Raw genomic sequence first — 451,162 nt, 5'->3', positions numbered from 1 at the left:
TCATCGTGCTGCCGATCGTGTTCGAGGACGAGGTGCTCGGCGCGATCGAGCTGGCGTCGTTCGGCCGGTTCAGCGACGTCCACCTGGCGTTCTTCAGCCAGCTGATCGAGACCATCGGCGTCACGCTCAACGCGATCCGCGCCAACACGCGGACCGAGGCGCTGCTCGGCGAGTCGCAGCGGCTCGCCCAGGAGCTGCAGGAACGGTCGGACGAGCTGCAGCGCCAGCAGGGCGAGCTGCGGCACTCCAACACCGAACTGGAGGAGAAGGCGGCGCTGCTGGCCCAGCAGAACCGCGCGATCGAGATCCAGAACTTCCAGATCGAGCAGGCCCGGCGGACGCTGGAGGAGCGCGCGGAGCAGCTGGCGATCTCCTCGCGGTACAAGTCGGAGTTCCTGGCGAACATGTCGCACGAGCTGCGTACGCCGCTGAACAGCCTGCTGGTGCTGGCCAAGCTGCTGTCGGAGAACCAGGACGGCAACCTCACCGGCAAGCAGGTGGAGTTCGCGCGGACGATCCACGAGTCCGGCACCGACCTGCTGGAGCTGATCAACGACATCCTGGATCTGGCGAAGGTCGAGGCCGGGAAGATGGAGGCGCACCCGCAGCGGCTGTCGGTGTCGGCGCTGGTCGACTACGTGGAGGCGACGTTCCGGCCGCTGTCGGTCGACAAGGGCCTGCACTTCGGCGTGGAGGTCGCGCCGGACGTCCCGGCCTCCATGAACACCGACGAGCAGCGGCTGCAGCAGGTGCTGCGGAACCTGCTGTCGAACGCGGTGAAGTTCACCGCCGAGGGCGAGGTGCGGCTGCTGATCGAGCGGGCCGGCGATATCGACTTCACGCTGCCGGCGCTGTGGAACACCCCCGACGTGATCGCGTTCCGGGTGATCGACACCGGGATCGGGGTGAGCGCCGACAAGCTGCAGGAGATCTTCGAGCCGTTCCAGCAGGCCGACGGGACCACGAGCCGCCGCTACGGCGGCACCGGCCTCGGCCTGTCGATCAGCCGGAACATCGCGCGGCTGCTGGGCGGGGAGATCCACGCCGAGAGCCAGCCCGGCCGCGGCAGCGTGTTCACCCTTTATCTGCCCGCACAGTACAGCGACCGTGACGGCAGGCGCCGCGCGGCGCTGCCGGACGAGCCGGCCGCGGCGGTGGAGGCGATGCCCGGCATCGTCCCCGGCCGCCGGCCCCGCAACGGCGGCGCGCCGGGTCGGGCCGCACGGGCCTCGGCCGGTGAGACCGGGCTGCCGGTCGAGCAGCGGCCGCCCGGCGGGGAGCGCCCCGACGAGCCGGAGCCCTCGCTGAACGGGCTGCTGGAGGAGCCGCCCGCGGACTTCCTCGACACGGTCCTGTCGGGCCGCAAGGTCCTGATCGTCGACGACGACGTGCGGAACGTGTTCGCGCTCACCAGCGTCCTGGAGGGCTACGGCATGGAGGTCCTTTACGCCGAGGACGGCCAGGCCGGAATCGACGTCCTGCACCGCAACCCGGACGTCGCGGTCGTCCTGATGGACATCATGATGCCGGGCCTCGACGGCTACGCCACCACGGCCGCGATCAGGGAGATGCCGCAGTTCGCCGAGTTGCCGATCATCGTCATCACGGCCAAGGTGATGAAGGAGGACCGGGAGAAGAGTCTCTCCTCGGGCGCGTCGGACTATGTCCCGAAGCCCGTGGACGTGGACCATCTTCTTGACGTCATGAGGAACTGGCTGCAACCCTCCATCGTCCGCTGAGGAGAGGAAACGCCTGGGCAGTAGGGTCGCCGCGAGGGTCGTGCGGCGGTGGCGGGGACCGGAATCGGAGAGGCGCGCGTGGACGACAAGGCGAAGATCCTGCTCGTGGACGACCGCGAGGAGAACCTGATCGCGCTGGAGGCCATCCTCAGCTCGCTCGATCAGGATCTGGTCCGGGCGCGGTCCGGCGAGGACGCGCTGAAGGCGCTGCTCACCGAGGAGTACGCGGTCATCCTGCTGGACGTCGTGATGCCGGGAATGGACGGGTTCGAGACGGCCCGAGACATCAAGCGCCGCAAGAAGACCCGCGACCTGCCGATCATCTTCCTCACGGCGGTGAACAGCGACCCCGACTACGCCTTCCGCGGCTACGCGGCGGGCGCGGTCGACTTCATCTCCAAGCCGTTCGACCCGTGGGTGCTGCGCGCGAAGGTCTCGGTGTTCGTGGAGCTGCACAACAAGAACAAGCAGCTGCGCGACCAGACCGCGCTGCTGCGCGAGCAGGCCGCCCTCCTCCGCGAGCAGAAGACCCTGCTGAACGAGCGTCCCGACGAGGAGGCGGCGCTGGTGCACGCCAGGGACCGCCTGGCCCTGGTGGAGGAGCAGGCCGAGGCGGTGGGCAAGCACTTTCCCCCCGCCCGCCGGGATGATTTCGACGAGCTCACTCGCCGCCTGACCGGCCTGCGCCAGGCCCTGGACGGCGAGTCGTCCGCCGCGCCCTGACCCGGATCAGCCCCCGTTCAACGCGGCGCGCGCCGCGGCGATGCGGGCGAGGGTGCGGTCGCGGCCGAGGATCTCCAGGGACTCGAACAGCGGCAGGCCCACGGTGCGGCCGGTGACGGCGACGCGGACGGGCGCCTGCGTCTTGCCGAGTTTGAGCCCGTGCTCGGCGCCGATCCGCTCCAGCCGGTCCTTCAGCTCGGCGGCGTTCCACGGCGCGTCCAGGTAGGCGGCCTCGGCGGCGGCGAGGATCGCGGCGGCGGGCTCCTTCATGGCCTTGTTCCACGACTGCTCGTCGGCCGGGGGCTCGTCCAGGAACGCGAAGTCGATCATCTGGACGATCTCCGACAGCAGCGCGACGCGGGTCTGCGCCAGCGGCGCCAGTTCGGCGAACACGGCGACGTCGACGTCGAAGGGGGCCTGCTGCAGGAACGGCAGGCACTCGGCGATGAACTTCTCCACCGGCAGCGCCCGGATGTACTCGCCGTTGATCGCGCGAAGCTTCTTCACGTCGAAGAACGCGGGCGAGGTGTTGACGTCCTCGATGCGGAACTCGTCGACGATCACGTCCCACGGGACGATCTCGCGGTCGTCGGACGGCGCCCAGCCGAGCAGCATCAGGTAGTTGCGCATGGCCTCGGCGAGGTAGCCCTCGGCGCGGTAGTCCTCCAGCGCGACCTTGTCGCGGCGCTTGGACAGCTTCTGCCGCTTCTCGTTCACGATGACCGGGACGTGCGCCCACACGGGCGGCTCCGCGCCGAGCGCCTCCCACAGCAGCTGCTGCTTGGGCGCGTTCGACAGGTGCTCCTCGCCGCGCACCACGTGGGTGATGCCCTGGCTCATGTCGTCGACCGCGTTGGCCAGCAGGAACGTGACGGACCCGTCGGCGCGGGCGATGACGAAGTCCTCCAGGACGGCGTTCTCGAAGACGGGCTTGCCGCGCAGCAGGTCGATGACGGTGGTCTGGCCGTCGTCGGGCGTGCGGAAGCGAAGGGCGCGTCCGGGGCCCGCCTCAAGCCCGCGGTCCCGGCAGAAGCCGTCATAGCCCTTGTGCTGGTCGCCGGTGCGGGCGACCACGGCATCGCGGGTGCAGTCGCAGAAGTACGCGCGGCCGTCGCCCCTGAGCGTCTGGACGGCCTCCGCGTGCTTGTCCGCGTTGGCGGACTGGAAGTAGGGGCCCTCGTACTGTTCGCCGTCCATCCCGAGCCAGGCGAGGGCGCGGATGATGCCCTCGGTCCATTCGGGACTGTTGCGGGAGGCGTCGGTGTCCTCGATCCGCAGCACGAGCGTCCCGCCGGACTGCGCGGCCATCACCCAGTTGAACAGCGCCGAGCGGGCGCCGCCGACATGGAACATACCGGTCGGTGAGGGTGCGAAACGTACGCGGATCGAAGAGGTCGAAGACATGCCTTCCAGGGTAGAGCGCGCGGGGTCCCGCTCGCGCCGGGACCCGCGCGCCGGGCGGGTCTTTCAGGGCTTCCAGTGCGGGTCGCGGCCCGCCATCCCGAGGACGCGGTCGAGCAGCGGGGCGTCCTCGGGGACGGGGATCTCGGCGCCGAGGGCCCCGTACCGGCGGCTCATCTCGGCCGTGGGGACGATCTGCTCCCACGCCGCCTGGACGACCGGCGGCGGGAAGGCAGGCTCGCTGCCTGTGGCGACGGCGAGGTCCCATCCGTGCGCGACGCATTCGCCGAAGACGATCCCGGCGATGAACTCGGCCGGCATTCCCTCCTTGTTGCCGGTGAGGCTGGTGTTGCCCTCCCAGGCGGCAGGGTCCTGCCACGCCTCGGCGGTCTTGCGGGCCTGCTCCGCGAACCGTTCGGCCCAGTGCGGCTCGTCGGTGAAGTCGTGGTCCTCACCGGGGCCGGCGACCGGCGACCTGCGCGCGGCGGCCTCGCCTCGCCCGTTCCAAAGGATCAGGTGGTTGACGAGGGCGCGCACGTCCCAGTCGGGGCACGGGGTGGGCGCGTCCATCTTCGTCTCGGGTATCTCCAGAACGATCCGCGCCGCGGCCTCCGCGGCGGGAAGCATCTGGCTCCGGATGTCCATGATCTGCCCTTCGCTCATCCGTTCGAACACGGGTCCACGCTAGGACGGGCGTGCGGCGCCGGTCTTGAAGAAACGCGACAGCGTTAGCCTGGGCTGGTGGAACGATCCCTACCCGGTGGGACGCGGGGCATCCTGCGCGCGCGGACCGGGCTGGAGCGCTTCCAGGTGGAGCGGATCGCGCCGGAACCCGCGCTCACCCCGTTCGTCGCGAACTTCTGGGTGCTGCGCTGGGACCTGCGGGGACGTCCGCCGCACCGCCAGCAGGTGCTCACCCGGCCGTCCGTCCACCTCTCCTTCACGAACTTCCTGACCGAGAGGACCGGGCGGGCCCGGATCGTCGGCGTGGTGCGGGACGACTTCACCGAGGAGATCCGCGACGAGGGACGCGTGGTCGGGGCGGCCTTCCGGCCGGGCGGGTTCCGGCCGTTCATGGACGCGCCGGTCTCCACGCTGACCGGCCGGTTCGCCGGAGTGGACGAGGTGTTCGGTCCGGCGGGCACGGCGCTCGCCGCCGAGATCTTCGCCTGTTCCGGTGCCGAGGAGGCGGTCGGGCGGGTGGAGGCGTTCCTCATCGGGCGCGGGCCCGAGCCCGACCCGTCCGCCGAGCGGGCCGCGGCCGTCGTCGAGCGGATCGCGGCGCGGCCCGGCCTGGTCCGGGTGGACGACCTGGCCGCGGACGTCGGGCTCGGCGCGCGGAGCCTGCAACGCCTGTTCCACGAGTACGTCGGCATGGGCCCGAAGTGGGTGATCCGGCGGTTCCGGATGCAGGAGGCCGCGGAGCGCGCCGCATCCGGGACGCACGTGGACTGGGCCGCGCTGGCGGCCGACCTCGGCTACGCCGACCAGGCGCACTTCACCCGCGACTTCACCGCCGCCGTGGGCACCTCGCCCGCGCGATACGCGCGCGAGGCAGGGCCTGGCAGTATCGAGGGATGACCCCCGACCCCCGCGATCCACTCGATGACCTCGACGCGTTCCGCACGCTCGCCGCCGACCGGCTCGGCCCCTTCGAGCGCACGACGGTCCCGGACACGCCGGGCCTCCGCCGCGCGGGGGTCGTCCTGTGCGCGGTGGAGCACGACGACGTCCCGTCGGTGATCCTCATCAGGCGTGCCTACCAGGGCCGGAACGCCGGTCAGTGGGGGCTGCCGGGCGGCCGGCTGGAGGACGGCGAGACGCCGGAGCAGGCGGCGCTGCGGGAACTGCGCGAGGAGATCGGCCTGACCGCCGGCCCCGCCGACGTGCTCGGCGGGCTCGACGACTTCCCCGCCGCCTCCGGCTTCGCGATCACGCCGGTCGTGGTGGTGCTAAAAGACCCGGGTCCGCTGACGCCGAGCCCGGACGAGGTCCACTCCGTCCACCACACGAGCCTGCGGAGGCTCGCCGCCGACGACACCCCGAAGTGGGTCCCGCAGCCGGACGGCGGGCACCTGCTCCAGATGTGGCTCGGCCCGGACTGGCGGGTCCACGCCCCGACCGGCGCGATGCTGTGGCAGTTCCGCGAGGTGGTGCTGCTGGGGCGCCCGGCCAGGGTCGCCGACTTCGTCCAGCCCGACTGGACGCGCCACTGACCGTCAGAACGTCCCGCCGTCCACGACGATGCGCTGCCCGGTGACATAGGACGCGGCGTCCGAGACGAGGAACCGCACCACGTCCGCGACCTCTTCGGGCGTGCACACATGCCCGTACGGGGACAGTGCGTCCCGCTGCCGGATGTCCTCGACGCCGGTCGTGGCGCGCACCAGCCTGCGTCCCATATCGGTGTCCACGAGGCCCGGGGCGACGACGTTGACGTGCATGCCGTTGCCGCGCTCCTCCTTGGCGATGACCTGCGCGAGCGCCTCCATCGCGGCCTTGCCCATCGCGTAGGGGCCGCCGAACGCGGGCATGTGGTCGGTGACGACGCTGGACACGAACACCATGTCGCTGCGCTCGGCCCGCCGCATCAGCGGCAGCAGTGCCTGGCTGAGGTGGTGCGGGCCGAGGGCGTGCACGCGCACGACCCGTTCCAGTTCGGTGGGGTCGGTGTCGGCCACGCTGTTACCGCGGCTGGCCACGCCGGCGCAGTGAACGAGGATGTCCAGGGCGCCCAGTCCGGACTCGACCTGGGCGGCCAGAGCACGGCACTGGTCGAGGACGTCGACGGAGGCGCGGAACGCGTGGCCGTGCGCCCCGGCGGCCTCGATGTCGGCGACGGTCTTGCGCGCGGCCTCCTCGTCGCGGCGGTAGGCGACGGCGACCCGGGCGCCGTCCGTGGCCAGGGCCAGGGCGATGGCCCGGCCGATGCCCCGGCTTCCACCGGTGACCAGGGCCGTACGGCCGGCGAGAGAACTCACGGGACACTCCTTCGTCAGGGCTGCTCACGGCGCCTCCTATCCTGCACGCCCCCGCCGCCGCGCCGTAAGCGGCCTCTGACAAAGGTCATCCGGCCGGCTTCGCCTCGACGACGTGGTACGCGGACGGGGGCAGCGGGCCGGTCAGCGAGACGACCGAGAACCCGGCGCCGTCCAGCAGTTCCCGGAACTCGGCCTCGGTGCGCTCACGCCCGCCGGTCGACACGAGCATGTTGAGATCGTTGCGGACGATGCCCGCCGACTCCGGCCGGAGCGTCTCCGGCATCACCTGCTCCAGGATGAGCAGCCGGGCGTCCGGACGCATCGCCGCGCGGCAGGTGCGCAGGATCGCGGCGGCCTTCTCGTCGTGCCAGTCGTGGATGACGCTCTTGAGGACATAGGCGTCCGCGCCCTCGGGAACGGACTCGAAGAAGTCGCCCGGGACGATCTCGGCCCGGTCCGCGACGTTCTCCAGGGTGCCCGGTGCCGCGGTGAGCCCGGCGGGCAGGTCGAACAGCACGCCTCGCAGTCCCGGCTTGGCGCGCAGTATCGCGGCGAGCAGCGTGCCGTCACCGCCGCCCAGGTCGGCGACCGTTGCGTACCTGCCGAAGTCGTGGCCCGCGATGATGCCCGGCACGACGTCGCGGGTGTGCTCGGCCATCGCCCGGTTGAACGTCGCCGACAGTTCCGCGTCCGACTCGAAGAACTCGAACGGCGTCCTGCCGGTGGCGCGTTTCCACGCGTACTCCCCCGTGCGCAGCGTCTCGGCCATGTCGCCCCACGTGCGCCACACCTCCGGGCCGCAGAAGAGCATGATCAGCGACCGGATCGAGTCGGGGGCGCCGGCGCGCAACCGCCGTCCCTCGGCGGTCAGCGCGAACAGGTCCGGCCCGTGCTGCTCCACGACGCCCAGCCCGGTGAGGCCGCGCAGCAGCCGGTGGAGGGACGGCGCATGGGTGCCGGTCTCCTTCGCCAGATCCGCGCTCGACCGGGGCTCGTCACCGGTGAAGGCGTCGGCCAGCCCCATTTCGGCGGCCACGTAGATGATCTGCGCCGGCATGAATCCGAAGGCCAGGTCCATGAGCGGTGATCTCGGCATCGTCGGCTCCCTTCCTTGTCCGCTCCCGACGCTACGAGCCGCTCCGGCGGGCGTCTTGGACGAATGCAACCTCCCGCCCGGATCACCGTTACATGATCGTGATCTCTCCTAACAGGATGGACATTTCGGGTTTATCTAACTATTTGAGACTGGCGGCTCGTGCTCCCGAGCGAAAAGGAGTTTCCCGTGAGACGCACGGGGATCACCGCCAGCGCACTCACCGCCGTCCTCACCGGGACGGCACTGCTCGCCCCCGCCGCCGACGCCGCCCCGCCGCCCCCGCCCGGCGCGAGCACCGCGTCGCAGCACCTCGCCGCCCTCACGGTCGCCGCCGAAGGCTCCGGCGACGGCTACTCGCGGGACAAGTTCCCGCACTGGATCGACCAGGGCGACGGCTGCAACACCCGCGAAGTCGTCCTCAAACGGGACGGCGACAACGTCACGACCGGCTCGGACTGCTACCCGACCGGCGGCTCGTGGACCAGCCCCTACGACGGGGCCGCCTGGACCCAGCCATCGGACCTCGACATCGACCACATGGTCCCGCTCGCCGAGGCGTGGCGGTCGGGCGCCTCGTCCTGGACGACCTCACGCCGCCAGTCGTTCGCCAACGACCTGTCCAGCTCGCAACTGTGGGCGGTCACCGACAACGTCAACCAGGCCAAGGGCGACAAGGACCCGGCCAAGTGGACGCCGCCCCTCACGTCGTTCCACTGCATGTACGCCAGGTCGTGGATCGACGTGAAGTACCGCTACGGCCTCACGGTCGACTCGGCGGAGAAGTCGGCGCTCACCCGCCTGCTCGGCACCTGCTGACGACATCCCGGCTCCCGGCGGGCTCCGCGGTATCCGCGGACCCGCCGGGTCCCGTCACCGGGAGAGGGCCCGCAGCCAGGTCGCGGCGGTCTCGATGTGATCAGCGGTCAGTCCGGTCACCGGGTCGATCTCCACGAGCAGATGCTCGGCGACGTCCGGCTCGGCGGCGATGCAATCGGTGGCGTCCGGCTCGTCCTCGAACCAGACGAACGGCCGGCCCTCCGTCCACGCGGCCACGTGCCGGGCCTTCCACGCACCGAGCGTGCGGCCCTCCGTGATGCCGGGGAACCGCGGGATCGGGACGAACGGCAGCTCCGGCAGCCCGATCCGCGGCGAGATCCACACGTTGGCGTTGTCGCACCAGTAGCTCGCCCAGGCGAGCTCCGCGCCCGTCGACTCCACGAGGTCGAGCAGCCACGGGCCGTGCACGGGATTGAGCCACAGCTTGAACGTCACCCCGTTGGGCGAGCAGCGATGCCGCTGAAACCCCCGATCGGGCCGTTCGAATGGATTGAGAACCCCGTCGACGTCGAGCAGAACCACCGGCGACCCCATACACCGGACCGTACGGCATCGAGGCCCGCCCGTCGAAGGTCATTTCCGCCCGGGAGTCATAGGTCGCGGCTGCGCGGGCATCGTCCCGCCATGTGCCGGCTCTTCGGGATGACCACGGGCGGACCCCGCGTCCACGCCACGTTCTGGCTGCTCGACGCCCCGGACAGCCTGCGGTTCCAGAGCCGCCGCATGCCCGACGGGACGGGCCTCGGCTGGTTCTCACTGGGTGAGGAGCCCGTCCGCGACCGCGCGCCCGTCGCGGCGTTCCAGGACTGCGACTTCAACGCCGAGGCGCGGCACGTCGTGTCGCACACGTTCATCTCCCATGTCCGGTACGCGTCGACGGGAGCGCCCGACGTCCACAACTCCCACCCCTTCGTCATGAACGACCGGCTGTTCGCCCACAACGGGGTGGTGCGGGGTCTCGACGTCCTCGGCTCGTGGCTGAACGACGTGGACCGGGCGCTGATGCAGGGCGAGACCGACTCGGAGATGGTGTTCGCCTACATCACCGCGGAGATCCGGCGGCGCGGCGACACCGCGTCCGGGCTGATCGCGGCCGTCCGGCGCATCGCCGCCGAGCTTCCCCTCTTCGCGCTGAACGTCCTGCTGGCCGAGTCGAAGCGGCTGTGGGCCCTGCGCTACCCCGGCACCCACGAGCTGTGGGTGCTGACCCCCGACCTGACCGAGCCCGGCGACTCGCGGCGGCTGGACTCGGGCCGCGAGCCCGGCGGGCTGGAGGTGGCCGCCCACCGGGAGCCGACGCCCGCCTGCGTCCTCGCCAGCGAGCGGCTCGACGACGACCCCGGCTGGCGGCTCCTCGATCCCGGCGAGCTGCTCATGGTGGACGGCCTGGAGGCGTCCTCGGTGTTCCCGTTCGGCCTTCCCGCGCACCCGCTGACGCTCGCCGACCTGTCGGCGGCCGAGTCCACGTCCCAGACATGATCGACTCCGGCGGGCGGGACGTAGAGTGGACGGCCGAGTCCCGAGGAGTCCCGATGACGCATGAACTCACGCTGATGGCCGTGCACGCCCACCCCGACGACGAGGTGCTGGGCACCGGCGGCCTGCTCGCCCGCTGCGCCGCCGAGGGCGTTCGCACCGTCCTGGTCACCTGTACCAACGGCGAGCAGGGCGACGACTCCGGCGGCGTGAAGCCGGGCGAGCCCGGGCACGACGCCGAGGAGGTCGCGCAGCGCCGTCTCGCCGAACTGCGCGAGTCGGCCGATCTCCTCGACATCGCCCATCTTGAGCTGCTCGGTTACCGCGACTCCGGCATGGACGGGTGGTCGACCAACGACGATCCGGCGGCGTTCGCGAACATCCCGCTGGAGACGTCGGCCGGGCGGCTCGCCGGGCTGATGGAGCACTACCGTCCGCAGGTCGTCGTCACCTACGACGAGAAGGGCGGCTACGGGCACCCCGACCACATCCAGGCCCATCGCATCGCGCTCACCGCGGCCGAAAAGACCGGAATTCCCGACAAGTTTTATTACACGGCCATTCCGCGCTCGGGGATCAAGCAGATGTTCGAGGCCGTCCGGGAGGCGGGCGTGGAGATCGACTTCGATCCGCCCGAGGACTTCGGCACCCCCGACGAGCTGATCACCACCACCCTGGACGTCGCCGCGCACTTCGAGGCCAAGCGCAAGGCGCTTCAGGCGCACGCGAGCCAGGGCGAGAACATCTTCCTGCTGCGGCTGCCGGAGGAGATGCAGCGGGCGGCGTTCTCGGCCGAGGCGTTCGTCCGCCACTACTCCCGGATCGACACGCCCGACACCGAGGACGACCTGTTCGCCGGTCTCAGGTGACGCGCTGCGCGCGGTAGTGGTCGAGGACGTCCTGGCGCAGCAGATACCCGAACCCGGCCCGTTCGAGTCGCAGCGCCAGGGCGGCCTTGTCGGTGCCGAGAGCGGCCGCCGCGGCCCCCAGCCGCCAGTCGTGCTCGGCCAGCCGCCTGAGCAGGTAGCCGCGCTTGACCTGCGCGTCCGAGAGCCGGAACGACTTGAGGTAGGCGACGCGGCCGTCCGCGTCGGTGATCGTCTCGCCGATGTGGTTCTCCCCGCGCAGCGCGAAGGACGGCAGGAACCGCGACAGCTCGAACCCGTGCAGGTGCTGCACCACCTTGCGGGAGCCGTCCTCGTCGAAGAGCCGGCCGGCCATGACCTCGTCGTGGAAGGCGGCCCATTCCTCCTGGCGCAGTTCCGCGGCCGTCCGCAGGTCGTCGAGCGAGCGGATCCCCGTGTCGTCGATCGGCGCGGCCAGGTCGCCGGCCGGTGCGCCCAGCAGCCCGTAGATGTAGATCAGCTCGCCGAAGAGGTCCTCGACCAGCGTCGGATGCAGTGCCCGGTAGTCCTCGGGGTGCGGGACGACGAACGCGCTCGCCAGCGCGTCGGCGACGTACACCAGCACTCCGCACTGGCCTGGATGGATCTCGAAGATCCTGAGCGCGTCCTCCAGGTCCCGCACCTGCCGCCCGAGATAGGTCTCCTCGCATCGCGGTGACAGGCCATGCGCGACCGCCCTGCGCGACCACTCCTCCCAGGCGATCTCCGGCCCGCCGAAGTGCAGTGCCAGGTAGCCCTCGACGGCCAGGTGCAGCGGCAGGAAGCGAAGCCGGTCCTTGCCCGCCTTCCTGGCCATCCGCCGGGTGAATCGCACGGGCATGCGGGGCGGGGCGGCCCTGGTGTCGCGCTCCAGCAGGCGCGCCCCGTACGAGGCGGCCTGGGTCTGGTCGCCGTCGCTCCACGTCGCGACGAACGCGTGCGGGACGAACGAGACGTAGACGGCATCGCCCACGTCCACCACCGACACCGGCTCCTCGTAGACCTTCCGGTGCAGGCGCAGGTAGGGGACGGGCTCGGCGCGGACGAGCGGGACGAGCCGCACCGAACCCCACACCTGCGCGGGCCTGGTCTCCAGGCCGTCCAGCGTGACCGTCATGCCTCCTCCCCGAGGAAGCGGACGGTCCGGTCGTCCAGGTGCGCCCGCAGCTTGGCCAGGCCGACCCGCCCCTCGGCGAACCGCGCCAGCTCGACCAGCGTCGGCAGGTCCTCGGCGTCGCGGATGCCCGCGGTCGGCACGGTCGGCGCCAGCCGCCGCACGTCGAAGTCGTCCGCGTCGTAGACGGGGTTGAGATGGACGATCATGACGCGCTGGCCGGGGGCGAGCCGGTGCCCGGGGTCGAGGCGCGTCCGCCAGACCCGCAGGACGTCCGCGGCGAGGCCGGGCGGCGCGTTGTCCCAGCCGTCCGACACGATCAGGAGCCGTTCGGGGCCGGTCTCCAGCGCGTCGATGACGCGCTGCCCCAGCGGCGTCGGCCCCGACGGGTGGACGAGAAGCTCATCGGTGCGTCCGGACGTCCACAGCGGCCGGTACTCCTTGGCGAGCGCCTCCAGCAGGTAGTGCGCCGCGAGCGCGACCGCGAGCGGACGGCGCCGCTTCTGCCCCGAGCCCAGCGCGGAGTAGCTGTCGTCGAGGACGGCGGTGACCTTCCCCCACGAGCCGCGGGCCGCGCCGGCGACGCGCCGTGCGGCGGTCCGCAGGGCCTCCGACAGTTCGGCCCGCCGCCCCGCCCGCTCGTCCAGCGGCAGCGCGAGCACGTACGACGCGAGCCGGGTGAGGGGCATCTCCCGCAGATCCGCGCGGACGGCCTCGACCTTCGCCTCCCGCGCGTTCTCCTGGAGCCGCAGCCGCTCCAGCCTCGTCATCCGGGGCTGGATGCGCTCCAGGAATACCTCGCGCGGAATACCGTGCTTCGCCGCGAAACCCTCCGCGACCGTGTACGGAAGCTCGTAGATCGCGGACTTGTCATAGTGCGCCCGCCGCCACTGCTCGAAGATCGGCGTCTGGAACGCCTTGACGCTGGAAGGCGCGAACAGGAACGCCTGCTGCTCCCCGTGAAGCCGGAGATGCGCGTGCCGCGCGGCGTCCTTCACGGCCGCCCGGTACTTGACGGAGTCGAACGCCGGGTCGCGACGTCCGGCCATCCAGTCGCGGATGATGGCGCGTGTCCGCCGGTTGTTCACCCCGCGCCGCCGCAGATCCCTGAACACCCGGTACACCCGCTGCTGCGGCATCGTCTCCAGCCGCCGCGCGATCAGCCGTCCCTCCCTGCGGCGCTGCTCGACCCCGGCGTCGCCCGTCCGCACGAGCAGGTTCCGGACGATGATGGCCGCGTTGTGGTCGTTGATGTCCACGGCGAGGACGGCCGCGTACATGTCGCGGTAGTTCTCCAGCATGTATTCGTGCAGGAATTCGAGGCTGAGCCGCTGCTCGCCGGAGTGGTGATGGAACTCCCGCTGCCCGGTCGACGTGATCGCCGCGTTGACGAACATCAGCACGTCCTCGCACGCGACGAGGTCCGCGAACGTCTCGCTCATCACTCCCCCGGGGTAGAAAGGCGCCGGCCGGGGAATGAGGGCGCGAACAGCGAATCATCGCTTCACAGGGCGGGTTCCGGAAGTCACACCGAAGTCCCGCGGCCGGCCCCCGCACGCTAACACCGGAGCCGCCGCCGCGGCCTTCGAATATCGATCACCCTGGAGGCGAGGTCAGGGGCGGTAGGTGCCGAAGTACCATTCGTTGCCGTCCAGGTCGCGGGCGGCGTAGTCGCGGGAGCCGTAGTCCTGGTCGGTGAGTTCGCGGAAGATCTCGGCGCCGGCGGCCTTGGCGCGGTCGTGGTGGGCGTCGGGATCGTCGATCGCGACGTAGACGGCCGCTTTCGCGGTGTCGGACTTGCCGAACATGAACAGGCCGGTGTCGTACCGCATCTCCGCGTGGACGATGTCGCCGGCGTCGTCCTTGTAGACGCCTATGGGTTCGAAGCCGAACGCCTTCTCCAGCCACTCCATCGACTTGGCGGGGTCGGTGGACCGGATCAGCGGATAGAAGGTCCGGCGGATTTCGCTCGTCATGTCGTCCTCCCTGCGTCTGGCATGCCCAGTCTGCGCGGAGCACGACCATTGGTCTTGGACGAATGTGACCTCAGCCGCGGGCGGCGTCGCGTTCGGCCGCGAGGCGGCTGGTCTCGGGTGAGACGGGCGCGCCGAGGATCGCGGCGACGACGTCGATCAGGTAGCTGGTGAAAAGGCGGTCGTCGGAATGAGGGCCGGAACGGGCGCGGCGGGCCAGTTCGATCGCGGCGTACAGGACGGCGGTGAAGCGGCGGTGCAGGCGGGCCGCGTCCTCTTCCAGGAGCGGCTCGACCAGCATGCGCCAGCGGCAGAGACTGTCGCGCGGATCGTCCAGGACCGCTACCGGGACCAACGGATCCGGGCGGTTCAGGACATCGGCCCAGATCTGCAGATAGGCGCGGCCCGAGTCGTCGGCGAGGCTGGCCGTCATGGGACGGACGAGGGCGCCGGCCAGGGGGCGGACGCCCTGCTCGCCGTCCTCGTAGGCGTCGAGCAGGGCGTGCCGGCGCGCCTCGACCTCCGGGGCGTGCCGGGCGAAGATCGCGCGGAGGATCCCGGCGCGGTCCCCGAAGTGGTACTGGACGGCCGTGGCGTTGCGCGCGCCGGCCTCCTGGAGGATCTCGCGGAGGCTGACGGCGTCCACACCGCGCGCGGCGTAGAGGGTCTCGGCGGCGTCCAGCAGCCGTTCGCGGGTGTCACTCATCGCCGATCGCATGCTCCAGGGCCTCGGCGAAGCGCTCGCGAGCGGCCTGCCGGCGGGTGGGCAGGTGACCGGACGGCCACAGTCCCTCGACGGGCTCGACGTCGCGCAGCAACTGCCGGGCCACGGTGATCTTGTGGGCCTCGGTGGGGCCGTCGGCGATGCCCATCGCCTCGGCCCCCATCATCATGGCGGCGAACGGCATCTCGTTCGACACGCCGAGGGCGCCGTGCAGGTGCATCGCGCGCTGCACGACGTCGTGGTACACCTTCGGCATCGCGGCCTTGACGGCCGCGATGTCCTTGCGGACCTTCTTGTAGTCCCCGTGCTTGTCGATCAGCCAGGCGGTGCGCAGGACGAGCAGCCGGAACTGCTCGATCTCGATCCAGCTGTCGGCGATCTTCTCCTGGGTCATCTGCATCTTGGCGAGCGGCCCGAAACAGGTCTGCCGCGAGACCGCCCGCTCGCACATCATGTCGAACGCCTTGCGGACCTGCGCGATCGTCCGCATGGCGTGGTGGATGCGGCCGCCGCCGAGCCGGGTCTGCGCGATGACGAACGCTCCGCCCTCGTCGCCGAGGAGGTTCTCGGCCGGGACGCGGACGTTCTCGTACCTCAGGTATCCGTGGGAGCCTTCGCGTTCGCCGCCGACTCCCACGTTGCGCACCGTGACCAGCCCCGGCGCGTCGGCCGGCACGATGAACATCGACATGCCCTCGTAGGCGGAGACGTCCGGGTTGGTCACCGCCATCACGATCAGGAACGTGGCGTGGCGGGCGTTCGAGGAGAACCATTTCTCGCCGTTGATGACCCAGCCGTCCCCGTCCCGGGTGGCCCGCGTGGTGAACAGGGTCGGGTCGGCTCCCCCGTGCGGTTCGGTCATCGAGTAGGACGAGGAGATCTCCCCGTCCAGCAGGGGGCGCAGGTAGCGCTCCTTCTGCTCGGGCGTGCCGAAATGGGCGATGATCTCGGCGTTGCCGGAGTCGGGCGCCTGGCAGCCGAACACGGACGGCGCCCAGCGGGAGCGGCCCAGGATCTCGTTCAGCAGCGCCAGCTTCACCTGGCCGTATCCCTGACCGCCGAGGTCCGGGCCGAGGTGGCAGGCCCACAGCCCCTTCTCGCGCACCTGGTCCTGCAGAGGACGGACGAGCCGCTTGTAGCGGGGGTCGGTCTTGTCGTACGGGTCGCCCAGCACCAGGTCGAGCGGCTCGACCTCGTCCCGGACGAAGTCGTCCGCCCAGTCGAGAAGTTCCTGGTAGGCGGAATCCGTCTCGAAGTCCCAAGCCATGGCGAACCTCCTGAGGTCGTCTCCCCCCGATAATCGACGTACCTGAGCAAGTAATGCAAGTGCATGACTGTTACTCTCCGCTAGATCCACTGTCGGAAAGGGACCCGCCGTGCAGCCTGAGCAGATCGACCGCGCCCTCGTGGACTTCGGCGTCCTGGCCGGGTGGATGGACGGCCGCGGTCTTCCGGGCGGCCCCTTCGAGGACGTGGCGCCGCTGACCGGCGGCACGCAGAACACGCTGATCCGTTTCCGCCGCGGCGGCCGCGACTACGTGCTGAGGCGCGGCCCGAGCCATCTGCGTGCGAGGACGAACGACGTCCTGCGCCGTGAGGCGCGGGTGCTGGCGGCGCTCGACGGCACCGACGTGCCCGCGCCGCGCCTCGTCGCCGCCTGCACGGACGAGTCGGTCATGGGCGGCGCGGTCTTCTACCTGATGACCCCGGTCGACGGCTTCAACGCGACGGTGGCGCTGCCCGGCCTGCACGGCGGCGACGCGTCCGTCCGGCGCGAGATGGGCCTGAACGCCGCCCGTGCGCTGGCCGCGCTCGGCGCGGTCGACCACGAGGCGGCCGGCCTGGGCGACTTCGGCAGACCCGACGGCTTCCTCGAACGCCAGGTGGGCCGCTGGATGTCCGAGCTCGACTCCTACAGCGCGCTGGACGGCTACCCGGGACCCGACATCCCCGGCCTGGACGGCGTCGCCCGGTGGCTCGACGACAACCGCCCCAAGACGTGGCGGCCGGGGATCCTGCACGGCGACTACCACCTGGCCAACCTGATGTACTCGTTCGACGGCCCCGAGGTCGCCGCGGTCGTCGACTGGGAGATGTGCACGATCGGCGACCCGCTCCTGGACCTCGGCTGGCTCCTGGCCACCTGGCCCGACCGAGCCGACCAGAGCGCCGCGCTCGCCGGTCCGCTCGGCGCGGCCGGCGGGCTGCCGACCGCCGACGAACTGGTGGCCGCCTACGCCGAGCGCGCGGACGCCGTCGCCGGACGCGACCTGTCGTCCATCACCTGGTACGCGGTCCTCGCCTGCTTCAAGCTGGGCATCGTCCTGGAGGGAACGCACGCTCGCGCGTTCGCCGGGAAGGCCCCCAAGGAGACCGGCGACCTCCTGCACTCGATCACCCTCGGCCTCTTCCAGCGCGCCCACGGCTTCATCGGCTCCTGACAACACCTCACCGCACGCCGGACACATGCCCGGATTGTCCCGCGATCAGGCGCCCTGCCAGGATCAGAGGGACAAGGAGGAGCGATGCAGATCCGCAAGGGCGGGCCCGATGACGCGCCCGCGATGCTGGCGATGCTGGACGGGGCCGTGGCGTGGCTCGCCGCGAACGGCCGCGCCGGCCAGTGGGGCAGCGAACCGTGGTCGGGTGACCCGCGGCGCGTGGAACGGATCGCCGGCATGGCCCGCGACGACGAGATCTGGGTGGCGGAGGTGAACGGCCGGGCGGCCGGCGTCATGGCCGTCGCATCCGGGCCGCCGCACTACGTCGACCCGATCGACGAACCGGAGCTTTACATCACCCTGCTGGTGACCGACCGCGCGTTCGCCGGGCACGGCGTGGGCGGCTCGCTCATAGCCAAAGCCAAGGACGAGGCCCGCGCGAAGGGCGCCGGCCTCCTCCGCGTCGACTGCTACGGCGGCGCCGACGGCCGGCTCGTGGAGTACTACCGGCGCAACGGGTTCGAGCCGGTCGCGGCCTTCAAGGTCGGCACCTGGCCGGGGCGGCTGCTGTCCCAGCGCGTCGGCGGCTGACGCGTACGCGCCTTGCAAATCCGGGCGGCGCAACGCAGCCTGGAGGTGACCGGTGAGAACGGGGCAGTCGGTGACGCCCTTACGCCGCACGGACGGCGATCGAGCCGCTCGCCCCGTTCCGCCGGTCGGAACCCTCATGTCGGATTCCTGCCAGCACGGCCGGCCGGCCACCGGGCACGCTCAAGGCATGCACAGGAACTTCCGCTTCGGCGTGGTGGGCGAGTCGATCCGCTCGGGCGCCGAACTGGCCGAGACCGCCCGCCGCGCCGAAGAACTCGGCTACGACGTCCTGACACTGCGGGACCACTTCGTCGCGGAGCCGTTCGGGGACCAGCTCGCGCCCATGGTCGCGCTGGCGTCCGCCGCGGCCGTCACGAGCACGCTGCGGCTCGGCACCATGGTCCTCTCCAACGACTTCCGGCATCCGGTGATGCTCGCCAAGGAGGCCGCCACCCTCGACCACTTGTCGGGCGGGAGATTCGAGCTGGGCGTCGGCGCGGGCTGGCTGCGCGACGAGTACGAGGCCGCCGGGATGCCCTTCGACCGGGCCGGAACGCGGGTCGGCCGGCTGGAGGAGGCGTTGCAGATCCTGCGGGGCCTGCTCGGCGGCGGCAAGACCACGTTCGCCGGCGAGCACTACCGGATCGACGGCCTGACGGTCTTCCCGCCCCCCGGACGGCGTCCGCCGCTCCTCGTCGGCGCCGGAAGCCGGCGCATGCTCGGCATCGCCGGACGGCACGCCGACACCGTCGGCATCCTGCCCCGTGCTCTGCCGGAGGGGACGATCTCCGACGACATCTCCGAGCGGCTGCCCGACACCATCGCCCGCAAGGTGGACTGGGTCAGCGAAGCCGCCGAGGGACGGGACGTCGAGCTGAGCATGATGGTGACGCCCACGTTCGGCCCCGATCCCGCCCGCGCCGCCGCCAGGATCGCGGTCACCCGCGGCTGGGGGACGTCGTCGGCCGGCCTCGTCCTCGGCATGCCGTCCCAGTTCGTCGGCCCGCCCGAGCACATCGCCGAGCAGATGCTGGCCCGCCGCGACCGGTTCGGCTTCAGCTACTACCAGATCCCTGACACGGCCATGGAGGAGTTCGCCCCCGTCATCCCCCTGCTGGCCGCCTAGACGGAGTCGGCGAAGCCGGCGTTCATGGCCAGGCTCAGCTCCGGCTCGGTGAGCCGGTCGCCCTCCAGGGTCCCGACGATCCGGCCGCGCTGGAGGACGACGACGCGGTGGCACAGCTCGACCAGCTCGGCGAGGTCGCTGGAGGCGATGAGGACCACCTTCCCTTCGGCGGCCAGGCCTCGGACGATGTCATGGAGCTCGGTGCGGGCCCCGACGTCCACACCGCGCGTCGGGTCGTCCAGGGCGAGAACGTCCGGCGCGGCGTCCAGCCACTTGGCGAGGACCGCCTTCTGCTGGTTGCCGCCGCTGAGATCGCCCGCGCGGTCGTGGACGTCGCCGCGCACCCGCAGTCGTTCCAGGCGCCCGCGGGAACGTTCGACCAGGCGGGAACGGCGCGGCATGAACCCGCCGCGCCCCTGCCCGAGCCAGCTCACGGACGTGGTGTTCTCCCAGAGCGTCTTGTCGAGCATCAGGCCGCGCCCCTTGCGGTCGCCGGAGATGTAGGCGACGCCCGAGGTGACGCCGTCAGCCGGTAGTAGCGGCGTCCCGGGCCGCGTTCCGCGGCCCGGAACTCCGCCTCCACCAGGCCCGCGTGCCGGGCGGAGCGGGGCGACCGCCCGTCCGGAAGCCGGACGGAACCGGACGCCGGGCGGACCCGGCCGCACACGGCGTCGAGCACGGCGAGGTGGCCCGAGCCCTGGAGGCCCGCCAGCCCGACGATCTCCCCGCCCTCCACCGTCAGCGACACGTCGCGGAGCCGTCCGGGCACGGTGACGCCGGTGAGCGCGACCGCCGCCCCGCCGGTGCGGCGCGGGGCGGCGGCCCCGGGAGCCGCGTGCCGGGCGGGCTGCCCGAGCATCGCTGTGACCAGGGAGTCAAGGGCGACCTCGGCGACCGGCGCGCCCGGCAGCACGACCCGTCCGTCCCGCAGGACGGTGACCCGGGTCGCGACGCGCATGACCTCCTCCAGGAAGTGCGAGATGTAGAGGACCGCGAGGCCCCGCTCGGCCAGCCGCCGGGTGACGGCGGCGAGCCGGGCGGCGGCGTCGCGGGGCAGCGCCGATGTGGGCTCGTCCAGGATCAGGACCCGGGGATCCTGCAGCAGGGCCCGGCAGATCTCCAGCAGCTGCCGGTCCGCGAGCGGCAGCTCACCGACCTTGGCGTGCGGCGGCGGATCCAGGCCCAGCTCGGCCAGGACCGGCTCCGCCAGCCGCCGCATCTCCCGCGTGCTGACGAGGCCGCCGCGGCGCGGCGCCCCGTACGGGAAGAGGTTCTCCAGCACGGTCAGGTCGTCGTAGGTCATCAGCTCCTGCGACACGATCGCGACGCCCTGCCCCGCGGCCTGCCGCGCGTCGGCGAACCGGACGGGCAGCCCGTCCAGTTCGACGGTCCCGCCCTCGGGCCGCACCACCCCTGAGATGATCTTCACGAGGGTGGACTTGCCGGCGCCGTTCTCGCCGACGAGAGCGTGCACCTCCCCCGCGTCCAGCGTGATGCCGACCCCGTCGAGGGCGGTGACCCCGCCGTAGTGCTTGACCAGGCCGGAGGCGACGAGCATGGTCAGTACCTCCCGGCGCGCATCAGCGGGCCCTACCTTTCTGGGGGCGGCCCCCAGACCCCCGGGCCCGGAAGCCCGACGATCCTCGCTTCGCTGCGGTCATCGGGCCTCCGTCAGTGGCCGCATGTTCGCGTCCGGGTTCGCCAGCAGCTTGTCCAGCTGCGGCTTGTACCACTGGTAGGCGTTCTGCACGGTCTGCTGGCGCTTGATGATGTCGTCGATGTTGGACGCGTCCATCACCAGCCCGGGCGTCTTGAACCAGCCGTCTGGCAGCTTGCCGTCCTTCTCCCGCACCGACTTGATCAGGATCGCGGTCGCGACGTAGCCCTTCAGGTAGTGCTCGGGGTCGACGCCGGCGAAGTTGGTGCCCTTCTTGATGTATTCGAGGGTCTTGGGGTCGACGTCGAAGCCGGCCGTGAGGTACGTGCCCTTCTTCTGCTCCTTGAGGCGGCCGAGGTTGTAGCTGTCGGCGTCCCCGACGCCGAGGAACGCCAGCGCGTTCGGGTTCGCGTTCACCTGCGACTGCCAGGCGCCGTAGTTCTGCGCCGGGTCGCTGTAGGTCTGGAACGGGCCGAGGACGCGGACGCCGGGCGCCAGCTTCGCGAACGCGTCCTTGATGCCCTTGGCCCGGCTGTCGAGGACGGGCGTCCCGGGGTTCGGCACCTCGACGACCACCGTGCCCTTGGCGTCCTTGCCGAGCTTCCTCACCGTCGCCTCGGCGAGCAGCCCGCCGAGCTCGTAGTTGTCGTTGCCGACGTAGAAGTTCACCTTGCTGCCATCGGTCGGCGCGGTGTCGAGCGCGACGATCGGGATGCCCTTGTCGACGGCCTGGGCGGCGGGCCGCGTGAAGATCGGCGGGTCGAGGTTCTCCAGCACGATCCCGTCCGGATGCGTGACGGTGAGGTTCTGGAACAGCTGCTGCTCGGCGGGCCCGTCGGTGTTGGGCGGGCCGACGACCTTGAAGTCGACGTTCCCGGCCTGCTTGGACGCCTCCGTCGCGCCCTCGTACATCTCGCGGGCGAAGTTGAGGCTGTAGTTGGCGACGGCGATGCCCATCTTGAGCCGCCCGCTCCTGCCGGAGCCGCCGCCGTCTCCGCAGGACGCGGTGGTGAGCGCGGCGCCGAGCACGAGGGCGACGGCCGCCGCGACGGGTCCGCGTGGACGCGGGATCATGGGTTCCTCCCAGAGGAGCGCAGGTCACGGACGCGGCGCAGCAGCGGCGCGGCGCCGACGGCGACGAGGATGACGCCACCGGTCGCGAAGGTCGTCCAGTTGATGGGGACCTCGAAGAACACCAGCGCCGCGGTGACGACGCCGAGGATGAGGGTGCCCGCCGCGGCGCCGAGGACGGAGCCGGTTCCGCCCTTCAGCGGGGTGCCGCCGATGATCGCCGCGGCGATGGCCGTGAGCTCGTAGCCCTGGCCGATGGTGGGGTCCCCGGCGATGAAGAACGCCAGGGCGAGGACGGCCGCGATGCCCGCCATGAGGCCCGACAGCGCCAGCGCGGCGATCCGGGTCCGGGTGACGGGCAGCCCGCCGAACTCGGCGGCCTCGGGGTTGGAGCCGATGGCCCGCACCCGCGCGCCGAACCTCGTCCGGGTGAACGCGACCGTCAGGACCACGACGGCGAGCGCGAACACCCACACCGCGTTCGGCACGCCGAGCGACTCTCCGCCGCCGAGCACGGTGAACAACGCGTGGTCCTGCGGCAGGTCCGTGATCTGCCTGCCCTCGGCGAGCGCCAGACCGACGCCGCGGAGCAGCATCGACGTGGCGAGCGTGACGATGAACGAAGGCAGCCGCAGATACGTCGTGACCGCCCCGTTGAGCGCGCCCACCAGCGCGGAGAGGGCCAGCACCGCGAGGGCCGCGAGCCACGGGTTCCAGCCGTCCCGGATCAGCAGCGCGCCCACGACGACGCCCATCGCGTACATCCCGCCGACCGACAGGTCGACCTCCCGCATCGCGAGCGCGAACACCATCCCGCACGCCATCAGCCCGACGTAGACGGAGTTGTGCGCGGTCGTCAGCAGGTTGCCGGTGCGCAGGAAGTCCGGCTCGAAGAGGCCGACGCCCAGCACGAGCAGGACGAGCACGCCGACGACGCCGGCCTCGTCGGGGACCGGGCGGCGGCCCCGCGGCCGCACCGGCGCCTTCGCCTCGTCGTTCTCCGAGGCCTGCGGGGCCGCGGGCTTTCGTACGGACATGCGGCGAGCATGTGACCCGCGACACGCCATCACAAGGAAGCCGTTTCAATGAGTGAAAACGCGGTCTTGCCGGGGTGGCGGGGGTGTCGCACGCTGCCGTCCATGACCGAGACGCCGTCGATGAACGGAACGCGGCGGGTCGCGCTCGTGACCGGTGCGGCGGGCGGACTGGGGCGCGAGTTCGCGATCGCCCTGGCCGCCCGCGGGCACCGGGTCGCGGGCCTCGACCTCGCCGACCAGTCGGGCACCGCTGAGGCGGCCGGCGACCGATTCCACCCCCTCCGGGCGGACGTGACGGATCCGGAGGAGGTCGAGGCCGCCGTGGATGAGGCCGCCACCCGGTTCGGCGGCCTGCACATCGTGGTGAACAACGCCGGGATCTATCCGCCGCTGGACTTCGAGAAGACGACGCTGGAGGACTGGCGGCGGATCATGCGGGTCAACCTGGACGGCCCGTTCCTGGTGTCGCGCGCCGCGCTCCCCCATCTGAAGGCCGCCGGCTGGGGGCGGATCGTCAACATCGCCTCCGCCGTGGTGTTCCTCGGGCCGCCCGACCTGGTCGCCTACACGACGTCCAAGGCCGGTCTCGTCGGCTTCACGCGGGCTCTGGCGAGCGCGGTCGGCCCGCACGGGATCACCGTGAACGCGATCGCGCCCGGACTCACCCGGACCGAGACGGCGGCGCGGACGACGGGCGCGGACGGCGGGTTCGAGCGGGTGCGCGACGCCCAGATCGTGCGGGCCGTCGAGGAGCCCGGCGACCTGGTGTCGACGCTGCTGTACGTGTGCGACGAGGGCAGCGGCTTCCTCACCGGCCAGACGATCAACATCGACGGCGGCTCGGCCAAGCACTGAGCCGCCCGCACCGGACCACCGGAAGGCGGGACATGAGGCCGATCGAGGCACTGCTGGAGATCGCCCGGGACGAGGGCATGACGCGGATCTTCGGCAATCCCGGAACGACCGAGCTCCCCCTCATGGACGCGCTGGTGGAGGCTCCCGACCTGCCCTACGTGCTCGGGTTGCAGGAGGCGTCCGTGGTGGCGATGGCCGACGGGTACGCGCGGGCGTCGCACCGGACGTCGATGGTCAGCCTGCACGTAGCGGCGGGCGTCGCCAACGGGCTGATCGGGATGCTGAACGCGCTGCGGTCCCGGACGCCGATGGTCATCGTCGCGGGGCAGCAGGACAGGCGGCATCTCCTCCAGGACCCGATGCTGTCCGGCGACCTGGTCGGCCTCGCGTCGGCCGCGACGAAGCAGGCCGTGGAGGTGCGGCACGCCTACGACCTGCCGATCGCGCTCCGGCGCGCGTTCGCGCTCGCGGCGCGGCCCCCGGCGGGGCCGGTCCTGGTGTCGGTCCCCATGGACCTGCTGGAGGAGGACACCGATGTCGAGGTACCGGCTCGCTCCCCGGTGACCGGTCCGGGCGCGGCCGAGGCCGGCGACGCCGCGGCGCTGCTCGCCCGGGCGGAACGTCCGGTGGTCATCGCGGGCGACGGGGTGGGACGGGCCGGCGCGGTGGCCGATCTGGTGGCGGTCGCCGAGCGGCTCGGCGCGGCCGTCCACCACCAGCCGATGAACGACGGCATCGACTTCCCCACCGGCCATCCGCTGTACGCGGGGATGCTCGTGCCCCGCAACGCGGTCATCCGGGAGACGCTGGCCGGATACGACGCGGCGCTCATCGTGGGATGTCACGCGTTCATGCCGCACCACTACACGCCCGGACCGGCCGTCCCGGACGGGCTCGCGATCGTGCAGGTGGACGAGGACCCGGCGGAGATCGGCCGGAACTTCGCCGTCCGGCACGGCCTGACGGGCGATCTGGCGGGGACGCTGCGGGCGCTCGCCGGTCACCTGGACGGGCGGGTCCCGTCCGCACGGGGACGCGCCGAGCGTCTCGGCGCCGGGCACGCCCGGGCGAGGCACGACGTGGACGCGGCCGCGCGGGCGGCGTACGGGCCGTCCCCGATGGATCCGCGCGCCGCCGCCCACGCCGTCGCGGCCGGCCTGCCCGAGGGGACGATCGTGGTCGAGGAGGCGATCACCGTCGGGCTGAGGCTGCGCGCGGTGCTGCGCCAGGACCGGCCCGGCTCCTACGTCCACACGGTCGGCGGCGGCCTCGGCTGGGGCATCGGCGCGGCGGTCGGCACCCGGATGGCGGCCCGGGAGCGTCCGGTGGTCGCGGTGCTCGGCGACGGATGCGCGATGTTCGGCGTCCAGGGCCTGTGGAGCGCGGCCCGGTACCAGGTTCCCGTGGCGTTCGTCGTGATGAACAACGGCGAGTACCGCACCCTGAAGGACACCCTCGACGAAGGAGGCGGCGCCTCGGCGAAGCACGGGCGCTACATCGGCATGGACCTCGCTCCCCCGGCGCTCGACTGGCCGAGCGCCGCACGGCTGTTCGGCGTCGACGCGGTGCGGGCGGGGTCGGCGGACGAGCTGCGGGACGCGGTCGCCGGCGTCAAGGACCTGTCCGCGCCGCTGCTCATCGAGGCGCCGGTCACCGGGCACGGGGAGGGTTCGTGACGAGGGCCGCCGCCGGCTCCCGGGCCCTTGCCGACCGGACCGATCGCGGACACCATCCTGGTATGGACGAGCCGGGTGGAGAGCCACCGCGATCGGTGCTGGCGCGCGGGCTCAGCCTGCTGGACGCCTTCGGCTCCGCCGACACCGAACTGAACCTGACCGAACTCGCCGCCCGCACCGGGCTGCCGAAACCGACCGCGCACCGGCTGCTCGGCGAGCTGGTGCGGTGGGGCGGGGTCGAGCGCACCGAGTCCGGCTACCGGCTCAGCATGCGGCTGTTCGTGCTCGGGCAGCGCGCGCCCCGCCCGCGGGGCCTGCGCGAGGCCGCGCTCCCTTACCTGGAGGACCTTTACGAGGCGACGCACGAGAACATTCATCTGGCCGTACTCGACGGGACGGACACTCTGTTCCTGGAGAAGGTCACCGGGCGCCGGTCGATGCCGATCGTGTCCCGGGTGGGGGGGCGGCTCCCCGCGTACTGCACCGCGACCGGGAAGCTGTTCCTCGCCCTGGGGCCCCCTGAGCGGCTGGAGAGAGTGCTCGCGGCCGGGCTCGTCCGTTACACACCGCACACGATCATCATGCCGGGACTGCTTCGGCGGGAGCTGGCCCGCACCTCCGCCCGCGGCTACGCCGTCAACCGGGAGGAGTCGGAGGCCGGGGTCTCCGCCGTGGCGGCACCGATCCTCGACCACCGGCGCCGGGTGATCGCCGCGATCTCCATCACGGGGAACGTGTGCCGGCTGGACCTCGACCGGCTCGCCCCGGCCGTGCGGACGGCGGCGCGGGCGCTGTCGAGGGAGCTGGCGCGGGAGAGCGCGGACGGACTGAAAATGGGGATTCCCCGGTGATCTTTCGATACCGGGGAATCCCCATTCTCCATGCACCGGCAGCCCTGTGCCGGGTCTGTGAGCGGCCTCACGAATCGTTCGTGCGCGGGCTCACATCGCTATGGTGAGCCATTTCACGAAACGGTTCGCGGAACCTCGGGTCAGGACCCGAAAGGCTGCGGCTTGCCCTTCTTCCCGGCGCCGTGGCCCCAGGAGAGGACCTCCCACTTGACGCCCTTCAGGTGACCCTCGCCGCTGCCGGCGTTGTACTTGCTGGCGGGCTTCTTGCCGTCCAGCAGGTACCGGAAGGTGTAGGTGTCGAGGTCGAGCATGACGCCGCGGTGCGACGGCTCGCCGGGCCCGCGGTCACCGATGAAGCCGGTGACGCTGCGACCGTTGTAGGTGACCTTGACCTTGGTGTGCATGGGCCAGCTCGGGCTGGAGAAGAGGCCCTTCTGCATCGGCTTGCCACCGGCGGGGGCGCCGGTGTCGCCGTTCACGCCGGACCCGTCGTCCCAGAAGTAGGACGCGATGGTCTTGCCGCTGAGCAGGGCCTTCGGGCCCTTCTTGGCGGCGGTCTTGCCGTCCTTGGAGCTGCTCTTGGCGTCCTTGGCCGCGGGCTTGGCCTGGCGCTTCTCGGTGCTCTTGGGGGCGTGCTGCTGCGGGGCCTCGTGCTTCTGCGCGGCCACGGCCTGCTGCGAGAGGAACTGCTTCGGGGGAGCGGAGTCGTCACTGGCGGCGGCTACGCCGGCCACCAGCATGCCCGCGAGGGCGGTGCCGGTGACGCCGGTCAGGACGACATTGATCGCTCGCTGCTGCATGAAATTCCTTCGGTCGGGGTACAGGGCTGCCGTTCAGCACCGGACCGCGCGCAGGTCACGCGCCTGTCGTCCGGGCAGGAGAGAACGGCTCCGAGACTCGGGACTCGGAAGACGCCGCCGCGAGGAAGACCCGCTTGGAACGCTCCACAGGCATGGTGGAGCGCGCCCGTGCTCGGCAGCGCGCGTCCGTCCTTGGACGTGCGTGCAACACGGACTTCGGTGAAGCGGGAAGAGTGCCGACCGGGGGCTCATGGGCCCAGCACGGTGCGCGGCCGCTGCATGGGACGGCCGCGTTCGGCGAAGAGGATCCCGCCTGGCGGGCGGGAGGCGACGGCTATGCGATTGGCCAGGTCAACGGTTCTTTGACCCTGACCTGGGGTTGACTATATACGGCATTACCGTACTTTCGCCAAACGGGGGATTTCTTTACCTTTGGATAGGTAGATCTTTTTACCGGGCGCCACCCCGGAACGCCTTTCCCGTAGGGGCTCCGGGCCGGTCGGCCGTCCACCGCCCCACAGAAAAAGGATCTTGGATTCCTTGGGACTTTGCCGGGCCGATGGCGGCATGCCGCAGACGGGCAACAGCGGGCAAAGCATGAGCGCCGCGGAGTGGGCACACGTGAAGGCCCGTCATCACGGGCCGGAGGACCGCACGAAGAAGGGGCCGCTCACAGGGGCGGGCCATCGATCCGGTATGTGGCGCCCCCGGCGGCGGGCAAAAGCCTTACGGTCGGGCAGCGGTCGCGCCGCCGGGACGCCCGTACGACAAGGGCTCGAACGTCAGCGGGGCGTCGCCTCAGTGCGTCGGATAGGCCGACGGCACGAGCGGCGTGGGGCCGGTCCCGCCGGTGAACACCTGTTGGGGTGCGATGAACGGTGACTCCGCGTAAGCGGGCTCCCCGTAGGGAGCGGCCGACGCGACGATGGGTCCCTGCGCGGCGGGGACGGCCTGGGCCGCGGGCGGCGGGACGTGCGGCGGCACGTGGGAGCCGTCGGCCCGGCGCGGCTCCGCGGAGGGCACGCCGCCGGACGCCGCGCGGCGCTCGGCCAGCGCGGCCATGAGCGCGCGGGCGGTCTCGGCGTCCATCCTCAGCAGGACGCTCGGCATGCCGGCCTGGTCGACGAACGGGGATACCGAGGGCGGGGAGGGCAACTGCGGGAGAGCCGCCCGCATCTCCTCGCGGAGATCCTGGGCCAGCCGCAGCGCCTGTCGGTCACTGTCGCTCAAGTGTGCGGTCATCGCGATCTCCGGGGAGTTCACGTGCGGGGGTCCGGGGCAATCCTGCTAGGGATGGCGTGCAGGTGCAAGGGCTGATGCACGTGCATTTCAAGAAATATCGCCCCGTAACCCCCGCGCCGGTCGATCGTTCCCGATCACTCCATCCCCCGTTTGCGGGGCGTCCAGAACGGCTTGACCAGCACTGATCGCCGATCCCAGCCCCGTTCCCGGACGAGGTGCGCCCGCACGGCCTGCACGGTGCGTGCCTCCCCGGCCACGTAGGCGAATCCCGGTTCCGGAGGCAGATCCAGACCGCGGACGGCGTCCACGAGAGTCGCGGAGTTCGCGGCCGGCGCGTCGCCGCGGTACCGCCACATCAGTTCCTCTCCCCTCGGCAGCGGCAGCCGGTCCTCGGACCGGGAGACCTCGATCACACCGTGCACCGGCTCGCCCGGCGGTGTGACCCGCAGCATGGCGCCGAACGGGACCGACGCCGTCTCCTCGCCGGCGAACAGGTGGTACGAGGCGGGGCGCAGCCCGAACGTTCCCTCCGGCCGGCCGAAGACGATCTCCTGCCCGGGCCGCAGATCACCCGCCCAGCGCGCGCCGGGGCCGCCGGCCTCGTGATCCATGACGCAGAGTTCCATGACCCCGGCGGACGCGTCGTACTCCCACACCGAGTAGGTCCGCAGCGCGTTGCGGACGGCCCCGCTGACCCACGTCCCAGCGGACGTGATGTCCGCCACGTGCACCCGGACCTGCTGCCCGGGCGTCCAGGCCAGACCCTGCACGCCGCCGACGCGGATCCACCGCATGCGACCCGGTGCGGGCCGAACGTCCTCGACGCGGCCGCGGACGAACATGAGGTCGAGCAGGCGCCCGCGCACGCCGCGCGCCGGCGCACTCTCCTCCGTTGACACCATCACCCCTCCAGGCTGTCGCGATATATCTCGATAGTCACGATATATCTTCATTCGTGCTCGTTCCAGGGAACCGGCGATCCCGGCGAGGAAGGCCTGGCACGACGAGGAGGGCCCCCAGCGCGACGGCCACCGCCACGACGCGGAAACCCGCTGCCATCGCGCCCGTGAACGCCTCGATCACCTGCGCGTGCATCCGGGGGCCGGCGTCCGCCGCGTCCGCGGCGGCGAGAGCCTCACCCGCCGAATGGGCGTGCCCGGCGAGTTCGGGCGGCAGGCCACCGGCGAACCGGCCGGCGAGCACCGTCCCGAGGACGGCGACGCCGAGGGCGCTGCCGATCTCGCGGGCCGCGCTGTTCAGCCCGGACCCCAGACCCGCGCGTTCGGGCAGTAGGGCGGACATCACGCCGACCGACAAGGGTGGGACGCACAGGCCCATGCCGGCGGACAGGATGACCATGTCCGCCGCGTAGAGCGGGTACGGCGTCGACGCGTCCGCCAGGGAAAGCAGGCCGAGACCGGCGGCCAGCGTCAGCATCCCCACCGCGAACACCGGCCGGTCCCCGAACCGCTGCGCCAGGCCGACGCTCCGCCTGGAGATCACGATCATCCCGGCCACGAGCGGCGCGATCGCGACGCCGGTGAGCATCGGCGAGTACCCCTTGACGAACTGCAGGTACTGGGCGTTGACGAAGAAGAGCGCGAACAGCCCGAAGAACGCCAGCCCGATCCCGAGCACGCCGCTGCGCAGCGGGGCGATGACGAAGACTCGCGGGTCCAGCAGCGGATGGCGGGCGCGCAGCGCGTACAGGGCGAAGACCGTCATGAGCAGGGCCGCGCCGGCGAAGCCGCCGAGCACCGGGAGCGAGGACCAGCCGCGCTCGGGTCCCTCGATGATGCCGAAGAGCAGGGTGAACAGGGCGGTGGTGAGGATCGCCGCGCCCACGAGATCAAGGTCGGCCGCGTGGCGCTCGCCGCGCGGTGCCAGCCACGCGACGAGGAGGGCGAGGCCGGCGGCCAGAGGCGCGCCCGCCAGGAAGAGCCCCTGCCACGGCAGCCACTGCAGGACCGCTCCCCCGCCGAGGTTCCCGACGGCTCCGGCGACGCCGGTGGCGGCCGTCCAGGTCGCGATGGCGTGGGGACGCCGTCGCGGCGGGGTGACCTGCAGCAGCAGGGAGAGGCTCGCGGGCATGATCAGGGCGGCGCCCACGCCGGTCACGAACCGTCCGCCCAGCAGGACGGCGACCCCCGGCGCGGCGGCCGACAGCAGGCAGCCGGCCGCGAAGACGGCGAGACCGAACAGCAGGACCCCCTTGCGCCCGCAGCGGTCGCCGAGCGCGCCGGCGGGGATCAGTAGGCAGCCGAACACCAGGACGTAGGAGTCGACGATCCACAGCAGCCCGGTGGAGGACGGGCTCAGCGAACTCGCCGACAGCTTGGGGATCGACAGGTTGACGGCGGCGACCATGGCCACGACCAGCACCACGCACGCCGACATCAGCGGCGTCATGGCGCGCCCCCTGTACGGGGCGGTTCCGGGCGGCGCGGCGCCGCGGACGGCATCGAGCGTCATCAGTGAGTCCTCGGAGTCGTTCGGGGGACGCGCGTCATCGCGTCCTGCTGGAGAGGCGGAGGGGGATATCCGGGCCGCGCGCGCCGCCTCCGCGATCTCCAACGTAGGCTGGCGGTGACTTGCTTTCAAATGCATCTTTTGCACGTGAGGAATGCGTCTGGTGCAATCCAGAATGGACCTGAACCTGCTCATCGCGCTCGACGCGCTGCTAGAGGAAGGGAGCGTGACCGGTGCCGCGGAACGCCTGCATCTGTCGGGCCCCGCGATGAGCCGGACGCTGGGACGGATCCGGAAGGCGCTCGGTGACCCGGTTCTCGTCCGGTCTGGTCGTGCCATGGCGCCGACCCCGCGCGCGCTCGCGATCCGTGCTGAAGTACACGAACTCGTGCAGCGCGCGCAGACGCTCTTCTCTGCTGACGACGACCTCGATGTCGCGACGCTGTCGGGCAGTTTCACCCTCCAGGCCGATGAGGGCACCGTCGCCGTCCTTGCCGGGCCCCTCTTGGAACATGTGGCACGTGAGGCCCCGGGCGTGACCCTGAGGTTCCTCGGCGAGGGGCCGCGGGACGACCATCTGCTCCGTCGGGACACGGTCGACCTGGAGATCGGCGTCATCGGGCCAGGGCAGCCACCCGAGACCCGGGTCGAACTGCTCCTGGAAGACCGGTTCGTGTCTGTCGTGCGCCCAGAGCATCCGCTGGCGGGCCGGGACGTGACACTGGACGAGTGGGCAGAGGCCGTGCAGATCACGTCCACCCGGCGCGGGCGCGTGTCCGGCCCGATCGACGAGCTGCTCGCCGAGACGGGCCGCGCACGGCGCCTTGCGGGAACGGTGCCGACGGTGACAGCGGCGTTGATGATCGTCCAGGAGGCCGACCTGCTGGGATTCGCCGCCGAGCGGCTGCATCGACGGCTGATGGACCGCCTTGGGCTCGTCCGTGTCCCCGTTCCCTTCGAACTGCCGCCCCTGGTGCTCTCGCTGGGATGGCACGCGCGATACGACGCCGACCCTGCTCACGCGTGGTTGCGGCGCTCCGTCCGGGACGTCATTACAGGCATCCTGGAGGAATGACGGAGACCCTGAGCGTCCAGGCACTGAACCGGGCGACGCTGGCACGGCAGTTGCTGCTCGCGCGGGAGCCTCTCCCAGTGGCCGAGGCGGTGGGACGGCTGTGCGGGATGCAGGCTCAAGAGCCGAAGCCGCCGTTTCTGGGGCTGTGGACGCGGCTTCACGGATTCCAGGCGTCCGATCTGCACGCCGCGTTGCAGGATCGGTCGCTGGTGCGCGCCACCATGATGCGCGCCACGTTGCACCTGATGACGGCCTCGGACTACACGGCGTTCCGAACGACCATGCAGCCGATGTTGGACGGCGCCCTGCGCGTACTGGGCGATCGGGGCAAGGGACTGGATCTGCAGAAGGTCGTCCCTGCGGCACGGTCGCTTCTGGAGGAGGAGCCCCGGACGTTCAACGAGGTACGCGCGCTGCTGCAGGAACGGTTCCCGGACGTCAACGACCGTGCCCTCGGGTATGCCGTCCGGCTGTGCGTACCGCTGGTCATGGTTCCGACGCAGGACAGGTGGGGCTTTCCCCGTACGTCGCGCTTCACGTTGGCCGACACGTGGCTGGAGACCGGGCCGGTGGCCGAGAACGCGATCGATGAACTGATGCTCCGCTACCTCGCGGCCTACGGGCCGGCGTCCGCCGCCGACGCGCAGACGTGGTGCGGACTGGCCTCCTCTGGTGAGGCCCTGGAACGCCTGCGTCCCGGCCTTCGCGTCTTCTCCGACGACAAGGGCCGGGAGCTGTTCGATCTACCGGACGCACCGCGCCCCGATGAGGACGTCCCCGCACCCGCACGCTTCCTGCCCGAGTTCGACAGCCTCGTCCTCGCGCACGCCGACCGCAGGCGCATCATCGCCGACGCCCACCGGCCCATGCTCACCACCAAGAACCTGCGCGTCCGCGCCGTGTTCCTCTGGGACGGCTTCGCCCGCGGGATCTGGGAAACGGAGTACAAGCGGAAGGTCGCCACACTGCGGATGCGTCCGTTCGAAGCGCTCCCTGCAGCGGCGGTCGACGAGCTGACGGTCGAAGGTGAAGCGCTGCTGCGCTTCCTGGAGCCGGAGGCCAAGGAGACCGTCGTCGCCGTTGAACCCTAAGGCGTTTGGAGCCCGGCGAGGCGTTCGAAGCGCGGCCACGCATTCAGGCGAACACCTCGGTCGGCTCGGCCTCATAGGCGACACCATTCCGAATTGTGTTCGGTTCTGTGCGGCCGACCCTGTCGATCCAGACGAGATCGGCGGAAGCGGCCGACCCGCGCCACATGCGGACATGACGCTGCGAGCGTGGACAACTTCGAATAGTGATCAATCCGATACCTGCTCTGATTGAAAGATCCATCAAATGAGCGCAAGCTGTGTCCGACGTCTGGAATGCCCCGCCCGTTCCTTCCGACCGACCGCCGACAGGACACGACTCATGTTCGAGATCTGGGAGACGAGTGAGCCGGCGCGGCTCATCACTGATGCGGGGAGCCTGAAGGTCGCACTGGAGAAGGTCGACACCATGTGCAGGCTGCGGCACGACCAGGCCGTGGCCCACGTCGGCGAGGCCGGCGAGGGCTACCACTTCGAAATCAGGGACCACGACGGGAAGGCCCTCGCCAGGCTGAGTTACGTCCCGGACACGTCCCGCGCGTACCAGAGCGTCGTGGTGGAGGAGATGCGCGGCGAGGAGCACAGAGCCGGGTAGACGCCCCACCCAGCAGCCCCTGGCCGTCTGGCGGCCAGGGGCTTCTTCTTGCCGCTCTCTGGCCCGCCGGCGGTTTCCGGCCGGGAACGGCGAGTCTTGTCGCCGCCGGATGGCAGGATGCGTCCTGGGCAGGTGACCTCGGAAGGCGGGAGTGGCGGGTGCGTGACGCGTGGCGGCGCGGCCGGTCTCCGTCCCTGGCCGCGGCCGAGCTGGCGTCCGGCGCGATGCGATCGCTGGCGAACGGCGACGGACCCGCGTTCGGGCGGTTCGTGGAGCAGCTGACGGAACGTCCCGGCATGCCCGGCTGGACGACGATGGTCGACCGGTGCCTCGCGGAGCGGCTGCGGCAGGGGGTCACCACCGCATGGCAGCGCGGCTGGCTGCCGGCCGACGTGGTCAGGTTCGTGTCCCGCCGCCGCACGGCCAGGCACGCGCGGCTGGTCAAGGACGCGATCGCGGGCGAGATGCGCGTCTACTCCCCCGCCACCGTGGACGACCGCTGGCGTGACCAGCTCACCGCTCTCAAGGCCGAAGTGTGGTGGACGGACGATGACGCCCACCCCGCCCGCTGGTGCGACCGCGAAACCGCCGAACGCCCGGTCTACATCACCTGCGCGCTCGAACTGATCCACCTTCTGGAGGCCCTCCCGAAACTCCCGGCGATCACCCCACCTCCCGGCACGGCGTCCAGCACGGCCGGTCCTCGCGGCGCCGCACCTGCCGCGGGTTGGGCGGGGGTCGACCAGCGGACGCTGGGGAGGGTGCGGGCACTGCTCGCGAAGGCCGAGTCGACCGAGTTCCCCGAGGAGGCGGAGGCGCTCAGCACACGCGCTCAGCAGCTGATGGCGCGGCACAGCATCGACCATGCGCTGCTCGCCGCCGAGGCGGGTGACACAGGCGGGCCGGACGGGCGTCGCATCGCGGTGGACAGCCCCTACGACGCGCCGAAGGCGGTGCTGCTGACGGTGGTGGCCGACGCCAACCGCTGCCGTGCGGTCTGGCACAGGGAGCTGGGGTTCTCCACCGTTCTCGGTTTCCCGGCCGACCTGGCCGCGGTGGAGATGCTGTTCACGTCGCTGCTCGTGCAGGCGACGTCCGCCATGGTGCACGCGGGCCCCAAGCGGGACACGCGCGGGCGGTCACGGACGCGGTCGTTCCGGCACGCGTTCCTCAACGCCTACGCCGCCCGCATCGGGGAGCGGCTGCGGGAGGCCGCGGGCGAGGCGGCGGACAGTGCGGCCGCGAGCGCCGGCGGGAAGGATCTGCTCCCCGTGCTGGCGGCGCGCGACCGGGCCGTCGATCAGGCCGTCGACACGATGTTCCCGAACCTCGCCAAGGGGCGGGCGGGCTCCGTCTCCAACCATGAGGGCTGGGTGGCCGGGCGGGCGGCCGCCGATCTCGCCAGCCTGAACGGACGCTCCGAGGTCACCGGGGCGTTCCGCGGTTCCTAGCGCACGGGGTCCCCCCGGGGGGCGAGGGGGACGTCCGGTCATGTGCTCAGTTCTTCCTTTTCTCGCTTGGACCAGGGAGCGGGTCAGTCCTTCTTGCGCCGGGTGTTGCCGCCCCGGCCGCGCAGCGGCACCCCCGCCTCCTTCAGGACGTTGTAGATGAATCCGTACGACCGGCCGGTCTCGGCCGCGAGGTCGCGGATGCTTTCGCCGGCCGCGTATCGCGGAGCGAGCTCGGCGGCGAGACGGGTGCGTTCGGCACCGGTGACACGGGTGCCCCTCGACAGTGTTCGAGCCACGGGGACCTCCTGATTCCAAGGCTGGGCGGCGGGGCCCGTCCCCGCAGCTCACAGCAGTGTTGATCTCCCCAACGTACACATTCCCCCCGATTGCGCCCTCGATGCCGCGCGAATCACCGCGAATTCGGCCGAAGCTGGTCTTTTCCGTGGTGAACGGCGTGTCGGAGCTAGACAGACGGGTCTCGCACCGCCGCCGGTCGGCCGTTCCGCAGGATCACCGGCGAAAGGGGCACCCGGACCGGAACCGGTTCTCCATCCGGGCCGCCCAGTTCCATCACCGTCACACCGCCGAAGCGGCCGGGGTCCGCGTCTCCCGCGGCGGCCGCCTGGGAGGCGGCCTCACGGACGGACAGATCCGAACGGCGCAGCGGGTGGCGCAGCGGACCGAAGGGGAACAGCGAGGTGTCGTCGAGCCCGTCCACGACCAGCAGCTCGCCGGGTTCGAGCAGTCGCCAGCCGGGCTGGTCGTCCATCGGCTCGCTGGCGATGACCACCGCCGGAACCTCGCTGCCGGGGGCGCTCACGCCGCCTTCCCGGTGCGACAGGACCCACAGCTCGTTGCTCTCCGGATAGCGCAGGGCCCACAGCCGTCCAGCCTCCGCCACGAGCAGGTTGAGCGCGAAAACGGGTAGTTCCGCCCCGATGCGCCGCACCGCCTCGACGATCCCCGCCGTCGTGTCGCCGCGGCGCCGGATCTCAGCGGTCACGTAGGCGAACACCAACTCGGAATCGGTCTCGCCCGAGACATGGGCGCGCTCCACCTCCGTCAGCCACGTCCGGAGCGTGTCGAGCCCCTTCACCACGCCGTTGTGCGCGAACAGCCGGTCGTTCATCACGAAGGGGTGGCAGTTGTGCACCGTCAGCCCGCCCACCGAGGCGTCACGAACGTGCGACACGAACGTGTGGGACGGGACGTTGCGGGCGTGCAGGTCGAAGTCGGCGTTCTCGAATGCGGCCAGCGGCGCCCGGTCGCGGACGGGCTCGCCACCGAGCGAGAACCAGCCGAGCCCTGCACCGTGCTGCATCCGGTGACTCTGCGCGCGCAGGCTCCGGGGCGCGTCCAGCAGCCAGTGGGCCGCCCTGACCCGCGGGCCGCCGGTACTCATCCCGAAAAGTCGGCACATATCGTCGCCTCTCACGTGATCTTAACTGCGGGTGACGGGAATTTTACCGAACGTCGTCGCGGGCGTCTGGCGAATCTCACCACGCCTAGGGGTCCCGGCGCAGCTCCGCGCCACTGGGAGGCGGGGTTATCCACAGAATCGAGTTCTGCTGCTTCTCCCCTGGCCGGCCGCGCATGCTGGGGCTCGTCCGCCGATGGAAGGAGCCGCCTCATGGCCGCGATCACGTTCCCCGTCCCGTCCACCACGACCTCGCGGTTCGCCGTGGCCGCCGAAAGCATCCCGGACGATCCCGCCGCTCTTCTCCGCAGAGCAGCGGACTGCCCCTATCACGCCCACATCGCCGGGCGGCTCGGCTCACCCCAGCTGCAGGTGACCCGCGAGGACCTCGGCAGCCTGCGCTGGGACCCCGGGCACATCAAGGCGGCCCAGCCCGAGGACCGTCCGGCCGCACGGGCCTTCAACGACGCCGGGCGGTTCGCCGTCGTCACCGCCTACTCGCCGATCACCGACCAGCCGCGCGGCGTCCAGGTCGCCCGCGCCGCCGCGTACGCCATCGCCAGGGCCACCGGAGGGGTCACCGCCGACCTCGTCACGGGTCACGTCCTGACGCCGTCCCCCGGCGAGCGGACACGTTTCGTGCTGGCCGACCAATGGCTGGGCGACGTCCTGCCGCCGTTCCGCGCCAACGGGCGCTGCACGGCCGCCGAACCCGCGTTCGACCCCGAGGGCGTCAACGGCTGTGCCTGCGTCCGTCTGCGGACCCGCGGCCTGCGCCGCTTCGGCCTCCCCGAACTCCAGATCACCGACGTGGCCTGCCCGCACGACGTCGCCGCACTCAACGTCCTGCGGACCACCGCCCGCCGACTGCTGACCGACCACTGGTCGTGGCTGGCAACGGGCCCGGCCACCCGCACCCGCACGATCCCGGACACCCTCGACCTGACCCAGGGCGACTTCAACGACTTCTGGGGCTCCACCCGCCGCGTCCACCTGACGCAGCCGCGCCCCTTCCAGGTGCACCTGTCCCCACTGACCTCCCGCCTCATCACCGCCGGCCCACCCGCCGACTTCGACGGCACGGTCAACGACTGGCTCTGGGGCGACACGCTCCCCCTAGGCATGTACGACCTCCTAAAGGCCCCGGCCGACCCCCACCTCCCAACCGCCGCCTAAAACCAGACCCCCAGCCCACACCACCCACCGATCCGCCACCCCACCAGCCACCCCCTGCCGCTTACCGTCCCTGCCTCTGCCGCTTCCTGGCCCCTATCTAGCCCCGGACCTTCGCCCCACACTCCGCCGCCTACCGCCCCTGGCCCTGCCGCCCCACACCTGCCGCCCCCACCTGCCGCCCCCACCAACCCAGCCCCTGCCGCCCTACACCCCGCCGCCTACGCCCTGCCGTTTGCTGGCCTGCCGTTTGCTGGCCTGCCGCCAGCTAAGCCTCTCGGACGCCTCGGGCTCACCCCGAGGCCTTCCGGGCTCGCCTGGGGCGCCTTCCGGGGTACGCTCTGAGGCCCTCGGGTTTGCCCTGAAGCCCCTCGGTTTGCCCTGAAGCCGCCAGGATCGTCAGCCGGACTGTTTGGTGTAGTCGCGGGTGTACCAGCGCTCCGGACGCACCCGCGTCAGGACCATCTTCCCGGCGACGTCCTTCGTCGCCTCCAGATACTCGGCGCCGCCCTCAACGCCGAGGTAGCGCTCGGCCAGCGCGCGGCGGTCCTCCGGACGGGCCGGATCCTCGAACCCGACGACCGGCCCCTCCACCGAGGCGTACCGGTAGGGCAGTGCGGCCTCCTGCACCACCAGGCTCACCCGTCCCGCCGCCCGGATCAGGGCCATCTTGCGGCTGTCCCGGCCGGTGATGAAGGTGATCTCACCGCCCGGCTCGTAGGCGTACCACACGGGCAGCGCCAGCGGCGCCCGGCCCGCCTCGTCCGCGACGCTCAATATGCCCACGTACGTGCCGGCGAGAAACGCCTCCCGCTCGGCCACGCTCATCGCCAGGGTCATCACGGCTCCTCTCCGCCGATCTCCCAGCATGCCCGAGACCTTGCGATCCCGGCGCTGCGGCGGGACCGGACGCTAGGGGCCGGTCCGAGGGATAGCGTCGCCCTCCACGTCCGTCACATGACGAGCAAAGCGAACCAGGGCCTGCGTGTCATGCGCTGGACGCAACGAGGTCTCCGGGAGAGGGTTCATCGACCAAGAAGGCCCCGAACACCGGAGACCTCGTGGCCATCCTGGCGGTGACCAGGCGGTTCGACCTGACCGACGCTCAATGGGCGGTCCTGCAGCCGCTGCTGCCCGCCCCAGGCGTCCGGGTCGGCCCTCGAAATGGAGTCGGCGGCAGCTGATCGTTGGGATCCGATGGCGCGTGCGGGTCGGTGCCCCTTGGAGGGACGTGCACGAATGCCACGGTTCCTGGCAGGCGGTTTACGGATTGTTCCGCCGTTGGCAGCGCCACGGCGCCTGGGCCCGCATTTGGCGGGGCTCCAGGCCAGGCCCAACGCGTTCGGGCTGATCACCTGGCAGGTCGGCGTCGACTCCACCATCATGCGAGCCCATCAGCAGGCCGCCGGGGCCCGGCGGCAGGGCGGGCTGCAAGTCGAGCCTGCTGGCGGGACGAGCGTTGAGCCACCGATCACGCGCTGGAATGTTCCCGAGCGGACTGTCGACCAAGCTGCATCTGGCCTGCGAACAGGGGCACAAACCACTGTCACTGGTGCTCACCGCGGGACAGTGGGGCGACACGCCGCAGTTCACGGCGGTGACGGCCGGGATCCGAGTCGCGCACATCGGCGGCGGGCGTCCACGCACAAGGCCAGAACGGGTACGTGCCGAAGGACTTCCTTCAGCGGAAGCCCATATCGGCCGAGCCACTCCGGAAGCTCGATAACGTCGCTCATGTCGTGGACGAGTTGCTGAGTTCCCTGGGCGGGGCGCCGTTGTCCGGCGAGGTCGTAGGCACGGGGTCGAACAAGCACGCTCGTGGCAGCCCCCCTCGCCCGGCACAGGACGGTCCGCTCCTCGTCCGGACGTCAGCGACGGCGTTGGAGGCGTGTATGAACGCGCCTCTTAACCCGAGCCAACCACACCGCGACGGCCAGGCTCAGCGCCACAATCACACCCGCGCCGCCGCCTGCCTCAAGCTGCCCGATCGAGCTGATCAGCAGGTAGTGAACCGCGCCAGTGCCTCTTCCTGATCACGGCGGACACTCGCTACACCGCGGACACATCACCCGCCCACAAGCACGTCGACCTCGAAACAGCCAAAGGATCCGGCCAACCTGGGCCTGGAGAAGGGCCAGTACCATGTCCTCGCGCCGGAGCCGTCAAGGCCGCCGCCGTCGCAGGCATCGGCGTCACCGTCCTCCCCCGCTGCCTATGCGGCCCCGAACTCGCCAGCGGTTTACTCAGGCTGCCTACAACGGGGCGAGCTGGCGCAGCCGCTCGTCCACGGGGGGCCGCGTCCCCGCGCGACCTCGACGAACAGCGCATAGGCCGACCGCGCCGCCTCGTGCAGCCGGACGACCTGGGGGAAGTCGCCCGCGATCCGGTCGGCCTCCGCCCAGTCCGCGATCGTGTACTGGACCAGATACCGCAGGGTCCTCATGGCGATGTCGCCTCGCGCGCTGCTCGGCAGGACCAAGCAGCCTCGGGTCGATTCCGGATTGCTGTCGCCTGGTGACACGGAGTGAGAGTTTTGAAACCGGGCCGCAACCCGAACATGCCGCTGCCGGGGCTCCCGAAGCCGGCGGGACTTGTGCGGATCATGCATGGCCCCTCACATAAGGCGTCCCGCTCACGCCGTGCCCTCAAGCCGCATCACCAGGGAATCTCGCAGGATCTGCGGATGTCCGGCCACGCGCCCGCCGACGGGGCGACTGCACACCGAGATACCAAAACAATTCGGGATTTACCCCGTATCTGAGGCATGACAGGAACGGCGGCGGCCCTCGACGAATGCCGAGCCGACTGTGAGCAATGTTCAACGCTCCGTAGCCAAAGTGGCTACGATCGGCATTCTCACGGTGACCGACGCGATCCCCCGGGGCGAAGATGAACCGTTTCCTGGCACACCCCAGACTTGCCGTCGTGATCGGCGACTGGCTCCGCTGCACCTGCGGGCTGCTGGGGTGTACCGCGATGGCCGGCGCCATCACCATCGGCGCGGCCGCCTCCGACGCGGCTGCCCGGGCCGAGCCGCAGCCGCGAGGATCCCTGCCGCCCATCTGCCGCCACGCCGTGAGCATCGGCGACTGGTACACCGCGCACAAATGCAAGGAGGCTTGGCTGGCGATGTACGAGAGGTCTCGCAGACGATCAGGACGCGGCCGGGAGCTCCCCCGCTGGCCGGACCGCTACGACTCGAAGCACAAGACAGAGCGCAGATCACCCTCACCGAGGCCGATCGTCGAACCCGCCCCGCGGCCCGCCGCACCGCATCCGCCGAGCAGCGCGCCCCCGTCTCCCACCCGTTCCAAGAGCACACCGCCACCGCCACCCACGTCCACCGCTCCCGTTCCGGACCGTCCGCGCGAACAGGCGGAAGATCTCGATTCACGTCCCGCCTCCTTGCAGCCCGTACTCCTGCTCGGTCTGCTGCTCCCCGCCGCCGCCGCGATCTGCTACCCGTTCCGGCACCGCATCTACGCCGCCGCCACCGCGGGCCTGCCCGCGTTTCCTGCGGCGGAGATCCCGGAAATGCAGCCGGCGACCTTCAGCTACCGCTCCACGCTGGATCCATTCGCCATTCCGGCAACGGGCCTGTCGGGTCCGGGCGCCGCATCCACCGCCCGCGTACTCGCACTGACGGCACTCGACGAACACGGCGACGACTCCCTCGTCGTGATCCCGCGCCCCGACGCCGGCGCCCTCTTCGGCCTGGCCGAGGACGAACTCCTCGACGACAACACGGCAGGCCTCTTCATCCCAGGCAACCTCGATGCGGCACTGGCCTACCTGGAGACCGAACTCGCCATCCGCCAGAACACCGGGGTCACGCAGGGACGGCGCCTCCTCCTGGTGGCCGACTGCGCCGAAGAAGCCGACCGGATCAAAGCGATCCTCACCCGTCACCCAGGCGACATATCCGCGGTCTTGATGGGTGCCTGGACGGGCGATCGAGCCACTGTCGACGACAACGGCCTGGTCGACGCCCCACCGGAGCTGGCGTCAACCCTCCCCGAACGTCTCCCGGCGATGTCCCGCACCGAGGCCCGCGACCGGCTCTTGACCGCCCTGGCGCGCCACAGAGAACCAGCCAAACCACCGACAAGGCGCCGCTCGACCCCCCGCCGCACCAACCACCGATCACCATGAACAGCGCAACCACCCGCGCAGATGCACCAGACGCCGCCCGCCACCGCCGCCGACCCCCTGCTGAACGGGCAGGCACCACGCGCTCCATCGGAGTCAGCCGCACCGTCTTGAGGCCACGCCATCCACTCGCTCGTGCCGACTTGACGGCTGACGCATTGGCTCGGGCAGGTCGCACGTCAACTCTGGGTGGTCGGGGCGGGCTGCGCCGTCCGCGGGGCCGGGGGGTATCTCTTCTCGCGTGGAAATGATCTTGGTGGGTAGATGATCGAGCAGGAAGATCATCCATCGAATTCGGGGGGATTCGAAGCCATGACCGTGGTCGAGGGAAATGGGAGTGTCGCCCAGTCTGGGGCCGGTGCCGGTGGGATGGTGCCGATGTCGGCCGAGAGCCTGGATGTGCCGATCCGGGAACTGCTGAGCGATGAGGTGCTGGATCTGCTGGCCGAGCGGTCCCGCGACGAGGCGGGGCAGTTGCGGCTGACCGGTGAGGGGTCGATGCTCGGCGAGCTGGTCAAGGCCGTCCTGGAGCGGGCGTTGGAGGGCGAGCTGACCGCGCACCTGGGCTATGACAAGCATGATGCGGCGGGGAACAATTCGGGCAATTCCCGTAACGGGCGGGGCAAGGGCAAGACGGTGCAGACCGGGGTGGGCCCCGTCCGGTTGTCGGTGCCGCGGGATCGGGCCGGGACGTTCGAGCCGGTGCTGGTGCCCAAGCGGGCCGGGCGCATCGCCGGCGGCCTGGACGACATGATCATCAGCCTGTATGCGCACGGCATGAGCGTGCGCGACATCCTGCACCACCTCAAGCAGGTGTATGGCACCGAGCTGTCGCACGAGCAGGTCTCCCGGATCACCGATCAGGTGATGGACGAGGTCAAGGCGTGGCAGACGCGTCCGCTGGACCCGACCTGGGCGGTGGTGTTCCTGGACGCGATCGTGGTGAAGGTGCGCGACAACCATGTGGTGCAGAACAAGCCCGCCTACATCGCGGTCGGGATCGACACCGACGGGCACAAGCATGTGCTGGGCATCTGGCTCGCGCGCACCCCGGCCGACACCGCCACCGCCGGGGAGAGCTCGCGGTTCTGGACCTCGGTGACCACCGACCTGCGCAACCGCGGGGTCCGTGACATCCTCATCGCCTGCTGCGATGGCCTGAAGGGGTTCGAGGACGCCATCAACGCCGCGTTCCCGGCCACGGTGGTCCAGACCTGCGTCGTCCACTTGATCAGGAACGCGCTTCGGCCGGTCGCACGCAAGGATGCCGGGGCGGTGGCCAAGGAGCTGAAGAAGGTCTACACCGCCGTGGACGCCGACGCGGCGCTGGAGGCCCTGGCCGAGTTCGCCGACACCGACCTCGGCAAGAGGTATCCCCAGAGCGTGCGGGTGTTCGAGGACGCCTGGGACCGGTTCACGCCCTTCTTCGCCTTCACCCGCCCGGTCCGCAAACTGCTCTACACCACCAACGGGATCGAGTCGCTGAACTACCAGCTGCGCAAGGTCACCAAAGCGCGCGGGCACTTCCCGACCGACGACGCCGTGGTCAAGCTGCTGTGGCTGGCCATCATCAACATCGAGGACAAACGCGCCCGGGAACGCGCCGCCAAGCGCCACAACGGCGACAAGCACGCCTTCTCACCCGCACGCCTGGTCGAAGGACAACGCGCCGCCGGATGGCGCGAAGCACTCAACGAACTCGCCGAGGCCTATCCAGGACGCATCAGGTAAAGCCGACTTCACCTTCTACCCGCAAGGTCTTTCCACACCTGAAGTTACAAGCTCAGGCCCAGCGGGCCGCGCTGGGTGCTTGCTCGGTCGGCTTGGAGGTAGGCGCGTCAGCTTGCGAGGGGGCGGGTGGCTGGGCTGGCCTCGGGTCGTGTTGGGCACGCGCGGAGGTGTGCGCTTTGGTGATGGAGAGTGCAGGGTGCTTGTCGAGGGGTGGACGCGGGTGACGTGCTAGGGCGAGATGGGTTCCTGGCTTGCGATTTCGGCTCTGACCGTCCGGAGGGCGCGGATCGCTCGGCCGAGCGGGGCGATGTCCGGTGGCTGGTCGGTGTCTCGGTCCACGTAGGCGGAGCAGCGAAGGACCCAGGCGCGGACGACGTCCTCGATGTGGATCTCGGACCGGCGCGTTCTGGCCCGGGCCAGGCGGCGCTTCTCCTCGGCGACCTGGTGCGCCAGGTCCTCGTCCGCCTGGAGGGCCTGGACGTCGGAGAGCGCGTAGCGGCCGAGCCTGTCCGCCGCCAGGTCGCGCTCGGCGGCGATCCGGTCGAACGTCTTGCGGGGCCACCCGAGGATCGTCACCGCTCCAGCGGTGTCGACCGTGTCGGTCAGCGGGCCCTTTCTGGCGGTGACCACCTGCCGCACGACGTCCGGGTCGAGAAGGTCCAGGTCGCGCAGGAGGTAGACGGGGTGCCCACGGAAGCTGCTGATGACGCCGAGGTCTCCCTGGGCGACCAGGACCTCGATGTCGGGGCGCTCGACGTCGAGGCCCACCCGGGCGGCGAGCCGGGCGGCCGCCCGTGCCGAGCCGACCGGCGGCTCGGCGCCGAATCTTGCGATGATCTCCTCGCCGCGCCCGCGGGCGCCCTCGGCGAGGCCGGCGGACCACCGGTCCGCGTCGAGGTCGGGCCCCGGAAGCAGCCCGTGCTCCAGGCCGACGCGCAATTGCCATCGAGCGAGGCCGAGAAGTTCGGCGAACTGGTTGGCGCCGTAGTAAGACCGGGCGGTCTGTGCAGGCATTTCCGTGCCTCTCTGTCGCGGGAACATTGACACGGATCAGCATCGCGGGCGGACGCCATCGGGATCACCAGAATGTAATTCTGTGGATATCCCGCCGCGCACCTCAGAGCATTTCCGACTATTCGGGCAATCGACTCGGCTGTGAGCGTCGGGCGAGCGTGCGAGGCTGGGGGGCATGAACGCGATACACCGGCTCGGGATCGGTCTTGCGGCGCTGGGGCGTCCCGCCTACATCAACGTGGGCAGGGTGGCGGAGCTGCCGCCCGGGCGAAGCGTGGAGATGATGCGTGAGGCGACCTGGAACGTCCTCGACGCGGCCTACGCCGCAGGCATCCGCTGGGTGGACGCGGCACGCTCCTACGGCAGGGCGGAGGAGTTCCTGGGAGGCTGGCTTACGGCCCGCGCGCCTGAAGGAGTGCAGGTATCGAGCAAATGGGGATACGCCTACGTCGGCGATTGGAAGACCGATGCGCCGGTGCATGAGGTCAAAGAGCACAGTCTCAGCCGCTACCGAACCCAGTATGAGGAGTCGCGCGAGCGGTTGAACGGGCATCTGTCCGTCTATCAGGTGCATTCGCTGACCGAAAAGAGCTCCCTGTTTCAGGACGTCCCCCTACAGGAAGCCTTGGCGGAGCTCGCCGCCGAGGGCGTCCGCGTTGGTTTCTCGACGTCCGGACCAGGACAGGCCGACACGATCCGGCGAGCGATGACCCTTGAGGTCTCCGGGCAGAGGCTCTTCAGCACCGTCCAATCGACGTGGAACATCCTTGAGACGTCTGCCGAGGATGCACTCGATGAGGCCCATCGCGCCGGTCTGCATGTGCTGCTCAAGGAGGTACTGGCCAACGGGAGGCTTGCCGTGCGGCCTCCCGCGGAGGTGCAGGACCTCTCTTCCAAGAAGGATGTGCGCCCGGATGCGCTGGCCCTGGCGGCGGCGCTCGGCCGACCTTGGGCTGACACCGTCCTCATCGGTGCGGTCAGCCCGGCCCAACTGGAGGCGAACCTGGCGGCCACGAGCGTGACCCTCGAACCACCAGAGCTGGAGGCGATGGCGAGGCTGAGCATCCCGCCGGGGCGTTACTGGGCGGAACGGAGTTCGCTCCCCTGGACGTGAAGGGCCGCACGGTCCGGCGAACGCCCGCGCCATGGCACGATTGAGCGCGCCCCACCATGATCGGATAGCCGTGTCCATGCAGTCAGAACCGCCCCAGATGATCGGCCCGTACCGCGTGGTCACCCGGCTCGGTTCCGGTGGGATGGGCGAGGTGTTCCTCGGAGCCTCGCCCAGCAGGCGGCTGGTCGCCGTGAAGGTCATCCGACCCGAACTCCTCGACGATCCCAGGTGGAGGGAACGGTTCCGCCGCGAGGTGACCTCAGCGCGGTCGGTCAGCGGCTTCTACACCGCGCCCGTCGTGGACGCCGACCCGGACGCCGACCAGCCGTGGCTGGCGACCCAGTACATCCGCGGCGTGAGCCTGTCCGCGGTCGTCCGGGAGAAGGGGCCGCTGCCGGAGCAGGCCGCCTGCCGGCTGGGGGCCGGGCTGGCGGAGGCGCTCATCGCGATCCATCGGGCGGCCATCGTCCATCGGGATCTGAAGCCCTCGAACGTCCTGCTCGCCTCGGACGGGCCGAGGGTCATCGACTTCGGCATCGCACGGCCCTTGGACGCGCTGCCATTGTCGCGCACGGAGATCCTGGGGACGCCCGCGTACATGTCACCGGAGCAGGCCCTGGGCGACCCCGTCCATCCGGAGAGCGACGTGTTCTCGCTCGGAGCGACCCTCGTGTTCGCGGCGACGGGTGCGGCGCCATTCGGCACCGGCCACAAGGTCCGCGGACGGATCGTGCACGGCGAACCGGACCTCACCCTCCTGCCCGCACCCATGCGTGGGCTCGTCACACGCTGTCTGGTCAAGGAGCCTGGGGAACGCCCCACTCCCGAGCAGGTTCTGATCGCCCTGTCCACGCTGCTGGACGCGCATTACGGTGAGGAGTGGCCGCCGGAAGACGTCGAGCAGCTCATCGACGTCCAGGAACGGACGCTGGTCGAGATCACGGCAGAGCTTCCGACCCTGCGTGAGCCGCGCCCGTAGGACGCGAGATCACGGCAAACCCTCCGCGAGCGCGTCCCAGAAGGCGGTCTCGTAGGCGTGCAGAAGGCGAGCCGCCCGGGCGGCCTCCACAGGGTCGTCGCCAGACGCGAGACCGGCCGCTATGACCGCGAGGGCGTGCTCCTCGAAGCCGGGCGGGGATTCTGCGAAGAAGTCGAAGAACCCGACGTCCGTGCCGGCGAAGCCGTAGCGGGCTCTTAGCGCCTGCGCTATGCGGGCGCAGTACGCGCCCCACTCCTCAAGATTGGCCAGCATGGCCAGAGCCACCTCACTGGCCGTCCCGAAGGCCGCCCTCTGCGCGAGATAGGCCGGATACGCCTGCGCGAAAGGTTTCGGTTCGTACGCGCTGAGATTCTTCTCACTCTCACCAAGCGCCGCCACGAAATCACCCAGGAGGGTCAGAGCCTGCCCCTCCCCCTGTGCGAGCCCCAGAAACAGCTCACCGGCGGGCGATTCGGGATAGCGAGCGGCCAGCAGGGCGAAACTCCGCCGATCACTGCTGACGATCCGAAACTCCTCGCCCGCGAGCCAGACCAGGCGATCTCGGGGCAACTCACCCTTTTCGATCAGGTCGACGAAGCGGTTCGGGGTCGTCGCCTCGGCGATCTCCCGTCGGGTGCGCGCGAGGAGTTCGGCTGCGCTCTGAGCGGTCATGCCTCCACCGGAACACCCGCGCCCGCCCGCCGTCAACGGGACGGGCCCGGATCGGCGCCCGTGATCACGTGGATACGATGAAGAGCGGAACGTCTACGCAGGTGTGGACGCAGTTGGGAGTGAGCGAGTATGTCGGATTTCGAGCTCGACCACGCGGGCGGCCGGATGCCTCTAGAGGTCACCGAGGCGACGGAAGGTCCGTCTGGGCTGGTCGTGGGCAGCCTCCTCAAGGAGACGGGGCATGTCACGCTCGATCCGGGTTTCACCAACACGGCGTCCACCACGTCGGCCATCACCTATATCGACGGTGAGGCGGGCATCCTCCGCTACCGGGGCTACCCCATCGAGGAACTGGCGGAGAAATCCTCCTTCCTCGAGGTGGCCTATCTGCTCATCTACGGCGAACTTCCGACGCCCGACCAGCTGAGCAGGTTCACCGACAGCGTCCGCAACCACACCCTGCTGGACGAGAAGTTCCGCGCGTTCTTCTCGGCCTTCCCCCGCCGCGCCCACCCGATGGCCGTCCTGTCGTCCGCGGTCAGCGCCCTGTCGACGTTCTACCAGGACAGCCTTGACCCGTTCGACCCGGAGCAGGTCGACCAGTCGAGCATCCGGCTCATCGCGAAACTGCCCACCCTCGCGGCGTACGCGTACAAGACGTCCAACGGACAGCCGCTGCTCTACCCGGACAACTCCCTCGGGTACGTGGAGAACTTCCTGCGCATGATGTTCGGTCTGCCCACGCAGCCGTACGAGATCGACCCGGAGATCGCGCGCGTCCTGGACATGCTGTTCATCCTGCACGCCGACCACGAGCAGAACTGTTCCACCTCGACAGTGCGTCTGGTGGGGTCCAGCCAGGCGAATCTGTTCTCCTCGGTGTCCGCAGGCGTCGACGCGCTGTTCGGCCCCCTGCACGGCGGCGCCAACCAGGCGGTCCTGGAGATGCTGGAACGCATCCACGAGAGCGGCGACAACATCGACTCGTTCGTCGACCGCGTCAAGAAGAAGGAGCCCGGCGTCAGGCTGATGGGCTTCGGGCACCGCGTCTACCGCAACTACGACCCGCGCGCCGCCGTCGTGAAGAAGGCGACGGGCAAGGTCCTGGACGCGCTCGGCAAGTCCGACCCGCTGCTGGACCTGGCCATGCGCCTCGAAGAGGTCGCCCTGAGCGACGACTACTTCATCGAGCGGAAGCTCTACCCGAACGTGGACTTCTACACCGGGGTCATCTACAAGGCGATGGGTTTCCCGACCAACGCCTTCACGGTCCTGTTCGCGCTCGGCCGGCTGCCCGGCTGGATCGCCCAGTGGCGCGAGATGATGAACGACCCGGCCACCAAGATCGGCCGCCCGCGCCAGGTGTACGTGGGCCCGGGTGAGCGCCACTACGTGGAGCCCACCGCCCGCTGACGCGGCGGTCCACGTGCAACATCTCCCTGGGACCGCACCGTCCCGCGGACGCTCGTGCGCAGCGGGCGGGTCGAACGACCCGCCCGCGCATGACCGCTCTCTGTGGAGGTGCGAGAGTTAGCCTGTGGGGGACGACTCCCCAGCGGAAGGCGCTCCAACCCATGCCCTCCACCGTCGAGAGCAGCCTCGTCAGCCTGGACTTCTGGGCGAAACCGCAGGTCGAACGAGACGAACTGTTCGCCTCCCTCAGGGCCGTGCAAGGCCCGGTCTTCTGCCCCGTGCCGGACGAACCCGGGTTCTACGCACTGACCCGCTACGAAGAAGTGGCCGAAGCGAGCCGGAACCCTGAGGTGTTCAGTTCGCAGCCCACCGCCGTCAGCCTGGTCGACCCGCCCCCGCAGGTCGCCGACTACACCGGATCAATGATCAGCATCGACGATCCGCGGCACGCACGGCTTCGCCGGATCGTCTCCCGCTCCTTCACGCCACGCCTGATCCAGCGGGTGACCGGGGACGTGACGGTGCTGGCCCGCCGCATCGTGGACGAGCTGGCCGAGTGCGGCCCGTGCGACTTCGTCCAGCACGTCGCCATGCCGATGCCCCTGCAGATCATCTGTTCCATGATGGGCATCCCCGAATCGGCCTACGCCGGTGTCATCGACGCCACGAACGTCATCCTCGCCATCGGCGACCCCGACTACGTCAGCCCCGATGGCCGGGACCGTCCGGCGGTCCTCGTCGAGAAATTCTCCTACCTGCACGCGCTCATGGCCGACCTCGGCCGGCTGCGCCGCGAGAAGCCCGCCGATGACCTGGTGACCGCACTGACCCACGCGAACGTGGACGGCGAAGCCCTCGACGACCTCGACCTCGGCCGCTTCTTCGCCCTCCTCGTGGTGGCCGGCAACGAGACCACGCGCAACGCGCTGGCGCACGCCCTGACATTGCTCACCGACAACCCCGCGCAGAGGGACACCCTCCTGGCGGACATGGACGCACGGCTTCCGGCCGCGGTCGAGGAGATCGTCCGCTACGCGTCCCCGGTGACGTGGATGCGCCGCACCCTGACCCGCGATCACGAACTGAGCGGGCACGTCTACCGTTCCGGCGACCGTGTGATCCTCTACTACAACTCGGCCAACAGGGACGGGGCCGTCTTCAAGGATCCGCACGCCTTCGACATCACACGCTCCCCCAACCCGCACGTCGGTTTCGGGGCACCCGGACCGCACTTCTGCCTCGGCGCCCACCTGGCCCGCCGCGAGATCACGGTGCTGCTGCGGGAGCTCTACACGCGTCTCCCGGCGCTTCACGCGACAGCGCCCCCCGTACGTCAGCGGACAAGCTTCATCAACGGGATCACGTCCTTGACCTGTGCCTTCTGACCCGGTTATCCACAGAACCTCGTTCTAGTCCGGCCGCGCCGCCGCCTCCTCGAAGCTGGACCCCACACGCCGGTCCACGGCCCCGAGGAGGCTGCCATGCGCGTCACCATCACGGTCCCCGAAGAGACGACCGCCGTTTTCGTCGTCGCGACCGACAAGGATCCCGGCGACCTTCCGGCGGCGATCCGCCGGCGGCTCCCCGGCCCGTTCGCCGCGGCGGTGTCGGAACGGCTGGGCACTCCCCGCCTGGTCCTGACCTGCCACCCGGCCGCTGGTTCGCCGTGGGATCTCAGCCACGTGACGGGCGTTGACGAGGACGACGCCGAGAGGATCCGGCAAGCAACAAGGCACATCGGCGTCACGTCCGTCATGCCGGCGGGCGATCTGCCGTCAGGGCCTCATCTCGCCCGCGCCGCGGCCAAGGCGATCGCCGAATCGCTCTGCGGTGTGCCGGTGGACCTCGACACGGGCCGGGTCCTGCCCGTCGTCCCCTTCGGACGCTTCGACGAGTTCACCCTCGCCGATGACTGGCTCGGCAGCACGCTCCCGCCCTACCGGAACTCCGGCCGCTGCACCGCCGACGAGGACGACATCGACGGCTGCGCCTGCGTCCACCGCGCGACCCGCGGGCTGGGCAGGTTCGGGCTGCCCGAGTTGGAGATCAGCGGCGTCGCCTGCCCGCACGACCTGGCCGCGCTCAACGTCCTCCGCACCACCGCGCAACGGCTGCTCCCCTTGGGCAGGCACCCGGGTGACCACTCCCTGCCCACGGAGGTGATGCTGACCAGCGCCGACTTCTCCGCCTTCTGGGGCACTAGCGACTCCATGTGGGACGACGGGCCCATTGCCGTACGACTGACCGAAGCCGGACCCGGCCGCCTGGGCATACACCCGCCCGCGATCTTCCCGGGCACCTTGAACGAATGGCTCTGGGACGAGCTCCCGCCCGTCCTCCATGAACTCCTCGGCTGCGAAGCCGACCACGCCGCCTCAATCCGCTCGGGTGGCTAACGTCGTCCGGCATGGAGAACGAGCAAACGCCGGGAGCCCTGGCGACAGTGCTGACGGATGTCGCCGCCGAACGTGACGCCCAGGATCGGATGTGGGGCGTGCAGGAGTTCCCCGACGGGAGCGGGCCCGAGTTCACCCGGCACGCGGAAGAGGCGAAACGCGAATGCGCCGCTGCCTGGTCACAAGGTGAGCTGACATGGCGCCACATACTCGCCGAGGAGTTCTTCGAGGCGCTGGCCGAGTCCGATCCCGTCCGCCTCCGCAACGAACTGGTACAGACGGCGGCGGTGGCGGTCAAGTGGGTCCAGTCCCTGGACCGGCGCCACGGCGGGACGGTGCACCGCACCAAGGACGGTGGTGGACGCACCGAGAAGCTCGTCCGCGACCGCATTCCCGCGATCATCCGAGAGGAGGGCGACGTCCCGGAAACCCGCGTCGCCGACCGTGCAGAACTGGCGGCCCTGCTACGCGCCAAGCTCTACGAGGAGGCCGGCGAGTACGTCGCCACCAGCGACCCGGCCGAACTAGCGGACCTCCTCGAAGTGATCCACGCCCTTTCTGCCCTGCACGGCATGACCCCCGCCGAACTGGAAGAGCAGCGCTCGGCAAAGGCCACCAGGCGAGGGACGTTCTCCAACCGCCTGGTCCTACGCCTCCGCGACCGGACCTGACCCGTCCGTAACACCACCCACAGCGCTGGCACGCCCACACGCCCACACCGATCTCACCTGCACGCCCCGCACCCCCGCCAGCACACCCGCACACCCGCACACCCGCACACCCGCACGCCCGCACGCCCGCACGCCGATGCTCACTTGCACGCCCCGCACCCGCACGCCCGGACACCCGCACGCCCGGACACCCGCACGCCCGGACACCCGCACGCCCATGCACACCTGCACGCCCCCGCACCCGCGCCCGCCCGCTCGCCCGTACGCCCACACGCCCACACGCCCGCACGCCCGCACGCCCGCACGCCGATGCTCACTTGCACGCCCCGCACCCGCGCACGCTCGCCCGCCTGCACGGCCGGACGCCCACACCTCACCCGCCGGCTCCCGCACCACCACCGACCGCACCGGGTCGGCGCGGCCGCGGGTGGTGACGGCCAGTCCATGTGCCGGATGGCGTCCTCGCCGGGCTGGTTGAGGCGGGCTCGTCAATCCGCCGCCGGGTGAGCCTTTGGGGTGCGGGCTTCGTGATCCCTGTTGTGCTGCTGGGACGGGCTGGGTGGGGTCAGCTCCAAACGCGGCGCAGGGTCCAGGTGCCCGGGCCTTGCGCGCCGGGGGCGATCACCTCGGCGATCGCGGCGCCATCCGGGGTCGTCACCTGGAGTCGGTAGTACCTCGCCTGGCCAGGGGCCTGCCATTCCTCCAGCACGTGGCGGACCCGGTAGCAGCCGCGCAGGCCGCTGATCTGGGAGGGGCGGCCCGTCGGCGTCGTCTCCGCGGAGACCGGTTCGTTTATCAGCACAGGAGCGTAATGTAGTGCGAACAAATGTTCGAAGCCAGTGGAACACGCCGACCAGGATGGCCACGGGCGCGTCCAGAGACGGCGAGGGAGGAACCGTTACCCGAGCGTCCGCGGGGCCGAGCGGTTTCCTAGTCGAGGAGCGGGAGCGCTGCGTCTCGGCTCCTCGTCGAGACCTTAGGCATGGCGGCAACCGGCCTCATCGTCCTCGTCTTCTTCGCTGCGCGCAGGCGTTCACATCGCGCAGGCGTTCACATCGCGCAGGCGTTCACGGCGGGCAGGCGTTCACGGCGGGCAGGCGTTCACGGCGGGCAGGCGTTCACGGCGTGCGGGCGTTCACGGCGTGCGGGCGTTCACGGCGTGCGGGCGTTCGCGGGGTGCAGGGGTTTGCCGGGGTGCAGGGGTTTGGGACGATCTTCTTATCGCCCTCTCCCTGCAGCAGGTGCATGGCATGAGCCCGGTGGACTCCGGCGTCTGGGGAGGGCAGTAGCGTGTCGGCTGTCGGATTCGGCCAGGGGGCGGCGATCATGGCTACGTATGTGCTCATTCCCGGAGCCGGTGGGCAGAGCTGGTACTGGCATCGGCTCGGGCCGGAGCTGCGGGCGCGAGGGCACGATGTCGTGGCCGTCGACCTTCCGGCCGGCGACGACTCCGCAGGCCTGGCGGAGTATGCGGACACGGTGGTGCAGGCGATCGGCGACCGGACCGATCTCGTCCTCGTAGCGCAGTCGATGGGCGGCTTCACGGCACCGTTGGTCTGCGAGCGAGTGCACGTCGACCTACTCGTCTTGCTTAACGCCATGGTTCCGTTGCCAGGTGAGACGGGCGGCGCCTGGTGGGAGAACACCGGCCAGGCGAAGGCGATGGCCGACCAGGCGGCCCGTGAGGGACGGAATCCCCCTAGGGAGTTCGATGCCGAGGAATTCTTCTTCCATGATGTCCCAGAGGACGTGAAGGCCGAGGCACTCTCACAGGACGAGCCTCCCCAGTCGTCCAGGCCATTCGCGGAACCATGGCCGCTGAGCCGGTGGCCCGAGACTCCGACAGTCTTCCTACAGGGACGTGACGACCGTTTCTTCCCGCTGGAATTCCAACGCAGGGTCGTGCGAGAACGGCTGGGAATCGCGGTGGACGACATGCCAGGCGGACATTTGGTCGCGCTGAGCAGGCCGGAGGAACTGGCCGAACGTCTGGAGACCTGCCGCATTCGATCTCGATGATCAGCGAGCCCGGCAAGGCCCGTGCGGGTTCCAGTCAGTCCGCTCCTATACGGTCGGCCAGAGCGGGAGGGAGCGGGTAGAGGCGCTCCTTGGGGAGCAGGGCTCGCGCCTGTGGTGTTCGGCCGGCTTTGAGAAGTCCGTGGATCTTTCGTGCGAGCGCGGTACGGCCCTCTATTCCGAGGATCCAGTCGTCGACATAGCGGTCGACGATGTGGCGGCTGAGGCCGATCTGAATGCTCCGGGCTTCGAGTTTCCGGCCGTGCAGGGAGCGTTCGGGGTCCCATTGGACGTGGACGACCGCGTCCGCGAATCGGCGGCGCCACTCGTCGGAAGCGCGGAAGACACGGCGGTCCGGATCCGTCGGGACGGCCAGGCTCAGCGCCTCCTCCCAGCCCGTCCGGCTGATCCGGACCGCGAGGATCGTCTCCTGCCCCGGTCTGCGGGCCCAGTCGCTCCGGGCCATCAGCCACAGGAACGACGGCTTGATCCAGGTCATGCGGTGTCGGGAGAACGGCGGAACGAACGTGCCGTGCTCCGCCGCCGGGCCGCCGATCTCGGGGGCGTACGCCTGGTAGACGGTGATCGAGTCGCGGTCGTGACAGGCGCGGATCTCACGTGTACGCATGATCCGGCCAGCCTGGCGCAGCGCGAGGTGCGGCTCAACCGGGTTTCGGAGCCGCAGTCCTGCGGCGGTGCGCCTTCTGGCGGCAGGATGCGCTGCAGAAACGGGCCGGGCGGCCGGTCGGCGCCGCGGTGAGTGGTGTCGCGCAGACCTCGCAACGCCTTTCGTTACGCAATCCGTCCACAGTTTCGTCTTGTTTCGTTACGACACGCAGGGCGTCGCACGCCAGCGCCGTCATGCGCCCCGGACGGCCGTCCGGGCGACTCTGGCGTTCCATCAGCATCGCGCCGACCATGAGGGCCCGCACATCCTGGACGGTCACGTCGGGCCGGACGGAGCCTGCGGCCTGCGCTCGCCGCAGCAGCGCGTCGAGGGCGGCGGTGAACTGCTCGTCCATGCCGCAGGCGTCGAAGGTGCGCAGGTCGGCCGCCAGGGCGTCACAAAGCGCGTGATTGAACATCGCGCGCTCCACGACCCAGTTGAGGAAGCCGTAGAAGGCGTCAGCGGGGTCGTCCGCGCCGACGAGGGCCTGCGCCTCGTTCACGATCCGTTCGATGCGGTCCACGACGACCGCCTGGAAGAGCGCTTCCTTCGTGGCGAAGTTGCGGTAGACGGTCCCGGCTCCGACACCGGCGCGGCGGGCGATGTCGTCGAGCGGGACGAGGCGGCCGTCCGCGGCGAACGCCTCGAACGCCGCCTGCAGGATGCGCTCACGGTTCCTGCGCGCGTCCGCGCGGCGCGGCCGGTCGCTCAATCTGGCCTCCTTCGTCGGGTCGCACGGCCCGTGCCCGCGGGCCCGTAACTCATCCGGTGCCTGCCCGTTCCGGCCGCCGGGTGCCTCACAGCAGGCCCTCGGTCGGTTGACAAGCGGGGCGGACGTTCCGGTACCGTCCTAAGCGGGCTATCCGTTCCGATTATAGGAGGACCGATGACGGCGGTGGACGCGATGCGGGAACGACTGGGCAGGGTCGGTGTCGGGCTCATGACGCCGATCGCGACCGCCGATGAATGGCGGAACGCGGCGCGGCGCGTCGAGGAAGCGGGCTACGGGTCGATCTGGGTGAACGAGGCCATCGGAGGCCGAGAGGTGTTCACGCAGCTGAGCGTGATGCTGTCGGCGACGGAACGGATCGTCCTCGGGTCGGCCATCGCGAACCTGTGGGCGCGGCACCCCGCCGCCATGCAGGGGGCCGCCTCGGTGCTGGCCGACGCCTACCCGGGGCGGCTGGCGCTCGGCGTGGGCGTCAGCATGGGGACGTTCGTCGAGCAGAGCGGGCAGAAGTGGACGAGCCCCCTGGGCCGGATGCGTGAGTACCTCGACGGCATGGACGCGGCCGTCGAGGCCGCGCCGGTGCCCGACGTGCCGTTCCCCCGGCTGCTGGCCGCGCTCGGCCCGAAGATGCAGGAACTGGCCCGGGAGCGGGCGGACGGCGCGCTGCCCGCGGCGATGCCCGTCGAGCACACCAGGAAGGCCAGAGAGCGGCTCGGCGAGGACAAGCTGCTCATCGTCCTGCAGACCGCCATCCTCGAGACCGACCCGGCGAAGGCACGCGGCATCGCGAGGGGCACCCAGATGTTCGAACTTCCGGGTTCCCCCTACATCCGCTCGCTCAAGAGCCTCGGATACGAGGACGCCGCGATCGCCGACGGCGGATCCGACGAGGTCATCGACGCCTGCTTCAACTGGGGCGACGAGGCCGCCATCGCCAAGCGCATCCAGGACCATCTGAACGCCGGCGCCGACCACGTCTGCGTCACCGTGTTCACCCCCGACCTCGCATTGGCCGCCGACCAGTTCGAACGCCTCGCCCCATCCCTGCTCTAGCGCCCCCGACCGTCGCCACCGCAGGCCGGGAGCGTCACCAGACAGATCGGAATGCAGCGGTCGCCCGGATCGCCCACGGCAAAGGACGATCGCAAAGCGAAATCGAGATCGTCTGGACGCCGGGCCACGACGTCCGCGCCGGCGACCCCGGTGACGACGGCGGAGGCTGCGACGGAGAAGGCCTCGGCTTCGGCGTCCCGCGTTGACCGCGACCTGGCGTCGAACGCAAGCCGGCTCAAACCCGACCACCTAGGCGGCGACACGAAGGCACGGTGCGGCCCTGGCGAACGCAGCACGCCCAGCCTGTTCCGTCCCGGATCGAAGGCCGACTCAGACCACGCACCGGGTTCGGGCTGCCGGTATCAAGGGCGTGGCGGTCCGAGCATCCGGTTCGTCAGGCTGTCGACCCCTCTGGGAGGGCCGGAGGTCACTGGGGCCGCACCAGGCCGGACTCGTAGGCGGCTATGACCAGTTGGGCGCGGTCCCGGGCGTGGAGTTTGGCCAGAAGGTGGCCGATGTGGGTCTTGACCGTGGCGGGGCTGAGGTGGAGGTGCTCGGCGAGTTCCGCGTTCGACAGGCCGCGGGCGATGAGAGTGAGGACTTCGCGTTCGCGTTCCGTGAGGCCGGTCAGCCGGGCGGGAGGCGGCTGGACGGGGCCGGGCCGGCGGACGAACTCGGCGATCAGCCGGCGGGTCACCGAGGGGGCCAGCAGCGACTCACCGGACGCGACGACCCGGATCGCGGACAGCAGGTCGGCGGGCGGGGTGTCCTTCAGCAGGAAACCGCTCGCCCCGGCCCGCAGGGCCGAGTAGACGTAGGTGTCCAGGTCGAAGGTCGTGAGAATGAGGACCCGGACGTCCGGGAGGTCCGCGCAGATGCGCTGGGTGGCCTCCAGGCCGTCCATCTCCGGCATGCGGACGTCCATGAGGACGACGTCCGGGCGCTCGCGCGCGGCCAGCGACACGGCCTCGGCACCGGTGCCGGCCTCGCCCACGGTGCGGAGGCCGGGCGCGGTGTCGATCAGGACCCGGAAGCTGCCGCGCAGCAGAGCCTGGTCGTCGGCGACGAGAACGGTCAGATCCAACGGGGGTTTCCTAGGTCTCGTACGGGAACGCGGCGGCCACGGCGAAGCCGCCTTCTGGACGCGGGCCGGCGGTGAAGTCGCCGCCGTACATCATGACGCGTTCCCGCATGCCTATGAGCCCGTGCCCGTCGCCGCCCGGCAGCACGCGGACGCCGGGGCCGTCGTCGGTGACGTCGATGCGCATCCGGAGCCCGTCGGCGTTGACCCGGACGCGGCAGCGGGCGGGGGCGGCGTGCTTGACGACGTTGGTCACCGCCTCCTGGACGATCCGGTAGGCGGAGAGCGCGACGCCTTCGGGCAGTTCCCCCGTCTGGACGTCCAGGTCGACGTGGACGCCGGCCATCGCCGCCCGTTCGGCGAGGCCGGTCAGCTCACCGAGGCCCGGGGACGGGGTGAGCTCGGCGTCCGCGGCGCCGGTCCGCAGCACGCCGAGGAGGTGGCGCATCTCGGCGAGCGAGCCGCGGCTGGTGGTCTCGATGACGCGGAGGGCGTCCAGGGCCTCCTCGGGGCGAGCCTCCGCGACGTGGACGGCGACACCGGCCTTGACGGCGATGAGGCTCATGCTGTGCGCGACGACGTCGTGCAGTTCGCGCGCGATGCGCAACCGTTCGTCCGAGACGGCCTGGTCGGCGAGCCGGCGGGCGGCGTGCGCGGCCTCCGCGCGGCGTTCGCGGACGACCCGCCCGAGCGTCCAGGACGCCCCGAGGACGGCGAACCCGAGCAGCAGGCGGCCGACGGCCTCCGCCTGCCAGTTCGCGGGGCCGACCATGGCGCCGCCGAGGATGAAGACGGCGCTGACGACGCCGATCAGCGGGGTGGGCAGCCAGCGGCGGCGGCGCCGGGCGAGCGCGACCGGATAGAGCGCGAACGCGGCGGCGGCGTAGGAGTCCCAGGGCAGGTCGAGTAGCAGCGTGGCGGTCGAGGCGGACAGGGTGACGGCGAAGACCGGGAGGGGCCACAGCCGCCGCACCACGAGCGGCAGGCCGGCCGCGGCGGTGAGCGGGATCGCCGCGAGCCCCGGAGCGCCGGAGTCCGCCGGGATCGTCATCAGCACGAGCGTGTAGAGGATCGCCGCACCGGCGTCCAGGCCGATGAGGCCGCGCCGGCTGAGCCGCTTGAAGAACGGGGAGCGCAGCTCGGATTCGTCCACGTCACGAAGGTAGCGGCACGGTGCCGGGCGGCGCCTCGTACCGGCGGGCGTCATACCGGGGGCGGAGGCGGGCCGGCGAACTCGGAGCACGGTCGCACCTTCGGTTCCCACCCGCGTTCCGATGTGCGCGGGCGGCGCGCCCGCGACCGTTGGGCACATGATCGAAGTACGTGAACTGACCAAGCGCTACGGCGGGACCACCGCGGTGGACGGGTTGTCCTTCACCGTGAGACCGGGGACGGTGACGGGGTTCCTCGGCCCGAACGGCGCCGGCAAGTCGACGACGATGCGCGTCCTGCTGGGGCTCGACCGGGCGACGTCCGGTGCGGCGCTGGTGAACGGGGGCCGGTACACCGCGCTGCGGCGGCCGATGCGGGAGGTGGGTGCGCTGCTGGACGCGGGCGCCGTGCACGGCGGGCGCCGGGCGTTCGACCATCTCGGCTGGCTGGCGCGCAGCAACGGGATCGGGACACGGCGGGTGACGCAGGTCCTGGAGCAGGTGGGCCTCGCCGGGGTCGCGCGCAAGCGGGTCGCCGGGTTCTCGCTCGGGATGCGACAGCGGCTCGGGATCGCGGCGGCGCTGCTGGGGGACCCGGGCGTGCTGATGTTCGACGAGCCGGTGAACGGCCTCGACCCGGACGGCGTCCGCTGGATCCGCGAGCTGATGCGGGCGCTGGCCGCCGAGGGCCGCACCGTGCTCATCTCCAGCCATCTGATGAGCGAGATGGAGCTGACCGCCGACCGGCTGGTCATCATCGGGCGGGGGCGGCTGATCGCGGACACGTCCGTGCGGGAACTGGCGGATCGCTTCCGCCGCGGGGTCCTGGTCCGCACCCCGCGCCCGGCCGAACTGACGGGTGTGCTCAGCACCGCGGGCGGCACCGTCGAGCCCGCCGGGGGCGGTGCCGCCGAGCCCGCGCACGGCGGCACCCTCACGGTGACCGGGCTGGACGTCGCCGTCATCGGCGACATGGCCGCCGCGAACGGAATCCCGCTCTACGAGGTGACGCCCCACAGCGCCTCGCTTGAGGAGGCGTACATGGAGCTGACCGCGGACAGCGCCGAGTTCGGGGCGGTCGCATCGTGATCGACGTGTTCGCCTCGGAGTGGTACAAGCTCCGCACCGTCCGCTCGACCATGACCATCATCGGGACGGTCGCGGTGTTCATGCTGCTGTGCGTCCTGTGGTCCTGGTATGTGGCCGAATACTGGGACGGCCTGTCGGCCGCGCGCAGGGCGACGGCGAAGGCGGCCCCGGCGGAGCAGCCTCTCGCCGTGTCGCTGCCGGTGTGCGCGGTGGTGCTGGGGGCGTTGACGCTGACGTCCGAGTACTCGTGCGGGATGAACCGGACGAGCCTCGCGGCGATGCCGCGCCGGCTCACGCTGTTCTCCGCCAAGGCGAGCGTGACGGCGGCCACGATGCTCGCCGCGGCCCTGGTGTCCCTGGCCGTCGGCTCCGCGGCGGGCAAGGCGATCGTGGGCGAGCGTCCCGTGCCCGCGTTCCAGGGGGCCGTGGCCGACGTCGCCGCCCACCTCCTGTGGCTGGGCGTGACGACGGCGGCGATCACGCTCGTCACGTTCGGGCTGGGCGCCGCGCTGCGGTCCACGGCCGGGACTATCACGATCGGCATGGCGGTGCTGATCGTGCTGCCCGGCCTCGCGCAGTTGCTGCCGTCCCCCTGGGACGACCGGATCTGGTCGGCGATGCCCGGCAACCTGTCCAACCAGATCGCGGGGGCGCCGGGATCGTCCACCGACCACGGCGTCCTGTCGCCGGCTCTCGCGGTCGCGCTCCTGGTGGCCTACGTGGCGGTCGCGCTCGCGGCCGGCGCGGTCTCGTTCGCGCGGCGGGACGCGTGATGGCCGACGCGGTCGCCGCCGAGTGGCGCAAGCTCCGATCGGTCCGCTCGACCTACGTGGTGCTGTCGGTGACGGCGGCGTTCACCGGGATCGTGCTGCTGCTGGCCGTCCAGATGGCACATGTCTGGGACGGTCTGTCCGCCGAACGCCGCGCCGACCTCCTGCTGCGCCCGCTGCAGGAGCTCGGCGGGTGGGTGGCGTCGCTGTGCATGGCCGTCCTCGGCGTGCTGTTCATCACGTCCGAGTACCGGACGGGCATGATCCGCACCACCTTCGCCGCGCTCCCGAGGCGGGGGCGGCTGCTCGCGGCCAAGGCGGCGGTGGTCGGGACGGTCGCGCTGGTCGCCGGCCAGGCGGTGACGGTCGGCTCGTTCCTCGGAACCCGCCTGGTCATCGGGGACCGGCCGTTCCCGGACCAGCAGGGGTCCATCGCGCACGATCTGCCGAGCTTCGTCATGGCGGGCGCGACCGTGCCGGTGTTCGCCCTGCTGGGCCTGTCCTTCGGCGTGCTGCTGCGTTCCGCCGCCGGATCCATCGTTTCGGTGGTCTTCCTGTGGCATGTGCTGCCGCTGCTCGTCTACCACCTGCCGCACCCGTGGGACGAGCGCATCGGGTCGGTCCTGCCCGGCGGCCTGGCCACCCAGATGGCGGGGCTCGGCGCGAACAACTCCATCTACGGGGATCTGCTGTCCCCCGGTGCGGCGGCGGCCGTCATGCTGGCCTACGTGATCGTCCCGCTCGGTTTCGCCGCATCCGTCCTCGTCCGGCGCGACGCGTGAGGCTCCCGGGAATACGGGCGGCGGCGACCCGCGCGGGGCGCCGCCGTTCGTTCCGGCCTGACTCAGCGCGCCTGCAGGGAGGTCGCCCGGATCGCCAGGCGCTCGCGGAGCATGTCGACGGCCTGGTCGATGTGCGGGGCGGCGGCCTGGGCGCGCACGCGCCGGCCGTCCAGCTCGACGACGGCCTGGGCCAGGGCCGGACGCGGCAGCGACCGGTCGGCGACGACGCTCAGCGTGACCTGGACGGACGTGACGCCGCCGGCGCCCGCCAGCGCGTCGCGGACGGCGCGCTCGGCCGCCGCGCGCTCGTGTGCCGAGACATCGCCCGAGGTCAGGAACCGGATCTCCGGCCGCTCACGGGTCGCGTTCATGTATGTCCCCTAGATGCGAGGTTGTGATCATCTGAATGCCTGCGAGGCGGCTGTCGCCGCCTCTGGTGGGTCAACGCCGCAGACGGCCGAAACCACGCCCGTACCGGACGAGAGCTTCATCACTCGGCGGCCGGCCGCCCGGCCCCACGCCCCGCAATGTTCATCAGAATGCAGCACTGACGACATTCACGCGTCATACGACGACCTGCGGAATGGCTTGTCAGGATTGGCCGTCGCAATACCGGAGAACGGACGACAATTCGTGCACCAACCATGACCTGAACGCCAGAAAAATGACCGGCCGGCCAACTCCGTTGTGACGGCGGGGCCACTGTCCGCAGCCGGACCGCCACCGACCGCACTGGTCACGGGGGACGCGTCCGCCATCCGCCCCATGTCAGGCGCCCATTGGGTCGCTGCGATGCGAAGCACCATTCGTGCTCCCCAAAAACACACTCGTATCCTCTAACATAGTGCGGTGCCGTCCCGCCCCCGAGCAGACCCGTCGACTGGCTGGTGACCCCTTGGCCCAGGATTCAGCTGCCCCAACACCTCCGTCCGAAGGTGATCCGGCCGGACGGCTGATCGATTATCCGCGCCGCGGCGGCCCGACCGTCCTGCGCATTCTCCTCGGAGCGCAACTGCGGCGGCTGCGCGAGGCCCGCGGCATCTCCACCGAGCAGGCGGGATACGAGATCCGCGGCTCCCACTCCAAGATCAGCCGGATGGAGCTGGGCAGGGTCGGCTTCAAGGAACGCGACGTCTCGGACCTCCTCACCCTCTACGGCGTGGCCGACCCTGCGGAGCGCGCACCGCTGCTGGAGCTGGCCAAGGAGGCCAACACCCCCGGCTGGTGGCACCGCTACGGCGACATCCTGCCGAGCTGGTTCGAGGTCTATCTCGGCCTGGAAGAGGCTGCCTCCCTCCTGCGCACCTACGAACTGCAGTTCGTCCCCGGGCTGCTGCAGACGGAGGACTATGCGCGCGCCGTCGTCCGGCTCGGTTACTCCGACGCCTCCGACGAGGAGGTCGAGCGCCGCGTCCAGATCCGCACCACCCGGCAGGAGCGCTTCACCTCCCCGGAGGCGCCGACGCTGTGGGCCGTCCTGGACGAGGCCGTCGTGCGCCGCCCGCTCGGCGGCCGCGGAGTGATGCGGCAGCAGATCGAGCACCTGATCGAGGTGTCGGAGCTGCCCAACGTGACGCTGCAGATCGTGCCGTTCGGGGCGGGCGGGCATGCCGCCGCCGGCGGGCCGTTCACCATCCTGCGCTTCGCCGAGCCCGGCCTGTCCGACGTCGTCTACTTGGAGCAGCTCACCAGCGCGCTCTACCTCGACAAGCCGACCGACGTCGACACCTACATGCGCGCCATGAACAACCTGTGCATCACGGCCGAGCGCCCCGATGACACCGCGCACTACCTCACGAGCGTCCTGAACGACCTCTGATCCGCGTGCTCAGGCCCCGCCGCCGAGGACACGCTCGTCCCGGCTGCGGCTACCACCGCGGAACTCCGCGATGACCTCACCCTCCGGAACGCGGCGCACCGTCACGTCGTAGATCCCGCTCCGGCCGTAACGGACGCGTTCGACCGCGGTCGCTTCCAGGACGTCCCCTCCGCGCGCGCTCGCCACGAACACCACCTCGGCGGACGCCGCGACCGTCACGGCGTCGTAGCTGTTGCACGCGTAGGCGAACGCGGAGTCGGCGAGCAGGAACAGGTAGCCGCCGTGGGCGATCCCATGGCCGTTCACCATGGTGTCGGTGACCGTCATCCGCAGCCGCGCCCGCCCCGGCGCGATCTCGGTGATCTGCATCGCGAGGTCCTGCGCCACCTTGTCCTGCGCGTACATCGTCTCGGCGCACCGCCGCGCCACCTCTGCCGAATCGTCCACCAGCCCAGGGTAATGATCGCGGAATCGGGAAGCGCATCGCCGGGAAGGTCGACTCGGGTCGCGGGGTTACAAGAGCGAGCCCCAGGGCCGCACGCAGACGAAGGAGTATCGATGCTGTACGGGAAGAAGCACGTCGAGCGCTACCAGGCGACGGACGGCGCGGAGGGACACGTCTGGCAGGGCACCGTCACCCTCTTGCTCACCACGACCGGCCGGCGTAGCGGCAAGGAGCACACGACACCGCTCATCTACCAGCCGGAGGGCGACTCCTACCTTGTGGTGGCGTCCAAGGGCGGTGCGGACGATCCCCCGCTCTGGTACCTGAACCTCCAGGCGAACCCCGAGGTGAAGGTGCAGGTGATGGGCGACAAGTTCACCGCGCGGGCCCGTACCGCGACGCCCGACGAGAAGCCCCCGCTCTGGCGGAAGATGGCCGCCACATGGCCCGACTACGACGAGTACCAGAAGAAGACGAGCCGCGACATCCCCGTCGTCGTCCTCGAACGCGCCTGAGGCGCGGGACCGCGCGGTTCGCTTTCGCCGTGCGGCGGGGACGTGTAGCGTCGGCGTAGAACATCCATTCGACCGCCGTCCGTCCGACGCAGCCGAGGTGCCGAGGTGCCGACGTCACGCAGTGCCGACATCGAACACAGGGCTGACGCCGCGCTCGAGGCCGATGCCGAGCCGCTGCCGCCGCGGCTGCTGCGGCGCTGGGAGATCGGTGCTCCGGATGCGGCCGCCCCGCTGGACGCCGCGCCGGGGCGCCGGTGCTGGCGCGTCGACGCCGGCGGCGGAGCGTTCTTCCTCAGGGAGTACGCCAGCCCCGACCGGCGGCAGGTGCTGTTCCGGCACGGCGTCACGGCGGCGCTCGACGCGGCCGGCCTGCCGGTGCTCGCACCGGTCCCGGCGCGCGGTGGCCGGACGCTGGTCACCGCCGCCGGTCGCGGATACGTCCTGTACCCGTGGGTCGGCGGGCGGGGGCGCGGCGGGCTGGAGCTGACGTTCGTCCAGTGCGAGGCCCTCGGCGAGCTGCTCGGCCGGCTGCACGCCGCGCTCGACGAGCTGACGCCGCCCGTCCAGCAGAGCATGCTCGTGCCGACGCCGCGCGCGGCCGACGCGGCCGCCGCCGTCGAGGAGATGCTGACGGACGTTCCCGGCGACGAGGTCGGCACCGACTTCGACGCGCTGACGGGGCGCCGCCTGCGTGAACGCCGCGACCTGCTCACCGAGTTCGCCGGGCACCAGCCGCCCGACATCGAGGTGAGCACGGTCGGGCACCTGCACGGCTCGTTCCACGCCGGGCATCTGCGCTACGGCGGATCGGGCAACGTCACCGCCGTCCTCGGCTGGGACGGCCTGACGACCGGCCCGGTCGCCGGCGAGGTCGTGCGCGCGGCGGCGCGGCTGTTCGCCTGCGAGGACGAGCGCGGCCTGGACCTCGACCGGGTGCAGGCGTTCGTGCGCGGGCACCGTTCGGCCTTCCCCCTGGACGCCGGGCAGATCCAGTCCGCGGTGCACCGCGAATGGTGGGAACGGCTCTGCGACGTCGCGCCGCTGCGCCACCGGTACCTCGGCGAGGACGGCACCGGCCGGCGCGGCCCGGCATCGCTCGTGAACTGGTGGTCGGCGCAACTCGAACGCACCCTCGACGCCTTCCCGACGCCGTACACCGCCGTGTACGCGGACGCGCCGGGCGACAGCCCCGCCTACGGCTGACCGCCGATCGGCCGCCGCCGCAGCGCGATCCGCGCTCCGCGACGGGTAGGGACACCCCGGGATGCGCGAGTGCGCGCGCTGTGCCACGCTTGTCCCGCACGATTCTGTATCGAACAGTCCAAAAGGAGCGGAAGATGACTCAGGTCGCAGTGCTCGGCACCGGGATCATGGGCGCCGCGATGGCCCGGAACCTGCTCAAGAACGGTCATCGGGTCGCGGTCTGGAACCGCACGCGGTCCCGTGCGGAGCCGCTCGCCGCGGACGGCGCCGCCGTCGCGGACTCCCCCGCCGGCGCCGTCCGGGACGCCGAGGTCGTCATCACGATGATGAACGACGCTGAGACGGCCCTGTCGGTGATGGCCGACGCCTCGTCCGCGGCGCGCGCCGGGCAGGTGTGGGCGCAGATGGGCACGGTCGGCGTCGTGGACGTCCCGGCGCTGGCCGGGTTCGCCGCCGAGCACGGCCTCACGTTCGTGGACTCCCCTGTCCAGGGCACGAAGCAACCCGCCGAGCAGGGCAAACTGATGGTCCTCGCCGCCGGCCCGCAGGACGCGCGGAAGGTTCTGGAGCCGGTCTTCGGCGCGGTCGGGAGTCGGACGGTCTGGCTGGACGAGAACGGCGCCAGCGGCGCGGGCACCCGGCTCAAGCTCGCCGCGGTGAGCTACGCCATCTCGCTGACCTCGGTCGTCGCCGAGTCGGTCGCGCTGGCGGAGGGGCTCGGGCTCGACGCGTCCACGCTCGGCGAGGTCCTCACCGGCGGCCCGCTCGACAGCCCGTACCTGCAGATCAAGATGAAGGCGATGCTCGCCGGGGACTTCGAGCCGAGCTTCGCCGTCCGCAACGCCGAGAAGAACACCCGGCTGATCCACGAGTCCGCCGCGGCGGCGGGCATCCGGGTCGACGTGAACGACGCGGCGGGCGAGCGGTTCCGGCGCGTGATGGAACAGGGGCACGGCGACGAGGACATGGCCGCCACCTACCGCGCGAGCTTCGGCGGCTGACGCCCGCGTGCCGGGCGCGCACCGGGCCGCGCCCGGGCGAGGATGGTGACCATGGACGTGCTCAGCAGCCGCATCATTCTCCGCCCGGGCGACCCGGCGGGCACCCAGCGCTTCTACCGTGACGTGCTGGGCCTCGCGGTGTACCGGGAGTTCGGCCCGGCCGACTCCCCGGGCGTGGTGTTCTTCCTCGGCCCCGGCTTCCTGGAGGTATCGGGTCACGGTGCGGGAGAGACGGGTTCGTCCCCGATGATCTGGCTGCAGGTGCGGGACGTCCGGGCGGAGCACGATCGGCTCTCGACGGCCGGGGCGCGCGTCACCCGGGAGCCGCGCGAAGAACCGTGGGGCCTGGTCGAGATGTGGATCGAGGATCCCGACGGCGTCAAGATCGTTATCGTGGAGGTCCCGGAGCGGCATCCGCTGCGCCGCGACCCGCGCTCCTGACCCGGCGGTGACGATGACCGACGACTACTGGAACCACAACACGCACTACCACGACGTGGTGCTGCGCAACGTGCCGCGCGGGTGCGGCGAGGCGCTGGACGTCGGCAGCGGGGACGGCCTGCTCGCCCGCCGTCTCGCCCCGCGCGCCGCGCACGTCACCGGGCTCGACCGGTCGCCGGAGATGGTCGCGAAGGCGACGAGCCTGAGCGAAGGCATTGACAACGTCGACTTCGTCGAGGCCGGGCTGCTGGAGTACGACCTGCCGGACGACCACTACGACTTCGTCTGCAGCGTCGCCGCCATCCACCACATGGACTTCACCAAGGGCATGGCGGCGATGCGCGACGCCGTCCGCCCGGGCGGGAACCTGGTGGTGATCAGCCTGGCGAACAACCGGGGGCCGCGGGACTGGACGTTCTCGGCGCTCGGTCTCCCGATGCACCACGTTCACCGGCTCAGGAACCGGCGGCGCGCGGGCCACCCCGGCGCCCCGATCGTCGATCCCGACATGACCTGGAGCGAGGTGCGGGACGAGGCGCTGCGGCTGCTGCCCGGCGCGGTGTTCCGGCGGCATCTGCTGTGGCGCTATTCGGTCGTGTGGCGGAAGCCGCGCTGATCCCGTCCAGGTGCCGCAAAACTGGAAAACACTGGAACTGTCCGGAAGTACCTGTACTGTCTGCGCCATGTCCCGGTCCCCCGGCATGCCGTCCCCCGACGAGCTGGAGACGCGCATCAGCGAGCTGCGCGCCGCCGTCCGGCGGGCCATGTCGACCGGCGACCGGCGGGAGGCCCGCCACCTGCGCGCCGAGCTGCGCGAGGCCGAGAAGGCATGGGACGACGCCGTCCTCGGCGAGCCCGCGCCCGTGCCCCGCGAGGACGGCGAGCGCGGCCTGCTGCCCGTGCGCGAGCAGGTCCACCAGGCCCTCACCCTGCTCGGCGCACCGGCCGCGCCCAAGTTGATCGGGTCGGTGTACGCGGCGTTCTTCCCCGGCGAGATCCCGGGAAGCCGGCTGACGAGCCTGCGGCGCGACGAGGAGCGCTCCTTCCGCACCGCCCCCTACGCGCGCCCGTACTACCTGTGCGCCGCACTGACCGCCGACCTGCTCGCGCCCGCGCGCGGGCTGCTCACGGTGAGCACCTGGCCGCTGGAGCAGCGGATCGTCGGGCCGCTGAGCCCGCGCACCGACTTCCTCACGTCAGCGGCGCGCCTCGCAGAGCACGCCGGGCGCGGGAGGCCGTCGCCCGACGTGCAGCGGCTCCTGTGGCGTTTCGCGTCCAACATTCCCGGTGCGGTCAACGGTACGGTCGGTACAGTCGATCCAGCCGTGCTCGCCGAGGCCGCACGGGCCGAGCTGGACGTGCACCGGGATCCGGACCGGCGGCGGCGCGAGTCCGCCGCGACACGCGCCCGGGACCGGCTCGACGACGCGGAACGGCTGTTCGGCAGCCGGCTGCGGGCCCTGCGGGATACCGGCCGACGCCCCGCCAGCAACGGAGAGATGGACCGATGACCGAGACCGCGCCGGACCTGGACCGGCTGCGCGGCGGAACGCCCCCGCGCAACCACGACGCCCGCACGATCGCCGCGCTGACCTCCAACCCGGGGTGCGCGCGCCGCGGGGTGATGGACGCGGCGGGCGTCGACAAGGACGCGGTGGCGCGGCAGCTGGGCTTCCCCGCGCCGTTCGGCCAGTCGCAGTTCGCGATCACGCGCGGGAACGCGTTCGAGGCGCAGGTGAAGGCGGACGGGTGCGCGGAGCTGCTGACGCTGCTGCGCGAAGGGCTCGGCCTCGCCGTCCCCGAGGTCGCCTACGACGACCTTGAGGTGGTCGCGGGCAACGAGGGTCGCGAGCTGCGGCATTCGCGCACCCGGCGGCTGGTCGCGCGGGCGCTGGAGACCGGTGACGGCACCCTGTTCGACCACCCGCTGCTGCGGCTGGAGATCGCCGGGCATCCCGCCTACCTGGAGCCGGACGTGATCGCGTTCCAGCTCGCGGGCCGGCTGCACGTCATCGAGATCAAGTCGTTCGCCGTCGTGGACGGGCAGGCCGAGCCCGAGCAGGTCGCCGCGGCGGCCCGCCAGTCGGCTGTGTACGTGCTGGCCTTGCGGCGGCTCGTGGCCGAGCTCGGGCACGACCCGGCGCGCGTGTCGCACGACGTCTTCCTCGTTTGCCCGGAGAACTTCTCCAACCGTCCGACGGCGACGCCACTGGACGTCCGGCCGCAGCTCGCCGTCCTCGAACGGCAGCTCGCGCGCCTCACCCGCATCGACGACATCCTGGTGGAGCTGCCCGGCGACCTGACGTTCGAGGCCGGGGAGGAGCTGGCCGCGTCCGTCCGGGCGGTCGAGGCCCGGTACGCGCCCGAGTGCATGTCGGGCTGCGAGATGGCGCTGTTCTGCCGGGACGAGGCGCGCGCGTGCGGCGCGACGGGCGCGCTGGGCCGGTCCGTCCGCGACGACCTCGGCGGGGTCGACACGATCGGCACGGCGCTCGCGCTGGCGGACGGGTCACTGCACCCGTCCGACGACCTGGCCGAGACGGCCGAGCAGCTGCGCGCCGCGGCCCGGCTGCGCGACGAGGCACTGCACGGGGTCGCGTGATCCGTCCATGAGCGCGCTGTCCTCGCTCGCGCGGTTGCAGGCGGTGGCCGCCGGGATCGCGCAGCCCCTCGCGACCGTGCGGCACTGCCACGTCTCCGACGCGCCGCTGGTGCTCGTCCCGCTGAAGCTCTCCGGGGAGGCCGCGGCGCCGCTGGCCGTGATGGTCGGCAGCGCGCCGGACGACCCGGCGCTGCTGGTCGTACCGCAGCCGCGCAACCGCGACCTGCGGTTCGCGTTCGCGGCGACCCTGGCCAAGCTCGTCCTGAACCACATCGAGACGAGCCGGGGCGCGGTCGAGGAGCTGCCGCCCGGCAAGGAGGGCGAGGAGCGGATCCGGTACGGCGACGCGCCGCAGCTGCTCGTGCCGAACCGGGGCGGTGTCGCGTTCCTGCGCCTGATGGGCCGGTCGACGCGGTTCCGCAGCACCGAGGGCCCGTACGCGGTGGATCCGGCGGTGCCGGTGCTCGGCCGCTGGCTGACGTGGTTCGCCGACCGGCACGACCATCCCGGATCGTCGCTGCTGGGCGCGACGACCGAGCTGCTGCGGCTGCACTGGGCGACGGGGCAGAGTTCGCTGGAGGACGGCAACCTCGCGGCGCTGATGGGCTGGATCGACCCGCCGGACGGCCTGGACGGCCCGGCCGCCGCGGCACGCGCCGAGGACCCCGTGGTCTGCCCGCCCGCCGGCCCGACGACCGATCCCACCTTCGACAACGAGGTCCTCGCGCCGGCGATCGCCGCCTACGACCGGTCGGGCGGCGGATCCCGCGCGGAGGAACGGCTGCACGCCGCGCTCGCCGGCCAGCTCACTCCCACGTGGGACCTCATGTGGCGGGCCGTCGAGCTGCTCCGCGCGCTGCCGGAGGGGGCGAGCGTCCCGCGCCGCTGGGAACGCGACCGGGACGCCTTCACCTACTACCACCAGACGTTCGGCGAGGCGTACCCGCAGGCGCGCCGCGACCCGCCCGTCCGCGCCGCGCGGCGCCTGCACGATCTCGAACGCGCCCAGGACGCCTACGACGCGCAGCGGGCGTTCGACGACCCGCTGGTGATGGCCGAGCACCGGCTCGCGGGCCAGGCGTTCGGAGGGACGGTCACCGAGTGCGACCCGGACCGGCTGGACGAGACCGGCAAGCGGCCGAAGCTCCGTCCCCTGCTGTGGGTCGGCACGCGGGACCCGGTGCGGCTCGACGTCGGCACGACCGTGTGCAGCGCGGCCAGGCCCGCGCTGAAGGGGAGGATCGTGGAGATCGCCGACGGCGCCGTGCTGCTGGAACTGACCGGCGGGATGGGCCGCAGGCTCACCCCGGAGCCGGGCGTCCTCCCGGAGGCCGGCGACCGGGTGACGTTCACCTCGCTGGCGGAGGGCTCCTTCGGCGCGGCGAAGTTCCCCGACCGGGAGGACACGCCGTGGACGCACGGCGGTCCGCCCGGCGAGTACCTGCCGACCGACGAGGACGCCGAAGAGGAATGGTCGTGACCGAGAACGCGGGCCGCCGCCTGGTGCCGGTGGCTTCGGACGATCTCGACCCCGCCGCAGCGGCGGCGCGGGTCGTGGAGGGCGTTCTGGCCGGACTCGCCGGCGACCACCGCGGTGTGGTGGTCGACTCCCCGCCCGGGGCCGGGAAGTCCACGCTCGTGGTGCGGGCGGCCGCGCACCTGGCCGAGGCCGGCGAGCGGCTGATGATCGTCGCGCAGACGAACGAGCAGGTCGACGACCTCGTCGAGCGGATCGCCGGGAAGCATCCCGGGATCTCGCTGGGCCGGTTGTCGGCGTCGGGGTACGTCCCGTCCGAGCGGGTCCTGGCGCATCCGTCGGTGCGGGTGGCGCAGAAGGCCGACGACCTCGCCGAGCACACCGTGGTCATCGCGACCGCCGCCAAATGGGCGACGCTCCAGGACGGGTCGTGGCCCTGGGCGATCGTGGACGAGGCGTACCAGATGCGCTCCGACATGCTGCTGCGCCTCGCCGGGCGGTTCGAGCGGGCGCTGTTCGTCGGCGACCCCGGCCAGCTCGACCCGTTCTCCACCGTGGAGGTGGAGCGCTGGGCCGGCCTGACGTGGGACCCGATGCGCAGCGCCGTGTCCGTCCTGCTCGCGCACAACCCGGACCTGCCCGTCCACCGGCTGCCGGTGTCGTGGCGGCTGCCCGCGTCGGCCGCCCCCGTCGTGTCGCAGGCGTTCTACCCGTTCACCGGGTTCCGCGCCGGTACGGGCCCCGGTGACCGGAGGCTGGAGTTCGGGGCGCGCGGCATGGGCACCATCTACGACCACGCGCTCGAAGAGGCGGCGGCCACCGGTTGGGCCCTCTACGAGCTGCCCGCCCGGCACACGATGCGCACCGACGCCGAGGCCGTCCGCGCGACGGCGGCGCTCGCCGTACGGCTGCTGCAGCGCAGCCCCGTCGCGCACTCCGAACTCGGGTCGAACCCCGTGGACGCGGGCCGCGTCGCGATCGGCGCCGCCCACCGCGACCAGGTGACCGCGATCCGCGCCGCGCTCGGCCCGCACGGGGAGGGCATCACCGTCGACACCGCGAACCGGCTCCAGGGCCGCGAGTACGACGTGACGGTCGTCCTGCATCCGCTGTCGGGACGCCGCGACGCGACCGCGTTCCACCTGGAGTCGGGGCGGCTGTGCGTCCTCACGTCACGGCATCGGCACTCCTGCGTCGTCGTCGCGCGGGCGGGCATCCCCGAACTGCTGGACGCCCACCCGTCCGCCGAGCCGGTGCACCTCGGCGTGCCGGTGAAGTTCCCCGACGGGTGGGAGGCGAACCAGTCGGTCCTCGGCCACCTGGCCGCGCACCGCGTCGCGGCCGGCTAGCGCCGGTCAGCCACGCCCGGCGGTCGCCGCCCAGCGGCCGTTGTGCCGGTTGATCGTGATCGGATGGTCGAAGCACGCGCTGACCAACTCGGTCGTCAGGACGTCGTCCGCCGGTCCGGAGGCGAGCACCTGGCCTTCGCGCAGCAGCAGCGCGTGACTTGTGCTGACGGGCAGCTCCTCCAGATGGTGCGTGACGAGCACCGTCGTCAGGTCGGGACGGCCGGCGCGCAGCTGGTCGATGCTCGCCAGCAGCCGCTCGCGGGCCGCGACGTCCAGGCCGGTGGCGGGCTCGTCGAGCAGCAGCAGCGGCGGATCCGGCATCAGCGCCCGCGCGATCAGCGTCCGTCCCCGCTCCCCCTGCGACAGGTTCGGCCAGCGGGCGTCCGTCCGGGGCGTCAGCCCCAGCAGCTCGATCAGCTCGTCCGCGCGGCGCAGATCGTCGCCCGACGGCGTCCAGCGCGGGACGAGCTCGATCGTGCCCGTCACACCCGTCAGGACGATCTCCCGGACGGTACGCGCCGACTCCAGCGGATGCCGCGGGTTCACCTGGCCGATCAGCCTGCGCAGCTCCTGGACGTCGACGCGGCCGAGCCGGCGCCCGAGGATCTCCGCCGTGCCGCGCGTCGGATGCGTGTAGGCGCCGAGAATGCCGAGCAGCGTGCTCTTGCCCGCGCCGTTCGGCCCGATCAGCGCCCAGTGCTCACCGCGCAGCACCGTCATCGTGACGCGGTCGAGCAGCGGCCGCCGCTCCCGGACCAGATCTATCTTGTCGGCGTTCAGGACGACCTCGGACACGGAACCTCCCGTTCATCGGAATGGGGACGCGCGGGGGTTGGCGGCGCGCGGAAACGCCGAGGACCGGGATCGCCGGAACGGACACGGCAGTAACGATCTTCAACGTACCCGAGTGCCCCGCCTGGTACGAGCGAGGCGTCCGGACGGATACTGTGAGAGCCGGTGCCTCAGCGATCAGGGGAGGGACATGGAGGACATCGGCTTCATGTGCGCCCGCTGCGGCGGCGAGGTGCACGACGTGACGCACAACCGCGAAGGCTCGCTCGACGGCGTCGGCTACCGCCACAACCGGCGGGTGGAGCCCTGGGACCACCAGCTGGAACTCGCGGTCGGCGAGCCCGCCCCGCAGGACCAGTCCTGCGACTTCTGCGGCGCGCCCGCGCCGAGCTGGCTCTACTACCCCACGCTCGACCCCGACGACACCGACATGTTCGAAGTCGAACTCGACACCACCCACCTTTCCGACGACGACACCGCCGTGGCCGTCCTCAACATGCTCTATCCGTGGTACGGATGCGACACGTGCTCCGTCCTCGTCGCCGACCGCAACATCGACCTCCTCATCGACCGCGCCCTGGACACCACCCCCGTCCCCGAGGACGGCCACGTCGACGAGGACACCGTCCGCGCCCGCCTCCGCGGCTCCTTCTCCGTCTTCTTCACCACCCGGCCCGGCCGTCCCCAGCCATCCCGGGCTGTGTAGTTTTGCTTTTTTCTCCTCCTTCGGGCCTGGCGGCCCTCCATCGTCGATAAAAGCGGGCGATCGCTGGCATCGCTCCGACTCGCCTAGCGGCTCGCTGCGCGATCAGGTTCTCGCGAGCTCGAACCTGCCTTCGGACGCGATCGCGACGATTCAGGTTGTCGCGTGGTTGCGGCGGTGGTCGCGGTCAGTGCGCCCGTGCAGCACCTCCGGCTGAGGCGGTCGCGCAGGGGCAGCGGCCACAGGCTCTGCGCCCGTGCGGTACCTCCGGCTGAGGCGGCGCGCAACGGCAACGGGCGCTTCGCCTGTGCGGCACTGGTGACGTGTGTTGTGGAACGGGTGGCTGGGGCTCTGCGTCTGTGTGACATCGACCGATGCCGGTGGGGGTGGGGATACCCCCGGGGGTGGTTTGTCGGTGCGGGTCATTAGGATCGGTCCCGTTTTGGTGTGGTGCTCTTGGGCACGGGGGGAAGTGTCGTGATCATTGAAAGACGGTTCCATGGGCCGGACGCGTCGGGGAACGGCGGTTATGTGGCGGGGCGCCTCGCGGGGCGGGTGCCGATCGACACGGTGACGGTGACGCTGCGGAAGCCGCCGCCGCTGGACACCGAGCTGACCGTCACGGTCGAGGACGAGTGGGGGCACAGCGCGCGGCTCTGGCACGGTGAGCGGCTCGTCGCCGAGGCGCTCGCCGGGGCGATCGTGGTGCCGCCCATCCCGCCGGTCCCGTTCGAGCGGGCGCTGGAGGCGGCGGAGAAGTTCCGGGCCGTGGAGAACCATCCGTTCCCCGGCTGCTTCGTGTGCGGGCCCGAGCGGGAGCCCGGCGACGGGCTGCGGCTCGAACCCGGCTCGGTCGGCGAGGCCACCGTCGCCACGCCGTGGGTGCCCGATCGGGTGCCCGAGCGGGAACTGGTCTGGGCCGCGCTGGACTGCCCGGGCGGCTGGTCCTTCGACGTCGCGAGCCGCCCCGCCGTGCTCGGTACCATGACCGCCCAGGTCATGGACGTTCCGGAAGCCGGTGAGGAGTGCGTCGTGATGGGGCTCGCGCGCAGCCGCGAGGACCGCAAGATGCACGCGGCGACCGCGCTGTACGGGGCCGATGGGCGGCTGTTGGGCCGCGCCGAGCAGATCTGGATCGAGATCGACCCCGAGACGTTCGGGCACTGATCACGGCCAGGGGCGGCCCCGTTCGTGGAAATGTGTCGTCCGACACTGTCGCCCGCGCCGGATCCGCTGTTCAATCTGAGCTTCCGCGGAAAAACGGAGGCGGACTGATGCGCGGAGACGGATTACTCATCCTGGGACTGGCCGCCCTGGCGGTCTACATGGGCATTCACTGGGAGCGTGCCCGCCGCGCCGCGTTGGACATGCGGCAGAGCCGCCGGAGGGCCGTCACCCTGCGGCAGACCGTGGTGAAAGAACGCGGCCAGGTCATGGCGATCACCGCGGTGGCGGCACTGGCGCTGTTCCTGGTGGTCAGGTACGGCTGAGCCCGGGCGGCGGGACCACCCGGGCGGGCCGGGGCTCAGTGGCCGGAGAAGAGGGGGTCGTCCCGGTCCACGGCGTTGAAGGGACGGCCGTTGTTCGGAGGGTTGCCGCCCTGCACCGGGGGGTGGCCGCCGGTGGTCGAGCCCGGTGCCCCGTTCGGGATGGGCGCCCCGTTCGGGACGGGTGCTCCGTTCGGGATCGGCGCTCCCAGCGGGACCGGGGCCCCGTTCTGAGCGGACCGGTTCTGGGCGGACCCGTTCTGGGCGGGGGCGCCGTTCGGCACGGGACCGCCGATCGGGGGCGGGCCGGGCGGCATGCCGGCCGGCTGCGGCTGCGGCCCCGTCGCGGGGGACGGCATTCCTTGCCCGGGCTGCGGGGGGCCACCGCCCGGCATCCGCCCGCCGGGCGGGAAGTTGGACGACAGCGTGTGGTGGGTGAACTGGTCGATCTGGCGGCGGGCGCGGTCGGCCTCGGCGCGGGCGGCGTCCCGCTCCTCGGCGAGGGCGGTGAGCGCGGCCTGCTGCTCGGCGACCGACTGGGACAGCTGGCGCAGCTGGACGGCCTGATCATTGACCTTGCCGGTCAGCTCGTCCCGCTCGGCCGTCGCGGCCTCGGCCTGCGCCCGTGCGGCGTCGCGCTCCTTGGCGGCCTCGTCGGCGCGCGCGTTGGCGCGGACGACCTCCGCCTCGGCCTCGGACTGGGCGCGCAGCGCCGTGGTGCGCTCGGCCTCGGCCTTGCTCGCCGCCTGCATGGCGCGCTGGCGCTGCGCCTCGGTGTCCCGCATGCCGTTGCGCAGATCCTCGGCGCCCTGCTTGGCGACCGCGGCCTCCACGCGCAGCGACTCGGCGGCGCCCTCGGCCTCCGCGAACCTGGAGTGCAGGCCGACGAGCTCGGCCCGCGCCGCCTCCAGCGCGGCGAGCAGCTCGGTCTCGCGCGCCGCGACCCGGTCGCGTTCGCTCTCGGCGGCGAGCTTCGCCGTCGTCGACTGCTGCGCGATCTGGTGGGCCTCCTCCCACGCCTGCTGCGCGGCGTCGCGCTTGGCGGTGGCGAGCTCGGCCTCCTCGCGGGCGCGACCGGCGTCCTCCTCGGCCGTCGCGGCGCGCTTGCGCGCGGACGACGCCTCCTGCCACGCCTCCTCGGCCTTGCGCTGGGACGCGTCGCGCTCGCTCTGGGCGATGGCGAGCTCGCGGGCGGCCTCGGCGCGCACCTCGGCCACGCGACGCTCGACGCCGGCGACGCTCAGCTCGGCGGTCAGCGAACCGGCGAGCAGATCGGCGGCCTTCTCCAGCCGCTCGACCATCTCCCAGGCCGAGGCGACCTGCCCGGTGAGGCCCGGCGCGTCCCGGCCGCGGTCGCGGCGGTCCCGTGCCTCGCGGGCGCAGGCGCCTTCGTTGTCCTGGCAATAGCGGATGGCGCGGGAGGCCCCGACCGGCTGCGGGACGGGACGCCCGCAGTTGGCGCACGGCCACACCGTGACCGGGTCGCCCATCCGGGCGACGGCCATCTCGGTGGATTCTCCGGAACCCGTGCCCCCGCCCCCCGCGCCTTCGGCGACCGCGCCCTGGGGAGCCGCGGCCGTCTCCTCGGGGCCGCTAATGTCGCGCTCTTCGCTGTTAGGCATGGAATGAACCATACGCACTACTTCGCGTTGCTGCAGTGACTTGCGAGGTAGATGTGGGGGCGACCACGTCGCAGCGAAGTGAGTGTTCCGGCCCGGATCAGCGTCCGGCGAAGCGGTCCGTGGCCTCGATGAGCCGGTCCCTGGTACCGGGCTCGGAGCCGCCATGACCGGCGTCCTCGACGATGTGGAACTCCGCTTCGGGCCAGGCGCGATGCAGATCCCACGCCTGATCCGGCGGCGTCTTCATGTCGTAGCGGCCGTTGACGATGACGGCGGGGATGCGCCGGATCCGGTCCACCCCCGCGAGGAGGCCCCCTTCCGGTAGGAAGCCGCCGGCGGCGATGTAGTGGTGCAGGATGCGGGCGAACGCCACGATGAGCGCATCGTCCACGTCCGGGGGCGGGAGCGGCAGCAGGGTGTTCGCCGTGTCCTCCCATCTCATCCAGGCACGGGCGGCCGGGACGTGGACCGCCGGATCCGGGTCGCCGATGCGCCGGCCGTAGGCGCCGACGAGGTCGTCCTGCTCGGCGGCCGGGATGGCGTCCCGGAAGGCCGCCCATTCGGCAGGGAAGAGGTGCGCCGCGCCAGTGGGGGTGAACGCCCATGCCTCGTCCTCCGGGCGGACGAGGTAGATCCCCCGCAACACCAGTTCGGTGACCTGGGCCGGGTGGGTCTGCGCGTAGGAGAGGGCGAGGGTGCTGCCCCAGCTTCCGCCGAACACGAGCCAGCGGTCGATGGACAGGTGCTCGCGCAGCCGCTCCATGTCGGCGACCAGGTGCGGCGTTGTGTTGTGCTTCAGCGACACCGCAGGGTCACCGGCGAACGGGAGGCTCCGGCCGCAGTTCCGCTGGTCGAACAGGACGATCCGGTACGCCGACGGATCGAAAAAACGCCGGTTGGCGGGGAGCAGCCCGCCGCCCGGCCCGCCGTGCACGAACACCGCCGGTTTGCCCTCCGGGTTCCCGCAGGTCTCCCAGTAGATCCGGTTCCCGTCGCCGACGTCGAGCAGTCCGGTCTCGTACGGCTCGATCTCCGGATAGAACTCCCTCAAGGTCATGTCCCAGTCATACCCGATAAACGATCATGCGCCGGATCGCACTAGCCTCACGGTATGAAACAGCCGAGATGCTCGCAGTGCGGGGGCGAGGACGCGGAACCGGGCTTCGTCGAGGACGCGGGGGAGCACTCCCGCGGTTACGCCCGCTGGATCGCCGGACCGCTGGAGCGCGGCATCTTCGGCGGCGCCAAGCGCATGGGACGGCAGCGCTGGCAGATCGACGCGTGGCGGTGCCGCCAATGCGGGCACCTCGAACTGTTCGCGAGCGAACCCGCCTGAGCTAGAGCTGGGCCATCGCCTTGCGTATGCGCTTGTCGGAGACGGGGAAGCGCGTCCCGATCTGCTGGGCGAACAGGCTGACCCGGAACTCCTCCAGCATCCAGCGGATCTGCCGGGCCGGCTCGTCCTCGCGGCGCGACGGGTGCAGGCGGTGCAGCGTCTGGTCGTACTCCTGCTGCAGGACGTCGGCCTGGTGCGCGAGCATCCGGTCGCGTCCCGGGTTCTCGGGGAGCTTGTCGAGCCTGACCTGGAGGGCGCGCAGGTAGCGGGGCAGGTCGGGCAGCCGCGCCCAGCCCGTCGCGGTGACGAATCCCGGGTGGATCAATGATTCCAGCCGCCCGCGGATGTCGGTCAGCGCGGGGACGAGTGTGAGGCTCGTGGTGCCGCGCAGCCGCCGGTCGACCTCGTGGGCCTCGGCGAGGATCCGCTCGACCAGCGCCACGATCTCCGCCGTCGCGTCGTGCAGATCTGCACGGACCCGGTCGTACAGGGCGCGGAAGCCGTCCTCGTCCCACGCGGGCCCGCCCGATTCGGCGATGAGCCGGTCAGCGGCGGCGGTGACGCAGTCGTCGAAGAGCGCCGCCACCGAGCCGTGCGGGTTGTGGCTGAGCGCGAGCTTGCCCTTGTTGGTCAGGCGGCCCTGGATCAGCTTCACCGGGGACGGCGCGTTCAGCAGGATCAGCCGCCGCGTGCCGAGCCACATCGCGCGCCGCTGCTCGGCCTCCGTCTCGTACATGCGGACGGCGACGCTGCCGTCCTCGTCGGTGAGCGCGGGATACGCCTTGACGTCGTATCCGGCCTGATTGCGCTCGTAAGTTCGGGGCAGCTCCCCGATCGTCCATTCGGTGAGCCCGGAGCGTTCGATCGTGGAGGCCGCCTTGGACAGCGTCCCCCGCACCTTGCCGGAAAGGCGGCGCTTCAGCTCGTCCAGGCCGGTGCCCTCGCCGAGGGTGCGGCCACGATCGTCCACGACCCGGAACGTGATGCGCAGATGGGCGGGCAGCCGGGACGGATCCCACGCCTCCCTCGCGACGGGCACGCTCGTCATCGCGGTCAACTCGCGTTCCAGGGCGTCCAGCAGAGGCTCGGTGCGCGGCGCGACACGGTCCAGGACCTTGCGGGCGTAGTCGGGCGCCGGGACGAAGTTGACGCGCAGCTGCTTGGGCAGCGACCGGATCAGCTCGGTGACCAGTTCGGTGCGCAGGCCGGGGACCTGCCATTCGAAACCGTCCGGCCGCACCTGGTTGAGGACCTGGACGGGGATGTGCACGGTGACGCCGTCGGCGTCGGTGCCGGGCTCGAACTGGTAGGTGAGGCGCAGGCGCAGCGGGCCCTGCTTCCACACGTCCGGGTAGTCGGACTCACTGACGCCGTCGGCGGTCTGGTTGATGAGCATCGACTTCTCGAACCCGAGCAGGTCGGGGTCGATGCGCCGGGCCTTCTTCCACCAGGCGTCGAAGTGCCTCCCGGAGACGACGTCCTCGGGGACGCGCTCGTCGTAGAAGTCGAAGAGGGTCTCGTCGTCGACGAGGATGTCGCGGCGCCGGGCGCGGTGCTCCAGCTCCTCCACCTCGTCCAGCAGGGCGCGGTTGTCGTGGAAGAACCGGTGGTGGGTCTCCCAGTCGCCTTCGACGAGGGCGTGCCTGATGAACAGCTCGCGAGACAGCGCGGGGTCGATGCCCCCGTAGTTGACGCGGCGGTCGGCGACGATCGGCACGCCGTAGAGCGTGACCTTCTCGCGCGCCATGACGGCGGCCTGCCTCTTCGACCAGTGCGGCTCGCTGTAGTTGCGCTTCACCAGGTGCTGCGCGAGCGGCTCGATCCAGTCGGGTTCGATCTTCGCGTTGATCCGTCCCCACAGCCGGGACGTCTCGACCAGCTCGGCCGACATCACCCAGCGCGGCGGCTTCTTGAACAGCGACGACCCCGGGAACACGGCGAACTTCGCCCCCCGCGCGCCGAGGTACTCCTGACCGCGCCGCTGCTTCTCCTTCTTCTCGGCGTCCAACAGCCCGATGTGGGAGAGGAGGCCGGCCAGCAGCGAGGTGTGGATGCGGTCGGGGGGCGCGTCGGCGGTGTTGAGCGTGACGCCGAGGGACTTGGCGACCTGTTTGAGCTGACCGTGCAGGTCCTGCCATTCGCGGATGCGCAGGAAGTGCAGGAACTCGTTCTTGCACATGCGGCGGAACGCGCTGCCCGACAGCTCCTTCTGCTGATCGCGCAGGTAGTTCCACAGGTTCAGGTAGGCCAGGAAGTCGGAGGTGGGATCGGCGAACCGGCGGTGCCTGTCGTCGGCGGCCTGCTGGTGCTCGGCGGGACGCTCCCGCGGGTCCTGGATGGACAGCGCCGCCGCGATGATCAGCACCTCGCGGACGCATCCGTTCCCGTCCGCCTCCAGGATCATGCGGCCCAGCCGGGGGTCGACGGGAAGCTGGGCGAGCCGGCGGCCGAGCGGGGTGAGCCGCTTGCGCGGATCCTTCTCGGCCGGGTCGACGGCGCCGAGCTCGTGCAGGAGGTCCACGCCGGCCTTGACGTTGCGGCGGTCCGGCGGCTCCAGGAACGGGAACGCGGCGATGTCGCCGAGCCCGAGCGAGGTCATCTGCAGGATGACCGACGCGAGGTTCGTCCGCAGGATCTCCGGGTCGGTGAACTCGGGGCGGGCCTCGAAGTCCTCCTCGGAGTACAGCCGGATGCACACGCCCTCGGACACGCGGCCGCAGCGGCCCTTGCGCTGGTTCGCCGACGCCTGCGAGACCGGCTCGATCGGGAGCCGCTGCACCTTCAGCCGGTGGCTGTAGCGGGAGATGCGGGCGGTGCCCGGGTCGACGACGTACTTGATGCCCGGGACGGTCAGCGACGTCTCGGCGACGTTCGTCGCGAGCACGACGCGCCGTCCGCGATGCGGCTGGAACACGCGGTGCTGCTCGGCCGACGACAGCCGCGCGTACAGCGGGAGGACCTCGGTCGTCCCTCGCTGCCGGGTGAAGTGCTTGGTGAGCGCGTCGGCGGTGTCGCGGATCTCCCGCTCTCCGCTGAGGAAGACCAGGACGTCCCCGGGGCCCTCGCGTCCCAGTTCGTCCACCGCGTCGACGATCGCCTGGATCTGGTCGCGGTCGGGGTCGGCGGACGGGTCGTCCGGATCGGTGATCGGCCGGTACCGCACCTCCACCGGGTACGTCCGGCCGGACACCTCCACGATCGGGGCGTCGTCGAAATGCTCGGAGAACCGCTCCGGATCGATGGTCGCCGAGGTGATGATCACCTTGAGGTCGGGGCGGCGCGGCAGGATCTCCTTGACGTAGCCGAGCAGGAAGTCGATGTTGAGGCTGCGCTCGTGCGCCTCGTCGATGATGAGCGTGTCGTACTGGCGGAGCAGCCGGTCGGTCTGGATCTCGGCGAGCAGGATGCCGTCCGTCATCAGCTTGACGAGCGTGTCGTCGCTGGAACGGTCGGTGAACCGCACCTTGTAGCCGACGGTGTCGCCGAGCTCGGTGCCGAGCTCTTCGGCGATCCGGTCGGCGACCGTCCGCGCGGCGAGCCGCCGCGGCTGGGTGTGCCCGATCGAGCCGAGCACGCCCCGGCCCAGCTCAAGGCAGATCTTGGGGATCTGGGTGGTCTTTCCGGAGCCCGTCTCGCCCGCGACGATGACGACCTGGTGGTCGCGGATCGCGGCGAGGATGTCGTCCTTCTTCTGCGCGACCGGCAGCTGCGCCGGATAGGTGATCGTGGGCACGGCGAGCCGCCGCCGGTCGACCCGCCGCTCGGCGGCCTCGACGTCGGCGGTGATCTCCTCGGCGACCTTCGCGCGGCGCCCGGCGTCCCGCATCTTCTGGACGCCGTCGATCCGGCGGCGCAGCCGGTGCTGGTCGCGCGGCATCAGCCGCGGCAGGCGCGCGCGCAGGTCCGCGAGCGGCGATCTCACACTCGTCCCCATAACCATCGACAAGGATAGGGTTCCAGGCCCCCGGCCCCGCTCACCCCGCAAACCTTCGCACCGTAGCCGGACCGGCCCGCTCGGGGCGATCCATTTTCCCGAGGGAACAACGTCTCCCCGCGGAACCGCATTCCACGGGGAACGCCACGCACCGCACTGGATCCTTCACTCAAAGACACTGCGCCGGGCGGCGCCGATCGTTCATGATTGGGCAACGTGGAGCACCCGACCGCCGCCGGCCGCTACCGGATCGACCGCCTGCTCGGATCGGGCGGCTTCGCCTCGGTCTGGCTGGGCCACGATCCCGAACTCGACTCCCCCGTCGCGATCAAGATCCTTGGCGAGCACTGGACGCTGCGCACCGATGTGCGGGACCGGTTCGTCCAGGAGGCACGGCTGCTGCGCCGGGCCGACTCGCACCGGCTGGTCCAGGTCTTCGACATCGGTGAGCTGCCAAACGGCCGGCCCTACTTCGTGATGACCTACGCCGACCGCGGCACGCTGGCGGAGCGGCTCGCGGACGGGCCGCTGCCGCCGGACGAGGCCCTGCGCACCGCCCGGGAGATCAGCCGGGGCGTGCAGGAACTGCACGACCTCGGCGTGGTGCACCGCGATCTGAAACCGTCCAACGTGCTGCTGCGGTCCGCGTCCGGCGGCGGCGAGCGGATCATGATCTCCGACCTCGGCATCGCGCGGACCGAGGACCACCTGTCGAGCCTGACGCTGCCGGCCGGTTCGCCCGGGTACATGGCGCCCGAGCAGACGCAGGTGGACGGCGCCCCCGACCGGCGCGCCGACATCTACGGCCTCGGCGCGCTCACCTACCACCTGCTGACCGGAGAGCCGCCCGCGACGCCGGCGCGTTCACCAGGCGAGACCTGGCCGGCGATCCCGCCCGCCGTGAACACGGTCGTGCTCCGCGCGCTGGAGCCCGACAGGGAGCGGCGCTGGGCGTCGGCCGCCGAGTTCGGCGAGGCCCTGGCACGGGCCGCCGCCGACATCGGCACCGATCCGTTGCCGGAGCCGCGTCCGGAGAGGGCCGAGGTCTCCCGTGCGCGCAGGCGACGGAGGATCGTGATCGCGGTGGCCGGTGCGATGGCCGTCACGGTGGCGGCCGCCGTCCTCTGGGGGTTCATCGGCCGGGGCGGCGGCGATTCCGCGGCGGGCGAGCGGGACGCGCGGTGGCTGCGCCCGGGATCCGACATCCCGGCGCGGTACCGGGACCTGATCGTCCAGGCGGGCACGTGGTGCCGGCTGCATGGGCTGAGCCCGGCGCTGATCGCGGCGATGCTGAAGGCCGAGAGCGGGTTCGACCCGCGCCTGTCCGACCCCGCGAAGGACGAGTACGGCATCGCGCGGTGGACACCGCACGTGCTGGTGTTCTGGCAGCCCGGCGGGCTCGACAACCCCGAGCCGAGGCCCGCGCAGATCACGCCGGAGCTGTCGATCCCGGCGATGGGCCGGTTCCTGTGCTTCTGGGGCAAGGACCTGAAGGACGTGCCGGGGGATCCGGCGCTGAACCTCGCCGCCGCCTACCGGAGCTCGGCGAAGACCGTCGTGAAGGCGGGCGGCGTCCCGGCCCGGTTCAAGCCGTACACCGAGAACGTGCGCCGGTACATGGACGACTACCGGCCGCGCTGAGCCCCCTTCTCGTGGCCGGTGCGCGGAACGAGCCGGAGCGCGAGCCCCGGGCACATGGCGACGGCGCGTCTCGCATCCGCCTCCAGCCGCGCCGGGATCGGCTCGGGTGGGATGACCGGATAGTCGTACTCGTCCATCCTGACTGTGCCACGCAGCACGTCGGCGCAAAGGCCGTGACCGTCGCAGCGGCTCCAGTCGACCTCCAGGCTCAGTTCCGCGCCGGTGTCGGCGGGCAGGACCCCCCGGACGGGCCGGCCGCATCCGCCCTCCGCCGCGTGCCGGGCGACGTCGGCCGCGAAGACGTCCAGGGCCGACAGCGCGAACCGGGCCGAGCCGTCGGGATGCGCGCACGCTCCGCGCCCCACGACCATCCGGGCGGCGCGCCGGACGGTGTCGCACGCCGCGGCCGCGTCGCGTCCGGCGGCGAGGTCGGCGAACGCGCCCGCGACGTCCGGCAGGCCGAGCCGGCACGGGCCGCACTGCCCGGCCGACTCGGCCGCCAGGTAGCGGGCGACCCGCGCGCACTCGCCGAGCGGACACGTGTTCCGGCCGACCGGCATGACGATCCCGGCGCCGAGGACGCCGCCGGACGCCGCCAGCCCGGCCCGCGACAACCGGGTGCGGGCCGCGGCCTCCCCGCTCAGCCAGGCGCCGTGGTAGCCGCCGACCAGCACCCCCTCGCCGGCACGGGCGCCGCACAGGTCGAGGATGTGGCCGAGCGGCGCGCCGGCGGAGGTCTCGATGACGGCGGGGAACCGGGCCGAGCCAGTAACGGTCAGCAGCACGGTGCCGGGTTCCTCCGCCGTTCCCGCCTTCGCGTAGGCGCGCGGCCCCAGCCCGGCGAGGACCGCGAGCTGGGCGTAGGTCTCGGCGTTGGACAGCAGGGTGGGCAGCCCGTCCACGCCCCGGGTGGAGGCGCGGCCCTTGCGTCCGGGCGGGACCGGGCGGCCCCCGTTGATGCCGCGGACCAGGGCGCCGCTCTCCCCGGTGACGAAGTGCTCGGGCAGCCGGACGGTGCGGGCACGGGCGCCGAGACCCCGCTCGGCCATCGCCCGCTCCACCGAGCGGGCCGCCTCCTCGTCGGTCACCGCGACGATGATCTCCACCGAGCCGAGGGCGGTCGCCGCGAGCGCCGCGCCGTCCAGGATCAGGTGCGGAGCGCGGCGGAGCAGCACCTTGTCCTTGGCGCTGCCGGGCTCGCCCTCGGTGCCGTTGACGACCACGACGGTCCGCTTGCGGCGGCGGACGGCGCTGCCGGCGGTCGCGCCGACCTTGCGGGCGAAGGGGAACGCGGCTCCGCCCCGCCCGTGCAGCCGTCCGGCCTCGCAGAGCGCGATGAGCTGCTCGGACGTGAGGGGCCGCGGCACGGGGTGCAGGGCGCGGTGCGCGTCCCAGTCGAGCCGTGCCGCGCCCTCCAGGCCCTTGGTGAGGCGCGGCGGGCCGATGTGCCGGACCGCGATCTTCGGACGTGCCGGCGCGTTCACCGCGTCCTCCCGGCCCGCCTCGCCAGGACCGGCCGCGCGGCCAGGGCCACCGCCACGGCGGCGAGGCAGATCAGGTACCCGCCCGTCACCCAGTGCGCGGGCGCGCGGCCGGACGTCAGGCCGTGCAGGACGCCGATCGGCCAGGCCGCGTACGCGGCGAGGTGCAGGACCCGCCACACCCAGGGACGGCGGGCGGCGGCGAACCGGCCCCGGGCGACACCGCCCGCGAACGCCACGATCAGCAGATAGAACGCGAGCGTGCCGAGCCCGTAGTCCCCCAGGTGGTGGAGGGAGAGCGGAAGGAACGCCTGGACGGCCCCGACCCTGTGCCGTGCCAGCTGCGAGGCCAGGTGCAGTATCAGCATCGCCACGGCGAGGAACGCGAGTGCCCGGTGCACCGCCTGCGCGTGCACGCGGTGCGCCGGGGAGAGGATCACGCGATCGGTGGCGACCACCCCGACCATGACCGTCAGCGAGAGCGACACCAGCGCGAAGACACCGCAGTAGAAGTCGAGGAACGACCCGATGGCGCGCAGTTCCGGCAGGAGCACGCCCGATGAGATACCGAGCCCCAGCAGGACTCCGACGGCTCCGGTGGCCGCCGCCGACAGCAGGACGCCCCGCGGCACCCGGCCCCGGCCCGGTGCCCGTGCCGGTGTCCGTACCGGCGGCTCCTTCTCGGCGGGGCCGCCCGGCCCCATGAGGAACGCTCTCGTCCCCTCGTGAGCGATTCCCCGTGGTCCCCCGGTGCCCGGACGCTCCCGGCCGCTTCTCATCGACGCCCCCCGTCCTCGTCAGCGCGTTCGTCCCCATGGATACGATGCGTGATCGAGCGGGTGCGGTTCGCTGATCATGGCCTTCTGACCTGGCCGGATCAGGACGGGGCCGACGGCGGCGCCGCGGTCAGCCCGCGCCGTAGACCGGCTCCGGGGCGGGCGCCTTCGCCAGGAGGTCCTTGACGACGTCGCCGACCTCGGCCGGGTCCCACCGCGCGCCCTTGCCGGCGGCCGGGCCGTGCCGGAAGGCGTCCATGACGCAGATCCTGCCGCCCTCCGCCTCGAAGACCCGGCCGGTGACGTCCCGCGATCCGGCGGAGCCGAGCCAGACGACGAGCGGCGAGACGTTCTCCGGCGCCATCGCGTCGAACTCGCCCTCGGCGGGGGCGGCCATCGTCTGGGCGAACACCTCCTCGGTCATCCGGGTGCGGGCGGCGGGCGCGATGGCGTTGACGGTCACGCCGTACCGGCCGAGTTCCGCGGACGCGACGAGGGTGAGGCCGACGATGCCGGCCTTCGCGGCGGAGTAGTTGCCCTGGCCGACGCTGCCGAGCAGCCCGGCGCCGGACGAGGTGTTGACGACCCGCGCGTCCACGGCGCGGCCCGCCTTGCTCTCGGCCCGCCAGTACCGCCCTGCGTGCTTGAGCGGCAGGAAGTGGCCCTTGAGGTGGACGCGCATGACGGCGTCCCATTCGTCCTCGCCGAGGTTGATCAGCATGCGGTCGCGCAGGAACCCGGCGTTGTTGACCAGCGTGTCGAGCCGCCCGAACGTGTCGATCGCCGTGCCGACCAGGGCGGCGGCGCCGGCGTCGGTCGCGATGTCGTCGGTGTTCGCCACCGCCCTGCCGCCGAGCGCCTCGATCTCCCGGACGACGTCGTGAGCCGGCCCCTCCGAGGCGTCGCCCGTGCCGTCCCTTGCGATGCCGAGGTCGTTCACGACGACGAGGGCGCCCTGCCGGGCGAACTCCAGCGCGTGCGCACGGCCGAGCCCGCGTCCGGCACCGGTGACGGCGACCACGCGGTCCTTGCAGATCATCGTGACTCCTCCTTGTTCACAGTGGCGGCGTCCAGGAAGGCGGGGCGTTCTCCCCCGCCGTGGACCTGCATCGACGAGCCGGTGACGTAGGACGCCAGGTCGGACGCCAGGAACACGCACGCGGCGCCGATGTCGTAGGGATCGGCGAGGCGGCCGAGCGGGACGGTCCGCGCGACCGCCGCCACACCGTCCTCGTCCCCGTAGTGCAGGTGCGCCAGTTCGGTGCGGACCATCCCGAGGACCAGGGTGTTGACCCGGATGTGCGGCGCCCATTCCACGGCCAGGGACTCGGTGAGGCTGTGCAGGCCGGCCTTCGCGGCGGCGTACGCGGCGGTGCCGGGTGACGGCCGCACCCCGCTCACGCTGCCGATGTTGATCACCGAGCCGCCGCCGTGCCGCAGCATCGCCGGCCGCAGCGCCCGGGACATGATCAACGCCGAGGTGAGATTCAGTTCGATGATCTTGACGTGGGTGCGCAGGCTCCCGTCCGCCACCGGCAGGTACGGAGCCCCGCCCGCGTTGTTGACCAGCACGTCGACGCGGTCCAGGCCGTCGGCGAACGCCTGCGCGGCCTCCGGGTCGCGCACGTCCAGCGAGACGAACCGGGCCGTCCGGCCGTCCGCCTCGGGCAGGGTCTCCGGCTCGCGCCTGGCGACCGCGAGGACGTCGGCGCCCGCCTCCAGGAAGGCGCGGCTGATCCCGGCGCCGACCCCGCGCACGCCGCCCGTCACCACGACGGTCCTGCCGTCCAGGTCGAGCGTCAGAGACATCCGGCCTCCCTCTGCTACCTTCTGTTCTAACAAATGTTTGGTGGAAAGGTAGCGCATGGGAGTCTCCACCACGACCCTGGACGGGGTCGCCGAGATCGTCGTGGACGCGCCGCCGGTCAACGCCCTGACCGTCGCGGGCTGGTACGGGCTGGCCGACGCGGTGCTCGCGGCGGGCCGCGATCCCGGGGTCGGCGCCGTCGTGCTCCGCGCCGAGGGCCGGGGCTTCAACGCGGGCGTCGACATCAAGGAGATGCAGAGCACCGACGGCCACACAGCCCTGGTCGGCGCCAACCGCGGCTGCTTCGCGGCGTTCGCCGCCGTCTACGACTGCGAGGTCCCGGTCGTCGCCGCAGTGCACGGCTTCTGCCTCGGCGGCGGTATCGGCCTCGCCGGCAACGCCGACATCGTCGTCGCGTCGCAGGACGCGTACTTCGGCCTCCCCGAGGTGGACAGGGGAGCGCTCGGCGCCGCCACCCATCTGGCCCGGCTCGTCCCGCAGCACCTGATGCGCGCGATGGTCTACACGTGCCGCAATGTCACGGCAGAGGAACTGCACCACCACGGCTCGGTGCTGGAAGTCGTCCCGGCGGGCGAGTTGCGCGCCAAGGCGCTGGAGGTCGCCGCGGACATCGCCGCCAAGGACCGGTACGTGATCCGGCGCGCCAAGGAGTCGCTGAACGGCATCGACCCGGTCGACGTCAAGCGCAGCTACCGCTACGAGCAGGGCTTCACGTTCGAGCTCAACCTCGTCGGCGCGGGCGACGAGCACCGCGACGCCTTCGTCGCCAAGGGGGCGGAATGAGCAAGGTGCTGTCGGTCGAGGACGTCGCCGGGTCGCTGGAGAGCGGCATGACGGTCGGGATCGGCGGCTGGGGCTCGCGCCGCAAGCCGATGGCCCTGGTCCGGGCGATCCTCCGCTCCCCCGTCACCGACCTGACCGTGGTGACCTACGGCGGCCCGGACGTGGGCCTGCTGTGCGCGGCCGGGAAGATCCGGCGGCTGGTCACCGCGTTCGTGACCATGGACTCGATCCCGCTGGAGCCGCATTTCCGGCAGGCGCGGCAGTCCGCGGCGATCGAGCTGACCGAGTACGACGAGGGCATGTTCATGTTCGGGCTGTACGCGGCGGCGCACCGGCTGCCGTTCCTGCCCACCCCGGCCGGGCTCGGCTCGGACGTGATGAAGGTCAACCCGGAGCTGCGGACGATCCGGTCGCCGTACGAGGACGGCCAGGAGCTCGTCGCCGTCCCCGCCCTGAAGATGGACGTGGCGCTGGTGCACATGAACCGCGCCGACGCACGCGGCAACGCCCAGTACCTCGGCCCCGACCCCTACATGGACGACCTGTTCGCGAAGGCCGCGGACCGGACGTACGTGTCGTGCGAGCGCCTCGTCGACACGGCCGACTTCGCCAAGGAGGGGCCGATCCAGTCGCTGCTGATCAACCGGTCGCAGGTGACGGGCGTGGTGGAGACGCCGAACGGCGCGCACTTCACCGACTGCGTGCCCGACTTCGGGCGGGACGAGAGGTTCCAGAAACTGTACGCGCAGTCGGCGGCCGACCCGGAGAAGTGGGCGGCCTTCAGCGACCGTTTCCTCTCCGGCGACGAGGCCGCGTACCAGGACGCCGTCCGGGTCTGGCGGGAGGAGTCCCGATGAGCACTGCGACGAGGGCCGAGATCACGAGGGCCGAGGTGTGCGCCGCGGCGTGCGCGGACCTCTTCCGCGGCGACGGGGAGATCGTCGCGGCGGCGGTGGCCGGATTCGTGCCGATGCTGGGGTCCCGGCTGGCGCGGGCGACGTTCGCGCCCGGGCTGCTGACGACCGACGGCGGGCCGTCGCTGAGCGCCGAGCCCGTCCCGCTCGGCGGGTCGGCCGAGACGGCCGAGGGCTGGCTGCCGTTCCGCGACCACCTGTGGCTCGTCCTGAACGGGCGCCGGCACGTCGTGATGGGCCCGAGCCAGATCGACGCGCACGGCAACACCAACATCTCCTGCATCGGCGACTGGGACCGGCCGACGCGGCAGCTGCTCGGGGTGCGCGGCGGGCCCGGGAACACGCTGCTGAACACGACGAGCTACTGGGTGCCGAAGCACTCGACGCGGGTGTTCACCGAGAAGGTCGACATGGTGAGCGGCGTCGGCTGGAACCGCGGCGCGCACGAGATCCGCGCCGTGGTGACCAACCTGGCCGTCCTCGACTTCGACACTCCGGACAGGCGCATGCGGCTTCGCTCCGTCCACCCCGGAGTGAGCGCCGGCGACGTGGTGGCCGCGACGGGCTTCGAGCTGGCCGTCCCGGACGAGGTCCCCGAGACGAGGACGCCGGACGGCGAGGAGCTGCGGATCATGCGCGAGGTCCTCGACCCGAAGGGGCTGCGCGAGAGGGAGGTCCCCTCCTGATGGAGCAGCTGCTCGATACGCCGCTGACCCGGCTGGCGGGCGTGCGGCACCCGGTCGTCCAGACCGGCATGGGATGGGTGGCCGGGCCACGGCTCGTCACGGCCGTGGCGAACGCGGGCGGTCTCGGGATCCTGGCGTCCGCGACGATGACGCTCGATCAGCTCGCGGACGCGATCCGCGAAGTGAAGGACCGCACGGACGCGCCGTTCGGCGTCAACCTGCGCGCCGACGCCGGCGACGCGGGCGACCGCATCGACCTGCTCATCAAGGAGGGCGTGAAGGTCGCGTCGTTCGCGCTCGCGCCGAAGAAGGAGCTGATCGCCAAGCTCAAGGACGCGGGGCTCGTCGTGATCCCGTCAGTCGGCGCGCGGCGGCACGCGGAGAAGGTCGCGGGCTGGGGCGCGGACGCGGTGCTCGTCCAGGGCGGTGAGGGCGGCGGGCACACCGGCGCCGTCGCCACCACGCTGCTGCTGCCGCAGGTCGTGGACGCCGTCGACATCCCGGTCATCGCGGCCGGCGGCTTCTTCGACGGGCGCGGCCTCGCCGCGGCGCTCGCCTACGGCGCGGCGGGCGTCGCGATGGGCACCCGGTTCCTCCTGACGTCCGACAGCTCGGTGCCGGACGCGGTCAAGCAGGTGTACCTGGAGACCGGCGAGACCGTGGTGACGCGACGGGTGGACGGGATGCCGCACCGGGTGCTGCGCAGCGAGCTGGTCGACGCTTTGGAGGGCTCGGGCCGGGCCGGCGGGCTCGTCCGGGCCGTGCGCAACGGCGCCCGGTTCAAGCGGCTGTCCGGCATGTCGTGGCGCCAGATGATCGCCGACGGGAAGGCGATGAAGCACGGCAAGGACCTGTCGTGGTCGCAGGTCCTGATGGCCGCCAACACCCCGATGCTGCTGAAGGCGGCCATGGTGGACGGCCGCCCGGACCTCGGCGTGATGGCATCCGGTCAGGTCGTCGGCGTCATCGACGACCTGCCGAGCTGCGCCGCGCTGATCGACGGAATCGTGACGCGGGCCGCCGAGACCATCGCCGCGCAGCAGTCGCTCCTGGCGGGCCGGTCCGGTACGCGTTAGGCCAGTACGCGTCAGTCCGGTACCCGCAGGCCGCGCAGCACGGCCGCCAGTCCCCCGCGGAACTCTTCTTCGGGGCCGATGTCACGGGCGTGCCGCGCGGTCCCGGCCATGTGGGGGAATTCACCGGCGGGCAGCTCGGCGATGGCGGCGGTCCCCGCCCCTGAGAGCGCGCCCAGGTGCTCCAGCTGGATCGCGCCGACGATGTAGGCGAGCAGGGCGCGCAGCGCGATGGCGGCACGCGGCCCCGTGATGCCCGCGTCCGCGAGGATGCCGGCGACCGTCTCGCCCCAGCACAGCGACCCCGCCGAGTCGTGCCGGTGGGTGAGCGTCAGCGGCATGATCGACGCGTGGGCGCCGAACGCGTCCCGCAACCGCAGGGCCATGGTCTCGATCCGCGCGTCCCATGGTCCCTCAGGCGGCGGCGCGGGGTCGACCTCGGCGTACACGAGATCGACGACGAGCCCTTCCAGCTCCTCGCGGTCGCGCACGTACCGGTAGAGCGCCATGGTGCTCATCCCCAGTTCCTTGGCGACGGCGCGCATGGACAGCCCGGCGAGCCCGTCCCGGTCGATGACGGCGAGCGCGGCTCCGGCGAGCCGCTCGGGGCTGAGCGAGCGTGGTCGAGGCATGGCACTTGACAGCGTACGGCATACGCTTACGATCGTAGGCGTACGCCATACACCTACAGGGAGCGCCCATGCACCTCGCGCCCGGTTCCGACGTCCCGGCACGGGAGCTGACCCCGGTCGACGGCCCGCCCGTCCCGGTCCCCGACCCCGGCCGGCTCGTCCATCTGCAGTTCCGCCGCTTCGCGGGCTGCCCCATCTGCAACCTGCACCTGCGCTCGATCGTGGTGCGGCACGACGAGATCAAGGCTGCCGGGGTCCGCGAGGTGGTCGTCTTCCACTCGACGGCGGAGGAACTGCGCGAGCACGTGGGCGGCCTGCCGTTCGCGGTGGTCGGCGACCCGCGGAAACGGCTGTACGCGGAGTTCGGCGTCGAGTCCGCGCGCCGCGCCCTTCTCGATCCGCGCGTCTGGTGGACGGTCGTCCGGGCCGTCGCCATCGGCACCTGGAGGATCATCCGGGGCCGGGACCGAGCGCCCAGGCTGTGGCCGGATGGTGGGCGCTTCGGCCTGCCCGCCGACTTCCTCATCGGCGGCGACGGCCGCGTCGTGGCGGCCAAGTACGGCGAGCACGCGTACGACCAGTGGACGGTCGACGAACTGCTCTCCCTCGCCGCGCAGGCCCCGAACCCGTCTGAGAGGCACTGAGATGAGCGCGTTCGACCGCGTCGAGGACGCCGCCCGCTACGAGGTGGTCTGCGGCGGCTTCGATCCCGTCCTGTTCCGGGCCGCTTCGATCCGTCCCGCCGACCGCGCGTTCCGCGACTTCGTCAGCGAGGGCGGGGAAGGCGACGCGCGGGCCGCGCTCACCGACGCGGCCCGCGCGTTCGAGACGCCCGAGGGCGTCCGGCTGCGCAGCACGGCCTGGCTGGTCGTCGCGTCCTGACGGTCAGCTCACCGCGAGGACGAGCTTGCCGGTCGTGGCACCCGACTCGATGCGCTCGTGCGCCTCGGCGGCCTGCTCCAAACGCAGTTCCTCGACCTGGACCCGCAGGTCGCCCGAGGCGGCTGCCGCGACGGCCCGCCGCAACGCTCGTCCCGCCTCGGCCGGTGACACCCCGGCGAACGCCGCCAGGTTGAATCCCGACACGGTCTTGTTGGTGAACCACAGCTCGTTCGCCGAGACGCCGACATCATCGGCACCGGACGCGTTCCCCATCACGACCATCCGCCCCATCGGGGCGAGGGCGTCGAGGCTGGCGCGGCGTGCCGGGCCGCCGACCATGTCGACGACGATGTCGAACCCGCGCCCGCCGGTGAGGGCCGCGACCTCGCCCGGCAGGTCGTCGCGGAGCACGACGTCTTCGTACCCGAACCCGCGCGCGGTCTCGATCTTGGCGGGGCCGCCGACCGTGCCGGCCACCCGGCCCGCACCGAGCAGCCGGGCGGCCTGGCCGAGCTGGCTGCCCACTCCCCCGGCCGCCGCGTGCACCAGTACCGTCTCGCCCGGTTCGATGCGCGCGACGCGGTCGAGGACGAGGAACGCGGTGGTGCCGTTGGACGGGACGGCCGCCGCGACGTCCAGCCCGAGGTCCAGTCCGTCGAGCGGCGCGACGAGGTCGGCGGAGGTGACCGCGACCTGGGCGTAGCCGCCGCTGTCCACGATCGTCAGGGCGGCGACGGGCTGGCCCCTGCGCAGTCCCTCGACGTCCGGGCCCACCGCTCGGACGTGCCCGGACACCTCGATGCCCGGCACGAACGGCAGCGGAACGTCCACCACGCCCTGCCTGTACAGGACCTCGGCGAAGTTCGCCCCCGCGTACGCGACGTCGATCGACACCTGGCCCGGGCCAGGCTCGGGAACCTCCACCTCGGCCCGGCGCAGGACGTCCGCGCCGCCGAACTCGGGAATCGTGACCGCCTTCATCAGTACCGCCCTCCCACGGCCGCGGGGACGTCGTCCAGTTCGGCCAGGTCGGCCTCGGTGAGGTCCAAGCCGGCGGCGCCGGCGTTGTCGTGCAGGTACCGCTGCTTCTTGGTGCCGGGGATCGGGATGACATGCTCGCCCTGCGCGAGCGTCCAGGCGATTGCGACCTGCGCGGGCGTGGCGCCGTGCCGGGCGGCGACCGCCTTCACGACGTCCACGATGCGCAGATTGGCCTTCAGCGCGTCCTCCTGGAAACGGGGGTTGCCGCCGCGGAAGTCGGTGTCCTCGAATTCGGCGCCGGTGACCGTCCCGGTGAGGAAGCCGCGGCCGAGCGGCGAGAACGGCACGAACGCGGCACCGTTGGCGGCGCACCACCCGACCACGTCGCCGGGGCCCTCCCCCGTGCCGGGGGTGTCGCCCGGCAAGACGCCCGCCACCGCGCCGGGCGCGCCCATCGCGTCGCGCGTCCACAGGGACAGCTCGGACTGGACGGCCGCGACCGGGTGGATCGCGTGCGCCTCGGTGGCCTGCGCGACGCCGACCTCCGACAGGCCGAGCCTGCGGACCTTGCCCTCGGCGACCAGCTCCGCCATCGCGCCCCAGCTGTCGGAGAGCGGCACCTCAGGGTCGACCCGGTGCAGGTAGTACAGGTCGATCACGTCGGTGCCGAGACGGCGCAGGCTCTCCTCGGCGGACGCCTTGACGTGCTCCGGCCTGCCATTGCGGACGATCTTCCTCGTGGCCATCGACTCCACGACCAGACCCGTCTTGGTCGCGACGACCGCCTCGTCCCGGCGCCCGGCGAGCGCCCGGCCGACGAGGGTCTCGTTGTGGCCGTCGCCGTAGGGCTGCGCGGTGTCCAGGAACGTCACGCCGAGGTCGAGAGCCTCCCGGATCAGCGCGACGGAGTTCTCGTCATCGCGTTCCGACTCGCTGTAAGCCCAGCTCATTCCCATGCACCCGAGCCCGACCGCACCGACCCGCGTCCCGGCGAATTCACGCGTCCTCATTGAGATTCCCTTCATGGTTCTCGTTCTGAGGACGATCGTGCTGGAGGCGCCGGCGGGGTGACAGACTCCGTTCATCCTGGGTGTGGCACCACCAGCCTGGCGCCGGGAGGATCAGCTGGCGGCGGCCAGGCCGCGGCGGGCCATCAGCTTCTCGAGGCGTTCCTGCGTGCCCGTGCCCGGCCGCGGGTTGTGCAGCACCAGATGGTGGCCCGGACGGTCGGCCAGTGGCAGCAGGGTGCCCTCGAAGATCAGCTCGCCCGCGTCCGGATGCCTGATCCCCTTGACCGCCTGCGCGTTCGCGCTCACCTCGTGGCGGGGCCACAGCTCCGCGAACTCCGGGCTGACCGCGATCATGTCCTCGATGAGCCGGCCGAACTCCGGGTCGTCCGGATAGCGGGCGACGTCGGCGCGGAACCGCGCGACGACGTCGGGCGCGGCTGCGGCCCAGTGCGTGTGCATCGACCGGTACCGGACGTTCGTGAAGTACGTCACCAGGCAGTTGTGGTCGGTGTCGCCGTACCCGAAGACCTCGCGGGCGGCGTCGTTGATCGCGACGAAGTTCCAGTGCCGGTCGCGCACGTACGCGGGCCGCGGCGACCACGCGTCCAGCACCCGCTGCAACTCCGGCGTGATCGGGACGGCGGGGCCCACTTCGGCCTGCGGCGGGTTCAGGCCGGCCAGCAGGTACAGGTGCTCGCGCTCGGCGCCGTCGAGCCGCAGCGCACGGCCGATGGCGTCGAGCACGTCCCCGGACACCTTGATGTCGCGGCCCTGCTCCAGCCACGTGTACCAGGACACCCCGACCCCGGCGAGCACCGCGACCTCCTCGCGGCGCAGGCCCGGTGTCCGCCGCCGTCCCCCGTCGGGCATGCCGACGTCGGCGGGGGTGAGCCGGGCCCGGCGGGTGCGCAGGAAGTCGCGCAACTCGTCGCGGCGGCGGCCGGGGGCTGAGGCGGGAGTCTGGCTGGCCATACGGCCACGATATCCGCCACTCGGGAGGCGGCCCGAGCGAGCGCCGACCATGATCGCGTAGGCGGTGGAGCGGCCCCCGCGGCCGGGGCCTAGGCTGTCGCCATGATCGGCTCGGGGACGTCGCCGGCGCGCTTCGCGCGCGGCGGGTTCCTCGCGGCCGCGTGCACGATGCTCGTGCTCGGCGGGCACGTGCTCGGCGGTGGCGGGAAGTGCTGCCTGCCGCCGCTCCCGGCGGTCCTCGGCGCGGGGGCCGTGGTGGGCACGCTGTGCGTGGGCCTGGCCGGCCGGATGCTGTCGTTCCCCCGGATCCTCGCCGTCGTCGGATGGGCACAGCTCGCCTTCCACCTGGCGTTCGCGCTCGCGGGCTCGTCCCCTGCCCACCACATGGAGCCGGCCGGCGTTCCTGCCGCGCCGCCCGGCCTCGCGATGGGCCCGGCGATGCTGGCCGGGCACGCCGTCGCCGCGGTCGCCGCGGCGATCCTGCTGTCCGGTGCCGAGCACGCCGTCTGGTGGCTGTTCGGCGCCGTCTTCGCGATCGTCCTCGTCCGGGTGGCGATCCGCCCGGCGTCGCCGCACCGCCCGCCGTGGCGGGTGGTCGTCGCCGCCGACCCGGCGCCGCGTCTCGGCGTCCTGCTGGCCCGCGCGGTCTCCCGCCGCGGTCCCCCGGTGGTCCTCCGGCACGCCGCCTGACCCCGCCGCCCGGCGGGCGGTCCGGCGTGCCTTCGGCATGCCATCCGACCACCGGAAGAGGGAAATCCCCCATGTTCGATCGCAAGCCGTCCCGTCTTGCCATGCTGGCCGCCATGGCGGCCGTCGCGCTCGCGGGCTGCTCCACACCGTCCGCGGACGAGGAGCCCGCGGCCGCTCCGGCCGCGCCCGGCCCCACGTCGTATCCGCTGACGATCCGCAACTGCGGCCAGAAGGTGACCTTCACGCGGCCGCCGCAGCGCGTGCTGATCCTCAACGGCACGTCCGTCGCCGAGTCCGAGAGCTTCGTCCTGCTCGGGCTGCAGCGGAACGTCCTCGCCAACGCCCAGTCCTACGGGGTGTCGGACGACCCGTCGATGGTCGCGGCGATCAAGGCGATGCGCACCGGCGGGCTCACCATGAACCGCAACTTCGAGGTGCCCGCCGAGCAGGTCCTCGCGGCCAGGCCCGACCTGGTCGTGTCCACCTGGTCGGGCGGGTTCGACGCCAAGCGGGGGCTCGCCACCCGCGAGCAGCTCGCCGCGGCCGGCATCAACACCCTCGTCAACCCGGTGAACTGCGCCTACGGCAAGCCGGACGCCGGCGAGGCGGAAAAGCGCGCCCATGAACGGATCTCCATCGGCTCGTCCTACGAGTTCCTGACGCTGCTCGGCAGGGTCTTCGACGTCCAGCGGAAGGCGGCGGACGTCTCGGCGGGCCTGCGGCGGCGGATCGACGCCGTGCGCGGCCGGGTCGCCGGGAGGCCACCCAAGCGGGTGCTCATCGTGTATCCGGGGATGTCGATGATGAACGCGAACGGGCTGCCGGCCGTGCTGACCGGGCGGATCACCGACGACGTCATCGGCGCGGCGGGCGGCGTCAACGCCTTCGCCGGACGCTCCAGGGACGTGACCAGCACGCTGACCAAGGAGCAGCTCGCGACCGCGAAGGTGGACGTCCTGGTGGTGGGCGCGTTCACCCCCTCCGAGGACCCGGCCGCCGAGGCGGACAAGCTGTTCCGGGCCTATCCGCAATGGCAGGCGTCCAGGACGCGCACCCACACGGCCGTCGCGGACGGCGCGTTCCTCGGACCGCTCAACGCATGGGCCGTCGAGAAGATCGCGAAAGTGGTGCACCCCGATGCCTGACACCCGGACCGCCGCCGGAACGCCCGCCGCGCGGCAGGCCGGCGGCTCGCGGCGCGGCCCGCACATGGTGTCGGGACGCGCGACCGGCGTCCTGATCGCGGGCCTCACCGCCGCCCTGGTCGCCGTCACCATCGCGGCGATCTCCATCGGATCGGTGAACCTGCCCGCCGGCGCGGTCTGGCGCGTCGTCGGCGCCCACGTCACCGGCGCCTCGTCGCCCGACCCGCTGCGCGACCAGGTGATCTGGGAGATCCGGACCCCCCGCGTGCTGGTCGCGGCGCTGGCCGGGGCCGGACTCAGCGTCGCGGGGGTCGCGCTGCAGGCACTCGTCCGCAACCCGCTCGCCGACCCCTACGTCCTCGGCGTCTCCGCCGGTGCCTCGCTGGGCGCGGTGCTGGTCATCTCGTTCGGCGCGGCGGCCCTCGGCGGCATCGGGGTGACCGGCGCGGCGTTCACGACGGCGGTGCTGAGCGTCCTCGCGGTGTACGCGCTGGCGCAGCGCGGCGGGCGGCTGCTCGACTCCCGGCTCGTCCTGGCCGGGGTCGCGGTGGGGTACCTCTGCTCGGCCGCCACGAGTTACGTCCAGCTGCAGGTGAACCCGGCCGAGCTGCAGGGCCTGATGTTCTGGCTCATGGGCAGCGTCGCGGGCGCGGCCTGGTCCGACCTCGGCCTGCCCGCCGCGGTGATCGCGGCGTGCACGGCGTTCCTGCTCCTTCAGGGGCGGAACATGAACGCGCTGATGGCCGGGGACGACGCGGCCGCCGGGCTCGGCACCTCGGTGCAGGCCCTGCGGATCTCGCTGCTCGTCATCGCCTCGCTGCTCACCGCGACCTGCGTCAGCGTCGTCGGCGGGATCGGTTTCGTCGGGCTGATGGTGCCGCACGCCGCCCGATTCCTGGTCGGCGCCGACCACCGGCGGGTGCTGCCCGTCGCGTCCCTGGCGGGTGCGGTGTTCCTCGTCGCCGTCGACATCGCCGCCCGCACCGCGGACCGGCCGAACGAGCTGCCCATCGGCATCTTCACCACCGGCCTCGGGGTGCCGTTCTTCCTCTGGCTGCTGCGGCGGCGCCCGGGAGGTGCGCACTGATGCGGCTGGTCATCGCGGGTGTCACCGCCGAGATCGACGGCACGCCGATCGTGTCCGGGGTGGACCTGGTCGCCGAGCCGGGCGCGTTCGTCGGGCTCATCGGGCCGAACGGCAGCGGCAAGTCGACGCTGCTGCGCACCGTGTACCGCTCGCTGCGCCCGGCCGCCGGCGCCGTCCTGCTCGGCGAGGACGACCTGTGGCGCATGAAGGCCCGGCGGGCGGCACGGCGCCGGGCCGTCCTCACCCAGCACGGCGACCTCTCCGGAGAGTTCTCCGTCGCCGAGGTCGTCGCGATGGGACGCGCTCCGCACAAGGGCGTCCTCGACCGGGAGAACGCGGCGGACCGCGCCGTGATCGGCGAGTCGCTCGAACGCGTCGGCCTCGGCCACGCGTCCGGGCGGCTGTTCTCGACCCTCTCGGGCGGGGAGCGGCAGCGCGTCCTCGTAGCGCGGGCGCTGGCACAGGAGGCGCCGCTGCTGATCCTGGACGAGCCGACCAACCACCTCGACGTCCGCGCGCAGCTCGACCTGCTCGACCTGGTCAGGTCCCTCGGCCTCACGCTGCTGGCCGCGCTGCACGACCTGGACCACGCCGCCGCCTACTGCGATCACCTTGTGGTGCTCGAACACGGGAAGGTCCGGGCATCGGGTCCGCCGCTGGAGGTGCTGACGCCGGACTTCGTCGCCGAGGTGTTCGGTGTGCGGGCGCACATCGGCGCCCATCCGATCACCGGCCGTCCCCACATCGCGGTCGCGGCCTTGGGCGGCGGAGCATGACGCCCTTACCGGGCTAGGCGACGGTTCCGGCGGAGCGGAGGGCCGCGATGGCGGTGTCATCGCGGCCCAGCTCGCGCAGGACCGCGTCGGTGTGCTCGCCGAGTGCCGGGATCGGGTCCATGCGGGGCTCGGCGTCCGCGAACGTGATCGGCGGCAGGAGCGCCCGGATGTCGCCGACCGGGGAACCCACCTCGCGCCAGCGGTCTCGCTCGGCGAGCTGCGAATGGGCGATCAGGCCGTGGGCGTCGTTCAGGGACGCGTTCGGGACGCCCGCCTCGTCGAGCCGCCGCAGCAGTTCGTCCCGTCCCATGCGGGACGTGACGCCGGCGACGATCGCGTCCACCTTCTCCCGGTTGCGGACCCGCGCCTGGTTCGTCGCGTACTCGGGGTCGGTCACCAGGTCGGGCCGGTCCAGCACGCCCGTGGCCAGGGCCGCCCAGCCGCGGTCGTTCTGGACGCCGATGACCACGTCCACGCCGTCCGAGGTCGGGTAGGCGTCGTAGGGGGTGATCACGGGGTGGCTCAGCCGGGTGCGCGGCGGAGGCGAACCCGTGTAGAGCGTCGTGTACATCGCCTGGCTCATCCACTCGGCGACCGCGTCGAACATGGTGATCTCGATCGAGGCGCCCCGCCCGGTGGTGCCGCGCCGGACGAGCGCGGCGAGCGTCCCCGAGAAGGCGTACATGCCGGCCGCGATGTCGGCCAGCGGCGAGCCCGCCTTCGCCGGCGTCTCCGGGGTGCCGGTGACCGAGATCAGCCCGGCCTCGGCCTGGACGAGCATGTCGTAGGCCCGCTTGTCCCGGTACGGACCGCGCGTCCCGTATCCGGACATGTCGACCACGATCAGACGGGGGTCGCGGGCCCGCAGGACGTCCGCGCCGAACCCGAGCCGCGCCGCCGCACCGGGCGCCAGGTTCTGCAGGAACACGTCGGCGCCGGCGACCAGATCGGTGAGGATCGCGCGCCCCTCGTCCCGCTTGAGGTCGAGCGCCACCGACTCCTTGGACCGGTTGAGCCAGGCGAAGTGGGTGCCAAGCCCGCCGCGCACGCCCGTGTCGTACGCGCGGGCGAAATCGCCGCCGTCCACCCGCTCGATCTTGATGACGCGTGCACCCTGGTCGGCGAACTGCCGCGTGGCGAACGGCGCCGCCACCGCCTGCTCCAGCGCGACAACGGTGATCCCCTCAAGCGGAAGCCCGCCGACGTCCGAGAAACGACCTCCACCCGCGGTCATCGGTCGGCCTCCAGGAGTCTGCGGCCGATGATCATTTTTTGGATGTCGGCGGTGCCCTCGCCGATCAGGAGCATGGGGGCCTCCCGGTAGAGGCGTTCGATCTCGTACTCCGTGGAGTAGGCGTAGCCGCCGTGGATGCGGAAGGCGTCCTCGACGACCTCCTTGCAGTACTCGCTGGCAAGGTACTTGGCCATGCCCGCCTCAAGGTCGTTGCGCTCGCCGGAGTCCTTGCGGCGCGCCGCCATCACCATCATCTGGTGCGCGGCCTCGACCTTGGTCGCCATCTCCGCGAGCCGGAACAGGACGGCCTGGTGCTCGGCGATCGGCCGGCCGAACGTCTCGCGCCGCCGCGCATAGTCGAGGGCCAGCTCGTACGCGCGCCTGGCCACGCCGCACCCGCGCGCCGCCACGTTGACGCGGCCGACCTCGACGCCGTCCATCATCTGGTAGAAGCCGCGGCCGGGCGTCCCGCCGAGGATCTGGGCGGACGGGATGCGGTACCCGTCGAAGATCAGCTCGGTGGTGTCGACGCCCTTGTAGCCCATCTTCTCGATCTTGCCGGGGACGGTGAGGCCGGGCGCGACCTCGCCGAAGCCCGGGGACTTGTCGACGAGGAACGTGGTCATGCCGCGATGCCCGGCCTCGGGGTCGGTCTTGACGAGAGTGGCGACGAGGTTGGCCGAGCCGCCGTTCGTCAGCCACATCTTCTGGCCGTCGATGACGTGGTCGTCCCCGTCCGGGACGGCGCGGGTCCTGATGGCCGAGACGTCCGAGCCGCACCCGGGCTCCGACATCGAGAACGCGCCGCGGATCTCGCCGGTCGCCATCTTCGGCAGGTAGTGCGCCTTCTGCTCGGGCGTGCCGTGATGGGCGATCATCCAGGCGACGATGAAGTGGGTGTTGACGATGCCGGACACGCTCATCCAGCCCCGCGACAGCTCCTCCACGACCAGCGCGTACGTCAGCAGCGACTCACCGAGCCCGCCGTGCTCCTCACCGATCGTCAGGCCGAAGAGCCCGAGGTCCTTCATGCCGTCCACGATCGCCTGCGGGTACTCGTCGGCGTGCTCCAGCCGGGTCGCGACCGGGAGGATCTCCTTGTCGGCGAACGCCCGGACGGTCGCGATGATCTCCCGCTGCTCGTCCGACAGCCCGTGGGTCTGCTGCAACCTGCTCACGATCTGCTCCTCCCCTAGCGGCCCTCGAAGCGCGGCGTGCGGCGCTCGTCGAACGCGGCGCGGCCCTCGGCGAAGTCGGCGGTGCCGAACAGGACGGCCTGCTCCTCCCGCTCCGCCTCCAGCAGCCGCTTGAGGCTGTGGTCGGCGCGGGCCAGGAGGCGTTTGGCCGCGGCGACCGACAGCGGAGCGAGCGCGGCGGCCTCGGCGGCGCGTTCGAGGGCGGCCTCAAGGGCCCTGCCCGGCGGGGCGAGAGAGTCGGCGAGGCCGATCTCGAAGGCGCGGGAGGCGGGCACAGTCCGGCCGAACACGAGCATCTCCTTGGCGCGGCCCAAGCCGACGCGCTGCGGGAGCGTCCAGAGCAGCCCGCCGTCCGCGACGAGGCCGACCTTGCCGAAGGCGGCGACGAACCGGGCGTCCTCGGCGGCGACCACGTGGTCGCACACGGCGGCCAGGGAGACGCCGAGCCCGGCGGCGGCGCCCTCGACGGCCGCGATCACCGGCGTCCCGCAGGTCGCGATGAGCCGGACCGCCTTGTGCACGGGCGCGAGCCTGGCCCGGACGGCGTCGGGACCGGCCCCCTCCATCGACCGGACGTCGCCGCCCGCCGAGAACGTCCCGCCCGCGCCGGTCAGCACGATGGCCCGGACGCCGGGGTCGTCCGCCGCGCGCCGCAACTCGTCCAGGAGGGACTCCCGCATCGCCATGTCGATCGCGTTGCGGGCCTCGGGCCGGTTCAGCGTGACCACCCGTGCCGGACCGTGGTCGGCGGTGGTGACCACGGGCTCGCGTGCCGGTTCAGCGTCCCGGTCGTCCATCAACCCTCCTGGAAATTTTTTATACGATATGAGAGAAGACGCGACGATGGGAAGAGGGCGCCCGCCGTCAGCCCTCCCAGAAGCCCTGCCCCTCCAGATGCACCACCAGCAGAGTGCCCGCGTGCCGGATGTGGGCGCGCATCGCCTGCCGCGCGCCGTCGGCGTCCCCGGCCCGCAGCGCGGCGAGGACGAGGTGGTGGTCGTCGACCGACGCCTGGGTCCAGCCCTCGATGCTGGAGTAGAAGCGGCGCGGCGCGTACCGGACCACGAGCTGCAGCAGCCAGGACGTCTTGGGCGACCCGGCGCACAGGTTGATCACCCGGTGGAACTGGTGGTTGGCGCGCTCGATGGCCGCCGAGTCCCGCGTCTTCGACGCCTCCTCCAGGAGCGCCTGCGTCCGGTCGAGGGACTCCAGCTCCGCCTCGGTGATCTTCCCGGCCGCGCGGGCGGCGAGCTCGCCGGCGAAGTACGCCTGGGCCTCGAACAGGTCCTGGACGTCCTGCCGGGTCAGCGGCGCCGGCATGAACCCGCGCCGCGGCTCCAGCGTGACGAAGCCCTCCCCGCGCAGCGACAGCAGCGCCTCCCGGACGGGGGTCACGCTGATCCCGAGGTCCTCGGCGATCCGCTCCAGGCGCAGGAACTCCCCATGCTTGACCTGGCCCGACATGATGAGCTCGCGGACGTAGGCGGCCACCTCGTCGCTCAGCTGGCGGCGCCTGCCGAGGGCCTGGTCACCGGAAAGGGCCACAGTCATCGTCTCCCGTGCGCCTGGCTGAAGGTGATCACATTATGGACGGCCGCGCCGTTGACAGCCGGTATTTTCAAATCAAATATATGAGATACCGCAGCGACGCGGGAGGAGAACGGCAGCCGTGTTCACGCTCAGCGCCGAGGAGCGCGCCATCGTCGAGGTCGTCGCGGACTTCGTCGACAATGAGGTCCGTCCCGCCGCCCGCGACCTGGAGCACGCGGACGCCTACCCCGAGCACCTCATCGACCGCATGAAGGAACTCGGCGTCTACGGGCTCGCCGTGCCCGAGCCGTACGGCGACGTCAGCGTCTCCAAGGCGTGCTACGCGCTCGTCACCGAGGAGCTGGCACGCGGCTGGATGACCCTCGCGGGCGCGTTCGGCGGCCACACGGTCGTCTCCCACCTGCTCGCGGTCTTCGGCACCGAAGAGCAGAAGTCCCGGTACCTGCCACGGATGGCGACGGGCGAACTGCGCGCCACGATGGCGCTCACCGAGCCGTCCGGCGGCTCCGACCTGCAGGCGATGAACACGACCGCGCGGCGGGACGGCGACCGCTACGTCGTCGACGGCGCCAAGATGTGGATCACCAACGCACGCCGGTCGGGCCTGATCGCGCTGATGTGCAAGACCGACCCCGCCGCGTCCCCCAGGCACAAGGGGATCAGCATCCTGCTCGTCGAGCAGGGGCCAGGCCTGACCGTCTCCCGTGACCTGCCCAAGCTCGGCTACAAGGGTGTGGAGAGCTGCGAGCTGTCGTTCGACGGCTATGAGGCACCGCTGGACGCGGTGCTCGGCGGCGAGGAGGGACGCGGCTTCGCCCAGATGATGCGCGGCCTGGAAGTGGGCCGCATCCAGGTCGCGGCGCGTGCGCTGGGCGTCGGGCGGGCCGCCCTGGAGGACTCCCTGCGCTACGCCCAGGAACGTGAGGCGTTCGGCAAGCCGATCTGGATGCACCAGTCCGTCGGCAACTACCTCGCCGACATGGCCACCCAGCTCCAGGCGGCGCGCCTGCTCACCCTCGATGCCGCCGAACGCCTCGACGCCGGCGAGCGGTGCGACATGGAGGCGGGCATGGCCAAGCTGTACGCGTCCGAAGCGGCGATGCAGATCGCGCTGAACGCGGTCCGCATCCATGGCGCGGCGGGCTACTCCACCGAATTCGACGTCGAGCGCTACTTCCGCGACGCCCCGCTCATGATCGTCGGCGAGGGGACGAACGAGATCCAGCGCAACGTGATCGTCAAGCAGCTCATCGGGCGGCACCGGATCCAGGGGCCGATCTAGGGAGTGGAGGCCGGGTCCTCCCCCGCCCGGATCCAGTCGAACGTGCGCTCCACGGCGCGTTTCCAGTTGTCGTACTCGGCGGCGCGCCGTCCCGGCTCCATGGCCGGAACCCACCGGGCGGCCCGGTGCCAGTTGCGGCGCAGCCCTTCGAGCCCCGCCCAGTAGCCGACGGCGAGCCCGGCGGCGTAGGCGGCGCCGAGCGACACCGTCTCGACCACCATCGGCCGCGCCACCGGCACGTTCAGCACGTCGGCGACCATCTGCATGACCAGGTTGTCGGACGTCATGCCGCCGTCGGCCTTCAGCTCCTTCAGGCTGAGCCCGGAGTCGGCGTTCATGGCGTCCACGACCTCGCGGGTCTGCCAGCCCGTCGCCTCCAGCACCGCCCGCGCCAGGTGGCCTTTCGTGATGTAGGACGTGAGGCCGACGATGATGCCGCGGGCTTCGCTGCGCCAGTGCGGGGCGAAGAGCCCGGAGAAGGCCGGGACGATGTAGCAGCCGCCGTTGTCGTCGACCGTCCGGGCCAGGGTCTCGATCTCCGGCGCGCTGGTGATCAGCCCGAGGCCGTCCCGGAACCACTGGACGAGCGCACCCGTGATCGCGATCGAGCCCTCCAGGGCGTACACGGCGGGCTCGTCGCCGATCTTGTAGCCCACCGTGGTGAGCAGCCCGTTGTCCGACCTGACCGGCGTGGTGCCGGTGTTCATCAGCAGGAACGCGCCGGTCCCGTAGGTGCACTTGGTCTCGCCCGGGGAGAAGCACGTCTGCCCGAACAGGGCGGCCTGCTGGTCACCGAGGGCGGCGCCGACACGCACGCCGGGGAAGACGCGGCGGGCCGTTCCGTACGTCTCCGTGGACGACCTGATCTCCGGCAGCATCGCCTTCGGCACGCCGAAGAAGTCGAGCAGGCCGTCGTCCCAGCTCAGCGTGTGCAGGTCCATGAGGAGGGTGCGGCTGGCGTTGGTCACGTCGGTGACGTGGACGCCGCCGTCGACGCCGCCGCTGAGGTTCCAGATCAGCCAGCTCTCCATCGTCCCGAACAGGACCTCGCCGCGTTCGGCGCGTTCGCGCAGGCCGGGCGTGTGGTCGAGCATCCAGCGGATGCGCGGCGCGGAGAAGTAGGTGGCCAGCGGCAGCCCGCTGCGCTCGGTGACCATCGCGGCGCCCGGGGCGCGGCCGAGCTCGTCCACCAGGGTGCCGGTGCGCATGTCCTGCCAGACGATGGCGCGGCCGATCGGGACGCCGGTCAGCCGGTCCCACAGGACGGTCGTCTCGCGCTGGTTGGCGATGCCGACGGCCGCGACCTGGTTCGTCGTGACTCCCGCCTGGGCCAGGGCCTCGGGAGCGATGCGCTCAAGGTTGCGCCAGATCTCCATCGGGTCGTGCTCGACCCAGCCGGGTTTCGGGAAATGCTGCCGGTGCTCGCGCTGCGCCACCGACACAAGGCGGCCACCGTGGTCGAACAGGATGCACCGCGTCGACGTGGTGCCCTGGTCGATCGACATCACGTAACGTTCGGTCACGATCGGCCCCCTCCCCCTGGGTGCGCCCCCGCCGCCGCGGCGTCACCAGCGCGAGCCGCCGAGGTCGCGGGAGACGGCGCGGGCCGCGTCCCGGACGTAGGCCACCAGTCTCGGCTGGGGGACGCGGCCGGCGTCGCAGATCCGCTCGACCGCCCCGGAGATGCCGATGGCGCCGACGACGAGTCCTCCGTACCCGCGGATCGGGGCGGCGATGCCGGCCTCGCCGATGGACAGTTCCTCGGTCTCGGCGGCCCACCCGTTCTCCCGGACACGGGTGGCGGCGCGTGCGAGTTCGCGGGGGTCGGTGATGGTCCGCCGGCAGTAGGACTCCAGGACGGTGTCGCGGATGGACGCGGCGGCGTTGGCGTCGTGGGCGAGCAGCGTCTTGCCGAGCGCGGTCGCGTGCAGCGGCAGCAGCGAGCCGACGTCCATGGCCTGGAGCGTGTCGTCCGGGCGGAACACGTGGTGGACGACCAGGACCTGGCCGTCCAGCAGCGTCCCGATCCGCACGGCCTCGCCGCTGCGCGACGCGAGCGCGTCGGCCCAGTTGATGGCGCGGGACCGCAGCTCGTTGACGTCCAGGTAGCTGGTGCCGAGATGCAGCAGTGCCGCGCCGAGCTGGTACTTGCCCGTGCCGCCGTCCTGCTCGACGAAGCCGACGCGCTCCAGCGTGCGCAGGATCCCGTGCGCGGTGCCCCGGGCGAGGCCCAGCGAGGTCGCGATCTCGCCCACCCCCAGCCGGCCCGAGCTCGCGGCGAGCAGGCGCAGGATCGCGGCCGCCCGTTCGATCGATTGCACAGGTCCGGGCATGGATTCGATGGTAGTTCGCCCGGCGAGGTGCCGACAATGTCGGCAGTCGTCGCGATCACCGTCCTATGCGCCCCGAACTGCCCGGATTGTGTGATCTGGTGCACAGGGTGGAGGGTAACCGCCGCCGGGCTACGGCGAAAGTGTTCGACATTGTCGGCAGCATCCCGTTGTAAGGCGTTCCATCCCGGCTTAGCGTCCTGCCCAGCCTCACGGGGCTCGCGTCCACCCCACCTGCCGAGGAGTACCCATGGCGGAACGACCCAGAATCCCCGCGCTGGCCGGTGAGCTCGCCGCCGAGTTCGCCGGCACCATGATCCTCATCCTGTTCGGCGTCGGCGTCGTCGCCCAGGTCGCCGGCGCCGACATCGGCGACCACGACAGCATCGCCTGGGCCTGGGGCCTCGGCGTCACGCTCGGCGTCTACGTCGCGGCGCGGATCAGCGGCGCCCACCTCAACCCGGCCGTCACCGTCGCGCTCGCCGCGTTCAAGGAGTTCTCCTGGCGCAAGACGGCGCCCTACATCGCCGCGCAGACCGCGGGGGCGTTCGTCGCGGCGCTGATCGTCCGCTGGAACTACAGCGAGGTGCTGGCCAAGATCGACCCCGGCCACACCATCAAGACCCAGGGCGTCTTCTCGACCCTGCCCGGCAACGGCACGCTCCCGGTCGGCACCTGGGGCGCGTTCCGCGACCAGGTCATCGGCACCGCCATCCTGCTCTTCGTGATCAAGGCGCTCACCGACGTGCGCAACTCCCCGCCGCTGGCCAACCTCGGCCCGCTCCTGATCGGCCTGCTGGTGGTGGGGATCGGGATGGCGTGGGGCACCGACGCCGGCTACGCGATCAACCCGGCCCGCGACTTCGGGCCGCGGCTCGCCTCGTTCCTCACCGGATACGGGACCGCGTGGCGGGATCAGAACGGCGACTTCTACTTCTGGGTGCCGATCATCGCGCCGCTCATCGGCGGTGTGCTCGGCGTCGGCCTCTACAAGGCGCTGATCGGGCGCTTCCTCCCCAGCGAGGACGAGAGCCCGCAGGAGCCCACGAAGCCCGAGCCGCAGTACGAGACGGCGTGAGCCGTCCAGCCCCGTCCGCCACGATCCCAGGAGACCGCACGCATGGCTGACTTCGTCGGAGCCCTCGACCAGGGCACGACCAGCACCCGCTTCATGATCTTCGACCACGGCGGCAACGAGGTCGCCCGCCACCAGCTCGAACACGAGCAGATCCTGCCGCAGGCCGGCTGGGTCGAGCACAACCCCACCGAGATCTGGGAACGCACCCGCGCGGTCATCCAGACCACGCTGAACAACGCGAACCTGAGCCACACCGACCTGGCCGCGTTCGGCATCACCAACCAGCGCGAGACGACCGTGGTGTGGAACCGGCGCACCGGCCGCCCCTACTACAACGCGATCGTCTGGCAGGACACCCGCACCGACCGCATCGCCTCCGCGCTGGAGCGCGAGGGCAAGGGCGACGTCATCCGCCGCAAGGCCGGCCTGCCTCCGGCCACGTACTTCTCCGGCGGCAAGATCCAGTGGATCCTGGAGAACGTCGACGGGGTCCGCGAGGCCGCCGAGAACGGCGACGCGATCTTCGGCACGACCGACTCGTGGGTCCTGTGGAATCTGACCGGTGGTGTGAACGGCGGCGTGCACGTCACCGACCCCACCAACGCCAGCCGCACCATGCTGATGGACCTGGAGACCCTCAGCTGGGACGACGAACTCCTGTCCTTCTTCGGCATCCCGCGATCGATGCTGCCGGAGATCAGGCCGTCGTCCGCGTCCGACGCCTATGGGCTGACGCGCCCGGACGGCCCGCTCGGCGGCGAGGTGCCGCTGACCGCGGCGCTCGGAGACCAACAGGCCGCGACGGTCGGGCAGGTGTGCTTCTCGCCCGGCGAGGCGAAGAACACCTACGGCACCGGCAACTTCCTCCTCCTCAACACCGGCAACGAGCTGGTCCGGTCGAAGAGCGGCCTGCTGACGACCGTCTGCTACCAGTTCGGATCCGAGAAGCCGGTGTACGCGCTGGAGGGGTCGATCGCGGTGACCGGGTCGGCCGTGCAGTGGCTGCGCGACCAGCTCGGCATCATCTCCGGCGCCTCCGAAAGCGAGGCCCTCGCCCGGCAGGTGGACGACAACGGCGGCGTGTACTTCGTCCCGGCGTTCTCCGGCCTGTTCGCGCCGTACTGGCGGAGCGACGCGCGGGGCGCGATCGTGGGGCTGTCGCGGTTCAATACCAACGCGCACCTGGCCCGCGCCACCCTCGAAGCGATCTGCTACCAGTCCCGCGACGTCGTGGAGGCGATGCGGGAGGACTCCGGGGTCGCCCTCGACACGCTGCGGGTGGACGGCGGCATCACGGCCAACGAGCTGTGCATGCAGATGCAGGCCGACATCCTGGGCGTCCCGGTGTCGCGGCCCGTCGTGGCCGAGACCACCGCGCTCGGCGCCGCCTACGCCGCCGGCCTGGCCGTCGGCTTCTGGAACACCACCGACGAACTCCGCCAGAACTGGAACGAGGACAAACGCTGGCAGCCCACCTGGGACGACGACCAGCGCCAGACCGGCTACACCGGCTGGAAGAAGGCCGTCAACCGGACGCTCGACTGGGTCGACGTCGGCTGAGCGTAAGGCGGCGCTCAGCCCGGCACTTGCCGGGGGCATGGGGGGTCGCCCCCCACATGAAACCCGGCGCCGGCTTTGCCGGGGCGCGGCGGGCGGTTGTCCTGGATGTCTTCTGGGCGACGGCTCGCCGCAACCCGGCCGCAGCACACTTGATCTGACTCTTTTCGGGAGCAAGCAGTGACATCCGTAGCCCTCGGCCCTGAGTACCGCGAGGACACCCTGCGCGACCTCGCCGAGACCGAGTTCGACGTGCTCGTCGTCGGCGGCGGGATCGTCGGCGCCGGCGCGGCCCTCGACGCGATCTCGCGGGGCCTGTCCGTCGCCCTCGTGGAAGCGCGGGACTGGGCGGCCGGCACGTCCAGCCGCTCCAGCAAGCTGATCCACGGCGGGCTGCGCTACCTCGAACAGCGCGATTTCGGGCTGGTGCGGGAGGCGTTGCGGGAGCGCGGCCTGCTGCTGCACCGGCTCGCGCCGCACCTGGTGCGTCCCGTCCAGTTCCTCTACCCGCTGCGCGGCCGGGTCTGGGAACGGGCGTACGTCAGCGCGGGGGTCACCCTGTACGACACGATGGGCGGCGCCCGCTCACTCCCCCGGCACCGCCAGCTCACCCGGCGCGGCGCCCTGCGCGAGGCCCCGGCCCTGCGGTCGGACGCGCTGATCGGCGCCGTCCAGTACTACGACGCGCAGGTGGACGACGCCCGCTACACGATGATGGTCGCCCGGACCGCCGCGCAGTACGGCGCCAAGGTGGCGACCCGCACCGAGGTCACCGGTTTCCTGCGCGAGGGTGAGCGGGTCACCGGCGCGAGCGTCCTGGACCTGGAGGGCAACCGGGAGATCGCCGTGCGGGCGCGCAGCGTGGTGTGCGCCACCGGGGTGTGGACGGACGGCGCGCAGGCGATGACGGGGTCCCGGGCCGCGTTCGGCGTGCAGGCGTCCAAGGGCGTGCACCTGGTCGTGCCGCGCGACCGGATCCCGATGGACACCGGGCTGATCACGCGGACGTCCAAGAGCGTCCTGTTCATCATCCCGTGGGGGCGGCACTGGCTCGTCGGCACCACCGACACCCCTCACCAGGACGGCCCTGACGAACCGGTCGCCGACCACACCGACATCGGTTACCTCCTCGAACAGGCGAACGCCGTGCTGCGGACCCCGCTCACGCACGACGACATCGAGGGTGTCTACGCGGGGCTCCGGCCGCTGCTGTCCGGCGAGATGGACGACACCACGCGGCTGTCGCGCGAGCACGCCGTCGCCGAGCCCGTGCCGGGCCTTGTCGTCGTCACCGGCGGGAAGTTCACCACCTACCGGGTGATGGCGCGGGACGCGGTGGACGTCGTCGCCGAAGGCCTGGACGACTCCGTCCCGGCGTCGGTGACCGGCCGGCTGCCGATCCTCGGCGCGACCGGGTTCGAGGTGCTGTGGAACGAGCGGCGCCGGCTCGCCGTCGAGTCCGGCCTCCATGTCGCGCGGGTCGAGCACCTGCTGCACCGGTACGGGTCGTGCGCCCGCGAGGTGCTGGACCTGGTCGCGGACAGCTCGGCGCTCGGCGCACCCATCCCGGGCGCCGAGGACTACCTGTGCGCCGAGGCCGTCTACGCGGTGACCCACGAAGGTGCGCTGCACCTGGAGGACATCCTCGCGCGGCGGCTGCGCATCTCGATCGAGGAGTGGGACGGCGGCGTAGCCGCGGCGTCCCGCGTCGCCGAGCTCGTCGCGCCCGTGCTGGGCTGGGGCGGCGAGGAGATCAACGACGAGATCAAGCGGTACGTGCTGCAGATCGCGGCGGAACGCCAGGGCGGCCCGGCCGTCGAAGAGGAGCCGGTCAACGCCGCCTAGGCGAACGTGGCGGTCATCGCGGTGACGCCTGGAGCCTCGATGGACAAGGTTCCGTCCGGCGACCCGGCCGCCACGAACGGCTGGCGCGCGTAGACGGGCCTGCGGGCGCGGAACGACACCTCGTTCACCTTCAGGCCCGCCCGGCGCGGCGGCTCCAGGCACAGGATCGCGAGCAGCGGCCCGTGGACGACGAGGCCGCCGTGCCCTTCGACCTCGGTCGCGTATGCCTCGTCGTAGTGGATGCGGTGGGCGTTGTAGGTGAGCGCGCTGAACCGGAACAGCATCACCGGATCGGCGGTCACCGGCAGCGTCCACGGCGCTTTCACCTCGGGCGCCTCGAACGACACCTCGGCCGGGCGGGACGCCTCTCCGCCGCTGCGGTAGACGAGGTCCTGCTCCTCGACCGCGACCTCCGTACCGTCCCGCGAGAACGTGTGCCGGACGGTCACGAACAGCATCTCGCCGCTGCGCCCCTGCTTCACCGCGGTTGAGACGAGCTCGGTCCTACGCGTGACGGCATCCGCGACACGCAGCGGCTCGCGCACCCGGAATCGGCCCCCGGCGAACATGCGCCGCCGCTCTGGGATCGGCGGCAGGAACCGCCCCTCCCGCGGATGGCCGTCCGGCCCCAGTTCCCGCTGGGCGGGGCGTTCCAGGAAATGGAGCCACTGCCACAGCGGCGGCAGCTCGTCCCCCGGCGGCGCGGCGTCGAGCAGTCCGGCCAGCGCGACCGACGGCGCCGCGTCGATGACCTCGGTCGTCTCCTGCGGCTCCGGAGCCCACCCCGCGATATCGATCACGACGCCATCGTCGCAGGCGTCACCCGAAGGCGTTGACCCCGGTCGGCCGAGCGGCGGCGTCCACGATCAGAGGCGCTCGATGATGGTGACGTTGGCCTGGCCGCCGCCCTCGCACATGGTCTGGAGGCCGTAGCGGCCGCCGGTACGGTCCAGCTCGTGGAGGAGGGTCGTCATGAGGCGGGCACCGGTCGCGCCGAGGGGGTGGCCGAGGGCGATGGCGCCGCCGTTGGGGTTCGTCGTCGCCGGGTCGGCGCCGGTCTCCTTCAGCCAGGCGAGGACGACGGACGCGAACGCCTCGTTGATCTCGACGGCGTCGATGTCGCCGATCGTCATCCCGGTCTTCTTCAAGGCGTGCGCCGTGGCGGGGATCGGCGCGGACAGCATCCGGATCGGGTCCTCGCCGCGCGCGGAGATGTGGTGGACGCGGGCGCGCGGGGTGAGGCCGTGGTCCCTGACGGCCTGCTCGGAGGCGATGAGAAGCGCGGCGGCCCCGTCGGAGATCTGGGACGAGACCGCCGCGGTGAGGCGCCCACCGTCCACGAGGGTCTTCAGGCCGGCCATCTTCTCCAGGGAGGTGTCGCGGCGCGGGCCCTCGTCGGTGGCGACGCCTTCGTAAGGGGCGATCTCGCGTTCGAAGCGTCCCTCGTCGATGGCGCGGATGGCGCGCTGGTGCGACTCGTACGCGAACGCCTCCATGTCGTCGCGGGACAGGTCCCAGTCGCGCGCGATCATCTCGGCGCCGTGGAACTGCGACACCTCGGCGTCTCCGTAGCGGCGCGTCCAGCCCTTGGAGCCGGCGAAGGGACCCTCGGTGAAGCCGAGCGGCGCGGCGGCGGTCATCGCGGAGCCGATCGGGATCTGCGACATGTTCTGCACGCCGCCCGCCACGACCAGGTCGGACGTCCCGGACAGGACGGCCTGCGCGGCGAAGTGGACGGCCTGCTGCGAGGAGCCGCACTGCCGGTCGACGGTGACTCCCGGAACTTCCTCGGGCAGCCCGGCGGCGAGCCAGCAGGTGCGGGCGATGTCGCCGGCCTGCGGGCCGAGGGTGTCGACGCAGCCGAACACGACGTCCTCGACGGCGGCGGGGTCGATGGCCGTGCGGTCCATGAGGGCGGTCAGCACGTGCGCGCCGAGGTCGGCGGGGTGCGCTCCGGCGAGACCGCCGTTGCGCCGCCCGACGGGGGCGCGGACCGCGTCGACGATGTAAGCCTCGGCCATCGGGATGTCTCCTTCGTACAGGGGGCCTAGCTCGCCTGGATGCCTTCGAGGAACATGGCGAGATACTGCTTGGCGATGTCGTCGGCGGACAGCCGCCCGCCGTGCTGGTACCAGTTGGCCGCGACCCAGACGGTGTCGCGGATGAAGCGGTAGATGAGGGTCCGGTCGAGGTCGGCGCGGAACGCGCCCTCCTTGACGCCCCGGTCCAGCAGGGAGAGCCACATCTCCTCGAACCGGCGCTGCGAGTCGAGCAGGTAGTGGAACCGCTCGCTCGACGCGAGGTGCTTGGACTCGTTCTGGTAGAGGACGACGGCGGGGCGGTGCCTGTCGATCGACCGGAACGACTCGATGACGACGGCCTCCAGGGTCTCGCGCGCGCTGAGCCCGGCGTCCAGGACGCGGTCGTAGGCGGCCCACATGTCGTCCAGGAAGGTCGACAGGATCTCGTCGGCCATCGACTCCTTGGAGTCGAAGTGGTAGTAGAGGCTGCCGCCGAGGATGCCGGCGGCGTCGGCCACCTTCCGGACCGTGGTGGCGGAGTAGCCCTGGGAGGCGAACACCTCGGCGGCCGTGGCGAGCAGCTCGGCCCGCCGTCCCGCGCGGGCGGCGGCGGTGCCCTCGGCGTCGCGCCGTCGTGGACTCATCGTTGTGGTTCCTATGCGTGCTGAGAGGAGACGGAGACGACCTCGCCGGTCATGTACGACGAGTAGTCGCTGGCCAGGAAGACGATAACGTTGGCCACCTCCCACGGCTCGGCGTAGCGGCCGAACGCCTCGCGGCGGGTCAGCTCGTCCAGCAGTTCCTCGGACGTCACCTTGACCAGGTGGGGGTGCATCGCGAGGGACGGCGAGACGGCGTTGATCCGGACGCCGAGGTCCGCGGCCTCCAGCGCGGCGCAGCGGGTGAGCGCCATGACGCCGGCCTTCGCGGCGGCGTAGTGCGACTGGCCCTTCTGCGCCCGCCAGCCGATCACCGACGCGTTGTTGACGATGACGCCGGAGCCCTGGTCCCGCATGACGCGCAGCGCCGCGCGGGTGCAGCGCATGGTGCCGTTGAGCGTGATGTCGAGGACGCGTCCCCACTGCTCGTCGGTCATGTCCACGAGGTCGGCCGTCCCGCCGAGGCCGGCGTTGTTGACGGCGACGTCGATCCGCCCGAAGCGCTCGACGGCCAGGTCGTACAGGCCCTGGACCTGCTCCTCGGACGTGACGTCGCAGGGCAGCGCGGCGACCCGGTCGGCACCGAACTCCTTCTCCAGTTCGCCGGCGGACGCGGTCAGCCGCCGCTCGTGCGTGTCGGAGATCAGGACGCGGGCGCCCTCCTCCAGGCAGCGGCGGGCGGTGGCGCCGCCGATCCCGGCCCCGGCCGCCGCGGTGATCACGACGGCACGGTCCTTGAGGAGGCCGTGCCCGGGGACGTACGGGGGCGGGGTCATGTGCAGGCCTCCCTGCTCGCGGTCCGTTCACGGGGCAGGCCGAGGACGCGCTCGGCGATGATGTTGCGCTGGATCTCGTTCGACCCGGCGTAGATCGTGTCGGAGCGGGAGAACAGGAACAGCCGCTGCCAGTCGTTCAGGTCGTACGGTTCGCCGCCCGCGACGAGGCCGGCGGCGCCGAGGACGTCCATGGCGAGCTCGCCGAGTTCCCGGTGCCAGGTGCCCCAGACGAGCTTGGAGATGGACGACTCAGGCCCGGGGGCGCCGGAGGCGACTCCCGCCATGGTGCGCACCGCGTTCAGCCGCATGATCTCCAGGCCCATGTACGACCTGGTCAGCCGGTCGCGCAGCAGCGGATCACCGATGGCGCCGGTGCGCCGGGCCAGCGCGGCGACGCCCTCGAACTCGCGCCGGAAGCCGACCTGCTGGCCGAGCGTCGCGACGCCGCGCTCGAACCCGAGCGTCGCCATCGCGATCTTCCAGCCCTCGCCCGGCGCCCCGACGATGTTCCCCGCGTCGGTGCGGGCGCCGTCGAAGAAGACCTCGTTGAACTCCGAGGTGCCGGTGAGCTGGACGATCGGCCGGATGTCGACGCCGTCCTGCTTCATGGGGACGAGCAGGTAGGACAGCCCCGCGTGCCGGGACGATCCGGGCTCGGTGCGGCAGACGGCGAAGCACCAGTCCGCTTCGAGGGCGAGGGACGTCCACACCTTCTGGCCGTTGACCAGCCAGTGGCCGCCGTCGAGTTCGGCGCGGGTCTGGACGCCGGCCAGGTCCGAGCCGGCGTCCGGCTCGGAGTACCCCTGGCACCACAGCTCCTCCACCGCCGCGATCGGCGGCAGGAAGCGGGCGCGCTGCTCGTCGGTGCCGAACGCGATGATCGTGGGCCCGAGCAGGTTCTCGCCGATGTGGTTGACCCGGGCGGGCCCGCCCGCGAGCGCGTACTCCTCGTGGAAGATCACCTGCTGTTCGACGGTGGCGCCGCGTCCGCCGTACTCCTCGGGCCAGCCGACGCAGGTCCAGCCGGCGGCGGCCATGTGCCGTTCCCAGGCGAGCCGCTCCTCGAAGGCCTCGTGCTCGCGGCCGGGGCCGCCGAGCCCGCGGGCGTGCGCGAACGTGCCCGACAGGTTGCTCTGGAGCCAGTCGCGGACCTCGGCCCGGAAGGCCCGGTCCGGCGGGGACTCGTTCTGGTTCACGCCGCGAACTCTACCAAACGGTTGTTAGAAAGAATCACCCCCGAGGGCGGGTTCCGCCTCCGGCACCGCCGCCGGCCCCTGCACGCGCGCGGCGGCCCGGACCGGCGCGGGAACCGGACCGGCGGTCGGCAGGTCGCGGTGGAGCAGGTCGAACAGCCGGTCCCAGCGGGCGAGGACGGCGTCCGGACGGAACCGCAGCACCGATGCGCGGGCCTCTTTCCCGAGCGAGCGGCGCAGGTCGGGGTCCGCGATGAGCCGGTCCAGCGCGGCGGCGAACGCGGCGGTGTCCCCGGGCACGGCCAGCAGGCCGTCCCGCCCGTCCTCGATCAGCTCCCGGACGCCCGGCGCGCAGTCGAACGAGACCGTGGGCAGCCCGTACGCCATGGCCTCCAGCACCGACATCGGGAAGCCCTCGGCCCGTGACGGCAGCGCGAAGATCGACGCCTCGACCAGCGCCTCCTCCACATCGGCCACCGTGCCTCGGAACTCGACGGAGCCGGACAGCCCCGCGGCGGACGCCCGGGCTCGCAGGCTCTCCTCGTCCGGGCCGTTGCCGTAGACGTGCAGGCGCCAGCCGGGATGACGCGCGGCGACCCACTCCCATGCCTCCAGCATCAGGTCCACGCCCTTCTCGTACGACAGGCGGCCGACGCAGGCGACGACCGGGAGGGCGAGCGTGGGATGCATCTTGGGTGTGACATGCAGCGCATTCGGGATGTGGTCCACGTTGGTCATGCCGTCCCTGGCCCAGGCGTCGGCGTCCTCGGCGGTGAGCACCAGCATCCGGTCGGCGCCCGCGTAGTGCTCCTTGACCCGCCGGTACCGCGACGACGCCCGGGTGGCCTGGTACGACTCGTGGCTCATGCCCACGACGCGCAGCCCTGACGCGTCGGCGAGCCGCACCCACTCCATCGCCCATACCTGCGCCACGATCACGACCGACCCCGGCCTGGCCGCGGTGAACAGCTGCGACAGCCGCGCCGCGCCGCGCCGCTGGGCGGCCGTCCGCCACAGGTCGCGTCCGCGCGCCGCCACGTTGAGCCGCTCCCGCGGCCTCCGCGGACGCCACGCGAGGACGGGCGGACGCCACTCCCCGTACAGCACCTCGACGGCGTAGGAACCGTCACGGTCATGGTGGTACGGCTCAAGCCCGCGGGTGATGCCGACGAGGGTGACGCGGTCGCCGCGCCCGGCCAGCAGCCGCGCCATGTGGTGCGCCCAGCGCTGCAGGCCGCCCATGTCGTCGACGTTGTTGCACACGATGAACACGTCACGCGGTGCGGCCATGGCGTTTCCCCCTCTTGCTCGGCGGCGTGGCCGGGAAGTAGCGGTCCACCACCGTCCTGGCGGCGGTGCCGCGATCGTGCTCGCCGAAGCGCGCGGTGAACGCGCGGCGCGGCCCGGCGTGCACGGCCTCCGCCGCGTCCAGGCCCGCGAGCGCGGCGACGAGCTCGTCCTCGGTGCGGGTGATCGGCCCGGGCGCGTGCCTTTCCAGATCGAAGTAGCCGGTGGCGAGGTCCCGGCCGTCCGGGAGGTGCAGGACGATCGGCCGGTCGAGCAGGGCGAAGTCGAACATGATCGAGGAGTGGTCGGTGACGAGCGCGTCCGCGAGCAGCAGCAGGAGGGTGACGTCGGGGACCGCTCCGACGTCCCGCATGACCGCGCGTGCGCCGGGCGGGACGTTGGCCCGGCACAGGTAGTGCGGGCGGACGAGCAGCACGTACTCCTCGCCCAGCTCCCGCGTGAAGACCGCCGGGTCGACGGGCGGGTCCAGCAGCCGCACGGGCCGCCCCCTCGGCCCGGTGGCGAACGTCGGCGCGTACAGGACGACGCGGCGCCCGTCGTCCAGGCCCAGCGAGCCGCGGAGGGCGGCGATCTCGGCGGCCAGCTCCGGATCGCCGTCCACGCCGTTGACCAGGGGGTCGTTGCGGGGATAGCCGGCGGGCAGCAGCTCGGAGCGGACGCCGAGCCCCTTGCAGAGCGTCTCGGTGTCGTGCCCGGAGCGCACCAGGAAGCAGTCGTAGCGCTCCACCATCCGCCGCAGCCGCGCCCGGCTGGCGGCGGGGCCGGACTTGAGGCGCGGCTGGTCCAGGCCCATCGGCTTGAACGCCGACCCGTGCCAGGTCTGGATATAGGTGGTCTCGGGGCGCTTGCGCAGTCCGTCAGGGAAGCCCTGGTTGTCGATCCAGAACCGGGCCCGCGCGAGCGCCAGGTAGTACGCCCACGATCCGCGCCTGACGAGCCTGGCGTCGTCCGGGAACCCCTTGGTGGACGACGCGTACGACCACACCGCCGTCACCGGCCGGCCGGATCTGCGCAACTCCCGGTAGATGTACTTCGGGTTGTCGGAGTAATGCCGGCCCAGGTGGCTCTCGAAGACCACCAGCCCGGTCCGGACGGGCAGCCGGCTCAGCACCCGGTTGAACACGGCGATCTTGGTCTTCCGGCCGGTCAGCGTGCGGCGGACGGTCTTGTCCAGCCCCTCGGCCCGGCGCCGGACCGACCGGACCGCCCGGGACCGGGCGGCGCGGCGCGCGACCGCGCCGGTGAGCCGCGCCCAAGGGCTGCTCGTCTCCAGGACGAACGCCAGGTGTCCGCCCCCGGTGACGTACGAGCGGAGCCGGTCGGCGGCGAACCGGGTCAGCCGCGGCCGGACGGGCAGCGCGACCCCGCCGAGCGGGGGCGATCCGCGGCCCTCCCCGAGGCGGGTGACCATCTCCTCGCCGTTCACCCGCAGCCGCAGCCGCACGTCCCAGACCGGGTCGATGAACCCGATCGGCCGGATCCGCCGCCCCGGGTCGAACTCGGCCCGCCACGTGAGCCGGTCCCCCTCGTGCCGGACGGACGCCCGCACCCGCCCCTTGGGGGCGCGCCGGCGCCGGTCGCCGAACTCGAGCGTTCCCGTCAGCTCGGCGTCGAGCGGTATCCGGCCGAGCGGGTTCAGCACGTACCCGGCCATGCGGAGGCGGCCTCCGGTCAGCTCCAGCCGTGTCACCGTGTTCGCCGGTCGCAGTTCCTTGAGGGGCCGCACGTGGAAGCCGAAACCCGTGACGTCCAAAATGCGGCGGCCGAGCGTACCGCGTGGGCGGCCGGCGCCCCAGTAGACCCGTCCGTCCCGCTCCACGAGCCGGGCGCGCAGCTCTGGCCGCTTCCCCGGGCCGTACTCGGCGGCGGCGAGCGCCCCGGCGTGGTCGCCCTCGCGGACCAGGTACGCGGCGATCGCGGGCAGCGGGTTGGCCTGCTCGAACACCCTGGGGTCCAGTTCGGCCAGGTAGGCGGCGGCCAGGTCGAGGAAGCGGGCCCGGTAGCCCGGGTCGCGGTCGCGCATCTCGCGCAGGTAGAGCAGCAGGTCGTGGTTGACGAACTTGACGTCCTTGGCCCGCTGCAGGTCGTAGGCGCCGCGCAGCGCGAACATCATGTCGATGCGCCGGTGGATCTCCAGCCGGTCGGCGAAGTTGGCCAGCTCGGCCCGCCGGTTGGAGATCGACGGCGCGGGCGTCCGCTCCTTGACGAGCCAGTTGTAGACGCGGTGCGGGATCAGCGCGGTCCGGTCCGCCGCCAGGTACGCCTCGGCGGTGAACAGCAGGTCCTCGTAATGGAGCCGCTCGACGAACCGCAGCCCGTGCTCCTCCAGGAAGCCGCGCCGGTACGCCTTGTTGGTCGAAAGGGTGTCGTAGAGCAGATCGGGTTTCTCGCTCAGCGAGTCGTAGACGGCGCTGTGCCGGTAGAGCCACGGATACCAGGGGCGCACCCGCCCCTGGGCGCCCCTGGGCAGGTCGAGGAAGACCCGATCGCAGAGCCCGGAGACGAGATCGGCACCGGTGTCCTCGGCGGCGGCGAACAGGTTGAGGCACGCGTGCCGGTCCAGCAGGTCGTCGCTGTCGAGGAACATCACGTACCGGCCGGCCGAGACCTCGATCCCGGTGTTGCGGGGGCGGCCGCAGCCGCCGGAGTTGACCGGAAGGTGGACGGCCCGGACCCGTCCCGGATGGGCCGCGGCCAGCCGGTCGGCGATCTCGCCCGTGCCGTCGGTGCTGGCGTCGTCCACGACGATCGTCTCGACGCCGCCCAGCGACTGCGCCAGCGTCGAGGCGATCGCCCGGGGGAGCCTCCGCGCGTCGTTGTAGGCGATCACCACCACACTGACATCCGGGCGCACCTGGGCATCCCCTTTCGCAGACCGCCGCGTGCCAGTGATTCCTTTCCAGGAACGCCCCGCTGAGGTCCAAGGGGGATCAAAAGCTGTCAATGCTTGGCATTACCCGCCTTCACGGAGGCACTGGGCACATCCCCCTGGAACGCCTGAAGGCGCCCGGCGGAGGGGCCGGGCGCCTTCGGGGCATGCGGTGGGTCAGCGCGCGTAGTCGGGGTAGCCGTACCCCACGACCTGGGACTTGTCACGCACCTTCTTGTGCACGGCGTTGCCGGTGTTGCCCTCGACGGTGCGGATGGTGCCGTCGCCGTTGTCCTTCACGACGAGGCCGACGTGGTCGATGTCACCGATGCTGCCGTCGGAGCCGTCCTGCCAGTCGAAGAACACGACCGCACCGGGCTTGGCGGTGTGCCCCCAGCGGCCGTGGTCCTTGAACCAGGTGGCGTGCTGGACGGTATAGGCGTCCCAGCCCATGTTCTTGACGCCGGTCTGCGCGCCGAGCCACGACACGAACATGTTGCACCACTGGGCGCCGTTGTAGTCGCGGACGGGGAAGCCGCCGTCGCGCTTCGCGGTGGCCTTGGCGTGCGGGGTCGAGATGTACCACTTGTGGTACTTCGTGTCGCCGCTCTTGTTCTCGTGGACGCCGACCTGCTTCTCCGCCAGCTTGATCACTTCGGCGGGCTTGACCGCGTGCGGGGGCACCTTGAAGCCCTCACGGCGCGCCTCGGCCGTCGCGGAGACGGTCTTGGCGTCCGCGGACTTGTGCGAGACACCGCTCTTCTGGACGACCGCGGCCGCCTGGGCGGGGGTCTCCGCGGCGGCGGAGCCGCCGGCGAGCGGGTTGAACATGGCGAGCCCGACCGCCCCGGCCAGGACCGCGCCGGCGGCGACGCCGACCGCCTTGTCCTCGTGCGAGAAGCGGTTGAGCGAAAGTCGATTGAAACGACCGGTCATGCAGGGAATCTCCTTGTCTTCCATGACGCCTACCGGGTTAGCTGACGGATTCGGGCATGGAAGCAGCCCTACGGCGCGACTCTCGGGCGCGCCGATTCACCCCTGGAACCTGGGTCCCCGGCTCCGTCCGGTCGTGTCGACCGGGACGGACTCGGCCTCGCACCGCGGGGGCGGTGCTCATGTTCGGATGTATCTCAGTGACTGATCTTGATGAGGGGGCGCGCATCATCTGGCGCGCATCGCGTGCGGATTCCGCTCCGCGATCCTCGGCCGCCCTTGGAACGGCCGGCGGCAACGCATGGGACGCGCTGCGCGGCAACGCGTGGAACGCGCTGCGTGATTCGGATAGAAGGTACCAACCTTCTCAAGAAAAGCAAACCAGGCATAAAACAGCGTTGTGCCTGCTCAAAGCCCTTCCAAGGAACCACCAACACCGGACGGACGCCGCATCTTCCCGATCTTTCTCGAAGTGCCCCTCAGCCCTTTGCCGGCGGGCCTTAACGGCCTTCCGGGAAAAGGTAAAGAACGTAAAGTCGGCGCCAGGCGGGCGGGCGCGGGGCGGTGTCCGCCGGGCACCCACGCCCCAGGAGTGAGTTCTAAGTCACACGGTGCGATCTTCGCAGGTCAAGGATGCCCTTCGTCACCGAGGGGGCCCGGCCGTCACTCCACGTAGAGAGCGAAGAGGGTGGTGTCGTCCGCCGCCCGGTCGTGCTCCATCCGCGCCAGCACCTCGTCCAGCACCAGCTCGGGGCGCGGCCCGCAGTCCCGCAGGATCCCGGTCAGGCGGACGATCCGCTCGTCCAGGTCCGCGTCCCTGCGCTCCACCAGGCCGTCGGTGTACAGGAAGAGCATGTCGCCCGGGTGCAGGGTCGTGGTGATCGTCGTGTACTCCCAGCCCGGCATGGCGCCGAGCATGGGGTCGCGCACGACCTCCAGCAGCGTCGCCCACCCGTCCCGGACCAGGATCGGCGGCGGATGACCCGCGCACGTCCACTCCAGGACGTGCCGCGACGGGTCGTAGTGGGCGACCACGGCGGTCCCGGTGGCGGGCGGGTCCATGTTGCCGACCAGCTCGTTCAGCCAGCCCACCAGCCGCCCCGCCGGCTCCCCCGTGCAGGCGAGGCCGAGCAGGCCGTTGCGGGTCCGCGCCATCGCGGCCGCCGCGGGCAGCCCGTGCCCGGCCGCGTCCCCGATGGCGAACATCGCCCGGCCGTCCCGCAGCGTGCGGGTGGCGAACCAGTCGCCGCCGATGCGGGCCGTGCTCTCCGCCGCCAGGCTGCGCAGCGCGGTGACCAGGCCCGGCAGCCGCTCCACCTCGTCCTCGTCCGGCAGGATCGCGCGCCGCAGCGTGACCGCCACGCGCCGCTCCTGCGCCGTCCGCGCCTGCTGCCGCAGCATCTGCCGCCGGGTCTCGGCCAGCGCCCGCTCCACCCCGCGGCGCCGGGTGATGTCCTGCGAGACGATGTTGATCGAGATCGGCAGCCCGGACTCGCCGAGCACCGGCTCGGCGAAGACCCACAGATGCCGCGGCGTCCCGTCCTTGCCGATCACGCGGTGCTCGGCCTCCACCGGTTCGCGGCGCGAGAACATCGTCTGGACGGCCTCCTCGACCAGCGGAAGATCGTCGTCCGCAACCACCTTCGGCAGATCGTGCGGCATCGGCGGCACCTCGTCCGGGGCCAGGCCGTAGTTGGCCAGCATCTGCGGCGTCCAGTCGGCCTCCCCGGTGGCGAGATCCCACTCCCCGAACCCGATCAGGGCGAGCCGCTCGACCCGCTCCAGCCGCCGCGTGACCCGGTCCTCGGCGAAGTGGTACCGCCAGCTCACGCAGACGCCGGTCGGCACCGGGACGCAGCGCACGCTCATCCGGGACGACCGGGACAGGCCGCGCTGGGCGGTCGAGTACAGGAACGAGGAACGTTCCAAATGCGTCCCGGACTCCAGCACCTCGACGTACTCGTCGAACAGGCCGCTGAGCACCGCTCCCGGATCCGTCCGCAGCAGCCGCAGCCCGGTGAGCTCCTCCCGGCCGCGCCCGAACATGTCCTTGGCGACGCCGTTGAGGTCCGCGTAGAGGAAATCCGCCACATTGCCGTCCGGCCCCCGGACCGGCACCAGGTGCGCGGCGGAGTCGAGCGTCCCGTCCAGCACGGCCTTCGCGACCGTATCGGTGGGCAGTCCCTCAAGGATCTCCGCGTCACCAGCGGTGTCCTCGGCCGTCACCCGGCGCAGAACGTCCTCGGCATCGGACAGGACGGCCGCAGGCTCCTCCGCGCCGTCCTCCGCACGCGGCGCCCGGCGGCCCGCCAACACGGCCCCCATCGGTCCGCCGCCCCCGTCCTTGACCAGCAGGGCGGCCGCCTCGGCCAACTCGATGTCCATGTCGCGCGCGAGCCAGATCAGGTGCTGCAGGGCCTCCCCGGGCGGGACGCCGAGCCGCCGGGCCAGCATGACCCGCGCCTCGGCCAGCACCGCGCGGTCGTGCGCGGCGCCCCGCAAATCCTGAAGGTCCGCACCGGGCTGGGCGCCCTCCGCTTCCGACAACCCTGTCCCCCGTTCGGCGTCACTGCCCTGGGAGAAAAAGCTACATACGTCAGCGAAGGACTATTCGCCCACATCCTGGTAAACAGTCCAGAACTTTGCCCGGGTTTTCCCTTCGCGTCCGAACTCGACGGGTTCTAGTGACCGTCCCAGGAGCCAACCCTGGCCCACGCTGTGACGCCCGTCACGATGCCCGGCAGACCTGCCTCGTCAACGTTGTGATCCGCGCCGCCGCCGCCCGGAACGACGTCCCCGCCGGATGCAGGGTCAGCACCACCACGATCTTGTCCCCCACGATGCCCGTCGTGTGCAGCACGGGCCGTCCGATCCCCAGATCAGGCCGCCACGCCACACCCCGCGCCCCGCCACCGCGGCACGGCTCCGCCGGAACCTCCCCGAACCCCGACCACCCCTGCTTGACGGCCCACGGCCGCTTCACCGCCCGCGGTATCCCGAAGCTCTGATCGAACCCGTCCGTCCCGCACGGCGTCGACTTCCGCAACTGCTCCAGCACGAACTCCCGCTGCGCCTTCGGCGCCTCGTCCAGCAGATACCGGTACGTCTTCACGACATCCCGCGCACTGAGCGCCGTATATCCCCAGAACCCCGGCTTCTCCGCAGGCGGCGGCGCCGTCTCCGAAAGCCCCACCTTCCGGACCATCCGCTCGATGATCGCCTTCTGCCCGCCCCGCCGCCAGAACTCCGTGGCCGCCTTGTCATCGCTGGACCTCAGCATCGGCACGAGCAACGCCCGATCCGCCGCCGACGCCGCATGCCGATCCAGATAGTCCAGCGCGATGAGGATCTTCACCACCGACGCCGACCGGAACGTCTGCCGCGGCCGCCGCTCCAAGACGACCCGCCCGGCCTTCCGGTCGAACACCACATACGAGGCCAGCACCCCGGCCGGCACCCGCACGACCGGCCTCTTCGACGGCGTCGCCGACGGCGACCTCGAAACCCCCGGAACCGAGCCCTGCGGCTCGGGACTCCCGCTCACCGACCGAGCCCCTCCGCCATCGCCGCACCCGCACGCCAGCCCCAGGCACACGACACCGGCCAGGACCGCGCGCAAACCCACCATCCGGCCTGCCTATCAGAGATCCCCGGGCCCCGTATCTCAGTACGCACGACCCCACGGACTGCGCTACAGTAATCAAGCCCGCTCCAACGGGCACCGGGACGTAGCGCAGTTTGGCAGCGCACTTGACTGGGGGTCAAGGGGTCGTGGGTTCAAATCCCGCCGTCCCGACAGCAGGTCAAAGGCCGGATCCGATCACACGGACCCGGCCTTGTCCCGTTCGTACAGCTACGAAGTACATCTACGGCGCTTGATCAGTGGTCCCCAGCTGGTCCCCATCGGTACCGGCGAGACGCTCACCAAGCCGCTTGAGCGACCCGGCCCACTCGTCAGTCCGCAGGCACCCCCGAGCAATCAGGCCAAGCACCTGACGAACTCCATCCGGTGACCGCACTGAGCACACGTCCCACCCGCCCGGCTGCGCGTACGTCGTTCAGGGCGACCCGAGAACCGGGCCGCACGCGCCGCCGACTCGGCGCCAGGCCCGACGGCCTCCGCTTGGGGCTACGGCCGGCGGCCCAGGCCGACGGCCGGTCGACTGGCGCGAAGAACAGAAGGGGTGACCCGGGCCGCTCGATGAGCGGCAGCCGGGACGGTCACGGGGCCGAGCTGGTCACGCCCGTGCCGCTGGACGGTTCCCGCCTTGCGTGGGGACCCCGCGCGGGGCCTCACGACGGGCCGATGCGGACAGGCAGGTGCCGCCCGTCCGCCGGGCCAGGCTACGAGGCCCCGCCCCGCGCAAGTCCGGAACCGTCCAGCTCACGTGGAAACGGATGCCCCGTACAGGACAACAGGATGCGGTGTCCGGCCAATCACACCGGGTATCCCCTCCCCTGGAGGGGAACGGAAATGAACATCGTCAAGCAAATCGCGTGGTGGCTTTACGCCGTGCTGGCCTCGGTGCTCACGCTCGGCATCTGGTGCCGGGCCCACCTGGTGACCATGAGAATGCGGACGATGGGCGGGGTGCGGGCCGGAGTGTTCGGCGGTACACACATCTACCGCGAGAGCGGGGGCAGGGGCGACTTTCTGGTAATCAGCCGGTGGCGCGGCAAGTCCCGTTATCCGGTCAGCAGAATCGCGTCCGCCTCGACCGGGGTCTGGACCGTGGGTGTCGAGTCGTCCGGGGGGTACACCAACAAGCTGGCAACCTGGCAGACCAGGACGGTCGCCGCGTTTATCAACTCGCAGGTGAGGCAGGAACCAGTGACATAACTTAAGAGGGTGGGGTACGAGCCCGCCGTCCTGGGAGTATGTCAATCCTCGTACGCGAGATTGGTTGATACCTGCGTAGAGAGCCAATCGGGGAGCCACGCCAGGTGACCGCGCGAGAACGATCCTGGACTCACTGGAGTTCACCTGCTAGCAGGCGAACTCGGCGAACGAGCGTTCGACAGCTCAGCTCACTAGCCGGACCAACTCTTAGAGTCAACTTGAATCCATGCCCTATTGTCGTTTTGTCCTGGCTTGGGGGTTACTTCGGAGCGTGCAAGCCCTCCAACGTACATAGTTCTGTAGCCCTTGTAGGGATGAGTGTCGCCCCGCCTGGCGATGCTTGCTGTCACATTGAATGGCCTACCTTTATTGTCGATTATCTGCCTTATTCGCCTATCGCCACTTAGGGCATCTATTTGAATTCTATATTCGCAATAGAATTTGCTAGTGATCGCGATCGCTTGAAAGACAACTTCCTCCTTATATTTCAGCGAGTAAGTCTTCGATGCAAAATAGCTTTCGCCAAAAGACGCGCTAAGATCGTCAGCGCGTTGCGCTATCGGATGAGATTTGTCGAGATTGAATCCGATGCGAACAGTGTCCTCGCCTCCGCCGCCAGAGGGCTTCAAAAAGTATGTTCCCGCTAGGGGTCTCTGACATCGAGACAGTACCCGCATTCCAGTTATGCGGACTGGTTCGGCGCGATTACCCCTAAGCACTATTTGATGTCGGACGCTATCGACAGGGACAGCGCCATGGGAAGTCATCCATTTCAGGTACATATCAGGATCTTCATCTCGTTCTCGATTGAGCCATTCCGACTGCTTGGTGCTGATATTGAGCGAGTTTGCTGTTGCAAATTCTTCCCAATCAGTGGGAAATTCTGTCGCTATTGAAGCGACCTTGATGGCATCGCCACTCGTTGGTGGCAACGGACTAAGATTTGTGCCGGGAGAAGGGGATGGTGGTTCACTTCCTCCAATGTAATCCAAGACTTGAAACAACACAGACGTGCTTTGGAGCAGCACACTCACGCCAGCCAGCGACGCGAATATAGAAAGTATTCTGAACTTTTTCTTCATCTCCAGACTGTTCCAATATCCTCTAGCCTTTCCCGGTTGTTGAACTGTCCATTTGACGCACTTGGTGAGCGTCCTTCGGATGAACAAGGCTATCGCTCGAATCATTATATCCCCGGGAAGGATCTATTTCGCTCAGATGCTTACTTCGCAGTAGGTTAGCATGTGGCGCTTTGGTGCTGTAGATAGTGTTCTCATAGAGGGCACAAAGATTGGTAATATCTCTTACTTGGCAGCTGGTGTGGCCTGGGCCCTTCTGGGGCAGTTGGCGTCACGAGAAGATCGAAATCACTTCGGGATCGTTGCTGTACGTGATGTATTTGGAGTGCTTCACCTGGCCGGTTCGCAGGGTGAACGCCAGCAACAAGATCCAATCCTTCTTGTGGCCCAGCTTCACCTCCACCTGCACCTCATGGTCTTTGGCCTCAAGCGAGCCGTCCTTGCCGAACTCAACGAACACTTGCTTCGCTGAACGTCCCGACACGGGGAAGGGGGCCGCGAACCTGTGCTCATCCTCTTTCGTCGGCCGAAGCTGGGATCGTGTGGTGATCCAGGTCAGCGGCGGTTCCTCGCCAACACGGAGCCTGATGCTCTGGACCACGATGGGTACCGCTCCTGTGTTGTACAGGACGAGCGGGAGCCGGATCCTCAGCGAGCCAACCAGGCTGGCCGCGAACGAATGCGGTTCGTAGGACTCAAGGTGACCGCGCCGGGCATGAAGCCACCAGAACGAGGCCACGGTGAACGCTAGAGCGCACATGGCCACAATGACAGCCCAAGTCATAAACAGCAGAATCTCACGACCTGTGCCCGTTGGCTGGTCGATTGAAAGAGCGTGCACGGCACTGGACGGGCCAGCGAAGGCCAGCTGGTGCCGTGCACGCTGGAGCTAAGGGTTCTTCAAGTCAGGCTTGAGGCCCGTCAGTGCCAGCCAACCGCTCTCCTAGGCGTCTGAGGGCCTCTCTGGTGATCTCGGTTGGCACCTCCGTGTAGACCTCCATCGTGATGCTGATCTGGCTGTGTCGGAGGATCTGCATCGCGGTCCGGGGGTGGACGTCCAGCGCGGCCAGGAGTCGGCCGCAGGTGTGCCGCGTGTCGTGTACCCGGATGGGACGGACGCCGGCGCGCTGGCACCGGTGGGCAAAGCTGCGGTTGACGTTTCGCGGCTCGATGGGGCGTCCTGGCCGGGTGGTGAAGACGAGTCCCTTGCCGGTCCACTGCTCGTCACGCGCGGCGCTTTCGGCTCTTTGGCGTTCCTGGCGGAGGCGTAGCGCGGTGATGCAGATGGAGGGCAGTGGCATGACGCCGGTTGAATCCTCGGTCTTGGTTCGTTCCTTGTGTACGAGCTGGCCGCGCACGCGCTGAAGCTGCATGCTGACGGTCAACTCCCCCGCCTCCACGTCGTTGTCTTCCCACCGCAGGCCGAGCACTTCGCCCTTGCGAAGCCCCATGACCAGGATCAGCACCCACGCGGCGTAGAGCGGATCATGCTCACTTTGCGCTGATTCGAGGAATGCGCGCGCTTCTTCAACGCTCCAGGACGTCTTGCCGCGTGCCCGCTTGCGCATCGTCGGCAGTTTGACCACGCGAGCGACGTTCCGCGAGAGGATTTCCTCGGTCTGGGCGTGCGTGAGCGCAGCGCGCAGCGTATTCCGCGCGGCCTGAATCGTGCGGCTGCTCGGGTATGCCTTGCAGCACCGTCCGATCGCGCAACACCTCTGCCCCTTGCGCGGGTCCGAGTGCCGTTCCGGCCTGACAGCATCTTTGCCCTGCGCACAGCATTGGCACGTCGTGGGCAGCTTGTTCACCCAGGCTTGGACGTCCCGGACGGTCAGCCGATCGAGGCGCTTGCGTCCCAGTGCAGGGATGACATACAGGCGCGCGAAGGTCTCGTACTGCGCGTACGTCTGTGCTTCGCGGTTCGGTTCGATTACCTCACTGAGCCAGTACGTCAGGTACTTCTCGACGGTCAGCACCGTCGTGGCGATCGGCCGTTGCTTGGCTTCGTTCAGCAGCTTCACGTACTTGTCGTGGACGACGTCGCGCGTCTTTCCGTACACCCACCGCTTCTTGCGGTCCCCCGCTGGCGTGGTCACCCACACGTAGGCGGCATATCCGTTGCGGTAGGGGAAGATCGACCCTTCCCCGTTGGCGCGGGAACGATTCCGCTGTTTGCGCTTCCCAGCGTCGCCCGGCTCTTCCGGCGTGCCGAGTGCGGTCTTTGTCATCTAGCCTCGATCTTTCGTGAGGCTTGTTGGGGTGCTCGGTGTCCCGACCGGCTCCTTGTTTTGAGTGGTGGGTCAGCCGTTGGGCCCGACTGTCGCGTCGGGTGGGCGGGGTTCCACGGGCCCGGCTGGTCTCCTTCCTGGGGTTGACGGGACGGTTCTGGCTGGTCAGGGCGCCGGGAGCATCTGCAGGCGGGTGATCGCGGTGGCGATCAGGTCGGCCCACCGCCAGTGGTGGGCCAGGCGGAGTCGGAGGCGTCTGCCGCCTTTGACCAGGCGTCCGGCCACCGAGAACACGCGCAGGCGTAGCCGTTTGGGTTCCCAGCGGCGGGCCGGGTGATCGGCGAAGGCGAGCATCTGGGTCCAGGCGGTCAGCTCGCATGCCAGGGCGACGAGTTCAAGCCAGATCTGGTTCTGGGCGGCGCCGTGGAGCGGCAGGTTGCGCAGGCCGGTGTCCTTGGCGCACCGGATGCGGTCTTCGCAGCGGGCCCGGCGGCGGTGGCGTAGTTCCAGGTCAGCGAGTTGGCCACGGCCGCCGCCGGGCCGGGTGCCGGTGACGAAACAGGTGAATCGGTGCCCGTCGATATCGGTGAACCGCAGCTGCGCACCGGGGTGCGGGCGTTCACGGCGGACGATGACGCGCATGCCCTTGGGCCAGGGCGACAGGTCGAGCATTGCGGTGAGTTCGGCGACCCACGCACCGTCCCGTGGTTGCCGGTCGGCGTCGTAGGCGACCTCCCAGATGCTCTCGGGCAGCGCGAGGATCGCGGCGCAGATGTCGTCGGTCAGGTTGAACCCGATGGAGTACTTCAGCCGGCGGGCGGCGATCCAGTCCAGGAACCCGTGGGTGCCGCCGCCCGAATCGGTCCGGATCAGCACTTGCTTGTGCAGGTGGGCGGGGATCTGGTTGAGGGCGAGCCGACCCGCGGTGATGTGATCGGCGGCGGTGTTGGACCCGGCGTTGCCCGGCCGCAGCAGCAGCACGGCGGCCTCGCCGCCCGCGCCTTCACCGTGGTCGATGAACGCGGTCATCGGATGGTGCCCGAAGGTGCGTTTCCACGTCGGGGCGGCATGTTCCTTCTCCGAGTGCGCGATCACGACGGTTGCGTCCAGGTCGACCGGGATCAGGCGCCCGCCGGCGCCCGGAGCGTGCTCACCGGCCAGGGCCCACACCCGCTCACGCGCCACCGCGCGTGCTTTGCGGATCGACCGCAACGCCTTGGGGCCCGCCCCGGCCAGCGCGGTGACCAGCCGAGACACGCTCGGATCGGATGCCACCGGCCCGAACAGCTCCGGCGAGTTCCGCAGCACCGCCACGTCGGCCAGGCAGTCCCCGCCCAACGCCAGTGTCACCGCCAGATCCGTCACGATCTTCGCTGGATCGTGAACCGAACGAGGCCGCCGCCATCCCGCCAACGCCCCGGCCAGGCCGCGGCCCAGCCCGCTGACCCGCAGCGTCTCCATCAGCAACAGGCCACCGGCCTGACAGACGATCCCCGCTCCATCAGATGAAACAACGATCTTGGGCTTCCGGCCTGTAGTGTTCACGTGAAAAGTGCCTTCCGGCATGGACTGAATCGTGACTTCGCAATCTCGATCCTTCCAGGCCAGAGGCACTTTTCTCATGTCAACGGTCAGTCCCCGCCCGCCCCAGGCGAAAGCGCGAGGCTAGGCCCTTTCGCAGGGATCGGGGCGAGGATCAGGCAGCCTGTTCGGCGGACAAGGCCTCGTTGCGAGCAAACCACGCGGCTGCCTCCGCTGAGGTGTGATGACCCGGAGCCCACCGCACCGGACTGTGCGGTTCACATGTTCTTGGCGCCCGCCTTGATGGCCTCGCGGATCCGGGAGTACGTGCCGCATCGGCAGATGTTGCGCAGCTCGTCCAGATCGGCCGCGCCGATCTCGTGGCCGGCGGCCCTGGCCTGGCGGACCTTCGCCACGGCGGCCATGATCTGGCCGGGCTGGCAGTAGCCGCACTGAGAGACGTCGTGGGCCAGCCACGCCTCCTGCATAGGGTGCAGGTCCTTGCCGACGGTCGCGGGCAGGCCCTCGATCGTGGTGATCTCATCGGTCGGCTTGATCTTTGACACCGGGACCGAACAAGGGTTGAAGGCCTTGCCGTTGATGTGGCAGGTGCAAGCCTGGCAGACGCCGATGCCGCAGCCGTATTTGGGGCCGGTGACGCCGAGCAGGTCGCGCAGCACCCAGAGCAGCCGCACGTCGTCCTCGGCCTCCACGGTGACCGGCCTGCCGTTGAGCTTGAAGGTGTGCTGGGGCAACGGGGCTCCTCAGTAGGCGCGGTCGAGTCCGCCGGTAGGGGACTGCGGGGTGGACGGCTGAGCCGGAAACGGCTCGAAGGCGAGCTTGCCGTGGTTGATCGGGAACCGGGTCGGCATCGTTCCGGTGGCGCGGGCGTAGGCGCAGGCTACGGCGGCGAATGCGGGGGCGACGCCGAGTTCGCCGGCGCCGCCCGGGGTGCTCCGAGTGTTGGGCATGACGATGACGCGCATGTCGAGCGGGGTGTTCCACTGGCGTGTGTAGAAGTAGTTGTCCCAGCTTGCTTCGAGCGGGAGGCCGTCCTTGATGTGGAGGCTGGAGGTCAATGCCAGCGCGATGGCGTCGTTCATGCAGCCGATCATCTGTGCTTCCAGACCGCGCGGATTGATGGCGAAGCCCACGTCCACCACCATCAGCGCCTTCGTGACGCGCGGGCCGGTCACGGCGTTGCGAATCTTCCGGTTCACCGTCTCAGGACGGCAGTCGATCTCGACCAGCGACGCGACCGCCCCGCGGTACTCGCTGGCCAGCCCGATGCCCTGGGCGACGCCCTTGGGGAGGGACCTGCCCCAGTTTCCTTCTTCGACCGCCTTGTCCAGCACCGCTCGCAGGCTCTCGTCGTCCAGGAACTTGCGGCGGAACTCCACTGGGTCCTTGCCCATCTCGGCGGCGAGCCGGTCAACGATGAGCTCCCGCGCGCACACTACGTTCGGGGAGTAGATGTTGCGCATGCTGCCGGTGTTGAACTTCAGCGGGATCTCGTTGAGCAGCTGGGTGGTGGCGCCGAAGTCGTAGGGCGACGACTGGGACAGCTCAAAGATCGTCTGGGCGACGGTCAGATTGCCGGCCACGGGCAGCTTGGCCGCCGTCGCGGTGAGCACCTCCCCGAAACCGTGCCCGAAGTCGGTCTCTACGCTGGTGTGCCGCTGTTCGTAGCTGAGGACGTTGCCGGACCGGTGTGCCGCGCGGACCCGCGAGATGCACATCGGATGTGTGCGGCCCTGCCGGGAGCTGTCGGCCCTGGACCACACGAGCTTGACCGGCTTGCCCATCTTCTGGGATATCTCCGCCGCCTCGGCGGCCACGTTGTGGAAGAGGTGCCGGCCGAAGGAGCCACCGCCCTGCCGTACGTGCACCTTGACGGCGTGTTGCGGCAGTCCGAGGCGCTTGGCGATGTCCTGCTGGGCGACGATCGGCACCTTGAGGCTCGCCCAGATCTCGGCGCGGTCCTTCCGGACGTCGGCGATGGCGCTGTCGGGTTCCAGCGGGCTGTTGCTGGCGAAGGCGAAGACGAACTCGGCGTCGATCGTCTTGCTCAGCTGGGGCGGTACGGCCATGGGCAGCGCGGCCTTCCTCAGCTTGGCCAGGACGGTGGTGTCGGACTCGCCGTCCACCGTGCCCGGGCCCCACGTCACCTCCAGCGCCCGGAGAGCGTCGATGCACTGACCGAACGTGTCGCCGCGCACCGCCACGCCGTGCTTGATGACCGCCACGTCGGTGATGCCAGGCATCTTCCGGACCGCCGCGGCGTTGCGCACCGCCACCACCGTTCCGTTGATCGTCGGAGGCCTGCGCACCATCGTCGGCTTGGCGTTGGGCACCTGCAGGTCCATGCCGAACGCTTTGCGGCCGGTCACGATGGCGTGCGCGTCGACGCGGTTGCGTGGAGTGCCGAGGACGGTGAACTCAGAGCGCGGCTTCAGGGTGGCCGACAACCTCGTCGTCCGCTTGCCGGCCGCCGCCTTGGCGAGTGACCCGTAGGTGGCCCGCTTTCCGCTGGCGTGCCTGATCACACCGTTCTCGGTGGTCAGCTCGGCGGGGGGCAGCCGCCAGAGCCTGGCTGCGGTGGTGACCAGCCGCTGCCGGGCGATCGCCGCCGCGACGCGAACCGGGACGTACATGCTGCGCATCGAGTTCGACCCGCCGGTGAGCTGGTTCATCATGAGCTCGGGACGGGCATCGGCCAGGGTGACCCGCACCTTGTCCATCGGCAGGTCCATCTCCTCGGCGATCATCATCGTGACCGCCGTGGTGATGCCCTGGCCCACCTCGGCCCGAGGCAGCGCGAACGACGCGGTGCCGTCCGGGTTCACCCGGACGGAGATCAGCCCTGAGGTCGGCGCCGCCGCAAGGTTCTGCGCGTCGCCGAGGTCGAACAGCTCCGCGGGCTGCGGCGCCGACGGCACGGTGGCCTTGGCGTCCCGTCCATCGACCACCTCCCAGGCCGACTGCACGATCACCGCCAGCGTCGGTGCCGCGATCAGATATCCCAGGAAGCGGCGGCGGTCGGGGCCGCCGGGCTCGGTGTCGGAACCGCCGGGTTCATCGTCCGGATCCAGCATGGGACCATTCGGTTCCGTCATCGGCGTCCTCCTCAGGAGTGTTCGTTCGGAGGCCCGGACGCCCGCGCCACGGTGGGCGCAGTCCGTCAGGGAGTCCGCGACCAGCGCCGAGTAGGGGGAACGATGAGGCGCCGGTTGCTGACGCAGAGCGTGGCACACGCTACACAGAGCAGCCATGGCTGCCGTATCCACTCTTGCCCCGGTTTGCTTGTGCACGGCGCACAGCCACACGACCGGGTGGTCACATGAGCGGATCAGGGAGGGGCAGGCGCGACGCGCGCAGCGCGAGCGACACTTCCAGGCGCGCGGCGGAATCAGTGAAGTCGTGCCCGGTGATCGCATGGATGCGGCGCAACCGGTTGAGGACGGTGTTGCGGTGGCAATGCGCCAGCTCGGCGGTGTCCTTGATGGAGCCCCCGGTGGCCACCCAGGTGTCGAGTGTGCTCAGCAACAGGCGCCGTTCGGCCGCCGGCAGCGTGATCAGCGGTCCGAGCCACAGCCGGACCAGTTGCTCGGCAAGCTCCGGGGAGCCGAGCAGGATCGCCTCCGGCAGCCGTTCCTCCAGCGCGGCCACCTCGACCGTCTCCGGGGCGATCGTGCGGCGCGCGACCAGTGCCTGCCGGTACGCCGCCTCGACCCCGGCCAGCCCGGCCACGACCAGGGAAAGCCCAGCGGGCGCCACCAAAGTCTCCCGCAGTCCGCGCAGCGCCACCGCCGGCTCAGCCCTGCCCATGACGAGCAGGCCGATCAGCCCATCGGCGCTGATCTGCCACGCCGAGTGGATCTCGTCGGCGGCCAGCCGCCGTTCGATCCGTCGGCCGATCCGCTCGTTTCCGGGACCGGCGTCGGCCACGACCACGGCGTACCGGCCCTCGACCGGTACGCCGATGATCCGGGCGGCCTCGTGGGCGAACCCCGGCTGCCTGGCCCGGCCGTCCAGGAGTCCGTCCCACAACATGGCCCTATGGCGGTCGTCGGCGCGCAGCAACTCGCCTTCGGCGGCATGGTAGGCCGCCGCCACCTGCGCCGACGTCGCGTCCACGGCCTCCCAGACGCGGGTCGCCGCTTCCAGCAGGCCGTCGGAGTCGACCACACCGTCCTCCCGCGCCTGATCGATCAGCGCTTCCCACAGCAGCCGCCCGCCGAGGCGGAATGACCGCAGCACCGTGTCCAGCGGCATGCGCTGTTCCGCCCGCCGCCTTCCAGTGGCACGCGCCGCGTCGTAGTACCCGGCTTGGCCCGGGCCGCCCGAATCCCGGTCGGGACGGGAGATCAGTTCCAGCATGCGGACGATGTTGTCGTGGCAGGAGCGCCATAGATCGTCCGTTGAAACGACGCCGACCGCTTGGTAGCCGGGGTTCTGCTCCTGGATCGCCCGCACCAACGCGTCGGCCAGCGCCGGAACACGCCGCGACAGATGCCCGGCCAGCGACTCTGCGGTCTGCGTGTGACCTGTGCGGGAACGATCGTTCATAGGCGTCACAGCATCGCACCCCACCCGACTGTTTGATCGCCTGCGTCTCAGAATGAAAGAAGGTCGCTTATTGGGTGCCACCGGCAAGCGACTCCAGACGAGCAGGCGGCTTGATCCACGGCGACCACACCCGCCGAACTCCCGCATCCCTCGGCAGCCCTTCGGCTGTACTCGCTCCTGCTCTCGGCTTCTCGTGGGACTGCCTGACGGTTCAGTCCAGGCCATCCAGTCTGGCAGCCGGTCGCTGGGCCTCCTTCGCCAGGGAGGTCGCGCGATTGCATCGTCAAGCGGTGATGGGCTTCAGTCTGCGCAGAACGCCACCAGTGGCGATCGGATGGTTCGTCGAGGCGGACACCTGGATCGACGCGCCACCGGAGCTGGTCTCGGACGTCGAGTCGATGCCGAGCATGAGCGCCGAGTTGCAGTCCGTGGAGTGGCTGGACGGTGTCCGCGGCCCGGCACAGGGCGCCCGCTTCGTCGGACGGACAAGCACGACGCCCTTGGCGGGTGGGAGACGACCTCGCACATCGTGGAGTACGAGGTCCCCCGGGTCTTCGCCTGGGCGGTGGAGGACCCGGAGCACCCCACGGCGATCTGGCGGTTCACCCTCCATCCACAGGACGGTCGAACGCGGCTGAACCAGTGGACGCAGATCGGTTCCGCCCGCTCCGGCCTGTCCTTGGCGATCGACCATGTGCCGGAGAAGGAGCAAAAGATCGTCTCCGTCCGGATGCGCGAGTTCGAGAACGGCATCATCGCCACTCTGGCGGCGATCAAACAGCGGACTGAATCCGCGGAGCGGGCGCCGGCCTGATGCGCACCGCGACCACCATCGAGCCCTCCAGCGGCACCTGGTCCGAGACGGTCGACTTCGTCGTCGAGGCCGAGAAACTGGGCTGCTCGCTGCCATGTCCCGATGGGGCGACCGATGGCCGGCGGGAGAGGAAGGCGCCCCGGTCACGTTCCACCACGAGGTGTGCAGCCACGACAGCCAGGCACCTCAGAGACCCACAGCGGGCTGCCATCGGGCGCGGACAGGAACTGCACATTCCCGCCGAACTCCTTTTGCTTCTAACTGAACCAAAGGTCGTTACCGTTGTCGCGGACCCCGGCTACGCGGTCGCACTCGATCAAGGTGCCGTCCGGCACCAGGTGAGTCATTCCCGTCTCCTGACACTTCTTCAAGGCCTCATACAGGTCCGGGGCCTGGTCGGCGAGGACGTCGATGCCCTCGTGCAGGTACCGGTACCCGTTCGCCTGGGAGATGCCGGCGTCCCGCGCCAGGCAGTGCACGCAGCCGCGCTCGCGGAACCAGCGCAGCACCAGCACAGCCTGGCGGAACGCGCCCAGCGCCCCGTGACCCGCGCGGGGTGCCGATCCGGCGGCGGTGCGCGGCGAGCAGCCGGGACACAAACTCGACAATGTGGCGCGGGACGTCAAGCGTTGCAGCATAGGTGACCAACATGAAGCCTCTGGTTTTCGCGGACGATCTTGCGGTGAATAACCGTCCTACCAGAGGCTTCACGCCCTTTCGCGGCCGAACTGTCCAGATAGGCTGCTCCGATGAACTCGTCCGCCTGCAACCACGTCCTCTACGCCGACGACCACGGTCCGTATGCGGAGCTGCATCTCACTTTGGAGTGCAGCCGAACCGGCATCGCGATAAGCCACGACATCAACGAGGACCATTGCGCGGCGGCGCTCGACGGCTGGTTACACGCGAACCCCGAGCGAATCCTTCTCAAGCTCCTCGTGACAACAAGACGGGTTCACCATGGTTCGTTTGGCCCGGTCGTCGACGTACTTGCCAGCCATCAGCCGGAGATCCGCCACCTAGGACTCGGCGCCCTCACCTTTCCGGACTTCGGCCGCGGCGACTACATCCCGCAGGATCTGTCGCGCGACGGCTCCTCGTGGAGGCTCTCGGTGCCGCTGGAGCGGGTGCTGGCAGCAGTGCCGACTCTCCATGAGCTGGTCGTTCAGTGCAACGACATCGACATAGTGCACGACATCCTGGGCACGAAGCCACCGCCTCCGTTCCCGGAGATGACGCGTCTGCGCCGGCTGGTGCTGCGTGATGAGGCACTCAACCCCGCCGTGGTATCCGCGCTGGGTACAAGCTCCTTTCCACAGCTTGAGTCGCTCGAACTCTGGCTCGGCCACTTCGAGTACAGCTGGGGCGGCTCGGCGCGGGACCTGGCCCCGCTGCTGAACAACCGCGGGTTCGGGAAACTTCGTGAGCTGGCCCTGGTGAGCGACTTGAAAGACACACTGGTGGACGTGCTCGCCGAGAGTGCGCTAATTGCACGATTGGAATCTCTGAGACTGCCGTTTGGCGTGCTCGACGCATCCGGGGCGTTGCGTCTCCGTGACCGCTGGTCCGCCTTCAGTAACTTGCGCCGACTCGATGTCACGGGGAACGGTATTCCCGCTGCTGCGGCTCGCGCGCTCCGCGAGGCGGCACCCGGCGTCGTCGATTTGGGCGACCAGCGGATCCGGGTCAATGACGAGCCGCGCTTTGCACCACCGCTGGTCGAGCTCTTCCAGCAACACTGACGGACACCTCACCACATTACGATCAGCCCAAGCCGCATAGGATCCATCGCTAAAGCCAACCTTTCCTCAATTAGTCATGGCGATGGCTTTCACTGGGCCTTCTTCAGCGGCGCTGCGGGGACCGCTGATCACATGATGGTCGCCGTCTGTGCGACTGCCCCGGAACGTCAAGGAGCCCAGGTAGGACGGTTGATCTCTCACAATCCCTCGTCCGCGCCAGGCCCTGACCTACACCACCGGCGTCCGCCGGCACCGCAAGAAGATCGGCAGCAAGGGCCGGGCACTGCGCCCGGCCTGCAGTGCGTCAGGTCGATGAGACTGTGCCAACTCTACTGAGACCGGGCAGCGGGGCGGTCCATCACTCGGGAGCGCGCCATTCCTCGGCCAGGAGCGCGTATGAGAGACCGTCGAGCCATCCCTTGGTGCGGTGGAGAGAGTCTCTCACCGTGTGCTGTTCGCGGCGCATCCCAACCCGCTCCATCAGCCGCCACGAAGGTTCGTTGTCATAGAAACAGTCCGCGTGCAGGCGGCGCAGCCCAAGACTCCCGAAGGCGACGTCGATGAGGGCGCGTACCGCTTCGGTGGCGTAGCCCTTGCCGCCGTGGGAGGGATCCAACGTCCACCCGAGCTCTCCTTGGACGTTTTTCGCCTGGTCAGCGACCTCCTCCTGGGCCCAAGCGTCCTGGACCTGCAGCGTCAGATCGCCGATCACCCGGCCGTCCAGTTCGACGATGAGCAGGTCTGCGAGCCGCTCCTCGTGGAGAAAACGCTCACGGTAGTCGTCGTAGGTTGCCGTGGCGGCCGCGACCCATTCGTGAGTCTCCGGTAGTTGCCGGTAGGCCCAGGTCGCGTCCAGGTCGTCGGGGGCAGCCCGGCGCAACAGCAGTCGGTCGGTGGAAATCGGCCAGTTCAGCGTGTCAAGAGGGTGGCGCATGGGCTTCATGCTGACAGAGCCGTGGTTACACACAAAACGGATTACTGCGGGCGACGTCCCGACAACGACGCGGCGATCACCCTACAGGAATTGACAGGACACCGAAGCGACCAGGGCTCCCGGAAACCCGGGTTCTGAAAATCAAGTGGAGTCGCCGTCGCGGAGTGGTGTGCTCTCGTGCCGGAGGGCCCCGGCTGCGCCGCAGAGTTCAGGTGCGTGCTGCCGGGGCCTGGGGGAAGGACCCCCCTCACACAGGGGAAGCCGCAGCGATGCCCGTCGACAGCATACTGATCATTACGGGCTCATTCACCGTTGCGCGCTATCAGTGAGTCTTTTCAGCGGCGGTGCGGAGGGACCGCTGGCGACTCTTTTCGTATATGATCTGGGCGCGCATCTGGCTCAGTTGTCGCCAGGCCAACCATGGACATAAGTGCGCGGCCCCGCACACGATCACCGCACGCGTGATCATCCCAGAATGCGGGCCAGATCGACGATGTCGTCCGCGACGAGGTCGACCATCGGTAGGCGGCTCGACCGGGGTGGTGTCGGGGCCCCACTCCAGCGGGCGCGGGCGCAGGCCGGCCTTGGCCGCCGCTGCGAGATCGTCGAGGTGACGGGCCACCATGAAGCTCCAGGCCGGGTGGAGCGTCGGGCTAAGCGCGCAGACGGTGCCAAGCCCGGACGAGGCCGTCCCGGTCGGTCTCGCCGAGCGCGTCGAGGCCGAACTCCGTGAGGACCTCGTCCAGCATCATCCTGTGCAGTTCGTCCAGCGGCCGGTACGGCGTGTCGCCGGAGAGGACGCTGATGAGCGCGGGCCGGTAGGCGCGACGCCAAGCATCGGCCACGGCGAGCCGGGGCCGGGTCCGACGCCCGGCATTGACCCTAGCCCCCCGCACCAGGGAATCTCCCCGGGCGACCTTCCCACCCGGAGCCGTACGCGCGGACGCGCCGACGCCCATCTGCCCGAGGTGTGTGTGGCGACGCGGGAGCTCTCAGAGGAACTCGAGGGCTTGCTTGACAAAGTCCTCGTGGAACTGGAACACACCGCCGTGCCCGGCGTCTGGATAGATGACGAGCCGACTGTTGGGGAGTCGCCGATCGAGGTCGAAGCTGTTGCTGGTGGGCACCATCCTGTCGCTCTCACCATTCGCGACGAGTATCGGCTGGTGGATGCGTGTCAGGTCGGCAGGCTTCTGCAGCCCCCATCGGTGGATGGCCTTGAGCTGGGCGCGGAATGAGCCGATGGAGATGGCCTTGTCGCGGTCGTTGGTACGTTCCCCCAACCGAGCCAGGAACTCCTTCCCGGCTCGGCGCCCGTTCGCAGTCCTGGTGAAGAACAAGAACTGCTTGGGATCCTGGCGAGTGAGGAGGCCCCGCGCGGTGTCAAGGTAGGAGATGCGGGTCACCTTGTCGATGCCCTCGCCCCCCGCGGGGCCGGTTCCGGCGATGATCATCTTGCGCACGAGCTGCGGCTCCTCCTGCGCGATCACCTGGGCGATCATGCCGCCCATGGAGAACCCGAACAGGTCGACCTGATCCAAGCCGAGGGCACGGATGAAGGTGATGGCATCCCTGGCCATCGCCTCGATGGTCTTCGGCGTGGACCTACTGGAAGCGCCGACGCCTCGGTTGTCGAAGGTGATGACGCGATGCTTGGCGGCGATGCCGTCCACGACGCGGGGGTCCCAGTTGTCCAGGACTGCGGCCAGATGGGTCAGGAAGACCACCGGCACGTCCGCGCCCGGGCCGAGCTCACGGTAGGCGAACTCCACTCCATCCGCCGACAGGGTGCGCGTGGGCACGTCAGCCCATGACCCCACCGAACCGTTGTACGTCTCTGGTGACTTGTTCATGTTCGCGTTCCTTCTCACGTTGGCGTCCCTGGTCAGTGCGGGTGCCTCGCTTTAAATTATGAACGTAATACTATGCGGGTGCTCTGGAGCTGGCAAGTGGGTCCTTGCTGCGAGCAAGAAGCGTGACGGATACCGCCGCCAACAGAGGCCCGTGGCTGGGCGCCGGTATCCGTCAGGTATCGAGGACATCGGCTACGCAAGCCGGATCGCGCGGTTACGCGGCTACCACTTCCCCGACCCGCCCGAACTGGTCAACTATCTGCCCAGCGTCCCGCCAGCGGACCGGGCGCGCCTGCACCCGCAGGGCATTGGGGGTAGGTGCTCGCAACAATCCGAGTCCGCGCCATGTCGTAACGACCGAATCCTCCTCGGCGGAGCCGAGGAGGATTCGGGTTGCTACGGTCTCGGGCTGTGGCCGGCGGCGGCCTCGGGGGACGCGGTGGTCAGGCGGGCTGCTCGACGCCCAGCAGTTCGAGCGCGTTGCTGATGCCCTGTTCGAGAAGTTCGTCGGCGAGTCGCCGATCGGCCAGAGCGCGGGAGAGCTGCAGCGTCCCGGCCAGCAGGGCGAGCAGGCTCAGCGCCTTCACCCGTGCTGAGGACGGGTCGTCGGGCGCAATGCGGGCGGCGATGCCGTCAATGAGGGACAACACGCCGTCGGTGTAGGCCTGCCTCGTCGCGTCCGCGCAGCGCCCGATCTCATCCAGCAACGCAGCGTTGGGGCAACCTTCGCCAGGACTGTCGCGGTGCTGAACCGACAGGTACAACCGCACGATCTGCTCGAGACCGGCGCGACCGGGGGCCGCCTGCGCGGCGACACTCGCGTTCTGCGCACGCAACTGGTCGGCGATGGCTGTGGCGACAAGATCCTCCTTGGAGGCGAAGTGGGCGTAGAAGGCGCCGTTGGTCAGCCCCGCGTCCGCCATGAGCGTCGAGACCCCTGAGCCATCGATACCGTCCTGCTTGAAACGGCGGCCGGCCGTCTCGACGATCCGCCGCCTCGTCTGTTCCTTGTGCTCTTTCCCGTACCGCGCCACATGTCCTCCGCCCGCACGGGAGGGCCTGTCGCCCCCTGCCGACTCTTCAGCTTATAGTATTGCGAACGTAATCCAATGGGCCGGGGCACCCCGGGAGCTGACCGCACCGAGTTGGTCCGGCGCGTGGCCTACCGGGTGCCGTGCGAGGCCTCCTCACTTCCCGATTGCGCCGCGGCGCGCCAGTGGCGCTGGAGAACCTCCACGAGCCGATTACCCTGGCGGACCTCACCGAGCACTGCAGCATGAGCTTGCGCACCTTCGCCCGCCACTTCACCGGACAGGTGGGAATGAGCCCGGGACGCTGGCTGATCCAGCAGCGCGTCGACCGTGCGCGGCACCTCCTCGAAACCACTGATCTGTCTGTGGCCGAGATTGCCTGCCAAGTCGGCTTCGCCAGCGGCACGTCGCTGCGGGAACACCTCTATGCCGCCATCGGCGTCTCCCCACTCGCCTACCGACGCACCTTCCGCGGTGCCCTGTCGTCAAGCCGCTGAGCACCGCCGCACCTGAGGGTGGCGTTCAGGTGGGGGCCGGCTCGGGTTCTCGTGGCCGGGAGGCGGGCGTGCGGGTGATCGACATCGACATCGCCGACGCGACCAGGAAGAGCGCGCCCGCTCCCCACCACGCGAGCGTGTACGAGCCCAGCGAGGTGGCGAGCCTCTTCAGAGCGTCGATCGCACTGCGCGACCCATCGTGACTTAACTGGCGTTGGAAGGGATGAATCCTAGTTGGCGCCATGGGCCTCGGCTGCTGGTACGGGATCGAGTTTCAGGACCTTAAGTATCTCTTGGTGAAAGCGATCGACGGCGGTGTCGATGCTGCGGACGAAGCCGGTTTCTTCTGTGCCGCGTTTGGTTCCCAGCCCGGTCGCGAGGGTCAGGCGGAAGGTATCGATCTGTGGCGCATTCTCGGGGACGAGAAGGCCAGGCTCGGTGATGAGATTTTTCAGCAGATCGCAAGGGCCGGTTTTTTGCTTGGGGGCGAGCGCTTCGATGCGGAGTTCAGGCGGGGCGTTGTTCAGTTGGCGTAGCAGCCACTGGACGCGGGTCAAGGGGCGGGCGCGGGCTGCGGCCGGAACTTCGACAGTGGTTTCGATCTGCCCTGTACGCAGGTCGGCTTCGAGCAGGACCGGGCCGCCGGCGTTAGGGATCCGAATCTCGGCGCTCATGCGACCGGAGTCCACCAGAGAGGTGACGGTCTGCAGGCGGCGCACCGAGGCATCCCCGTCCCGTCGCTTGCGGAGGACAGGGGCGATGGCCAAGCCCGTCTCACCACTGAGGCGCAGGCACAGTTGCCGGATCAGCTTCTCCCAGCTCTCGGCCACCTGCATCGCGCGCCGATCACCAAGACGGAGCGTGCCCGCGGTGACGGCGTTGCGCACCGGGACCCAGGCGGCGCCCATGTCCCGGAAGCCCTGGCAGCCGGCGTTGTCCTGGCGCAGGTAGTGCAGCAGCTCGCTCAGCAGCCACGCGTGAACGGGGTTGGCCACGCCGTCGTGGAGGCAGAGCATCTCGGCCTCGTGAGCGACCTCGGCCCAGGACAGGTGACGCAGGGTGACCTTGCGCAACAGCCGCTTGTCGACCTTCAAGGGATGCTCGTTGTCCAGAGCCAAGTCGTTGGACAAGGTGATCACGGTTTCGTAGCCGTGCCGGGCCGCCACCCCCAGATAGGCCTCGACCTGATCGGCCCTGAGGGGATTGCCGCCGGTCTTGGTCTCGATCAGTGCGGTCCAGATCCGGCCTGCCCTGGCCACGCGCAGCACTCCGTCGGGGCGGACCTTGCCATCGCCATGCTTGAAGGAAGCTTCGGCGAAAGTCTGAATGGTGCCGGCCGGGGCGTTGAAACGGGCCGTCAGGCGACGGCCGAACTCAGGTACCTGCGCCATAACCGCCAGCAGCGTGGCGGTCGCACGCACTTCGCGTTCCTGATCGTTGCGCAGGCCCGTGACCGGGAACAGTCGCGCATGCTGCCAGGACGGGTGCTCGGCCAGATTGACCTTGGCTGCCTTGGGCACGGTCGTTCTCTTCTTGGCCGTCCGGACCCGCTTGGGACGGTCATCGTTCTTGGTAGGTGTTGAATGAATGGGCGGGTTTGCGGCGGCATGGGCTTGAGGTTCCGGCCGGTCAGGCTCGGGTGGAACGGCTGGATGTGAGGGTGCCTGGCTGTGTTCTTCCTCTTCGCTGTCATCGACGTTGATGCCGAAGTCGGCGGCCAGGCCCGCGAGCCCGGACTCGTAGCCTTGTCCGACTGCTCGGAATTTCCAGCCGTCGCCTCTGCGGTACAGCTCCCCGAAGATGAACGCGGTCTCGGTGTCGGCGTCGGTGATGTCGAAGGTCAGCAGTACCTCTCCGGCACTGTCGGAGACGGTCAGCCGCAAATCGTCCAGTGCCCCGAACGTTGCACCCGCGTAACGGCTGGCGGCGATAACGACGCGTTGCACCTCGGGCCGCAACGCGCCCAAGTCGACCAGGATGCGGTCTTCGCTGCCGGTGGCGGTGGGTGTCTTGCCCAGCAGGCGAACCGATTCGTCAGCGGTGGCGAGTTGGTTGTAGAAGATGAAGTCGGCGTCGCTGCCGACCTTGCCATCGGCGTCGACCAAGAGCACCGAGACATCGGCTTCGCCCTCACCAGAGGGATCAATCCAACTCAACGCCACAGTGAATGGCCCCGTTGCCGTGGTCAGGCCAGACAGGTCAATGTTGGCGCCCTTGGTCATCTGATGCACTGCGTCTGCTCCTCTGCTCACGCCTGATCTTGCGCGCACAGCGGGAGCTATGACAGCCGCAGATTCGTGCTACCACGCAGGGCGATCACCTGTATGCGCGGTGACAGCGTACGCGGATCGGTCGCCGTGAAACCCTGACTCGAGGCGAAGGGGCCACACTCGGCCACATGTCAGGGCTCGGCAGACCGAGTTTGATTCAAATGCCAGAAAGAGAACTCACGTGTGAGTACGCGATGGCAATCTTGATGGTCGAAAGAGGCAGCGCGATCACCCGGAATCAGGAAAGACCTTAACGAACTCTCATACCGCACAGACAGCGCCTGCCTGCTCCCCGATCGGACTCGTTGCTAATGAGCGGTCTCTGAGAACAAAGACCGCTATGGGGCGGCTGGCGAGAGGGGTACCGCGATCACCGCACATACTTGGCGGCCATGCCCAGCACATGCATCGTCGCCATGTCCAGCATGATGGCTTCAGCCATCACGACGGTAATCATCCATGGCGAGCCGGCTCGCGAGGCAAGGCCTCTGGAAGGTGGCTCGGCGAACCGCCCTTCCGCCCTTTGGGGCGGGGCAGCGTGCCGACGGAAAGGCCGATTGAGGGTCGCTCCGTGCGCAGTCAGCCAGTGCACAGGAGCATCTTTGCGATGGGCATCGAGGGTTCGACGACGGCGCGAACGAACCCGGTGAGGCATGAGCTGCGCTCGTGCGTATATCGCATGCTCGCCACCGCGATGAACCACACGGGCTTAGACGGCCACCGATGCGATCTGTTCGAGGACGACGGGGGGCGGAGTGCTCGTCCTGATCCATCCGGTGGACGAGCTGCCCAAAACGCTCCCGTTGGCAAGGCTGATCCCGGCGCTCACGCGACAACTCGTCAAGTTCTGCTGGCGTTCTTCGACTTCCCGCCGAGCACGGGATCCATCTGCGGACCACGAACCCGATCGAGTCCACGTTCGCCACTGTCCGGCTGCGGACCAAGGTCACCCGCGGGGTCGGCTCGCGCACCGCCGCCCTCGCGATGGTGTTCAAACTCGTCGAGTCCGCCCAGCAGCGGTGGCGGGCCGTTAACGCACCCCACCTCGTCGAACGGCCCGAGCTCAGCGCCGCCTGAGCAACCTCAACCGCCCACGGCCATTCACAATGAGCTCCGGGCCGATGAGTTTGCCGGTTGCCTGCGGTCTTTCCTTGCGGCACTCCCGCCTCTGCGGGGGACCAGGAACCGATGCATCCCGATGTCATAAAAGGAGATGGAGGCCATGATGCGCAATCCGATTCGGCTGTACATGTCGATGTCGCTCGACGGCTACATCGCGGGTCCGGACGATCGACCGGGCCAGGAGCTAGGACGCGACGGTGGACGTCTCTTCAACTGGCTCGACGATCGAGAATCCGACGGCCCGAACGGACAGGTCTACCGCGAAGCGCTGGCGACCGGCGCGGTGATCTCCGGTCGGCGGACGTTCGAACTCGCCGGGCGCTGGCAAGGCGACCACCACGACGGCGTACCGATCTTCGTCCTCACCCACCACGTGGACGTCGGCGACGTACCACCCGGCCACGCGCAGTTCGTCACCGATGTCGAGGACTGCGCCCGTCAGGCTCGAGCGGCCGCCGGAGACCTCCCGGTCATGGTCCATGGGGCGGGCGCAGCCCAAGCCTTGCTGCGAGCGGGGCAGATCGACGAGATGGAGATCCACCTGGTTCAGGTGCTCCTCGGGGACGGCCGGCGACTGTTCGACCACCTCGGTGGCGATCACATCGAACTCGATCTCGTCCGCCGGCTAGAAGGGCGAGATGTCACCCACCTGCGCTACCGGGTACGCCACTCCAATCAGGAGGCCACATGAAGACGCTCTTCGTCTCCTACCGTGTCACCGACGGATAGGCAGGGTCGAGGGTATCGGCGGCACTCGCCTTGTGATCCTCAAGTTCCCCGGCGAACCGGCGGCCTCGCTCGAACTGGCCCACCGGCCAGGCGACGGACGCGTCGACCGACCTCGACGGGTACCCGGATCGAGTTGGTGCAGTGGCCGCCCGGACAGCCCGACGGCGTCGGTGTGCAGCAGGCCTCCGTCCGACAGATTCAGCCGGATCGACCGTCCCGGCCCTGATTCGACGAAGGAGGTGACCGTTCCGGTCAGTTGAGTGAGGTGCCCTGCAGGCAGACGCGTAGTCGGCACCGGTCACATCCAGACCCAGCGCCCGGACCCACCGCAGCAGATGATCTGGATCGTCCTCCAGCGCACTCATCTTGGTGGCGCAGGCGTTGAGCAGGTGATTCGAATCGGTCGTCGCCCGGGGTCGGGGAGTTGTTCGTCGATGCCACCGAAGACGGTGGTGGCGATGGACATCGAGGCGGACCGTCCGTAGAGGGAGCGTCACGGTCCGTCCGTCTGGGGCTGTCCGGGCAGTGTGATCTACGTAACCCATGAGGTCGATCAACACCGGAGGCCACCTGGGAGATATTCCCAGGTAAATCGGTATGTTTTGTCGGAAAATCGCTCGTCCGCCGACGTCTTCGCAGGTGAAGGCCGCTTTCCTGGGGCTTCACAGGGCACCACCGCCGCGTGCATGCTGTGGGCATGGACGCAGCGGAGGTACTGGTGGCGAGGCGCCACGTCGACCTCCTTCGTGTGTGCAGCGCGTCCTGTTGAACCGTTCTTTCGTGTGCCGGGGTCACTGACCCGCCGCGTCCTCGTCTGCCGGCCGCCCTCCTGCGCCGGAATCCTCTCTTTCCTTCCTTCCCCCTGTCCTGGAGGTACCGCGTGTCCACCGACCTGCTCGATCCACCCCGCTCGGCGATTCCCGAGGCTGCGCGGACCGCGGTCGCCGGCCGTTCCAGTGCCGTGTTGCTGTCTCTGCTGCGCCGGGCGCGCAAGGTCAGCGGGCTCGTCATCGTCCTCGCGCTGTGGGAGGCCGGCGCCCGCGCGGGCTGGCTGGGCAGCACGACTCCGCCGCTCAGCGACGTCGCCGTCCGCGGCTGGGAGATGGTGTCGTCGGGCGCGCTGTTCGAGAACCTCGGAGTCTCGCTGGTGCGGGTGCTGAAGGGCCTGGCGATCGGGCTGCCGGTGGGCCTCGTCCTGGGTCTGCTCGCGGGGCTGTTCAGGGTCAGCGAGGACATCATCGACGCGCCGGTTCAGGCGGTCCGGATGCTTCCCCATCTCGCGCTGGTCCCGCTGTTCATCATCTGGTTCGGGATCGGTGAGATGTCCAAGGTCGGCCTGATCGCGGTCGGCGTCGTGTTCCCGCTCTACATCAACGTGTTCCACGGGATCCGGGGGGTGGACGAGCGGCTGGTGGAGTCGGCCCGTACTTGCGGGCTCGGCCGTCTCGGCCTGATCCGGAAGGTCATCCTGCCCGGCGCGCTCCCGCAGATCCTCGTCGGCCTGCGTCTGTCGCTCGGTGTCGCCTGGCTGACGCTCGTCGTCGTGGAGCAGTCGGCGACGGCCAGCGGCATCGGCTTCGTCATCAACCAGGCCACCCAGTTCCTGCAGATGGACACCGTCTTCCTGGTGCTCGTGGTGTACGCGCTGCTCGGAGTGTCGACTGACCTGCTGGTGCGGCTCATCGAGGGGCGAGCCCTGGCGTGGCGGAGAGGGCTGGTCGCGCGATGACGACGACGGTGGAGAGAGGAGTGCGCGTACGCGGTCTCAGACGGGTGTTCGGCGATCGCGCCGTCCTGGACCGCGTGGACCTCGACATCGCGCCCGGCGAGTTCGTCGCGCTGCTCGGCGCGAGCGGCTCCGGGAAGAGCACGCTGCTGCGCGCGCTGGCCGGGCTGGACGGCGAGGGGAGCGGCGAGATCGCCGTCCCCGAGAGGCGTGCCTTCGTCTACCAGGAGCACCGCCTGCTCCCCTGGAGCCGGGTGTGGGGCAACGTCGTCCTCGGCTTGCGAGGACGCGACCTGCGTAAGCGGGCCGAAGCGGCGCTGGCCGAGGTCGGGCTGACGGCTCGTGCCGACGCGTGGCCGCTCACTCTGTCCGGTGGCGAGTCACAGCGCGTCGCGCTGGCCCGGGCGCTGGTGCGGACGCCCGATCTGCTGCTGCTCGACGAGCCGTTCGGGGCGTTGGACGCGCTCACCAGGCTCAACGCACAGGCTCTCGTCGCCGACCTGTGGGCCGAGCACCGGCCGGCGGTGCTGCTGGTCACCCACGATGTCGAGGAGGCGCTCCTACTGGCCGACCGTGCGCTGCTGCTGGCAGACGGCCGGATCGAACGGGAGTACGCCGTCGACCTTCCCAGGCCGCGGTCGCTGGACGACCCGCGGTTCATCGCGCTGCGGCGCGACCTGCTCGACGGGCTCGGAGTGCGAACCGTCCATCAGCCCCCACCCACCGCCAATCAACCGACGAGCTCCGCTCGACAGACCGTCCTCCAGCCCCCACCCACCACCAATCAACCGACGAGCTCCGCTCGACAGACCGTCCTCCAGCCCCCACCCACCACCAATCAACCGACGAGCTCCGCTCGACAGACCGTCCCTACCGCCAAGGAGGCGTCATGACCGATCTGACCGCCGATGTGCTCGTCGCGGGCGGCGGCCCCGCCGGCGCGTGGGCCGCGATCAAGGCCGCGGAGGCCGGCGCCGACGTCATCCTCGCCGACAAGGGATACCTCGGGACGAGCGGCGCGACGGCGTCGGCGGGGACCGGCGTCTGGTACGTCGAGCCGAAGCCGGAGGCCCGGGAGGCGGCCATGGCCAGCCGCGAAGGACTCGGCGGCTACCTCGCCGACCGTGAATGGATGGCCCGCGTCCTCGACCAGACGTACGCGAACATGAACGAGCTGGCCGAGATCTCCAGGTATCCGTTCCCGGTGGACGAGAACGGCCGGCAGATCCGGCGGGGGCTGCAGGGGCCGGAGTACATGCGGCGAATGCGGGTGCGGGTCCGCCGGGCGGGCGTGCGGGTCCTCGATCACAGCCCGGTCACCGAACTGCTCGCGGACGGCGCCGGCGCCGTCGCCGGTGCCGCCGGGTACCACCTGCGCGACGACCGGCCGTTCCGGGTCCGGGCCGGCGCCGTCGTGCTCGCGACCGGCGGGTGCGCCTTCCTCAGCAGGGCGCTGGGCTGCGACGTCAACACCGGGGACGGTGCGCTGTTCGCGGCGGAGGCCGGCGCGGAACTGTCCGGAATGGAGTTCTCCAACGCGTATGCGATCGCCCCCGCCTTCACGTCCGTGACCAAGACGGCCTTCTATTCGTTCGCCACCTTCTACCACGCGGACGGGACCGTTCTGGAAGGCGCGGGCAGCCAGCGGGGGCGTTCGGTGATCGCCCGGACCCTGCTCAGCGAGCCCGTCCTGTGCCGCATCGACCGGGCCACGCCCGAGGACCAGCGCGCGATGCGGCTCGCGCAGGCGAACTTCTTCCTCCCCTTCGACCGGCAGGGCATCGACCCGTTCAAGGACCTGTTCCCCGTCACGCTGCTCGCCGAGGGCACTGTCCGCGGCACCGGCGGCATCCGGATCACCGGCCGCGACTGCTCCACCTCGGTGCCCGGCCTGCACGCGGCGGGGGACGCCGCCACCCGCGAGCTGATCTGCGGTGGCTTCACCGGCGGCGGCAGCCACAACGCCGCGTGGGCGATGTCGTCGGGCACCTGGGCCGGTCAGGGTGCCGCGCGGCACGCCGCCGAACTGGGCGGACGAGCCGGAGCGCGGGCCCTGCACGCACTCGGCGAGGCGGGGCTCCGGCCCGCCGGTCCGGCGACCGGCGGGCACTCCGGCTACGTCGCCGCCGTCCAGGCCGAGGTGCTGCCCTACGACAAGAACCTGCTGCGGCACGGCGATCGCCTCGCCCCGGCACTGGACGTCCTGGACCGGACGTGGCGCGAACTGCGCGGCACACTGCGCGAGGACGGCGCCGGAGTCGTCCGGGCGCGATCGGCCGCCGCGATGACCGCACACGCCCGCTGGATGTACAGCGCCGCACTCACCCGCACCGAGACGCGCGGCATGCACAAGCGCCAGGACCTGCCCGACCAGGACCCGGCCCAGCACCACCGGCTCGTCACCGGCGGCCTCGACGAGATCTGGACGCGCCCGGAGACAGGGGCACTGGCGGTGGCGTCATGATCGAGATCGTCTCGCGGGAGCGCTGCATCGCCTGCGACAAGTGCGTCGACGTCTGCCCGACGAACGTCTTCGACCGCGGCGCTGACGGCATTCCGCTCATCGCCCGGCAGAGCGACTGCCAGACCTGCTTCATGTGCGAGGCGTACTGCCCGGTCGACGCCCTGTTCGTCGACCCGCGCTCGCACCCGCTGCCCGAGCCTCCGGACGAGGCGGCGCTCGCCGCGGACGGGACACTCGGCGCCTACCGCGCGCAGATCGGCTGGGGCCGGGGACGCACCCCCGGCGCCAAGCTCGCGATCGGCCCGTCGCTGAACCGGACCGGCGCGCCCCTCACCTCCTGAAAACCGTGAAATCCCTGACAGGACCCCCGTGAAAGGCAACAAAGTGAGACTTCCCCGAGTTCTGGCCGCCGGTCTGATCGTCCTCGCCGCGACGGCGTGCGGCTCCTCCGAGGCCGACAGCGGTTCCGGGACGCTCCGCGTCGGAGTGATCGGCTCGGGGGTCGGCAACAAGCTGACCCGCGCGGTCGGGTTCCTCGACCAGCGCGGCGAACTGCTCCCGGAGTTGAAGGCCGCCGGAATCACCAAGATCAAGGTCGCGACGTTCCCCAACGGCCCCGACCTGAACCAGGCCCTCGCCGGCGGCTCCCTCGACATCGGCATGTACGGGGACACGCCGGCGCTCATCGGCCGGGGACAGGGGCTGCCGACCCGGCTGCTGTCGCTCAACTCGGTCCGCCTGGACGCCGCGATCGTCGCCAAGAAGGACGGCGGGCCGGCGTCCCTCAAGGACCTGGAGGGCAAGCGGATCGGCGTCCAGACCGGCTCCTACATCCACCGCTACCTGCTCGGCGCGCTGAAGCAGGCCGGGGTGAAGCCGAAGGAGATCATCCACATGTACACGCCGGCGATCATCGCGGCGCTGGAGAAGGGCTCGATCGACGCGGGCGGCCTGGTCTCCGCCGACCAGGTCGCGGAGGAGCAGAAGGGCTACAAGTCGATCGACATCGCGTCCCGGGACCACCCGGACCTTCTCGGCACCTCCGTCACGGTCGTGACGGAGAAGTACCTGGCCGGGCACAAGGACATCGTCCAGGTGTGGCGGAAGGCCGAGACCAAGGCCGTGCAGGCCGCCAAGGCCGACTGGCCCGGCTACACCGCGTACGTGGCCAAGACCGGCGGATACGCCGCCGATATCTCGATCAAGACGACACTGAAGGGGCAGCTGCCCGACGAGCCGTTCCCGGCGGAGGGGCTGAAGCTTCTCGAGGGGACCAAGACGTTCCTCGTCCAGCAGGCACTCATCAAGAAGGACTACACGCTCAACTCGTGGCTGGCGCCCGGGGCCAGGCCGTGACCGGGCTCGACACCGACGTCCTCGTCCTCGGCGGCGGTCCCGCCGGGGCGTGGGCGGCGCTCGCCGCGGCCGGCACCGGTACCCGGGTCGTCCTCGCGGACAAGGGCTACTGCGGTACCAGCGGCCCGACCGCGTCGGGCGGCAACAACCTCTGGTACATCCCGCCGGACGCGGCGGCCCGGGCCCGGGCGGTCGGCGAGCGCTTCGAACAGAGCGGCCGGCTCGCCGACCGCCGCTGGATGGCGCGGGTGGTCGACGAGACGTACCGGCGCGTCGACGACCTCGCCCGCTTCGGGTACCCGTTCCCCGTCTACGAGGACGGGGTCGAGCGGCGCGGCAGCCTGCAGGGACCCGAATACATGAAGCGGATGCGGCGCCGTGTGCACAGGTCGGGAGTGACGATCCTCGACCACCATCCGGCGCTGCGGCTGCTCGTGGACGACTGGGGCGTGGCCGCCGGCGCGTCCGGCATCGCCCGCCAGAAGGGCGGGGAGACCTGGACCGTCCGCGCCGGGGCGGTCGTCCTCGCCACCGGCGGCTGCGCGTTCCTGTCCGGCGCGTTCGGCACCAACGTCGACACCGGTGACGGACACCTGATGGCCGCCGAACTGGGCGCCGAGCTGTCGGGCATGGAGTTCTCCAGCGCCTACGCGTTCTCCCCGGCGTACGGCTCGCACACCAAGGGCCCGATGATGCAGTTCGCGACGTACTACACCGAGGACGGCGCCCCGATCGACGTGCCGGATCCGCTGGCCGCCAGAATCCCAGTCGCGGAGCGGCTCGCGGCGGGCGAGAAGGTGTACGCGCGGCTGGACAAGGCGCCCCCGCAACTGCACGAGGCCATGCGGCACGCCCAACCGAACTACTTCCTGCCGCTGGACAAGGCCGGCCGGGGTCGATCCCTTCCGCGACCGGTACGAGCTGCGAATGGTGCTGGAGGGCACGGTCCGCGGCACAGGTGGCCTGCGGATCACCGGCGACGACTGCGCGACGATCGTCCCCGGCCTGTACGCAGCCGGGGACGTCGCGACGCGGGAACTTGTGTCCGGGGCCGTCAGCGGAGGCGGTGCCTACAACGGGGCATGGGCGATCTCATCGGGCACCTGGGCCGGCCGCGGCGCCCCCGTGTTCGCGGCGGGCCGGGCGCGTCCACACGCCGTCCCGGCCGGACGCGCGGGTCTCGACCCCGGGCGGCTCGATGCGGCGACCGTCATCCGTGCGGTGCAGGACGAGATGCTGCCGCTCGACCGCAACCTCTTCCGGACACGCGACAAGCTTCGCGACTCCCTGGCCTCGCTGGACGCGCTGTGGGAACGGATCACCTCCCAAGGCATCGCCGGAACAGGCCGCGAACGTCTCCGCGCAAGGTCGGCCACGGCGATGACGGCGCACGCCCGGTGGTGCTACATCGCCGCCCTGGCCCGTCCTGAGTCACAGGGAATGCACCGGCTGGAGAACCTTCCCCCACTGCGGCAGTACGAGCATCGGCGGCTCGTCGGCGGCCTTGACGAACCATGGACGGCCGCCGAGCCCGCCGCCGAGCCTCAGGAGACGCCGGCATGATCGAGGTCGTGAGCGCGGGCCGCTGCGTGCGGTGCGACGTGTGCATCAAGGTCTGCCCGACGGACGTGTTCGACCGAGGGCCCGACGGCCTTCCGGTCATCGCCAGGCAGAGCGACTGCCAGACGTGCTTCATGTGCGAGGCCCACTGCCCGACGGACGCCCTCTACGTCGCGCCGTTCACCGATCCCGCTCCGGCAGGCTCCCTCCACACCGACGAGGACGCACTGGCCGACGCCTTCGGCGCCTACCGCCGCATCGTCGGCTGGGGCAACGGCCGCACCACCGGCAGCCGCGCGGACCGCAACCACATCTTCACCGAGCGATTGCGGTCATCCCCATGACCGCTCGCTCCAGCTCGCCCTCATCCACGACCACAGCGCGCTCGTAGAAGTTGGCTAGTTGATCGTGGGCGCCAGAAGCCCGTTCATCGTGAGGTTCACAAGTCGGTCGGCCTGTTCCTTTGACATGTGCTCGGAGATCCAGGCGGCGGCGTTCATCAACGCGAAGATGTCGGCGCCCGCGGCGTCCTGGCGCAGGGCGCCGGCCTCGCGCGCCCTGGCGACGAGCCGGTCGCCGAGATCGGCCATCCGCAGGCACGCCTCGCGGAGCTCGGGTTTACCTGCTTTTAGAGTAGGAAAAGTAGGTTTCTTCGTCAACAGGAAGGCCATAGGCGATCAACAGTGATCCATGTCACCTTCGCGCTTGAAGAACGGTTTCAGGGAGCGGAGATCACGCGGGAACCGCCGTCGACGGGGATGCGGATGCCGGTCGTTGCCCGAAAGTCCCCTCCCACGACTGCGGCGATCACCTTCGCCACGTCCTCGGGCTCGAGCATCCGGTGCAGCACCGAACGTTCGGCGCGCGCCTTCTCCACCTCTGGCGTCATCATGTGGGCCGTGGCGTCGGTACGCACCGCGCCGGGCGCGACGACGTTCACCCCGATCCCGTACGGCCCGGCCTCCGCGGCGACGTGCCGCGCGAAGGTGTCGAGGGCCGCCTTGGCGGTGGCGTGCGCGATCGCGCCGGGGCGGACGAGTTCAGCGCTGAGGCTTGAGACGTAGACGATCCGCCCGCCGCCCTGGCCGCGCATCACCTCCAGGACCCGCTTGGTCAGGTGGAAGACGGCGGCCATCTCGCCGTCCACCTTGCCGATGAAGTCCTCCCAGGTCATGGCGTCCAGTGGAGCGAACGGCGGGGTGACGTTGGCGTTGCAGACGAGCGCGTCGACGGTGTGGCGGCCTCGGATGAGGGCGGCGACGTGCTCCGGGTCTCGGACGTCGGCCTGGGCGAGTTCCGCCGTTCCGCCTTCTCGCCTTATCTCCTCCGCGACCTTCTCCGCGCTCACCGTGTCAGCGCGGTAGTTGACGACGCTGTGGAAGCCGCGTCGTCCCAGCTCCTTGGCCGTCGCGGCGCCGATCCCGCGGCCGGCGCCTGTGATGAGGGCGACTTTTGGCACTTCTCCTCCTGGAGTCTCTTGCCGGGGCCACGGCGACGGTAGGGGACGTCGCTAACTGTCGGTAAGTACCTACTCCGAGGTAAGCTCCCTACGTCAGAGACGGTTCGCAGGATGGGGCGGTGACGAGACGGCGTGAGTGACACGTTTCACAGGGAATGCCCGGCACGCATGGTGCTCGACCACGTCACCGGCCGGTGGGGCGTACTGATCCTCACCGCCATGCGCGAACGGGACCTGCGCTTCTCCGAGCTGCGCGAGAAGATCGAGGGGATCAGCGAGAAAATGTTGTCCCAGACGCTGCGCATGCTGCTGAGGGACGGCCTGGTGTCCCGCACGGTAGAACCGTCCACACCGCCCAAGGTGACCTACGGCCTGACGACGCTGGGCAAGGGAATCACCGAGCCCCTGGAAGGCCTGTCCGGCTGGATCCGCGACCACGCCGAAGACATCCTCGCCGCCCAGGCCTCCTTCGACGCCACCGGCCCGCGATAGGGAGTTACCGGACCTGCCAGAGCCGGTACAGCGGCAGGCCGGCCACCAACGCACCCCCGCGCCGGTGCCACGCAGCCGCCGCAGTCGACGCGGACGTACGGCGCCGTCCGCGCCCGCGGTCACGTGCGACCAGCGAACCGGCGGGTTAGCGCATCCGGCGGTAGCGGCCGGGAGCGACCGCGAACGCGCGCTTGAAGGCGTTGGCGAAGGCGTACTCCGAGCCGTATCCGACCCGCTCGGCCACCGCGCCGAGCGGCGCGTCGGACTCGCGCAGCAGCCGCGCCGCCGTGGTCAGCCGCCACCAGGTCAGATAGGCCAGCGGCGGCCGTCCGACGAGCGCGTTGAACCGGCGGGCGAACGCGGCCCTCGACAGCCCCGCCCGGTCCGCCAGCTCTGCGACCGTCCAGGGCCGTGCTGGATCGCCGTGGACGGCGTCGAGCGCGCCGCTCACCGCAGGGTCGGCCAGCGCCGCGGCCCACCCGCCGGTCCCGCCGCAGGCCGGCTGCTCCTCCAGCCAGGTGCGCAGGATGTAGACCAGCAGCGTGTCCAGCAGTGACGGGACGACCGCGTCGGCGCCCGGGCCGGGGTCCTGCAGTTCCGCGCCAAGCAGGTCGACTGCGGCGCGCAGGCAGGATTGACGGCCGACCCGGGCTGGGAGGTGCACGATGCCGGGCAGGCCGTCCAGCAGCGGATGCCCGCGGTCGGCGTCGAGCTGGTAGGCGCCGCACAGCACCACGGCGCTCGGCGGCCCGGTCACGGCCACGCGGTTCGGGCCGTCCGCATCCACCCCCGGGAACGGAAGCTCGGCGAACGGCGTGGTGGGGGCGTCCGCCAGGCCGTACTCGCCTCCATGCGGGAAGAACAGGACGTCGCCGGCGGCCAGCGCGATCGGGGCGCCCTCCCGGGGGAGCAGCCAGTACGACCCGGCCAGCACGACCTCGAACCCGGCCGTGCCGGGCGCGTGGCGGAACCGCCGGCCCCACGGCGCGTGCCTTTCCACTCGCGCCGACTGGGGCGCGCCGGTGCGCATCACGGCGATCACGTCGCTCAGCACGTCCATGCGGCAAGGCTAGCCGGAAGACGATTACGTATGAAATCAAGATTCTGTGGCATTGGTTGTCTTACTGACGCGCTCTACGGTCAAAAGCACATCTTGTGAAGGGAACAGAATGATTGTGATCACGCAGCGTTTCAGCTTCAAGGCGGACACCACACCGGCGCGGAAGGAGGCCGTTCTCACCGCGATGCGGCGGACCTCGGCCGTGGAGTCGACGTCCTTCTCGTTCGTCGGGCCCGAGCTGGGCGACGCCGACGACGGCCTCACCCACGGATACTGCGTGGCGATCCCGGATCTCGCCGCGCTGGAACGCTACGTCCACGACCCGATCCACCTGGCGGGCGACCCCGAGATCCTGCCGTACCTGGCCCGCCTCACCCACGTCCGGTTCTCGGACGACTCCGATCCGGATCTGAACGAGAAGATCATCGTCCTGCACCAGAAGAAGCTCGCGATGTACCCGGAGTGGGAGCGCCTCCTCAACGCGATCCCGAGCGGTGCCCCTGAGCCGCACCGGGCCTGAACGCGCGCCGCGCCCGCTCCCTCTCGTCGTGCCGCCGGAGTTCGACGACGTACGTCCGGGCCGTCCGCGCTCGCTCGGCGATGACTTCGGCGCGCTGGTCCCCCTATGACGGGCGGGACCAGCGCGCCGAGGCCGCGCTCAAGGAGCTCGGAAGCTCAAGGCGGCTCCACAGGCCGGGGGGCTGCCTGGCCAGAAGCGGCCGGTAGATCAGCTGTCTGCGCCGCTATACCCGGTCATGGGCCGCCGGCGGCTGACCGGCGCTCCTGGGGAGGCGATACACGTAGCCGACCTGCCGCACGGTCACCAGGCGCTTTTGGTGACGCCCGAGCTTGCGGCGCAGCCGATGAATATGGACGTCGACCGTTCTGACTCCTGCCTCCTCGGCCGGATGCCCCCACACGGCGTTCATGAGATGCCCTCTGGAGAACACCTTCCCGGGACGCGCCGTCAGGTAGTCGAGCAACTCGAACTCCCGGAACGTCAGCGTCACCTCCCCCCCCCGTCCGACCAGACACGCCTGGCATCTCGATGGACGACAAGGCCGTCGGGGTCCACGGTCGGGCGGCTCCACCCCGGTTCCCGCCGGTCGAGCGGCGCGGCCGCCGTTTCCGGCGCCCCGGCCGGCGTTTCCGGAAGGAGATGTGCGGTGATCACCATGATCTGGCCGGTCTCGGGGACCGGGACGACCTCGACCAGGCCGTCCGGGGGCACATTGGCCACGCTCACCGCCGGTCCGCCGCCGGCCTTCGCATCCTGAAGTCGTGACATGACAGAATCCCTTCGTTCCCATGCATGATCAGGCCCTTGGAGGGCGGTCGGCACCGATCGTCATGAGCACGAGGCGATCATGGCCGGCTCGGGACCTCGGGTCTTCAGAAGCAGGGCTTGGAAGGCGCACAGAGGGCGCTGGCCTGCCAGCACAGGTCCACGGGCAGGCGCGCCGTCAGGGGTATGTCACGGCTCACGGTCCCAGATTGCAGAATATTTCCTATTTTGTCAATAGGAAAAGTCTCTTTCTATGCACAACACGACACCCTCGCCAGGGCAGGCGGGCGCTCGTCGTCACCAAACTGGACCAGCCGGCGTCGCCATGGAGGAACCGGATCGCCCGGGAGGTCAGGCTCGGGCACATCCCGTACCCTCCGGTGCATTACCTACTATTCCGGTTGGTATAGTTCCTTCATGGCCGCCTACCTCGTGACACGCAGACACATCGATCTGCTGCGTGTCACGGCGACGAGCTGTCATCGGTGTCACCCGACGGTCTGACCTCCCTGCCCGCTGTTCGTTGACGCAGGCGGCGCCTCAGGAACAGCCGGAGACCAGCCCGCCGCCGTCCGCTCGGCCGCACTGATCTCTGATCCCATGCCCGCGACCCGGGCCGCCCGGACGCGGTCCGTCATGCGCACGTCCATTCGAGGAGACTTCATGCGCCCCATGCGCCCCATTGCCGGTATCGCCCTCCTCTCCGCCGCCGCGATCTTGACGGCGTGCGGAGACGGATCGTCGGGCGGCACGTCTGGCGGCAACGCCTACAAGTTGCTCCAGGCCGGAACCCTGAGAGCCGGCACCCTGACCGACGCCCCGCCCAACGTGTACCTGAAGGACGGCAAGTTCACCGGGTTCGACAACGACCTCCTGACCGCGGTAGCCGCCAAGATCGGCCTCAAGGTGGAGTTCGCCGGCACCGACTTCTCGGCCCTGCTCTCCCAGGTGGCCACGCACAAGTTCGACGTGGGCAGCTCCTCGATCACGATCACCGAGGCGCGCAGGAAGACCGTCGGCTTCACCAACGGATACGACTTCGGCTACTTCGGGCTTGATGTGCCGGCCGGTTCACCGATCAAGAGCTTCCAGGAACTCAAGGGGAAGCGAATCGTGGTCGTCCAGGGAACGGTCCAGGACGACTACGCCAGCAAGCAGGGGCTGAACCCGGTGCGCGTGCCCGACTACAACGGCGCCCTCAACAAGCTGAAGACCCGGACCGCGGACGCGTGGATCTCGCCCGCGGAGATCGGCGAGAAGACCGCCAAGGACAGCCGCGGCAAGGTCGTCCTGGCGGCGAAGGAACTCAGCCCCGCTCCGACCGCGTTCGCCGTCGCCCACGACCATCCGGAGCTGCTGGCGGCGCTGAACAAGGGACTGGACGAGGTCATCAAGGACGGCGAGTGGACGAAGCTGCAGGAACAGTACTACCCGGGGCGCCCGGTGCCGACCGCGTTCAAGCCCGGCAGCGGGAAGGTCGTCTACCCCCCGGTCAGCGCCTCGGCGTCGCCGACCGGATCCGCGTCCCCCGCCAAGTGACCGGGTCCGTTCGGGCACCGGCGACGTGCGCCTACGCGGGGCGTTGACATGGATGAGCTGACGACGCTGTGGGACACCTTTCTCAATTGGGAGTCCATGCGGCGGGCCCTGCCGGACATGCTCACCACGGGCCTGCCCAACACGCTGATTCTCTCGATCATCTCGGCCTTCATCGGGACCCTCCTCGGGATGTTCCTGGCCGTGGCGGGCATCGCGCGGACCCGATGGCTGCGATGGCCCGCGCGCGTCTACACCGATGTCTTCCGCGGTCTGCCGGCCGTGGTGACCATCCTGCTGATCGGGGTCGGCCTGGCCCAGCCGGCGATGCAGATCTGGGGGCCCAACCCGTACCCGCTCGGTATTCTCGCGCTGTCGCTCATCGCGACCGCCTACATCGGCGAGATCTTCCGGTCGGGCATCCAGAGCGTCGAAGCCGGGCAGTCGGAGACCGCCCGGGCGCTGGGGTTCTCCCACGTCTCGGCGATGCTGCTGGTGATCATCCCGCAGGGGGTGCGGCGGGTGCTCCCGGCCTGGGTCAACCAGCTCATCGCACTCATCAAGGAATCCAGCCTGGTCTACTTCCTCGGCCTGGCCGCCGACCAGCGTGAACTGTTCAGGATCGGGCAGGACGCCGCGGCCAACACCGGCAACCAGTCCGCGTTGCTGCTGGCCGGATTGTTCTACCTGGTGCTCACGGTGCCCTTGACCCATCTGGTGAACTTCGTCGACAGGCGGCTACGGCAAGGGCGCCGGAACAACCGTGGCCCCGCGGATGACGGCGACGGCCTCCTGCTCGCCGGTGCGACACCGGCGCCGGTGCCGGGTGAAGGGGCTACACGATGAGCGACGACGAACTCACCGGATCGGCCGCCACAGACCGTGCGGCCTTCTCTCCGGCCGGTCTCGTGGCACGCGACATCCATCTCGCCTTCGGCGCCACCAAGGTGCTCCGCGGCGTGAATCTCGACGTCCCGGCGGGCCGGACCGCATGCCTGATCGGCCCTTCCGGATCCGGCAAGTCGACATTCCTGCGGACGGTCAACCGACTGCTCGAACCCGACCGCGGCGACGTGCTGCTCGACGGGGCGAGCGTGCTGGAGGGCGACCCCGATCTGCTCCGGCGGCAGATCGGCATGGTGTTCCAGCACTTCAACCTGTTCCCGCATATGAGCGTCCTGCGCAACCTCACATTGCCGTTGCGGAGGATCAGGAAGCTGTCCGCCGAGGGGGCCGAGGAGGCGGCCCGCCGCCAACTCGATCTCGTCGGGCTCGGTGACAAGGCCGGCTCACGGCCGGGAAACCTGTCGGGCGGACAGCAGCAGCGCGTCGCTATCGCCCGTGCACTGGCGATGGAGCCACGGGTCATGCTCTTCGACGAGGCGACCTCCGCGCTCGACCCCGAGCTGGTCAAGGGCGTTCTCGGCCTGATGTCCGACCTGTCCCGGCAGGGGATGACCATGGTGGTCGTCACGCACGAGATGGGCTTCGCCCGGGAGGTGGCCGACACGGTGACCTTCCTGGACCGCGGTGTCGCCGTCGAGTCGGGTCCACCCGAAGAGATCTTCGGTTCGCCGAGCAGCGTCCGGCTGCGGCAGTTCCTCTCCGACATGCCCTGACCGAAGAGGACACCCAGGAAGGAAACCGCCGCCCTCACGACCGCAAGACCGCCACGGATCGTGTGTCGGGCTCAGCATCCGGGCCGCCGGGAGACGGCGCGGCGAGCACGACGAGCCTCTCGGCCGTGGCGGTCTCGGGTTACGGGTGACCTCGATCGATCGAACCGCGTATCCGCGGTTCGCGCGGGTGGTGGCGCGGGAGCCGGCGGAAGCGTTCACGCCGATCGATGCCGAGATCGAGTGGACGAGCTACCCGGCTACACCAGGTTGGACGCAATGGCCTCGGCGATCCGCACGGAGGGTGGCACCGGGTGCTTTCAGGTAGTGGCCGAGCGCCTTGATGCGGCCGCGCACGGTGCGGCTGCTGTCAGCCGCTTGCGGACGACCGCGCGATGCCGACTGGTCGACATCGGCGCCGCCCGCCGCGACCCCGACCCCGTCGGTCCACCCCGGCGCGCCGCGAACGCGCCCGCTCATGACCACGGCACACCATCGACCTTCCGCCCGCCGACCACCCTGACGGGGAAGAGCGGCAGCGTTTCGTCGGCTCGTTGGGAATGCTGTTCGCGACCCTGGGGCCCGAAAATGTTGGTGAGAAGTGAGAGCGCCGAGGGTGGTCTCGCCGCGATCGTTTAGAAGATCGTTTGGAGGAGGTAGAGAGCTGCCAGGGCGGTGGCGAGGGCGCCGAGGGTGAGCCGGAGGGCGGTTTCCGGGAGGCGGGGTTGGAGCCGTGCGCCGAGGTATCCGCCGACGAGTCCGCCCAGGCCGCAGGTGAGCCCGAGTGTCCAGTCGGGGGCGATGGCGCCCTGTGAGGTGAACGAGAGCGCGGCGTAGATGGCAGCGCCGGTCAGCGAGGTGAGGAAGGTCGAGGCGAGGGCGGCAGGGGCGACCTGGGCGACGGGCATGCCGCGACCGACGAGGATGGGGCCGATGATGGAGCCGCCGCCGATGCCATAGATGCCACCGACAATGCCGACGGCGAGCGAGAGCGTGGCGATGAAGCGACTGGACAGGCCGGCGGACATGGCGGCCGAGCCCTCAACCGGGTCCCGGTGCCGTGGCGGACGCAGGGAGCGGGCGCAGAGCCAGAGGCCCAGTGGCAGCAACAGCAGGCCGACCAGGACACGGAAGGCCGTGGCGCCGGGGACGGCGAAGACCCGGATGACCGCTCCGGCGATAACGCCGGGCAGGGTCCCGGCGATCAGCAGCCGGGTCAGCGGGCCGCCCAGGTGCCCGTGGCGGTGATAGCGGGCCAGCGCGCCGGGACCGGCGACGACATTGAACAGTAGGTTCGTCGGGGTGACCGCGGGGCTGGGGACGTTCAGCAGGCTGAGCTGAACCGGCAGCAGGAACACCGCTCCCGACACCCCGACCGGCGCGGTCACCACAGCGATCAGCGCGCCGGCGGCGAACCCGAACAACTCCGGTTGCCCTGTCACGTCCCCGACTCCGCCGCCATCCGGCACAGCCTGCCGTATCGGGTGTCCGGGAGCGGAAGCGGGTCCCGCGGAACTCCGGCCCGTTCAGGGGGCTGAGGTGATCAGGTGTCGGGTGTTGTTCGGCGCGGGCCGGGCTTTGTGCGAGATGGTGGAAATCCGATCCCGCAATTGGAGGCGGTGGCCGAGCCCGTCCGAGCCCGTGACGTGATCCACTGGTTCAACGAGATCGGCCTGACCTGCCCGGGCCTAAACGGCGGGGGCCGTCCCCGCCGACTCGGCCTTGACCCCGCGCTGCCTGCTGGCCCAGTGCGGAGTCATCTTCCAGCGCGCCAAGACCTGGAAGAGATCCACCGACCCCGAGTACGACGCCAAGTTCGACCGGATCGAGCCGTCCTGGGGCTTCTCCCGACCGGGTATTACCCAACGACGATTTCGGCCCGCTGACTCGGCGGGGACAGACCTCGTGTGACACGCCCCGTTGGCAAGCCACCTCCTGCCAGTCACACCGCCGTGATGTCGGACGTAATGGGCCGCAGCGGCCGCCATCCAGCTTGGGGTGCCGTCAACCAAAGTGGCACCAGCCGCCAGTGCGCCGCGAAGCGCTGATCTGTCCGTACGGAGGTGAAGACCACCGTTGCTCTGTCGTCGTGGTGGCGAGGCAAGGCTGGAGGCAGCCCGATCCTGGAATCGAAGGGAGGCTGGGAACGGGCGAGCTCGGCGAAGCTCACTTTGGCGTCGACCTGCAGCTCGGCGAGAATACGAAGGTCGAGGGCGTCGATTCCCTTTGGTTCGTATGTCCGCTCGGGTCTGATCCTTCGATTCGCCATACTCCTAAATTACGGGTTGGCCGACGATGGCGTCATGCCGCTCACGGGCCCTCGCATCGTCTTGTCCGCAGCGCCTCCATGGACCTACTTCGCCGGAGCGCCGTCTTCCACTACCTCGGCTCGGCCTTTGCCGTGCTCTTGTTCAACGGGCTCGCTCCGCTCGGGGTCACGGCACCGAGGAGCTGGAGCACCGCACTTGTTTTCGCGCTCTGGCGTCGCCTCTGGCGGACCCTCACCCGACTCGACGCCGAGGGGCATCGTACGATCACCGCCTGGGGCGCGATGCTCGCGGCCATGAACGTCTGTTTGTACCTGGCGATCACCCGCGTGCCCCCGGGGACCGTGGCCGCGATCGAGTTTCTGTCGGTCATCGTGCTGGCCGCGCTCGGTGCCCGTACGGCACGTAACCTCATGGCACTCGTGGCAGCCGCACGCATGGCTCGGTCTACCTACGCGTTGCTGGCGCTGCTTCCGGTCGCGGCAACGGTGATCGGCATCGTGGTGTGTCGGCGACTCCCCTCACTCCCGTTACTCGCCGAACTCGCGCTCGTGGTGCTCTCAGTCGCGCTCCATCGGGAACTCCGGCCTCCTATAGCCGCGGCGAAGACCACGCCCTCACAGGGAGGTAAGACGAAATGCGATACATGAAGCTGGGCTCGTCGGGACTGCAGGTCTCCCGGATCTGCCTGGGCATGATGACGTACGGCGATCCAGGTTCCTGGGAGTGGCTGCTGCGCGAGGACGCGGCCGAGCCGATCGTAAGGCGCGCGGTCGAGGCCGGTGTGACGTTCTTCGACACCGCCGACATGTACTCCGACGGCGCGAGCGAGGAGATCACCGGTCGGCTGCTCGGCAAGCTCTTCGCGCGCCGCGACGACTACGTTCTCGCCACGAAGGTCTACTTTCCGACGGGGCCGGGCCCGAACGACCGAGGGCTGTCCCGCAAACATGTGCTGGCCGCCATCGATGCCTCGCTGACGAGGCTCGGAACCGACTATGTCGATCTGTACCAGATTCACCGCTGGGACTACGAGACGCCGATCGAGGAGACCATGGAAGCCCTGCACGACGTAGTGCGGGCCGGCAAGGCACGCTACATCGGAGCCTCCAGCATGTTCGCTTGGCAGTTCGCCAAAGCGCAGCACACTGCTCAGATTGCCGGCTGGACCAGATTCGTGTCGATGCAGAGCCACTACAACCTCATCTATAGAGAAGAGGAGCGGGAGATGATCCCGCTGTGCGCCGATCAGGGGGTGGGCCTCATCCCGTGGAGCCCACTGGCACGCGGACTGCTCACGGGGAGCCGCCACCGCGACAACCAGCCGCGCACGGTCCGAGCCGGCAGCGACGAACTGGCCGACCGCATGTACGAGGACGCAGACTTCGACGTCGTTGACGCGGTACGTGCGGTCGCCGGCGAACGAGGCCTGCCACCAGCGCAGCTCTCGCTCGCGTGGCTACTCGGAAGGTCTGGGGTGAACGCACCGATCGTCGGAGCGAGCAAGGTGGGTCATGTGAACGACGCGATCGCGGCGGTGGATGTGTCCCTGAGCGAAGAGGAGACGGCCCGGCTGGAGGCCCCCTACCAGCCACACCGGATCATCGGGCACTCTTGAAGGGGTGTCCGGCGCAACCACGGCGAGACGTCGACCGCCAGCACGATCCCCCCGTCGGCCGCCCTCGGCAGCGGCGACGCCGCCAACGCCCAGCGCAGCCGGGCAACATCGAGCCGGGCACAGTTGCAGAAGCATCGCGGTGTCGGACAGCAGCCATCGAGCCGGGTGGCGAACTGATCGCGTAGCGGGAGTTGTCACTCGGCGGCGTTCCCACCGTGCTTGTCACTGGGCCGGAATGCTCCGACCCAGGCCGATGTGACTGAGCGCTTGGGGCTGGTGGTGCGGTTTGTCTTGGTGCGGGTCGGTTGCGGCTAGTGCCCGTCGGGCTGGTCTGGGGTGAATGGCCACTCCTCGAACCCGACGCAGCGGCCGTCGGTGTCGAAACGCAGGATCCATAGGTCGCGCCAGCGCGCAGGGTCGTCGCCCAGGTAGTCGACCTCGATCCGCACCACCGCCGTGTCGCCGTCGACGGCCACGACCTCGCTCATGATCGTGAACGGCTCGTCGGGGCCGTCGCGCTCAGCGTCCCACCACGGGCCGAGCCGGGACAGGCCCACGATCGGGTGTGCCCACGGCGACGGCAGGTACGACACGTCCTGCGAGAACAGCTCGGCTAGCGGCTCGGTGCCGGGCGTGCGCCACGCCCGCTCGTACCCCGCGACCCACCTTTCGACGGTATTTGTGTCCATGCCCACCATGCTGCCAGTGAGCCGATGCGCGATAGGCGTCACCAACGCCACGATCCGACCTGCGGCCTCGTCTCCGCCGGTCACGACAGTTGTCACCACATCGGCGCGCTAGGGTCGACCGTCTACGCCTACTATGCGGCCTGGCGGGACGAGGGAATCGTCGCCCAACCCGGATATGAGCTGACCGGCGTGGCCCGCGCCAAAGAAGGCCGCAAGCCAGAACCGACCGCCGCCATGGTCGAGACCCAGAGCGCCGACTGGAGAAGGCCAGAACCGTCAGCCGCTTGGGCGGCTCTGAGGAACTCCCAGACGCCTCGCTCGACGAGGCCGCACGACCCCGCCCTCGAGATCCGAGAGAGCCCAGAAGCGGCGCTCTGGGCCATGCTGGTCGCCGCCCCAGACGAGGGTGTCCTGTACCTCTCCTCTCCAGGCCAGTGACAAGAGCCGCCGATGGGTCTGCCACCAGCTCGACAGCCTTTCGAGCACCGGACGTGCCGTACAGGTCAGCCGAGGACGGTGGCGCGCCACCTCCCATGCCGACGACGCTTCGTGAGCGCACACGGATTCGTGCAATGCACAACCCTCACGCGCGTCTGCACGTAAGGAGAACGTTGTGCGTTGAACGTGCACAACAGATGCACGACGTCCAAACACGCAGCGTAGCCATAAGAGGAGGTGATGTCTGAACGCCCGATCTCGAAGCCAAAGACGAACGATGGGTTCGTGAGCAATTCGCACGCGCCCCGAGGTGGTCAGACGATCGATGGCAACGGATCAACGCGATACGCCACACCGGACCGCGTCAGCGCCAGGGGAACGAAGAGTAAGCCCGGGAGTCCTCGCCTGAGGACTCCCGGACTCCGTCGATCGTGGCGCCGCGGGCACCAGGGCAGGGCGGCCGGAACGGGTGGGCGCCGCGATCCGTGTTGCCTGGACGCCGCATCACGGAACTGTCCACGGTGAACACTGCCAACAGGCGCCGTTACAAAGAAAAGAGAACGGAGACCGACCATGAACGAAAGGCGTTCAAGGTTTCTCGTGGCGGCTTGCGCCGTCCTGATCGCGGCCATGCTGGCCCAGCCCTACGTTTCCGACCACATCGGGCAGTTCATCCTGCTGGCCGTGTGGGGCCTGCTCTCGATGGGCGGGATGGTCGCGTGGGTGGCCGCCTGGGCGCGCGCCAACCGCCGTAACCCCGAGATCCTGTCGGGGTGGTGGGCCAAGACGAAGCTCGTGGTCTGGACAGGTGTTCTGCTTGTCATCTGCTTCGCCGTGGCCTTTGCCATCGGCCATTTCGGCTGATGGCACGAACAAGTGAGCGGCTCCGGGTGACACCGGAGCCGTTCCGTGTCGCCCGGCATGCCGGGCGCACGATGCCCCATCCCGGACTCCCAGCGCCTCAAGTCCCTACAGCCGAGAGGCAACGGCTTTGCAGAGAGACCACGCTGGCACAGGAGCGGCAGCGCTGGCCTGCAGCTATGGCGCCTGTCAACGCTAAAATCAGCTGATAGGAGAGAACAGGTTCGTTAGTCTGGCCAGCGTGGACGATGAGACAGCGAAACATTTGAATTTACAACCTCGAGCTTAATCGCTGTCGATACAAATGCCCTGTTTGACGTTTATCGCTTCAACAAAGAGGCGTGCGAAGAATACCTCGCCACACTGCGACTACTGGGTAACCGTCTGTGGATACCGAATCGAGTCGGCCCGCGCCAGCCATAGAGAAGGAGACCAGGTCAGCGACCGTGAGCCCTCCGGCACCGCCAAGGAGTGATGGCGCGTTTGCTCCACCGGTCGCGAGTTGGACGTCTGCGGTGGGTTGGCGACGTGATTCGAGAGCTGGAACGCCTGGCCAGACAGCGTGGACGCGCGGACGGCGTGGTCCACAAACCCCCAACTCGCCACAAGAAGGGAACCAAGCCCCACCGAAAGCCCGAACCCGCTATGCGGTGAAGGGCGCCGTCACTACCGAAACAACAGCAAACGTGAAGATCAAACCACCTTGGCCGACAAGCTGAAACGGTGTGCTTCACACCAGTCCCACCTGGTATTCCTTCGAGTCATGAACGACCTTGTGACCGACCGACTCGTGCTCCCCCCTCACCGCCGCCGAGGCCGTGCGACTGGTGGAGCACGGTCCTGGTTGGCGGCCGAATACCCCACCGCAATGGACGTGACCGGGGCCCAGCGCTATCTGGAAGTCTGCGCCACCACCGGCGACCCGCAACCATTCGGCGCCTATGGGATCCGCCTCCGCGTGGACGGCCGCGCATTCGGCGGCCTGGGCTTCCACATGGCTCCCGACGAACACGACACCGTCACGATCGGCTACGGCCTGATCCCGTCGACACGGGGCAACGGCTACGCCACCGAGGCCCTTCGCGGTCTCCGCCACTTCGCCCGTGAACGCGGCATCGCCTCCGTGAAAGGCGACACCGACCGCGAAAACCTCGCGTCCCAGCACGTCATGACCGCCGCCGGAATACGCGATCACCTGGCCCAGGTGAGGGCCGCTTTGAGACAGGAGGCATAGGTTGACAACAAGCTTAGGAACACCCCGCGTCAACGGGCATGGTCGTAGCCGAACAGCGCACCCGTTGGATATCGACGCTCTACGAGTAGCACCGCTGCGAGACACTGGCCACCGCCGGCGGCTACACCGGCCCTGTCGCTGCCAGGCCATGCTCATCACATTGCCCTCCCGGCCAAGTGGGCGGCCGGGCAGCCCTGACCGAAGGATCATCCGGCGACGACGCCGCCCTGCCCAACTCGTCGGCATTCTGCCTGGCTGCTTCAAACCGGCACGCCGAACGGCTAAGCGACCGCCCGGTCGCATCATCAAGAGCTGCTACCTGACAAGGCCTCATCCCGAGATGTCTTCGGTGACGCCATGTAAGGAGGGCCGCCCAGTGGCGGGCCCGGCGCTGCTCACGTCTTGCGGGCGATGCCCCCGTACATCAGGCGCTGGCCGACGGTCAGCTCGTCCGGGACGTCCCCGTCCGGCCGCCACAGCGGCAGCGGCACGACGCCCGGGTCGAGGAGCTCCAAGCCGTCGAAGTAGCGCGTGATCTCCTCGGGCGTGCGGAAGCGCCCGGTGCCGAGCAGGCCCTGGTACTGCACTTCGGCATCGATCGCCTCCTGGCTGGACGCGCAGAACGCCGTGACGAACAGGTGGCTGCCGGCCGGGACCGCATCCATGAGCGTCTCGACGATCCGTTGCGGCCCCTCGTCGTCGTGCAGATGGTGCAAGATGCCGACGAGCATCACACCAACGGGCTCGGTCAAGTCGATCAGGTGGCGCACGTCCTCGTGCGCAAGGATCTTCTCCGGCTCACGGATGTCGGCGGTGACGACCGTGGTGGTCGCGTTCTCGGCGAGCAGCGCCCGCCCGTGTGCGAGGACGATCGGGTCGTTGTCGACGTACACCACCCGCGTGCCCGGTGCGGTGGCCTGAGCGACCTGATGGGTGTTCTGCACGGTCGGCAACCCGGAGCCGAGGTCGAGGAACTGGCGCAGCCCGGCCTCGCCCGCCAGGTACCGCACGCCGCGGCCGAGGATTTCCCGGTTGTAGGTCGCGACGTCGTAGATCTCGGGGATGATCCTGACGATCTCGGCCACAAAAGCCCGGTCGACCTCGAAGTTGTCCTTGCCCCTCAACACCACGTCGTAGGTCCGAGCGATGCTCGGCTTGGTGACGTCGATACCGAGGGACGCCCAATCGTACTGATCTTCGGCCATGCCGTGCCCGCCTAGCGCCGCTGTTGAGTTCTGGAAGATCCGCTGCACCCGGCATCGTAAACGGCTAACCGCTCGGTCGCCATATAAGCAACGGATGTTCGTTGCGTTCTCCGGTCCGGGGCTGAGCGGCTGCCGACGTCTGCATCGCCAGTACGAACGCAAGGCCGAGCACTTCCTGGCCTTCGTTGGCATCGCCGCTCGGCGTGGCCCGCGCCGGCGTCGTCCGGCCAACTGCACGGCGCCAAGGGTTACGACTTCGCCGACCTGCGGCAATGGCTGCGCGAACGTGGCCTCACGCCGCGCATCGCCCGCTGCGGCGTACCCGTTCGATCCGGAGCAGCCGCTCCCCGACCGCCGACCGCGGAGGCGGTGGTTCCGGGCCGCAAACCTCCCCCGCCCGGGCCCACCCTCTCCACTCGACGCAATGAGCCGCAGCTCAACGATCACAGTTCCGATGCTGATCGTCTCCGAGCACGCCGGAGAGCGACGGGCAGGTCATCGGCTACGACGTGGCCGGCGACGGTCCCGACGACGATGCTGTCTGAAATCCCAGCGCAGCCCGATCAGACGGTCGTGGCGCGGAGGGCCCGGGGCCGCGTCCGCACCACGTGGGATGTCCGTCAGGCCGGTGGCCTCATCTCCAGGCCGTAGCGCGCCCCTGTCGTGATGACCCTCTCCAGGTCCGGCGGTTCGTCGGAGGGCGGCGGGATCTCGCGTGCCGGCGCGGGCTCACCGATCTCCGCGAAGAACTTGTCGATCTCGCCGCCCGGCGTGTACGTGAACAGCATCTGCACAGTGCCGGAGGGCTCGAACGTCTCCCAGACACCGGCGGGAATTCGGAACACCGAGCCCGGCTCGCCCTCCACCGTCTCGTCTCCGATGCGACACCGGCACGTACCGTCCAGGACGTAGATGGTCTCGGCTCCCCGGTGGGTGTGGAGCGGAGGGCCCATGCCCTCCGGGACGGTCATCTGCACGACGACCATCGCACCGCCCGACTCCTCGCTCGACACCTTGACCTCGTAGAGGCCGCCCAGCACCCAGAACGCATCCCCCTCGGCCGGTTTCCGCGCGACGACTGTCTCTGCCATGTGATCCCCCTTTCACACGCTCTTCTTCACCGTGACCAGGCAAGATTCACAGCGTCAAGGCAAGGTCCGGCCGTTCTCGGAAGATATTCAGGCCGGTTCGTCAGTGGAAACCCCAAATCGGGAAACGGGGGCGGGCCGTCGAGCAGGTGGTCGTCGCGATGCCGGGCCTTTGCTGGCCCGCGCCGGTGCAGGCGCGTTCACCAGCCGCGATGCCTCCAACGCCCGGACCCTCCTCACCCGCACTCTGGGCAGAATGGCCGCCGCTGTTGCGACGTTGTCGGGGTCAGCCCGACAAACCCCGGCGTCCCCAACGACAACGGCCAGAGCGGAAGCCCGCAGGGACCCCGGCTCGAGCCGCCAGGACCAGCCGCAGGCGCCGTCGCCGATCGCGATTAACGACAGCGTCCGCAAGGTGGAGCGGGCCGAGTGGCGCGCGCGAGCACGCCGCCCGCCCACAAGGCCGCCGACGACATCGCGGCAGCCGAGCAGGCCCGCAAGGACGCCGCGAAGGTGTTCACCCCGGCGGCGTCGCCCCGGCGACCACACCGCGATCACCGGGCACCGCAAGCCCACCGCCGTCGAGCAGGGCAGGGAACGCTCTGCGCGAGCGGTACCTCAGTCCTGATCGAGGCTGACCGGCGGCGGCCCGAGATAGCTTGCGGATGGCTCTGCGCGACACCTACGGGCAGACCGGCAGCACGATCGGCGTGGGCAATGACCCAACGGGAGCGTGGCAGCTCAGTTGGGCGAAAGCAGGGACCACCTGGCCAACCTTGGCTCGTTCCTTACCCGGCAGGCGTTTCGCGTGAACGCAGGCTACGTATCGTGACATTATGGGAGATGTCATCACTCACCGGCAGATCACGGACGTCGCGGCCAGACTATTCGGCGAACTCGGCTATGACGGCACATCGCTGCACATGATCGCTGAGGCGGCCGGGACCGATGCGTCGACCCTCAGTGAGGTCGCGGGCGACAAGCGCAGGCTGTACCTGGATGTCATGCGCCAGGCGTACGCGGTGGAGCAGGCCATGCTGGAATCGTTGGCCGAACGCGGGTTTCGGGGGCGGACGGCAGTCCACCAGATGGTCGACGGCTACCTCGACTTCTATCTGGCGCATCGGGAGAACCGCACGTTGTGGCTGCAGCGCTGGCTGTCGGACGCCGCGGACATCACCGAGTTGGAAGACCTCTACCTGTGTCCCATGTTGCGTGTCGCCGTCGACATGATCACCGACTCGGTCCGACCGGGGGTCGACCCCTACTACGTCATCGGGAGCCTGATCTGGAGCATTCTTGGCTACCTGGGCTCGGGAACGGCCAAGTGCCGCCCCGATGCGACGGACAGGCTCGAAGACCCGAAGGCTGTTGAGAGCTTCCGCGCGCACCTGCACACGACGATGGACGGACTGCTCGTGCAGTGAGGGTCCCCCGGGGCCTCTTCTTGGCGGAGGTGCCGTAGCGGTCCGAGAGCCGGTCGAGCTAGCTGCGAAGCCCTTGGCGCCAGGAGTAGCCGGCGGGCCATGCCCGACCCTGTGTGGTGAGCGTGGGCAGGGCGGCGGAGGCCGAGCGAGAGCTACCGAGTCCGCGGTCAGCCCTGACGGTCGACTGCGCCGTGGCCGACGGCGAGCTGGAGCTGAACATGATGGAGCCCGTCGCCCTCGACCGTTGGGGGTGCCACCGGTTGCTAGCATGATTACTGCCCGTGGTTTGGAGGCCAGGCGCCGTATCGCTCGGTGGTGGTCAGTGAGCGCAGTGCTTCGGGTACGGCAGCTGCCACGGCGATGAGCACTGGTCTGATCTGACCGGTGACCCGGGTGAGAGTCCGAGCGCGCGCGGTCCCGGCTCCGGGGCGGACCGGATCGCTGGGCTGTGCGCGCCGCCCCGGGGCTGAAGGCGGTGTCAAAAAATTGGCCATAAAGAGGGTTTTGGGCCGATTCCTGCCGCACCGGCCGCTCGTCGGCCCGCTGCACGACCGGCACGGCTTCGCGGACTCAGGCCCCGGATCGGGTGGATTCAGACCCTCGCCGGGGACGGGCCCAAGCGCCGGTTCGGGTTCGGTGCTGCGCTCCCTGCTGAACGTGCGCAGCGCCGCCTGGCAGGTGTTCGTTCTGCAGGTCGTGATCGTTCTGGTGTTGGTCGCGGCCGCGGTGACGGCCCTGGTGCTCCAAGCGGAGCGTGACAGTACGCGGGAGGCCGAGCAGCGGTCGGTGACTGCTGCCGAGACGTTTGCGAACGCCCCGGGCACGGTCCAGGCACTGAAGAGCCGGGACCCGACGGCTGTGCTGCAGCCTCGTGCCGAAGCAAGCCGGAGGCGGGCGGATGTCGACTTCATCGTCGTCACGGACACGAAGGGGATCCGCTACACCCAACCCGATCCGAACTACATCGGGAAGGAGGTCATCGCCACCATCGGGCCGGCGCTGAAAGGCCACACTGTCATCGAGAGGTCCGAGGGGCCCGTCCGCCCCGGGGTGCGGCAAGTGGTCGTCCAGGCAGTGGTGCCGGTGTTCGGTGCCGACGGCGCTGTCGTCGGCCTCGTGGTAGCCGGGCTCACCGCCCGGAACGCGTCCGACCTGGTCGAACAACAGCTGCCGATCATCTTCGGTGCCGGCGCCGCCGCGCTCGTCGTAGCCACCGCCGGAACGGGGCTGGTGACACGGCGACTGCAGCGGCAGACCCATGGTCTGGGCCCGTTGGAGATGACGCGTATGTACGAGCACCACGATGCGGTGTTGCACTCCGTACGGGAAGGCGTGCTGATCATCGACACCGACGGACGGCTTCTGCTGGCCAACGACGAGGCACGGCGGCTTCTGGCCCTTCCGGCGGATGCCGAGAAGCGTCATCTGGAGGACCTGGGTCTGGCCGACGAGATGGCGAGGCTGCTGGCGTCGGGCGAAGCGATCACGGATGAGGTGCACCTCGCCGGAGACCGGTTGCTCGCGGTGAACGTCAGGTCCACGGCCCCGTACAGCGGCGGGCAGGCGGGCAGCGTGGTGACGCTGAGAGACACCACGGAGTTGGCGGCGGTGACTGGGCGGGCGGACGTGGCACGGGAGCGGCTGAAACTGTTGTACGACGCAGGGGTGAAGGTCGGGACGACGCTGGATGTGGTGCGTACGGCGGAGGAGCTGGCAGAGGTGGCGGTACCGCGGTTCGCCGACGTCGCGGTCGTGGATCTGCTGGACTCGGTGGTGCGGGGTCAGGAGCCGAGACGGGAGACGTGGCGGCAGATGCGGCGCACGGCGATCAGTGGCATGCAGGAGACGTCGCCGTTGTACCGCCTGGGCGAGGTGATCAGATTCCTGCCGGCATCGACGCCCATGCGTGCCCTGGAGCAGGGACGGGCCGTGCTGGAGCGGGATCTGCGCCAGTCGACAGGGTGGCGGGAACAGGATCCCGATCGGGCGCGGCGGGTGCTGGAGTACGGGTTGCATTCGCTGGTCACGGTGCCGTTGCAGGCACGCGGTGTGGTGCTCGGCATGGCGAACTTCTGGCGGTTCCGGGATTCACCGGCATTCGAGGAAGAGGACCTCTCGTTCGCGGAGGAGATCGCGGCGCGTGCAGCGGTGGCCCTCGACAACGCGCGGCGGTTCACGCGGGAGCGCTCGATGGCGGTGACCCTGCAGCGCAGTCTGCTGCCCCGGGGGGTGCCGGAGCAGGGCGCTCTGGAGGTGGCCCACCGCTACCTCCCGGCGGAGGCCGGAGTGGGCGGGGACTGGTTCGACGTCATCCAGCTGCCCGGGGCCCGGGTGGCTCTTGTGGTCGGTGACGTGGTGGGTCACGGTCTGCACGCAGCCGCGACGATGGGGCGGCTACGCACCGCGGTGCACAACTTTTCGGCCCTGGACATGGCGCCGGATGAGGTGCTGACCCACCTGGATGACCTGGTCGCCCGGATCGACAATGAGGAAAGCGCCGACGGGGCAGCTCCTGAGCACCGGGAAAGCGAAAGTGTGACGGGTGCGACATGTCTGTACGCGATCTACGACCCGGTGACGGGACTGTGCACGGTCGCCCGCGCCGGACACCCGAACCCTGCGGTCGTACTTCCCGACGGAACTGTCACGTACCCACATGTCCCAGCCTCTCCGCCGCTCGGCCTGGGCGGACACCCCTTCGAAACCACCGAAGTGCGTTTGCCCGAAGGCTCACAACTGGTGCTGTACACCGACGGGTTGGTAGAGCGCCGCGACCGGGACCTCGACACCGGGCTGGAGTTGCTGCACGAGGCGCTGGAGGGCCAGGCGGGACGCACTCCAGAGGAGACATGTCGAGCGGTGATCGACGCGATGCTGCCGGAGCACCCAGCCGACGACATCGCCCTGTTGGTGGCGCGCACCCTGGTGCTCCCACCGTCGAAGGTAGCGCACTGGAACGTGCCACCGGACCCCGCGGCCGTGGCGCCAGTGCGCGCGGAGTGCAGCGCGCAGCTGCGAACCTGGGGGTTGGAGGACATCGGCTTCGCCACCGAGCTGATTCTCAGCGAGCTGATCACGAACGCAATCCGGTACGGAGTGCCGCCGATCAAGGTTCGGCTGCTGCACGACCACAGCCTCATCTGCGAGGTCTCCGACGGGAGCAGCACCTCCCCGCACCTGCGACGGGCCAAGACCACCGACGAAGGCGGACGCGGTCTGTTCCTGGTCGCACAGTTCGCCCAGCGGTGGGGTACCCGGTACACCCCGAGCGGCAAAGTCATCTGGACCGAACAGCCCCTCCACGACGACGGCGCAGCAGCCACCACGGACGACACACTGGTCGACGACCTCCTCGATCAGTTCAACGACCCCACCATCTGAACCACTTGGCCGCACCACCCAGGACAAGGATCGTCTTGATCGAGTTCCTTCCCGCGTTGTGGGGTACTGGCGAAACTCGCTGACCAGCGAAGCTGGTCCACGAGCGAGGGTACGGGTGGGTCGATCACGGCGCGGGATGGCGCCCGCCTTGTTGCCTTTGACCTCGGCCCGCAGTCCGTCTTAGGTCAGCTCGCGCTGGGGTCCGGTGAGGTGCTCGCCGGGCCGGTTGGCGTGTTGCTCGATGTTTGCTCGGCTGTCGCGACCCTGTTGCTGAGGCCCGTTCCCAACTGCTTGATCGCCGGTCGGCGATCAACTGAGTGAGGCGGCGGCCTGGCCTTCCGTTCGGGCGGGCTCAGGGGGTTACGGGGCCAGTTCGCGCAGGACGGCCGAGGCGAGTGCCGCGTCGAGTGCGCCGACGCCGGTCAGGTCGGCGACCGTGATCGCACCATCCGGCCGCTCGACGGGCCTTTCGAGCAGGAGGCCGACCGGCGTGTCGCTGGTGTCGGTCGTGGACCCGGCGCGCACGGCATGGCCGAAGTCGCCGTGGTCCAGGCACTGCTGGTGGTCGTCGGTTGCGATCAGTGCCGCGCGGGCGAAGAGTGCCGCCGGCAGTTCGTTCTTGTGTGGCATGTCGGTGCCGATGCCGGTGACGTGCGCACCCGCGCGGACGTGACCGGCCTGCAGGACCGGGGTCGTGGCCGGTGTGGTGGTGATGACCATGTCGGCCGCGGCCGCCTCGTCGGCGGAAGCGGGCCGGGCCGGATACCCGAGAGCGTTGAACTGCTCGCACAGCGACCTGGTCTTGTCCTGGCTGCGGCCATGGACGAGCACCGTGTCCATCGGGCGGAGCCTGGCCAGCCATTCGACCTGAAGGCGGGCCTGTTCTCCGGTGCCGACCACGGCCAGGGCGGCGGCGTCGGACCGGGCCATGGCGTGGGTCACCAGCGCACCCGCGGCGGCGGTGCGCCAGGCGGTGAGCAGGCCCCGGTCGTCGAGGATCGCGCGGATCTGGCCGGTGCGGGCGCTGACGACGCAGACCAGGCCGTGGCTGGTGGGCAGGCCGGCGGTGGGGTTGCGATAGAAGCCGGTGGCGATCTTGACGGTGAAGTCGGGCGTGTCGGTGACCCAGCCGGCCTTGACGTGGCAGTCGCCGTCGGCGTCGGGGAACTGCAGGTGCAGCGGTGGCGGCACGGTGGTGCGGCCGCGGGCGTGGGCGATCAGCGCGTCGCGGACCGCGGTGAGGACCAGCTCCGGAGTGGTGACGCGCTCGATCGCGGCGGCGTCGAGGACGAGTGGGGTCATCGGCCTGCTCGCAGCCACTGGGCGAAGGCGGCCAGGCCCTCTTCTGGGTTGGCGCGGCCGACGCCGATGCGGAAGCGGTCGGTGGGGGTGGGGGTGAGCTCGGAGCGGTAGATGCCGGCGGGCAGCAGCAGGACGCCGGCCTCCTCGACCAGCCGGGTGCAGGCCTCCTCCACTCCGTCCGGGCCGAGGTAGCGGGGGTAGGCGACGCAGCCGCCGTCCGGGGCCTGCCACTCGAAGAGGTCGGCGAACTCGGCGAAGAACGCGTCGAAGAGGGGCAGGTTGCGGGCGATGAGTGCCCGGTTGCGGTCCAGGATCGTTGTGCGGGCCTTGAGCGCGATGCGGGCCAGGACCTCGCTGGGGGCGGAGTTGCAGATGGTGGTGTAGTGCTTGGCCCGCTCCAGGCGGGACAGCAGCTTGCGGTCGCGGCAGGTGATCCAGCCGATCCGCAGGCCCGGCAGGCCGAGCGACTTGGAGGTGACGTTCAGCGACAGGGCGAGCTCGGACAGGTCGGCGGCCTGCGGCAGGGTGCGGGCCGGGTCGCGCTCCAGGCCGCGGTAGACCTCGTCGCTGAACAGGTGGATGCCGCGCTCGTCGCACAGCCGCACCAGCTTGGTGAAGTCGGCGGCGCTGATGACCTTGCCGGTGGGGTTGTTCGGGAAGTTCACCGAGACGACCCGGGTGTTCGGGCGGATCGCCATCATCACCTGGTCGAGGTCCAGGGCCCAGTCGCGGTCGGGGTCGAGGGGGACGCCGGTGACCTCGCACAGGGCCAGCGGCACGGTCTCGGCCGCCTGGTAGTTGGGGGTCACCACGACCGCGTGGTCGCCCGTGTCCAGCAGCACGTTCATCGCCAGGTAGAGGGCCTCCTCGGCGCCGGTGAAGCAGATCACGTCGGCCGCGTCCGCCTGCTCGTACATTCCGGAGATCGCCTCGCGGAGGGCCGGGTCGCCGTAGGTCTCGGTGTAACCCAGGGACAGGTTCTCGAACGCGGCGCGGTCCTGGTCATCGGCCAGGGCGAGCAGATCGCCGAGCGTCATGGTCTGCGCGTCGGAGGCGGTCAGGTGGTGGCGCGCGGTGAACTCCCACCGGGAGAAGTAGGTCTCCAGGCGGAAGTCGGGTAGCCGGGTCATGGCGTGTTGTCCTTTGTGCCGGGTGCTCGGAGTTCGGCCAGCAGGCCGTAGAGGGTGGATCGGGAGACCCGCAGGGCGGCGGCGATGACGGGGGTGGCGCGGCGCACGGCGAAGACCTTGGCCTCGTCCAGCCGGGCAAGGACGGCTAGACGGTCGGCGCGGGTCAGCCGCTCGATGGGGCGCCCGCACTCGCGCACGTACGCGCCGACGATGTGCTGGACGCGCTCGTTCCAGTCCTGCTCGAACAGTGGCTCCGGCCGTGGCGTCGTCGGGGCACCGAACGCGGACAGCACGGCTGCGGCCTGTTCAAGCGGCGTGCGGTCGAGGTTGACGCACAGCACCGCGGCAGCCTTCCCGTCCGGCTCACGCAGGACGGCACTGACCGAGGACAGTCGCCGGCCGTCGGCGAGCAGCTTCTCGTACGGTCCGAACACGTCTCGCGCCGACGGCTCCAGCGCGTCCAGCTCGCCCAGCAGCGAGGGATCCCCTGGACCGCGGGAGCCCATCGGATTCCAGATCGCCAGGATTCGGTCGGTGTCCGGGTCATGCAGCACCACCTCGGCATACGGGCCGAGCAGCAGCGCGACGGCCTGCCCCACGGGCGCCCACATCCGGACCCGATGATCTGTGCTTTCATCGACGGTCTCCACAGACTGGACTATATGTCCAGATTGGATGAAGCGTCCATCGCCGCGAAGCCGCCCGCTCGCTCAAAATTCTCAGACGCAGCCGCTGAGAGGAAGAACAAACGACTATTGCGGTCTCTCAGGAGAACTTTCCGAACCTCAGGGGGCGGAAGCCTTCGGGCAGGCATCGGGCATTGGCTCGCCGGGCACGAATCTCTTCCACAGCGCGACGGGAAGCGGGCCGAATCTCGAGCAGATGCTGCCTACCGGGTCGACGTGCAGAGCAGGGTCCCAGAAACGCACCGTGTGGTCGTCGCTGGAACTGGCGAGCGTCCTTGCGTCCGGGCTGAACGTCAGCGCATTGATCCGGCCGGTGTGGCCGGTCAGCGGCGCACCGAGCTGGTGGACGGTCCGCGGATCCCAGAGCCGGATCGCGTTGTCGGGGTCGGCCCCGGCGCTGGCCAGGAGTCGGCCGTTCGGACTGAAGGCCAGCGCTCGCACGCTCCCGCTGGAGGCGTGGACCGGGGCGGCGACCGGGCGGCGGGTCCGCAAGTCCCAGAACTGAAGGGTGCCGTCGACCGCACCGATGACGAGTAACCGGCCGTCCGGGCTGAACACGGCCGTGAGCGCGCCGCTGCGCCTTCCAGCCGTCAGTGTGTCCACGGGGCGGCCGGTGCGCGGATCCCAGAGACGTACGGTGCCGGTCCCCTCAGTGGTGACGAGGAGACGCCCGTCCGGGCTGAGGCCGCCCCATGTTGGTATGTGCTTGGGGTCGCGTGGTGGCACCGAGAACAAGTACTTCGGCGGGTTCACGCTCCACACGTGCGTGTCCCAACTGTTGATGTTGATGCCCAGGAATTGGCTGTCGGGGCTGAAGGTCAACTGGGTGACCCAGCCCTGCAAGCCACCCCATGCACGGATCTGGCGGCCGGTCTTGCGGTCCCACAGGACCACCCTGCCGTCGAAGTCGCCGCTGGCGATCCTGCTGCCGTCCGGGCTGATCGCCAGCGCGGTGACCTGGACTCGGTGGGCGGTGAGGGGTTTGCCGGAAAGGGAGCCGGTTCGGCTGTCCCACAGGCTCACGGAACCGTTGACGTCCCCAGTGGCGAGTGTCTTGCCGTCCGCGGCGAAGGCCAGGCTGCGGACGTCGGTGCGATAGCTGGTGAGCATCGTGTCGGACGAGCGCCGGGGCACGGCGTCCAGGAACCGGATCGTCGTGTCGACGCCGCCGGTCGCCAGCCGCCGGCCGTCCGGGCTGAACGCCACCGCCTGGACGAGCCCCGGGTAGTAGGCCTCCGTGTACCGGTCACCGGTGTGACCCGACTGCGAAATTCCGGTCATGCGGCCGGTATCCGGGTCCCAGAGCCGTACCGTGCCGTTGCCGTCCACGGTGGCGAGGCGGCGGCCGTCCGGACTGAACGCGACGCCCGTGACCTCGTCGATATGTCCTGTCAGCGGGGTTCCGGTCACGCGGCCGGTTTCCGGGTCCCAGAGCCGGACCGCGCCGTCAAGCCCGGCGGTGGCGAGGCGGCGGCCGTCCGGGCTGAACACGACCGCGCGGACGGCGGAACCATGCTTGAGCCTTCGGAGGACGCGACCCGTGCCGAGGTCCCACAGCCGTGTCGCGCCGCTGTTCCCGCCGGCCGCGACCAGTCGGCCGTCCGGGCTGAACGCCACCGAGCTCAACCCCTCCGGGAAGCTGTAGGAGAGGAAGGGCGTGGGACGGCTGGCGGGATCCCGCAACGGTGCGCCGATCTGGCGGCCGGTCTTCGGATCCCAGAGTTCGACCATGCCGTCTTGACTTGCGCTGGCCACGCGCCGTCCGTCGGGACTGAAGGCCACTCCGGTGACCCATGCGCCGGCCTTGGCCGCCGGCCGCCCGATCGAGCGGCCGGTTTTCGGGTCCCAGAACCGAACCTCGTTTCCTGCGCCTCCTGTGGCGACGACCCGGCCGTCCGGGCTGAACGCCACCCCGTACATCTGGACGCCACCGCTCATCGGCGGGCCGACGGGGTCGCCTGTTACGGGATCCCACAGCCTCAGTGTCGTGTCGATGCCGGCGCTGGCGAGCAGCCGGCCGTCCGGGCTGAACGCCAGCGAATGTACCGGTCCGGTGTGGCCGACCAGGGTCGTGCGCTGCTGGGCGAGGAGCGACGTGATGGCATTGCCGGCCTCGGGCGTGGGGGCCACGCGCCAGGCGGCGGCCGCCAGCTGCCTCGCCGCGACGGGCTCGGCGGCAAGGCTCTGGGCCGCGAGCTGACGGGACAGGGCGATGGAGTGCTGGTGTTCGGCGTCGCGGGCGTTGCGGCCGGCCGCGCCGGCCGCGGTGATGGCCGCGACGGTGAGGAGTACGAGGCCGACCGCCGTGCCGCGGCGGAGCCAGGCGGCCGATCGAGCCGCCCGGCTGCTTCTCGCGAGGAAGTCCGCGGCGACGGCGGGGAGCGGCGGGTGGCGATCCTGGTCCTCGGTCCAGCGGGACGCCGCCTGCCGGGCCGTGGCCAGCTGGAGTCCCCGGTACAGGTACGACCCGTTGTCCTCATGGTCGCGCCAGATCCTGGCGTCATCGAGAAGCTGGCTGCGCAGGGCGTGATCGGCGATGTCCGCGTCCAGCCAATGGCGCAGCCGCGGCCATGCGCGGAGCAGAGCGTCATGGGAGATCTGGACGTTCTCGGTGTCGACGACGATGAGTCGCCGACGGGCGAAGACTTCCAGAATCCGGTCGATGTCGGCGCTCACCGATGCGCCGTGTGCGGTCCTGAGGGCGGTATGCGCCATGGTGCGGCGGCTCAGCAGGCCGTCGGAGGAGACGGCGGTCAGGTTCTGGAACACCTGCCGGGCGAGAGTCCGCTGTTCGCCGGTGAGCTCGGCGAAGGCGGCTTCGGCGCTGGTCGCCACGGCCCGGGTCACACCGCTCGTGCGGGCATGGCCGCGGCTGGTGAGCCGGTCACCGTCGCGGTTCTCCCAGATCGTGAGCATGGTCTGCGAAAGCAACGGCAGGACGCCCGGGCCAAGGCTCCCCGTGTGCGTGCTCAGTTCGCTGAGGATGGTGTCGGCCAGTCCGGGCTCGATGCTCAGACCGGCGGCGTCGGCGGGTCCGTTGATCGCGTGCCGCAGTTCGGTGGCCGACATCGGGCCGACGACGAAAGGGCCGGCCTGGATCGCGGCCGCCAGCCGGGGGTGTTCGGAGCATCGGTCGATGAAGTCGCCCCGTACCGCGATCACGACGAGTGCGGCGGGGACGTTGCGGGGGCCGGCCGGTTCGGTCGCGGCCGTGTGCAGGGCCGTGACGAATGCCGCTTGTTCCGCCGCGGTCTGCTCGCGTCCGCCGTCCCCGGAGTCGATGCGGAAGAGTTCTTCGAACTGGTCGATGATCAGAATGAGCTTGTGATCGGCCGCCGAGGGGTCCGGCAGGTGGCGGCGAGCAGCGTCGGCCTCGACGGCCTGCCTGATCAGCAGGTGGGCCTGGTCGGGATGATCGGTGAGGCTCTGCAGCACCGTGGGAGCGCTGAGACCGACCAGTCCGGCCAGGCTCGTGGCGAGTCTGGCCAGTGGGGAGCCGGTGAGTCCGTCGACGACGCGCTGGGGCCAGTCACGGGCCGCATCCGACAGCTCGCCTTCGCTGATCGCGGGGAGCAGTCCCGCGCGCAGCAAGGACGACTTGCCCGCGCCGGACGCGCCGGTCACCACCAGCGGACCGGCGGTGACCGGTCGCCGCGCCAGAGCGCTGACGAGCCGGGTGGTGAGCATCTCCCGCCCGTAGAAGATCGGGGCGTCGCTCTTGTGAAAAGGCAGCAGACCTCGGTACGGGGCATCGCCGCTCCATCTGGGCCGTGCGGGAGCTGTTTCGTCTCCTGTGCCGGTGCGCCGCTCGATCACCTCGACCAGCCCCATCAGCCGGCGGGTGTCGACCGCCTGCTGGTATCCGAGGTCCACGGCGACCTGCAAGTCGACGCTCTGCTGGTCGAGGCCCTCGCGGATCATCCCCAGCTGGACGCGCAGATCGCCCAGCATGAAGGCGAACTCGGCGAACTCCTGTCCCACCGTGGCCAGCCCGGCTGCCAACTCCGCCTGCAGATCGCGGTCACCGGTGTGGATCGCGGCCTCGATCGCGGCACCGACCACGCCGACCTCGCGCAGCACTCGGGCGAGGTCGCCCCGAAGTGACTCCGCCCTCTCCCCGCCCTCTTCCAGAACCTGCTGGATCCGGCGTTCCAGTTCCGTTTCCAGATCCTCGCGCGACGGCTCCTCCCCGGCTTCCCCGAGCCGCGCGATCCCGTCCTTCACCACATCGGTCAGCACGTTCCCGCCGACCGCCGTGACCGCGCCGACCCCCGCGGCCGTCACCGCCGCCGCACCCAGCCCCGAGGTCAGCAGTGGCCCGAACGCTCCTGCCGACAACACCGCCAGCAGCACCGGAGAAGACCAGCGGCGTCCCGTGGCGCCGGTCGTCCGCGCCAGCTGGACGACCCGCGCCCGTACCCCCTCGCGCATCAGGTGCTGCTGGCCGTCCCCCGCCCCGGTCGTCCCCACGTCGTGAGTATCGTCCACTGCACATGGCAGGGGACGCCCGCATCAGCGAACGGCTCGATTCGGCCACGCCCGGCCCGCCGGGGCCGGGCGGCCACCGGTTCGTGCCCGCGTCGGTCAGGCGTTGGTGGTGATTTGCGGGTCGCCGAACGGGGGCACCGAAGCCGCGTCCCATACGGAGCCGGTGCCGGGGACGGCGACCAGTTGGTAGATCCCGTTGATGGCTGGTCCGTACCGCTTGGTCCAGGTCGCATGGGCGGTTCCCGGCGCTAACAGGCAGACCCCGAGGGCGGCGACGCCACGTCTACGTGCGGTGGAGCGGCCGTGAGCGGGTGCGCCGGTGTTTCGACCGGTGGCTACCACGTTGGCCGAGTCGGCCTGGTGCGTAGGCACCAGGAGACGTGAGTGGCTGGTCCGGGTGCACCAGAGAAAGACGGCGGCGGGAGACGATGCCCCGGCCGGGCGCCGGAGGGAAGTGTTGGAGGCGCGTGAATCTCGCGCATTCCCTTTCCCCAGCGGTGTCAGGAGTGATCAACAGGTGGCGACATTTCTTTACCGGATCGGACGGTGGGCCTTCCGGCGCCGCCGGCTCGTGACCGGTCTGTGGCTGGGTGTCCTGGTGCTGGCCGGGGTCGCCGCCGCCATGGCGCCGGCCGGGCAGGACGAGGACCTCTCCATGCCCGGCACCGAGTCGCAGAAGGCGTTCAACCTGCTGGACGAGCGCTTCCCCCAGAGCAACTCCCAGGGTGCCGAGGCCCGCTTGGTGTTCCAGGCCCCGGACGGGCAGCGGGTGACGGCCAGGGAGAACAAGGCGGCCGTCGAGAACACGCTCGGCTCGCTTGACGAGGGCGACCAGGTCGCGTCGATCACCGACCCCTATGAGACCGGCGCTGTCAGCGAGGACGGCGCCATCGCCTACTCCACGATCACCTACACCGCGGACGCCGTCGACCTGACCGGGTCGACGAAGAGCGCCCTCGAGGACGCCGCGAGCCGGGCCCGGGACGCCGGGCTGACCGTGGAGATCGGCGGCTCGGCCCTGGATTCGGAAGAGGCGCCGGGCGGTACGACGGAGATCATCGGCGTGGGGGTGGCGGCGGTGGTGCTGGTCCTCGCCCTCGGGTCGCTGGTCGCGGCCGGATTGTCGCTGCTGACCGCCTTCTGGGGCGTGGCCATCGGCTTCGGCCTGGTCTCCGCGCTGGCCGTTCCGCTGGGCCTGACGTCCACCGTCGCCATCCTGGCGCTGATGCTGGGGCTGGCGGTCGGCATCGACTACGCACTGTTCATCACCTCCCGCTTCCGCGACGAGCGCGCTCAGGGCGGCGAGCCGGAGGAGGCCGCCGGCCGGGCGGTGGGCACGGCCGGATCCGCCGTCGTCTTCGCCGGCGCGACGGTGTTCATCGCCCTGGTCGGGCTGGGGGTCGTCGGAATCCCCGAACTCACCAAGATGGGCATGGCCGGCGCGGGCGCCGTGGCCCTTGCCGTGCTCGTCGCGCTGACCCTGGTCCCCGCGCTGTTCGGCTTCTTCGGCCGGCGGATACTTTCCCGCGCCGTCCGCAAGGCCGCCCGGCCGGGAGGCGAGCGCCCGCACCCGGTGCCCACCGCGGCCGGCCGGCCCGGGCTCGGCACCCGCTGGGCGCGGTTCGTGCTGCACCGGCCGGTGACCGTGCTGCTGGTCGCCGGACTCGGTCTCGGCGCCGTCGCCATACCGGCGCTGAGCCTCGAACTCGGGCTGCCCGGTGACGAGTCCAAGTCGGTGGAGACCACCCAGCGCCGTGCCTACGACCTGCTGTCAGAAGGCTTCGGTCCCGGCTTCAACGGCCCGTTGACCGTGGTCGTGGACATGTCGGACTCCGCGGACACCCGAGCCACCACGGACCTGGTCGCCAGGACCCTACGGGGAGTGGACGGGGTCGCGTCGGTCGGTGATCCGGTTCTCAACCGGACCGAGGACACTGCCGTCCTCACCGCCGTCCCGCGGACCGCACCGAACAGCGGCGAGACCAAGGACCTGGTGTACGCGATCCGGGGCGCGGTCTCCGGCGTCGAGGCCGACACGGGCGCCGTCATCCTGGTGACCGGCACCACCGCGCTGAACATCGACATCTCCGAAGCGATGTCCGACGCCCTCATCCCCTATCTGACCGTGGTCATCGGCCTGGCGGTGCTCCTGCTGATGGTGGTCTTCCGCTCGGTCCTGGTCCCGGTCAAGGCCGCGCTCGGCTTCCTCCTGTCGGTGGGTGCCGCCTTCGGCGTCGTCGTCGCCGTCTTCCAGTGGGGCTGGGCGGCGGACCTGATCGGCATCGAGCAGACCGGACCGGTCATGTCGCTGATGCCGATCCTCATCATCGGAATCGTGTTCGGCCTCGCCATGGACTACGAGGTCTTCCTCATCAGCCGGATGCGGGAGGCGTACGTCCACGGCGCGTCCCCCGGCGAGGCGATCGTCAGCGGTTTCCGGCACAGCGGACGTGTGGTGGCCGCGGCGGCGATCATCATGATCAGCGTGTTCACCGGATTCATCGGGATGAACAACCCGACCATCCAGACGATGGGCGTCGGGCTGGCCTCCGCCGTCGCCTTCGACGCCTTCGTGGTCCGGATGGCGATCGCACCCGCGGTCCTGGCACTGCTCGGCCGGAGGGCCTGGTGGCTGCCCCGTATCCTGAACCGTGTGCTGCCGAATGTGGATATCGAGGGTGAGGCACTGAGCAGACGCGTCCCGGCCTCGGCGGCCCGGCCGGACGCAGCGGTGCCGCGGCTTCCCGTCCGGCGGCACTGAGCCGGCCATGACGGACACGGGTGGCGGTGGCCCGCGACCACGCGGCACGTGGTGGCGCGAGGCAGCGATCACGGCGACGGCGTTCGCGCTCTGCCTGCTCGGGGGTGTGATGCGGATCGACGACACGCTCTCACCGCCGCCGCCCGCCGCCTACTTCATCGCCGTGGTGTCCTGTGCCGTGCTGCCGCTGCGGCACAGGGCGCCCCTGGCCGCCATGGCGGCCACGACCGCGGGCGGCGTGCTGGTGGCGCCCTTGGGCCTCCTGATGACCCCGCTCATCGTGGCCCCCGCCGTGATCACCGCCTACTCGCTCGCCGTCCGCACCGAACGGCGCACCGTGAGTGCGGTGACGCTCATCTCCGCGGCGCTGCTGGTCGCCGCCACCCCCTTGTTCGGGGACTTCTCGTGGAAGGACGCGAGCAGGATGGGAGCGGTGGCGGCGTTCCCGCTGATCGCCGGGGTACTCGGTCACTCGACGCAGAACCGGCGGGCCTACCTGGCGGCCGTGGAGGAGCGGGCCTTCCGGGCCGAGCAGAGCAGGGACAGCGAGGCACGCCGGAGAGTGGCCGACGAACGGGTGCGCATCGCCCGGGAACTGCACGACCTCGTGGCCCACCAGATCACCCTGGCCAACGCGCAGGCCACGGTCGCCGCCCACCTGTTCGACGTCCGCCCGGAGCAGACCCGCAAGAGCCTGAAGGAACTCGTCGAGACCACCGGCGACGCGCTCGACGAACTGCGGGCCACGGTCGGTCTGCTGCGTCAGTCCGGGGACGCGGCCGCGCCCGCCGAACCGGCGCCCGGGCTGTCCCGCCTTCCCACGCTCCTCGAGTCCTTCCGCCGCGCGGGTCTGGAGGTGTCGGTGCACCAGGAGGGCACGGCCAGGCCGCTGCCGCCGGGACTGGACCTCACCGCCTACCGCATCGTCCAGGAGGCCCTGACCAACGTGACCAAGCACGCCGGCACCGGTAGCGCCCGGGTGCGCTTCGCCTGGAACCGCGATCGCGTGACCATCACCGTCGCCGACGACGGAGGGGGCGCCCGTACGGCGCCGACCGCGTCCACGGGAGCGAGTGCGTCCACGGCGACGGATCGTCCACCCGGTTACGGTCTGATCGGGATGCGTGAACGTGCCACCGCGGTCGGGGGACATCTCTCCGCGGGCAGGCGCCCGGAGGGCGGCTTCCTCGTCTCCACCGAGTTGCCCCTCCCGCCTGCCAGGGGCACGACACGGAGGACTGACGGAGGAACGACGATCGAAGGGCGAACGGGCGACGGAGAGGCCGGGGATGCACCGTGACGGTCCGGGTGCTGCTCGCCGACGATCAGGCCCTGCTGCGCGGTGCCTTCCGGATGCTTCTCGACACCGCTGACGACATCACCGTGGTCGGCGAGGCCGCCGACGGCAGGGAGGCGGTGAGGCTCACCCGGGAGCTGCGCCCGGACGTGGTGATCATGGACATCCGCATGCCCGAGGTGGACGGTCTCACCGCCACGTCGGAGATCTGCGCGGACCCGGAGCTGCGTACCAGCCGCATCCTGATCCTCACCACGTACGAGACCGACGAGTACGTCGCTCAGGCGCTGCGCGCCGGGGCCGGCGGCTTCATCGGCAAGGGCATCGGGGCCGAGGACCTGGCGGACGCCGTGCGTACGATCGCGGGCGGCGACACTCTCCTGTCCCCCGCGGCGACCCGCTCCTTGGTCGCCCGTTTCCTGGCCACACCGGACGGCGCCCCGCCGCACGACCCGGAGCGGCTCGCCGTGCTCACCCCGCGCGAACGCGAGATGGTGGCGCTGGTCGCGACCGGCCTGTCCAACCAGGAGATCGCCGAGCGGATGTTCCTCAGCCCCTTCACCGTCCGCGCCCACGTGCAGCGCGCCATGACGAAGCTGGAAGCCCGCGACCGGGCGCAACTCGTCGTCATCGCCTACCGGACGGGCCTGGCCCACGCCGCCCCCGACGACGGCACCGACCGCCTGTCGTAGGCCGCTACCGGGTGCCTCGCCTGTCGGTTCACGAGTGCCCTTCAGGTCGGTAGGGCTCGGCGGCTGGATTGAGCGCGCCGATCGCCGTGCCGGTGTCGACGCGGCGGGTCACGAGCGCCGCGAGCAGACGGCCGATGATCGGGAGTTCGAGGGGCAGCAGCGATGTCGGGGGATGGACGCGGCGTCGCCGGCGGCGTTCGATCGCCTTGGTGATCGCCCGGGCGGCGGACTCGGCTGAGACCGGCGGCGGGGTGCGCATCGGGCCGTTCCGCCACGGCAACCGGTCGATGTCGCGGGTGTCGGTGTCGGTGGCACCCGGGACGACCTCCAGGACGGACACGCCGGTGCCCCTCAGTTCGTACCGGAGCGTCCGGGTGAGATGGGCGAGCGCGAGCTTTGAAGCGCCGTAGTAGCCGAGCATCGGGACCGGGACCGCCTGGAGGCTGGAGGTGACGTTCACGACCAGGCCGCGCTCGGCTTGCAGCACCGGCAGGAGCCGCTGCGTCAGCGCGATCGGCGTCCACAGATTGAGCTCGAACAGGGTGCGCGCCTCGTCCCGGTCGCCGAGCCGACCGACCGGCCCCACCAGCCCGGCGCCGGCGTTGTTGACCAGGACACCGAGGGTTCCGAGCGTGTCGAGCGCGCTGCGGGCAACGTCGGCGGCGGCTCCCGGACGGGCGAGGTCCGCCTCGACGACGTGCGGCCGGGTGCCCCCGGACGCGGCGATCTCGTCGGCGAGCTCCTCCAGCCTCGCCCGGCGTCGTGCGGCGATCGCCAGCCGCGCGCCGCGCTCGGCCAGCGCCACCGCCAGGGCCCGGCCGATGCCGCTGGACGCCCCGGTCACAAGGACCGGCACGCCGTTCAGCGACCCGCGCCCGCCGCTCACCCTGCTGTTCCTGGCCGGTCGCAAGGAGTGGGGGCGATGGTCAGGCTCATCCGTCCTCCCGAGGTTCCTTGGTGGTAGTTGACTGATTATCAGTCAACTAGAACGATAAGAGTGGCCCGCACCATCCGTCAACCAACGTCACAGGATGCGACTCGCCACTTTCCAATCACCTGAACGCCTCACGGTGATCGCCGAGGCCCATGCCACCTCCACCGCGTCCACGTCTTAGGGTCGACGCCATGGCCAGGCTGCATCCCGACGACACCAAGGCCCCGTCCGACCGGCGGACACTGCTCGTCCAAGCGGCCGGCGAACTGTTCGCCGAGCACGCCTACGACGAGGTCACCACCACCCAGATCGCCAAACGGGCGGGGGTCGCGTACGGGCTGATCGCACATCACTTCACCAACAAGCGGGGCCTCTACATCGCCACCATCAAGGCCGCCGCCGACGATCTTCAGGCGGTGCTGGCCACCCCGCCCGAAGGAAGCACGCCCGCCGAGCAACTCCGCAACGGCATCGCGCGGCACATCGCCTACATGGATCGGCACGCCACAGGCTTCCTGGCGCTTATGCGCGGCGGCAACGGCTCCGACTCCGAGGTCCGCGCGATCATCGAGGACATGCGCTGGCGGGGCGCGATACGCGTCCTCGGCTTCTTTGGCGTCCGCGAGCCCGTCCACCCCACTCTGCGGGCCACCATGCGCGGCTGGGTCGGCTACCTCGACGAACTGATCATCGACCACATCGTGCACCACGACACCCACCAGGACGACCTCGTCGAACTCTCCACCTCCGCCCTGGTCGCCTCGCTGCGGACGGCCCGCACCCGCACCCCCGGAATCGGCATCGACCCTGGCCTCATCGATCTGCTCGCCGGCCGATAGCGCGGCCAACGGCGACGTCGTCATCGCTTGCCACGCCACTCCAGCGCCAATCCCCCACCGGCCGTGCCCGCCGCGATGCGTTCCGACCTTGCCGGACAGCCGCTCAGCTGAGGTCCCGCAGGCGCACCTCCATGTCAGCCTCGGTGAAGTCTCCCCCGCACAGGACGACCCGCCACGCATGCCGACGAGCCATCTCCGCCGCTCGGACGGACGGCTCCGGCGCGCCGGAGCCGCGTCAGATGTCGTAGTTCAATATGCGAGCGACGCACCATAGCGGGACTGTCAGTCCGGGAGCCCCCGAAAGACTTTCATGGCCGGGACAGGCCATGTTGTGAAGACGGATTCCAGCGAAAGATCATTTACGCTTCCTTCGCGGGCCACTCCCCCGAGCCGCCGTATCACCCGGTGCCGCAGTCTCTCCCCTATCCGCCGCCCGCACGTAACGGCATGGCCACCGCGGCTCTCGTACTGGGCATCCTCGGGTTCTTCACCTGTGGACTCACGTCGTTGTTCGCCATGGTCATTGGGCATATCGCCGGCCGGCAGATCCGCAGAACCGGCCAGTTCGGACGTGGGTCGGCGCTCGCCGGGGCTCTGCTGGGCTGGCTCGTGCTCCTTGCCGGTCCGGCCGTCTTCGTCGGTGCCTTTCTCGCCAACCCGGATAGCGCCGCACAGCTGGTCAATGACGTGGCCGATCTCTTCGCCGGCTAGCCGCACGGTCAAGAACCACTGCGGCCCCAATTTTGCGCGCGTAACGGTTGAGTTAGCCTTCGGAAGGCGCCACGCAGGAGGTCTGGTGCGACCTACACAGCAGCTAGTGCGCTGGCACGAGCGTTCACGGGGTCGGATGACGCATCGAGCGAATACGCGACCCTCGCCTTCACCGACACCGCCCGGCGCCACTTCGCTTTGAGCGGCGTCAATGTCTCGCTGCTGACTCTGGGCGGAATCGACCGAACGCGGTGCCGAGCTAAGGGATGCCTCCGTTACGGGGCGTTATCCCAGTTGGTCGCGGCGGCGTGTCAGGTAGGCGGTTTCGGCGGTGTTGCCCGCCAGTTCGATGGCTTTGTCGTAGGCCGCGCGCGATTTCTGGCTCTGCCCCAGCCGACGCAGGAGGTCGGCGCGAGTCGCGTGGTAGGCGTGATAGCCGGCCAATTTGTCCTCAAGACGGTCGACGGCCGCCAGCGCGATCTCCGGGCCGTCGAGCTCGGCGACCGCGATGGTTCGATTGAGGACGATGATCGGCGAGGGGTCGAGACGCACGAGCTGGTCGTAGAGGGCGACGACCTGCGACCAGTCGGTGTCGCGTATGTCGCGGGCAGAGGTGTGCACGGCGTTGATCGCGGCGAGAATCTGGTAGCGCCCTGGAGCCATCCGGGAGGCCAGGCGCTCGCGCACCAGCCGGTGGCCCTCGGCGATCAGGGCCGCGTCCCAGGCTCCACGGTCCTGCTCGGCGAGGGGGACCAGGTCGCCGCTCGCCGAAACGCGCGCGGTGCGGCGCGCCTCGGTGAGGAGCATCAGTGCCAGCAGCCCGGCCACCTCGCCGTCGTCGGGCATGAGGGCTCGGATCAGGCGGGTGAGCCGGATCGCCTCGGCGGTCAGGCCGGGGCGTAGGGGGTCGGTGTCGGGGCCGGTGGCCAGGTAGCCCTCGTTGAACACCAGGTACAGGACGGCGAGCACGCCGGAGACGCGCACCGGGAGATCCTCGGCGGACGGCACGCGGTAGGGGATGCGGGCCGCCTTGATCTTGGCCTTCGCGCGGGTGATCCGCTGCCCCATGGCGCTCTCCTGCACCAGGAAGGCGCGGGCGATCTCGGGCACGGTCAGACCGCCGACCATGCGCAGGGTCAGCGCCACGCGGGTCTCCATCGCGAGCGCCGGGTGGCAGCAGGTGAAGATCAGGCGGAGCCGGTCGTCGTCGATGGCGCCGGCAGGTTCGGGCGGGTCGTCGTCGTACACCATCTGAGCCTCCTTGTGCTTGTCGTCGCGTTTGTTCTCGCGCCGGATGCGGTCGATGGCCTTGCGGTTGGCGGTGGTGGTGAGCCAGGCGCCGGGGTTGGGCGGTACGCCGTCCGCTGGCCACCGTTCGACGGCGGTCGCGAACGCCTCGGCGGCCGCCTCCTCGGCGATGTCGAGGTCACCGAAACGCCGGCTCAGGGAGGCGACCACCCGAGCCCACTCCTCGTGATGGGTCCGGGTGATCGCCTCCCGGACGTCGACTCTGTTCACAGGAACGGCCGCACCTCGACCTTCCGGTTGCAGGCCTTCGACCCGTCGGCGGCGAGCTTGAGGGCCACGTCGAGATCCGGCGCCTCGATGATCCAGAAGCCGACGAGGAACTCCTTGGACTCCAAGAAGGGGCCGTCGGTGAACATCGCCTCCGCACCCCGGTTGTCGATGACGGTGGCCGTGCCGGGCGCCCCGAGACCGCCGGCGAAGACCCAGTGCCCCTCGGCCTGGAGCCGATCGTTGAACACGTCGATCGCGGCCTGCTCGTCCGAAGTGGCGAGGTCGCTCTTGTCATGGATCACGGAAAGCAGGTACTTCATTTTCCGATCATCTCGCATACTGCGGACGCCCGGCCGGGCGATAGACCTGGAGCATTATGCCCTTCGGGAAGGCTCGCGATTCGACCAGTTCGAGCGCCATGTCCGGGCCGCTGTCGGGGAACAGCCGCGTGCCTTCTCCGACGACCACCGGGCAGACGAGCAGGGTGAGCTCGTCGACCAGCTGGTTGGCGAGGAGCCAGCGGACCAGCTTGCCGCTTCCATGCACCTGCAACTCGCCTCCCGGCCTGGCTTTCAGCTCGCCGATGGCCGCCGCGACGTCACCGGAGAGGACGGTCGTGTCCGCCCAGCGCGTGTCGGTGAGCGTGTTCGATGCGACGTACTTGGGCCGCGTGTTCAAGGCGTCTGCGACGGGGCTGCTGCCCGAATCCATCACTCCCCAGTAGCCGGCGAAAAGATCGTAGGTCCGCCGGCCGAACAGGAAGGCGTCGGCACGCTGGTAGTACTCGTCGACGAACCTCATGGCCTCGTTGTCGAACAGCGGCCGGGCCCATCCGCCGCGCTCGAATCCGGGGTCGAGGTCCGGGTGCCGCCCGCCGTTTCCCTGCACCACTCCATCGATGGAGACCTGCGTATTGGTCGTCAGCTTCATGATTGCTTCCCTTCTCCTCGGGGCGCCCTCGTGGGCGCCCTCACCCCTGCTACGAACGCCACCGCCGCGATCCGACACCGCCTCCCGGATTTCTTTCGAGAACTTTCCGGTGGGCCGGTTGCGAAGCGCACGCCGGGATTGCCCCGGCGCTTCTCGGGGTTGCACCGGTGAGCTCGGAGTCCGTGGAGGTCATCGATGTCGTTCGTCAAGCTGCCCTCGGTCGCCTCCTGGCGGCACGAGGGGGCGCGCGCAGGATTCGAGGTCGCGTTCTTCTCCGTCGACGATCGGGGTCCGCGGGTACAGGGCACCACGACGGCCACGGAGGACGGTGGGTCCTGGGTCGTGGACTACGTGATTCAGTTGGACGAATCATGGCGGACCAGGTCCGCGCGGATCGTCGGGCGCAGCGCCGCCTCAACCGTCGTCACGGTGATCGAGGCGGACGGCATGGGTCACTGGCAGGTCGACGGTGTTGCCGCGCCCCATCTGCAGGGATGCCTGGATCTGGACCTCGAGGCATCGGCCATGACCAACACCTTCCCGGTGCACCGGTTGCACCTGCCCGTCGAGCGTCCGGTCGACGCGCCCGCCGCCTACGTCCGCGCGGTCGGGCTGGCGGTGGACCGCTTGGACCAGACCTATTCGCGCTCCGGCGAAGGGCACTACGACTACACCGCACCCGTATTCGGCTTCTCCTGCCGCTTGGTCTATGACCAGCACGGCCTCATCCTTGACTACCCCGGCATCGCCACCCGCGTCCAATGACCACGCGCCGACCCCGCCGCCTCCATGGTCACCGCCGATGACTCGCGTCCAAGAACTGTCCGGGCCGTCCGGTACGGCCCGAATGTGGCCTGACAGCAGGCCATCCAGCGCAGGCTCGGCGAGGTTCCGCTCCGGCACGACGCGATGATGGTGGTCGCCAACGTCCACCGCGCCGCCTTGGCCGCGGGGCCGGGTCGCCGGGCGGAGCGTTCAACGTCGTCAACCGCCTGGGCGAGAACACCGGCCGCTCTCTCGGCGAGCACCTCGGCGTGGACGTCCTGGCGTTCACGGGATCCTGCGAGGTCGGACGGCACGTCCTCCGGTACACGGCCGGCTCCAACCTCAAACTGAAGCTGGGCGGCAGTCGCCCAACATCATCCTGCCCTACGGCCCCAACCTGGGCGGGGCGACAGTGACTTTATGCAAGTGGCTTCTTGCACTCTGTAGTTGATTCCTGGTTGTGGCGACGCATGCGGACGTCCGGAAACAGAAAGTGACCTCTTGACGCACGGCGGCGGCGTGTTCTAGCGTCATATTAAATTCAGTCGTGAATAGATATTCAACCTAAGGGTGGGGGACATGCTGACGGCGGATGCGGGCGAAGCCGCACTCTACCGGGGACGGCGGGGACGGACCCCCGCGCTCCCGGTGGGGCAGCAGGCCGAGGTTCTGCGGGAGCTGGCGAGGGAGGTGCGGCGGAGCGTCGTACGCATGATCGATCAGGCCCAGATGGGGCACATCGGCGGGGACTTCTCGGTCGCCGACATCCTCGCGACGCTGTTCGGAGGCGTCCTCAACGTTGACCCCGGAGATCCCCGGAACGCGACCAGGGATCGGTTCGTGCTCAGCAAAGGCCACTGCGCGGCATCGCTGTACGCGACGCTCGCGCACTGCGGGTTCTTCCCCAAGAGCGAACTCGACACCTTCATGGCGCCGTTGTCGGCGCTCAACGGCCATCCGAACCGGACCAAGGTGCCGGGGGTCGAGACCAACACGGGACCGCTGGGGCACGGATTTCCGGTCGCGGTCGGGTGCGCGCTCGCCGGGAGGCTGTCCGGTCAGGACTGGCGGACCTTCGTGGTGCTCGGGGACGGGGAACTGCAGGAGGGCAGCAACTGGGAGGCCGCGATGACGGCCGCCCATCACGACCTCGGCAATCTGACCGCGATCGTGGACCGGAACCGGTTCCAGCAGGGAGCCGGGACCGAGGAGACCAAGAACCTGGAGCCGCTCGCCGGCAAGTGGGCCAGCTTCGGCTGGGAGGTCCGAGAGGCCGACGGGCACGACCACGCGCAGCTTCTCCAGGCGTTCCGCCCCTCGGACACCGGCCGGCCCGTCGCCGTCATCGCGCACACGATCAAGGGGAAGGGCGTGTCGTTCATGGAGGACCGCGTGGAGTGGCACCACAAGGTCCCGAGCCCCGACCAGGTGAAAGCCGCGCTGGAGGAGCTGAGCCGATGATCACCGCACGGGAGACCTTCGACTGCCGGCAGGCGTTCGCGGAGGAGCTCATCGCCCTGGCGAAGGAGGACGAACGGGTCGTCGCCGTCTGCAACGACTCGGTCGGGTCGAGCAACCTGGTGAAGTTCAAGGAGCTCTTCCCGGAGCGGCTCGTGAACGTGGGGATCGCCGAGCAGGACCTGGTGGGCGTCGGTGCGGGGCTCGCCAATGGCGGGTTCATCCCGTTCGTCAGCGCCGCAGGCCCGTTCCTGACCGGGCGGGCCACGGAACAGATCAAGGCCGACGCCGCCTACAGCGGGGTGCCTATCGTGCTCTGCGGCCAGAGCCCGGGCATGGCGTACGGGGAGCTCGGCCCCACCCACCATTCCATCGAGGACCTTTCATGGATGCGGGCCATCGCCGATCTGGCGGTGGCGGTTCCCGCGGATCCGGTGCAGACACGCCAGGCCGTACGGTGGGCGGCGAGTTACCGCAAGCCCGTTTACATGCGGATTCCCCGGTTCAAGGTGCCCGAGGTCACGCCGGATAACGCGGTGTTCGAGCCCGGAAGGGCCGTCCAGCTCACTGAAGGCGACGACATCACGGTGGTGGCGGTCGGGACGCTCGTCTCGCGCGCGGTCGAGGCGGCGGAAACGCTGCGCGGCGAGGGCATTGGCGTACGGGTGCTCAACATGACGTTCGTCGAGCCGATGGATGTCGAGTCCGTCCTCAGGGCGGCCCGCGAGACCAAGGGCATCGTCACCGCGGAGGAAGCGACGACCACCGGGGGGCTCGGCGCGGCGGTCGCGAACGTGGTCGTGCAGAACGAGCCTGTTCCGATGCGGATCCTCGGAGTCAACCGGGAGTTCGCGCCCACGGGGAGCGCCTCGTTCCTGCTGGAGCATTTCGGGCTGACCACGGACGGAATCGGTCACGCGGTACGTGAGCTGCTCCAGCCATGAAGCCCTACGTTCTGGCCATCGACCAGGGGACGAGTGCCACCAAGGCGATCCTCGTCGATCGCGGGTGGAACATCGTCTCCCACGGTTCCGTCCCGGTCGCCCTCTCCGCGCCCAGACCGGGATGGGTCGAGCAATCGGCCGAGGAGATCTGGGAGAGCTGCGGGAAGGCGGTCGCGAGCTGCCTCCAAGGACATGACCCCGCTGACGTCGCGGCCGTCGGCCTCAGCACGCAGCGGGAATCCCTGCTGCTCTGGGACCGCGCCACCGGGCGGCCGATGGGCCCGATGCTGAGCTGGCTGGACCGCCGCACGGCAGGCGACCTGGACATGAACGCCGCCGGCATGGTCAAGGAGATCAGCGGCCTGCCCCTGGACCCGATGTTCTCGGCGCCCAAGGCCCGCTGGCTGCTGGACGAGCACGACCCCGACCGCAGCCGCAGCAGGGCCGGGGAGCTCTGTCTCGGAACGGTCGACTCCTGGCTGCTCTACAAGCTCGGCGGCGACCATCTCATCGAGGTGGGCAACGCGGCCCGAACGCAGCTCATCGACGTCAGGGAGAGGGCCTGGGACAAGCGGCTCACTCGGCTCTTCGACATCCCGCATGAGGTTCTGCCGACCATCGTCTCGTCGCAGGGCCCCTTCCCCGGAGCCGGAAACCTCGGGCCGCTGCCGGGCGGCATCCCCGTGACGGCGGTGCTCGGTGACTCGCACGCGGCGCTCTTCGCCCACCGCGGCTGGACGGAAGGCACGGTCAAGGCGACGTACGGCACGGGTTCCTCCGTCATGGCCGTGGCGTCCCCGTCGGCCCGCATCCCCCAAGGCATGTGCCTGACAGTCGCCTGGGACGTGGGCGAGCCGACCTGGGCCATCGAAGGCAACATCAGGTCCACCGGGGCGACGCTCACCTGGCTGGCCGGCGTCCTGGGACTCGAACCGGACGACCTCGCCGGCCGGGCCGCCGAGACCAGCGAGGGCGTCGTCATCGTCCCGGCGTTCAGCGGCCTGGGCGCCCCTTGGTGGGACGACGCGGCGGTGGGCCTGATCAGCGGCGTCACGTTCGGTACCAAGGCGGAACACCTCGCCCGGGCCGCGCTCGAATCGATCGCCTTCCAGATCGAGGACGTCCTCGGTGCGATCGAACGGGACTCGGCGCCCATCACCACGCTCCTGGCGGATGGCGGCCCGACGGCCAACGAAACCCTGATGCAGCTCCAAGCCGACACCGGCGGCAGAACAGTCGAACGATCTCTGGACCGCGACCTGTCCGCGCTGGGCGCAGCCCACCTGGCAGGCCTGACACACGGCCTGTGGAGCCGCGAAGACCTGGAAGCCCTGCAGCGAACACGCGAGACGTACGTGCCGGAAACCAGCGAGACCGAGCGTCAAGGCCGCCTCAGGCACTGGCACGACGCCGTCCGCCGTGCACGTCACCACGGAGGAGCACCGGCATGAGGTTCGAAGGCAAGACCGTGGCCGTCACCGGAGCGGGCCGGGGCATCGGCCTGGGCATAGCGCAACGCTTCGCCGAGGAAGGAGCCGACGTCCTGATGCTCGATCTGGACGACGGCATCGAAGAGACGGCCGAAAGCCACGACGCGCGAGGCGTCAAGGCCGACGTCACCGACCCCGATGACGTCGCCGCGGCCTTCGGCGCGCTCGACAGCCTGGACGTTCTCGTCAACAACGCGGGCGTCATCACCATCAGCCGCCTGGAGGACCTCACCCTTGGCGACTGGGAGAGGGTCCTGAACGTCAACACCACAGGCACGTTCCTCTGCTCCCAGGCGGCCGCCGCCATCATGCGGCGGAACGGGCGAGGCGGACGCATCCTCAACGCCGCCTCGGGCCAGGCGAGGCAGGGCTTCATCTACACCCCGCACTACGCGGCCAGCAAGTTCGGCGTGGTCGGCCTCACGCAGAGCCTGGCCAAGGAACTCGCCAAAGATCAGATCACTGTCAACGCCTACTGCCCCGGCATCGTCGGCAGCGACATGTGGGACTACAACGACCGCGAGTGGGGCCGCCTGCTCGGCGGATACAAGCCGGGCGAGCTCATGGCCGAATGGGTCGGGGACATCCCGCTCGGGCGCGCCGGAACCAACGACGACATAGCCAACCTGCTGCTTTTCCTCGCCTCGGACGACGCCGCCTACATCACGGGTCAGGCGATCAACGTCGACGGCGGCATGTTCATGAGCTAGTACGAGGAGATCCTGATGAGCACGACGCACGACACGGTGTCGGCCGTCGACACACAGCCGGGCAGGGGGCGCCGGAGAACACCCGCCTGGGCGGATCAGCTGCTGACGGGCTCACGCGGGCCCGCGCTCGGACTCGTGGCCCTGTGCGTCGCCCTCTTCATCGCGACGCCGCACTTCCTGACCGGGCCGAACCTGCTCAACATCGTCGACCAGATCACCATTCTGGGAATCCTGGCGCTCGGCATGACCGCCGTGATCATCATGGGCGGCATCGACCTTTCGGTCGGCGCGGTGCTCGCGCTGGCGACGATGGTCGTCGGCTGGCTGTCGCACGAGGCGGGCTGGCCGCTGTGGCTCGGCGCGGTCACGGCCATCGCGGTCGGCGGCCTGTGCGGGCTGCTGTCGGGCCTCGGGATCACCTTGGCCAAGCTGCCCCCGTTCATCGCGACGCTGGCGATGCTGTCGATCGCCCGCGGCGTCGCGAACGTGATCACCGACGGTCAGCAGATCGTCGGGTACCCCGACTGGTTCGACAACCTGTCCACCGCACGCTACCTGGGCATCTTCACGGTCACCTCGATCGTGCTCGTGCTCCTGTACGTGGCGGGCTGGGCCTACATGCGGTACCGCTCCGGCGGCCGGGCGATCTACGCGATCGGCGGCAGCCCCGAGGTCGCGCGGCTGGCGGGCATCAACGTCAAGAAGACCACCACGCTCGTCTACGTCGTGGCCGGGCTGCTGGCGGGGCTGGCGGGCGTCTTCATGACCATGCGGCTCGACTCCTCCCAGCCCAGCGCGGGCCTGAGCTACGAGCTCGACACCATCGCCGCCGTGGTGATCGGCGGCGCCAGCCTGTCCGGCGGCGTCGGCCGCGTCACCGGGACCGTGATCGGCGTCCTGATCATCGGCGTGCTGCGCAACGGCCTCAACCTCCTCAGCGTCTCGCCGTTCGTCCAGCAGATCGTCATCGGCGCGGTGATCGCGCTCGCGGTCATGCTCGACGTGCTCCGGCGCCGCGAGGCGCACTGACCGAACTCGCCAGCCTCACCAGCAGAGGTCGCAAGCATTACCAGCAGAAGGAGTACCCACCCCCATGAAAACCACAATGGCCATCGGAATGGCGGCCGTGCTCGCCCTGGGCGTCGCCGGCTGCGGGCGCGGCGGCTCGTCCGGCGAGGGCAAGGTCGTCATCGGACTCGCCGTCGCCAACCTCCAGGCCGACTTCTTCAACCAGATCAAGCAGGCGGTCGAGGAGCAGGCCAAGACCAAGAACGTCGAGGTCGTCGTCGCGGACGCGCGGGGCGACTCGGCCACCCAGGTCAACCAGATCCAGGACTTCATCAGCCGCCAGGTCAAGGCGATCATCTACATTCCGGCGGGCGCCACGGCCGCGGGCGTGCCGGTCAAGGCGGCCGAACGCGCCAAGATCCCCGTCATCACCGTGGACCGCAACCCGCCGGACCAGCCGGGCAAGTCGTTCATCGCCACCGACAGCGTCGCCGCCGCGAAGACCCTCGGCGACTGGACGGTCAAGAACGTGGGCGGCAAGGGCGAGCTGGCGATCCTCCAAGGCCAGATCGGCACAACGCCTCAGGTCGACCGGCAGAAGGGCTTCGGCCAGGCGCTCACCGCCGCGCCCGGGGTCAAGGTCGTCGCCCAGCAGTCCGCCGACTGGGCGCAGGACAAGGCGTTCGCCGTCGCCCAGGACATGCTCCAGGCCAAGCCCGGCATCAACATCTTCTGGGGCCAGGCCGACGCGATGGCGCTCGGCGCCGCCCAGGCGGTCAAGTCCGCGGGGACGGGCAAGAAGTACACGATCGTCGGGTTCGACGGCGACGTGGCCGGGATCAAGGCGGTCCGCGCAGGGACGATCGACGCCACCATGGTCCAGCAGACCCGCAAGATGGGCCGGATGGCCGTGGACACCGCGATCAACGTCATCGACGGCAAGGCGGTGCCCGCGCAGCAGCTTCAGCCCGCGTTCCTGCTGACCAAGAAGGACACGGCCAAGGCCGACGAGTACATCGCCACCCACCCGTAGGAACCTGCCACGACTCCCCTAGGAACATGCCATGACTGACGACGCAGGCCTGGTTGTGCGCGGTGTGTCCAAGCGCTTCGGCGCCACCCAGGCGCTCGACCACATCGACATCGACGTGCACCCAGGGGAGGTCGTGGCGCTGCTGGGCGAGAACGGCGCGGGCAAGTCGACGCTCTCCAACGTCATCGCCGGAACGTTCCCGTCCGACACCGGCAGCATGACGTGGAACGGCGAGCCCTACGCGCCGGGCTCGCCCGGCGAGGCGATCGACCGGGGCATCGGGCTCATCCACCAGGAGATGCGGCTTCTGCCGGATCTGTCGGTGGCCGAGAACGTCTTCGTCGGGCGCCTCCTCCAGCGCGGCGGCAGGATCGACCGCGCGGAGATGAACCGGAGGGCCAGCCAGCAGCTCACAAGGCTCGGGCTGGACATCTCACCGACCCGGCTCGTGCGCACCCTGCGCGTCGCCGAACAACAACAGGTCGAGATCGCCAAGGCGCTCACGCTGAACGCCCGGCTGCTCATCCTGGACGAGCCCACCGCGGCGCTCGGCTCCGACGAGACCGACCATCTCTTCGAACGGATCGCGGCGCTCAAGAGCGAGGGCATGGCCTTCGTCTACATCAGCCACCGGCTGGAGGAGGTCACACGCATCTGCGACCGCGTGGTGGTGATGCGCGACGGGCAGCGGGTCGCCTCGCACGACACCGCCGACGTACCGGTGGCCCGGCTCGTGGAGGAGATGGTCGGCCGCAGCATCGAGCGGATCTTCCCCGACACGGGGGTGCCGCGCGAACGCGCCGTGCTGCGGGTGAACGAACTCACCGCGGCGGACGGGACGTTCCAGGACGTCTCGTTCGACGTCCACGAAGGCGAGATCCTCGGGATCGCCGGCATCGTGGGGGCGGGCCGCACCGAACTCGTCCGGGCGGTCGCCGGAGTCGACCCCGTCAAGGCGGGCACGGTCTCGGTGGAGGGCGACGTGCTGAGGCTGCGCGGGCCGCACGACGCCATCGCGGCCGGGGTCGTGCTCGTTCCCGAGGACCGCAAGAACCAGGGCGTCGTCCTCGACCTGTCCATCGGCGACAACGTCGCGCTGCCCAATCTGGACCGCGTCGCCAAGCACGGCTGGCTCACCCCGCAGCGCGTGGCCTCCGCCGCCGGCGCGGCGATCAAGGAGATGGGCATCAAGGGACGGCCGTCCCAGCCGGTGAGCACCCTGTCGGGCGGCAACCAGCAGAAGGTCGTCATCGCCAAGTGGCTGGCGCGCCGCCCCAAGGTCGTGATCCTCGACGAGCCCACCCGCGGCATCGACGTCGGCGCCCGGGCCGCCATCTACGAGGTGATCGCCGAACTCGCGCGCTCGGGGATGGCGGTGATCGTCGTCAGCTCCGACCTCGACGAGGTGCTCGGCCTGTCGCACCGCGTCCTCGTACTCAGCCGGGGACGGCTGCGGGGCGTCCTGGCCGGGGCGGACGCCACCGACACCGCCGTCATGCGGCTGGCCACGGCATGATGCTCAGTGCCGGAAAGTCCGCGCCGGCCCGTCCTCCGAAAGGCCACGATGACCAGCATCCGCCGCGCCACCCGCATGGCGACCACCGACGAGCAGCTGCGCCTGATGACCAGGGTCGCCCGCCTGTACCACGAGCAGGGGATGCGCCAGCCGCAGATCGCGGAAGAGCTGCGCATCTCCCAGTCGCGGGTGTCCCGGCTACTCAAACAGGCCGCCGAGCTGGGCATCGTCCGGACCATCGTCGTGCCGCCCGCCGGGGTCTTCACCGACCTGGAGGAGACGCTGCAGGCCCGGTACGGGCTCCGTGACATCGCCATCGTCGACGTGGAGGGCGAGGGCGAGGAGGTCCTGCCCGCCCTCGGCGCCGCCACCGCCGTCTACCTGGAGACCACTCTCATGGAGAGTGACAGGGTCGGCATCTCCTCCTGGAGTGCGACGCTGCTCGCCACCGTGGAGGCGATGCGGTCCAGACCCGGTGGACGATTCTCGGAGCAGGTCGTGCAACTCGTCGGCGGCGTCGGAGACCCGAAGGTTCAGGTGCAGGCCACCCGCCTGATGGGCCGCCTCGCCGACATCACCGGCGCCGAGCCCGTCTTCATCTCCGCGCCCGGCGTCGTCGGCAACCGCGCCGCCCGGGACGCGATCGTCGCCGACCCCAAGGTCGCCGACGTCATCGCGACCTGGGACCGGCTGACCGTCGCGCTCGTCGGCATCGGCAGCCTGGAACCCTCCCCGCTGCTGCGCGAGAGCGGCAACATCTTCTCGGCCGAGGAGCAGGAGGAGTTGCGGCGCCTCGGCGGAGTGGGCGACATCAGCCTCCACTTCTTCGACGAGGACGGCACCCTGCTCAACACCAACCTGGACGAACGCGTCATCGGCATCGCGCCCGGAGCGTTCCGCGGCATCCCCCGTCGCATCGCCGCCGCCGGCGGCCACCGCAAGTACGCCGCGATCCGCGCCGCCCTGCGCGGCGGCTGGATCGACGTCCTCATCACCGACCTGGGCGTTGCCCGGCGCCTCGCCGACGAACCCGACAGGAGCACCCCGTGACCGCACCCTCGTTCCGCCTCGACGGCCGCACCGCCCTCGTGACCGGCGCCGGATCGGGCATCGGGCGGCGCCTGGCGATCGCCCTCGCCGAGATGGGCGCCGACGTCGCCCTGCTGGACCTGCCCGGCGCGGACCTCGACGTTGCCGCCGAGGCCATCGAGAAGGCGGGCCGGCGCGCCGCCGCCTTCCACGGCGACGTCACTCAGGCCGCCGACCTGGAGGAGGCCGTAGAGCTGGCCGAAGGCTCCCTCGGCCCCTTGCGCCTGGCAGTCAACGCCGCCGGGATCGCCAACGCGGCCCCCGCCGAGGACATGTCCCTTGCCCAGTGGCAGAAGGTCATCGACGTCAACCTCACCGGCGTCTTCCTCTCCTGCCAGGCCGAGGGCCGCGCCCTGCTGCGCAACGGCGGCGGCTCCATCGTCAACATCGCCTCGATGTCCGGAACGATCGCCAACCGCGGCCTCACCCAGGCGCACTACAACGCCTCCAAGGCCGCCGTCATGCACCTGTCGAAGAGCCTCGCCACCGAATGGGCCGGCCGCGGCGTCCGCGTCAACAGCATCAGCCCCGGCTACACCGCCACGCCCATGAACCTCCGCCCCGAGGTCGCCGACCGCGTCGGACGCTTCGAGTCCGAAACCCCCATGGCGCGCATGGCCACCGTCGACGAGATCGCCGGGCCCACCGTCTTCCTGCTGAGCGACGCCGCCTCGTTCGTCACCGGTACGGACCTCCTCGTGGACGGCGGCTTCGTCGCCTGGTGACCCGTCAGGTCCGCCTTTGAACCACCAGAAGGGCCGGCCCGCGGTTCGGAGCCGTCTACGAGTGGGACGAGGGGCCGAGCAGAGCCTTGATGTCGCCGTAGAAGGCCGGGCCGGGAGTCACCCGGAAGGGGCGCAGGTCGAACAGAACGCTTTTGGGCCCGTGCCGCTGCAGCAGCAAGTGCACGGGCGTCCGCCCGGGATGGGTGGTGAGGATCTGTTTGAGTTCTTGCACGAGCCGGAGGTTCAGCCGGTCTTCGTGAACGTGGACGACCACAGGTGGCTCGGTGGCCGCATGGGCGAGATCGAGGGTGGTGATGTCTTCGCCGTAGACGCTGAGTGTCTCGTCGCGGATGTTGGTCCGCCCTTGCACGGAGATCACGCGGTCTTCCGCCAGTGCCTGGCCGTACAGCGTGTAGGTCTTGGGAAAGATGAGGCATTCCACAGAGGCATCGTGGTCTTCGAGAGTGACGATCGCCCACGGGTTGCCCTGCTTGGTGACCTTGCGCTGCAGGCCGGAGATGATCCCGGCCACCGCACAGGTGCGTCGGCCCGGGCGGAGCCCAGCAGGTCGGCGATCGTGGTGTCGCGGTTGGCCTCAAGGACCGGTTCGGCGCCGTCCAGGGGATGGGACGAGACGTACAGGCCGAGCATCTCCCGTTCGAAGGCCAGCAGGGTGCCGGTGTCCCATTCCTGCTCGGGGACCTCGACCGAAAGGGTCTCGGCGGACTCGGCGCACGCCCCGAAGAGGGAGTCCTGACCACGGGCGGCGTTGCGTTTGAGGTCGATGACCGCGTCGACGGCCTGCTCGTGGGCCATGACCAGGCCCTTGCGGCGGTGGCCGAGGCCGTCGAAGGCCCCGGCCTTGGCCAGCGACTCGATGACGCGCTTGTTGCAGACGCTCTGCGGAATCTTGGAGAGGAAGTCGTTGAAGCCGGTGTAGTCGCCCTCTTCCCGCCGTGCGCGGACGATGGCGTCGACGACGCCTGCGCCGACGTTGCGGATGGCGCCGAGGCCGAAGCGGATGTCGTGCCCGACGGCGGCGAAGTTCAGTTCGCTCTGGTTGACGTCGGGCGGAAGCACTTTGATGCCCAAGCGGCGGCAGTCGGCCAGATACAGCGCCATCTTGTCCTTGTCATCGCCGACCGAGGTGAGCAGCGCGGCGAGGTATTCGGCGGGGTGGTTGGCCTTGAGGTAGGCCGTCCAGTACGAGACGACGCCGTACCCGGCGGTGTGGGACTTGTTGAAGCCGTATCCGGAGAAGGGGACCAGCACGTCCCAGACGGCTTTGATCGCATCGTCGGAGAAGCCGCGGTCCCGCATTCCGGTGGAGAACCTGCCCCACTCGGCGTCGAGGACGTCCTTCTTCTTCTTGCCCATGGCGCGGCGCAGCATGTCGGCTCCGCCGAGGGAGTAGCCGGCGAGCTGCTGGGCGATCGCCATGACCTGTTCCTGGAAGACCACCAGGTGGTAGGTGTCGCCCAGGATGGGTTCCAGCGCGTCCTTGAGCTCGGGGTGGATCGGTTCGACCTTCTGCCTGCCGGTCTTGCGCAGCGCGTAGTTGGTGTGGGCGTTCATCTCCATCGGTCCCGGCCGATAGAGGGCGGAGACCGCCGCGATGTCGGTGAACGCGGTGGGCTGCATCAGCCGTAGCAGGGTCCGCATCCCGCCGCCGTCGAGCTGGAAGACCCCGAGGGTGTCGCCGCGTGCGAGCAGCTGGTAGGTCCTGGCGTCGTCGAGCGGTACATCGAGGATGTCGATGTCGATGCCCTTGTTCGCCTTGACGCCTGCGATCGCGTCGTTGATGACGGTGAGATTGCGCAGCCCGAGAAAGTCCATCTTCAGCAGGCCCATCTCTTCGGCCTGGGTGAACGGGAACCCGGTGATGACCGGGCCGTCCTGCTTGGGCTTGACCAGGGGCAGCACGTCGATCAGCGGCTCGGACGACAGGATCACACCGGCCGCGTGTACGCCGGTGCCGCGGGTCAGGCCCTCCACTCCCCCGGCGGTGTCGATGACCCGTTTGACGTCGGGTTCCTCGGCGTACATCTTCCGCAGTTCGGTGGCCTCACCGTGCCGGGGATGGCCGGGGTCGTGGATGGCCGCCAGCGGGATCTCCTTGCCGCCGGCGGCGGCCGGGAACGCCTTGGTGATCCGGTCGCCGAGCGCGTAGGGGTAGCCCAGCACCCGGCAGGCGTCCTTCACCGCCGCCTTGGCCTTGATCGTGCCGAAGGTGACGATCTGGCACACGCGGTCGCCGCCGTACTGCGCGGTGACGTAGTCGATCATCTCGTCGCGACGGCGGTCGTCGAGGTCCAGATCGACGTCGGGCATGGTGATCCGCTCCGGGTTGAGGAACCGCTCGAAGATCAGCCCGTGCTCGATCGGGTCCAGTTCGGTGATCCCCGTGCAGTACGCCACCATCGACCCGGTCGCCGACCCGCGGCCCGGGCCGAGGCCGATCCCGCCGGCGCGGGCGTGCCGGCAGATGTCGGCGACCACCAGGAAGTACCCCGGGAAACCCATTCCGTCGATCACCGACAGCTCGTAGTCAATGCGGTCCAGCACATCCTGCGGCGGGTCGCCGCCGAAGCGACGCCGGGCCCCGGCCAGGGTCTCCTTGCGCAGCCACGACGACTCGCCGTGCCCATCGGGGACGGGGAACTTGGGCATGAGGTCACGTTGGGCGAAGACCTCGCCGTAGTCGCCGACGCGTTCGGCGATCAGCAGCGTGTTGTCGCACGCCCCGGGGACCTCGGGGTCCCACAAGGCCCGCATCTCCGCGGCGCTCTTGATGAAGTAGCCCGACCCGGAGAACCGGAACCGTTTCTGGTCGGCGAGTTGCTTGCCGGTCCCGATGCACAGCAGCGCGTCATGCGCCTGCGCCTGGTCCTCGGTCACGTAGTGCGAGTCGTTGGTGGCAAGCGGCGGCAGACCCAGGTGCCTGCCGAGCCTCAGCAGGTCATCGCGGACGCGGCGCTCGATGGCAAGACCGTGGTCCATCAATTCCAGAAAGTAGTTGTCCTGGCCGAAAATGTCCCGGTACCGCGCAGCGGCCTCGACGGCCTGGTCGTACTGGCCCAGACGAAGCCGGGTCTGCACCGCGCCGGACGGGCAGCCGGTCGTGGCGATGATGCCCGCACCGTGCTCGGCGAGCAGTTCATCGTCCATCCGCGGGTACTTCTGGACGTGGCCTTCCAGCCACGCCCGCGACTGGAGCCGGAACAGGTTCCGCAACCCGCCTGCGTCGGCGGCCCACATCGTCATGTGCGTGTACAGGCCGCGGCCGGAGATGTCGCCGCCCTCACCGGTCTCATCGTCGGACCGGCGGAGCGCGAGATCCTCGCTCCAGAACACCGCCTCCTTGTGGAACCGCGACGCGGGCGCAACGTAGGCCTCGGCGCCGATGACCGGCTTGACGCCGGCCTTGTTCGCCGCGTGGAAGAACTCGTACGCGCCGTGCACGTTGCCGTGGTCGCTCATCGCCACCGCGGGCATCCGCTGCCGCGCCACCTCGTCGGTCAACGGGCCGATCTTGGCGGCGCCGTCCAGCATGCTGTACTCCGTGTGCACATGGAGATGCACGAACGACTTCACGGCGTCCACGCCTTCCGGTTGTATGTCCCTTCGCGAACTCAGGCATTCGACCCGAAGGCAAGCGGCAGTGTCCAACAATCAACACGCCACAAGGTCACAATCATCGGTTGTGCACGCAGGTGCGCGGACCATCCCGCCGAGACGAAGGCGGGGGGCTAGGAAGATCGTTACTGTCCGTGGTGTAATGATCACGTGATTGGCTGATTTCGCTGGGCGCGCGTCCCGGTGAAGGGTGGGGAGGGCGGGAGCGAGGGTGCGCACCTCGAACGATCCGGACGGTCCGCACGTCGTTACGAGGCAGGGCCGGCGAAGCGCCCCTCTCTCGTGGCCGGCCGTGATCCTCTGGCTCGTCGGGATCACGGCCGCCCTCGCGGTGACCGGTGTCGTCCTCAGCAGGGAGACGAGGCTGGCCCCGTTCCTCGTCTTCCTGCCCACCCTGATCGCCGGACGGGGGACGGTCCGGCAGACCGCGGTCGCGGCCGCGTGGACGACCCTTGTCATCATCGCCGCCCTGCTCCGCAGCCCCGTGGAAACGGTCGCGGCGTACACGAGCGTGATCGCCTTCGCCGTCATTCTGAGCGGGCTGAGCCTGGCCCAGACGGTGCAGCGTGTCCGCAGGGAAGGGGAGATCGTCCGGCTGCGTTCCGCGGCGGCCGCCCTGCAGCGCCAGATCCTCCATCCGTTCCCCCTCGTCACCGACGAGCTCGTCGTCCATGGCCTGTACGAGCCCGTCGAGGAGGACAACCAGGTCGGGGGCGACGTGTACGAGGTCGTGGCGACGCCGTTCGGCAGCCGCGTGTTCATCGCCGACGTCCAGGGCAAGGGCCTGCCCGCCATCAGCGCCGCCTTCGCCGTGCTCAACTCCTTCCGCGAAGCGGCCCTCACGGAGCCCACGCTCACCGCCGTCGTGAACGCTCTCGAGAATTCGGTCCTGCGGCACAACTCGTTCGCCGTACATGCGGGAGAGCATGAACGTTTCGTCACCGCGCTCGTCCTGAACGTCGGCTCCGGGACGAAGGTTCAGGCGATCGACTGCGGGCATGTCCCTCCCTTTCTGCTGGACGGAGAGCGGCCCGCCCGGGTCTCCCTCGGTGAGGCGTCCGTTCCGCTCGGGCTGGCCTCCCTCGATCCCGAACCGCGCACGGTCAGATGGTTCGACCTGCCTCAGGGCGCCACGCTCCTGCTGTGCACCGACGGCGTCACCGAGGCCCGGAACCCGTCCGGCGACTTCTTCCCGTTGGAAGAGCGTCTGGTCTCGTTGGGCGATGTCCCGCCCGACGACGTGGCGCGGACCCTCCGCTACGAACTGCAGCAGCACACGCGAGGCAGGCTGACGGACGACACGGCCCTCCTGGTCCTCCGCAGGAAACCCGTCCTGCCCACGCAGAGCGCATCTGGAGACTGACCCGCGACCCCGCAGCGCGATGCGCTGGTGGACATGTGAACCCTTCGTGGGCGGGGGCGCGTACTCCTGAGAGTTTTCCGACCTAAGGGGGCAGTGGAGTGGGCGCTCGTGTACCGGCCGCCGCGACCGTGCTCGGGATCCTGTTCGGGATGGCCCTTCCGGCCGCACCGGCCAGGGCGCACGGGGCGCTCGAGAACCCGGGGAGCCGCGCGACCGGCTGCGAACCCGGTCGTGGCGCCGGCCGGGCGAGCGCCGCCTGCCGGGCGGCGGCGAGGTTGAGCGGCGCGGCGCTCGCCGAGTGGGACGAACTGCGAGTACCGAACGTGCGCGGCCGCGACCGCGAGATGATCCCGGACGGCGAGCTGTGCAGTGCGGGCATCGAGCGGTTCCGCGGGCTGGACCTGGCGCGTGCGGACTGGCCCGCGACCCGGCTGACGGCCGGCGCCCGCCACACCTTCCGCTACCGGGTGTCGATCCCGCACCGGGGCGGCCTCCGGCTCTACGTCACCCGCGACGGCTACCAGCCCACCCGACCGCTGACCTGGGCGTCGCTGGAATCCAAGCCGTTCCTTGAGGTGACGGACCCGCCGCGGCGGAACGGGGCGTACGCCTTCGCCGGCCGCCTTCCCCGCGGCAAGACGGGACGGCACGTGATCTACACCGTCTGGCAGACCTCGGACACGCCCGACACCTACTACTCCTGCTCCGACATCACGTTCAGCGCCGCCCGCACGCGACCGGCGGATCGCGGCGCGACGCCCGCGCGCACCGGGGGCGCCACCGCTCCAGGCGGGCGCACACCGGGCGGGCAGGTACCGGGCACCTCGGCCAGACCCGTGGCCGCCACGTCCGAGGAGAAGCCTCCGCAGAACACGGAGTTGCTCGTCGTGGCGGGAGGAATCGCCGGGCTGGTGTTGATCCTCTCGATCGGCGGTGCGGTCGCGGCTGTCCGCCGGATGGGCATTCACCGGGAACTCTGACCCGGTCGGCCTTCCGGCGCGTCGAAGATTGAGGCGAATCCGTCGTGAAGCCTGTTCAGGCCGAAGTCGAAGAGCTGTTCGTAAGAGAAGTCGAAGGTGTTCACGGCGAGGTCGGCCATGGTCGGGAAGTCGCCGCTGCCGAGGGCGTTCTCTAGTGTCGGTGCCTGGGCGGCCCAGAACTCCTCGTTGCTGACGCCGGTCCGGTGCTCGGCGCGCCGCTCGTTGACGTAGCGGCGGGCGACGCCCTCCACATAGTCGTTCTGGACGCTGATCAACATGAGGAGCGTCCGGTCGTCCACGCCGGTCGGGCGCAGCCGGCCGAGGAACCGGTCCAGCCCGCGCATGGCGTTGGGGCCGAGGAGCGGACGGCTCTGGTCGACGAACGGGTACCAGGGGTGGTCCATGCACAGCCGCCACAGGTGGTGGGCGTCGGCCGTGAGGATCTCGCGCCAGCCGAGGCGCTCGTCCTGCTCCGGCTCGGGGACGTCGATGACGTGGTCGAGCATGAGGTCCAGCAGTTCGCTCTTGCCGGGGACGTAGCGGTAGAGCGTCATCGTCCCGACGCCCAGGCGGGTCGCGATGTGGCGCATGGACAGCGCTTCGAGTCCCTCCGTCTCGGCGAGTTCGTCGGCGACCTCGACGGCCGCGGCGACGATCCGGCCGAGGCTGAGCGTGGGCGGCCGTCCGCGGGGCGGCCGGATCCGGTCTCCCCACAGCAACTTCAGGCTCCGCCCGAGGTCGCGGCCGTCGCCGTGCTCCGTCGTCATCGTTCGTCCTGCTCCTTCGGATGCGGCACCTGCTGCGCGCACGCTCAGACGCTATCGCCCTGGAGTGCTGTGCCGGGCACACACTTAGGGCATGGTGTACGCAAATTCGCGTATGCTGTACGCGAAGTAGGGTCAGGGGACAGGAGGCCACATGCCCGACAACGCGATCCTCGCCGAGGGGATCCGCAAGGACTATGGGGAGAAACGCGCGCTCGACGGCTTCGATCTGGCGGTGCCGAAGGGCATGGTCTACGGTCTGCTCGGCCCGAACGGAGCGGGGAAGACCACGGCCGTGCGCATCCTGACCACGCTCGTCCGGCTGGACGGCGGGCGCGCGGAGGTCACCGGGCTCGACGTCGCCGCGCAGGCCCGGCAGGTGCGCCGGCGGATCGGGCTGGCCGGGCAGCATGCCGCACTGGACGAGGTCCTCACCGGACGGCAGAACCTGCGCATGTTCGGGCGCCTGTTCCATCTGGGCAAGAAGCGCGCGGCGCAGCGGGCCGAAGAGCTGCTGGAGCGGTTCGACCTGGTGGAGGCGGCCGACAAGGGGCTCAAGGAGTACAGCGGCGGGATGCGCCGCCGTCTCGACCTCGCGGCCAGCATGATCCTGGCACCGGACGTGCTGTTCCTGGACGAGCCGACCACCGGGCTCGATCCGCGCGGCCGGAACGAGGTGTGGCGGTCCGTCCGGTCGCTGGTCGCGCGGGGCACGACCGTCCTGCTGACGACGCAGTACCTGGACGAGGCCGACCAGCTGGCCGGGCGCATCGCCGTCCTCGACCGCGGCCGGGTCATCGCGGACGGCCCCCCTGAGTCGCTGAAGCGACTGATCGGCGGGGACCGGATCGAGGTGGTGGTGCGCGACCCCGCGACCCTGTCCGCGGCGGCCGCCGTGGTCGCCCGCGTCGCGTCCGCCGAGCCGCAGACCGACGTGGCGGCGGCGCGGGTGCACGCGCCGGTCGCCGAACGGGTGGCCGCGCTCACCGAGGTCGCCCGCACGCTGCAGGACGACGGCATCGCCGTGGAGGACATCGGGCTGCGGCGGCCGACGCTGGACGAGGTGTTCCTGCGCCTCACCGGACACCACACCGAGGACGAGGCACCGAGGAAGAAGGCGGGGGTCGAAGCGTGACCGTCCAAGGCAAGACGGCCGACGACGGACTCGGTGGGCGGCTCTACTGGGCCGTCGCGGACTGCTGGACGATCGTCCTGCGAGGCCTGACGCACTACGTCCGGCAGCCGAGCAACATCGCCTGGCAACTCGGGTTCCCCATCGTCTCGGTGCTGTTGTTCGGCTATGTCTTCGGGAGCGCGATGTCGGTGCCCGGCGGTGGCGACTACCGCACGTTCCTGATGCCGGGCATGTTCGGCATGACAATGGCGATGGGCTTCATGAACACCGCCTATGTCGTCGTGTACGACAGCGCACGCGGGGTCACCGACAGGTTCCGGTCCATGCCGATGTCGCCGTCCGCCGTCGTCACGGGGCGCGGCGTCGGCGACCTGATCGGCGCGACCCTCGACCTCGTCGTCCTGGCCTTGACGGCGCTGGCGGTCGGCTGGCGCTCCGACGGCGGCCTGCCGGGGACCCTCGGGGCCTTCGGCCTGCTCCTGCTGCTGCGTTTCGCGCTGATCTGGATCGGCGTCCTGCTCGGGCTCCTGGTGCCGAACGAGGAGGCGGCCGGCAGCCTGTTCGCGGTGGCGTTCCCCTTCGCGATGATCTCCAGCGCGTTCGTCGCTCCGTCCCTGATGCCGCACTGGCTGGGGACGATCGCGATGTGGAACCCGGTGTCCGCCACGGTGACGGCCTCCCGCGAGCTGTTCGGCAATCCTGTGGCGGCCGGCGACACGTGGATCGAACAGCACGCCATGCTGATGGCGATCGTCTGGCCGGTCGCCATCACGGCGGTCTTCCTACCCTTGGCGGTCCGTCGTTACCAGGGGCTGAGCCGCTGACCACAGCAGGGAGCGAGCATGACCGACGTCACCCATCGACTGAACGTGCAGGCGATCCTCGCCGAGCTCACCCTCGCGGAGAAGGCCGAACTGCTGGACGGCTCGGACTTCTGGCACACGCAGCCCGTGGAGCGCCTCGGCGTGCCGGCGATCATGGTGACGGACGGCCCGCACGGGCTGCGCAAACAGGCGGCGAGCGCCGACCACCTGGGCCTGAACGCGTCGGTGCCGGCCACGTGCTTCCCGCCTGCGGCCGGCATCGCCTCCAGCTGGGACCCGGCGCTCATGCGGCGGGTGGGCGCGGCGCTCGGCGACGAGTGCCGCGCCGCCGAGGTGGCCGTGCTGCTCGGCCCGGGTGTGAACATGAAGCGCTCCCCGCTGTGCGGCCGCAACTTCGAGTACCTCTCCGAAGACCCCGCGCTCGCGGGCGAACTCGCCGCCGCCATGGTGGAGGGCGTGCAGAGCAGGGGCGTCGGCACGTCGGTCAAGCACTTCGCGGCGAACAACCAGGAGACCGACCGCATGACGGTCTCGGCCGAGATCGACGAGCGCACCCTGCGCGAGATCTACCTGCCCGCGTTCGAGAGGGTCGTCACCGGCGCCCGGCCGTGGACGGTGATGTGCTCGTACAACAAGATCAACGGCGTCTACGCCTCGGAGAACCGCTGGCTGCTGAACGACGTGCTGCGCCGAGACTGGGGGTACGAGGGCCTCGTGGTCTCCGACTGGGGCGCCGTCAACGAGCGCGACAAGGCGGTCGCCGCGGGCCTGGACCTCGAGATGCCCGCCTCGGGCGGCGTCGGCGGCCGCACCGTTCTCGATGCGGTGCGCGCCGGCACGCTGAGCGAGGCCGACGTCGACCACGCCGTGGCGAACATGCTGGGCCTGGTCGCCAAGGCGCAGGCCCGCGAGCCGCTCGACGGTTTCGACGCCGACGCGCACCATGCCCTCGCCCACGAGGCTGCGCTCGCCAGCGCGGTGCTGCTGAAGAACGAGGGCGGCGTCCTGCCGCTCGATCCGGGCGCGAGGGGCCCGGTCGCGGTCATCGGCGAGTTCGCCCGTTCCCCGCGCTTCCAGGGTGCCGGCTCGTCGCAGGTCGACCCCACCCGTGTCGACTCGGCCCTCGACAGCCTGCACGCCGCGCTGGACGGCACGCGCGAGGTGGTGTTCGCCCCCGGTTTCGCGATCGAGACGCTGGCGACGGACCCGGCGCTGGTCGACGAGGCCGTGCGCGCGGCCGCGGCCGCCGACGTCGCCGTTGTGTTCCTGGGCCTGCCGCCCTCCTATGAGTCTGAGGGCTACGACCGCGAGCACATGGATCTGCCCGCCAACCAGGTCGCGCTGCTCCGGGCCGTCGCCGCGGCCAATCCACGCGTCGTCGTGGTGCTCTCGAACGGCTCGGCGGTCACGGTCTCGGACTGGGAGGACGAGGCACAGGCCGTGCTGGAGGGCTGGCTGCTCGGCCAGGCGGGCGGCGCCGCCATCGCCGATCTGCTGCTGGGCGTCGCCTCGCCTTCCGGCAAGCTGGCCGAGACGATCCCGATGCGCTTCCAAGACAACCCCACCGTCGGCAACTTCCCCGGTGAGAACCGCGTCGTGCGATATGGCGAGGGCCTGCTCATCGGGTACCGCTGGTACGACGCGCATGGGCTTCAGGTGTCCTACCCCTTCGGCCATGGGCTGTCGTACACGAGCTTCGCCTATTCGGGGCTCGAGACCGAGGTGCTCGAAGACGGCGCGAGGCCGCGTGTCCTGGTGCGCCTGACCGTCGAGAACACCGGTGAGGTCGCCGGGGCCGAGATCGTGCAGTTGTACGTGACCGACCCCCAGGCATCCGCCTACCGCCCCGAGCAGGAACTGCGCGCCTTCGCCCGCGTCGCCCTCGAACCCGGCCAGGCGAAGACCGTGACCCTCGAACTCGGCTCCCGCGCCTTCGCGTACTGGGATACCGGCAGCGGCCATACCCGCCGCGGCGCCTGGGTCGTGGAGGGCGGCGAGTTCGGCCTGCGCGTCGGCGCGTCCAGCCGCGACATCCGTCTGTCGGGGACCGTCGTGCTCTCCGGTGACGAGACGCCGGCCCCGCTCGGCGTCGACTCGACCGCGGAGGACTTCCTGGCGCATCCCGCGGCCGGGCGGTGGCTCAGGCAGCGCCTCGAAGGCACGCGGATGGGCGCCAGACTCTTGGACGGGCCGCATGGCCGCATGATGCGGGCGATCCCCCTGGTGCGCCTGTCCCGGTTCCCTGGTGCGCCGTTCACCGAGGCCGACCTGGCCGAAGCGGCCCGGGCGTTCTCACCACCGGCCTGACGGCCGCGGTCAGTTCCTTGGAGATCCGTTCCAGCATGAAGGTTGCGGACTCGCGGGCGCGTTCCTCCCAGGCGAACACACAGACCGTGGCGACGCCGTCGAAGCTCACGTCGCGGAGCGTGCCGAAGAGGGCGTCCCAGTCCACTTCGCCCTGGCCGATGTCGAGGTGCTGGTGGATGCGGGCCGGGGTGCCCGGCGGGTTGAGGATGTAGCGCAGACCGGAGGAGCCCTTGTGGTTGAACGAGTCGGCGAAGTGCACATGGGCGAGCTTGTCGCCGGCGTAGAGCAGCATCGAGGCGATGTCGGCACCCGGATCGTCGCCAGACAGATGGAAGGTGTGCGGGGCGCAGTACAGGTAGTTCACCCAGGGCTTGTTGATGGCCCTGACCAAGTCCACGGCGGGCTCGTTGACCTCGCAGAAGTCGTCGGGATGCGCCTCGAGGTTGAGCGCGATGCCCTCCCGTTCGAGGATCGGCAGGAGTTCCTCCATCGACCGCCAGAACGCGGCCTCGCTCTCGGCCGCGCGCTCCGGGCGGCCGTTGAACTCGGAGTTCATCAGCGTGCAGTCCAGCTCGACAGCGACCTGGATCATGCGTTTCCAGTAGCGGACGGCCGCCTGCCGCTCGGCCTCGTCAGGGCTGGACCACCTGTAGAGCGGAAGGATGGACGACAGTTCCACGCCGGTCTCGCGCAGGGCCGTCTTGAGTTCGGCGACTTTGTCGTCATCGGCCCTGGGATGCAGGAAGAACGGCATGAAGTCGCCGCGGGGCGACAGTTCGATGTAGGAGTAGCCGATGTCGGCCGCGGTGCGGACCGTCTCGGCGATCGGCAGTGCGCGGAACATGTACGGGTCCAGGGCGATCTTCAATTCTGCGCTCCCGTGTAGAAGGACGGACGCGGTTCCATGTCGACGGGGACGATCTCCCCCGTCTTCAGCGCCTCCACGGTCGCGTCGCCGACCGCGGTGGCCGCGTAGCCGTCCCAGGCGGAGGGGCCGGTGGCCGTGCCCGCCGAGGCGGCGTCCACCCATGCCTGGATCTCGGCGTCGAACGCGTCGCCGAACCGCTCCCGCCAGTCGGTCACGACGGCGACGCCTTCCCGCCCGTCCAGGCGCACCGCGGGCCGGGCCGGGTCGGGCAGCCGGGCGGCGCCGGTCTCGCCGACGACCTCGCAGCGGATGTCGTAGCCGTACTGGCAGTTGACGAAGACCTCCACGTCGACGCGGACGCCGCCGGAGGTCTCGAACAGCATGATCTGAGGGTCCTGGAGATGGTCGAACCGCCGCCGGGTCGGACGCGGGGTGAGCACCTGCGCCGAGACGATCTCCTCGTCCAGGAGCCAGCGCAGCGCGTCGACCTCGTGGATGGCGGTGTCCAGCATCGCCATCTCGGAGGTGTAGGACACCGGGACCGTGGGGTTGCGGTGGGCGCAGTGCACGATCAGCGGGGCGCCGATGTCGCCGGCGTCCACGAGCCGCTTCAGCCGCCGGTAGGCGTCGTCGTAGCGGCGCATGAACCCGACCTGGACCAGGCGGCGGCCGTGCGCGGTCTCGGCCCGCAGGATGCGCAGGCAGTCGGCCGCGTCGGTGGCGAGCGGCTTCTCGCAGAACACCGGTTTGCCGGCCGCGACGGCGGCCAGCACGTACTCGGCGTGGGTCGGTCCCCATGAGGTCACCAGCACGGCGTCCACATCGGGACGGGCGACCACCTCGGCACCCGACGTGTGCGGCCGGGCACCGGCCTCGGCGGCGAGCAGTCCGGCGCGGTCGGCCGCCAGGTCGGTGACGGCGACCACCTCGGCGCCGGTGACGACGGTCGTCAGCCGGCGGGTGTGTTCCTGGCCGATCATTCCGGCCCCGATCACTCCGACGCGCAAGGGCATCGCGTTCTCCTGTCCGATCAGTGGTGTGGGTGCGTCCGGGGACGGCCGCCGCCGGAGAGTCCCTGGCCGGCCAGGTAGTCGCGGGTGCGCCTGGCGATGGGGAGCGGGACGTCCGGCTCGCACGGATAGAGGTCCTGCTCGACGATCACGAACAGTTCGGCGTCGAGCGTGGACAACTCGGCGATGACGTCGGCCGGGTTCGGCACGCCCGCCGGAGGCTCGACGCACACGCCCCGCCGGACCGCCTCGCCGAAGCCGAGGTCCTCGGTCGCGACCTGGACGAGAACGTCCGGGTCCATCTGCTTGATGTGCACGTAGCCCATGCGCTCGCCGTACCGGCGGATCAGGTCGACGGCGTCGCCGCCCCCGTAGGCGACGTGGCCGGTGTCCAGGCACAGGTTGACGTAGCGGGAGTCGGTGCCGTCGAGGAGTCGCTCGATCTCGGGCTGGGTCTGGATGTGGCTGTCGGCGTGCGGATGGACGACGAGCCGGACGTCGTGCTCCTCCAGGAGGATCTTGCCCAGCTCGTCCGCCGCGGCCGTGAGCCCCCGCCACTGGCCGGGAGTGAGCGTGGGCTCCTCCGTGAACGCACCGGTCTTCTCGTCACGGAACATCGGCGGGATGAACACCAGGTGGTGGGCGCCCGAGGCGGCGGCCAGCCCGGTGACCCGGCGCACTTCGGCGAGCATCGCGGGCCACTCGTCCGGGCGGTGCAGGGCCCCGAAGGTGGTGCCGCCGGAAACGCTCAGCCCGCGCGAGCCGACCTCCTCGGCAAGGCGTTCCGGGTCGGTGGGCAGGTAGCCGTAGGGCCCGAGCTCCAGCCACCGGTATCCGGCCTGTGCGAGCTCGTCGAGGAAGCGGGTGAAGTGGACCTGGCGTTCGTCCTCGGGGAACCAGACGCCCCACGAGTCGGGCGCCGAGCCGAGACAGAGGTTGCCCGCCACGGTGCGGGCGGCGTCCGGGCCGGAGATCGTCGTCATCGTGCTGCTCCTTCTCGGGAGGGCAGGCTCAGCCTGCGGTCGGGAAGCTGAAGGCGGCGGGGGACGCGGAGCCGTGGGCGTGCGGCCAGCGCGTGGTGACGACCTTGGGGCGGGTGTAGAACCGCACGCCCTCAGGACCGTGAATCGGGCTGTCGCCGATCAGCGAGTCCTTCCAGCCGCCGAAGGAGTAGTAGGACATCGGCACCGGGACCGGGACGTTGACGCCGATCATGCCGACCCTCACCTCGCGCTGGAACCGGTGCGCCGCGCCGCCGTCCGCGGTGAAGATCGCGGTGCCGTTCCCGTAGGGGTTGGCGTTGACCAGCGCGATCGCCTCGTCCAGCGAGGCGGCGCGGACGATCGCCAGCACCGGGCCGAACAGTTCCTCCCGGTAGGCGTCCATCTCCGGGGTGACGTGGTCCAGCACCGAGGGCCCGGTGAAGAAGCCCTCCTCGTGGCCGTCCACCTTCAGTCCGCGCCCGTCGACGACCACGGTGGCGCCCTGTGCGGCGGCCGCCCCGACCGCCGCTTCTATCCGGTCCAGGGCCGCCCGTGTGACCAGCGGTCCCATGTCGCTGGCTGGAACGTTCCCAGGGCCGACGCGGATGTCCCGTGCCTTCCGTTCGAGGACGGTCGCCAGCGCATCGGCGGCGTCCCCGACGGCGACGGCGACCGAGACCGCCATGCAGCGCTCACCGGTCGACCCGAAGGCGGCGGCGGTGAGGTGGGCGGCGGCGAACTCGGGGTCGGCGTCCGGCAGCACGACGGCGTGGTTCTTGGCGCCCCCCAGCGCCTGTACGCGCTTGCCCGCCGCGGTGGCGCGCTCATGCACGTACCGGGCGATGGGGGTGGAGCCGACGAACGAGACCGCGGCGATCCCGGGGTGGTCGAGGACGGCGTCCACGGCCTCCTTGTCACCGTGCACGACGTTGAAGACCCCGTCGGGCAGTCCGGCCTCGGCGTACAGCCGGGCGATCAGCGCGGACGCCGAGGGATCCCGCTCGCTCGGCTTGAGCACGAAGGTGTTGCCGACGGCGATGGCGATCGGGTGCATCCACAGCGGCACCATGACCGGGAAGTTGAAGGGGGTGATGCCGGCGCACACGCCCAGCGGCTGCCGGAGGGTGTGCACGTCGACCCCGCGCGACACCTGGTCGGAGTGGCCCCCCTTGAGCGCCTCGGCGATGCCGCAGGCGTACTCGACCACCTCCCGGCCTCGGACGATCTCGCCCCGGGCGTCGTCGACCACCTTGCCGTGCTCGGCGGAGACGATCTCGGCGAGCTCGTCCTCGTGCCGGACCAGCAGCTCCCGGAAGGCGAACATGATCCGCGTCCGCTGGGACAGCGACGTCTCCTGCCAGGACGCGAACGCGGCGCTCGCGGCGGACACGGCGGCGTCCACATCGGATGCCCCCGCCAGCCACACCCGCGCCCGCTTCTGCCCGGTGGCCGGATTCCACACTGGGGCGTACCGCCCGGACGTCCCCGGCGCCGGGGAGCCGTTGATCCAGTGCTCGATGGTCGTCACGTCGTCTCCTTCGTGGGCGGGGTCAGGTAGTGCCGCTGGGCCTTCTTGGCGGCGGCGTAGGTCTCGTAGGCCCGGCGGGTGCTCTCCAGCTCCGACACCTGGCCGACCGGCACGTCCCACCAGCCGGACCCGGGCGGGTTGGGGCCGAGGAGGTCGGTCTCCACGTGCACGACGGTGGTGCGGCCGGCCGCCTTGGCCTTCGCGATCGCGGCGCGGAACTCCTCCACGCCGTTGGCCCGGATGACGTCGGCGCCAAGGCTCGCGGCGTTGGCCGCCAGGTCGACGGGCAGCACATCGCCGTCGAGCAGGCCGCTGCCGGGATCGCGGTAGCGGTACCGGGTGCCGAAGCGCTGGGAGCCGAGGGACTCCGAGAGCGAGCCGATCGAGGCGAACCCGTGGTTCTGCACCACGATGACGACCACCTTGATCTCCTCGGAGACCATGGTGACGATCTCCTGCGCCATCATCAGGTACGACCCGTCGCCGACCAGCACGAACACCTCGCGGTCGGGATCGGCCATCTTGACGCCGAGGCCCGCGGCCACCTCGTAGCCCATGCAGGAGTAGGCGTACTCGACGTGGTAGGCCTTCGGGTCGGACGCGCGCCAGAGCATCTGCAGGTCGCCGGGCATGCTCCCGGCCGCGTTGATCACCACGTCACGGGGCCCGGCCAGTTCGTTGAGCGCGCCGAGGATCTCGGTCTGCGCCGGGAGCGGGCCGTGGCCGAGGCGGTGGCACTCCTCGGTCGCGCGCCGCCACTCCCCCGCCAGCCGCCGGGTGCGCTCCCGATGGGCGGGGTCGACCTCCCAGCCTGTCAGTTCGGCGGCCAGGGCGTCGATGCCGCGGCGGGCGTCAGCGACGAGCGGGAGCGCCGAGTTCTTCACCGCGTCCAGCCGCGTCACGTTGAGGTTGACGAACGTGACGCCGGGGTCGCCGAACACGGTGCGGCTCGCGGTGGTGAAGTCGCTGTAGCGGGTGCCGATGCCGAGCACCACGTCCGCCTCGGCCGCCAGCGCATTGGCGGCGGCGGTGCCGGTGGCGCCGATGCCGCCGACGGCGCACGGATGGTCCCACGGCACCGCGCCCTTGCCGGCGTGCGTGTCGGCGACCGGGATCCCGGTCGCCGCGGCGAAGCGCCGCAGCTCTTCGGTGGCCTCGGAGTACACCACGCCGCCGCCCGCGACGATCAGCGGCCGCCGCGCCGAGCGGAGGAGCGCCGCCGCCGACCTGATCTCCTCGGGTTCCGGCGCCGGGCGGGCCACCCCCCACACCCGGCGCCGGAAGAAGTCGACCGGCCAGTCGAACGCCTCGGCCTGGACGTCCTGCGGCAGGCAGAGGGTGACCGCACCCGTCTCCGCCGGGTCGGTCAGCACGCGCATCGCGGCGAGCGCGGCCGGGATGAGCTGCTCGGGGCGGCTGATCCGGTCGAAGTACTTGGACACCGGACGGAAGGCGTCGTTCACCGACACGTCCCCGGCCCGGCCGTCCTCCAATTGCTGCAAGACCGGATCCGGGACGCGGGTCGCGAACATGTCGCTCGGCAGCAGCAGCACCGGCAGCCGGTTGGTGGTCGCCAGCGCCGCGCCGGTGATCATGTTCGTCGAGCCGGGGCCGGTCGACGCGGTGCAGGCGAAGGCGGCCATGCGGTTCCGCATCTTGGCGAACGCGCTCGCCGCGTGCACCATGCCCTGTTCGTTGCGCGCCAGATAGTACGGAAGGTCGACGTCCTCGGTGTGCGCGGACTGCAGCAGCGCCTGGCCGATGCCGGCGACGTTGCCGTGCCCGAAGATGCCCCAGACGCCGGGGATGAGCCGCTGTTCGACGCCGTCGCGCGCGCTCCACTGCCGGGCCAGGAAGCGGACGAGTGCCTGCGCCGTCGTGAGCCTGATCGAGTCCATCGGGCTCAGGCCTCCTTCCGGACGGGACCGCCCGCGGAGGTCAGCGGCACGCGCGGGTCGAGCGTCGCGGTGTCCCAGGTGCCGCGCACCCAGGCGTGGGCCGGGTCGTCGCAGATCAGCCACGCCCGTTCGGGGGCCGGCCCGGCCATCACGTTGAGGTAGTAGAGGTCGTAGCCGGAAGCGGCCATGGACGGGCCGTGCCAGCCGTGCGGAATCAGCACCGCGTCCCTGTCCCGCACCTCGGCGAGCACGTCCAGGGGACGGCCGGGCGTCCCGTAGACCCGCTGGTATGCCACCCCGGGCCCGGCGGGACCAGCGGCGATCTCGAAGTAGTAGATCTCCTCAAGGCGGCTCTCCCCCTCGCGCGTCTCGTCGTGCTTGTGCGGCGGATAGGACGACCAGTTGCCGCCGGGCGTCAGCACCTCGCACACCAGCAGCCGGTCGGCGGGGAAGCCGTCCGGCATGCAGTAGCCGTTCACCTGCCGGCTGCAGTTCCCGGCGCCGCGCGGCTCGACGGGCACCTGCTCCGCCGGGCCGTAGCGCACCGGCAGCCTGTGCTCGCAGCGGGCCGACGGCAGGGCGAACCGGCCGCCGTCCCGGCTGCTGATCACCGCCTCGGCGGCGCGCGGCAGGTAGACGAAGTCGGTGACGCGGTCGAAGACGTGCTCGCGGCCGGCCACGTCCACGGTCCGGCCCTCGCACTCCACCCGGCAGCCGCCGGACAGCGGAAGCACCAGGTGCTCGGCGTCCCCCGTGTCGATCGTGTGCGATCCGCCCGGGGGCAGGTCCAGCACGCGCAGCCCGGAGTAGCCCCAGCCCGCCGACTCGGGCGTGATCACCGCCGCGAAGGGACCGTCGGCGGTCTGCCCCGCCCGCACGTGCAGTTCGGCGTCTGCGCTCATGACCGGGCTCGCGCCCCGCTCGATCGCGCCGGGGTCGTGCGCCCGGGTGTCGATGATGTCCCGCAGCCGGTCACGCATGGTCCACCCGCCTCGTCGTCTCGCCGTGCGCCGCACGGAGCCGGGCGAGGACCTGCTCCTCGGTCGGCATGGCGTCGGAGCAGGCCAGTTCGCCGGCGACGTGCGCCCCGGCGGCGTTGGCGAACGAGATCGTGCGGCCCAGGTCCCAGCCGGCCAGCAGCCCGTGGCACAGTGCGCCGCCGAAGGCGTCGCCCGCCCCCAGTCCGTTGACGACCTCGACCGGCACGGGCGGGACCTCCACCGGCCCGGCGTCGCCGACCGCCAGCACCCCGTCCGGGCCGCGCTTCACCACGGCCAGCGAGACGCCGCACTCGCGGAGCGCCCGCGCGGCCTCGTACGGGTCGCGCACGCCCACGGCCGTCGCGCACTCGTCGAGGTTGCCGGCCGCCACCGTGACGTGTTCCAGCGCCTTGCGCACCCAGGCGCCCGCCTGCTCCCGCGAGTCCCAGAACATCGGCCGGTAGTCCAGGTCGAGCACGGTGATCCCGCGCCCTTCCCGTGCCTCCAGCGCGGCCAGGGTCGCCGAACGGCTCGGCTCGGTGCACAGGCCGGTGACCGTCACCCAGAAGATCCGGGCTTCCGCGATCGCCTCGAAGTCCAGCTCCCCGGGTGCGATGTCGAGGTCGGGGACCTTGGGAGCCCGGTAGAAGTACAGCGGGAAGTCGTCCGGCGGGAAGATCTCGCAGAACGTCAGCGGCGTATGCAGACCGTCCGACTCGCCGACGAACCGGGCGTCCACGCCGTAGCCCGTCAGCGCCTGGCGCACGAAGGTCCCGAACGGGTCCGCGCCGGTCTTCGTGATCACGGCCGAACGGCGGCCGTACCTCGCCGCGGCCACGGCCACGTTCGTGGGGCTGCCGCCGAGGAACCTGCCGAACCTGTCGACGTCCTGGAGCGGCACCCCGGTCCGCAGGGGGTACAGGTCGACGCCGACGCGCCCCATCGTCAGGACGTCGAACGGCTCGACGTCCCCGGGCGGCGGCGGTCCGCCTTCCCCGCGCCCCGCACTGTTCACGTGGTGACCTCCCATGGCCCCGGCCCGCTGTGATCCATCACGCTTCTAGAGCGCTCTAGTTTCCCGACTATGAGCCCGCTCACCGAGGGTTGTCAAGACCGCCGGCGCTAGGTCCGGCAGGACGCGGTGGTGCCGCGGACGACCAGGTGGGGGCTGATGACGAAGTCCCGGTCGGTCCTGCCGTCGCCGGACAGCCGCGCGACGGCCCTCTCCACGGCCAGGCTCGCCATACGGCCGGCGTCCTGGCCGATGGTCGTGAGGTTGACGTGGGACAGGCGCGACAGCCGGCTGTCGTCGAAGCCGATGACGGAGACGTCCCCGGGAACCGAGACCCCGGCCCGCAGGAGCGAGTCGAGCACCCCGGCGGCGCAGTCGTCGTCGTAGGCGATCACCGCGGTGGGCGGTTCCCCCCCGTCCAGGAGCAGCCGCGCGGCGGTCGCGCCGGACTCGGCCGTCTGACCTCCGGGGACGATCCGGGCGCTGCCGCCGAGGCCGTGCCGCCGCATGGCGGCCCGGTAGGCCCGCCGCCGGTCGGTCGCCTTCGGGCTGCGGCCGCCGTCGATGTGGGCGATGTCCCGGTGCCCGAGCTTCACCAGGTGGTCGACCGCCTGGCGCATCCCCGCCTCCTCGTCGGTGTGCACCAGGTCGATCGACGGCTCCCGCAGCCGGCGGCCGACGGCGATCAGCGGCACCCGCCGCGCGAGCTCGTCCAGCCTCGTCGCGGGAGATTCGGGGCCGAGCATGATGAGCGCGTCGCAACGGTAGCCCAGCAGGGTCTCCACGGCGCGGCGCTCGTCGCGGCGTGGGGTCAGGGCGCTGAGGACCACCTCGTAGTCGGAATCGTCCGCCGCGGCGTAGATCCCCTCGATGAGGTCGGTGTGGAAGGCGTGCTGCACGTTGAACGTCACGCCGAGCAGCCGCGGGCTGTTGCGGGCGAGCAGCCGGGCGCGCGTGTCCGGCCGGTAGCCGAGTTCGTCGGCCGCCTTGAGCACCCTTTCCCGGGTCTCCTCGCTGGCGCCGGCGACCCCCCGGATGACGATCGACACCAGCGCACGGGACACCCCGGCCCGCGCCGCTACATCCTCCAGCGTGGGCCGTTTCGCGCCGCCGCCTCTCGCGGATCGCCCGGTCAAGGCCGCCCCCTTCGCATCGAACATTGCGACCAACTTGCCGCATATGTATTGACATGCTCTTGTGACCCTCATCATAGTGATGGCACTAGAGCGCTCTATGACCCTCAGCTCGAACAACTCACCAGGTATAGCACCCCGATCCGGCGGACCTCGGAACTAGAGCGCTCTAACCGGGAACGCTCCGTGACCCGTGAGCGCCCGCGACACACCACACCCTGCGGTCGGACCCGGTACACGCAGCCCGAGTCGAACTCCAGATCACCTTCGCCCGCGGGCACGGCCGGCGGGCCCACATCCAACAGCAGCGAACGCGATAGATGGAGACGCCCATGCTGAGAACCAAGCGAGCGGTGGGGACCGCCCTTCTGGCGGTGTCCGTCCTGACCGCCGCGGCCGCGTGCAGTAGCACCGGCGGCAAGAAGGCCCAGGACGAGGGGCAGGCGGTGGGGGCGGGCAAGGCCGACACACCGCGCATGAAGGTCGCGATGATCACGCATGAGGCTCCCGGCGACACGTTCTGGGACATCGTCCGCAAGGGTGCCCAGGCCGCGGCCGCCAAGGACAACGTCCAGCTCGTCTACTCCGCCGACCCGGACGCCGGCAAGCAGGCCACCCTGGTGCAGAACGCCATCGACAGCAAGGTCGACGGCATCGCCGTGACCCTCGCCAAGCCCTCCGCGCTGTCCGGCGCGGTGCAGAAGGCCAAGGCCGCGGGCATTCCGGTCGTCGCCTTCAACTCCGGGCTGGACGACTGGCAGAAGGCCGGCGCGCTGGAGTACTTCGGCTCCGACGAGCATCTTGCGGGAGAGAGCGCCGGCAAACGGCTCTCCGCCGAAGGTGCCAAGCACGTCCTGTGCGTGCCGCAGGAGCAGGGACAGGTCGCCCTTGAGGCGCGCTGCGAGGGTGTGGCCAAGGGCTTCACCGGCACGACGACCAAGCTCTACGTGACCGGCACCAACATGCCGTCGGTGCGGTCCACCGTCGCCGCCAAGCTCAAGGAGGACAAGAGCATCGACCGCGTGATCATGCTGGGTGCGCCGTTCGCCCTCACCGCGGTCCAGTCGGTCAAGGACGCCGGAAGCGACGCCAAGGTCGCCACCTTCGACATGAACACCGAGCTGGTGAAGGCCGTGCAGAACGGCGACGTCGAGTGGTCGGTCGACCAGCAGCCGTACCTGCAGGGCTACCTCGCCGTCGACTCCCTGTGGCTCTACAAGACCAACGGCAACGTCATCGGCGGTGGCAAGACCACCGCCACCGGGCCCTACTTCGTCGACAAGAGCAACGTCTCCACCGTCCTGCAGTTCGCGAACCGGGGGACGCGATAACGACCCCGACCAGGGCGTCTCCCGAGGCGACCCGGCCTCTCCCCCGGACCCATGGAGGTTCTGATGAGTCAAACACTGGACATCGGCGTCCGCCCGCCGATTCCCGACGAACGGCTCACCCGCAGATCGCCGCTGGCCCGGCTGCTCGGGCGCCCGGAGATCGGATCGCTGGGCGGCGCGATCGTCATCTACGCGTTCTTCTTCGCGGTCGCAGAGCCGTTCCGCGGGCTGGACGCCCTGGCGACCATCCTCTACGCCGCCTCCACGCTCGGCATCCCCGCGGTCGGCGTCGCGCTGCTCATGATCGGCGGCGAGTTCGACCTGTCGGCCGGGGTGGCGGTCACCAGTTCCGCGCTGGTCGCCTCGATGCTCGCCTTCCAGCTCACCGCGAACCTGTGGGCCGGCATCGGCGTCTCGCTGCTGGTGGCGCTGGGGGTCGGCGCGCTGAACGGCTATCTGGTCGTCAGAACGGGGATCCACAGCTTCCTGGTGACCCTGTCGACCTTCCTGATGCTGCAGGGTCTGAACCTGGCGGTCACCAAGATCGTCACGGGCAATGTCGCCAGCCCCAACATCTCGGACATGGCGGGCTTCGAGTCGGCCCGCGCGTTCTTCGCCTCCGAGTGGGACGTCGGCGGTGTGTCGCTGCGCATCAGCGTCCTGTGGTGGCTGCTGTTCGTCGCCATCGCCACCTGGACGCTGCTGCGGACCCGCGTCGGCAACTGGATCTTCTCGGTCGGCGGCGCCGCCCCGAGCGCCCGGGCCGTGGGCGTGCCGGTGCGCGGCGTGAAGATCGGCCTGTTCATGACGGTGGGTTTCACATGCTGGTTCACCGGCATGAACCTGCTGTTCTCGTTCAACACCGTCCAGTCCGGCGAGGGCGTCGGCAACGAGTTCCGGTACATCATCGCGGCCGTCATCGGCGGCTGCCTGCTCACCGGCGGCTACGGCTCGGCGATGGGCGCGGCGATCGGCGCGTTCATCTTCGGCATGGCCACCCAGGGCATCGTCTACGCCGGATGGAACCCGGACTGGTTCTTCTTCTTCCTCGGCGCGATGCTCCTGTTCGCCACCCTGTTCAACCTCTGGGTCCGCCGCCGGACGGAGGCGAGCCGATGACCGTCACCGGGACGCCGCTCGTCCGGCTGGTCAAGGCGGGCAAGCGCTACGGCAACATCATCGCCCTCACCGGCGTCGACCTGGAAGTGGGCGCGGGCGAGGTCACCTGCGTGCTGGGCGACAACGGCGCGGGCAAGTCCACCCTCATCAAGATCATCGCCGGTCTGCACCAGCACGACGAGGGAGCCTACGAGGTCGAGGGCGAGCCGGTGCGCTTCGGTTCCCCTCGCGACGCGCTGGCCCGCGGCATCGCGACCGTGTACCAGGACCTGGCGGTCGTCCCGCTCATGCCGGTGTGGCGCAATTTCTTCCTAGGCTCCGAGGCGCGCAAGGGGTGGGGCCCCGCCGGCCGGCTCGACATCGGCTTCATGCGGCACACGACCAAGACCGAACTGGCCAACATGGGCATCGACCTGCGCGACGTCGACCAGCCCATCGGCACCCTGTCCGGCGGTGAACGCCAGTGCGTGGCCATCGCCCGCGCCGTCTACTTCGGGGCCAAGGTCCTCATCCTGGACGAGCCCACCGCCGCGCTCGGCGTCAAGCAGGCCGGGGTCGTGCTGCGCTACATCGTCCAGGCCCGCGAGCGCGGGCTCGGCGTCATATTCATCAGCCACAACCCGCACCACGCCTTCCCGGTCGGCGACCGGTTCCTGCTGCTCAACCGCGGCCGCAGCGCCGGCTACCACGCCAGGGGCGAGATCACCCGCGAGGAGCTCACCGGGCTCATGGCCGGCGGCGCCGAACTGGAGGCGCTCAGCCACGAACTGGAAGGCACCGGCGCGAACCCGGAGATCCAGCAGATCGCCGCCGAACTCGAACACGAGGTCACCGAGCTGACCGGACGGCCCCCGAAGGAGAGGGCGTGAATCGCTCCGTCGCCCCGCTCGAACTCACCGGTCCGCGAGGACGGCCGGCCTGACCCGCGGGCGGCCCGGGCGGGACGGTGGAGCCCGACCACCGTCCCGCCCGGCAGGGTACGTCAACGTCTTCGCGCCCGCCGGGCGGTATTCCGGCATGAGCAGCAGGGACCCGGTGAGGTGCCAAACGCCGGACTCCCAGCTTGATCACTTTTCACCTGTTCTCCCGGCGGTCCTTCGGTTAGGGATGATCAACAGGTCGATGTTCGATGGCAAGGAGCCCCCCGCCATGTCCGACTCACCATCGCTGGCCCGCCGCGCCTTCCTTGCGCGCGCGGGCGCCGTCGCAGGCGGCGCCGTCCTGCTCGGAACGGCCGATCTCGCCCGCCCAGGACCCGCCGACGCCTACACCAAGCCGCGCGTCTACACCCGGGCCGAGTGGAACGCCCGTCCGCCGGTCTCCCCGGCGCAGATCATCGCCGCGCCCGACCATCTCGTCGTCCACCACATGGCCTTCCCCAACTCCACCGACTACTCACTCACCCACGCGCTTCAGTTGTCCCGCGACTGCCAGGACCTCCACATGGACGACAACGGGTGGGACGACACCGGCCAGCAGCTCACCATCAGCCGCGGCGGCCACGTCATGGAAGGACGTAACCGCTCGCTCGAAGCCATAGGCCAAGGCGCCAACGTGCTGGGCGCACAGACCGCCAACAACAACGGCCACACCCTCGGCATCGAGAACGAGGGCACCTACATCACCGAACTCCCCACGGTGGCCCTGTGGAGCGCCCTCGTCCAGACGCTGGCCTGGCTGAGCGACGTCTACGACCTCGATCCCCACGCCGCGATCGTGGGGCACCGCGACTATGTCGCCACCCAATGCCCTGGCGACGCCTTCTACGCCGAGCTGCCTCGGCTGCGCAACGAGGTCGCCGATGCGCTCGGCGCCTCCCTCGCCGCCGAGCGCACAGTCCCGTTCGCCCGCACCGACCTGCCCGGCCCCCGCCGCCGCGGGGACCATGGCCCGGCCGTCGGCCCGAACGAACACTCGCGCTGACCGCACCGCCCTGACGAAAGGGCGCCCGCCGTTGGCCGGGCGTCCTTTCGGTGGTCGGTAGGCGGGGCGCTCGGGGGTCAGCCGAAGCCGTGCGCGAGGGCGGCCATGGACGTGTCGAGCAGGTCGCCGAGGTCGCTGCCGGGGTGCCGGAGCCACCGCTCGTAGGCGGCGACGGAGACGCCCAGGCACGCGTGCGCGACCGCCTGCGGCATCAGGTCGTCCACGGGGCGTCCGAGCCGGGACGCGGCGAACCCGGCGACGACGGCGCGCCAGTCCGCGTAACGGAGGGTCGAGTGCGCCTGCAGCGCCGGGACCTCCAGGATCAGCGTCATCCGCAGCCGGTGCCAGGGAACCTGGCCGGGGTCGAGCCGGTTGAACTCCACGATCGCCTCGCGCAGCGCGTCCATCATCGGGGCCTGCGGCGGGCACTCGGCGAACCAGGCGCGCATGCGTTCCAGCTCGCCTTCGAAGTCGCCCCAGACGACGTCGTTCTTCGAGCCGTAGTACCGGAAGAAGGTGCGGCGGCCGATCCCGGCGGCGGCCGCGATGTCGTCGACGGTGGTCTCCTCGAAGCCGCGCTCGGCGAAGAGCCGCAGCGCGACCCGCTCCAGCTCGGCGCGGGAGGTGCGCGGCCGGCGCCCGACGCGCGGGGCGGACGGTCCGGTGGTCCGGGGCACGCCTCTTCCTTTCGGCACTCAGTGCCATTATTGTGACGCACACGGCACACGATCGTGTGCGAACGATCCAGGGAGTCTCCCATGAGCGACGCTTCCCAGACCGCCTCCGTCTCCACCGCCCCCGCCGAGGACGAGGACACCGCCGCGCCGGAACTCGTCGAAGAAGACCTGCTCGTGGAAGAGGTCTCGATCGACGGCATGTGCGGCGTCTACTGAGCCCGCCGATGTCCGACACGTCCGTCCCCGGCGCCCCGGCCGCACCGGGCTTCGACCTGGAGGCCGCGTGGGAGCTGCACCCCCAGGTGGCGGTGCGGCCGGAGCCGTTCGGGGCGCTGCTCTACCACTACGGCACGCGGCGGCTGTCGTTCCTGAAGGACCGCCGGCTGCTCGACGGGGTGCGTGCCCTGGCCGATCGGCCGAGCGCCCGGGACGCGCTGCTCAGCGCGGGCGTCGGGGAGCACGATCTCGACCGGTACCGCGCCGCGCTGTCCACGCTGGCGTCCTCTCACATGCTCGTCAAGCGGCCATAGGCCGAGGGATTCCGAGGAGCACCGCAATGACGACCATGACCGCGGCGGCACACCGCTCCCCCGGCCGGCTGGTTGACCATTTCCAGCACGGGCTCCAGGCCCCCATCTGCCTCACATGGGAGCTGACCTACGCGTGCAACCTCGCGTGCGTGCACTGCCTCTCCAGCTCGGGGCGCCGTGATCCGCGGGAACTCACGACGGCCGAGGCCAAGGCCGTCATCGACGAGCTCCAGCGGATGCAGGTGTTCTACGTCAACATCGGCGGCGGGGAACCCACCGTGCGGCCGGACTTCTGGGAGCTGGTCGACTACGCCACCGAGCGTGGCGTCGGGGTGAAGTTCTCCACCAACGGCGTGAAGATCACGCCGGAGGTGGCGGCCAGGCTGGCCCGCAGCGACTACGTGGACGTGCAGATCTCTCTGGACGGTGCGACGGCCGACGTCAACGACGCCGTCCGGGGCGCAGGTTCGTACGACACCGCGATCCGGGCGATGGAGAACCTGCAGAAGGCCGGGTTTCGCGAATTCAAGGTGTCGGTGGTGGTGACCCGCCACAACGCCGGGCAACTGGACGCGTTCAAGGCGATCGCCGACCGGTACGGCGCCCAGTTGCGGCTGACCCGGCTCCGTCCGTCCGGGCGTGGCGCCGACGTCTGGGACGAGCTTCACCCGACGAGCCGGCAGCAGAAGGACCTGTACCACTGGCTGGTCGAGCACGGCGAGCGCGTCCTGACCGGGGACTCCTTCTTCCACCTGTCCGCTTACGGGTCGGCGTTGCCCGGCCTGAACCTGTGCGGCGCCGGACGGGTGGTGTGCCTGATCGACCCGGTCGGCGACGTCTACGCCTGCCCCTTCGCCATCCATGCGGAGTTCCTGGCCGGCAACATCCGCGACGAAGGCGGCTTCGCCAAGGTGTGGCGCGAGTCGGACCTGTTCACCGAGCTGCGCCGCCCCCAGACCGGCGGCGCCTGCACGCAGTGCTCGGCCTACGACGCCTGCCGGGGCGGCTGCATGGCGGCCAAGTTCTTCACCGGCCTCCCGCTGGACGGCCCGGACCCCGAATGCGTCAAGGGCCACGGCGAGACGGCCTTGCGGACGGCCGACCGTGCGAGCGCTCCGCGCCCCAGCGGAGACCACTCCCACACCGGACCGATGCGGGCCCGGCCCGTCGCGCTCGGCATGCCGGCCGTGCCCGCCGGACGCCCGGACCGTTTCTGCGACGAGAGCCCGCTGGCCGGTCACGAGACAAGAGGACGATCATGAGCGGTGGATGGTTCGAGACGGTCGCCGAGGCGCAGCGCCGGGCCAAGCGGCGCCTCCCCAGGTCGGTCTACAGCGCGCTGCTCGCAGGCTCCGAGCGCGGGGTCTCCTACGACGACAACACCAAGGCGTTCGCCGAGCTGGGGTTCGCCCCGCATGTCGCCGGGCTGTCGGCCAAGCGCGACATGGAGACCACGGTCCTCGGCCAGCAGATCTCGCTGCCGGTGATCATCTCACCGACCGGGGTGCAGGCAGTCCACCCCGAGGGCGAGGTCGCGGTGGCGAGGGCGGCCGCCGCGCGAGGGACGGCGATGGGGCTCAGCTCGTTCGCGAGCAAGCCGCTGGCCGACGTCGTCGCGGCCAACCCCCAGATGTTCTTCCAGATGTACTGGATGGGCTCCAAGGAGGAGATGGCGCGGCGCATGGAGCAGGCGCGCGCCGCCGGGGCCAAGGGCATCATCGTCACCCTCGACTGGTCGTTCTCCTACGGCCGCGACTGGGGCAGTCCCTGGATCCCCGAACGTCTCGACGTCAAGGCGATGGCCAAGCTCGCCCCGCAGGCGCTGGCCCGGCCGCGCTGGCTCCTCGACTACGCCAGATCCAAGCAGCTGCCCGACCTCACCACGCCGAACCTGGCCGAACCCGGCGGGCAGGCGCCGACGTTCTTCGGCGCCTACGGCCAGTGGATTCAGACCCCTCCACCATCGTGGGAGGACGTGCGCTGGCTCCGCGAGCAGTGGGACGGGCCGTTCATGCTCAAGGGCGTGTGCCGCGTGGACGACGCCCTGCGCGCCGTCGACGCCGGGGTCAGCGCGATCTCGGTTTCCAACCATGGCGGCAACAACCTCGACGGCACGCCGGCGCCGATCCGCGCCCTGCCCGCGGTCGCCGACGCGGTGGGCGACCAGATCGAAGTCCTGCTGGACGGCGGCATCCGGCGCGGCGGCGACGTGGTCAAGGCGCTGGCCCTCGGCGCGAAGGCCGTGATGATCGGACGCGCTTACCTCTGGGGCCTGGCCGCCAACGGGCAGGCCGGTGTGGAGAACGTGCTCGACGTCCTGCGCGGCGGCATCGACTCGGCCCTGCTGGGGCTGGGCCGCTCGTCGATTCATGAGCTGACGCCCGACGACGTGCTCGTCCCGCCGGGGTTCACCCGGACGCTGGGAGCCGTGGCGGATCCGCGGCCGTGAGCACGGCGGAGCGCCCGGTCGCGGTGGTCACCGGCGCCGCCCGGGGCATCGGCGCGGCGGTCGCCGCCGCGCTCGCCCGGGCGGGGTACGACCTGGTGCTCGGCGACGTCCCGTCGTCCGGCGCCGTCGAGGGGCTCGGCTACCCGCTGGCCACCGCGCACGACCTCGCCTCGGTGGAGAAGACGTGCGGCGGCCTGGGCGCCCGGACGACCGCGCTGCCGTGCGACGTCCGGTCGCCGTCCGACGTGACACGGCTCGTGGACGCCGCCGACAGCGGGCGCCTGGTCGCCGCGGTGGCGGTCGCCGGGATCATCGGCGCCGAAGGGCCCGCCTGGGAGCAGACCCCGGCCGACCTGGATCGCGACCTGTCCGTCAACCTGCACGGGGTCGCCAACCTCGCCCGCGCCGCCGTCCCGCGCCTGCTGCGCGCGCCGCACGGCCGGGGCCGGTTCGTCGCCGTCGTCTCCTCCGCGGGCGAGCGCGGGCTGCCGCGGCTGGCGTCCTATGTCGCCGCGAAGCACGCCACGCTCGGCTACGTCCGCGCGCTCGCCGCCGATCTCGGGCCGAGCGGCGTCACCGCCAACGCCGTCCTGCCCGGCAGCACCGCCACCGCGCTGCTGGACCGCACCGCCGACGTCTACCGGCTCTCCGGGGCCGGCGAACTGGCCCGGCATCAGAGGCTCAACCGGCTGCTCGACCCCGCCGAGATCGCCTCGGCGGTGGTGTGGCTGTGTTCGGACGGCGCGTCCGGCATCACCGGCGCCTCCGTGAACGTCGACGGCGGATTCACGGGATGAGCCGTCCGCTGGCGGACATGACCTGGCCCGAGGTGGAGGGGCCGAGGAGGATCCTGCTCGTCCCCGTCGGATCGTTCGAGCAGCACGGCCCCCATCTGCCGCTCGACACCGACACGCGCATCGCCGCCGCGGTCGCGGCGCACGCCCACCGTGCCTTCCCGCAGGCGGACCTCGGCCCCGCCGTTCCGTACGGGGCCAGCGGTGAGCACGCCGGATTTCCCGGCACCCTCAGCATCGGCACCGAGGCCCTAGCCCGGCTCGTCACCGAACTGGCGCGGGACGCCTCCCCCCGCTGGCCCACTCTGGTGATCGTCAACGGGCATGGCGGCAACACCGACGCCCTCCGGCTCGCCGCCGGCGTTTGCGCCCAAGAGGGGCGGCGTCTGCTCGTCCACCATCTGGACGTCCCCGGCGGCGACGCCCACGCGGGACGCACCGAGACCTCCCTCCTCCTGCATCTGGCCCCGGCCGCCGTCCTCCTGGACCTGGCCGAGAAAGGCGCCACCGAGCCGTTGCCCGCCCTCATGCCCCGCCTCCGCGCCGAAGGGGTGCGCACGGTCAGCCCCAACGGGGTCCTCGGCGACCCGGCAGGGGCCACCGCCGCCGAAGGCGCCCGCCTCTTCCAGTCCTTGACCCGGTCGCTGCTCGACAGGCTGAACGATGAACTCCGCTAGGACTCCGCTGCCCGCCGGCTTCCGGCTCCGCCCCGACGCCGGACTGGCGCCCCTTGAGGACGGCCGGGTCCTGCTCGGCGGAGCACCGGCCCGCATCATGCGGCTGACCCCGGACGGCGCCGACCTGGTGGAGCGGTGGCGCGGCGGTGCCCCGGTCGGTCCGGGCCGCGCCGCCGGGCTCCTCGCGCGGCGCCTGCTGGAAGCGGGCATGATGCACCCCGTTCCGCCCGAAGGGGCCACGGACCCGTCCGACGTGACGATCGTCGTCCCCGCCTACGGGCGCGCCCGGCAACTGGCGCGATGCCTGGCCGGACTCGGGACGGGCCACCCGGTCATCGTCGTCGACGACGCCTCCCCCGACCCCGGGCCGATCGCCGAGGCGGCGGCCGGGGCAGGGGCCCGGGTGATCCGGCGCCGCGCGAACGGCGGCCCGGGCGCGGCCCGCAACACGGGCGCGCGCGCCGCCCGCACGCCGTTCATCGCCTTCGTCGACTCCGACTGCGTCCCCGGGCCCGGCTGGCTGGCCCCGCTCCTCGCGCACTTCGCCGACCCCGCCGTCGCGGCGGCCGCGCCCCGCATCACCTCGCACGTCACCGGCTCCGGGGTGCTGGCCCGCTACGAGGCGGAATGCTCGGCGCTGGACATGGGCGGCGTGCCCGGCATCGTCCGGCCGCGTTCGGCCGTCTCCTATGTGCCGAGCGCCGCCCTGGTCGTGCGGCGCGCCGCGTTCGGGGCGGGCTTCGACGAGCGCATGCGCGTCGGCGAGGACGTCGACTTCGTGTGGCGGCTCGCAGGCGCCGGCGCGCACATCCGTTACGTCCCCGAATCCGTCGTGGCCCATCAGCACCGGACGCGGTTGCGCGCATGGCTGGCGCGGCGGCACGACTACGGGACATCTGCCGCGCCGCTGGCGATCAGGCACCCGGACGAGCTTCCGGCCCTGACCATGTCCGGCTGGAGCGCGCTGGCCTGGGGACTCGCCGCGGCCGGGAACCCGGCGGCCGGCCTCGCCGTCACCGCGGGCGGCACGGCCCTGCTCGCCCGCAAGTTCTCCGCCTGGACGGACCGGCCCTGGCCGCTCGCGATCCGGATGGCGTCCGGCGGCACCCTCGCCGCCGGGGAGATCCTCGGGCGCACGGTGATCCGCACGTGGTGGCCGGTGGCCGTCCCCGCCGCCCTCGCCGTCCCGCGGCTGCGGCTCCCGCTCGCCGCGGCCGCCGTCGGGCCCGCCGCCGTCGCGCTGCGCAGGCAGGGCGGCTCCTCGCTCGGCCCGCTGACGTGGACGGGCATTCGCCTCCTGGACGAGCTTGCCTACGGCCTCGGCGTGTGGCGCGGCTGCGCCGCCGAACGCACCATCGCCCCACTGCTTCCGCGCCTCTGGTGGACGTCCAAGGACGGGCTCGGCTCCCGCTCCCGCTGACGCCGCCGGGCCTGGCGGCGTGCGGGCCCCGATAGCGTCGGAACATGCGGCTTCATGTGGGATGCGCGATGTGGGCTCACGCGCGGTGGCAGGGGCGGTTCCTGCCACCGTCACTGCCTCCGGGCGAGCGGCTGCGCGCCTATGCAAGCTGGTGCAACGCCGTGGAGGGGAACACGACCTTCTACGCGACGCCCGCACGGAGCGCGGTGGAGTCGTGGGCGGAGCAGACCCATCCCGGCTTCCGGTTCGTGCTCAAGCTGCCGAAGTCGATCACGCACGAAGGGCGGCTCGCCGGGGACGGGGCGGAACTCCGGTCGTTCCTGCACGCCATCGAGCCGTTGCGGTCGCGGGCGCATGCCCTGTGGGTGCAGCTGCCGGGCTCCTTCGGCCCGGGCGACCTCGGGACGCTGGCGGGATTCCTGCGCGGACTCCCGGCCGCGCACCGGTACGCGGTCGAAGTGCGGCATCGTGCGTTCTTCGAGGACGCGGGATGCGTGCGCGACCTCGAACGGGTGCTGTCCCGGGCCGGGGCCGAGTGGGTCCCGTTCGACACGACCGTGTTCTTCCAGAGCCGTCCGGGCAGTGACGCCGAGCGGGACGCGTGGACGAAGAAGCCGCGGGTGCCGCGCCGGTCGGCGGCTCTGACCGGACATCCGATCGTCCGCTATCTCGGACGGGACGACACCGAGCGCACCGTCGAGGGGTGGCGGTTCTGGGTCGGCCAGGTCGCCGGGTGGCTGCGGGAAGGACGTTCGCCCACCGTGTTCGTCCACACGCCGGACAACGCGGAGGCGCTGGAGCTCGCCCGCCGTTTCCACGCCGAGGTGAGGGCCCTCATGCCCGAGGTGGAGCCGCTGCCCGAGCCGGTGCCGGCCGAGCCCCCGACGCTCTTCTGACGGATCAGTCGGTGGGGTCCAGCATCGCCCGGGTCGCCTCGTCGACGATGTCGCGCATGGCGCGCTCGGCGGCGTCCGCGTCGCCCGCCTGAACGGCCTGCGCCACTTCGGCGTGCCAGCGGATCGCGACCGGTTCGGGGTGCGCGGGCATCAGGTGGTGGTGGGTACGGCCGGCCAGGACGGCGCCGACCACACCGCTGAGCGCCCCCATCATCTCGTTGCCGGACGCCTCCAGGAGCGTCCGGTGGAAGAGGATGTCGGCGGTCAGGTACGCCTCCAGGTCGCCGGACCTGCCGTGCACCGCCATCTCCATGACCGCGCCCGTCAGCGTGCCGCACTGCGCGGGGGTCGCGCGGCGGGCGGCCAGGGCGGCGGCCACCGGCTCCAGCCCGCGGCGCAGCTCGCCGAGGGAGCGGAGCTGCTCGTCCCGCCCGTCGCCGTCGAGCCGCCACCCGATGATCTGTGGGTCGAAGAGGTTCCATCCCGGGCGCGGGGCGACGGTGATGCCGACCCGGCGGCGGCTGGTGACCATGCCCATCGACTCCAGGACGCGGATCGCCTCCCGGACCACCGACCGGGACACCCCGAACCGGGACTCCAGCTGCTCGATCCGCAGCACCTCGCCCGCGGGCAGCGTCCCGGACGTGATCATCGTGCCGAGCCGGTCGAGAACGCTGCCGTGCAGCCCGGCCTGGGGGTTGTCCACCATGCCTCAATCATCACATGAGCCGGGGTAGATATTCGTAAAGATATGATTTTTTGGTTCTATCCCTTGATAACAACAGGTCATAACGGCCACACTCGGGCAACCCTCATCTTTCGCACTGCTCCCCAGGAGGATGACGAATGCACCCGATCGTGCTGGCCGCGGCGCCGGTGGCGTCGAGCGGGCGGCTCGTGCCGGCCGCTCTCGCCGGCATCGCGCTGATCGTCGTACTGATCACCTACTTCAAGGTGCACCCGTTCCTGAGCCTGACGCTCGGCTCGCTGCTGGTCGGCGCCGTCGCGGGGCTGCCGATGGCCGACGCCGTCGACGCGTTCGTCAAGGGGTTCGGCGACACCGCGGCCGGCGTCGGCGCGCTGATCGCGTTCGGCGCGATGTTCGGCAAGCTGCTGGCGGACTCCGGCGGCGCCGACCAGATCGTCGACACGATCATCGGGCGCACCGGGCGCCGGTTCCTGCCCTGGGCGATGGCCCTGGTCGGCGCGCTGATCGGCCTGCCGATGTTCTTCGAGATCGGGCTCGTCCTGCTGGTGCCGGTCATCCTGCTGGTGGCGCGCCGCTCGCAGCTGTCGATCATCACGGTCGGCATCCCGGCGCTGGCCGGTCTGTCCGCCATGCACGGGCTCGTCCCGCCGCACCCCGGCCCCCTCGTCGCGATCGACGCCCTCAAGGCCGACCTCGGCCTCACGCTCGGCCTCGGCATCCTCGTCGCGCTCCCGACCATCGCGCTGTCGGGTCCGGTGTTCGCCCGTTACGCCTCCCGCTGGGTGAACGTGGCGACGCCGCAGCTCTACGTCACAGACGCGGACGACGGAAAGGACACGCCGGACGAGGGCGAGCCGCGGCGCCGGCCGTCCTTCCCGGTCACGCTCGTCACCGTTCTGCTGCCGGTCGTGCTGATGCTGGGCAAGGCCGTCGCCGACATCGCCCTGGACGAGGGCGGCCAGGTCCGCACCGTCCTGGACAACCTCGGCACCCCGCTGGTGGCGCTGCTCATCGCGGTCGTCGTCGCGATGTTCACCCTCGGCCTCGGCGCGGGCATGGACCGGGAGGCGATCTCCAGGTCGCTGGCCCAGTCGCTGCCGCCCATCGCCGGTCCCCTGCTGATCGTGGCGGCCGGCGGCGGCTTCAAGCAGACGCTCGTCAGCACCGGCATCGGAGAACTGGTCGCCGACTGGGTCAAGGACAGCGGGTTCTCCGTGCTCTTCCTGGCGTGGCTGGTCGCCGTCCTCATCCGGCTCGCCACCGGATCGGCGACCGTCGCCACGGTGACCGCGGCCGGCATCCTCGCGCCGCTGGTCACCAGCCTCGACAGCGGTGAGACGTCGCTGCTCGTCCTCGCGATCGGGTCCGGTTCGCTGTTCTTCTCCCATGTCAACGACGCGGGCTTCTGGCTGGTGAAGGAGTACTTCGGGCTCAGTGTCGGGCAGAACATCAAGACGTGGTCGCTGATGGAGACCGTGATCTCGGTCTGCGGCCTGGTGTTCGTCCTCCTGCTGAACCTGGTGGTGTAGCCCGATGACCTATCCCGATGCCCGTTACTTCGGCGAGGGCGGCGAGAGCAGCGGAACGCTCCGCCCCGCCGACGCGCCGCCCGACCTGCTCATAAGCGCGGCCGGCGGCGACCGTGTCCACAGCGGGACCCGGGTCCACTACCTGGGGACCGGCGGTTCCACCCACGGCGCGTTCGGGCTCTACCGGTGGGAGATGGGGCCGAGGCCGTCCGGCCCGATGCCGCACTTCCACCGGACGATCACCGAGTCGTTCTACATCCTGTCCGGGACGGTCCGCCTGCACGACGGGACCGGCTGGAGGGACACCTCGGCGGGCGACTTCCTGTTCGTCCCCGAGGGCGGCGTGCACGGGTTCCGCAACGAGTCGGGCGAGCCGGCGTCGATGCTTCTGTTCTTCACGCCGGGCGCGCCCCGCGAGGCGTACTTCGAGGAACTCGCCGAGATCGCCGCGACCGGGCGCCGCCTCAGCGACGAAGAATGGACCGACCTGTACCGTCGCCACGACCAGTACATGGTGTGACGTCACGCTGGGGGCGCCTCACCGGCGCCCCCAGCGGCGCTACTTGCCCGCCTTGGCGCGCGCCTTGGCCTTGCCGCCCTTCTTCTTCGCGGCGGGGGCTGCGGCCTTGCCGCGCTTCGCCTTCTTCGCGTCCGCCCCCTTCTTGCTCTTCTTACCGGCCCCCGAGTCGGCACCCTTGCCATCGCTCTTGGCGCCGCTCTTGCCGTTGAGCTTGCCATCGCTCTTGCTGTTGGGCTTGCCCTCGGTCTTGGCGATGGTCTTGGTGTTGGTCTTGCCGTTGTCCTTGGCGTTGTTCTTCTGCTTCTTCGGGCGGGACGGCTCGACCGCGACCGTCACCACCGGCTCCGGTTCGGCGGCGGCCGCCACGGCGAGCTCCCCGGGTCCGTCCGCGGCGACGCGGGTCCGGAACGTCTGCCCGGACCGGAACCGCGGCACCTGCGCGGCGGGCACCTCGACCGGCAGGCCGGTGCGCGGGTTGCGGGCGCTGCGGGCGGGACGGGACAGCCGGTCGAACGTCCCGAATCCGGTCACGGTGACGCGTTCTCCGGCGGACACGCGCTCCATCACGGCGTCGAACACGGCGTCCACGTGCCGGCGCGCCGCGGCTTCGTCGCTTCCCACGCGTTCCGCCACGGCCCTGACCAGTTCACTGCGGTTCATGCGCCATGCCCTTCACTGTGGCGATATGTAGGGCCAGGGTAGTCAACGATCGTGCTGTTCAGGCGGCTACTTGCCGATGAAACCCCTGGACTTCAGCCAGGTCTCCGCCACCTCCGCGGGCTGCTTGCCCTCGATGTCGACCTCGCCGTTGAGCTCCTGAAGGACGGAATCCGTGAGCGCCGCGGCGATCGGGGTCGCGATCTTCCCGATGGCGGGATCGTCCTTGTAGACCTGCTCACGGACGGTGAGGGCGGGGTTGTAGACGGGGAAGAACCTCTTGTCGTCCGGGACGGGTGTCAGACCGAGCGCCTTGATGCGTCCGTCGGTCGTGGCGACCTCGCCGAAGCCGCACGGCTTGCCCTTCCCGATGGCGTCGTAGATGGCGCCTTCGGCCAGGGTCGCGACGGCCGACTTCGGAAGGGTGAAGCCGTAGGCCTTCTGCAGGCCGGGCCATCCGTCACTGCGTCCGGCGAACTCGCTCGCCACGCAGGTGGACGCCTTGGACGGGTCGTCCTTCGCCAGCTTCGCATAGCCGGACAGGTTCGTGATCCCGAGCCGCTGCATGGTGGTCGTCTTCACCGCGATGGCGTAGGTGTTGTTCGCGGGCGCGGCGGCGAGCCATCTGACCTTGTTCTTGGCCAGGTCCTGCTCGGCGACGGCGTTGTACTGCCCGGCCGGGTCGCCGATCGGCTCGGTTTGCTTGAGGTAGTTGATCCAGGCGGTCCCGGTGTACTCCCAGTACATGTCGATGCTGCCGGACGTCAGCGCGGCGCGCGTGGTGTTGCTGCCCTGGAGCCCGCACTTCTCGTTGACCGTCGCGCCCGCGGAGCGCAGCGCGAGCGCGGTGACCTGGCAGAGGACGAGCTGCTCGGTGAACTCCTTGGACCCGACGGTGAGGGTGACGCCCTCCAGCGAGTTGCCCTTGGCCAGGCTCCCGGCCTTGGCGTCGGTACCGCTGGAGCTGAAGCATCCGGCGGTCAGGATGACGGCGGCGAGAGAGGCGGCGACGGGGAGCATGCGCATGGTGACTCCTCCTCAAGAGGGGTTCAGAGGCCACGGGGACGCAGGACGTACTCGACGATGCCGATGAGCCAGTCGGCGGCCATCGCGAGGACGGCGGTCAGGACGCTTCCGGTGAGCAGGATCGGGGTCCGGTTGAGGGAGATCCCCGTGTTGATGAGCTCGCCGAGCCCGCCCGCGTTGGTGAACGCGGCCAGCGTCGCGCTGCCCACGTTGAGGATCACCGCGACGCGGACGCTGGCCAGGATCACGGGGACGGCCAGCGGCAGCTCGACGCGGAACAGCACCGCCGTCCGGGACAGGCCGATGCCGCGGCCCGCTTCGATGAGCGACCGGTCGACGCCCTGAAGCCCGACCATCGTGTTGCGCAGCACCGGCAGGGCGGACACGAGGATCAGCGCGATCACCGCCTTCTGGAACCCGATGCCGACCGTGACGGCGAGCAGGACGAGGACCCCGATGGACGGGACGGCCTGCCCCACGTTGGCGAGCGCGAGGAACGGCGCCGAGAGCCGGCGCAGCCGCGGCCGGGTCAGCAGCACACCGATCGGTATCGCGATCGCGAGGACGAGCGCCGTGGACACCGCGACCAGCTTGATGTGCTGGACGAACTGGTCGGCGATCTCGGACCGGTTGATGGATCGGCGTTCGATCGCGTCGAGGTCCAGCCCGCCGATGTAGAGGTACAGCGCCGCGGAGACGACGATGAGGAAGACGGGCGTGACAAGGAGACCGGTGAGCGAACGTCCGTCGCTCCCCTCGGCCCTCGTCCGCTCCGGTACCGCGGTGACGGTCATCGCCGCCCCTCCGGGGTCTGCTGGACGATCGTCGACCACGAGACCGTGCCGGCGGGACGTCCGTCCTCGTCCAGGACGGTGGCGGTCTCCGCGCCCGCCCGCAGCATCGCGTCGAGCGCCTCGTACAGGGACTGGTCCGCCCTGACGGTGGCCGTATCCGCCTCTCCGGGGCCGGCGGGCCGCAGTTCGATCGAGCCGACCTCGACGAGCCGCAGCCGCCGCATCGCGGCGCCCGCCCCCACGAACTCCGCGACGAACTCGTCGGCCGGCTCGGCGAGGATCGCCGCGGGCGTGTCGTACTGGACGAGCTTCGCCCGCTGCCCGAGCATCGCGATGCGGTCGCCGAGCTTGAGCGCCTCGGTGAGGTCGTGGGTGACGAGGACGATCGTCTTGCCGATCCGGGCCTGCAGTTCGAGGAACGCGTCCTGCAGGCGTTCCCGCGTGATCGGGTCGATCGCGCCGAACGGTTCGTCCATCAGCATCGCGGGCGGGTCCGCGGCGAGCGCGCGGGCGACCCCGATGCGCTGCTGCTGCCCGCCGGACAGCTCCTTCGGATAGCGGCCGCGGTACGTGCCGGGGTCCAGGCCGACCATGTCGAGCAGCTCGTCGACGCGGGCGCGCACCCGCTTCTTGTCCCAGCCGAGCGTCCGCGGGATCAGCCCGATGTTCGCGGCGATCGTCATGTGCGGGAACAGCCCGACCTGCTGGATGACGTAGCCGATGCGGCGGCGCAACTCGTCCGGATCGACCCGGGTGACGTCCTCCCCACCGAGGAGGATCCGGCCCGCGGTCGGCTCGATCAGCCGGTTGATCAGGCGCAGCGTGGTCGTCTTGCCGCAGCCGGACGGGCCGAGCAGCACGACGATCTCACCGTCACGGACGCTGAGCGTGAGGTCGTCCACGGCCGGGACGTCCTGCCCCGGATACCGCTTGCCGACGCCTTCGAGCCGGATCATCTCCCGGCCTGTCACAGGGACCGCCTCCGATTCCGGCGCGGCGGGCCCGGTCATCGCAGCCCCCTAGAGGTGGTGAGCCGGGACAGCACGACGAACAGGGCGTCCAGGACGAGCGCCAGCACGGCGACGCCGAGCGTGCCGGCGAGAGTGTCGTTCAGCGCGTTGGCGCCGCCGATCCGGGCGAGCCCACCGAAGATCAGCTCGCCCAGCCCGGGGCCTGCGACGGCGGCCGCGATCGCCGCGATGGCGACCGTCATGATCGTGGCCACCCGGACGCCGGTGAGCACGACGGGCCAGGCCAGCGGCAACCTGATCCGGACCATCCGGCTCAGCCGGCTCATCCCCATGCCCCGCGCCGCCTCCTCGACCGCGCTCGGCACGCCCTCAAGGCCGGTGATGGTGTTGCGCAGGATCGGGAACACCGCGTACAGCGCCAGCGCGGCGATGGTGGGGGCCAGGCCCAGCCCGAACAAGGGGATGAGCAGGCCGAACAGCGCGAGTGAAGGGACGGTGAGCATGGTGCCCGTGACACCGAGGGCGAGCCCTCTCGCCCTCGGGCGTCCCTCGACGGCGATCCCGAGGCCGACCCCGGCCACGGCCGCTATGGCGACGGCGATCAGGACGACCTCGGCGTGCTCGCCCATCATCCGGGCGATCGTGGGCCAGCGTTCGGAGAGGTACTCGGAGAAGCTCATCGCCGCCTCCCGGCGGCGGGAGCCCGGACGGTGCGGCTCGCATCTCCCATACCACCAGAGGCTGCCTACGGATGATCAATATGGCAATAACGGTCCGGGGCACAGATCGGTCAATCACCCGGACTCCCGCGGAGCCACAGCCGCGCCGAGGCCGAGCCAGAGCCGTCCCTAGGACGAGAACGGGAACGTGAACCGGCCCGCGGCATGCACGAACCAAACCCCGACCGGGCTCGGTCACGTCCGCGGCCTGGGCGATGTCCTCGTCCCGCAGGCCGGCGACAGCGGCCGGCGCGCCAAGCTGATTGTGATGGATGACGTTCGGGCCCGCGTCCGTGAGCCACAACGCGGTGCAGGTCCGCCGCCGCGAGACAGGCGCGGAGGGAAAGGCCGGACACCGGGTCGACGAGGCCGGCGCGGTTTCGGCGAACCTCGGTCTCCTGCGCAGCGGCAAAGGTGTGCAGGCTCGCCTTTGCCGATGATCAGGCCGTCCAAGAAGCTGATCAGCCGTACGGCGTTCTCCGCGTCGGCGCCCAGCGCGTACGACAACAGGGAGCAGGCCTTTCGTGGCGGAATGGCACGCCTACCGGCATCCGGCAGAACTCGTACCGGTATTTCCCGACATGTGTCGGGTGGGCATGACGCAGAGCGCGGTCCACACTGGTAATGCCCGCCTCAGAGAGGAGCACCGAGTTGTCGTACGCCTACGATCCGGAACTTGTCCCGTGGATCGCGATGATCCCGCATCTCTCGATCGTCGACGTCGAGCAGGTACGCCGGGACGAGGCGGCGATGTTCGCGGAGATGCCGAAATACCAGCCTCCGGTGCCGGTCGAGTCCCGCGACACGACCGTGCCGGGGCCGCAGGGCGCACCCGATGTCCCGGTCCGCATCTTCGCCCCGGCTGAGCGGGACGGCGACCTGCCGGGACTTCTCTACATCCACGGCGGCGGGTTCACCATCGGCAGCATCGACATGTTCGAGGACGACGCGACCGCCATCGCCGCCGAGGTCTCTGCGGTGGTCGTGTCCGTCGAGTACCGCCTCGCCCCCGAACATCCGTTCCCGGCCGGACTGGAGGACTGCTATGCCGCGCTGACCTGGACGGCCGCGAACGCCGCCGACCTCGGGATCGTTCCGGAGCGGCTCGCGGTGGGCGGCGAGAGCGCGGGCGGTGGACTGTCAGCGGCCATCGCGCTGCTCGCCCGGGACCGCGGCGGGCCCGCGCTGTGCTTCCAACTCCTCGGCGTCCCGGAACTGGACGACCGGCTCGACACGCCTTCTATGCGCACCTTCACCGACACACCGATCTGGCATCGGCCCAACGCCGAACTGAGCTGGGACTACTACCTCGGCAAGGGCGCCCGTGGTGCCGATGGCGTCTCCCCTTACGCGGCGCCCGCACGCGCCGAGGACCTGTCCGGGCTGCCGCCCGCCTACGTCACGGCCTGCGAGTTCGACCCGCTGCGCGACGAGGGCCTGACCTACGCGCAGCGACTGATCCAGGCGGGCGTCCCGACCGAGGTGCACCATTACCCCGGCACCTTCCACGGCTCCACCATGATCAGGGACGCGGGAGTGTCCAAACGCATGAGCGCCGACCGTCTGAACGCCCTCCGGCGCGCCCTGCGTCCCGGCGGCTAGAGCTCCAGGACGAGACGGGCGCCGCGGGCGCGTGACACGCAGATCATCATGAAGCCGCCGTCCGCGCGCTCCGCCTCGGTCAGGACGGAGTCCCGATGATCCGGATCGCCGTCCAACACAGGTGTCTCGCACGTCCCGCACGTCCCCTCGCGGCAAGACGACAGGACGTTGACGCCCTCCTTTTCCACCGTTTCCAGGATCGAGTTCCCAGGCTCGATCCGGAGGGTACGGCCGCTCAGGGTGAGCTCCACTTCGAACGCCTCGTCCGTGCCCGTGACGGGTTTCGGAGAGAACCGCTCAGTACGCAGTGAACCTGGTGCGAGTGCGGTGCAGCGTTCCTCGACAGCTGCCAGCATCGGTTCCGGACCGCAGCAGTACACGAGTGTGCCCGGCGAAGTGTCGCTAAGAGCGCTTTCGATGTCGAGCAAACCGGACTCGTCCTGAGGCCGGATCTGGGCTCGGTCGCCGTACACCGACAACTCATCCAGAAAGGCCATGGCGGAGCGCCGCCGTCCACCGTACAGAAGCCGCCAGTCCGCCCCGGCGGCATCCGCGGCGGCCACCATCGGCAGGATCGGCGTGATGCCGATGCCGCCGGCGAGGAACAGGTAACGGGGCGCATCCTCCAAGGCGAAATGGTTCCGCGGCCCGCGCGTGACAAGCCGATCCCCCACCGCGACCCGCTCATGGACGAATGTCGACCCGGGCCCCTCCTTCAGCACACCGATCCGCCACGCTCTCGAATCACCCGGGTCCCCGCACAGCGAATACTGCCGGACGAGTTCGTCTCCGAGCACCACGTTAATATGTGCCCCCGGCTCCCAGGACGGCAACTCAGCGCCGCCCAGAGCACGCAAAGTCAACCCCACAACGCCATCAGCGAGATCTTCTTTAGCCTCAACTACGACCTGGGTCTCGTCCACGAACACTCTCCATTCATCACGAAAACAGTCAGCATCACAACTTCGTAGCCCGCAAACCAATCTCCGTAAATTCCAAACCATCGAGAGGAGGCGTTCAGAATTCGGCCGACTGCGCACCAACCAGCCGCAGCGGCAATAGGGGTTCAACGAGCTCCTCCGCTCCCATTTCCTCCAAGACCGAAGACCCCACCAACACCCCCGAAACGCCCGCCGGCCCACCGCTTCACCACTCCGCGACGCCTTGAACAACGTGACCAAGAACCAGGACCTCGCACCTCAAACCTCGGGCCCCAGACCTCACACCCCAGACGCAGACCTCGGACCGTGGACCGCGACCGTGGATGGTCGTGACGTTCAGTGGCGTCGTCACGACGATCGTCTGCAGCCGGGGCGCTCGTCAGCACGGCTTCCACACAACGGAAGAACCGACATCGCGCGCTTGTCCGCTCTACCCGAGAATCCGAGATGTCCGTTAGTGCCCGAGGGCAGGTAGCCCGCGACGAAGCCCTGTGAGGCCCCCGCAGATCTTCATCGACAGGCCGTTTGACCACGACATTCCCGCACCAGCGGGGCACGTTGTCCAACACCAGCACACTCGTGCTCCCCTCTGAGGGACGGCCCCCACACTCCCGTCTCGCATCGCTCACTCATGAGGAGCCTGCCCTTCGGGACCTGCGGTACGGCACCGCGATCGAGCCGACGATGACGGCACCCAACGCGAGCGCGACCGCGCCGCCGACGATGAAAGCCGCCAGAGAGGAAGAGGTTCGCCACCGGGCCGAACCGAGGCCCGGCCTTCATGCGAAGGCCCCTGTTCCCGCCCCGACTCTGCGCTGGCCGGGCACGCCAGAAGCCCAACGCGGCGCCGCCGCAACCTGGTCACCGGCGATGGACCTCCCACCGAGCACGCGTAGTGCCGACCGTCACCTACTGCTCGGCCGCGTCTTCCCCTCGGACGATGGCGGTGTGGTGACGTTCGAAATGACCCGAGCATGGGACGGACGCGACCGCGGGTCGATCATCGGCCTCGTCATATAGGAATTCTTCTGGCTTCCGGCCTGGGACGGGCGGCAGCCTCCCAACTCCCCCTGGAATTGACCCGGCCCGGCTTCCCATGGCTGCGCCCTTCCCTCCTGCAGTTAATCTCGGGCCATGGCATCGCGCTTCCAGCACCTGGTCATTTGGCTCCGGGAGCCATCCTCCCTGGCCGAGTTCTGGTCGACTGTCCTGGACTAGCAGATCCTTTATCACGTCGACGACGGGATGATCGTCGGCGCTGACCCGCACGGCTACCCCGCCGCGTGCTTCGTTCAGTGGTCGCCCGATGGCACGCTGCCCCCCATGGACCACGCAGAAGTACTGCTCATCGGAGGGCGGGCCGGTGTCGGCAAGACGACGGTGGGATGGGAGGTTTCGGCGCTGCTGCGCGTCGCGGCGGTCTCTCACGCGATCATCGAGGGTGACTTCATGGGGCAGGTGCATCCGGCACCGGAGGGGGACCCGCACCGAGCGGAGATCACCGAGAGCAATCTGACTGCCGTGTGGGCGAACTTCGCCCAGCGCGGCTACCGACGCCTGATCTACACGAACACCGCGAGCGTGCTGCCGGAGGCGACGGGCATGTTCGAGCGTGCCATGGGGGCCGGAGTGGGGATCACACGAGTCCTGCTCACTGCCTCCGACGCCACCGCCCGCGAGCGGCTGGTGGGCCGGGAACTCGGCTCAGAGCTGGAACAGGAGCTGGAGGGAAGTGTCCGCAAGGCACGGCTCCTGGACTTGCGTGCCCCGGCCGGGACCGTGCGGGTGGTGACGGACGGACGACCTGTCGTGGACATTGCGCAGGAGGTGGTGGCCGCCACCGGTTGGGCCGGGCCTCGCTCCGTCCTCAGACCATGATCGTGTGGCCGGCTGGTCCGGGAAACGGGCACGGTCTCCGGTGATCATCAGTGTGTGAAGCCAGGAGATGATGTTCCGTGGGGCGTTCTCGCCGACCCGGAAGGCAGCGAGTTCTGCGTCCTGCGCCCCCTCTCCTTCCTCCTCGCGGAGCCGTCCCCACGGTTGTCGTACAGACCAGCTAGCGTCAGCCGCCAAGCGGACGTGTCCGCTGACCGACCGCCGGCCCCCCACAAGCCCAGGACTGACCAGCCGCCCACGACTGATGGCGAACACTGCGATGAGGCCCGGAACAAGCACAAGGCCCAAACGACCACTGGCCCCTAGAACACCGCGGTCCCTGCCCTCGCCAGGGTCGACGGATCAGCTCGCACAGGTGGGTCATCGCCCTGGCGGTGTCGAGCAGCCTGGTGTAGGCCTTCTTCTGCTTGTCGGCCGTGGTGACGACCAGCAGATCCCGGAACAGCGACACGGGACGGTGCTCGTCCACGGTCGCGGAGGCGTCCGCCCGCACCTGGGCCTCAACCGACCACCCTCCCGAGAGCGACCACAAACCTCAATCACATGCCTCAATCCGACGACAGGCCCCAAACGATCGCAGAACCCAGACGAAGGCAGCCCCACTCGGCGCGCTGTCGCGCGCCGCGCCGACCTGGAGGCGCCGACCGGCCGGTCGGCTTCCCCGCCGACGGCGGGGCGGTGGAGGTGTCGAGCATCGTGCAGGATCGACGGCGTCGGCCGTACCGGAGGCCGACCGTCTCGGCGCGCTGCTGCAGGCCGGGACCAACACTGTCGTCACCGCCGGGATCACGACCTGGCTGCCGCTGCGCGCGCACACCGTCCGCCACACCGTGCATGACCGCGCCGGATACGCCGCCTGCAGGCGGCCCCGCGACCAATAGCGACCGCAAGCGCCACAGAGCACTACAAAACTCAGCGACCAGACGTACCACCAAGCGACCAGGGAGGCTCGCCAAGCGCCCAGGGCGGTGCGCCGAGCGACCGGCGGGCCATGCAAGGCGCTGCCCAAACCCGAGACTCAACGGACGACTCCACCCTCGCCCCGTCCCCTACAAGCGGTTCGCGGTGCGGCGGGAGGACGTCTGGGTGCTGCTGAGCGGCTACTGGTGGCGTCTAACCAGTACATGTTGAGTGGCGAGCAGGTCGTAGGTGGCGGCGAGCAAGTTACAGGGAAGGACATCGAAGTGAGCGACCTTGACGTGGCAGCACGGGTTCGGGAGATCTGTCTGTCGTTGCCCGAGGCGACGGAGAAGCCGTTCGGCGGGCACACGGCTCCTTCTTTTCGGGTTCGAGACAAGCTGTTCGTAATGACCTCCGAAGACGGACTCTCCCTGACTTTCAAGGCCGGGCCCGGCGTCCAGGACGCCCTTGTCGCCGAGGCCCCGGACCGTTTCTTCGTTCCGAAGTACGTCGGCGTCAAGGGTTGGGTCGGCGCACGGCTGGACGTAGATCAGGATTGGCAGGAGATGGCAGAACTCATCGAGGACAGTTACCGTCTCATCGCACCGAAACGCTTGGTGAACCTACTCGACCGTGAGTAGCCTTCCCCGCGTCGCTGGCGCCGATGGGTTTCAGCCAGGCCGGCGTCGAAGCCGCGCCAGGCGGGCGGCGATGTACTCCATGGTTGCGTCTTCAGGATTCCAGCCGCGTTGAAGCAGTGCTGTCAGGAGAGCCTCCAGGTAAGGCGCAGGGCAGGATAAGAAGTTCTTGGTCACAGGGATGACATCCCACCCCATTTCCTTGGTGAGCCAGTGCCGGCGGCGCGCGTCGTGCGTTCGCGCCTCGGGGCCGGTGTGGTGGCGTTCTCCGTCGTATTCGAGGCCGACACGGAATTCCCGGTAGCCGAGGTCGACATACAGCCATTGGCCTCGCGGCCCCATGACGGGAACCTGAGTCTCGGGGCGCGGGAAACCGGCATCCACGAGGGCGACGCGAGTCCAGCTTTCGCCGGGGGAGGCCGCGCCGCGATCGGCGAGGCGGACGACCTGACGCAGCCGTTTGTTGCCGCGGTATCCTGGTAGCGTCCGGGCCATCGTGGTGAGTTCGTCGATGCCGACTCCCCGCCGGAGGAACTGGTCCAGAGCGGCGACCGCCTCATAGCGAGGAGTCCAGCGGGCGCAGTCCAGTGCGGTGCGAGCCAGGGACGTGACACGTACATCGGTTTCCTCCACGACGTGGTCGGCGGGCAGTTCCACGCTGTCCGCGGTGACCGGAGATGGACCAGCAGCGGGATCGGACTTTTGGGGAGTGATGAGTTCGACGTCCCAGTCGACTTCGTTCACTCCCGGAGGTAATACGTCCAAGCCCCATATCCATGCGGCTGTACGGCGTGCGATGACGACTTCCTCTGGGAGGAGACTGCTCAGCGCGGCGGCGCGTGCCGCGAGCGAGGCGCCCTTGACGGGGACGAAGTAGGCGCCGGGCCCGACCGGGACGATCGAGTCGGCGGCCGTTCGCTTCCAGGTGAGGCTGAATCCGTCCATGTGAACCGATGATGCCCGGCCCGCCACGCCACGCGGGGAAGACAGCGAAATGTGGATAACTTCGAATATCCCGAGGTCAGAGCCCACACCGCTAGATACGCCGGGCCGTCTGACCGGGCGTTCAGTCCCGAGGCGTCACCGGGTCGGACGTCCCGGAGACCGCGCTCATCGCCCAGGCGCCGATACGTTTGATCAAGTCCGGTGTTGCGGCCGCTTCCGCGTGACCGAACGCCGGTTCCACCCACAACTCCTTCGGATCTGAGGCCGCCTCATAGAGCTGGTGGCCGTGCTCCAGGGGAAAGAACGGGTCCGCATCTCCGTGGACCACCAGCAGCGGTACCGGCGCGATCCGTCCCACCACCTCGTGGGGAGCCTCTGGCACCGGATCCCATCCCTTGGACGCGATTCGGGTTCCGCGTGCCAGCCGGACCGCCATCCGGCCTACACGCCGTTCGATCACCCAGTGCACGCGCCGCATCGGCACCGTCCCGCGGTAGTACCAGCGGGCGGGCGCGCTCACCGAGACCACTGCGTCGACCCCGCCCTGTAACGCCGCGTGTCGGACGACGATGGCCCCGCCCATCGAGAACCCCGTCAAAACGATCCGTGAATATCCTCTTCGCCGAGCCGCCGCGACCGCTGCGTCGACGTCGGCCACCTCCCGGTCACCTACCGTTGAATGCCCGCCGGACCTCCCGTGACCGCGAAAGTCGATCCCGATCACACCGCCATGCCGATTGAGGCCGCGCGCGATCCGGCGAAGCGCGGGCTGGCCCCACGAGCACGTGAACCCGTGCGCCAGGATGAAGCACACGGCGCCATCGCCCCGCAGATGACCTGCGTCGATTCGCACGCCGTCGCCGGTGTAGAGCGTCAGAGGTTCGGGCATCACCACGTCCTCCATGATCGTGCATCGGCCTCGGCCGACTCGCCGAAATTTCTTGCCCTCCGCCCGTCGGAGAAGCGGCCCGCGGAGCGATGGAGGGGTATGAACCACCCGGGACAACTCCAGCCCGACCCGGGGCCGGCCCTGCTCGATCTCTACGACACGGCCCTGCCCGAGGTCTATGGCTACCTGCTGCCCCGGTGCGGCCGGCGCGCGCTGGCGGAGGACCTCACGGCAGAGACTTTCCTGGCCGCGGTGGAGGCGGTGCGCAAGGAGCCGCCCCCGGCACTGTCCGTCGCATGGCTGGTCGGAGTGGCCAGACACAAACTGGCCGACCACTGGCGGCGGGTGGCGCGGGAGCAACGCGGACTCCAGGCCCTGGACGGGGGCGTCCTGGAGACCGCCGAAGATCCATGGGACGAACGCCTGGACGCGCTCCTGGCCCGGGAGGTCCTCGGCATGCTGGGGCCCCACCATCGGGCCGCCCTGACGCTCCGCTACCTCGACGGGCTCCCGGTCCCCCAGGTGGCCGAGCACCTCGGCCGTACGCTCCAGGCCACCGAGGCACTGCTGACACGGGCCCGGGCGGCCTTCCGGAACGCCTACACAGACCACTGCTCACCAGGGAAACGGATCCCCGGACACCGTGACAGGAAGGAGGGCCACGATGACTGATCCGCTGGAGGCTCTCCGCATGTCGGCAGTCCCCGTCGATCCCGACCCGGCCTTCGCGGCGCGCCTGCGGGAACGCCTGCGGCGCGCGCTGCTGCAACCCACGGGAGACCGCATGACAACGACAACCGTCCACAGGCAGCAAGCCCCGGTGCGCACCCTGACTCCGCGCCTCTGCGTCGACGACGGGCAGCATGCTCTGCGCTGGTACGCCGAGGCGTTCGGTGCCGAACTCCGCGGCGAGCCCTTCATGACGGAGGACGGACGAGTCGGCCACGCGGAGCTGACCATCGGCGACTCCGTCCTGATGCTCGCCGACGAGTGGCCCGAAGAGGGTCTGCTCGGCCCGAAGGCTCGCGGCGGCCCCAGCCAGTCGCTCTACCTGAGCGTCCCCAATGTGGACATCGTCTTCTCCCGCGCCGTCGAAATGGGCGCCGCCCCTGACCGTCCCGTGGCCGACCAGCCCTACGGCCGCAATGGCGTCGTCACCGACCCGTTCGGCCACCGCTGGATCATCTCAAGCCCCCCGGCGGCCGTCCGTCCGCCGCTGCGGCAGGGCGACGTCGGATACGCGTCCGTCTGGGTCCCCGACGTCGAACGCGCCGCCACGTTCTACGGCGCCGTCCTCGGCTGGCATTCGGTTCCCGGAGGCGCTGCGGCCGGCCGCCATGTCGAAGGACTGCCCGAACAGCACATCGGTCTCTTCGGCGGCCAAGAGCACCGCACCACCTTCCTGGCCTTCGCCGTCGAGGACGTCCACGAGACGATCCGGCGGATTCACGATTCCGGCGGTGAGGCCCGGGAACCGACCGAGGAACCGTTCGGCCTGAGCGCCGAATGCACCGACGACCAAGGGATGAGCTTCTCGATCTACCAGCCCCCGGAGGGGACCAGCCCGCTGGAGAGCAGGCTCGCCGAGGCCGCCGGACGCGCTACTCACCATGGCGAGATCTCCTACCTCACCATCGGCGTCCCCGACATCGCCCATGCCCGTGCCTTCTATGGCGCCGTGCTCGGCTGGGAGTTCATCCCGGGCCGCACACCCGGCGGCTGGAGTGTCAAGCTCGGCGGCACCGAAGTGCGCCCCATGACCGGCATGCACGGCGGCACCGACCGGCCCGTCGTTGTGCCGATGTACTCGGTCGACAACATCGAAACCGCCGTCACCCGCGTCCGCGAAGCCGGCGGCACGGCAAGCGACCCCGCCCAACAGCCCTACGGCCTCACCGCCGAATGCACCGACGACCAAGGAAGCCGCTTCTACCTGGGCCAACTCTGACCACCACAGTGCCCCCAACACCGATCCCTGTGCCCAGCCCACCCGATCGTGAACAGCTCCTTGCCCCTTGGGTGGGGCTGAACCGACGGGCCATTGGGTAGATAGTCGACGTGTCTGGTGGGCTGGTTGATCGGCGGGCTCGGGCGTCAGGCTGGCTGGTATGGGCAGCGAAAACCGCACGCTTCGAATGAAGGCGCGCGGGACGCGGCAGGCCGCCGAACGCCGCGTCGCCGAACTGCCCGACGGGCGCGAGCGCGGTACGACGGCCGCGGACCACAGGCGGGAGGCCGAAGAGTACGCACGTCAGGCGATGGTCTCCTCGGCGCAGGCCCATGACCGCGCCGCGTTGCTGCTGGAGGGCATGGCCGCCGCGCATCCCGAGGAAGCGGAGCTCCACCTGCAGTCGGCGGCCCGCCATCGCAGATGGGCAGCGAACGACCGTGACCTGGCGCAGAAGTACGCACCACGAGACGGCGCCCCGGGCGCCACCTGACCACGCAAACCGCACCCCCCGGCATGATCTACCTCATTAAACGGACCATGCGGGAGGCCCCCAACTAAGGGCGCCAAGGCCGCCGGCCGCGTTCGCTCGGGGGCGTCAGGCTGGGCGTGGGGAGATGAGCTCGTAGAGGTTGCCGCTGGGGTCGGAGAAGTAGATGCCGCGGCCGCCGAGCGGGTGGTCCTCGTCGACGCGGCCGTTGTCGGCGTGGGCGGGGTCATCGCCGTACGGGATCTCGCGGGCGCCGAGGCGGTCCACGATCGTGTCGAAGGTGACGGCGTCCACGTCGAAGGCCAGATGGTGGCCCTGCGGATACGCGACGGTCATGAAGTCGAGAGTGAGCGCCGGATTCACACGAATCGGGACGAAGTGGCGTGCGTGCGGGTGCGGGCCGGTGTACGGCAGGCCCATGACGCCGGCGAAGAAGCGGGCGGCCTCGTCGTTGTCGGCGGCCGTCACGATCGCGTGATTCAGGGTGATCGTCATTCCGTGGTTCCTTCCTTGAGGGCGCCGTGCAGGAAGACGTCCAGGTAGTCGTCCATGGCCGGGATCTGCGAGTCGGGCCCGGCGGGGGGACGGGAGCGGGTGAACACCAGTCCCATGAACAGGCTCGCGATCTGTCCCACGGGCAGACGCAGTTGCTCCCGTTCGGGCTCGAACAGCTCGGCGAGGGCGTCACGGGTGCGGTCCATCGCGGTTTCGCGGTCGGGGCCGGGCTCACCGCCCTCACCGCCGTGCGGGTCGCGTCCGCGCCGGCCGGTGGCATGGAGCGCGCCGATGACCATGCCGATCCGGGCGAGGTAGGCGTCGATCGCGGCGGCGGCCTCCGCGAGCCGGTCGGGCAGTGGCTGGTCGAGCGGCACGGCCGCGATCTCCGCCAGGACGTGGTCGGTCTGCAGCGCCTCGGCGACGCACGCGTCCAGCAGTTCGTCCTTGTCGGCGAACACGCGGAAGATCGTCGCCTCCCCGATACCGGCGGCGCGGGCGATCTGGCCCGTGGTGACGGCGGTCCCATGCTCGGCGACCAGTGGCAGAGCGGTCCGGACGATCATCTCGCGGCGCTCCGCCGGGCTCATCCCAGGGGCACGGCGGCGCTTCTTCGGCTCCATACCGCCAAGGTACGGAGTGAGTTCTCACTCCGTCAACATCGGAGTGAGAACTCACTCCGACATTGGGACAGATCCGCATTCGGTGGCTGATACCGTTGCGGTGCTGCGCGCCAGGAGCGAAGTCCGGTGTGAATCCGGCGCTGTCCCGCAACTGTGGTGCCCCTCTCGAAGTGGCCGAGCCAGGTCGCCTCCTCGCGTGCCGACGACCGTCGACCTCGTGGAAGGGCGATCCGTCCTGAGCGGGCCGCGGCTTCCCTGCAACCAGGAGGCTCCAGTGAGACCCGTACGCACCCTCGGCGTGGTGATGGCGATCGGCGTCATGACGTTCGCCGCCGCATGCGGCGGCGACGACGGCAAGTCCGGTAACGACACGTCCGGTGGCAAGTCGGTCACCGTCCAGGCCGCCAATGGTGCGGTGACCGTCCCCGCCGCGCCCAAGCGGATCGTGTCCCTGTCCCCCACCCACACTGAGACGCTGTTCGCCATCGGCGCCGGGTCCCAGGTCGTGGCGGTGGACAGCTACTCCAACCACCCCTCCAACGCGCCGCGGACGAAGCTGTCGGGCTTCAAGCCGAACGCCGAGGCGATCATCGCCTACAAGCCCGATCTCGTCGTCCTGTCCGACGACATGGACGGCATCGTCAAGGCGCTGGAGAAGGTGAAGGTGCCCGTCCTGCTGGAGCCGGCGGCGGCGAAGCTGGACGACGCCTACGACGAGATCACCGACCTGGGGCAGGCGACCGGCCACACCACCGAGGCGAAGAAGCTGACCGGCGACATGCAGGCCGCCGTCCAGAAGACGGTCGCCGCATCGTCCAAGGCCAAGGGCCTCACCTACTACCACGAGCTCGACAATCAGCTCCACTCGGTGACGTCCAAGACCTTCGTGGGCCAGGTGTACGGGCTGTTCGGCCTCCAGAACATCGCCGACAAGGCGGACAAGGCGTCCGGCGGGTACCCGCAGCTGTCCCGCGAATACCTCCTCAAGCAGGACCCCGCCCTCATCTTCCTGGCCGACACCAAGTGCTGCGGGCAGAACGCCGGCGCCCTCGCCAAGCGCCCCGGCTGGTCCGACCTGGACGCGGTCAAGCACAACGGCGTGGTCGAGCTCGACGACGACATCGCGTCCCGCTGGGGTCCCCGCCTGCCCGAGTTCGTCAAGACGATCGGCGACGCGGTCCAGAAGGTTCAATGACCGCTGCCGCCGAGGACGCCCGCTCGTGAGCAGGCGCCGCCCACGTCCCGGAGAAGTTCCGGCCGAACCGCACAACACGGCCGGGACGCCATCGTCCGAAGGCACGACACCGCCTCAACGCACCGAGTCGTCTCAGCCTGAGGCCGCGAGAGCACCCACCAAGAACGCAACCCCGCCGCCCGAGGACGCCGCGCCACAGGCCGCGGGGGCGCGGTTCGGGCGGGGTCTTCTGCGGGGCCGGGGCGTCACGCTGTTGTCTCGGGGTACGGGGGCGCGGCGGGTGGGTGTGGGGTCTCAGGCCAGGTTGCGGGTGCTTCCGCTGACGGTGGCGGCCGGGTTGCTGGTGGTGACCCTGCTCGCTGGTGTGCTGGTCGGGTCGGCCGGCCTGCCCGCCGCGGGGGTGCTGAAGGCGCTGGCCGACAGGATCCCGTTCGTGCATGTCGACTCCGGCTTCGGTGTGATCGACGAGAACGTCCTGTTCCAGCTCAGGGTGCCGAGGGCGCTGATGGCGGCGCTGGTCGGCGGGCTGCTCGCCGTCGCGGGCGCCGGGTATCAGGGGGTGTTCCGCAACCCGCTCGCCGATCCGTACCTGCTGGGCGCGGCGGCGGGAGCCGGAGTCGGGGCGACGCTGGTGATCGTGCTGGTGCCGGGCGACCCCGAGTACAGTGTGCCGCTCGCCGCGTTCGCGGGCGCGATCGGCGGGGTGTTCCTGGCCTACCTGCTGGGCAGCGTCGCGGCGGGACGCGCTAACGGGACGGCGACGCTGGTGCTGGCGGGAGTCGCGGTGTCGTCTTTTCTCGCGGCCGTGCAGACGTTCATCCAGCAGATGAAGGCGCAGGAACTGCAGCGGATCTTCTCCTGGATCCTCGGCGGCGTCGGGTCGTCCGACTGGCATCAGCTGGGACTGGTCGCCCCGTACGCGCTCATCTCCACGATCGTGCTGCTCGCGCACGGAAGGCTGCTGGACGTGCTGAGCGTCGGCGACGAGGAGGCGGCGTCCCTCGGCCTGTCGGCGTCGCGGGTGCGGCTGACGGTGCTGCTGGCGGCCTCGCTGGCGACGGCGTCCGCGGTCGCGGTGAGCGGGCTGATCGCGTTCGTCGGCATCGTCGTCCCGCATGTCGTGCGGCGGCTGGCCGGCGGCTCGTACCGGATCGTGCTGCCGCTCTCGCTGCTCGGCGGGGCCGCGTTCCTGGAGGTCGCGGACCTCGTGGCGCGGACGGTGGTCAGGCCCGGGGAGCTTCCGCTCGGGGTGGTGACGGCGTTCGTCGGCGGGCCGTTCTTCGTCGTGGTGCTGCGCGCGTCCCGCAGGCAGGTGGACGCGTGACGGTCGCGGTGCGCGGCCTGGACGTCGCACTGGGCGGGCGGCAGGTGCTGAAAGGGGTGTCGCTGGACGTTCCGGCCGGGTCGTGGACGGCGATCATCGGCCCGAACGGCGCAGGGAAGTCGACCCTGCTGCGCGCGGTCCTCGGCCTGGTGCCGTCCCACGGTGAGATCGCCGTCGCGGACGCGGACCTGCGGACGCTCAAGCCGCGACAGCGTGCCCGGCTTGTCGCGTACGCCCCGCAGAGCCCGAACCTTCCGGTGGGCATGACGGTGTTCGACTACACGCTGCTCGGGCGCTCCCCCTACATTCCGCATCTGGGCCGCGAGGGCGCACGCGACCGGACCATCACCGGAGAGGTTCTCGACCGCCTGGACCTCACCGCCTTCGCCGCCCGACCGCTGGACCACCTTTCCGGCGGCGAGCGGCAGCGGGTGGTGCTGGCCCGCGCCCTCGCCCAGCAGACCTCGGTGCTCCTGCTGGACGAGCCGACGACCGCGCTGGACATCGGCCACCAGCAGCAGGTGCTGGAACTCATCGATCAGCTGCGGCTGTCCGACGAGCTGACCGTGGTGACCACCATCCACGACCTGACGCTGGCCGGGCAGTACGCCGACGGCCTGGTCCTCATCTCGGGCGGACGGGTCGCCGCGGCGGGCCCGCCGGAGCGGGTCCTCACCCGTGAGACGGTGGAGGAGCATTTCGACGCGCGCGTGCGCATCACCCCCGGCCCCGGCGGCCGGCCGATCCTGTCGCTGGAGCGTCCGTGAACCTGGAGACGGTGTGGCGTGAGGAGGACGGGAAGCGGCTGGCCTCGACGGTGTGGCGGGCCGGCGACGGTCACCGGATGATCTCCTCGGCGATGCTGGGCGGCGGTATCGGCCCGGCCCGGTGGGTGCTGAACGCGCAGGTCCCCGGCACGTATTCGCGCACCGACCCGGTCGCACACCTTGCCGGGCTGGCGGCGTCGTACGGGCTGGACGGTCCGGGCGCCGGGATGCTCACGGCGGCCTCGGTGGCACGCACGATGCGGCGGGACGACGAGGGCGTGGCCGTGTCGGCGACGGTCGGGCTGCGCGTCCCGACCTGGGCGGTCTCGCCGGCCGGGACCCCCGACCCGGAACTGGCCCCCGTCGACCTCGACGTGACATCCTCGCCCGATCTCGACGTGACGCCCCCGCTCGATCTCGACGTGACGCCCCCGATCGACCGCGACGTGACGTCCCCGCCCGGCCTCGATGGAACGCCCTCGCCCGGCCTCAACGTGATGCCCTCACCTGAGCTCGACGGGACGTCCCCGCCCGGCCTCGAAATGACGTCCCCGCCCGGCCTCGAAATAGCGTCCTCGCCCGACCGCGATGTGCCGTCCCCGCCTGACCGGGATGGGGCGTTCCCGCCCGGTTGGGCGCCTGGGACTGTCAATATCGTGGTCGCGGTCCCCGTGCCGATGAGTGACGCGGCTCTGGTGAACGCGGTCGTCACCGCCACGGAGGCCAAGACCCAGGCGTTGCTCGAAGCCGGATTCCCGTGCACCGGCACCGCGTCCGACGCGATCTGCGTTGTGGCCACCACCGGCGGGACAGAGGAGATCTTCGCCGGCCCCCGCTCGGCCTGGGGCTCAAGGCTCGCCCGCGCCGTGCACGCCGCCGTCCACGCCGGCGCCGTCGACTACGCCGGACACCTGAAGTCCCTCGGCCGCTGAGCCCTGCCGACCCCAAGGCGCGGGCCGGCGTTCGCGGTGTCCGGACGAAGGGCCCCGGGAATGCGCCGGCCGCCGTACCACCCCGGTGCGGTACGGCGGCCGGATTCAGGGCCAGTGCAGTGTGGGGTTGCGCCTCACCTCCTACCTGTGCGTCGATCGTCCGGCATGACGGTCAGCCGGCGTGGGGAAGGCGACGACCGTTGCGGCGAAGAGGGTCTGTGGCGAGCGGGTCGCCGCCGTCCAGCAGGGAGCCGTTCATCGGCGGCAGGGAGTGCAGCCCGGTCGGCGGTTCCCGGTCGACGGCCGGGCGCGGACCGGGATCCGGACGCCCGTCGACCAGCGAGGTGAGGGCGTCGACGCGGCGGCGGGCGCGATCGGCCTCGGCGCGGGCGGCGTCCCGCTCGGCGGTGAGCGCCCCCACCGCGGCCCGCAGCTCCTCGGCGGTGCGGGTCAGCTGCCAGTTGTGCTGTTCGAGCTCCCGGGCGCGCGCCTGGATCTGGTCGCGGTCGGCGACGGCCTGCCCCCGTTTGGCCTCGGCGTCCCGGACGGCGGAGCGCAGGTCGTCGGCGGCGCGCGTGGCGGCGGCGGTCTCGACGCGCTGCCCCTCGACCAGGGTCTCGGCCTCCGACAGCCGCCCGTGCAGGGTGACCAGTTCCGAGCGGGCGCTCTCCAGGGAGGCGAGCAGTTCGCCCTCCCGCGTCGCCATGCGGTCGCGGTCGCGTTCGGCGGCGAGGCGGGCGGCGCCGTCGCCGTCGGCCTTGTCCTTGGCCTCCTGGCATTCCTGCCGCGCGGCGTCCCGCTCGGCGGCGAGCCGCTTGGCCTCGGCGCGGGCGGACGCGGCCTCCTGCTCGGCGGCCTCGGCGCGGGCCCGGGCGGTGGACGTCTCCCGCCACGCGAGCTCCGCCTGCTGCTGGGACGCGTCCCGTTCCCGCTGCGCGATCGCGATGTGCCCGGCGGCCTCCGCCCGGGCGTCGGCGACCCGCCGCTCGACGCCCGCGACGCTCAGCTCGGACATCAGTGACCCGGCGAGCCGGTCCGCGAGGCCCTCCAGCCGGTCGACCATCTCCCAAGTCCAGGCGACCTGGCCGGTGAGGCCCGGGGAGTCGAGGCCCCGCTCCCGGCTCTCGCGCGCGGCCTGCTCGCACGTCCCGTCGCCGTCCTGGCAGTACCGGACGGTGCGGGCGCCGCGCACCGGCTGCGGCACGGGCCGTCCGCAGCCGGCGCACGGCCAGACCGCGACCGGGTCACCGAGGCGTGCGATCCCGGCGCGGTCGTCTCCGCCGGCCGGCGTGCCCCCCGCGCCGCCGGACTGCTTCTCGCCGGCCGGTGAGGCGGCCGACGTGGCGGCGTCCGATGCGGCCTTGAGCAGCGCCGCCGCGTCCGCGGACGCCCGCGAGACGTCCGCGTGATCGGCGCGGGGCGCCGGGTCCCCCTCGGCGTAGGCGGCCGGGTCGGTGATGACGGGAAGGTCGGTCTTCGTCGGGGCTGCGGGGGTCGGGGCGACGTTGTCGATCGGGGCGACCTTCAGGTCTTTCATGTGCCGTTGTACGCAGGCACACCCGGAAGCGTTCGACGTTCCCGGCGACGACTTGCGACCCGTCCGCCCCAGCGGGCTCAGCCCGCGCGTTCCCGCAGGTAGGTCTCTCGCACGCGGTGGCGGCTGAGTTTGCCGGACGGGGTGCGCGGCAGCGACGCGCGGAACTCCAGGCGGCGCGGATGCTTCAGCTTCGCCAGCCGCGGCGCGCAGTGCGCGAGCAGTTCGGCGGCGAGACCGTCGCCCGGTTCGGCGTCCTCGGCCGGTTCGACGAGCGCGACGGCGCTCTGGCCCCAGTCGTCGTCGGGGACGCCGATGACGACGACGTCGCCGACCGCCGGATGCTGCAGCAGGACGGACTCGATCTCGGCGGGGTAGATGTTCACGCCGCCGGAGATGATGAGGTCGGTGCGGCGGTCGCTCATGTAGAGCCAGCCGTCCGCATCGAGGTGGCCGAGGTCGCCGGGCGTGTAGAAGTCGCCGCGCATGGCGGCGGCGGTCTTCTCCGGGTCGTCGTGGTACTCGAATCCGGGCTGCCCGCTCGCGTAGATGAGGCCGGTCTCCCCGGGCGGCAGCTCGGCGCCCTCCGGGTCCAGGATCTTGATCTGGACGCCGTCGACGGGGCGCCCGACCGTCCCGGGGTGGGCGAGCCACTCGTGCGGGGCGGCGACCACGACCGGGCCGCTCTCGGTGGAGCCGTAGTACTCGTAGAGGACGGGCCCCCACCAGTCCATCATCCGCTGTTTCGTCTCCACTGGGATGGGCGCGGCGCTGTGGTACACCTGCCGCAGCGACGACAGGTCGTACCGGGCGCGGACGTCGTCCGGCAGGGCCAGCATCCGGTGGAACATCGTGGGGACCATGAACGCGTTGGTCACGCCGTGCCGCTGGACCAGCTCCAGGGTGTGCTCCGGCCGGAAACGCGGGGCGACGACGACGGCGTGGCCGAGGTTCAGCGCCATCATCGCGTGGACGCAGGGCGCGGAATGGTAGAGCGGCCCGATGGCGAGGTGCACCTCGTCGCCGGGGGCGAGCCCCAGGTACCGCATCAGCGTCTGCCGCATGACGTCGATCAGCACCTCGGGCGTGATGTCGATCAGCGGCCGCCGGACGCCCTTCGGCCGTCCCGTCGTGCCGGACGTGTAGAGCATGACCGAGCCCATCAGCCGCTTGCCGGGCGGATCCGCGCTGCCCGACGCGCACAGCGCGGCCATCGACCGGTACCCCTCGGCGGGGTCGACGCTGACGCGTCCTTCGGCCGGGATGCCCGCATCGTCGGCCGCGCCGGACACCACGTCGGCGAACGCGCTCTCCGTGATGACCGCCTTGGCGCCACTGTCGGCCAGGATGTAGCCGATCTCCGGAGCGGTGAGGTGCCGGCTGACCGGGACCAGGTACAGCCCCGACTGGACCACGGCCAGGAGGACGGTGAGGAACTCGGGCCGGTTGCCGAGCACGGTCGCCAGCGCGTCGCCCGGGCGCAGCCCGAGGCCGGAGAGCGCGTTCGACAGGCGGTTCACCTCGGCGTGCAGTTCGCCGTAGGACATCGGTTCGCCGGGAGCCAGCACGGCGGGACGGTCCGGGTCGTTCTGCGCGATCTCGTAGAAACCGACACCCTCGACGCCCATGCGGCTCTCCTCTGTCCGGGTCGGATGGCCGGGTGACCCCCGTCCATCTGACCCATCCGCCGGCGTCTCCGTCAAGATTGCGAACGGTCCACGATGCCCGCGGGGCGGGAAGATCGACCGGCCCCGGTCAGGAAATCCTCTGACCGCGACCGGCCCGCTACGTATCATGAGATCTCACTTCCGGGGGCCGAGCAGAGTCGAGACCTACGCGGCGATGGGGCGTGGATGACGGGACCGCACGGCGGCGACGGCGACCGGTCACGGGCTCCGGAACGCCGGGACGGCTTACCGGGCTGGCTCCTCCGGCTGCTCCAGGTGATGCTGCTCGATCTGTGCTCCACCGTGATCGTCAGCATCGGGGTCACGTTGATCCACGGCGTCTTCTGGCTCAACGCGGTGGTCACGCTGCTGGTCATCGGCGCGGTGACGGCCGGCCTGTTCGCCTTCTATCCGGACGCGGGTCACGCCGTCCTCGAGCGCGTTTCGAAGACGCTGAAGTGGGGCGGGGCGGCACTCGCGTGGGGGTCCGCGGGAGCGGCGGTGATGGGGCTGATCCTGCTCGCGGGCGCCGGCGTCTACCGGCTGCGCGAGCAGGCGAGCGCGTGCGGGCAGCCGCTCGACCTGCGCGTACTGGCCGCACCCGAGACGCTCACGCCGCTGCGCGCCGCGGCGGCGGAGTTCGCCGACGACAACGAGGACCGCGGCTGCCGCAAGTACACCGTGACCGTCGTCCCCGAAGCGGGGCCCGTCCCGCTGTACGACGGTTTCCGGCTGCTGTGGCGGCGCAGCGAGTCGGCCGACGCGGGGCACGCCGATGATCAGCAGCTGTTCGGCCCGCAGCCCGACATCTGGATCCCGTCGTCGACGGCGGAGTACGACTTCGTCCCCAAGGGCTCCGGCCAGACCGGAGCCGGAGGGGGCGCGGGAGGCCGTCCCGCGGACGGCACGGCGAACGCGGCGGGAACCGGTGCGGGCGGCTCGGCGGCGAAGGGTGACCCGGTCTTCCGGCCGCGCGGGTCGCTCGGGGCGTCGCCGCTGGTGCTGGCCCTGTTCACGAAGGCCCATGAGTCGGTCGCCGACCCGATCGCGGCACCGATCGCGACGAACACGGCGGCGCTGCTGAAGCGGATCGCGGACGCGGGGGTGCGGCTGCGCGCGATCGCCCGTCCGGTGCCCGAGACGTCGTCGGCGGCGCTGGCGGTGACGCCCGCGCTGTACGACGCGATGCCGGGTGACGACCGGAAGGACGAGCGGTTCGCCGAGCCCGCCGACCTGGTGGCGCCGGACGCGGTGTCGCTGCTGTGCCGGTTCCGCCAGCAGGCCGCCGCGCAGGAGACCGAGCCGCCGGACGACATCGCCGTCGCCGTCCCCGAGCAGGTGCTGCACGACTACGACATGGGGCGCCCGCTCGGCGACCGCTGCGGCGCCGTCGACCCCGACGCGGCCCCGTACGCGAAGTGGCGCCTGCATCCGTACTACGCGACCGACCTGCCGACGCTCGACCATCCGTTCGTCCAGGTGCGGTGGCGCGGGCAGGACACCCGGGAGCGGGACGCGGCGGTCGGCGAGTTCCACCGCTGGCTGGAGCGCAACCCGCTGACGTCGCAGGGTTTCCGGGACGACCGCGGCGTCGTCCCGCCCGCGCACGAGGGCGACACCGGCCACCACTACCTGTCCCGGCTCCAGGGGGTCGTCGGCAACCGCGTGATGCCGAGCGTCGTCGGGTTGAAGCCGCCGGAAGGCGTGCAGAGGACGCTCGACCGGATCGGGGCGGCGCGTCCGAGGATCTCGGTGTCGATGATGCTGGACGTCTCCGGGTCTATGGGCGGTGCGGCCCAGGCGCGCGGCGGCTCCCGGCTCGTGCGCGGGACGTCGTTCCTGCGAAGCCTGGTGTCGCAGTTGCAGAGCAACGACCGCGTGGGTCTGCAGGTGACGTCGGCGTCGGCGTCGCCGAGCGGTACGGACACGTTCGGGAACGTTCCCCAGGACGCGGCGTCGCCGGACCAGAAGGCCGCGGTCACGAGCCGGCTGCAGGCCGTCGCGTCCGGCGGGGCCGACCAGGCGCTCAGTGACGCGATCGCCGCGGCCGACCTGGGGTCCGGCAAACACAACCTCATCTTCGTCACCGACGGGCAGGTCCCGTCGACCAACCCGCAGATCGGCTCCCGCGCGGAGTGGTTGTCGGGCGAGTTCCGCAAGCGGCATCCGGACCTGCGGCTGACGATGGTGCTGACGGGCCCGGCGACGTGCGGGTCGTCGCCCGTCCGGCAGATCGTGGACGCGCTCGGCCCGCGGAACGGCGGGGGATGCGTGCCGCTGACCGAGGCGCCCGAGGTCGAGCAGGCCGCCGAACTGCTGTCGGAGCTGCGATGAGCCCGCGGTTTTCGCCGAGCGGGCGGCGGGCGTGGGTCAGCGCCGCCGCCGGGGCCGCGCTCGTACTGGCCGCGGGCCTGGTGGTGTCGCTGTGGCCGGGCGGGTCGTATCCGGCGATGAAGGCCGGCTGCGACCGCTCGGAGCTGTTCGTCGCCGGCGGCACGGACGTGAGCCTGAAGAACCAGCGCCGCGCCCTGATCCGGCAGTGGAACGAGGGCCGGTATCCAGGCGGCCGCCAGCATCCGCACGCGACGCTCGTGGAGGTGTCGGAGTCCACCGACCTGCAGCACAGCCAGATCAAGGCGGTCGAGGAGTCGGGCAGCTGCGCCTACGACGTCCTGATCATGGACAACACGTGGACGGCCCAGTTCGCCGACGGCGGCTACCTGCGTCCGCTCGACGGCATCGAGAACCTGGACGACTTCTTCCCCGCGGCGCTGCGGACCGGGAAGCGGGACGGCGAGCTGTACGCCGTCCCGTTCAACGTGGACGTCGGGCTCCTCTACTACCGGGAGGGCGTGACGCCGCCGGCCGTCTGGCCGGGGCTGCTCTCCTCGGATGTCGCGACCCAACTCGCCGACTACGAGGGCCTGACGGTGAACGCGCTGGAGGCGGTGTGGAACGACGGCGGCTCCGGACGGCTCACCGGCGAGGACCGCCCGAGCGAGGACGATCTGCGCACCAGGGTGTATCCGGCGCTCGCCCGGCTCGCCGCGCGTGCGCACGGGTCGCTGGCCGCGTCCCGCCAGTACGGGGAGCTGGAGAGCATCGAGGCGTTCGCGTCGGGGACGAAGCTCATGCGCAACTGGCCGTATGCGTTCTCCGCGCTCGCGTCCGAGCCACGGATGCGGGACGGCACACGGCTGCGGTTCGGCGTGACCGCGCTGCCTGGGCACACCGTCCTCGGCGGGCAGAACCTCGCCGTCTCGAAGAACTCCCCCAATCCGGACGCCGCCGCCGACCTCGTGGCGTACCTGAGCGGGACGAACAGCCAGCGCCTCCTGTTCGCGTGCGGCGGTTTCGCGCCCGGCCGCTACTCGGCGCTCGGCCTCTCCCCCGGGCACGGCTCCCCCGCCGATGTGAAGGTGCGGACGTGCTCGTCCCTCACCGGGCAGCCGCTCGGGCCCGGCGAGACCGACGTGCCCGACGAGGCCCAGCTCACGCAACTCGGCCATGCCGTGCTGACGGCGCTGGGCCGGGCGGAGCCGCGTCCGGTGACGCCGCACTACACCACGTTCACCAGCACGTTCCGCGGCTGCGTGCAGAAGATCTTCGACGGGGCCGGGACGGACGCCGCGTCGTTCGCCGAGGCCGTCGAGCGCTCCCTGGACGGGCGCACGGCGTCCTGCTAGCGGGCGCCCGCGAGCGCCGCGCGGGCCATGGCGTGCAGGAGGTCGCCCATCGCGTCGCGGTCGAGCCCGGCGGCGCTGCGCGGGGTGGAGTTGAGCAGGCCGAAGCAGGCGTGGACGGCCGCGCGCGCCCGGTCGGCGGGCAGGCCGGGGCTGAGGCGGCGCAGGACGGCGACCCACTCCTCGACGTAGGCGCGCTGAAGCCGGCGGACGCGGTGCCGCTGCGGCTCGGGCACGTTGTCCAGTTCCCGCTCCTGCACGGTGATCAGCGCCGGGTTGTCGAGGGCGAACGCGATGTGCCAGCGCAGCAGCGCGTCCAGGGCCCCTCCGGGATCGGGGCCGGCGGCGCGGCGGACGCCCTCGGCGAGCAGCCGCTCGCTGATGTCGAGGAGCATCTCGGCGAGCACGGCCTCCTTGCCGCTGAAGTGCCGGTAGAGGGCGGGCCCGGTGAGCCCGACGGCCCGGCCGAGCTCGCCGATGGACGCCCCGTGGTAGCCGCGGCGCGCGAACAGCTCGGCGGCGGCGCCGAGGATCTCGGCCCGGCGCGGGTTGGGCGGGCCGTCCGGCGGCTCGGGGCCGCCGAGCGCCTCGGCCGGTGGGGAGGTCATGCCGACCAGTCTAGACTAGAGTTGTTAACGACCGTTAACATCGGCATTGTTAATGAGCGTTAACCGGGAAAGGGGGGTCATGAGCGGACCCGAGATCGGCTCCCGCGCCGACGTCGCGGACGAGGCGTTCAAGACGAGCGCCGCGCACAACGAGGCGCTCGTGGCGGAACTGCGCGACCGCGTCGACCGGGCGGGACGCGGCGGCCCGGAGCGGGCCCGCGAGCGGCACGTCGCACGCGGCAAGCTGCTCCCCCGCGACCGGGTCGACACGCTCCTGGACCCCGGCTCGCCCTTCCTGGAGCTGTCGCCGCTGGCCGCGAACGGCATGTACGAGGACGAGGCGCCGGGCGCCGGGATCATCACCGGCGTAGGGCGGGTCTCCGGCCGCGAATGCGTCGTCGTCGCCAACGACGCCACCGTCAAGGGCGGGACGTACTACCCGGTCACGGTGAAGAAGCACCTGCGCGCCCAGGAGGTGGCGCTGCACAACCGGCTCCCCTGCGTCTACCTGGTGGACTCCGGGGGCGCGTTCCTGCCCCGGCAGGACGAGGTGTTCCCCGACCGCGAGCACTTCGGCCGCATCTTCTACAACCAGGCCACGATGTCGGGCCGGGGCATCCCGCAGATCGCGGCGGTGATGGGCTCGTGCACGGCGGGCGGCGCGTACGTCCCCGCGATGAGCGACGAGGCCGTCATCGTCCGCGGCCAGGGCACGATCTTCCTCGGCGGTCCGCCGCTGGTGAAGGCCGCCACCGGCGAGGTCGTCACGGCCGAGGAGCTGGGCGGCGGGGAACTGCACTCCCGCACGTCCGGCGTCACCGACCATCTCGCCGAGGACGACGCGCACGCGCTCCGGATCGTCCGCGACATCGTCTCGACGCTCGGACCACGTCAGGCACGGCCGTGGGACGTCGCCTCCCCCGAGGAGCCGGCGGTCGATCCGTCCGAGCTGTACGGCATCGTCCCGCCGGACTCGCGCACCCCCTATGACGTGCGCGAGGTCATCGCCCGGATCGTGGACGGCAGCCGTTTCCAGGAGTTCAAGAAGGAGTACGGCGCCACGCTCGTCACCGGCTTCGCCCGTATCCACGGGCACCCTGTCGGGATCGTCGCCAACAACGGCATCCTGTTCGGCGAGTCGGCGCAGAAGGGCGCGCATTTCATCGAGCTGTGCGACCGGCGCAGCGTCCCGCTGGTGTTCCTGCAGAACATCACCGGGTTCATGGTCGGACGCGAGTACGAGGCGGGCGGCATCGCCAAGCACGGCGCCAAGATGGTCACCGCCGTCGCGTGCGCCCGCGTCCCGAAGTTCACCGTCGTCATCGGCGGGTCGTTCGGCGCCGGCAACTACGCGATGTGCGGCCGGGCCTACTCGCCGCGCTTCCTGTGGATGTGGCCGAACGCCCGCATCTCCGTCATGGGCGGGGAGCAGGCGGCGAGCGTCCTCGCGACCGTCCGCCGCGACCAGTTGGAGGCCCGCGGCGAGGATTGGCCCGCAGAGGACGAGGAAGGGTTCAAGGCGCCGATCCGCGAGCAGTACGAGGCTCAGGGCAACCCGTACTACTCCACGGCGCGGCTGTGGGACGACGGAGTGATCGACCCGCTCGACACCCGGCGCGTGCTGGGGCTCGGGCTGTCGGTCGCGGCCAACGCACCGCTGGAGCCGGTCGGCTACGGCGTCTTCCGGATGTGAGGGTGTTGATGTTCGACAGCGTCCTGGTCGCCAACCGCGGGGAGATCGCCGTCCGTGTCTTCCGCACGCTGCGGCGGCTCGGCATCCGGTCGGTGGCGGTTCACACCGGCGCCGACGCGGGGGCCCGCCATGTGCGGGAGGCCGACGAGGCCCTCCGGATCCCGTCCTATCTGGACATCGAGGCCGTCATCGCGGCCGCCCGGACGGCCGGGGCGTCGGCCGTCCACCCCGGATACGGCTTCCTGGCCGAGAACACCGCGTTCGCGCGGGCGTGCGGTGAGGCGGGGCTGGTGTTCGTCGGCCCGCCGGCCGAGGCGATCGACGCGATGGGCGACAAGATCCGCGCCAAACGGACCGTCGCCGCGGCCGGTGTCCCCGTCGTGCCGGGCAGGGACGAACCGGGCCTGTCGGATGCCGAGCTGAAGGCCGCCGCACTGGAGGTCGGGCTGCCGGTGCTGCTCAAGCCGTCCGCGGGCGGCGGCGGCAAGGGGATGCGGCTCGTCCGGGACGCGGCGGACCTGCCGGAGGCCATCGCGTCCGCCCGCCGCGAGGCGCGCGGCTCGTTCGGCGACGACACGCTGCTCGCCGAGCAGTTCGTGGAGAACCCCCGGCACATCGAGATCCAGGTCTTCGCCGACACGCACGGCAACGCCGTCCACCTGGGCGAACGCGAGTGCAGCCTGCAGCGCCGGCACCAGAAGATCATCGAGGAGGCGCCGTCCCCGCTGCTGGACCCGGCGTCCCGGGAGCGGATGGGCGCCGCGGCCGTCGCCGCCGCGCAGGCCGTCGGGTACGTGGGCGCGGGAACCGTCGAGTACATCGTCTCCGCCGACCGCCCGGACGAGTTCTTCTTCATGGAGATGAACACCCGGCTCCAGGTCGAGCACCCGGTCACCGAACTGGTCACCGGACTTGACCTGGTCGAACTCCAGCTACGAGTGGCCACGGGCGAGCCGCTGCCGTTCGGGCAGGATGATGTCCGGCTGGAGGGCCACTCCATCGAGTCCCGCGTCTACGCCGAGGACCCGGCGCGCGGCTTCCTGCCCACCGGCGGGCGCGTGCTGGCGCTGACCGAGCCCGAGGCGGCGCGTGTCGACTCCGGGCTGGACACCGGGACGGAGGTCGGCGGGTCCTACGACCCGATGCTGGCCAAGGTGATCGTCCATGGCACCGACCGCGCCGAGGCCCTGCGCCGCCTCGACCGCGCGCTCGCCTCGTACACGCTGCTGGGCGTCCCGACGAACGTCGCCTTCCTGCGCGCGCTGCTGCGGCACCCGTCCGTCGTGTCGGGCGATCTCGACACCGGGCTGGTCGAACGCGCCCTGGACGATCTGGTCGCGGGCGCGTCCGTCCCGCCGGAGGTGTTCGCCGCCGCGGCGCTGGAGCGGATGCTCGCGCTGGAGTCCGGCGACGACCCGTGGGACGTCCCGGACGGCTGGCGTCCCGGCGCGCACGCCTGGACTCCGTGGATCATCACGCCCTCCGGCGGCGAGCCGGTGGAGGTCCGCGTCCAGGGACGGGCCGCGTCCGCCCGCGTCGCGATCGGCGACGCCCCACCGGTCGCCGCCTCGCTGAGCAGGCCGTTCACGCTGACCTACGGTGGAAGGACGACGTCGTTCGAGGCCGCCCGGGACGGGCACACGCTGTGGCTCGGCCGCGACGGGCACGCCTGGGCGCTGAGTGAGCACGTCCGGGCCGAGGGCGGCGCCGACGCGGCCGCCGCGGGCGACGGCGTGCTGCGCAGCCCGATGCCGGGAACGGTCCTCGCCGTCAAGGCCGCCGAGGGCGACCGCGTCGACGCCGGGCAGCCGCTGGTGGTGGTCGAGGCGATGAAGATGGAGCACACCGTCACCGCGCCGCTCGCCGGCGTCGTGGCGAAGCTGCCGGTCCGCGCGGGCGCGCAGGTCGCGCTCGACGCGGTGCTGGCCGTGATCGAGGAGGCTCGATGACCGCAGCGAAGCGAGGATCGTCGGGCCTCCCGACCCGGGGGTCTGGGGGTCGCCCCCCAGGAAGGAGGGCATGACGATGCCGGTACCGCTCTCCGGGCTCCCCGAGCGGGTCACGATCTACGAGGTCGGGCCACGGGACGGGCTGCAGAACGAGAAGGCGGTCGTCCCCGTCGAGGTCAAGTCGGAGTTCGTGACCCGGCTGGCGGACGCGGGGCTGCGCACGATCGAGACCACCAGCTTCGTCCACCCCAGGTGGGTGCCGCAGCTCGCCGACGCCGAGCAACTGCTGGACGTCCTGCCGCGTTCGCCCGAACTGCGGTATCCCGTCCTCGTCCCGAACGAGCGTGGTCTCGACCGGGCACTCGCCAACGGCATCACCGAGATCGCCGTCTTCGGCAGCGCGACCGAGACGTTCGCACGCCGCAACCTGAACCGGACCGTGGACGAGTCCCTCGCGATGTTCGCCCCAGTCGTGGAACGCGCGCGCGCCGAGGGCCTCTGGGTGCGCGCCTATGTGTCGATGGTGTGCGGCGACCCGTGGGAGGGCGATGTCCCCATCTCGCAGGTGGTCTCCGTCGCGTCCCGGATGATGGACATGGGCTGCTCCCAGCTCAGCCTCGGCGACACGATCGGCGTCGGCACACCCGGCCATGTCACCGCGCTCATCGAGGCGCTGGGCGCGGCAGGCATCGGCACCGACCGGCTCGCCGTCCACTTCCACGACACCTACGGGCAGGCGCTCGCCAACACCCTCGCCGCGCTCCGCGCCGGCGTCACCGTCGTGGACGCCTCGGCGGGCGGCCTCGGCGGCTGCCCGTACGCGGAGAGCGCCACCGGCAACCTGCCCACCGAAGACCTCGTCTGGATGCTGAACGGCCTCGGCATCGAGACGGGCGTCGACCTCGCCAAGCTCGTGTCCACGAGCCGCTGGATGGCCGGCCGTCTCGGCCGCCCCAGCCCGTCCCGCGTCGTCCAGGCCCTGTCACCGGAATCGGAGTGAACCCTAATGATCGACTTCACGCTCAGTGAGGAGCAGGAGGAACTGCGGCGCACGGTCGAGCGGTTCGCCCGCGAGACGGTCGCCCCGGTGATCGGGGACCTGTACGAGCGCGGCGAGTTCCCGTACGAGATCGTCGCCGCGATGGGCAAGATGGGGCTGTTCGGGCTGCCGTTCCCGGAGGAGCACGGCGGCATGGGCGGCGACTACTTCGCCCTCTGCCTGGCCCTGGAGGAGCTGGCCCGCGTCGACTCCTCGGTGGCGATCACACTTGAGGCGGGGGTGTCGCTGGGCGCGATGCCGATCTACCGCTTCGGCTCGGCCGAGCAGAAGGAGCGGTGGCTGCCACAGCTCACGTCGGGCGAGCGCCTGGCGGGCTTCGGCCTGACCGAGCCGGGCGGCGGCTCCGACGTCCCCGGCGGCATGCGCACCACCGCCCGGCTGGACGGCGACTCCTGGGTGATCAACGGCTCGAAGGCGTTCATCACCAACTCCGGCACCGACATCACCGCCTTCGTGACCGTGACCGCGTTCACCGGCGCGAACGAGATCTCCACGATCATCGTCCCGAACGGCACGCCGGGCTTCACGGTCGGGCGCAAGTACTCCAAGGTCGGCTGGTCGTCGTCCGACACGCGGGAGCTGTCGTTCGACGACGTCCGCGTCCCGGCCGAGAACCTGGTCGGCGAGCGCGGCCGGGGTTACGCGCAGTTCCTCCGCATTCTGGATGAGGGCCGCATCGCCATCGCCGCGCTCTCGGTCGGCCTCGCCCAGGGCTGCGTGGACGAAAGCCTTCACTACGTGCACGAGCGGGAGGCGTTCGGCAAGGAGATCGGCCACTACCAGGCCATGCAGTTCAAGATCGCCGACATGGAGGCGCGCGCGCACACCGCCCGGCTCGCCTACTACGCGGCCGCCGCGAAGATGCTGGCCGGCGAGCAGTTCAAGAAGGAGGCCGCGATCGCCAAGCTGGTCGCGTCCAACGCGGCCATGGACAACGCCCGCGACGCCACCCAGATCTTCGGCGGCTACGGCTTCATGAACGAGTACGCCGTCGGCCGCTTCTACCGCGACGCGAAGATCCTCGAAGTGGGCGAGGGCACCTCCGAGGTCCAGCGCATGCTGATCGCCCGCGCGCTCGGTCTCCCCCCGTCCTGACCCGGCCCGGCGCGGAGAGGCGCCGCACGGCAGAGCGCGCCGGGGACCGGCCTGGCCCTGTCCAGGCCCGGTGCCCGGCGCGCCCGCTCGGCCGCCGGTCAGCGGATCTCGGAGAGGTCGAGCAGCATCGGCCCGTCCTTGGTCGTGACGAGGATCCGCTGGTCGCGGGCGTCGCCGCGGGGAACCGGCATGCTCTCCTGACCGCCCGCCGCTGGTATCCCGGTATCGAGCAGTGCCTCGGTTTCGAGGTCGTACAGGACATAGTTCTTCGTCCGCAGCCCTGGCGGTTTGTAGAAGAGGAACCGGTCCTGCAACAGGAATGTCGCCTCTTCCACGCTGCGGGGCAGCAACCGCCCGTCCTTTCCGTTCCTGCGCTGCACGGGCGTCGACGTGTCCTGGTCGTCACCCTGATCGATCGGGGGACGACCGACGCACCAGGTCACCAGACAGGACCAAACACCCTTGATGGGCGCGACGGTCGCCACGCGCTGCTCGCCGGTACGAACGTTGCGCGCCACCTTGTACTGGACGCCGGACTTCTCGCTGGACGGCGATGGCGCGATCCACGGCCAGGAGATGATCGAGTAACCGTCCGTGCCGGGGAGTTTCTCCGCCGGGCCGCCCGACAATGGCGCCTGGTACACGCCCTTGTCCATGTACCAGACGACGTTCCCGCCGTCGATCAAGAGGCTCACCGGCGGCGAACCCACAACACTGGTGATCCTCCGGGCGGGGCCGCCGGTCACGGGCGCGGACCAGATCTCGTTCCTCTCGCCACCCGCCGTCCGTGCGGCCAGCCACCAGACGATCTCGCCGTGGCCGACGGTGAAGTCGGCGGCGTCCTGCGACCAGCCGCGCGGAACCACGACGTCGGTGATGAGCTTGGCCGTGCGGGTTCTGAGGTCATAGGCCCACAGCTTGTCCGTGACCTCGGTCGTCGACGCGGTCGCGCCGAGGACGGTGTTCCCGTCGAGCAGCGTGATCGGGTTCAGCGCACGCCCGTCCGCCCGCATGTCCGGGAGGTTTCGGACAGCGTCCGGCCACCGCGTCCGCACCTTGATCGGCGGCCCCAGCTCGGTGGGCGACACCGGCTTCAGCTTGCCCGTCCTGGCGGCGTCCGGCGGTTTCCCGGCGGAGCGCACCACGCCGGCCACGCCCGCCCCGCCGACGATCAACGCGACGGCGAGCGCGGCGGCCGACATCCGGCGGCGCCTCCTCCTGCGATGCCCCGCCTCGACGTCGGCCAGCAGGTTCGGCGAAACCTCCGGCGCCTCGCGCGCCGCCGTCCCGAGCGTGCCGCGCAGCGCCCGGCCCAGATCATCGGTCATGATGCCCTCCCTCCGCGTGCGCGGCGGCCGGACGCCATTCCGCGCGAAGCTTGCCGAGCGCGCGGGCCGCCTGGCTGCGGACCGTCCCCCGCGAGATGCCGAGCGTTCGGGCGATCTCCTCGTCGGACAGGTCCTCGTAGTACCTCAGCACCAGCACCGCCCGCTGCCGCCGCGGGAACATGGCCAGCGCCGCCCATAACCGCGGGTCGTGTTCGGCCCGCTCAAGGCCAGGGTCGTCGTAGTGCCGTTCCGGGACGTCGCCGACCAGGTGCTCGCGTCTTCGCCGCCGCCACGCGCTGATGTGCTGACGCGCCATGATCTTCCGGACGTAGCCCTCCGGATCGTTCTTGTTCGCGACCCGCCCCCAGGCGCCGCGCAGCCTGATCAGCCCCTCCTGCAGCAGGTCCGCCGCGTCATGGGCGTTGCCGGTGAGCACAAAGCCGTAACGCAGGAGAGCCTGGGCCCGGGTCGCCACGAATTCCTCGTACGTCACGCCGTCGTCGTCCAAGAGCCCGTCCTTTCCGTCAACCCCAGGACGCCTGAGCCCCCGGCTCTGTTGCACGGCTGAACCATCCCGGCCGCGTCAGCGGCGATGGGCCGTGAAAGTGGTGAGGTCGGATAGGTCGCGCCGGGTGACGCCGGAGAAGCGGCGGCACAGTTCGTGTGCGATGCGGTCGAGCTTGTCGTCCGGCAGGGCCAGGCGGCGGGCCAGCATGGTCGAGCGTCTGCCGCCGTGCGAGGCGATCACCACGCGGCCGCCGGGACGGGTAACGCGGCGCAGTTCGTCCAAACCGGCTCCGAGATCCGGCCAGATCCCGACGTTGTTGACCGAGACGACGCAGTCGAACTCGGCGTCGCCGAATCCGGTGTCGGCGGCGGTGCCGAGGCGGAGGTCGGCCCGCAGCGCGTGTCTGCGGGCCATCTTCCGCATCTCCGGGGACGGGTCCACGCCGCACACCCTCCCGGCGGGGGTGCCGGCGAGGCGGCGGATCATGGCGCCCGGGCCGTACCCGACCTCCAGGACGTCCTCGCCCGGCCGGACGCCCAGCAGGGCGACGACCTCGTCCTGCCTGTTCGTCCAGAACATGAAGCACCCCGCAAGGCGCCCCCGCAGCCCGCTCGGCAGGACGAAGGGCGATCGGGTGGGCTCGCCCGAGGTCCACGGTCTCGTCTCCACGCCGGGGACGTTCCCCGACGTGAGGCGCGGAATCCGTCCGGCGCGAAGGCGGGCGCGATAGGGTCGGCGGATGCTGCTGCGCGCGTATGGGATCGCCCGGTCGCTGGTCATGTACTACGGGATTCCGGGAAAGCACCGGCGCGCGATGCGCCTTTACGGCGAGTTCCTCGGCCCAGGTGACGTGGCCTTCGACATCGGTGCCCACGTGGGCGGACGGGTGCGCGTCTGGCGGCGGCTCGGGGCGCGTGTGGTCGCGGTGGAGCCGCAGCCTGACTGCCTGCGGGTGCTGCGGCTGTTCTTCGGCCGCGACCAGGACGTCGCGATCGTCGCCGGGGCCGCCGGGACGAAGCCGGGCCGGGCGCGGCTCGCGATGTCCACGGCCACGCCGACCGTGTCCTCGATGTCGCCCGGCTGGATCAAGTCGGTGACGAAGGACAGCAGTTTCGCGCAGGTCCAGTGGGACCGGTCGGTCGAGGTCGAGGTCACGACGCTGGACGAGCTCATCGCGGTGCACGGCGTCCCGGCCTTCTGCAAGATCGACGTCGAGGGCTTCGAGGCGGACGTACTGACGGGGCTCTCCCAGCCGCTGCCCGCCCTGTCCTTCGAGTACGTGCCGTCGGCGCACGACGCGTCCATGGAGGCGCTGCGCCTCGTGGAGCGGCTGGGCGATGCGGCGGGCGGCTACGTCTACAACTACTCCCCCATCGAGACGATGCGTTTCGCCGCTCCGCGCTGGCTGGACGCGTCCGAACTGCGGCGGCAGCTGGAGCGGATCCGTCCGCGCGGACGGTCCGGCGACGTCTACGCCCGGCTCCGCAGAGCCTGTGAGTGACGGGCCCGTCGGGCCGGCGTTCAGCCTGAGCGTGACGCGAAGGACGCCAACCGGGCCTCCACGTCGTCGGAGTCCAGTTCGCGGAGACTGACGCGGGCTTCCAGAGCCTCGTGCAGAACGGGGTACATGTTGGCAGGCGACCACTGGGCGTGGATGGACTTCTCGTCCAGGAACAGGGTGGGGACGCCGTTGACGACCGGCACGGCGTCGAAGGAGGCCGAGCCGGGGAAGAACAACGCCGGTTTCGCGTCGGCTCCCGGGTAGTGGAATCCGAGGCGCTGGTGGTCGATCAGATCACCGGCCGCCTGGTGGTCCGGCGCGGTCAGGCCGTGATTCCGCGCGTAGCGCACGACGGCGGGGTCGGTCGGCTCGGCACCGAGGTAGCCGGGTCCGGTGTGGCGGAGCAGGGCGTCCTGGGCGAGCGCGAAGAAGTGGTACATCCGGTCCTGGACACCGGTCAGGCCGAGGACGAAGCCGCGGCGGTTGCGCGGGTCGAGCAGCAGGATCTCCCGGTCGTCCAGGAGAGAAAGGACCTCTTGAACGTAGTAGAGCGTTTCGTAGTGGTCTTGCAGCTCTCCCACGAGCGCGGCGACGTGCGGCCGGGCGCGCAGCCGTTGCCGCGCCCCGACGTCGCGGCTGAGCATCGTCATGGCCGCGAGAAGGACGAAGGGCAGGGCGTGGTGGGCCCTGACGAGGTCGGGAGAAGTCCGGAACAGCTCGTCCTCGGCGCTCGCCCCGCCCCGCGCCGTGAAGTCCTTCGCCAGGTGCAGCCCGCGCTCGGCGACCTTGAGGACCGTGTCGACCGGAACCGTCACCGTGCCGCCCCGCTCGACCAGGACCCCGCACACGAACGCCATCATCCCGGTGCGGAACACGTCACCGGACTCCAGCAACGCGGTCAGCTCCGCCAGCGCGGCATCGGGGTCGGTGATCGTCTGCAGGAACGCCTGTACCTCGTCCCGGCCGATCAGGTCCGTCCCGGCCCGGCATTCGGCCAGGTCGCTCGGCTGCCCGGCGAACCCGGCGATCCCCATCGTCTGCGACATCCGATCATGCTAGTGCCGGGCCGGGACCAGACCGCGTCCTACCCGGCGCTCTCCTTCGCGACCCCTCGCGCACGGCCGGGACGATCTCCTGCGCCCAGCGGCCGGCGGAGCCCGGATCCGGCGTGCCGCCCCTGGGCGAGAAGAGGATGAATCCCGACGCGCCGTGCTCCAGGACCGCCCCGGTCAGCTCCTCCGTCCACTGGTCGGCGGAACCGCCGATCCAACGGCCGTCGCGGTCCCGTGTGGCGGGTTCAGGCCGATCGGTGATGCGCCCGGGGAAGTTGAAGACCGTGCGGACCTCCCCCGGATCGCGGCCGGCGGCGGCCGCCGCCTCGTCGATGACCGGCCGCGACGTCCGGTAGCGCTCGCTGAGCCAGTCCGCCGCGTGGCCGGGGAGCCAGCCGTCGGCCACGCGCCCGGTGACGGCGAGGGACTTCCGGCCGACCGAACCCGTCCACACCGGCGGTGCGGCGACGGGAGCGGGCTCGATCTCGTCCACCCGGTAGTGGTGCCCGTGGTAGGTGACCGGCGGGCCGCCGCCCGACAGTCTCTTGACCAGGACGATCGCCTCCTCGAAGGCTTCCACGGCATCGCCCGGGGAGAGCCGCGGCACCCCCATGTCGGAGATCCGGTCCCACAGTCCGCCGGCGCCCATGCCGAGGACGACACGGCCGCCGGAGAGCGACGACAGCGTGGTGACCGTCCGCGCGAGCATGGGGGCCGGCCGGGTCGGCAGGTTGGTGACATTGGCGAAGCCGGCGATGTGCCGTGTGCGCCCGAGGACGAACGCGATGGACGCGTAGGCGTCCAGGCGTCCGCCGATGTAGGGATGGTCCGACAGCGAGAAGATGTCGAGCCCGTCGCGGTCGGCCTGCTGGGCCATGCGCAGCAGTTCGGGTCCGTCATCGATCCCGCTGTGCGCGCCGAAGCCGAAGAGGACTTCCTGTACCGGCATCGTTCTGCCTTTCGTTCGGGGGCGCGTGTTCAGGCGGCGCCGAACAACTCGGCGAAGCGGCCGGTGAACAAGTCGGCGCCCTTGTACTCGGAGACCGTCGTCGCCGGAACGACGGACGGGCCGTCGGGTGTGGGCATCTGCCCGACCCCTCCGCGTGGTCCGAGCGGGAGCAGGATCATGGGGGCGGACGCGGCCCGGTAGACGGCATCGGGCTCCTCGCCGCGCAGTTGCGCGCCGATGTTCCGCGCCACGACCTCGGCGTGCTGCATCGCGTATCCGGCCCTCTTCACCTCGGCGAGATCGGTGATGTCGCCGACGGCGTAGACATGGTCGTGCCCGTGGACGTTCAGGGTCTCGGTGACGGGAACCTGACCCTGCTCCGTGCGCGGCGTGAGCCGTCCGTCGGCGAGGTAGTCGCTGTTGAAGCGGACGCCGTAGGCGCGGAACCAGATGTCGGCGGTGATCTCCTCGCCGCCGGTGGTGGTGACCGTGAAGGTCCCGGCCTGCCCGGGTTCCGCCGGCGGCGGCGCCACGAGGCCGGTGCCCAGCCGCAGCCGCACGCCGAGGGCGTCGAGCTGGCGGCGCAGGTCCTGGTGCATCTCCGCCTCGTACCCGGGGAGCAGTTCCCCGGACGGGTCGACGATGGTCACCTGCTTGTGGGGCCAGACCTCCTTGATCTCTCCCGCCAGTTCAAGGCCGACGGGCCCGGCACCGGCGATCAGCACCCTGTCGGCGCCGGCCAGTTCCTTGTGGGTGCCGCGAAGGGCGTCCAACGCCTCGTCGGTGGATTCGGCGTCGGGCTTGGCCGGATAGGAGTAGTTCGAGCCGGACGCCAGAACCAGGTAGTCCGCTTCGACACGCTCACCGGAGGCCAGGGTGACCCCTCCGGGGTCGACCGAGACGGCACGGTCACGGATCACCGTCCCCCGGGTGAGCAGCGTGTCATAGGGGAAGAACATGTTCCCCGCCCAGCCGGGCTGGGTGAGTGCCCGCAGCGCCCCTGCCGCGTTGACGAACGCGTCACGGGGATCGATGAGGACGACGTCGGCCTCGGCGTCCAGAGCCTTGGCGACCGCTGCTCCTCCGTAGCCACCGCCGATGACCACGACCGTACGACTCATGGTTCCACACTCCCGTATACAAAGGTTTCAGTTCGCAATACGAACCATAGTAGTTCGTACTACGAACTGCAACCCCTGTCCTGCGGGCGCGGTCTCACGGCGTGCGGGCGGCTCCTTCGTCGGGTTCCGCGAACACCATCGGAACCTCGTTGTCCATCACGATGCGGCCGAGCAGATCTGCGAGCGCGTCGCGTTCGGCATCGCTGAACCCCGCGGGCAGTTCGTCGACACGGCGGCAGGTCTCCGCGTAGAACTCGTCCACGAGGACGCTGCCCTCCGGGGTCAGCGCGACTCGCACCGCACGCATGTCCTGCGGGTCCGCCTCACGCCGGACCAGGCCGTTGCGTTCGGTGCGGTCCACCAGGCCGGTGAGGCTCGACTTGGCGAGCCCGAGCATCGCTCCCAGCTCGCCCATCCCCCGCGGCTGCGCCATGAGAACGCATAGCAGTTGACCCTGCTGCGAGGTGATGCCGTACTCCCGCGCCGACTGCGCATACACGGCATTCACCAGGAACGTGCCCCGTACGAGCGCGCTCACGACCCCGATCTGCCCATCATCCTGCTTGGCCACGCGACCAGCCTACCTCCGGGCACTCCTGCAATTCGTGCAACGAACTACCCGCCGCCCGGGACACGACCCGTTCGGCCTGGCGATGGGCCACGGCCGCCCGCCACCGGTCGGACGTTCAGGCGCACCCACCGAGCCTCATTCGATCGAGGGTAGTCGATAGCTTGACAGCTAATCTCATTAGCCTTAAGTTGGCTAATGACGTTAGCCGCTGCTTCGGAGGTCATCGACCATGAGTGCCATCACCGCCCCGGCCAAGTTCTCCGGCGCCCGCACCGCCGTCCGCACCGCCATCCGCGTCGCCTGGTTCGCCGGGGCCCTCTTCTGGACGGCCTTCGCCGTCCTCGAAGGCGTCAACCACGGATGGCTCGCCGTCCTGGCGGCCCTCGCCTTCTTCATCGCCCCCGACCTGACCTTCCTGGCCGGCCTGCGGGACGCCCGGCAGACGGAGCGCGGGCAGCTGCCGGCTCGCGCGGTTCCCTTCTACAACGCGGCCCACCGCGCCCTGGTCCCCTTCGCCCTGATGATCGCCTACGCCTTCGGCCCCATCGCCTGGGCCCCGATCTTCGCCGGGCTGTGCGGCTGGCTGGCCCACATCTCCTTCGACCGCGCCTTCGGCTACGGCCTGCGCACCAAGGACGGCTTTCAGCGCGGCCGCCGGTGACACCCGGCCTCCGGGCCGCCGGCCCCAGCGCACCCCGATGTCCCGCTGATCTCGCCGCCCGTGGCGGTGGCGGTCACACCACGCCCTCTCCCCCGTCACCATGCGGCCGTTCGAAGTAGCGCAGTGGCGCGTCGTCCAGGAACCGGGTGATACCGCGGAGACGGTCGCCCTGGAGCGTGAGCACGATCAGCCCGGCCGGACGTTCGACCGCACCGCCGAGACGGCAGACGAACGCGGGCTGCCCGTTCGCCCTGGTCGACCGCAGCCGCAGGCGGCGCCCCGCCCGCCATGCGGCGCTGGCCCGCAGGAATGCGGCGATCGCCGCCGGGCCGTGGTACTCGTGCGGGGCGGGAGGCATCGCCAGCCATGCGTCGTCGGTGAGCAGGCCGACGAGCGCGTCGACGTCGTCGGTGGAGAACGCCTCGGCGAAGCGGCGGACCAGCCGGCGTTCCCGCGCCGTCCCCGGCGCGGGCGGCTCGCCGCGGTGCCGGTCGAGTGAGCTCCGGGCCCGCTGCAACAGTCCTTTGACGGCGGTCGGAGTGGTGTCCAGCATCGGCGCGGCCTCGCCGAGCGGGTAGCCGAGCACGTCGCACAGCACCAGGACGGCGGCCTGCCGCGGCGGGAGGCGCTGGAGCGCGGCGACGAACGCCAGCTCGACCGCCTCGGAAGCCGTGTAGCGAGCTTCGGGGCCCGGCGCGGCGTCGGGCACCTGCTCCAGCAGGGCGTCAGGGTACGGCTGCAGCCATGGCACGTCGCCGCGGCGGCTGGGCTCGGGCGGCTTGAACGGCGGCTCCGGCGTGGGCGGGATCCGCCTGCCGCGGTCGCGCAGTGCATTGAGGCAACGGTTGGTGGCGATGCGGTACAGCCACGTCCGCACCGACGCGCGGCCCTGGAAGGTGTCCAGACCGCGCCATGCCGCCACCAGCGTCTCCTGCAGGACGTCCTCCGCGTCGGACAGCGAGCCCAGCAGGCGGTAGCAGTGCAGCAGCAGCTCCCTTCGGTGCGCCGCGACCAGCTCCTCGAAAACGATTTCCGCCACGACCGTTCCGTTCCGCGGGTCGCCGGTGTCGTAACAAGCAGGACCGAAGGGAGACACCATGACCAGCCCAGCATTGCAGATCGCGCTGGCCCACCACCGTGCTTGGACCGGCAAGGACGTCGACGCGGCGATGGGGTACCTCGCCGACGACGTCGTGTGCGACGCCCCCGCCGGACGCATCGTCGGCGTGCCCGCCTACCGGGAGTTCCTCACCCCCTTCGCCGAGCGGTTCCTGATCCGCGCGGAGATGATCGCCGCGTTCGGCGATGACACCACGGCGATGCTCATGTACGACGCCGAAACGGTCCCGGCCAAGAGCGCCCCGGCGGCCGAGTGCATGACGGTCCGCGCCGGAAAGATCGTCTACAACCGGTTCGTGTTCGACCGCACTCCGTTCGAGGAGTTCCGCCGCCGTGCGCAAGCGACTCCCTGACGCGGCCGGCCGGGTCACCCAACGTGGTAAGCCGGAGCCCACGGAAGCGTTCCGCCGTTGTGACGGCGGTCGGCGCGGGGCGGCGAATCTCACAGCACGGCCGCCTTCCGGACGCGCCGGCGGTGGACCACCCTGAACTGATGAGGGTCGTCTTCGCCGAGGACCACATCTGTTTTCTGCGCTACGACTTTCGCGGCGCCACGGTCCACCCCACTGGAATGGTCATGCCCGTACGGATCCGGGATGCAGACTGGAAGGCCATCAGACCCGAGATCCGAACCACCTACGGCGAGACCCTGTTCCTACCCCACGAACAGGCATCCGATCTGGAGCAGTTCTGCCGCCGTCACAGCATCGCCAGGAGATCCCGCCCTGACACCTGGGACGACCTGCTCGAGCCGTTCCTCGACACCCAGCTCGACCTTGAACGCGAAGGCGCCACCTTCAACCGGCTCCGCGAAGCGGGATTCACCCCGGAAGAAGTCGCCGGAATCCGGCAGCGGCTCACTCCGCTAATGCACGCCTACAATTTCGAGGCCATGGTCTGGGAATGGGCTTACCTCGGCCTGTTCGACCTTCTCACCGCCGCCAACGCCCCCATCGTCGACCCGGCCCTGCCCCAGCCCCTCGCGTCGTCGCAGGACGCCACGAACACGCTCGCCAAGCTCGGCTGTCCGCGATGCCGGCATGTTCGTGTCCCTGGGCAAGGGGATCCGGTCGCTGTCCGACAACGGCGGCCGCTCGCCCGGCGGTAACCCAGGGGGCAGGAGACCGACCGACACCACCTCGGTCCGCGGGAGCGTCAGGTCGAGCGACGTGCGGAGTTTCGTACCTGAATGAGTTGATGATGCCCCGATGCCCCACCGAGTATTTGCGAAGGGGTTTATAACACCTTGCTCGAACCTGGGCGCCACAACCCCGTCATGCACTAGAAAAAGTCTCGGCCGTGGCGATCATCTCCGGCCCTTGGCGCCCCTGGACCACGTGCTCCTTGTCGCCGTGCCGTACGACGTGGAGGTCTGGGGGCGACCTGATCCGCTTGCACATGACAGAGAGAACAAAATCCCGTGGACAGAGTAAAAGAATTCTCCTGGCGCAAGAGCTCACGTTGCACTAATGAGTCCAACTGCGTCGAGTTGGCGCAGCTCCACCCCGAGACATTGGGGGTCAGGGACACCAAAAGAGGGATCAATGGTCCGGTGTTGGCCTTCTCGCGCGACGAGTTCGCGACCTTCCTGAAGACGATCAAGGAAGACGGGCTCGACCTGCGCTGACGGCCGGCATGTGGCCCCTCGGCGTGGTACGCGGGGGGCCATCGGCATCAGGCGCGTCCCTCTTGCCCCTGCCATCTTTCGTGGGCGATGGAAGAGATGCGGCGTACGGATTCCTCGGCCGACGGGCAGACGGATTGAAGTACCTCCCATGCCCGCCCGTACATGTCGGTTATCCCATCGTCCTGAAATTCTGCGGCAGCCATCGAAAAGTTATCGATGTAGGCGATATCAGGGAACGGGATGTCGCGAACCGATGCGAATTTCAGAAGAGTAAAAGACTCCCCCATCACCGGCTCACGATGAACGTCCAGCGGCAGAATTCTTATATCCACGTTGGGCAATTGTGCGAGCTCCATCAGCCGCTGCATCTGCCGCCACATGATTTCGCGTCCACCCACGAGGCGTAGCAGGACCGACTCGTCGACGACGGCGGAGAATTCGAGCGGTCCGGGTTTTCGCAGCAGCTGCTGCCGCCGCATCCGGATGTCCACCCGCCGGGCCACCTCGCGCGGGGTGTCGGTCGTGATCACTCTGCTCGTTTCCATGGTGCAGTGGGCGTACTCCTTCGTCTGGAGGAGCCCGGGCACGCTGTAGGTGGCGTAGCTCAACGCGGCGCTCGCCTCGTCCTCCAATGCGATGAAGGCCGCGAACCTTTCGGAGAGGCCGTGCTGATGTGCGGCCCACCACCCCTGTTTGGTCGCGGCCTGGGCGAGCGCGAGGACCTCGCCCATGTGCATCTCGTCTACCTGGTACAACTCGAGAAGGAGGCGTACATCGGAGACCCGGACCCCGATACGGGCGGTCTCGATTCGGCTGAGCTTGGAAGGCGACCAGTCGAGGCGCGTCGCGATCTCGTCCGCCGTGGGGCCGAGTTCCTCCCGGAGCCGCCGTAGCTCGGCGGCCAATTGACGCTGGCGAACCGTCGGCACTGCTGCCACGCTTGCCTCCAAGCCCGTCAATCCTGCCCTAGCGGCTTGCAATGCAACTTGCAAGGCAAGACTAGGCCACTGCTGTCAAGCAGACCAGCCCCACAGGAGCCGACGCCCAAGTGGGCGAAATGTTCCTGATGAAGGTATGAGTGGCGAACCTCGCCGGCGAGGCCACAAATGACTTCCCCGCCAGTGTGCATCTGGCCATGCATGTTGCATGATCACTAATTAGGCCACAAACTAAGTCCAGCCGGGCTCGGCCGTGGAGGTCGACAGTCGCGTCAAGACCGTTCCAGAACGACCGGAGGACGGTCTGCACGAGCAAGGCCCACGAGACGACGAAGTCTCCTATGGGCACCGTCCGGACCTCGTGATCACGTGGTCCGGCCTCTGAGCCACGCCGCCAGGAGGCGGGGACGCGCGCGGCATACCGGCCGCGCGGGATTGGGGGCGCTCCGGTGAGCAGTCACCCTGTGCACAGGAGCATCCTTGTCGTCGATCTTGAGAATTCGACGGCCGCGTTACGCACGAACCCGGTCAAAGAGGAACTCCGCTGTCAGATCTATGGTCTACTGCGGCAGGCGATGGCCGACACCGGCATCGAGGACCGGTGGTGCGATCCGTTCGAGGACCGCGGCGACGGGGTCCTGGCCCTGATCCATCCGGTCGACCAGTTGCCCAAGACATTTCTCCTGTCCCGGCTGATCCCGGCGCTCACCCGTGGACTCACCGACTACAACCAGTGCGTTCCCGACGCCGAGCGCCCTGGCCACTGCATGCGGATGCGGGCCGTCCTGCATGCAGGGGAGGTTCACCGAGACGACAACGGCCCCTTCGGGGAGGCAGTCGACCTGGCTTGCCGGCTGCTGGACTCGCCGAAGGTGAAGCGTTACCTGCGGGTGAGTTCCTCACCTTTGGTGCTGGTGGTCTCCGAGGACATCTACTGGGGCATCGTCAAGCACGGCTACGACGGAATATGCCCGAGCAGCTACCACCCCGGCGTCAGGGTCCTGCTTGCTGGACGCCGACGCCAGGGATTCGTCCACGCCCCGCCTGGGCTGCAACTCGCATCGTCTGACTCCTCGCCCCGCGAACACGTCGCCTAGCACGGACACCTTCCAGAGCGCGGCCGTGGGGGGAGATTTCTCTCCGTGGCGCGATGAGTTCCGGGCGGCGCGCCGGTCTGATCGTGCGCAGGCGTGAGGGGAGGTTCCGATGTCGCGTACGTCACACTTCGTTGACCTCGACCGCGGTGGAGGTCGGACGGTGGAGGGCGCGGAGCAGGGCGGATTTGTCGGACCCCGCTGGAATACTCCCGGAGCGCTCGAAGTTTAATCGTTCGCGAAAGTGTCAGTCGCTGCAGTATTTTGCGGCGGTAATCCCCTGAGACGTGCCCACGGCCCCCGCGTGCCCGCATGCGGGGCCTGACGATTGGAAGAGAGTTGACCGCACCCGCGTCTCCCAAGACGGCGGACGGCCCGCTGAAGGAACCCGCCGCCGGCGGAGGGCTGGACCGCGGCGTGCTCGCCGTGGCCAGCGTCGTCGTCCTCGGCGCGATCATGTCGATCCTGGACGTGACCGTCGTCAACGTGGCCATCAACGACCTGGCCAGAGAGTTCGACACCTCCCTCGCGACGATCCAGTGGGTCGCGACGGGCTACACGCTGGCGCTCGCCACGGTGATCCCGATCACCGGCTGGGCCTCGGCGCGCTTCGGCACCAAGCGCCTCTACATGATCTCGATCGCGCTGTTCGTGATCGGCTCGATGCTGGCGGGGCTCGCCTGGTCGGCCGAGTCGCTGATCGCCTTCCGGGTGCTGCAGGGCCTCGGCGGCGGCATGATCATGCCGGCCGGCATGACGATCCTGACCCAGACGGCGGGCCCGCAGCGGGTCGGCCAGGTCATGAGCATCGTCGGCGTGCCGATGCTGCTCGGCCCCATCCTCGGCCCGATCATCGGCGGTTACCTCGTCGACGACGTGTCGTGGCGCTGGATCTTCTTCATCAACCTGCCGATCGGCATCGTCGCGCTGCTGCTGTCGGCGCGGATCCTCAAGCGGGACGAGCCGAAGCGGACCGAGCGGCTCGACTTCATCGGGTTGATCCTGCTGTCCCCCGGCCTGGCCTCGCTGATCTACGGCGTGGCCAAGGGCGCCGAGATGAAGGACTTCCTGAAGACCGGGTCGCTGGCGTTCTGGGCGGTCGGGGCCGTGCTGGTGCTCGGCTTCGTGGTCCGGGCGCTGAACGCGCAGAACCCGCTGATCGACCTGCGTCTGCTGAAGCGCCGCTCGGTGGCCGCCGCGTCCGGCACGATGGTGCTGTTCATGATCGCGTTCATGGGCGCGATGCTGCTGCTGCCGCTGTACTACCAGACCGTGCGCGGCGAGGGCGCCCTGCAGTCCGGTCTGCTGCTGGCCCCGCAGGGGCTCGGCGCGATGGTCACGATGCCGATCGGCGGCAAGCTGACCGACCGGATCGGCCCCGGCCGGGTCGTGCTCGTCGGCATGGTGGTCGTGGTGCTGTCGGTGTCGGGCTTCGCGGCGATCCTGGAGGCCGACACCTCCTACTGGGCGCTCGGCGGGACGCTGTTCGTCATGGGTCTCGGCATGGGCATGACGATGATGCCGACCATGGCGGCCGCGATCCAGACGCTCGTCCACGACGAGGTGCCGCGGGCGAGCACGATGCTGAACATCATCCAGCAGGTGTCGTCGTCCATCGGCACCGCGATGATCTCGGTGCTGCTGGCGAACCGGCTGGCGTCGGAGCTGGGCGGCGGGGCCGGCGGCGAGATCGGCAGCACCGAGAAGGTGCCGCCGGCGATCATGGAGAAGATCGCCGGGCCGATGGCGGACGCGTTCCAGCACACCTACTGGTACTCGGCCGGGCTGCTGCTCCTGGCGTTCCTGCCGGCGCTGCTGCTGCCGCGCAAGAAGCCGGAGACCGCGGCGGTCGACGCGCCGATGCCGATGCACTGAGCCTCCTCCCCGGCGTGGCGCGGAGCCGCGGCGCGCCGGGGGCCGTGGGCAGGCTGAGGGCGTCACTGGGACGTCCCCGACCCCGGCCGGACCCGGATGGGTTCCCGGCCGGGGTTTCGCCTTTCAGGACGGGGTCAGGCCGTCGCAGGCCGCTTGTCCGCCGCCCAGTACTCGTCCTTCAGCAGCCGTTTGTAGAGCTTCCCGGTCGGATGGCGCGGCAGTTCGGGGCGGAAGTCGACCGAGCGCGGGCACTTGTAGTGGGCGAGACGGTCGCGGCAGTACGCGATCAGTTCCGCTTCCAGGCCGGGGCCCGCGTCGTCCATGGAGAGGGGCTGGACGACGGCCTTGACCGCCTCTCCCATCTCGGTGTCCGGGACGCCGAACACCGCGACGTCGGCGACCTTCGGGTGCACCGCGAGGACGTTCTCGGCCTCCTGCGGGTAGATGTTCACCCCGCCGCTGATGATCATGTACGCGCGCCGGTCGGTGAGGTAGAGGAAGCCGTCATCGTCCACGTAGCCGACGTCGCCGAGGGTCGTCCAGCCGTGGCCCCACGGGTCGCGGGACGCGGCCGTCTTCGCGTCGTCGGCGTGGTACTCGAACGTGGGGCCGTTGCCGAAGTAGAGCGTGCCCGGCTCCCCCGCCGGCAGTTCCTTCCCGTCCTCGTCGCAGACGTGGACCTCGCCGAGGATGGGGCGGCCGACGCTGCCCCTGTGGGCGAGCCAGTCCTCCGAGTTGGTGTAGACGAAGCAGTTGCCCTCGGTGCCGGCGTAGTACTCGTGCAGGATCGGCCCCCACCAGGCGATCATCTGCTCCTTGACGGGCACGGGGCAGGGCGCGGCGGCGTGCACGGCGACGCGCAGCGACGCCACGTCGTAGCGGGCGCGGGTCTCCTCCGGGAGCTTGAGCATCCGGATGAACATGGTCGGCACCCACTGGCTGTGCGTGACGCGGTACTTCTCGACGGCCGCGAGCGCCTGCTCGGGGTCGAACTTCTCCATCACCACGACGGTTGCGCCGAGCCGGTGGAAGACGAGCGAGTAACGCAGCGGCGCGGCGTGGTAGAGCGGCGCCGGGGACAGGTAGACCGAGTCGGCGTCGGCCGCGAACAGGTGCGAGATCAGCATGTAGAGCGGGCCGGGCTCGCCCATCGGCGCCTTGGACAGGGGCGGTTTCACGCCCTTGGGGCGGCCCGTCGTGCCGGACGAGTAGAGCATGTCCGAGCCCTCGCACTCGTCGTCGATCGGCGTGGGCGGATGCTGGGCGACGCGTTCCTCGTAGGGCTCGTAGCCGGGTGCCGTGCCGCCGAGCATGAGGCGCAGCGGCACGTCCGGCGGTGACTGCGCGGCGGCCTCCATCGACGCGCCGGTGATGAAGACCTTCGCCTCGCAGTTGTCCACGATGTAGGCGAGCTCCTCGGGCTGGAGCCGGGAGCTGATGGCGGTGTAGTAGAGCCCGGACCGCTGCGCGGCCCATGCGACGGCCAGGTAGAGCGGATGGTTCTCCAGCATGAACGCGATGTGGTCCCCCGGGCGCAGCCCCTCCGCGCGGAGCAGCTGCGCGAGCCGGTTGGACTCCTCGTTCAGTTCCCGGAAGGTGACGACCCGCCCGGAGCCCGCCATGATCACGGCGGGCTTGTCGGGCGTCTGTGCGGCGATCTGCCCCAGGTGCATGGCCGCAACCTACCTGGACGGACGGGTGAATGGAATCCCATTCGGTTTGGTGTCGCGGTCAGACGAGCATGTGGTCGAAGTCTCCGTCCTTGGCTCCGCCCACGAACGCCTCCACCTCCTCGCGCGTGTAGACGAGGATCGCTCCCTCGGGGTCCCTGGAGTTGCGCACGGCGATCTCCCCGGTGGGGAGTTCGGCCATCTCGACGCAGTTGCCGGACGGGTTGCTCCGCCCGCTCTTCTGCCAGACGAGCCCGTTACGCCGGACGTCCGACATCTGGTGGCCGTCCATCATCGCCCCCTCTAGGCGTCTCGGCCTCCCCTGCGGGAGGCCGCGATCTCGCCCCACCCCACACAATGGTACGAGATGCACGTGCATTCGTTCTTGCATTCGTTCATGCAGACGGTCTTGCATCTGCACGACTTGGGGAGCAAGATAGCGAACGCTCGCCGGTGACCGCCCCGCACGCCTCTGAGGTTTGACCATGACCGTTGACCAGGCAGACGACGTCGCAGCCCCCGCCATGGCGGGCGGCCGGCCGCGGCACGCCTCGGCCGTTCACACGCCCTGGCCCGACGCGCCGCCGGCGCTCGGGCCGAACGTCCCCCCGAACCCGCGCGCGAGCGTTCCGGTCGCCGCGCCCGGTCTCGCCGGGCTCTGGCCCGCGCCGCACGCGGGCACCCCGCGCACCGCGCGCCGGGTGCTCCCGGCGGAGATCACCGCGCCGCGCTCGGCGCGCGAGTTCACCCAGGTCACGCTGGAGGCGTGGGGGCTGACCGAGACCGCCGGGGACGTGGTCGTCGCGGTGTCGGAGCTGGTGACCAACGCGCTGCGGCACGGCCTGGAGGGGCTCCCCCAGCCGCTGCCGCTGTGCCCCATCCAGCTCGTCCTGATCGGCCACCCGCGGCGGCTGGTCGTGTCGGTGACCGACCCGGGCGGACGCGCGCCCGTCCCGGTCCCGTGCGACCCGGACCGGTTCGTGGAGGGCGGCCGCGGCCTGCTCGTCGTCGGCGCGATCAGCGACGCCTGGGGCTGGGCGCGGCTCGCGACCGGCGGCAAGGCGGTCTGGGCGGCCTTCGACCTGCGGGTCAGCCCTCCAGCGCAGCGTGAACAGGCTGCTGCGCGGGGACGTACCGCGCCGGATTCTCCAGCTCGCTGAGGAAGTCCTGGGCCCAGCGGTCCACGTCGTGCTCGATGACGCGGCGGCGCATGGAGCGCATCCGCCGTGCCTGCTCGGCGGGCTCGGCGTTCAGCGCCGCGCGCAGCGTGCCCTTGAGCCCGTCGATGTCGTAGGGGTTGACCTGGAACGCGCCACGCTTCAGCTCGGCGGCGGCACCGGTGAACTCGCTGAGCACCAGCGTGCCCCGCAGGTCCTTGCGGCAGGCCACGTACTCCTTGGCGACCAGGTTCATGCCGTCGCGCAGCGGGGTCACCACCATCACGTCCGCCGCCAGGTAGAGCGCGGTCAGCTCGGGACGGTCATACGAGCTGTGCAGATAGTGGATGACCGGAAACCCGATCTCGCCGTGCTCGCCGTTGATCCGCCCGACCAGCTGCTCGATCTCGTCGCGTAGCAGCTGGTACTGCTCGACGCGCTCCCGGCTCGGCGTGGCGATCTGCACGAACACGGCCTGGCCGGGCTTGATGTGGCCCTCCTGGACCAGCTCTCCGAACGCCTGCAGCCGCTGCGTGATGCCCTTGGTGTAGTCGAGCCGGTCCACGCCGAGGAGAACGGTCGCGTCGCCGAGGTCGGTGCGGATCTCCTGCGCCCGCTCCTGGACCTCCGGGCGCCCGACGAGGTCGTTCAGCTCGCCCACGTCCACGGAGATGGGGAACGCCCTGGCCCGCACGACGCGGTCGTCCCAATGGACGTCATGCCTGACGTAGCGGGCGTCCAGGAGCCGCCGGCAGAGGCGCACGAAGTTGGCCGCCGCCCCCGGGAGCTGGAAGCCGACCAGGTCGGCGCCCAGCAGCCCCTCCAGGATCCGCCGCCGCCACGGCAGCTGCCAGAACAGCTCGACCGGCGGGAAGGGGATGTGCAGGAAGAAGCCGATACGCAGGTCAGGGCGCAGCGTGCGCAGCATCTGCGGGACGAGCTGGAGCTGGTAGTCCTGCACCCAGACGATCGCCTCCCGCGCCGCGACCTTCGCCGCCGCCTCGGCGAACCGCTGGTTGACCCGGACATAGGCGTCCCACATCGCCCGGTCATAGACGGGCGGGGCGATGACGTCGTGGTAGAGCGGCCACAGCGTGGCGTTGGAGAAGCCTTCGTAGTAGAGCCGGATCTCGTCGGCGGACTGGGCGATGGGGTGGAGCGCCATGCCGTCCTCGGTGAAGGGCTCGATCTCCTCGTCGGGGGCGCCCGTCCAGCCGATCCACGTGCCCTGCCTGCGCCGCATCACCGGGGCGATCGCGCTGACCAGTCCGCCTGGACTGCGCCGCCAGCGCGGGACTCCGTCCGGCCCGACGTTCCGGTCCACCGGAAGCCGGTTGGCCACCACAACGAACTCACTACCGCGCGACACCTGCGACCTGCCTCTCCAGGGACTTTCAGTGATCACTCATGCCCAGAAACGGTCATCGGGAACATCTTGTCACTTCGACGCAAAGGACCCGATGCCTGAAAAGGCGGATGTCAGGCGGGCGGGGCTGCCGGACCCTCGGATTGGAGCGGGCCATATTCCTTTCCGGGCTGGTGACCGATGTCGATCGGCCAGTCACAGCGCGCAGACCGGGCGGACGAAAAAGTTACCTAGATCACACAATGGCGCGGCCTCCGCACGCGGGGCGTGCGGAGGCCGGGGTGGATCACGCGCTCACGGACTCCCTCTCAGGGGCGCCCGCGCGCCGGCGTTCGAACAGGAGGGCGTCCAGGGAGAAGCGACCGCCGCCGGTGAGGGCGAAGAGGAGGCACACGGCGCCGAGGACCAGCACGTACTCGTAGCCGCCCTCCTGGGAGAACAGGCCCTTGTCCATGTGGACGTACCAGAACGCACCCGCCATGTCGAGGGCGATGAGCACCCCGGCCACCGGCACCAGGACGCCGGCGATGAGCGCGATGCCGCCGAGCAGCTCGACCCAGGTGCCGTAGACGGCGGCGAGCCCCGGCATCGGGATGCCGAGGTGCTCGAACGACTGCGCGACGGCGGAGTGGCCCTGGTCGGTGAGCTTCTGCCAGCCGTGCGCGACGAAGATCACACCGACCACGATCCGGCCGACGAGCAGGCCGGCGTCGGGCAGGGCGGGGAAGCGGCGGAGTGGGAGCATGCCGGGTCTCCTTCGTTGAAGGTTCAAACATGAACGATCGGAACGCTAGCAGATTGATTCAAATTCATACCATCTAGAAACTTCAAGACTGTTTTCATGCCAACTAGAATCACCGTATGGACGAAGCGGGGGACCCACTCGAACCACGCGAGCTGCGCGCCTGGATGGCCTTCCTGGCGGCCGGACACCTGATCGACCACGAGATCGAGCGGCAGCTCAAGCGGGACGGCGGGCTGTCCCACCCCGAGTTCGAGGTGCTGGTCGTGCTGCGGTCGGCCGAGGGCAACCGGATGCGCATGTCGGATCTCGCCCGCGAGGTGATGGTGTCGAAGAGCCGGCTCACCTACCAGGTCACGCAGCTCGAACGGGCCGGGCTCGTGAAGCGGACGGGCTGCGAGACCGACCGGCGGTCGGTGTGGGCGGAGCTGACCGGCGAGGGCGCCGAGGCGCTGAACCGGGTCCGGCCGGGCCACCGCCGCGTCGTCCGCGAGGCCCTGATCGAGGTGCTGACGCCCGAGGAGATCGACCTGCTCGGCGACGCGCTGGGCCGCGTCGCCGCCCGGCTGCGGGGGCGGTAGCCGGGTGGAGACCACCACCGGCGGGAGCCCGGGCATGCGCGACTTCGGGGGGATCGTCGAGCTTACGCCGGCACGGAGCGTCCGGCCGGCGACGGCGGAGGACGTCGTGGCCGCCGTCCGTGACGCCGCCGCGCGTGATCTGGACCTGGTGCCGCGCGGGCTCGGGCACTCGACCCACGGCCAGTCCCTCACCACCGGCGTCTCCCTCGATCTGCGCGGCCTCGCGGGTGTCCACGAGGTCGGCGCGGATCACGCGGTCGTCGGCGCGGGCGCGAGCTGGCGCGAGGTCCTCGCCGCGACGCTGCCGCTGGGGCTGACCCCGCCCGTCCTGACCGACCACCTCGACGTGACGGTCGGCGGGACGATCTCCGCGGGCGGCATAGGCGGGACGTCTCATCTCCACGGGACGCAGGCCGAGAACGTCCTCGCCCTGGACGTGGTCGCCGGCGGGCGGCTCGTGACCTGCTCCCCCGGCGTCCGGCCCGAGCTGTTCGACGCCGTACGCGGAGGGATCGGCCGGCACGGCGTCATCACCGGGGCGACCCTGCGGCTCATCCCGGCACCGGAGCGGGTGCTGAGTTGCACGATCCCGTGCCGGGACGCCGCCGACCTCCTGCGGGTCCAGCGCGAGACGCGGGCCGAGCACATCTCGGGGCAGGTCAAGCCGTCGGAACAGGGCTGGGCGTTCGAGGCCAAGGCCGTCCTGTACGGGGACGGCCGTGAGCCGCCGCCCGGCACGACGGAGGTCGAGGAACTCCCCTATGCCGGCTTCTGCGACCGGCTGCGTCCCGACGTCGAGGAGCTGATCACGCTGGGCGAGTGGGCCCGCCCGCACCCGTGGGGCATGGTCTTCCTGCCCGGCCCGGGCGCCGCCGCCGTGATCGAGTCCACGCTCGCGACCATGACCACCGCGGATCTCGGTCTCAGCGGCGTCATCCTCGTCAAGGCGCTGCGGGTCGGGCACGTGCCGATGCTGGCGGTCCCGGACGATCCGGTCCTGCTCAGCGTCCTGCGCACGGCCTCGCCGGGCTGCGCGTCCGTCGCGGAGATGCTCGCCGCCAACGGGGCCCTGCTCGACCGTGCGGCCGCGGCCGGCGGCACCCGCTACGCCGTCGACTCGGTCCCGCCGCCGACGGGGTAGGCGGACTGGAAGGCCAGCCGCCGGTCGGCGCCGGCGGCGAGCCGGTCGCAGACATCGTCCAGGTCCATGAAGGCCTGCCACTTCTCCTGGCCGGACGCGGCGCTGAGCACGTCCACGAGCCGCTGTTCGAGGTCGGGGACGCGCTTTGCCTTCCACACGTTGTCGGCGAGGCTGACGAGCAGATCGTCGATGCCGGTATCGGGTTCCGCCCAGGACGTGTGGGTTCGCGCGAAACGGGCCAGCCGCTCCTCGACACCGCGCTCGCGCAGAAAGGCGTGGCCGGCCGGCTCGTGCTCGGCACCCGGCCCGGACAACTCGGCCGGATGCAGCGCCTTGCCGATGTCGTGCGTGGCCGCGCCGAACAGGACCGCCCCCGCGTCCACACCGAGCGACGGGTGACGCTCACCCGCCCACGCGACCAGCTCGGCGGCCACATCGTGGACGAGCCGCAGGTGCGCCGCGAGGCGAGGCGGGGCGTCGAGCTCCTCCAGCAGGCGCACGACGGGTTCCGGGAGGGCACGGGGCCCCGGATCCGCCAGCGCGCGGTTCAAGGCGTCAGAGGGCATTCCAGGACCCTAGCGCGGGTCACCGGGCCGAGGACTGGGCCAGGGCGAGGACCTCGGCCGCGGCGAGGCCGGCGAGGGCCTTGCCGGGCAGGAGGAGCTTGGACTTGCGCAGGCCGCTGCCGATGACGACGCGCGGGGCGGCGGCGACGGCCTCGTCCACCAGGACGGGCCAGCCCTCGGGGAGGCCGACCGGGGTGATGCCGCCGTACTCCATGCCGGTGAGCGACGTGGCGTCGGCCATCGGCGCGAACGACACCTTCCGGGCGCCCAGGTGCTTGCGGACGACCCCGTTCACGTCCGCGCGGCCGGTCGCCAGGATCATGCAGGCGGCGTAGGCGACCTCGCCGCCGCGTTTGGCGGCGACGACCACGCAGTTCGCGCTGACGTCGAGGGGGACGCCGTAGCGCTCGCAGAACGCCGCCGTGTCGGCCAGTTCCGGGTCGATCTCCGCGGCCTCGGCCTCGGGCAGGCCGCCGATCGCGGCGGCGACCGGGTCCGCCAGCAGGTCGCGCCGTTCGTTCGCCGGTCGCCAGTCGAGCGTGCCGACCATGGTGCTTCCCCTCTCGTGATCCGCGGCTTCCACCCTGCCACGGCTCTTGACGGCGGCGCGCCGGGCGTGGTCCAGTGGCTGAGCCACTAGACCTCTGGAGGTTACCGTGCCGTCCTCGCCGATCCCCCGCGACACGGTCGTGGACTCGCTCGTCGACCGGCTGCGCGACGACGTGCTCAGCGGCCGCTACCCGCCGGGTTCCTACCTGCCGCCCGAACGGGATCTCGCCGCCGGCTACGAGGTGACCCGGACGTCGCTGAAGCACGCGATCGTCCGGCTCGCGCAGGCGGGGCTGCTGGAGACCAGGCACGGCGTGGGGACCCGGGTCCGCGACTACGAGCGGCTCGGCGGACCCGAACTCCTGCCGATGCTGGTCAGCACGGTCGGGCCGGCCTGGATGGCGGAGATCTTCGAGGTGCGGCGCGAGGTCGGCGCCCAGGTGGCGGCCAAGGCGGCCGCCAACGCCACGGACGAGCAGCGGGCACGGCTGCGGGAACTGGCCGCGCAGGTCCGGGACGCGGAGGGCGGCGAGGCGGCGCAGCTCGCCGAATGCGAGGTCCACCGGGTCATCGCGGCGGCCACCGGCAACCGGGTGTACGGATTCATGGTCAACGCCCTGCTGAACGCCTATCTCGCCGTCCGTGAGGGCTTCGTGCACGCGTTCAAGGACCCGGCCGCGGCGGCGGACAGGATCGCTCCCCTCATCGACGCGCTGTGCACCGGGGACGCGCAGCGGACGCGGGTGACGGCGACCGTGTACTTCGCCGAGACCGAGGCGATCATGCGGGGCCGGCGATGAGCCCGCGGCGGACGGTGTTCCGCGAAGTCATGGAAGGGTCCCTCCGGCTCGCCGGGGAGGAGCGGGCGCGGCCGATGCGGCTCGAACTGGCCGCCGAGCTGCCCGGGGTCCTGCACCCCCTGGCCGATGTCGAGGGCGACCTGACCGGACGCGTGCACGTGCCGGGATGGGCGGACGATCCCGCGGCGGCGGGACGGCTGCGGGTGGCGCCGATCGCGGCGCGCCGGATCCGCTACACCCTGGGCTTCACCGCCGATGACGGGCGGCGGCTGCGCCTGGACGGATGGAAGACCGTCAGCCCGCGTCGCCCCGTCCGGTCGATGACGTTCCTGCCGGTCACGGTGACCGACGCGGACGGGACCGTGGCCGGGGAGGCGCGGCTGCGCTTCGACCTCCGCCGGGACCTCGGCCGCTTCCTCGGCGGCTTCCGGTTCCCGGGGCCCGGTCCGCTGCGGTCGCGCTGGCGCGGCCAGGCCGGGCGGCTGGAGGTCTGGTACACGACGCTGACCGACCCGGCGACCGGCACCGGCGTCTGGATCCACCACGAGCTGGTCGCGCCGGACGAGGGCGAAGCGCGGGCGCACGGCTGGGCCACGGTCTTCCCGCCCGGCGAGACCCCGGTGTTCGCGCGGTTCGGCCCGCACGAGTGGAGCCGTCCCGAGGATGGCGTGTTCGCCGCCGGGCCCGTCGCGCAGACCGGGGAGCGGCTCACGGGCACGGCGGGCGCGATCACCTGGGACCTGCGCGAGGCCGGTGGCGGGCGGCCGCTGTACACGTTCCCGCGGTGGGCCTGGAAATCGGAACTGCTGCCGGCCGCACAGATCGTCCCGAAACCGGACGCCGTTTACGACGGCGTCGTGCGGTTCGGGGACCGCATCCTCGAACTGGACGGCGCGCGCGGCGCGTCCGCCCGGATCTACGGGCACGGCAACGCCCGCCGCTGGGCATGGCTGCACGCCGATCTCGGCGGCGGGGACGTGTGCGAGATCGTGGCCGCGGTCTCGACGCGTCCGGGGATGAACCGGCTCCCGCCGCTCCCGCTCCTCCGGCTGCGGGTGGACGGGGAGGATCTGCCGTCCGGGGACCCGCTGCTCGCGGCGCTGCGGCTGCGCGCCGGCATCGGCCTGCCGTCCTGGACGGTCCACGGCCGCGTCGGTGACCGGCGAATCCACGTGCGGGTGACGCTGCCGCCCGGCGAGACCGTCTCCGTCGACTACACCGACCCGGACGGAGCTCCGGCGGTCTGCCACAACTCCGAGCGCGCCGATGTCCGGATGGTTCTCGCCCGGCGCGCCGGGCGCGGCTGGGAGACCGAGCGCGAGTGGCGGCTGGACGGCACCGGGCACGCGGAGGTGGGGCTCCGGTGACCGCGCTGACGGGGACGGTCGCGGCGCTGCTCGGCATCGAGGACGCCGGCGACGTGGCCCGCGTCTCGGCCCGTGCGGAGGCCATCGGGAGGGCGCTCCCGGCTCCCGCGCGGCTCGGCCTGCGGGCCGGGGCGGGCACGCTGGACGCGCTCTCGCGGCTCGCCACCGGGCGTCCGCTGGACCGCCTGGACCCCGATCGGCGGGACGCGTTCTGCGCCCTGCTGACGTCGCGCGAGCCGGGGGTCCGGCTCGTCGAGACGCTGAAGATCCCGCTGCTGCTCGCCGCCGGCACCGAACTGCTGCCGATGCCCGCCGGGCCGGGCGACCCGCGTCCGGACGCGCCCCTGGACTGCACGCCGTCCACCGGCCGGCCGGCGTGCACGACCGCCGACGCCGTCGTGATCGGATCGGGCGCGGGCGGCGCGATGGCCGCGCGGACCCTCGCGCGGCGCGGCATGTCGGTCGTCGTCCTGGAGGAGGGGCGGCGGTTCACCGTGGCGGAGTTCCGCGACCGTCCGCCGCTCGACCGGTTCCTCGACCTGTACCGCGACGGCGGCTCCACCGTCGCGCTCGGCCGCCCGCCCGTGCTGCTGCCCCAGGGCCGGGCGGTCGGCGGGACGACGGTCGTCAACAGCGGCACCTGCTACCGGACGCCGGACCGCGTCCTGCGGCGATGGGCGGCGCTCGGCGTCCCGGTCGAGGACTTCGGCGACCACCTCGACGAGGTGGAGGCCACCCTGAGGGTCGCCCGGCAGCCGGTCGAGCCGCTCGGACGAAACGGGCTGCTCGCCCTGGACGGAGCGAACCGGCTCGGCTGGCGCGCCGCGCCGCTGCGCCGCAACGCGCCCGACTGCGTGGGCAGCGCGCAGTGCGCGGCCGGTTGCCCGCACAACGCCAAATACGGGGTCCACCTGAACGCACTCCCCCAGGCGTGTGAAGCGGGGGCGCGGATCGTCACCCATGCCAGGGCCGAACGAATCCTGGTCGAACGCGGCGCCGCCACCGGTGTGCGCGCGCGCCGGCCGGACGGCACGTCGTTCGAGATCCTCTCACCGCGCATCGTCGTCGCCGCCGGCGCGACGGAGACACCCCTGGTCCTGCGCCGCTCCGGCCTCGGCGGCCATCCCGAGCTGGGGCGCGGCATGGCCGTCCACCCCGCCACGAACATCGCCGGACGCTTCACCGAGCCCGTCGTGTCGTGGTCGGGAGTGATGCAGAGCGTCGGCATCGAGGAACTGCACGGCGACGGGATCCTCATCGAGGCGACGGCGAGCCCGCCCGGCATGAGCTCGTTCCCCCTGCCGGGCGCGGGGCGGCCGCTGCGCCGCGAACTGGAGGGCGCGGACCGCCTCGCCGTCCTCGGCGCGATGATCGCGGACGCCCCGTCCGGCCGCGTCCACGGCGCCCGCCACCGCGCGTACGTCCGCTACGACCTGACCGGGGAGGACGCCGGCCGGCTGCGCCGCGCACTCGTCGCGATGGGCCGGATCCTGTTCGCCGCCGGGGCCGAGGAGGTGCTCACCGGCCTGCACCGCCACCCGGTCGTCCGGGACGAGGCCGGGCTGAGGCACGCCGCCGCGACGGCGCCCGCCGCCGACCTGCACCTGGCCGGGTTCCACCCGACCGGGACGGCGAAGCTCGGCGCCGACGAGGCCCGCGCGCCCGTGGACCCCTCCGGGCGGCTGCGCGGCGTGCGGGGCGTGCACATCGTGGACGCGTCCGTCCTGCCGAGCTGCCCGGAGGTGAATCCGCAGCTCACCATCATGGCGATGGCGCTGCGGATCGCCGAGGGCATCGGCTGAGCGGCGGCGGGCTCGCGGGCACGCCGGTCCGCGAGTCCGCCGCGCCGGGATCAGACCCCGGCTCCCACCAGGCCGTGCGGGTCGAGGATGACCTTCTCCGCCGCACCGCGGTCGAACTCGGCGTAGCCCTGGGGTGCCTGTTCGAGCGGCATGACGATGGCGTGGACGTTGCGCGCGATCTGCACCTTGTCGTGCAGGATCGCCATCATCAGCTGCCGGTTGTACTTCATCACGGGGCACTGGCCCGTGGTGAGGACATGCGACTTCGCCCAGCCGAGGCCGATCCGCAGCCCGAGCTGCCCGATCTTGGCGTTCTCTTCCGGCGCGCCCGGGTCGCCCGTGACGTACAGGCCGGGGATGCCGAGCGCGCCGGCCGCGCGGGTGATTTCCATCAGCGTGTTGAGGACGGTCGCGGGGTGCTCCCCCGCCGACCCCTCGGGACCGTGGCCGCGCGCCTCGAACCCGACGCAGTCGACGGCCGCGTCGACCTCGGGGACTCCGAGGATCTGCTCGATCTGCTCGGGCACGTTGTCGTACCGGGACAGGTCTATCGTCTCGCAGCCGAAGGCGCGGGCCTGCTCCAGCCGGCGCGGGTTCATGTCGCCGACGATCACGACGGAGGCGCCGAGCAGATGGCAGGCGGTGGCGCAGGCGAGCCCGACCGGGCCCGCCCCGGCCACGTACACGGTGGAGCCGGTGGTGACGCCCGCGGTGTAGGCGCCGTGGTAGCCGGTCGGGAAGATGTCCGACAGCATCGCCAGATCGGGCAGCTTCGCCATCACGGTGTCGCGGTCGCCGGGGAACTTCAACAGGTTGAAGTCCGCGTACGGGACCACCGCGTACCGGGCCTGGCCGCCGTGCCAGCCGCCCATGTCGACGTACCCGTAGGCCGCGCCCGGACGTTCGCGGTTGACGTTCTCGCAGACGCCGGTGTTGCGCTCCTTGCAGTTGCGGCAGCGGCCGCAGGCGATGTTGAACGGGACGCTGACGAGGTCGCCCTCCTTGATGTACTCGACGTCCCTGCCGGTCTCCACCACCTCGCCGGTGATCTCGTGGCCGAGCGTCAGCCCGGCGGGCGCGGTCGTCCGGCCGCGCACCATGTGCTGGTCGGACCCGCAGATGTTGGTGGCGAGGACCTTCAGGATGACGCCGTGCTGCAGCTTGCGGCCTGCCTGCTCGGCCAGTTCGAGCTTGGGGAAGTCCAGTTCCTCGACCGTGACCTTGCCCGGCCCCTGGTATACGACGCCCTTGTTGGTGTCCGCCATGACCTTCTCCCTTCTCGTCGAGAGTCGGTTTCGGCCATACCCGATTCATGCCCGTTAGTCCGTTTTTTGGGGAAGGGTTTAGGACCCCAGATAGCGCAGGACGGCGAGGACGCGACGGCTGTACCCTGCCGCGTGCGACAGGTCGAGCTTGTCGAAGATCGCGTTGACGTGCTTCTCGACGGCGCTTTGCGAAACGTGGAGGTTCGCGGCGATCGAGGCGTTGGTGTGCCCCTGCGCCATGTTGTCGAGGACGTCCCGCTCCCGCGGGGTCAGCCGGGCCAGCGGGTCGGCGTGCGTGCTGTGCGCCAGCAGCCGGCGGACCACCTCCGGATCGAACGCCGCGCCGCCCGCCCCGACGCGGTCGAGGGCGTCCAGGAACTCGTCCACCTGCGCGACCCGGTCCTTCAGCAGGTAGCCGACGCCGGTGGTGTCCGCGGTGATCAGCTCGGTGGCGTAGCGCTTCTCCACGTACTGCGACAGGACGAGCACCCCGACGTCCGGCCAGCGGCGCCGGATCTCCAGCGCGGCGCGCAGCCCCTCGTCGGTGTGCGTCGGCGGCATCCGGACGTCCACGACCACGACGTCGGGCGGGCCCTGCGCCACCGCCGCGAGGAGCGCGTCGCCGTCGCCGACCGCCGCGTCCACCCGGTGGCCCTCCTCGGCGAGGAGCCGCAACAGGCCCTCGCGGAGCAGCGTCGAGTCCTCGGCCAGCATCACCCGCACGGCAGCCCCGCGATGATCACGGTCGGGCCGCCCTGCGGGCTGTCCACGGTGAACGTCCCGTCCAGCGCGGCGACCCGGCGGGCCAGCCCGGCGAGCCCGCCGCCGCCCGGGTCGGCTCCCCCGCCGCCGTCGTCCTCGATGCGCACGCCGATCATTGTCGCCGATCCGGCGACGGCCACCCGCACGGAGCGGGCACCGGAGTGCTTGGCGGCGTTCGTGACGGCCTCGCAGACGACGAAGTAGGCGGCCGTCTCCACCGCGTGCGGGGGCCGGCCGGGCACGTCGTACTCGATCGTCACCGGCACCGCGGAGCGCTCGGCCACCGTCTCCAGCGCCGCCCGCAGGCCCTCGCCGTCCAGCGCGGCCGGGTAGACGCGCCAGGTGACCTCCCGCAGGTCCGCCAGCGCCCGCTGCGACTCCTCGTGCGCCTGCTTGAGCAGCTCCGACGCCTTGTCCTGGGCGCCGGCGCGGCGGGCGCGGCCGATCAGCATGCCGAGCGCCACGAGCCGCTGCTGGACGCCGTCGTGCAGATCCCGCTCGATGCGCCGGCGCTCGTCGTCCACCGCGTCCACCACCTGCGCCCGCGTGACCGACAGCTGCGCGATGCGGCGCTCGTACTCCGCCAGCGGGCTCGGGCCGAGGCAGCGCCGCGCCACGCCCCGCTCCATCGCCGCGACCCCGACCAGGCCCTGGACGGCGAGGAAGAGCAGCACCAGCCCGGCGACGGCCGCGTAGAGGACGATCCACCAGCTCGGCGGAATGCCGTCCAGGTAGTCGCCCGTGATCCACCAGCTCACCGCCAGCCGGACCCCGGTCACCGCGCCGAAGGCGATCAGCAGCAGGATCACGCCGCCGAGCAGCCCCACCGGCACCCGCAGCACGAGGTAGGAGAGCGCCCGCAGCGGGCCGTACTGGACGACGCCGTCCTCGCCGAGGAACGTGCGGAGCCGCCGGCGCTCCAGCTCGGTCAGCCTGCGCGCCCCGTCGGCGACGACCGCCGGGACCGTCCGCTGCCCGTGCGAGAAGGCCAGGGAGTAGGCCATGAGCGGGGCCGCCACCGCCAGCAGGACCAGCTCCGCGCCGGCGGTGAACGCGCCCAGCGCCAGCCCCACAGCAGCGCGTCCGATCGCCGCGAGGCCACCGCGCGGGACGTCAGAAGATGCGGTCACGTTCGAATTCTCTTGTCTCCGCCCGATGCGCCCCCGGCCGCCGTTCCTGAACGAACCGCTGTTCCCCGGCGGCCTTCCGTGACTTCACGATACGGACGGCGAGGAACACCAGCGCCACCAGGGCGACCAGCGCGACCACGGCCTTGGAGTAGACGCCGACGTACTCCTCGACCGTCCGCCAGTTGTCGCCGAGCCCGTATCCGGCCAGCACGAACGTCGTGTTCCACAGGAGGCTGCCGAGCGTGGTGTAGAGCAGGAAGGCCGCCATCCGCATCCGCTCCACCCCGGCCGGGACGGAGATCAGGCTGCGGAAGATCGGGATCATCCGGCCGAAGAACACCGCCTTGCCGCCGTGGCGGGCGAACCACGCCTCCGTCCGGTCCAGGTCGGCGAGCTTGACCAGCGGCAGCCGCGCCACGAGCGCGCGGATCCGGTCCCGCCCGATCAGCGCCCCGATCCCGTAGAGCGCCAGCGCGCCGGCGACGCTGCCGAGCGTCGTCCACACGAGCGCCGCCGCCAGGCTCATCCGGCCCTGCGCGGCGGTGAACCCCGCCAGCGGCAGGATCACCTCGCTCGGCAGCGGCGGGAACAGGTTCTCCAGCGCGATGGCCAGCCCGGCACCCGGCGCGCCGAGTTCCTCCATCAGGCCGGTCGCCCAGCCCGCGACGCCGCCGGCGGGCTCGCTCCCGGACGCCGCGTACATCATTTCGATCATGCTTGAGACGCTAGGAACCGGGGCGTCCGGCCACCATGGAGAACACCGCCGACACGTCCGGCCGCGCGCCGCACCCCTAACCTGCGGAAAACCGCACCCCTGCACGGAAAGGCTGACGGGCAAGGCGGATCGGCCTAGGCTTGTGGGCCACGTCACCGCCCGTCCGCGGGCACCAAGGGCGCACAACAGAAGGAGCCGCACGCGTGGCAGACGACCTCCCCGAGAGCGCGCCTCCCGGAATCGATCCCTCCACGCCGACCTTCGCACGCGTGTACGACTACTTCCTCGGCGGCAAGGACAACTTCGCCGCCGACAGGGAGGTCGCCGACATGGTGATGCAGCTCGTCCCGGAGGCTCCCGTGGTGGCGCAGGGCAACCGCGTCGCCATCGAGCGGGCGGTGACCTACATGGCCCGCGATCTCGGGATCGACCAGTTCGTCGACATCGGGTCGGGGCTGCCCACGGCGTCCAACGTGCACCAGTTCGCGCGCGCGGCCAATCCGGCGGCGCGGGTCGTCTACGTCGACAACGACCCGATCGTCCTGGCGCACGGGCGGGCACTGCTCACCGAGACCGGCGTCGCGACGTTCATCCAGGGCGACCTGTACGAGCCGGAGAAGATCTTCACCGACCCGGCGCTGACCGCGCTGCTCGACCTGTCGCGCCCGGTGGGCGTCGTCCTGGCCGCGATCATCCACCACGTGCCGGACGAGCGGGACCCCGCCGGCGTCGTCCAGGCGCTGCATCCGTTCCTGGCGGCCGGCAGCCACGTCGTGCTCACCCACCTGCACGACTCGGGGAACGACCCGCGCGTCGAGGAGGCCAAGCACATCCTCCAGTCCGGTCTGGGCGGGTCCTACTTCCGGCACTCCTCGGACATCGAACGGTTCATGGAGGGGTTCACGATCCTCGAACCGGGGGTGGCGCACGTGACCGAGTGGCGGCCCGACGGGCCGGCCGGGCCCCTGGAGCACCCCCTGCACACCCAGATGGTGGCCGTGCTGGGCCGGAAGGACTGACCGGGTCCCCTTGATCGGCCGATTAAGCGCAGAGTGAAACCGGTACCGCCGGCGAGCGTCCGCGCGGGAGCCTCGGAGGCCCGATTCCCGCAGGCCGTGCGGTTCCGGACACCGGCGCCACCCGGTTTCGGGCATCGGGCCGACCATGATCCAGGTAAAGGATCTTTTTGATCGACTTTTCCGTTAAGAGCCTTTCTTGTAGCGTTCGCAGCGTTTTGTGAAGTGCATTCATGATCGGACTTTCCCGCCACAAGATCATCTGAGGACGCCGCGATGCCCCTGGCGACAGGTCTGGCCGCGGCCGCGCTCCTGGGCCTGCTGACACTCCTGGCCACCGCGCGGCGCGGCCGGCGCCGACACACGTCGGAGAACGAGCACCCCGAGTCCCTGACGGCCGTCCTCGGCCCGGGCGACGAGGAGTACCTCGCATGGCTCGCCGACCACCACTGGCCGGGGGACGAGTACCTCGATCTTGAACACGAGTGGCTCACCGAACTGGCGTTCGGCGAGCCGGCCGGTCACTACGTGTCGCCGCTGTGCCCCCAGTGCAACCTTCGCCGCGAGGACGTCTGGCCGTGCCCCACCTGCGGTAGGCTCCTGCACTCGTCCTGCGGCCATGGGATGCGGCGCCGGACCGTCGACCGCCCCTACCGGACGCACGGCACCAACTCCGAGGCCGTCATCGCGGAGTGGATCTGCACGGGCTGCACGTCCGTCGTCGGCCTGGACGTGGACCACGGCGGCGAACCGGACGAGGGCCTCCTGCGGTGAAACGTCCCAAATGCCCGATCCTGCCGGTCTTCACACGTGCTCAACAGTAAAGAATCCGCCATCCACTTGCATATTTCGGACGGACGGCGGCAGGCTGCACTATGTCCTTAATCACAGGGACACCGTGGAGGAACCCCGTGACCGCTCAACAAGACTCGATCTGCCAGCACGATCCGACCTGTCCGACACCGGACGACCTCGACCGTGAGGCCGCGCGCATCGTCGCCGCCCACCCCGAGCAGGGCTGGAGCCTTCTCTGCAACGGCATCGTCGTCTTCGACGACACCGGCGAGCTGCTCCCCGACGGCCGCGTGATCGCTCCGCACCGTCCCAGCACGGCCGCCTAGAGGCGAGATTCCCTCCGTGATCACCTGATCACGGAGCTGCCGCAGCCGAGCCGGGCGCGCTCTTCGAAAGCCGCCCAGGCCGCCGCGGGACGCCCTGGAAGGCCCGTCCCGCGTGACGAGCACGCGCTGCAGGCCCCCGGCATGAGGCCGGCGAACTGACGCTCGTCCGCATCGAGCGCACCCGATCCCGGTCCGGTCACCGTCACCGTCCGGTCGAGACGACCACCAGCGGACTCCATCCCCAGGCCAAAGCCTGGCCGCGTGCGCCGCCACCCGCGTGTCGTGGCACCCCTGCGCGAGGATCACGTCAGCCTTGGACAGAGGGCCGGAGTCCCGGCGCTCGCATGTCGGGATGCCATCCGGCGGGTGGTCCCGGTAGCGTTCAACTGCTTTGCTACTTACGCAAGATTCATGCGGAACTCGACCGCGAAAGGACGGTGTAGGTGTGGTCACAGTCCTGGTCCTCGTGTCCCTGGTCGCCCTGTTCGGACTCTGCCTGCCGAACCTCCTGCGCCCCATGCCGCCGCGTCCCGCGCCCGACCCGCCCCCCGACACCGGCCATCCGGAGTCGATGACCGCCGAACTCGACCCCGGCGACGAGGAGTACCTCGCCTTCCTCGCCAACGAGCTCTGGCCCGACGACGAGTACCTCGAACCAGAGCACAGCACCGACGGCGAAGAGGAATCCGGCGGCACCGACATGCTCCTCTGACCCGCCCGGTCAGGGGGATTCGAAGAGGGCGCTCACGGATTCGCCGTTGTGTATCCGGCGGACCGCCTCGGCCAGGGCCGGGGCAATGGAGAGGACGCTGAGCTTCTCACTACGGTCGCCGTTGGGAACGGGAACCGTGTTGGTGCAGACGATTTCCAGGACGTCGGGTTCGGCGGAGAGGCGCTGGAGGGCGCCGGCGGCGAACAGGCCGTGGGTGCAGGCGATGCGGATGGTGCGGGCGTCCATCTCGCGGAGGCGGTCCAGGAGTTCCAGCACGGTGCTGCCCTTGGCGATCTCGTCGTCGAGGACGATCACGTCGCGGCCGGCGATCTCGCCGATGACGGAGCTGATCTGGACGCGGTCGTCGGGGAAGCGCTGCTTGGCGCCGGCGGCGACCTGGACGCCGAGGAGGCGGGCGAAGGCGGCGGCCTCCTTGGCGTTGCCGAGGTCGGGTGAGACGACGGTGGCGCGGGACAGGTCGTGGCCGCGGAAGTGCTCGGCCAGTTCCCGCAGTGCGTTCAGGTGGTCGACCGGGACGGAGAAGAAGCCGTGCACCTGCGGCGAGTGCAGGGTCATGGCCAGGACGCGGCTCGCGCCGGAGGCGACGAGCAGGTCGGCGACCAGGCGGGCGCCGATGGAGATGCGGGGCGCGTCCTTCTTGTCGGAGCGGGCGTAGGAGAAGTGCGGCATCACGACGGTGATGCGGCTCGCGGACGCCCCCCGCGCGGCGTCGCACATCAGGAGGAGCTCGACCAGGTGTTCCTGGACGGGGGCGACGAGCGGCTGGATCAGGAAGACGTCCCGCTCCCGGCAGTTGGCCTGCAACTGCACTTCGAGGCAGTCGTTGGCGAACCGGTCGACGCGGGCGGGGCTCAGCGGCACGCCCAGATGGGAGCAGACCTCGGCGGCCAGTTCGGGGTGGGCGCTGCCGCTGAACACGGCGATCTCTCGCACGAACCGCTCCTCACATGATCGACTGCGGCCCGCTCATCGTAGGGCCGCGCCCGGTCAGGTGCTGGGGAGGGGCTCGCCGGTCTCCAGAAGGGTCTTCAGGCCGGACAGGACGTGCGGCCAGCCGTGCCGGGACATGCCGAGCAGGGTCTCTCCGCCCTCGTGTACGACAGTCAGCTTCACCGTCTCCCCGGCGGGCTCCATCTCGAAGGTCACCTTGGAGCGGGGCTCCTGCATGAGCTTGGCGCGGGTCTCCTCGTCCACGCCGACGGACCGGGCCCACTCGGGTGTGAAGGTGTGCCAGGTGTAGGAGAGGCGGCGGCCCGGTTCGGATTCGAGGACGACCTGCTCGGGGTCGGCCGTCGTCGCGCCCTCCTCGTGCCAGTCGATCGGGGACCCCGGCTTCCAGTCCGTCTCGAAGGAGACGCCCCAGTAGCGGCGGGTGAACGCCGGGTCGGTCAGGGCCTCCCAGAGGCGTTCCGGCGTGGTCTTGATGTAGGTCGTGTAGACGAACTCGTTTCCGGTCATCGGGTCCTGCTCCAATGCGGTCTTCAGGTCGGCGAGCGCACGCGCGCGCTCCTGGTCGTACCGGCTCATCCATCGGTCGGCGATGGCGTTGATCGGGGCGGCGTCGAGATAGTGGAGCTTCTCGCGTCCCCGGCGCAGGGTCGTCACGAGACCGGCGGCCTCCAGCACCGCCAGGTGCTTGCTGACCGACTGCCGGGTCATGTCCAGTCCGGCGCACAGCTCCCGGAGCGTCTGCCCGTTGCGGGCGTTCAGGGTGTCCAGCAGCCGGCGCCGGCTCGCGTCGGCGAGCGCCTTGAAGACCTCGTCCATCCGTCCGTCCAATATGCAGCCATCTGGTTGCCTTTAACTATAGGCAGCCAGATGGCTGCATGTCAATGGACGGTCCTGGTTGCAGGGAGGGCGGCGCTACGGTTTGCGCCCCACGGCGCCGTAGGCGTCCACCGGTTCCGGCTCGGCCCCGGCCGCCGTGTCCGGCCGCCAGTGCGTCACCGGGACGATGCCGGGCTCCACGAGTTCGAGCCCGTCGAAGAAGCGCCCGATCTGCTCGGGCGTCCGCAGGACCAGCGGGGCGTTGCCCGACGCGTTCCAGACCTCGACGATCCGGTCGGACGCCGCGCCGTGGACGACGTTCGTCCCGTCGAACAGTGCCAAGTAGCTGCCCGGCGGCACCCCGTCCAGGAGCGCCCGGACTATCCCGTACGCCTGGTCGTCGTCCGGGATGAACTCCAGGATCCCCATCAGCGTGAACGCGACCGGCTTGCCGAAGTCGAGCGTCTCGGCGGCGGCCTCCAGGATGGTCCCGGGGTCCCGCAGGTCCGCGTGGATGTAGGCGGTGCGCCCCTCGGGGGTGCTGGTGAGCAGCGCCTTGGCGTGCTCCAGCACCAGCGGGTCGTTGTCGACGTAGACGATCCTCGACTCGGGTGCGGCGCGCTGGGCCACCTCGTGGGTGTTGTCCACCGTGGGCAGCCCCGTCCCGATGTCGATGAACTGGCGGACCCCGGCTTCGGCGGCCAGATGCCACACCACCCGGTTGAGGAACAGCCGGGAGGCGCGCGCGAGCCGGGCGACGTCCGGGAGCATCCCGAGGATCTGGTCCCCGACCTCGCGGTCCACCGGATAGTTGTCCTTGCCGCCCAGCCAGTAGTTCCAGATGCGCGCCACGTGCGAGACGTTCGTGTCGATGCCCGGCCCGGGCCGTTGTTCGCTCATGGGCACCTCCTCGGCCGTTCCCTTCCCGCCGCGGACAGGTGTCAGTCCTCGTCGCCCGTCTCGCTATCGATGACCTTGCCTGTCACGGCGTTTACGGTGACCTCGTGTTCGGTGCCGTCCTGGGCGGTCACGTCGAGTTCCCACACCGCCTTGCCGTCGTCGTGCTCGAACTCCGCGGACGTGACGCGACCGGGGACGGCCTTCAGCGCCGCACCCGCCGCGTCCGACACGGTGACCTTCGCGTTCCGCAGCGCCGCGGCCTCAGCCCAGTGGTCGCCGTCGTCGTCCTCGTCCGGGCGGTCCGCGCGGTTCCCCGTGACCTTCGCGTTGTCGGCGTCCACGGTCACGTCACGCCAGGTTCCGTCGTCGGCGAGGACGTCGGCCTCCCAGACCGTCCTGCCGTGCGCGTCGTCGAGGTCGATCTCCTCGACCTTGCCCGGAACGGCCTTCAACGCCGCGTCCACGGCCTGCGTCAGCGAGACCGCCGGCTTCACGGGCCGGTCGTCGGACGGCGATGCGCCTCTGCCGTCGTCGTCGGCGGCGGCGAACGCGGCCGTGGCTCCCCCGCCCGCGAGGACCCCCGCGGCCACGACCGTGACCAGCAGCCCGCGGCCCGCGAGCAAGCGCCGTGCGTCGAACTTCATCGAACCCCACCTTCGGATGTCGTGCCGGCGGCCGGTGTTCCGGCCGCCCAGATGGACGATGCCCCGAATTACTGTAGAGACGCTGAGGAAAGCTGAAGCCGTCTTCAGGCGGGGTTTGGCACGCTGTGAGCATGCGCCTGCTGATCGTCGAGGACGAGAAACGCCTGGCCACGTCGCTCGCGCGGGGGCTGACCGCCGAGGGTTTCGTGGTCGAGACCGTCCATGACGGCGCCGAGGGGCTGCACCGGGCGCTGGGCGGGGAGTACGACCTGATCGTCCTCGACATCATGCTGCCGGGCATGAACGGGTACCGGGTGTGCGCGGCGCTGCGTGCGGCGGGCGACGAGACGCCGGTCCTGATGCTGACCGCCAAGGACGGCGAGTACGACGAGGCCGAGGGCCTGGACACGGGCGCGGACGACTACCTCACCAAGCCGTTCTCGTACGTCGTATTGGTCGCCCGCGTCCGCGCGCTGCTACGGCGCAGGACGCGGGGCGCCGCGCCCGCCATCGTCCTCGGCGACCTCACCGTGGACCCTGCGGCCCGGCGGGTGTTCCGGGGCGACGCCGAGGTGGAGTTGACCGGCAAGGAGTTCGCCGTGCTGGAGCATCTGGCGGCGAACGCGGGCCACGTCGTGTCGAAGGCGCAGATCATGGAGGCGGTCTGGGACTTCGCGTACGACGGGGATCCCAACATCGTCGAGGTGTACGTGAGCGCGCTGCGCCGTAAGCTCGACGTCCCGTTCGGGCGGCGGTCGATCACGACGCTGCGCGGGGCCGGATACCGGCTGGCCAGGGACGGGGGCGCCTGAGGTGGCCCGCCGCCTGGCGTCCGTCCGGGCCCGGACCACCCTGGCCGCGACGGCCGTGGTGGCCGTCGCGCTGGTCGCGGCCGGTCTCGCCGTGGTGCTGCTCCTGCGCGCGAACCTCGGCGGCCAGGCCGATCTGAAGGCCGAGGTGGCGGCGCGCGAGGTGGCGTCACAGCTGGCGACCGGCACCGCGTATGCGGCGCTCGATCTGCCGGATCCGGAGGATCACCCGGTGCAGGTCGTGGGCGAGGACGGTCGTGTCCGCGCGGCCAGCGAGGATCTCCAGGCGATCCAGGGCGCCGGCTCCCCCGCTGTGCGGGCCGGCCGGCCCCCGCCCGTCCACGGCGACGATGACGACCACGATGACGACGCCCCGGGGCGCGGCGAGGTCTCGGGCGACGACCCCTCGTTCAGCACCGGCAGCGCGACCGTGGACGGCCGTACCACCCGGTTCCGGTTCGCGGCGGTCGAGGTGACGACGCCGCGGGACGAGACCGTGACCGTGTACGCGGGCGCCGACCTGGCCGCCGCGCGGGACGCGGTCGGCACCGCCACCCGGGCGATGCTCGCCGGCCTGCCGCCGCTGCTCGCCGTGGTCGCGGGGGTGACGTGGCTGGTCACGCGGCGGGCACTGCGCCCGGTGGAGGCCGTCCGGGCGGAGCTGGCCGAGATCACCTCGTCCGGCGACCTGGCCCGGCGGGTGCCGGTGCCGGACGCGCGGGACGAGATCGCCGGGCTCGCCGCGACGACGAACGAGACCCTCGCCGCGCTGGAGGAGTCGGTGGCGCGGCAGCGCGGGTTCGTCGCGGACGCCTCGCACGAGCTGCGCAGTCCGATCGCGTCGCTGCGCACCCAGCTGGAGGTCGCCGCCGCGCATCCCGAGCTGATGGACGTGGCGGGGCTGGTCGAGGACGTCGTGCGGCTCCAGCATCTCGCCGCGGACCTGCTGCTCCTCGCCCGCATCGACACCGGTGACCGTCCGCCGCCCAGGCCCGTCGCACTCGGGGGTCTCGTCCGGGAGGAGCTGGAGCGCCGCGCGGCCCGCGACCGGATTCCCGTCCGGCCGTCGATCGAGGGAGACCCTCAGGTCATGGGCGTACCGGGACGGCTCGCGCGGGTCGTCGGCAACCTGCTCGACAACGCCGGACGGCACGCCGGGACGGCCGTCCGCCTGTCCTTGCGCGTGGAGGCGGGCACCGCGGTGCTGGGGGTCGCCGACGACGGGCCGGGCGTGCCCGCCGCCGACCGGGAGCGGATCTTCGAGCGGTTCGTGCGGCTGGACGACGCCCGCAGCCGCGACGAGGGCGGCGCGGGGCTCGGCCTCGCGATCGCCAGGGATCTGGTGCGGGCCCATGGCGGGGACCTGACCGCCGGCGAGGCCCCCGGTGGCGGCGCGCTCTTCGAAGTGCGGCTGCCGGCTATTTGAGGAGTTGGCGGGCGATGACCATGCGCTGGATCTGGTTGGTGCCCTCGTAGATCTGGGTGATCTTGGCGTCGCGCATCATCCGCTCCACCGGGAACTCGCGCGTGTACCCATACCCGCCCAGCAACTGCACCGCATCAGTGGTCACATCCATCGCCACATCCGAGGCCAGCGCCTTGCACGCCGAAGACACCAACGTCAGATCCGCCACCCGCTCCCCCGACATCGCCCGCTCGGACTTGACCGCCGCGTGGTAGGTCAACTGCCGGGCACCCTCCAGCCGCATCGCCATGTCCGCCAGCATGAACTGCACACCCTGGAAATCGGCGACCGGCCTGCCGAACTGACGGCGCTGCTGCACATACCCCACCGCGAAATCCAGCGCGCCCTGCGCGATCCCCAACGCCTGCGCCGCGATGGTGATCCGGGTATGGTCCAACGTCGCCAGCGCCGTCTTGAACCCCGTCCCCGGCTCCCCGATGATCCGATCCGCCGGAATCCGCACATCCTCCAAGATCACCTGCCGGGTCGGCGACCCCTTGATCCCCAGCTTGCGCTCCTTGGGACCAAACGACACCCCCGCATCGGACGCCTCCACCACGAACGCCGAAATCCCCCGCGCCCCCGCCGACGGATCGGTCACCGCCATCACCGTGTAGAACCGCGACACCCCCGCATTGGTGATCCACATCTTGGTGCCGTTCAACACCCAATGCTCACCGTCACGCACCGCGCGGGTCTTCATCCCCGCCGCATCCGACCCCGCATCCGCCTCCGACAACGCATACGAGAACATCGCCTCCCCCCGCGCCACCGGCCCCAGGAACCTCTTCTTGATCTCCTCCGAACCCGCCAGCAGCACCGGGACCGTGCCCAGCTTGTTCACCGCCGGAATCAGCGACGAGGACGCACACGCCCGGGCGACCTCCTCGATCACGATCACCGTCGCCAGCGCATCAGCCCCCGCACCCCCGTACGATTCGGGCACATGCACCGCGTGCAGACCATTGGCGACCAGAGCGTCCAGGGCCTCCCGCGGGAACCGGGACTCCTCGTCCACCACCGCCGCGAAAGGAGCGATCTTGGCATCGGCCAGCTCACGCACCGTCCGCCGCAGCAGCTCATGCTCCTCCGACGGCGCGTACGCGGGAAAGTCGCTCATCGTTCCTCCACGGCGCTCACGGCGCGCGTCAATACTTTGACGGCCAATATTTGGACGCCAAAGTAATCGACCGCCGCGGCGGCCGTCAAGGCGGTCAGAGATGCTGCAGCAGCTTGGCGAGCGCCGGGTTGTCGTTGCCCCGGCGCCAGGTCAGGCTCAGCTCGACCGGAGCGGGGTCCGGGAGGTCGACGGGCCGGAACGTCAGGCCGGCGTAGCGGAGCCGGGCCGCCGCCGCGGGCACGAGCGCGACGCCCCAGCCGGAGTCGACCAGCGCGAGGATGCTGTGCACCTGGCTGAGATACTGCGCGTACACGGGCGAGACGCGGGCCTGCCGGAACAGGCTGATCAGCAGTTCGTGGAAGTAGCGGGCCTCGACGGGCGAGTACATGATGAACCGCTGCCCGTCGAAGTCGGCCAACCGGACCGGACCCTCCCCTTCGGCGAGGGGGTGCCCGTTGGGGACGGCGGCCAGCAACGGCTCGCGATCGGCTCGGCGTTCCTCAAGGTCGGGGTCGCTGACCGGCGGCCGGACGAACCCGAGGTCGAGGCCGCCCTCGGCGAGGGCCCGCACCTGGTCTCGGGTCACCATCTCGCGCAGGACGATGCCGACGTCGGGCAGCGCCGTCCGCGCGACCTCCAGGAGCCGGCCGAGCGTGGCGTAGGCGCTCGCGGCGGTGAAACCGACCGTGATGGTCCCGGCCTCCCCCGCCGACACCTGCCGGACGGACATCGCGGCATGGTCGGCCTGCTGGAGCAGCCGGCGGGCCTCGTCGAGGAACGCCCGGCCCGCGGGCGTGAGGCGGACCGAGCGGTTCGTCCGGTCGAACAGCCGGACCTTGAGCTCGTTCTCCAGCAACTGGATCTGGCGGCTCAGCGGCGGCTGCGTCATGCGGAGCCGCTCGGCGGCCCGGCCGAAGTGCAGTTCCTCGGCGACGGCGACGAAGTTCGTCAGCTGGGTGAGAGTGAACATCGATTCCGCACAGGTATCAGTGGATGCATTTTTCGTGTTGGACCTAAATCAATCGGCCATCTTAGCCTCGGGACCATGAAGCAGACTGCGCCCGACGACATCGCCCGGCGGCTCGGGTCCGGGCTCCTCTCGTTCCCCGTCACCCACTTCCGCGACGATCTCTCCTTCGACGAGGACGGCTACCGTGAGAACATCGCGCGGCTCGGCGGATACGAGGTGGCGGGCCTGTTCGCGGCGGGCGGGACGGGCGAGTTCTTCTCGCTGACGCCGGACGAGGTCGGCCGGGTCGTGCGCGCGGCGGCCGGGGAGGCGCCGGACGGCGTCCCGGTGATCGCGCCCGCCGGGTACGGGACGGCGATGGCGGTCGAGATGGCCAGGGACGCCGAACGCGCCGGCGCCGACGGGGTGCTGCTGTTCCCGCCCTACCTCACCGAGGCTTCGCAGGACGGTCTGGTCGCGCACGTCCGTGCGGTGTGCGAGGCCACCCGCCTCGGCGTGACGATCTACAGCCGGGCGAACGCCGTCTACCAGGACACGACGGTCGCAGAGCTGGCCGACGCGTGCCCCAACCTCGTCGGTTTCAAGGATGGGGTCGGCGACCTGGAGCTGATGACGCGGGTCCGGTCCCGGCTCGGCGATCGCCTCGTCTACATCGGCGGGCTGCCGACCGCCGAGACGTTCGCGCTCCCCTACCTGGAGATGGGCGTCACGACCTACTCGTCGGCGATCTTCAACTTCGTCCCGGAGTTCGCGCTCGCGTTCTACGCCGCCGTCCGCGCGTGCGACCGGGACGGGGTGCAGCGGCGGCTGGCGGAGTTCGTCCTCCCGTACTGCGACATCCGCAACCGCGGCAAGGGCTACGCGGTGAGCATCATCAAGGCGGGCATGCGGATCATCGGCCGGCCGGCCGGCCCGGTGCGCCCGCCCCTGACGGACCTGACCGAGGGCGAGACCGCCGAGCTCACGGAACTCGTCAAGCGGGTGCGCTGAGATGGCGGGCGCGCCCGCCGGCGAGGCGACCCTCGACCGGATCGCCTGGATCGAGCTGTCCTCGGTCACCCTGCCCCTCGCCACACCGGTCAGCGACGCGAAGGTGCTGACCGGACGGCAGCGGCCGATGACCGAGGTGGTCTTCATGTTCGCCGAGATCGGCACCGAGGAAGGCCACGAGGGCATCGGCTTCGGATACTCCAAGCGCGCCGGCGGGCCCGGACAGTACGCGCACGCCGCCGAGATCGCGCCCGTCATCGTCGGCGAGGACCCGAGCGACATCGGCAGGATCTGGACGAAGCTGGCGTGGGCGGGCGCCTCCGTGGGCCGCAGCGGGCTCGCCACGCAGGCGATCGCCGCCATCGACATCGCGCTGTGGGACCTGAAGGCCAAGCGCGCCGGCCTGCCGCTCGCCAAGCTCCTCGGCGCGCACCGCGACTCCGTCCGCTGCTACAACACCTCGGGCGGGTTCCTGAGCGCACCGCTGGAGGAGGTCCTCGACAACGCGGCCGCGTCCGTGGCGGACGGGATCGGCGGCATCAAGATCAAGGTCGGGCATCCCGACCACGCCGAGGACCTGCGCCGCGTCACCGCCGTCCGGGAGCGGCTCGGCGACGGGTTCCCGCTCATGGTGGACGCGAACCAGCAGTGGGACCGTCCGGCCGCGCAGCGGATGGGGCGCGCCCTGGAGGCGTTCGGCCTCACCTGGATCGAGGAGCCCCTGGACGCCTACGACGCCGAAGGGCACGCCGCACTGGCCCGCGCACTCGACACGCCCGTCGCCACCGGCGAGATGCTCACCAGCGTCGCCGAGCACTGCGAACTCATCGACAAGGGCGCGGCCGACATCATCCAGCCGGACGCGCCGCGCATCGGCGGCATCACCAACTTCCTCAGGCTCGCCGCGCTCGCGGACCACCGGCATCTGCAACTCGCACCGCACTTCGCGATGGAGATCCATCTGCATCTGGCCGCCGCGTACCCGAGCGAGCCGTGGGTCGAGCACTTCGACTGGCTCGACCCGCTGTTCAACGAACGGCTGACGATCGAGGACGGGCGGATGCACGTCCCGGCCCGTCCCGGCCTCGGGATAACTCTCAGCGAGCAGGCCCGCGCCTGGACGACGGCACGGACCCTCGTGGGCCACCGGCACTGAAACCGGTTTCTGTCGCTGCGGCCGAGCCTCGCCGCCACGAAGCCTCTGCGGCACGTATCGGCAGGTCAAAGATTTCCCACCTTGACTCTTGACATCTCGACGCCCTCTGCTGCAATCATTCTCTGACAACGGTTTCAGTGACGCGGGCGACAGACAGGAGTCAATGTGGCGACCATCCACGACGTGGCGGCGCGGGCCGGCGTCTCTCCCGCCACCGTCTCGCGGTTCCTGCGGGGACAGCGGGTCAGGTCGGCGGAGGCCATCCAGGCCGCCGTGGATGAGCTGGGCTTCGCGCCGAACATCGCGGCGCAGTCGCTGAAGTCGGGGCGCACCCGCACCATCGGCGTCGTCGTTCCCGACATCACGAACCCGTACTTCGCCGCCGTCGTGAAGGGCATGGAGTCCGTCAGCCGCGACCGCGGCTACCGGCTGCTGCTCGCCAACAGCGACGAGAGCGGCGACCGCGAGGCCGACCTGCTCGCCGACATGGCCCGCCAGGTGGACGGCATCATCCTCGCCCCCGCCACCGAGCACGAGGAGACCCCGCTGCAACTGCGCGACAGCGGCCTGCCGGTCGTGTTCATCGACCGGGACCTCGCCGACGGGGAGAGCTTCGACGCCGTGCTCGTCGACAACCGGGCGGGCGGACGGCAGGCCGCCGAGCATCTCCTCGCCCTCGGCCACACCCGCATCGCGATGATCAGCGGCGGCCAGGAGTCCACCCCCGGCCGCTACCGGCGGGACGGCTTCCTGGAGGCGGTGTCCGCCGCCGGCGTCGAGATCCCGCCGGAGTTCGACCTCATCGGCGACTTCCGCGAGGAGCGCGCCTACCAGCTCACCCTGTCGCTGCTGTCGCTCGCCGAACCGCCGACCGCGATCTTCACCGCGAACAACCTCACGACGCTGGGCGCGCTGAAGGCGCTGCACGACATGCGGGTGGACGTCCCCGGGCAGATCAGCCTCATCGGCTTCGACGACCTGGACACCGGGCCGCTGCTGCGGCCCCCGCTGACCGTCGTCGACCGTCCGATGACCGAGCAGGGCGTGCTCGCGATGCGGCTGCTGCTGCACCGCTTCGACGACAGCGAGACCCGCGACCTCCCCCGCCGCATCGTCATGGAGATAAAGATCGTCGAACGCGCCTCGACCGCTGCGCCCCGGACCTCCAGGAAGGCTGGAAAGACGCGATGACCGTGACCGAGTTGCAGGGGTTCCTGCGTGGTCTGCCGGGTGTGGATCAGGTGGGGGCCGAGGAGCGGGCGGCGCGGTTGGCGTCGCGGTCGATCAAGACGTCGGCGAAGGCGGCGGCGATCGATCTGGCGATTTCGATGGTGGATCTGACCACGTTGGAGGGTGCGGACACGCCGGGGAAGGTGCGGGCGTTGTGTGCCAAGGCCGCCCATCCCGACCCGTCGGATGTCTCGGTGCCGCAGGTGGCGGCGGTGTGTGTGTATCCCGATCTGGTGGAGGTCGCCGTCCGCTCCCTCGCGGGCTCGGGGGTGGGGGTGGCCAGTGTGGCGACGGCGTTTCCGTCGGGGCGGGCGCCGTTGGAGGCCAAGCTGGCCGATACCAGGGCTGCGGTGGCGGCGGGTGCGGCCGAGATCGACATGGTGATCGATCGGGGCGCGTTTTTGGCCGGTGATTACGGGACGGTGTTCGAGGAGATCGTGGCGGTGAAGGATGCGTGTGGTGCCGCGCATCTGAAGGTGATCTTGGAGACCGGTGAGCTGGCCACGCTGGATCATGTGCGGCGTGCGTCGTGGTTGGCGATGCGGGCGGGCGCCGATTTCATCAAGACCTCGACCGGGAAGGTCTCTCCGGCGGCGACGTTGCCGGTGACGTTGGTGATGTTGGAGGCGGTCCGCGATTTCCGGGCGGTGACGGGACGGCAGGTGGGGGTCAAGCCGGCTGGGGGGATCCGCACCACCAAGGACGCGGTCAGGTATCTGGTTTTGGTGAACGAGACGGCCGGGCCGGACTGGCTGTCGCCCGACTGGTTCCGCCTGGGGGCGTCCAGTGTGTTGAACGATCTGTTGATGCAGCGCCGCAAGCTGGCCACCGGTGTGTATTCCGGTCCCGACTACTTCACCCTGGACTGAGGGATCATGGCAGTTTTCGAGTATGCGCCGGCGCCGGAGTCGCGGGCCGTTGTCGACATCCGCGCCTCCTACGGGCTGTTCATCAACGGTGAGTTCGTCGATGGGCACGGGGAGCCGTTCAAGTCGATCAACCCGGCGGATGAGTCGGTGCTGGCCGACATCGCCTGTGCAGACGAGGCCGACGTGGATCGCGCCGTCACCGCCGCGCGGGCCGCGTTCGAGTCGGTGTGGGGGCCGATGCCCGGCGCCGAGCGGGCCAAGTACCTGTACCGGATCGCGCGGATCATCCAGGAACGCTCCCGCGAGCTGGCCGTTTTGGAGTCGATCGACAACGGCAAACCGATCCGCGAGTCGCGGGATGTGGACGTGCCGCTGGTGGCGGCGTGGTTCTTCTACTACGCCGGGTGGGCCGACAAACTCTCCCACGCCGGGTTCGGGGCCAACCCCGGGCCGGTGGGGGTGGCGGGGCAGGTGATCCCGTGGAACTTCCCGCTGCTGATGCTGGCCTGGAAGATCGCCCCCGCCCTGGCCTGCGGGAACACGGTGGTGTTGAAACCGGCCGAGACCACGCCGCTTTCGGCGTTGCTGTTCGCCGACATCTGCCGCCAGGCCGACCTGCCGCCGGGGGTGGTCAACATCATCACCGGTGCCGGTGACACCGGCCGCGCGCTGGTCGCCCATGACGGGATCGACAAGGTCGCCTTCACCGGCTCCACCGAGGTGGGCCGCCAGATCGCCCGCACCCTGGCCGGCACAAACAAACGCCTCACCCTGGAACTCGGGGGCAAGGCCGCCAACATCGTCTATGAGGACGCGGCCCTGGACCAGGCGGTCGAGGGGATCGTCAACGGGATCTTCTTCAACCAGGGGCATGTGTGCTGCGCCGGGTCCCGGCTGCTGGTCCAGGAATCGGTCGCCGACCAGGTCCTGGACCGGCTCAAGACCCGGATGGCGACCCTGCGGGTCGGTGACCCCCTGGACAAGAACACCGACATCGGCGCGATCAACTCCGCCGAACAACTCACCAAGATCAAAGAGCTCACCGCCGCCGGGGAGGCCGAAGGCGCCGGGCGGTGGTCACCCCCGTGTGAACTGCCCGCGCAGGGGTTCTGGTTCGCGCCGACGATCTTCACCGGGGTGGCGCAGTCGCATCGGATCGCGCGCGAGGAGATCTTCGGGCCCGTCCTTTCGGTGTTGACGTTCCGTACTCCGGACGAGGCTGTCACCAAGGCCAACAACACTCCGTACGGGTTGTCGGCGGGGATCTGGACCGAGAAGGGCTCGCAGATCCTGTGGACCGCGCAACGGCTGCGGGCCGGGGTGGTGTGGGCCAACACCTTCAACAAGTTCGACCCCGCCTCCCCGTTCGGCGGCTACAAGGAATCGGGGTTCGGCCGCGAGGGCGGACGCCACGGACTGGAGGCATACCTCAATGTCTGACCGTCTCGCCGTCCGCAAGACCTACAAGCTGTTCATCGCAGGCGCGTTTCCCCGCTCCGAGTCCGGCAGGTCCTATCCCGTGACCGACACCAAAGGCCGCTTTGTGGCCAACGCCGCCAAAGCGTCCCGAAAAGACGCCCGCGACGCGGTGGTCGCGGCCCGCAAAGCGTTCGGCGGCTGGTCGGCCCGCACCCCCTACAACCGCGCCCAGATCCTCTACCGGATCGCCGAAATGCTCGAAGGGCGCCGCGACCAGTTCACCACCGAACTCCGCCACACCGGGCTCACCAAACCCCAGGCCAACGCCGAGGTGGACGCCGCCATCGACCGGTGGGTCTGGTACGCCGGATGGGCCGACAAACTCACCGCCGTCACCGGCGCCGCCAACCCCGTCGCCGGACCCTTCTTCAACTTCTCCACCCCCGAACCCACCGGCGTCGTCGCCGTCATCGCCCCCGACTCACCCCTCCTCGGCCTGGTCTCGGTCCTGGCCCCGGTCATCGTCACCGGCAACACCACCATCCTCATCGCCTCCGAACCCAACCCGCTCCCGGCGATCACCCTGGCCGAAGTCCTGGCCACCTCCGACCTCCCCCCCGGCGTGGTCAACATCCTCACCGGCCACCGCACCGAACTCGCCCCCCCGCTGGCCTCCCACATGGACATCAACGCCCTCGACCTCACCGGCGCACCAGCCGAAAACCTCCACGACCTGCACAACCAAGCCGCCGACAACCTCAAACGCCTCCACCACCCCACCGAAACCGACTGGACCACCCAACCCACAACCACCCGCATGACCGCCTTCCTGGAAACCAAGACCGTCTGGCACCCCGTCGGCGTCTGATCCACAACCGCGAACACCCAAGGACACGGCGCAACCGCCGTGACCTCTCCCCACTCATGCCTCGAACAGCCGGAACAGGAGGACCGCGATGGAACCCCACGGTGTTCTCGTCGTCGGCAGCATCACCGCGGACGTGACCGCGTTCAGCACACGGTTCCCGCGACGCGGTGAGACCGTGCTCGGCGACGACTTCACCCTCGTGCTCGGCGGGAAGGGCGCGAACCAGGCGGTCGCGTCCGCTCGCGCGGGGGCGCGGACATGGCTCGCCGGGTGCGTCGGCCGTGACCCGTTCCGCGAGATCGTCCTGGACGGCCTGAGGTCGTACGGCGTCGAACTGGACGAGGTCCGGACCGTGGACGGCCGCACCGGCGTCGCGCACATCCGCGTGGACGCGTCCGGGGAGAACGACATCGTCATCACCCCCCTGGCGAACGCCGACCTCAGTCCGGAGATGGTCGACGCGAGCATCGGCGCGACCGCCGGGAAGGTCGGCGTCCTGCTCCTGCAACTCGAAGTCCCCGCGGCGACGACCTGCCACGCCGCGAAGGCGGGCAGGGCGGCCGGGCTGACGGTCGTCCTCGACCCCGCCCCCGCCCAGGCTCTCCCCGACGACGTCTGGCCGCACATCGACCTGGTCACCCCGAACGAGAGCGAGGCGACGGAGCTGACCGGTGTGGAGGTCACCGACCCGGCGTCCGCCGAGCGGGCCGGGCGATGGTTCCTCGACCGCGGCGTCGGCCACGCGCTGGTCACGCTGGGCGCGGGCGGCGCCGTCTCCGTCACCCGCGAAGGCGCCCGGCACTTCACCGCCTACGAGGTCACCGCCGTGGACACCACCGCGGCCGGGGACGCGTTCACCGGCTCGCTGGGCGCCGCGCTCGCGGCCGGCGACGACCTGGAACGTGCCATCCGGCGGGGCATGGCCGCCGGGGCGCTGGCGACGACCCGTCCCGGCGCGAGCCCGTCCCTGCCCGGACGGGACGAGGTGGACGCACTGATGTCCGGCAACACCCTGGAAGGAGCCGCCCGATGAGGCGCAACAACGGCACGCTCAACGGCCAGCTGGCCCGGGTCATCTCCGAGCTCGGGCACACCGACCGGCTCGTCGTCACCGACGCCGGGCTGCCCATCCCGCCTGGGGTGGAGCGGGTCGACCTGGCGGTGCGGGAGAACCTTCCGCGCTTCCTCGACCTGCTGGACGCCGTCCTCGCTGAGGTCGCCGTGGAGGGCGTGCTGATGTCGGAGGAGATCAAGCAGCACAGCCCGGAGATGCTCGCCGAGATCGAGGCCCGGTTCACCGGCGTCGAGATCCGGTTCGTGCCGCACACCGAGTTCAAGCGGTCCACCGGCGAGGCGCGGGCGGCGGTGCGGTCCGGGGAGTTCACCCCGTACGCGAACGTGCTGCTGACCGCGGGCGTCGTCTACTGACGGGAGATCGACATGCGGATGCAGCTGGTCGACGTCCACAAGTCGTTCGGGGAGAACCACGTGCTGCGGGGCGTCGGTCTCGCGGTCGAGCCGGGCGAGGTCGTCGCGCTGTGCGGCGAGAACGGCGCCGGCAAGTCCACCCTGACCCGGGTGATCTCCGGCGCGCACCAGCCGGACGGCGGCACGGTCCTCGTCGACGGCCGCGCCACGGTCCTGAAGGACCCGCAGGCCGCGATGGCGCTCGGGATCGAGGTCATCTACCAGGAGTTCCAGCAGAACCTGTTCCCGAACCTGTCCGTCGCCGAGAACATGCACGTCCTCGACCGGGAGGGCCGGTTCGGGCGGCTGCTGGTGTCGCGCCGCCGGATGGCGGAGGCCGCCGTGTCCGCCCTGAAGGATCTCGGCCTGGACATCGACGTGCGGCGGCCGGTCGGCGAGCTCGGCGTCGCCGAGCGGCAGATGGTCGAGATCGCCAAGGCGATGACGCACAAGCCGCGGCTGCTGATCCTGGACGAGCCGACCGCGGCGCTGGACGAGCGGGAGTCGGAGCGGCTGTTCGAACAGATCCGGCGGCTGCGCAAGGCCGGCGTCACGATCCTCTACATCAGCCACCGGCTGGACGAGGTGTTCGAGCTGTCCGACCGGATCGTCGTCCTGCGCGACGGCCGCGTCACCCTGGACGAGCCCACCGGGACGCTCTCCCCCGCCCAGGTCGTCACCGCGATGGTCGGCGACGCCGTGGACGACTTCTACCCGAAGGAGCACAACACCACGGACCGGGTCGTCCTGCGGGTCCGGGGCGCGTCGGGCGGCGAAGCGTTCCGCGACGTCGACCTGGACGTCCGGGCGGGCGAGGTGCTCGGCATCGGCGGTGTCGTCGGCTGCGGCCGCGGCGAGCTGCTGCGCGCGCTGTTCGGCCTGCACCCGCTCACGTCCGGGACGGTGACCGTGGACGGCGAACCTGTCCGGGCACGCGGCCCGAGGCAGGCGATCTCCGGGCGCATCGCGTACGTCACCCCGGACCGGTCCGGTGAGGGTCTCGCCATGCAGCAGTCCGTCGAGGCGAACGTGTCGCTGCCGTCCCTCGGCCGCTTCACGAGGGCCGACGTCGTCATGCGCGGCCGGGAGCGCGCAGAGACCGGGAAGGTGATGGCGGACCTGCGGGTCCGCGCGGCGTCGCCGTCCATCGCGGCGGGCTCCCTGTCGGGCGGCAACCAGCAGAAGGCGCTGTTCGCCAAGTGGGTGATGGCCGGGCCCCGGGTGCTGCTGATGGACGAGCCGACCCGCGGCGTCGACGTCGGCGCCAAGACCGAGATCTACCGGATCATCAACGGCCTCACCGCGGACGGCGTCGCCGTGGTGCTGGTCAGCTCCGACCTGCCCGAGCTCGTCGCCATGTCCGACCGCGTCCTCATGATGCGCGAGGGACGCACCGTCTCCGAGCTCACCGGCGACGACGTCAACGAACAGAACATCCTCGAGCACGCACTGGTAGGTGCCCCATGACCTCCACCGTCACGAGCCTCGCGTCCCCGTCGCGGCTCTCCTCGGCGGCCGCCGCCGCGCGCCGGCTGCGCGCGGTCTGGATGCTGCTGCTGGTCGGGATCATCCTGAGCATCGCCTCACCGGTCTTCCTGACGCACAACAACCTGATGAACGTCGGGCTGGCCACGTCCGTCGCGGCGCTGCTCGCCGTCGGGCAGACCTACGTGATCATCCTGGCGGAGATCGACCTGTCGGTCGGCGCGGCGCTCGGCTTCACCGCCGTCGTCACCGCGCAGACACTCCGCGACCACGGTCTCGTCGCCGGGGTCGGCGCGGGCGTGGCGACGGGCGCCGCGATCGGGCTGGTGAACGGGCTGCTCGTCACCAAGACGCGGATGCCGTCGTTCATCGCGACGCTCGCCACCATGTCGGTGCTGTCGGGGCTCAGCCTGCAGCTCACCAAGGGCAACCCGGTCGCCGTCACCGACTACGACTTCCAGGGCATCGGGCAGAACCGGATCGCCGGCGTGCCCGTCCCCGTCGTGATCATGCTGGTGGTGTTCGCGGTGTTCGGGTACCTGCTCGCGCGGACCCGGTTCGGCCGATACGTCTACGCCACCGGCGACAACACCGAGGCGGCCCGGCTGTCGGGCGTCCGCACCGACCGGGTGAAGATCCTCGCGTTCGTGATCAGCGGCGTGCTGGCGGCGCTGGCCGGATTCATCCTCACCGCGCGACTGTCCACCGCTGAGCCGACCGCCGGCACCGGCCTGGAACTGGAGGCCATCGCCGCCGTCATCATCGGCGGGACGAGCCTCGCCGGCGGACGCGGCACCCTGCTCGGCACCCTCGTCGGCGCGCTCGTCCTCGGCGTCATCGACAACGGAATGAACCTCCTGGACGTCTCGCCGTTCCTGCAGAACGTCGTGAAGGGCCTGGTCATCCTGCTGGCCGTGTTCCTGGACCGCAACATCGACGTGCTGCGCTCCCTCATCCCGAAACGTGCGGACAAGACCGCGCAAGGCGGGCCGTCCCATCGCAGCGGCACCGCCGCCAAGACCCTCTGACCGATTCCCACCCCACCCCCCGCGAAGGAGATTCCCATGCGCGTGGCCCGAACCACCCGCGCCGTGATCGCCGTGACGGCCGCCGCCGCGCTCGCCCTGACCGGGTGCAGCCGCGCCGGCGAGGACGCCGGCGCCTCCACCGGCAAGGCGTCCGGCAAGAAGGACGCGACGATCATCATGAGCACGCTCAACAACCCGTTCTTCGTCAGCGTCAAGAACGGCGCCCAGGCGCAGGCGGCCAAGCTCGGCATCAAGCTGAACGTGCAGAACGCCAACAACAGCGACGCCGCCGCGCTCAACCAGGCGACGACGGCCATCTCCAAGCAGACCGGCATCCTGATCATCGACCCGGTCAGCACCCAGTCGGCGACGTCGTCGGTGACGCAGGCGAACGGCGCCGACATCCCGGTGATGGCGTTCGACCGCAAGCCGTCCGGCGGCAAGCTCGCCACGTTCGTCGGCTACGACGCCGTCCAGGCCGGGCGGAACGCCGCCAAGTCGCTCGCCGAGGCCGTCGGTGAGAAGGGCAAGGTCGTGGAGATCCAGGGCCTGCTCGGCACGAACGTCGCGCAGGACCGCAGCAAGGGCTTCAACGAGGAGATCGCCAAGCACAAGGGCATCACGGTCGTCGCCAAGCAGGCCGCCGACTTCGACCGCGCCAAGGCGCTGAACGTGATGACGAACGTGCTGCAGGCCAACCCGGGCATCAACGGCGTGTACGCCGCGAACGACGAGATGGCCATGGGCGTCCTGTCGGCGCTGAAGGCCGGCAACCTGTCCAAGAAGGTGAAGCTCGTCGGCAACGACGGCATCTCCGACGCGCTGGCCGCGGTCGCGGCGGGCGACATGTACTCGACGAACGCCGAGTCGCCGTTCGCGCTGGGCCAGAAGGTCATGACGCTCGCCGCCGACGTCCTCGCCGGCAAGAAGGTCGCGGCCGACGAGACGCTGCAGGGCAGGCTCGTCACGAAGGGCGACGCCAAGGAGTACGCCGACTACCTGGTCGGGCTCGGCGACGCCGCGGACGTCCCGCCGTCGCTCAAGTGATCGGCGGACGGTCCCGCCGGCCCCCGTCCGGGTCGGCGGGACCGTCCTTTTCCTCGCTGGGTTGACCGGACAGGATTCGAACCTGCGACCCGCTGCTTGTAAGGCAGCCGCTCTGCCCGGGCTGAGCTACCGGTCATCCATCGGAAACGGCATTCAGTTTCCGCAGTTCTCCGGGCTGGATTTGAACCAGCCATCGCCCGCTTATCATACGGGTGCCCTTACCGGCCTGGGCCACCGGAGATCGGTGCTCTCGCCGAGGCGAAAGCCGCTGCTGGAGCAGGGGTCGAACCTGCATGACGTGATCCAGAGTCACGCATCCTGCCATTGGATGATCCAGCATGGGTGCCCGCCGGCGAGCGGTGGCGTCCGCCCGCCCGTGGGCACGGGAGAACCGGCCGGGGGTCGTTACTCCCGCCGGTCCAGTCCGGAGCCGCACCCGGGAATCGAACCCGGTTCTCCTGGGTGGAAGCCAGGTGCCTCACCATTTCGGCTTGTGCGACGTGGCCGTCCGAGGAGTCGAACCTCGTCCTCCCGGGCTTCAACCGGGCGCTCGTCCTCACGAGCTCGAAGGCCGTGGATCGGGCCGGACTCGAACCGGCATCTGCCCGCTTGCAAGGCGGGTGCTCTCCCAATTGAGCTACTGACCCGTGAAGTGCATGAAAAAGGCCGCCGGGATATCTCCCTGACGGCCTCCGGTGAGCCTGACGGCCCTATCCAGAGGCGTTTCCGAAGGCGGCGAAACCTCGCTGCGGCCCGGCACCGAAGTGCTGCGGCGCCTGCTGCGCGATGATCGCGGTCACGTCCGCTCCCTTCCGGTTTCCGTTCCCGTTCAGCTCGTTACTCATATGGTGCGGGACGCGGGGTGAACGCGCAACGCCTTTTTACGCGGATCGCCCCGGGCCATTCGGGAGGAGTGGCCCGGGGCGGTCGGCCGTGCGTCAGATCGCCCTGCGGCGGGTGCGGGCCGAGCGGCCGCGCGAGGGGGTCAGCAACCGCTGCAGGACCCTGAACGGCAGGGTCACGACCGTGATGACCGCGCCGACGACGGCGCTGAGGACGCTCGCGATCGAGCCGATGATGGCGCTGAGCGCTGCACTGATGCGGCGCATTGGATTCACTCCTTCAGGTCGTCCTATGTCGACCCGTACCCGTGGGTGGAGTTTTACACCGATTTTGTGCCGACGACGACGGTGGCGTAGAACTCCTCCGACGTGGCGACCGTGGCCGCCAGGCCGCCCTGTTCGACGGCGGCGACCGCATCGGCGACCTGGCTTTCGCTCGTCTCGAACAGCAGGTGGCCACCCGGGGCGAGCCAATGCGGCGCCTCGGCGGCGACTCGGCGCAGGACGTCCAGCCCGTCGGCTCCGCCGTCGAGCGCCACACGGGGCTCATGGTCGCGGGCTTCCGCCGGCATCAGGCCGACGTCCCCGGTCGGGACGTAGGGGACGTTGGCCAGCAGCACGTCGACCCGTCCGCGCAGCGTGCCCGGCAGCGGTTCGAAGAGGTCGCCCTCGTAGGCGAGGCCGCCGAACGGCGCGATGTTGCGGCGGGCGCAGCGCACCGAGGCGGGCTCGATGTCGGCGGAGTGCAGGACGAACTCGTCCATGCCCGAGACGAGCGCGGCCCCCAGCGCCCCGGAACCGCAGCACAGGTCGAGGACGACCGGTTGCGGCGGGGCCAGGGCGTAGGCCTTCAGGACGAGGAACTGGGTGCGGCGGCGGGGCCTGAACACCCCGGGGTCGACGGCGATCCGCAGCCCGCAGAACAGCGCCCAGCCGAGGACGTGTTCGAGCGGCTCCCCGGCGGCGCGTCGTTCCACCATGGCGGACGCGTCGCCGTCGGTGCGGGCGGTGGCGAGGATCAGACGTGCCTCGTCCTCGGCGAAGACGCAGCCGGCGGCGCGGAGCCTGGAGACGATGACGGACTCGGTGAGTGGCGCTGTCATGGGCGGGCCACTTTATCCGACAACCGCAACGTTCCGGGCGGCGGCGGTGTTCAGGGGATATGAACAGCTATGCGAGCAGGGTGGCGGAGGCGGACTGGTCCGCGCTCGCCGGCGAGATGGACGCCTACGGCAGCGCGCTGACGTCCCCGCTCCTGACGAAGGAGGAGTGCGCGGACGTCTCCGCCCTCTACGACGAGGCGGAACGGTTCCGGTCGACGATCGACATGGAGCGGTACCGGTTCGGCGCCGGGCAGTACCGCTACTTCGCCGAGCCGTTCCCCGAGCCGGTCGGAGAGTTGCGCGCGGCGCTGTACCCGCGCCTGCTGCCGATCGCCCGGGACTGGGCGGCCAGGCTGGGACGTCCCGCGCCGTGGCCGGACACGCTGGCGGAGTGGCTGGAGATGTGCCACGCGGCGGGCCAGACGAAGCCGACGCCGATCCTGCTGCGGTACGGGCAGGACGACTGGAACGCGCTGCACCGCGACCTGTACGGCGACCTCGTGTTCCCCCTCCAGGTCGTGATCGGCCTGGACGAGCCGGGCGTCGACTACACCGGCGGGGAGTTCCTGATGGTGGAGCAGCGGGCCCGAGCGCAGTCTCGCGGGACGGCGACGCTGCTGCCGCGCGGCCGCGGCCTGGTCTTCACGACGCGGGACCGTCCGGTGCGGACGAAGCGCGGCTGGTCGGCGGCCCCGATGCGGCACGGCGTCAGCGTCGTCCGGTCCGGTGGCAGGCACACGCTCGGGCTCGTGTTCCACGACGCCTCCTAGGGCGCGACAATGGAGTGTCGTCCAGGGACGGGGATCACGGGTTGTCTGACAGGCCGGACTTGAAGGCCGACTGCGCGAGCTGTTTCGGGCTGTGCTGTGTGGCGCTGCCGTTCGCCAGGTCGGCCGACTTCGCCGTGGACAAGGCCGCCGGCGAGCCGTGCCGTAACCTCCTCGCCGACTTCCGCTGCCGCATCCACACCGATCTCCGGCGGCAGGGCTTCCCGGGCTGCACCGTCTTCGACTGTTTCGGCGCCGGTCAGAAGGTCTCGCAGAAGACCTTCGCGGGCCGGGACTGGCGGCGTGACCCGGACGTCGCCCGGCGGATGTTCGAGGTGCTCCCCGTCATGCGGCAGCTGCACGAGCTGCTGTGGTACCTGAACGAGGCCATGGCGATGCCGTCCGCCGGGCCGATCCGCGACGACCTTCGGCGGGTCTTCGACGAGGTCGAACACCTCACCGAGGGCGACCACGGCGAACTCGCCGAGGTGGACGTCAGGGCGGAGCGGGACCGCGCGAACGTCCTGCTGCTGCGGGCCAGCGAGCTCGCCAGGGCCAGCCTCCCCGGTCGCGGGAAGAACCGGCGCGGCGCGGATCTCATGGGCGCGAAGCTGAAGCGCGCCGACCTGCGCGGCGCCGACCTGCGCGGCGCGTACCTGATCGCGGCCGATCTGCGCGGCGCCGACCTGCGCGCGGCCGACCTGATCGGGGCGGACCTGCGGGACGCCGACCTGCGCGGCGCCGACCTCACCGGGAGCCTCTTCCTGACGCAGGCGCAGCTCGACTCGGCGCGGGGCGACGCCGCGACCCGCCTGCCCGCGGCCCTCGCAAGGCCCGCGCACTGGTGACCAGCGCGACCTGATCTTGTTTAGGGCCGCCGTCAAGGGGCATTTCCGCAGCGCACGTCATCGGGGGGTTGCGTGGCGCGGGTGAGATGGTGGGGCACGGGTCTCGTGGCCCTGGTGCTGCTGGTCCTCGGCGCCGGGCTGCCCCTGCTCGACAAGGCACTCGGAGGCCGCGGAACGCCGCTGGCGCCGGGGACGGTGGTGTCGGTCGGGACGGAGCGGGACGGCGTCCGCCCGGTGACGTTCGTGGTCCCGTCCCCCGGGTGGGTGCTGGACAGGGCCGACACCTCGCTCGCCAGCAACGCCGAGTTGCTCAGCGGCGGTGTGGTGTTCAGCCTCAGCGTGGTGGTCCCGCTGGGCTCGGTGGACGCGCGGAAGCTGTGGAACGGCCTTGGCCGGATCGTCGCCGCGGGCGGGCACGCGCGCGTGCGGGCTCAGCCCGTCCCGATCACCACGGCGCACGGCCTGACCGGGCTGACGGGAGGGCTCGCCGGGCGGCGGCGCGCCGGCATGGCGACCGTGTTCGCGAAGGACACGCTTGGGGCCACCGTGACGGCGTCGGGTCCGCCGCACGCCTATCGGGAGGTGGCCGCGGAGGTCGAGGCGATGGTGCGGACGATCAGGATCGCGGCGCCATGACGGTGACCCGCGGCGCCCTCGCGCACCGTCCCGCGTTCTGGCTGTGGGCGGCCGCGTGCCTGCTCGGCGCCTGGATCGCGGTTCGCGGGATCGGCGCGCACGTGGCGGCGTTCCCGGGCGGTGCGATCGCCGGTGCCGCGCTGCTCGCGCCGACGCTGGCCGCCGGGGTGTGGATCCTGCGGCGGCTGCACCCGGTCCGGTCGCGTCCGCTCGGGTACGCGCTGATCGCGGTGGCGTGGGGCGGGCTGGCCGCGTTCGGGACGGTGCTGCCCGCGAACGCGGCGTTCCAGGCGATCATCGGCAAGACCGCGGGGCCGGGCTTCAACGCGGCGTGGGGCGCGGCGATCGCGGCACCGGTGAACGAGGAGATCCTGAAACTGCTCGGTGTCGCGACGCTGGCGCTGATGGCGCCGTCCGCGATCCGCGGGCCGCTGGACGGCTGGGGGTACGGCGCGCTGTCCGGGCTGGGATTCCAGTTCGTGGAGAACTTCCTGTACGTCCTGAACACGATCGTGCTGACGGGCGCCACACAGGACGCGAACGCGGCGTTCTTCTCCTTCGGCAGCCGGGTGGTCGGCGGGGCGTGGTGGAGCCACTGGGCGATGACCGCGGTCGGCGGCGCGGGCCTCGGCCTCCTGATCGGGCGGGTGTCCCGGGCGAACCTCGCGATCGCCGTGGGCGCATTCGTCCTCACGATGGCGCTGCACTCGTGGTGGGACGCGCCGGCCCTGTCCGGGCTCGCCCTGATGCCGGTGAAGGGGGCGCCGATCCTGATCGCCGCCGTCGTCACCTACCGCCTGGCCAGACGCCGCTACCTGTCGCATTTCCGGCGGACCGTGCATGCGGAGACCGCGAGCGGCGTCCTCGTGCCGGGCGAGGGTCACGTGCTCGCGTTCCGCAAATGGCGCCGCAAGGAGCGGTGGGACGTGCCGGCCGGGGAGCCGCGCCGGCTGCTCGCCCGGCTCCGGACCACCGAGCTCGACCTGATCGAGGACGGGCTCGGCGGCCTGGAACCGGACCCGCGGGCCGCGGACCGGCTGCGGGCCGACATCCGCGACCTGCGGCACGACCTCAGGGCGTCCGCCGCGCCGCCGCGCGTGGCGTGAGGAGCAGGACGGCGGCGCAGACGGCGGCGGCGAGGAACAGGGCGTAGGCGGGGTCGCGGGAGCTCCCGCCGACGGACGCGAACGCGCCCATGACGGCGACGCCCAGCGTGGCGCCGAACTGCCGGACGGCGCCCAGCAGGCCGCCCGCCGCACCCGCCGTCCCGTCGGGCGCCGCGGCGACCACCATGGTGGCGAGGGCGGGCAGCGCGAACGACACGCCGAAACCCGTGCAGAGCAGGCCCGCGACCAGTGGCGGGTACGACGCGCCGCCCCGCAGCACCGCCCCGAACAGCAGTCCCCCGGCCGTCAGCAGCCCGAGGCCGGCGAGGACGGGCCGGCGCGGACCGGTCCTCGCCACGATCCTGCCGGTGACCAGGGGGTTGAACGCGAACGGCAGCGTCATCGGCAGGAACGCCAGCCCGGTCTGGAAGGCCGTCAGGCCCAGGGTCTGCCGGAACACCAGCGGCAGCACGAACAGCACGCCGGTCATGACGAAGTTGACCGCCGCGCCGGCGGCCAGAGCGGCGGGCATCCCGGGTGCCCGGAGCACGGCCGGCGCGATGACCGGCGCCCGGCTCCTCCGCTCTCGCACCGTGAACGCGGCACCCGCCGCGACCGCACCGGCCGCCGAGCCCGCGGCGTGCACGCCCGAACCGCCGCCGAGCGCGATGAGGGCGTCGGTCAGCAGGCCCATCGCCGCGCACGCCAGGAGCTGCGCCGGCCAGTCGATCGCGCGCGTGCCGCGCGGGCAGTGCACGGACCGCCCGGCGACCAGGGCGAGGACGACGACGGCCAGCGGCACGTTGATCAGGAAGATGGCGCGCCAGCCCGCGAGGCCGACCAGGGCGCCGCCCGCGAGGGGGCCCGCGACGAGCGCGGCACCGCTGGTCGCCGCCCAGGTCGCCACCGCCCGGGCGCGTTCGGCGGGCTCCGGGTGCAGCCGGGCGATCATGGCCATGGACGCGGGCACGCACGCCGCGGCGGCGGCGCCGAGCACCGCGCGCAGCGCCACGAGCGTCCACAGGTCCGGCGCGGCGGCGCTGAGCAGTGACGCGACGCCGAAGGCCGCGATGCCCGCGCGGAAGACGCGGTGCGCGCCGTACCGGTCGGCGACGGCGCCCGCCGACAGCAGCAGGGCACCGAACACGACGGTGTAGCCGGTGACGGCCCACTGCAGGCCCGCGAGCGTTCCGTGCAGGGAGCGGGCGAGGTCGGGTTCGGCCACCGACAGGACCGTCGTGTCGAGCAGCACCATGAAGTATCCGAGGGAGACGCCGAGCAGCGCGGGGCGGCGCCGCACGCCGGCGGCGTCCGCCGATGCGGGTGAGAGAACCGGGCTCATGGCGGACAAGTCTGGAAATTTCGGCTCCAGGGCTCCACCGGCGGCGCCGCACGGGGCGTTCGGAATATCCGAACGGGCGTCCAGGGTTGCCCCCGCATGGAACTGCGCCAGCTGCGGACGTTCGAGGCCGTCGTCGCCCACCGGACTGTCACCGACGCCGCCAACGCGCTCGGCCTCGCACCGTCGTCGGTGTCGGAGCAGATCCGGGCGCTGGAGGGCTCGCTGGGCGTGCCGCTGTTCGACCGCGGCCCGAAGGGCATGCGGCTGACCCCGGAGGGGGAACGGATGCGCGGATGGGCGCGCCGGCTGCTCCGGCAGGCCGAGCAGGCCCGCAGCGAGGTGACCGGGGAGCGGCCGGTGCTGCGGCTCGGCGCGCTGGAGTCCATCGCCGCCACGCACGTCCCCGGTGTCCTCGCGCGGCTGGCCGAGCGGCGGCCGGGCCTGCGGGTGGAAGTTCGGTCCGACGCGGCGCGCGACCAGCTCCTGGACGCGGTCGCCGCCGGCACCCTGGAGGCCGCGCTGCTGCTCGACGTCGGCGACGACGTCGGCGGGCTCGGCTTCGCGCCGCCGCCCGCGCCGCTGGACTTCGTCGATCTGGAACCGGTGCCGCTCGTCCTCGTCGCGGCGCCCGGCCATCCGCTCGCCGGGGCGCCCCGCCTCGCCGCCGCCGACCTGCGCGGCGAGAAGCTGCTGGTCAACGTGCCGGCCTGCTCGTTCCACCTGGCCGGCGAGCGGCTCTTCGGCTCCGCCGTCGAGCGGGTCCGCGCGGGCAGCGTCACCGTGATGGCCTCATGGGCCGAGCGGGGGCTCGGCATCGCGCTGCTCCCCGAGTTCGCCGTCCGGGACAGGCTGGAGGCCGGAACCCTCGCCCGGCTCGCGTTCGATCCCCCCGGGCTCGGCCTCCGCCTCGTCTGGCGCGCCGATCGGGAGACGGTCCCCGGTTTGCGCGAGGTCCTCTACGCGGCGAGCGCCTGACCTGCCGCGGGGCCGCGTCCGCACTGCGTTTGCCCCACTCCGCCACGGGTACCGGGCCAGCGGATGTCACTGCTCGGCCGGGGAGAGCGCCATGGCGGGACGGAACGGCAAGGCGGCGAAGGCCGAGAGGCTGGAGACCCTGGTTCGGGGCGTCAACGACCGGCTCGGTTCGACCGAGTTCCTGGACAGGAACCTCCGGAAGGCGTTCCCGAAGCACTGGTCGTTCCTGCTCGGCGAGATCGCGCTCTACTCGTTCATCGTCCTCGTGCTCACCGGCGTCTACCTGACGCTGTTCTTCAAGCCGAGCGGCGCGGAGCTGGTCTACGACGGCTCGTACACGCCGCTGAGAGGCGTGAAGATGACCGAGGCGTACGCGTCCACGCTCGACCTGTCCTTCGACGTGCGGGGCGGGCTGCTGATGCGGCAGATCCACCACTGGGCGGCGAACATCTTCCTCGCGGCGATCTGCGTGCACCTCATGCGCATCTTCTTCACCGGCGCGTTCCGCAAGCCGCGCGAGATCAACTGGCTGATCGGCACCACGCTGTTCGCGCTGGCCGTCGCGGAGGGGTTCGCCGGGTACTCGCTCCCGGACGACCTGCTGTCCGGCACGGGCCTGCGCATCTTCGAGGGCATCCTGCTCTCGGTGCCGCTGATCGGGACGTACGCGAGCATGTGGCTCTTCGGCGGCGGGTTCCCGTCCAGCGCGGAGTTCCTCCCGCGCCTGTTCACCGTGCACATCCTGCTCATCCCCGCGATCCTGCTGGCGCTCATCACCGCGCACCTGATGATCCTCTGGCACCAGACGCACACCATCTTCCCCGGCAAGGGGCGGCGGGAACGCGCGGTGACCGGCGAGCCGACGTTCCCGCACTTCGCCGCCCAGAGCACCTCCTACTTCCTCTTCACGTTCGGTGTCCTGGCCGGGATGGCGGCGTTCCTGCAGATCAACCCCGTCTGGCTGTACGGGCCGTACGAGCCTGACCAGGTCTCGTTCGGCTCGCAGCCCGACTGGTATGTCGGCTTCCTCGAAGGCTCGCTGCGCATCATGCCGCCGCTGACGACGACCGTGGCCGGGCACGACATCGCCTGGAACGTGCTGCTGCCGGCGATCGTCCTCCCCGGGGTCTTCTTCACGCTCATCGGGCTGTACCCGTTCGCGGAGCGCTGGGCCACGGGGGACGAGCGCCTCCACCACCTGCTCGACCGGCCGCGGAACGTCCCGACCAGGACCGGGATCGGCGCCGCCGTCGTCGTCTGGTACGCCAACCTGGTGGCCGCGGGCGGCAACGACGTCATCGCCAACACCTTCAAGATCCCGCTGTTCTGGACGACCTGGTTCTTCCGGATCGGCTTCTTCGTCCTCCCGATCGCGGCGTTCGTGATCGCCCGGCGCGTCTGCCTCAGCCTGCAGCGCCGCGACCTGCAGATCCGTGCGGAGGGCGTGGAGAGCGGCCTGATCTCGCTGCGCCCGGACGGCGGGTTCACCGAGCGGCACGAGCAGCCGTCGGAGGAGACGGAGGCGATCCTGGAGACCCGGCAGCCCGGCGAGCTCGTCGCGCCCTACCCGCACCACCTGATCCCGCTGCCGACCCCGGACCGCGCCCGCACCCAGGTGCGGACGCGCGCGAACCGCTTCTACCTCAACTACCAGGCCGAGTCGCAGGGCGGCGGCCAGGGCAACCTGGAGGAGGGCTCCCCGGAGGACGGCCAGAACCGCGAGTGACGGCGGACCGGGGGCCGGCGTCGCCCTGGACTACTCCTTCGGGCCGGGGATCGCGAGCTCGGCCTCCTCGGGCGGCTCCTTCGGCGGGTAGTGCAGGTCGAACGCGGGGCGGAAGGAACGGATCCGCGGCATCGACTCGAAGTTGTGCCGCGGCGGCGGGCAGGAGGTCGCCCACTCCAGCGAGCCGCCGGTGCCCCACGGGTCGTCCGTCGTGACCTTCTCGCCGCGCCGCCAGGTCCACAGGACGTTCCACAGGAACGCGAACGTCGACGCGCCCAGGACGAACGAGCCGATCGACGAGACCATGTTCAGCGTCGAGAACTGGTCGGGGTAGTCGGCGACGCGGCGCGCCATGCCCTCCGCGCCCAGCCAGTGCTGGACGAGGAACGTGGTGTGGAAGCCGGCGAACAGCGACCAGAAGTGGATCTTCCCCCAGGTCTCGTTCAGCATCCGGCCGGTCATCTTCGGCCACCAGAAGTAGAAGCCGCCGAACATGGCGAACACGACGGTGCCGAACAGGACGTAGTGCAGGTGGCCGACGACGAAGAAGGAGTCGGTGAGGTGGAAGTCCATCGCGGGCGAGGCGAGGATGACCCCGGTGAGCCCGCCGAACAGGAACGTGACGAGGAACCCGATCGCGAACAGCATCGGGGTCTCGAACGTCAGGTGGCCCTTCCACAGCGTCCCGACCCAGTTGAAGAACTTGATCCCGGTCGGGACGGCGATCATGAACGAGGTGATGGAGAAGAACGGCAGCAGCACGCCGCCGGTGGCGAACATGTGGTGCGCCCAGACCGTCATGGACAGCCCGGTGATGGCGATGGTGGCGGCGACCATGCCGAGGTACCCGAACAGCGGCTTGCGGGAGAACACCGGGAGGATCTCCGTGACGATCCCGAAGAACGGCAGCGCCGCGATGTAGACCTCGGGATGGCCGAAGAACCAGAACAGGTGCTGCCAGAGCAGCGCGCCGCCGTTCGCGGAGTCGAAGATGTGCGCGCCCAGCTTGCGGTCGGCCTCCAGCCCGAACAGCGCCGCGGTCAGCACCGGGAAGGCGATGAGCACCATCAGGCTGGTCAGCAGCGTGTTCCAGGTGAAGATCGGCAGCCGGAACATCACCATGCCGGGGGCGCGCATCGCGATGATCGTGGCGATCAGGTTCACCGAGGTGAGGATCGTCCCCGCACCCGAGACGATCAGCCCCATGATCCACATGTCCGGGCCCGGGCCGGGCGAGAACGTCTGCGACGTCAGCGGCGAGTAGGCGAACCACCCGTACGCGGCCGCGCCGCCCGGCATGACGAACGAGGCCAGGACCATGAGCGCGCCGAACAGGAACAGGTAGTAGGTGAGCGCGTTCATCCGCGGGAACGCCACGTCCGGCGAACCGATCTGCAGCGGGACGAGCACGTTCGCGAACCCGGCGAACAGCGGGGTCGCGAACAGCAGCATCATGATCGTGCCGTGGATGGTGAACAGCTCGTTGTAGGTGTGGTTGTCCACCACCTGCCTGCCGGGCTCCAGGAGTTCGGCCCGCATCAGCATGGCCATGACGCCGGCGGCGAGGAACATCGCGAACGACGTCACGAGGTACAGGTAACCGACCATCTTGTGGTCGGTCGTCGCCAGAATGTGGCTGATCTTCGTTCCCTTGCGGTGCCGCGCGAGCGCGTCGGCGACGCTGGTGTCGTTCCAGCCCTGCACGGCCGTCATCCCAGCCCTCCCCTCCCCTGTGCGACCCCATCGGGGCAGTTGCCGCACAGGGCCGTTTCAAACGCGTCACGGTAGAGGCCGGGAAGTTCGGGAAGGCCGCGGGAAACGGCACTTCCGAAGGAGTTCCCCCGGTGCCTCTCGACAAGCCCTCCTATGGGGCCCCTGGACACATGACCGCCTCCGCGAGGCGTGGCCCCGAACAGGACGCCGGAACACGGGCCGATGTCACGGCCGCGCGGGACGAGGCCGCTCTGGCGCTCGACCGCCTCGACACCGTGCGAAGACGGGCCCGCCGCAATGCGGACAGGGTCGCGGTGATGCGGCCCGTCCAGGAGCAGCGGCTCGCGGAGGCGGCGCGTGCCCTGGCGGAGGCGGCCCGCGAGCTGACACGTCTCGTCCGCGACTGCGGCCCGGAGCCCGCCGCACGCGCCACCGCCCACGGCTCCGCGCGGACCCCCGTCAGGCGGCCTGCCGGGGACGAGCCGCTCGTGACGCTCGACCTGGCTCACCGCGTCGCCCCCGGCTGGCGGCTGTGCCAGTTCAGCACCGCCGACCGGGACGCCCACCGGTGGCATCTCCGGCACGAGGGCCACGCGGGCGGGACCGTGACGCACGTCCTCGGGCTGCGCGGGCGCCGGACGGGCTGGGAGGCCCGCGACGCCCGCGGATTCCGGCTCCGGCCCGGTCCGGGACCGGAGGCGTACCGGCTCGGCGCGCCCCATCTGTGGGCGACCAGGACGGCGGCCGTCCTCGCCGTCGCGCGCGTCCACCGTTGCCCCTGACCCGCGGCCGGCGGACGTTTCGCCCTGGTCATCGGGGTAGGGCGGGCCTTGGACGGTCCACGCCCACTGGAGGAACACGATGAAGGCTGTCACCTGGCACGGCAAGCGCGACGTCCGCGTCGACAACGTGCCCGACCCGAAGATCAAGGAGCCGGACGACGCGATCATCCGGATCACCTCGTCCGGGATCTGCGGGTCGGACCTGCACCTGTACGAGGTGCTCGGGCCGTTCCTCGGTGAGGGCGACGTGCTCGGCCACGAGCCGATCGGGATCGTCGAGGAGGCAGGGCCGGAGGTCTCCCACGTCAAGCCGGGCGACCGCGTGGTGATCCCGTTCAACATCTCCTGCGGCCGCTGCCACATGTGCGACATGCAGCTGTTCGCCCAGTGCGAGACGACGCAGGTCCGCGAGCACGGCATGGGCGCGGCGCTGTTCGGCTATACGAAGCTGTACGGGCAGGTGCCGGGCGCGCAGGCCGAGTACCTGCGGGTGCCGCAGGCGCACTTCGGGCCGATCAAGGTGCCGGAGGGGCCGCCGGACGAGCGGTTCGTGTACCTGTCGGACGTGCTGCCGACCGCGTGGCAGGCCGTCGACTGGGCCGACGTCCCGGACGGCGGGACGGTCACCGTGCTCGGGCTCGGCCCGATCGGGCAGATGGCCGCCCGGATCGCCCGGTATCTCGGCCACCGGGTGATCGCCGTCGACTTCGTCCCGGAGCGGCTGGAGATGGCCCGCCGGCACGGCGTCGAGGTGATCGACTCCGATGACGCCGACGACGTCCCGGACGCGATCCGGGAGCTCACCGGGGGCCGCGGCACCGACTCGGTGATCGAGGCGGTCGGGATGGAGGCGCACGGCTCGCCCGGCGCCAAGCTGGCGCAGACCCTCACCGGGCTGATGCCCGGCAACTCCGCGGCGCCGCTGATGCAGCGGGTCGGGGTGGACCGGCTCGCCGCGCTCGGCACCGCGATCGAGGCCGTCCGCCGCGGCGGGACGATCTCCATCATCGGCGTCTACGGCGGCATGACGGATCCGCTGCCGATGCTGCGGATGTTCGACAAGGGCATCGCGCTGCGGATGGGCCAGGCGCATGTGAAGAAGTGGATCGGCGACCTGATGCCGCTCGTCACCGACGACTCCGACCCGCTCGGCGTGATGGACCTCGCGACGCACCGCTGGCCGCTGGAGAAGGCGCCGCGCGCGTACGAGATGTTCCAGAAGAAGCAGGACGGAGCCATCAAGGTGCTGCTGCAGCCCGGGGCCTGACGCCATCGCGTTCCCTCACCGGGCCAGCCCGAGCACGAGGTAGCTCGCGAAGGCCGACAGCAGGTACAGCGGGGGCGCGGCGGGCGGCCAGCGGGCCCGTCCGCGCCGGAAACTCCACGCCGCGAAGGCGGGTAGGACGAGCGGGACCGCCGCGACGAGCGTCCACCCGTCCTCAGCCTGCGAGAACGCCGCCAGCAGAACGGCCGACAGCACCGGAACGGCAAGGGCGAAGGCCACGGCTCCGGGGACGCCGAGCGTGGTCGCATAGGTCCGCTCCCCCGCCCGCGGCACCCGGGTGATCTTGCCGGCCAGCTCCGGATGGCCCGCCGCGAGCACCACCACGACGACGGCGACGAGCCCGTAGCGGTCGGCGCGGTGGCCGGCCTCGTCCAGGTACCCGGTGTACAGGTAGAGGTGGAGGAGCACCGGCGCGGGCAGGCTGACCAGCAGGCTCGTGAACAGCCTGTCGGCGGACGGCCGCCGCCAGCGCCGGTGCACGCCGATCACCGCCGCCCCGTACCCGAGCTGCAGGAGGAGGACACCGGCCCGCCACGGCCATGCGGCGTTCAGCACCCCCAGGGTCACCGCGCCCACGCAGTACAGAACGGCCAGGTCACCGACGCGCACGGCCCCCGACGCCAGCGGACGCCCGGGGTTGAACCGCCTGTCGTAGTCCAGGTCGCGGATGTCGTCCAGGGCCCGCATGAGAAGCAGGTCGACGAACAGCGACACCGCCGCGACCGCGGTCCCCGTCCCCGTCCCCGGCCGCCACCCTCGGACGCCCGGATCGACCGCGGCGAACAATCCGCTGACCCCGTACGCCCAGAACCCCGCGACCACGAGCGACGGCGCGGGTGGATGACTCCCCCGGACGAACCGTCCGATCCGCACCCACCGCCTTCTCACCGCGCCTGCCCACGTGGCCAGGTGACGGGGAGCCGCCAGAGACCTCGGATGAACATCCGCTCGCGCCATGCGAGTTGAGCGGGGTCCACGGCCAGGGACAGGTCGCCGAAACGGTGCAGCAGGGCGGTGATGGCTATCTGAAGCTCGGCACGGGCGTGGGGGGCGCCCAGGCACATGTGGCGGCCGTGGCCGAAGCCCAGATGGGGATTCGGGGAGCGAGCGGGGTCGAACTCGTCCGCCTGCGGGAAGGCGGCGGGGTCGCGGTTGGCGGCGTCGGTGAGCGGAATGACGACGTCGCCCCGTGAAAGGGATGTTCCGGCGAGTTCGGCGTCGGCGAGGACGACGTGGGGCCGGCCGCCGGTGCCGGCGAACCAGACCCAGCGCAGGAACTCCTCCACGGCGGACGGGACCAGGGACGGGTCGGCGCGCAGCCGGGCGGCGAGCCCGGGGCGCGAGACCAGTTCCAGGACGCAGGCCGCCAGCAGGTTCGACGTCGTCTCGCCGCCCGCCATCAGCAGGCCGGCCCCGAAGACGATGATCTCCTCTTCGGTGAGGCCGGAGCCGTCCAGGAGCGCGGAGAGCAGGTCGGCGCCGGGCAGCGCCCGGCGCGCCGCCACCTTGCCGGCGAAGTAGCCGTGCATGCCCTCGTGCGCGGCCTTCACCTCGGCGGCCGGGTGGTGACCGGCCGACATCATCGCGCCGACCCACGGCAGGAGGCGTCCGAGGTCCCCGGCGGGGACGCCGAGCATGTCGCAGATGACCGCGTAGGGGAACGGCGTGGCGAACCGGGCGATCAGGTCGGCGGGCGGGCCGTCCGCCTCCATCTCGTCCAGCAGGCGCTCGGCGAGCGCCTCCATGCGCGGCCGGTCCGCTTCGGCGCGCCGGGCGGTGAACCATGCCCGGACGGCCTTCCGCCGCCGCGTGTGCGTCGGCGGGTCGCTCGCGGCCAGGGCGAGGGACTCCGAGGTCCGGGCGAAGAGGGTGCCGCCTTTCCAGGCGTCCCGGCTGAACCGGTCGTCGGACAGGACCGTCCGGACGTCGGCGTGCCGGGTGACGAGCAGGGCCCTGTGCCCGCTCGCCAGCACGACCGGCACCAGCGGTCGCCCGCGGAGGTGCCGCAAGTGCTCCTCGTTCAGCGGGACGCCCGGACGGTCCGGCAGGGGGAAGTCCATCGGGTCTCCGTAAGTTGTGAGGCGGCCCGGGAGGGCCGGGTGTGGCTGATCGGTTCTTGCCTGTTGTGGCTCGGAAGGAGTGGCCGCCCGGCTTTCCGGGGCGCCCCGGCCTCTGATTGAGATGTGCGGATCGGTCGCTGTTTACGGAGATGACGGCGGGGTGTTCCTCGGGCCGGACGCTGTCGGTGTCGAGGTGAGGAACGGGCGTGCAACAGCCAGAACGGGCTCGGGTGTGGGTCGGTGTGGACGCCGGCAAGGTGCACCATTGGGCGGCAGCGGTCGATGAGACCGGCGCGCAGGTGTGGTCGAAGAAGATCGCCAACGACGAGTCGGCGATCCTGGACGCGATCGGTGAGGCGTTCGCCCTGGCCGAGACCGTCGGGTGGGCGGTGGACATCGCCGGGACGTCCTCGGCGCTGCTGCTGGCGCTGCTGGCCGCGCACGGCGCCGAGCCGGTGTACGTGCCCGGCCGGACCGTGCACCGGATGTCGGGCGCCTACACCGGCGAGGCCAAGACCGACGCCCGCGACGCCTACGTGATCGCCGAGACCTCCCGGCTGCGCCGCGACCTCACCGTGATCGACGTGCCCGCCCAGCTCGCCGCCGACCTGGCGCTTTTGACCACGCACCGGACCGACCTGGTCGCCGACCGGGTCCGCCTGATCAACCGGCTGCGGGACGTGCTGACCGGGGTGTTCCCGGCCCTGGAGCGCGCGTTCGACTACTCGGCCCACAAGGGTGCGCTGGTGCTGCTGACCGGATACCAGACCCCGGCCGCGCTGCGCCGCCGCGGCCCGGCCCGGCTGGAGGCATGGCTGCGCAAACGCGGCGTCCGAGGCGCCGCCCAGGTGGCCGCGACCGCGATGGCGGCCGCGAGCGCCCAGCACACCATCCTGCCCGGCGAGACCGTCGCGGCCCAGATCGTCGCCGACCTCGCCACGCAGCTGCTCGCCCTGGACGACCGCCTCAAACGCCTCGACGCCCAGATCACCGAGACCTTCCGCGGCCACCCGCAGGCTCAGATCATCGAGTCGATGCCCGGCATCGGCCCGATCCTGGGCGCCGAGTTCGTCGTCGCGGCCGGTGATCTGGCCGCCTACGCCGACGCCGGACGGCTCGCCTCGGCGGCCGGACTCGTGCCCGTCCCACGTGATTCGGGCCGCCGGACCGGCAGACTGCACCGGCCCACCCGCTACAGCCGACGGCTGCGGCGGGTGTTCTACATGTCCGCCCAGTCCAGCATCACCCGCCCCGGACCCAACCGCGACTTCTACCTCAAGAAACGAGGCCAGGGCCTCAAACACACCCAGGCCGTCATCGCGCTGGCCCGCCGCCGCGTCGACGTCCTGTGGGCCCTGCTGCGTGACGGACGCAGGTTCACCCCCATACCGCCCGTCACACAAGCCGCTTGACATCCTCATTGAGACTCCTTCAGGCGCTCAGCGGCGGGGGCAGGGACGCGTCCTCGGCCCGGAGCCCGTCACGTTCCAGGCTCGTCAGCCGGGCCGAGGTGAGGGCGGCGCGGAACAGCTGGATGCCGCGCGCCGAACTGGGGTCGACGCCGGACAGGTCCCGGATGCGGTCCAGCCGGTAGTGCAGCGTGCGACGGTGGATCCACAGCTCCCGCGCCGCACGCTCGCGGTCGAGGTTGCAGGCGAGCAGCACCTCCAGCGTCCGGCGCAGGTCGGTGCCGGCGTCGAGCGGGGACAGCACGGCGGCGAGCCGGCCGCGGATGGCAGGCTGCCCGAGGATGGCGAGCTCCACGAGCAGCTCGTCCGCCCGGTAGGGCCGGTCCTCGGCGTCCGGGATGGCCTTGACGATCGTCAGGACCCGGGACGCCTCCTCCAGCGCGGCCGGGATGTTCGCGGCGCCGCGCCGGTAGGACTCGGCGGCGTGCACCGGCCCGCGCGTGCACCCGGCGAGGCCGGCGGTGAACTCGGCGGCCTGGTCCTCGGCGCGCAGGACGTCGGCGGCGGGGAACAGCACGACGAGCCCGGTGAGGTCGCCGGCGTGCAGGACGTCCTCCCAGGTCTCCAGGTGCTCGCTCGCCCGCTCCCAGTGCGACGCCGCCGTGAGCGCCGGGGCCTCGCACCGCAGGACGAGGTAGGCCGGCGCCAGCCGGACGCCCGCCGCCTCCGCGATGACGCCGGCGGGGGCGCCGTCGATCAGCGTCTCGGCGAGCAGCCGGCGCAGCGGGCGCGACCTCGCGCCCTCGCAGGGCGCCTCCGCGTAGCCCCGGATGCACGCCTCCCGCGCCCCGGCGGCGAGCCGCGCCGCGTGCGCGGTGAGCTCGGCCATCTCGGTGAAGCAGCCGGGCGGCGCGATCGTCCAGCAGGTGCGGGCCGCGGCGGCGAGGGCGAGGTCCCAGGCCTCCGACAGCATCGGCAGCGGGATCGCCTGCCGCGCCGCGAGGATGCCGAGGTCGCGGAAGCGCCCCCGGTCGTCCTCGGGGAGGGGGCCGCCGGCGACGGCGATGCCGAGCAGCCGGGCGCAGGTCTCCCGGTGCCCGCCGAACATCGGGCCCGCCGCGCGCCTGATCGGCTGGTAGGCGGGGTGGCCGTGCAGCGCCTCCCGGATCGCCGTGGCGACCCGCGGGCAGTGCGCCGTGAGGATTTCCGGAAGTCCGCCGGAAACGGTCATCGACGGTCCTCCCCTAGGCCACGGCCAGCCGGAACCGGGGCAGGTGGCCGACGGTCTCGTCGACCAGCCCGTGCAGTTCCCGGACGCAGCCCGGATCGCCGCCGAGCAGGTCGAGGAGGCCGTGCGCGCGCCCGATCAGCGGCGCGACGGAGGCGGCGTAGGACTCGATGACCTCGTCGTCGAGCATCCGGGCGGCCAGCTCGGCGCGCGCGGACGCCGATTGCCGCGCGGCGGCGTGCAGGGCCAGCGCCTCCCGGCGGCGCGCGGCGGGCAGCACGGTCAGCAGATGGACGAGCAGGTACGTCGCGGTGCCGTTGGCGAGGTCCTCGTGCCGGCCGGAGGCGAGGTCGCGCTGGTCGTTGACGAGCTGGCGCAGCACGCCGAGCGCGCGCCCGAACGCGCGCCAGCCCGCCACCCGGCGGCCGTCCGCGCCGGCCAGGCAGGCCGCCGAGGCCGCCGCCATCGCGTACGGGGAGCCCGTCTTGCCCTCGTAGGAGCGCAGCACCGACGCGCGGGTCGCGGCCGGCGCACCCTCGGTGAGGTCGCGGAGCTGGCCGTCCACGGCGTCCAGCCAGGCCCGCGACAGCTCGTCGGCGAGCGCGGCGCGCACGGCGCGGCCGACGGGCAGGCCCGCGATGAGCCGGGCGGGCAGGTGGCCGCCGGCCGCGAGCGCGGTGAGCACCTTCTTCCCGGCGTCCGCACCGTCCGGGGGCGGCCCGCCCGCGTCGGTGAGGTCGTCGAGGTAGCGGGCCGACGCCCACCAGAGCAGGTGGACCACGGCGACGGGCTCGGCGCCCGGCTCGCCGGTCTCCGCGCCGTGCACCAGGAGCGGAAGCGTGATCATGCCTTTCATGCCGGGACGCGAGCCCTTGGCCCGGACGAGGTCGAAGAACTCCACGAGGAACTCCGACATGGCGCCGCCGACCATCTCGCGGCCCTCGTCCAGGCCCATCGCGAGGCCCTCGGCGAGCAGTTCGCACAGCCGGGCCATCTCCGCCTCGACCTCGGCGATCGCCCGTTCCTGGGCGGCCTTGCCGAACACTCCTTCGTCCACGTGCCAGCTCCTCTGCTGCTGCGGGGTGTCTCCGGGCGTCGCCCGGAGGTGGTGGCGCACGCCGGTCGCCCGGCGGCGCCGGTCATCGGGTGGCGCGCCCGTCCAGGACCCGGACCGTGCCGGCGCGCCCGTCCAGCTCGATCCAGGCTCCGTCGGGGATCCGGTCGACGGCGCCGCCGACCGCGACCGCGGTCGGCACGCCGAGGAGCCGTCCGGTGACGGCGGTGTGCGAGAGCAGGGTGCCGCGCTCGACGACCAGGCCGGACGCGGCGATCATGAGCGAGAGCCAGCCCGGATCGGTCTCCCGCGCGACGAGGATCCGGCCCGCGCAGCCTTCGGGCGCGATGCCGGGGTCGAGGACCACCTTGGCGCGGCCCCGGACCGTCCCGCCGCTCGATCCGAGCCCGCGCAGCACGTCGCCGTCGTCCGCGCCCCCCGCGGCGCAGGCCGGGCGGACGTGCGTCAGGGCCGCCGCGGCGGGACGTCCGGCCGGGACGGAGAACAGCGCGGGCAGGGACGGGACGTCCCGGTGGCGGCCCCGTTCCGCGCGCCGCACGGCCGCGAGGCCGCGCAGGTCCGCACCGGGGAGCGTGCCGTCGAACGCGCCGACGACCTCCTCGGCGGTGAGGTCGAGGACGTCCATGGGGTCGTCGAGCGCTCCGGCCTCGGCCAGGTCCGTGCCGAGCCGCCACAGGACCGCCCGGGACAGCCCGAACAGCTGGGTGCGGGCGAACCGGGTGTCCTCCCGTGCCCGGACGAGCCATCGCATCATGGACAGCAGCGCGTGCAGGACGGCGCGGCGCGCCGGGCCGGGACACGCCGCCCGCAGGCGCCGCCGGGCGTCCGCCGCGGCGCGCGCCTCGTCCGCCCGGCTGGCGGCGACGGTGGCGCCGCACCGGACCAGCGGCGCGATCGTCCGGGCGAGCATCCAGGGCCGCTGGCGCGGGGTGGGCTCGTCGAGCTTGAGGTCGTGCGGCGCGCGGTCCCCGTAGCGCCGCAGGTAGGCGCGGGCGGCCGCGGCGATGTGGGAGCCGTGCCGGCCGGCGGCGATGTCGTCCCAGACGGCCTTCAGGTGCTCCTCCTCGGCGCGGCCGTCCGGCTCGGCGAGGAGCGCGGCCTTCAGGTCCGGTATCGCGGCGGCGCGCTCGGCGAGGGCGATCGCGGCGCGGGCGGCCGCGAGCGAGCGGTTCTCACGGCCCCCGCACAGCAGCCCGACGAGCGTCTCGGGACCGGCGTCCGCCCACCGCCGCAGCAGCGCGATCCCGGCCCGCATGACGAGGAGCCCGTAGATCCCGTTGGCGAGCGTGACGCCCCAGCGCACCGACACCTCGGCCCACACCCGCCGGTACAGGGCGATCAACTCCTCCGGGGACCGTTCGTCCAGCGGGCGGGCGGCCGGATCGTGCACCTCCGCCATCAGGCCGTCCCACCAGCGCAGGAACCGCGCGATCGCCCTCCGATGCCCGGCCGCGTGCCAGGCGACCGCCGGTAGCGCGGCGGCGACGCGGACACGCGACCGGCGACGGGAGGCGCGTGCCTCACCGGTGATGCCCATGGCCTCCTCCCACCCGGCGCGGACGAGATCGAACACGGGCAGCCGGCCGTGCAGCTCCTGCCAGTCGTCCAGCCGGTAGTGGACGCGGCCCTCCAGGAACCCGACCATGCGCGCCAGCCGGTGCGCGTTCGCGCGCAGCCGCGGCGCCGGCACGCCCATCCGCCGGTACAGGTCGGTGAAGGCCAGCTCGTAGAACACGCGCGCCTGCGAGTAGGTGAGCGCGCCCGACACTCCCGGGAAGCTCTCGGTGATGTTGTGGCCGCCCCAGTGCACGCGCGCGCCGGCGTCCTGCGCGGTCGGGGCGAGGGGCCGCGCCTGGACGAGATGGACGGCGCCGTCCGGTGTGATCGTCCCCTCGATGTCCTGCGGGCGGGCGAACCGCTCCTCGACGCGGGCGGCCAGGCCGGCGATCTCGCGGGCCTCGTCGTCGGTGAGCACGGGCGTGTCCCGGAGCTCGCCCGGCACCTCGACCACGCGCGGGGTGGTCTCGCCGCCTGCGGGCGGCCCGACCATGCGGCGTTTGACGACGACCTCGGCGCGGACACCATTCGTCCCTGGATCGACGAAGAAGTGGTCGACGTCGGCCTTCTCCTGGACGACGCCTTCCCCGATCCCGTGCGCTGCGGCGATGACATGGCACCGAGTCCCGTCACGGGGGTCGCGGGTGAACGCGACGAACGAGCGCGTCCCCGGAACCATCCGCTGGATCCCGACGGCCACCCTGGCGCCCGCCGGATCGACGCCCCTCAGCATCCGGTACCGGACGGCCTCGGCCTTGAACGCCGACGCCCAGCAGCGCGCCACCGCCTCCAGCAGCCCTTCACGCCGCACGTACAGGAAGCTGTCGCTCAGCCCGGCGAACGGATCGTCCTCGGAATCCTCTCCCCCGCCGTCCGCTCCCGGCACCACACAGGCGCGCACGGCCACCGTCCCGGTCTCCTGAGGGGGGACCGCCCCGCACGGCGGCGGGCCGCCGACGAGCTCGTCGAAGGCGTCCAGCAGCCCGGCGGCGAGCTCGCCTTCCGGGACGGCCCTGGACAGCGCCGACGCCGCTGACGCGCACCAGTCGGCGGCCGGCACCGACCCGGCCGGCGGAAGGGCGTGCCTGAGCTCGTCCAGTGCCCCGTCGAACTCGGTCGCGGGCAGGCAGAAGAAGTCCGGGACGGGGAAGCCCGCCGCGCGCAGCGTCTCCAGCCGCGTGAACTTGTGGCCGATCTCGCCCATGCTCACCACACCTTCGGCAGGACGCGCGGCTTGCCCGCGGCGTAGTGCGCATAGCCCGGAACGTCCCAGAGTGCCCGTTCCTCCACCTGGATCCGCCAGGCCACCGCCACGGCCAGCAGGAGTAGCGCCGCCACGCCCGCGGGGGTGAAGAAGAAGCATGTGAAGCCGATGTGCGCAAGCAGCATCCCCGCGTACGCCGGATGCCGGACGATCCCGTAGAGCCCGCTCGTGACCACCCGGTGGCCGTCCTGCCGCATGACGTGGTGGGAGTAGAACCGGCCGAGCGCGCGGATCGCGGCCTGCCGCAGCGCCACGCCGGCGGTGAAGACCGCGACCGGGGCGAGCAGCCACGGCGACCAGCCGTCCCACGGCAGCGGCCCGAGCGACGCCGATACGACGAGCAGGAGGCGGGCGAGCGCGTACGGGAGCAGCGTCCGGGCATCGGCGGGCGCGGCGGCGGCGCGGCGGAACGTCACCGGGGCCTCCAGCAGGAGCCAGCCCAGGTAACCGGCCAGCAGGCCCGCCGCGACGTGTTCCGCCGCGCCACCCCGTCCCGCATGCTGGACGACGCCCGCGGTCAGCGCGGCCGCCCCGGCGACGAACAGCAGGCGGGGCGCGAGCGTCAGGAGCCTCATGACGTGATCACCGCGACCGGGTGCGCTCATACTGCTCGGGATCCACTGCGTACGCCTCGTAGGCGAGCGACCCGAGATCGGCGCCGGTCGAGGCGTCCGCCAGCGTCGCCGCGCACCGCGAACGGCGCCCGGGGACGCGCGTGACGGGCCAGCGCAGCAGCAGCGGCACATCGCGGCCGACGCGGTACGGGATGTCCAGGCGCAGCGCCACCCACAGCAGCGTCGCGTCGATGGGCCTGCCGTGCTCCTCGTGCTCCAGCATCGTGGCGAACTGCCGGCCCGCCTCGACGATCTCGACGGGCCCGCGGAACTCCGGCGGCGGCCCCTCCCCCGCGGGCGGCCGCAGGACCGCGCACTCCACCACCCCCAGGCTCCGCCGGACCGGCTCGCCGACCAGGATGTTCTCCGGACGGCGCCGGTGGACGAGTTCCGCGGGCGCCCGGCCCGCTCTTGCGGAGGGTGTGAGCGGAGCGGCGGCCGCGCTCGGCTCCGGGGCCTCGCCGGCGAACGCGACGGAGCCCCCGCACACCTCCTCGGCGCCCTGGCGGGCGGCGACCGTCCAGGCCCGGTTCCGGCCCGGGACCGGACGGCACGACAGGGTCGTGCCGCGGTCCAGCTCGCAGAACCGGGTGAAGTCCAGGCCGGCGACGACCCGGCCCGGCCGCCGCCCGCGCGCCCGCAGCGCGTCCGCCCGGACGGCCAGCTCCAGCAGGCCGCTGAACAGCAGCATCCCCGGCACATGGTCGAGCGGATGGTCGAAGTAGAAGGGATCGGACTCGTCGACGACCAGCTCGCGGAAACGATCGATGACGGACGCGGTCATGCGCCCTCCTTTCAATTGACCCAAGCTCCCCGGCACCCGCCGAAAACGGCGGACGCCCTTCTCGGGAAGGGCGGATAAGCCGACCGGACGGCCGTCATCTTGCTACAGAATTGCGCCCGGCTGAACTGCACTCCCGGGCAGTCCGGGCGGCGCCGGGCTGCCCGGTCCGGCAACCCGGTGCGGCCCGGACACGCTCCGTGCAAGGCCGTCACATCCCGGAAACCGCATGTCAGCGTCCGCTTGCAGGGCATGCCGGAGCGGAGCGCCGGACCGACCGCGCACGTCACCCGGCACCCTGGAGACCGATCGCCGCGCGTTTCACCGTGATCACCGGGAAAATTCCGCGGCCGAATCGTACAAGGTATATTTTCAAATTATTGTTCAATCGGCCCGGATACCGCACGGCGCTGTGATGTTGCCCACAATTAATTGGCAGAATGCGGCCAATGCGCCCGGGGCCGGGGCGTCAGGCCGGCACGTGCGCCTTCTTGCGGGTCCAGTGCCGGTGCGCGGCGATCGCCTCGATCAGCTTCACGGAGAAGTCGCCGCCCGGGCCCCGCCCGGTGACGACCCCGCCGTCGCTGACCGCCCGGTCCCCGCCGGAGAACTCCACGCCGTTGATCCCGGCGCGTTCCAGCAGGCCGACACCCGCGTCGAGGGCGCCGATCGCCTTGCAGTGCACGAACGCCTCGGCGACGAAGTGCACGGCGTCGCCGTCCTGCGCGAGGATCCGCGCGCTCTGCTCGCCGCCCGGCACGAGGACGGCGTCGTAGAGCACGGACGCGACGGTCGGCATCGCCCGCGTCACCTCGACCCGGCCGCCGTTGGCCGCCTGGACGAAGCCGTCCTTCGCGGCGAGGACCTCCACCACCGCACCGGCCTCGGTGAGCGCGTCGCCGACCGCGGCCACGGCCGAGGAGTCCACGCCGTCCGCCACCAGCACGGCGATCTTGCGCGCCTGGACGGAGTCGGCGGGCGCGTTCGCCTGGCTGAGCGCGGGCGACGTGCGGCCGTGGTTGGCCGTCACCGGCGCCTTCGGCGGCTCCACCCCGATCCCCTCGGCGACCTGGACGGCGAGGTCGTGGTCGACATGGTTGAGGTGCTCGACGACGCCCTCCCGGATGTGCCTGTGGTCGCACTTGCCGAGCTCGAACCTGAACGCGCCGACGATGTGCTCCTTCTCCCAGTCGGACATGCTGTTCCAGAACAGCGTCGCCTGGGAGTAGTGGTCGGCGAAGCTCTCGCTCCGCTTGCGGATCTTGCTGCCGTCCACACGCTCCTGGTAGTGGGTGAAGGAACCCTCGCCGCCGACCGCCGGGCAGCCGCCCGACAGCGAGTTCTTGTGGTAGCTCGCCTGGCCCTGGTGGACGTCCGTCTGGTGGTAGCCGTCGCGATGGTGGTTGTGCACGGGCGCGACCGGCCGGTTCACCGGGATCTGCGGGAAGTTCGGCCCGCCGAGCCGGATCAGCTGCGTGTCCAGGTAGGAGAACAGCCGCGCCTGAAGGAGCGGGTCGTTGCTGAAGTCGATGCCGGGCACGACGTTGCCGAGATGGAACGCGACCTGCTCGGTCTCGGCGAAGAAGTTGTCGGGGTTGCGGTCGAGCACCAGCGTGCCGACCGGCCGCACCGGCACCTCCTCCTCCGGAATGATCTTGGTCGGGTCGAGCAGGTCGAACCCGAATCGGTGCTCGTCCTCTTCGGGGACGAGCTGGACCCCGAACTCGTACTCGGGAAACGCGCCGGCCTCGATCCGCTCCCACAGGTCGGCCCGGTTGAAGTCGGGGTTCTTCCCGGCGATCTTCTGGGTCTCGTCCCAGGCGAGCGAATGGGTGCCCAGCCTGGGCCTCCAGTGGAACTTCACGAACGTCGAGCGTCCCTCCCGGTTCACCAGCCGGAACGTGTGGACGCCGAAGCCCTGCATCATCGCGAAGCTGCGCGGCAGAGCCCGGTCCGACATCAGCCACATCATCATGTGCATGGTCTCGGGCTGCAGCTGCACGAAGTCCCAGAGCGTGTCGTGCGCGGAGGACGCCTGCGGGATCTCGTTCGGCGGCTCGGGCTTCACCGCATGGACGAAGTCGGGGAACTTGATGCCGTCCTGGATGAAGAAGACCGGCATGTTGTTGCCGACGAGGTCGAAGTTTCCCTGCCGCGTGTAGAACTTCGTCGCGAAGCCCCGGACGTCCCGGACGGTGTCGGCCGATCCCCGCGACCCGGCGACGGTGGAGAACCGCACGAACACCGGGGTCGTCAGCGAGGTGTCGCACAGGAACTCGGCAGTGGTGTACTCGGCGAGCGACTCGTGCAGCGTGAATTGACCGTAGGCGCCCGAGCCGCGCGCGTGCACGACCCGCTCGGGAATCCGTTCGTGGTCGAAATGAGTGATCTTCTCGCGCAGATGGAAGTCGTCCATCAGGGACGGCCCGCGCTCGCCCGCGGCGAGCGAGTTGTCGGTGTCGTCGACCCGGACCCCCTGGTCGGTGGTGAGCTCGGCCCCTTCCGGGCTCACCCGCCGACGGTCCAGCTGCTCCTGCTTCCGGTCGTCGCGGCCGGCAGGGTCAACCATTGATCCAGCTCCCTCGGGTGAAGGCTCGGCGGTGATTGCGCGTCTCGTGCGGCTACCCCGCCATTCCTGCGTCATGCGATGTTTGACCGGAACTTGAGTTCGGCCGGCGCAACCGCCGCCCGGCCGGCCGCCCCGATTGTCAGAAGGCTGACAAACACCTCCACGGACGGTGCGGGCCGGTGAGTGTCGCCGATCACGCGGCGCGCCTAGGTTGAGAACCGCCGGCCCGCTCCGGCACGGCGATGGGAGGTGTCACCGTGACGACGGCGTACGACGAGACGCACCCTGGATCGCCGGTCCTCGACGGCCTGGCGGACGAGCCGTGGCGGGACGTCCCGGCGGAGGAGGCGCGGTGGATGCGCCCCCGCCTTCCCGACCTGCTCGGCGTGATGGTCGAGGGCGTGCTCCGGCACGTCCCCGAGTACGACCGGCCGGGTGACGCGGCCTACTGGCGGGTGGCCGAGGCCGCGGTCGCGCACGCGATGGAGCACTTCGTGCAGATGATCGCCGACCCGGACACCTCGTGGAAGGAGGTGTACCAGGCCTTCTTCGACGTCGGGTACGGCGAGGCCATGGAGGGCCGCAGCCTGGAGCACCTGCAGAACGCGATGCGCGTCGGGTCGCGGCTCGCCTGGCGGCACCTGGCGGTCGAGGCCGAGCGGCTCGGCCGTCCCCCCGCGCTCGTCAGCCTGCTCGCCGAGGCGAACTTCGCCTACCTGGACGCGCTGGCGTCCGCGGCGGCGCACGGCTACGCCCGGGCCCGGGAGAAGGCCGCGGGCGAACGCGAGCAGCGCCGCGGCCGGCTGCTGACCCTGCTGCTGTCGGACCCGCCGGCGCCGCCCGAGGTCGCCCGCGAGCAGTCCGCCCGGGCCGGCTGGCCGCTGCCCCGCCGGCTGGCGGTGATCGTGCTGCGGCCGCGGCCGGGCAGCGGCGGGGAGGGCCCCGCCGGGCTGCCGCCGTCCCTGCTGACCGGCCTGGACCACGGCCGGCCCTGCCTGATCATGCCCGACCCGGACGGCCCCGGACGCGTCGACGAGCTGGCCGCGACGCTCGCCGGCTGGACCGGCGCGATCGGCCCGGCCGTTCCGGTCCAGGAGGCCGGGACCTCGCTGCTGTGGGCGCGGCGCGCGCTCGACCTGGCGCCCGCGGCGCCGGCCGGGCCCGCCCCCGGCCGGGCCGGAGCGCGGCGGCGCGGCGGGCTCCTCGTCCGGGCCGAGGAGCACCTGCCCTCGCTGCTGCTGCGCGAGGGGGCGTCGCTCGCCTCGATCGTGGCGTCCCGGCGCCTCGCCCCGCTGGACGAGGCCGGCCCGCGGCAGGGGCTGCGGCTCGCGGTGACGCTGCTGGAGTGCATGAAACACGGCTTCAACGCGACGGGCGCCGCCGAGGTCCTGTGCGTGCACCCGCAGACCGTGCGGTACCGGCTGGCGCAACTCCACGAGATGTTCGACTTCGACATCGAGGATCCGGAGATCCGGCTGGAGATGATGCTGCTTCTGCACACCTGGATCCAGCGCAACGGCGGCTGACGCCGCCGCCTTACCGTTCCGCCGCCGCGCCGCGGCGCGCTTTTTCTCACGCCGCCCGCGCGTCTCCGCGTCCTGCCGGGCCCCGGAATCCGCTACGGTCGGGGGCGCCGCGTAGGCGAGGGGAAGGAAGACACAGAACACATGGCCGAGAAGGTCATTCGGGTGGACGACATGGACGGCTCCGAAGGAGCCGATGTCGCAAAGCGAGACTTCGAAGTCTTGGGCCGGACGTTCACGATCGACCTGAGCGATGACAACTACAAGCGGCTGAACGAGATGCTGGACGCCCTCGCGCCCTTCATCGAGAACGCCGCCGAGGTGAAGCCCGCCGGGAAGGGCCGCAAGTCCCGCGTCGCGAAGATCAAGGGCTACACGAACGGCGATGTCCGCGAGTGGGCATTGCGTCAGGACATCGAAGTCTCCGAACGTGGCAAGATATCGGATGAGGTCTATGCTGCATTCATCGAGGCACATCCGGACGCCAAGCCGGACGCATAGCTAGAGGGAGTCCCCGCATGGCACAGAAGGTCGAAGTCCTTCTCGTGGACGACATCGACGGAGGAGAGGCCGACGAGACCGTCAGCTTTTCCATCGATGGCACGTCTTATGAGATCGACCTGAGCAAGAAGAACGCCGCCAAGCTGCGCAGCGGCCTTGAGCCGTTCGTCGCCGGTGCCCGCAAGGCGCGCAAGGCCCCCGGCCGGGGTGGCCGCGGGACGCGCACCGCGGGCAGCCGCGAGCGCTCCGCCGAGATTCGCGAGTGGGCGAAGAACCGGGGCATCAAGGTCAATGAGCGGGGTCGTATCCCCGCCAATGTGATCGAGCAGTACGAGGCCGCGCACTAGCGGAAGCCGCACGGCAGGCGGCGTTCCGGCACGACGCCGAGGGGCCGGGGTGGAATTCTCATCACCCCGGCCTCTTCCGTGCGCAACGGGCAAATCGTCCGGCATTGTGGGAGAGAATGCCGGGAATGGTGCGGGGCAACACAATAGGCTGACGCCGGGGCGACGGCGGAGGGGGCGGCCGCGTGACACGGGTGACGCGACGGGACCGTGTGCGGTACTGGTTCGACCGGACGATGTCGAAAGGGACGCCCGCGCTCATCGGCTGGCTGGGGCTCGCGTCCGGAGCGCTGGTGCTCGTGGTCGCGACCGCCGCGGTCGTCATCGCGCCGCGCGACACCGCCGGCAACGGGCACTGGCCCGGCATGGTCTGGCGCAGCCTGCTGCGCACCCTGGATCCGGGGACCATGGGCGGCGACACCGGCAGCGCCCCCTTCCTGGCGCTGATGCTGGTCTCCACCGTCGGCGGGATCTTCATCGTCAGCGCGCTGATCGGCGTGCTCACCACCGGCCTCGAAGCCAAGATCACCGAGCTGCGGAAGGGCCGGTCGCGGATCGTCGAGCACGGTCACACGGTGCTGCTGGGCTGGTCCGAGCAGGTCTTCACGGTCGTCGCGGAGCTGGTGGAGGCCAACCAGAGCGAGCGCCGGTCGTGCGTCGCGATCCTCGCCGACCGCGACAAGGTCGAGATGGAGGACGCGATCCGCGCCCGGGTCGGCGACCTCGGCCGCACCAGGATCGTCTGCCGCACCGGCGACCCGCTCAAGGTCGCCGACGTGGAACTGGTCAGCCCCGGCACGGCGCGCGCCATCATGGTGGTCACGCCGCAGGCCGAGGACGCCGACACCCGCGTCATCAAGGTGCTGCTCTCGCTCGGCTCCCGCGCCTGGGGGCGGCGCAGGCCGCACGTGGTGGCCGCCGTGCACGACTCGGCGAACCTGCCCGCGGCCCGGCTCGCCGGCGGCCCGGCCGCGCACGTCATCGACGCCGACGACGTCGCGATCCGGCTGATCGTCCAGTCGCACCGCCAGTCGGGCCTGTCGCAGGTATGCACCGACCTTCTGGACTTCGCCGGGCACGAGTTCTACATGCGGCCCGAGCCGTCCCTGGCGGGCCTGACGTTCGGCGAGTCGCTGTCGGCCTACGACCTCGGCGTCCCCGCCGGGCTCCGGCACGCCGACGGGACCGTCCTGCTGAACCCGCCGATGGACACCGTGCTCCGCGCCGAGGACGAGATCATCGTGCTCGCCGAGGACGACCTGCTGATCCGGCTCGCCACCGGGCCGGCCGCGCCCGTCCGGGAGGCGGCGATCACCACGGCCACCGCGCGGGAGCCGGTGCCCGAGCGCACCCTGGTGCTCGGCTGGAACCACCGCGCCCCGAAGATCATCGAGCTGCTGGACGAGTTCCTCGCCCCGGGCTCGGCGCTCGTCGTGGCCGCGCCGCGCGCGGACCCCACCGGGGCGCTGGCCCCGGTGGCCAACCTCAAGATCGGCTTCGTCCGGGCGGAGCCGACCGAGCGGCCGTCCCTGGAGTCCCTCGACATCGGCTCCTTCCAGCATGTCGTCGTGCTGTCGGAGTCCGGGTACGACCGCGAGCACGCCGACGCCCGCACCCTGGTCACGCTGCTGCACCTGCGCGACATGGAGGACGCGCTCGGCGACCCGTTCGCCATCGTCAGCGAGATCAACGACGACGCCAACCGGGAGATCGCGCAGGTCACCAAGGCCGACGACTTCGTGGTCAGCGAGAAGCTGATCAGCCTGATGCTGACCCAGCTCAGCGAGAACCGGCACCTGTACGCGGTGTTCGCCGACCTGCTCGACCCGGCCGGCTCGGAGATCTACCTCAAGCCCGCCTGCGACTACCTGGCGCCGGGCGCCGAGGCCGACTTCGCCACGCTCATCGAGTCGGCGCGGCGGCGCGGCGAGGTCGCGCTCGGCTACCGGCTGACCGAGCGTTTCCACGAGCCGCCGGGCTACGGGGTGGTGCTCAACCCGGACAGGGCCGCGTCGCTGACGCTGTCCGCGGCCGACCGCGTCATCGTGCTGGCGGAGAGCTGACCCCCGGTTCACCGGGTGGCGGCGCGAGGTCGTGTCCCGCGCGCAGGGCGCTCGTGACGCGCTCGCGCAGGGCCCGCTCGGCCCGCCGGGCGTCCTCGGCCATCCCGCGGATCTCCGCGCCCGCCATCTCGTCCCCGACGGTGCTCGCCAGCAGGTCCCGGTAGCGGGCGTTCTGCTCGGGCAGCGCCTGCAGGACCCGCGACTCGTGGTAGGCGTCGTCGGCCTCGCCCGCCCGGCGCGCGTACGCCTCCAGCGCCTCGATGCGCCCGGTGACCGAGCGGACCGAGAGCTCCAGCGCGCGGTCCTGCGGGTCGAGCAGGGCCCGGACGCGCGGCGAGAGCCGTTCCGGCTGCTGGGCGAGGCGTTCCCGGCGCAGCCGCGTGTGCTCGGCGAGGGCGCCCGCGATCGCCCATTCCTGCAGCGGCAGGACGACCGCGTTGTTGATGTCGTCCAGCAGCCCGGCGCCGTGCGACTGCGACCCGAGGACGGCGTCGACGGCGCGCTGGGCGCGGACGAGGAGCCGGGCGGCGGGCCGGTCGAAGTCGGCCGGCAGCAGGTAGGAGCCGTGGTGTTCGCGCGCGAGCCGGGCCGCGGCCGGCTCCCGGACGTGCCGCAGCGCGCCGAGGACCCAGCCGGCGAAGCTCGCGGCGGCGAGCACGACGGCGGCCTCGACCTGGCCGAGCAGCAGCAGGAGGACCTGCAGGGCGGGGGTCAGCATCATCGCGAGGACGGGGAGCCGCCCCCACCGCACCGCGCCGCCGACCAGTTCGTCGTCGTCCAGGGAGGCGATGAAGAACACCCGCAGCCATCCGCCGGGCAGGACGCCGTAGAAGATGGCGAACGCGGGGATCCACACCAGCCGCGCCACGACCGTGGCGGCGCGCAGCCGCGGGGGCGGCGGCGCCGGCATGCTCGCCGGGGCGAGCCGCCCGGGCGCCGCGGCCAGCAGCGCGCGGTCCTCGCCGCCGATGGCGGGATCGAACACCGGACGGGGACGGTCCTGCTCGTTCATCGCCACTCCCCACCGCGTCTGGGAACCCTGTGCCCGCTGGTGGATCCGAGCCTTCCACCAGGCACCCGGTTCATTCCAGCTTGTCACGGAATCCGGACATTGCACGCGTCGGCGGCGCGAGCCCACGGCACCGGCTAGCCCTGCAGCTCGGCCCAGACCTCCCGGTCCCGTTCGGCCGTCCAGATCCGGGGACGTTCGACGCCGTCCAGCTCGTCCCAGAGCCGGGAGACGTCGAACGGCAGGCAGTGCTCGAAGATCGGCCAGCGCCCGTACTCGGGCGCGAGCGCGGCGTGCACGGCGGCGAACGCGTCCTTGAGCGTGCCGTCCTCCTTCCGGACCCGCCGGGTCTCGGCGATCATCGTCTCCAGGAAGTCGCGGGTCTGCGCGACGGCGGCGCGGGCGGCGTCCCTGCCGTGCGCGACGGCGCCGCGCCCCCCGACGAGCGTCTCGGCGCCGAACGAGTTGACGTGGTCGAGCGTGCCGGACGCCCACTCGCTGTGGAACGCGTCGCCGGTGTAGAGCGCCGCCTGCGTCTCGACGAGGTCGCCGGCGAACAGGATCCGGTGCCGGGGCAGCCACGCCACGAGATCGCCCTCGGTGTGGCCGCGCCCGCAGTAGGCCAGGTCGAGGTCGCCGCGGTCGCCGCCCAGGGCGATGGTGAGCGTGCTGGAGAACGTCAGCGTCGGCCAGGTCAGCCCGGGGATGCCGTCCGGGTCCTTGAACAGCCGGGGCATCCGGCCGTACTCCGACTCCCAGTCCTGCTCGCCGCGCTCGGCGATCAGCGCGCGGGTGAGGTCGTGCGCGACGATCACCGGTGCGCCGAACGCGCTCGCGCCCAGCGTCCGGACGGCGTGGTAGTGCGACAGGACGAGGTACCGGATGGGCTTGTCGGTGTGCTCGCGCAGCACGGCGAGCCAGTCGCGGGCCGCGGCGGGCGTCGCGCGGGCCTCGAAGCAGACGAGGAAGTCCTCGCCCTCGATCGCGCCGACGTTCGGGTCCCCCTCGGCCGTGAGCGTGTAGACCCCGTCGGCCAGGACCTCAAGCGTCTGCGTCTTGTCGCCCAGATCTGCGGACGACGCGAACGGTCTGGGCATGGGCGCCCCTCTCGCACTCGTGGCCGCGGCCCCGGTTCGTGGCGGTGCTGCACGTGCAAGGGGTTCATTCCACGCGGAGCGGTCGATAACCGTCCCGCACCCCTGGGGGAGGACGGCCCGCGCGGGGTAGAAGGGATCTCGACCGTGCCGCGCGGAAGGAGGAGCCCCGGGTGAACGCCGCGCTCGGACTGCTGGCCGTCCTCGTGCTGACCGCCGCGACCGGCTACTTCGTCGCCCAGGAGTTCGCGTTCGTCACCGCGGACCGCCCGGCCCTCGACCAGCGGGCCGCGGAGGGCGACCGGGCGGCGGCGCGGGCGGTGCGGGTGATGCACCGGCTGTCGTTCATGCTGTCGGGCGCGCAACTCGGCATCACGGTCACCGCGCTGGTGGTCGGGTTCATCGCCAAGCCCGCGCTGGCCGACCTGATCGACCCGGCGCTGCGCGCGGCCGGGGTGCCGCACGCGGCGTCGGGCGGGGTGGCGGTGGCGCTCGGGTTCGCCCTCGCCACCGTGATCCAGATGGTGCTGGGAGAGCTGTTCCCCAAGAATCTGGCGCTGGCGCGGGCGGAGGCGCTCGCCCGCGCCCTGGCCTCGTCCACTCTCGTCTACCTGACGTTCGCGGGGCCGCTGATCAGGCTGTTCGACGCGTCCGCGAACCGGCTCGTCCGCGCGTTCGGCATCGAGCCGGTGGAGGAGCTGCGGCACGGCGCGACGCTGGAGGAGCTCGGTCACATGATCGGCGAGTCCGGGGAGCAGCTCCAGGCGGGCCACGCCGACCTGCTGGAGCGGGCCCTGGCCTTCTCCGAGCGGGACGCCGAGGAGGTCATGGTCCCCCGCGTCGAGGTGGTGACCATGCCCGCCTCCGCGCGCGCGGCCGAGGTCAGCGACGTCATCGCGGCGAGCGGGCACACCCGCTATCCGGTTCTCGGCGAGGGTGTGGACGACGTGGTCGGGGTCGTCGGGCTGGAGCAGCTGATCACGCTCGACGCGGACGCGATGGCGCGCACCGAGGTCCGCGAGATCGCCAGGGCGCCGCTGCTGCTGCCGTCGTCGCTGCCGCTCCCGGACGTGGTGCTCCGGCTGCAGGGCGCCGCCGAGCCGATGGCCTGCGTGGTGGACGAGTACGGCGGCTTCGCCGGGATCGTCACCTGGGAGGACGTCGCCGAGGAGCTGGTCGGGGAGATCGCCGACGAGAACGAGCCGGGCGAGGAGCTGGCGGTCCGCAGCGGCGAGTGGTGGACGACTGACGCGGGCCTGCGGATGGACGAGGTCGCCCACGAGACGGGCATCGCGCTGCCGGAGGGCGACTACGAGACCGTCGCGGGGCTGGTGATGAAGCGGCTCGGCCGGGTCGCCCGGCCGGGCGACGTCGTCCGGGTGGAGCTGCCGCCTGCCCGGCTGGACGAGCCGCGCCGGACGGCCGTGGTCGAGGTCCTGACGATCCACCGGCACGTGCCCAGGCTGATCCGCATCCGCACCGTGGAGGAGGACGGGTGAACCTCGCGTTGGGCGCCCCCGTCACGCTGGCGCTGCTGGCGGGCAACGGGTTCTTCGTCGCCACCGAGTTCGCGCTGGTGGCGGCGCGGCGCCCCCGCCTGGAGCGGGCCGCCGCGCGGGGCGGACGGGCCGCGGGCGCGGCGGTCGCCGGGATCGACGAGCTGTCGCTCACCCTGGCGGGCGCACAGCTCGGCATCACGATGTGCTCGCTCGGCCTCGGCCTGGTGTCCGAGCCGGTGTTCGCGGACACCCTCACGCCGCTGTTCCACACCGCGGGGCTGCCGGAGGGGGCGGCGCACGCGGTCGCGTTCGTGCTGGCACTGGCGCTCGTCACGTTCCTGCACATGGTCGTCGGCGAGATGGCGCCGAAATCCTGGGCGATCGTCGATCCGGAACGCTCGGCGACCGTGCTGGGCCCGCCGTTCCGCGCGTTCGCGACCGTCGTCCGGCCGGTGCTGGCGGTGCTCAACGGGGCGACGAACCTGCTGCTGCGCGTGGCGGGCGTCCGCCCGGACGGCTCGCGGGCGGTGTCGCGCACCCCCGAGCAGCTGCGCAGCATCGCGGAGGAGTCGCGGCGGCTCGGGCTGATCGGGCAGCGCGAGCTGACGCTGCTCACCGCCGCGCTGGACGTGCCGCGCGCCCCGCTGGCCGGCCTCGTGGTCCCGGTCTCCGGCATCGTGTCGGTGCCGGCCGCGGCGTCACCGCAGGAGGTCATCGACGCCGCCGCCCGCACCGGCCACATCCGCATCATGCTGCGCGGCTCGGGGCGGCCGGACCAGGCCCGCATGGTGCACGTCCGCGACGCCTACGTGGCCCGTGCGCGGGGCCGCGCGACCCCGGCCGTGGAACTGGCGCACCCGGTCCCGGCGATGCCGATCGGCACCCCGGTCGGCGAGGCCGTGGCCACCCTGAGGGCGAACCACAGCCACCTCGGCCTCGCCGTCGCCCCCGACGGCCGCGTCGCCGGCCTGGTCAGCCTGGACGACCTGCTCACCACCCTGCTGACCGTCCGCTGACCCCTCAAGGCCGTCAACGTTGGTTGACATAGCCGGAATGTCAACCTACATTGACACCTATGAGCGATGGAGTGACGCTCGCCCAGGAGGCGAGCAGCCGGGATCCCGCGGTGGGGCTGCGGGCCGTGCGCGCGCTGCGCGAGCTGGCCGAGCGGCTGGAGGCGCTGCAGGTCGCCAGCGCGCGCGACCAGGGCTGGTCCTGGCAGGAGATCGCGGTCTGCCTTGGTGTGAGCCGGCAGGCCGTCCACAAGAAGCACGGCGGTGGGCGCCGCCTTCTCAAGAAGGAGCAGTAGAGGGATGTTCGAGCGTTTCACCGAGGAGGCCCGCCAGGCCGTCGTCGGCGCCCAGGCGGAGGCGCGGACGCTGCGCGACCACCACATCGGCACCGAGCACGTGCTGCTGTCCCTGGTGACCGGCGACGACGCCACGGGCCGCGCACTGCGCGAGCACGGGCTCGACGCGGCCGACCTGCGGACCCGGATCGCCCGCGTCAACCGGACCGGCGGCGACGTCCTCGATTCCGACGCCCTGAGGAGCATCGGGATCGACCTCGACGCCGTACGCGAGGCCACCGAGCAGAGCTTCGGGGAGGGCGCCCTCGACGTCCCCGCCGGGAAGCTCGGACGGTACAGCCGCGGGCACATCCCGTTCACGCCGAAGGCGAAGAAGGCCCTGGAGCTGAGCCTGCGGCACGCGATCCGGCTCAAGCAGAAGCGCATCCACAGTGGGCACATCCTGCTCGGCATCCTGCACGACGACGACTTCCTGTCGGTGCGGCTCGCGACGGAGGCGGGTGTGGACGTCGGATTGCTGCGTGCGCGCATCGACCGGCTGCTCACCTCCGAGGCCGCCTGAACGATGTGATTTCGTGGGGGCATGCCCGGACTGCTGGATTCGCTGCGCCGCCTCGTCCCCGCCGACCGGGTCGTCACCGACCCGGACGTGATCGCCGCCTACGCGCACGACGAGGCGGAGTGGGCGCCCTTCGGGACGCCCGCCGCGCTCGTCCGGGCCGGGTCGACCGAGGACGTGCGGGCCGTCGTCACCGTGTGCGCGGAGCGGGGCGTCCCGATCGTCCCGCGCGGCGCGGGCACCGGCCTGTCGGGCGGCGCGAACGCACTGGACGGGTGCGTCCTGCTGTCTCTGGAGGCGATGCGGGACATCGTCGAGATCGACGCCGCCGAGCGGCTCGCGGTCGTCCAGCCGGGAGTGGTGAACGACGCCCTCCGGCTGGCCTGCGCCGAGCGGGGCCTGTGGTACCCGCCGGACCCGGCGAGCGCGCCCTGGTCGACGATCGGCGGGAACGTCGCCACCAACGCGGGCGGCCTGTGCTGCGTCAAGTACGGCGTGACCCGCGACTACGTCCTCGCGCTGGAGGCCGTCGTCGGGCGGGGCGAGGTGGTGCGGCTCGGCCGCCGGACGGCCAAGGGGGTCGCGGGATACGACCTGTGCGGGCTCATGGTCGGGTCCGAGGGCACGCTCGGCGTGATCACCGAGATCACGGTGCGGCTGCGCTCGGCGCGCTCACCGGAGCGCACGATCGTCGGCTATTTCGACACCCTCCAGGCGGCGGGCGAGGCGGTCGCCAGGGTCACCGCGGCCGGGATCGTCCCGAGCGCGCTCGAACTGATCGACCGGCACTGCCTGGAGGCCGTCGACGCGTGGCGGAACATGGGGCTGTCGGCGGACGCGAACGTCCTGCTCCTCGGCCGCACCGACCTGCCCGGCGAGTCCGGGGAGGCGGAGGCCGACGCGATGGTGCGGCTGTTCAAGGAGGCGGGCGCGACGTGGAGCGCCCGGTCGTCCGACGAGGCCGAAGCGGAGGCGCTGTTCTCCGCGCGCCGGCTCGCCTACCCGGCGCTCGAACGGCTCGGGCCGGTGCTGACCGAGGACGTGTGCGTGCCCCGCGGGCTCGTCCCGGAGATGCTGACCCGCATCGAGGCCGCCGCGGCGGACAACAACACCCATATCGCCAATATCGCGCACGCGGGCGACGGCAACCTGCACCCGCTCATCATCGCGCCGGCCGGCGACGACGACGCTCGCGTCCGGGCCCAGCGCGCCTTCGACCGCATCGTCGCCGACGCCATCGCCCTCGGCGGCACCGTCACCGGCGAGCACGGCGTCGGGCTGCTCAAGCGGCGCGGCCTGCACGACGAACTGGACCCGGCCGTGATCGCCATGCACCACGCGGTCAAGAACGCGCTGGACCCGGCCGGCGTCTTCAACCCGGGCAAGGTCTTCGGGACGCCCTGACCGCCTCAGCCGCGCGCCGCCTCCCAGCCCTGGACCAGCAGGGCGGTGTCGTCGCCGACGAGGCCGACCTTGAGGCCCTCCTCGCCCTGCTCGACCTGGACGCCCACCGGCCGCAGGTCGGGGACGCGCCCGCCGTAGAGGGCGTCGCGCTCGGCCATCGCCTCGTAGCCGCCCGGCCGCCACCAGTACACCTGCGGGCTGATCGGCCGCTCCCCGGTGCCGGCGAGCCTGGCCGCGACCTCCTGGACGGTCTTCAGGGCGATGACCAGGTGCTGCTCCGTCCCGATCTCGTGGACCATGACGTACTCCGGGAGCGGGAACGCGACCAGCGCGCCGAACGGCAGCTGGCCGGGGAAGTAGCGCCGCAGCACCTGGACGTGCGCACCGATGTAGCGGTGCTGCTCACCGATGTTGGCGATCTTGATGCCCTGCACGTCGGTGGCCTGGACGTAGTGGGGCTCGCGCTCGATCGACTGCGTCAGCGCGTGGCCGAACGCCTCGTTCTCGGCGAGCCCGCCGAGGTCCACCCGGTTGAGCGGGACGATCGAGTCCGGGTGGTCGACGACCACGGTCTGGAGCAGACCGGGCGCGAGCGGCCGGGTCACGAGCGCGGCGCGCATCCGTTCGTCGAGGGCGTTCTCGGGGTAGAGCCGGACGCGCAGACTCGCGGTGTCGAGGCGCCCGCCCGCCGGCGCCGGGGCCGGGGCCGGCTGCCGCTCGAACGCCTGCACCGCCTGGTCGGCGTACTGGGCCGCGATGCCCGGCAGCGCGGACCGCGGGTTCCGCCCGGCGTGCGCCCGCCATTCCGCGATGCCCGCCTGCACACGGGCGCCGTCCTTGAGCGTCACGGCGACGGTGTCGGGGTCGGGCAGCTCCGCCTGGTAGCCGCGCTGAGCGAACGCGTCTATGAGGGCCATGCCGATGATGTCGTGGCTGTTGGGGTTCATGGTGATGTACGACTTCCGACGAGGGCAGTAGGTTCCTGGTCAGCCCCCGAAGGCTTGTGTGAGAGCGGCGACACAGGCCGCGCGGCGGCGGGGATCGTCCGGGAAGCGCCGCCGGCACTCGGGGCCGATCCAGGACGGCGCCTTGGGGCGGCTCGGGCGCGCCTTGTGCGTCGCAGGCGGACGAGGGTGCCGTACGGGACGGTGCCGCGTGCGCTGCGGGACGGCGCGCTCCCGGCGGGGAGGCCGTCTCGGCGGGCTTGAGCGGCGCGCGGACGGCGTGCGGCGAGATTCGGCCGCCTTCCGCCCCGACGCGGGCGTGGGCGAAGGGCTGGAGCGCTCGGCGGACGGGACGGGTGTGGCCGCGTCCGGCGTCACCGTGCGGGGCGGCGCCGTCCGCGTCGTCGTGAAACCGGCGGCCAGGAGCAGTCCCGTGCCCAGGACGATCGTGGTGGCGATGAGCGCCGGGCGACGCAGGCGTGGGCCGGGCGGACGGGGTTCCGCGCGGGTGAACCCGGCGGGCGGGAGGCTGGAGGAGAGACGCACCCTCCGATCGTCACGCTGAGCACCCGCTTGGACACGGAGAATCGGCGCGACCGTTGCCACCTCGATACACCGGGCGGGGTCACCGGCCCGCGAGCAGCTCCACCACAGGCGCGAACTCCTCGACGAACGCGGAGGAGACCGACACGTACGACACGCCGAGTTCGTCCCGACGCCGGGCCAGGGTGTCGGCCATCTCGCGGGGCGTCCCGGACAACTTCGCGATCGCGCCGGACTTCGCCATGGCCGCGGCGTCCACCTCCATCTGGCGGCTCAGCCACTCCGGCACCTCGTCGCCGACGACGTGGACCTGCGTGCACAGCTCCAGATCGTCGAACCGCTGCCCCGCCGCCGTCCGGACGATCCGCACGTACTCGGCGAGCTTCGCGTCGTCGGTCATCGGCGGGACGCCGAACGCGACCGTGTCGGCGCGCCGCGCGGCCAGCTCCAGCATCCGGGGCCGGGACGCCGCGACGAGTACCCGCGGCGGACGGCCGGTCCCCGCGAACAGGCCCTCCGGCGGGCGCGCGACCGCGTCGAGGACCTGCTCGACGCGGGCCAGCCGCTCGGCGCCCGAACCGTAGGCGACGCCGAAGAGCGCCGCGTCGTCCTCTCCGCCGGGCCTGCCCGCGCCGATCCCGAGCTCGAACCGGTCGCCCGTCGCGAAGGCCATCGAGGCCGCCTCCCAGGCGATCATGTTCGGCGGCCGGGTCGCCGCGGAGAGCACGAACGTGCCGACCCGCAGCGTCGTGGTGGCACCCGCGGCGGCGGCGAGCGACGCCGCCGGCATCGCGGTGCCGGAGGTGTCGGGGGTCAGCAGTGTCGCGTACCCCAGTTCCTCCGCGCGCCGCGCCTGCGCGGCCCAGCCTGCGCCGTCCCGCGCCCACGCCGTCATCACCGCGAACCTGAACCGCCGATCACCCATCGCCCTGCCTCCCGTCGTGCCGTCGGACCCTTCTATTTGAGTGAGCACTCACTCAATTGTCAAGCCCCAGCACCCTGGCCGGACTCCCAAGCCGGTCCTAGCCGGCCGTGGCGATCGTGAAACGGCGCAGCGCGAGGGCCGGGTTCTTCTCCCGGACGGCCGCGATTCGCTCGGCCGAGACCTCGGCGGACACGACGCCGACCCCCTCTCCCAGCGCGGCCGCGACCACGCCCATCGGGTCGACGATCATGCTGTTGCCCGCGCCCGCCGGAGCGCACTGGTCGGCCGCCGCCACGTAGATCGTGTTCTCGATCGCGCGGGCCCGGACCAGCGTCCGCCAGTGGTCCTCCTTCAGCGGACCCGGCACCCACTCGGCGGGCAGCGCCAGGACATCGGCACCCGCGTCCACGATCCGCCGCGTCACCTCGGGGAACCGGACGTCGTAGCAGGTCTGCAGGCCGAACGTGACGCCGTCGACGGCGAACGTCTCGGGCTCGCCGATCTCCCCGGGCCGCACCAGCGCCGACTCCTCGTAGCCGAACGCGTCGTACAGGTGGATCTTGCGGTACTCGGCGACGACGTCCCCGCCGGGAGCGACGGCCACGAGGGTGTTGGAGATGCGGTCGGAATCGCCCAGCCGCTCGTTCATCCCGGCGACGACATGGACACCGTGCCGCCGGGCCAGGTCGCCGAGACCGGTCACGAACGGGCCGTCCAGCGGCTCGGCCGAGTCGACGAACCGCCGGTCCATCTTCGGCACGGTGAACATGGCGAACTCGGGAAAGACCACCACCTTCGCGCCGCGTCCCGCGGCCTCGCCGGTGAGCTTGCCGATCGCCGCCAGGTTCTCGTCCTTGCCCGCCCCCGGTGCGAACTGCGCAATCGCGACCTGAACCATCCGTACCTCCCTACATCCGGTCGACGCCCGTCACCCGGACGACGGCCGCGCCCTCCTGATCGGAGCCGGCGAGATCGACCTCGGCGCCGATGCCCCAGTCGTGGTGCCCCGCGGGGTCGTCGAACACCTGCCGGACCCGCCAGAGCGCGTCCTCGGGGACCTCTTCGATCTGCAGCAGCTTCGGCCCCCGCGCGTCCGCCCCGGTGAGCAGCTCCTCGTGCTCCTCGAAGTACCCGTCCATGGCGTCGGCCCACGCGTCGGCGCCGAAGTCGGGATCCAGCGCGCCCAGCTCGTCGTAGCGCTCCAGCGCCGCCAGCTCCACCCGGCGGAACATCGCGTTGCGCACCAGCACCCGGAACGCCCGCGCGTTCGCGGTCACCTTCGTGACCCGCTCCTCGATCGGCTCGTCCAGGTCGTCGTCGGCGGGATTCGCGAGCTGCTCCCACTCGTCCAGCAGGCTGGAGTCGACCTGCCGGACCAGCTCGCCCAGCCACTCGATCAGGTCGATCAGGTCATCGGTCTTGATCGACTCCGGCACGGTCTGCTGCAGCGCCTTGTAGGCCCCCGACAGGTACCGCAGGACCAGCCCTTCGGCCCGCGCGAGCTCGTAGTACCCGATGTACTCGGTGAACGTCATCGCGCGCTCGTACATGTCCCGTACGACCGACTTCGGCCGCAGCGGGTGGTCGCCGACCCAGGGGTGCCCGGCCCGGTAGATCTCGTACGCGGCGTCGAGCTCGTCCTCCAGCGGCTTCGGGTGGTCGACGTCCTGGAGCAGCTCCATCCGCTCCTCGTACTCGATCCCCTCGGCCTTCATCTCCTGGACGGCCTCGCCCCGCGCCTTGTTGACCTGCGCGGCGAGGATCTGCCGCGGGTCGTCCAGCGTCGCCTCGATCACCGACAGGACGTCCAGCGCGTACGACGGCGACGCCGGGTCGAGCACCTCGAACGCCGCGAGCGCGAACGTCGACAGCGCCTGGTTGAGCGCGAAGTCCTCCTGCAGGTCGACGGTGATGCGCGCGTAACGCCCGACGTCGTCGGGCTCGGGCAGCGCCTCCACGATCCCGCCCGCGAGCAGCGACCGGTAGATCGCGATCGCCCGGGAGATGTGCCGCCGCCGCGCCGCCGGCTCCTCGTGGTTGTCGGTCAGCAGCCGCTTCATCGCCTGGAACGCGTTGCCCGGACGCGCGATCACCGACAGCAGCATCGCGTGGCTCACCTGGAACCGGGACCGGAGCATCTCCGGCTCGGCCTCCTGCAGCTTCTTGAAGACGTCCTCGTCCCAGCCGACGAAGCCCTCGGGCGGCTTCTTGCGCTGGACCTTCCGCCGCTTCTTCGGATCGTCCCCGGCCTTGGCGAGGGCCTTCTCGTTCTCCACGACATGCTCGGGCGCCTGCGCCACGACGAACCCGACCGTGTCGAACCCGGCCCGGCCCGCCCGGCCGGCGATCTGGTGGAACTCCCGGGCCCGCAGCCGCCGCACCCGGTGCCCGTCGTACTTGCTGAGCGCGGTGAACACGACCGTCCGGATCGGCACGTTGACGCCCACGCCCAGCGTGTCCGTCCCGCAGATGACCTTCAGCAGCCCGGCCTGCGCGAGCCGCTCCACCAGCCGCCGGTACTTGGGCAGCATCCCGGCATGGTGCACGCCGATCCCGTGCCGGACGAACCGCGACAGGTTCCGCCCGAACTTCGTGGTGAACCGGAAGTTGCCGATCAGCTCGGCGATCCGCGCCTTCTCCGCCTTGGTGCACACGTTGATGCTCATCAGCGCCTGCGCCCGCTCGATCGCCGCCGCCTGCGTGAAGTGCACCAGGTAGACCGGTGCCTTCTGCTCGGCGAGCAGCTCCTCGATCGTCTCGTGCAGCGGCGTCACCCGGTAGTCGTAGATCAGCGGGACCGGCCGCTCCGCCGAGGTCACCAGCGCCGTCGGCCGCCCCGTCCGCCGCGCCAGATCCTTCTGGAAGAACGAGACGTCGCCCAGGGTGGCCGACATCAGCAGGAACTGGGCCTGCGGGAGCTCCAGCAGCGGAATCTGCCACGCCCACCCCCGCTCGGGCTCGGCGTAGAAGTGGAACTCGTCCATGACCACCACGCCGATGTCGGCCTCGGCGCCGTCCCGCAGCGCGATGTTGGCCAGCACCTCGGCGGTGCAGCAGATGATCGGCGCGTCCGCGTTCACGCTGGCGTCGCCGGTCATCATCCCGACGTTCTCGCGCCCGAACATCTCGCACAGGTCGAAGAACTTCTCCGACACCAGCGCCTTGATCGGCGCCGTGTAGAACCCCACCTGGTCCTTGCCGAGCCCCGCGAACAGCGCCCCCGCCGCCACCAGGCTCTTGCCCGACCCGGTCGGCGTCGAGAGGATCACGTTGGCGCCCGACACCACCTCGATGAGCGCCTCCTCCTGGGCGGGATACAACGTGATCCCGCGCCCCGACACCCACCGCTCGAACGCCTCGAACAGAGAATCGGCGTCGGCGTCGTTTCCAGAGGGAAGCTCATCGATAAGGCTCACCCCTCCATCCTGCCCCCGATCCCCCACTGCCCGCGCCGGTGCACCGACCCGCTCCCCCCGCCCGGTCGGTACCCGGACCGCGCAAAGGTCCGGAACATGGCGATGCCCCGGGACGGGGGTCCCGGGGCATCAGCGTGTCGTCAACGCCTACGGCGTCACACCCTCGGACTTGGCGACCAGCCGCGCCAGCGTCCCGGCCATCTCCTCCTGACGCGCGGACATCTTGCCGAGCTCACCCATGATCAGGTTGACGGCCGACCCCAACTCTTGCCGGAGCGAGCCGATCTCGTACTTCAACTCCTCCTTGGTGGCGAGATTCTTGAGGTCGTCCTTGGTGGCCAGGTCAGCGAGGGTGACCTGTTCGAGGGGCTTGGGCGCCATGACGGGCATGCTATCTCTCCTTCTGGTCCTGTGTTCGCTGGAGAGCGACACCTCACCCCCTAGGCCAGGGTGTGCCCGTGCTCCAGTGCGAGGGGGTTCAGGTCGGGCTCGCCGTAGACGCCGCGCATCGCCTCGAACGCGGCGGCCTTGTCCGCGCCGAACCGCCGCACGCGACGCGCGTACGCCGCGGCGGAGACGAACGTGGGCGGGTCGGTCTTGCTGTGGAACTTGTCCGCATACATGACGAGCCGCTCCTCGCCGGTCTCGGCGAGGTAGTCGGCGACGGGCATCGGGAGGCCATGCCGCTCGACGTCCTCCCGTGTGAGCCCCACGCCGGTGTGGTGGGAGCAGAACCGGCAGAGTTCCTCGGCGAAGCCCTCGTCCCGGAGAAGGTCGTGGCCCAGTACCCCGTGGCGCACGTACTCCCCGTGGTCGATCTCGCCGGACGGGCCGTACAGGCGGTAGACGCCGATGTCGTGGAGCAGGCAGCCGGCGCGCACGAGATCCTTGTCCAGGTCGAGCCCGTCGATGAGCCGCTCGGCGATCTCGCAGACGATCACGCAGTGCGTCCAGACGAGGTCGAACGCCTTCCGGCTGGGTGCGTGCCGCTCGTGCAAGGCCCGGATCTCGTCGTCCGCAGGAATCCTCACCCGCACGACCCTATGCCGGGCGGCCGCGCCGATCCTCTGGTGCGGGCCGTCCGGCAGGGGTCGCGAGCCTCAGGCGGTCGTCTCAGTGCGGTCGGCGCCCCAGAGGGTGTGGAAGCTGCCTTCGCGGTCCACGCGGCGATAGGTGTGGGCGCCGAAGAAGTCCCGCTGGCCCTGGGTGAGCGCGGCCGGCAGGCGGTCGGCCCGCAGCGAGTCGTAGTAGGCCAGGGCGGTGGAGAAGCCGGGTGCGGGGATGCCGAGGCGTGCGGCGGTGGCGACCACGTCGCGCCAGGCGTCCTGGGCGTCGCCGACGGCCTCGGCGAAGTGGTCGTCGGTCAGCAGCGTCGGCGTGCCCGGGTCCGCCGCGTAGGCGGCGCGGATGCGGTCCAGGAAGCGGGCGCGGATGATGCAGCCGCCGCGCCAGATGGTCGCCATCGCACCGAGGTCGATGTTCCAGCCGTACTCGGCGCTGCCCGCCTGGATCTCGTGGAAGCCCTGCGCGTAGGCGACGATCTTGGACGCGTAGAGGGCCTTCTCGACGGCGTCGGCGAAGCCCGAGTCGGCGATGCTGCTGCGGGACGGTCCGGGCAGGTTTTGTGCCGCTTCACGCAGGTCGGCGTGGCCGGAGACGGAGCGGGCGAAGACGGCCTCGGCGATGCCGCCGACGGGGACGCCCAGGTCGAGGGCGGTCTGGACGGTCCAGCGGCCGGTGCCCTTCTGCTCGGCCTGGTCGAGGACGACGTCCACGAACGGCTTGCCGGTGGACGCGTCGGTGTGCGCGAGGACCTCGGCGGTGATCTCGATGAGGTAGGACTCCAGCCGGCCGGTGTTCCAGGTGCGGAAGACCTCGGCGATCTCGGCGGGGGCGAGGCCAGCGGCGTGCCGCAGCAGGTCGTAGGACTCCGCGATCAGCTGCATGTCGGCGTACTCGATGCCGTTGTGCACCATCTTCACGAAGTGGCCGGCGCCGTCGGGGCCCACGTGGACGCAGCAGGGCGTCCCGTCGACCTTGGCGGAGATGTCCTCCAGCAGCGGGCCGAGGGCCGCGTAGGACTCGGCGGAGCCGCCCGGCATGATGCTGGGTCCGTGCAGCGCGCCCTCCTCCCCGCCGGAGATGCCGGTGCCGACGAAATGGATGCCGCGGTCGCGGAGCGCGGCCTCGCGGCGGCGGGTGTCGGCGAAGTTGGCGTTGCCGCCGTCCACGATCATGTCGCCGGGCTCCAGCAGCGGGGCGAACTCGTCGATGACGGCGTCGGTCGGGCCCCCTGCCTTGACCATGACGACCAGCCGGCGGGGCCGCTCCAGGGACGCCACGAACTGCTCCGGCGTCTCGGCCGGAAGGAAGGTCCCCTCGTCGCCGAAGCCCTCCACGAGCGACTTCGTCCGGGTCGGGGTGCGGTTGTGCACGGCCACGGGATGCCCGTGCCGGGCCAGGTTGCGGGCCAGGTTCCGGCCCATCACCGCCAGCCCCGTGACGCCGATTCGCGCCTTCTCCATTGGCTCACTCCTCCTCGTGTGCGACCCTGACCAAGGGGTTGTACGCGGATCATGATGCCCTCGTTCGAGCACCGTTCCCCGCGTTCGGCTGCGGGAACGGGAGGCGATTCAGGATCCTTTTTCAATGGTGACATTCTCCAGGGGGGTGCGAATGCTGGGACTGCCGGACGAGGCGGCGGCGTGTCTCTTCGATCTCGACGGGGTGCTGACCCGGACGGCGGCCGTCCACGCCGCGGCGTGGAAGGAGATGTTCGACGGCTACCTGCGCGACCGCGCGCGGCGGACCGGTGAACCGCTCACCGAGTTCGACCCCGTGAACGACTACGGCCGGTACGTGGACGGCAAGAAGCGCGAGGACGGGACGCGCTCGTTCCTGGAGTCGCGCGGTATCACGCTGCCGGAGGGAGACCCGGACGACCCGCCCGAGCTGGAGACCGTCCGGGGCCTCGGAAACCGCAAGAACGCCCTCGTCCTCAAGCTCATCGAGGAGAAGGGCGTCGAGACGTTCGACGGGTCGATCGACTTCGTCCGGGCGGCGCGGAAGGCCGGGCTGAAGACGGCCGTGGTGTCGTCCAGCGCCAACACCGTTCAGGTCCTGCGGACGGTCGACATCACCGGCCTGTTCGACGCGCGCGTGGACGGCGTGGTCGCGGCCGAGCGGCATCTGCCCGGCAAGCCGGCCCCGGACATGTTCCTCGCGGGGGCCGAGGAGCTCGGCGTCCCGGCGGCGAAGGCGGTGGTGTTCGAGGACGCGCTCGCCGGCGTCCAGGCGGGGCGGGCCGGCGGGTTCGCCTACGTCGTCGGAGTGAACCGGGTGGGCGACGCGCATGCCAAGGCGCTCGCCGAGCACGGCGCGGACGTGGTGGTCGACGACCTCTCCGAACTCATGGAGGCCGAGTGACCGAGCGGGAGGGCCAGACGAGCGCCGACCGGCCCGTGTTCACGGTGGAGCCCTGGTGCGTGCGGGAGCCGGAACTCCGGCTGGACCGGCTGGCGCAGACCGAGTCGGTGTTCGCACTGTCCAACGGGCATCTAGGCATGCGCGGCAACCTGGACGAAGGAGAGCCCCACGGGCTGCCGGGAACGTACCTGAACTCCTTCTACGAGCAGCGTCCGCTGCCGCATGCCGAGACCGCCTACGGCTATCCGGAGTCGGGCCAGACGGTCATCAACGTCACCAACGGCAAGGTGATCCGGCTGCTGGTGGACGACGAGCCGCTCGACGTCCGCTACGGCCGCGTCCTTCGCCATGAGCGCACCCTCGACATGCGGGCGGGGACGCTCACCCGGCACGTGGAGTGGACGTCCCCGGCCGACAAGACGATCAGGGTGACGTCGGTCCGCATGGTGTCGCTGACCCAGCGGGCGGTGGCGGCGATCTGCTACGACGTCGAGCCGGTGGACGCGGCGGTCCGGGTGGTCGCCCAGTCGGAGCTGGTGGCCAACGAGGCGCTGCCCGGCGGCGCCAAGGACCCGCGGGCGTCGGCGATCCTGAGCAGCCCGCTCGTGAGCGAGGAGCACGTCGCCAACGGCACGAAGGTCCTGCTGCTGCACCGGACGCGGCAGAGCGGGCTGCGGATGGCGGCCGGGATGTCGCACCACATCGAGGGCCCGGAGTCGATGGCGATCGACACCGAGAGCTCCAAGGACGTCGGGCGGCTGACGGTCGCGACCCGGCTGGAGCCGGGCCAGCGGCTCCGCATCGTGAAGTACATCGCGTACGGATGGTCGAGCCGGCGGTCCCGGCCCGCGCTGCACGACCAGGTGGTCGGGGCGCTGGCGGGCGCGCGGCAGACCGGCTGGGACGGCCTGCTGGCCGAGCAGCGCGAGTACCTCGACGATTTCTGGGAGGGCGCGGACGTCGAGGTCGACGGCGACGCCGAGATCCAGCAGGCGGTCCGGTTCGGCCTGTTCCACGTCCTGCAGGCGGGCGCGCGCGCGGAACGACGCATGATCCCGGCCAAGGGCCTGACCGGTCCGGGCTATGACGGGCACACGTTCTGGGACACCGAGACGTTCGTCCTACCCGTGCTGACCTACACCTCACCGGGCGCCGCGGCGGACGCGCTCGCCTGGCGTCACATGACGCTGCCGCTGGCAGTGGAGCGCGCCAACCAGCTCGGCCTGGGCGGCGCCACGTTCCCCTGGCGGACGATCCGCGGTCACGAGTGCTCGGGCTACTGGCCCGCCGGCACCGCGGCGTTCCACATCAACGCCGACATCTCCGACGCCGTCGTCCGGTACGTGGACGCCACCCGGGACGAGCAGTTCGAGCGTGAGGTCGGCCTGGACATCCTGGTGCAGACGGCCCGGCTGTGGCGGAGCCTCGGCCACCACGACGTGGGCGGCGTGTTCCGCATCGACGGGATCACCGGCCCGGACGAGTACAGCGCGGTCGTGGACAACAACGTCTACACCAACCTCATGGCGCGCCGGAACCTGCAGGAGGCGGCCGAGACGGCGATGCGCGATCCGGAGGGCGCCGCCCGGCTCGGGGTCAACGCCGAGGAGGCCGCGTCGTGGCGGGACGCGGCGGCGGCCATGCTGATCCCCTACGACGACCGGCTGGGCGTCCACCCGCAGAGCGAGAGCTTCACCAACCACGCCCGCTGGGACTTCGCGGCCACCAAACCCGACCACTACCCGCTGCTGCTGAACTACCCCTACTTCGACCTCTACCGCAAGCAGGTCGTCAAGCAGGCGGACCTGGTCCTCGCGCTGCACCTGTGCGGGGACGCGTTCACCGAGGAGGAGAAGGAGCGCAACTTCGCCTACTACGAGGGCCTGACCGTCCGCGACTCCTCGCTGTCGGCGCAGACGCAGGCGGTCGTCGCCGCCGAGGTGGGCCAGCTGGAGCTGGCGCACGACTATCTCGGCGAGACCGCGCTGATGGACCTGCACGACCTGAACCACAACACCCGCGACGGGCTGCACATCGCGTCCATGGCGGGCGCGTGGAGCGGGCTCGTCGCCGGGTTCGGCGGGATGCGGGCCGGCAAGGGCAGGCTCCGGTTCGCGCCGCGGCTGCCCGGCGGGATCAGCCGGCTGGCGTTCCGGATGCGGTACCGGGGCAGCCTGATCAAGGTCGGCGTGACGGCGGAGGCGGCCCGCTACGAGCTGCTGGACGGCCCGGACATCGAGCTGTGGCACCACGGCGAGCGGTTCTCCCTCGGGGACGAGCCCGTGGAGCTGCCGATCGAGCAGATCCCGGCGCGTCCGGCGCCCACCCAGCCTGCCGGGCGGGAACCCGCGCCGCGGCGCATCGACCCGCACAGCCGCGATCCGCGCCGCCGCTGACCCGCGGGCACCGGCCGGAGCCGCTAGCCGTGGGCGCCCGCCGCGCAGCCGTCACAGTCCGGATGCGGCGCGGCGCCCGTCCCGTTCGCCTCCACCGCGGGCGGGCGGGTCGCGCCGTCGCCGGCGCCGTCCTGCACGAGCAGCCGGCGCGGGCCCGGTCCCTCGTCGCCGAGCCGGTCGTAGGGGTTGGCCAGCGCGCACCTGCTGATCGACAGGCAGCCGCAGCCGATGCAGTCGGTGAGGTCGTCGCGGAGCCGTTCGAGCTGGCGGATGCGCGCGTCGAGGTTGCTTCGCCACGCCTCCGACAGGCGCGCCCAGTCCGCCACCGTGGGGGTGCGCTCCTCCGGAAGGGTGGCGAGGGCGTCGCGGATGTCGCTGAGCGGGATGCCGACGCGCTGCGACACCTTGATGAACGAGACCCGGCGGAGGGTGTCGCGGCTGAACCGGCGCTGGTTGCCGGCCGTCCGGCGGCTGCTGATCAGGCCCTTGGACTCGTAGAAGTGCAGGGCCGAGACCGCCACGCCGCTCCGCTCGGCGAGCTGGCCGACGGTCAGTTCGTGCACCCGGTGCTCCAGCCGCGTCATGCACCGCATCCTATGCGGGCCCGGCCACGGCCGAGGTTCCGGCGGCCGGGCTACGGGACGGCCCTGGCGTCCATGCCCGGCCTGGTCTCCCGCGTCGCGTGGCCGAGCCGGCGCAGCCGGAACGCGGCGCCGACCATGGCGGCGCCGAACAGGATGGAGAACAGCCCGATCAGCCAGACGATCGCCACCGCGCCGGACACCGGCCACGCGAACAGCAGGATCCCGAAGATCACCGAGATCGCGCCGGTCAGCACGTACGCCCACTCGCCCTTCAGCTCCTTGCGCAGCGCGAACGCGACGACGACCTCAAGGACGCCGGTCGCGACCGCCCACGCGGCGATCAGCATCAGCAGGACGAACGCGGTGATGCCCGGCCACACCAGGGCCGCGATGCCGAGCGCGATCCCGGCGACGCCGGACAGCACGAGCATGCCGCGCGGGCTTCCGGTCGTCCCGCGGAACGCCTCTGCCAGCGCGACCACGCCGTCCGCCAGCGCGTAGGCGCCGAAGAGCACGACCAGCGCCCAGACGGTGATGCCCGGCCATGCCCAGGCCACGATGCCGAAGAGGATCGCGAACGCGCCGCGCAGCGCGAGGACCCACCAGTGGCGGGTCATCAGCTCGAACATGCATGCCTCCCGTGGCTCGGGCCTCCGCGTCCCACGGCCGCCTTCCCCGCGGCGGGGCCTCGTCCCACTGCTTGCCGCTCGGCCGTGCCGGGATGCCCAAGCCCATCCCCAAACTAGGCAAATTCGGGTGATAGCAGACATAAGACGCGCCCGTTCCCCGGCGAAACGCCGGGGAACGGGCGCGAGAGGCGCCGGCGGCTAGTGGTCCAGGCGGCGGACGAGGTCGTGGTACTCGTCCCACAGCGCCTTCGGCATGTGGTCGCCGAACTTCTCGAAGTGCTCGGGGACGAGGGCCGCCTCCTGCTTCCACACCTCGGTGTCGACCGACAGCAGGGTGTCGAGGTCGGCGTCGTCGATGCTCAGGCCCTCGGTGTCCAGCGCCTCCCTGGTCGGCAGGTGCCCGATCGGGGACTTGACGGCGTCGGCGCGGCCGTTGAGCCGCTCGACGATCCACTTGAGGACGCGGCTGTTCTCGCCGAAGCCGGGCCAGATGAACCGGCCGTCGGCGTTCTTGCGGAACCAGTTCACGTAGTAGATCCGGGGAAGCCTCTCGGCGTCGGTGGCCTTGCCGATCTCCAGCCAGTGGCCGAAGTAGTCGCCCATGTTGTAGCCGCAGAACGGCAGCATCGCGAACGGGTCGCGGCGCAGCTCGCCGACCTTGCCCTCGGCGGCGGCGGTCTTCTCGGACGCGACGTTGGCGCCGAGGAACACGCCGTGCTGCCAGTCGAACGACTCGGTGACGAGCGGGACGGCGGACGCGCGCCGGCCGCCGAACAGGATCGCCGAGATCGGGACGCCCTTCGGGTCCTCCCACTCGTCGGCGATGATCGGGCACTGCCCGGCCGGGGTGGTGAACCGGGCGTTCGGGTGGGCGGCCGGGGTCTCCGACTCCGGGGTCCAGTCGTTGCCCTTCCAGTCGGTCAGATGCGCGGGCGGCTCGTCGGTGAGGCCCTCCCACCACACGTCGCCGTCGTCGGTGAGCGCCACGTTGGTGAAGATGCTGTTGCCCCAGAGCGTCTTCACGGCGTTGGCGTTGGTGCTCGCGCCGGTGCCGGGCGCGACGCCGAAGAACCCGGCCTCCGGGTTGATGGCGTAGAGGCGGCCGTCGTCGCCGAACCGCATCCAGGCGATGTCGTCGCCGATCGTCTCGACGTTCCAGCCGGGGATGGTCGGCTCCAGCATGGCGAGGTTGGTCTTGCCGCACGCCGACGGGAACGCGGCGGCGACGTAGCGGGTCGCGCCCGTGGGCGGCGTGAGCTTCAGGATGAGCATGTGCTCGGCCATCCAGCCCTCGTCGCGCGCCATCGTGGAGGCGATCCGCAGCGCGTAGCACTTCTTGCCGAGCAGCGCGTTGCCGCCGTACCCGGACCCGTAGGACCAGATCTCCCGGGTCTCGGGGAAGTGCGTGATGTACTTCGTGGAGCTGCAGGGCCACTTCACGTCCGCCTGGCCAGGCTCCAGGGGGGCGCCGACGGAGTGGACGGCCTTGACGAACGACCCGCGCTCCTCGATGAGCCGCAGCGCGCCCCCGCCCATCCGCGTCATGATCCGCATGGACACGGCGACGTAGGCGGAGTCGGTGATCTCGACGCCCAGCTGGGAGATGGTGCCGCCGAGCGGGCCCATGCAGAAGGGCACCACGTACATGGTGCGGCCCTTCATGCAGCCGTCGAAGAGACCGTCCAGGGTCTCCTTCATCTCGGCGGGCGCGACCCAGTTGTTGGTGGGTCCGGCGTCGGCCTCGTTCTCGGAGCAGATGAACGTCCGGTCCTCGACGCGGGCGACGTCGGTGGGGTCGGAGGCCGCGTGGAAGCTGTTCGGCCGTTTGGCCGGGTCGAGGCGCGTGAGGGTGCCCTGGTCGACGAGGAGGCCGGTCAGGCGCTCCCACTCCGCGTCCGAGCCGTCGCACCATTCGACGCGGTCCGGCTTGGTCAGCTCGGCGATCCCGCGTACCCACTCAATCAGTTCGGGGTGGCCGGTAGGGGCCTGGTCGAGGCCGGGGACCTGGTTGGACACGGGCAACTCCTTCAGCTGTTCGCAGGATGTTTGCATGATGAACAACACCCGTCTTTTTGGCCATTTGGTCTGGACCAATCCCGTCGGCCTTTGGGCCTTCCTGCCCGCTTTTGTGATTGATATCACCTGGATACGGGGGCGGGCCGCGGGGCGCGTCCCGCCCCCGGCGTGAACCCGTTCAAGCTGGGTAAACGTGGGTTTCGGTGGCCTTCACGGCCGCCCAAATCGCGCTGCCCTCCGACAATTGGAGCTCCGCGACGGCGGCCGGAGTCACGTCCGCGACAGCGTCGAAAGGCGGGCCGGACAACCGCACCCGGACTCGATCCCCGTGGCGTTCGACCGCGGCGACGCGGGTCCGCCAGAGGTTGCGGGGGCTGCCGTCGGGACGCGTCCGGTACAGCGCCACCGAGGATGGCGCGAAGGCCAGGAAGACCTCACCGTCGAGCGAGTCCACACTGTCGAGGGTGGCGGCGCCGTCACCGATCGTGACCGTGCCCGCCTCGGCCCGTCCCCGGTACAGGTTCAGCCCGACCAGGCGCGCGACGTAGCCGGTGCGGGGGCGGCGCGCGACGTCGGCGGGAGTCCCCTCCTGGACGAGCCGGCCGCCCTCGACGACGACGATGCGGTCGGCCAGCACCATCGCGTCCAGCGGGTCATGGGTGACGAGCACCGCGGCACCGGAGAACCCGGCGAGGTGGCGGCGCAGCGCGGCCCGGATCTCCAGCCGGGTGTGGGCGTCCAGGGCGGCGAGCGGCTCGTCCAGCAGGAGCAGCCCGGGGTCGACCGCCAGCGCGCGGGCCAGCGCGACCCGCTGCGCCTGCCCGCCCGACAGGGCCCGGGGACGGGCGGACGCGTGCTCCGCGAGCCCGACCCGCGCCAGCCACTCCGCGGCGATCCGGCGGGCGGCGCGGCGGCCGGTGCCCTGGCAACGCGGCCCGAAGGCGACGTTCTCCAGCGCGCTGAGGTGCGGGAACAGCAGGTAGTCCTGGAAGACCATGCCGATGCCGCGGCGGTCGGGCGGCAGCGCGCGCAGGTCTTCGCCGTCCACCCGGACGTGCCCGCCCGCCATCGGGACGAGCCCGGCCAGCGCGCGCAGCGCCGTACTCTTGCCCGCGCCGTTCGGGCCGAGCAGCGCCACGACCTCGCCCGGCCGGGCGGTGAGCGCGAGATCGAGGTCGAACGCGGCGCGCCGCACGACGAGCCGCGCGTCCAGTCCGCGGCTCCCGCCCTCCGCCGGGACCACCTCCCGGTCCGCTCCGCTCATCTCGCGGTGTCCATCCAGCGGTCCCGGAGGGCGGCCAGGACGAGGACCGAGACGGCGAGCAGGACCAGGCTGAGGACGATCGCCGCCTGCGGGTCGGTCTCCAGCGCCAGGTACACCGCCAGCGGCATCGTCTGCGTCCGGCCGGGGAAGTTGCCGGCGAAGGTGATCGTCGCGCCGAACTCCCCGAGCGCCCGCGCCCAGCACAGGATCGCCCCGGCCGCGACGCCGGGCGCGACGAGCGGCAGCGTGACCCGCCGGAAGATCGTCCAGCGGCCGGCGCCGAGGGTGGCGGCGGCCTCCTCGTAACGCAGGTCGGCGGCGCGCAGCGCGCCCTCCACGCTGATCACCAGGAACGGCATCGCGACGAACGTCTCGGCGAGGACCACGCCCGCGGTGGTGAACGGGAACGTGATGCCGAACGTGTCGTCCACCCATCCGCCGATCAGCCCGCGCCGCCCGAGCGCGAGCAGCAGCGCGACGCCGCCGACGACGGGCGGGAGCACCAGCGGAACCGTCACCAGCGCCCGGACGAGCCGGACGCCGGGGAACCGGACCCGGGCGAGCACCCAGGCCAGCGGGACGCCGAACAGCAGGCACAGGCAGGTCGCGAGGGTGGCCGTGAGCAGCGAGAGCCGCAACGCGTCCAGCACCTGCGCCTCCATGAGGCGGGTGCCGAGCGTCGACCACGGCGCCCGCGCCAGCAGCCCGAGCAGCGGCAGCACCAGGAACGCGAGCCCGGCCAGCGCGGGCAGCAGCAGGATCCACGGCGGCCGCCCCGGCAGCCGGTCGGCCTCCCGCCGCGGGGAGGCGGCCCCCCGCGCCCGCCGGAGCGCCCTCGGCGCCGGTCTCACGGCGCCTCGAAACCCGCCCCGCTCAGCGCCGCCTTGCCCCGGCTCCCGGGCACCGGCCCGATGAACTCCTCGGCGAGCGCAGTGCGCTTGATCACGATCCTCCTCGACGGACCGGGCGTCAGCCCGGGTCCGGCACCTCGACCACGACGTTCGTCGACTTCACCACCGCGTCGGCTACGACCCCCGCCCGCAGGCCGAGGTCGTCGGCGGCCTCGCGGCTCATCAGCGACACCACCCGGAAAGGCCCCGCCTGGATCTCCACCTGCGCCATCACGCCGTCCCGCACGACCTCGGTGACGATCCCCCGGAGCCGATTGCGCGCCGAGGAGAACCGCTCGGCCTGACCGGACGGCCCGCCCTCGCGCGCCTGGTCGCGCACGAAGGCGGCGAGATCGGCCCCCGGCACCCGCCGGTGGCCGTGCTCGTCCCGGGACGCCGGGAGCCGGCCGCCGTCCACCCAGCGGCGCACGGTGTCCGCGCTGACCCCGAGAAGCGCGGCGGCCTCGCTGATCCTGAACGTGGTCACGCGGCCAAGCCTAGCGATCCGCAGATGCCAGGAAAAGCGCGGTCCTAGACCCGAATCTGCAAGGTCTTCAAGCAAGCCTCCCTGCGGATGCGGGACGGCGAGCTTCGCTCGCGGCTGCTCTCGGCGCCCTCATGGTGACGCGCGGCCGCCCGGGTCAGCATGTCTCCAGCAGAACCTCGGCGATCATGCCGAGGTTCGCCGCGTCCACCCGCCGCTCCCGCCTGATCCGCCCGAAGTCGGACACCCCGACCTCGGTGCGCTCGCCGTCCGCCGCCACCCCGTGCGGCCCGGAGGCCCGGAGCAGCGCCACCTCGTCCGCCGAGACCTCGGCGGAGTACAGGTGCACCCGGTGCGTGGACAGCGTGGCGGTCACCTGCCGGCTCCCGTGCGCGCGCAGCCGCTCCGGCTCCAGCGCCAGCCCGGTCTCCTCGGCGACCTCCGCGAGCGCGACCTCGGACGCGCCACCCGCCCCCGACCCTCCCGGCAGCTCGTGGACGTACCCGTGCACGCCCGGGCTCCGGTACTCCCGGACGAGCACGACCTCCGTCTCGTCGAGCGTCGCCCCACGCCGATAGAGGACGACGGCCGACACGTCCGGCCGCCCGATGACGATCTCGTTGTCCTTGACCCGATCCTCGGCGGCCACCCGGACGCGGACGTGCAGGCCCCAGCACACGCCGAACCGGAACACCACCCGCGCGCCGAGCAGGACGTCGCCCGCCTCCCGCTGGCCCGCGTACCAGCTCTGGAACGCCGCGTCACGCCAGAGGAGCAGCGGGATCTCCCGTTCGCCGCCCGTCCGGGACGCGCCCGTACCGATCCGGCGCAGCGCCGCCGCGACCGTGTCCCGCAGATCGGTCGCCGCCGGGACACCGAACTTCGTCGCGTAGTGCAGCAGGTAGCGGTTCCGCGGCGCGTCCGGCGGCGCGCCGAACACCACCCGGCCGCTGTCGTGCCACATCCCCCACTCCACGTTCGTGGTGAACGCGGGCATCGTCTCGATCTCGCGCGGGACCCAGAAGACGACCTCGTCGGACAGGTGCAGGCAGCGCTCCTCCCACTCGATCTGACCGTCGTAGTCGCCGTAGCGGTCGAGCCGGTGCTCGGGGACGAACACCACGAGCCGTCCGCCGCCGCGCCACCGGCCGCGCAGCTCGGCGACCGCGTCCGGGCGCCAGGACGCGACCCCGCGCGTCCGGGGCGTGGGCCCGGCGAGGAAGACGGCGGCGTCCCACCGGTCCGGCGGTTCCTCGCGCGCGTAGACGACGGTGATCTCGTTCTCCATGCGGTGCGCCTCTCACGGGCCGTGTGGATCGGCCATGTACGGGTAAACGGTGATTCAAAACAGAATCACACGCCCGGTCAGGAGGAATGATCATGACTGGGACCATGCGCGTACCACGCTCCCGCGGCGGCTTCAGCGGATTCCTGCTGATCCTGCTGGGCCTGTGGGGCGGCCTGCTGCCCTTCGCCGGCCCCTATTTCGACTTCGGCTTCGCGCCGGACGACACCTGGGTCTACAACACCGACCGGCTTCAGCTGAGCATCGCTCCCGGGGCCGCCGCCGCACTGGGCGGCCTGATCGTACTCTTCAGCGCGAACCGCGCGTTCGCGATGTTCGGCGCGTGGCTCGCCGCGCTCGGCGGCGCCTGGTTCGCCGTCGGCCCGCCCGTCGCCACGCTCTGGGACGTCCCCGGGGTCGGCGCGCCGCTCGGCACGGGCGAAGGCCGGCATGTCGCCGAGCAGCTCGCCGGGTTCACCGGGCTCGGCGTCGTCATCGTGTTCCTCGCCGCGCTCGCACTCGGCCGGTTCGCGGTGGTCGGCGTCCGCGAACGGGCACTGCTGGACGAGCCCGAACAGGGCGGATCCAACACCACGCAACCGCTCGTCTACGGGCGGTACGCGCGGGAGAACCCGCCCGGGCAGGGACCGCCGCCCGCCGGCGACCAGCACGTCGCGGGCGAGACACGCTACGACCGCTAGCGGTTCCGGCCCCGCATGTTGCGGACGGACTTGGTGGTCTCGTAGCTGCCGCGCTCCTCGTCCAGCCGCACATCGTCACGGTCGGTGAACATGGCGACGAAGGCGACCAGCAGTCCGACGCCGCCGATCCACGGCTCCCGCCACGTGAAGCTGAGCGCCACGCAGACGACGGCAACGGAGATGAGCAGCAAGAGCTTCACGTCGCACCCCTCGACCGCGCCCGGTGTCCGGGGGACCCGGTCACCCGGACGAGAACATGTGTCCGCCACGGGATGAGCGAGTAATGGAAGACTTACTCACGGCCCGCACGGGCATCTTGTCATGCCGCGGCCCGCCGGGGAAAGATCCCCGGCGGGCCGCCGGCCGAAAATTTCCGCTACTTCTTGCTCTTGCCGCGCTTTTCGCGGATCTTCATGGCGATGTCGAGCGGCGTCCCGGCGAACCCGAACTCCTCCCGCAGCCGCCGCTCGATGAACCGCCGGTAGCCCTCCTCCAGGAACCCGGACGTGAACAGCACGAACCGCGGCGGCCGCACCCCCGCCTGCGTCGCGAACAGCACGCGCGGCTGCTTGCCGCCCCGCACCGGGTGCGGATGGGAGTTCACCAGGTCGGCGAAGAACTGGTTCAGCTTGGACGTCGGGACGCGGGTGCCCCAGCCCTCCAGCGCCGTCTCGATGCCCGGCACCAGCTTCTCCATGTGCCGGCCGGTCTTGGCGGAGATGTTCACCCGCGGCGCCCAGCGGGCGTTGTGCAGCTGCCGGTCGATCTCGCGCTCCAGGTAGTGGCGGCGCTCCTCGTCCAGCAGATCCCACTTGTTGTAGGCGATGACCAGGGACCGGCCCGACTCGATCACCATGGAGATGATCCGCAGGTCCTGCTCGGCGAGCGGCTGGTCGGCGTCCACCAGGACCACCGCGACCTCGGCCCGCTCCAGCGCGGACTGCGTGCGCAGCGTCGCGTAGAAGTCGGCGCCCTGGTTCTCCCGGTGCCGCCGCCGGATCCCGGCGGTGTCGATGAACCGCCACGTCCTGCCGCCCAGCTCGATGAGCTCGTCGACCGGGTCGCGGGTCGTCCCCGCCACCGAGTCCACGACGGCGCGGGCCTCCCCCGCCAGCTGGTTCAGCAGGCTCGACTTGCCGACGTTGGGACGGCCGAGAAGCGCCACCCGGCGCGGCCCGCCCGTCTCGCCGAACATCTCCGCCGGGGGCTCCTCCGGCAGCGCGTCCAGCACGGCGTCGAGCAGGTCGCCGCTGCCGCGCCCGTGCAGCGCGCTCACCGGGTACGGCTCGCCGATGCCGAGCGACCACAGCAGCGCAGCGTCGGACTCGGCGCCCGCGTTGTCGACCTTGTTGGCGACCAGCACCACGGGCTTGCCGGACCGGCGCAGGATCTCCACCACGGCCTCGTCCACGTCCGTGGCGCCCACCGTCGCGTCGACGACGAACATCACGACGTCGGCCAGGTCGACCGCCAGCCGAGCCTGCTCGGCGATCGCCGCGGCCAGGCCGGACGAGTCCGGCAGCCAGCCGCCGGTGTCGACGACCGTGAAGCGGCGGCCGCTCCACGCCGCGTCATAGGCGACCCGGTCGCGGGTCACGCCCGGGACGTCCTCCACGACGGCCTCGCGGCGGCCGAGGATCCGGTTGACCAAGGTTGACTTGCCGACGTTCGGCCGTCCCACCACGGCGACGACCGGCGCGGGCGCCGCGTCCCCGGCGACGTCCTCGACGACGTCCACCGTTTCGATCTCGTATTCGCTCACTGTCACATTCCCCGGCGGGAGCCGTCAGGCGGCCCGCTACTCGTGCGCTTTGGCGAGGCGGACGACCGCCTCGACGACCTCGGCGAGGCTCAGCTCGGTCGAGTCGATCTCGTACGCGTCCGCCGCCTTGGTCAGCGGCGACGCCTTGCGGGTCGAGTCGAGCCGGTCCCGCCGGGCCTGCTCGGCCTGCGTGACGGTCACCGACGCGCCCGGGTCGGCGGCGAGGTCCTTCGCGCGGCGCGCCGCCCGCGCCTCCTCGCTGGCCGTCAGGTACACCTTCACCGGAGCGTCCGGCGCGACGACCGTGCCGATGTCGCGCCCCTCGACCACGATGCCGCCGGCCCCGATGATCTCCCGCTGCAGCTCCACGAGCCGCGTGCGGACCGCCGGGACGGAGCTGACGGCGCTGACCGCGTTCGTCACCTCGCGGTTGCGGATCGGGCCGGACACGTCCACCCCGTCCACCGTGATCGCCGGCGCGTCCGGGTCGGTGCCCGACTCGATCGCCGGCTCCAGGGCGCGGGCCGCCACGGCGACACCGTCCTCGACCGGCACGCCGTTGTCGAGCATCCACCAGGTGACGGCGCGGTACATGGCACCGGTGTCCAGGTACCGCAGCCCGAGCGCGCGGGCGACGCCCTTGGACGCGCTGGACTTGCCCGACCCGGACGGGCCGTCCATGGCGATGACGAGCGGCACGGTCGCTCCCTCTCTGATCGTCGGAGCGCCCGCCGACGACGGATCGGCGGGCGAATCGGGCGGCGCTCGTCGCCGCGCCGGCGCGCGGGAGTCCCCGGGACAAGCCCCGGCGAAACAGGCTACCGGCCCCGCGGACTAGCCGGGCACGGACCAGCCGCGGGCCCGCAGCTCGGCGGCGAGGCGTTCGGCGGCCTCCGGGACGACCGACAGCTCCAGCACGCCCAGCGGCCGGCCCGGGGAGTGCTCGATCGTCACGTCCTCGATGTTGACCTGCGCGATCCCCGCCGACTGGAAGATCATCGCCAGCTCGCCGGGGCGGTCCGGGATGACCACCTGGACGGTCGCGTACGCGGGCTGGTCGCCGCCGTGCTTGCCGGGGATGCGGGACCGGCCCGCGTTCCCGCGCAGCAGCAGGTCGGCGACGTGCGCGGCGGCCTCCTCGCTGCCGTCGCGCAGCAGCGACGCGGCCACCGCGAGGTCGGTGGCGACGGCCTCCAGCACGTCCGCGACGGGCTGGGAGTTCGCCGACAGGATGCCGATCCACAGCCGCGGGTCGCTCGCCGCGATCCGGGTGACGTCCCGGACCCCCTGCCCGGACAGGCCCAGCGCCACGTCGTCCGCGCCGGTCAGCCGCGCGGCGACCGCGGCCGACACCACGTGCGGGGCGTGCGAGACGAGCGCGACGGCACGGTCGTGCTCGGCGGCGTCCACCTCCACGGGCATCGCACCGCACGCCGTCGCGAGGCCGGTGACGGCCCGGACCGTCTCGGGAGTCGCCTCCGGGGTCGCGCAGAGCGCCCAGGGGCGGCCGAGGAACAGGTCGGCGCGGGCCGCGCCCGGCCCGGACCGCTCGCTGCCGGCGAGGGGGTGCCCCGCCACGAACGTCGTCAGGTCGCAGCCCAGCTCGGCCGCCTGCGCCAGCGGCGGCGCCTTCACGCTCGCCACGTCGGTGTAGGCGGTGGCGAGCCCGCGCTTCTGCGCGTCCAGCAGCGTCACCGCGACCGCCGCGGGCGGCACCGCCAGCACCGCCAGGTCGGCGGGCTCCTCGTGCGCGCCGTCCGGCAGCGCCTCGCCGGCGCCCAGCTCCACGGCTAGCGCCAGGGCGGCCGCGTCGCGGTCCGTCAGCAGCACCTCGGCGCCGCGCTCCCGCATCGCCAGGGCGATCGACGTACCGATCAGGCCCGTCCCGACCACGACGATGCGCCGTGCCACCACGTCCTCGCTCACGCCCGTCACCCTACTGCGCCCCACACCTTGCCTCGCTCCGCTCGGGCGCTACTGCGCCCCACCGCATGCCTCGCTCCGCTCGGGCGCTACTGCGCCCCACCGCATGCCTCGCTCCGCTCGGGCGCTACTGCGCGATGTCGAGCCGGAGCGCCGTCGCGCCGCGCAGGTACACGTGCTGGACGGCCGAGCGGGGACGGTCCGTCTCGATGTGCGCCATCAGCCGGACCACCCGGGGCAGCGAGCCGGGGACGCCGATCTCGGTCGCGCACAGCAGCGGCACGTCGTGGAACCCGAGCTTGCGGGCGGCGAGCGCTGGGAACTCCGCCGTCAGGTCCGGTGTCACCGTGAAGATGACGCTGATGACGTCGTCGGTGCTCAGCTCGTTGCGTGCCATCACCGCGGAGACGAGCTCGGTCGTCGCCTCCAGGATCTGGTCCCGGTCGTCGGCGTCGATCTGCGTCGCCCCACGAACCGCGCGTACCGCCACAGTCGTCTCCCCTTCTCGTGTCCGGTGTCCTAAAGCCCGACGGCCTTGTACAGCTCGCCGATCTCCCGCACGGTCAGCGCCCGCATCCCGCCCGGCTTCAGCGAGCCCAGCTTGATCGGCCCGAACTCTATGCGGGCGAGCTGCTGGACAGGGAAGCCGACCTCCTTCAGCAGCCGCCGGACGATGTGCTTGCGCCCCTCGTGCAGCGTGATCTCGACGAGGACGCGCCGGCCGACCTGGTCGAAGATGCGGAACCTGTCGGCCTTGGCGGGCCCGTCGTCCAGCGTCACCCCGGCCCTCAGGCGCCTGCCGAGGTCCCGCGGGATCGGCCCATGGATCTCCGCAAGGTAGGTCTTGCTCACGCCGAAGGACGGGTGGGTGAGCCGGTGCGACAGCTCCCCGTCGTTGGTGAGCAGGATCAGCCCCTCGGTGTCGGTGTCGAGCCGGCCGACGTGGAAGAGCCGCTCGGGGACCTCCACGTAGTCGGCGAGGGACTTGCGGCCCCGCTCGTCCGACATCGTGGACACCACGCCGCGCGGCTTGTTGATCGCGTAGTAGCGCATCTCGGACCGGGTCTCGACCCGCTTGCCGTCCACGTGGATGACGGCGCGCTGAGGGTCGACGCGCTCGCCGAACCGGAACACCTTCTTCCCGTCGACGGTGACGCGGCCCTCGCCGATCAGCTCCTCGCAGTGGCGGCGGCTGCCGATCCCGGCCTCGGCCAGGACCTTCTGCAACCGCACGCCCTCGTTGTCACTCACGTGTCCTCAACTATGTCATCTGGCAGGTCATCGGGCAGGTAGGGGGCGAGTTCGGGGAGCTCGCCGAGATCGCGCAGGCCCAGTCGTTCCAGGAAGTACCCGGTGGTCCGGTAGAGGTGCGCCTGCGACTCGGGGTCCTGGCCGGCGTCCTCGATCAGGCCGCGCAGCGTCAGGGTCCGCATGACGCCGTCGCTGTTGACCCCGCGGATCGCCGACACCCGGGCCCGGCTCACCGGCTGCCGGTAGGCGACGACGGCGAGCGTCTCCAGCGCGGCCTGGGTGAGCCGCGCCTGCTGCCCGTCGGTGACGAACCGCTCCACCACCGGGGCGCACACGTCCCGGGTGTAGAACCGCCATCCGCCGGCGACCTCCCTGAGATCGAACCCGCGGCCCTGCTCGGTGTATTCCGCGGCCAGCTCCCGCAGCGTCCCGGCGACCTCGCCGCGGGGACGCTCCAGCAGCTGCGCCAGCGTCATCTCGGTGACCGGCTCGTCCACCACCAGCAGGATCGCCTCGATCGAGGCGCGCAGCGCCGGAAGCTCCGGCGCGTCCGCGCCGGGTTCCTCAGTCATCGTCTCCCTCGTCCTTCCGGCCGGCCTCGTCCTTCCGGCGGGCCTCGTCGCCCTCGTCCTTCTTGGGGACGCCCTCGTAGTCGTCGCCGACGTCGACGTCGCCCTCGTCGGTTCCGGTCCAGGTCACGTGCAGCTCGCCGAGGGGCGCGTCCTGCTCGAACGTGACGGCCTGCTCCCGGTACAGCTCCAGCAGCGCCAGGAACCGCGCGACGACCTCGTAGGTGCCCTCGGCGTCCGCCGCCAGGACGCGGAACGTCGTCCGGCGCAGCCGGCGCAGCCGCTCCACGACGATCGCGGCCTGCTCCTTGACGCTGGCCTTCGGCTGGTACATGTGCTCGACCGACACCGACGGCGGCGCCTTCGGCGTGAACGCCTTGGCGGCGAGCCGGGCGAACTCGTCCGGGCCGAGGCCGAGCAGCACCTCCGGCAGCAGGCCGGCGAACCGCGGCTCCATCGGCACCAGGCGCGGGAACCGCCGGCTCGCGTCGGCGATGCGCCCGGCGATCACCTGCGCGACCTCCTTGTAGGCGCGGTACTGCAGCAGCCGCGCGAACAGCAGGTCGCGGGCCTCCAGCAGCGCCAGGTCCTCCTCGTCGTCGACCTCGCCGGACGGCAGCAGCCGGGCGGCCTTCAGGTCCAGCAGGGTCGCGGCGACCAGCAGGAAGTGGCTGGCCTGGTCGAGGTCCCAGTCCGCGCCGTGCGAGCGGATGTGCGCGATGAAGTCGTCGGTGACCTTGTGCAGCGACACCTCGGTGATGTCGAGCTTGTGCTTGGAGATCAGCCCGAGCAGCAGGTCGAACGGTCCCTCGAAGTTGTCCAGGTGGACGCGGAAACCCTGCTCCTCCTCGGCCTCCCGCCCCGGCTCGGGCGACGTGTCGTCCACGTCGCTCACGGTAGCGGACGACTCCTCCCGCGCTGTGCTCACCGGCCTCATCGTCCCATGCCCGGCGTGCGCTCGCACCACGGACGATCACGAGCGGTGACGGGACGTCCGGGGGCGGGCGCGCTACGACCCGGCCAGCCGCCGGACGAGGCCGTCCGCGTAGGCGCGGGTGAACCTGTCGGCCGGCCCTTGGACGTCGACCTGGCCGCCGGAGATGGCCTGCATCACCTGCGCGGGCTCCGAGACCAGCGTGCCGCCGACGAGCATGCCCATCCGGCCCGCCGGCAGCCGGTCCGCGAACGCCTGCGCGGCCTTGCCGGTCAGCTCACCGAACCGGGGCGCGTCCGCCGAGGTCAGCCTCAGCCGCACGGTCCAGGCAGGGCTGCCCCGCGCCGGGTCGGGCGGCACCGCCCTGATCCCTTCCAGCCGGCGGACGGTCAGCTCGTCGGAGCCGAACGTGTAGCACTCGGAGGCGCCGTCGACGGTGACGGCCCCGCCCGTGCACGGTGCGGCGGACACCTGCGCGACCAGCTTGAACGTCAGCGGTTCGCGCAGGTCGACCGGGCCGGCCGAGGCGGGCGCGGGGTCGTCCCCGTCGCCGCCGGTGGCCACGAGGTAGCCCGCGAGGACGCCGATCACGAGGAGGACGGCGACGACCGCGGCGACCAGCACGATGACCAGCGTCCCCGGCCCCCGGGCGGGCCTGGGAGGCGGGAGGGCGCCGCCGGGCGGCGGGTCGTAGGGCAGCGGCGGGGGGTGGCCCATGTGCACACTCCAGCGGGGAACTCCCGGGTTTCCGGGGGGTTAGGGGTGCCCGACGGGGTCACTCGGTCTCCGCCCACCTGAGGAGCACCTCCCGCGCCAGGCTCCGGTACGCGTTCGCGCCCATCGAGCTCGGGTCGAAGAAGGTGATCGGCTCGCCGGCGACCGTCGCGTCGGGGAACCGCACCGTGCGGTTGATCACGGTGTGGAAGACCTTGTCGCCGAACGCCTCGACGATCCGCCCGAGCACCTCGCGGGTGTGCAGCGTCCGCGAGTCGTACATGGTGCCGAGGACTCCGTCGATGACCAGGTTCGGGTTGATCCGGCCCTGCACCTTCTCGATGGTCTCCATCAGCAGCGCGACGCCGCGCATCGCGAAGTACTCGCACTCCAGCGGGATCAGCACGCCCTCGCTGGCGGCCAGCGCGTTGACGGTGAGCAGGCCGAGCGACGGCTGGCAGTCGATGAGGATGTAGTCGTAGTGGTCGACGGCCGACTTCAGCACGCCCTGCAGGATGTACTCGCGGCCCACCTCGTGGACGAGCTGGACCTCGGCGCCGGACAGGTCGATGTTGCTCGGCAGCAGGTCCATCCCGTCGACGCCGGTCTCGATGACGACGTCCTCCCACTCGGTGTCGCGTTCGAGCAGCAGGTTGTGGATCGTCACGTCGAGCTGGCGCGGGTCGCCCTTGCCGAGGCCGACCGACAGGGCGCCCTGCGGGTCGAAGTCGACGAGCAGGATGCGGCGGCCGTACTCGGCGAGCGCGGCGCCCAGGTTGATCGTCGTGGTGGTCTTGCCGACGCCGCCCTTCTGGTTGCAGACGGCGACGATCCGCGCGGGCCCGTGCTCGGCCAGGGGTTCCGGCTCCGGGAACACCGGCACGGGTCGCTGAGTAGGCCCGAGGGCCCGGCTCGGATCGGTCTCGATGGTGGCGGAGGAAAGGACTCCTTCCGCACCGTTAGTGCTGGTCACCAGATCCCTCCCCGGCGGCCCGGAAATGCCATCCAGAACGGGGACTCTAGGGCCGTCCACCCCGTCGCTCAAGCCGACGCGCGCCGAACGTCGGGATTTGTCGCCGCGGCGGATGGTCCGATTCGTCCCCCGGCGCACGTCCCCGGCGTTCAGTTCCTCGCGCGCGGATGCGACGTGGCGTACACCTCGCGCAGCAACTGGACCGTGACGAGGGTGTAGACCTGTGTGGTCGTGACGGAGGCGTGCCCGAGCAGCTCCTGGACGACGCGGACGTCGGCTCCCCCGTCCAGCAGGTGCGTGGCGAACGAGTGCCGCAGCGTGTGCGGGGACACCTCCGACAGCTGCGCCCGGTCCGCGGCGGCGCGCAGCACCATCCACGCGCCCTGCCGCGAGAGCCGCCCGCCGCGCGCGTTCAGGAACAGCGCCGGGCCGCCGCGCCCGGCCCCGGCCAGCTCGGGGCGGGCCCGCACCAGGTAGGCGTCCACGGCCTCGCGGGCGTAGTCGCCGATGGGCACGACCCGGGCCTTGCCGCCCTTGCCCGCGACGCGCGCGAACCCGTCCCGCAGGTCGAGGTCGTCGACGTCCAGGCCGACCGCCTCGGAGATGCGCGCGCCCGACCCGTAGAGCAGCTCCAGCAGCGCGCGGTCGCGCAGGCCCCGGGCGGCGCCGGAGTCGCCGCCGGACGGCCCGGTGACGGCGGCGAGCAGCCGCTCGACCTCGTCCAGCGAGATGGCCTTCGGCAGCCGGCGCGGCGGCGTCGGCGGCTTGACGTCGTGCGCGGGATCGGCGGCGGCGAGGCCCTCGCGCAGCGCGAACCGGTGCAGGCCCCGCACGGCGACGAGCGCCCGCGCCGCCGAGCCCGCCGACAGCGGCGGGTGGTCCGCGTCGCCCTCCCGCAGGCCCACCAGGAAGGCGCGGACGTCGTCCTCGGTGATCTCCCCGATCGCGGTGCGGCCCCGCCCGTCCTGCACCCGCATGTAGCGGCGCAGGTCACGGCGGTAGGAGCTGAGCGTGTTGGCGGCGAGGCCCCGCTCGACGGCCAGATGCCCCAGATAGGCGCGCACCGCGGAGTCGAGCGCGGAGCCCGCGCCCGCGTCGGACACGGCGCTCCGGGGGGACGGGCTCGGGGACAGGGCGGCACCTCTTCCGGCCGTGGGCTCCGGGACCCGCCCATCATGCCCCCTCCGCGCGCCGGAGGGGGACCTCATCCGGCTCAGTCCTCCGGCGCGTCGACCGGCCGCAGATCACCGAACCCGGACGCCCGCGCCGCGTGCACGGCGAGGACCCCCATGCAGGCGATCATGTTGTGCAGCTCACCGGCGAACACCTTGCGGACCGCCTCGTCCAGCGGCACCCACACGACCGGCATGTCCGCCTCCTCGTGGACGCGCTCGAAGTCGATCTGGTCGGCGGGCACCTCGGTCAGACCGCGGGCGAGGAAGATCCGGACCCGTTCGTCGGTCATGCCGGGCGAGGGGAACACGTCGAGCAGGGTGTCCCAGCGCTCGGCGCGGTATCCGGACTCCTCCAGCAGCTCCCGCTCGGCGAGCTTGTGCAGGGGCTCGCCGTCCACGTCCCGCAGCCCGGCGGGCGCCTCCCACAGCAGCCGCGACACCGGGTGCCGGTACTGGCGCAGCAGCAGCACCCGGTCGCGGTCGTCGAGGGCGAGGACGCCGACGGAGCCGATGTGCTCGATCACGTCGCGGCCGACGGCCTCCGTGCCGTCGCCGCGCGGCATCTCGACCCGGTCGCGCCGCACGCCGAACACGCGCCCCTGGAAGGCCGTCGAGGACTCCACGACGTTCCAGCGGTCGGGCCGGTCGCGGACGTCGTCCGGCCCGAGCTCCTCGTCCCCGGTCATGACGCGGTCACGGTCCCCGCCTCGCCCTCGTCCGCGCGCACCTCGGCGTAGTCGATGGCGGCGGCGACGAGGCCGGTGAACAGGGGGTGCGGGCGGGTCGGGCGGGACCGGAACTCCGGGTGGGCCTGCGTCCCGACGAAGAACGGGTGCACCTCGCGCGGCAGCTCGACGTACTCGACCAGGCGCCCGTCCGGCGACAGGCCGGAGAACCGCAGCCCGGCCTGCTCCAGCCGGTCGCGGTAGGCGTTGCTGACCTCGTAGCGGTGCCGGTGCCGCTCGGACACCTTCGCCTCCCCGTACAGCTCCCGGACGACGGAACCCTCGGCGAGATCGGCCGGGTAGAGGCCGAGCCGCATCGTCCCGCCCATGTCGCGCTCCCCGGCGACGACGTCGATCTGGTCGGCCATCGTCGCGACGACAGGATGCTCGGTGGTGGCGTCGAACTCGGCGCTGCCGGCGTCGGCGAGCCCGCCGAGCGTCCGCGCCGCCTCGATGACCATGCACTGCAGGCCGAGGCAGATGCCGAGCAGCGGGACGTGGTTCTCGCGGGCGTGCCGGACGGCGCCGAGCTTGCCCTCGATGCCGCGGACCCCGAACCCGCCGGGGATGAGCACGCCGTCCACGCCGTCCAGCTCCCGCTTGGCGCCCTCGGGCGTCTCGCAGTCGTCGCTCTTCACCCAGCGGATGTGCACCTTGGCGTCGTTGCCGAACCCGCCGTGCCGCAGCGCCTCGGTGACCGACAGGTACGCGTCGGGCAGGTCGATGTACTTGCCGACCAGCGCGATCGTGACCTCGCGGGCGGGCTTGTGGACGCGGCGCAGCAGTTCGTCCCAGGCGCCCCAGTCGACGTCGCGGAACGGCAGGTCGAGGCGCCGCACGACGTAGGCGTCCAGGCCCTCGGAGTGCAGCACCTTCGGGATGTCGTAGATGCTCGCGGCGTCCACCGCCGACACAACGGCCTCGCGGTCCACGTCGCACATAAGGCTGATCTTGTGCTTGAGCCCGTCGGTGATCGGCCGGTCCGACCGGCACACGATCGCGTCGGGCTGGATGCCGATGGAGCGCAGCGCGGCCACCGAGTGCTGCGTCGGCTTGGTCTTCAGCTCCCCGGACGGGCCGATGTAGGGCAGCAGCGACACGTGCAGGAAGAAGCAGTTCTCCCGGCCGATCTCGTGCCGGATCTGCCGCACCGACTCAAGGAACGGCAGCGACTCGATGTCGCCGACCGTCCCGCCCACCTCGGTGATGACGATGTCGACGTCCCCGTCGTCCGCCATCCCGCGGATCCGGTCCTTGATCTCGTTCGTGATGTGCGGGATCACCTGCACGGTGTCACCGAGGTACTCCCCGCGCCGCTCCTTGGCGATCACGTTGGAGTAGACCTGCCCGGTGGTGACGTTCGCGGACCCGTGCAGTTCGGTGTCCAGGAACCGCTCGTAGTGCCCGATGTCCAGGTCGGTCTCGGCGCCGTCGTCGGTGACGAACACCTCGCCGTGCTGGAACGGGTTCATCGTGCCGGGGTCGACGTTGAGGTAGGGGTCGAGCTTCTGCATGGTGACCCGGAGGCCGCGGAGGGCGAGAAGCCGCCCGAGGCTGGACGCCGTCAGTCCCTTGCCGAGGCTGGAGGCGACACCGCCGGTGACGAAAAGATGCTTGGTAGGACGTGACCTACCAGTGGCTGCCGAAGGCAAGAAGGCGCTCCCGTGGTCGAAACGATGCGGACGGTACCGCACATGTCCACGGGCCTCTAGCTTATTGCATTTCTCTCCTCCTTCGGGCCTCGGGGGCCCTCCATCGTCGAGAAACGCCTTGTTGGCCCAGGGGGCGACCCCCTGGAACCCCCGTCACGGGGGGAGAGGGCGTACCCCAGAGAGGCATTTCGTGGGTCCGAACCCCAGCCGGGGCGCGGGCAGGCGCGTGGAGCGAGGGCAGCGAGCGCAACGCGCATGCCCGTCGAGCCGGGCGACCGCAGCGACACGCCACGAACCCGCACGGTCACAGCGGACCGAGCCGTGGCGTGAGGATCGACCGGCTCGTGACGGGGGGCGAGGGGGTCGCCCCCTACAGACGAGGCGTGGCCGCTGTGGGCATGATCGTGCGGAGTTGCCTGGTGAGCTCGTCGATCAGGGAGCGGGCCTGGTCGGCGGCCTGGCGGGCGGCGTCGCGTTCCTGGGACAGCTCGGCGATCTGGGCGCGCTGCTCGGTGACGGCCTGGGCGAGCTGGTCGACCCACTGGTCGCGCTCGGCGAGCTTCTCGGCGACGGCGTCGCGCTCGGCGGCCAGCTGCCGCATCGCGGCGACCGTCTTGTCGCGTTCGCGCCCGGCCTGGTCGGCGCGGCCGCGGGCCAGGGTGAGCTCGGACTCGGCGCGCGCCTGCGCCTGGACGGCGGCCTCCCGGTTCCGCTCGGACGCCTCCCGCGCCTTGGCGTTGCCGTCGCGCTCCCGCTCGGCCTTCTTGGCGGCCTCAAGGGACTGCGCGGCCGTGTCGAGCGCCTGCTGCCGCTCGGCCTCGGCGGCCTCGGCCCGCCCGGACGCGTCCTGGATGCGGCGCTCGGCGTCCTGGGCCCGCCGTTCGGCGTCCTGGGCGCGGCGCTCGTTCTCCTGGGCGCGCCGCTCGGCGACCTCGGCGCGGCGCCGGCTCTCGTCGGCCTCCTTGCCGGCGGCGACGACGGCGTGCTGCAGGTTCTGCGCGGTCATCTCCGCGTCGGTGACCTTGGCGCGGAGCGCCGACAGCTCGCCGTGGGCGGTCTCCAGGGCGCGGGACAGCTCGGAGGCCTGCTCGGCGACGCGGTCGCGCTCGGACTCGGCGGAACGTCGCCCGCCGACGGCGTCCTCGACGGCGCGCAGGGCGTCGTCGCGGGCCTCGCTCATGGCGTCGCGCTGCTGGATCGCCTGCCGGACGGTGGCCTCGGCCTCGGCGAGGCGGCGTTCGGCCTGCTCGACCTGGGCCTGCACCTGCTCCATCTGCGCGCGGGCCTGGTCGGCCTGGGCGCGGGCCTGGTCGGCCTGGGCGCGCCCCTGCTGGGCCTGGTTCCAGGCGGCGGCCGCGTCGCGCTGCGCGTTCTCCTTCTCGGTCTGGAGCGCGGCGATCTGCGTGACCGCCTCGTTCTGGACCTCGGCGGCGCGGCGCTCGGCGTCGGCGAACTGACGCTCGGCCTCCACGGCGCGGCGTTCCGCCTGCTCGGCCTGGCCGCGGGAGCGCTGCACCTCACCCCAGGCGGCCGCGGCGTCGCGCTGCGCCGACTCCTTCTCCGCCTGGATGGCCGCGACCTGCGAAGAAGCCTCGTTCTGGGCCTCGGTGACGCGGCGTTCGGCTTCCACGGCGCGGCGGTCGGCCTGCTCGGCCTGGCCGCGGGAGCGCTGCACCTCACCCCAGGCGGCTGCCGCGTCGCGCTGCGCCGACTCCTTCTCCGCCTGGATGGCCGCGACCTGCGATGCGGTCTCTGTCTGCGCCTCGTTGACCTTGCGCTCACCTGCGGCGAGCGCGTCACCGATGAGGTCGGCCATCTGGCGGAGCCGCTCGACGATGTCCCACGGCTGGGCCTCGGGCTGCTCGACGTCGGGACGCACGAGCTCCCCCGTCCGGTTGTGCGGCCCCGGCTGGCCGTGCTGCGGCATTCCGTGCTGCCCGGGCTTGGACATCTGGATCGGCTGCTGGGCGGCCGGAAGCGCCGGCGGCGCGCCCGGGTCGCGGCCCATGGCCGGCCAGGGCGACGCCCCGTCCGGGACGCCGCGGGCACCGCCCGATCCGTTCAGCTCGCTCACCGGTCTCCTCGCCTTTCGGCCGGGAGCCCGGCGACCGGCGTGGCGCCGCTCATCCCGCTCGCTGCGTCCATCGCCCGACGGCTCGTCACTTCGATCACGTGTCTCCTCGCCCGGCGGCGCACGGCCGCGTTCGCGGGGGTCGTTGTGCACATCTCGCTCGCTCCGCAGCCGGCCCTGTGGCTCCTCGCTTCGCTCACCAGAGGCACTCTAGTCCCGACCAGCGGAACGTTTGCCCAGTTTGGGGTTTACTTTCTCGGCCCCCGTCGGGTGTTCGCGCACGCAGGACGCCTGTTCACGGCCCGCGCGGCCCGTCCGACGGTGCCATGGGTCACATCCCGGCCGGGGCCCGGCACGGGTGGGACAATCGCGCGTCATGGAGCTTCGCACCCTGTATCCGCCGATCGAGCCGTACGACTCCGGGCTGCTCGACGTCGGCGACGGAAACCGTATCTACTGGGAGGTCTGCGGCAATCCGGACGGCAAACCCGCGGTCATGCTGCACGGCGGCCCGGGTGCCGGGTGCAGCCCGGCGCACCGCCGGCAGTTCGACCCGGAGGCCTACCGGATCGTCCTGTTCGACCAGCGCAACTGCGGGCGCAGCCTGCCGCACGCGAAGGATCCGGAGGTGTCGCTGGAGGCGAACACCACCTGGAACCTGGTCGCCGACATCGAGCGGCTCCGCGAGCACCTCGGCATCGAGCGCTGGCTGGTGTTCGGCGGGAGCTGGGGCAGCGCGCTGTCGCTGGCGTACGCGCAGACGCACCCGGACCGGGTGACAGAGCTGGTGCTGCGCGGCATCTTCACGCTGCGGCCGTTCGAGCTGTACTGGTTCTACCAGGAGGGCGCTTCGCTGCTGTTCCCCGACCTCTGGGAAAAGTACATCGAGCCGATACCCGAGGACGAGCGGGAGGACCTCGTCTCGGCGTTCCGCGAGCGCCTCGACTCCCCCGACCGGGACGTGCGGGTCGCGGCGGCGAAGGCGTGGGCGACGTGGGAGGGCTCGACGATCACGCTGCGGCCGGACCCCGAGCTGGCCGCCGGGTTCGGCGAGCCGGACTACGCGGTGGCGTTCGCCCGCATCGAGAACCACTACTTCGCCAACGAGGGGTTCTTCGAGGAGGACCAGCTGATCCGGGACGTGGAGAAGATCCGCCACATCCCGGCGGTGATCGTGCAGGGCCGCTACGACGTGTGCACGCCGGTCGCGACCGCGTGGGATCTGCACCGCGCGTGGCCTGAGGCGGATTTCCACATCGTCGACGACGCCGGGCACGCCTACAGCGAACCGGGGATTCTGCATCGTCTGATCGAGGCGACCGATCGCTTCGCCGGAAAAGACTGACGCGCTCCGTCCGGCCGGGCGCACGAGACGGCCCGTCATCGGCCGCCGAGAATCGGCCGCACTCCAATGCGGCCATCTGATGTCCGGAATGCGCCCGGCGCCCGGTTTCCAGGCCGGGCCCGGGCGTGTCGGATGCGACCCGAAATCCGCGAATACTTACCTCTTAGACATCGCAGTCTTACCCGATCGGGATGATCCCTCCCCCTTGAAGGTGAGGGACCGCGGCCTCCCAGGACCCGCGTCAACGCCTTGCCGCACACCCGTCCCAGGCCGCCCGCGGGCGGACGACCTCGCGCGATGCGACGTGACGCCCGCCGCACCCGACCCGTTGACAGCGAATCCATGTGACTTACCTCACACAACCGATACATAAATGCGCTCCCGGACCGGCGGCCGAACATTAAGGTGACGTTCAGGAAGTGCCCTGGACGCTTCCGCGACGCATCGGGGAGTCCCTCCTGCGTATCAGCGGGAAATGTGCGCGACGGCCCGAGCAAAGCCCGCCGGAATTGCCGCGAAATTGGCAAAGCCCTTAACCCTACCCACTGGGACATGGGGCTAAACATCACGCCGATAACAATCCGCTGCGATCACGGGCCGAGATTCGCTAAGTTGCCTGGACATGGCAGCGCACCCCCTGGAAACACCAACCGGACGCCCCGATGGAAACGAGACGAACGCGGAAGTGCGACTCCAGGAGCCGGGCCTCACCGATGGCCCGCAGCTGTGGCGGCTCGCCCGGGACTCACGCGTCCTGGACGTCAACTCGCCGTACAGCTACACCCTTTGGTGCCGCGATTTCGCGGACACTTCCGTGGTGGCGCGTGACGGCGCGGACCCGTGCGGTTTCATCACCGGGTACGTCCGCCCGTCCCGCCCGGACACGTTCTTCGTGTGGCAGGTCGCCGTCGACCACGACCATCGCGGCCAGGGACTCGCCCGCCGCATGCTCGACCACCTCGCCGACCGGCTGGCCCCGCGCGGCCACCGGTACATGGAGGCGACGGTCACGCCGGGCAACACCGCGTCTACCGCGATGTTCGAGTCGTTCGCCCGGGACCGCGGGTGCGAGCTCACCCGCAGCCCGCTGTTCGGCGCGCAGCACTTCCCCGAGGGGGGACACGAGCCCGAGGTGCTCTTCAGGATCGGACCGATCACCGGCGTGAACTGACCCACTCCTCGATCCCCCAACCCGCTCCCACCCCGACTGCCTGGAGGCAGAGATGGACGTTTTCGCCCGCCTGGAATCCGAAGTCCGCGGCTACTGCCGAAGCTGGCCCACCGTGTTCACCACCGCGCAGGGCAGCCATATGACCGACGAGAACGGCAAAACCTACCTCGATTTCTTCGCCGGCGCCGGGACACTCAACTACGGGCACAACAACCCGCAGCTGAAACGCCGGCTGCTGGACTATCTCGCCGGCGACGCGATCGTCCACAGCCTGGACATGTACACGACGGCCAAACGTGAGTTCCTGGAACGATTCAACGAGCACGTTCTGAGCCCCCGCGGCCTCGACTACAAGGTGCAGTTCCCGGGCCCCGCGGGCAACAACTCCGTCGAGGCCGCGCTGAAACTGGCGCGCAAGTACACCGGCCGCGAGACCGTCGTCAGCTTCACCAACGCCTTTCACGGCATGACGCTCGGCGCGCTCGCCGTCACCGGGAATTCGATGAAGCGCACGGGCGCGGGCGTGCCGCTCGGGCACGGCGTGGCGATGCCCTACGACAACTACCTGGACGGCCGGACGCCGGACTTCCTGCTCTTCGAGACGATGCTCGACGACAGCGGCAGCGGCCTGGACAAGCCCGCCGCCGTGATCGTGGAGACCGTCCAGGGCGAGGGCGGCATCAACGTCGCCACCGCCGAGTGGCTGCGCGGCCTGCAGGACCTCTGCCGCCGGCAGGACATCCTGCTCATCGTCGACGACGTCCAGATGGGCTGCGGCCGCACGGGGCCGTTCTTCAGCTTCGAGGAGGCCGGGATCGTCCCGGACATCGTCTGCCTGTCCAAGTCGCTCAGCGGCTACGGGCTGCCGTTCGCGGTGACCCTGATGAAGCGCGAGCTGGACGTGTGGGAGCCGGGCGAGCACAACGGCACCTTCCGCGGGTTCAACCCCGCGTTCATCACCGCCGTCGCCGCGCTGGAGGACTACTGGACCGGCGACGAGTTCGAGAAGCAGACCCTCGCCAAGAGCCAGCAGGTCGAGGCGGCGCTGGACGACATCGCGCTCACGCACGCCGGGGCGATCGACTCCGTCCGCGGCCGCGGCCTGGCGTGGGGCCTGGTGATGCACGACGCCGAGATGGCCCCGAAGGTGTGCGGCGAGGCGTTCGCCCGCGGGCTGCTGATGGAGACGTCCGGGCCCGAGGGCGAGGTCGTCAAGCTGCTGCCGCCGCTCACCACGACGGAGGCCGAGCTGGACCGCGGCCTGGAGATCATCGCGGACTCGCTGGAGGCCGTCCGCCAGAAGGTCGCCGTGTGAGCCGCCCCGGACACCGCACGGCACCACCGGAAGAGGAGATTTCATGATCGTTCGTTCCCTTGGGGAGATCATCGGCACGGAACGCGACGTGCAGGCGCCGACCTGGTGCAGCCGCCGTTTCGTGCTGGCCAAGGAGGGCGTCGGCTTCTCGCTGCACGAGACGATCCTGTACGCGGGGACCGAGACGAGGATGTGGTACGCCAACCACATCGAGGCCGTCTACTGCGTCGAGGGCCAGGGAGAGCTCACCAACGACGAGACGGGCGAGAAGCACAAGATCGAGCCGGGCGTGATGTACCTGCTCGACGAGCACGAGCACCACACCCTGCGCGCTCACACCGACGTGCGGACCGTATGCGTCTTCAACCCGCCCTGCACGGGGCGGGAGGTCCACGACGAGAACGGTGTCTACCCCCTGCTGACCGAGGAGGACGCATGAGCATCATCGAGTCCCATCCGACCATCGACGACGCCTACCCCACCCGGAAGGCCTCCGAGGCGGCGCTGCTGTACCGCCAGGACCCGGTGGTGTACGGCACCGCGCAGGACGGTCCGGTCGACGGCGCGACCCTGGACTCCTTCGAGGCCAACGGCTTCCTGTCCGTCGACCAGCTGCTCGCGCCGGAGGAGGTCGAGGACTACCGCGCCGAGCTGCGCCGGCTGTCGGCCGACCCGCGGATCCTGGCCGACGAGCGCACGGTCACCGAGCGGGGCTCGGACGAGGTCCGCTCCATCTTCGAGGTGCACAAGATCAGCAAGGTGTTCGCCGAGCTCGTCCGCGACCCCCGCGTGGTCGGGCGGGCCAGGCAGATCCTCGGCTCGGAGGTTTACGTGCACCAAAGCCGGGTGAACTACAAGCCAGGGTTCACTGGCAAGGACTTCTACTGGCACTCGGATTTCGAGACCTGGCACGCGGAGGACGGCATGCCCCGGATGCGCGCGGTGAGCATATCTATCGCGCTCACCGAGAATTTCGTGCACAATGGCGGGCTAATGATCATGCCTGGCTCGCACAAGACCTTCGTGGCCTGCGTCGGGGAGACCCCGGACGACCACTACAAGGAGTCCTTGCGCGGCCAGGAGGTCGGCACGCCCGACCCCAACAGCCTGTCGATCCTGGCCGACAAACACGGGATCGAGCTGTTCACAGGGCCGGCGGGCTCTGCCACCATGTTCGACTGCAACTGCATGCACGGCTCGAACGGGAACATCACCCCTTTCCCGCGCTCCAACGTGTTCATCGTGTTCAACAGCGTGGAGAACACGTGCGTCGAGCCGTTCTCGGCGCCCGCGCCCCGTCCGACGTTCATCGGCTCGCGTGACTTCACCCCCGTCGGCGCCGGGGGCGCTTCGGGGGCCCGTCCGGCACCTGAATGATCACAACAATTCGATAACCCCGACCCACCCGCTCAGCGCCCGTAGGGGGCCGTCCGGCCCCCTACGGGCGTTGAGCACACCCACCAGGAGTTCAACGATGACTTCTTCGAGGCGCGATTTCCTCCGCAACGCGGTGCTGCTGTCCGCCGCGGTGCCGCTGGCCGCGGCGGGCTGTTCGACGACGAATCCGGAGGAGGAGAAGTCGGGCGGCGGCACCCTGGACAAGGCCAAGAGCGCCGGCTCGATCACGGTCGGCTTCGCCAACGAGGCGCCCTACGGCTACACCGACAAGTCCGGGAAGCTGACCGGTGAGGCGCCCGAGCTGGCCCGCGTCATCTTCAAGAACCTCGGCATCGACGAGATCAAGGGCGTCCAGGTCGACTTCGGGGGACTCATCGCCGGGCTCAACGCCAAGCGGTTCGACGCGATCGCCGCCGGCATGTTCATCACGCCGGAGCGGTGCGCCTCGGCCGCGTTCGCCAACCCCGAGTACGTCGCCAAGAGCGCCTTCATGGTGCCCGAGGGCAACCCGAAGGGCCTGAAGGCCGCCGAGGACCCGGGCAAGAAGGGCGTCAAGGTCGGCGTGCTCACCGGCGCGGTCGAGGCCGGCTACGCCGAGAAGACCGGCGTGAAGAAGGGCGACATCAAGACGTTCGCCGACCAGGCGAGCGCCTTCGAGGGCCTGAAGGCGGGGCGCATCGACTGCATCTGGCTGACCCGTATCTCGCTGGCCGACCTGCTGACCAAGCACAAGGGCGAGGGCTTCGAGGTCACCGACGCGTTCACCCCGGTCATCGACGGCAAGGAGCAGTTGGGCGCCGGCGCGTTCGCGTTCCGCAAGGCCGACACCGATCTGGTGAACGCGTGGAACGAGCAGCTCGGCAAGCTGAAGCAGGAGAACAAGCTGCTGCCGATCCTGCAGCCGTTCGGCTTCACCCAGGCGGAGATGCCGACCGCGGACGACACCGCCGCCAAGTTCTGCCAGGGCTGACCCGTGTCCGATGTCCTCGACAGCTATCCCCAGTGGCTGGACGGGGCGTGGGTCACGGTCCGGCTCACTCTCCTCGGCGGCGCGCTGGCGCTGGTGCTCGCCCTGATCTTCGGGTTGGCGGGCACCTCGCGCCACTCGGGCGTGCGCGTGCTGAACCGGGTGTACGTGGAGTTCTTCCGCGGCAACGCGACGCTCGTGCTGCTGTTCTGGTTCTTCTACGCGCTGCCCCTCATCGGCCTCCGGTTCAGCACGATGTTCGCGGCCGTGCTGGCCCTCGGCCTGAACGTCGGCGCCTACGGCGCGGAGGTGGTCCGCGGCTCGATCAACGCGGTCCCGAAGGCGCAGTACGAGGCGACGGTGGCGCTGAACTTCACGCCCCTCCAGCGGATGCGGCGCGTCCTGCTCCCCCAGGCGTTCGCGCTGATGCTCCCCCCGTTCGGCAACCTGATCATCGAGCTGATGAAGGGCACGGCCATCGTGTCCCTGGTCGGGCTCGTCGATCTGACCCGCGTGTCGAAGAACATCCAGGGCAGCACCGGCCAGACCGTCGCGGCGTTCTCGGTCGTCCTCGTCCTGTACTTCGTGATCGCACAGATCCTGCAGCTGTTCGTTCGCTACGCCGAGCGGCGCGTGGACCGCATGCTGGGCCGCAGGCTGCCGAGTGAGCCGTCCCTCGGGACGATCGCGGCCGGCGAGCCTGGCACGGAGGTGAAGGCCTGATGAGCTGGGACTGGCAATACTCAGGTGACATCCTCCCCGACCTGCTGGACGGGCTGCGCTACACGGTCATCGCGACGCTGCTCGGCTACGTGCTCGCGCTGGTCCTCGGGCTGGTGTGGACGCTGCTGCGCCGCTCGCCGAGCCGGGTCTTCAACCAGGTGATCCGGTGGATCACCGAGTTCATCCGGTCCACGCCGCTGATCCCGCAGCTGTACTTCGTGTTCTTCGTCCTGCCCGCGTGGGGCATCACCATCGGTTCGCTGACCGCGGGCGTCCTCACGCTCGGGATCCACTACTCGACCTACACGGCCGAGGTCTACCGGGCCGGGATCGCCGACGTGCCGAAGGGGCAGTGGGAGGCGTGCACCGCGCTGAACCTGCCGCGCTCGCGGGTGTGGCTCGATGTGATCCTTCCGCAGGCGATCCGGCGGGTGATCCCGACGCTGGGCAACTACCTGATCGCGATGTTCAAGGACTCGCCGATGCTGCTGGCGATCAACGTCGCGGAGCTGCTGTTCTCCGCGTACCAGGTGGGGTCCAAGTCCCTGCAGTTCCTGGAGCCGATCACCATGGTCGGCCTGTTGTTCGTCATCGTCAGCGTCATATCCTCGATACTGGTCCGCCGCTTGGAGAGGCGTTATGCCACCAACTGACACCACACCGGAAGCCCCCACGCCCAACGGGCCGGACGGCGGCGCCGAGCAGAAGGACGCCGCCGGACAGGACGTGTCCACGCAGAAGGAGAGCGTGTCCACGCAGAAGGGCGGCGCGACGAAGAGCGAGCCGGCCGCCGACCTGCCGCACGGTGAGGCGCCCGGCATCCGCTTCGAGAAGGTCGTCAAGCGGTTCGGCTCGAACGTCGTGCTCCGCGAGCTGGACTTCACCGTGGAGCCCGGGGAGCGCGTGACGCTGATCGGGCCGAGCGGGTCGGGCAAGACCACCATCCTGCGGCTGCTGATGACCCTGGAGACCCTCAACGAGGGGCTCATCTGGATCGGCGACGAGACGCTGTGGCACATGGACCGCGGCGGCAAGCGCGTCCCGGCGAACGAGAAGCACCTGCACGAGATGCGCAAGCAGGTCGGCATGGTCTTCCAGCAGTTCAACCTGTTCCCCAACATGAACGTGCTGCGCAACCTCACCGAGGGGCCGGTGCGCGTGCTCGGGGTGTCCAAGGACGAGGCGGTCGAACGCGCCAAGGGCCTGCTGGACATGGTCGGCCTGTCCGACAAGGAGAACGCGCACCCGACCCAGCTGTCGGGCGGCCAGCAGCAGCGGGTGGCGATCGCGCGGGCGCTCGCCATGCAGCCGCGCGTCCTGCTGCTGGACGAGGTCACCTCCGCGCTGGACCCGGAGCTCGTCGTCGGCGTCCAGGACCTGCTGCGCGACATCGCCCGGCAGAGCGACCTGACCATGCTGTGCGTCACCCACGAGATGACCTTCGCCAAGGACATCTCCAACCGGGTCCTGATGTTCGACCAGGGCCAGATCGTGGAGGAGGGCCCGCCGGAGCAGATCTTCGGTGAGCCGTCCGAGCAGCGCACCCGGGATTTCCTGCAGGCCGTTCTCGCGTCCTGACCAGGGACCCCGCGTCCCCGCGTCGCCCGCGTCCCCGTCGCCCCGGGGACGCGGGCGACTCCCGTTTCAGCGCATGCCGGGCCAGGCGGCGGCCACGAGATCCGCCCAGGTGGGGCCGGCCGGGCCGATGCCGTACTGGCGGGCGACCTCCGCGGGAAGGCTGCCCATCGGGGCTTTTGCCGGGTTTTCTGCGATCTGGTTGACGATGAGGCTGGTGAGGCCGCAGTCCTGCTCAAGACGGGGGAACGCGGCGTGCACCCGCTCGGCGAGGCCCTTGGGGAGCGAGCCGGCGCGGAGGCCGGCCATGTCGGTGCCGGTTCCGGCGTGGGTGAGCGCGATCTCGGGCCGCATCAGGTGCGCGATGCCCGTGCTGGTGTGCAGGGCGATCGCCTCCCAGACCACGCGGGTCCGCTCCTCGTCCAGGCCGTTCCCGCTCACGAACCGGGCGGCGAGGTCGGCGCCGTCCACCTCGAAGCGCCGGCCGCCGTTCCCCCGTTCGGTCAGGCCGAGGTCGTGCAGGACGCTCGCCAGGAACAGCGCCTCGTCGTCGTAGTCGGCGCCGGGGTGAAGGCCCCGTGCCTCGCCGAGCGCACGGCCGAACAGGTAGGTCCGGACGCTGTGGTGGGCGAGCGCCGCCGTGCCGGTGGCGAACACCAGGTCGTACGCCTTGCGGGTCAGGTCGGTGTCGGGCATCGAGAATTCGGCGAAGCGGTCGGCCATCGAGGCTCCTCGGGTGTGCTGTGAACGGACCCCACCGATCGTGCGGTGCCGGACCGGAGGCCGAACAGTGTCCGGACTGCCGATGTGCGCTACGTTCTGGCCATGCACGTGGTCGCGGTTCTGGCGCTGGACGGAGTGGTGGCGTTCGACCTGTCCATCCCGGGTCAGGTGTTCGGTGTGACGACGACGTCCGGGAACGTCCCGCTGTACGAGATCCGGGTGTGCACGCCGCCGGGCGGTGCGGAGACGTCCCCGATGCTGGGGCGCATGCGGGTGGACGGCCCGTTCGGGCTGGACGTGCTCGCCTCGGCCGACACCATCGTCGTCCCCGGGCATGAGGACGTCCGGTCCGATCCCCCGGACGCGGTGCTGGACGCGCTGCGCGACGCCGCGGCCCGCGGCGCCCGGATCGCGTCGATCTGCGTCGGCGCGTTCGTGCTCGCCGCGGCCGGGCTGCTGGACGGGCGGCGCGCCACCACGCACTGGCGGTACGCGGGCGCGCTGGCCCGGCGGTTCCCCGGCGTCGAGGTCGACCCGTCGGTGCTGTACGTGGACGGCGGACAGGTCCTCACCTCGGCCGGGGTCGCGGCGGGCATCGACCTGTGCCTGCACATGGTCCGCCGCGACCGCGGCTCCGCGGCGGCCGCGCGCACCGCGCGGCGGATCATCATGCCGCCGCAGCGGGACGGAGGCCAGGCCCAGTTCATCCGCCACGAGGATCCGCCGGACGGGGACGCCGCGCTCCAGCCCACGCTGGCGTGGCTGGAGGCGAACCTGCACCGTCCGCTGACGTTGGACGACATCGCGCGGCACGCGTCGGTCAGCGTCCGGACCTTGACGCGGCGGTTCCGCGACCAGGCGGGGACGACGCCGCAGCAGTGGCTGGCGCGAGCCCGCGTCCACCGGGCGCAGCAGCTCCTGGAGAGCACGGACCTGCCGGTCGAGCGCGTCGCGGCCGAGGCCGGGTTCGGCTCGCCGGTCACGCTGCGCGCCCACTTCGCCCGCCGTGTCGGAGCATCCCCACTCGCATACCGGAGTGCGTTCCGGGCCCGTGATCACCCCCGCCCGGACGTCTACCGAACGTGATTCTGTACCGTGGCGCTTACCGGACAGGGGAGGACGGACGGTGGCACGAGCAGAGGACGGCGCTCGCGGAGCGGACACGGGACGGGGAACGGAGGTGAGGCGGTGAACACCGCGATCGCGGGGCTCGGGATGACCGAACTCGGCAAGGTGTACGGGCGGAGCCCGCGGCGGCTCGCCGCCGACGCGGTGCGGCTGGCCGCCGCCGACGCGGGCCTCGCACTCGGCGACCTGGACGGCCTGCTGGTCAGCCACGGCATGAGCGGCTCCCCCGGCATCGAGCTGGCCGACACGCTCGGGCTCCGCGACCTGCGGCTGCTGTCCCTGGTCAGCTCTTTCGGGGCCACGGCCGGGGCGATGGTGTCGTACGCCGCGATGTCGGTGCTGAACGGGTCGGCGACGACGGTCGCGTGCGTGTTCGCCGACGCGCCGCTGAAGCCGAAGCAGTCGTCGGGCTCGGCCTACAACCGGGACGCCCGCGAATGGTACGGGTTCGGCGGGATGACGGCCGCGCTCGGCCTGCGCAGCGTCAACTCCCACTACGCGCTCGCCGCCCAGCGCCACATGGCCCGGTACGGGACGACGAGCGAGCAGCTCGGCGCGATCGCCGTGTCCACCCGCGCGTGGGCGGCCGGCAACCCGCTCGCCCAGATGCGGGACCCGATCACGATCGAGGACCACCAGAACTCCCGCTGGGTGTCCGAGCCGCTGCACCTGCTGGACTGCTGCCTCGTCTCCAACGGGGCCGTCGCCGTCATCGTGACCAGCGCCGACCGGGCCCGCGACCTGGCGCGCCCACCCGTCCACCTTTGGGGCTGGGGGCAGGGGCATCCCGGGCACCGCAAGGAGCGCGGCAGCGACTACGGCCTGACCACCGGGGCGGCGGCGTCCGGCGCGGCGGCGATGAAGATGGCCGGGATCACCGCGGCCGACGTGGACGTCTGCGAGCTGTACGACTGCTACACCTACACCGTCCTGGTGACGCTGGAGGACTACGGGTTCTGCGGCAAGGGCGAGGGCGGCGCGTTCGCCGCGTCCGGCGCGCTCGGCCCCGGCGGGTCACTGCCGACCAACACCGGCGGCGGGCAGCTGTCGGCGTACTACATGTGGGGCATGACGCCCCTGTCGGAGGCCGTGATCCAGGCGCGCGGGGACGGCGGGGAACGGCAGGCGCCGTCCGCCGGCGTGATCCTCGTCAGCGGGAACGGCGGCATCCTCGACCACCACTCCACGCTGATCGTCAGCCCGCACGAGAAGGGGGCCTGACCGTGGACATCGGCGTTCTGCGGCGGGACGGCCGGACCGACCCGTTCTTCGACGGCGCCGCCGCCGGCCGGCTCGTCGTCAAGCACTGCGAGACGTGCGACCGCTGGTTCGCGCCGGACGCGTCCGGCTGCCCCGGCTGCGGCGACGAGGACCTCGGCTGGGCGGAGGCGAGCGGCCGGGCGACGCTCGTGACCTGGACGATCCTGCCCAAGGACCCGCCCGCCTTCCTGGCGCTCGTCGAGCTGGCCGAGGGGCCGTGGCTGCACACCCGCCTGGACGGCGTGTCGCGTGGCGCCCTGCGCGAGGGCCTCGCCTTGCGTGCGGCCTTCGAGCACCCGGACGAGGGCGAGTCGTACGTCCTGTTCCGGCCCTGGACCGAATCGGGTTCGGTCCATTAGCGTCGAGGCCATGAACACCGAGGTCTGCGCACGGTTCGGCATCGAGTTCCCGCTGTTCGCCTTCAGCCACTGCCGCGACGTGGTCGCCGCCGTCACCAACGCCGGCGGCTTCGGCGTCCTCGGAGCCGTCGCGTACACCCCCGACCGGCTTGAGGAAGAGCTGCGCTGGATCGACGACCACGTGAACGGCCGCCCCTACGGCGTGGACGTCCTCGTCCCCGGCAAGATCGACAAGTCTGCGGAGGGCGGCGGCGGCCTCGACGCGATGCTCGCCGCCATCCCCGACGAGCACTGGACCTTCCTCACCGGCCTGTTCGCCAAGTACGACGTCCCGCTGCCGGACTTCGAGAAGGCCAAGCGCTCCAACGCGCGCGGCGGCACCCAGGTCACGGCCAAGGGCGCGACCGAGCTGATCGATGTGTCGCTCGCGCACCCCATCGGCCTGATCGCCAGCGCCCTCGGCACCCCTCCCCCGCTGATGGTGGAGAAGGCGAAGGCCGCCGGGATCCCCGTCGCCGCGCTCGTCGGGACGTCCGAGCACGCCCGCCGCCAGGTCGCCGCCGGAGCGGACCTGATCGTCGCGCAGGGCGGCGAGGCCGGCGGCCACACCGGCGAGATCTCCACGATGGTCCTCGTCCCCGAGGTCGTCGACACCGTCGCGCCGGTGCCCGTCCTCGCCGCGGGCGGCATCGCCACCGGACGCCAGATGGCCGCCGCGCTCGCCCTGGGCGCGTCCGGCGTCTGGTGCGGCTCCGTGTGGCTCACCACCGAGGAGGCGGAGACGTCCCCGCCGGTGAAGGAGAAGATGCTCGCCGCCACGTCCCGCGACACGATCCGGTCCCGCTCCCGCACCGGCAAGCCCGCCCGCCAGCTCCGCTCCGCCTGGACGGACGAGTGGGAGGGCCCCGCGAGCCCGGGCGCGCTCGGCATGCCGCTCCAGATGATCGTCGCCGAGGGCGCAATGCGGCAGATCACCAAGGTCGCCGAGTCCGGCAACCCGGGCGCCCAGGCCCTCGCCAACTACTTCGTCGGCCAGTGCGTCGGCCTCATGAACACCGTCAAACCCGCCCGCCAGGTGGTCTACGACATGGTCGAGGACTTCGCCAACGCCGTATACCGCCTCAACACCATCACCGGCGCGGACTGACCGGCGCCCGCACGGGTCACCGCAGTGGCGGCGGGCCTGGGAACCGCATCCACACTGTCGTCCTCTCACCGTCCTGCCGGACGCCCCACTCCAGCGCCAGCGCGTCGATGATCCGCAGGCCGCGCCCGTCCTCGGCGAGCGGATCGTCCCGCAACACCGGCAGCGCCCCGAGCGCCCCGTCGTCGGTCACCTCCGCGACGACGTCCCCGCCCAGCACGGTGAACACGACCGTGACCCGCCCACGCCGCCGACGCCCTGACGCCGTGTGCTCGACCGCGTTGGTGAACGCCTCGTTCACACACGTCTGGGCATCCGCGAGGGACGGATGCCCGTCCCCCAGCACGTCCCGTACGAACACCCGCGCGAACTTGGCCGCCTGCTCCACACCCGGCAGCGTGAGCGCCGCGATGACCTCGCTGATCGCCATCAGAGTCCTCCCTCTCGGGACTCAGATTCCAAGCGGAGCGCAGCCGTCACAACACGTTCCGTATCCCGCGAAAGGACTCCCTGCTAAATTTTCAACGGTGGTCGGTTCTCCGGGCAGCTGACTCCGTAGCGTGACACTCTGATCACATGTCGGAAGCGACCCTCTCGACCACCCGCCGCCGCAAGATCGGAAGAGTCCTCCGCCGGCTCAGGGAGGAGTCCGGCTACACCCTCAAGACCGCCGGCAAGCACCTCGAGCGCTCCCCCTCGTCCCTCAGCCAGATCGAGAACGGCGTGCAGTGGCTGCGCCTCCGCGACCTCGGCTTCATCCTGGATCAGTACAACGTCCCGACGGACGTCCGCGCCGCCCTCATGACCCTCGGCGAACAAGACCGCCAACCCGGCTGGTGGGACGCCTACAGGGACCTGGTCACAGCCGAGGCCCTCGACCGCGTGTCCCTGGAACACGACGCCTCACGCATCATCACCACGGAGACGACGTTCATCCCTGGTCATCTCCAGACCGAGGCATACGCGCGCGCCGTCATCCAAGGCATCGTGCCCAGACACCCGCCAGCAACGGTGGAGCGCTATGTGGAGTTCCGTCTCGCTCGGCACGAAATCCTGGATCGCACCGAACCGCCCACGTTCGACGTGATTCTCGACGAGGCAGCGCTGCGTCGAATGCGTGGTGGGCGCGATGTGATGCGGTCTCAGCTCAGACGCCTGCTCAACCAATCCGAAATCGACCACATCGTCCTGCAGGTGATGCCGCTGGCCGTCGACGCGGGGCCGGAGTACGCAGGGCAGTTCCAGTTGCTCGACGTGGGGACGCCGCCGATCCTCAGTGTGGTCCACACAGAGCACCTGATCGGCCAGTGGGTCATCGAAGGTGAGGCGAAGACAACTCGGTATCGGCGCACCTTTGAGCAGCATCGATCTTCAGCGCTCTCCGAAAGCGCCTCCCGCGACCTGATCAACCAAATAATCTCGGAGCTATGAACGGTTCAGACATGCGCGGTGTCACATGGCGAAAGAGCAGCTGGACGGGCTCTCAGGGCAATGACTGCGTGGAGATCGCACCCGTTCAACGCATGGTGGCGGTGCGGGACTCGAAGGATCCGGACGGACCCGTGCTCGCTTTTGGGGCTCGGGCGTGGAGCGCGTTCATCGCTGATCTCAAGAAGCAGGATGGCTGAGCGGGCGGGCCGGGGCGCGGTGCAGAAGCCGGGGCGTCCTGAGGATCTGCCGGAACCGGCGGAGTTGTGGGTGCGGGCCGCCACGATGGCCGCGGTGGAGGCAGCGATTCCGTACGACTCCTCCGCATCGTTCTCGGTGCACTCCAACGGCGTGACGCACGACGATTCCGGCGGCAATGAGTGGACCCTGGGGCTAATCGAGGGCGGACGGGCCGTCCTGTACGGCTGTGACCACGAGGCGAGCAAGACCAGGTTCCGTGAGCCGCCTCTCGATCTGCTGGCCGGCGCACCCCGCTGGCTCCCCCTCAAGCGGCTTCAGTACCTCCAGGACGGCCACGAACTCGGATTCGTCTACTGGTACGACTCCATGTGGCGGCGGATCGAGTATCCGGCGGACGTCCGGGACGATGGGCTCGCCGGCACTGTCGGACGCACAGTCAATCTGCAGGCACTGGTCTTCACCGTGGCCGACGTCGTGTTCGGCTACAAGCTGGGCGAGAGCGTTGACGCCGACGATGAAGAATTGGACCTGGCCTTGGACGAGACCATCGAGCGGGCCCAGGGCGGCGCCCTGGAGGGGATGGTCCGGCGAGCGCGGGAGCAGGCCCTGTCGGCCGAGGACTTCGCTTGGTTCAGCGACCGCTGGGACCTGGACACGACCGCGGCGCTCCAGCTCGCGCACGGCGCCGGGCTGACCCCTGGCAGCGCCTTCCCGCAACTCCCCGCCGAGGCTCGGTGAGCGGGCGCCCGCTCCGGAGAATCAGCGGGTTACTTTGTCGAGGAACGTGTGCAGATTGGTCTGCATGCGGGCGATCTTCTCCTCCGGCGTGAGGGACTCCTCGAATTCCCCGCCTGCGATGGAGTGCTTCTTTCCTCGGACGTAGAGGGAGCAGTCGAGGTCGTCGCAGAGGTACTGGCCGACCGAGTTGCCCTGGCGGCCTGCCTCGCCGATGCGACGTGCCGTCATGAGGGCGACGCCGCCGCCTGTGCGCGTCGTCAGGCATAGCGAGCACATGCTGCGCGAGGTGAAGCCGCGGGACGCGCCCGAGGCTTTGCGCAAGGCGATACCGACGAGGCGGCCGTCGCGTTCGGCGACCAGGTAGGTGCGTTCGGGTGCGCCCGGATCTCGCCACCCCATGAAGTCCAGGTCATCCCAGGGCAGGTCGGCGAAGTCCCTGGGCAGGCCGAGCCGCTTGGCCTCGCCCTTGGAGCAGTTGACGAAGGACGTGCGGATCTCACGCTCGGTCAGGGGTCTCATGGGCGGCGAGGCTAGTCTTCCTAATATGCTTAGGCAAATACGTTAAGCCTCTAGGCAAACGAGGAGAGGGCCATGGCACGGGCGGGGCTGAGCACCGAGCGCCTGACCAGGGCGGCGGCGGAGCTGGCCGATGAGGTCGGCTTCGACAACGTGACCGTCGCGGCGCTGGCACGCCGGTTCGGCGTCAAGGAGGCCAGCCTGTACTCGCACATCAAGAACGCCCGTGACCTGAAGACGCGCGTCGCGCTACTGGCCTTGGCCGAACTCGCCGACGAGGTCGCCGCCGCGATCGCGGGCCGCGCGGGCAAGGACGCGCTGGTGGCCTTCGCGAGCGCCTACCGCGACTACGCCAAGCGCCACCCCGGCAGGTACGCGGCGGGACAGATGAGGCTGGACCCCGAGACGGCGGTCGAGAGCGCGGCGAGACGGCACTCGGAGATGACGCGGGCCATCCTGCGCGGCTACGACCTGTCGGAACCCGACCAGACCGACGCGGTACGGATGCTCGGCAGCGTGTTCCACGGTTACGTGAGCCTGGAGACCGCCGGCAGCTTCAGCCACACCCCGCGCGACGTCGAAGCCTCCTGGACCCGAACCCTGGACGCCCTCGACACCGCCCTCAAGAACTGGCCACCGGCGTGACCACCCAGCCCACGGTCTCGCGGTAGATCTGCCGGGAGCCGCGAAACCACCAGGGACCGGACAAGGGCGTGATACGAATTCCACAGTCTTGATCATGAGGACGAGCGGACGAGCGGACGGCGATGGCGCGGAGGATCGGCAGGATGCCGCGACCGGATCCGGACAGCGGGATCTTCCTCTTCACGCTCGTCATGGCGGCCGGCGAGCCGGGGCTCGGGGAGAACGCGGAGACCATGAGCGGGTACGCCGACCAGGTGTTCGCCGAGGGCGACGTGGCGGAGGCCGTCGACTGGTACTCCCGGGTCGTCGAGGGCGGCGAGCCCGAGTTCGGCCCCCGTGCCGCGCTGATGATCGGCGTCGCGCTGGCGGACGACGACATCGAGGCGGTCCAGGCGGCGCTCCGTTACGCGGCCGACCGAGGTGCCGCCGAGGTGGCGGAAATGGCGGCGCGCAATCTCCAGGTGCTCGACGACCACGGCATCGCTCCCCGCACGGCGCCCGCCACCGTCGACGAGGTCGTCGGTCTCGCGGCGCTCGGGCGGGGCAGGCTGTGGTCGTCGGCGGATGATCTGGACGGGCCCGTCGAGGCGTTCGAGATCGCGGCCGGATCCTCGGTGAGCGCGATTGCCGCCGAAGGACTCGCCTTCCTGGGGTCCGCGCTCATGATGGGCGGCGAGCACGGGGCGGCCGTGGAGGTCCTGGAGCGGGCCGTCGCGTCCGGCCAAACGAGGTTCGGGGCCATGGCGGGAGTCGACCTGGCCATGATCCTTGTCGATCGCGGCGAGCGTGACCGTGCCCTCGCCCTGCTCCGCCAGGCACGTCACAGCGGTGATCTGGCCGGAACGATGGCGGCCGTGAACCTCGGGACCATGCTCGCCCGGCGTTTCGGCGACGTCGCAGGCGGCATCGCCGAGCTGCGCAGAGCGGCTGCCGACGAGGCTCCCCTGATCGCGGCGGGCGGGCTGTTCAACCTCGCGACGCTGCTGGAGGAGAACGGGAACAGGGCCGCGGCCAAGCAGGCGTACCGGGACGCGGCCGAGTTGCGGCAGCCGATGTTCAGCGGCAAGGCCGCCCGGAACCTCGCGCTTCTGCTGCGCGGCGAGATGGACGTCGAGGGCGAGCGCGCCGCCTACCGGCTCGCGGCCGAGGTCGGGGACCCCGATGACCAGGCCGATGCCCACCGTATGCTCCTGATGCTCGGCGCGCTGAGCGATCTGGCCACGGCGCCTGGGAATGGAGCAGGATCTCAGGATGAGCCTTCCTGAGGATCTGCATGAGCTGGCGCGGGCCGTCATCGACGGGAACCGGTATCTCACGCTCGGGACGACCGAGGACGATCACCGCCCCCGGCTGTCGCCGGTGTACTTCACCCACGTCGGCTACCGGACCTTCTACTGGGTCTCGTCGCCGGACGCACGGCACTCGAAGAACGTCGCCGCACGGCCCGAGGTGGCCATCGTCATCTTCGACTCGTCCGTGGAGATCGGCGAGGGGCGGGCCGTCTTCATGGACGCCGCGGCGTCGCTCGTACCGGACGACGAGTTGCCGCAGCGCTGCTCCGAGGCGTTCGCCGACGCGGATCCAGGGGCCGTGCGGTTCCAGCCGGGCGAACTCAGCGGCGACGCCCCGCTCCGGCTGTACCGCGCGGACGCGACCGGGTGGGAGGTTCATCTGCCCGGCCGCGACCCGCGCAATGTCACGGGCATCGACGTCCGCCGCCGCGTGACGCCCTGATCAGCCGGTCCGCGACGCGGTGACGGCCACCGTGACATAGGGCATCGTGAACCCGCCTCCCAGCCCGTCGATGGCGGCGCCGACACCGTCGAGCACCTCCTTCACCTTCGCCGTCGGGAGGTTGGTCAGGCTGCCGTGGGTGGGCATCTGGTCCAGCCACTCGTCCCGGGTGTAGTGGTGCTCCCAGTCGAAGCGCCACTGCTCGGGGTCACCGAAGGCGCCGGCCTCGCGGATTCCGTCGGCGGCCCTGTCGAACATCACCTGGTACACGTCGAGGGCCGGCCGCGCCGCCTGGCCGGCGAGCGGGGTGCCGGGCGCCACGCGCAGGTAGACGTCGGCGAGGGCGTCCGCCACCTCGGGCGGAAGCTGGAACACGTGCCAGAACGCCGCCAGCCGGCCGCCGGGGCGCAGCACCCGCGCCGCCTTGGCCGCGCCCGCGACCGGGTCGATCCAGTGCCAGGCCGTCCCAGCGGCGACCGCGTCGAAGTCCCGGCCGGCCGCGTCCCAGGTTTCGAAGGTCGCCACCTCGACGTCCAGGCCGCGTCGCCGCGCGAAACCGGCCATGCGCGCGTCGGGCTCGACACCCAGCACCGTGCAGCCGGCCGCCTGGAACTGCCGGGCCGCCGTCCCGGTGCCGCAGCCGACGTCGAGGACGTCCGGGCCGGGGCTCGCGGCGACGATGCGGTCCACCATGGCGTCGGGATAGTGGGGACGGGTCCGGTCGTAGCGTTCGGGGTCCGTGCCGAAGGACTCGGCCACCTCCCGGGCTTGATGGGGTTCGGGCTGGGAGCGGGTCGCTCGCTCCGGCGGTAGAGTGGGCATGCGCCCACTATGAATGGGCAAGTGCCCACTCGTCAATCGGAAGGTGGGATCCACGGTGCCGACCGGGGTCGCCATGCGCGACGTGCGCGAGCAGTTGTTCGACGCCGCCGAGCGCGTTCTGCTCCAAGACGGACCTAGTGCGCTGACCAGCCGGGCCGTCACCGCGGAGGCGGGCTGCGCCAAGGGCGTCCTGCACCGGCACTTCACCGACTTCGACGACTTCCTCGCCGAGTTCGTGCTGGACCGCGCCCACCGGATGGACGCCCAGGCCGCCACCCTGCGCGAAGCCGCCGGCACCGGCACCGTGGTCGGCAACATCGCCGGCGCGCTGACGGCCGTGTTCGAGTCGGTCGCCCTGGCGATGCTCCCGCTCATCACGTTCCGGGACGAGTTGCGCGCCCGACTGCGGAAGACCTGGCCGGCCGGCCTCCCGGTCATCGCGGAGGCCGTGGAGATGATCGCCTCCTACCTCGCCGCCGAGCGCGAGATCGGCCGCGTCGCGGCGGACGCCGAGGTCGACGTGCTCGCGCCCACGGTGATCGGGGCCGCGCACCTGCTCTTCGCCGACCGGACCGGCCCGCCGCCGGGACCGGAGGCCGTCCGCAAGACGGTGACCACGGTCATCGCGGGCGTCGTACGAGCCTGACCGCTCCCCCAACGATCGGTGCGTGCGGCATGCCGCGGCACTTGCCTGCGGGAGCGCTGACCGCTGTAATAAATGTACAGTCATTTATTAATGGGGAGATGCGATGGCGGGGCGCCCGCGAGGCGTGGACGACTCGGTGATCCTGAGGGCCGCGGTCGAGGTGATCGGCCGGGTGGGGCCCGCGAAGCTCACGCTCGCGGCGGTGGCGGACGAGGTCGGCCTGGTACCGGGCACGATCGTCCAGCGGTTCGGGTCCAAGCGCGGCCTGCTGCTCGCACTGGCCGAGCGGTCGGTCCAGGACGTGGAGACTCTGCACAGGCGGGCCCGGGACGGCCACGAGACCGCGCTGGCGGCGCTGCGCGCGTTCGCCACGCGGTCGATGTCGGACATGGAGACCCCGGAGCGGTTCGCCAACCACCTGGCGTTCCTGTGCGTGGACCTCACCGATCCGGAGTTCCACGAGCACGCCCTGGCCGTCCACGAGGCGAACGGGCGCGTGATCGAGATGCTGCTCGACGAGGCGGTCTCCGGCGGTGAACTCCGCCTGGGAACGGACACCGGGGCACTGACCGGCTCGATCCAGGCGGTCATCGCCGGAGCCGGGCTGACCTGGGCACTCGACCGCAGGGGAACGCTGCCGGAACGGCTGGATCGCGAGATCGGCGCCGTCCTGTCCCCGCACATCCCGTAAGGAGGAACGATGGGGAAACTGACCGAACAAGTCGCCCTCGTCGCCGGGGGCACCCGCGGCGGCGGACGAGGCATCGCCGTCGAACTCGGGGCCGCCGGGGCGACCGTGTACGTCACGGGACGCAGCAGCGGTTCCGGACGCTCCGACCTCGACCGGCCGGAGACCATCGAGGAGACCGCCGCCCGGGTCACCGCGGCCGGCGGCACCGGCATCCCCGTCCGCGTCGATCACAGCGACCCGGACGAGGTCCGCGCGCTGGTCGGACGGATCGCGGAGGAGCAGGACGGGCGGCTCGACGTCCTCGTCAACTCCGTGTGGGGCGGCGACCCACTGACCGACTGGTCGCATCCGCTGTGGGAACAGGACCTCGGCAAGGGCCTGCGGCTGCTGCGGCAGGCCGTGGAGACCCACATCGTCACCAGCCGGTTCGCGCTCCCGCTGATGGTCACCCGGCGGCGCGGCCTGGTGGTGGAGGTCACCGACGGCAACACCGCGCGGTATCGCGGCTCGTTCTTCTACGACCTCGCGAAGTCCGCGGTGATCCGGCTCGCCGTCGCGCAGGCCGCGGAGCTGCGGCCGCACGGAGTCGCCGCCGTCGCCATCACGCCGGGTTTCCTGCGCTCGGAGGCCGTCCTCGAACACTTCGGCGTGCATGAGGACAACTGGCGGGACGGCGTCGCCGAGGACACGCACTTCGCCCACTCGGAGACCCCCGCCTACCTGGGGCGGGCCGTCGCCGCACTCGCCGCCGACCCCGACGTCATGGACAAGACGGGACGGGCTCTGGCCACCTGGGGCCTCTACGAGGAGTACGGCTTCACCGACGCCGACGGCACGCAGCCCGACTGGGCGGCTCACTGGGCCGACACGCTGGCGGACGAGAACGGGCCGCTCGGCGATCCGCTGTAGCTCGTCCGCTATCGCCTGTCCGCACGGTCGATGACGAGGCGGTCCCGCCGCACGGTCACCGGTGTGCCGAAGGCGGCGCAGGCCGCCGTGAAGCGGTCGGTGATCCAGGCGCGATCGGCGCCCTCGGCCAGGCGCGTGTGAGCGAAGTCGAGCCGGAGCGGCACCGCCTCGATGCGGGACGGCCCGCCCGCGTCCACGGTGACCAGGAACAGCAGGCCCAGGTCGTTGCGGAGCGTCTCGTCGATGACGTAGTCGTCGATGAAGTCGCCCATGTCGAAGATGACCGGCCAGGCCACCCCGTGGAACACGTGCGCGGAACTCCCGGCGACGAGCGTCGCGCCGGCGGCCACCAGCCTCCTGGCGGCGCGCCGGACGTAGAGCAGCGGCTCCTGGACCATGTTCGGGCCCCAGTGCGGCATCACCAGGACGACGTCGTTCTCCTCCCGGAGCCGCCGGATCCGTTCGAGGAGGTCGCCGGGTACACCGCGTTCGAGGCCGGCGAGCGCCACGCCCGGGCGGCCGGGCCCGGCGGCGAAGTCGTCCGGATGATCGGTGGCGCCCACGACCGCGACCCGGACGCCTCGGGCCTCCAGGACGGCGTGCTCGCGCGCCTCGGCGATGTCCGCTCCGGCGCCGACCGTCTGGACGCCCGCCCGTCCGAGGACGTCGAGCGTGTCGGTCAGCGCGTCGGGCCCGAAGTCCAGGGCGTGGTTGTTGGCGAGGTTCACGCAGTCCACGCCGAGGTCGGCGAGGGCCTCGGCCGCCACCGGAGGCGCCCTGAAATGGAAGGGCTTGCCCGGCGCGTCCCACGGCCGCCCCCGGGACGACATGCAGCATTCCAGATTCACCAGGGCGAGGTCGGCCTCGCCGAAGACCTCGCGCACACCGTCGGAGAACAGGGCGTGCGGCCCGGACGCGGCGATCTCGTCCGCCACGCCGCGTCCGAGCATGGTGTCTCCGGCGAGCGCCATGGTGACGGCCATGGTTCCAGCCTACGAACCGCTAGGAGAGCGAGCGGCCCGGGCCCTTCTTCACCTGGTCGATGAAGAGCCGGGCGAGCGCCTGCTGGCCCGCGATCGTCGGGTGGTAGCTGCGCGGCTCCGCCTCCAGGGCCGACAGGTTCACCGTCAGGCCGTTCATGTAGGCGTCCTTGCTGCCCACCTCATGACCGGCGAAGGCGCTGTAGGCGTCCACGAACTCGACGCTGCCGGGGGCGTGCGCGGCGACCTTCCGCGCGTCCGCCTCCAGGACGGACTGGCGGATCAGCTGGCCCAGGTCGTAGGCGCGCGCGTTCAGCCAGCGCTGGTCGCCCACGCTGATGTTGTCCCGGCCCACCCCGCTGACCTCGGAGAACGCCTTCGGGTAGCTCATCACGACCACCCGCGCGCCGGGCGCCCTCGCAGTGATCTTGGACAGCAGGTCGGGGAGGCTCTGCCGGAGTTCGGCCATGCGCCCGGCGATGTCCCCGCCCTGCGAGGTGCAGCCCTCGCCCCACGGCAGCTTGACGACGCATCCGGCGAGCACCCTGGAGAACCCGACGTCGTTGCCGCCGATGCTGATCGTGATCAGGCTGGTGCCGGAATCGATGCGCCCGATCTGCGGCGGCTCACCGCCGCGTCCCTTCAGCACGTCGGCGGTCGTCGCACCGGAGCAAGCCCAGAACGCACTGCCCTTCGGGAAACGGAACGCCTGAGAGACCTCGTGGTAGTACGCCTTGGACGTCCGGTGACAGCGGTCGAGCGGGTTCTGGTCCGCCACGGTCGCCTCTGCGCCGACACCCGCCGAGTACGAATCGCCCAGTGCGACGTACGAACCCCGCGTCGCCACTTCGAGCGGCGTCGGCGCCCGCCTCGCCGCGACCGCATCGGCACGCGCCTCGCGCTCCGGCTCGTGGCAGCCGCTGCCGAAGACCTCGCACCGCGTCGCCGGCAGCGCCACCAGGGGGACGGCGGCCAGCGCCAGCAGCGCCACCAGGAGGGCGAGCGCGGCTCCTCGCTCGCCGAGACGGCCCCGTACCCATGCGACCGGGCTGATCATCGTTCTCCTTCGCGTCCATGGGCCAGACGTTCACGAGCCGCCCCGGGTTCCCGCCTTTACATTGTAGATCTTTAGATCAGCCGAGCGGCGCCCACATGACGAGGCGCGGGCCCAGCTCGTGCAGCCCGTCCTTGATCTCGGCGTCCCAGTAGGACCTGATGCCCGTCCCCCACCGCTCCTCGGGCAGCTCCGCGAAACCGTGCCGGGCGTACCACGGGCCGTTCCACGGGACGTCCCGGAACGTCAGCAGGCTGACCCCGGGCGACCCGGCCGCGGCGGCGCGCGCCTTGACCTCGTCCAGCAGCCGGGCGCCGATCCCCCGGCCCACCAGGTCGCCGCGCACCGAGATCTGCTCCAGATGGACGGCGCCGTCGACCTCCTCGACGGCCGCGAACCCCACCGGCGGATCACCGGCCACCAGGATCTCGGCGCCCTTGCCGATCATCTGCTCGACCACGGTCGGGCCGGGCGGGAACACGATCCCGATCTCGCCGAACATCGGGTCGCCCGAGTTCTCGATCGCCGCCAGCCCCGCCAGATCCCCGGCCCCCGCCACGCGAATCGCGTACTCCATGCCGCGATCGTAGGCCGCGCTCCGGCCCCCGTCCTCCCGATAACGTCCGGCGGACGGACTAATGTGCCGCGCATGACGGCTTCCGATGACCTCCTGCGCCGGATCGAGAACGAACCCGAACTGGCGGACCTGCTGGAATGGCCAGGCGACTTCGACATCGCGCGGCGCGACCCGGTGGAGGAGCTGCGGCTGCCGACGGGCCTGCCGCTGGAGCCGATCGCCGGGGACGGCGCCGGCGGCACGTACTTCCTGTGCGGCGAGCCGGGCGGGACGCGCCCGGTCCTGTTCGCCGACTCGGAGGGACAGGCGGCCCTGATGGCCGCCGACCTCGTCGAGGCCGTCACGATCATCGCGTCCTTCACGTACTGGCAGGACCTCGGCGCCGGCCATCCGGCGGACGAGCTGCTCGCGGACATGATCGACGACCACCCCGACTATCCGTCCCAGCGGGAACGGCTGCTCGACCTCCTAGGCGTCACGCCGTTCACCGCCGAGGAAGCGCGCGAGCGGCTGCTGGCGAGCGTGTCGCGTACCGTCCCCGACTTCGTGCCCCTGGCCCGGCACGAGGAGGGCGGCTCCTCCTACGAGTCGGCGTACGAGCTGCTGCTGTCGCACACGGCTCAGGCGTAGGAGCGGGTGGACGAGCGCCGACACTGCCACAGCGAGCGTCCCTACCGGGAGATGACCGGACGGGTGGCCGTGGGTGAGGGCCGCCGTGCCCTGGCCCCGGGTGAAGACGGCCCCGGGACCGGGGTGGCCGAACCCTGACGATGCCGCGCGGACCGTCCCGGCGCAGCCTTTGGAGTGATCGGCTCGTCCACCCGGCCGAGCGCCCACCCCGGGCTGCGGCGTTGTCTTTCCCACCCTAGCCGCGTCGACGTGAATTGGCCTCTTTTCACCGGGACCGCCAATGGGAATTCATGAGCCACAACAGTGGCGGACGGTCGATCATCTGGTGCGCCGGGCGGTCATCGAAGACTATCCGGGAGGTCAGCCGACACGCCCTATCGGCCACCCTCATAGCCCGCACAGCGACTGGCTTTATCCAGATTATTCCGCTTTGTCGGCCAGCTCTGGCCGGGCCGCGTCTTTCAAGGTCACAGGCATGGCCAGGTGGCACGGCCGCGGCCACGCGTGCCACGCTTTCCTCGTTTCGCCTTTTCGTGAGGGCGGAATTGGGAGCTCCCCCGAACAATTCACGGCGAGAACAGGAGAGAAAGATGAAGCAGTACGAAGCACCCGTCCTCGTGGCGGCGGGCACCTTCCGCAAGGTCACCGGCCTGCTCCAGCGGCACGGCAACGACCGCCTGATCCTCAGCAAGAACTGACGAGGGCGATCACTCCACATGCCCATGCCTGAGCACAGTGGCATGCCGGGTCACGGCGAGCCGTACTTCGTGGTCCTCCCGGACCACGAGGCCGGCCTCGCCGTGGCCTCGGGCCTCGCCCACACCCGTACGCTGCAGTACCCCTCCGGGCGCCCGTGGCTGATCGGGCACTGGGCGGACGACCAGATCACCGTCGCCGAGGCCGGCGACGCCCGGCTGGCCCTCATCGGCGGCTTCCCTGCCGGCACCGAGCGGATCGCCCGGGAAGCCGGGCGGATGACCGGCCTCGCCTCCCTCGACCACCTCGCCCGCACCCTGCCCGGCAGCTTCCATCTGGTAGCGGCGCTGGACGGGCGGACGCGCGTGCAAGGGGACGCGGCCGGGCTGCGGCTGGTGTTCCACGCCCGGGTGAACGGCGTCACGGTGGCGGCCGACCGCGCCGACACCCTGGCCGCGCTGACCGGCGCCGGACTGGACGAACGGCAGATCGCGGCGCGGCTGCTGTGGCCCGTCCCGCATCCGCTCCTGCACACGCCTATGTGGCGGGACGTGCACGGCGTGGAGCCGGGCACCCAGCTCACCGTGGAACGGGACGGCCGCGCCCGGACCCGCCCCTGGTGGACGCCACCGGAACCGGAGCGGTCCCTGGCCGCGGGCGCCGACGACCTCCGGACCGTGCTGGGCGAAGCGGTCTGGGTCCGCACCGCCGGCGGCGGCACCGTGAGCTGCGACCTGTCCGGCGGCCTGGACTCGACGTCGGTCTGCTTCCTCGCCGCCCGGGGCGGGGCCCGCGTCGTCGCGAGCACCTGGCCGGGGCGGGACCCGGCCGACGAGGACCTCGCGTGGGCGCGCCGCGCGGCCGCGCGTCTGCCCGAGGTGGAGCACGCGGTCTGGCCCGCCGAGGAGTCACCGCTGGTGTATGCGGGGCTCCTCGACATCGACGACCCGCTGGACGAGCCGTCCATCGGCATGATGGACCGCGCGAGGGTCCTGAGCCACGTCCCCCGGCTGGTCGCGAAGGGCAGCCGCCTGCACATGACCGGCATCGGCGGCGACCACGTCGCCTGGTGCTCGGAGGCCCACTACCACGGGCTGCTGCGCCGCCGGCCGCTGCTGGCGCTGCCGCGCCTGCGCGGGTTCCGGGCGCTGTTCGACTGGGCGCCGGCCCCCATGGCGCGGGCGCTGGCGGACGGCCGCCCGTACCGCAGGTGGCTGGCGGACTCGGCCGCGGAGCTGCGCCGTCCGCCCGAACCGGCCGTCACCGGGGCGCTGGGCTGGGACGGGGCCCCGCGGCTCTTCGACTGGGTCACCCCCGACGCCGGGCACGCGGCGGCGGAGGTGCTGCGGGACGCGGCCCGGACCGCGCGGCCGCTGGCGCCGGGCCGGGGCGCGCACGCGGACCTGAACGCCATCCGCACATGCACCCGCATCATCCGGCAGTGGGAGCAGATGAGCGCCCGCGCCGGGCTGCCCATGGCCTCGCCGTACCTCGACGACCGCGTGATCGAGACGTGCCTCGCGGTGCGGCCGGAGGAGCGGGTCACCCCGTGGCGGTACAAGCCGCTCCTGGTCGCGGCCATGCGCGGCATCGTCCCGGACGAGTGCCTGGCGCGGACGAACAAGGCGGAGGCGTCGATGGACGCCGCCGACGGCCTGCGCGCACACCACCGGGACCTGATGTCCCTCTGGGAGGACTCGCGGCTGGCCCGGCTCGGGCTGGTCGACGCCGGGCGGCTGCGGGCGCTCACCGCCCGCCCCGCCGCCCCCGAACTGCGCGAGGCGATCCTGTACTCCACCGTCGGCTGCGAGGTGTGGCTGCGCAACCTGGACCGCCCGCGCACGACGGCCCCCGGCGCGGCCCTGCCGGGATGACCTCCGAATCCGCCGGATGACCACCGAAGAGGAGACCGGATGACCCTGCGACTGCGACCAGGCGTGTCCACCGCGGACACCGCGTACGGGGCGGTCCTGCTCGACGAGCAGAGCGGAGACTACTGGCAGCTCAACCCGACCGCGGCGTCGACCGTCCGGCGGCTCACGAGCGGCGACGGCACGGCGCAGGCCGCGGCGGCGCTCGCCGAAGAGTTCGGCGTCGACCCGGCGCGGGCTCTGGAGGACGTGACGACGCTGGTGGAGCAGCTGCGCGCGGCCCGGCTGGTGCGGCCGTGACCGTCCCGAGCGCGCTGCACCGCCCGCCCAAAGGGCCGGTGTCGCGGCGCGCGGCAGCCCGGCTCGCGGTGTCCCTGGCCCGGCTGCTCGCCCTCCTGCCGCCGCGGCGCATCCGGTGGGTCCTCGCCGTGCTGCGGAAGGGCGCCCGCCCGGCCGGCTATGACCAGGCGCGGGCAGCGCGGAACGCGGTCGTCGCCGTCAGCCTGACCTGCCTCGGCCCGCGCGGCTGCCTGCCCCGGTCCCTGGCGACCACGCTCTTGTGCCGGTTCGGGGGCACCTGGCCGACCTGGTGCGTCGGCGCACGGGTGCTGCCCCCGTTCGGCGCGCACGCGTGGGTGGAGGCGGACGGCCGGCTCGTCGAGGAGAACGTCCCGGACGGCTACCTCACCCCGCTGATCACTGTCCCGCCGAGCGGCGGGGAACGCCGTGGCGGCTGAGCGGGAGGGCCTGCGCGGCGTCCTGCGGCTGGCCGCCGGGCACCGCGGCCCGATCGCCGCGACCGTGGCGCTGACCCTCGCCGCGTCCGCGCTGGGGCTGGCCCAGCCGCTGGTCGCGCGGGACGTGATCGGCGCCGCGGCGGCGGGACGGACGGCGTGGCACGGCGTGGCGGCGCTGGTCGCGCTGTTCACCGCCCAGGCGCTGGCGCAGGCCGTGGTCCGGTTCCAGCTGGCGCGTACCGGCGAGGGGATCGTGCTCGGCCTGCGGCTGAGCCTGATCGACCGGCTGCTGCGGCTCCGCATGCCCGCCTACGACCGGCACCGGGTCGGCGACCTGATCTCCCGGACGGACGCGGACACGTTCGCGGTCAGGCAGATCATCGCCGGCGGCCTCACCGACGCCGTGACCGGGAGCATCGGCCTCGCCGCCACGATCGCGCTGATGCTCTGGCTCGACTGGACGCTGTTCACGTGCGTCGCGGCCGTCGTCCTGGTCGCCGGGACCGTTCTCGGCACGGCGCTGCGCGGCATGCGGGCCGCGTCGCTGCGCGGGCGGCGGGCGACCGGGGCGATGGCCGCCGACCTGGAGCGGGCGCTCAGCGCGATCCGGACCGTGAAGGCGGCACGGGCGGAGGTCCGGGAGAGCGAGCGCATCGGCGGCCGGGCCGAGGCCGCCTACGCCGCGAATGTCCGGATGGCCGGGTTCGACGCGCTGGTCGCGCCCGCCACCGAGCTCGCGGTGACGGGCTCCTTCCTCGTGGCGCTGCTGGTCGGCGGGGCGCGCGTGGCCGGCGGGTCCGGCTCCGTCGCCGACCTCGTGGCCTTCCTGCTCTACATGCTCTATCTGACGGGCCCGCTGGGGGCGCTGTTCGAGTCGCTCAGCGTCGTCCAGCAGGGCACCGGTGCCGTCCAGCGGATCAGGGAGGCCCTCACCCTGCCCCGGGAGAGCGGCGACCCGCCGCGCGCGGAGCCACCGCACGACGACCGGTCCCCGGCCCTGGAGTTCCGCGACGTGTGGTTCGGCTACCGGCGGTCGCGGCCCGTCCTGCGAGGCGTCTCCTTCGAGGTGCCGCGGCACGGGTTCGTCGCGCTGATCGGCCGGTCCGGCGCCGGGAAGTCGACGGTGTTCGCCCTCGCGGAGCGCTTCTACGATCCCGACCGCGGGGAGGTGCTGGTCGGCGGTGTCCCGGCGGACGCGCGGAGCCGCTCCGGTCACCGCGCGAGGATCGGCCTGGTCGAGCAGGACTGCCCGATCCTGGACGGCACCATCCGCGACAACCTCGTCTACGCGGCCCCGCACGCGGGCGAGGACGCGATCCGCGAGGCGGTCCGCGTGACGAATCTCGCGGGCCTCGTCGCCCGGCTCCCGGACGGCCTGGACTCCGGCGTCGGCGAGCACGGCCGGGAGCTGTCGGGCGGTGAACGCCAGCGCCTGGCGATCGCCCGCGCGCTGGTCGCGAGCCCGGACCTGCTCCTGCTGGACGAGCCGACGGCGCATCTGGACCTGGAGAGCGAGCTGGCGCTGCACCGCACGCTCGGCGAGGCCGCCGGCCGGTGCGCGCTCCTGGTGATCGCCCACCGGTTCACCACCGTGCGCGCCGCCGCGCACATCGTCGTCCTCGACGAGGGCCGGATCGTCGCGTCCGGCACCCACGAGGAGCTCATGGACGTCAGCGCCTACTACCGCACCCTGGCCGCCGCGTGGCCCGGCCCCTCCCGCGAGGGCGCGCCCGTGCGCCGGTGACCCCGCCACGAGCGATCCGGCGGCGCCGCCGGCGGGAAAAGGAGATGCGGGATGAGCGGGGGCGGGCCCATGCTCGGGTATGGGCTGGGCACTGACCGACGATCTCGAAGAGTTCCTCGCGCGGGCGGACGGGTTCCTGCGGGGCGATCCCGTCGCGAACACCGTGACGCTGACCGTGACGGAGGCCATGCGCGCGCAAGGCTCCGGGCTCTACCGCAACGCGTTGTTCGGGTGGTGGACGGCGGGCGGGGACGTCCAGGGCACGTGCATGTGGACCGGAACTTATCCGGTGCTGCTCAGCGCGATGCCGGAACCGGCGGCGCCGGAGCTGGCGGACGCCCTCGCCGGGCGGGACGCCGACGTGCAGGCGGTCAACGCGACGCCGACGGCCGCCGCGGGGTTCGCGGAGGCGTGGGAGCGCCTGACCAGGACGCCGGGCCGTGTCACCATGCGGCAGCGGCTGCACCGGCTGGCGGGGCTCGAACCGCCGGACCCGCCCCCGGACGGCGCCGCCCGCGTCGCCGACGGCGATGACCGCGAGATGGTGCACGACTGGTTCGCGGCGTTCCACCGCGACGCCGGCGGGCACGGCGGCCCGAATCCGGCGGTGGTCGACGGCCGGCTCGCCGAGGGCGGCATCACGCTGTGGGAGGCCGGCGGCCGCCCGGTGGCGATGGCGGGGCGGACCCCGGCGGTCGCGGGCGCGGCGCGGGTGGCGCCCGTGTACACGCCGGCCGAGCACCGCCGCCGGGGCTACGGGGCCGCGGTGACCGCCGCCGTCACCCAGGGCGCGCTGGACGCGGGAGCCGCCGACGTGGTGCTGTTCACCGAACTGGCGAACCCGACCAGCAACGGCGTGTACCGCCGCCTCGGCTACCGCCCGGTCGAGGACCGCGTCGTCCTCGCCTTCACCTGACGCCCGCCTTCACCTGGGGCCGCCTCTCCACCTCCCGGAGGAGGGGCCCGGGGAGGCGTCCGCCTCCATGTGACGCACGCCTCCCCCGCCCCACGGAGCGGGCCGGGGAGGTCGGCGGCTTACTGGACGCCCGCCTCTTCCGCCTCCCGGAGTGCGGGCCGGCGGCGCCGGCTCACTTGACGCCGGCCTCCTTCATGTCGCGGAGTTCGCGCTTGAGTTCCTTGATCTCGTCGCGGAGCCGGGCGGCCAGCTCGAACTGCAGGTCGGTGGCGGCCTGGTGCATCTGGTCGGTCATCTGCTCGATGAGGGCCTCCAGCTCCTCGCGGGGCCGCTCGCCGACCAGGTCGGCGGCGTGCCGGCCGGCCTCCTTCGTCCTCGACGCGAGGCCGGGGACGGGGGCCTTGCCGCGTGACTGCTGGCGCCCGGCGCCGCCGATGAGGGTCTCGGTGTCGGCGTCCTCGCGGGCCAGGGAGTCGAGGATGTCGGCGATGCGCTTGCGGAGGGCCTGCGGCTCGATGCCGTGCTCGTCGTTGTAGGCCTGCTGCTTGGCGCGCCGCCGGTTCGTCTCGTCGATCGCTCGTTCCATCGACGGCGTGACCGTGTCGGCGTACATGTGGACCTGGCCGGAAACGTTCCGGGCCGCGCGGCCGATCGTCTGGATGAGGGACGTCTCGGAGCGCAGGAAGCCCTCCTTGTCGGCGTCCAGGATCGCCACGAGGGAGACCTCGGGCAGGTCGAGGCCCTCGCGGAGCAGGTTGATGCCGACCAGGACGTCGAACTCGCCGGCGCGCAGCTCGCGGAGCAGCTCGATGCGGCGCAGCGTGTCGACCTCGCTGTGCAGGTAGCGGACCTGGATACCGAGTTCGAGCAGGTAGTCGGTGAGGTCCTCGGCCATCTTCTTGGTGAGCGTGGTGACGAGGACGCGCTCGTCGCGTTCGGTGCGCTCGCGGATCTCGTGGATGAGGTCGTCGATCTGCCCCTTGGTGGGCTTGACGACGATCTCGGGGTCGATGAGGCCGGTGGGCCGGATGACCTGCTCGACGACGTCGCCCTTGACGCGGTTCATCTCGTAGGGGCCGGGCGTCGCCGAGAGGTAGACGGTCTGGCCGATCCGGTCGAGGAACTCCTCCCACTTCAGAGGGCGGTTGTCCATGGCGGACGGTAGCCGGAACCCGTGCTCGACCAGCATCCGCTTGCGGGACGCGTCGCCCTCGTACATGGCGCCGATCTGCGGGACGGTCTGGTGCGACTCGTCGATGACGAGGAGGAAGTCCTCCGGGAAGTAGTCGAGGAGCGTGTTGGGGGCGGTGCCGGGGCCGCGGCCGTCGATGTGCCGGGAGTAGTTCTCGATGCCGGAGCAGGTGCCGACCTGGCGCATCATCTCGATGTCGTAGGCGGTGCGCATGCGCAGCCGCTGCGCCTCCAGCATCTTGCCCTGCCGCTCCATCACGGCGAGGGTCTCCTCCAGCTCGGCCTCGATGTCGCGGATGGCCCGCTCCATGCGCTCGGGCCCGGCGACGTAGTGGGAGGCGGGGAAGACGTACAGCTCCTCGTCCTCGGTGATCAGCTCGCCGGTCAGGGGGTGCAGGGTGGCGAGCTTCTCGATCTCGTCACCGAACATCTCGATGCGGACGGCGAGCTCCTCGTACTGCGGGATGATCTCGATGGTGTCGCCGCGGACGCGGAACGTGCCGCGGGTGAAGGCGAGGTCGTTGCGGGTGTACTGCATGCCGACGAGCTGCCGGAGCAGGTCGTCGCGGTCGATCTCCTGGCCGACGTGCAGGCGGACCATCCGGTCGACGTACTCCTGCGGCGTGCCGAGGCCGTAGATGCAGGACACCGACGCGACGACGACGGTGTCGCGGCGGGTGAGCAGCGAGTTGGTCGCCGAGTGCCGGAGCCGGTCGACCTCGTCGTTGATCGAGGAGTCCTTCTCGATGTAGGTGTCGGTCTGCGGGATGTACGCCTCGGGCTGGTAGTAGTCGTAGTACGAGACGAAGTACTCGACGGCGTTGTTCGGCATCATCTCGCGCAGCTCGTTGGCGAACTGGGCGGCGAGGGTCTTGTTCGGCTGCATGACGAGGACGGGCCGCTGCAGCTTCTCCACCAGCCACGCGATCGTGGCGGTCTTCCCGGTGCCGGTGGCGCCGAGGAGCACCGAGTCCTTGCCGCCGCCCTCGACGCGGGTGGTGAGCTCGGCGATCGCCTGCGGCTGGTCGCCCGACGGCGTCATCTCGGTGACGACCTCGAACGGCGCCACGCGGCGCCGCAGGTCCGTGATCGGCCGCATCGGCTCTCCCCTGGTCCGGCTTACTCCCCTGCTCTCCCTACTGTAGGCAGGGCCTCCGACATTCCGTGTTCGCTCAGGTCAGGACGCCGGGAGCGGCAGCCTCGCGCGGACGGCGTAGCCGCCCTCGCGGGGCCCCGCGTGGAAGCTGCCGCCGAGGGCGGTGACGCGCTCGCGCAGCCCGACCAGGCCGTTCCCGCCGCTCGGCAGCCGGTGCTCCGGCCCGGCGGTGGGCGGGTCGTTGGCGATCTCCACCTCGATCGCCTCGGGGAGCAGGCCGAGGTCCACCCGGGTGTCGGCGGAGCCGGCGTGCTTGTGGACGTTGGTGAGCGACTCCTGGACGAGCCGGTAGACCGTCCGTCCGACGGCGGGCGGCATGGGGCGCTCCTCGCCGCGGATCAACAGGTCCACTCGGAGGCCGGCGGCACCGGACTGGCCGACGAGCTCGCGGACGTGGGCCAGGGTCACCGCCTCCTGGGGCAGGGTCTCCTCGCCCTGCCTGAGGACTCCGATGACGTGGCGGAGTTCCTCCAGCGCCTGCCGCCCCATGTCCCCGATGACGGTGGCGGTCTCGGCGGCCCGGGCGGGGTCGCGGACGGCGATCGCCTTGAGCGCGCCCGCGTGGACCACCATCACGCTGATCCGGTTGGCGACGACGTCGTGCATCTCCCGCGCGATGCGGGTGCGTTCCTCTCCCCGCGCGCGCTCCGCGAGCAGGTGCTGTTCGCGTTCGAGGCGTGCGGTGCGCTCCTGGAGCGATGCAATCAGCTGCTTGCGCGCCCCCATGTAGAGGCCGAGCAGGACGGGGACGGCGATGAACGCTATGCCGAAGATGGCCTGAGCGAGGAAGTTCTCCGTCCCCGCGGTCGGCGACGGGAAGATCAGCCCGGCGGCGTAAGTGGTGACGGCGACGGTCAGCACCGTCCGGCGGGACGCGGTGTACGCGGCGAGCGAGTACAGGATGACCAGGGCGGCGAACACTCCGGCGCCCGTGATCGTGCCGAACACCAGCGAGAACACCGCGAGCGCGACCGGGTGGGCCCGCCGCACGATCAGGGCCAGGCCGAGGACGACGCTGCAGATCGACACGACGGGCGGTGGAAGCCAGAACTTCTGGTCGGTGAACCACAGGAACACGCCGTCGGCGATGGCCAGGTTCACGGCGATGAAGATGTCGAGCGCACGCGAACGACGCGTGGGCCATGCCCCCGACAACCAGCCCCGCACGCGCATGGCGACGAGCCTATAGCGACCGGAAGGGCGGTCGGTCGCACACGTGAGCGAACCCCTTACCTGCAAGGCTTTTCCGGCTTATCCCCCCTGGCTACGATGACGACGCGCAGACAAGGACGGGGTAGCCGCAGACAATGACCCGCTTCGCCAACTGGTTCGGGAAGAACGCCGACGCGGTGATCGCGCTCGTGCTGGCCGTCATCGTCGCGATCCTCGGCCTCGGGGTGAACCTGCCGAACGAGGACGAGATCACCAACAGCGGGATCCTCGCGGTGATCGGCCTGCTGGCGACGTCGGTGCTGCGGGACCGCGGACGCCGGATCCCGGTCGAGGCGGAGGTCCGCGACACGCTGCGCGCCTCCTCGGCCACCCTGGACGACCTGAGCGGCAAGCTCGCCCATATCGAGACGTTCGAGAGCGTCCTGGCCGACACCAAGCGGGCCCTGGACGAGACGGCGGTCGTCCGGGTGATCAGCGGGGCGCAGGTGGCGCAGGTGCTCGCGGAGGCCCGCCGCGACACCGACCGCTGGTTCTTCAAGGGCGGGACGGGGACCTACATCCGCGCCCGGACGCTGCCCGAGTGCGTGGGCGCGGCCCGCCGGGAAAGGCGGACGCTCCTGTTCCGCCTGGAGATCCTCGACCCGACCAACGTCGAGGTGTGCGAGGCGTACGCGCGTCACCGCCGTTCGGTGTCGGACGGCCCTGACGCGACGGGCGAGCCTTGGACGCTGGAACGCACGCGCAAGGAGGCGTACGCCACGCTCCTGGCGGCGTGCTGGCACAAGCAGCGGTTCGCGATGCTCGACATCGACATCGGCCTGGCGCAGACCATGACGACGCTGCGTTACGACCTGGCGGCGTCACGTGTCGTGGTCACCCGTGACGACCCGCGCGGCGAGGCCCTGGTCGTCGACAGCAGCAAGTTCTATTACAGCTGGGTGAGCGCGGAACTCCAGACCAGCCTGGACCAGGCGCGCCGCGTCCCGGTCGAGCAGGCCCGGCTGGCGCCGCTGGACGATGAGCCCACGGTCGAGGAGGTCCGCAAGCTCTTCGAGGTGATCGGGATCGACCTCGCGCACGCCTACACCGACCGCGACGTCATCGAGATCATCCGTAAGGCGCTGCGGGCCAAGGACCCGTATGAGTGACGAGCCGATGGGGCCGCCGGGGTGAAGTACGAGGAGATCCGCGGGGCGATCGACGCCGGGACCGCGGCGCGGACGCTGCCGACGTGGGCGGGGAACGTGCTCGACGGCGTCCTGGACAACGTCGCGGCGGGCCGCTCGCCCGTCCCGGCCGTACGGCACCCCCTGGGCTTCCTGTGCCTTCCCGTGGAGCGCAGCGGCGACTTCGGGGTATGCCTGCACATCTGGACTCCGGAGGTGCGCCCGGCCCCCTCGACGACCTCGCCCGTACACTGCCACAGCTGGGACCTGCTCAGCTTCGTCTTGTACGGGACGGTGCGGAACGTGCGGATGGACGTCGGTGAGGGCTCCGGCGGAGCGGCGCAGCAGGTCTTCGAGGTCATCAGCCAGGACGGCCTGGACGAGCTGAGGGCGACCGGACGCGCGGTGCGTTGCTCCCCCGGCCTTTCCAGCACGCATCGCACCGGCGAGTCGTACACCCTGCCCGCGGGTGTGTTCCACAGCACGCTCATAGAGGAGGGCATGGACGCGGCCACGGTCGCCTTGGGCCGCCAATCACCGGGTGGCGGCGACCTGTCGCTCGGTCCTATGGACGTCCCCACCCACCAGGTGCGTCGTTCACGTTCCGACCACGCCGACACGGTGCGGGCCCTGCGCCGTTCGGCCCGCAGGATCGCCGCCGCCCACTGCTCGCCACGCCGTTAGGCCGGCCGCCGGACCCGACTGGAGAGCCCCGATGAGACCCACGACCCCGTCACCGGCCCTTCCGATCGATCTCGCCAAGGCCCGCCGCGTGGCGGTGGACGCCGCCGAGGCGGCGGGCGCCCTGCTGAGCGCCGGTGTGGGCGGGCCCTTGGACGTGCGTCCGAAGGGCACCGGCGGGGACGTGGTGACGGAGCTGGACACGGCCGCCGAAGACCTGATCGTCGGACGGCTCCGGGCGGCGTATCCGGGGCACCGCATCATCGCGGAGGAGTCCGGGGTCCTCGACGGCGCACCGGGCGAGGAAATGGTGTGGCTCGTCGATCCGCTGGACGGCACCAACAACGTGGCGATCGGCATGCCCGTCTACGCGGTGGGGCTGGCGTTGTGCGCGCGCGCCGAGCCCGTCTTGGGCGTCGTCCATGACCCGGTGTCGGGGCGGACGTGGTCGGCGGTGCGCGGAAGGGGCACGCTGGGGCCGGGCGGGACGCCGTTGACGCTGGCGGATCGTCCCAGGCCGGGGCGGGAGAAGAACCCGGTGCTGGCCTGGACGCAGGGCCATCAGGTCAAGGCGGGCGATCCGGTGGCGTTCGCGCTGCGCTCGGCCCTGGAGCGCCGGTGCGCGCGGATGCTCCAGCTTTGGGCACCGCTCGTGGCCTGGACGATGCTGGCCCGCGGCGACATCGACGGGATGGTCGGCTACCTGCCCGAGATCGTGGACCTGCCCGCCGGGGCGCTGCTGGCCGCCGAGGCGGGCGCGGAACTCCGCCGCCTGGACGGGGAGCCGTACGAGCTGGGCATCGACCGCCCCGCGTCCGAGCTGGGGTTCGTCGCGGCGCGTCCCGAACTGCTCGACCGTCTCCTGGAGACCACCACGAAGATCGATCAAGATGGCGGACGCACCCGCGTCGCCTGGTGAACGCCCTACCGGGTGAGCAGGAGGGCCCCCACGGCCGCCGCACAGCCCGCCACGGCCAGTGCCGTCCCGGACAGCACGAATCTCCGCATCGGCACACGGACGTCCCAACGGCGGCACCACTCGAACCACAGCAGCGTGGCCAGCGATCCCCAGGGGGTGATGACCGGCCCCACGTTCGTCCCGACGAGCAGAGAGAGCAGCTGGTCCTTGTTCGAGGCGGGCACGGCCGACTCCCCCGCCACGTATGCGGGCAGGTTGTTGAGGACGTTCGACAGCCCCGCCCCGGAGAACGCGGCCCGGAACGCCCCCGCCACACCGTCGTCGTGGCCCACCAGGCCGCGCATCACGTCGTCCAGCCCGAACCGTTCCAGAGTGGGGACGACGAGGAAGAGGCCGGTGACGAACACCATGAGCTGCCACGGGATGAGCACAGGACGCAGGACCGACCGGTCGCGCACGGCGAAGGCCGCCACGGCCACGGCGGCGGCGGCGGTCGCGGCGAGGCCGAGCTGGATCCCGGTGTGCACGCCGGCGAGGATCGCCCCGATGAACAGCAGGCACGCGACCGCGGTGGCCGAGAACAGCACCCGGTCCCGGACGGGAATTGGGTCGGGCGGATCGTACACGTCCGCGCCGCGCGCCGACCGCCGCCAGTAGAACACCCACAGCAGCGCCATCGTGACGGCCAGGACCGCCAGCTGCGGCGCCCACATGCGGGCCGCGAACGCGCGCGTCTCCAGCGCGACCCGGTCGGCGGCGAGCAGGTTGGTCAGATTCGACACGGGCAGCAGGAGGCTCGCCGTGTTGGCCAGCCACACCGTCGTCATGGCCAGCGGGAGGGTCGCGATCCGCGCGCGCGCCGCCAGCGCCAGCATGACCGGGGTCAGCAGTACCGCGGTCGTGTCGAGGTTGAGGAAGATGGTCGTCAGTGACGCGAACGCCACGCAGAGCAGGAACAGTGCGACGTAGTTTCCGCGCCCCGCCCGCGCCATGCGCTGGGCGATCGCGTCGAAGACCCCGGCCTCCTTGGTGAGCTCCGCCAGGATGATGACGCTGAACAGGAAGAGCAGCAGGGGCGCGATCCGCCCGATGCTCGAGCGGGCCGTGTCGGCGGGCAGCAGACCGGTGGCCACGAACACGACACCGAGCACGAGCACGGCGATGCGGATCCAGTCGAGAACGCCCAGGGAACCGACGGCGCGGCGGAGGGGCTCGGTCGGGGGCGGCACGCGCGTCATGATCCCATAGGCGGCCCGGCGCGCCTCCGCCGGTGCCGCCGTCGCGCGATACTGGCGCAATGACGACCCCCGGCCACCCCCAGGAGCGCCCGACCGACTTCTTCATCAGCTACTCGCCGGCCGACGAACGGTGGGCGTCCTGGATCGCGTGGCAGCTGGAGGCCGCGGGGCATCGAACGATGATGCAGGCGTGGGACTTCGTGCCCGGGACCAACTTCATCGACTTCATGGACCGCGGCCTGTCGGAGGCCAAGGCTGTGGTGGCGGTGCTGTCGCGCAACTACCTGCGCTCCAGGTACGGGCGGCTGGAGTGGATGGCGGCGCTGCGGGCCGACCCCGACGACCCCGCGCGCAAGCTGGTCACGGTGCGCATCGAGGACTGCCCGATCGACGGGCTGCTGTCCACGATCACCTACGTGGACCTGGTGGGGATCGACGACCCGGACGAGGCGCGCCAGCTGCTGATGCGGCGCATCCAGGAGTCCCTCGCCGGCCACGCCCGGCCGCTGAACGGCCCTGGTTTCCCCGGAGCCGGGCCCGGCCGCCCGGGACCGCTTCCCGGTGGCCGGGAGCCGCTTCCGGGGCGTCTGGAGGAGACTGACGGCCCGCGGGACGGTTCCGGGCGGCCGGAGCCGACCGGGGAGCGTCCGGTCCGGCGGGCGCCGGTCGCCGCGCCGGCGTTCCCCGCGGCCGACGCCGGGCACGGGCCGCGCGACCGGCTGAGCGTCCTGCACGTCTCCGGGCCCCGGTTCGGCCGGACGCTCGCCGAGCCCGGCGAGCCGACGACGGCCACCGAGCTCCAGGACCGGATCTGGAGCGACGTGACACGGCTGGCCGACTCCGGCGTGCCCCGTCCCGACCTGCTCGTCGTGAGCGGCGACATCACCCACTCCGGCAGCCGCAAGGAGTTCGCCGAGGCGCTGGCGTTCCTGACGAGCCTGCGCGCGCTGCTGGGCCTGGAGGCGCAGCGCGTCGTGGTCGTGCCGGGGACCCATGACGTCACCCGCGCGGCATGCCAGGCGTACTTCTCCAGCTGCGAGGCCGACGACATCGAGCCGCAGCCGCCGTACTGGCCGAAGTGGCGGCACTACGCGGGCCTTTTCAAGGAGTTCTACCAGGGCATCGACGCCCTCATCTTCGACAGCGCCCAGCCGTGGACGCTTTTCCCCGTCCCGGACCTCAAGGTGGTGGTGGCCGGGCTCAACTCGACCCTGCCGCAGACCCACCGCGAGGAGGACCGGTACGGGCGCGTCGGCCAGGCGCAGGCGGCCTGGTTCAACGAGCGGCTGCGGCATTTCGAGGACGAGGGCTGGCTGCGCCTGGGCGCCGTCCAGCACACCCCCATCGCCGGCGAGCCCGGCGCGCTGCGCGACCCCGAGACGGTGGAGACGCTCCTCGCCTCCCACATCAACCTGTTCTTCCAGGGGACGGAGTCGGATTTCGGCGCCATCCCCCTGCTCGGCGGCAGCGGCGTCCCATCGGTCCCCGCACTGGGCCCGGGCCGCCACCAGATCGTCGTCGTCAACCGGGACGGCCTGGAACGGTGGATTCCGGAGGACGCCGCCAGGCGCGGACCGGAACGCCTCGAACGGTCCTGGCAGAGCATCGACGGAACGTTCCCGCCGCCGCGCAGCGAGACCCCTCCGGCGCCGCCCGTCCCGGAACTGGGCCCCGGAGCGCAGGGCACCGCCGACCCCGTCCCCGACCCCACCGCACAGCTCCTCGACCGGCTGACGGAGGCGTGCGAGACGCGTTTCGAACGCGCGACCATCCGCCGCATCGTCCCGCCCGCACGCGAGGACGGCCGGTCAGACCCGCCGCACCTGCTCCTCACCCACATGGAGGACGGGTTCGTCCGCCAGTACCGCATCGGCGCCCATGTGGGGCAGGTGACAGAGGCGGACGTGGACGCGTTCGTCAGGCACGTGCACGCCGACGGAACCGACCATGGCTCGGAACTGGTGTACCTGGGGCCCGCGCCGGCACGGTCCGTGCGCGACGACGCGCTCCGGCGCGGCGTGCGGGTACGCAGCCTCACCGAGTTCCAGGGGCTCGTCGACCTGTCGGAGTACGTGACCGCCCAGACGGGGCGCCTCTCCGCCGGAGGGCTCTACCCGCCGTCGCTGTACGTCCCCCAGCGCTACCGGGAACTCGACCGCTTCCGCCCGGAGCCGGAGACGGGCGGCGACGAAGGGGCGGGTTCGGCGACGGACGTCCACGAGGACGTCGTCGGCGAGATGCTGCGGCTCCTCGCCGCGGACCACGGGCGCTTCCTCCTCCTGCTGGGCGACTTCGGCCGCGGCAAGACGTTCGCCCTGCGCGAGCTCGCCCGCCGCATCCCGCAAGAGCTGCCGCACGTGATCCCGATCCTCATCGAGCTGCGGGCCCTCGACAAGGCGCACTCGGTGGACGGCCTGGTCGCCGCGCACCTGGCCAACCACGGCGAGGAGCTGATCGACCTCAAGGCGTTCCACTACATGCTCCGCCAAGGGCGCATCGTCCTGCTCTTCGACGGGTTCGACGAGCTGGTGACGCGGATGACCTACGACCAGGCCGCCGACCACCTCGACACGCTGCTGCAGGCCGCCCAGGACAAGGCGAAGATCGTGGTGGCGAGCCGCACGCAGCACTTCAAGTCCCAGGCGCAGGTGCTGACGGCCCTCGGCGAGAAGGTCGGCGTGCTGCCGCACCGGCGCGTCCTCGGCCTGGAGGAGTTCGCGCCACCGCAGGTCCGTTCGTACCTGGTGAACCGGTACGGGGACGAAGAGGCCGCGGAGGCGCGGCTGAGTCTGCTCGCGGGGATCGAGGAGCTGCTGGCGCTGACGTCCAACCCGCGCATGCTCTCCTTCATCGCCGACCTGCCCGACCACCGGCTGCGCTCGGTCGCGCAGGCCCGCCGGGCCGTCAGCCCCGCCGACCTCTACCACGAGATCCTGTCGTCGTGGCTCGCGTACGAGGCCGACCGGGTCGGCGGGGCGGGCGGGCCGTCCGGGCTGAAGGCCGAGGACATGTGGCAGGCCGTGGGCACGCTCGCGCTGCGGCTGTGGGAGGGCGAGGAGCAGTTCCTGCGTCTCGCGGAGCTGTCCGACGTCGCCGACACCCTCACCGGGCTCGCCGACGGACGGATGTCACCGCACCAGGTGACGCACGCCGTCGGCGCCGGGAGCCTGCTCGTCCGCACGCCCGAGGGGCTGTTCGGCTTCATCCACACATCGGTGATGGAGTGGCTGGTCGCGCGGCACATCGCGGACGAGTTCGCCAGGGGCGCGGCACCGGCCGCCCTGGGCCGCCGCGCGCTGACCCAGCTCACCGTCGACTTCCTTTGCGACCTCGCCGACACCCGCGCCTGCCAGGAGTGGACCGCCGGCGTGCTCGCCGATCCCGACGCCGCCGACACAGCCCGCGCCAACGCGATCCGCATCACGACACGGCTGCGCACCCCCGCGCACACCGACCTGCGCGGCGCGCGCCTGCAAGGCGAGGACCTGTCCTACCGCGACTTGCAGGAGGTCGACCTGACGGGTGCCGACCTCACCGACGCCCAACTCGTCGGCGCGAACCTCTCGCGTGCCGTCCTGCGGGACGCGTCGCTGGCCGGGGCACGCCTGGACGAGGCCAGGCTGACCGGCGCCGACCTCCGCGGCGCCGACCTGTCCCGTGCCCGCCTCGCCCGCGCCGACCTTCGCGACGTCTCCGTGGACGGCAGCCGCTGGACGCGCGCCGCCCTCGTCGACGCCGACCTGCCCGACCGGATCGCCGCCGCCCCCGAACTGCGCGAGGCCGCCATCGCACCTGGCCGTCCCATCGACATCCAGGTCGCACCGGCCGGCGTAGGCGTCCCGTACGGGTTCCACTTCCAGACCAGCCGCCTCCCGCAGCCGCTCGCCTACAGCCCGGGAGGCTCCGTCCTGGCCGTGGGCGGTGAGGACGGCGGTGTCCTCATCTGCGACGCCGTCACCGGCACGCCCCTGCGCAACCTCGAAGGCCACACCGACCGCGCCTACGCGGTCGCCTTCGACACCGCGGGAAACCTGCTGGCGAGCGGATCCGCCGACGGCACCGTCCGCCTGTGGGACCTCGCCACCGGCCACACCGAGCACACCTTCACCGTCCACCCTGAAGGCGTCTGGCCCGTCGTGGTCGGAGGACGTTCCCCGTCGGGCACCGACCTCGTCGCGGCCGGCGCCGCGGACGGGACCGTCCGCGTGTGGGACGCCGCGTCCGGCGCCCTCCTGCACGAGCTGTCAGGACACACCGCTCCCGTCTACACCGCCGTGTTCGACCCCGCCGGCTCGCTCATGGTCACCGGCGACTCCGGCGGCACGCTGCGCGTCTGGGACCTCATCACCGGTGCGCTCCGCCGCGAGCTGACCGGCCACCGCGGCGCCGTGTTCCGCGCCGTGTTCCACCCGGACGGCTCCCTGCTCGCCGCCGGGGACGAGGCCGGCGTCGTCCGCCTGTGGGACATCCGCACGGGCGAGATCAGGCAGGAACTCCTCGGCCACACCGGACGCGTCTACGCCATCGCGTTCCACCCCGGCGGGAACCTCCTCGTCACCGGCGACACCGACGGATCCGTCCGTATCTGGGAGGACGGCCGGCGACGCAACGTCCTCTCGGGCCACGGCGGCGGCATCTACCAGGCGACCTTCAGCCCGGACGGCGGCCGCCTCGCCACCGCCGACAGCGCCGGGTCCGTCCGCCTGTGGGACCCCGAGACCGGCCGGCAGCGCCTCGAACTGGCCGGGCATCGCGGCGCCGTGTGGCCGTTCGCGTTCCGCCCGGACGGCGCCCAGCTCGCCACCAGCAGCAACGACGGCACGGCCCGGCTGTGGGACGCCGAGACCGGGCAGTGCCGCGTCGTGCTGCGCGGCCACGGCCGCCGCGTCACCGGCGTCGCGTTCAGCCCGGACGGCGGCCTGCTCGCGAGCAGCGGCAACGACGGCCTCGTCCGGCTCTGGGACCCGCGCTCCGGCCGGATGATCCGGGAGCTGCGCGGCGTCGCCGACAACCTGACCTCCGCCTCGTTCAACACCCGCGACTCCCAGCTCGCCACCGCCACCAACGACGGCGGCGTCCACCTGTGGCAGGCCGGGACCGGCACGTTCGAACGCGAGCTTAACGTCGAGACCGACCACGTCTGGGCACAGGCGTTCGCACCCGCCGGGGACGTCCTCGCCACCGCCAACGACGACGACTCCGTGCGGCTGTGGTTCTGGACGACCGGCCGCGAGACCGTCAACCTGGCCGACCACCGGGGCCGCGTCCGCTCCATCGACTTCCAGCCCAGCGGCGCCCTCGTCGCCACCGGTTGCGACGACGGCGTCGTCCGGCTCTGGCACCCCCGCACGGGCGAACTCACCGCCGCGCTGCGCGGCCACACCGACCGCGTCTACCGGGTGGCGTTCTCACCATCCGGCGACACCCTCGCCAGCGCGAGCAACGACGGCACCGTCCGGCTCTGGGACCCGGCCACCGGTGAAGCACTGCACACGCTGACCGGCCACACCGGACGCCTATGGACGACCGCGTTCCACCCGTCCGGAGCCATGCTCGCCAGCGCGGGCGACGACATGGTCGTGCGGCTCTGGAACCCGGCCGACGGGCGCCTCCTGCACACCCTCCCGGGCCACACCCGCCGCGTCTGGTCGGCCGCGTTCAGCCCCGACGGCTCCCTCCTCGCCACCGCGGGCGACGACGGAGCCATCATCCTCTGGGACGTCACCGACCGGGAAGCGCCCGCGCGCCACGCGACCCTTCTCGGCCTGGCCGAAGGCTGGGCCGCCCTGGCCCCCGACGGCCGCTACAAGTGGGAGGGCAACGCCACCGCCGAGTTCTGGTACGCCGTCGGCATGTGCCGCTTCGAACCCGGCGAACTCGACGCCTACCTGCCGGAGGTCCACCGCCTCCCCCTCGACGCCCCGTTCTAGGACGCCGCTTCCTAGGACCCGGCGCGGCGGGTGAGGGATTCCCAGAGGGAGTCGACCTGGGTCTTCAGATCGCCGAGGGTGCCGGAGTTGTCGATGACGCGGGTGGCGACGGCGCGGCGGTCCTCCCTGGACGCCTGGCTGGCCATCCGCGCGCGGGCGTCCTCCTCCGTCATGCCGCGGCGGGCCACCAGGCGGTCGAGCTGGGCCTCCTCCGGCGCGTCCACGACGACGACCTCGTCGTACATGCCGGCGAGGCCGTTCTCCGCGAGGAGGGGCACGTCGTAGACGACGACGGCATCGGCGGGGGCCGCGTCCATCAACTCCTGCATCCGCTCCCCCACCAGCGGGTGGACGATCGCGTTCAGCGCGGCGAGGCGGTCGCGGTCGCCGAACACGATGCGGCCGACCTTCTCGCGGTCGAGGGCGCCGGACGGCAGCAGCACGTCCTCGCCGAACTCCGCCACGACGGCGGCGAGGCCCGGCGTGCCCGGCTCCACGACCTCGCGGGCGATCTTGTCGGCGTCGATGACCAGCGCGCCGTGTCCGGCGAGCCGCGCCGACACCTCGCTCTTGCCCGACCCGATACCGCCGGTGAGTCCCACTTTCAGCACGCGGCTCACCCTAGCGGCGCGCCCGCTAGGCGGTTTCGGCGGGGACGAGGGGTTTGCGCATGTGCACGAGCGTGAGGTGCGCCGCCACGCGTTCCCGGTGCGTCTCGCTGTAGCCGAGGCGGCGGTACAGGCGCAGGTTGGCCTCGCTGAGGTGGCCGGTGAAGAGGACGCACGCGTCGGCGCGCCCGGCGATCTCGTCCTCCAGTGCCGCCAGCAGCCGCCGGCCGATGCCGCGGCCCTGCAGGTCGGGGACGACGACGAGCCGCCCGACCAGGCACGTGTGGTCGCTGAACTGGGCGCGAACGGCGCCGACGACCCGGCCGTCCAGCACCGCCTTCAGCACCACGGCGTCGCCGGACAGCACCTTCCGCAGCTGCTCGGCCGACTCCACCAGCGGCGGGATGAACGGGTCGCCGTACAGCTGCGCCTCCGCCACGTACGCGGCCCGCTGGACGGTCATCACCTCGCCCGCGTCGCCGGGGCCGGCGCGCTCGATCACGACCGTCGCTTCGCTCATGAGCACGACCCTAGCGGCGCACGGCCGTCCGGTCGGCTCACCGCCCGATCCGGACGGTCACCGCGACCGGATAGTGATCGGAGGCGTCCGACACCGGCACGTCGTAGTCGGTGACCATGACGCCGTCCGACCCGAAGACCCAGTCGGTGCTCGCACCGTCGGACCGGGTCGGATACGGCTCGCCGCCGATGGCGGCGTTGCGCAGGTCGGTGCCGTCGGTCATCGCGTCGAGCTCGGCGCTGCCGGCGCCCGCGTTGAAGTCGCCGCCGATGAGGGTGCGGGGCGCGCCGCCCCAGGCCCGCAGCAGCGTCGCGATCTCGCGGGACCGCTCGCCGGCCTGGTCGTCGCCGCCCTCCAGATGCGTCGACCACACGTCCATCGTGGTGCCGCCGACGCCGAGCCGCGCCCACACGTAGCCGCGGATCTGCGACCAGTCGCCCTTGCGCATCCGGCCCGTCCCGGAGCTGCGCACCGGCAGCGACGTGAGGATCGCGTTGCCGAACTGGCCGTCGGCGGCGGGCCCCCAGATCAGCCGCATGCCGAGGCGCCGGGACAGCCACACCCCGACGTCGGTGGTCCCCGACAGCAGCGACCCGCGGCCGGCCTCCTGCAGCAGCACGACCTGGGCCTTCTGCCCCTCGATGACCCGGGCGACGCCCTCCGGGTCGAGCCGCCCCGACTGGTTCACCGCGTCGTGGATGTTGTAGCTGAGCACCCGGACCTGGCCGGGGACGGGCGCCGCCGGAGCCTTGCCGTCCGGCGCGGCGACGGTGAACACGAGGGTGCCGGCCAGCAGCACCAGCGCGGCGGCGCCGGCGGTGACGGCGCGCAGCGGGGCGCGGGCGGGCAGCGGGCCGCCGCGGGCCGCCGCGATCGCGGCGAGTGCGCCGAGCAGGATCCCGGCGAGGCCGGGCAGCACGTTGTTCGGCACCGGCAGCGGCGACACGGCGCTGACCTGGTACGGGACGAGGATCACCGCGATGAGCAGGCCGCCGGCCGCGGCGCCGGCGTCCACCCGCCAGACCGGCCCGCCGGTCCCGGCGCGGCGCAGCGGCGCCCGGCACGCCACCGCCAGCAGCCACGCCGACAGCACATGCCCGACGATCACGACGGGGACGACCTCGATGCCGGAGATCGCGTAGGTCCCGGCGACGGCGCCGGCGCCGACCCCGAGGACGGTGCCGCCGAGCACGCACACGCCGCCCGGCACGGCCCGGACGGCGAGCCCGGAGGCGAGGAACGCCAGCGCGAGGCCCTGCCCGATGACGATCGCGATGTGCGCCCCGGTCAGTGACTGCCACCCGGACGACGCCACGAAGGCGGGGCTGGCGAGGACGAGGATCTGCAGCGCGAGGAACGGCCCGAACGCCGCGGCGCCGAGCGCGTCCCGCCAGGAGACGCCGGGCGCGGTGACGGGCCCGGACGCGAGCTCGCGGTAGAGCGCGGCGGCGCCGACGCCGACGAACGCCAGGCAGGCCAGCCAGGGGCCGATGCCGTCGCGCCACACCGGATCCCAGGTGGCGAAGCACATCCGGACGGCGCCGTCGATGGCCAGGCCCGCGACGGTGGCGGTGGCGAAGCCGACCCCGGACAGGCCGCGGGCGCCCTCGTACAGCGCCGCGACGGCGATCATGCCGATGGCGGTGCCGGCGAACGCCAGCCAGGTGCGCGGGTCGATGGCCTGCGCGAGGAGCCGGACGGCGAACAGCCCGCCGACGCCGGTCAGCAGCAGCGCGCGGGGGCCGCCGAGGCGGCGGATCAGCGGGGCGGTGGCCCCGGCGAGATAGACGACCAGCACGCCGGCGGCGGCGGCCGCGGTCCCGGCCTCGTCGGCGAAGTGGTCGAGTTGCGGCAGGGAGAACCGCAGCGTCTGCGCGAGCACCGCGACGGTCACGGCGATCAGGGCCAGCCTGGCCGGGCCCTGCGGGACGATCGGGGTGCCGGCCGCGGCGGGGCCGCCGGTCCTGGTGCCTACGTCTGTGCTGGCCAATTGAACGACTGCTCCCGGGGGACGAGCGGACCTACGGGACGGGCGTGCGCATTCGGGGGGTGACGCGGGCCGACGCGCGCCTCGCCGGAGTCATGCCTCCGCAGTCATGGTGACGCAACCGAAGCACGGCCGGAGGCCGATCCAGAAGATCGTTCTCCGGCCGTGTTCAGGATGTCACCGGCCGGCCGCGCGGAACCGCCGGAGCGGGCCGCGCGGCCTGCGCGCGTCAGCGGACCGTCACTGGCCGCCGGAGAGCTTCTCCCGCAGCGCGGCGAGCGCCTCGTCGGTGGCGAGGGCGCCACCGCCGGACTCGCTCTCGCCGCCGCCGGAGTAGGAGGTCTCGCCGCCGCCGGTCGCGGCGGGCTCGGCGCCCGCCTCGGCCTCGGCCTTGCGGGCCTCCTCGATCTGCTTGCGGTGGGCGTCGAAGCGGCCGCGGGCCTCGGCGTACTGCCGCTCCCAGGTCTCGCGCTGCTCGTCGAAGCCCTCCAGCCACTCGCCGGTGTCGGCGTCGAAGCCCTCGGGGTACTTGTAGTTGCCCTGGTCGTCGTACTCGGCCGGCATGCCGTACAGGGTCGGGTCGAAGTCCTCTTCCTCGATCCCGGCGGCGCCCTCGTTGGCCTGCTTGAGCGACAGGCTGATCCGGCGCCGGTCGAGGTCGATGTCGATGATCTTCACGAAGATCTCGTCGCCGACCTGGACGACCTGCTCGGGGATCTCCACGTGCCGCTCGGCCAGCTCGGAGATGTGCACCAGGCCCTCGATGCCCTCCTCGACGCGGACGAACGCGCCGAACGGCACCAGCTTGGTGACCCGGCCCGGGACGACCTGCCCGATCTGGTGGGTGCGGGCGAACTGCTGCCACGGGTCTTCCTGGGTCGCCTTGAGCGACAGGGAGACGCGCTCGCGCTCCATGTCGACGTCCAGGACCTCGACCGTGACCTCCTGGCCGACCTCGACGACCTCGGACGGGTGGTCGATGTGCTTCCAGGACAGCTCGGACACGTGCACCAGGCCGTCGACGCCGCCGAGGTCGACGAACGCGCCGAAGTTGACGATGCTCGACACGACGCCCTTGCGGACCTGGCCCTTCTGCAGGGTGTTGAGGAAGGTCTGGCGGACCTCGCTCTGCGTCTGCTCCAGCCAGGCGCGGCGGGACAGCACCACGTTGTTGCGGTTCTTGTCCAGCTCGATGATCTTGGCCTCGAGCTCGCGGCCGACGTACGGCTGCAGGTCGCGGACCCGGCGCATCTCGACCAGCGACGCGGGCAGGAAGCCGCGCAGGCCGATGTCGAGGATGAGACCGCCCTTGACGACCTCGATGACCGTGCCGGTGACGATGCCGTCCTCGTCCTTGATCTTCTCGATCGTGCCCCAGGCGCGCTCGTACTGGGCGCGCTTCTTGGACAGGATCAGCCGGCCCTCCTTGTCCTCCTTCTGGAGGACGAGGGCCTCGACGTGGTCTCCGGTGGAGACGACCTCGTTGGGGTCGACGTCGTGCTTGATGGACAGCTCACGCGAGGGGATGACGCCCTCGGTCTTGTAGCCGATGTCGAGGAGGACCTCGTCACGATCGACCTTGACGACAGTGCCTTCGACAATGTCGCCGTCGTTGAAGTACTTGATGGTCTCGTCGATCGCTGCGAGGAAGGCTTCCTCGGACCCGATGTCGTTGACCGCTACCTGCGGGGTGGTCGAGGTGGCCTCGGTGCTGCTCGTCATGTGTCGGCTGGCTCCGGTACGGACATGGAAGTCGTATGGGTTATGCGCGGAGGGCCGTTATCCGCCCTGCCGAAGACCGGAATGGGACGCGGTCGCCGCCGCGTCAGTGAACCGAACCGTTGTCGCCGACCTGACCGAGCGCGAGCCTGCTCCGTCCGAAGCGCGCGCAAGCCCACAGCGCAGCGATCAGGATATGGGACCGATCTCGCGTGGTCAATCCGCCCGCGGCGGCCGCGATCAGTATGTCCGGGCCCAGGGCCTGTACCGCTTGGCGATCCGGTCCTCGGACGTCTTCGGAAACGTCACGGTGTTCGGGTCCCCGTCAGAGGTGTACCGCTCGTCGGGGTTCTTGTCCAGGAATTCGAGCCACGCGGTGGAGCAGTACTTCGTGCAGTCGTTCTCTTTGATCTTGCCCTCGGAGCGTACCCGGTCGATGTCCCACCGGTCGAAGTCCGCGTCGAACGGGGACAGGGACGGCCGCCAGCCGGCGAGGAACAGGCCCTGGAAGGCGTACCGGCCGTCCTGCTTCTCGGCCCACGCCTTCTTCTTCGGGACCGCCCCGAAGGGGTACGCGAACGTGGCCGTGTGCGTCCCGGTGAGCCGGACGATGCGGTCCTCCATGTCACCGATCTCCTTGCGCACCCCCTTTTCGGACATGCCGGAAAGGCTGGGGTGCGTCACGGTGTGGTTGCCGAGTTCGAACCCGTGCTGCAGGAGCCACTTCAGCCCGGCGGCGGCCTGTACCTCGTCCATCCCGAACAGCTCCTTGTTCAGGTAGAACGTCGCCACCGGCCGGAACCCGGGGTTCTCCCGGGCGACCTGCTCGATGATCGCGACGGCCGTGTCGGGCTTCGGGTTCCCCTGCGCGTCCAGCCCGAAGTGCCCGGGCGTGCTGTCGTCGAACGTCAGCACCACGGGGTGCTTGCCGGCCGGCACGTCGAGCCGCCCGCCGGTGAACTCCGCCGCCGTGATCGGGTAGTAGCCGTCCTTGGCGAGCCCGGTCAGCTCGTCGTACAGCTCCTTGGACGACCGGTCCAGCGACAGCTCGGGCTTCTTCATGATCCGGTGGTACATGAGCACCGGGACCTGCCCCAGCTCGTTCGCCTTGGCCGCCGCCGCGGCCGGCGCCGCGGCGGCGATCGGCGCGGTCGCCGACACCGACGGCGACGCGCTCCCCCCGGGCCCCGGCGACGCGGAGCCGCCCGGCGCGGGCGCCCCGGTCGCCTTGGCCGCCTCCGCCGCGGGCGTCGCCTTGGACGCGGCTCCGGCCCGTCCGGCCACGTGGCCCTTGTCGCGCCCCTTCCGTTCCCCCGGGAGCGTCAGCCCCAGGATCACGGCGCAGACGATCACGACTCCAGCGATCTTGTGAAGGAGAGGCACGGTACCCCCGCCGGTCGACCCGAACAGGACCAGGGGGACAGCGTACGACCCCCCGGACATCTAACGACACCTACCGTCGTACCCCCATGATCCCCACGTCCCACTCCCACCGCGCCCCACATCCGACCAAGACCGATTTACGGAGTGTTCATCCGCGTTGCCGCGCGATGACGGGACCAAGCGGAAGCAACCCGGCGACCGCGAGCGCCATGCACCACAACCGCAAGCGCCACCCGCTACTGCGCAGACCTCAGCCACCGCCGCAACCCCGCAACAACCTGAATTGTCGCGATCGCGTCCGAAGGCAGGTTCGAGCTTGCGAGAACCTGATCGCGCAGCGAGCCGCCAGGCGAGACGGAGCGATGCCAGCGATCGCACCGCGTTTCTCGACGATGGAGGGCCCCAGGGCCCGAAGGAGGAGAGAAATGCAATTAATGAGCAGCGTCTTGCCAGGTGCGGCCGGTGCCCATGGAGACGCTCAGGGGGGCGCGGAGCTCGTAGGCGGCGGCCATCTCGGAGCTGACCAGGGCCTTGAGGTCGTCGAGCTCGCCGGGGGCCACCTCGAAGACGAGTTCGTCGTGGACCTGGAGGAGCATCCGGGAGGTGAGGCCGGCGGCCCGGAGGGCGCGGTCGACGTTCAGGCTGGCGACCTTGATGATGTCGGCGGCCGAGCCCTGGATGGGGGCGTTGAGGGCCATCCGCTCGGCCATCTCGCGGCGCTGCCTGTTGTCGGAGTTGAGGTCGGGCAGGTAGCGGCGGCGGCCCAGGATCGTCTGGGTGTAGCCGTCCTGCCGGGCCTTGGCGACGATGTCGCGCAGGTAGTCGCGGACGCCGCCGAACTGCTCGAAGTACTCCTCCATGAGGCCGCGCGCCTCGTCCGGGGAGATCCGCAGCTGCTGGGACAGGCCGTACGCCGAGAGGCCGTAGGCGAGGCCGTAGTTCATGGCCTTGATGCGGGCGCGCAGCTCGGAGTCGATCTGCTCGGGGGGCAGCTGGAACACGCGGGACGCGGTGATGGTGTGGAAGTCGGCGCCGGAGCCGAACGCCTCCAGGAGCGCGTCGTCCTCCGACAGGTGCGCCATGATGCGCAGCTCGATCTGCGAGTAGTCGGCGGTGAGGAGGGACTCGTAGGGGTCGCCGACGACGAACGCCTCGCGGATCTGGCGGCCTTCGGCGGTGCGGATCGGGATGTTCTGCAGGTTCGGGTCGGTCGACGACAGGCGCCCGGTGGCGGCGATCATCTGGTTGAACGTGGTGTGGATGCGCCCGGCGTCGTCGGCCATCGGGATGAGCGAGTCGACGATGCTCTTGAGCTTGGCGACCTCCCGCCACCTCAGGATGTGCTCCAGAACGGGGTGGCCATCCTTCTCCAGGAGGGTCGTCAGGGCCTCTGAGTCGGTCGTGTAGCCCGTCTTGGTGCGCTTGGTCTTGGGGAGGTTCAGCTCGTCGAACAGGACCTGCTGCACCTGCTTGGGCGAGCCCAGGTTGAACTCGTGCCCGACCGCCGAGTGGGCCTGCTGCTCCTGTTCCTTGACCTGTCCGCCGAGGGACGCGGACAGCCCGGCGAGGTGGTCGGCGTCCACGGCGATGCCCGCGCGCTCCATGTCGGCCAGGACGCCGACGAGCGGCAGCTCCACCTCGTGCAGCAGGCGGGTGGCGCCGCGCTTGTCGAGGTCCTTGTCGAGGACGTCCGCGAGCTCGGTGACGGCGCGCGCGCGGACCGCGAGGGCCTCGGCGGCTTCTTCCTCACCGGAACCGTCCAGGGTCAGCTGCCCGGAGTCCTCGGTTTCGCTGCGCAGCTCACGGTGGAGGTAGCGCAGGACGAGGTCGGCCAGGTCGAACGTCCGCTGGCCCGGAAGCGCGAGATACGCGGCGAGCGCGGTGTCGCTGGTGACGCCCTCCAGCCGGATGCCGCGCGCGGCGAACGCCAGCATCGGCCCCTTGGCCTCATGGATCGCCTTCGGGCGAGCGGTGTCGGCGAAGTAGGCGGCCAGGGCGCGCTCGTCGTCCTCGATGAGCTCGGCCGGATCCAGGTGGACGGCCGGGCCCTTCTTGGACGCGAGCGCCAGCGCGGTGATCTCGCCCGTGCCGCGGCCCCAGGCGCCGGTGACGGCGATACCGATGCGGTCGCCGGCGTTGACGTCCAGCCAGGCGCCGAGCGCGCCGGGCTCCAGCCGGTCCAGCTCGACCTCGAAGCCCTCGTCGGCCTCCGGCTCGGCCGCGGAGATCGAGGAGTACAGCCGTTCGCGCAGCACCCGGAACTGCAGCGAGTCGAACAGGGTGTGGATCTCCTCGCGGTCCCACTGGCCCATGGTCAGCTGCGGCGGAGTCAGCTCCAGCCCGACCTCGGTGTCGAGCTTGTTGATCTGCTGGTTGCGCAGCACCCCGGCCAGGTGCTCGCGCAGGCTGTCGCCGGCCTTGCCCTTGATCTCGTCCACCCGGGCGACGAGGGTGTCGAGGTCGCCGTACTTGGTGAGCCACTTGGCGGCGGTCTTCGGGCCGACGCCGGGGACGCCGGGCAGGTTGTCGCTGCTCTCCCCGACCAGCGCGGCCAGCTCCCGGTACCGCTCGGGCGGGACGCCGTACTTGGCCTCGACGGCCGCCGGGTCCATCCGGGACAGCTCGGAGACGCCGCGGACCGGGTAGAGGATCGTGACGTCGTCGTTGACGAGCTGGAAAGCGTCGCGGTCGCCGGTGACGATCAGGGTCTGCAGGCCGGCCTGCGTGGCCTGGACGGACAGCGTGGCGATGATGTCGTCGGCCTCGAACCCGGCGACCGACATGCGCGGGATGCGCAGCGCGTCCAGCACCTCGAAGATCAGGCTGACCTGGCTGCGGAACTCGTCCGGCGTCTTCTGCCGGCCCGCCTTGTACTCCACGTACTGCTCGTGCCGGAACGTCGGCTCGGAGCGGTCGAACGCCACCGCGATGTGGGTCGGCTGCTCGTCGCGAAGGACGTTGATGAGCATCGAGGTGAAGCCGTACACGGCGTTGGTCGGCTGCCCGTCGGTGGTGGAGAAGTTCTCCACGGGCAACGCGAAGAACGCCCGGTAGGCCAGTGAATGCCCGTCGAGCAGGAGAAGCCGGTCACGCTTGTCAGGGGTCGTTGCCGTAGTCACCACACCAGGACTCTAGTCTGCGCGTACGACAGTTTTGTGGAGGCGTAAGTGACTGACACCGACGGAGTGAGCCCGGAGGACCTCGGCGCGAAGATCCTCGCCGGGGACGAGCTCGACGCCCACGGCGACCTGGCCAAGACCATGGGCGTGGAATACCTGGAGGCATCCGCGGAACGCGTGGTGGGCCGCATGCCCGTCAAGGGCAACACCCAGCCGTACGGGCTCCTGCACGGCGGCGCCTCCTGCGTCCTCGCCGAGTCGCTCGGCTCCGTCGGGTCCGCCCTGCACGCCGGTCCCGGCCGTATCGCCGTCGGGATCGAGCTCAACGCCACCCACCACCGGTCCGCGACCGACGGGCACGTGACGGGCGTGGCCACCCGCACGCACGGCGGCCGGACCCTCGCCACCTACGACATCGTCATCACCGACGAGCAGGACCGGCGGGTCTGCACCGCGCGCCTCACCTGCATGCTGAGGGACGCCCCCGCGGGTGGGCCGCAAGGCGGTACGGCGCCCGCGGGAGACCGGCCCGGATCCTGATCCGCGCTTTCTTTGCGATGCGCGCCCCGGGGTCTGTAGCGTGGATCGGAATGGCCCGGGATCACCGAGTAGACAACGTACGCGCCCGGGGAAGGTTCGTGCGGCCCCAAAGGTGATCCCGGGTCAACGCATGTCCGGGGACGGCCGCCCCCCGCCGACACCGGTATAGGTCCAACACCGGTTGCGGTTGCGTTGCGAAACGCCCCGGCCCCGTTCACCCCGGCCGCCATCGGACGTACGTTCCGGACATGCGCCACCGTGACACGCGCACCCGCCTCGCGGCCGCCGCGCTCCCTCTCGCCACCGCGCTGGCGCTCGCGGCATGCTCCGGCGAGGACGGGCGCCACCACTACCGGCTGCCCGAACGGGCCGTCCGCGATGGCGAGACCCCGCTCCCCTACCGCGAGGTGCGGGACGGCGACGTCATGTTCGCCGCGCTCGGCCTCAGCCCCGCCCTCACCACGATCACCGGCAGCCACGCCGACCTGCCGTCCCGGCTCGGCCGCTTCGCCCGCGTCCGGATCCTGGTCGAGAACCGGTACGCCACCTTCCACAAGATCGACCTGGACCGGCAGCTCCTGATCACCTCCCGCGGCGCCTACCCGCCGGACGTGAACGCGATGCGCGTCAAACGGCAGCCGACCGATATCGAGCTCGGCTCCCGCGACCGCCTGGAGCTCGACCTCTGGTACGACATCCCCAGGGACGCCCGGATCAGCACGCTGCGCCTGTACTCTTCGCCGACCGACGAACTCGGCGTCGCACGGCCGGACGACCCCGGGGCGGAGCTGCCACTGCGCTGAGCGGCCGCCCCGCCCCAGGCCCGGTCAGTCCTGGTCCTTGGTGACGTCCACGCCATCGGGCTCGGACGCGTCCGCCGGGGCCTCGCCCTCGGGCGAACCACCGTCACCCTCGCCGACATCGCCGCCCAGGTACGCCGCCCGCACCTGCGGGTCGTCCAGCAGCTCCGACGCCGGCGCGGACCGCACGATCCGACCCGTCTCCAGCACATACGCCCGGTGCGCCAGCCGCAGCGCCTGCTGCGCGTTCTGCTCCACCAGCAGGACCGTGGTGCCACGCCGGTTGATCTCCTCGATGATCGAGAAGATCTGCTGCACCAGCATCGGCGCCAGCCCCATCGACGGCTCGTCGAGCAGCAGCACCTTCGGCTTGGACAGCAGCGCCCGGCCGATCGCGAGCATCTGCTGCTCGCCGCCCGACATCGTCCCCGCCGCCTGCGAACGCCGCTCCGCCAGCCGGGGGAACAGCTCGTAGGCCTCCGCCAGCTCCTTCGAGTGGTCGTCCTTGCGGGCGTAGGCGCCCATGAGCAGGTTCTCGTGCACCGTCATGCCCGGGAAGATCCCGCGGCCCTCCGGCGCCTGCCCGATGCCCGCCAGCACGCGCTTGTGCCCCGGCATCGACCCGATGTCGGCGCCGTCGAAGAACACCGCCCCCGACGAGCAGGACCGCAGCCCCGAGATCGTCTTCAGCGTGGTGGTCTTCCCCGCGCCGTTACCGCCGATCAGCGAGACGATCTCACCCTCGTCCACCCCGAGCGACACGCCCTTCAGCGCCTCGATCTTGCCGTAGTGGACGTGCACGTCCTTCAGTTCAAGAAGCATCGGCCGGAGCCCCCAGATACGCCTCGATGACCTTCGGGTCGTTCTGCACCTCGGCGGGCAGCCCGTCGGCGATCTTCTGCCCGAAGTCCAGCACCGCGACCCGGTCGCTGATGCCCATCACCAGGCTCATGTCGTGCTCGATCAACAGCACCGTCCGGCCGCCGTCGCGGATCTTGCGGATCAGCTCCATCAACGCGGCCTTCTCCGCCGGGTTCATCCCCGCGGCCGGCTCGTCCAGAAGCAGCAGCTTCGGGTCGGTCGCCAGCGCCCGCGCGATCTCCAGCCGCCGCTGGTCGCCGTACGGCAGGTTCTTCGCCATGTCATGCGTGCGGCGCGACACCCCGACGAACTCCAGCAGCTCCCGCGCCAGCGCCTTGCCCTCCCGCTCGGCGCGCCGGTGCCGGGGCAGCCCGAACGTCACGCTGATCAGCCCCGCGCTGTGGTGCGCGTCCGCGCCCACCTGCACGTTCTGCTCGGCGGTCATGTTCGGGAACAGCCGGATGTTCTGGAACGTCCGCGCGATACCCCGCTTGGTGACCTGGTAGCGCTTCAGCCCGTTCAGCCGCCCGCCGTCGAAGGCCACCGTGCCGGACGTCGGCCGGTACACCCCCGTCACCGTGTTGAACACCGTCGTCTTGCCGGCGCCGTTCGGCCCGATCAGCGCGAAGATCTCGCCCTCGCGGACGGTCAGGTCGACCGCGTTCAGCGCGACGACGCCACCGAAGCGCATCGTCAGCCGGGACAGCTCGAGCAGCGGCCGGCCGGCCTTCCCGCCGGCGCCGCCGGAAACCTCGCTCATCAGCTCCCCACCTCGGCCTTCGAGCCCGATGTGTCGATCTCGGCGCCCATATGGCCCATTCCGCCGCCGCCCTCGGCCATCTCCGCCTTGCGCTGCCTCGACGGGATCAGCCCTTCCGGACGGAAGATCATCATCAGCACCAGGATCCCGCCGAAGGCGAGGTCCCGGTAGTCGGCCAGGTCGCGGAAGCGCTCGGGCAGCCACGCCACCAGGAACGCGCCCACGATCACGCCCGGGATGTTCCCGGCCCCGCCCAGCACCACCGCCGCGAGGATCGTCGCCGACAGCAGGAACGGGAAGTTCGCGGGCGCGACATAGCTGGTCTTCGCCGCGAACACCACGCCCGCCGCCCCGCCGATCGCCGCGCCGGTCGCGAACGCCAGCAGCTTGAACTTGAACGTCGGCACGCCCATGATCTCGGCGGCGTCCTCGTCCTCCCGGATCGCGGTCCACGACCGCCCGATCCGGGACGCCTCCAGCCGCTTGGAGAAGATCACCACCAGCACGATCAGCACGACCAGCATGTAGTAGTACGGCCGCGCGTCTCTGATCTTGTAGGTGAACAGGTCCACACCGAGGAACCACACGCCCTCGTGGCTCGGCGGGTGCGGGATGTTGTTCACGCCGCGCGTGCCGCCCAGCCAGTTCGTGTTCTCCGCGACCTTCCGGACGATCTCCCCGAAGCCCAACGTCACGATCGCCAGGTAGTCGCCGCGCAGCCGTAGCGTCGGCGCACCGAGAATCACGCCCGACACCGCCGCCAGGACGATCCCGCACGGCAGCAGCGGCCAGAACCCGATCCCGTGCTTCACCGCCAGCGTCGCCATCGTGTACGCGCCGATGGCCCAGAACGCCACATACCCCAGGTCGAGCATGCCCGCGTACCCGATCACCACGTTCAGCCCGAGCGCGAGCAGCACGTAGATCCCGATCGGATAGAACAGGATCGTGCCCCACGCCGACTCCGGCGACATGATCGGCGCCAGCCCCTCGTACGGCAGGAACAGCGCGCCGATGACCACCAGGACGTAGACCGTCCAGCGCTGCCAGCCGGGCGCCGTGTCCCAGCGCGTCCGCACGGCCTCGACCGGGCCGCCGACCGTGCCGCGCAACCCGCCCGCGTTCGTCGTCTTCTTCGTGTTGTCACTCATGCGCGCGCCTGCTGGAGAGACTCACCGAGGATGCCGGTGGGACGGAACAGAAGGATGACCACCAGAAGCGTGAACGCGATGACGTCCTTCCACTGGGAGCCGAAGAGGGAGCCACCGTAGTTCTCGATGAGCCCCAGCGTGAAGCCGCCGACCAGCGCGCCCCGCAGGTTGCCGATTCCTCCGAGCACCGCGGCGGTGAACGCCTTGATCCCGAGGATGAAGCCGATGTTGAACATCGTCTGCTGGTAGAGCAGCGCGAAGAAGAACCCCGCGGCGCCCGCCATCAGCCCGCCGACCAGGAACGTCAC

At 71.1% G+C, this 451,162-nt stretch carries 427 protein-coding genes, 6 tRNA genes, 7 pseudogenes and 1 riboswitch (2 of these 441 running past the window's edge); of the genes and pseudogenes, 230 read left to right on the top strand and 210 right to left on the bottom strand.

Going from position 1 to position 451,162, the window contains the following annotated elements:
• Together ACQPXG_RS19275 and ACQPXG_RS19270 are read left to right on the top strand one after the other, a co-directional pair.
• Nucleotides 1–1,739, top strand: the final stretch of a protein-coding gene (locus ACQPXG_RS19275) for a HAMP domain-containing protein (protein ID WP_433469081.1). 2,515 nt of this gene lie to the left of the window's left edge; 1,739 of the gene's 4,254 nt are visible here — the last part of the coding sequence; the start codon falls outside the window, past its left edge; it ends in the stop codon at nt 1,737–1,739.
• A gap of 78 nt (nt 1,740–1,817) precedes the next feature.
• Complete coding sequence (locus ACQPXG_RS19270; protein WP_433469080.1) at nt 1,818–2,462, top strand: response regulator; 645 nt, start codon at nt 1,818–1,820, stop codon at nt 2,460–2,462.
• Nucleotides 2,463–2,468: 6 nt separating this feature from the next.
• On the opposite strand, the gene gltX is transcribed toward ACQPXG_RS19270, so the two are convergent.
• Both gltX and ACQPXG_RS19260 read right to left on the bottom strand, forming a co-directional pair.
• Entirely contained in the window at nt 2,469–3,866 is a 1,398-nt protein-coding gene (gene gltX / locus ACQPXG_RS19265) for a glutamate--tRNA ligase (RefSeq protein ID WP_433469079.1), read from the bottom strand.
• Nucleotides 3,867–3,929: 63 nt separating this feature from the next.
• Nucleotides 3,930–4,538 (bottom strand): TIGR03086 family metal-binding protein, encoded by a 609-nt coding sequence (locus ACQPXG_RS19260; RefSeq protein WP_433469078.1) that lies wholly within the window; start codon nt 4,536–4,538, stop codon nt 3,930–3,932.
• 66 nt (nt 4,539–4,604) lie between these two features.
• Here ACQPXG_RS19260 and ACQPXG_RS19255 point away from each other — a divergent pair, with 66 nt between their 5' ends.
• Both ACQPXG_RS19255 and ACQPXG_RS19250 read left to right on the top strand, forming a co-directional pair.
• Nucleotides 4,605–5,444 carry a helix-turn-helix domain-containing protein gene (locus tag ACQPXG_RS19255; protein ID WP_433469077.1) on the top strand — a complete coding sequence of 280 codons (840 nt, stop codon included), beginning with the start codon at nt 4,605–4,607 and terminating at the stop codon, nt 5,442–5,444.
• A complete protein-coding gene (locus ACQPXG_RS19250) occupies nt 5,441–6,079 on the top strand; it encodes an NUDIX hydrolase (RefSeq protein WP_433469076.1) in 639 nt (212 codons plus the stop codon). The genes ACQPXG_RS19255 and ACQPXG_RS19250 overlap by 4 nt, the downstream gene beginning before the upstream one ends.
• Before the next feature lie 3 nt (nt 6,080–6,082).
• Here ACQPXG_RS19250 and ACQPXG_RS19245 read toward each other — a convergent pair whose 3' ends face one another.
• Both ACQPXG_RS19245 and ACQPXG_RS19240 read right to left on the bottom strand, forming a co-directional pair.
• Nucleotides 6,083–6,844: an SDR family NAD(P)-dependent oxidoreductase gene (locus ACQPXG_RS19245; RefSeq protein ID WP_433469075.1), complete on the bottom strand. Its 762-nt coding sequence runs from the start codon at nt 6,842–6,844 to the stop codon at nt 6,083–6,085.
• Nucleotides 6,845–6,929: 85 nt separating this feature from the next.
• The gene (locus ACQPXG_RS19240) at nt 6,930–7,940 is read right to left on the bottom strand and encodes a methyltransferase (protein WP_433469074.1); all 1,011 of its coding nucleotides are present in this window, start codon (nt 7,938–7,940) and stop codon (nt 6,930–6,932) included.
• 186 nt (nt 7,941–8,126) lie between these two features.
• Here ACQPXG_RS19240 and ACQPXG_RS19235 point away from each other — a divergent pair, with 186 nt between their 5' ends.
• Complete coding sequence (locus ACQPXG_RS19235; RefSeq protein ID WP_433469073.1) at nt 8,127–8,756, top strand: HNH endonuclease family protein; 630 nt, start codon at nt 8,127–8,129, stop codon at nt 8,754–8,756.
• Nucleotides 8,757–8,810: 54 nt separating this feature from the next.
• Here ACQPXG_RS19235 and ACQPXG_RS19230 read toward each other — a convergent pair whose 3' ends face one another.
• Nucleotides 8,811–9,311, bottom strand: a complete 501-nt coding sequence (locus ACQPXG_RS19230) for an HAD domain-containing protein (protein ID WP_433469072.1) — start codon at nt 9,309–9,311, stop codon at nt 8,811–8,813.
• A 90-nt stretch (nt 9,312–9,401) separates the two neighbouring features.
• Here ACQPXG_RS19230 and ACQPXG_RS19225 point away from each other — a divergent pair, with 90 nt between their 5' ends.
• Both ACQPXG_RS19225 and ACQPXG_RS19220 read left to right on the top strand, forming a co-directional pair.
• On the top strand, nt 9,402–10,256 hold the full coding sequence (locus ACQPXG_RS19225) for a class II glutamine amidotransferase (protein WP_433469071.1): 855 nt from the start codon (nt 9,402–9,404) through the stop codon (nt 10,254–10,256).
• Between the two features lie 53 nt (nt 10,257–10,309).
• Entirely contained in the window at nt 10,310–11,122 is an 813-nt protein-coding gene (locus ACQPXG_RS19220; protein ID WP_433469070.1) for a PIG-L family deacetylase, read from the top strand.
• On the opposite strand, the gene ACQPXG_RS19215 is transcribed toward ACQPXG_RS19220, so the two are convergent.
• The 5 genes from ACQPXG_RS19215 to ACQPXG_RS19195 all read right to left on the bottom strand — a co-directional run bounded on the left by ACQPXG_RS19215 (nt 11,115) and on the right by ACQPXG_RS19195 (nt 16,215).
• Nucleotides 11,115–12,254 (bottom strand): ARPP-2 domain-containing protein, encoded by a 1,140-nt coding sequence (locus ACQPXG_RS19215; protein ID WP_433469069.1) that lies wholly within the window; start codon nt 12,252–12,254, stop codon nt 11,115–11,117. The two genes, ACQPXG_RS19220 and ACQPXG_RS19215, sit on opposite strands and share 8 nt — an antisense overlap.
• Entirely contained in the window at nt 12,251–13,693 is a 1,443-nt protein-coding gene (locus tag ACQPXG_RS19210) for a hypothetical protein (RefSeq protein ID WP_433469068.1), read from the bottom strand. Before ACQPXG_RS19210 ends, ACQPXG_RS19215 begins: the two co-directional genes overlap by 4 nt.
• Nucleotides 13,694–13,864: 171 nt before the next feature.
• Nucleotides 13,865–14,227, bottom strand: a complete 363-nt coding sequence (locus ACQPXG_RS19205) for a VOC family protein (protein ID WP_433469067.1) — start codon at nt 14,225–14,227, stop codon at nt 13,865–13,867.
• A gap of 70 nt (nt 14,228–14,297) precedes the next feature.
• Nucleotides 14,298–14,930: a TetR/AcrR family transcriptional regulator gene (locus tag ACQPXG_RS19200; protein WP_433469066.1), complete on the bottom strand. Its 633-nt coding sequence runs from the start codon at nt 14,928–14,930 to the stop codon at nt 14,298–14,300.
• Nucleotides 14,923–16,215 carry an acyl-CoA dehydrogenase family protein gene (locus ACQPXG_RS19195; protein WP_433469065.1) on the bottom strand — a complete coding sequence of 431 codons (1,293 nt, stop codon included), beginning with the start codon at nt 16,213–16,215 and terminating at the stop codon, nt 14,923–14,925. The genes ACQPXG_RS19200 and ACQPXG_RS19195 overlap by 8 nt, the downstream gene beginning before the upstream one ends.
• 109 nt (nt 16,216–16,324) lie before the next feature.
• Between ACQPXG_RS19195 and ACQPXG_RS19190 the strand changes: the two genes are divergently transcribed.
• The 3 genes from ACQPXG_RS19190 to ACQPXG_RS19180 all read left to right on the top strand — a co-directional run bounded on the left by ACQPXG_RS19190 (nt 16,325) and on the right by ACQPXG_RS19180 (nt 19,106).
• The gene (locus ACQPXG_RS19190) at nt 16,325–17,389 is read left to right on the top strand and encodes a phosphotransferase family protein (RefSeq protein WP_433469064.1); all 1,065 of its coding nucleotides are present in this window, start codon (nt 16,325–16,327) and stop codon (nt 17,387–17,389) included.
• Nucleotides 17,390–17,473: 84 nt separating this feature from the next.
• A complete protein-coding gene (locus tag ACQPXG_RS19185; protein WP_433469063.1) occupies nt 17,474–17,980 on the top strand; it encodes a GNAT family N-acetyltransferase in 507 nt (168 codons plus the stop codon).
• A gap of 187 nt (nt 17,981–18,167) precedes the next feature.
• Nucleotides 18,168–19,106 (top strand): TIGR03621 family F420-dependent LLM class oxidoreductase, encoded by a 939-nt coding sequence (locus ACQPXG_RS19180; protein ID WP_433469062.1) that lies wholly within the window; start codon nt 18,168–18,170, stop codon nt 19,104–19,106.
• Here the strand turns inward: ACQPXG_RS19180 and ACQPXG_RS19175 are convergent.
• The 4 genes from ACQPXG_RS19175 to ACQPXG_RS19160 form a co-directional block, all read right to left on the bottom strand.
• Nucleotides 19,103–19,576, bottom strand: coding sequence for an ATP-binding cassette domain-containing protein (locus ACQPXG_RS19175; RefSeq protein WP_433469061.1), 474 nt, complete (start codon nt 19,574–19,576; stop codon nt 19,103–19,105). The genes ACQPXG_RS19180 and ACQPXG_RS19175 overlap by 4 nt on opposite strands.
• Nucleotides 19,576–20,664, bottom strand: coding sequence for an ATP-binding cassette domain-containing protein (locus tag ACQPXG_RS19170; protein WP_433469060.1), 1,089 nt, complete (start codon nt 20,662–20,664; stop codon nt 19,576–19,578). Before ACQPXG_RS19170 ends, ACQPXG_RS19175 begins: the two co-directional genes overlap by 1 nt.
• A 99-nt stretch (nt 20,665–20,763) precedes the next feature.
• Nucleotides 20,764–21,837 carry a sugar ABC transporter substrate-binding protein gene (locus tag ACQPXG_RS19165; protein ID WP_433469059.1) on the bottom strand — a complete coding sequence of 358 codons (1,074 nt, stop codon included), beginning with the start codon at nt 21,835–21,837 and terminating at the stop codon, nt 20,764–20,766.
• Nucleotides 21,834–22,871 carry an ABC transporter permease gene (locus ACQPXG_RS19160; RefSeq protein WP_433469058.1) on the bottom strand — a complete coding sequence of 346 codons (1,038 nt, stop codon included), beginning with the start codon at nt 22,869–22,871 and terminating at the stop codon, nt 21,834–21,836. The genes ACQPXG_RS19165 and ACQPXG_RS19160 overlap by 4 nt, the downstream gene beginning before the upstream one ends.
• Nucleotides 22,872–22,973: 102 nt before the next feature.
• Here ACQPXG_RS19160 and ACQPXG_RS19155 point away from each other — a divergent pair, with 102 nt between their 5' ends.
• From ACQPXG_RS19155 to ACQPXG_RS19145, 3 genes are all read left to right on the top strand, one after another.
• Nucleotides 22,974–23,726 (top strand): SDR family NAD(P)-dependent oxidoreductase, encoded by a 753-nt coding sequence (locus ACQPXG_RS19155; protein ID WP_433469057.1) that lies wholly within the window; start codon nt 22,974–22,976, stop codon nt 23,724–23,726.
• Nucleotides 23,727–23,758: 32 nt separating this feature from the next.
• Nucleotides 23,759–25,402 carry a thiamine pyrophosphate-binding protein gene (locus ACQPXG_RS19150; protein ID WP_433469056.1) on the top strand — a complete coding sequence of 548 codons (1,644 nt, stop codon included), beginning with the start codon at nt 23,759–23,761 and terminating at the stop codon, nt 25,400–25,402.
• A 62-nt stretch (nt 25,403–25,464) separates the two neighbouring features.
• Nucleotides 25,465–26,253, top strand: a complete 789-nt coding sequence (locus ACQPXG_RS19145; RefSeq protein WP_433469055.1) for an IclR family transcriptional regulator — start codon at nt 25,465–25,467, stop codon at nt 26,251–26,253.
• Nucleotides 26,254–26,393: 140 nt separating this feature from the next.
• Here the strand turns inward: ACQPXG_RS19145 and ACQPXG_RS19140 are convergent, their stop codons facing one another.
• The 4 genes from ACQPXG_RS19140 to ACQPXG_RS19125 form a co-directional block, all read right to left on the bottom strand.
• Nucleotides 26,394–27,053 carry a hypothetical protein gene (locus tag ACQPXG_RS19140; RefSeq protein WP_433469054.1) on the bottom strand — a complete coding sequence of 220 codons (660 nt, stop codon included), beginning with the start codon at nt 27,051–27,053 and terminating at the stop codon, nt 26,394–26,396.
• A gap of 798 nt (nt 27,054–27,851) precedes the next feature.
• Entirely contained in the window at nt 27,852–28,295 is a 444-nt protein-coding gene (locus ACQPXG_RS19135) for a hypothetical protein (RefSeq protein ID WP_433469053.1), read from the bottom strand.
• 134 nt (nt 28,296–28,429) lie between these two features.
• A complete protein-coding gene (locus tag ACQPXG_RS19130) occupies nt 28,430–29,197 on the bottom strand; it encodes a siderophore-interacting protein (RefSeq protein ID WP_433469052.1) in 768 nt (255 codons plus the stop codon).
• A 34-nt stretch (nt 29,198–29,231) separates the two neighbouring features.
• A complete protein-coding gene (locus tag ACQPXG_RS19125; protein WP_433469051.1) occupies nt 29,232–30,767 on the bottom strand; it encodes an MFS transporter in 1,536 nt (511 codons plus the stop codon).
• 160 nt (nt 30,768–30,927) lie between these two features.
• On the opposite strand from ACQPXG_RS19125, the gene ACQPXG_RS19120 reads away from it, so the two are divergent.
• The 4 genes from ACQPXG_RS19120 to ACQPXG_RS19105 all read left to right on the top strand — a co-directional run bounded on the left by ACQPXG_RS19120 (nt 30,928) and on the right by ACQPXG_RS19105 (nt 34,973).
• Nucleotides 30,928–31,839, top strand: a complete 912-nt coding sequence (locus ACQPXG_RS19120) for a LysR family transcriptional regulator (RefSeq protein ID WP_433469050.1) — start codon at nt 30,928–30,930, stop codon at nt 31,837–31,839.
• Nucleotides 31,836–32,930, top strand: coding sequence for a winged helix DNA-binding domain-containing protein (locus ACQPXG_RS19115; protein ID WP_433469049.1), 1,095 nt, complete (start codon nt 31,836–31,838; stop codon nt 32,928–32,930). Before ACQPXG_RS19120 ends, ACQPXG_RS19115 begins: the two co-directional genes overlap by 4 nt.
• 319 nt (nt 32,931–33,249) lie before the next feature.
• Nucleotides 33,250–33,522: a hypothetical protein gene (locus ACQPXG_RS19110; protein WP_433469048.1), complete on the top strand. Its 273-nt coding sequence runs from the start codon at nt 33,250–33,252 to the stop codon at nt 33,520–33,522.
• 158 nt (nt 33,523–33,680) lie between these two features.
• Nucleotides 33,681–34,973: a DUF2786 domain-containing protein gene (locus tag ACQPXG_RS19105; RefSeq protein WP_433469047.1), complete on the top strand. Its 1,293-nt coding sequence runs from the start codon at nt 33,681–33,683 to the stop codon at nt 34,971–34,973.
• An 83-nt stretch (nt 34,974–35,056) separates the two neighbouring features.
• On the opposite strand, the gene ACQPXG_RS19100 is transcribed toward ACQPXG_RS19105, so the two are convergent.
• Entirely contained in the window at nt 35,057–35,269 is a 213-nt protein-coding gene (locus ACQPXG_RS19100) for a helix-turn-helix domain-containing protein (protein WP_021594883.1), read from the bottom strand.
• 167 nt (nt 35,270–35,436) lie between these two features.
• Nucleotides 35,437–36,393: a class II glutamine amidotransferase gene (locus tag ACQPXG_RS19095; protein WP_433469046.1), complete on the bottom strand. Its 957-nt coding sequence runs from the start codon at nt 36,391–36,393 to the stop codon at nt 35,437–35,439.
• Between the two features lie 210 nt (nt 36,394–36,603).
• On the opposite strand from ACQPXG_RS19095, the gene ACQPXG_RS19090 reads away from it, so the two are divergent.
• Nucleotides 36,604–37,566, top strand: a complete 963-nt coding sequence (locus tag ACQPXG_RS19090; protein ID WP_433469045.1) for a hypothetical protein — start codon at nt 36,604–36,606, stop codon at nt 37,564–37,566.
• A 396-nt stretch (nt 37,567–37,962) separates the two neighbouring features.
• Here the strand turns inward: ACQPXG_RS19090 and ACQPXG_RS19085 are convergent, their stop codons facing one another.
• A complete protein-coding gene (locus ACQPXG_RS19085) occupies nt 37,963–38,403 on the bottom strand; it encodes a pyridoxamine 5'-phosphate oxidase family protein (protein ID WP_433469044.1) in 441 nt (146 codons plus the stop codon).
• A 221-nt stretch (nt 38,404–38,624) separates the two neighbouring features.
• On the opposite strand from ACQPXG_RS19085, the gene ACQPXG_RS19080 reads away from it, so the two are divergent.
• Both ACQPXG_RS19080 and ACQPXG_RS19075 read left to right on the top strand, forming a co-directional pair.
• Nucleotides 38,625–38,747 carry a hypothetical protein gene (locus ACQPXG_RS19080; protein WP_433470194.1) on the top strand — a complete coding sequence of 41 codons (123 nt, stop codon included), beginning with the start codon at nt 38,625–38,627 and terminating at the stop codon, nt 38,745–38,747.
• Nucleotides 38,744–38,914, top strand: coding sequence for a transposase (locus ACQPXG_RS19075; protein WP_433469997.1), 171 nt, complete (start codon nt 38,744–38,746; stop codon nt 38,912–38,914). The genes ACQPXG_RS19080 and ACQPXG_RS19075 overlap by 4 nt, the downstream gene beginning before the upstream one ends.
• Before the next feature lie 888 nt (nt 38,915–39,802).
• Here the strand turns inward: ACQPXG_RS19075 and ACQPXG_RS19070 are convergent.
• Nucleotides 39,803–40,006: a hypothetical protein gene (locus ACQPXG_RS19070; RefSeq protein WP_433469043.1), complete on the bottom strand. Its 204-nt coding sequence runs from the start codon at nt 40,004–40,006 to the stop codon at nt 39,803–39,805.
• 482 nt (nt 40,007–40,488) lie between these two features.
• Between ACQPXG_RS19070 and ACQPXG_RS19065 the strand changes: the two genes are divergently transcribed.
• Complete coding sequence (locus tag ACQPXG_RS19065) at nt 40,489–41,715, top strand: hypothetical protein (RefSeq protein ID WP_433469042.1); 1,227 nt, start codon at nt 40,489–40,491, stop codon at nt 41,713–41,715.
• A 366-nt stretch (nt 41,716–42,081) separates the two neighbouring features.
• Nucleotides 42,082–43,443 (top strand): IS256 family transposase, encoded by a 1,362-nt coding sequence (locus ACQPXG_RS19060; protein WP_433469908.1) that lies wholly within the window; start codon nt 42,082–42,084, stop codon nt 43,441–43,443.
• A 228-nt stretch (nt 43,444–43,671) separates the two neighbouring features.
• On the opposite strand, the gene ACQPXG_RS19055 is transcribed toward ACQPXG_RS19060, so the two are convergent.
• Nucleotides 43,672–44,457, bottom strand: a complete 786-nt coding sequence (locus ACQPXG_RS19055) for a hypothetical protein (RefSeq protein ID WP_433469041.1) — start codon at nt 44,455–44,457, stop codon at nt 43,672–43,674.
• 175 nt (nt 44,458–44,632) lie between these two features.
• On the opposite strand from ACQPXG_RS19055, the gene ACQPXG_RS19050 reads away from it, so the two are divergent.
• Nucleotides 44,633–45,571 carry an aldo/keto reductase gene (locus tag ACQPXG_RS19050; protein WP_433469040.1) on the top strand — a complete coding sequence of 313 codons (939 nt, stop codon included), beginning with the start codon at nt 44,633–44,635 and terminating at the stop codon, nt 45,569–45,571.
• 76 nt (nt 45,572–45,647) lie between these two features.
• Complete coding sequence (locus ACQPXG_RS19045) at nt 45,648–46,550, top strand: serine/threonine-protein kinase (RefSeq protein WP_433469996.1); 903 nt, start codon at nt 45,648–45,650, stop codon at nt 46,548–46,550.
• A 9-nt stretch (nt 46,551–46,559) separates the two neighbouring features.
• Here ACQPXG_RS19045 and ACQPXG_RS19040 read toward each other — a convergent pair whose 3' ends face one another.
• The gene (locus tag ACQPXG_RS19040) at nt 46,560–47,222 is read right to left on the bottom strand and encodes a hypothetical protein (protein ID WP_433469039.1); all 663 of its coding nucleotides are present in this window, start codon (nt 47,220–47,222) and stop codon (nt 46,560–46,562) included.
• 129 nt (nt 47,223–47,351) lie between these two features.
• Between ACQPXG_RS19040 and ACQPXG_RS19035 the strand changes: the two genes are divergently transcribed.
• The 4 genes from ACQPXG_RS19035 (at nt 47,352) to ACQPXG_RS19020 (ending at nt 51,702) form a co-directional block, all read left to right on the top strand.
• The gene (locus ACQPXG_RS19035) at nt 47,352–48,635 is read left to right on the top strand and encodes a citrate synthase (RefSeq protein WP_433469038.1); all 1,284 of its coding nucleotides are present in this window, start codon (nt 47,352–47,354) and stop codon (nt 48,633–48,635) included.
• Nucleotides 48,636–48,796: 161 nt separating this feature from the next.
• Nucleotides 48,797–50,020 carry a cytochrome P450 gene (locus tag ACQPXG_RS19030; RefSeq protein ID WP_433469037.1) on the top strand — a complete coding sequence of 408 codons (1,224 nt, stop codon included), beginning with the start codon at nt 48,797–48,799 and terminating at the stop codon, nt 50,018–50,020.
• A 96-nt stretch (nt 50,021–50,116) separates the two neighbouring features.
• Complete coding sequence (locus ACQPXG_RS19025) at nt 50,117–51,031, top strand: hypothetical protein (RefSeq protein ID WP_433469036.1); 915 nt, start codon at nt 50,117–50,119, stop codon at nt 51,029–51,031.
• Between the two features lie 11 nt (nt 51,032–51,042).
• Entirely contained in the window at nt 51,043–51,702 is a 660-nt protein-coding gene (locus ACQPXG_RS19020; protein ID WP_433469035.1) for a hypothetical protein, read from the top strand.
• 565 nt (nt 51,703–52,267) lie between these two features.
• Here the strand turns inward: ACQPXG_RS19020 and ACQPXG_RS19015 are convergent.
• The gene (locus ACQPXG_RS19015; RefSeq protein WP_433469034.1) at nt 52,268–52,504 is read right to left on the bottom strand and encodes a hypothetical protein; all 237 of its coding nucleotides are present in this window, start codon (nt 52,502–52,504) and stop codon (nt 52,268–52,270) included.
• Between the two features lie 524 nt (nt 52,505–53,028).
• Between ACQPXG_RS19015 and ACQPXG_RS19010 the strand changes: the two genes are divergently transcribed.
• Entirely contained in the window at nt 53,029–53,721 is a 693-nt protein-coding gene (locus tag ACQPXG_RS19010) for an alpha/beta fold hydrolase (protein ID WP_433469033.1), read from the top strand.
• A 34-nt stretch (nt 53,722–53,755) separates the two neighbouring features.
• On the opposite strand, the gene ACQPXG_RS19005 is transcribed toward ACQPXG_RS19010, so the two are convergent.
• Both ACQPXG_RS19005 and ACQPXG_RS19000 read right to left on the bottom strand, forming a co-directional pair.
• Complete coding sequence (locus ACQPXG_RS19005; protein WP_433469032.1) at nt 53,756–54,346, bottom strand: DUF4291 domain-containing protein; 591 nt, start codon at nt 54,344–54,346, stop codon at nt 53,756–53,758.
• Nucleotides 54,347–54,380: 34 nt separating this feature from the next.
• Nucleotides 54,381–55,097, bottom strand: coding sequence for a TetR/AcrR family transcriptional regulator (locus tag ACQPXG_RS19000; protein WP_433469031.1), 717 nt, complete (start codon nt 55,095–55,097; stop codon nt 54,381–54,383).
• 174 nt (nt 55,098–55,271) lie between these two features.
• Here ACQPXG_RS19000 and ACQPXG_RS18995 point away from each other — a divergent pair, with 174 nt between their 5' ends.
• Nucleotides 55,272–56,168 carry a TIGR03620 family F420-dependent LLM class oxidoreductase gene (locus ACQPXG_RS18995; RefSeq protein ID WP_433469030.1) on the top strand — a complete coding sequence of 299 codons (897 nt, stop codon included), beginning with the start codon at nt 55,272–55,274 and terminating at the stop codon, nt 56,166–56,168.
• Between the two features lie 427 nt (nt 56,169–56,595).
• On the opposite strand, the gene ACQPXG_RS18990 is transcribed toward ACQPXG_RS18995, so the two are convergent.
• The gene (locus ACQPXG_RS18990) at nt 56,596–57,252 is read right to left on the bottom strand and encodes a response regulator (RefSeq protein ID WP_433469029.1); all 657 of its coding nucleotides are present in this window, start codon (nt 57,250–57,252) and stop codon (nt 56,596–56,598) included.
• Between the two features lie 10 nt (nt 57,253–57,262).
• Entirely contained in the window at nt 57,263–58,402 is a 1,140-nt protein-coding gene (locus tag ACQPXG_RS18985) for a histidine kinase (RefSeq protein WP_433469028.1), read from the bottom strand.
• Nucleotides 58,403–58,559: 157 nt separating this feature from the next.
• Between ACQPXG_RS18985 and ACQPXG_RS18980 the strand changes: the two genes are divergently transcribed.
• The 3 genes from ACQPXG_RS18980 to ACQPXG_RS18970 are packed head-to-tail and all read left to right on the top strand — an operon-like array spanning nt 58,560 to nt 61,041.
• Complete coding sequence (locus tag ACQPXG_RS18980; protein ID WP_433469027.1) at nt 58,560–59,489, top strand: ABC transporter ATP-binding protein; 930 nt, start codon at nt 58,560–58,562, stop codon at nt 59,487–59,489.
• Between the two features lie 5 nt (nt 59,490–59,494).
• On the top strand, nt 59,495–60,262 hold the full coding sequence (locus ACQPXG_RS18975; RefSeq protein ID WP_433469026.1) for an ABC transporter permease: 768 nt from the start codon (nt 59,495–59,497) through the stop codon (nt 60,260–60,262).
• Nucleotides 60,262–61,041: an ABC transporter permease gene (locus ACQPXG_RS18970; RefSeq protein ID WP_433469025.1), complete on the top strand. Its 780-nt coding sequence runs from the start codon at nt 60,262–60,264 to the stop codon at nt 61,039–61,041. The genes ACQPXG_RS18975 and ACQPXG_RS18970 overlap by 1 nt, the downstream gene beginning before the upstream one ends.
• Before the next feature lie 62 nt (nt 61,042–61,103).
• On the opposite strand, the gene ACQPXG_RS18965 is transcribed toward ACQPXG_RS18970, so the two are convergent.
• Nucleotides 61,104–61,412 (bottom strand): hypothetical protein, encoded by a 309-nt coding sequence (locus ACQPXG_RS18965; RefSeq protein WP_433469024.1) that lies wholly within the window; start codon nt 61,410–61,412, stop codon nt 61,104–61,106.
• A 581-nt stretch (nt 61,413–61,993) separates the two neighbouring features.
• Between ACQPXG_RS18965 and ACQPXG_RS18960 the strand changes: the two genes are divergently transcribed.
• Nucleotides 61,994–62,860, top strand: coding sequence for a helix-turn-helix domain-containing protein (locus tag ACQPXG_RS18960; protein WP_433469995.1), 867 nt, complete (start codon nt 61,994–61,996; stop codon nt 62,858–62,860).
• Nucleotides 62,861–62,869: 9 nt separating this feature from the next.
• Here the strand turns inward: ACQPXG_RS18960 and paaI are convergent, their stop codons facing one another.
• On the bottom strand, nt 62,870–63,307 hold the full coding sequence (paaI, locus tag ACQPXG_RS18955; protein ID WP_433469023.1) for a hydroxyphenylacetyl-CoA thioesterase PaaI: 438 nt from the start codon (nt 63,305–63,307) through the stop codon (nt 62,870–62,872).
• A gap of 111 nt (nt 63,308–63,418) precedes the next feature.
• Between paaI and ACQPXG_RS18950 the strand changes: the two genes are divergently transcribed.
• The 9 genes from ACQPXG_RS18950 (at nt 63,419) to ACQPXG_RS18910 (ending at nt 71,893) form a co-directional block, all read left to right on the top strand.
• Complete coding sequence (locus ACQPXG_RS18950; RefSeq protein WP_433469022.1) at nt 63,419–63,820, top strand: nitroreductase family deazaflavin-dependent oxidoreductase; 402 nt, start codon at nt 63,419–63,421, stop codon at nt 63,818–63,820.
• A 105-nt stretch (nt 63,821–63,925) separates the two neighbouring features.
• Entirely contained in the window at nt 63,926–65,023 is a 1,098-nt protein-coding gene (locus ACQPXG_RS18945) for a phosphotransferase enzyme family protein (protein WP_433469021.1), read from the top strand.
• 134 nt (nt 65,024–65,157) lie between these two features.
• Complete coding sequence (locus ACQPXG_RS18940; RefSeq protein ID WP_433469020.1) at nt 65,158–66,024, top strand: NAD(P)-dependent oxidoreductase; 867 nt, start codon at nt 65,158–65,160, stop codon at nt 66,022–66,024.
• Between the two features lie 51 nt (nt 66,025–66,075).
• Nucleotides 66,076–66,465 (top strand): VOC family protein, encoded by a 390-nt coding sequence (locus ACQPXG_RS18935; protein ID WP_433469019.1) that lies wholly within the window; start codon nt 66,076–66,078, stop codon nt 66,463–66,465.
• Between the two features lie 13 nt (nt 66,466–66,478).
• On the top strand, nt 66,479–67,081 hold the full coding sequence (locus tag ACQPXG_RS18930) for a class I SAM-dependent methyltransferase (RefSeq protein ID WP_433469018.1): 603 nt from the start codon (nt 66,479–66,481) through the stop codon (nt 67,079–67,081).
• Between the two features lie 67 nt (nt 67,082–67,148).
• A complete protein-coding gene (locus ACQPXG_RS18925; RefSeq protein WP_433469017.1) occupies nt 67,149–67,976 on the top strand; it encodes a hypothetical protein in 828 nt (275 codons plus the stop codon).
• The gene (locus ACQPXG_RS18920) at nt 67,973–69,067 is read left to right on the top strand and encodes a hypothetical protein (protein ID WP_433469016.1); all 1,095 of its coding nucleotides are present in this window, start codon (nt 67,973–67,975) and stop codon (nt 69,065–69,067) included. The genes ACQPXG_RS18925 and ACQPXG_RS18920 overlap by 4 nt, the downstream gene beginning before the upstream one ends.
• A 7-nt stretch (nt 69,068–69,074) precedes the next feature.
• Nucleotides 69,075–70,547, top strand: a complete 1,473-nt coding sequence (locus ACQPXG_RS18915; RefSeq protein ID WP_433469015.1) for a hypothetical protein — start codon at nt 69,075–69,077, stop codon at nt 70,545–70,547.
• Nucleotides 70,544–71,893 carry an AAA domain-containing protein gene (locus tag ACQPXG_RS18910; protein ID WP_433469014.1) on the top strand — a complete coding sequence of 450 codons (1,350 nt, stop codon included), beginning with the start codon at nt 70,544–70,546 and terminating at the stop codon, nt 71,891–71,893. Before ACQPXG_RS18915 ends, ACQPXG_RS18910 begins: the two co-directional genes overlap by 4 nt.
• 6 nt (nt 71,894–71,899) lie before the next feature.
• Here the strand turns inward: ACQPXG_RS18910 and ACQPXG_RS18905 are convergent, their stop codons facing one another.
• Nucleotides 71,900–72,688 (bottom strand): ABC transporter ATP-binding protein, encoded by a 789-nt coding sequence (locus ACQPXG_RS18905; protein ID WP_433469013.1) that lies wholly within the window; start codon nt 72,686–72,688, stop codon nt 71,900–71,902.
• Nucleotides 72,689–72,875: 187 nt separating this feature from the next.
• Here ACQPXG_RS18905 and ACQPXG_RS18900 point away from each other — a divergent pair, with 187 nt between their 5' ends.
• From ACQPXG_RS18900 to ACQPXG_RS18890, 3 genes are all read left to right on the top strand, one after another.
• Nucleotides 72,876–73,391: a hypothetical protein gene (locus tag ACQPXG_RS18900; protein ID WP_433469012.1), complete on the top strand. Its 516-nt coding sequence runs from the start codon at nt 72,876–72,878 to the stop codon at nt 73,389–73,391.
• 474 nt (nt 73,392–73,865) lie between these two features.
• Nucleotides 73,866–74,555 (top strand): hypothetical protein, encoded by a 690-nt coding sequence (locus ACQPXG_RS18895; RefSeq protein ID WP_433469011.1) that lies wholly within the window; start codon nt 73,866–73,868, stop codon nt 74,553–74,555.
• Nucleotides 74,556–74,662: 107 nt separating this feature from the next.
• Nucleotides 74,663–74,878, top strand: coding sequence for a hypothetical protein (locus tag ACQPXG_RS18890; protein WP_433469010.1), 216 nt, complete (start codon nt 74,663–74,665; stop codon nt 74,876–74,878).
• A 35-nt stretch (nt 74,879–74,913) separates the two neighbouring features.
• Here ACQPXG_RS18890 and ACQPXG_RS18885 read toward each other — a convergent pair whose 3' ends face one another.
• Both ACQPXG_RS18885 and pip (ACQPXG_RS18880) read right to left on the bottom strand, forming a co-directional pair.
• Complete coding sequence (locus ACQPXG_RS18885) at nt 74,914–76,497, bottom strand: chromosome segregation ATPase (protein WP_433469009.1); 1,584 nt, start codon at nt 76,495–76,497, stop codon at nt 74,914–74,916.
• Between the two features lie 97 nt (nt 76,498–76,594).
• Nucleotides 76,595–77,554, bottom strand: a complete 960-nt coding sequence (pip, locus tag ACQPXG_RS18880) for a prolyl aminopeptidase (RefSeq protein WP_433469008.1) — start codon at nt 77,552–77,554, stop codon at nt 76,595–76,597.
• A 54-nt stretch (nt 77,555–77,608) separates the two neighbouring features.
• Between pip (ACQPXG_RS18880) and ACQPXG_RS18875 the strand changes: the two genes are divergently transcribed.
• Complete coding sequence (locus tag ACQPXG_RS18875) at nt 77,609–77,833, top strand: hypothetical protein (RefSeq protein ID WP_433469007.1); 225 nt, start codon at nt 77,609–77,611, stop codon at nt 77,831–77,833.
• 1 nt (nt 77,834) lies between these two features.
• Here the strand turns inward: ACQPXG_RS18875 and hrpA are convergent, their stop codons facing one another.
• A complete protein-coding gene (gene hrpA, locus ACQPXG_RS18870; protein ID WP_433469006.1) occupies nt 77,835–81,767 on the bottom strand; it encodes an ATP-dependent RNA helicase HrpA in 3,933 nt (1,310 codons plus the stop codon).
• A gap of 216 nt (nt 81,768–81,983) precedes the next feature.
• On the opposite strand from hrpA, the gene ACQPXG_RS18865 reads away from it, so the two are divergent.
• Nucleotides 81,984–83,408 (top strand): protein kinase domain-containing protein, encoded by a 1,425-nt coding sequence (locus tag ACQPXG_RS18865; RefSeq protein WP_433469005.1) that lies wholly within the window; start codon nt 81,984–81,986, stop codon nt 83,406–83,408.
• On the opposite strand, the gene ACQPXG_RS18860 is transcribed toward ACQPXG_RS18865, so the two are convergent.
• The 4 genes from ACQPXG_RS18860 to ACQPXG_RS18845 all read right to left on the bottom strand — a co-directional run bounded on the left by ACQPXG_RS18860 (nt 83,393) and on the right by ACQPXG_RS18845 (nt 87,474).
• Nucleotides 83,393–84,892, bottom strand: coding sequence for an NADH-ubiquinone oxidoreductase-F iron-sulfur binding region domain-containing protein (locus ACQPXG_RS18860; RefSeq protein WP_433469004.1), 1,500 nt, complete (start codon nt 84,890–84,892; stop codon nt 83,393–83,395). The genes ACQPXG_RS18865 and ACQPXG_RS18860 overlap by 16 nt on opposite strands.
• Nucleotides 84,889–85,593: a hypothetical protein gene (locus tag ACQPXG_RS18855; protein WP_433469003.1), complete on the bottom strand. Its 705-nt coding sequence runs from the start codon at nt 85,591–85,593 to the stop codon at nt 84,889–84,891. Before ACQPXG_RS18855 ends, ACQPXG_RS18860 begins: the two co-directional genes overlap by 4 nt.
• Nucleotides 85,594–85,795: 202 nt before the next feature.
• Nucleotides 85,796–86,704 carry an SDR family oxidoreductase gene (locus ACQPXG_RS18850; RefSeq protein WP_433469002.1) on the bottom strand — a complete coding sequence of 303 codons (909 nt, stop codon included), beginning with the start codon at nt 86,702–86,704 and terminating at the stop codon, nt 85,796–85,798.
• Nucleotides 86,701–87,474 carry an SDR family oxidoreductase gene (locus ACQPXG_RS18845; RefSeq protein WP_433469001.1) on the bottom strand — a complete coding sequence of 258 codons (774 nt, stop codon included), beginning with the start codon at nt 87,472–87,474 and terminating at the stop codon, nt 86,701–86,703. The genes ACQPXG_RS18850 and ACQPXG_RS18845 overlap by 4 nt, the downstream gene beginning before the upstream one ends.
• Nucleotides 87,475–87,529: 55 nt before the next feature.
• Between ACQPXG_RS18845 and ACQPXG_RS18840 the strand changes: the two genes are divergently transcribed.
• Genes ACQPXG_RS18840 through ACQPXG_RS18825 form a run of 4 tightly spaced genes read left to right on the top strand, consistent with a single transcriptional unit; the run spans nt 87,530 to nt 90,952 of the window.
• On the top strand, nt 87,530–88,276 hold the full coding sequence (locus ACQPXG_RS18840; RefSeq protein ID WP_433469000.1) for an enoyl-CoA hydratase family protein: 747 nt from the start codon (nt 87,530–87,532) through the stop codon (nt 88,274–88,276).
• Nucleotides 88,273–89,133, top strand: a complete 861-nt coding sequence (locus ACQPXG_RS18835; protein WP_433468999.1) for a CoA transferase subunit A — start codon at nt 88,273–88,275, stop codon at nt 89,131–89,133. Before ACQPXG_RS18840 ends, ACQPXG_RS18835 begins: the two co-directional genes overlap by 4 nt.
• On the top strand, nt 89,130–89,876 hold the full coding sequence (locus ACQPXG_RS18830; protein WP_433468998.1) for a CoA-transferase subunit beta: 747 nt from the start codon (nt 89,130–89,132) through the stop codon (nt 89,874–89,876). The genes ACQPXG_RS18835 and ACQPXG_RS18830 overlap by 4 nt, the downstream gene beginning before the upstream one ends.
• Nucleotides 89,876–90,952, top strand: a complete 1,077-nt coding sequence (locus ACQPXG_RS18825) for an NAD(P)H-dependent flavin oxidoreductase (protein ID WP_433468997.1) — start codon at nt 89,876–89,878, stop codon at nt 90,950–90,952. The genes ACQPXG_RS18830 and ACQPXG_RS18825 overlap by 1 nt, the downstream gene beginning before the upstream one ends.
• Nucleotides 90,953–90,963: 11 nt before the next feature.
• Here ACQPXG_RS18825 and ACQPXG_RS18820 read toward each other — a convergent pair whose 3' ends face one another.
• Nucleotides 90,964–91,581 (bottom strand): TetR/AcrR family transcriptional regulator, encoded by a 618-nt coding sequence (locus ACQPXG_RS18820; protein WP_433468996.1) that lies wholly within the window; start codon nt 91,579–91,581, stop codon nt 90,964–90,966.
• Nucleotides 91,582–91,649: 68 nt separating this feature from the next.
• Between ACQPXG_RS18820 and ACQPXG_RS18815 the strand changes: the two genes are divergently transcribed.
• Entirely contained in the window at nt 91,650–92,225 is a 576-nt protein-coding gene (locus tag ACQPXG_RS18815; protein ID WP_433468995.1) for a peroxiredoxin-like family protein, read from the top strand.
• A gap of 1 nt (nt 92,226) precedes the next feature.
• Entirely contained in the window at nt 92,227–92,463 is a 237-nt protein-coding gene (locus ACQPXG_RS18810; protein ID WP_433468994.1) for a hypothetical protein, read from the top strand.
• A gap of 3 nt (nt 92,464–92,466) precedes the next feature.
• On the opposite strand, the gene ACQPXG_RS18805 is transcribed toward ACQPXG_RS18810, so the two are convergent.
• From ACQPXG_RS18805 to ACQPXG_RS18795, 3 genes are all read right to left on the bottom strand, one after another.
• Nucleotides 92,467–93,444 (bottom strand): quinone oxidoreductase family protein, encoded by a 978-nt coding sequence (locus ACQPXG_RS18805; RefSeq protein WP_433468993.1) that lies wholly within the window; start codon nt 93,442–93,444, stop codon nt 92,467–92,469.
• Nucleotides 93,444–94,454, bottom strand: coding sequence for an aldo/keto reductase (locus tag ACQPXG_RS18800; protein WP_433468992.1), 1,011 nt, complete (start codon nt 94,452–94,454; stop codon nt 93,444–93,446). The genes ACQPXG_RS18805 and ACQPXG_RS18800 overlap by 1 nt, the downstream gene beginning before the upstream one ends.
• Nucleotides 94,455–94,565: 111 nt before the next feature.
• Nucleotides 94,566–95,426, bottom strand: a complete 861-nt coding sequence (locus ACQPXG_RS18795) for a helix-turn-helix transcriptional regulator (RefSeq protein ID WP_433468991.1) — start codon at nt 95,424–95,426, stop codon at nt 94,566–94,568.
• 102 nt (nt 95,427–95,528) lie between these two features.
• Here ACQPXG_RS18795 and ACQPXG_RS18790 point away from each other — a divergent pair, with 102 nt between their 5' ends.
• From ACQPXG_RS18790 to ACQPXG_RS18775, 4 genes are all read left to right on the top strand, one after another.
• Nucleotides 95,529–96,116 carry a hypothetical protein gene (locus tag ACQPXG_RS18790; RefSeq protein ID WP_433468990.1) on the top strand — a complete coding sequence of 196 codons (588 nt, stop codon included), beginning with the start codon at nt 95,529–95,531 and terminating at the stop codon, nt 96,114–96,116.
• A gap of 71 nt (nt 96,117–96,187) precedes the next feature.
• Nucleotides 96,188–97,261 (top strand): ABC transporter substrate-binding protein, encoded by a 1,074-nt coding sequence (locus ACQPXG_RS18785; RefSeq protein ID WP_433468989.1) that lies wholly within the window; start codon nt 96,188–96,190, stop codon nt 97,259–97,261.
• Nucleotides 97,254–98,348, top strand: a complete 1,095-nt coding sequence (locus ACQPXG_RS18780; RefSeq protein WP_433468988.1) for a FecCD family ABC transporter permease — start codon at nt 97,254–97,256, stop codon at nt 98,346–98,348. The genes ACQPXG_RS18785 and ACQPXG_RS18780 overlap by 8 nt, the downstream gene beginning before the upstream one ends.
• On the top strand, nt 98,348–99,124 hold the full coding sequence (locus ACQPXG_RS18775) for an ABC transporter ATP-binding protein (protein ID WP_433468987.1): 777 nt from the start codon (nt 98,348–98,350) through the stop codon (nt 99,122–99,124). The genes ACQPXG_RS18780 and ACQPXG_RS18775 overlap by 1 nt, the downstream gene beginning before the upstream one ends.
• Nucleotides 99,125–99,137: 13 nt before the next feature.
• Here the strand turns inward: ACQPXG_RS18775 and ACQPXG_RS18770 are convergent, their stop codons facing one another.
• The 4 genes from ACQPXG_RS18770 to ACQPXG_RS18755 form a co-directional block, all read right to left on the bottom strand.
• The gene (locus ACQPXG_RS18770) at nt 99,138–100,358 is read right to left on the bottom strand and encodes a CaiB/BaiF CoA transferase family protein (RefSeq protein ID WP_433468986.1); all 1,221 of its coding nucleotides are present in this window, start codon (nt 100,356–100,358) and stop codon (nt 99,138–99,140) included.
• Nucleotides 100,355–101,536: an acyl-CoA dehydrogenase family protein gene (locus ACQPXG_RS18765; protein WP_433468985.1), complete on the bottom strand. Its 1,182-nt coding sequence runs from the start codon at nt 101,534–101,536 to the stop codon at nt 100,355–100,357. The genes ACQPXG_RS18770 and ACQPXG_RS18765 overlap by 4 nt, the downstream gene beginning before the upstream one ends.
• A 14-nt stretch (nt 101,537–101,550) precedes the next feature.
• Nucleotides 101,551–102,351 carry an enoyl-CoA hydratase/isomerase family protein gene (locus ACQPXG_RS18760; RefSeq protein WP_433468984.1) on the bottom strand — a complete coding sequence of 267 codons (801 nt, stop codon included), beginning with the start codon at nt 102,349–102,351 and terminating at the stop codon, nt 101,551–101,553.
• A 67-nt stretch (nt 102,352–102,418) separates the two neighbouring features.
• Nucleotides 102,419–103,105, bottom strand: coding sequence for a GntR family transcriptional regulator (locus tag ACQPXG_RS18755; protein WP_433468983.1), 687 nt, complete (start codon nt 103,103–103,105; stop codon nt 102,419–102,421).
• Between the two features lie 118 nt (nt 103,106–103,223).
• Between ACQPXG_RS18755 and ACQPXG_RS18750 the strand changes: the two genes are divergently transcribed.
• Nucleotides 103,224–104,387 (top strand): acyl-CoA dehydrogenase family protein, encoded by a 1,164-nt coding sequence (locus ACQPXG_RS18750; RefSeq protein ID WP_433468982.1) that lies wholly within the window; start codon nt 103,224–103,226, stop codon nt 104,385–104,387.
• Here ACQPXG_RS18750 and glpK (ACQPXG_RS18745) read toward each other — a convergent pair.
• Together glpK (ACQPXG_RS18745) and ACQPXG_RS18740 are read right to left on the bottom strand one after the other, a co-directional pair.
• Nucleotides 104,384–105,910: a glycerol kinase GlpK gene (gene glpK / locus ACQPXG_RS18745; protein ID WP_433468981.1), complete on the bottom strand. Its 1,527-nt coding sequence runs from the start codon at nt 105,908–105,910 to the stop codon at nt 104,384–104,386. The two genes, ACQPXG_RS18750 and glpK (ACQPXG_RS18745), sit on opposite strands and share 4 nt — an antisense overlap.
• 42 nt (nt 105,911–105,952) lie before the next feature.
• On the bottom strand, nt 105,953–106,720 hold the full coding sequence (locus tag ACQPXG_RS18740; protein WP_433468980.1) for an IclR family transcriptional regulator: 768 nt from the start codon (nt 106,718–106,720) through the stop codon (nt 105,953–105,955).
• Between the two features lie 247 nt (nt 106,721–106,967).
• Here ACQPXG_RS18740 and ACQPXG_RS18735 point away from each other — a divergent pair, with 247 nt between their 5' ends.
• The 3 genes from ACQPXG_RS18735 to ACQPXG_RS18725 all read left to right on the top strand — a co-directional run bounded on the left by ACQPXG_RS18735 (nt 106,968) and on the right by ACQPXG_RS18725 (nt 111,197).
• The gene (locus tag ACQPXG_RS18735) at nt 106,968–107,795 is read left to right on the top strand and encodes an MIP/aquaporin family protein (RefSeq protein ID WP_433468979.1); all 828 of its coding nucleotides are present in this window, start codon (nt 106,968–106,970) and stop codon (nt 107,793–107,795) included.
• Nucleotides 107,796–107,837: 42 nt separating this feature from the next.
• Nucleotides 107,838–109,355, top strand: coding sequence for a glycerol kinase GlpK (gene glpK / locus ACQPXG_RS18730; RefSeq protein WP_433468978.1), 1,518 nt, complete (start codon nt 107,838–107,840; stop codon nt 109,353–109,355).
• Nucleotides 109,356–109,532: 177 nt separating this feature from the next.
• Complete coding sequence (locus tag ACQPXG_RS18725; RefSeq protein ID WP_433468977.1) at nt 109,533–111,197, top strand: glycerol-3-phosphate dehydrogenase/oxidase; 1,665 nt, start codon at nt 109,533–109,535, stop codon at nt 111,195–111,197.
• On the opposite strand, the gene ACQPXG_RS18720 is transcribed toward ACQPXG_RS18725, so the two are convergent.
• The 10 genes from ACQPXG_RS18720 to ACQPXG_RS18675 form a co-directional block, all read right to left on the bottom strand.
• On the bottom strand, nt 111,194–111,997 hold the full coding sequence (locus ACQPXG_RS18720; protein WP_433468976.1) for an FAS1-like dehydratase domain-containing protein: 804 nt from the start codon (nt 111,995–111,997) through the stop codon (nt 111,194–111,196). The genes ACQPXG_RS18725 and ACQPXG_RS18720 overlap by 4 nt on opposite strands.
• 66 nt (nt 111,998–112,063) lie before the next feature.
• Nucleotides 112,064–113,218, bottom strand: a complete 1,155-nt coding sequence (locus ACQPXG_RS18715) for an acetyl-CoA C-acetyltransferase (protein WP_433468975.1) — start codon at nt 113,216–113,218, stop codon at nt 112,064–112,066.
• A 26-nt stretch (nt 113,219–113,244) separates the two neighbouring features.
• Nucleotides 113,245–113,862, bottom strand: a complete 618-nt coding sequence (locus tag ACQPXG_RS18710) for a TetR family transcriptional regulator (protein WP_433468974.1) — start codon at nt 113,860–113,862, stop codon at nt 113,245–113,247.
• Nucleotides 113,863–113,873: 11 nt separating this feature from the next.
• A complete protein-coding gene (locus ACQPXG_RS18705) occupies nt 113,874–114,653 on the bottom strand; it encodes an SDR family oxidoreductase (protein WP_433468973.1) in 780 nt (259 codons plus the stop codon).
• Nucleotides 114,650–115,849: an acyl-CoA dehydrogenase family protein gene (locus tag ACQPXG_RS18700; protein WP_433468972.1), complete on the bottom strand. Its 1,200-nt coding sequence runs from the start codon at nt 115,847–115,849 to the stop codon at nt 114,650–114,652. Before ACQPXG_RS18700 ends, ACQPXG_RS18705 begins: the two co-directional genes overlap by 4 nt.
• Nucleotides 115,850–115,873: 24 nt before the next feature.
• Nucleotides 115,874–117,136 carry a glycosyltransferase gene (locus ACQPXG_RS18695; RefSeq protein ID WP_433468971.1) on the bottom strand — a complete coding sequence of 421 codons (1,263 nt, stop codon included), beginning with the start codon at nt 117,134–117,136 and terminating at the stop codon, nt 115,874–115,876.
• Nucleotides 117,120–120,008, bottom strand: a complete 2,889-nt coding sequence (locus ACQPXG_RS18690) for a bifunctional glycosyltransferase/CDP-glycerol:glycerophosphate glycerophosphotransferase (RefSeq protein ID WP_433468970.1) — start codon at nt 120,006–120,008, stop codon at nt 117,120–117,122. The genes ACQPXG_RS18695 and ACQPXG_RS18690 overlap by 17 nt, the downstream gene beginning before the upstream one ends.
• A gap of 192 nt (nt 120,009–120,200) precedes the next feature.
• On the bottom strand, nt 120,201–120,959 hold the full coding sequence (locus ACQPXG_RS18685) for a CHAP domain-containing protein (protein WP_433468969.1): 759 nt from the start codon (nt 120,957–120,959) through the stop codon (nt 120,201–120,203).
• A gap of 11 nt (nt 120,960–120,970) precedes the next feature.
• A riboswitch (cyclic di-AMP (ydaO/yuaA leader) is annotated at nt 120,971–121,126 on the bottom strand.
• Between the two features lie 493 nt (nt 121,127–121,619).
• A complete protein-coding gene (locus ACQPXG_RS18680) occupies nt 121,620–123,503 on the bottom strand; it encodes a PP2C family protein-serine/threonine phosphatase (protein WP_433468968.1) in 1,884 nt (627 codons plus the stop codon).
• 181 nt (nt 123,504–123,684) lie between these two features.
• Nucleotides 123,685–124,419 carry a hypothetical protein gene (locus ACQPXG_RS18675; RefSeq protein WP_433468967.1) on the bottom strand — a complete coding sequence of 245 codons (735 nt, stop codon included), beginning with the start codon at nt 124,417–124,419 and terminating at the stop codon, nt 123,685–123,687.
• A gap of 259 nt (nt 124,420–124,678) precedes the next feature.
• On the opposite strand from ACQPXG_RS18675, the gene ACQPXG_RS18670 reads away from it, so the two are divergent.
• Together ACQPXG_RS18670 and ACQPXG_RS18665 are read left to right on the top strand one after the other, a co-directional pair.
• Nucleotides 124,679–124,752 (top strand) — tRNA-Pro (locus ACQPXG_RS18670).
• 678 nt (nt 124,753–125,430) lie between these two features.
• Entirely contained in the window at nt 125,431–125,796 is a 366-nt protein-coding gene (locus tag ACQPXG_RS18665; protein ID WP_433468966.1) for a hypothetical protein, read from the top strand.
• Between the two features lie 191 nt (nt 125,797–125,987).
• On the opposite strand, the gene ACQPXG_RS18660 is transcribed toward ACQPXG_RS18665, so the two are convergent.
• From ACQPXG_RS18660 to ACQPXG_RS18630, 7 genes are all read right to left on the bottom strand, one after another.
• A complete protein-coding gene (locus tag ACQPXG_RS18660) occupies nt 125,988–126,878 on the bottom strand; it encodes a hypothetical protein (protein WP_433468965.1) in 891 nt (296 codons plus the stop codon).
• 268 nt (nt 126,879–127,146) lie between these two features.
• Nucleotides 127,147–127,659 (bottom strand): hypothetical protein, encoded by a 513-nt coding sequence (locus ACQPXG_RS18655; RefSeq protein WP_433468964.1) that lies wholly within the window; start codon nt 127,657–127,659, stop codon nt 127,147–127,149.
• 121 nt (nt 127,660–127,780) lie between these two features.
• Nucleotides 127,781–129,103 (bottom strand): site-specific integrase, encoded by a 1,323-nt coding sequence (locus tag ACQPXG_RS18650; protein WP_433468963.1) that lies wholly within the window; start codon nt 129,101–129,103, stop codon nt 127,781–127,783.
• A 165-nt stretch (nt 129,104–129,268) separates the two neighbouring features.
• Nucleotides 129,269–130,669, bottom strand: a complete 1,401-nt coding sequence (locus ACQPXG_RS18645) for an IS1380 family transposase (RefSeq protein ID WP_433467818.1) — start codon at nt 130,667–130,669, stop codon at nt 129,269–129,271.
• Between the two features lie 233 nt (nt 130,670–130,902).
• Nucleotides 130,903–131,379, bottom strand: a complete 477-nt coding sequence (locus tag ACQPXG_RS18640; protein WP_433468962.1) for a (2Fe-2S)-binding protein — start codon at nt 131,377–131,379, stop codon at nt 130,903–130,905.
• Between the two features lie 9 nt (nt 131,380–131,388).
• Nucleotides 131,389–133,740: a molybdopterin cofactor-binding domain-containing protein gene (locus ACQPXG_RS18635; RefSeq protein ID WP_433468961.1), complete on the bottom strand. Its 2,352-nt coding sequence runs from the start codon at nt 133,738–133,740 to the stop codon at nt 131,389–131,391.
• A 220-nt stretch (nt 133,741–133,960) separates the two neighbouring features.
• Nucleotides 133,961–135,193, bottom strand: a complete 1,233-nt coding sequence (locus tag ACQPXG_RS18630; RefSeq protein WP_433468960.1) for a PucR family transcriptional regulator — start codon at nt 135,191–135,193, stop codon at nt 133,961–133,963.
• Between the two features lie 529 nt (nt 135,194–135,722).
• Here ACQPXG_RS18630 and ACQPXG_RS18625 point away from each other — a divergent pair.
• Complete coding sequence (locus tag ACQPXG_RS18625) at nt 135,723–136,007, top strand: hypothetical protein (protein ID WP_433468959.1); 285 nt, start codon at nt 135,723–135,725, stop codon at nt 136,005–136,007.
• A 257-nt stretch (nt 136,008–136,264) separates the two neighbouring features.
• Here ACQPXG_RS18625 and ACQPXG_RS18620 read toward each other — a convergent pair whose 3' ends face one another.
• A complete protein-coding gene (locus ACQPXG_RS18620; RefSeq protein WP_433468958.1) occupies nt 136,265–136,645 on the bottom strand; it encodes a hypothetical protein in 381 nt (126 codons plus the stop codon).
• A gap of 111 nt (nt 136,646–136,756) precedes the next feature.
• On the opposite strand from ACQPXG_RS18620, the gene ACQPXG_RS18615 reads away from it, so the two are divergent.
• On the top strand, nt 136,757–137,749 hold the full coding sequence (locus ACQPXG_RS18615; protein WP_433468957.1) for a hypothetical protein: 993 nt from the start codon (nt 136,757–136,759) through the stop codon (nt 137,747–137,749).
• Between the two features lie 358 nt (nt 137,750–138,107).
• Here ACQPXG_RS18615 and ACQPXG_RS18610 read toward each other — a convergent pair whose 3' ends face one another.
• The 4 genes from ACQPXG_RS18610 to ACQPXG_RS18595 form a co-directional block, all read right to left on the bottom strand.
• Complete coding sequence (locus ACQPXG_RS18610) at nt 138,108–138,683, bottom strand: GNAT family N-acetyltransferase (RefSeq protein ID WP_433468956.1); 576 nt, start codon at nt 138,681–138,683, stop codon at nt 138,108–138,110.
• Nucleotides 138,684–139,336: 653 nt separating this feature from the next.
• The gene (locus tag ACQPXG_RS18605) at nt 139,337–139,579 is read right to left on the bottom strand and encodes a hypothetical protein (RefSeq protein WP_433468955.1); all 243 of its coding nucleotides are present in this window, start codon (nt 139,577–139,579) and stop codon (nt 139,337–139,339) included.
• Nucleotides 139,580–139,675: 96 nt separating this feature from the next.
• Entirely contained in the window at nt 139,676–140,455 is a 780-nt protein-coding gene (locus tag ACQPXG_RS18600) for an alpha/beta fold hydrolase (RefSeq protein WP_433468954.1), read from the bottom strand.
• A 524-nt stretch (nt 140,456–140,979) separates the two neighbouring features.
• Complete coding sequence (locus ACQPXG_RS18595) at nt 140,980–141,570, bottom strand: TetR family transcriptional regulator (RefSeq protein WP_433468953.1); 591 nt, start codon at nt 141,568–141,570, stop codon at nt 140,980–140,982.
• Between the two features lie 182 nt (nt 141,571–141,752).
• Here ACQPXG_RS18595 and ACQPXG_RS18590 point away from each other — a divergent pair, with 182 nt between their 5' ends.
• Together ACQPXG_RS18590 and ACQPXG_RS18585 are read left to right on the top strand one after the other, a co-directional pair.
• Complete coding sequence (locus tag ACQPXG_RS18590; protein ID WP_433468952.1) at nt 141,753–142,064, top strand: helix-turn-helix domain-containing protein; 312 nt, start codon at nt 141,753–141,755, stop codon at nt 142,062–142,064.
• Nucleotides 142,065–142,132: 68 nt separating this feature from the next.
• Nucleotides 142,133–142,267, top strand: a complete 135-nt coding sequence (locus ACQPXG_RS18585) for a hypothetical protein (RefSeq protein ID WP_433468951.1) — start codon at nt 142,133–142,135, stop codon at nt 142,265–142,267.
• Between the two features lie 27 nt (nt 142,268–142,294).
• On the opposite strand, the gene ACQPXG_RS18580 is transcribed toward ACQPXG_RS18585, so the two are convergent.
• Entirely contained in the window at nt 142,295–144,286 is a 1,992-nt protein-coding gene (locus ACQPXG_RS18580; RefSeq protein WP_433469994.1) for a TerD family protein, read from the bottom strand.
• Nucleotides 144,287–145,195: 909 nt separating this feature from the next.
• Here ACQPXG_RS18580 and ACQPXG_RS18575 point away from each other — a divergent pair.
• Nucleotides 145,196–145,384 (top strand): annotated as a pseudogene (locus tag ACQPXG_RS18575) (IS256 family transposase); the annotation flags it as partial.
• Nucleotides 145,385–145,556: 172 nt separating this feature from the next.
• Entirely contained in the window at nt 145,557–146,147 is a 591-nt protein-coding gene (locus ACQPXG_RS18570) for a dihydrofolate reductase family protein (RefSeq protein ID WP_433468950.1), read from the top strand.
• Between the two features lie 16 nt (nt 146,148–146,163).
• Here ACQPXG_RS18570 and ACQPXG_RS18565 read toward each other — a convergent pair whose 3' ends face one another.
• Entirely contained in the window at nt 146,164–146,730 is a 567-nt protein-coding gene (locus ACQPXG_RS18565) for an FAD/NAD(P)-binding protein (protein WP_433469993.1), read from the bottom strand.
• A gap of 335 nt (nt 146,731–147,065) precedes the next feature.
• Here ACQPXG_RS18565 and ACQPXG_RS18560 point away from each other — a divergent pair, with 335 nt between their 5' ends.
• The 8 genes and pseudogenes from ACQPXG_RS18560 to ACQPXG_RS18525 all read left to right on the top strand — a co-directional run bounded on the left by ACQPXG_RS18560 (nt 147,066) and on the right by ACQPXG_RS18525 (nt 153,635).
• Nucleotides 147,066–147,914, top strand: a complete 849-nt coding sequence (locus ACQPXG_RS18560; protein WP_433468949.1) for an ABC transporter permease — start codon at nt 147,066–147,068, stop codon at nt 147,912–147,914.
• Nucleotides 147,911–148,609 (top strand): annotated as a pseudogene (locus ACQPXG_RS18555) (ABC transporter ATP-binding protein); the annotation flags it as partial. The gene ACQPXG_RS18560 and the pseudogene ACQPXG_RS18555, both read left to right, overlap by 4 nt.
• Nucleotides 148,610–148,800: 191 nt before the next feature.
• Nucleotides 148,801–150,375: an FAD-dependent oxidoreductase gene (locus ACQPXG_RS18550; protein WP_433468948.1), complete on the top strand. Its 1,575-nt coding sequence runs from the start codon at nt 148,801–148,803 to the stop codon at nt 150,373–150,375.
• Nucleotides 150,372–150,716: a 4Fe-4S binding protein gene (locus tag ACQPXG_RS18545; protein WP_433468947.1), complete on the top strand. Its 345-nt coding sequence runs from the start codon at nt 150,372–150,374 to the stop codon at nt 150,714–150,716. Before ACQPXG_RS18550 ends, ACQPXG_RS18545 begins: the two co-directional genes overlap by 4 nt.
• A gap of 43 nt (nt 150,717–150,759) precedes the next feature.
• Nucleotides 150,760–151,731, top strand: coding sequence for an ABC transporter substrate-binding protein (locus ACQPXG_RS18540; protein WP_433468946.1), 972 nt, complete (start codon nt 150,760–150,762; stop codon nt 151,729–151,731).
• Nucleotides 151,704–152,309: pseudogene (locus ACQPXG_RS18535) on the top strand (FAD-dependent oxidoreductase); the annotation flags it as partial. The gene ACQPXG_RS18540 and the pseudogene ACQPXG_RS18535, both read left to right, overlap by 28 nt.
• Nucleotides 152,310–152,658: 349 nt before the next feature.
• Nucleotides 152,659–153,294, top strand: a complete 636-nt coding sequence (locus tag ACQPXG_RS18530) for a hypothetical protein (RefSeq protein ID WP_433469992.1) — start codon at nt 152,659–152,661, stop codon at nt 153,292–153,294.
• Nucleotides 153,291–153,635, top strand: coding sequence for a 4Fe-4S dicluster domain-containing protein (locus ACQPXG_RS18525; protein ID WP_433468945.1), 345 nt, complete (start codon nt 153,291–153,293; stop codon nt 153,633–153,635). The genes ACQPXG_RS18530 and ACQPXG_RS18525 overlap by 4 nt, the downstream gene beginning before the upstream one ends.
• 54 nt (nt 153,636–153,689) lie before the next feature.
• Here ACQPXG_RS18525 and ACQPXG_RS18520 read toward each other — a convergent pair whose 3' ends face one another.
• Together ACQPXG_RS18520 and ACQPXG_RS18515 are read right to left on the bottom strand one after the other, a co-directional pair.
• Nucleotides 153,690–153,962 carry a hypothetical protein gene (locus ACQPXG_RS18520; protein ID WP_433468944.1) on the bottom strand — a complete coding sequence of 91 codons (273 nt, stop codon included), beginning with the start codon at nt 153,960–153,962 and terminating at the stop codon, nt 153,690–153,692.
• Between the two features lie 47 nt (nt 153,963–154,009).
• Nucleotides 154,010–154,750 carry an SDR family oxidoreductase gene (locus ACQPXG_RS18515; protein ID WP_433468943.1) on the bottom strand — a complete coding sequence of 247 codons (741 nt, stop codon included), beginning with the start codon at nt 154,748–154,750 and terminating at the stop codon, nt 154,010–154,012.
• Between the two features lie 132 nt (nt 154,751–154,882).
• Here ACQPXG_RS18515 and ACQPXG_RS18510 point away from each other — a divergent pair, with 132 nt between their 5' ends.
• Nucleotides 154,883–155,242, top strand: coding sequence for a winged helix-turn-helix transcriptional regulator (locus tag ACQPXG_RS18510; protein WP_433468942.1), 360 nt, complete (start codon nt 154,883–154,885; stop codon nt 155,240–155,242).
• A 145-nt stretch (nt 155,243–155,387) separates the two neighbouring features.
• On the opposite strand, the gene ACQPXG_RS18505 is transcribed toward ACQPXG_RS18510, so the two are convergent.
• Nucleotides 155,388–156,302, bottom strand: a complete 915-nt coding sequence (locus tag ACQPXG_RS18505; RefSeq protein ID WP_433468941.1) for an AraC family transcriptional regulator — start codon at nt 156,300–156,302, stop codon at nt 155,388–155,390.
• Nucleotides 156,303–156,411: 109 nt separating this feature from the next.
• On the opposite strand from ACQPXG_RS18505, the gene ACQPXG_RS18500 reads away from it, so the two are divergent.
• A complete protein-coding gene (locus ACQPXG_RS18500; RefSeq protein WP_433468940.1) occupies nt 156,412–156,822 on the top strand; it encodes a Dabb family protein in 411 nt (136 codons plus the stop codon).
• Nucleotides 156,823–157,045: 223 nt separating this feature from the next.
• Here ACQPXG_RS18500 and ACQPXG_RS18495 read toward each other — a convergent pair whose 3' ends face one another.
• Nucleotides 157,046–157,312, bottom strand: coding sequence for a winged helix-turn-helix domain-containing protein (locus tag ACQPXG_RS18495; protein WP_433468939.1), 267 nt, complete (start codon nt 157,310–157,312; stop codon nt 157,046–157,048).
• A complete protein-coding gene (locus tag ACQPXG_RS18490) occupies nt 157,309–157,590 on the bottom strand; it encodes a hypothetical protein (RefSeq protein ID WP_433468938.1) in 282 nt (93 codons plus the stop codon). Before ACQPXG_RS18490 ends, ACQPXG_RS18495 begins: the two co-directional genes overlap by 4 nt.
• 660 nt (nt 157,591–158,250) lie before the next feature.
• Here ACQPXG_RS18490 and ACQPXG_RS18485 point away from each other — a divergent pair.
• The 3 genes from ACQPXG_RS18485 to ACQPXG_RS18475 are packed head-to-tail and all read left to right on the top strand — an operon-like array spanning nt 158,251 to nt 160,742.
• The gene (locus ACQPXG_RS18485) at nt 158,251–159,126 is read left to right on the top strand and encodes an ABC transporter substrate-binding protein (RefSeq protein WP_433468937.1); all 876 of its coding nucleotides are present in this window, start codon (nt 158,251–158,253) and stop codon (nt 159,124–159,126) included.
• Between the two features lie 48 nt (nt 159,127–159,174).
• On the top strand, nt 159,175–159,969 hold the full coding sequence (locus tag ACQPXG_RS18480) for an amino acid ABC transporter permease (RefSeq protein ID WP_433468936.1): 795 nt from the start codon (nt 159,175–159,177) through the stop codon (nt 159,967–159,969).
• On the top strand, nt 159,966–160,742 hold the full coding sequence (locus ACQPXG_RS18475; RefSeq protein WP_433468935.1) for an amino acid ABC transporter ATP-binding protein: 777 nt from the start codon (nt 159,966–159,968) through the stop codon (nt 160,740–160,742). The genes ACQPXG_RS18480 and ACQPXG_RS18475 overlap by 4 nt, the downstream gene beginning before the upstream one ends.
• 632 nt (nt 160,743–161,374) lie before the next feature.
• Here the strand turns inward: ACQPXG_RS18475 and ACQPXG_RS18470 are convergent.
• Together ACQPXG_RS18470 and ACQPXG_RS18465 are read right to left on the bottom strand one after the other, a co-directional pair.
• On the bottom strand, nt 161,375–162,181 hold the full coding sequence (locus ACQPXG_RS18470) for a TSUP family transporter (protein ID WP_433468934.1): 807 nt from the start codon (nt 162,179–162,181) through the stop codon (nt 161,375–161,377).
• Nucleotides 162,182–162,681: 500 nt separating this feature from the next.
• Complete coding sequence (locus tag ACQPXG_RS18465) at nt 162,682–163,008, bottom strand: AsnC family transcriptional regulator (RefSeq protein ID WP_433468933.1); 327 nt, start codon at nt 163,006–163,008, stop codon at nt 162,682–162,684.
• A 78-nt stretch (nt 163,009–163,086) separates the two neighbouring features.
• On the opposite strand from ACQPXG_RS18465, the gene ACQPXG_RS18460 reads away from it, so the two are divergent.
• Both ACQPXG_RS18460 and ACQPXG_RS18455 read left to right on the top strand, forming a co-directional pair.
• Nucleotides 163,087–163,656: a hypothetical protein gene (locus ACQPXG_RS18460; protein WP_433468932.1), complete on the top strand. Its 570-nt coding sequence runs from the start codon at nt 163,087–163,089 to the stop codon at nt 163,654–163,656.
• Entirely contained in the window at nt 163,644–164,624 is a 981-nt protein-coding gene (locus tag ACQPXG_RS18455; RefSeq protein ID WP_433468931.1) for an aldo/keto reductase, read from the top strand. The genes ACQPXG_RS18460 and ACQPXG_RS18455 overlap by 13 nt, the downstream gene beginning before the upstream one ends.
• 311 nt (nt 164,625–164,935) lie before the next feature.
• On the opposite strand, the gene ACQPXG_RS18450 is transcribed toward ACQPXG_RS18455, so the two are convergent.
• The gene (locus tag ACQPXG_RS18450) at nt 164,936–165,313 is read right to left on the bottom strand and encodes a nuclear transport factor 2 family protein (RefSeq protein ID WP_433468930.1); all 378 of its coding nucleotides are present in this window, start codon (nt 165,311–165,313) and stop codon (nt 164,936–164,938) included.
• A gap of 117 nt (nt 165,314–165,430) precedes the next feature.
• Between ACQPXG_RS18450 and ACQPXG_RS18445 the strand changes: the two are divergent.
• The 4 genes and pseudogenes from ACQPXG_RS18445 to ACQPXG_RS18430 all read left to right on the top strand — a co-directional run.
• A pseudogene (locus ACQPXG_RS18445) lies at nt 165,431–165,565 on the top strand (IS5/IS1182 family transposase); the annotation flags it as partial.
• 759 nt (nt 165,566–166,324) lie between these two features.
• Nucleotides 166,325–166,615 (top strand): hypothetical protein, encoded by a 291-nt coding sequence (locus ACQPXG_RS18440; protein ID WP_433468929.1) that lies wholly within the window; start codon nt 166,325–166,327, stop codon nt 166,613–166,615.
• Between the two features lie 285 nt (nt 166,616–166,900).
• Nucleotides 166,901–167,035 carry a PIN-like domain-containing protein gene (locus ACQPXG_RS18435; RefSeq protein WP_433469991.1) on the top strand — a complete coding sequence of 45 codons (135 nt, stop codon included), beginning with the start codon at nt 166,901–166,903 and terminating at the stop codon, nt 167,033–167,035.
• Nucleotides 167,036–167,480: 445 nt separating this feature from the next.
• A complete protein-coding gene (locus ACQPXG_RS18430) occupies nt 167,481–167,846 on the top strand; it encodes a GNAT family N-acetyltransferase (RefSeq protein WP_433468928.1) in 366 nt (121 codons plus the stop codon).
• A 395-nt stretch (nt 167,847–168,241) separates the two neighbouring features.
• Here the strand turns inward: ACQPXG_RS18430 and ACQPXG_RS18425 are convergent, their stop codons facing one another.
• Nucleotides 168,242–169,051 (bottom strand): SAM-dependent methyltransferase, encoded by an 810-nt coding sequence (locus ACQPXG_RS18425; protein ID WP_433468927.1) that lies wholly within the window; start codon nt 169,049–169,051, stop codon nt 168,242–168,244.
• A 228-nt stretch (nt 169,052–169,279) separates the two neighbouring features.
• On the opposite strand from ACQPXG_RS18425, the pseudogene ACQPXG_RS18420 reads away from it, so the two are divergent.
• Nucleotides 169,280–169,372 (top strand): annotated as a pseudogene (locus ACQPXG_RS18420) (IS5/IS1182 family transposase); the annotation flags it as partial.
• Nucleotides 169,373–169,671: 299 nt separating this feature from the next.
• Here the strand turns inward: ACQPXG_RS18420 and ACQPXG_RS18415 are convergent.
• Entirely contained in the window at nt 169,672–170,142 is a 471-nt protein-coding gene (locus ACQPXG_RS18415) for a cupin domain-containing protein (protein WP_433468926.1), read from the bottom strand.
• Nucleotides 170,143–170,975: 833 nt separating this feature from the next.
• On the opposite strand from ACQPXG_RS18415, the gene ACQPXG_RS18410 reads away from it, so the two are divergent.
• Both ACQPXG_RS18410 and ACQPXG_RS18405 read left to right on the top strand, forming a co-directional pair.
• Nucleotides 170,976–171,566, top strand: a complete 591-nt coding sequence (locus tag ACQPXG_RS18410; protein ID WP_433468925.1) for a TetR/AcrR family transcriptional regulator — start codon at nt 170,976–170,978, stop codon at nt 171,564–171,566.
• Nucleotides 171,567–172,202: 636 nt separating this feature from the next.
• Nucleotides 172,203–174,947 (top strand): SpoIIE family protein phosphatase, encoded by a 2,745-nt coding sequence (locus ACQPXG_RS18405; protein WP_433468924.1) that lies wholly within the window; start codon nt 172,203–172,205, stop codon nt 174,945–174,947.
• Between the two features lie 360 nt (nt 174,948–175,307).
• Here the strand turns inward: ACQPXG_RS18405 and ACQPXG_RS18400 are convergent, their stop codons facing one another.
• The 4 genes from ACQPXG_RS18400 to ACQPXG_RS18385 form a co-directional block, all read right to left on the bottom strand.
• Nucleotides 175,308–176,249, bottom strand: a complete 942-nt coding sequence (locus ACQPXG_RS18400; protein WP_433468923.1) for an ornithine cyclodeaminase family protein — start codon at nt 176,247–176,249, stop codon at nt 175,308–175,310.
• Nucleotides 176,246–177,379 carry an aminotransferase class I/II-fold pyridoxal phosphate-dependent enzyme gene (locus tag ACQPXG_RS18395; protein ID WP_433468922.1) on the bottom strand — a complete coding sequence of 378 codons (1,134 nt, stop codon included), beginning with the start codon at nt 177,377–177,379 and terminating at the stop codon, nt 176,246–176,248. The genes ACQPXG_RS18400 and ACQPXG_RS18395 overlap by 4 nt, the downstream gene beginning before the upstream one ends.
• Entirely contained in the window at nt 177,376–178,029 is a 654-nt protein-coding gene (locus tag ACQPXG_RS18390; protein WP_433468921.1) for a helix-turn-helix transcriptional regulator, read from the bottom strand. The genes ACQPXG_RS18395 and ACQPXG_RS18390 overlap by 4 nt, the downstream gene beginning before the upstream one ends.
• Before the next feature lie 135 nt (nt 178,030–178,164).
• Nucleotides 178,165–182,535 (bottom strand): NACHT and WD repeat domain-containing protein, encoded by a 4,371-nt coding sequence (locus tag ACQPXG_RS18385; protein ID WP_433468920.1) that lies wholly within the window; start codon nt 182,533–182,535, stop codon nt 178,165–178,167.
• A gap of 535 nt (nt 182,536–183,070) precedes the next feature.
• Here ACQPXG_RS18385 and ACQPXG_RS18380 point away from each other — a divergent pair.
• The 3 genes from ACQPXG_RS18380 to ACQPXG_RS18370 are packed head-to-tail and all read left to right on the top strand — an operon-like array spanning nt 183,071 to nt 187,303.
• The gene (locus tag ACQPXG_RS18380) at nt 183,071–185,314 is read left to right on the top strand and encodes an MMPL family transporter (protein ID WP_433468919.1); all 2,244 of its coding nucleotides are present in this window, start codon (nt 183,071–183,073) and stop codon (nt 185,312–185,314) included.
• Between the two features lie 7 nt (nt 185,315–185,321).
• Complete coding sequence (locus tag ACQPXG_RS18375) at nt 185,322–186,614, top strand: sensor histidine kinase (protein WP_433468918.1); 1,293 nt, start codon at nt 185,322–185,324, stop codon at nt 186,612–186,614.
• Nucleotides 186,611–187,303 (top strand): response regulator, encoded by a 693-nt coding sequence (locus ACQPXG_RS18370; RefSeq protein WP_433468917.1) that lies wholly within the window; start codon nt 186,611–186,613, stop codon nt 187,301–187,303. Before ACQPXG_RS18375 ends, ACQPXG_RS18370 begins: the two co-directional genes overlap by 4 nt.
• Nucleotides 187,304–187,331: 28 nt before the next feature.
• On the opposite strand, the gene ACQPXG_RS18365 is transcribed toward ACQPXG_RS18370, so the two are convergent.
• Entirely contained in the window at nt 187,332–188,189 is an 858-nt protein-coding gene (locus ACQPXG_RS18365; protein WP_433468916.1) for an SDR family NAD(P)-dependent oxidoreductase, read from the bottom strand.
• Between the two features lie 239 nt (nt 188,190–188,428).
• On the opposite strand from ACQPXG_RS18365, the gene ACQPXG_RS18360 reads away from it, so the two are divergent.
• Nucleotides 188,429–189,076, top strand: a complete 648-nt coding sequence (locus ACQPXG_RS18360) for a TetR/AcrR family transcriptional regulator (protein WP_433468915.1) — start codon at nt 188,429–188,431, stop codon at nt 189,074–189,076.
• A 447-nt stretch (nt 189,077–189,523) separates the two neighbouring features.
• Nucleotides 189,524–189,787 (top strand): DUF4190 domain-containing protein, encoded by a 264-nt coding sequence (locus ACQPXG_RS18355; RefSeq protein ID WP_433468914.1) that lies wholly within the window; start codon nt 189,524–189,526, stop codon nt 189,785–189,787.
• A 285-nt stretch (nt 189,788–190,072) separates the two neighbouring features.
• On the opposite strand, the gene ACQPXG_RS18350 is transcribed toward ACQPXG_RS18355, so the two are convergent.
• Genes ACQPXG_RS18350 through ACQPXG_RS18340 form a run of 3 tightly spaced genes read right to left on the bottom strand, consistent with a single transcriptional unit; the run spans nt 190,073 to nt 192,235 of the window.
• Nucleotides 190,073–191,305, bottom strand: a complete 1,233-nt coding sequence (locus tag ACQPXG_RS18350; RefSeq protein WP_433468913.1) for an RNA polymerase sigma factor — start codon at nt 191,303–191,305, stop codon at nt 190,073–190,075.
• Nucleotides 191,302–191,625, bottom strand: a complete 324-nt coding sequence (locus ACQPXG_RS18345) for a YciI family protein (RefSeq protein WP_433468912.1) — start codon at nt 191,623–191,625, stop codon at nt 191,302–191,304. The genes ACQPXG_RS18350 and ACQPXG_RS18345 overlap by 4 nt, the downstream gene beginning before the upstream one ends.
• A 7-nt stretch (nt 191,626–191,632) precedes the next feature.
• Nucleotides 191,633–192,235: a dihydrofolate reductase family protein gene (locus ACQPXG_RS18340; RefSeq protein WP_433468911.1), complete on the bottom strand. Its 603-nt coding sequence runs from the start codon at nt 192,233–192,235 to the stop codon at nt 191,633–191,635.
• A gap of 195 nt (nt 192,236–192,430) precedes the next feature.
• Here ACQPXG_RS18340 and ACQPXG_RS18335 point away from each other — a divergent pair, with 195 nt between their 5' ends.
• The 11 genes from ACQPXG_RS18335 (at nt 192,431) to ACQPXG_RS18285 (ending at nt 202,973) form a co-directional block, all read left to right on the top strand.
• Complete coding sequence (locus ACQPXG_RS18335) at nt 192,431–193,000, top strand: putative glycolipid-binding domain-containing protein (protein WP_433468910.1); 570 nt, start codon at nt 192,431–192,433, stop codon at nt 192,998–193,000.
• Between the two features lie 89 nt (nt 193,001–193,089).
• Complete coding sequence (locus ACQPXG_RS18330) at nt 193,090–193,416, top strand: aldehyde dehydrogenase family protein (RefSeq protein ID WP_433469990.1); 327 nt, start codon at nt 193,090–193,092, stop codon at nt 193,414–193,416.
• A gap of 163 nt (nt 193,417–193,579) precedes the next feature.
• Complete coding sequence (locus ACQPXG_RS18325; RefSeq protein WP_433468909.1) at nt 193,580–194,461, top strand: transketolase; 882 nt, start codon at nt 193,580–193,582, stop codon at nt 194,459–194,461.
• The gene (locus tag ACQPXG_RS18320; RefSeq protein ID WP_433468908.1) at nt 194,458–195,402 is read left to right on the top strand and encodes a transketolase family protein; all 945 of its coding nucleotides are present in this window, start codon (nt 194,458–194,460) and stop codon (nt 195,400–195,402) included. The genes ACQPXG_RS18325 and ACQPXG_RS18320 overlap by 4 nt, the downstream gene beginning before the upstream one ends.
• Complete coding sequence (locus tag ACQPXG_RS18315; protein WP_433468907.1) at nt 195,399–196,853, top strand: FGGY family carbohydrate kinase; 1,455 nt, start codon at nt 195,399–195,401, stop codon at nt 196,851–196,853. Before ACQPXG_RS18320 ends, ACQPXG_RS18315 begins: the two co-directional genes overlap by 4 nt.
• Entirely contained in the window at nt 196,850–197,602 is a 753-nt protein-coding gene (locus ACQPXG_RS18310) for an SDR family oxidoreductase (protein ID WP_433468906.1), read from the top strand. Before ACQPXG_RS18315 ends, ACQPXG_RS18310 begins: the two co-directional genes overlap by 4 nt.
• A 15-nt stretch (nt 197,603–197,617) precedes the next feature.
• Nucleotides 197,618–198,631 (top strand): ABC transporter permease, encoded by a 1,014-nt coding sequence (locus ACQPXG_RS18305; RefSeq protein WP_433468905.1) that lies wholly within the window; start codon nt 197,618–197,620, stop codon nt 198,629–198,631.
• Nucleotides 198,632–198,695: 64 nt separating this feature from the next.
• Nucleotides 198,696–199,643, top strand: coding sequence for a sugar ABC transporter substrate-binding protein (locus tag ACQPXG_RS18300; protein WP_433468904.1), 948 nt, complete (start codon nt 198,696–198,698; stop codon nt 199,641–199,643).
• A gap of 31 nt (nt 199,644–199,674) precedes the next feature.
• Nucleotides 199,675–201,159 (top strand): sugar ABC transporter ATP-binding protein, encoded by a 1,485-nt coding sequence (locus ACQPXG_RS18295; RefSeq protein WP_433468903.1) that lies wholly within the window; start codon nt 199,675–199,677, stop codon nt 201,157–201,159.
• Nucleotides 201,160–201,207: 48 nt separating this feature from the next.
• Nucleotides 201,208–202,209 carry a sugar-binding transcriptional regulator gene (locus tag ACQPXG_RS18290; protein ID WP_433468902.1) on the top strand — a complete coding sequence of 334 codons (1,002 nt, stop codon included), beginning with the start codon at nt 201,208–201,210 and terminating at the stop codon, nt 202,207–202,209.
• Nucleotides 202,206–202,973 (top strand): SDR family oxidoreductase, encoded by a 768-nt coding sequence (locus ACQPXG_RS18285; protein ID WP_433468901.1) that lies wholly within the window; start codon nt 202,206–202,208, stop codon nt 202,971–202,973. The genes ACQPXG_RS18290 and ACQPXG_RS18285 overlap by 4 nt, the downstream gene beginning before the upstream one ends.
• 55 nt (nt 202,974–203,028) lie before the next feature.
• Here the strand turns inward: ACQPXG_RS18285 and dnaE are convergent.
• Nucleotides 203,029–206,525 (bottom strand): annotated as a pseudogene (gene dnaE / locus ACQPXG_RS18280) (DNA polymerase III subunit alpha).
• A gap of 376 nt (nt 206,526–206,901) precedes the next feature.
• On the opposite strand from dnaE, the gene ACQPXG_RS18275 reads away from it, so the two are divergent.
• The gene (locus ACQPXG_RS18275; RefSeq protein ID WP_433468900.1) at nt 206,902–207,972 is read left to right on the top strand and encodes a PP2C family protein-serine/threonine phosphatase; all 1,071 of its coding nucleotides are present in this window, start codon (nt 206,902–206,904) and stop codon (nt 207,970–207,972) included.
• A 98-nt stretch (nt 207,973–208,070) separates the two neighbouring features.
• Nucleotides 208,071–208,952, top strand: a complete 882-nt coding sequence (locus tag ACQPXG_RS18270; protein ID WP_433468899.1) for a lytic polysaccharide monooxygenase auxiliary activity family 9 protein — start codon at nt 208,071–208,073, stop codon at nt 208,950–208,952.
• Here ACQPXG_RS18270 and ACQPXG_RS18265 read toward each other — a convergent pair.
• On the bottom strand, nt 208,937–209,719 hold the full coding sequence (locus ACQPXG_RS18265; protein WP_433468898.1) for a TetR/AcrR family transcriptional regulator: 783 nt from the start codon (nt 209,717–209,719) through the stop codon (nt 208,937–208,939). The genes ACQPXG_RS18270 and ACQPXG_RS18265 overlap by 16 nt on opposite strands.
• Nucleotides 209,720–209,870: 151 nt before the next feature.
• On the opposite strand from ACQPXG_RS18265, the gene ACQPXG_RS18260 reads away from it, so the two are divergent.
• The 3 genes from ACQPXG_RS18260 to ACQPXG_RS18250 are packed head-to-tail and all read left to right on the top strand — an operon-like array spanning nt 209,871 to nt 213,982.
• Entirely contained in the window at nt 209,871–210,851 is a 981-nt protein-coding gene (locus ACQPXG_RS18260; RefSeq protein ID WP_433468897.1) for an ATP-binding cassette domain-containing protein, read from the top strand.
• Complete coding sequence (locus tag ACQPXG_RS18255; RefSeq protein WP_433468896.1) at nt 210,848–211,675, top strand: ABC transporter permease; 828 nt, start codon at nt 210,848–210,850, stop codon at nt 211,673–211,675. Before ACQPXG_RS18260 ends, ACQPXG_RS18255 begins: the two co-directional genes overlap by 4 nt.
• 18 nt (nt 211,676–211,693) lie before the next feature.
• Nucleotides 211,694–213,982, top strand: coding sequence for a glycoside hydrolase family 3 C-terminal domain-containing protein (locus ACQPXG_RS18250; RefSeq protein WP_433468895.1), 2,289 nt, complete (start codon nt 211,694–211,696; stop codon nt 213,980–213,982).
• Here the strand turns inward: ACQPXG_RS18250 and ACQPXG_RS18245 are convergent.
• From ACQPXG_RS18245 to ACQPXG_RS18210, 8 genes are all read right to left on the bottom strand, one after another.
• Entirely contained in the window at nt 213,930–214,850 is a 921-nt protein-coding gene (locus ACQPXG_RS18245; RefSeq protein ID WP_433468894.1) for a sugar phosphate isomerase/epimerase family protein, read from the bottom strand. The genes ACQPXG_RS18250 and ACQPXG_RS18245 overlap by 53 nt on opposite strands.
• A complete protein-coding gene (locus ACQPXG_RS18240) occupies nt 214,847–215,863 on the bottom strand; it encodes a Gfo/Idh/MocA family oxidoreductase (protein ID WP_433468893.1) in 1,017 nt (338 codons plus the stop codon). Before ACQPXG_RS18240 ends, ACQPXG_RS18245 begins: the two co-directional genes overlap by 4 nt.
• 17 nt (nt 215,864–215,880) lie before the next feature.
• The gene (locus ACQPXG_RS18235) at nt 215,881–216,843 is read right to left on the bottom strand and encodes a TIM barrel protein (RefSeq protein WP_433468892.1); all 963 of its coding nucleotides are present in this window, start codon (nt 216,841–216,843) and stop codon (nt 215,881–215,883) included.
• Nucleotides 216,844–216,871: 28 nt separating this feature from the next.
• Nucleotides 216,872–218,371 carry a CoA-acylating methylmalonate-semialdehyde dehydrogenase gene (locus tag ACQPXG_RS18230; protein ID WP_433468891.1) on the bottom strand — a complete coding sequence of 500 codons (1,500 nt, stop codon included), beginning with the start codon at nt 218,369–218,371 and terminating at the stop codon, nt 216,872–216,874.
• Nucleotides 218,368–220,269: a 3D-(3,5/4)-trihydroxycyclohexane-1,2-dione acylhydrolase (decyclizing) gene (iolD, locus tag ACQPXG_RS18225; RefSeq protein WP_433468890.1), complete on the bottom strand. Its 1,902-nt coding sequence runs from the start codon at nt 220,267–220,269 to the stop codon at nt 218,368–218,370. Before iolD ends, ACQPXG_RS18230 begins: the two co-directional genes overlap by 4 nt.
• Nucleotides 220,270–220,274: 5 nt before the next feature.
• The gene (gene iolB / locus ACQPXG_RS18220) at nt 220,275–221,171 is read right to left on the bottom strand and encodes a 5-deoxy-glucuronate isomerase (RefSeq protein ID WP_433469989.1); all 897 of its coding nucleotides are present in this window, start codon (nt 221,169–221,171) and stop codon (nt 220,275–220,277) included.
• 70 nt (nt 221,172–221,241) lie between these two features.
• Nucleotides 221,242–222,264 carry a 5-dehydro-2-deoxygluconokinase gene (iolC, locus tag ACQPXG_RS18215; protein WP_433468889.1) on the bottom strand — a complete coding sequence of 341 codons (1,023 nt, stop codon included), beginning with the start codon at nt 222,262–222,264 and terminating at the stop codon, nt 221,242–221,244.
• Nucleotides 222,265–222,371: 107 nt separating this feature from the next.
• Nucleotides 222,372–223,397 carry a LacI family DNA-binding transcriptional regulator gene (locus ACQPXG_RS18210; RefSeq protein WP_433468888.1) on the bottom strand — a complete coding sequence of 342 codons (1,026 nt, stop codon included), beginning with the start codon at nt 223,395–223,397 and terminating at the stop codon, nt 222,372–222,374.
• A gap of 329 nt (nt 223,398–223,726) precedes the next feature.
• Here ACQPXG_RS18210 and ACQPXG_RS18205 point away from each other — a divergent pair, with 329 nt between their 5' ends.
• The 4 genes from ACQPXG_RS18205 to ACQPXG_RS18190 all read left to right on the top strand — a co-directional run bounded on the left by ACQPXG_RS18205 (nt 223,727) and on the right by ACQPXG_RS18190 (nt 227,767).
• Nucleotides 223,727–224,725, top strand: a complete 999-nt coding sequence (locus ACQPXG_RS18205; RefSeq protein WP_433468887.1) for a sugar ABC transporter substrate-binding protein — start codon at nt 223,727–223,729, stop codon at nt 224,723–224,725.
• A 63-nt stretch (nt 224,726–224,788) separates the two neighbouring features.
• Nucleotides 224,789–225,844: an ABC transporter permease gene (locus tag ACQPXG_RS18200; RefSeq protein WP_433468886.1), complete on the top strand. Its 1,056-nt coding sequence runs from the start codon at nt 224,789–224,791 to the stop codon at nt 225,842–225,844.
• Nucleotides 225,841–226,713 carry an ATP-binding cassette domain-containing protein gene (locus tag ACQPXG_RS18195; protein WP_433468885.1) on the top strand — a complete coding sequence of 291 codons (873 nt, stop codon included), beginning with the start codon at nt 225,841–225,843 and terminating at the stop codon, nt 226,711–226,713. Before ACQPXG_RS18200 ends, ACQPXG_RS18195 begins: the two co-directional genes overlap by 4 nt.
• Nucleotides 226,714–226,993: 280 nt before the next feature.
• On the top strand, nt 226,994–227,767 hold the full coding sequence (locus tag ACQPXG_RS18190; protein WP_433468884.1) for a peptidoglycan recognition protein family protein: 774 nt from the start codon (nt 226,994–226,996) through the stop codon (nt 227,765–227,767).
• 77 nt (nt 227,768–227,844) lie between these two features.
• On the opposite strand, the gene mftR is transcribed toward ACQPXG_RS18190, so the two are convergent.
• Entirely contained in the window at nt 227,845–228,444 is a 600-nt protein-coding gene (gene mftR, locus ACQPXG_RS18185) for a mycofactocin system transcriptional regulator (RefSeq protein WP_433468883.1), read from the bottom strand.
• An 81-nt stretch (nt 228,445–228,525) separates the two neighbouring features.
• On the opposite strand from mftR, the gene mftA reads away from it, so the two are divergent.
• From mftA to ACQPXG_RS18145, 8 genes are read left to right on the top strand one after another with little or no spacing between them, the layout of a single operon-like run.
• Entirely contained in the window at nt 228,526–228,660 is a 135-nt protein-coding gene (gene mftA / locus ACQPXG_RS18180) for a mycofactocin precursor MftA (protein ID WP_433468882.1), read from the top strand.
• A gap of 8 nt (nt 228,661–228,668) precedes the next feature.
• Nucleotides 228,669–228,974, top strand: coding sequence for a mycofactocin biosynthesis chaperone MftB (gene mftB, locus ACQPXG_RS18175; RefSeq protein ID WP_433468881.1), 306 nt, complete (start codon nt 228,669–228,671; stop codon nt 228,972–228,974).
• A 26-nt stretch (nt 228,975–229,000) separates the two neighbouring features.
• Nucleotides 229,001–230,236 (top strand): mycofactocin radical SAM maturase, encoded by a 1,236-nt coding sequence (gene mftC / locus ACQPXG_RS18170; protein WP_433468880.1) that lies wholly within the window; start codon nt 229,001–229,003, stop codon nt 230,234–230,236.
• Nucleotides 230,233–231,423 (top strand): pre-mycofactocin synthase MftD, encoded by a 1,191-nt coding sequence (gene mftD / locus ACQPXG_RS18165; RefSeq protein ID WP_433468879.1) that lies wholly within the window; start codon nt 230,233–230,235, stop codon nt 231,421–231,423. Before mftC ends, mftD begins: the two co-directional genes overlap by 4 nt.
• Nucleotides 231,420–232,220, top strand: coding sequence for an SDR family oxidoreductase (locus ACQPXG_RS18160; RefSeq protein ID WP_433468878.1), 801 nt, complete (start codon nt 231,420–231,422; stop codon nt 232,218–232,220). The genes mftD and ACQPXG_RS18160 overlap by 4 nt, the downstream gene beginning before the upstream one ends.
• On the top strand, nt 232,217–232,894 hold the full coding sequence (gene mftE, locus ACQPXG_RS18155; protein ID WP_433468877.1) for a mycofactocin biosynthesis peptidyl-dipeptidase MftE: 678 nt from the start codon (nt 232,217–232,219) through the stop codon (nt 232,892–232,894). The genes ACQPXG_RS18160 and mftE overlap by 4 nt, the downstream gene beginning before the upstream one ends.
• Nucleotides 232,881–234,314: a mycofactocin biosynthesis glycosyltransferase MftF gene (gene mftF / locus ACQPXG_RS18150; protein ID WP_433468876.1), complete on the top strand. Its 1,434-nt coding sequence runs from the start codon at nt 232,881–232,883 to the stop codon at nt 234,312–234,314. The genes mftE and mftF overlap by 14 nt, the downstream gene beginning before the upstream one ends.
• Before the next feature lie 44 nt (nt 234,315–234,358).
• A complete protein-coding gene (locus ACQPXG_RS18145) occupies nt 234,359–235,210 on the top strand; it encodes a DUF72 domain-containing protein (protein ID WP_433468875.1) in 852 nt (283 codons plus the stop codon).
• Between the two features lie 4 nt (nt 235,211–235,214).
• Here the strand turns inward: ACQPXG_RS18145 and ACQPXG_RS18140 are convergent, their stop codons facing one another.
• A complete protein-coding gene (locus ACQPXG_RS18140) occupies nt 235,215–235,919 on the bottom strand; it encodes a FadR/GntR family transcriptional regulator (protein WP_433468874.1) in 705 nt (234 codons plus the stop codon).
• 137 nt (nt 235,920–236,056) lie between these two features.
• Between ACQPXG_RS18140 and ACQPXG_RS18135 the strand changes: the two genes are divergently transcribed.
• Both ACQPXG_RS18135 and ACQPXG_RS18130 read left to right on the top strand, forming a co-directional pair.
• Nucleotides 236,057–237,448: a GntP family permease gene (locus tag ACQPXG_RS18135; protein WP_433468873.1), complete on the top strand. Its 1,392-nt coding sequence runs from the start codon at nt 236,057–236,059 to the stop codon at nt 237,446–237,448.
• A gap of 4 nt (nt 237,449–237,452) precedes the next feature.
• Complete coding sequence (locus ACQPXG_RS18130; protein WP_433468872.1) at nt 237,453–237,968, top strand: cupin domain-containing protein; 516 nt, start codon at nt 237,453–237,455, stop codon at nt 237,966–237,968.
• Nucleotides 237,969–238,007: 39 nt separating this feature from the next.
• On the opposite strand, the gene ACQPXG_RS18125 is transcribed toward ACQPXG_RS18130, so the two are convergent.
• The 5 genes from ACQPXG_RS18125 to ACQPXG_RS18105 form a co-directional block, all read right to left on the bottom strand.
• Nucleotides 238,008–238,628 (bottom strand): HU family DNA-binding protein, encoded by a 621-nt coding sequence (locus ACQPXG_RS18125; protein WP_433468871.1) that lies wholly within the window; start codon nt 238,626–238,628, stop codon nt 238,008–238,010.
• Nucleotides 238,629–238,694: 66 nt separating this feature from the next.
• The gene (locus ACQPXG_RS18120) at nt 238,695–239,651 is read right to left on the bottom strand and encodes a glycine betaine ABC transporter substrate-binding protein (RefSeq protein ID WP_433468870.1); all 957 of its coding nucleotides are present in this window, start codon (nt 239,649–239,651) and stop codon (nt 238,695–238,697) included.
• A gap of 23 nt (nt 239,652–239,674) precedes the next feature.
• Nucleotides 239,675–240,445 (bottom strand): ABC transporter permease, encoded by a 771-nt coding sequence (locus ACQPXG_RS18115; RefSeq protein WP_433468869.1) that lies wholly within the window; start codon nt 240,443–240,445, stop codon nt 239,675–239,677.
• Nucleotides 240,442–241,455: an ABC transporter ATP-binding protein gene (locus ACQPXG_RS18110; protein WP_433468868.1), complete on the bottom strand. Its 1,014-nt coding sequence runs from the start codon at nt 241,453–241,455 to the stop codon at nt 240,442–240,444. The genes ACQPXG_RS18115 and ACQPXG_RS18110 overlap by 4 nt, the downstream gene beginning before the upstream one ends.
• Nucleotides 241,452–242,096 carry an ABC transporter permease gene (locus ACQPXG_RS18105; RefSeq protein ID WP_433468867.1) on the bottom strand — a complete coding sequence of 215 codons (645 nt, stop codon included), beginning with the start codon at nt 242,094–242,096 and terminating at the stop codon, nt 241,452–241,454. Before ACQPXG_RS18105 ends, ACQPXG_RS18110 begins: the two co-directional genes overlap by 4 nt.
• Before the next feature lie 690 nt (nt 242,097–242,786).
• On the opposite strand from ACQPXG_RS18105, the gene ACQPXG_RS18100 reads away from it, so the two are divergent.
• The gene (locus tag ACQPXG_RS18100; RefSeq protein WP_433468866.1) at nt 242,787–243,737 is read left to right on the top strand and encodes an alpha/beta hydrolase; all 951 of its coding nucleotides are present in this window, start codon (nt 242,787–242,789) and stop codon (nt 243,735–243,737) included.
• Here the strand turns inward: ACQPXG_RS18100 and ACQPXG_RS18095 are convergent.
• A complete protein-coding gene (locus ACQPXG_RS18095; RefSeq protein ID WP_433468865.1) occupies nt 243,734–244,660 on the bottom strand; it encodes a PDR/VanB family oxidoreductase in 927 nt (308 codons plus the stop codon). The two genes, ACQPXG_RS18100 and ACQPXG_RS18095, sit on opposite strands and share 4 nt — an antisense overlap.
• Nucleotides 244,661–246,001: 1,341 nt before the next feature.
• On the opposite strand from ACQPXG_RS18095, the gene ACQPXG_RS18090 reads away from it, so the two are divergent.
• A complete protein-coding gene (locus ACQPXG_RS18090; RefSeq protein WP_433468864.1) occupies nt 246,002–246,556 on the top strand; it encodes a hypothetical protein in 555 nt (184 codons plus the stop codon).
• A 1,202-nt stretch (nt 246,557–247,758) separates the two neighbouring features.
• A complete protein-coding gene (locus ACQPXG_RS18085; protein WP_433468863.1) occupies nt 247,759–248,115 on the top strand; it encodes an MmcQ/YjbR family DNA-binding protein in 357 nt (118 codons plus the stop codon).
• 30 nt (nt 248,116–248,145) lie between these two features.
• Here the strand turns inward: ACQPXG_RS18085 and ACQPXG_RS18080 are convergent, their stop codons facing one another.
• Nucleotides 248,146–249,057 carry a hypothetical protein gene (locus ACQPXG_RS18080; protein ID WP_433468862.1) on the bottom strand — a complete coding sequence of 304 codons (912 nt, stop codon included), beginning with the start codon at nt 249,055–249,057 and terminating at the stop codon, nt 248,146–248,148.
• Between the two features lie 121 nt (nt 249,058–249,178).
• Entirely contained in the window at nt 249,179–249,961 is a 783-nt protein-coding gene (locus ACQPXG_RS18075; protein ID WP_433468861.1) for an alpha/beta hydrolase, read from the bottom strand.
• A gap of 84 nt (nt 249,962–250,045) precedes the next feature.
• Here ACQPXG_RS18075 and ACQPXG_RS18070 point away from each other — a divergent pair, with 84 nt between their 5' ends.
• The 3 genes from ACQPXG_RS18070 (at nt 250,046) to ACQPXG_RS18060 (ending at nt 252,387) form a co-directional block, all read left to right on the top strand.
• Nucleotides 250,046–250,618 (top strand): RNA polymerase sigma factor, encoded by a 573-nt coding sequence (locus tag ACQPXG_RS18070; protein WP_433468860.1) that lies wholly within the window; start codon nt 250,046–250,048, stop codon nt 250,616–250,618.
• Complete coding sequence (locus ACQPXG_RS18065; RefSeq protein WP_433468859.1) at nt 250,611–251,894, top strand: VOC family protein; 1,284 nt, start codon at nt 250,611–250,613, stop codon at nt 251,892–251,894. Before ACQPXG_RS18070 ends, ACQPXG_RS18065 begins: the two co-directional genes overlap by 8 nt.
• A 160-nt stretch (nt 251,895–252,054) precedes the next feature.
• Entirely contained in the window at nt 252,055–252,387 is a 333-nt protein-coding gene (locus tag ACQPXG_RS18060) for a hypothetical protein (protein ID WP_433468858.1), read from the top strand.
• A gap of 105 nt (nt 252,388–252,492) precedes the next feature.
• On the opposite strand, the gene ACQPXG_RS18055 is transcribed toward ACQPXG_RS18060, so the two are convergent.
• Complete coding sequence (locus ACQPXG_RS18055) at nt 252,493–252,879, bottom strand: VOC family protein (protein WP_433468857.1); 387 nt, start codon at nt 252,877–252,879, stop codon at nt 252,493–252,495.
• Nucleotides 252,876–253,502: a TetR/AcrR family transcriptional regulator gene (locus ACQPXG_RS18050; protein WP_433468856.1), complete on the bottom strand. Its 627-nt coding sequence runs from the start codon at nt 253,500–253,502 to the stop codon at nt 252,876–252,878. Before ACQPXG_RS18050 ends, ACQPXG_RS18055 begins: the two co-directional genes overlap by 4 nt.
• A 274-nt stretch (nt 253,503–253,776) precedes the next feature.
• On the opposite strand from ACQPXG_RS18050, the gene ACQPXG_RS18045 reads away from it, so the two are divergent.
• The 4 genes from ACQPXG_RS18045 to ACQPXG_RS18030 all read left to right on the top strand — a co-directional run bounded on the left by ACQPXG_RS18045 (nt 253,777) and on the right by ACQPXG_RS18030 (nt 257,720).
• Complete coding sequence (locus ACQPXG_RS18045; protein ID WP_433468855.1) at nt 253,777–254,697, top strand: ABC transporter substrate-binding protein; 921 nt, start codon at nt 253,777–253,779, stop codon at nt 254,695–254,697.
• Nucleotides 254,698–255,007: 310 nt separating this feature from the next.
• Nucleotides 255,008–256,021, top strand: coding sequence for a FecCD family ABC transporter permease (locus ACQPXG_RS18040; RefSeq protein WP_433468854.1), 1,014 nt, complete (start codon nt 255,008–255,010; stop codon nt 256,019–256,021).
• On the top strand, nt 256,018–256,788 hold the full coding sequence (locus ACQPXG_RS18035) for an ABC transporter ATP-binding protein (RefSeq protein WP_433468853.1): 771 nt from the start codon (nt 256,018–256,020) through the stop codon (nt 256,786–256,788). The genes ACQPXG_RS18040 and ACQPXG_RS18035 overlap by 4 nt, the downstream gene beginning before the upstream one ends.
• Nucleotides 256,785–257,720, top strand: a complete 936-nt coding sequence (locus ACQPXG_RS18030) for an adenosylcobinamide amidohydrolase (protein ID WP_433468852.1) — start codon at nt 256,785–256,787, stop codon at nt 257,718–257,720. Before ACQPXG_RS18035 ends, ACQPXG_RS18030 begins: the two co-directional genes overlap by 4 nt.
• Before the next feature lie 172 nt (nt 257,721–257,892).
• Here the strand turns inward: ACQPXG_RS18030 and ACQPXG_RS18025 are convergent, their stop codons facing one another.
• Together ACQPXG_RS18025 and ACQPXG_RS18020 are read right to left on the bottom strand one after the other, a co-directional pair.
• Nucleotides 257,893–259,257 carry a chromosome segregation ATPase gene (locus ACQPXG_RS18025; RefSeq protein WP_433468851.1) on the bottom strand — a complete coding sequence of 455 codons (1,365 nt, stop codon included), beginning with the start codon at nt 259,255–259,257 and terminating at the stop codon, nt 257,893–257,895.
• Nucleotides 259,258–259,334: 77 nt separating this feature from the next.
• On the bottom strand, nt 259,335–260,882 hold the full coding sequence (locus ACQPXG_RS18020; protein WP_433468850.1) for an AMP-binding protein: 1,548 nt from the start codon (nt 260,880–260,882) through the stop codon (nt 259,335–259,337).
• A 225-nt stretch (nt 260,883–261,107) separates the two neighbouring features.
• On the opposite strand from ACQPXG_RS18020, the gene ACQPXG_RS18015 reads away from it, so the two are divergent.
• Both ACQPXG_RS18015 and ACQPXG_RS18010 read left to right on the top strand, forming a co-directional pair.
• A complete protein-coding gene (locus ACQPXG_RS18015; RefSeq protein ID WP_433468849.1) occupies nt 261,108–263,255 on the top strand; it encodes a hypothetical protein in 2,148 nt (715 codons plus the stop codon).
• Nucleotides 263,252–264,607: an extracellular solute-binding protein gene (locus ACQPXG_RS18010; RefSeq protein WP_433468848.1), complete on the top strand. Its 1,356-nt coding sequence runs from the start codon at nt 263,252–263,254 to the stop codon at nt 264,605–264,607. The genes ACQPXG_RS18015 and ACQPXG_RS18010 overlap by 4 nt, the downstream gene beginning before the upstream one ends.
• Here the strand turns inward: ACQPXG_RS18010 and ACQPXG_RS18005 are convergent.
• Nucleotides 264,604–265,212: an SACE_7040 family transcriptional regulator gene (locus ACQPXG_RS18005; protein WP_433468847.1), complete on the bottom strand. Its 609-nt coding sequence runs from the start codon at nt 265,210–265,212 to the stop codon at nt 264,604–264,606. The genes ACQPXG_RS18010 and ACQPXG_RS18005 overlap by 4 nt on opposite strands.
• A 79-nt stretch (nt 265,213–265,291) precedes the next feature.
• On the opposite strand from ACQPXG_RS18005, the gene ACQPXG_RS18000 reads away from it, so the two are divergent.
• The 4 genes from ACQPXG_RS18000 to ACQPXG_RS17985 all read left to right on the top strand — a co-directional run bounded on the left by ACQPXG_RS18000 (nt 265,292) and on the right by ACQPXG_RS17985 (nt 271,009).
• Complete coding sequence (locus ACQPXG_RS18000) at nt 265,292–266,905, top strand: carboxyl transferase domain-containing protein (protein ID WP_433468846.1); 1,614 nt, start codon at nt 265,292–265,294, stop codon at nt 266,903–266,905.
• A gap of 8 nt (nt 266,906–266,913) precedes the next feature.
• Complete coding sequence (locus ACQPXG_RS17995) at nt 266,914–268,854, top strand: acetyl/propionyl/methylcrotonyl-CoA carboxylase subunit alpha (protein ID WP_433468845.1); 1,941 nt, start codon at nt 266,914–266,916, stop codon at nt 268,852–268,854.
• A gap of 76 nt (nt 268,855–268,930) precedes the next feature.
• Nucleotides 268,931–269,854 carry a hydroxymethylglutaryl-CoA lyase gene (locus ACQPXG_RS17990; protein ID WP_433469988.1) on the top strand — a complete coding sequence of 308 codons (924 nt, stop codon included), beginning with the start codon at nt 268,931–268,933 and terminating at the stop codon, nt 269,852–269,854.
• A 6-nt stretch (nt 269,855–269,860) separates the two neighbouring features.
• On the top strand, nt 269,861–271,009 hold the full coding sequence (locus ACQPXG_RS17985) for an acyl-CoA dehydrogenase family protein (protein WP_433468844.1): 1,149 nt from the start codon (nt 269,861–269,863) through the stop codon (nt 271,007–271,009).
• 98 nt (nt 271,010–271,107) lie between these two features.
• Here the strand turns inward: ACQPXG_RS17985 and ACQPXG_RS17980 are convergent, their stop codons facing one another.
• From ACQPXG_RS17980 to ACQPXG_RS17970, 3 genes are all read right to left on the bottom strand, one after another.
• On the bottom strand, nt 271,108–272,337 hold the full coding sequence (locus ACQPXG_RS17980) for a hypothetical protein (RefSeq protein WP_433468843.1): 1,230 nt from the start codon (nt 272,335–272,337) through the stop codon (nt 271,108–271,110).
• Nucleotides 272,327–272,845 (bottom strand): SigE family RNA polymerase sigma factor, encoded by a 519-nt coding sequence (locus ACQPXG_RS17975; RefSeq protein ID WP_433468842.1) that lies wholly within the window; start codon nt 272,843–272,845, stop codon nt 272,327–272,329. Before ACQPXG_RS17975 ends, ACQPXG_RS17980 begins: the two co-directional genes overlap by 11 nt.
• A gap of 75 nt (nt 272,846–272,920) precedes the next feature.
• On the bottom strand, nt 272,921–273,514 hold the full coding sequence (locus tag ACQPXG_RS17970) for a class I SAM-dependent methyltransferase (RefSeq protein ID WP_433468841.1): 594 nt from the start codon (nt 273,512–273,514) through the stop codon (nt 272,921–272,923).
• A 70-nt stretch (nt 273,515–273,584) separates the two neighbouring features.
• Here ACQPXG_RS17970 and ACQPXG_RS17965 point away from each other — a divergent pair, with 70 nt between their 5' ends.
• Nucleotides 273,585–274,346 carry an FkbM family methyltransferase gene (locus ACQPXG_RS17965; RefSeq protein ID WP_433468840.1) on the top strand — a complete coding sequence of 254 codons (762 nt, stop codon included), beginning with the start codon at nt 273,585–273,587 and terminating at the stop codon, nt 274,344–274,346.
• Nucleotides 274,347–274,366: 20 nt separating this feature from the next.
• Here ACQPXG_RS17965 and ACQPXG_RS17960 read toward each other — a convergent pair whose 3' ends face one another.
• The 4 genes from ACQPXG_RS17960 to ACQPXG_RS17945 form a co-directional block, all read right to left on the bottom strand.
• On the bottom strand, nt 274,367–275,392 hold the full coding sequence (locus tag ACQPXG_RS17960) for a hypothetical protein (protein ID WP_433468839.1): 1,026 nt from the start codon (nt 275,390–275,392) through the stop codon (nt 274,367–274,369).
• Between the two features lie 4 nt (nt 275,393–275,396).
• Nucleotides 275,397–276,347, bottom strand: coding sequence for an LLM class flavin-dependent oxidoreductase (locus ACQPXG_RS17955; RefSeq protein WP_433468838.1), 951 nt, complete (start codon nt 276,345–276,347; stop codon nt 275,397–275,399).
• 29 nt (nt 276,348–276,376) lie between these two features.
• Nucleotides 276,377–277,468: an NAD(P)/FAD-dependent oxidoreductase gene (locus tag ACQPXG_RS17950; RefSeq protein ID WP_433468837.1), complete on the bottom strand. Its 1,092-nt coding sequence runs from the start codon at nt 277,466–277,468 to the stop codon at nt 276,377–276,379.
• A 94-nt stretch (nt 277,469–277,562) separates the two neighbouring features.
• Nucleotides 277,563–278,039, bottom strand: a complete 477-nt coding sequence (locus tag ACQPXG_RS17945) for a MarR family winged helix-turn-helix transcriptional regulator (RefSeq protein WP_433468836.1) — start codon at nt 278,037–278,039, stop codon at nt 277,563–277,565.
• A gap of 229 nt (nt 278,040–278,268) precedes the next feature.
• Here ACQPXG_RS17945 and ACQPXG_RS17940 point away from each other — a divergent pair, with 229 nt between their 5' ends.
• Nucleotides 278,269–278,700 (top strand): DUF4260 family protein, encoded by a 432-nt coding sequence (locus tag ACQPXG_RS17940; protein WP_433468835.1) that lies wholly within the window; start codon nt 278,269–278,271, stop codon nt 278,698–278,700.
• Nucleotides 278,701–278,773: 73 nt separating this feature from the next.
• Here ACQPXG_RS17940 and ACQPXG_RS17935 read toward each other — a convergent pair whose 3' ends face one another.
• Nucleotides 278,774–279,739 (bottom strand): RNA polymerase subunit sigma-70, encoded by a 966-nt coding sequence (locus tag ACQPXG_RS17935; protein WP_433468834.1) that lies wholly within the window; start codon nt 279,737–279,739, stop codon nt 278,774–278,776.
• A gap of 58 nt (nt 279,740–279,797) precedes the next feature.
• Here ACQPXG_RS17935 and ACQPXG_RS17930 point away from each other — a divergent pair, with 58 nt between their 5' ends.
• The 3 genes from ACQPXG_RS17930 (at nt 279,798) to ACQPXG_RS17920 (ending at nt 281,446) form a co-directional block, all read left to right on the top strand.
• Entirely contained in the window at nt 279,798–280,172 is a 375-nt protein-coding gene (locus tag ACQPXG_RS17930; RefSeq protein WP_433468833.1) for a nuclear transport factor 2 family protein, read from the top strand.
• 140 nt (nt 280,173–280,312) lie between these two features.
• Entirely contained in the window at nt 280,313–280,927 is a 615-nt protein-coding gene (locus ACQPXG_RS17925; RefSeq protein WP_433468832.1) for a hypothetical protein, read from the top strand.
• A 312-nt stretch (nt 280,928–281,239) separates the two neighbouring features.
• Nucleotides 281,240–281,446 carry a DUF397 domain-containing protein gene (locus tag ACQPXG_RS17920; RefSeq protein ID WP_433468831.1) on the top strand — a complete coding sequence of 69 codons (207 nt, stop codon included), beginning with the start codon at nt 281,240–281,242 and terminating at the stop codon, nt 281,444–281,446.
• 47 nt (nt 281,447–281,493) lie between these two features.
• Here the strand turns inward: ACQPXG_RS17920 and ACQPXG_RS17915 are convergent, their stop codons facing one another.
• Nucleotides 281,494–282,384 (bottom strand): helix-turn-helix domain-containing protein, encoded by an 891-nt coding sequence (locus ACQPXG_RS17915; RefSeq protein ID WP_433468830.1) that lies wholly within the window; start codon nt 282,382–282,384, stop codon nt 281,494–281,496.
• A 464-nt stretch (nt 282,385–282,848) separates the two neighbouring features.
• Here ACQPXG_RS17915 and ACQPXG_RS17910 point away from each other — a divergent pair, with 464 nt between their 5' ends.
• A complete protein-coding gene (locus tag ACQPXG_RS17910; protein ID WP_433468829.1) occupies nt 282,849–283,481 on the top strand; it encodes a hypothetical protein in 633 nt (210 codons plus the stop codon).
• Between the two features lie 336 nt (nt 283,482–283,817).
• Nucleotides 283,818–285,353, top strand: coding sequence for a DHA2 family efflux MFS transporter permease subunit (locus tag ACQPXG_RS17905; RefSeq protein ID WP_433468828.1), 1,536 nt, complete (start codon nt 283,818–283,820; stop codon nt 285,351–285,353).
• A 134-nt stretch (nt 285,354–285,487) separates the two neighbouring features.
• Here ACQPXG_RS17905 and ACQPXG_RS17900 read toward each other — a convergent pair whose 3' ends face one another.
• Entirely contained in the window at nt 285,488–287,026 is a 1,539-nt protein-coding gene (locus ACQPXG_RS17900) for an AMP-binding protein (protein WP_433468827.1), read from the bottom strand.
• 58 nt (nt 287,027–287,084) lie between these two features.
• Nucleotides 287,085–287,315: a DUF397 domain-containing protein gene (locus ACQPXG_RS17895; RefSeq protein ID WP_433469987.1), complete on the bottom strand. Its 231-nt coding sequence runs from the start codon at nt 287,313–287,315 to the stop codon at nt 287,085–287,087.
• Between the two features lie 193 nt (nt 287,316–287,508).
• Here ACQPXG_RS17895 and ACQPXG_RS17890 point away from each other — a divergent pair, with 193 nt between their 5' ends.
• The gene (locus ACQPXG_RS17890) at nt 287,509–288,183 is read left to right on the top strand and encodes an ATP-binding protein (RefSeq protein ID WP_433468826.1); all 675 of its coding nucleotides are present in this window, start codon (nt 287,509–287,511) and stop codon (nt 288,181–288,183) included.
• Here the strand turns inward: ACQPXG_RS17890 and ACQPXG_RS17885 are convergent.
• Nucleotides 288,113–289,549 carry an alpha,alpha-trehalose-phosphate synthase (UDP-forming) gene (locus ACQPXG_RS17885; RefSeq protein ID WP_433468825.1) on the bottom strand — a complete coding sequence of 479 codons (1,437 nt, stop codon included), beginning with the start codon at nt 289,547–289,549 and terminating at the stop codon, nt 288,113–288,115. The genes ACQPXG_RS17890 and ACQPXG_RS17885 overlap by 71 nt on opposite strands.
• Before the next feature lie 283 nt (nt 289,550–289,832).
• Nucleotides 289,833–290,291, bottom strand: coding sequence for a DoxX family protein (locus ACQPXG_RS17880; protein WP_433468824.1), 459 nt, complete (start codon nt 290,289–290,291; stop codon nt 289,833–289,835).
• Between the two features lie 116 nt (nt 290,292–290,407).
• Here ACQPXG_RS17880 and ACQPXG_RS17875 point away from each other — a divergent pair, with 116 nt between their 5' ends.
• A complete protein-coding gene (locus tag ACQPXG_RS17875) occupies nt 290,408–290,869 on the top strand; it encodes a MarR family winged helix-turn-helix transcriptional regulator (RefSeq protein WP_433468823.1) in 462 nt (153 codons plus the stop codon).
• A gap of 34 nt (nt 290,870–290,903) precedes the next feature.
• On the top strand, nt 290,904–292,010 hold the full coding sequence (locus ACQPXG_RS17870; protein WP_433468822.1) for an FAD-binding protein: 1,107 nt from the start codon (nt 290,904–290,906) through the stop codon (nt 292,008–292,010).
• Here ACQPXG_RS17870 and ACQPXG_RS17865 read toward each other — a convergent pair.
• Both ACQPXG_RS17865 and ACQPXG_RS17860 read right to left on the bottom strand, forming a co-directional pair.
• Entirely contained in the window at nt 291,974–292,576 is a 603-nt protein-coding gene (locus tag ACQPXG_RS17865; protein WP_433468821.1) for an HD domain-containing protein, read from the bottom strand. The genes ACQPXG_RS17870 and ACQPXG_RS17865 overlap by 37 nt on opposite strands.
• Before the next feature lie 19 nt (nt 292,577–292,595).
• Nucleotides 292,596–293,126, bottom strand: coding sequence for a YbaK/EbsC family protein (locus tag ACQPXG_RS17860; protein ID WP_433468820.1), 531 nt, complete (start codon nt 293,124–293,126; stop codon nt 292,596–292,598).
• Nucleotides 293,127–293,232: 106 nt separating this feature from the next.
• Between ACQPXG_RS17860 and ACQPXG_RS17855 the strand changes: the two genes are divergently transcribed.
• Genes ACQPXG_RS17855 through ACQPXG_RS17845 form a run of 3 tightly spaced genes read left to right on the top strand, consistent with a single transcriptional unit; the run spans nt 293,233 to nt 297,094 of the window.
• Nucleotides 293,233–293,925 (top strand): FadR/GntR family transcriptional regulator, encoded by a 693-nt coding sequence (locus tag ACQPXG_RS17855; RefSeq protein ID WP_433468819.1) that lies wholly within the window; start codon nt 293,233–293,235, stop codon nt 293,923–293,925.
• Nucleotides 293,922–295,292 (top strand): hypothetical protein, encoded by a 1,371-nt coding sequence (locus ACQPXG_RS17850; RefSeq protein ID WP_433468818.1) that lies wholly within the window; start codon nt 293,922–293,924, stop codon nt 295,290–295,292. Before ACQPXG_RS17855 ends, ACQPXG_RS17850 begins: the two co-directional genes overlap by 4 nt.
• Nucleotides 295,289–297,094 carry a GMC family oxidoreductase N-terminal domain-containing protein gene (locus tag ACQPXG_RS17845; RefSeq protein WP_433468817.1) on the top strand — a complete coding sequence of 602 codons (1,806 nt, stop codon included), beginning with the start codon at nt 295,289–295,291 and terminating at the stop codon, nt 297,092–297,094. The genes ACQPXG_RS17850 and ACQPXG_RS17845 overlap by 4 nt, the downstream gene beginning before the upstream one ends.
• A gap of 50 nt (nt 297,095–297,144) precedes the next feature.
• On the opposite strand, the gene fdhA is transcribed toward ACQPXG_RS17845, so the two are convergent.
• From fdhA to ACQPXG_RS17825, 4 genes are all read right to left on the bottom strand, one after another.
• Nucleotides 297,145–298,359, bottom strand: coding sequence for a formaldehyde dehydrogenase, glutathione-independent (gene fdhA / locus ACQPXG_RS17840; RefSeq protein WP_433468816.1), 1,215 nt, complete (start codon nt 298,357–298,359; stop codon nt 297,145–297,147).
• A gap of 78 nt (nt 298,360–298,437) precedes the next feature.
• Entirely contained in the window at nt 298,438–299,082 is a 645-nt protein-coding gene (locus ACQPXG_RS17835; protein WP_433468815.1) for a response regulator, read from the bottom strand.
• Nucleotides 299,073–300,251: a sensor histidine kinase gene (locus ACQPXG_RS17830; RefSeq protein WP_433468814.1), complete on the bottom strand. Its 1,179-nt coding sequence runs from the start codon at nt 300,249–300,251 to the stop codon at nt 299,073–299,075. Before ACQPXG_RS17830 ends, ACQPXG_RS17835 begins: the two co-directional genes overlap by 10 nt.
• Nucleotides 300,235–300,966 carry a DedA family protein gene (locus tag ACQPXG_RS17825; RefSeq protein WP_433468813.1) on the bottom strand — a complete coding sequence of 244 codons (732 nt, stop codon included), beginning with the start codon at nt 300,964–300,966 and terminating at the stop codon, nt 300,235–300,237. The genes ACQPXG_RS17830 and ACQPXG_RS17825 overlap by 17 nt, the downstream gene beginning before the upstream one ends.
• Nucleotides 300,967–301,169: 203 nt before the next feature.
• On the opposite strand from ACQPXG_RS17825, the gene ACQPXG_RS17820 reads away from it, so the two are divergent.
• The 4 genes from ACQPXG_RS17820 to ACQPXG_RS17805 all read left to right on the top strand — a co-directional run bounded on the left by ACQPXG_RS17820 (nt 301,170) and on the right by ACQPXG_RS17805 (nt 303,815).
• Nucleotides 301,170–301,985, top strand: a complete 816-nt coding sequence (locus ACQPXG_RS17820; protein ID WP_433468812.1) for an SAM-dependent methyltransferase — start codon at nt 301,170–301,172, stop codon at nt 301,983–301,985.
• 273 nt (nt 301,986–302,258) lie between these two features.
• Complete coding sequence (locus tag ACQPXG_RS17815; RefSeq protein WP_433468811.1) at nt 302,259–302,756, top strand: hypothetical protein; 498 nt, start codon at nt 302,259–302,261, stop codon at nt 302,754–302,756.
• Between the two features lie 158 nt (nt 302,757–302,914).
• On the top strand, nt 302,915–303,103 hold the full coding sequence (locus tag ACQPXG_RS17810; RefSeq protein ID WP_433469986.1) for a DUF5999 family protein: 189 nt from the start codon (nt 302,915–302,917) through the stop codon (nt 303,101–303,103).
• 445 nt (nt 303,104–303,548) lie between these two features.
• On the top strand, nt 303,549–303,815 hold the full coding sequence (locus ACQPXG_RS17805; protein ID WP_433468810.1) for a hypothetical protein: 267 nt from the start codon (nt 303,549–303,551) through the stop codon (nt 303,813–303,815).
• Between the two features lie 9 nt (nt 303,816–303,824).
• Here ACQPXG_RS17805 and ACQPXG_RS17800 read toward each other — a convergent pair whose 3' ends face one another.
• From ACQPXG_RS17800 to ACQPXG_RS17785, 4 genes are all read right to left on the bottom strand, one after another.
• Nucleotides 303,825–304,769 carry a ribose-phosphate diphosphokinase gene (locus ACQPXG_RS17800; RefSeq protein ID WP_433468809.1) on the bottom strand — a complete coding sequence of 315 codons (945 nt, stop codon included), beginning with the start codon at nt 304,767–304,769 and terminating at the stop codon, nt 303,825–303,827.
• A gap of 54 nt (nt 304,770–304,823) precedes the next feature.
• Entirely contained in the window at nt 304,824–305,603 is a 780-nt protein-coding gene (locus ACQPXG_RS17795; RefSeq protein ID WP_433468808.1) for an ArsR/SmtB family transcription factor, read from the bottom strand.
• Between the two features lie 96 nt (nt 305,604–305,699).
• Entirely contained in the window at nt 305,700–306,503 is an 804-nt protein-coding gene (locus ACQPXG_RS17790; protein WP_433468807.1) for an SAM-dependent methyltransferase, read from the bottom strand.
• 41 nt (nt 306,504–306,544) lie between these two features.
• Nucleotides 306,545–307,147 (bottom strand): PepSY domain-containing protein, encoded by a 603-nt coding sequence (locus tag ACQPXG_RS17785; protein WP_433468806.1) that lies wholly within the window; start codon nt 307,145–307,147, stop codon nt 306,545–306,547.
• A 131-nt stretch (nt 307,148–307,278) separates the two neighbouring features.
• Between ACQPXG_RS17785 and ACQPXG_RS17780 the strand changes: the two genes are divergently transcribed.
• Entirely contained in the window at nt 307,279–307,959 is a 681-nt protein-coding gene (locus tag ACQPXG_RS17780; protein WP_433468805.1) for a response regulator transcription factor, read from the top strand.
• A 1-nt stretch (nt 307,960) separates the two neighbouring features.
• Nucleotides 307,961–309,382: a sensor histidine kinase gene (locus ACQPXG_RS17775; RefSeq protein ID WP_433468804.1), complete on the top strand. Its 1,422-nt coding sequence runs from the start codon at nt 307,961–307,963 to the stop codon at nt 309,380–309,382.
• Here the strand turns inward: ACQPXG_RS17775 and ACQPXG_RS17770 are convergent.
• Both ACQPXG_RS17770 and ACQPXG_RS17765 read right to left on the bottom strand, forming a co-directional pair.
• Nucleotides 309,375–310,541: an acyl-CoA dehydrogenase family protein gene (locus tag ACQPXG_RS17770; RefSeq protein WP_433468803.1), complete on the bottom strand. Its 1,167-nt coding sequence runs from the start codon at nt 310,539–310,541 to the stop codon at nt 309,375–309,377. The genes ACQPXG_RS17775 and ACQPXG_RS17770 overlap by 8 nt on opposite strands.
• 94 nt (nt 310,542–310,635) lie before the next feature.
• A complete protein-coding gene (locus ACQPXG_RS17765; RefSeq protein WP_433468802.1) occupies nt 310,636–311,511 on the bottom strand; it encodes a LysR substrate-binding domain-containing protein in 876 nt (291 codons plus the stop codon).
• Between the two features lie 75 nt (nt 311,512–311,586).
• Here ACQPXG_RS17765 and kdgD point away from each other — a divergent pair, with 75 nt between their 5' ends.
• From kdgD to ACQPXG_RS17710, 11 genes are all read left to right on the top strand, one after another.
• Nucleotides 311,587–312,501: a 5-dehydro-4-deoxyglucarate dehydratase gene (kdgD, locus tag ACQPXG_RS17760; protein WP_433468801.1), complete on the top strand. Its 915-nt coding sequence runs from the start codon at nt 311,587–311,589 to the stop codon at nt 312,499–312,501.
• Nucleotide 312,502: 1 nt separating this feature from the next.
• Complete coding sequence (locus ACQPXG_RS17755; protein WP_433468800.1) at nt 312,503–313,657, top strand: L-talarate/galactarate dehydratase; 1,155 nt, start codon at nt 312,503–312,505, stop codon at nt 313,655–313,657.
• 165 nt (nt 313,658–313,822) lie between these two features.
• Nucleotides 313,823–314,848 (top strand): LacI family DNA-binding transcriptional regulator, encoded by a 1,026-nt coding sequence (locus ACQPXG_RS17750; RefSeq protein WP_433468799.1) that lies wholly within the window; start codon nt 313,823–313,825, stop codon nt 314,846–314,848.
• Nucleotides 314,845–315,756, top strand: a complete 912-nt coding sequence (gene deoC / locus ACQPXG_RS17745; protein ID WP_433468798.1) for a deoxyribose-phosphate aldolase — start codon at nt 314,845–314,847, stop codon at nt 315,754–315,756. The genes ACQPXG_RS17750 and deoC overlap by 4 nt, the downstream gene beginning before the upstream one ends.
• 6 nt (nt 315,757–315,762) lie before the next feature.
• The gene (locus ACQPXG_RS17740) at nt 315,763–317,196 is read left to right on the top strand and encodes an aldehyde dehydrogenase family protein (RefSeq protein WP_433468797.1); all 1,434 of its coding nucleotides are present in this window, start codon (nt 315,763–315,765) and stop codon (nt 317,194–317,196) included.
• A complete protein-coding gene (locus ACQPXG_RS17735) occupies nt 317,189–318,043 on the top strand; it encodes an aldehyde dehydrogenase family protein (RefSeq protein ID WP_433468796.1) in 855 nt (284 codons plus the stop codon). Before ACQPXG_RS17740 ends, ACQPXG_RS17735 begins: the two co-directional genes overlap by 8 nt.
• An 88-nt stretch (nt 318,044–318,131) precedes the next feature.
• The gene (locus ACQPXG_RS17730; RefSeq protein ID WP_433468795.1) at nt 318,132–319,076 is read left to right on the top strand and encodes a ribokinase; all 945 of its coding nucleotides are present in this window, start codon (nt 318,132–318,134) and stop codon (nt 319,074–319,076) included.
• Nucleotides 319,073–319,471, top strand: a complete 399-nt coding sequence (gene rbsD, locus ACQPXG_RS17725) for a D-ribose pyranase (protein ID WP_433468794.1) — start codon at nt 319,073–319,075, stop codon at nt 319,469–319,471. The genes ACQPXG_RS17730 and rbsD overlap by 4 nt, the downstream gene beginning before the upstream one ends.
• Nucleotides 319,472–319,483: 12 nt before the next feature.
• Complete coding sequence (locus ACQPXG_RS17720; RefSeq protein ID WP_433468793.1) at nt 319,484–320,977, top strand: sugar ABC transporter ATP-binding protein; 1,494 nt, start codon at nt 319,484–319,486, stop codon at nt 320,975–320,977.
• Nucleotides 320,974–322,023, top strand: a complete 1,050-nt coding sequence (locus tag ACQPXG_RS17715) for an ABC transporter permease (RefSeq protein WP_433468792.1) — start codon at nt 320,974–320,976, stop codon at nt 322,021–322,023. Before ACQPXG_RS17720 ends, ACQPXG_RS17715 begins: the two co-directional genes overlap by 4 nt.
• A gap of 36 nt (nt 322,024–322,059) precedes the next feature.
• Nucleotides 322,060–323,070, top strand: a complete 1,011-nt coding sequence (locus ACQPXG_RS17710) for a substrate-binding domain-containing protein (protein WP_433468791.1) — start codon at nt 322,060–322,062, stop codon at nt 323,068–323,070.
• A gap of 61 nt (nt 323,071–323,131) precedes the next feature.
• Here ACQPXG_RS17710 and ACQPXG_RS17705 read toward each other — a convergent pair.
• The 7 genes from ACQPXG_RS17705 to ACQPXG_RS17675 form a co-directional block, all read right to left on the bottom strand.
• Nucleotides 323,132–323,206 (bottom strand) — tRNA-Val (locus ACQPXG_RS17705).
• Between the two features lie 30 nt (nt 323,207–323,236).
• Nucleotides 323,237–323,311: transfer RNA gene (locus tag ACQPXG_RS17700), tRNA-Ile, on the bottom strand.
• A 27-nt stretch (nt 323,312–323,338) separates the two neighbouring features.
• A tRNA-Gln gene (locus ACQPXG_RS17695) sits at nt 323,339–323,409 on the bottom strand.
• Between the two features lie 89 nt (nt 323,410–323,498).
• Nucleotides 323,499–323,570 (bottom strand) — tRNA-Gly (locus tag ACQPXG_RS17690).
• A 74-nt stretch (nt 323,571–323,644) separates the two neighbouring features.
• Nucleotides 323,645–323,717 (bottom strand) — tRNA-Ala (locus tag ACQPXG_RS17685).
• A gap of 291 nt (nt 323,718–324,008) precedes the next feature.
• Nucleotides 324,009–324,179: an LPFR motif small protein gene (locus ACQPXG_RS17680; RefSeq protein ID WP_433468790.1), complete on the bottom strand. Its 171-nt coding sequence runs from the start codon at nt 324,177–324,179 to the stop codon at nt 324,009–324,011.
• 53 nt (nt 324,180–324,232) lie between these two features.
• A complete protein-coding gene (locus tag ACQPXG_RS17675) occupies nt 324,233–325,015 on the bottom strand; it encodes a putative protein N(5)-glutamine methyltransferase (protein WP_433468789.1) in 783 nt (260 codons plus the stop codon).
• 59 nt (nt 325,016–325,074) lie between these two features.
• Between ACQPXG_RS17675 and ACQPXG_RS17670 the strand changes: the two genes are divergently transcribed.
• The 4 genes from ACQPXG_RS17670 to ACQPXG_RS17655 all read left to right on the top strand — a co-directional run bounded on the left by ACQPXG_RS17670 (nt 325,075) and on the right by ACQPXG_RS17655 (nt 328,372).
• Nucleotides 325,075–325,785, top strand: a complete 711-nt coding sequence (locus ACQPXG_RS17670) for a 2OG-Fe(II) oxygenase (protein ID WP_433468788.1) — start codon at nt 325,075–325,077, stop codon at nt 325,783–325,785.
• 41 nt (nt 325,786–325,826) lie between these two features.
• Entirely contained in the window at nt 325,827–326,630 is an 804-nt protein-coding gene (locus ACQPXG_RS17665) for a pentapeptide repeat-containing protein (RefSeq protein ID WP_433468787.1), read from the top strand.
• Nucleotides 326,631–326,702: 72 nt separating this feature from the next.
• The gene (locus tag ACQPXG_RS17660) at nt 326,703–327,266 is read left to right on the top strand and encodes a hypothetical protein (protein ID WP_433468786.1); all 564 of its coding nucleotides are present in this window, start codon (nt 326,703–326,705) and stop codon (nt 327,264–327,266) included.
• Nucleotides 327,263–328,372: a PrsW family glutamic-type intramembrane protease gene (locus ACQPXG_RS17655; protein ID WP_433468785.1), complete on the top strand. Its 1,110-nt coding sequence runs from the start codon at nt 327,263–327,265 to the stop codon at nt 328,370–328,372. The genes ACQPXG_RS17660 and ACQPXG_RS17655 overlap by 4 nt, the downstream gene beginning before the upstream one ends.
• On the opposite strand, the gene ACQPXG_RS17650 is transcribed toward ACQPXG_RS17655, so the two are convergent.
• Nucleotides 328,338–329,714: an MFS transporter gene (locus ACQPXG_RS17650; protein ID WP_433468784.1), complete on the bottom strand. Its 1,377-nt coding sequence runs from the start codon at nt 329,712–329,714 to the stop codon at nt 328,338–328,340. The genes ACQPXG_RS17655 and ACQPXG_RS17650 overlap by 35 nt on opposite strands.
• 96 nt (nt 329,715–329,810) lie before the next feature.
• Here ACQPXG_RS17650 and ACQPXG_RS17645 point away from each other — a divergent pair, with 96 nt between their 5' ends.
• Both ACQPXG_RS17645 and qcrB read left to right on the top strand, forming a co-directional pair.
• Nucleotides 329,811–330,689: a LysR family transcriptional regulator gene (locus ACQPXG_RS17645; RefSeq protein WP_433468783.1), complete on the top strand. Its 879-nt coding sequence runs from the start codon at nt 329,811–329,813 to the stop codon at nt 330,687–330,689.
• Between the two features lie 91 nt (nt 330,690–330,780).
• On the top strand, nt 330,781–332,415 hold the full coding sequence (gene qcrB / locus ACQPXG_RS17640) for a cytochrome bc1 complex cytochrome b subunit (RefSeq protein ID WP_433468782.1): 1,635 nt from the start codon (nt 330,781–330,783) through the stop codon (nt 332,413–332,415).
• Between the two features lie 30 nt (nt 332,416–332,445).
• On the opposite strand, the gene ctaD is transcribed toward qcrB, so the two are convergent.
• Nucleotides 332,446–334,128: an aa3-type cytochrome oxidase subunit I gene (gene ctaD, locus ACQPXG_RS17635; RefSeq protein WP_433468781.1), complete on the bottom strand. Its 1,683-nt coding sequence runs from the start codon at nt 334,126–334,128 to the stop codon at nt 332,446–332,448.
• 131 nt (nt 334,129–334,259) lie between these two features.
• Here ctaD and ACQPXG_RS17630 point away from each other — a divergent pair, with 131 nt between their 5' ends.
• Together ACQPXG_RS17630 and ACQPXG_RS17625 are read left to right on the top strand one after the other, a co-directional pair.
• A complete protein-coding gene (locus ACQPXG_RS17630) occupies nt 334,260–334,910 on the top strand; it encodes a hypothetical protein (RefSeq protein ID WP_433468780.1) in 651 nt (216 codons plus the stop codon).
• Between the two features lie 79 nt (nt 334,911–334,989).
• Nucleotides 334,990–336,177, top strand: coding sequence for a zinc-dependent alcohol dehydrogenase (locus tag ACQPXG_RS17625; protein ID WP_433468779.1), 1,188 nt, complete (start codon nt 334,990–334,992; stop codon nt 336,175–336,177).
• A 15-nt stretch (nt 336,178–336,192) separates the two neighbouring features.
• On the opposite strand, the gene ACQPXG_RS17620 is transcribed toward ACQPXG_RS17625, so the two are convergent.
• Together ACQPXG_RS17620 and ACQPXG_RS17615 are read right to left on the bottom strand one after the other, a co-directional pair.
• Nucleotides 336,193–337,068 carry a hypothetical protein gene (locus ACQPXG_RS17620; protein WP_433468778.1) on the bottom strand — a complete coding sequence of 292 codons (876 nt, stop codon included), beginning with the start codon at nt 337,066–337,068 and terminating at the stop codon, nt 336,193–336,195.
• An 11-nt stretch (nt 337,069–337,079) separates the two neighbouring features.
• Complete coding sequence (locus tag ACQPXG_RS17615; protein ID WP_433468777.1) at nt 337,080–338,255, bottom strand: cytochrome P450; 1,176 nt, start codon at nt 338,253–338,255, stop codon at nt 337,080–337,082.
• Between the two features lie 206 nt (nt 338,256–338,461).
• On the opposite strand from ACQPXG_RS17615, the gene ACQPXG_RS17610 reads away from it, so the two are divergent.
• Entirely contained in the window at nt 338,462–339,667 is a 1,206-nt protein-coding gene (locus ACQPXG_RS17610) for an IS110 family transposase (protein WP_433465607.1), read from the top strand.
• A gap of 19 nt (nt 339,668–339,686) precedes the next feature.
• Here the strand turns inward: ACQPXG_RS17610 and ACQPXG_RS17605 are convergent, their stop codons facing one another.
• From ACQPXG_RS17605 to ACQPXG_RS17580, 6 genes are all read right to left on the bottom strand, one after another.
• Complete coding sequence (locus ACQPXG_RS17605) at nt 339,687–340,895, bottom strand: PucR family transcriptional regulator (RefSeq protein ID WP_433468776.1); 1,209 nt, start codon at nt 340,893–340,895, stop codon at nt 339,687–339,689.
• Between the two features lie 13 nt (nt 340,896–340,908).
• Nucleotides 340,909–341,949 (bottom strand): polyprenyl synthetase family protein, encoded by a 1,041-nt coding sequence (locus ACQPXG_RS17600; protein WP_433468775.1) that lies wholly within the window; start codon nt 341,947–341,949, stop codon nt 340,909–340,911.
• Nucleotides 341,950–342,031: 82 nt separating this feature from the next.
• Entirely contained in the window at nt 342,032–344,728 is a 2,697-nt protein-coding gene (locus tag ACQPXG_RS17595) for a PEP/pyruvate-binding domain-containing protein (RefSeq protein ID WP_433468774.1), read from the bottom strand.
• Nucleotides 344,729–344,730: 2 nt separating this feature from the next.
• A complete protein-coding gene (locus ACQPXG_RS17590) occupies nt 344,731–345,363 on the bottom strand; it encodes a methyltransferase family protein (protein WP_433468773.1) in 633 nt (210 codons plus the stop codon).
• A 7-nt stretch (nt 345,364–345,370) separates the two neighbouring features.
• Nucleotides 345,371–346,186: an AfsA-related hotdog domain-containing protein gene (locus ACQPXG_RS17585; protein ID WP_433468772.1), complete on the bottom strand. Its 816-nt coding sequence runs from the start codon at nt 346,184–346,186 to the stop codon at nt 345,371–345,373.
• A 466-nt stretch (nt 346,187–346,652) separates the two neighbouring features.
• Entirely contained in the window at nt 346,653–348,752 is a 2,100-nt protein-coding gene (locus tag ACQPXG_RS17580) for a catalase (RefSeq protein ID WP_433468771.1), read from the bottom strand.
• Nucleotides 348,753–349,009: 257 nt separating this feature from the next.
• On the opposite strand from ACQPXG_RS17580, the gene ACQPXG_RS17575 reads away from it, so the two are divergent.
• The 4 genes from ACQPXG_RS17575 to ACQPXG_RS17560 all read left to right on the top strand — a co-directional run bounded on the left by ACQPXG_RS17575 (nt 349,010) and on the right by ACQPXG_RS17560 (nt 353,183).
• Nucleotides 349,010–350,278 (top strand): helix-turn-helix domain-containing protein, encoded by a 1,269-nt coding sequence (locus tag ACQPXG_RS17575; RefSeq protein ID WP_433468770.1) that lies wholly within the window; start codon nt 349,010–349,012, stop codon nt 350,276–350,278.
• Between the two features lie 141 nt (nt 350,279–350,419).
• Nucleotides 350,420–350,776 (top strand): histone-like nucleoid-structuring protein Lsr2, encoded by a 357-nt coding sequence (locus ACQPXG_RS17570; RefSeq protein ID WP_433468769.1) that lies wholly within the window; start codon nt 350,420–350,422, stop codon nt 350,774–350,776.
• A gap of 17 nt (nt 350,777–350,793) precedes the next feature.
• Nucleotides 350,794–351,123, top strand: coding sequence for a histone-like nucleoid-structuring protein Lsr2 (locus ACQPXG_RS17565; RefSeq protein ID WP_433468768.1), 330 nt, complete (start codon nt 350,794–350,796; stop codon nt 351,121–351,123).
• Between the two features lie 182 nt (nt 351,124–351,305).
• On the top strand, nt 351,306–353,183 hold the full coding sequence (locus ACQPXG_RS17560; protein ID WP_433468767.1) for a CASTOR/POLLUX-related putative ion channel: 1,878 nt from the start codon (nt 351,306–351,308) through the stop codon (nt 353,181–353,183).
• Here ACQPXG_RS17560 and ACQPXG_RS17555 read toward each other — a convergent pair.
• Nucleotides 353,161–354,195 (bottom strand): hypothetical protein, encoded by a 1,035-nt coding sequence (locus ACQPXG_RS17555; RefSeq protein ID WP_433468766.1) that lies wholly within the window; start codon nt 354,193–354,195, stop codon nt 353,161–353,163. The genes ACQPXG_RS17560 and ACQPXG_RS17555 overlap by 23 nt on opposite strands.
• A 134-nt stretch (nt 354,196–354,329) precedes the next feature.
• A complete protein-coding gene (locus tag ACQPXG_RS17550) occupies nt 354,330–355,289 on the bottom strand; it encodes an MBL fold metallo-hydrolase (protein ID WP_433468765.1) in 960 nt (319 codons plus the stop codon).
• Nucleotides 355,290–355,459: 170 nt separating this feature from the next.
• Between ACQPXG_RS17550 and ACQPXG_RS17545 the strand changes: the two genes are divergently transcribed.
• Genes ACQPXG_RS17545 through ACQPXG_RS17525 form a run of 5 tightly spaced genes read left to right on the top strand, consistent with a single transcriptional unit; the run spans nt 355,460 to nt 360,057 of the window.
• A complete protein-coding gene (locus ACQPXG_RS17545; RefSeq protein ID WP_433468764.1) occupies nt 355,460–356,785 on the top strand; it encodes a hemolysin family protein in 1,326 nt (441 codons plus the stop codon).
• Nucleotides 356,782–357,801, top strand: a complete 1,020-nt coding sequence (locus tag ACQPXG_RS17540; protein WP_433468763.1) for a CNNM domain-containing protein — start codon at nt 356,782–356,784, stop codon at nt 357,799–357,801. Before ACQPXG_RS17545 ends, ACQPXG_RS17540 begins: the two co-directional genes overlap by 4 nt.
• A 59-nt stretch (nt 357,802–357,860) precedes the next feature.
• A complete protein-coding gene (locus tag ACQPXG_RS17535; RefSeq protein WP_067794089.1) occupies nt 357,861–358,094 on the top strand; it encodes a helix-turn-helix domain-containing protein in 234 nt (77 codons plus the stop codon).
• A gap of 4 nt (nt 358,095–358,098) precedes the next feature.
• Complete coding sequence (locus tag ACQPXG_RS17530) at nt 358,099–358,656, top strand: Clp protease N-terminal domain-containing protein (protein WP_433468762.1); 558 nt, start codon at nt 358,099–358,101, stop codon at nt 358,654–358,656.
• A gap of 21 nt (nt 358,657–358,677) precedes the next feature.
• Nucleotides 358,678–360,057 (top strand): FAD-binding oxidoreductase, encoded by a 1,380-nt coding sequence (locus tag ACQPXG_RS17525; protein ID WP_433468761.1) that lies wholly within the window; start codon nt 358,678–358,680, stop codon nt 360,055–360,057.
• A gap of 5 nt (nt 360,058–360,062) precedes the next feature.
• Here ACQPXG_RS17525 and ACQPXG_RS17520 read toward each other — a convergent pair whose 3' ends face one another.
• From ACQPXG_RS17520 to gndA, 8 genes are all read right to left on the bottom strand, one after another.
• Nucleotides 360,063–361,004, bottom strand: coding sequence for a hypothetical protein (locus ACQPXG_RS17520; RefSeq protein ID WP_433468760.1), 942 nt, complete (start codon nt 361,002–361,004; stop codon nt 360,063–360,065).
• Nucleotides 361,005–361,043: 39 nt separating this feature from the next.
• On the bottom strand, nt 361,044–361,547 hold the full coding sequence (locus ACQPXG_RS17515; protein ID WP_433468759.1) for a hypothetical protein: 504 nt from the start codon (nt 361,545–361,547) through the stop codon (nt 361,044–361,046).
• A gap of 79 nt (nt 361,548–361,626) precedes the next feature.
• A complete protein-coding gene (locus ACQPXG_RS17510) occupies nt 361,627–362,469 on the bottom strand; it encodes an LLM class flavin-dependent oxidoreductase (protein ID WP_433468758.1) in 843 nt (280 codons plus the stop codon).
• Between the two features lie 97 nt (nt 362,470–362,566).
• A complete protein-coding gene (locus ACQPXG_RS17505) occupies nt 362,567–363,367 on the bottom strand; it encodes a carbon-nitrogen hydrolase family protein (protein WP_433468757.1) in 801 nt (266 codons plus the stop codon).
• A gap of 10 nt (nt 363,368–363,377) precedes the next feature.
• The gene (locus ACQPXG_RS17500; protein ID WP_433468756.1) at nt 363,378–365,885 is read right to left on the bottom strand and encodes a DEAD/DEAH box helicase; all 2,508 of its coding nucleotides are present in this window, start codon (nt 365,883–365,885) and stop codon (nt 363,378–363,380) included.
• Between the two features lie 147 nt (nt 365,886–366,032).
• Complete coding sequence (locus ACQPXG_RS17495; protein ID WP_433468755.1) at nt 366,033–366,266, bottom strand: hypothetical protein; 234 nt, start codon at nt 366,264–366,266, stop codon at nt 366,033–366,035.
• 59 nt (nt 366,267–366,325) lie between these two features.
• Nucleotides 366,326–366,916: an HD domain-containing protein gene (locus ACQPXG_RS17490; RefSeq protein WP_433468754.1), complete on the bottom strand. Its 591-nt coding sequence runs from the start codon at nt 366,914–366,916 to the stop codon at nt 366,326–366,328.
• A gap of 69 nt (nt 366,917–366,985) precedes the next feature.
• Nucleotides 366,986–368,410 carry an NADP-dependent phosphogluconate dehydrogenase gene (gene gndA / locus ACQPXG_RS17485; RefSeq protein ID WP_433468753.1) on the bottom strand — a complete coding sequence of 475 codons (1,425 nt, stop codon included), beginning with the start codon at nt 368,408–368,410 and terminating at the stop codon, nt 366,986–366,988.
• A gap of 151 nt (nt 368,411–368,561) precedes the next feature.
• Here gndA and ACQPXG_RS17480 point away from each other — a divergent pair, with 151 nt between their 5' ends.
• On the top strand, nt 368,562–369,311 hold the full coding sequence (locus ACQPXG_RS17480) for an HAD family hydrolase (RefSeq protein WP_433468752.1): 750 nt from the start codon (nt 368,562–368,564) through the stop codon (nt 369,309–369,311).
• Complete coding sequence (locus tag ACQPXG_RS17475) at nt 369,308–371,707, top strand: glycoside hydrolase family 65 protein (RefSeq protein WP_433468751.1); 2,400 nt, start codon at nt 369,308–369,310, stop codon at nt 371,705–371,707. Before ACQPXG_RS17480 ends, ACQPXG_RS17475 begins: the two co-directional genes overlap by 4 nt.
• Nucleotides 371,708–371,730: 23 nt before the next feature.
• On the opposite strand, the gene soxR is transcribed toward ACQPXG_RS17475, so the two are convergent.
• From soxR to ACQPXG_RS17460, 3 genes are all read right to left on the bottom strand, one after another.
• A complete protein-coding gene (gene soxR / locus ACQPXG_RS17470) occupies nt 371,731–372,291 on the bottom strand; it encodes a redox-sensitive transcriptional activator SoxR (RefSeq protein WP_433468750.1) in 561 nt (186 codons plus the stop codon).
• Between the two features lie 50 nt (nt 372,292–372,341).
• Nucleotides 372,342–372,920: an HdeD family acid-resistance protein gene (locus tag ACQPXG_RS17465; RefSeq protein ID WP_433468749.1), complete on the bottom strand. Its 579-nt coding sequence runs from the start codon at nt 372,918–372,920 to the stop codon at nt 372,342–372,344.
• A 198-nt stretch (nt 372,921–373,118) separates the two neighbouring features.
• Entirely contained in the window at nt 373,119–374,936 is a 1,818-nt protein-coding gene (locus ACQPXG_RS17460) for a phosphoenolpyruvate carboxykinase (GTP) (RefSeq protein ID WP_433468748.1), read from the bottom strand.
• Nucleotides 374,937–374,970: 34 nt separating this feature from the next.
• Between ACQPXG_RS17460 and ACQPXG_RS17455 the strand changes: the two genes are divergently transcribed.
• Nucleotides 374,971–375,108 carry a hypothetical protein gene (locus ACQPXG_RS17455; RefSeq protein ID WP_433468747.1) on the top strand — a complete coding sequence of 46 codons (138 nt, stop codon included), beginning with the start codon at nt 374,971–374,973 and terminating at the stop codon, nt 375,106–375,108.
• A gap of 6 nt (nt 375,109–375,114) precedes the next feature.
• Here the strand turns inward: ACQPXG_RS17455 and ACQPXG_RS17450 are convergent, their stop codons facing one another.
• From ACQPXG_RS17450 to ACQPXG_RS17435, 4 genes are all read right to left on the bottom strand, one after another.
• Complete coding sequence (locus ACQPXG_RS17450; RefSeq protein WP_433468746.1) at nt 375,115–376,200, bottom strand: ABC transporter ATP-binding protein; 1,086 nt, start codon at nt 376,198–376,200, stop codon at nt 375,115–375,117.
• Nucleotides 376,197–376,982: an ABC transporter permease gene (locus tag ACQPXG_RS17445; RefSeq protein ID WP_433469985.1), complete on the bottom strand. Its 786-nt coding sequence runs from the start codon at nt 376,980–376,982 to the stop codon at nt 376,197–376,199. The genes ACQPXG_RS17450 and ACQPXG_RS17445 overlap by 4 nt, the downstream gene beginning before the upstream one ends.
• Nucleotides 376,983–377,169: 187 nt before the next feature.
• The gene (locus tag ACQPXG_RS17440) at nt 377,170–377,577 is read right to left on the bottom strand and encodes a TOBE domain-containing protein (protein ID WP_433468745.1); all 408 of its coding nucleotides are present in this window, start codon (nt 377,575–377,577) and stop codon (nt 377,170–377,172) included.
• Nucleotides 377,578–377,731: 154 nt separating this feature from the next.
• Complete coding sequence (locus ACQPXG_RS17435) at nt 377,732–378,862, bottom strand: nucleoside 2-deoxyribosyltransferase domain-containing protein (RefSeq protein WP_433468744.1); 1,131 nt, start codon at nt 378,860–378,862, stop codon at nt 377,732–377,734.
• Between the two features lie 92 nt (nt 378,863–378,954).
• Here ACQPXG_RS17435 and ACQPXG_RS17430 point away from each other — a divergent pair, with 92 nt between their 5' ends.
• Entirely contained in the window at nt 378,955–379,560 is a 606-nt protein-coding gene (locus tag ACQPXG_RS17430; RefSeq protein ID WP_433468743.1) for a hypothetical protein, read from the top strand.
• Here the strand turns inward: ACQPXG_RS17430 and ACQPXG_RS17425 are convergent.
• The 14 genes from ACQPXG_RS17425 to ACQPXG_RS17360 form a co-directional block, all read right to left on the bottom strand.
• Nucleotides 379,557–379,760 carry a hypothetical protein gene (locus tag ACQPXG_RS17425; RefSeq protein WP_433468742.1) on the bottom strand — a complete coding sequence of 68 codons (204 nt, stop codon included), beginning with the start codon at nt 379,758–379,760 and terminating at the stop codon, nt 379,557–379,559. The genes ACQPXG_RS17430 and ACQPXG_RS17425 overlap by 4 nt on opposite strands.
• Nucleotides 379,761–379,936: 176 nt before the next feature.
• Complete coding sequence (gene der / locus ACQPXG_RS17420; RefSeq protein ID WP_433468741.1) at nt 379,937–381,322, bottom strand: ribosome biogenesis GTPase Der; 1,386 nt, start codon at nt 381,320–381,322, stop codon at nt 379,937–379,939.
• A gap of 36 nt (nt 381,323–381,358) precedes the next feature.
• Nucleotides 381,359–382,021 carry a (d)CMP kinase gene (gene cmk / locus ACQPXG_RS17415; RefSeq protein ID WP_433468740.1) on the bottom strand — a complete coding sequence of 221 codons (663 nt, stop codon included), beginning with the start codon at nt 382,019–382,021 and terminating at the stop codon, nt 381,359–381,361.
• A 135-nt stretch (nt 382,022–382,156) separates the two neighbouring features.
• Nucleotides 382,157–383,248, bottom strand: a complete 1,092-nt coding sequence (locus ACQPXG_RS17410; RefSeq protein WP_433468739.1) for a prephenate dehydrogenase — start codon at nt 383,246–383,248, stop codon at nt 382,157–382,159.
• A 124-nt stretch (nt 383,249–383,372) separates the two neighbouring features.
• Nucleotides 383,373–383,735, bottom strand: coding sequence for a chorismate mutase (aroH, locus tag ACQPXG_RS17405; protein WP_433468738.1), 363 nt, complete (start codon nt 383,733–383,735; stop codon nt 383,373–383,375).
• 29 nt (nt 383,736–383,764) lie between these two features.
• Complete coding sequence (locus ACQPXG_RS17400) at nt 383,765–384,496, bottom strand: pseudouridine synthase (protein ID WP_433468737.1); 732 nt, start codon at nt 384,494–384,496, stop codon at nt 383,765–383,767.
• Nucleotides 384,493–385,068: an SMC-Scp complex subunit ScpB gene (gene scpB / locus ACQPXG_RS17395; protein WP_433468736.1), complete on the bottom strand. Its 576-nt coding sequence runs from the start codon at nt 385,066–385,068 to the stop codon at nt 384,493–384,495. Before scpB ends, ACQPXG_RS17400 begins: the two co-directional genes overlap by 4 nt.
• Nucleotides 385,061–385,951 (bottom strand): segregation and condensation protein A, encoded by an 891-nt coding sequence (locus ACQPXG_RS17390; RefSeq protein WP_433469984.1) that lies wholly within the window; start codon nt 385,949–385,951, stop codon nt 385,061–385,063. Before ACQPXG_RS17390 ends, scpB begins: the two co-directional genes overlap by 8 nt.
• 123 nt (nt 385,952–386,074) lie before the next feature.
• Complete coding sequence (locus tag ACQPXG_RS17385; protein WP_433468735.1) at nt 386,075–386,716, bottom strand: hypothetical protein; 642 nt, start codon at nt 386,714–386,716, stop codon at nt 386,075–386,077.
• 58 nt (nt 386,717–386,774) lie between these two features.
• Entirely contained in the window at nt 386,775–387,641 is an 867-nt protein-coding gene (locus ACQPXG_RS17380) for a ParA family protein (RefSeq protein ID WP_433469983.1), read from the bottom strand.
• Nucleotides 387,642–387,835: 194 nt separating this feature from the next.
• Complete coding sequence (locus ACQPXG_RS17375; protein ID WP_433468734.1) at nt 387,836–388,789, bottom strand: site-specific tyrosine recombinase XerD; 954 nt, start codon at nt 388,787–388,789, stop codon at nt 387,836–387,838.
• Nucleotides 388,790–388,899: 110 nt separating this feature from the next.
• Nucleotides 388,900–389,547, bottom strand: a complete 648-nt coding sequence (locus tag ACQPXG_RS17370; protein WP_433468733.1) for an NUDIX domain-containing protein — start codon at nt 389,545–389,547, stop codon at nt 388,900–388,902.
• On the bottom strand, nt 389,544–391,238 hold the full coding sequence (locus ACQPXG_RS17365; RefSeq protein WP_433468732.1) for a CTP synthase: 1,695 nt from the start codon (nt 391,236–391,238) through the stop codon (nt 389,544–389,546). Before ACQPXG_RS17365 ends, ACQPXG_RS17370 begins: the two co-directional genes overlap by 4 nt.
• 370 nt (nt 391,239–391,608) lie before the next feature.
• Nucleotides 391,609–393,312, bottom strand: a complete 1,704-nt coding sequence (locus tag ACQPXG_RS17360; RefSeq protein ID WP_433468731.1) for a hypothetical protein — start codon at nt 393,310–393,312, stop codon at nt 391,609–391,611.
• Nucleotides 393,313–393,685: 373 nt separating this feature from the next.
• Here ACQPXG_RS17360 and pip (ACQPXG_RS17355) point away from each other — a divergent pair, with 373 nt between their 5' ends.
• The 9 genes from pip (ACQPXG_RS17355) (at nt 393,686) to ehuA (ending at nt 401,806) form a co-directional block, all read left to right on the top strand.
• Nucleotides 393,686–394,654 (top strand): prolyl aminopeptidase, encoded by a 969-nt coding sequence (gene pip, locus ACQPXG_RS17355; protein WP_433468730.1) that lies wholly within the window; start codon nt 393,686–393,688, stop codon nt 394,652–394,654.
• 622 nt (nt 394,655–395,276) lie between these two features.
• Entirely contained in the window at nt 395,277–395,825 is a 549-nt protein-coding gene (gene ectA / locus ACQPXG_RS17350) for a diaminobutyrate acetyltransferase (RefSeq protein ID WP_433468729.1), read from the top strand.
• A 52-nt stretch (nt 395,826–395,877) separates the two neighbouring features.
• The gene (gene ectB / locus ACQPXG_RS17345) at nt 395,878–397,140 is read left to right on the top strand and encodes a diaminobutyrate--2-oxoglutarate transaminase (RefSeq protein WP_433468728.1); all 1,263 of its coding nucleotides are present in this window, start codon (nt 395,878–395,880) and stop codon (nt 397,138–397,140) included.
• Nucleotides 397,141–397,183: 43 nt separating this feature from the next.
• Nucleotides 397,184–397,579 (top strand): ectoine synthase, encoded by a 396-nt coding sequence (locus ACQPXG_RS17340; protein WP_433468727.1) that lies wholly within the window; start codon nt 397,184–397,186, stop codon nt 397,577–397,579.
• Nucleotides 397,576–398,517, top strand: a complete 942-nt coding sequence (gene thpD / locus ACQPXG_RS17335) for an ectoine hydroxylase (protein WP_433468726.1) — start codon at nt 397,576–397,578, stop codon at nt 398,515–398,517. Before ACQPXG_RS17340 ends, thpD begins: the two co-directional genes overlap by 4 nt.
• Nucleotides 398,518–398,614: 97 nt before the next feature.
• On the top strand, nt 398,615–399,508 hold the full coding sequence (ehuB, locus tag ACQPXG_RS17330; RefSeq protein ID WP_433468725.1) for an ectoine/hydroxyectoine ABC transporter substrate-binding protein EhuB: 894 nt from the start codon (nt 398,615–398,617) through the stop codon (nt 399,506–399,508).
• 3 nt (nt 399,509–399,511) lie between these two features.
• Nucleotides 399,512–400,228 (top strand): ectoine/hydroxyectoine ABC transporter permease subunit EhuC, encoded by a 717-nt coding sequence (gene ehuC, locus ACQPXG_RS17325; protein WP_433468724.1) that lies wholly within the window; start codon nt 399,512–399,514, stop codon nt 400,226–400,228.
• Nucleotides 400,228–400,881 carry an ectoine/hydroxyectoine ABC transporter permease subunit EhuD gene (gene ehuD / locus ACQPXG_RS17320; RefSeq protein ID WP_433468723.1) on the top strand — a complete coding sequence of 218 codons (654 nt, stop codon included), beginning with the start codon at nt 400,228–400,230 and terminating at the stop codon, nt 400,879–400,881. Before ehuC ends, ehuD begins: the two co-directional genes overlap by 1 nt.
• Nucleotides 400,868–401,806 carry an ectoine/hydroxyectoine ABC transporter ATP-binding protein EhuA gene (gene ehuA / locus ACQPXG_RS17315; RefSeq protein WP_433468722.1) on the top strand — a complete coding sequence of 313 codons (939 nt, stop codon included), beginning with the start codon at nt 400,868–400,870 and terminating at the stop codon, nt 401,804–401,806. The genes ehuD and ehuA overlap by 14 nt, the downstream gene beginning before the upstream one ends.
• Nucleotides 401,807–401,872: 66 nt before the next feature.
• Here ehuA and ACQPXG_RS17310 read toward each other — a convergent pair whose 3' ends face one another.
• The gene (locus ACQPXG_RS17310; protein WP_433468721.1) at nt 401,873–402,526 is read right to left on the bottom strand and encodes an HD domain-containing protein; all 654 of its coding nucleotides are present in this window, start codon (nt 402,524–402,526) and stop codon (nt 401,873–401,875) included.
• A gap of 102 nt (nt 402,527–402,628) precedes the next feature.
• On the opposite strand from ACQPXG_RS17310, the gene ACQPXG_RS17305 reads away from it, so the two are divergent.
• From ACQPXG_RS17305 to ACQPXG_RS17290, 4 genes are all read left to right on the top strand, one after another.
• Complete coding sequence (locus ACQPXG_RS17305; protein ID WP_433468720.1) at nt 402,629–403,612, top strand: GlxA family transcriptional regulator; 984 nt, start codon at nt 402,629–402,631, stop codon at nt 403,610–403,612.
• Nucleotides 403,613–403,714: 102 nt separating this feature from the next.
• On the top strand, nt 403,715–404,875 hold the full coding sequence (locus ACQPXG_RS17300; RefSeq protein ID WP_433468719.1) for a thiolase family protein: 1,161 nt from the start codon (nt 403,715–403,717) through the stop codon (nt 404,873–404,875).
• Between the two features lie 2 nt (nt 404,876–404,877).
• Nucleotides 404,878–405,273, top strand: a complete 396-nt coding sequence (locus ACQPXG_RS17295; RefSeq protein WP_433468718.1) for a Zn-ribbon domain-containing OB-fold protein — start codon at nt 404,878–404,880, stop codon at nt 405,271–405,273.
• A 10-nt stretch (nt 405,274–405,283) separates the two neighbouring features.
• Nucleotides 405,284–406,420, top strand: coding sequence for an NAD(P)H-dependent flavin oxidoreductase (locus tag ACQPXG_RS17290; RefSeq protein ID WP_433468717.1), 1,137 nt, complete (start codon nt 405,284–405,286; stop codon nt 406,418–406,420).
• Nucleotides 406,421–406,436: 16 nt separating this feature from the next.
• Here ACQPXG_RS17290 and ACQPXG_RS17285 read toward each other — a convergent pair whose 3' ends face one another.
• Nucleotides 406,437–406,847 (bottom strand): ATP-binding protein, encoded by a 411-nt coding sequence (locus ACQPXG_RS17285; RefSeq protein WP_433468716.1) that lies wholly within the window; start codon nt 406,845–406,847, stop codon nt 406,437–406,439.
• Between the two features lie 146 nt (nt 406,848–406,993).
• Here ACQPXG_RS17285 and ACQPXG_RS17280 point away from each other — a divergent pair, with 146 nt between their 5' ends.
• Genes ACQPXG_RS17280 through ACQPXG_RS17270 form a run of 3 tightly spaced genes read left to right on the top strand, consistent with a single transcriptional unit; the run spans nt 406,994 to nt 408,784 of the window.
• Nucleotides 406,994–407,848, top strand: a complete 855-nt coding sequence (locus ACQPXG_RS17280; RefSeq protein WP_433468715.1) for a helix-turn-helix domain-containing protein — start codon at nt 406,994–406,996, stop codon at nt 407,846–407,848.
• The gene (locus ACQPXG_RS17275; RefSeq protein WP_433468714.1) at nt 407,845–408,045 is read left to right on the top strand and encodes a DUF397 domain-containing protein; all 201 of its coding nucleotides are present in this window, start codon (nt 407,845–407,847) and stop codon (nt 408,043–408,045) included. Before ACQPXG_RS17280 ends, ACQPXG_RS17275 begins: the two co-directional genes overlap by 4 nt.
• The gene (locus ACQPXG_RS17270) at nt 408,038–408,784 is read left to right on the top strand and encodes a hypothetical protein (RefSeq protein ID WP_433468713.1); all 747 of its coding nucleotides are present in this window, start codon (nt 408,038–408,040) and stop codon (nt 408,782–408,784) included. The genes ACQPXG_RS17275 and ACQPXG_RS17270 overlap by 8 nt, the downstream gene beginning before the upstream one ends.
• 21 nt (nt 408,785–408,805) lie before the next feature.
• Here the strand turns inward: ACQPXG_RS17270 and ACQPXG_RS17265 are convergent, their stop codons facing one another.
• On the bottom strand, nt 408,806–409,303 hold the full coding sequence (locus tag ACQPXG_RS17265) for an FBP domain-containing protein (protein ID WP_433468712.1): 498 nt from the start codon (nt 409,301–409,303) through the stop codon (nt 408,806–408,808).
• A 72-nt stretch (nt 409,304–409,375) separates the two neighbouring features.
• On the opposite strand from ACQPXG_RS17265, the gene ACQPXG_RS17260 reads away from it, so the two are divergent.
• The 3 genes from ACQPXG_RS17260 to ACQPXG_RS17250 all read left to right on the top strand — a co-directional run bounded on the left by ACQPXG_RS17260 (nt 409,376) and on the right by ACQPXG_RS17250 (nt 411,679).
• Nucleotides 409,376–409,945, top strand: coding sequence for a TetR/AcrR family transcriptional regulator (locus ACQPXG_RS17260; RefSeq protein WP_433468711.1), 570 nt, complete (start codon nt 409,376–409,378; stop codon nt 409,943–409,945).
• A 143-nt stretch (nt 409,946–410,088) separates the two neighbouring features.
• Nucleotides 410,089–411,210, top strand: coding sequence for a hypothetical protein (locus ACQPXG_RS17255; RefSeq protein ID WP_433468710.1), 1,122 nt, complete (start codon nt 410,089–410,091; stop codon nt 411,208–411,210).
• Nucleotides 411,197–411,679: a pyridoxamine 5'-phosphate oxidase family protein gene (locus ACQPXG_RS17250; RefSeq protein ID WP_433468709.1), complete on the top strand. Its 483-nt coding sequence runs from the start codon at nt 411,197–411,199 to the stop codon at nt 411,677–411,679. Before ACQPXG_RS17255 ends, ACQPXG_RS17250 begins: the two co-directional genes overlap by 14 nt.
• Here ACQPXG_RS17250 and ACQPXG_RS17245 read toward each other — a convergent pair whose 3' ends face one another.
• Entirely contained in the window at nt 411,680–412,501 is an 822-nt protein-coding gene (locus ACQPXG_RS17245) for a class I SAM-dependent methyltransferase (RefSeq protein ID WP_433468708.1), read from the bottom strand.
• A gap of 55 nt (nt 412,502–412,556) precedes the next feature.
• Here ACQPXG_RS17245 and ACQPXG_RS17240 point away from each other — a divergent pair, with 55 nt between their 5' ends.
• The 3 genes from ACQPXG_RS17240 to ACQPXG_RS17230 all read left to right on the top strand — a co-directional run bounded on the left by ACQPXG_RS17240 (nt 412,557) and on the right by ACQPXG_RS17230 (nt 414,747).
• Nucleotides 412,557–413,147, top strand: a complete 591-nt coding sequence (locus ACQPXG_RS17240) for a TetR/AcrR family transcriptional regulator (RefSeq protein WP_433468707.1) — start codon at nt 412,557–412,559, stop codon at nt 413,145–413,147.
• 103 nt (nt 413,148–413,250) lie between these two features.
• Nucleotides 413,251–413,838, top strand: coding sequence for a TetR/AcrR family transcriptional regulator (locus ACQPXG_RS17235; RefSeq protein WP_433468706.1), 588 nt, complete (start codon nt 413,251–413,253; stop codon nt 413,836–413,838).
• A 9-nt stretch (nt 413,839–413,847) separates the two neighbouring features.
• Complete coding sequence (locus tag ACQPXG_RS17230) at nt 413,848–414,747, top strand: SDR family oxidoreductase (RefSeq protein ID WP_433468705.1); 900 nt, start codon at nt 413,848–413,850, stop codon at nt 414,745–414,747.
• Nucleotides 414,748–414,755: 8 nt separating this feature from the next.
• Here ACQPXG_RS17230 and ACQPXG_RS17225 read toward each other — a convergent pair whose 3' ends face one another.
• The 3 genes from ACQPXG_RS17225 to ACQPXG_RS17215 all read right to left on the bottom strand — a co-directional run bounded on the left by ACQPXG_RS17225 (nt 414,756) and on the right by ACQPXG_RS17215 (nt 417,358).
• Nucleotides 414,756–415,730: a CapA family protein gene (locus ACQPXG_RS17225; RefSeq protein WP_433468704.1), complete on the bottom strand. Its 975-nt coding sequence runs from the start codon at nt 415,728–415,730 to the stop codon at nt 414,756–414,758.
• A 19-nt stretch (nt 415,731–415,749) separates the two neighbouring features.
• The gene (locus ACQPXG_RS17220) at nt 415,750–416,784 is read right to left on the bottom strand and encodes an SGNH/GDSL hydrolase family protein (protein ID WP_433468703.1); all 1,035 of its coding nucleotides are present in this window, start codon (nt 416,782–416,784) and stop codon (nt 415,750–415,752) included.
• Nucleotides 416,785–416,860: 76 nt separating this feature from the next.
• Entirely contained in the window at nt 416,861–417,358 is a 498-nt protein-coding gene (locus ACQPXG_RS17215) for a GNAT family N-acetyltransferase (protein WP_433468702.1), read from the bottom strand.
• Nucleotides 417,359–417,430: 72 nt separating this feature from the next.
• On the opposite strand from ACQPXG_RS17215, the gene ACQPXG_RS17210 reads away from it, so the two are divergent.
• The gene (locus ACQPXG_RS17210; protein WP_433468701.1) at nt 417,431–417,988 is read left to right on the top strand and encodes a hypothetical protein; all 558 of its coding nucleotides are present in this window, start codon (nt 417,431–417,433) and stop codon (nt 417,986–417,988) included.
• Nucleotides 417,989–418,054: 66 nt separating this feature from the next.
• Here the strand turns inward: ACQPXG_RS17210 and ACQPXG_RS17205 are convergent.
• Nucleotides 418,055–418,195 (bottom strand): annotated as a pseudogene (locus tag ACQPXG_RS17205) (ADP-ribosylglycohydrolase family protein); the annotation flags it as partial.
• 383 nt (nt 418,196–418,578) lie between these two features.
• Between ACQPXG_RS17205 and ACQPXG_RS17200 the strand changes: the two are divergent.
• The 6 genes from ACQPXG_RS17200 to ACQPXG_RS17175 all read left to right on the top strand — a co-directional run bounded on the left by ACQPXG_RS17200 (nt 418,579) and on the right by ACQPXG_RS17175 (nt 423,952).
• Complete coding sequence (locus ACQPXG_RS17200) at nt 418,579–418,686, top strand: keywimysin-related RiPP (RefSeq protein WP_433468700.1); 108 nt, start codon at nt 418,579–418,581, stop codon at nt 418,684–418,686.
• A 24-nt stretch (nt 418,687–418,710) separates the two neighbouring features.
• Nucleotides 418,711–420,558, top strand: a complete 1,848-nt coding sequence (locus tag ACQPXG_RS17195) for a lasso peptide isopeptide bond-forming cyclase (protein ID WP_433468699.1) — start codon at nt 418,711–418,713, stop codon at nt 420,556–420,558.
• A 39-nt stretch (nt 420,559–420,597) separates the two neighbouring features.
• Complete coding sequence (locus tag ACQPXG_RS17190; RefSeq protein WP_433468698.1) at nt 420,598–420,855, top strand: lasso peptide biosynthesis PqqD family chaperone; 258 nt, start codon at nt 420,598–420,600, stop codon at nt 420,853–420,855.
• Entirely contained in the window at nt 420,852–421,292 is a 441-nt protein-coding gene (locus ACQPXG_RS17185; RefSeq protein ID WP_433468697.1) for a lasso peptide biosynthesis B2 protein, read from the top strand. Before ACQPXG_RS17190 ends, ACQPXG_RS17185 begins: the two co-directional genes overlap by 4 nt.
• Nucleotides 421,282–423,036: an ABC transporter ATP-binding protein gene (locus ACQPXG_RS17180; RefSeq protein WP_433468696.1), complete on the top strand. Its 1,755-nt coding sequence runs from the start codon at nt 421,282–421,284 to the stop codon at nt 423,034–423,036. Before ACQPXG_RS17185 ends, ACQPXG_RS17180 begins: the two co-directional genes overlap by 11 nt.
• A gap of 79 nt (nt 423,037–423,115) precedes the next feature.
• Nucleotides 423,116–423,952, top strand: a complete 837-nt coding sequence (locus ACQPXG_RS17175; RefSeq protein ID WP_433468695.1) for a GNAT family N-acetyltransferase — start codon at nt 423,116–423,118, stop codon at nt 423,950–423,952.
• Nucleotides 423,953–424,124: 172 nt separating this feature from the next.
• On the opposite strand, the gene uvrB is transcribed toward ACQPXG_RS17175, so the two are convergent.
• Both uvrB and ACQPXG_RS17165 read right to left on the bottom strand, forming a co-directional pair.
• Nucleotides 424,125–426,242, bottom strand: coding sequence for an excinuclease ABC subunit UvrB (uvrB, locus tag ACQPXG_RS17170; RefSeq protein WP_433468694.1), 2,118 nt, complete (start codon nt 426,240–426,242; stop codon nt 424,125–424,127).
• 78 nt (nt 426,243–426,320) lie between these two features.
• Nucleotides 426,321–427,472, bottom strand: coding sequence for a sensor histidine kinase (locus tag ACQPXG_RS17165; protein ID WP_433468693.1), 1,152 nt, complete (start codon nt 427,470–427,472; stop codon nt 426,321–426,323).
• A 134-nt stretch (nt 427,473–427,606) separates the two neighbouring features.
• On the opposite strand from ACQPXG_RS17165, the gene ACQPXG_RS17160 reads away from it, so the two are divergent.
• The 3 genes from ACQPXG_RS17160 to ACQPXG_RS17150 are packed head-to-tail and all read left to right on the top strand — an operon-like array spanning nt 427,607 to nt 430,238.
• The gene (locus tag ACQPXG_RS17160) at nt 427,607–428,620 is read left to right on the top strand and encodes a hypothetical protein (protein WP_433468692.1); all 1,014 of its coding nucleotides are present in this window, start codon (nt 427,607–427,609) and stop codon (nt 428,618–428,620) included.
• Between the two features lie 21 nt (nt 428,621–428,641).
• Nucleotides 428,642–429,322, top strand: coding sequence for a hypothetical protein (locus ACQPXG_RS17155; RefSeq protein ID WP_433468691.1), 681 nt, complete (start codon nt 428,642–428,644; stop codon nt 429,320–429,322).
• A gap of 31 nt (nt 429,323–429,353) precedes the next feature.
• Complete coding sequence (locus ACQPXG_RS17150) at nt 429,354–430,238, top strand: inositol monophosphatase family protein (RefSeq protein WP_433468690.1); 885 nt, start codon at nt 429,354–429,356, stop codon at nt 430,236–430,238.
• 5 nt (nt 430,239–430,243) lie between these two features.
• Here ACQPXG_RS17150 and ACQPXG_RS17145 read toward each other — a convergent pair whose 3' ends face one another.
• Complete coding sequence (locus tag ACQPXG_RS17145; RefSeq protein WP_433468689.1) at nt 430,244–431,467, bottom strand: SLC13 family permease; 1,224 nt, start codon at nt 431,465–431,467, stop codon at nt 430,244–430,246.
• A gap of 68 nt (nt 431,468–431,535) precedes the next feature.
• Here ACQPXG_RS17145 and ACQPXG_RS17140 point away from each other — a divergent pair, with 68 nt between their 5' ends.
• Nucleotides 431,536–437,406, top strand: a complete 5,871-nt coding sequence (locus ACQPXG_RS17140; RefSeq protein WP_433468688.1) for a TIR domain-containing protein — start codon at nt 431,536–431,538, stop codon at nt 437,404–437,406.
• Nucleotides 437,407–437,417: 11 nt separating this feature from the next.
• Here ACQPXG_RS17140 and coaE read toward each other — a convergent pair whose 3' ends face one another.
• From coaE to polA, 6 genes are all read right to left on the bottom strand, one after another.
• The gene (coaE, locus tag ACQPXG_RS17135; protein ID WP_433468687.1) at nt 437,418–438,017 is read right to left on the bottom strand and encodes a dephospho-CoA kinase; all 600 of its coding nucleotides are present in this window, start codon (nt 438,015–438,017) and stop codon (nt 437,418–437,420) included.
• Nucleotides 438,018–438,042: 25 nt separating this feature from the next.
• On the bottom strand, nt 438,043–438,534 hold the full coding sequence (locus ACQPXG_RS17130) for a GNAT family N-acetyltransferase (protein WP_433468686.1): 492 nt from the start codon (nt 438,532–438,534) through the stop codon (nt 438,043–438,045).
• A 37-nt stretch (nt 438,535–438,571) separates the two neighbouring features.
• Nucleotides 438,572–440,524 (bottom strand): endonuclease/exonuclease/phosphatase family protein, encoded by a 1,953-nt coding sequence (locus ACQPXG_RS17125; RefSeq protein ID WP_433468685.1) that lies wholly within the window; start codon nt 440,522–440,524, stop codon nt 438,572–438,574.
• Between the two features lie 237 nt (nt 440,525–440,761).
• Entirely contained in the window at nt 440,762–442,243 is a 1,482-nt protein-coding gene (gene rpsA, locus ACQPXG_RS17120; protein WP_433468684.1) for a 30S ribosomal protein S1, read from the bottom strand.
• A gap of 237 nt (nt 442,244–442,480) precedes the next feature.
• Nucleotides 442,481–443,623, bottom strand: coding sequence for a polysaccharide deacetylase family protein (locus ACQPXG_RS17115; RefSeq protein ID WP_433468683.1), 1,143 nt, complete (start codon nt 443,621–443,623; stop codon nt 442,481–442,483).
• A 431-nt stretch (nt 443,624–444,054) separates the two neighbouring features.
• On the bottom strand, nt 444,055–446,745 hold the full coding sequence (gene polA, locus ACQPXG_RS17110; RefSeq protein ID WP_433468682.1) for a DNA polymerase I: 2,691 nt from the start codon (nt 446,743–446,745) through the stop codon (nt 444,055–444,057).
• A gap of 138 nt (nt 446,746–446,883) precedes the next feature.
• Here polA and ACQPXG_RS17105 point away from each other — a divergent pair, with 138 nt between their 5' ends.
• A complete protein-coding gene (locus ACQPXG_RS17105; RefSeq protein WP_433469982.1) occupies nt 446,884–447,282 on the top strand; it encodes a PaaI family thioesterase in 399 nt (132 codons plus the stop codon).
• 248 nt (nt 447,283–447,530) lie between these two features.
• Nucleotides 447,531–448,085 carry a DUF4352 domain-containing protein gene (locus ACQPXG_RS17100; RefSeq protein WP_433468681.1) on the top strand — a complete coding sequence of 185 codons (555 nt, stop codon included), beginning with the start codon at nt 447,531–447,533 and terminating at the stop codon, nt 448,083–448,085.
• A 24-nt stretch (nt 448,086–448,109) separates the two neighbouring features.
• On the opposite strand, the gene ACQPXG_RS17095 is transcribed toward ACQPXG_RS17100, so the two are convergent.
• The 4 genes in view from ACQPXG_RS17095 to ACQPXG_RS17080 are tightly spaced (each overlapping or abutting the next) and all read right to left on the bottom strand, a layout consistent with a single transcriptional unit that may run on beyond the window.
• Nucleotides 448,110–448,904, bottom strand: coding sequence for an ABC transporter ATP-binding protein (locus tag ACQPXG_RS17095; protein ID WP_433468680.1), 795 nt, complete (start codon nt 448,902–448,904; stop codon nt 448,110–448,112).
• Nucleotides 448,894–449,703, bottom strand: coding sequence for an ABC transporter ATP-binding protein (locus ACQPXG_RS17090; protein ID WP_433468679.1), 810 nt, complete (start codon nt 449,701–449,703; stop codon nt 448,894–448,896). Before ACQPXG_RS17090 ends, ACQPXG_RS17095 begins: the two co-directional genes overlap by 11 nt.
• Nucleotides 449,703–450,854, bottom strand: a complete 1,152-nt coding sequence (locus tag ACQPXG_RS17085; protein ID WP_433468678.1) for a branched-chain amino acid ABC transporter permease — start codon at nt 450,852–450,854, stop codon at nt 449,703–449,705. Before ACQPXG_RS17085 ends, ACQPXG_RS17090 begins: the two co-directional genes overlap by 1 nt.
• Nucleotides 450,851–451,162: the 3' portion of a branched-chain amino acid ABC transporter permease gene (locus ACQPXG_RS17080; RefSeq protein ID WP_433468677.1), read on the bottom strand. 657 nt of this gene lie beyond the right edge of the window; the window shows 312 of its 969 coding nt (coding positions 658–969); the start codon falls outside the window, past its right edge; the stop codon is at nt 450,851–450,853. The genes ACQPXG_RS17085 and ACQPXG_RS17080 overlap by 4 nt, the downstream gene beginning before the upstream one ends.

The organism is Spirillospora sp. CA-128828, from assembly GCF_050945415.1.
Taxonomy (GTDB): Bacteria; Actinomycetota; Actinomycetes; order Streptosporangiales; family Streptosporangiaceae; genus Spirillospora.
This window is presented reverse-complemented; position numbering and strand designations above follow the sequence as displayed.

Coding starts and splice junctions, on each gene's coding strand:
- gltX (WP_433469079.1), bottom strand. CDS start 3,866: ATGTCTTCGACCTCTTCGATCCGCGTACGTTTCGCACCCTCACCGACC.
- ACQPXG_RS19250 (WP_433469076.1), top strand. CDS start 5,441: ATGACCCCCGACCCCCGCGATCCACTCGATGACCTCGACGCGTTCCGC.
- ACQPXG_RS19240 (WP_433469074.1), bottom strand. CDS start 7,940: ATGCCGAGATCACCGCTCATGGACCTGGCCTTCGGATTCATGCCGGCG.
- ACQPXG_RS19230 (WP_433469072.1), bottom strand. CDS start 9,311: ATGGGGTCGCCGGTGGTTCTGCTCGACGTCGACGGGGTTCTCAATCCA.
- ACQPXG_RS19225 (WP_433469071.1), top strand. CDS start 9,402: ATGTGCCGGCTCTTCGGGATGACCACGGGCGGACCCCGCGTCCACGCC.
- ACQPXG_RS19220 (WP_433469070.1), top strand. CDS start 10,310: ATGACGCATGAACTCACGCTGATGGCCGTGCACGCCCACCCCGACGAC.
- ACQPXG_RS19215 (WP_433469069.1), bottom strand. CDS start 12,254: ATGACGGTCACGCTGGACGGCCTGGAGACCAGGCCCGCGCAGGTGTGG.
- ACQPXG_RS19210 (WP_433469068.1), bottom strand. CDS start 13,693: ATGAGCGAGACGTTCGCGGACCTCGTCGCGTGCGAGGACGTGCTGATG.
- ACQPXG_RS19205 (WP_433469067.1), bottom strand. CDS start 14,227: ATGACGAGCGAAATCCGCCGGACCTTCTATCCGCTGATCCGGTCCACC.
- ACQPXG_RS19200 (WP_433469066.1), bottom strand. CDS start 14,930: ATGAGTGACACCCGCGAACGGCTGCTGGACGCCGCCGAGACCCTCTAC.
- ACQPXG_RS19195 (WP_433469065.1), bottom strand. CDS start 16,215: ATGGCTTGGGACTTCGAGACGGATTCCGCCTACCAGGAACTTCTCGAC.
- ACQPXG_RS19185 (WP_433469063.1), top strand. CDS start 17,474: ATGCAGATCCGCAAGGGCGGGCCCGATGACGCGCCCGCGATGCTGGCG.
- ACQPXG_RS19180 (WP_433469062.1), top strand. CDS start 18,168: ATGCACAGGAACTTCCGCTTCGGCGTGGTGGGCGAGTCGATCCGCTCG.
- ACQPXG_RS19175 (WP_433469061.1), bottom strand. CDS start 19,576: ATGCTCGACAAGACGCTCTGGGAGAACACCACGTCCGTGAGCTGGCTC.
- ACQPXG_RS19170 (WP_433469060.1), bottom strand. CDS start 20,664: ATGCTCGTCGCCTCCGGCCTGGTCAAGCACTACGGCGGGGTCACCGCC.
- ACQPXG_RS19165 (WP_433469059.1), bottom strand. CDS start 21,837: ATGATCCCGCGTCCACGCGGACCCGTCGCGGCGGCCGTCGCCCTCGTG.
- ACQPXG_RS19160 (WP_433469058.1), bottom strand. CDS start 22,871: ATGTCCGTACGAAAGCCCGCGGCCCCGCAGGCCTCGGAGAACGACGAG.
- ACQPXG_RS19155 (WP_433469057.1), top strand. CDS start 22,974: ATGACCGAGACGCCGTCGATGAACGGAACGCGGCGGGTCGCGCTCGTG.
- ACQPXG_RS19150 (WP_433469056.1), top strand. CDS start 23,759: ATGAGGCCGATCGAGGCACTGCTGGAGATCGCCCGGGACGAGGGCATG.
- ACQPXG_RS19145 (WP_433469055.1), top strand. CDS start 25,465: ATGGACGAGCCGGGTGGAGAGCCACCGCGATCGGTGCTGGCGCGCGGG.
- ACQPXG_RS19140 (WP_433469054.1), bottom strand. CDS start 27,053: ATGCAGCAGCGAGCGATCAATGTCGTCCTGACCGGCGTCACCGGCACC.
- ACQPXG_RS19135 (WP_433469053.1), bottom strand. CDS start 28,295: ATGACCGCACACTTGAGCGACAGTGACCGACAGGCGCTGCGGCTGGCC.
- ACQPXG_RS19130 (WP_433469052.1), bottom strand. CDS start 29,197: ATGGTGTCAACGGAGGAGAGTGCGCCGGCGCGCGGCGTGCGCGGGCGC.
- ACQPXG_RS19125 (WP_433469051.1), bottom strand. CDS start 30,767: ATGACGCTCGATGCCGTCCGCGGCGCCGCGCCGCCCGGAACCGCCCCG.
- ACQPXG_RS19115 (WP_433469049.1), top strand. CDS start 31,836: ATGACGGAGACCCTGAGCGTCCAGGCACTGAACCGGGCGACGCTGGCA.
- ACQPXG_RS19110 (WP_433469048.1), top strand. CDS start 33,250: ATGTTCGAGATCTGGGAGACGAGTGAGCCGGCGCGGCTCATCACTGAT.
- ACQPXG_RS19095 (WP_433469046.1), bottom strand. CDS start 36,393: ATGTGCCGACTTTTCGGGATGAGTACCGGCGGCCCGCGGGTCAGGGCG.
- ACQPXG_RS19090 (WP_433469045.1), top strand. CDS start 36,604: ATGGCCGCGATCACGTTCCCCGTCCCGTCCACCACGACCTCGCGGTTC.
- ACQPXG_RS19085 (WP_433469044.1), bottom strand. CDS start 38,403: ATGACCCTGGCGATGAGCGTGGCCGAGCGGGAGGCGTTTCTCGCCGGC.
- ACQPXG_RS19070 (WP_433469043.1), bottom strand. CDS start 40,006: ATGAGGACCCTGCGGTATCTGGTCCAGTACACGATCGCGGACTGGGCG.
- ACQPXG_RS19060 (WP_433469908.1), top strand. CDS start 42,082: ATGGTGCCGATGTCGGCCGAGAGCCTGGATGTGCCGATCCGGGAACTG.
- ACQPXG_RS19055 (WP_433469041.1), bottom strand. CDS start 44,457: ATGCCTGCACAGACCGCCCGGTCTTACTACGGCGCCAACCAGTTCGCC.
- ACQPXG_RS19050 (WP_433469040.1), top strand. CDS start 44,633: ATGAACGCGATACACCGGCTCGGGATCGGTCTTGCGGCGCTGGGGCGT.
- ACQPXG_RS19045 (WP_433469996.1), top strand. CDS start 45,648: ATGCAGTCAGAACCGCCCCAGATGATCGGCCCGTACCGCGTGGTCACC.
- ACQPXG_RS19040 (WP_433469039.1), bottom strand. CDS start 47,222: ATGACCGCTCAGAGCGCAGCCGAACTCCTCGCGCGCACCCGACGGGAG.
- ACQPXG_RS19035 (WP_433469038.1), top strand. CDS start 47,352: ATGTCGGATTTCGAGCTCGACCACGCGGGCGGCCGGATGCCTCTAGAG.
- ACQPXG_RS19030 (WP_433469037.1), top strand. CDS start 48,797: ATGCCCTCCACCGTCGAGAGCAGCCTCGTCAGCCTGGACTTCTGGGCG.
- ACQPXG_RS19025 (WP_433469036.1), top strand. CDS start 50,117: ATGCGCGTCACCATCACGGTCCCCGAAGAGACGACCGCCGTTTTCGTC.
- ACQPXG_RS19020 (WP_433469035.1), top strand. CDS start 51,043: ATGGAGAACGAGCAAACGCCGGGAGCCCTGGCGACAGTGCTGACGGAT.
- ACQPXG_RS19010 (WP_433469033.1), top strand. CDS start 53,029: ATGGCTACGTATGTGCTCATTCCCGGAGCCGGTGGGCAGAGCTGGTAC.
- ACQPXG_RS19005 (WP_433469032.1), bottom strand. CDS start 54,346: ATGCGTACACGTGAGATCCGCGCCTGTCACGACCGCGACTCGATCACC.
- ACQPXG_RS18995 (WP_433469030.1), top strand. CDS start 55,272: ATGACGGCGGTGGACGCGATGCGGGAACGACTGGGCAGGGTCGGTGTC.
- ACQPXG_RS18980 (WP_433469027.1), top strand. CDS start 58,560: ATGATCGAAGTACGTGAACTGACCAAGCGCTACGGCGGGACCACCGCG.
- ACQPXG_RS18970 (WP_433469025.1), top strand. CDS start 60,262: ATGGCCGACGCGGTCGCCGCCGAGTGGCGCAAGCTCCGATCGGTCCGC.
- ACQPXG_RS18965 (WP_433469024.1), bottom strand. CDS start 61,412: ATGAACGCGACCCGTGAGCGGCCGGAGATCCGGTTCCTGACCTCGGGC.
- ACQPXG_RS18950 (WP_433469022.1), top strand. CDS start 63,419: ATGCTGTACGGGAAGAAGCACGTCGAGCGCTACCAGGCGACGGACGGC.
- ACQPXG_RS18940 (WP_433469020.1), top strand. CDS start 65,158: ATGACTCAGGTCGCAGTGCTCGGCACCGGGATCATGGGCGCCGCGATG.
- ACQPXG_RS18935 (WP_433469019.1), top strand. CDS start 66,076: ATGGACGTGCTCAGCAGCCGCATCATTCTCCGCCCGGGCGACCCGGCG.
- ACQPXG_RS18930 (WP_433469018.1), top strand. CDS start 66,479: ATGACCGACGACTACTGGAACCACAACACGCACTACCACGACGTGGTG.
- ACQPXG_RS18925 (WP_433469017.1), top strand. CDS start 67,149: ATGTCCCGGTCCCCCGGCATGCCGTCCCCCGACGAGCTGGAGACGCGC.
- ACQPXG_RS18920 (WP_433469016.1), top strand. CDS start 67,973: ATGACCGAGACCGCGCCGGACCTGGACCGGCTGCGCGGCGGAACGCCC.
- ACQPXG_RS18915 (WP_433469015.1), top strand. CDS start 69,075: ATGAGCGCGCTGTCCTCGCTCGCGCGGTTGCAGGCGGTGGCCGCCGGG.
- ACQPXG_RS18900 (WP_433469012.1), top strand. CDS start 72,876: ATGGAGGACATCGGCTTCATGTGCGCCCGCTGCGGCGGCGAGGTGCAC.
- ACQPXG_RS18890 (WP_433469010.1), top strand. CDS start 74,663: ATGCGCGGAGACGGATTACTCATCCTGGGACTGGCCGCCCTGGCGGTC.
- ACQPXG_RS18885 (WP_433469009.1), bottom strand. CDS start 76,497: ATGCCTAACAGCGAAGAGCGCGACATTAGCGGCCCCGAGGAGACGGCC.
- pip (WP_433469008.1), bottom strand. CDS start 77,554: ATGACCTTGAGGGAGTTCTATCCGGAGATCGAGCCGTACGAGACCGGA.
- ACQPXG_RS18875 (WP_433469007.1), top strand. CDS start 77,609: ATGAAACAGCCGAGATGCTCGCAGTGCGGGGGCGAGGACGCGGAACCG.
- hrpA (WP_433469006.1), bottom strand. CDS start 81,767: ATGGGGACGAGTGTGAGATCGCCGCTCGCGGACCTGCGCGCGCGCCTG.
- ACQPXG_RS18855 (WP_433469003.1), bottom strand. CDS start 85,593: ATGGGGCCGGGCGGCCCCGCCGAGAAGGAGCCGCCGGTACGGACACCG.
- ACQPXG_RS18850 (WP_433469002.1), bottom strand. CDS start 86,704: ATGATCTGCAAGGACCGCGTGGTCGCCGTCACCGGTGCCGGACGCGGG.
- ACQPXG_RS18845 (WP_433469001.1), bottom strand. CDS start 87,474: ATGTCTCTGACGCTCGACCTGGACGGCAGGACCGTCGTGGTGACGGGC.
- ACQPXG_RS18840 (WP_433469000.1), top strand. CDS start 87,530: ATGGGAGTCTCCACCACGACCCTGGACGGGGTCGCCGAGATCGTCGTG.
- ACQPXG_RS18835 (WP_433468999.1), top strand. CDS start 88,273: ATGAGCAAGGTGCTGTCGGTCGAGGACGTCGCCGGGTCGCTGGAGAGC.
- ACQPXG_RS18830 (WP_433468998.1), top strand. CDS start 89,130: ATGAGCACTGCGACGAGGGCCGAGATCACGAGGGCCGAGGTGTGCGCC.
- ACQPXG_RS18825 (WP_433468997.1), top strand. CDS start 89,876: ATGGAGCAGCTGCTCGATACGCCGCTGACCCGGCTGGCGGGCGTGCGG.
- ACQPXG_RS18820 (WP_433468996.1), bottom strand. CDS start 91,581: ATGCCTCGACCACGCTCGCTCAGCCCCGAGCGGCTCGCCGGAGCCGCG.
- ACQPXG_RS18815 (WP_433468995.1), top strand. CDS start 91,650: ATGCACCTCGCGCCCGGTTCCGACGTCCCGGCACGGGAGCTGACCCCG.
- ACQPXG_RS18810 (WP_433468994.1), top strand. CDS start 92,227: ATGAGCGCGTTCGACCGCGTCGAGGACGCCGCCCGCTACGAGGTGGTC.
- ACQPXG_RS18805 (WP_433468993.1), bottom strand. CDS start 93,444: ATGAAGGCGGTCACGATTCCCGAGTTCGGCGGCGCGGACGTCCTGCGC.
- ACQPXG_RS18800 (WP_433468992.1), bottom strand. CDS start 94,454: ATGAGGACGCGTGAATTCGCCGGGACGCGGGTCGGTGCGGTCGGGCTC.
- ACQPXG_RS18795 (WP_433468991.1), bottom strand. CDS start 95,426: ATGGCCAGCCAGACTCCCGCCTCAGCCCCCGGCCGCCGCCGCGACGAG.
- ACQPXG_RS18790 (WP_433468990.1), top strand. CDS start 95,529: ATGATCGGCTCGGGGACGTCGCCGGCGCGCTTCGCGCGCGGCGGGTTC.
- ACQPXG_RS18785 (WP_433468989.1), top strand. CDS start 96,188: ATGTTCGATCGCAAGCCGTCCCGTCTTGCCATGCTGGCCGCCATGGCG.
- ACQPXG_RS18780 (WP_433468988.1), top strand. CDS start 97,254: ATGCCTGACACCCGGACCGCCGCCGGAACGCCCGCCGCGCGGCAGGCC.
- ACQPXG_RS18775 (WP_433468987.1), top strand. CDS start 98,348: ATGCGGCTGGTCATCGCGGGTGTCACCGCCGAGATCGACGGCACGCCG.
- ACQPXG_RS18770 (WP_433468986.1), bottom strand. CDS start 100,358: ATGACCGCGGGTGGAGGTCGTTTCTCGGACGTCGGCGGGCTTCCGCTT.
- ACQPXG_RS18760 (WP_433468984.1), bottom strand. CDS start 102,351: ATGGACGACCGGGACGCTGAACCGGCACGCGAGCCCGTGGTCACCACC.
- ACQPXG_RS18755 (WP_433468983.1), bottom strand. CDS start 103,105: ATGACTGTGGCCCTTTCCGGTGACCAGGCCCTCGGCAGGCGCCGCCAG.
- ACQPXG_RS18740 (WP_433468980.1), bottom strand. CDS start 106,720: ATGCCCGGACCTGTGCAATCGATCGAACGGGCGGCCGCGATCCTGCGC.
- ACQPXG_RS18735 (WP_433468979.1), top strand. CDS start 106,968: ATGGCGGAACGACCCAGAATCCCCGCGCTGGCCGGTGAGCTCGCCGCC.
- glpK (WP_433468978.1), top strand. CDS start 107,838: ATGGCTGACTTCGTCGGAGCCCTCGACCAGGGCACGACCAGCACCCGC.
- ACQPXG_RS18715 (WP_433468975.1), bottom strand. CDS start 113,218: ATGGCCGAGGCTTACATCGTCGACGCGGTCCGCGCCCCCGTCGGGCGG.
- ACQPXG_RS18710 (WP_433468974.1), bottom strand. CDS start 113,862: ATGAGTCCACGACGGCGCGACGCCGAGGGCACCGCCGCCGCCCGCGCG.
- ACQPXG_RS18705 (WP_433468973.1), bottom strand. CDS start 114,653: ATGACCCCGCCCCCGTACGTCCCCGGGCACGGCCTCCTCAAGGACCGT.
- ACQPXG_RS18695 (WP_433468971.1), bottom strand. CDS start 117,136: ATGGCCGCACCGCGTGACGTGTTCATCGTGTGCAACAACGTCGACGAC.
- ACQPXG_RS18685 (WP_433468969.1), bottom strand. CDS start 120,959: ATGACCGGTCGTTTCAATCGACTTTCGCTCAACCGCTTCTCGCACGAG.
- ACQPXG_RS18665 (WP_433468966.1), top strand. CDS start 125,431: ATGAACATCGTCAAGCAAATCGCGTGGTGGCTTTACGCCGTGCTGGCC.
- ACQPXG_RS18660 (WP_433468965.1), bottom strand. CDS start 126,878: ATGAAGAAAAAGTTCAGAATACTTTCTATATTCGCGTCGCTGGCTGGC.
- ACQPXG_RS18655 (WP_433468964.1), bottom strand. CDS start 127,659: ATGACTTGGGCTGTCATTGTGGCCATGTGCGCTCTAGCGTTCACCGTG.
- ACQPXG_RS18650 (WP_433468963.1), bottom strand. CDS start 129,103: ATGACAAAGACCGCACTCGGCACGCCGGAAGAGCCGGGCGACGCTGGG.
- ACQPXG_RS18645 (WP_433467818.1), bottom strand. CDS start 130,669: ATGCCGGAAGGCACTTTTCACGTGAACACTACAGGCCGGAAGCCCAAG.
- ACQPXG_RS18635 (WP_433468961.1), bottom strand. CDS start 133,740: ATGACGGAACCGAATGGTCCCATGCTGGATCCGGACGATGAACCCGGC.
- ACQPXG_RS18630 (WP_433468960.1), bottom strand. CDS start 135,193: ATGAACGATCGTTCCCGCACAGGTCACACGCAGACCGCAGAGTCGCTG.
- ACQPXG_RS18620 (WP_433468958.1), bottom strand. CDS start 136,645: ATGCTGCAACGCTTGACGTCCCGCGCCACATTGTCGAGTTTGTGTCCC.
- ACQPXG_RS18615 (WP_433468957.1), top strand. CDS start 136,757: ATGAACTCGTCCGCCTGCAACCACGTCCTCTACGCCGACGACCACGGT.
- ACQPXG_RS18610 (WP_433468956.1), bottom strand. CDS start 138,683: ATGCGCCACCCTCTTGACACGCTGAACTGGCCGATTTCCACCGACCGA.
- ACQPXG_RS18580 (WP_433469994.1), bottom strand. CDS start 144,286: ATGACCAAGGGCGCCAACATTGACCTGTCTGGCCTGACCACGGCAACG.
- ACQPXG_RS18570 (WP_433468950.1), top strand. CDS start 145,557: ATGATGCGCAATCCGATTCGGCTGTACATGTCGATGTCGCTCGACGGC.
- ACQPXG_RS18565 (WP_433469993.1), bottom strand. CDS start 146,730: ATGGGTTACGTAGATCACACTGCCCGGACAGCCCCAGACGGACGGACC.
- ACQPXG_RS18550 (WP_433468948.1), top strand. CDS start 148,801: ATGACCGATCTGACCGCCGATGTGCTCGTCGCGGGCGGCGGCCCCGCC.
- ACQPXG_RS18545 (WP_433468947.1), top strand. CDS start 150,372: ATGATCGAGATCGTCTCGCGGGAGCGCTGCATCGCCTGCGACAAGTGC.
- ACQPXG_RS18530 (WP_433469992.1), top strand. CDS start 152,659: ATGGTGCTGGAGGGCACGGTCCGCGGCACAGGTGGCCTGCGGATCACC.
- ACQPXG_RS18525 (WP_433468945.1), top strand. CDS start 153,291: ATGATCGAGGTCGTGAGCGCGGGCCGCTGCGTGCGGTGCGACGTGTGC.
- ACQPXG_RS18520 (WP_433468944.1), bottom strand. CDS start 153,962: ATGGCCTTCCTGTTGACGAAGAAACCTACTTTTCCTACTCTAAAAGCA.
- ACQPXG_RS18505 (WP_433468941.1), bottom strand. CDS start 156,302: ATGGACGTGCTGAGCGACGTGATCGCCGTGATGCGCACCGGCGCGCCC.
- ACQPXG_RS18500 (WP_433468940.1), top strand. CDS start 156,412: ATGATTGTGATCACGCAGCGTTTCAGCTTCAAGGCGGACACCACACCG.
- ACQPXG_RS18490 (WP_433468938.1), bottom strand. CDS start 157,590: ATGTCACGACTTCAGGATGCGAAGGCCGGCGGCGGACCGGCGGTGAGC.
- ACQPXG_RS18485 (WP_433468937.1), top strand. CDS start 158,251: ATGCGCCCCATGCGCCCCATTGCCGGTATCGCCCTCCTCTCCGCCGCC.
- ACQPXG_RS18480 (WP_433468936.1), top strand. CDS start 159,175: ATGGATGAGCTGACGACGCTGTGGGACACCTTTCTCAATTGGGAGTCC.
- ACQPXG_RS18475 (WP_433468935.1), top strand. CDS start 159,966: ATGAGCGACGACGAACTCACCGGATCGGCCGCCACAGACCGTGCGGCC.
- ACQPXG_RS18465 (WP_433468933.1), bottom strand. CDS start 163,008: ATGGCGAATCGAAGGATCAGACCCGAGCGGACATACGAACCAAAGGGA.
- ACQPXG_RS18460 (WP_433468932.1), top strand. CDS start 163,087: ATGGACCTACTTCGCCGGAGCGCCGTCTTCCACTACCTCGGCTCGGCC.
- ACQPXG_RS18455 (WP_433468931.1), top strand. CDS start 163,644: ATGCGATACATGAAGCTGGGCTCGTCGGGACTGCAGGTCTCCCGGATC.
- ACQPXG_RS18450 (WP_433468930.1), bottom strand. CDS start 165,313: ATGGACACAAATACCGTCGAAAGGTGGGTCGCGGGGTACGAGCGGGCG.
- ACQPXG_RS18440 (WP_433468929.1), top strand. CDS start 166,325: ATGAACGAAAGGCGTTCAAGGTTTCTCGTGGCGGCTTGCGCCGTCCTG.
- ACQPXG_RS18430 (WP_433468928.1), top strand. CDS start 167,481: ATGGACGTGACCGGGGCCCAGCGCTATCTGGAAGTCTGCGCCACCACC.
- ACQPXG_RS18425 (WP_433468927.1), bottom strand. CDS start 169,051: ATGGCCGAAGATCAGTACGATTGGGCGTCCCTCGGTATCGACGTCACC.
- ACQPXG_RS18415 (WP_433468926.1), bottom strand. CDS start 170,142: ATGGCAGAGACAGTCGTCGCGCGGAAACCGGCCGAGGGGGATGCGTTC.
- ACQPXG_RS18410 (WP_433468925.1), top strand. CDS start 170,976: ATGGGAGATGTCATCACTCACCGGCAGATCACGGACGTCGCGGCCAGA.
- ACQPXG_RS18400 (WP_433468923.1), bottom strand. CDS start 176,249: ATGACCCCACTCGTCCTCGACGCCGCCGCGATCGAGCGCGTCACCACT.
- ACQPXG_RS18395 (WP_433468922.1), bottom strand. CDS start 177,379: ATGACCCGGCTACCCGACTTCCGCCTGGAGACCTACTTCTCCCGGTGG.
- ACQPXG_RS18375 (WP_433468918.1), top strand. CDS start 185,322: ATGACGGACACGGGTGGCGGTGGCCCGCGACCACGCGGCACGTGGTGG.
- ACQPXG_RS18360 (WP_433468915.1), top strand. CDS start 188,429: ATGGCCAGGCTGCATCCCGACGACACCAAGGCCCCGTCCGACCGGCGG.
- ACQPXG_RS18355 (WP_433468914.1), top strand. CDS start 189,524: ATGGCCACCGCGGCTCTCGTACTGGGCATCCTCGGGTTCTTCACCTGT.
- ACQPXG_RS18345 (WP_433468912.1), bottom strand. CDS start 191,625: ATGAAGTACCTGCTTTCCGTGATCCATGACAAGAGCGACCTCGCCACT.
- ACQPXG_RS18340 (WP_433468911.1), bottom strand. CDS start 192,235: ATGAAGCTGACGACCAATACGCAGGTCTCCATCGATGGAGTGGTGCAG.
- ACQPXG_RS18335 (WP_433468910.1), top strand. CDS start 192,431: ATGTCGTTCGTCAAGCTGCCCTCGGTCGCCTCCTGGCGGCACGAGGGG.
- ACQPXG_RS18325 (WP_433468909.1), top strand. CDS start 193,580: ATGCTGACGGCGGATGCGGGCGAAGCCGCACTCTACCGGGGACGGCGG.
- ACQPXG_RS18320 (WP_433468908.1), top strand. CDS start 194,458: ATGATCACCGCACGGGAGACCTTCGACTGCCGGCAGGCGTTCGCGGAG.
- ACQPXG_RS18315 (WP_433468907.1), top strand. CDS start 195,399: ATGAAGCCCTACGTTCTGGCCATCGACCAGGGGACGAGTGCCACCAAG.
- ACQPXG_RS18310 (WP_433468906.1), top strand. CDS start 196,850: ATGAGGTTCGAAGGCAAGACCGTGGCCGTCACCGGAGCGGGCCGGGGC.
- ACQPXG_RS18305 (WP_433468905.1), top strand. CDS start 197,618: ATGAGCACGACGCACGACACGGTGTCGGCCGTCGACACACAGCCGGGC.
- ACQPXG_RS18300 (WP_433468904.1), top strand. CDS start 198,696: ATGAAAACCACAATGGCCATCGGAATGGCGGCCGTGCTCGCCCTGGGC.
- ACQPXG_RS18295 (WP_433468903.1), top strand. CDS start 199,675: ATGACTGACGACGCAGGCCTGGTTGTGCGCGGTGTGTCCAAGCGCTTC.
- ACQPXG_RS18290 (WP_433468902.1), top strand. CDS start 201,208: ATGACCAGCATCCGCCGCGCCACCCGCATGGCGACCACCGACGAGCAG.
- ACQPXG_RS18265 (WP_433468898.1), bottom strand. CDS start 209,719: ATGACGACGGAGCACGGCGACGGCCGCGACCTCGGGCGGAGCCTGAAG.
- ACQPXG_RS18260 (WP_433468897.1), top strand. CDS start 209,871: ATGCCCGACAACGCGATCCTCGCCGAGGGGATCCGCAAGGACTATGGG.
- ACQPXG_RS18250 (WP_433468895.1), top strand. CDS start 211,694: ATGACCGACGTCACCCATCGACTGAACGTGCAGGCGATCCTCGCCGAG.
- ACQPXG_RS18240 (WP_433468893.1), bottom strand. CDS start 215,863: ATGCCCTTGCGCGTCGGAGTGATCGGGGCCGGAATGATCGGCCAGGAA.
- ACQPXG_RS18235 (WP_433468892.1), bottom strand. CDS start 216,843: ATGACGACGATCTCCGGCCCGGACGCCGCCCGCACCGTGGCGGGCAAC.
- iolD (WP_433468890.1), bottom strand. CDS start 220,269: ATGGACTCGATCAGGCTCACGACGGCGCAGGCACTCGTCCGCTTCCTG.
- iolB (WP_433469989.1), bottom strand. CDS start 221,171: ATGAGCGCAGACGCCGAACTGCACGTGCGGGCGGGGCAGACCGCCGAC.
- ACQPXG_RS18205 (WP_433468887.1), top strand. CDS start 223,727: ATGCTGAGAACCAAGCGAGCGGTGGGGACCGCCCTTCTGGCGGTGTCC.
- ACQPXG_RS18200 (WP_433468886.1), top strand. CDS start 224,789: ATGAGTCAAACACTGGACATCGGCGTCCGCCCGCCGATTCCCGACGAA.
- ACQPXG_RS18195 (WP_433468885.1), top strand. CDS start 225,841: ATGACCGTCACCGGGACGCCGCTCGTCCGGCTGGTCAAGGCGGGCAAG.
- ACQPXG_RS18190 (WP_433468884.1), top strand. CDS start 226,994: ATGTCCGACTCACCATCGCTGGCCCGCCGCGCCTTCCTTGCGCGCGCG.
- mftA (WP_433468882.1), top strand. CDS start 228,526: ATGAGCGACGCTTCCCAGACCGCCTCCGTCTCCACCGCCCCCGCCGAG.
- mftB (WP_433468881.1), top strand. CDS start 228,669: ATGTCCGACACGTCCGTCCCCGGCGCCCCGGCCGCACCGGGCTTCGAC.
- mftC (WP_433468880.1), top strand. CDS start 229,001: ATGACGACCATGACCGCGGCGGCACACCGCTCCCCCGGCCGGCTGGTT.
- mftD (WP_433468879.1), top strand. CDS start 230,233: ATGAGCGGTGGATGGTTCGAGACGGTCGCCGAGGCGCAGCGCCGGGCC.
- mftE (WP_433468877.1), top strand. CDS start 232,217: ATGAGCCGTCCGCTGGCGGACATGACCTGGCCCGAGGTGGAGGGGCCG.
- mftF (WP_433468876.1), top strand. CDS start 232,881: ATGAACTCCGCTAGGACTCCGCTGCCCGCCGGCTTCCGGCTCCGCCCC.
- ACQPXG_RS18145 (WP_433468875.1), top strand. CDS start 234,359: ATGCGGCTTCATGTGGGATGCGCGATGTGGGCTCACGCGCGGTGGCAG.
- ACQPXG_RS18140 (WP_433468874.1), bottom strand. CDS start 235,919: ATGGTGGACAACCCCCAGGCCGGGCTGCACGGCAGCGTTCTCGACCGG.
- ACQPXG_RS18135 (WP_433468873.1), top strand. CDS start 236,057: ATGCACCCGATCGTGCTGGCCGCGGCGCCGGTGGCGTCGAGCGGGCGG.
- ACQPXG_RS18130 (WP_433468872.1), top strand. CDS start 237,453: ATGACCTATCCCGATGCCCGTTACTTCGGCGAGGGCGGCGAGAGCAGC.
- ACQPXG_RS18125 (WP_433468871.1), bottom strand. CDS start 238,628: ATGAACCGCAGTGAACTGGTCAGGGCCGTGGCGGAACGCGTGGGAAGC.
- ACQPXG_RS18120 (WP_433468870.1), bottom strand. CDS start 239,651: ATGCGCATGCTCCCCGTCGCCGCCTCTCTCGCCGCCGTCATCCTGACC.
- ACQPXG_RS18115 (WP_433468869.1), bottom strand. CDS start 240,445: ATGACCGTCACCGCGGTACCGGAGCGGACGAGGGCCGAGGGGAGCGAC.
- ACQPXG_RS18110 (WP_433468868.1), bottom strand. CDS start 241,455: ATGACCGGGCCCGCCGCGCCGGAATCGGAGGCGGTCCCTGTGACAGGC.
- ACQPXG_RS18105 (WP_433468867.1), bottom strand. CDS start 242,096: ATGAGCTTCTCCGAGTACCTCTCCGAACGCTGGCCCACGATCGCCCGG.
- ACQPXG_RS18090 (WP_433468864.1), top strand. CDS start 246,002: ATGGACCACGCAGAAGTACTGCTCATCGGAGGGCGGGCCGGTGTCGGC.
- ACQPXG_RS18080 (WP_433468862.1), bottom strand. CDS start 249,057: ATGGACGGATTCAGCCTCACCTGGAAGCGAACGGCCGCCGACTCGATC.
- ACQPXG_RS18075 (WP_433468861.1), bottom strand. CDS start 249,961: ATGGAGGACGTGGTGATGCCCGAACCTCTGACGCTCTACACCGGCGAC.
- ACQPXG_RS18070 (WP_433468860.1), top strand. CDS start 250,046: ATGAACCACCCGGGACAACTCCAGCCCGACCCGGGGCCGGCCCTGCTC.
- ACQPXG_RS18065 (WP_433468859.1), top strand. CDS start 250,611: ATGACTGATCCGCTGGAGGCTCTCCGCATGTCGGCAGTCCCCGTCGAT.
- ACQPXG_RS18060 (WP_433468858.1), top strand. CDS start 252,055: ATGGGCAGCGAAAACCGCACGCTTCGAATGAAGGCGCGCGGGACGCGG.
- ACQPXG_RS18055 (WP_433468857.1), bottom strand. CDS start 252,879: ATGACGATCACCCTGAATCACGCGATCGTGACGGCCGCCGACAACGAC.
- ACQPXG_RS18050 (WP_433468856.1), bottom strand. CDS start 253,502: ATGGAGCCGAAGAAGCGCCGCCGTGCCCCTGGGATGAGCCCGGCGGAG.
- ACQPXG_RS18025 (WP_433468851.1), bottom strand. CDS start 259,257: ATGAAAGACCTGAAGGTCGCCCCGATCGACAACGTCGCCCCGACCCCC.
- ACQPXG_RS18020 (WP_433468850.1), bottom strand. CDS start 260,882: ATGGGCGTCGAGGGTGTCGGTTTCTACGAGATCGCGCAGAACGACCCG.
- ACQPXG_RS18015 (WP_433468849.1), top strand. CDS start 261,108: ATGACGGGACCGCACGGCGGCGACGGCGACCGGTCACGGGCTCCGGAA.
- ACQPXG_RS18010 (WP_433468848.1), top strand. CDS start 263,252: ATGAGCCCGCGGTTTTCGCCGAGCGGGCGGCGGGCGTGGGTCAGCGCC.
- ACQPXG_RS18005 (WP_433468847.1), bottom strand. CDS start 265,212: ATGACCTCCCCACCGGCCGAGGCGCTCGGCGGCCCCGAGCCGCCGGAC.
- ACQPXG_RS18000 (WP_433468846.1), top strand. CDS start 265,292: ATGAGCGGACCCGAGATCGGCTCCCGCGCCGACGTCGCGGACGAGGCG.
- ACQPXG_RS17995 (WP_433468845.1), top strand. CDS start 266,914: ATGTTCGACAGCGTCCTGGTCGCCAACCGCGGGGAGATCGCCGTCCGT.
- ACQPXG_RS17990 (WP_433469988.1), top strand. CDS start 268,931: ATGCCGGTACCGCTCTCCGGGCTCCCCGAGCGGGTCACGATCTACGAG.
- ACQPXG_RS17985 (WP_433468844.1), top strand. CDS start 269,861: ATGATCGACTTCACGCTCAGTGAGGAGCAGGAGGAACTGCGGCGCACG.
- ACQPXG_RS17980 (WP_433468843.1), bottom strand. CDS start 272,337: ATGACCGATGATCTGGGCCGGGCGCTGCGCGGCACGCTCGGGACGGCG.
- ACQPXG_RS17965 (WP_433468840.1), top strand. CDS start 273,585: ATGCTGCTGCGCGCGTATGGGATCGCCCGGTCGCTGGTCATGTACTAC.
- ACQPXG_RS17960 (WP_433468839.1), bottom strand. CDS start 275,392: ATGTCGCAGACGATGGGGATCGCCGGGTTCGCCGGGCAGCCGAGCGAC.
- ACQPXG_RS17955 (WP_433468838.1), bottom strand. CDS start 276,347: ATGCCGGTACAGGAAGTCCTCTTCGGCTTCGGCGCGCACAGCGGGATC.
- ACQPXG_RS17950 (WP_433468837.1), bottom strand. CDS start 277,468: ATGAGTCGTACGGTCGTGGTCATCGGCGGTGGCTACGGAGGAGCAGCG.
- ACQPXG_RS17940 (WP_433468835.1), top strand. CDS start 278,269: ATGAGTGCCATCACCGCCCCGGCCAAGTTCTCCGGCGCCCGCACCGCC.
- ACQPXG_RS17930 (WP_433468833.1), top strand. CDS start 279,798: ATGACCAGCCCAGCATTGCAGATCGCGCTGGCCCACCACCGTGCTTGG.
- ACQPXG_RS17925 (WP_433468832.1), top strand. CDS start 280,313: ATGAGGGTCGTCTTCGCCGAGGACCACATCTGTTTTCTGCGCTACGAC.
- ACQPXG_RS17900 (WP_433468827.1), bottom strand. CDS start 287,026: ATGCACCTGGGGCAGATCGCCGCACAGACGCCCGACAAGCCCGCCGTG.
- ACQPXG_RS17895 (WP_433469987.1), bottom strand. CDS start 287,315: ATGGACGGCCACCAGATGTCGGACGTCCGGCGTAACGGGCTCGTCTGG.
- ACQPXG_RS17890 (WP_433468826.1), top strand. CDS start 287,509: ATGACCGTTGACCAGGCAGACGACGTCGCAGCCCCCGCCATGGCGGGC.
- ACQPXG_RS17880 (WP_433468824.1), bottom strand. CDS start 290,291: ATGCTCCCACTCCGCCGCTTCCCCGCCCTGCCCGACGCCGGCCTGCTC.
- ACQPXG_RS17875 (WP_433468823.1), top strand. CDS start 290,408: ATGGACGAAGCGGGGGACCCACTCGAACCACGCGAGCTGCGCGCCTGG.
- ACQPXG_RS17870 (WP_433468822.1), top strand. CDS start 290,904: ATGCGCGACTTCGGGGGGATCGTCGAGCTTACGCCGGCACGGAGCGTC.
- ACQPXG_RS17865 (WP_433468821.1), bottom strand. CDS start 292,576: ATGCCCTCTGACGCCTTGAACCGCGCGCTGGCGGATCCGGGGCCCCGT.
- ACQPXG_RS17860 (WP_433468820.1), bottom strand. CDS start 293,126: ATGGTCGGCACGCTCGACTGGCGACCGGCGAACGAACGGCGCGACCTG.
- ACQPXG_RS17850 (WP_433468818.1), top strand. CDS start 293,922: ATGAGCCCGCGGCGGACGGTGTTCCGCGAAGTCATGGAAGGGTCCCTC.
- fdhA (WP_433468816.1), bottom strand. CDS start 298,359: ATGGCGGACACCAACAAGGGCGTCGTATACCAGGGGCCGGGCAAGGTC.
- ACQPXG_RS17825 (WP_433468813.1), bottom strand. CDS start 300,966: ATGATCGAAATGATGTACGCGGCGTCCGGGAGCGAGCCCGCCGGCGGC.
- ACQPXG_RS17815 (WP_433468811.1), top strand. CDS start 302,259: ATGCCCCTGGCGACAGGTCTGGCCGCGGCCGCGCTCCTGGGCCTGCTG.
- ACQPXG_RS17795 (WP_433468808.1), bottom strand. CDS start 305,603: ATGGACGAGGTCTTCAAGGCGCTCGCCGACGCGAGCCGGCGCCGGCTG.
- ACQPXG_RS17790 (WP_433468807.1), bottom strand. CDS start 306,503: ATGAGCGAACAACGGCCCGGGCCGGGCATCGACACGAACGTCTCGCAC.
- ACQPXG_RS17785 (WP_433468806.1), bottom strand. CDS start 307,147: ATGAAGTTCGACGCACGGCGCTTGCTCGCGGGCCGCGGGCTGCTGGTC.
- ACQPXG_RS17780 (WP_433468805.1), top strand. CDS start 307,279: ATGCGCCTGCTGATCGTCGAGGACGAGAAACGCCTGGCCACGTCGCTC.
- ACQPXG_RS17770 (WP_433468803.1), bottom strand. CDS start 310,541: ATGAGCGACTTTCCCGCGTACGCGCCGTCGGAGGAGCATGAGCTGCTG.
- ACQPXG_RS17765 (WP_433468802.1), bottom strand. CDS start 311,511: ATGTTCACTCTCACCCAGCTGACGAACTTCGTCGCCGTCGCCGAGGAA.
- kdgD (WP_433468801.1), top strand. CDS start 311,587: ATGAAGCAGACTGCGCCCGACGACATCGCCCGGCGGCTCGGGTCCGGG.
- ACQPXG_RS17755 (WP_433468800.1), top strand. CDS start 312,503: ATGGCGGGCGCGCCCGCCGGCGAGGCGACCCTCGACCGGATCGCCTGG.
- deoC (WP_433468798.1), top strand. CDS start 314,845: ATGACCGTGACCGAGTTGCAGGGGTTCCTGCGTGGTCTGCCGGGTGTG.
- ACQPXG_RS17740 (WP_433468797.1), top strand. CDS start 315,763: ATGGCAGTTTTCGAGTATGCGCCGGCGCCGGAGTCGCGGGCCGTTGTC.
- ACQPXG_RS17735 (WP_433468796.1), top strand. CDS start 317,189: ATGTCTGACCGTCTCGCCGTCCGCAAGACCTACAAGCTGTTCATCGCA.
- ACQPXG_RS17730 (WP_433468795.1), top strand. CDS start 318,132: ATGGAACCCCACGGTGTTCTCGTCGTCGGCAGCATCACCGCGGACGTG.
- rbsD (WP_433468794.1), top strand. CDS start 319,073: ATGAGGCGCAACAACGGCACGCTCAACGGCCAGCTGGCCCGGGTCATC.
- ACQPXG_RS17720 (WP_433468793.1), top strand. CDS start 319,484: ATGCGGATGCAGCTGGTCGACGTCCACAAGTCGTTCGGGGAGAACCAC.
- ACQPXG_RS17715 (WP_433468792.1), top strand. CDS start 320,974: ATGACCTCCACCGTCACGAGCCTCGCGTCCCCGTCGCGGCTCTCCTCG.
- ACQPXG_RS17710 (WP_433468791.1), top strand. CDS start 322,060: ATGCGCGTGGCCCGAACCACCCGCGCCGTGATCGCCGTGACGGCCGCC.
- ACQPXG_RS17680 (WP_433468790.1), bottom strand. CDS start 324,179: ATGCGCCGCATCAGTGCAGCGCTCAGCGCCATCATCGGCTCGATCGCG.
- ACQPXG_RS17675 (WP_433468789.1), bottom strand. CDS start 325,015: ATGACAGCGCCACTCACCGAGTCCGTCATCGTCTCCAGGCTCCGCGCC.
- ACQPXG_RS17670 (WP_433468788.1), top strand. CDS start 325,075: ATGAACAGCTATGCGAGCAGGGTGGCGGAGGCGGACTGGTCCGCGCTC.
- ACQPXG_RS17655 (WP_433468785.1), top strand. CDS start 327,263: ATGACGGTGACCCGCGGCGCCCTCGCGCACCGTCCCGCGTTCTGGCTG.
- ACQPXG_RS17650 (WP_433468784.1), bottom strand. CDS start 329,714: ATGAGCCCGGTTCTCTCACCCGCATCGGCGGACGCCGCCGGCGTGCGG.
- ACQPXG_RS17645 (WP_433468783.1), top strand. CDS start 329,811: ATGGAACTGCGCCAGCTGCGGACGTTCGAGGCCGTCGTCGCCCACCGG.
- qcrB (WP_433468782.1), top strand. CDS start 330,781: ATGGCGGGACGGAACGGCAAGGCGGCGAAGGCCGAGAGGCTGGAGACC.
- ctaD (WP_433468781.1), bottom strand. CDS start 334,128: ATGACGGCCGTGCAGGGCTGGAACGACACCAGCGTCGCCGACGCGCTC.
- ACQPXG_RS17625 (WP_433468779.1), top strand. CDS start 334,990: ATGAAGGCTGTCACCTGGCACGGCAAGCGCGACGTCCGCGTCGACAAC.
- ACQPXG_RS17615 (WP_433468777.1), bottom strand. CDS start 338,255: ATGGACTTCCCCCTGCCGGACCGTCCGGGCGTCCCGCTGAACGAGGAG.
- ACQPXG_RS17605 (WP_433468776.1), bottom strand. CDS start 340,895: ATGACCGTTTCCGGCGGACTTCCGGAAATCCTCACGGCGCACTGCCCG.
- ACQPXG_RS17595 (WP_433468774.1), bottom strand. CDS start 344,728: ATGGGCGAGATCGGCCACAAGTTCACGCGGCTGGAGACGCTGCGCGCG.
- ACQPXG_RS17590 (WP_433468773.1), bottom strand. CDS start 345,363: ATGAGGCTCCTGACGCTCGCGCCCCGCCTGCTGTTCGTCGCCGGGGCG.
- ACQPXG_RS17585 (WP_433468772.1), bottom strand. CDS start 346,186: ATGACCGCGTCCGTCATCGATCGTTTCCGCGAGCTGGTCGTCGACGAG.
- ACQPXG_RS17580 (WP_433468771.1), bottom strand. CDS start 348,752: ATGGTTGACCCTGCCGGCCGCGACGACCGGAAGCAGGAGCAGCTGGAC.
- ACQPXG_RS17570 (WP_433468769.1), top strand. CDS start 350,420: ATGGCCGAGAAGGTCATTCGGGTGGACGACATGGACGGCTCCGAAGGA.
- ACQPXG_RS17565 (WP_433468768.1), top strand. CDS start 350,794: ATGGCACAGAAGGTCGAAGTCCTTCTCGTGGACGACATCGACGGAGGA.
- ACQPXG_RS17555 (WP_433468766.1), bottom strand. CDS start 354,195: ATGAACGAGCAGGACCGTCCCCGTCCGGTGTTCGATCCCGCCATCGGC.
- ACQPXG_RS17550 (WP_433468765.1), bottom strand. CDS start 355,289: ATGCCCAGACCGTTCGCGTCGTCCGCAGATCTGGGCGACAAGACGCAG.
- ACQPXG_RS17535 (WP_067794089.1), top strand. CDS start 357,861: ATGAGCGATGGAGTGACGCTCGCCCAGGAGGCGAGCAGCCGGGATCCC.
- ACQPXG_RS17530 (WP_433468762.1), top strand. CDS start 358,099: ATGTTCGAGCGTTTCACCGAGGAGGCCCGCCAGGCCGTCGTCGGCGCC.
- ACQPXG_RS17525 (WP_433468761.1), top strand. CDS start 358,678: ATGCCCGGACTGCTGGATTCGCTGCGCCGCCTCGTCCCCGCCGACCGG.
- ACQPXG_RS17520 (WP_433468760.1), bottom strand. CDS start 361,004: ATGAACCCCAACAGCCACGACATCATCGGCATGGCCCTCATAGACGCG.
- ACQPXG_RS17510 (WP_433468758.1), bottom strand. CDS start 362,469: ATGGGTGATCGGCGGTTCAGGTTCGCGGTGATGACGGCGTGGGCGCGG.
- ACQPXG_RS17505 (WP_433468757.1), bottom strand. CDS start 363,367: ATGGTTCAGGTCGCGATTGCGCAGTTCGCACCGGGGGCGGGCAAGGAC.
- ACQPXG_RS17495 (WP_433468755.1), bottom strand. CDS start 366,266: ATGGCGCCCAAGCCCCTCGAACAGGTCACCCTCGCTGACCTGGCCACC.
- gndA (WP_433468753.1), bottom strand. CDS start 368,410: ATGGAGAAGGCGCGAATCGGCGTCACGGGGCTGGCGGTGATGGGCCGG.
- ACQPXG_RS17480 (WP_433468752.1), top strand. CDS start 368,562: ATGCTGGGACTGCCGGACGAGGCGGCGGCGTGTCTCTTCGATCTCGAC.
- soxR (WP_433468750.1), bottom strand. CDS start 372,291: ATGACGCGGCTGGAGCACCGGGTGCACGAACTGACCGTCGGCCAGCTC.
- ACQPXG_RS17465 (WP_433468749.1), bottom strand. CDS start 372,920: ATGTTCGAGCTGATGACCCGCCACTGGTGGGTCCTCGCGCTGCGCGGC.
- ACQPXG_RS17455 (WP_433468747.1), top strand. CDS start 374,971: ATGATGAACAACACCCGTCTTTTTGGCCATTTGGTCTGGACCAATCCC.
- ACQPXG_RS17450 (WP_433468746.1), bottom strand. CDS start 376,200: ATGAGCGGAGCGGACCGGGAGGTGGTCCCGGCGGAGGGCGGGAGCCGC.
- ACQPXG_RS17435 (WP_433468744.1), bottom strand. CDS start 378,862: ATGGAGAACGAGATCACCGTCGTCTACGCGCGCGAGGAACCGCCGGAC.
- ACQPXG_RS17430 (WP_433468743.1), top strand. CDS start 378,955: ATGACTGGGACCATGCGCGTACCACGCTCCCGCGGCGGCTTCAGCGGA.
- scpB (WP_433468736.1), bottom strand. CDS start 385,068: ATGACTGAGGAACCCGGCGCGGACGCGCCGGAGCTTCCGGCGCTGCGC.
- ACQPXG_RS17385 (WP_433468735.1), bottom strand. CDS start 386,716: ATGGGCCACCCCCCGCCGCTGCCCTACGACCCGCCGCCCGGCGGCGCC.
- ACQPXG_RS17370 (WP_433468733.1), bottom strand. CDS start 389,547: ATGACCGGGGACGAGGAGCTCGGGCCGGACGACGTCCGCGACCGGCCC.
- pip (WP_433468730.1), top strand. CDS start 393,686: ATGGAGCTTCGCACCCTGTATCCGCCGATCGAGCCGTACGACTCCGGG.
- ectA (WP_433468729.1), top strand. CDS start 395,277: ATGGCAGCGCACCCCCTGGAAACACCAACCGGACGCCCCGATGGAAAC.
- ectB (WP_433468728.1), top strand. CDS start 395,878: ATGGACGTTTTCGCCCGCCTGGAATCCGAAGTCCGCGGCTACTGCCGA.
- ACQPXG_RS17340 (WP_433468727.1), top strand. CDS start 397,184: ATGATCGTTCGTTCCCTTGGGGAGATCATCGGCACGGAACGCGACGTG.
- thpD (WP_433468726.1), top strand. CDS start 397,576: ATGAGCATCATCGAGTCCCATCCGACCATCGACGACGCCTACCCCACC.
- ehuB (WP_433468725.1), top strand. CDS start 398,615: ATGACTTCTTCGAGGCGCGATTTCCTCCGCAACGCGGTGCTGCTGTCC.
- ehuD (WP_433468723.1), top strand. CDS start 400,228: ATGAGCTGGGACTGGCAATACTCAGGTGACATCCTCCCCGACCTGCTG.
- ehuA (WP_433468722.1), top strand. CDS start 400,868: ATGCCACCAACTGACACCACACCGGAAGCCCCCACGCCCAACGGGCCG.
- ACQPXG_RS17310 (WP_433468721.1), bottom strand. CDS start 402,526: ATGGCCGACCGCTTCGCCGAATTCTCGATGCCCGACACCGACCTGACC.
- ACQPXG_RS17305 (WP_433468720.1), top strand. CDS start 402,629: ATGCACGTGGTCGCGGTTCTGGCGCTGGACGGAGTGGTGGCGTTCGAC.
- ACQPXG_RS17290 (WP_433468717.1), top strand. CDS start 405,284: ATGAACACCGAGGTCTGCGCACGGTTCGGCATCGAGTTCCCGCTGTTC.
- ACQPXG_RS17285 (WP_433468716.1), bottom strand. CDS start 406,847: ATGGCGATCAGCGAGGTCATCGCGGCGCTCACGCTGCCGGGTGTGGAG.
- ACQPXG_RS17280 (WP_433468715.1), top strand. CDS start 406,994: ATGTCGGAAGCGACCCTCTCGACCACCCGCCGCCGCAAGATCGGAAGA.
- ACQPXG_RS17275 (WP_433468714.1), top strand. CDS start 407,845: ATGAACGGTTCAGACATGCGCGGTGTCACATGGCGAAAGAGCAGCTGG.
- ACQPXG_RS17270 (WP_433468713.1), top strand. CDS start 408,038: ATGGCTGAGCGGGCGGGCCGGGGCGCGGTGCAGAAGCCGGGGCGTCCT.
- ACQPXG_RS17265 (WP_433468712.1), bottom strand. CDS start 409,303: ATGAGACCCCTGACCGAGCGTGAGATCCGCACGTCCTTCGTCAACTGC.
- ACQPXG_RS17260 (WP_433468711.1), top strand. CDS start 409,376: ATGGCACGGGCGGGGCTGAGCACCGAGCGCCTGACCAGGGCGGCGGCG.
- ACQPXG_RS17255 (WP_433468710.1), top strand. CDS start 410,089: ATGCCGCGACCGGATCCGGACAGCGGGATCTTCCTCTTCACGCTCGTC.
- ACQPXG_RS17250 (WP_433468709.1), top strand. CDS start 411,197: ATGAGCCTTCCTGAGGATCTGCATGAGCTGGCGCGGGCCGTCATCGAC.
- ACQPXG_RS17245 (WP_433468708.1), bottom strand. CDS start 412,501: ATGCCCACTCTACCGCCGGAGCGAGCGACCCGCTCCCAGCCCGAACCC.
- ACQPXG_RS17235 (WP_433468706.1), top strand. CDS start 413,251: ATGGCGGGGCGCCCGCGAGGCGTGGACGACTCGGTGATCCTGAGGGCC.
- ACQPXG_RS17230 (WP_433468705.1), top strand. CDS start 413,848: ATGGGGAAACTGACCGAACAAGTCGCCCTCGTCGCCGGGGGCACCCGC.
- ACQPXG_RS17225 (WP_433468704.1), bottom strand. CDS start 415,730: ATGGCCGTCACCATGGCGCTCGCCGGAGACACCATGCTCGGACGCGGC.
- ACQPXG_RS17220 (WP_433468703.1), bottom strand. CDS start 416,784: ATGATCAGCCCGGTCGCATGGGTACGGGGCCGTCTCGGCGAGCGAGGA.
- ACQPXG_RS17215 (WP_433468702.1), bottom strand. CDS start 417,358: ATGGAGTACGCGATTCGCGTGGCGGGGGCCGGGGATCTGGCGGGGCTG.
- ACQPXG_RS17210 (WP_433468701.1), top strand. CDS start 417,431: ATGACGGCTTCCGATGACCTCCTGCGCCGGATCGAGAACGAACCCGAA.
- ACQPXG_RS17200 (WP_433468700.1), top strand. CDS start 418,579: ATGAAGCAGTACGAAGCACCCGTCCTCGTGGCGGCGGGCACCTTCCGC.
- ACQPXG_RS17195 (WP_433468699.1), top strand. CDS start 418,711: ATGCCTGAGCACAGTGGCATGCCGGGTCACGGCGAGCCGTACTTCGTG.
- ACQPXG_RS17190 (WP_433468698.1), top strand. CDS start 420,598: ATGACCCTGCGACTGCGACCAGGCGTGTCCACCGCGGACACCGCGTAC.
- ACQPXG_RS17175 (WP_433468695.1), top strand. CDS start 423,116: ATGGGCTGGGCACTGACCGACGATCTCGAAGAGTTCCTCGCGCGGGCG.
- uvrB (WP_433468694.1), bottom strand. CDS start 426,242: ATGCGGCCGATCACGGACCTGCGGCGCCGCGTGGCGCCGTTCGAGGTC.
- ACQPXG_RS17165 (WP_433468693.1), bottom strand. CDS start 427,472: ATGCGCGTGCGGGGCTGGTTGTCGGGGGCATGGCCCACGCGTCGTTCG.
- ACQPXG_RS17160 (WP_433468692.1), top strand. CDS start 427,607: ATGACCCGCTTCGCCAACTGGTTCGGGAAGAACGCCGACGCGGTGATC.
- ACQPXG_RS17150 (WP_433468690.1), top strand. CDS start 429,354: ATGAGACCCACGACCCCGTCACCGGCCCTTCCGATCGATCTCGCCAAG.
- ACQPXG_RS17140 (WP_433468688.1), top strand. CDS start 431,536: ATGACGACCCCCGGCCACCCCCAGGAGCGCCCGACCGACTTCTTCATC.
- ACQPXG_RS17130 (WP_433468686.1), bottom strand. CDS start 438,534: ATGAGCGAAGCGACGGTCGTGATCGAGCGCGCCGGCCCCGGCGACGCG.
- rpsA (WP_433468684.1), bottom strand. CDS start 442,243: ATGACGAGCAGCACCGAGGCCACCTCGACCACCCCGCAGGTAGCGGTC.
- ACQPXG_RS17105 (WP_433469982.1), top strand. CDS start 446,884: ATGGGCGTGGAATACCTGGAGGCATCCGCGGAACGCGTGGTGGGCCGC.
- ACQPXG_RS17100 (WP_433468681.1), top strand. CDS start 447,531: ATGCGCCACCGTGACACGCGCACCCGCCTCGCGGCCGCCGCGCTCCCT.
- ACQPXG_RS17095 (WP_433468680.1), bottom strand. CDS start 448,904: ATGCTTCTTGAACTGAAGGACGTGCACGTCCACTACGGCAAGATCGAG.
- ACQPXG_RS17090 (WP_433468679.1), bottom strand. CDS start 449,703: ATGAGCGAGGTTTCCGGCGGCGCCGGCGGGAAGGCCGGCCGGCCGCTG.
- ACQPXG_RS17085 (WP_433468678.1), bottom strand. CDS start 450,854: ATGAGTGACAACACGAAGAAGACGACGAACGCGGGCGGGTTGCGCGGC.